This is a genomic window from Pectobacterium wasabiae CFBP 3304 (genome assembly GCF_001742185.1).
Classification (GTDB): Bacteria; Pseudomonadota; Gammaproteobacteria; order Enterobacterales; family Enterobacteriaceae; genus Pectobacterium; species Pectobacterium wasabiae.
Genome location: NZ_CP015750.1, coordinates 2,996,198 through 3,457,570 on the forward strand (window position 1 = coordinate 2,996,198; position 461,373 = coordinate 3,457,570).

Here is a 461,373-nt window from a genome sequence, read left to right on the forward strand (position 1 = left end):
GCCGTGCCGCCTTCCCGATGAATGATATCCACGCTGGTCTGCGCGTCGGCCTGTTTGCGGGCGCAAAGATCGACTGTCACCCCTTCGCGAGCTAGCCAGACGGATACCGCTTGTCCAAAGTCGCGACCGCCGCCAGTGACAATCGCGCGTTTACCTTTCAGCATCATGTGTTTCCTCAACGTCTGTTCTTCTGTTTCTGCGCATCGGGATACCGCATCAATGTGTTCGCTATATTTTCGGTGAGTCGGCCTGCGCGGCGGCATCTTCTTCCGCCTGCCGTAAAATGGCTTTGGCGACCCACTGCGTGACATCCTGAATGCTATCTTCTTCCAGATTCCAGATATCTTTCAGCACCAGAAAAACCTCGGAACCATAAATGAGGGATAAGGCATAGATCACTCGCTGTTGTGCCTCTGGCGTGATTTTTCCTTCTAGCGGTTCGGTGGCGATCTTGAGCAGACGTTTACGATTGCCGCGTGTCAGCGTATCGGAATGCAGTCGGTTAGAACGGCGGTCGGCCCACTGTTGAAGCGAAAGGTGCAGCGCTGCACGCAGCGCACCTTCATGCTCCAGCATCCTTGGGTAAGCAAAACGCAGCAGTTCGGCAACGCGTTCGCTGGCATCCGGTTGTGTCGGGTGCCACGCAAGGATGGGACCAAGGCTTTCGCCCACAACGGCCGAGACTAACGCACTTTGCGTCGGAAAATAGCGGTATGCCGTCGCGCGTGAAAGCTGAGCTGCAGCGGCAACATCAGTAATGGAAGGGAATATACCTTGATCGAACATATTCATGGCGGTATCGATCAGTAAACGACGGGTTTTCGCCCGTGTTGATGTCAGTTTTTCATCCTGTTCAATCACATAGACCTCATTGAATTTTCGGGCCGGAAGCTATCAGGCAGCACGGCGTTATCGCCTGAACTATAGCAAATTGAGTGATTCTTGTGCCACGTCAAGCTTTCTTACTGGTAATGTGTAGTCATACATAACATTTTGAGACTTTTGTCTCATTTGAGTATTTAATGATTTGTCTTTCTGATACTCAAGTCTCAATATGGCGACAAATTAATCTTGTCTGTTTTTGGTTTCTTGTAATTGTTATTTATATCAATCTGTTAATTGTTTCGCTAACGGTGGGAGGGATACCAAGTGGGAAGTGAAGTTGGCAGTGTTTATATTGCAAGTACAACGGATACTAAAGGAAAAGAACAGGTTTATGTCCGCGAGCTGATTGCCGCGACGGGCTTGAAAACTGTTACGGTCGATCTGTCAACGCATTCGCGGATGTCGGATGCAACAGATATCAGCGCAGAAACGGTGGCATCTTACCACCCGCAGGGCGTATCGGCGGTATTTTGCCATGACCGAGGGCAGGCGATTAGCGCCATGGCCGTTGCATTTGAGCACTTCATGCTGTCCCGTGATGATATTGCCGGTGTGCTTGGGCTTGGCGGTTCCGGCGGTACGGCGCTGATAACGCCCGCTATGCAGGCGTTACCCATTGGAATGCCGAAGTTGATGGTCTCAACGATGGCCTCTGGCGATATCTCCGGTTACATCGGTGCCAGCGATATCAGCATGATGTATTCCGTTACCGATGTCGCAGGTCTGAACCGTATTTCTCGTCAGGTTCTTGGCAACGCCGCGCACCAGATTGCTGGAGCCGTGAAGTTTCATATTCAGGAACATCATGAAGATAAGCCCGCGATTGGCCTGACCATGTTTGGTGTCACGACGCCGTGTATTCAGAAAGCCAGTGAATTGCTGGAGGCAGAGTTTGACTGTCTGGTCTTCCACGCGACGGGTAGCGGCGGAAAAGCGATGGAAAAGCTGGTGGATAGCCATTTGCTCACTGGCGTGCTCGATCTCACCACGACCGAAGTGTGTGATTTACTGTTTGATGGCGTGCTGGCCTGCGGGCTGGAACGATTTGATGCGATAGCCAATACGCGAGTGCCTTACGTGGCGTCCTGTGGGGCGCTGGACATGGTGAATTTTGGCTCTCCTGCCAGCGTGCCGGAGAAATACGCACATCGCCTGTTCTACAACCACAACGCGCAGGTCACTCTGATGCGTACCACGATAGACGAAAACATCGCGATGGCGCGCTGGATTGGCGAGAAGCTTAACCGTTGTGAAGGCGAAGTGCGTTTCCTGATCCCGGAAGGCGGCTTCTCCGCATTGGATGCGCCGGATCAGGCATTCTGGCACCCCGAAGCGCGTGACGCGTTTATCAGCACGTTGGAGAGCATTGTCCAGCAAACGGCAAGACGACAGATTATTCGTCTGCCTTTCCATATTAACGATCCTTTATTTGCCCACGCGGCTGTTGATGCGTTCCGGGCGTTAGTGAAGTAACAGGGAGAAAGCATGATGTCAGGCATAAATCGTCAGGAACTGCTGGCAAAATTCCGCGAAATGATCGCCCGCCGTGAGCCGATTATCGGTGGTGGTGCGGGAACGGGGCTTTCCGCAAAATGTGAAGAAGCGGGTGGCATCGATCTGATCGTGATCTACAACTCTGGGCGCTATCGTATGGCGGGAAGGGGGTCGCTTGCTGGCTTGTTAGCTTATGGCAACGCGAATGAAATCGTCGTGGATATGGCGAAAGAAGTGCTGCCAGTTGTAAAGCACACGCCGGTGCTGGCGGGGGTGAATGGCACCGATCCTTTTTGCCAGTTTGATAAGTTTCTGGATGACCTGAAAGCGTTGGGTTTCTCTGGCGTGCAAAACTTCCCAACCGTGGGGCTGATTGACGGTAATTTCCGCGCCAATCTGGAAGAAACTGGCATGGGGTATGCGCTGGAAGTGGACATGATTCGTCTGGCGCATGAAAAAGACATGCTGACTACGCCCTATGTGTTCAGTGCAGAAGATGCGGTTGCGATGACGAAAGCGGGGGCGGATATCATTGTGCCACACATGGGGTTAACGACTGGCGGCAATATTGGAGCGGAAACCTCGCTTAATCTGGCGGATTGCGTTCCGTTGATTAACCACTGGGCGGATGCAGCAAAAGCCGTGCGTAAGGATGTGATTGTGCTGTGCCACGGCGGGCCGATTTCAACGCCGCAGGATGCACAGTTCATTATGGATCACTGCCCGCAGTGTGATGGTTTTTACGGTGCCAGCTCCATGGAACGGCTACCGACAGAAATAGCGTTAACGGCTACGACACAGCAATTCAAAAAAATTAAGCGTTAATAGACTTTTTTGGCTCTATATCCGCCGATGTCCTAAAGCAGGAGTAAAGGCGGGTAAATTTTGCGCCAATATCAGGGATACGGCCAGCATAAGCTGGCCGGTATTTTATGTGTCCGAAGGTTAAAACATGCCTTCAAACGGGTTCCAGCTTTTACTGTCCCGGGTTTCTTTCAGGTAGTAGGCGTAGTTAGCGGCTGATGCCCACATAACACTGATAGCAAAGCCGATAGGCGTATTCATGTGTTGGGGAAGCGTGGCATCGAAAATGACTTCAATCAAAGTAATAACAAGGTTAATAGCAATGGCAATAGCAAGTAGCGTCAGGTTTTTTCGCCATAATCCAAGAACAAAGAAGTAAATTAGGCCAAAAAAGAAAGCTATAAAGTTGAAGTTAATCCGTATTTTTTCGAAAAAACTGAGGTTTTTTAATGCATTTTTATGGGCTGGCGTATTGGGTGCGCCAAACTCATTATAAAACGAGAAGCGGGTTTGCCATTTTTTCGAGTATTGCTTCTCTCCGGTGTTTTCCATAACAGATCCCTTATTTAGTATCGTGAATAATATTGCTGTAAATAATTTCGGTAGCGATTTTACTGGCTGCTTTTCCTTATCGCTACTATGAAGTTTTTTTATAATGCTTTCCTCTAATGTTTTTTTAATTTCTTATCGTGGTAATTTCTCTTTATCATTAATAGTTTGCTAATTTTTTGGCGTAATTGTCACTATAATCGCATTAATGGTTGAGCTAACCGCCTGTGCGGCTCGTTTTGCTCGTTGCTGCGCGTTTATTTTTATGAAGGTTTATTCTTTACATTTTCATTAATACAGAATAATTGATTGATATAAGTAAAATTTAATATTGCGATTAGCACCTGCTTTCACTCGACTTCCTCATGTGATAACAAGAAATAGCGGTATTTATTGGTGTTAATCGAGCGTTTATTATCGACTCTTGATTCCTCTATCGCTCAGCAACTCTGTTTATGTTCAGGAAAAAAGAAGTACTGAATAGCGTTTTAGGTCGCGCCGGTAAGAAATTCATTGTTATAAATGCTATTTTTCACAGTGCAGAAACTTCGGAGAAATAGCGATGACATGGCGTATCACGATAGGGTTTATAACAAATTTACTACTCAGTTTTACCGCTATGGCGGATGCGGGTATTGGGTTTCAACAAATAACGCTGGCTGATGGGGTTAATAATAGGTCGTTGGATGTCGCCGTATTTTACCCTGCCTCGTCATCACAGCAGGCTACGATAATTGGTGAGAATGTTGTTTTTCCCGGTATTGCAGTGAGCAAAAGCGCTGCGCCTGAATCCGGTGAACATCCTTTGATTGTGGTTTCACACGGCTATGGTGGGAACTGGCTTAATCAGCTTTGGCTGGCGCAGGCGTTGGTTAAACAAGGCTATATTGTCGCCGCACCTAATCATCCTGGAACGACCTCTAAAGATATGCGTCTTGAGAACGCTCAGGCATTGTGGCAACGGCCTAAGGATATCAGCCGCGTTATTACGGCATTACTTGCTACGCCGGAAAAAACGGGGCGAGTTGATGTGAAACGCATTGCCGCTGTCGGCCACTCGCTGGGAGGATGGACTGCACTTGAGCTTGCGGGGGGCGTTTCAGCACAGATCAATTTGAACGGGACTGCCTGATGCATGTCGGGCTGGCGTCCTGCAACGTTTATGAAAAGATGCAGGTCGCAAAAAGTGCCTCATCGTGTGCGCAACTGGATAAGTCATTAGCGGATCCACGCATCAGCGCAGTAGTCTCGCTGGATATGGGGCTGGCAAGAGGGTTTACTGCGGAGAGTCTGGCTGCAATAAATATTCCTGTCTTGATTATGGCGGCCAGTTATCCCAATGAAGAACTACCCGCCGAGCTGGAATCTCACTATCTGGTACAGAAACTGTCGTCAGTGCATTCAGCGTATAAAGAAATTGCTGACGCGACGCATTTTGGCTTCATGCAACTTTGTAAGCCGGGGGCTGTTGAGATCATCAACGCCGAGAATCCGGGAGACGGCATGATTTGCCTCGATGGCGGTGAACGCTCGCGTGAGCAGATTCATCAGGAAGTGGCAAAAGATATCAGTGACTTTCTTCAGGCAGCCTGGCGGAAGCCGTAGCCTGTTCCTGAAGTGGGTACTGACTACGCCAGACGCTGGGACTCACACCCGTTAGCCGCAAAAACTCGCGGTTGAAGTTTGATTTAGTCTGAAACCCACTTTCCAGCATGATATCCGTGATGCGTGCATCTGTTTGGCTGAGGAGGCGCTTGGCCTCCTCGATGCGGTATTCGTTCATCACCTGCGAGAAATTACGACCGTGAACACGGTTAATGGTTTCGGACAGGCGCCTGAGTGGGATTCCCATGCGTCTGCTCAGGCGCTGAAGCGTCATTCCCGGATCGGTGTATAGCGCATGAGTGCGGATGAAATTATCTAGCGCTTTTGCAAGCTGGTGCTCATCGTCTGTAGCGGGGGGCGCTTCCGGCTTCTGGCCCGGTGTAACGCTACGCTCAGCTTGCGGGCGTGCAGGTTCGTCTGATGATGCCGCGCAGCCGGAATAAACCCGGTAGCGCGGCGTTCTGTGGAGCAGGTGAATTAGCGGCGATAATTTTTCTGTGCCGTACTCACTTTGTACAGGTAGCGACGTGATTCACCAGACGGGTGCTTCGTCGTCAGCGTTTGGTAGACATCGCTCGGTGACATATTGTTGATAATGCCCACGGCGCGATCTCGGTCGCTGGAGAAGACGCGCAATACACTGCCTGCACCACCGTTATACGCGGTGATGACGGCATAGCGCTTCGATGTCGGGTTCTCAATACCTGCCAGATAGCTGTTCTTCAGAATTGACAGATAAGCGGTGCCTGCATCGATATTTTGTTCTGGATCGAACAGATAGCTGCGGCTCGGTTGTCCCCATTTTCCTTTCATCTTGAAGACGTCGCGTCCTGCGCTGTGCTGCACCACCTGCATCAGGCCCAAGGCGTCGGAACGACTGACGGCGTAAGGGTTGAAGCTGGATTCTGTCTGCATAATCGCCAGAATCAGCGACTCTTCAATGCCGTAACGCTCAGAGGCTTTACGCACCAGCGGTAGATATTTATGTGCACGCTTGTCCAAGTGGTTAGGGACGAGCTGCATCGTGACCGACCAGATAACGTGCAGGCCGGAAGTTCGTTTTTGCAAACGGTTCTGGAGCAGATAATCCGCGAAGCTAGCCGCACGACCTTCCCAGCGGATCGCTTGTCCGGTGTTATCCAGCACCTGACCGTACAGCAGCGGTTCGCGGCTGATTTGGATATCGTTAGCGTCGGAATACAGGTCGGTATTACTGGCGTCATCGCCCATCAGCAGGGTGGTGATAATCGCCTGACGCAGGCTGGCGACGGAGTTGGTCGCTGAAAGCGTTTCGATCGTGATCGTGCCGGCATCAAAGTTGATGTGGCTACGCGTCTGATATTGATCGGTGTACTTAACGTAGTCTTTCGGACCAGCGATCAGAACTTCATTCATCCCCCAGATATTTTCGATGTTGTTGGCAAATTGCCCCATCAAAATATCGAAGGCATTGGTATCCTTGAGAAACTCTTCGTCGTTGGTATTCCCTTTGTTTCCCGAACAGGAAACCAGCAGTGGTGCAATCACCAGCAGAGCTAATATTTTCTTCATATAACAAGCCGTGTCGGAATAGGGACGTAAGCGGGCCCGAAAGCCCGCAATCTCAGTGGCTCGGAGGCGTATAGCCTTCGATGTGAACGTCCTTCCCTTCAAACAGGAACTTGATCATTTCCTGTTCCAATAGCTTACGGTCGTCAACATTCATCATGCTGAGTTTCTTTTCGTTGATCAGCATGGTTTGCTTGGTTTGCCACTGCGCCCAAGCTTCTTTAGAAATTTCGTTATAGATGCGCTTGCCCAGATCGCCGGGATAGAGCTGGAAGTCCTGCCCTTCGGCGTCGCGTTGTAAAAAAGTACAAAAAATCGTTCTGCTCATGCTTCTTCCTCATCAATTGCGCAGGCATTCAAATGTGTTGACTGCGGGTGAGCCAGCTCCCTCAGTAGGCGTTCTACTGGGGCGGCCAGTCCGACAGACGGCGGCTGCGCTAAGTTATACCAGAGACCTGCACCGTCATCCATGCAGGACCTGTTTTGTGAACGATCGTTCGGCGATACATTCAGCCAAAGTGGAACGATATCCAGATGAAAGTGGCTGAATGTGTGGCGGAACGCGACAAGCTGTTGCAATCCATCAGGATTCAGACCGCGTTGTTGCAGCCAGAGTTCCAATTCCTGACGTTCGCTGAACTGTGGGAAGCAAAATAGCCCGCCCCACAGACCCACGGTAGGGCGCTGTTGCAGCCAGACCTGAGAGTCCTGCTGCATCAGCAGGAACCAGCCCGTTTTTTCCGGCAGCGTCTGCTTCGGCTTCTTTCCGGGGTATTGTGCCCAACTGTGGTTGGCGTAAGCAATGCAACCCGTATTCAGAGGGCACAGTTCACATTTGGGGCGACTGCGGGTGCAAACCATTGCACCGAGATCCATCATCGCCTGATTAAACTGGCTGACGCCTTCGGCGGGTGTCACATCCTCACTGCGCGCCCACAGTTTCTTTTCGACTTCTTTCTTGCCCGGCCAGCCGTCAACGGCGTAGCAGCGTGCCAGCACGCGCTTCACGTTGCCGTCAAGAATCGGGAAATGCTGGCCGAGAGAGAGCGACAACACCGCGCCTGCGGTGGAACGTCCAACGCCTGGTAACGCCGCGACTTCATCAAAGGTGGTGGGGAAATCGCCACCGTGATGCGATACGATGGTCTGTGCGGCTTTGTGTAGATTACGCGCACGGGCGTAGTAGCCCAGCCCGGTCCATAGGTGGAGCACTTCATCCAGCGGTGCTGCCGCCAGTGCGTGCACGTTGGGAAAGCGTGCCATAAAGCGTTGGAAATAAGGAATAACCGTAGTGACCTGCGTTTGTTGCAACATCACTTCGGATAGCCATACTTTATAGGGAGTTTTCTCAAGCTGCCATGGCAGGGTTTTGCGGCCATAGCGTTGATACCAGTCCAGCACCTGATGGGCGAACTGTTGCGCTTGCATCATAAAATGGGATCACTATCCGACAGGTAAAAAGTTTGACTGCGATTCCAGCACAGAGTGAATGTGCTGTAAACCGGAACTTTCCGAGGCAGTGGGCTTGCTAAACCGCGGTATCCTTGCATAATGCGCGTTTCCTTAATGTAATCGGACAGCAAGTAAGCACTCTTTATGATTAACAACGTCATTTCACCGGAATTTGATGAAAACGGGCGCCCGATGCGTCGTATTCGCAGTTTTGTCCGCCGTCAGGGGCGCTTGACCAATGGGCAACAGTTGGCGCTGGATAACTACTGGCCGGTGATGGGTGTGGAATATCAGACCGAACAGGTAGATTTTAACGCGCTATTTGGTCGTGACGCGCCAGTGGTGCTGGAAATTGGTTTTGGGATGGGGGCATCGCTGGTGACGATGGCGGCGCAGCATCCTGAACAGAACTTCCTCGGTATTGAAGTTCACCTGCCGGGCGTGGGGGCGTGTCTTGCTTCCGCACAGGAAGCGGGGATCGGTAATCTGCGCGTGATGTGTCACGATGCGCTTGAAGTGTTGATGAAGATGATCCCCGATGGTTCACTATCCATGGTCCAGCTCTTCTTTCCTGACCCGTGGCACAAAGCCCGCCATAATAAACGTCGTATCGTGCAGGTGCCATTCGTCGAATTGGTACAGAGTAAGCTGAAAGTTGGCGGTGTGTTCCATATGGCAACCGACTGGGAACCTTATGCGCAACACATGCTCGAAGTGATGACGTCTGTCGCTGAGTACCGTAATCTTTCCGATAATAATGAGTACGTTGTGCGGCCGGAGTCCCGTCCGCTGACGAAATTTGAAGCACGCGGCCAGCGTTTGGGGCATGGCGTGTGGGATCTGATGTTTGAGAGGATAAAATAAAATGGCACAAGCTCGTAGCCGTCGTTTGCGTAAAAAGCTTCACATTGATGAGTTTCAGGAATTAGGTTTTTCGGTCAGCTTCCGCTTTCCAGAAGGCACTGGCGTGGAAGACATCGATAAGCTGATGGATAAGTTCGTCGACGACGTCATTGAACCACAAGGGCTGGCATTTGAAGGCAGCGGTTATTTGCTCTGGGAAGGTCTGGTCTGTCTGCAAAAAATCGGTCACTGCACCGAAGAGCATCGTCAACTGGTGAGCCGCTGGTTGGAAGAGCAGAAACTGACGGACGTGAAAGTCAGCAACCTGTTCGATATCTGGTGGGATCTGCCAGAACACCTGCTGTAATCCTTGGTCTTATCAAGGCATGCCTGAGCTGATTTTGGCTCAGGCGTTATCCGCCTCCTCAACGGGCGGATTGCCGCTCTCTCGCCACTGCCGTTGTTTTCTTCAGGAGAAAATATGTCGCGTAAAATGACCTTGGGTTTGTTGATGTTGCTGTCCTGGCAAACGCAGGCGGCTTACCAGTGCAACGTGAATCCGCAGGACGACATCATTATCAGTCCGCAACAGGTACAGATCGTGGGTGCCAGCGGCAATTTACAACTTTCCCCGCAGGGCGATATCGTCCGTAACGGGACGCCATTGACCCTGAACGCTGAACAGCGCCAGAAATCCAAAGCCTATCAGGCGGATTTACGCCAGCAACTGCCGTGGATCGACCAAGGGGCGCAGCAACATCTTGAAAAAGCACGAGTCGCACTGGATAAAGTCATCGTGCAGGAGCTTGGCAGCGACAGTAATGTGCGCAATCGTCTGACCACGCTGGATAAACAGCTTAAACAGCAGATGAACCGTATTATCGAACACCGCAGTGATGGCCTGACGTTCCACCATCAGGCGATCAAGCAGGTTGAGCAAGATGGCAAGCAAATCGTGCAGCAAAGCATGGGCGGCGTCTTGCAGGACAGCCTGAACGAAATGGGCGTAAAACAGATGTCCAGCGGCGGCAACCCGCTACAGGCGATGATGGGCAACCTCGGCGGTTTGCAGAAAGCGATTCAGGCCGAATGGAACAATCAGGAACTGGAGTTCCAGCGCTTTGGTAATGATGTATGTAGCCGCGTCACGTCGTTGGAAAACCAGCGCAAGGGCCTGTTGCAGTCGTTGAAGTAAGCGCACAGCACATCGACAAACATTGCAGTACATCTGTAAACATTAAAGAAAACCGGGCGATGCCCGGTTTTTTGCGTTTACGGTGCCGGGAACGTGAAGCGGCGGTGGATGGTTTCCAGTTCGTCAAGGATCTCGCCGTCCAGCGTCAGGTTCTGGCTATCGAGGTTGGTTTGCAACTGCTCCAGTGTGGTCGCACCCAGTAGTGTACTCGCGACGAACGGCTGTTGACGCACAAACGCCAATGCCATTTGCGCCGGGTTCAAACCGTGTTTCTGTGCCAGTGCCACGTACTCAGCAACCGCTGCCTGAGCCTGTGGGCCGGTATAACGTGTGAAGCGACTGAATAGCGTATTACGTGCGTCAGCGGGTTTTGCACCATTCAGATACTTACCCGTCAGCGTACCGAACGCCAGCGATGAATAGGCGAGAAGTTCCACGCCCTCATGCTGACTGATTTCTGCCAGACCAACTTCAAAACTGCGGTTCAGCAGACTATAGGGATTTTGGATCGATACGATACGTGGCAGATCGTGTTTTTCCGCCAAATTCAGGTAACGCATCACACCCCATGGGGTTTCGTTGGACACGCCGATATAGCGGATCTTACCGGCACGCACCTGTTCATTCAGTGCTTCCAGCGTTTCCAGCAGCGTTACTACCGGTTTGTCGTCGGTATATTGCGGTTTGTCATCAGTATATTGATAGTTCAGCTTGCCAAAGCAGTTGGTCTGGCGCTGTGGCCAATGCAACTGGTAGAGATCGATATAGTCAGTATTCAGGCGTTGCAGGCTGGCATCCAGCGCTGCGCGGATGTTTTTTCTGTCCAGCGCCTGCTGTGGGCGAATGCTGTGATCGTTGCCGCGCACAGGGCCTGAGACTTTACTCGCCACAATCAATTTCTCGCGTCCGCCACGAGACTTCAGCCAGGACCCGATATAGCTCTCGGTTAACCCTTGTGTTTCCGGGCGTGGAGGAACGGCGTACATTTCTGCTGTGTCAATCAGGTTAACACCTGCGGCAATGGCGTGATCTAACTGGGCATGAGCGTCTGCTTCGCTGTTCTGTTCGCCAAAGGTCATCGTACCAAGACCCAGCACGCTCACTTCTAAAGAACTATGGGGAATACGGTGATATTGCATTGCCAGCTTCCTTATGTCTGAAAATAGCAGGCGTATTTCCCGTCATCTCCGCATGATTTGCTGCGATTCCAATGAGTTTGGGAAGACACACCTGAATTCGACTATAAACGAAGCCGTGGCGGGTGGGGAAGTCTCTTCTGTTATCCTTTTCGGATTATTCTCGATGATGCCGTCCGATGTAGAGCGTTTCGAGCTGACCGCCATCTTAGCGCTGCACGATCTGGGAAATCTGGTCGCTGTTGATTTGTTTCTGATTACCTTGCTCATCGGTATAGCTGAGCAGCCCGGTATCTTTATCTAACACAGGTTTCCCCTGTGTCAGGAGCATTTGCCCCTCTTTTGTCGCCATCACGTAGTCACTGGAGCAGCCCGCAAGGGGGAATAATAGTGCCAGTGTTATTGCCATTTTCAGCCGTATTTTCATTGTATTAACCCATAAAGAAATCTAACGCTTAAGGTGAGTCTAGCAAATGGTCGTGTGGGATAACGTAGGAATAATGGAAAAAATGCATTTGGAAGGTATTAATTATGCATCACTCGACCTGCATAAAGTGGCGGGCCAGCAGTGGTGCAGTAAAGGTTTTCTTCAAATAGAACCCGCGTGGTAGGGTCAAAATCGGTTGACCAAATTCGCCAATCGCCTCTGTTAATGCCCGGCTATTTGCCGCCTTGGGGCGTAATTGCAACACTTCACCATGTCGGGCGGTGATGCTTTCTACCCTGCCAAGCACGATCAGATCCATCAATTCTTCCCAATCACAGCGTAGTTGCTCTTCTTCTTCTTCATTGGGGCTCCACATCAGTGGTGTACCAATACGGCGTTCCCCCAGCGGAATGTGACGCGAGCCTTCCACCGGGATCCACAGTACCCGGGCGAGCTTATGCCGCACATGACTGCTTTCCCACGTTACGCCGCTGTTGCCTGTCAACGGTGCGACACAGACGAAGGTGGTTTCCAGCGGTTTGCCCTGTTCATCAATAGGGATAGTTTTTAGCTCAATGCCAATGTCAGGAAAATCCTGCTCGGGTTTACTGCCTGCGCTTGCGCCCAGAAAACGTTCCAGCAACATGCCAATCCAGCCTTTATCACGTTTCAGGTTGGCGGGAAGGGGGAGGCGGGCGATGTCCGCTAATTCCGCGAGATTATAACTCGCGAGGGATTGCGCACGTTCCAGCAAGGCTTGTTCATTTTGTGGTGCTGTGGCGTGAACCGAGGGTGAATTCATAGGGGATAGCTCGATGTTTTTCCGCTCAAAAAAAATACAATAAATGCAAAAGACAAATACATAGCCTGCAAGGTTGTGGAGAGAAACAATAATAGCATGATTCGTAGCGTTTTTTTTCAGTGTGACGGCGATCACTGAATGCGGTTTTGCAAACTGTGCACGTATAGCCACCGACAATAAACAGGATTTTACACTAGGTTATCCACAGATATCTTGGATAACCCACATAAACATGAATTACTGGTTCCATTTACAGCCTTGACTCCCGGCCTTTTTGCTGTGTTTGCCTATTTATTGCCTGAGTTTGAGACATTCCCTGTGGATAAAATCGGCATAGTGCGATCTTTCGCCAATCTTGCATTGGGTGCCATTTGAACAAAAATTAAGGGGGCGTTTTTTTGGTTGAAATGGTTCGTAATTAAATGAATAAAAAGCACTATTTTTTAATTTTCAGTAATATTTTTTCTTCATGAAAAATGAGTTTCACTCACTTCTTCATGGGTTCTGCACAAAGATGTCCACAGAAAAAGTGAATAAACTGCGGGTTCTGGTCTTCACATGTTTATAACTTTGATCTTATCTGTGGGTTATCTTACTTTTATTCGTGTCACATGCTTTCTAAGCAGTGGTTTACCGCCTGACGGGAGTGTGAAACAATCGGGTTATCTTTGCATTGATGTTTATTGAGGTAGTCCGGTGATCGATGATGATGGCTACCGCCCAAACGTTGGTATTGTAATTTGTAATCGGCAGGGGCAGGTGATGTGGGCCCGGCGCTATGGTCAGCACTCATGGCAATTTCCGCAGGGGGGAATTAACCCCGGAGAAAGTCCCGAGCAAGCGATGTTCCGCGAACTGTTTGAGGAAGTCGGGTTAAGAAAAAAGGATGTGCGCGTGTTGGCATCTACCCGTAACTGGTTACGCTATAAATTACCAAAGCGTTTGGTGCGTTGGGATACAAAACCGGTCTGTATCGGCCAAAAGCAGAAATGGTTTTTGCTACAGTTGATGTGTAATGAGTCGGATATCAATATGCAGAGCAGCGGCACGCCGGAATTTGATGGCTGGCGCTGGGTGAGTTACTGGTATCCGGTACGTCAGGTCGTCTCTTTTAAGCGAGATGTGTATCGTCGCGTGATGAAGGAATTTATCAACCCGGTGATCCTGCTTCAGGAGAGTGTCGCGGCTCGTATGGCACCCCCCCACCCGGTCCCCGGCGGAAAAGAGGGTAATTCAGGCACATTATGCTCACGCGCTTGCGAGAAATTGTCGAAAATGTTGCGGCAACGGCCCGCCTTAGTGATGCGCTGGACATTCTGGTCAATGAGACCTGTCAGGCTATGGACACGGAAGTCTGTTCCATTTATCTGGCCGATCACGATCGGCAATGTTATTACCTGATGGCGACGCGCGGGTTGAAAAAGCCGCGCGGGCGTACCGTTACACTGGCATTTGGGCAAGGTATTGTCGGGTTGGTCGGGCAACGTGCCGAGCCCATCAATCTGGCAGATGCTCGTGCGCATCCCAGCTTTAAATTCATCCCCGCGGTGAAAGAGCAACATTTCCGCTCTTTTCTTGGCGTTCCCATTATTTACCGTCGTCACCTGTTGGGCGTGCTGGTGGTTCAACAGCGTGAACATCGTCAGTTTGATAAAAACGAAGAGTCGTTCATGGTGACGCTGGCCACGCAGATGGCCGCGATCCTTTCCCTTTCGCAGATAAAAACGCTCTTCGGTCAATACCGTCAGACGCGCGTCAAGGCGCTGGTAGCTGCCCCTGGCGTGGCGATTGCCCCTGGCTGGCAGGATTGCACCCAGCCTTCTCTGGAACAGGTGTTTCCTGCATCGAGTTTGGACAGCGAGCGTGAACGCTCTCGCTTAACGCTGGCGTTAGAAGAGGCGACGGCGGAATTCCGTCGCTTCAGCAAGCGGTTTAGCGCCAGTGCGCAGAAAGAGAGCGCGGCGATTTTCGATTTGTACTCGCATTTGCTGAATGACGCGCGGCTCAAACGTGAATTATTTCAGGAAGTCGATGCAGGCAATGCCGCTGAGTGGGCCGTCAAACTGGTGATCGAACGCTTTGCCGCGCAGTTTACCCATTTGCAGGATACTTATTTACGTGAGCGTGCTGGCGACCTGCGTGCGTTAGGGCAACGACTGCTGTTTCACCTCGACGATAATGCGCAAATCATGGGGCAGTGGCCTGAACGCTTTATCCTCGTGGCGGACGAATTAACGGCTACGTTGCTGGCAGAACTGCCGCCGGAGCGGTTAGCGGGCGTCGTTGTCTATGACGGTGCCGCCAATTCACATGCGGCGATCTTGGTGCGAGCCATGGGCATTCCGACGCTGGTTGGCGCGGACATTCAGCCTGACCTGCTGCATCAGCGTCAGCTTATCATTGACGGCTATCGCGGTGAGTTGCTCGTCGACCCTGAGCCGGTGTTGGTGCAGGAATACCAGCGCCTGCTGACGGAAGAAAATGAGCTGACTCGTCTAGCCGAAGGCGAGATGGAGCAGCCTGCCGTGCTGAAAAGCGGCGAACGCATTCAGGTTATGCTGAATGCGGGCTTAAGTGCCGAACATGAAAAACGCTTTATCAATCAGGTTGATGGTGTTGGGCTGTACCGCACGGAAATCCCTTTTATGCTGCATAACGGGTTTCCGTCCGAAGATGAGCAAATGGCGCAATATCAAAGTATGTTGCAGCTTTATCCTACGCGCCCTGTGATGCTCCGCACGCTGGATATTGGTGCAGATAAGCCGTTACCTTATCTGCCTATCAGCGAGGAGAACCCGTGTCTTGGCTGGCGCGGCATTCGTATTACGCTCGATCAGCCTGAAATCTTTCTGATTCAGGCGCGTGCCATGCTGCGTGCTAATGCGCATATCGGCAATCTCAATATCCTGCTGCCGATGATCAGCAGTCTGGACGAAATCAGTGAAGCGCGCCGCCTGATCGATCAGGCGGCAGGTGAGGTAGAGGAATTATTGGGCTTCCCGCAGCCCAAGCCGCGGATTGGGATCATGATTGAAGTGCCGTCGATGCTATTTCTGCTCCCTCATCTGGCTTCACGTATCGATTTTGTTTCGGTTGGTACCAACGATCTGACGCAATATCTGCTGGCGGTGGATCGTAACAACGCCCACGTTGCATCGCTCTATGACAGCCTTCATCCCTCGATGTTGCAGGCACTGAGGATGATCGCTGTCGAGTGCGAACGGCATAACATTCCGCTTTCCGTGTGCGGTGAAATGGCCGGGGAAGCGCTTGGCGCACTGCTATTGACCGGGCTGGGTTATCGTTCGCTCAGTATGAACGGACGCAGCGTGGCGCGAATTAAATACCTGCTGCGCCAAATTACGCTGGCTGAGTCGCAGGCGTTGGTGCAGCAATTACTGAACGCACAGAGTGCGATGGAAGTCCGGCAGTGGGCGGCGATTTTCATGGAAGAGCGCGGGTTGGGCGGCTTGATTCGCGGCGGGCGCTAATTTGTAGCGATGCAATTTTTACCGATACATCACTCTTTAATTGCGAATAAATGTTTAACGACGGCTCAATGTTTTACAGAACTTTTCCCGTGCAAGGTCAACGAGCACGGGTGCGTATGCTATGATTCGCCACCGCGGTTCGCAGGAACGGATTCATTCTCCTGCCTTTTGCCTATCAATGACGATCCCGAAAGCAGGGATAACACAATAAAATATGTGGTGAATGATGACGACAAGCTATCTGGCGTTTCCTCAGTTTGATCCAGTGATTTTCTCAATTGGCCCGCTGGCGCTGCACTGGTATGGGCTGATGTATCTGGTGGGTTTTGTATTTGCCATGTGGTTGGCGGTGCGTCGGGCGAATAAACCAGGTAGCGGTTGGACCAAGGATGAAGTCGAAAATCTGCTGTATATGGGGTTCCTTGGGGTCTTCGTCGGCGGGCGACTGGGCTATGTTCTGTTTTATGCCTTCCCGTCATTTCTTGAAAACCCGCTCTATCTTTTCAAAGTCTGGGATGGCGGCATGTCGTTCCACGGCGGCTTGATGGGCGTTATCTGCGTCATGCTGTGGTTTGCTCACCGGACCAAACGCCATTTCTTCCAGGTCGCTGATTTTATTGCGCCTCTGATTCCTTTCGGACTCGGTGCTGGCCGTTTGGGCAACTTTATCAACGGTGAACTGTGGGGACGTGTTACAACAGATACCCCGTGGGCCATGCTGTTTCCTGGTTCGCGCAGCGAAGATATGATGCTGGCCGTTAGCAACCCGCAATGGCAGACGATTTTCAATCAGTACGGTATGCTACCGCGTCATCCTTCCCAACTGTATCAAATGATGCTGGAAGGTGTGGCTCTGTTTATCATTCTGAACCTCTTTATTCGTAAATCTCGGCCAATGGGCAGCGTGTCGGGGCTTTTCCTTATCTGCTACGGCATGTTCAGAATTATTACCGAATTCTTCCGTCAGCCGGATGCGCAATTGGGTCTATTCGGTGACCTGTTCAGCATGGGACAAATCCTGTCGCTGCCAATGGTGATCGCCGGTGTTCTGATGATGGTCTGGGCTTATCGCCGTCAGCCTGCACAGCAATAATCCGCTGTCCTTCTTTAATATTTGTGGTGAGGTAGTATGAAACAGTATCTGGATCTGATGAACAAAGTGCTTGAAGAAGGCACGCCGAAGGCCGACCGTACCGGCACGGGTACGCGTTCCATTTTCGGTCATCAGATGCGTTTCAACTTGCAGGACGGATTTCCGCTGGTTACCACCAAAAAATGCCACCTGCGTTCGATTATCCATGAACTGCTCTGGTTCCTTAATGGCGATACCAATGTTGCTTATCTGAATGAAAATAAAGTCAGCATTTGGGACGAATGGGCAGATGAGAACGGTGATTTGGGACCGGTTTATGGCAAGCAGTGGCGTTCGTGGGGGGCGGCTGATGGTCGTCAGATCGACCAACTGAAGAATGTTCTGACCCAGTTGAGACAAGATCCAGATTCTCGCCGTATCATCGTTTCTGCCTGGAACGTGGGTGAGCTGGACAAAATGGCGTTGGCACCATGCCACGCGTTTTTCCAGTTCTACGTGGCAGATGGCAAACTCTCTTGCCAACTTTATCAGCGTTCATGCGATATCTTCCTCGGCTTGCCGTTCAACATCGCCAGCTATGCGTTGCTGGTACATATGGTGGCGCAGCAGTGTGATTTGGACGTTGGTGATTTTGTCTGGACTGGTGGCGACACGCATTTGTACAACAACCATATGGAACAGACGCATTTACAGTTGAGCCGTGAACCGCGCACGTTGCCTAAACTGGTGATTAAGCGCCGCCCCGATACGTTGTTCGACTATCGCTTCGACGATTTTGAAATCGAGGGATACGATCCGCATCCCGCCATCAAAGCGCCAGTTGCGATCTAAAGCCTTCCACCGTTTCTCAGGGCCGCGTAATGCGGCCCTTTTTGTTTCCTTGTTTTCCCTATCTCCCCGCACGCTTTTTCTATTGTTACATCATTGCAGTAAAACATTGCGAGCCGCCGCGAATAACGCCATTAACACGCTGTTTTTATTGATATAACTAATTATCCTGATGCCATGAAAATAAGGAATCGACAACAGCGGGGGTTTACCTTGCTTGAATTAATGGTGGTGCTGACGATCGTGGCGCTGATAGCGGGCGGCGGCCTGCATGGCTGGGTTCAGTATCAGCAGGCAATCCGTCTGGAACAGAGTGCGCAGCAACTGCTGGACTTCCTGGGGCGGGTTCAAGCAAATGCCTATTGGCATAACGAAACCCAGACCGTGAGGCTTCAACAACAGGGGGCGCTATGGTGCATAGTGGTTAGTCAGAGTGAAAAACAGGTCGAGGATGTGTGCCGTGAGAACCACCCTAGGCAGTTTGTTCGCCGTTCTCAGGATGTGGTGCTGGCAACGTTCACAAGTAATGTTTTTACGTTCTTTGGCTTGCGTAACGCCGCACAAGCTGGGCACATCTCGTTGTCGAATGCTGCGGGGAAACTGCGTCTTGTTATCTCAGTGAGGGGACGTATGCGTCTGTGCAGTGAGTCGCAGGTTGTCTTGGCGATTCCCTTATGTTGAAACAGATCGTGTTGAAGCCGAACGTGTTAAGGAAAACAGCGTTGAGGCAAGCAGGGGCTGGGCGTGAACAGCGCGGCTTCACACTGCCGGAAATCCTGCTGGCATTGAGCTTAGGCAGCCTGATTATGCTATCGGCGGCACAGTTGTACCCGCTGTTACGCAGCCAAAGTCAGGACAGCACACAGCGTGTTCGGCTGGAGCAACTATTCAGTCAGGTAGCGATGGGAATTGAGAAAGACATCCGGCGGGCCGGTTTCTGTGCGGGCTCGTGTCAGGGAAAGGCGATCAGCATCGGGAATTACCCGGGAGAGACGGAAAACAGTTGTCTGAATGTCTCCTACGATCTGAACCGAAATGGCGTTTGGGATGGTGGAGAACAGCAGGATGCGGAATCTTTTGGTTATCGCTTGCGTGGTCGGTCGCTGGAGATTCAGAGTGGTGCACATAACTGTCAGGGCGACAGATGGGAGAGGCTGTTTGATCCGCAGGAGGTCGTGCTCACGGTGTTCCAGTTACAGCATCTGGCTGCGCAAAATGGTGTGGCGTTGTACGAATTACAACTGGCTGGCTATTGGGCTAAACGCCCTGCCGTTCGGCAGCATATTACCCGCCTGATACTGGGACGTAACCAATGAAGAAAGGATCGCAAAAGGGAAGCGGCACACTGGCGATGGTGATGTTGATCGCCATTATCGGCCTGTTGTTGATGTCCGGTTTGCAGCGCCAGCTTGATGCTACCATTCAGGTGGGGAGCGATGAGCGACATTATCTGCGTGCCTTCAATCAGGCATTGTCTTCGCTGAACTGGGCAAGAGGGCAGCAGTGGAACACGATAAAGGAAAGCTGGCAGTGTCAGCAATTGCCGGCAGAACAACTCGTGGTGTGTTTGCGAATGGCCTCTGATGGGACGCAAGGATTATTGCGTGGTGAAGGGACACTCCCCGCTTCGGCGTGGCCGTTGAGGTTGTACCAACGTGTGTCATTTTCGGCGCTGTCGCCGGGTCAGATTGCGATTCGGCCATTGGGTAACGGTTGGCTGGACTTTTGCCCTGATAAGGACGTAACACGCTGTGATGCAACGGAATAGTGTAGTGAATAACAGATTCGTGAATCATCAATCCGGTTTTAGCCTGCTGGAGACGCTCGTGGCGGCGCTGCTATTTGCCATATCACTGATGGGATTACTGCAATATCACCAGATCTTACAACAGTCATTTCAGCACCAGTTGCAGCAGCGTCAGGCCTGGCGGTTTGCGATGCAGCAGTTGGAGGCTTATGAAGCAGGTATGCCGTATCATCCGTCAGAGCCTGATAATATTACGCCCCTTTCGAGTAAAAACTGGCAGTTTAGTCTGTCAGAGCAGTTGCAGAGCGGCGAATGCCGTCTGGTAACGGTAAGGGTCATGACGCCACGTCGCTATCAGGCTACACTGAACCGTTGGTTTTGCCAGCCATCGCCTGTTTAGTCGGTGTGTGAGTTAACTATGCATTATAAATCGTAAGCCGCGGCAAGCAGGAGACAGAATGTTTAGAATCTATCACTCCAATCAGTTGGATATCTTGAAAGAACTGATGGTTGAGCTGATAAAACGTCAGCCACTTGCGGACCCCTTCCAGCAGGAAGTGATTTTGGTGCAAAGCCCAGGGATGGCGCAGTGGTTGCAAATTGAACTGGCTGGGGATTTTGGTATTGCTGCCAACATTCAATTCCCGTTGCCCGGTGTTTTCTTGTGGAATATGTGTCGCCATGTGCTGTCGGATATTCCAAAAGAAAGCGCCTTTAGCAAGGGTGCGATGACGTGGAAGCTCATGCATTTGCTGCCTGATTTACTGGAACAGCCTGATTTTGCGGCGCTCAATCACTATTTGCAGGATGATGAGAACCAGCGCAAGCTGCATCAGTTGGCCGGGCGCGTGGCGGATCTTTTCGATCAATATCTGATTTATCGCCCCGAGTGGATTAAAGCATGGCAAGAGGGGAAACAGGTTGACGATCTCGGTGGTAACCAACTGTGGCAGTCGGCGCTGTGGCGTGCGCTGGTGGATTACACGCGCGAATTGGCGCAGCCCGAATGGCACCATGCGATTCTGTACCAACGGTTTATTAATGCGCTAGAGCAGGAAAAAACATGCCCGAAAGGCCTGCCGCCACGCGTTTTTATTTGCGGTATTTCGGCACTCCCCCCCATCTATTTACAGGCGCTGAATGCGCTGGCGCAGCACATTGATGTGCATCTGTTATTTACCAATCCCTGTCGCCATTACTGGAGTGACATTCAGGATTATAAATTTCTGGCGAAGCTAAAAGCCCGCAACCGTCGTATACACTGCTTTGATAGCGAACAGACTGATGAAACTCGCCCGTTGTTTCGCGATCTCTCACAGGCGGAAATGCTGTTCAATGACGACGGTAAACAGTCGATTAATAACCCGTTACTGGCATCGTGGGGCAAACTGGGGCGAGATAACCTTTATCTGCTAGCTGAGCTCGATAATGTGCAGGAGATCGATGCCTTTGTTGAATCGGATGGTGAAAATCTACTGCAAACTTTGCAGCGCGATATTCTTGAATTGGAAGATCGCGCAGTGGTAGCCGTTAGCCATGAGACTCAAAACACCAGCACGCAAAAGCGCCTGCTACTACTCGACGATCGCTCGGTTGATTTTCACGCTTGCCATAGTCCACAACGTGAGGTTGAAGTGCTTCACGATCGGCTGTTGGCGATGATGGCGGACGATCCTGAGTTGATGCCGCGTGATGTCATTGTGATGATGGCGGATATCGATAGCTATACGCCGTTTATTCAGGCGGTATTTGGCAATGCGCCGGATAACCGCTACCTACCTTTTGCCATATCTGACCAGCGTGCGCGACATGCGCATCCCGCATTGCAGGCGGTGATCAGCCTGCTGGATTTACCCACAAGCCGTTTTACGGCGGAACAGGTTCTGGCATTGCTTGAAGTGCCTGCACTGGCTGCCCGTTTCGGTATTCAGGAAGAAGGGTTACGACGTCTGCGCCTGTGGGTGGTGGAGTCGGGTGTACGTTGGGGGTTGGATGATGACAACGTGCGCGATCTTATGTTGCCACCAACAGGCCAGCATACGTGGCGTTTTGGCTTGACGAGAATGCTGCTGGGCTATGCGATGGACAGCCGGGTCGGCGATTGGCAGGGGGTGCTGCCTTACGATGAATCCAGCGGTTTGATTGCAGAGTTGGCCGGTCAACTGGCTGAACTGCTGATGCAGATCCATCAATGGCGTCAGCGTCTGTCTCAACCGCGTGTGCTTGTCGATTGGCTACCGCTCTGTCGAGAACTGATCGAAACCTTCTTTGATGCTGACAGCGAGACTGAAGCCGCGCTGGCATTGGTTGAAAAGCAGTGGCAATACGTGATTAGCATGGGCACGATGGCTCGTTATCCGCAGCAGGTGCCGATTTCCCGACTACGTGATGAACTGTCACGGCGTCTCGATCAGGAGCGACTTAGCCAGCGATTTTTGGCCGGATCTATCAATTTCTGTACGCTGATGCCTATGCGTTCTATTCCGTTTAAGGTCGTGTGTTTATTGGGCATGAATGATGGCGTTTACCCACGAACGCTACCGCCGCTTGGGTTCGATCTGATGGGGCGAAAAATCAAACGTGGTGACCGTAGCCGACGTGACGATGATCGCTACCTATTTCTTGAGGCGCTCTTGTCGGCACAGCGCAAGCTTTATATCAGCTATATCGGGCGCTCGATCCAAGATAATACGCGCCGCTATCCTTCTGTATTGGTCAGCGAACTGACGGAGTATATCGCACAGAGTTACGTCCTGCCGGGTGATGAAGCGCTGGATATCGATAGCAGCGCGGAGCGTGTTGTGAAGCATCTCTGCCGCGAGCATAGCCGCATGCCTTTTGATGCGAATAATTTTCTGCCGGTGCCACAGCCGTTGAGCTTTGCGGCAGAATGGTTAGCGGCGGCGAACCGAAAAGGGGAAGCCCAGCCTGATTTTGATCGTGAAGCGCTCTCGGAAAGAACGAGTGATCGCAGTGTCAGTTTGGACGATTTGAAGCGTTTCTATCGTCACCCTGTTCGAGCCTTCTTTCAACTGCGGCTTGGCGTGAGTTTTATGCTGCACAGCGACGAACTGTTGGATGAAGAACCCTTTGTGGTTGATAACCTTAACCGCTATCAATTGAATAGTGAACTGCTTAACACCTTGATTAATGAAGGTGATACGGAAAAACTGTATCGTCGCGCCAGAGCCGCAGGCGAGCTGCCCTATGGGGCATTCGGTGAAATTTACTGGCAGGAACAACAGCAGGATATGGCGCAACTGGCTGCGCGTGTGCGTGATGAGCTAACGCCAACGCTGTCGGTGAGTCGGGAAGTAGACATTATCCTTGACGGCGTGCGCGTCAGCGGTTGGCTGAATCAGGTACAGCCGGATGGTTTGCTGCGTTGGCGTCCAGGTACGCTTTCTATGAAAGACGGAATTACGCTGTGGTTGGAACATTTGGCTTACTGTGCCGCGGGCGGGCAGGGCGAAAGTCGGCTGTATGGGCGGGAAGACACTGCGTGGCGCTTTGCTGCCTTGTCGGAAGCGCAGGCCAGAGAACACCTGAGCGTCATGCTGGATGGATATCGTCAGGGAATGAGTAAGCCGCTATTACTGCTCAATAAAGCAGGGAGTGCGTGGTTAGCTGAATGTTATGATCGTGAAAGTGATAGCCTGCGGTCGGATGAGGAGACGCAGAACAAAGCGCGTGCCCGCTTGCTGCAAGCCTGGCAGGGCAATATGGGAATGCGGGGCGAAGGCGAAGATTATTACCTGCAACGTATTGTTCGTGAATTGGATGAAAAACGAATGAATGAAGTGGTTGAAGCGGCACAAATCTGGCTACTGCCACCGTTCCGCTCTAATCTGGCTTGATAAGCTGGTTTTGAAGAGATTTCGAGGTGCGAAAAGATAACGCACTGCAACGTGAAAAGTGATGGATATGAGGTTGGAGAATTGCATGCGTAAACAGTGGGTCTGGATTACCGGGTGGTTTCTTTTATTCACATTCTGGCTTCCGGCGAGTTGGGCTGAAATGGGCTGGCAGCCACTGGCTCAGACCATTCGAAAAAGCGAAAAAGATCCGCGGCAATATCAGGCGATCAAGCTAGATAACGGAATGACCGTTCTGCTGGTTTCCGATCCGCAAGCACCCAAATCTTTGGCATCACTGGCGCTGCCTATTGGCTCGTTGGACGATCCCAATAACCAACTGGGGTTAGCGCACTACCTTGAACACATGGTACTGATGGGATCGAAACGTTATCCAGAACCTGAGGCGCTGTCCGAGTTTTTGAAAAAGCACGGCGGCAGCCACAATGCCAGTACGGCGTCCTATCGCACGGCGTTTTATCTGGAAGTTGAAAATGATGCGTTGCGGCCTGCAGTGGATCGGATGGCCGATGCGATTGCGGAGCCACTGCTCGATCCGGTGAATGCCGATCGTGAACGTAATGCGGTCAATGCGGAATTGACGATGGCGCGTTCGCGTGACGGTCACCGCATGGCACAGGTAGGGGCGGAAACGTTAAATCCGGCGCACCCGAGCGCACGCTTCTCGGGGGGCAATCTTGAAACCCTGAGCGATAAACCCGGCAGTAAACTGCATGATGAGTTGGTGAAGTTCTACCAGCAATACTACTCCGCTAATCTGATGAAGGGGGTCATTTACAGCAATCAGCCTCTGCCTGAACTGGCGAAACTGGCGGCCGACACATTCGGGCGTATTGCCAATCACAACGCTAGCGTTCCTGCGGTTACCGTTCCTGTGACGACGGAAAAGCAGCGTGGCGTGATGATTCATTACGTTCCGGCCCAGCCGAGAAAACAACTGCGTATTGAGTTTCGCGTCAGCGATATTAGTCAGGCATTCCGTAGCAAGACGGATACCTATATCAGCTATCTACTCGGCAACCGCAGCCAGAATACGCTTTCCGACTGGTTGCAAAAGGAAGGACTGGTTGAGTCTATCGGCGCAGGTTCTTCACCGATAATCGACCGCAACGGCGGTATGTTTGCGATTTCGGCCTCGCTGACCGATAAAGGTCTGGCGCAGCGTGATGAAGTGATCGCAGCCATATTCCGTTACCTGCAACAAATCCGTACCGAGGGGATTCAACAGCGTTATTTTGATGAGATCGCGCATGTTCTGGATCTGGATTTCCGCTATCCGTCCATCAGCCGGGATATGGATTACATCGAATGGTTAGTTGATACCATGCTGCGCGTGCCAGTCGAGCATACGCTGGATGCACAGTATGTGGCGGATCGTTACGATCCGAAAGCTATCGCTGCCCGACTGGATGAAATGACGCCGCAGAATGCGCGTGTATGGGTCATCAGCCCGAATGAGCCGCATAATAAGGTGGCCTATTTTGTCGATGCGCCTTACGAGATGGATAAAATCCCGTCTGCGACCTTTGCCAAATGGAAAACGCTGGGGCAGAAAATGTCCCTGTCTTTGCCAACGATCAACCCTTACATCCCGGATGATTTCTCTCTGATCAAATCGGATAAGGCGATGACTAAACCGACGCTCCTGCTGAATCAGCCGGGGTTGCGCGTGTTGTACATGCCAAGTCACTATTTCGCCGATGAGCCGAAAGCAGAAATCACGCTGTTTCTGCGTAATCAGGAAGCGCGCAGTACCGCACGTAATCAGGTGCTGTTTGCGTTAAACGATTATCTGGCGGGTCTGGCGTTGGATGAACTGAGTTATCAGGCATCGATTGGTGGCATCAGTTTCTCCACCCGCAGCAATGATGGTCTGGTGATTAGTGCAGATGGCTATACCCAGCATTTGCCACGGTTGCTACTGACGTTGGCGGATGGCTATGCCTCCTTTACCTCAACGGAAGCGCAGTTAGAGCAGGCTAAATCTTGGTACTTGCAGCAATTGGATGCGGTAGAGAAATCAAAAGCCTTTGAACAGGCGCTACAGCCGATTCAGGCGGTATCACAACTACCTTACTTCGAGCGCGGTGAACGCCGTAAGTTGCTGAAGGATATCCGCTTACAGGACGTGGTTAACTACCGCAACGATCTGCTGCAAAAAGCCACGCCTGAAATGCTGGTTGTCGGCAATCTGGCACCAGAGCGGGTAACCGAACTGGCGAGTACGCTGAAAGCGCATCTGAAAGCCGGTGGAGAAAATCTGTCGCGCAGTGATGATGTTAAAGTCAGTAAACCTCAGCTTGCTAATCTACAGCGCCCAGGCAGCAGCACGGATTCTGCGTTAGCGGCGGTGTATGTACCGACTGGCTACTCGGAAACGCAAAGCATGGCCTATGGCTCAGTACTGGGGCAGATCGTCCAGCCTTGGTTCTATAGCCAACTGAGAACAGAAGAGCAGTTGGGCTATGCGGTGTTTGCTTTCCCGACGACCATTGGCCGACAGATGGGCATCGGCTTCCTGCTGCAAAGCAATAGCAAACAGCCCGCTTATTTGTATCAGCGCTATGAAGACTTTTTCCTGAAAGCGCAAAAACGACTGCGTGAAATGAGTGAAGAAGAGTTTGCACAGTATAAGCAAGGCGTGATGAATGAACTGAGCCAGCGTCCGCAAACATTGGGCGAAGAGGCCAGCCGACTGCGCAACGATTTGGATCGGGAAAATTTTGCTTTTGATTCGCGTGAGAAGTTGCTCGAACAAATCAAGCCGCTAACGGTGAAGCAACTGGCAGATTTCTTCCAGCAGGCGCTGAAGCCTGAAGGGCTGGCGGTACTGTCACAGGTTTCCGGTAGCCATCATGGCAAAGCTGACTACGCTGCCCCGAAAGGGTGGCATACCTACGCGGATGCATCGTCATTGCAGAAAACGTTACCGCGTGAGAAAGCTCCCGCGATGATTCCTGCGCCAGCCGCACAGCCAGCGACATCGGAAGCTGTCGGTAAGGTTTCAGCAGAATGAAAAACACCGCGCCGCAATCATTAGACGTCATGACGTTGCCGCTTCTGGGGGAGCGGTTGATTGAGGCATCGGCCGGAACGGGTAAAACCTATACGCTGGCTGCGCTTTACCTGCGCCTGCTGCTGGGGTTGGGTAAGCAAGCCGCGTATCCACGCCCGTTACTGGTCGAGGAAATTCTGGTTGTGACCTTTACGGAGGCCGCGACCGAAGAATTACGTGAGCGTATCCGTGCAAGAATCCACGCGTTGCGCATCGCCTGCCTGCGTAAAAGCGCTCAGGGTGAAAGTGCGGAGAAGCATAAGGATACGTCGCTAGCGCAACTGCTGGCGGAGATTGCGGATCATCGAGAGGCTGCCGATGTATTGTTGGCGGCCGAACGGCAAATGGATGAGGCGGCGATCTACACGATCCACGGTTTCTGCCAACGCATGCTCAGTACCAATGCATTTGAATCCGGCGTGTTGTTTGAACAGGTGCTGATCGAAGATGAGCAGCCGTTGCGCCGTCAGGCCTGCGCTGATTTCTGGCGTCGCTATTGCTATCCGCTGCCGGTAGAGGTTGCGCGTATTGTCGGTCTGGAGTGGAAAGGGCCGGAGAATTTGCTAGCCGATCTGGCTCCTTATCTGCACGGCGAAGCGCCTGCGTTTCGCTTGCCGCCAGAAGAGGGCGAAACGTTGCTGAGTCGACATGAGAAAATCGTGGCGACGATCGACGCTTACAAACAACGTTGGTTGGCGTCAGCATCGGAGATGGAAGCGCTAATCGTGGCGTCTGGTGTGGATAAACGTAGCTACAGTAGTAAGCACCTTCCCAACTGGCTACAGAAAGTCACGCTGTGGGCGGAGCAGCTAACGCTGGATTATCAACTGCCGAAAGATCTGGTGAGATTTGCCCAGCAAACGTTAATCGAGAAAACGAAGAAAGGCGATCCACCAGTTCATCCTGTGTTTGAGGCGACGGAGCGGCTGCTTGCAGAGCCGCTGTCGCTGCGTGATTTGGTCATTGTCCGCGCGCTGTCGGCAATTCGGGATTCTGTACGTGAAGAAAAACGGCAGCGTGCGGAGTTGGGGTTTGACGATCTGCTGAGCCGTCTGGATGATGCGTTGCAACAGCCCGCAGGAGAACGGCTTGCCAGCGCCATTCGTGAACGTTATCCGGTAGCGATGATCGATGAATTTCAGGATACAGACCCGCAACAATACCGTATTTTCCGCACGCTTTATGTCGGGCAACCGCAGTGCGGGCTATTGTTGATCGGCGATCCTAAGCAGGCTATTTATGCATTTCGCGGTGCGGATATTTTTACCTATATGCACGCGCGTGGAGAAGTGGCTGCTCATTATACGCTGGGTACGAACTGGCGCTCATCGCACCAGATGGTACGTGGTGTGAATCGCCTGTTTGAACGTCTCGAACATCCTTTTATTTTTCACAATATCCCTTTTTTACCGGTCAACCCTGCTGAATCCAAGCGCAGTTTGGTGTTTGAAGTCACCGAGCAGCCTCAGCCTGCGCTGCAATTCTGGCTAACGGGCGCGGAACCGATTGGCGTAGGTGATTATCAGCAACAGATGGCGCGCCAGTGTGCGGCGCAGATTTGTGATTGGCTGGCCGCCAGCCAGCGTAATGAAGCCTGGTTGATAACCGACGATTCTCGGCGTTTGGTCAAAGCCTCTGACATGAGCGTGCTGGTGCGTAGCCGACGTGAAGCGTCGCTGATCCACGATGCGCTGAGCCGTTTGTCCATTCCTTCTGTCTACCTGTCCAATCGCGATAGCGTGTTCAGTACACCGGAAGCCAGCGATATCTTGTGGCTGTTGCAGGCGGTGTTGGCTCCGGAGCAAGAGCGCACGTTACGCAGCGCAATGGCGACGGCTCTAATGGGGCTGGATGCTGCACAGATCGATGCGCTGGGGCAAAGTGAATCAGCGTGGGATGCGCTGGTCGATGAATTTGCTGGCTATCGTGCGCTGTGGCGTCAGCGTGGCGTTTTACCGATGCTGAGAGCGTTGATGAGCCAACATCAACTGGCTGAGAATTTGCTGGCAAGTACAGAGGGCGAACGCCGTATTACCGATATTCTGCATATTGGCGAATTATTGCAGGATGCTTCGGCAACGCTGGATAGCGAGCATGCGCTGGTGCGCTGGCTATCGCAACAGATTGTCCAGCCTAATCCGCAGGCAGAGAGTCAGCAGCTACGTCTGGAAAGCGATCGCCACTTGGTGCAGATCGTGACGATCCATAAATCGAAGGGACTGGAATATCCGCTGGTTTGGCTGCCTTTTATCAGTAATTTCCGCGTGCAGGATCAGGGGATTTATCACGATCGTGATAGCTATCAGGCCGTGTTGGATCTGCAAAATAATGAAGAAAGCCAAGTGTTGGCAGAAGAGGAGCGGCTGGCTGAAGATTTACGTCTGTTATATGTCGCATTAACCCGTTCCATCTACCACTGTAGCGTTGGCGTCGCGCCCGTTCAGCGGTCGCGTAAGAAAGATGGAAGCAGCGATATGCACCACAGCGCGCTGGGCTATTTGCTCCAGCGGGGTCAAGAGGCGGATGTTGCCACCTTGGTCAGCGAGCTTGAGGGAATGGTGGGCGACGGTGTCGCATTGACGCGGCTACAGACGACGGAGGCTCAGCGTTGGCAACCGGATAGCCCGGAATTGACGGCGCTGCGAGCTCGACACATTGAACGCCAACTGCGTGACAACTGGCGAGTGACCAGCTATTCGGGGCTTCAGCAACATGGTTCAGCAAACGCGCAGGATCTGGTGCCACGTCTGGATATTGAAGCGATAGGCGAGCGTCAGGAGGCAGGTGAAACTCAATTGACGCCGCATACGTTCCCGCGCGGTGCGAGTCCGGGGACGTTTTTGCACAGCCTGTTTGAAACGCTGGATTTTACCCAACCCGTTGATGATGACTGGCTGGCCGAGCAGTTGCAGCTACAGGGATTTGAAGCGCACTGGCATCCGGTATTGCAGGCGTGGATGGATACGCTTTTGACTACGCCGCTTGACGAGCAAGGGATCATATTATCGGCGCTGGAGAATCAGGATAAGCAGGCTGAATTACAGTTTTATATACCGATTGAGGCCCCGATGCAGGCGGCGCAACTCGATCGGTTAGCAAAGCACTACGATCCGTTATCCGCACGGTGTCCCGCGCTGTCTTTTCAGCAAGTTAAGGGCATGCTGAAAGGGTTTATCGATCTGGTGTTCCGTTGGGAAGGTCGCTATTACCTGCTGGACTATAAGTCCAACTGGCTCGGCCCCGATGCCAGTGCGTACACCCAAGCGGCGATGATGCAGTCAATGGCCGAGCACCGTTATGACCTGCAATACCAACTCTACACGCTGGCTTTACACCGCTATCTACGTCACCGCATTGCGGATTATGACTATGAGCGTCACTTTGGCGGCGTATTTTATCTGTTTTTACGCGGCGTTGAGGAATCCCATCCCGGTAATGGTATTTTTGCTTTTCGCCCCCCCGCTGAATTTGTTTTCGGACTTGATGCGTTGTTTAAAGGTGATTTATCCAAAGGTGATGTGTTTAAGGGAAAGGCGCTTGATGATGCTGACACAGGAATTTCGTCATGATTGCCTTACTTGAAATGGCGCAGGCACGGCGGTTGCTGCGTCCGCTGGATATACAGTTTGCCAGAATGCTGGCCGATGAGACGCAGCCCGATCTGCTGCTGGCTGCCGCTTGCCTAAGTGCGCATTCTGGTGCGGGACACGTGTGTTTACCGCTGGAAAATTTGCAGGCGCAGATGTTGTTTGACGGCCGCGATCCTGAACTGGCTCAGCAGTTGCTCGCGAGTGTTGGGCTCAACACCGTTGTCGCCTGGCAACAGAATTTGCTGGCGTCCGGCACTGTTAGCGATGGTAGCAAACCGACGCCGCTGGTGCTGCAAGGTGAAAAGCTTTATTTACAGCGCAACTGGCAGAGTGAAGGCTGCGTGGCGCAGTTTATTGCCAGCGAGCGCGATACGGTATCGGTCGATGAACCTGCGATTCGAGCCGTACTGGATCGGCTGTTTCCTGACACGGGCGAAGAGATTGACTGGCAGAAGGTGGCCGCTGCTGTTGCCTTGACGCGCCGTGTTGCGATTATTTCTGGTGGTCCGGGAACGGGGAAAACCACGACGGTTGCTAAGTTGCTGGCAGCGCTGATTGAGCTGAATGCGGGAGACGCGTTACGTATTCAATTGGCAGCACCGACCGGAAAGGCGGCAGCACGCTTAACGGAGTCGCTGGGGCTGGCATTGCACCGTCTGGCGGTGGATCAGACGCAGCGAGAGGCGTTTCCACAGGAAGCGACAACACTGCATCGGCTTCTAGGGGCGGTGACGGATAGCCAGCGAATGCGCCACCATCAGGGAAACCCGCTGCATCTGGATGTGCTAATTGTGGACGAGGCGTCGATGGTCGATCTGCCGATGATGGCGAATGTGATCGCCGCGCTTCCGGCACAGGCCAGAATTATCTTTCTGGGTGACCGCGATCAGTTGGCGTCCGTCGAGGCGGGGGCGGTGTTAGGTGACATCTGCCGTTTTGCCGAGGCTGGCTATAGCCGTGCACGGGCGCAGCAATTGCAGCGGCTGACGGGCTGTAAGCTGGATGAAAGCGGCTCTGAAGGGCAAACGACAATCAGTGACAGTATCTGTCTGTTGCGTCGGAGCTACCGTTTCGATCCGCATTCCGGCATTGGCCAACTGGCGCTGGCGGTGAACGGCGGCGATGATGCTCGTGTGCGTGCGGTGTTGAACGGCGAGTTTGCCGACATCACCTGTAGCCCGTTAACTGAGGCTGAAGAGTATCAGGTGATGTTGGTGCAGTGCGTCGAAGGGTATCGTGATTATCTACAGCTTATCGCTGTGGGAGCGCCGCCGGATACCGTGCTACTTGCCTTCCAACGTTATCGTCAACTGTGTGCGTTGCGGGAAGGGCCGTTTGGCGTAGCCGGTCTCAATCAGCGTATCGAGCAGGCTTTGCACCAGTCTGGGCTGATTCAGCGCAGCCGCAATCCGCTTAACCGCTGGTATCCCGGTCGACCGGTGATGATTGAACGTAATGATGCCGCATTGGGTCTGTTCAATGGTGATATCGGTATTGCAATGACGGGAGAAAACGGGGAGCTGCGCGTATTTTTCCCCTTGCCGAATGGCGAAACCAAAGATGTTACGCCAAGCCGTCTGCCGCCGCATGAAACGGCTTATGCGATGACGGTGCATAAATCGCAGGGGTCTGAATTCGATCATACTGCGCTGGTGCTGCCTAACCATTACTTACCTGTGCTGACCCGTGAGTTGGTGTATACCGCCATCACGCGTGCGCGCCAGCGCTTGTCGCTCTATACCGATGTTCGAATTCTCTGTCGGGCGGTGAAAACGCCAACACAGCGCTATAGCGGTTTGGAAGAGAGAATTGGTGCACTAATGGGACATTTTGGATAGGGCTCTACTTTTGAACGGACGCTAAAGTCAGGCGGACTCGCGCTCAATCAGCGAAAAACCAATATCCATGATGGGGGAGGGTACGCCTTTCCCCTCAATCTTTTCTGCCAGCATTGCTGCGGCATCGGTGCCGATTCTCCAGCGATCGATCCTGACGGTGGTAATGGTTGGTGTGTTGTGTGCAGCGAAATCAAGATCGCCAAATCCCATGACTGCCAGTTTCTTTGGCACCACTAATCCTCTGGCTGCGGCTTCGATAATCACCCCCTGCGCCAGCGTATCGGAACTGCAAATGATGGCATCAAAGGTCTCGCCATCGGCCAGAAGTTCGCTTAGTCCTTGTCGCCCTAATGCCAGCGTCGCAGGCCACGGGGCGATGGCTTCACGCACATAGCTTCCCGGCTGTTTTTGTATGATGTCGTAAATGCCTTTCTTACGCAGTCCGGCACGTGCATCTTCCGTCCAGACAAGGCCGAAGCGCGAATGTCCCTTACCGATCAAATACTGCCCGATGGTATTCCCGATACTTTCATGGGAAAAACCGACCAGCATATCGAGCGGTGTCGGGGTGAGATCCCAGATTTCAACGACGGGGATTGCGGCGTTGAGGAGGAGACGTTTGAGCTCGGGCGTATGGTGAATACCGGTGAGGACGATACCATCAGGGCGACGAGAAAGCAGTGTGGTGACAATCTCCGCTTCGGATTCATTGGTATAGCCAGAGACGCATAACAGCATGTGATAACCGCGCGCGGCCAGCTCATCGCTAATTGCCTGAACAGTATCAACAAACATGTTGTTATTGATTTGCGGCACCACGACGGCAATGAGTTTGCTGCGTCGGGAAGCCAGCCCACCTGCTAACATATTGGGGATGTAGCCTGTGGCTTGGACAGCTTCCATCACCTTGTTTACGGTTTCCGCACGAACAATTTTCGGGTTGTTCAGTGCACGGCTGACGGTCATGGGCGAAATGCCCGCGGCGCGTGCCACATCTTCAAGCGTGGGCGCGCGGGGCGGAGTGCTGCTGGCGTTCTTATCGTGTTTCAATCACCGGTTCCCTTTTGAGGTTGCGCGCGTATTCACGTGTTGCGAGATTATCGTTGATGGTACATCGGTTTTCCAGTCACCTGTGTTTTTAGCAATCTGCCTGTATTTTCTCGTTTTTCGGGCTGACACCTAAACTTCCCGCTCGTATTTTGGTTTTATCCTCTTATTCTTTATGGTGATTGCGCAATCATTATTTGGTTGCTTGGGATGTATTTTGAGTATTTTAATGATTATTTTGTGATCTGAGTTGCATGTTTTTCCTTCATTTATCGCTATCTTCCTTTTGGTTAATAAATGTTAGCGCAATCATTTATGAGGTGAGACATGACTATCAGTGCAAATTCAGCGGCAGTTAGCTATGCAAAAGTCACGAATGTCAGAACGGCTGCCGAGTCGGGCGATCGGATCGAATGGGTAAAACTCTCTCTGGCGTTTCTGCCGTTGGCAACGCCAGTCAGCGATGCAAAAGTGCTGACCGGAAGGCAAAAACCGCTGACCGAAGTCGCTATTATTTTTGCGGAAATTCGCAGTCGCGATGGGTTTGAAGGAGTGGGGTTCAGCTACTCCAAGCGTGCGGGTGGACAAGGTATCTATGCTCATGCGAAAGAAATAGCGGATAACCTGTTAGGCGAAGATCCGAACGATATCGATAAGATCTATACCAAATTGCTGTGGGCTGGCGCATCGGTTGGCCGTAGCGGAATGGCGGTGCAGGCCATTTCTCCGCTCGACATCGCACTGTGGGACATGAAAGCCAAGCGTGCAGGTTTGCCTCTGTCGAAGTTGTTGGGTTCACATCGCGATTCCGTTCAGTGCTACAACACCTCCGGCGGCTTCCTGCATACGCCGTTGGATCAGGTATTAAAAAATGTCGTGATTTCTCGCGAAAGCGGTATCGGCGGAATCAAACTAAAAGTGGGACAGCCGAATACCGCAGAGGATATCCGTCGTCTCACGGCGGTGCGAGAAGCATTGGGAGACGATTTCCCTCTGATGGTGGATGCCAATCAGCAGTGGGACCGCGAAACAGCGATTCGTATGGGCAGAAAAATGGAAGCGTTTAATCTGGTCTGGATTGAAGAGCCGCTGGATGCCTACGATGTGGAAGGCCACGCGGCGCTGACGGCTGCGCTGGATACGCCGATTGCCACTGGCGAGATGTTGACCAGTTTCCGTGAGCATGAACAGTTGATTCTCGGTAACGCCAGTGACTTCGTGCAGCCGGATGCACCGCGCGTAGGTGGGATTTCTCCTTTCCTGAAAATCATGGATTTGGCAGCGAAGCATGGCCGTAAGCTGGCACCGCATTTTGCGATGGAAGTGCATTTGCATCTGGCCGCCGCTTATCCGATTGAGCCCTGGTTGGAACATTTCGAGTGGCTGAATCCGCTTTTCAACGAGCAACTAGAGTTGCGCGATGGGCGCATGTGGGTGTCCGATCGTCTGGGGTTAGGGTTCACGCTGAGTGAACAGGCAAGAAAGTGGACGACGCTGAGCTGTGAGTTTGGCAAGCAGCCATAGGCAGGGGAAATCGTCGTGGCCGATGTTACGATCGGCCACGAGAAGCGTTATTGAATGAAATAATTCAGAGGTCTAGTACCAGAATCTTTGATCGCCGCTGGTAGTTGTACAGCGCCTGTTTTTTCTTCGGCAACATCTCCACCTCGGCGGGTAAAAAGCCGCGCTCCTGGAACCAGTGGATGCTGTGCGTCGTCAGCACGAATAGCTTTTTCAGACCCTGCTGGCGCGCCTGAGCGGCAACGCGCTGTAACAGCATATCGCCACGTGATGAGCTGCGGTAATCCGGGTGAACCGCGACGCAGGCCATTTCGCCGATGCTTTCTTCCGGGAACGGGTAAAGCGCGGCGCAGGCGATGGTCAGGTTGTCGCGTGCGACAACGGTAAATTTGTCGATCTCCATTTCCAACTGCTCGCGCGAGCGTCTGACCAGAATGCCTTGTTCTTCCAGCGGGCGGATCAACTCCAGAATACCGCCGATGTCATTGATGGTCGCACGGCGAACCTGCTCGGCGCTTTCCATCACGATCTGCGTGCCGATTCCATCGCGTGAGAACAGTTCCTGCAACAGGGCACCGTCGTCCTGATAGCTGATCAGGTGGCTGCGACGCACGCCGCTACGGCAGGCTTTGACTGCGCCGCGCAGAAATCTGACCGTACCAGAGTGGTAATCGCCAGCCTGTTCCAGTACATCAATACGCTGCTGCGCATCGTCTGGGAACAGTTCAGAAATGATGCGGCCTTCTTCGTTGGTGACGCCCTGAGAGGAGCAGAAGCCGATCATCTTCTCCGCTTTCAGCTTAATCGCTAACTGGGTCGCAACTTCTTCCGAGGTTAAATTGAAACTTTCGCCGGTGACTGAAACCGCAACTGGGCCAAGCAGCACAATTGCGCCGCTATTCAACTGGCGATGAACCGCTTCTTCATCAATGCGACGAATACGGCCGCTGTGGCAGTAGTCCACGCCGTCATCAACGCCAAGCGGTTGTGCGATAATAAAATTACCGCTGACGACATTAATATGGGCACCTTGCAGCGGCGTGTTGTTCAGGCTCATCGACAGACGAGCGGTGATGTCCAGTTGCAGCATACCCGCCGCCTGTTTGACCAGCTCCAGCGTGGCGCTGTCGGTGATTCGGGTATTTTTATGGTAGTGAGGCTCGTAGTGGTGCGTTGTCAGGTTGGCATCGATCTGAGGGCGAGCGCCATAAACCACCACCAGCTTGATTCCCAGACTGTGTAGCAGCCCGATATCATTTACGATGCTAGAGAAGTTGGCATGTTCAATGGCTTCGCCACCCAACATGATGACAAACGTTTTGCCACGGTGGGCATTGATATAGGGAACTGAATGGCGGAAGCCCTGAACCAGCTCTGTACTACGTTCCTTCACTGTGAGCCCTCTTTGCATTTTTATTCGTAATTTCTGTATTTTTATTCTTTATGACATAAAACGCAAGAGGAAGTATTAACCAGAAAAGTGAGGTTAATGCTTCAAATTTATGATATCCGCCTGTTATAAGGCCTGCACATGATTTTTGCATGACAGAGCTAAGCTGATTCGTTAAAGTTTTTGACAATTTTTACCTTTATTCATTTTTTGATGGCATATCCAGCACTGTGGCACCACGACAATGCAGGGTAGCGCACAGCAATAAGATCGGAGTGGCATGTCTCATTCGAATCATCATCTGACTCGGCGGCGTCTATTACAAAGCGCAGCAGCAACCTGGTTATTAAGCGTAAGCGGTGTGGGTTTGGCTGCGACCACACAGGTCATCGCCGTGCGCGTCTGGCCATCTTCCGCCTACACCCGCGTCACATTAGAATCCAACCACCCGCTGAAATATAAACAGTTTAGTTTGAGTAATCCTGAACGTATCGTGGTGGATATCGAAAATGTTCACTTGAACAGCGTACTGAAAGAGATAGCCAGCAAGTTTCAGCAGGATAACGATCCGCTGATTAAAGAAGCTCGCATCGGCCAGTTTGATAAAAGTACGGTGCGTTTGGTGCTGGAGCTCAAACAGCAGGCAACGACCAAAGTCTTTACGCTGGGGCCAGTGGCTGAATTCAAGCACCGACTGGTATTGGATTTGTACCCTGCGGCAGGGCGCTACGATAACGAAGAAGATCCACTGCTGGCGCTGCTGGAGGACTACAACAAAGGCGAACTGGAGCGCACGCTGCCGGCAGAAGCGCCGAAAGCCGGGAAAGCGGGGCGAGATCGCCCGTTGATTATTATGCTCGATCCCGGTCACGGCGGTGAAGATCCCGGCGCGATTGGCAAGAATAAGACGCGCGAGAAAGACATCGTGTTGCAAATTGCCCGCCGTCTGCGCAAGCTGATCGATAATGAATCCAACATGAAAGCGTATATGACGCGTAATGAAGATGTGTTCATCCCGCTGCGTGTGCGGGTGGCAAAAGCGCGCAAGCAACGTGCCGATTTGTTCATTTCGATTCATGCGGATGCCTTTACCAATCGCTCAGCCAGAGGATCGTCGGTTTTTGCGCTCTCGAAGAAAGGGGCAACCAGTACTGCCGCTAAATTTTTGGCTGAGACGCAGAATGAATCGGATTTGATCGGTGGGGTAAGCATGAGCGGCGATCGCTATTTGGATCACACCATGTTCGATCTGGTGCAGACCGTGACGATTGGCGACAGCCTAAAGTTTGGTAAAGAGATCTTGACTCGGCTGGGTAAGGTGAATCGTCTGCATAAAAACAGCGTCGATCAGGCTGGTTTTGCGGTACTGAAAGCCCCGGATATCCCTTCTGTTCTGGTTGAGACGGCATTTATTAGTAATCTGGAAGAAGAGCGCAAGCTGCGCACCAGTCAGTTTCAACAGCAGATTGCCGAATCCATTTTTGCAGGAATTAAAGCCTACTTCGCCAGTCAGGCTGAGCGGTAGTGGGGGGTGGGGGGAGCGTCAATATTACGCAGTGACCGCGTCTTGTCGGCGCGGTTCAGAAACATTTTCTCTGAACGTTGTGTGCTGAAGTAAAATAGGTAGAAAAATCTGGCGCAAAAAACAAAAAAGCACCCGTTAAGGTGCTTTGTCGCTGACTTCCTAATTAAAGATAGTGTTAGTTGGTTGCGGGGGCCGGATTTGAACCGACGACCTTCGGGTTATGAGCCCGACGAGCTACCAGGCTGCTCCACCCCGCGTCCGTAATAACTAATCTTCACTGCCTTGATGGACGACTCACATCAATTGGTTGCGGGGGCCGGATTTGAACCGACGACCTTCGGGTTATGAGCCCGACGAGCTACCAGGCTGCTCCACCCCGCGTCCGTACTGACTAATCTTCACTGCTTTTGATGGACGACTCACATCAATTGGTTGCGGGGGCCGGATTTGAACCGACGACCTTCGGGTTATGAGCCCGACGAGCTACCAGGCTGCTCCACCCCGCGTCCGTGGATGCGCACTATACTCTCCATGAACATTGATGCAACCTATTTCTGTAAAAAGCGCCGCATTTGGCTGTTAGGTGATTGATTTACCACCTGATGGGTTGTTTTGTGAACGTAATGGGGCGATTTACAGAAAATAGCCTCTTGCGATGCCGTGCGCCGAACCGTTCTTCCTTACCTCATTGATTTATGCGCTATCCCATTCCTTTCTCGATAGGCGTTTGTTATCGTTCGACGGTAAATTTTTGATGTAAAAAGCGAGCGCAAAAGATGAAGGGACGGTGGGGAAAATATGTGCTGACCGCAGTGGTCATCGCCATTTTGGCGGGGTGCCAATCCAGGCCAACCGATCGCGGGCAGCAATATAAAGATGGTCACCTCAACCAGCCTTTGGAATTGGTGAATGAACCCAATGCCAAAGGGAAGCCAGTTAACGCGCGAGATTTCATCACCCAGGTTGCGGAAATTCGGTCGGCGTCACCGAATCTTTATACACGCAATAACACCATCTTCCAGGCGATCGAAAACTGGATGATGTCGGGGGCGGATACCCGCGAACTGAGCAAATTTGGTCTGAACGCCTGGCAGATGGAAGGCGTTGATAACTTTGGGAATGTGCAGTTCACCGGCTATTACACGCCAGTATTGCAGGCGCGCCACACCCGTCAGGGGGAATTCCGCCATCCTTTATATGCTATGCCGCCAAAGGGTAAAAATAACCGCCGTCTACCGGATCGTGCCGGAATTTATTCAGGCGCGCTGGATGAGCGACTGGTTCTCGCCTGGACCAATTCGCTGGTTGATAACTTCATGATGGAAGTGCAAGGCAGCGCCTATATTGATTTTGGCGATGGACGCCCTCTGACGTTCTTCGGCTACGCGGGCAAAAACGGCCATGCTTACCGCAGTATTGGTAAGGTACTGATCGATCGTGGGGAAGTGCCACGTGAAGAGATGTCCATGCAGGCGATTCGCAAATGGACGGAGCAGCATTCCGAGTATGAAGTGCGTGAACTGTTTGAACAGAACCCTTCTTTTGTCTTCTTTAAACCGATGATGTCTGCGCCTGTGAAAGGGGCAAGTGCTGTGCCGTTGGTGGCGAAGGCTTCCGTCGCTTCTGACCGTTCACTGATTCCGGCTGGCACGGCGCTGTTAATGGAAGTACCGCTGCTGGATAACGCTGGCAAATTTACCGGCAAGTATGAGATGCGCCTGATGATTGCGCTGGATGTCGGTGGAGCAATTAAAGGCCAACACTTCGATATGTATCAGGGTATTGGGCCGGACGCGGGGCACTCGGCAGGTTTCTATAACCACTATGGTCGGGTCTGGGTATTGAAGAACGGGCAAAGCAGTTCGGCGAACGGCTCAGGCTCGCTGTTAGTCAGTAATCCACGGTAGCTATCCCTTTCGTTTGATATCTCAGAAGTGGCTTTCTATTTATGCCACTTCTGAGAGTAAATCCTTACGTTCTACACGCTAATCCCAGAAGAGAATCAGCTTTTAAAACCGTATTTGCTGCTCAGTCCTAATTCGTTCACGATGCGAACGCCGGAATCTAACGCTTCGCCTTGTAAGCCTCGCAGTGGACGGCGCAGGCTGCCTGCCGGTAAACCTACCGCCTTCATCAATGATTTTACCGCCACTGGGTTGATTGCCGAATAGGTGTAATGCAGCAGCGGCAGCAAATGCTGATAGGCTTTACGGAAGCGTTCCGCATCCTCACCGTTTTTCCACGGACGAGAAATTTCGGCCAGTTCTGCCGGTGCAATGTTGCCCGTCATGTTGGCAGTTCCATGGCCTCCCAGCGACATCGTTGGCACCACTAAACCCAGATTGGGCGAATCGCAGCACATTACCGAAACATCAGGATTCCCCGCCAGAACCTGTGCGACCTGACCCACGCGAGTCGTGGATTCTTTATGAATAACGTAGTTCGGGTGTTTGAAAATACGCAGCAGCGACGTCCAGTGCAGATCCGTTTTCACGCGTGGCGGGTTGTTATAGATCCCTAATGGCAAATCGGTCGCGTCTGCAATTTCCAGAAAGTAGCTTTCGATATCGCTCTCGCTGGCACAGATATAAGCGGGCGCGGCGATAATGGCACCGTCTGCGCCGTTGTCATGCGCATAGCGAACATAGTCAATGGTGGTATCGGTATTGTTACCGGTGCAGCCGTAGAACAACTTCATTTTACTGGTGCTGTATTGTGCGGTACGGTGGATGATCGCTTTTCTCTCGTCTGGGGACAGCATGGAAACTTCCCCCGTTGATCCCATAATCAAAACGGCAGCCGTGCCGTTGTCTTCCTGGAATTTTAATAACGCCTCAAATGCGCCGAAATCCACACTACCATCGTCATTAAACGGTGTGATGAGGGCAACAAATGACCCTTCAATTTTTTCTCTGCTCATGTCTGTTTCCTGTCGGTGATAAATAAAAAATCAGGATTGAAGTGAATACCACCCGCTGTAAGTACGGGTTTAGGCGGTTTCAGTCAGTGGTTCGGCGACAAAACCCGCCTCGACAAAACGTAATAGATGCGACAACACGCGATCGTCATCGCGGTTGTCACACAGCCCTTTGGAGAGCAGTGCCAGACGACCAGAACGCGGATCGGCGTCGGTTAATACGTGCATGGCGGCACCGCGAGCAAATTCATAGCGCCAGATCACCTCTGCACGCGATAACCCCGGCAACGCACGAGTAAAGGCATCGATAAAACGGTGGGCAACCTGATCGAACTGCGCTGAAAGCAGGGTGGTAACTTCCATACCCGGCGTCGCGCGCAGGTGCTGTAACAGGCGCACGACAATACGACCGCCATCGGGTGTGCGAGCTGTTTTAACCAGCGGGCGCAGTAGCGCATCCAGCAGCGCGGCAACGGGCAGAACATCACCCTGATTGGCTTTTTCCACCTCATCCAGCAGTCGCGTTCTTTCGTCATTTAACGGGCCGAGGACATGGTCCAGCACGGCGTGCAGTAATCCCTCTTTCGAGCCAAAGTAATAATTCACTGATGCCACGTTCACGTTAGTGGCTTCGGTGATTTCACGAATCGTCGTCAGTTCACTTCCTTTACTGGCGAAGATCGTGATGGCTTCACGCAGGATGCGCTGTTTAATGTCTGCCTCTTTTTCTTTGCTTTGCGCTTTGGTTTTCAATAACGCCACCATGCTTCATCCTTTTTGCTCTCGTTCGACGTCAGGTGTACTGCCGTCATGCGTTGTTATGTTTAGGCCGTAGGAAAATGGGCTGTCGTTCTCGCTATCCTCTGCTATTGATAACCCCGGTTCCTGATAAACCAGTTCTTGATAAACCAAGGTCGCCCAATAGCGGATACCCAATGGGATCAGCGCATCATTAAAGTCGTAGTACGGGGTATGCAGGTGATATACGTTGGCTGCACCTTTATCGCTGTTTCCCAGCATCATGAACGCGCCGGGACGCTGTTCCAGCATGTAGGCAAAGTCTTCTGCGCCCAGCAGCGGCGTCATGGCGGTTTCAACTTGTTCGAGCCCAACCACCTGCGAGGCAGCATTAACGGCGAGCTGTGTGGCGTGTGTATCGTTAACCAGCGCGGGATATTGCCGTTCATAGTGAACGTCGGCCGTGGCACCAAAGCCTTGTGCGGTGTGATGTGCCAGTTCTCGCAGACGCGTTTCCAGCAGGTGGCGAACGCTCGGCGAGTAGCTCCGCCCGGTTCCTTTAAGGATGACGCTATCGGGGATAACGTTCGGGGCATGGATATCGCCACCCTGAATATGACCAATGCTGAGCACCGCCGCGTCCATTGCAGGAACATTGCGGCTGACGATCGTTTGCAGGCCCAGCATAAATTGCGCTGCGGGCAGCGTTGGATCGATAGAAAGGTGGACGCCAGAACCGCCGTGTCCACCCGTACCGTGAAACGTGACCTGCCAGGTGTCGCTGGCCGCCAGCATCGGGCCGCTGCGAATAGCGAACTTACCGACCTCGATACCGGGCTTGTTGTGAAGACCAAACAGTCGATTGCAGGGGAACGTGGTCAGCAGGCCGTCATTGAGCATGGCAAGTCCGCCGCCCAATCCTTCTTCTGCCGGTTGGAAAATAAAGTGCACGGTGCCAGCGAAATTGGGATGCAGAGATAAATAGCGTGCGGCACCCAATAGCATAGTGGTGTGCCCATCATGTCCACAGGCGTGCATTTTCCCAGCGTGTACCGAGGCATAAGACAGATCGGTTTTTTCACTGATATACAGTGCATCCATATCGGCTCGCAGGCCGATGCTATCTTCACCGGGATAGCGGCCACGTAGGGTCGCGACCACGCCCGTTCCACCGATGCCGGTGGTGACAGCAAGCCCCCATGCCGTCAGCTTTTCCGCCACTAGCTGTGCGGTAGAAAATTCTTCAAAGCCGATTTCTGGGTGCTGATGAATATGGTGACGAATCGCAACCAGCTCAGGTAAAAAATCCTGAATGGCCGACTCCATCACCGTTTGGTCAATAACGGCTGATGTGTTCACTTTGTGTTCACCGTTCTTATCCATGTGCCTGCCTGTTCATCTGCTGTGGAGACACAGGCGCTTCTCGCTGCCCGCCGCTGGGGACGGCATCGATCAGTTTGCGGGTATACGGATGCTGCGGCTGATGCCAGATGCTGTGGTGATCGCCGCTTTCCACACAGCGTCCGTTTTGCATCACCATGACCCGGTCGGCGATATAACGCACCACCGCGAGATCGTGGGAAATAAACAGCAGCGACAGGCCCATTTCGTTCTTTAGCTCCACCAGCAGATTAAGAATTTGTGCCTGAATAGAGACATCGAGTGCGGATACGGGCTCGTCGCAAATCACCAGCGAAGGACGTACTACCAGCGCACGAGCAATGCCGATGCGCTGGCGCTGTCCGCCGGAAAATTCATGGGGATAGCGATTCAGGCTACTTTGCGGCAGACCGACGCGCTCGATGATATTGTTGATCGCCTGCTGTCGCTGCGAGCGATCGCCAAGGCCGTGCACAATCAGCGGCGTTTCAAGAATATGCTGAATGCTGTGGCGTGGATTCAGCGAGGCATAGGGATCCTGAAAGATCATCTGTACCCGCTGACGTAACGCTTTTAGCCGCGATTCTTTTAGCGTGGTGATGTCTTGCCCATCAAAAACGATCTGCCCGTGTGACGGCGGTAACAGACGCAGAATGGCTTTGGACAGGGTTGATTTCCCACAGCCGGATTCACCCACCAGACCGAGTGTTTCGCCGGGTAAAATCGTCAGTGACACATCGTCAACCGCCAGCACCTTGCCCTGCGTTGTTGAATAACTGGTCTGAATGTTTTTCAGTGAGAGCAACGGCTGCTGATTCGTATCGATGGCTCGATGAATCAAGCTGGGTGGTGTCAGCAGTGTAAAACCGGAATCTTCGTCCGTCGGCGCATGATGGATTTCCGCCAGCCGATGGGTACGGTAATGCCTATCCTGATCCATATGCACCGATGTCGCCAGCAGCCCACGCGTGTAGCTGTGTTTGGGGGAAACGTTATGTTTGGGAGAAAAGCCGTGCGTGGGGGACTGAAACAGGTCAGCCGCCCGTGCTTCTTCTACCTTTTGTCCGGCATACATCACCGCCACGCGGTCGGCCCACTGTGCCACCAGCCCAAGATCGTGGGTAATCAGCAGCAGGCTCATCGAGAATTCACGTCGCAGATTATCCAGCAGCGCCAGAATTTGTGCCTGAATGGTGACGTCCAGCGCTGTGGTCGGCTCATCGGCAATCAGCAAGCGCGGACGGCACGCCACTGCCATGGCGATCATGACGCGCTGACGCTGGCCGCCAGACAGGTTATGAGGGTAGTCATCCACTCGTCTGGCCGGTTCAGGGATCTTGACCAGATCCAGCAGTTCGATAGCGCGAGTCCGTGCCTGTGCAGGCGTTAGCGCTTCATGCAACCGCAGCGTTTCACTAATCTGCTGACCGATGGAGAGCACCGGATTGAGTGACGTCATGGGTTCCTGAAAAATCATCGACAGCGCATTGCCACGTAGTTGGCGCATCTTGCGATCCGGCAGGGTTAGCAGGTCGTGGCCGTCAAACAGAATACGGCCGCTGATTTTTCCCGGCTCGGCGACCAGTCGCATCAGGGACAGTGCCGTCGCGGATTTACCGCAGCCAGATTCGCCGACCAGTGCCAGCGTTTCTCCAGCGTTAATCGTCAGGTTTAGCCCTCGAACGGCCTGATGACCGGGGAAATCGACGCGTAAATCTTGAATATCAACCAGCGGCTTCATGCGCTTCTCCCTCGTAAGCGTGGATTCAGGGCATCGTTCAACGCGTCGCCAACCAGATTCAGTGACAGTACGGTTAAGACCAGCGCCGTGCCGGGCAGGGCGGTAAGAAACCAGGCGGTACGCAGCGATTCGCGGCCTGCGCCGATCATGCTGCCCCAGCTCACGCGGTTCGGATCGCCAAAGCCTAAGAAGGATAAGGCAGACTCAATCAAAATGGCCGAGGCAACCATGACTGACGTGGTGACGATGATCGACGGCAGCGCGTTCGGCAGCATTTCTTGAAAGATGATGCGCAGGCTGGAAAATCCCTGACTGCGCGCGGCTAACACAAAATCGCTTTCACGCAGCGAGCGAAACTCGGCCCGCACCAGACGTGCAATTGTCGGCCAGGAGGCAATACCGATAGCCAGAGAAATCAGCGTAACCGAAGGGGAACCGATGGCGACCAGTACCACGACCAGCAAAAAGGTCGGGAAGGTCTGGAACAGTTCGGTGATGTGAACCAGCAGGTCATCCACTCGACCACCAAAATAACCCGCCAGCGCACCGATGACGGTGCCAATTAACAGGCTGACCATCACGGCCGAGAAGCCGATTTGCAAGGAAACCTGTGAGCCGTGGACGATGCCAGCCGCGATATCCCGGCCCATCGAATCGGTTCCTAATGGGAAGTCAGGGTTTTCGCCCGGCCACAAGAAAGGCTGGGCGACCATATCCAGTGGATCGCCGGGATACAGTAGCGGCGCGAATACCGCCATCAGAAATACCGTAATCAGCAACAGTAGACCTGCCATCCCCGCAGGATTACGGATAAATGCACGCACCTCCGGCGACAGGAGAAAAGGCGTTTTTAACGCATGAGTCGTCGCTGAGTGAACGCCATCAACTGCGGCTTTCTTCGGCGTGAGGTTTTCAGGAGAAAGGTTATTCATATCAGCGAGCCTTAATTCGGGGATCGAGCCAGGATTGCAGCAGGTCCACCAGCACATTAGCCAAAATGACTAAGAAAGCGGAAAGCAGCAGGACACCCAGCAAGACGTTGAAATCGCGCGCCATCACCGCTTCCAGCGCCAGGCGGCCCAGTCCCGGCCAGCTAAAGACCGTCTCGACCACGGCTGCTCCGCCCAGCAGATTGCCGAAATGCATACCCGCAACGGTAGTAATTGGCAGCAGCGCACAGCGCAGAATGTGTCTGACGGTGACCCACAGCGGCGATAGTCCTTTGGCATGGGCGGTACGCACAAAATCCTGCTGGGCGATTTCCAGCATGGCCGCGCGGGTAAGGCGGGCATAAATAGCAATAAAAAAGCTGCTCAGCGCCAGTACCGGAAGAATGGCATGCTGCAACATATCCTTGAAGTACGCCCAGCCAGTCAGGTTTGCGCCAATGGTGATGTTGCCGCCGCTTGGCAGCCAATCAAGATGAACAGAAAACAGAATCAGCGTCATCAGGCCGATCCAAAACCCCGGTGTGGAATAGAGCAGCAGCGCGATCAGAGAAAGCACGCGATCGGGCCATTTACCCGCCCATACCGCCATTATCGCTCCCAGTGTGATACCGATAACGATGGCGAATACCTGTGATAGCAGCATCAGGAACAGCGTGCCCGGCAGCCGTGACAGGATCAGGTCCATCACTGGTGCGTTGTAGCGGGGAGAGAAGCCGAGGCTGAACTGGGCCAAATTGCCCAAATAAACCGAAAGTTGTTGCAGTATGGGCTGATCGAGACCGAATTGGGCGCGCAGGTGTGCCATGGTTGCTTCGGTTGCGTTGCCTGATTCGCCGGCCAGCACATCAACGGCGTCTCCCGGCACCAACTGCAACAGGAAAAACACCAGAATGATAATGCCAATCGCCGTTGGCAGCGCATGAAGCAGGGTACGCCACAGTACGCGCCCGATTCGTTCTACTTTATTCATCACATACCTTCATGAGAGTTCCCCTGCCCGCGCAGGGGAATGCTGTATTACGATTACTGATCCAGCCACACGTCGGCCAGGCTGCCGTTAACGCCCTGAATATCCGTGACGACGTTGTGCACGCGCTTGTTGTAAATGGTCTGGCGCTTAATCTGGAGCAGGTTCAAATCAGGAATATCGGTGGCGATGATGCGTTGGAACTGTTTGTACAATTCCACGCGTTTTTCAGGATCGGTTTCCACCGCAGCCTGCTCAAGCAGACGGTCTACTTCTGGGTTGCTGTAATGTGAACCGTTACCGAAAGGCACGCCCGGTTGATAGGTTTTTGACCAATACAGGCGCTGGACGCCCACGGCTGGATCAAACAGGTTCGAGATGGATCCGTTGTTAAAATCAAAGTCGCGGTCGGTATACACGCGCTTAACGAAAGTGGCGAAGTCCTGAGAGCGAATGGTGACGTCAATACCGACTTTAGCCAGCGCCGATTTGAGGTATTCCGCTACGCGTTTGAAGCTGTCGCCATAGGGCATGAAATCATGTACCAGCGTGAAGCGGATACCGTTTGCCTGACGTGGGAAGCCCGCTTCGTCCAGCAGTTGGTTCGCTTTGGCAATATCGAAACCATAAGGTGACGGCGTTGTATCATGGAACTGCGCCAGTTCCGGCGTAATCGGCGTTGGTGAGCTTACCGCATAGCCGTACCACACTACATTTTTCAACACATCAATGTTGATGCTGTGCGCAATGGCTTGACGAACCTTTAGGTTCTTCAGATAAGGGTTATCCAGATTGAACTCGATGCGGGTTTGCGTCGGGCTGTAACCATAGCCAGCGGTTTCAATGCCCAGCTTGGGGTTTTTCTTGATGCGTTCAATTTCACTCAGCGGAACGGGAGAGTCGCTTCCCAGATCCAATGCGCCGGTTTCAAGCGCAATGGTGCGAGTAGCGGCATCGGGGATGATCTTCACCACCAGTTTATCGACGTAAGGCTTGGGGCTGTCCCAGTAGTTCGGGTTACGTTCATAAAGGATATGGCTGCCACGCACCCATTCCTTGAACACAAACGGGCCAGTACCAATCGGCGCAGTATTGTGAGGATTAGACAGAATGTCTGTGCCTTCGTATAAGTGCTTCGGCACGATAGGTGCTTCGTTGGCGGAGAACGCGCTCAGCAGATAAGGTGCCGGTTTTGACAGTTCCAGGATCGCGGTGTACGGATCGGGAGTCTTCACTTCGGTGACGTTGGCAAAGGTGCCCTGACCGCGCGAATTGTATTTTTTGACGGTCAGAATGGAAAACGCGACGTCCGCAGACGTGAAATCTTGCCCGTCATGCCATTTCACGCCTTTACGCAGGTGGAACGTATATTGTTTACCGTCCGGGCTAACTGACCAACTGGTCGCAAGCTGTGGGGTTGGTTTCATATCAAAATCGTAATTCAGCAGCCCTTCAATCACCTTGGCGTTGATCTTCATTACCGCGCCGCTGGTGCTAACCAGACTGGTTAAGACCGGTGGCTCAGGCTCGGCCAGAAAATTCAGCGTGCCGCCGCGCTTGGGCGTCAACGTTTCAGCCTGTGCGGCAAGGCCGAAGAGCGAAGATGTCAGAATTAGCGCTGACAAGAAGAAATTTTTTTTCATATTTCCCATCCGTATGCAGAGGGCAGAGGTGTGCGCTCCGCCTTTATTTTTTTAATGGCGTGTTTTGAATGATGTGTTTGGGGTGACAACGCACCTTTCTCTTCAGGAGGAAGAGAAATCAGGCTGGGTTAAGTCAACATCGGGGCAGTAATGAAATAACGTCATTACCGTTGCTGTGTGGCGTAATGGGTTTCATGCTGCGTTCCTGGTTTGAATAACGAACAAAGAATAAAACTGCCTGAATGTTAAAGCGGATCACTTAAGCCTCATTTTAGGAGAAACACGGGGATGAGGTTCCCGCAGGGATACCTCGCTCCGTGTTTCTCGGTTCTTAAACGATCGACATTATCCTGAACCACCTCTTTATTTTCTGGTTAAACCCTAGCCCAACATGCGTTTTAAACGAACGTTTAAATATGGATAACGAATGCCGAATTATGCATAAGCTATTCACTCTTCTTGCTGTTGGGGACGTGGATAATTCAGGTTATTATCCACCCTGCTAATTACTTATCCTGAGGTTGTCATGGCGATTAAACGTTATCCACATCTTGCGCATTGGGGCGCGTTTACCGCTGTGGTTGAAGACGGCAGGCTGATTCGATGCGAGCCGTTTGCAGGCGATCCAGCCCCTTCCCCTATGCTCGATTCCATCGCGCCGCTGGTGTATTCCGACCGACGTATCCGTCGTCCGTCTGTACGCCGTTCCTGGCTCCGGAAGCGAGAAAACAGCGACAAAACGCTGCGCGGTCGGGAGGATTTTGTTGAGGTGGATTGGGACGTGGCGCTCGATCTCGTTGCGCAGGAGAATCGCCGTATTCGCGATCGCTACGGTGCAGATGGCCTTTTTGCCGGTTCTTACGGCTGGTCGTCAGCCGGGCGTTATCACCACGCGCGATCTCAGGTGCGCCGCTTCTATTTCTCCGGCGGCGGTGCGGTCGATCAGCAGGGAAATTATAGCTGGGGCGCAGCGCAGTTCTTCCTGCCTTATGTGATTGGCACCTTCCATCCGCTGACGGGCAAGGTGACCGAATGGCGCAGCGTTGCTGAGCACTGTGATATTTTTCTCGCGTTTGGTGGGCTGGCGCTGAAAAATTCGCAGGTAGCCTCCGGCGGCGCCGGGCACCATACGCTCAAGCCCGCATTGGAAGCGCTGGTGGAGAAAGGAATTCCCGTTATTAACATCAGCCCGATGCGCGATGATTGTCCTGAATTTGTGAATGCCGAGTGGATCCCCATCCGCCCGAATACCGATGTCGCGCTGATGCTGGCGCTAGGCTATGAGATTCAGCGTCTGGGCGCTGACGATAAGGATTTCCTGCAACGCTACTGCGTTGGTTATGAGCAACTGAGTGACTACTTGCACGGTCGCGGCGATGGCGTGGTGAAAACCCCCGAATGGGCCAGCGATATTACCGGAATCCCCGCCGATCGTATCCGGCGCTTGGCGCAGCAACTGATTGGCGTGCGTAGCTTTATTACCTGCTCTTATTCTGTGCAACGCGCGCACCGTGGTGAACAGCCTTACTGGATGATGATCGCGCTGTCTTCCATGCTGGGGCAGGTGGGGCTACCGGGCGGTGGCTTCTCCTTCGGCCACGGTTCGATGAACAGCGTCGGCAACGAACGGATTTCAACGCCTGCGCCCGCTTCTCCATCTACCCCGAACGCAGGACGGGCGATCCCCGTGGCGCGTATCGCGGATATGCTACTGCATCCGGGAACGCCTTATACCTTTCAGGGGGAAACCCATACTTATCCTGATATCCACCTGATTCACTGGGCGGGCGGTAACCCGTTTCACCATCACCAGCAGTTGAACCGTCTGGTGGATGGCTGGCGTAAACCAGATACGGTGATTGTGCAGGATATCGTCTGGACGCCCGCGGCGCAGATGGCTGACATCGTGCTACCTGTTACCACCACGCTGGAGCGTAATGATATCGGTGGATCGTCCCGCGATCGCTTTATCTTTGCGATGCATCAGGCGATTGCGCCGCAGCATCAGGCGCGTAATGACGTGGATATTTTCAGCGAGCTGGCGGAGCGTTTGGGCTATAAAGACGCGTTCACGCAAAACCGCAGTGAGCAGCAGTGGCTGGAACATCTTTATGACGAATGTCGCTCAAAGCAGCGAGATGTCGCTGACGGCTGGCCGTCATTTGAGGATTTCTGGCAGCAGGGTTATGTAGAAATCCCAATGGATGAAAAGCCGTTTGTATTCTTTGAGGATTTCCGTCGCGATCCGCAGCAGCATGCCCTGAGTACGCCAAGCGGTAAGATTGAACTGTTCAGCTCAGCGATTGCCAGCTATGGCTATGCTGATTTTGCGCCGCATCCTGAGTGGCAGCCTCCCGTTGAGTGGCTGGGAGCCAAAAGCACGGAAGAATGGCCGCTGCATTTTATTTCTATTCAGCCATCTGACCGCTTGCACAGCCAATTAGCCGCCACACCGCAGGTTGCTGCGAATAAGACCGCAGGAAAAGAGACGCTGTACATGCACCCGCAGGACGCTGCCGCACGAGATATCGTTGACCGTTCACAGGTCGAAGTCAGAAACGCGCGTGGTCGTATTCTTGCGGGCGTACAGATTACCGACGGCGTGAAGCCGGGCGTGGTGATCATGTCCACCGGTGCCTGGTTTGAGCCCGGCTTCGGTCAAAGAACGTGGCATCCGGTTGAACAATCAGGAAATGCAAATGTATTGACGCTGGATATTGGCACATCGCCGCTGACGCAGGGGCCGAACGCCATGAGCTGTCTGGTGGATGTGGTGCGGGTTTAGCGCTATCCTGAGCCGCTTTTATTTTCCTGTGATTTTGTTTTCGTAAGGTTGGTTGAATGAATACGCAATTATCCGAAGCCTATTTGCAACGCTTCGGCGGCACCGCGCGGTTATATGGTCAACAGGCGCTGGCGCTGTTTTCTCAGGCTCACGTTTGCGTGATTGGCATCGGCGGCGTCGGTTCCTGGGCGGCTGAGGCGCTGGCACGTACTGGTATTGGCGCGATTACGCTGATCGATATGGATGATGTGTGTGTCAGTAATACCAACCGCCAGATTCATGCGCTGCGTCAGTACACCGGGCAGTCGAAGACGGAAGTGATGGCGGAACGTATTCTGGCGATCAACCCAGAATGCAATGTCACCTGCGTGGATGATTTCATCAGCGCGGAAAATGTGGCCGAGTTTCTCGATCAAAACTTTAGCTATGTGATTGACGCTATTGATAGCGTGCGCCCGAAGGCTGCGCTGTTGTCATACTGCCGCCGCTATAAGATCCCGGTAGTGACAACCGGCGGCGCGGGGGGGCAAATCGATCCGACCCGGATTGAGGTCGTCGATCTGGCTAAAACCATTCAGGATCCGCTGGCCGCCAAGCTGCGTGAACGGCTAAAGCACGATTTTAACGTGGTGAAAAACAGCAAAGGGAAACTGGGTATCGACTGTGTATTTTCCAGTGAACCGCTGGTTTATCCGCAGCCTGACGGTTCCGTCTGTGCGTCTCGCAGTACGGCTGATGGGGTGATGCGTATGGACTGTGCGTCAGGCTTTGGCGCGGCGACGATGGTCACCGCAACCTTTGGGTTTGTTGCGGTATCTCATGCACTGAAGAAGATGATCGCGAAAAGTGAAAGAGCGTCTGCGACGCAGAGATAGCGTCGCATAATCTGCTACTTGCTCGCCGCTTCTCGTTCGGCGATGTCTCTGATTCTGGCGGCCAGCGCCGCCAGACCGCTTGAACGTGAAGCGCTGAGCTGAGCACGTAACCCCAACATATCAAACAGCGTCAGCGGATCGTGTTGTAATAGCGTTTCTGGCGTTTTTCCCTCAGCGGCGGTTAACAATACTGCCAGTAATCCCCGCACGATGCGTCCGTCGCTGTCGCCGTAAAAATGCAGCCTGCCGTCCTCTTGGCGTTGATAACCCAGCCAGACGCGATTTTCACAGCCGGATAACGAAATATCCCCGGTTTTTAGTGCATCGGGCAGCGCTGGCAGCGCTTTTGCCAGCAAAATGAGCTGTCGATAGCGATCTTCCCATGCGCGGCAGGTATCGAAGCGCATGAGCAGCTCGGCAACGGAGATCTGGTGGCCAAAAGGATGCATCGTGTCAGTTGGTTCGGTCATGGTTTGTGGTATCACTTAGTCGATCAGTAATTCAAGGGCGTTGCCTACCGCGGCGATCAGCGCAGCAACATCTTGTTGGTTATTATACGGGGCAAACGAGGCGCGGAGCGTGCCGCTGACGCCGAGTGCGTCCATGAGCGGCTGCGCACAGTGGTGTCCGGCGCGCAGTGCGATGCCACTTTCGGCGAGTAGTGTAACCAGATCGCTGTGGTGTACACCGGCAATGTCAAAGGACAACACGCTGGAATGTGGGCTACGGAAACTGCGAAAGCCGGGAAACTGTGTCAGATGCGTCTCGGCAAGCTGTGCCAACTGTTGGCTGTGCTGCTCTGCGGCGTGCCAATCCAGTGTGGTCAGCCAGTCTAACGCCGCAGACAGGCCAAGCACGCCAGCAATGTGTGGCGTCCCCGCTTCAAATCGTTGCGGGATGGCCTGTGGCAAGAAACCGTCAAAGGACACCTGCGTCATCATCTTCCCGCCGCCTTGCCACGGCATCATGCTTTCCAGCAAGGCGGTTTTGCCATACAGCACGCCGATCCCGGTGGGAGCGTAAAGCTTGTGCCCGGAAAACGCGTAGAAATCGATATCCAGCGCCTGCACATCGGGTGGGCAGTGAACGATGCCCTGCGCACCATCAACCATCACCACCGCGCCATAGCGATGAGCCAGCGTAATCGCACGCGCCAGATCGGGTAAACCACCTGTCACGTTTGACATCTGACTCAGCGCCAGCAGACGGGTTTTCGGCGTGATCAGCGTGGCTAACTGTGCAATATCCGGTAAGAAATCCGCGCCTATCGGTAACTTCACCACGGTAGCGCCAGTTTGCTGTGCCACCATGAGCCACGGAATGAGATTAGCGTGATGCTCCGCTTCGCTAACGATGATCTCGTCGCCCGGTTGAAGGCGAGGGCGGGCATAGCTTTGCGCAACCAGATTGATCGCTTCCGTCGTGCCTCTGGTCCAGACAATGGAACGCGGATCGTCTGCATGGAGCAAGGCTGCAACGTGCTCACGAGCGCCTTCAAAACGCTGGGTTAGTGCCTGTGCGCCGCGATGCTGACTGCGGTGCACCGTGCCACTCTCGCTGCAATAGAATTGCTGCACAGCATCAATAACGGACTGCGGTTTCAGCGCGGTCGCCGCACTATCAAGATACACCGTCGAATGCTGGAGCGCGGGGAACTGTTGGCGAAAAGTAGTAGGGTTAAACGGTGTCATGAGCGTCCTCTTATAGAGAGCAGATCCTGTCCCATTTTGTCGGGAGAGACAAGTTTAGGACTATGCCTAATCCGATTTTATGGAAAAAAAAGCAACTATTGCTACGCTTTAAAGTGTTAATTTTCAGGATTTCCTGATGCATAAGGTTAACTAGAAAACATTTAAATTCATTGGGAGTTAACTATGAAGAATAAAATTTCTATTTTTGCCGCTATCGTGATGGCGTTTTCTCTGGCAGCCTGTTCCAGTAATTACGTCATGCATACGAATGACGGGCGCACCATCGTTGCCGAGGGGAAACCGAAGGTTGATGATGAAACGGGTATGATCAGCTACACCGACGCTTACGGCCAGCAGCAGCAAATTAATCGAGATAATGTGAAAGAAATGGCGAAAGGGAAATAGTGCCGTTTGCCCACCATCACACGTTGCTTGTTAATCTGCGCCAGACTCACATAAGGCTGTCATGGCGTTGAGGTGTGAAACGTAAGCAAAAAAAAGCACCGCAATTTGCGGTGCTACACAAAAAATCACTTTGGACAGACAGGGTAAATGTACAGGAAGTGAATAGGGTAGACTCGCTACCACATCTGCAAAAGGCAGACAAACAAATAGCAAACACAACATCACAACCACAAGCCAAAAGCACCTCAGGTTACCCCTCCGCACTTTTCGTTCCGGCCCAGGAAGTTGCGCTAATATAGGTATTTGCTGGTACATCCTCAATGGACAAATTATAATGTCTCGGATTACAAAAACTAATATACCCGTCATACTTCAAGCTGCATGTGCGTTGGCTTCCCTTACTCACCCCAGTCACTTACTCATGTAAGCTCCTGGGACTCGTGCGGTTGCCGCCTTCTTGCAACTCGAATTATTTAGGGTATTGATGTATCCGTCATCTTTTTATTGCAGAGCGTCTGGCTGGTGCCGATGGTATTAATCGCGTAACCAGCTAATTGGCTGGCGATCTTTCCTGCTGTCGCCTTTCTGCATCTTAAGATTTAATGGGTACGAATGTGCCTGATAAATCGCTGATCTAGCGTAAACAAAAAGATCTCATTCATGTCAAAACGTCTACCTCCGCTCAACGCACTGCGCGTTTTTGATGCGGCGGCTCGCCATTTAAGTTTTACCAAAGCGGCAGAAGAATTGTTTGTCACGCAGGCTGCCGTCAGCCACCAAATTAAATCACTGGAAGATTTCCTGGGGCTTAAATTATTCCGCCGGCGTAATCGTTCCCTGCTACTGACGGAAGAAGGGCAAAGTTACTACCTTGATATCAAAGAGATCTTCTCATCGTTGAATGACGCAACGCGTAAACTGCAATCCCGTAGCGCGAAAGGCGCATTAACGGTCAGCCTGCTGCCGAGCTTTGCCATTCATTGGCTGGTGCCGCGTCTCTCGAGCTTTAACTCCGACTATCCGGGGATTGATGTTCGTATTCAGGCGGTGGATCGTGATGAAGATCGTCTGGCGGATGATGTGGATGTCGCCATTTTCTATGGTCGAGGAAACTGGCCGGGGTTGCGGGTGGAGAAGTTGTACGCCGAGTATCTCTTGCCGGTTTGCTCACCGGTATTGCTGACGGGGGATCATCCGTTGAAGACGCCGGACGACCTGGTGGCACACACGCTGCTGCACGATGCGTCGCGCCGTGACTGGCTGTCCTATACGCGTCAGCTTGGGGTGCAGATTAATGTGCAGCAAGGGCCAATTTTCAGCCACAGTGCGATGGTATTGCAGGCAGCAATTCACGGGCAGGGTGTGGCGCTGGCGAATAATGTGATGGCGCAGACGGAGCTTGAAGCTGGACGACTGGTGTGTCCGTTTAACGATGTGTTGGTGAGCCGGAATGCTTTTTATCTGGTATGTCATGACAGTCAGGCAGAACTGGGTAAAATAGCCGCCTTTCGCCATTGGATTCTGGCGCGGGCGGCTAGCGAGCAGGAGAAGTTTCGCTTCCGCTATGACAGCGGTACGCGCTGAGGTCGCATCGTTGACTCTCGAAGATTGATGGACCGAATAATTTATGTAGGTAACTACGATAATAGGTAATAACGATGAATAGTCGTTTCATGCTGATGTTTGCTGCTATCAGCGGCTTTATTTTTGTCGCGCTAGGCGCGTTTGGTTCTCATGTTCTCAGTAAAACACTGGGCGCTACGGAGCTTGGGTGGTTGAAAACCGGCCTTGAGTATCAAGCATTTCACACGCTAGCGATTTTGGCGCTGGCGGTTGCGATGCAACAGCGAGCCAATCTGTGGTTTTACTGGAGCAGCGTGTTTCTGGCGTTGGGAACGGTACTCTTCAGTGGAAGTTTGTACTGTCTGGCGCTTTCTCATCTGAAACTGTGGGTTTATGTGACGCCGATCGGCGGAGCCTGTTTTCTGGTGGGATGGATATTAATGTTGATTGGCGCACTGCGTCTGAAGAGAAAGGCTGAACGCCATGAATAAAGTTATTTTGTATTGCCGTCCTGGGTTTGAGAAAGAGTGTGCGGCAGAGATCACGGAAAAAGCCACGCAGCATAATGCGTTCGGCTTTGCGCGGGTAAAAGAAAACAGCGGTTATGTTGTGTTCGAATGCTATCAGCATGAAGACGCCGACCGTCTGGTGAAAACGCTACCGTTCCATGAGCTGATTTTTGTCCGCCAGATGTTCGTCAGCGGTGAACTGTTGCGCGACCTGCCGCCGGAAGACCGTATCACGCCGATCGTGGGGATGCTAACCGGTGCGATTGATCGCGCGGGGGAGTTGCGTGTTGAAGTCCCTGACACCAATGAAAGCAAAGAGCTGATGAAGTTCTGTCGCAAATTCACCGTGCCGCTGCGCGCCGCGCTGCGCGGACACAACATTCTATTGGGTCATGAAAAAGCGGATCGACCGGTGCTGCATGTGCTGTTCATTGCGCCAGGCTGCTGTTATGTCGGTTACTCTTATAGCTATAACAATTCACCGTTTTATATGGGGATCCCACGTCTTAAGTTCCCTTCTGATGCACCAAGCCGTTCGACGCTGAAGCTGGAAGAGGCTTTTCATGTCTTTATTCCTGCGGATGAGTGGGATGAGCGTCTAGGCAGCGGTATGTACGCCGTGGATTTGGGAGCATGCCCCGGTGGCTGGACTTATCAGTTGGTCAAACGCAGCATGATGGTTTATGCGGTAGACAACGGCCCAATGGCACCGAGCCTGATGGATACCGGGCAGGTGATGCACCATCAGGCGGATGGCTTCCGTTTCGAACCACCGCGCAATAATGTGTACTGGCTGGTGTGCGACATGGTGGAAAAACCCGCTAAAGTCACGAGTCTGATGAGTGATTGGTTAATTAAAGGCTGGTGTCGTGAAGCGATATTCAACCTGAAGTTGCCGATGAAGAAGCGCTATGAGGAAGTGTCGCAGAATCTGGCGTTGCTGCGCGAACGTCTGAGCGAAAATGGTATTCATGCCGAAGTGCATGCCAAGCATTTGTACCATGACCGTGAAGAAGTCACCGTGCATGTACGTCGTTTCTGGAGCGCGGTGCCCGGCCGTCGCGACGAGCGATAGTATTGTGTTGATGCGTATCTGGAGTCATTCAGGTACGCATCCGTATTAATCCTGCTGCGGGTAAGAGTGCGGCTGAGCGCTACTCTGCACGGGTAGCCTCAACTGTTGCAGATTGCCATTAAGCGTTAAATCGGTACGTAGTGTGGCAATCTGACGACTGATTAGCGCCATTTCTTTATGCTGTTCCAACTTCTTACGCCACTTCTCCGGCACCGCATCTACTTGCTGATACAGCGCTTCCAGACTCCCTGCCTGTTGCAGGAGTTGTGCGGCACTTTTGGGGCCGATACCCGCAACGCCTGGGATCTTGCTGCTGCTAATGCCCGCGAGCCCCCAGTAGTCTGTCAACTGCCGCGGTGAAACACCAAACTCCTGTTCGATAAACGGCAGGTCCAGCCAGCGCTTCTGAAAGTAATCTCTGATCTGAATGTGTGGTGCCAATAACTGGCAGTAGCCTTTATCGGTCGACACAATCGTTGCCTGATGACCCGCGGATGACAGCTTGACGGCCAGCGTGGCAGCCAGATCGTCGGCTTCATTACCGGGGCTATGCCAGCTTGCTACGCCAATGGTGGCAAATGCCGCTTTAATCTGCGGGAGTTCCTGTTTCAGATTATCCGGCATTGGCGTGCGCCCCGCCTTGTAGTCCGGCAAGAGTTGGTGACGCCAACTGGTATCGCGATCGTCATCATCAAAGACGGCTACCGCGTGGGTAGGCTGGCTATTTTGTATGAGCTGATGCAGCGCATGTTGGCACGCTGTGATACAGGGCGAACCTTGTACTGCATGGATGCGACGTATCAGATTGAGCGCGTCGACAATCAGCAAATGGACAGGCATCGCATCATTCCTGAAAGAAGGGGGAAGCTGGCTTCCCCGTATAGGTGCTGGTTAAGTGAGCGGCTATGAGCAGATTTCGTAGCAGGGAATATAGGCACTGCCGGGCAGCTTCATGCGCTGTTGTGCGACAAAGCCCTGCAACAGGGTATCCATGCTTTTCATCATCTGCGGATCGCCATGAATTTTGTACGGCCCGCGTTGCTCAATCGCCTGAATACCGACTTCTTTAACATTCCCTGCCACAATGCCTGAGAAGGCCCGGCGCAGTGCAGCCGCAAGCTCTTCAGCCGGTTGATTCGGATGCAGGTTGAGATCGGCCATGTTCTCGTGGCTCGGTTCAAAAGGAAGTTGCAGATCCGGTGCAATGCGCAGTGACCAGTTAAAGCTGTAGGCGTCGCCAGTGTGACGGCGGCTCTCTTTCACCAGAGGCATCGCTTTCTTCATCTGACGGGCGACTTCTGCGGCGTCATTAATGATGATCGAGTAGTAGCGACGCGCCTGACGGCCCAAAGTGCCAACAATGAATTCATCCAGCACGTGGAAATAGTTGGCGCTTTCTTCTGGCCCGGTCAGGATTATTGGCAGCACCTGCTCGCTGTTTTCCGGGTTCATCATGATGCCCAGCAAATAGAGGAACTCTTCCGCTGTTCCAACGCCGCCGGGGAAAATAATGATGCCATGCCCGATACGGACAAACGCTTCCAGACGCTTTTCGATATCCGGCATGATGATCAGTTCATTGACCAGCGGGTTCGGCGGCTCGGCAGCAATGATGGACGGTTCGGTCATGCCGATGAAGCGCCCCTCTTTGTAACGCTGCTGTGCATGGCCGACGGCGGCCCCTTTCATTGGTGCTTCCATCGCGCCCGGGCCGCAGCCCGTGCAGATATTCAGTTCACGCAGGCCGAGTTGGCTACCCACCTTGCGCGCATACAGGTATTCGATTTCATTAATCGAGTGACCGCCCCAGCAAACCACCATGTTCGGCTCTTCGCCGACGTGGAGCGCCTTGGCATTACGCAGGATAGAAAACACCAGATTGGTGATGTGGGCGGAATTTTCCAGATTCAGGTTCTGATAGCGACCTGCGCTGGCGATTTGGCCGTTAACGAACAGAATGTCGCGCAATACGGCGAACAGGTTAGCTTGCAAGGCTCGAATGATGTTGCCATCAACAAAGGCGTCTTCCGGCGGGTTTACCAGTTCCAGTTTGACGCCGCGTTCACGGCGCAGCACGTTGATATCAAAGTCTTCATAACGAGACAGTAGCTCTTTGCTGTTATCTGTCTGGCTACCGGAATTCAGTACGGCGAGGGAGCAGTTGCGAAATAAACGGTAGAGGTCGCTGCTGGCCGTGCTTTTCAGCATGTCGACTTCCAACTGCGATAACAAATCCATCGATCCCAATGGGCTGATATGTGTAATCAATTTTGCTCCTTGAAACGCAATATAATCGCGATGCCATGGTGGTTGCCGGGAGCACGATCCGTTGTTGCACGCTCGACGTTTCAGCACCATGGCACGACTGTCATTCATTCAAGCCGCTATGCGAAACGCAGGTAAGTTAAATACCGCGAGCCTAAATGAAACCTACTTGAGCACCGTTCAGACGTTATGGATCTTTTGTTGTCTGGCATACCACCTTAACGCGCTGTCATCATTTTTTCCAATGCTGACGGCAGTTCAACGCTTAACTTGCGTGACGTTACGCATTATTCCTCAAAGACATGCAACTTAATCGGTCGATTATTGGCGCGGCAGGCGTCCATTTGGCACGTTAGATAGGTAGTTACTGCGCCACGGGTTGATATCCAGCCCGCCGCGTCGAGTATAGCGCGCGTAGACGCTGAGTTTTTCCGGCTGATAGTAGCGCATGAGGTCATTAAAAATTCGTTCCACACACTGTTCATGAAATTCGTTATGATGGCGAAATGAAACAATGTAGCGCAGCAGTGCTTCACGATTAATGCGTTTGCCGCGATAGTGAATTTGTACTGAACCCCAATCGGGCTGGTGGGTGATCAGGCAGTTGGATTTCAGTAGGTGGCTGACCAGCGTTTCTTCAACGACAGGGGTATCCTGTTCGTTTGTCGCCAGATAGTCTGCGTTGAAGTCGTAACTGTCGATCTGAATGTCTTGATCGTCGATGCACTCACCAATGAACCCGGCTAACGGTTGGCCTTCAAGCTCGCTGAGTTTGAAAAGTGTGATGCTGACGTCCCCCTGTGCGCACTGTGCCAGATCCTTGGCTAACGTTGCGCGCACACCTTCCCAATCATCGAATATCGTCTGATTAAAGCTGTTCAGATACAGCTTAAAACTTTTTGATTCAATCAGATTCTGGCTTTCTGCATTAAGGTGCATTTCACCAACGGCCACCTGAGGGACGCCACGATGGTTCAGCCAGGAAAGTTCGTAGAGCGTCCAGATATCTACACCATGAAAGGGCAGGCTGTCAGGATAAATACCGAGTGGATCGCGGTTCAGGCTACGTGGCACGGGTTGCAGGAGTGCGGCATCATAGCGGTCGTGATAGGGTGTGGGTTTGCCCAGAGTTAGCCCGCTGAGGGCTTGGTGCTTGTCATAAACGGACATGCTGTTACCTTGATGTGATAAGCGTGATGGCGAATAGTTTAACCTGACTAAAAGAGTGATGAGAAAAATTATGGAGCATGAAGTTGTTTCGGCGCTAGCGGCGTTTACCCAGCGTTATGTTGCCTGTTGGCAACAGGAAAAGGGGCATTTACCTGCCAGTGAAGCACTTTACGGCATCGCTTCCCCGTGTATTGTTGAAAATCATGAAGATGCCGTTTACTGGTTGCCGCAGCCTTTTGTTCCTTCCACCGCATTGAATGGGGTAGAACGTGCGCTGGAAATCAGCCTGCATCCTGATGTTCATGCTTTCTACACCACGCAGTATGCCGGAGATATGGCGGCGCAGTGTGGTTCGCTATCTTGCCAACTGTTGCAAGTGTGGAGCGAAGAGGATTTCATCCGTATGCAGGAGAACCTGATTGGCCATTTGTTAACGCAGAAACGGCTTAAGCTCACGCCGACGCTGTTTTTAGCAACGACCGATTCAGAGATGTCAATGGTGTCGCTGTGTAATGTTTCTGGAGAGGTTGTCTTGGAAGAGTTCGGCACGAAAAAGCGTCAAACCTTAGCCCCGACGCTAGCGGCGTTCCTTTCTGGCCTTAACCCGTTAGCAGTCTAATGGTTAATCGAATTTCACTTTCTGCCTTGTAAGAGATCTCTTACATTTGCTGTGAGAAATGTCTTATCTTTAATCTTGAAAATACGTTTCATTTTTATTTTTTCATTATTAATTAGCGAATTATAGTAAAAAGCAGCAGTGTTACTTAAGGGGAATTGAGAAACATTGTCACTTACCCCTTGCCGAAAGCTGACAATTAATACATCTTATTACTTAAGTTAGTAACCGGTTACAGTGTGTGTAACGGTGACTGTTGGTAACAAAATACGGTTACTGCGCTCGGATTGTTTTAGGAAGAGACATTGTTTTAGGAAGAAACAGTAGTTTCAGGAAGAAACGCAACTTTCAGGAAGAAACACGATTTCAGGATGAAATCAGGGACACCTCCAGGAAGGAGATTGAGAGCCGATTAGGAAGGTCGGTGGGGCAGGAGCCTAAAGGGATTGAATCACGGAAGATACAGGATGGAAACGTCAGGACGAAAGTGGGACGCCAGCAGGGATTGTGGGTCAGGATGACCAAAAAGGAAAAGTTTTCATGGATGAGCAGGGATGCAAATGTGTAGCGGGATGGCTATAAAACGAACCGGGGGTACTGAGCAATCAGTACCCCCAATTTTTTGCCTATGATGGCCTGGTGCGGGGATTATCACCGATAGCGTGTGGCTAAAATGTGGCGATTGGGCCTGGTTGATATCAATGCTATGCTTGCCGCCATTATTGTTGGCTTCAAGGGCGAGATACCGCATGAGTAGAGAGAACCAGGTTCGTCAGTCATTATTCGACATTGAGCGCGCATTGAGAGAAAGTCCTTTCTGGCAGGTCGTCCCACCGGAAGATGAGGCGTTTAACAGCACTGAACCCTTCAGCCTTGATACCATGCGACCAGAAGAATGGTTGCAGTGGGTCTTTTTACCTCGCATGCACGCTTTGTTGGACAGCGATTTAGCGCTGCCTGCCGAGCTGGCTCTGCTCCCCTATTTTGAAGACGCGTTGGAAGGTACACCGGAACAGACCGCGGCGGTTTTTTTGCGTCTCAAGCAGCTCGATGAGCTATTCAACCCCGATGTACAGGATGGTGCAGCACACGATGCTTGAGATTATTTATCAGGACGAACATCTGGTTGCCGTTAATAAACCGAGTGGCTGGCTGGTGCATCGTAGTTGGTTGGATCGCAAAGAGAAGGTCGTGGTGATGCAGACCGTGCGCGATCAAATTGGTCAGCATGTGTATACCGTTCATCGCCTCGACAGGCCGACATCCGGCGTGTTGCTACTCGCGCTGTCCAGCGAAGTGGCGCGTGCGCTATCCCAGCAGTTTGAATCGCACCAGATGCAGAAAATGTATCATGCCGTTGTGCGCGGCTATGTGCTGGATGATGGCGTGATTGACTACGCGCTCACCGAAGAGTTGGACAAGATTGCCGATAAGTTTGCCAATCCTGATAAAGCGCCGCAGCCTGCCGTCACGCATTATCGTTCTTTAGTGCAAGCGGAGATGCCGGTTGCCATCGGCCGCTACCCTACGGCGCGCTACAGTTTGATGGAGCTGAAGCCGCAGACCGGGCGTAAACATCAGCTACGCCGTCATATGTCACATCTTCACCATCCAATTATCGGCGATACCGCGCACGGTGACCTGCGGCACAATCGTGGCATGGAGACGCACTTCTCCTGCGGCAGGCTCATGCTGCATGCCAGCGAGTTACAGTTGAATCATCCCGTGAGCGGGCAACCATTGACGTTGCAGGCTCGCTGGGATGCACCGTGGCAGGGGGTGATGAGGCAGTTTGGCTGGCAAGGGATTCTCCCTGAGTTTGAAGGGGTTGAGTTTCTTGCAGAGTCAGGTCAGGATAGCGGGCATCTCGTCGAGTAATACCTGTCGTATCACTGCTGTATTACTTTTGTATTACTTTTATATCAAACATTTCGAATTAAAAAGGGAGTCAGAAGCATGGCGCAGATTGGTATTTTTGTTGGTACGGTCTACGGAAATGCATTGCTGGTGGCCGAAGAAGCGGAAAATATTCTTAAAGATCGTGGCCACGAGGTGAAGGTCTTTGAGGATGCGACGCTGGGATCTTGGCTGGACTACCGTGAACATGCCGTTTTAGTCGTCACGTCAACGACAGGACAGGGCCAACTACCTGATTCTATTGTGCCGCTTTACGCCGCTCTGCGGGAGAAAGGCGGCTATCAGCCCACGTTGCGCTATGGCGTCATTGCGTTGGGCGACAGCAGCTACCCGAATTTCTGTGCGGGCGGCCATCTTTTCGATGCGTTATTGCAGGAAATAGGCGCTACGCGTCTGGGTAACGTTTTGGATATTGATGCCGTCGAACATCCTGAACCTGAAGTCATCTCATGCCCGTGGGTTGAAGAATGGGCTGATTTGGTTGATGCACAGTGATAGCGTGCTGAGATAAGAAACGGGAGCTAGGCTCCCGTTTTCGTTGCTGACTATCATCGCTATGTGTTGTAGCGACGGTAGCGTTTAGAGACGATCTTGTTTAGCGGCTTTTGGTCAATTTCTCTAAATCGGCTTCGATTTCGCTAATTTTGTGTGAAACGACGCTTTCCAGATGACGTAGATCGCCGAGAATTTTGCGTTTCAGATCGACTTCAACCTGCTCCTGCTGACAAATCTTGTCTAGTTCATCAATCACATAACGCAGATTTGGGCTGATCTCGTTGATCTCTTTATAGCCCTGTCCGCTATTGTCGGCCACGATGGTCTTGCGCTGGCGTGGATATTTGAACTTCACGCTTTTAGCAAAAAACTCGCCCTTATCCTTACGGAAATAGATCTTCAGGATGTCGTTATTGGCTTCCTGACGCAGGCTATAGCGATCGATATCATCGGGATTGGTAATGCCCAGGCTTTTTAGATTGTCATACATAGCGTCACCTTCTCGGTAAAAAAACGGCGGGTGATTAACCCGCCGTTTTCAGTTTAGTCGATAGAGCGTAATAACTCATTGATGCCTACTTTACCGCGGGTTTTGGCATCCACTTTCTTCACGATGATGGCACAGTACATGCTGTGGCTACCATCTTTGGACGGCAGGTTGCCGGAAACCACAACGGAACCCGCTGGCACACGGCCATAGTGAATTTCACCGGTTTCACGATCGTAAATACGGGTGCTTTGGCTGATGAATACGCCCATGGAGATAACCGAACCTTCCTCAACGACAACGCCTTCTACCACTTCAGAACGCGCACCGATGAAGCAGTTGTCTTCAATGATGGTTGGGTTAGCCTGTAACGGTTCCAAAACGCCACCGATACCGACGCCGCCGGACAGGTGAACATTTTTACCGATTTGGGCGCAGGAACCAACGGTTACCCACGTATCTACCATCGTGCCTTCGTCGACATAAGCACCGATGTTGACGTAAGACGGCATCAGCACGGTATTACGCGCGATATAGGCACCGCGACGCACACTGGCTGGCGGTGCAACGCGCACGCCTTCACGTTGGAAACGCGCTTCATCATAGTCAGCGAATTTCATTGGCACTTTGTCGAAAAAGCGTGTTTCTCCGCCTTCGATAAGGTGGTTATCGTTGATACGGAAAGAGAGCAGCACGGCTTTCTTCAGCCACTGATGGGTAACCCACTGGCCGTCGATTTTTTCTGCAACGCGCAGGGCGCCGCTATCTAACAGGCTGATGGCCTGATTAACAGCTTCACGCGTGACGGTGTCTGCGTTTGCCGGAGTGATTTCTGCGCGGCGCTCGAAAGCCGTTTCAATGATGTTCTGTAATTGTTGGTGCATCCTGATTTCTCTTTCCTGATTGTAAAAATTAACTCAATGGTACTTTATCGTTTGGGTTAAGGGCTTCTGTCAACCGTTCTTGCAATTTAAGGCGCAAATCCGGCTTCAATGCTCGCCTGTCGCTGTCGGCCAGGATGAAAAGATCTTCCACCCGTTCGCCGATCGTCGAAATACGTGCACCATGCAGCGACAGATTGAGATCGGCAAAAATCTCGCCGATTCGTGCCAATAGCCCCGGTTGGTCAAGTGCGCTGAGCTCCATGTAGCTGCGTCTGTCCGTATGCGTTGGCAGGAAGTTAACTTCGGTTGGCACGCTGAAGTGGCGTAGTTTAGGCGACGGCCTACGCACTCGCGGATGTTGGTAGTGTCGGTGGGTCAGCGACTGTTCCAACGCCTGGCGTATCATCTCATGCCGATCTTGCGCCAGCGGGCTACCATCCGGCTCCAGCACGATGAATGTATCCATCGCCATTCCGTCACGGCTGGTAAAAATCTGCGCGTCGTGCACGCTAAGATTGCGCCTATCCAGTTCACCGGCGACCGCCGCGAAAAGATAAGGTCTATCCGGGCTCCAGATAAAAATCTCGGTGCCGCCGCGGCTGGCCTGATGGCTGATCAGCACTAACGGTTTGTTGGTATCATGCTCCAGCAGATGGCGCGCATGCCAGGCAAGCTGATTTGGCGAATGGCGCAGGAAATAATCCGCCCGACAACGGCTCCAGATGTGGTGCAATGCCTCTTCGTCAATGTTATCCATGCGCAGCAGCGCCAGCGCCTGCAAGCGGTGATGCCGGACGCGTTCACGTAAATCCGGCGTATTTTGCATGCCACGGCGCAGTTGTTTTTCGGTGGCGAAATAGAGTTCACGCAACAGGCTCTGCTTCCAACTGTTCCACAGCGTTTCATTGGTGGCGCAGATGTCCGCAACCGTCAGGCTCACCAGATAGCGTAAGCGAGTTTCGCTCTGTACTTCGGTAGCAAATTGCTGAATAACCGTGGGATCTTGAATATCGCGGCGCTGTGCGGTGACGGACATCAGCAAGTGGCAACGCACTAGCCAGGAAACCAACTGGGCTTCACGCGAGTTCAGCCCGTGCAGCGCGGCAAATTCCAGCACGTCCTGCGCGCCCAGCTCAGAGTGATCGCCCCCACGGCCTTTGGCGATATCGTGGAACAGCGCGGCCAGCAGCAATAATTCGGGCTGGGGCAGGCGAGGGTAGAGTTCTACGCACAGCGGATGTTGTGGTCGCGTATCCTCGTCGGAGAAGCTTTCGAGCTTGAGCAGAACGCGGATCGTGTGTTCATCCACCGTATAGGCGTGAAACAGATCGAACTGCATCTGACCGACAATGTTCCCCCACAGCGGCATATACGCCCACAGCACGCTATGGCGGTGCATCGGCAGCAGTGCGCGGCTTACCGCATGTGGATGGCGCAGAATATTCATGAACAACTGACGCGCTTCTGGGATGGTACAGAGCGGGCTGGCAAGATGACGACGTGCATGACGCAACTGGCGTAACGTGGTGGAATAAATGCCGCTGATGTCGCGGTTGCGCACCATCAGGTAGAACATACGCATGATGGCTTCCGGCTTTTTGATAAACAAGTTTTCATCACGCAGGTCGACCAGGTTGCCGCGTAGCTGGAATTCATCGTCAATCGGGCGGGGCTTTTCACTCGTATCCAGCGCCAGAATCGCTTCGTCAAAGAGCTGTAACAGCATGTGGTTCAACTCGCTGACGCGACGCGTCATGCGGTAGAAATCCTTCATCATGCGCTCGACTGGCGTGTTGCCTTCCCCCTGATACTGCAACAGTTGCGCGACGTTAAGCTGCCTGTCGAACAGCAGTCGGTTGTCGTAACGCGGCAGGATGAGGTGCAGGGCGAAGCGGATGCGCCACAAAAAGCTTTGGCATTCATTAAGCTCTTTACGCTCGGCCTCGGTCAGAAAGCCGAAACCGACCATTTCGTTGAGCGATGTCGCGCCGAAGTGGCGTCTTGCTACCCACAGCAGCGTGTGAATATCGCGTAGCCCACCCGGACTGCTTTTGATATCGGGTTCCAGGTTGTAGCTGGTGCTGTGATAGCGTTGATGGCGTTCCTGCTGTTCGACAATTTTTGCCGGGAAAAACGTGGATGATGGCCAAAATTCATCACTGAATACGTGTTTTTGCAGCGTGAGAAACAGGGCAACGTCGCCGCATATCATGCGGGATTCAATCAGGTTGGTCGCGACGGAGATATCCGCACGCCCCTCTTGCAAGCACTCTTCCAATGTTCTGACGCTATGGCCGACTTCCAGCTTTAAATCCCACAGTAGGGTAATGAATTGGCCGACGCGCTGGGAATGCTCCTCGCTAAGTTCTGTCTGGCTCAATACCAGCACATCGATATCGGAAAGCGGGTGCAGTTCGCCGCGACCATATCCACCGACGGCAACGAGTGCGGTTTGAGCAATATTTTCAAAACCGTGGAAGTACCACAGCCGCTGCAACAGGCGATCGATGAATAACGTTCTGGCATCAATCAGCTTTTCCGCGCTGACGCCGGAACGAAATTCCGAACCGAGCCAGAGTTGGAATAGCTCCAACTGCTGTTTCAACGCCTGACAGTTCAACATGTCATCTGCGTAGGTCAGCGGTGAAGCGGGAGGCTGTGCGGCAATGGCATCTACAGGGCTGCCGGGTGAGGATGCGTCAGGTGGCGTATTGTCTGGCGAAAAGCGGTTATCTGTCATTGCGCAGCCCATAAAAAAACGCAGAGCGCGTTTTTCAACGTCGCTTGCGACGGCCTGAAGGGGGCGTGCTTTCTGCACACCATAAAAAAGCCGGCATCTGCCGGCTTAGTGTTTACTGTTCATGCGTGATGATGTTGGGGATGGTGTCATCCTTTCGCAACGTCATTATTTCGCAGCCGTTATCGGTTACCACAATAGTATGCTCGTACTGTGCCGACAAGCTACGATCTTTGGTTTTTACCGTCCAACCGTCTTTCATCGTACGGATGCGGTAATCACCCGCGTTGAGCATCGGTTCGATTGTAAATGCCATACCTGCCTGTAACACCACGCCGCCGTCATCTGCATCGTAGTGCAGAACCTGCGGTTCTTCATGAAAGCCCTTGCCGATGCCGTGGCCACAATATTCACGTACTACAGAGAAGTTGTTCCCTTCCGCAAACTGCTGGATCGCTTTGCCCAGCGTGCGCAGGCGAATACCTGGTTTAACCATCTTCAGCGCCAGATAGAGGCTTTCCTGCGTGATGCGGCAGAGGCGTTCGCCCAGAATGGTCGGTTTGCCCGCGATAAACATGGTTGATGTATCGCCGTGAAAGCCATCTTTGATCACGGTGACGTCGATATTGACGATATCGCCGTCTTTCAGGATCCGCTCTTCGCTGGGTATGCCGTGGCACACCACTTCATTGATGGAAATGCAGACGGATTTCGGGAAACCGTGATAGCCCAGACAAGCAGAAATCGCCTGTTGCTTGTTGGTGATGTGATCGTGACAGATTCGGTCTAATTCAGCGGTACTCACGCCGGGTACGACATGAGGCTCGATGATTTCCAGGACTTCGGCAGCCAGACGACCAGCTACGCGCATTTTTTCGATGTCTTCAGGGGTTTTGATTGAAATTGCCATTGATAATTGTCCGCAGGTGCCTGTTAAGCACGAAAATTAAGAGCGATAACTAATAACTTATGTTACCAGCCCTGCCGCTGGCTTGCCAAATTATCATTCAGATTAGTAGATTGGCGAATAACAAATGTTGGTGTCGCTAGCAGATTTATGGTATAAAGCGCGCCGATGATCCGGCTGGATAGCGGTTATACGGTATTCGACGACATCATCGACTAAACTCAATTTGTGTAAATAACACACACATGTCGGCACGTTCGCCGGGGTGCTCCTGAGGTGTTTCACCGGATGGGGTCGGCGCAATGGGACATGTGGAGGCATAACCCCATACTTAATCAATAGAGGTAATCATGGCAACTGTTTCCATGCGCGATATGCTCAAGGCTGGCGTACACTTTGGTCACCAGACCCGTTACTGGAACCCGAAAATGAAGCCATTCATCTTCGGTGCGCGTAACAAAGTTCACATCATCAACCTTGAAAAAACTGTACCAATGTTCAACGACGCTCTGGCTGAGTTGAGCAAAATTGCTTCTCGCAAAGGCAAAATTCTGTTCGTTGGTACTAAGCGCGCAGCAAGCGAAGCGGTAAAAGATTCTGCCAACACCTGCGATCAGTTCTTCGTGAACCATCGCTGGTTGGGCGGCATGCTGACTAACTGGAAAACCGTTCGTCAGTCCATTAAGCGTTTGAAAGATCTGGAAATCCAATCTCAAGACGGCACGTTTGACAAGCTGACCAAAAAAGAGGCGCTGATGCGCACTCGCGAACTGGACAAGCTGGAAAACAGCCTGGGTGGTATCAAGGATATGGGTGGCTTGCCAGACGCGCTGTTCGTTATCGACGCCGATCACGAGCATATCGCAATCAAAGAAGCTAACAACCTGGGTATTCCAGTATTCGCTGTGGTTGATACCAACTCCGATCCAGATGGCGTTGACTTCATCATCCCTGGTAACGATGACGCAATCCGTGCAGTTAACCTGTACCTGAGCGCTGTTGCTACTGCTGTCCGCGAAGGCCGTTCTCAAGATCTGGCTGTGCAGGCAGAAGAAGGCTTAGTAGAAGCTGAATAATAAGTCTGGCTCGTTGAGCCCTTATTAACCAGGTAGTACTAGTTTGGTTAGGGGCCTTTTTATGGCCCCTTTTTCACTTTTAAAGCTGTTTGGTCGTGACGGCCGGGCAGAAAAAATCTTCCGAGGATTTTAGAATGGCTGAAATTACCGCATCCCTGGTAAAAGAGCTGCGTGAGCGTACCGCTGCAGGCATGATGGAATGTAAGAAAGCGCTGGTTGAAGCTAACGGCGACATCGAGCTGGCAATCGAAAACATGCGTAAATCTGGCGCGATTAAAGCGGCGAAGAAAGCAGGTAACGTTGCTGCTGATGGCGTGATCAAGACTAAGATCGACGGTAACTACGCTGTGATTCTGGAAGTTAACTGCCAGACCGACTTCGTTGCTAAAGATGGTGGTTTCCAGGCGTTTGCTGACAAAGTGCTGGACGCTGCGGTTGCAGGCAAAATCACTGACGTTAACGTCCTGAAAGCGCAGTTCGAAGAAGAGCGTGTTGCACTGGTTGCTAAAATCGGTGAGAACATCAACATTCGTCGTGTTTCTGCTCTGGAAGGCGAAGTGCTGGGTAACTACCAACACGGTGCGCGCATCGGTGTTCTGGTTGCCGCTAAAGGCGCTGACGAAGAGCTGGTTAAGCACCTGGCTATGCACGTTGCTGCAAGCAAGCCTGAATTCGTTAAACCAGAAGACGTGTCTGCTGAAGTGGTAGAAAAAGAGTACCAGGTTCAGTTGGAAATCGCGATGCAGTCTGGCAAGCCGAAAGAAATCGCAGAGAAAATGGTTGAAGGCCGTATGAAGAAATTCACCGGCGAAGTTTCTCTGACTGGCCAGCCTTTCGTTATGGACCCAGCGAAGTCTGTTGGCCAACTGCTGAAAGAGCACAACGCTGACGTAACTAACTTCATCCGTTTCGAAGTGGGTGAAGGTATTGAGAAAGTTGAGACTGACTTTGCTGCTGAAGTTGCAGCAATGAGTAAGCAGTCTTAATAGTAAAAAAAGAGCCGCCAGTTGGCGGTTCCTTTTTATCCAGCCCCACTAGTTTTAGTTCGCTTGGTTTCCTGCATTCAGATAGGGGCCAGGTGGAATAGTGTTGATTTTTACAGTATTGATTTATACAACCTCCCCAATACCACGACAGCCTGTAGGATAAGAACACCATGGCAACCAATGCAAAACCCGTCTATCAACGAATCCTGCTGAAGCTCAGTGGCGAAGCTTTACAGGGAACTGAAGGTTTTGGTATCGATGCGAGCATTCTGGATCGCATGGCTCAGGAAGTGAAAGAACTGGTTGAGTTAGGCATTCAGGTCGGTGTGGTTATCGGCGGTGGTAACCTGTTTCGTGGCGCGGGTCTGGCTAAAGCGGGTATGAACCGCGTTGTGGGCGACCACATGGGAATGCTGGCGACCGTCATGAATGGTCTGGCAATGCGTGATGCGTTGCACCGTGCCTATGTGAACGCTCGCCTGATGTCTGCGATCCCCCTGAATGGCGTCTGTGACAACTACAGTTGGGCGGAAGCAATCAGCCTGCTGCGTAATAATCGCGTGGTGATTTTCTCCGCCGGAACCGGTAACCCTTTCTTTACTACGGATTCTGCAGCTTGTCTGCGTGGCATCGAGATTGAAGCGGACGTCGTATTGAAAGCGACCAAGGTCGATGGCGTCTATTCTGCCGATCCGGTACAAGATCCTTCCGCGACAATGTACGAAACGCTAACCTACCAAGATGTGTTAGAACGTGAACTGAAAGTGATGGATCTTGCTGCGTTCACGCTGGCTCGTGACCATAATTTGCCGATCCGCGTTTTCAACATGAACAAACCTGGCGCACTGCGTCGCGTTGTCATGGGTGAAAAAGAAGGGACGTTAATCAGTCAATAACTCAAGTTATGGGGTAATATATTGTCAGTATTGCTCCATACGCCAGCCAAGCGCTGGTATTAATTATTCACCGGGCCATGCACTGACATGGCCTGCCAGGCAACCAGTTTTCAAGGGTTCACAACGTGACTAATGAAATCAGAAAAGATGCTGAAACGCGCATGGACAAATGTGTTGAAGCGTTTAAAAACCAGATCAACAGAATCCGTACTGGCCGTGCATCGCCAAGTATTCTTGATGGCATTCAGGTTGAATACTATGGCAGCGCAACGCCATTGCGCCAACTCGCTAACGTTGTGGTAGAAGATTCTCGCACGCTGGCAATTTCGGTATTCGATCGTTCACTGGGCCCCGCGGTCGAGAAAGCGATCATGGCTTCCGATCTTGGCCTGAATCCGTCTTCTGCTGGCACCGTAATCCGCGTTCCATTGCCACCGCTGACGGAAGAACGTCGTAAAGATCTGATCAAAGTGGTTCGTGGCGAAGCAGAACAGGGGCGTATCTCTGTACGCAACGTGCGCCGCGATGCTAACGACAAGTTTAAAGCATTGTTGAAAGATAAAGCGATCAGTGAAGATGAAGAGCGTCGTGCTCAGGACGACGTGCAGAAATTGACGGATAACTTCATCAAGAAAGTGGACGTGGCACTGGCAGAAAAAGAAGCGGAGCTGATGGAGTTCTAATCAGCCTGTTAGATAGTGCGTCGCAGGAAACTGGTGGGCTTGCCCCTTTTTTCCGGCGGCGCTTTATTTTTATATAATGCGCGTTATGCAATCAATGGGTGAAGGCTAGCCCCTCTGGGCAGTAAACAATTTTTTGCCATGTATATACCTGCAAGCCTCATGGCTGTGATCGATAGCAGAGATATATCATGGTAATCGTCTCAGACTCGTGTACCTTCCTGTCATCAAATCCGGTTATTCAGAGCATTTTTAATGAAGCAACTGACAATTCTTGGTTCCACCGGCTCTATTGGCGTCAGTTCTCTGGCGGTAATTAAAGCTAACCCCGATAAATTTGCCGTGCGTGCGCTATCCGCTGGGTATAACGTCAAGCTGATGGTGGAGCAATGCCTCACTTTCCAACCTGCCTATGCCTCAATGGCTGATGAAGCTTCTGCAACGGCTCTGCGCCAGCAGTTGGCGGAATACGGCTGCAAAACAGAGGTGCTGGCGGGCGTTCAGGCGGCGTGTGATCTTGCTGCGTTGGACGGTGTCGATCAGGTCATGGCCGCGATTGTAGGGGCGGCTGGGCTACTGCCGACATTGGCTGCAATCCATGCGGGAAAACAGGTTTTGTTGGCGAATAAAGAATCACTGGTTACCTGCGGACGCCTCTTTATGGACGCCGTAGCACAAAGTGGTGCCCAGCTTTTACCGATTGATAGCGAACATAATGCGATTTTTCAGAGTTTACCTGAGCAAATTCAACACCAATTAGGTTACGCTTCATTGTCGCAACATGGGGTCGAACGCATTATTTTGACCGGTTCTGGCGGGCCTTTTCGTGAAACATTGGTGTCGGCGCTGGCGGATATGACGCCGGATCAGGCGTGTGCGCATCCAAACTGGTCAATGGGGCGCAAAATTTCGGTTGATTCTGCCACGATGATGAACAAGGGGCTGGAGTATATCGAAGCACGTTGGTTGTTTAATGCCTCTGCTGAACAGATGGAAGTCATTATTCATCCACAATCGGTGATTCATTCTATGGTGCGTTATCGTGATGGCAGCGTTCTGGCACAGTTGGGCTCGCCCGATATGCGCACCCCGATTGCTCATGCGATGGCATATCCTGAACGTGTGACGTCGGGCGTAAAATCGTTAGATTTTTGCCAAATTGGTGCACTGACATTTTTAGCGCCGGACTATGCACGCTATCCTTGTTTACAGTTGGCGATTGACGCTTGTCATCATGGTCAATCGGCTACCACAGCATTGAACGCTGCAAATGAAATTGCAGTAGCGGCATTTTTGCAGTCGCAGATACGCTTTACGGATATCGCTGCGGTAAATCGGGATGTCATTGAACAGCTTACACTGCCAGAACCTGCCAGCGTTGACGATGTTCTGTTCATCGATCGCTGGGCCAGACAGGTCGCAGCACAGACTCTGGTGCATTACGCGCGATAGCGGGATAGGCCCGTGGCACGATTTGTTCATGTGCGGTTGAGGTGGTATAGTCTGCGCCACTCAATGGTTGATTAGGCAAAATTTGTTTAATCGACCGTGACGCTAAGCCGTGATCGTTCACGGCTTTTTTTGCGCTAACGGGGTCTGATGTTACGGAAGGACTGTTGTATTTCTTGCTTGAGGAAATAAGTACGCGTTATGCCGTCCGATAATCAAAAAAATATTCACGATCTGCCACCCGCTGGGCCACGGCATGTTGCCATTATCATGGATGGCAATGGCCGCTGGGCGAAAAGTCGGGGGAAAATGCGGATTTTTGGCCATCAGGCTGGTGTAAAGGCTGTGCGGCGTTCAGTTAGTTTCGCCGTGAGCCAAGGGCTTGACGCTCTGACACTTTATGCATTTAGCAGTGAAAACTGGAACCGTCCGGCGCAGGAAGTCTCCGCACTTATGGAGCTGTTTGTTCGGGCGTTGGATAGCGAAGTGAAAAGCCTGCACAAGCACAATGTTCGCCTGCGGGTGATTGGCGATATCGGCCGCTTCAGCCCACGTTTACAAGAACGAATCCGTCGTTCAGAGACGCTGACAGAAAAGAATCAGGGGCTCACACTCAATATTGCCGCGAATTATGGCGGCCGTTGGGATATTATTCAGGGAGTACGGCAACTTGCAGAGCAGGTGCAGGAAGGTATTCTTCGCCCTGATAGCATTAATGAAGCGTCATTATGTCAGTACATCTGTCTGAATGATCTGGCTCCGGTTGATTTGGTGATCAGAACCGGTGGAGAACATCGCATCAGTAATTTTCTTCTGTGGCAAATTGCTTATGCGGAACTTTACTTTACTGATGTCCTCTGGCCTGATTTCGATGAACAAGTCTTTGAAGGTGCGCTGAATGCTTTTGCACAACGCGAGCGCCGCTTCGGGGGAACAACACCTATCGATGCTGATGCATCCTAGGGGGAACTTTTGCTGAAGTATCGCCTGATTACTGCTTTTATTTTGATTCCGATTGTTATTGCAGCGTTGTTCTTGCTGCCTCCTTTGGGATTCACGCTTGTTACGCTGGCTGTTTGTATGCTGGCGGCGTGGGAATGGGGTCAACTGGCGGGTTTTGCCTCTTATGGCCAACGCCTGTGGCTCGCGATCCTGTGTGGTTTCTTGCTGGCGCTGATGCTGTTATCGCTCCCGGCCTACCATTATTCTGTCCATATTCCGCAAATCAGTATCGCGCTTTGGTCGTCGCTGGTGTGGTGGGGTGTGGCACTGCTGTTGGTTCTGTTCTATCCGACTTCAGCCTCATTCTGGCGTCATTCACGCACATTGCGACTGGTGTTCGGTATCATGACGATCGTGCCGTTTTTCTGGGGCATGGTCGCGCTTCGTCATTACAATTATGCGATGAATCCTTTCGCCGGTGCCTGGTGGCTGCTGTATGTCATGCTGCTGGTGTGGGGGGCGGACAGCGGTGCCTATATGTTCGGCAAACTGTTTGGTAAGCGTAAGCTCGCGCCAAAAGTTTCGCCGGGCAAAACCTGGGAAGGCTTTCTCGGTGGTCTGGCAACCTCAGCGCTAATCTCTTTGCTGTTTAGCCTTTATGCACCATTAACGGTGGCAGCATCGACGTTGTTGATTTGTTCTATTGCCGCCGCGCTGGCCTCGGTACTGGGCGATTTGACGGAAAGTATGTTCAAACGCGAGGCGGGCATCAAAGACAGTAGCCATTTGATTCCGGGGCATGGTGGCGTGCTCGATCGTATCGATAGCCTGACGGCTGCGGTTCCTGTGTTCTCTTGCCTGATGCTGCTGCTGTTTAAAGTGGCTTAGAATAAAGCGGTAGAGCTATTTATGTTGAGTTTTCTCTGGAATCTTGCCGCGTTTATCATCGCACTCGGTGTGCTGGTCACCGTCCATGAGTTTGGACATTTCTGGGTGGCACGCCGTTGTGGTGTGAAGGTAGAGCGCTTCTCTGTCGGTTTCGGCCGCGCCCTATGGCGTCGTCGCGATCGTACTGGTACAGAATTCGTGATTGCGCTGATCCCACTTGGCGGCTACGTGAAGATGCTGGATGAGCGTGTTGACACGGTAGCGCCAGAATTCCGTCACCAATCCTTTAACAGTAAAACGGTCTGGCAGCGTGCGGCTATCGTCAGTGCCGGTCCGATTGCTAATTTCCTGTTTGCCATTGTGGCGTACTGGCTGGTGTTCATTCTCGGCGTGCCGGGCGTGCGTCCGGTTGTGGGTGAAATACTGCCCAACTCCATCGCGGCGCAAGCGGAAATGTCGGCAGGAATGGAACTAAAGTCCGTTGATGGTATCGAAACGCCTGATTGGGATACCGCGCGTCTGGCGATGATCGGTAAAATCGGTGACAGCGATGTCGTGATCGGAACCGCGCCTTTAGGTTCTGACCGCGTCGTCCAGAAAACCCTGGATTTACGCGAGTGGCAGTTTGAACCTGATAAGCAAGATCCGGTTGCCTCGCTCGGGATTATCCCACGCGGTCCGCAAATCGAACCGGTACTGAATCAGGTGCAGGCAGGCTCGGCGGCGGAAAACGCAGGTTTGCAAGTCAGAGATAGGATCGTTAAAGTCGACGGGCAGGCTTTAGTGCATTGGCGTGATTTTGTCATTGCCGTGCGTGATAACCCCGGACAATCTATCGCGCTGGAGGTGGAACGAAATGGCGCAATAGTGCCGTTAACGTTAACGCCAGACAGCAAATCTGTGGGAAATGGCAGAGTTGAAGGGTTGGCAGGCGTTATGCCAAGCGTGACGCCGCTGCCCGAAGAATACAGAACTGTGCGCCAGTATGGGCCGTTCAGCGCTGTCTATCAGGCAACAGATAAAACCTGGCAACTGATGAAGTTGACCGTCAGTATGTTAGGCAAACTGGTTATGGGTGATGTTAAGCTGAACAACCTGAGTGGTCCCATTTCGATTGCTCAGGGTGCAGGAATGTCAGCAGATTATGGATTGATTTATTACCTGATGTTTTTGGCCTTAATCAGCGTCAATTTGGGGATCATCAATCTGTTTCCTCTGCCGGTATTGGATGGTGGACACCTGCTCTTTCTTGCGGTTGAAAAGCTGAAGGGTAGGCCGGTTTCTGAGCGTGTGCAGGACATTAGCTATCGTATTGGCACAGTATTGCTGATGTTGTTAATGGGACTCGCACTTTTCAATGATTTCTCGCGTCTCTAGGCGCGGGATTAGGTTAGGAAAAACGCATAACAACGATGGCGATCAAAAAGTTGCTCATAGCGTCGCTGCTGTTTAGCAGCGCAACCGTATACGGTGCAGACGGGTTCGTAGTGAAGGACATTCATTTCGAGGGCCTGCAAAGGGTTGCCGTCGGGGCGGCACTCCTCAGTATGCCTGTCCGCGTTGGCGATACCATCGGTGACGATGATATCGGTAACACTATCCGTGCCTTGTTTGCGACCGGAAATTTTGAAGATGTTCGCGTCCTGCGCGACGGCGAAACGCTGATTGTGCAGGTAAAAGAACGTCCGACAATCGCCAGCGTCACGTTTTCCGGCAATAAGTCAGTCAAAGACGACATGCTGAAAGAAAACCTGGAAGCCTCTGGCGTGCGCGTTGGTGAAGCGTTAGACCGCACAGCGCTCACCAGCATCGAAAAAGGACTGGAGGATTTCTATTACAGCGTGGGTAAGTACAGTGCGTCGGTGAAAGCCGTTGTCACGCCATTGCCACGTAACCGCGTAGATCTGAAACTGGTCTTCACGGAAGGTGTGTCGGCCCAAATCCAGCAGATTAATATTGTCGGTAACAAAGCGTTCAGTTCCGACGAATTGATCTCGCGTTTCCAACTGCGTGATGAAGTGCCGTGGTGGAACGTAGTCGGTGACCGTAAATACCAGAAACAAAAACTGTCTGGCGATCTCGAAACTCTACGCAGCTTCTATTTGGATCGCGGTTATGCGCGTTTCAACATCGATTCCACTCAGGTGAGTTTGACGCCAGATAGAAAAGGCATCTATATCACCATCAATATGACGGAAGGTGAGCAGTACAAGCTGTCCGGCGTTTCGGTGAAAGGTAACCTGGCTGGCCACTCTGCGGAAATCGAAGGGCTGACGAAAATCGAATCGGGTGAACTCTACAACGGGACGAAAGTTACCCGCATGGAAGAGGACATCAAGAAGCTGCTGGGCCGTTATGGTTATGCCTATCCGCGTGTGGTAACACAGCCGGAAATTAATGACGCAGACAAGACGGTGAGATTAAACATCAACGTTGATGCGGGTAACCGCTTCTATGTGCGTCATGTTCGCTTTGACGGCAACGACACCTCTAAAGATTCTGTTCTGCGCCGTGAAATGCGCCAGATGGAAGGTGCCTGGTTAGGTAACGATCTGGTTGAGCAGGGCAAAGAGCGTCTAAACCGACTGGGATACTTTGAAAGCGTTGAGGTCGAAACGCAGCGTGTTCCGGGTGTGGCCGATCAGGTTGATGTGACGTATAAAGTTAAAGAGCGTAATACGGGTACATTCAACTTTGGTGTCGGTTTCGGTACGGAAAGCGGTGTGAGCTTCCAGGCGGGTGTTCAACAGGACAACTGGCTGGGAACGGGTAACTCCGTTGGTATCAGCGGGACTAAAAACGACTACCAGACGTATGTCGAACTGTCATTGACTGACCCGTACTTTACCGTTGATGGCGTAAGCCTCGGTGGTCGTATCTTCTATAACAAATTTGAAGCGTCTGATGCCGATCTGTCCGACTACACCAACGTGAGCTACGGCGTTGGCAGCACTTTGGGCTTCCCGATTAACGAGAATAACTCACTGCGTGTCGGTTTGGATTATGTGCATAACGACCTGTCGGATATGAGACCGCAGGTAGCGATGTGGCGTTATCTGAACTCCGTTGGGGTAAATCCCGAAGTTGTTGTTGGCAATAACAATAAATCTAGTGCGGACTTCAAAGCGAACGACTTCTTCCTGAATACCGGATGGTCGTATAACAATCTGGATCGCGGTTATTTCCCGACCAAAGGAACACGTGCGTCCGCGAATGCCAAGATTGCAGTGCCAGGTTCGGATAACGAATACTACAAGCTGACGTTTGATTCGGCGAGCTACTATCCGTTGACCGACAGCGGTAAATGGGTGGTGATGGGCCGTACGCGTGCAGGCTTTGCGGATGGTATCGGAAGTAAAGAAGTGCCGTTCTACGACAACTTCTATGCCGGCGGTTCCAGCACGGTGCGTGGCTTTCAGTCGAACACGATTGGTCCTAAAGCGGCATATTATAACTGTGCCACAGCGGGAACACCTTACTCCAATTGTGCGATTGATAAAACCAATCTGGACGATGCCGTTGGCGGTAACGCGATGGCGGTTTTGAGTGCGGAACTGATCGTGCCAACGCCGTTTATCAGTGATAAATACGCCAACTCCGTACGGACTTCCTTCTTTGTCGATGGCGGTACGGTATGGGATACCAACTGGGAAAATACGGCTGAAACACTGAAAGCAGGCGTGCCGGATTACAGCAAAGCGAACAACTTCCGTGTTTCCAGCGGTATCGCGTTGCAATGGATGTCTCCGCTTGGGCCATTGGTCTTCTCCTATGCCCAGCCGGTTAAAAAGTACGATGGAGACAAGTCGGAACAATTCCAGTTTAACATTGGCAAAACCTGGTAGTGTGACGTCCGTAGGTCGTATGCAGGGAATGTTGCATCGCTGTTCATTGGGGGGAATGCTGGAAATCCAGTTGACGCCCTGGCGCGATGCCCATCATTAAAGTGTTAAGACACAAATTAGGTTAGGTTGAGGAGTTTATAGTGAAAAAGTGGTTATGTGCCGCAGGCCTCGGTTTAGCATTGGCTGCTTCAGCCAGCGTTCAGGCTGCTGACAAGATTGCCGTTGTTAACGTTTCCAGCATCTTCCAACAGTTGCCACAGCGTGAAACCGTTGGCAAGCAACTGGAAAACGAGTTCAAAGGTCGTGCCTCTGAGCTGCAATCGATGGAAAACGATTTGCAAGGCAAGATGCAGAAGTTGCAGCGTGATGGCTCTACCATGAAAGCGAGCGAGCGCAGCAAAATGGAAAAAGACGTCATGGCACAGCGCGAGCAGTTCTCTACGAAAGCGCAGGCTTTCGAGCAGGATAACCGTCGTCGTCAGGCGGAAGAACGTAACAAAATCCTGAGCCGTATTCAGGATGCTGTGAAAGCCGTTGCAACTAAAGAAGGCTATGATGTTGTGATTGACGCTAACGCCGTTGCGTATGTCGCCAATGCTAAAGACATTACTGCTGATGTGCTGAAACAGGTTAAATAAACCATGTATTCAATTCGACTGGACGCGTTAGCTCAACAGTTGGATGCACAATTACACGGTGATGGCGATATCGTCATCACCGGTGTAGCTTCTATGCATTCGGCAAAAACTGGGCAAATTACGTTTCTTTCTGACAGTCGTTACCGTGAGCAACTGGCCGAGACACAGGCGTCTGTAGTCGTGCTGACGGAAGCGGATTTACCTTACTGTCAAGTTGCTGCGCTGGTAGTGAAAAATCCTTATCTGACCTATGCTCGCATGGCTCAGTTGCTGGATACGACACCGCAACCGGCAACCGATATCGCCCCGAGTGCCGTCATTGCTCCCGATGCGACGCTGGGTCAACAGGTGTCTATTGGCGCAAATGCCGTCATCGAGTCTGGCGCTCAGTTGGGTGATGGCGTTGTCATCGGCCCTGGCTGTTTTGTCGGTAAAAACGCCCGCATTGGTGCCGGTACCCGTTTATGGGCAAATGTAACGATTTACCACCGCGTTGAGCTTGGTGAGCAGTGCCTTATTCAGTCTGGCACGGTGATCGGTTCTGACGGCTTTGGCTATGCCAACGATCGTGGCAACTGGGTGAAGATCCCGCAGTTGGGAACGGTCAGAATTGGCGATCGAGTTGAGATTGGCGCGAGTACGACCATCGATCGTGGTGCGTTGGATGATACGGTCATTGGCAATGGTGTTATCATTGATAACCAATGTCAGATTGCGCACAACGTCGTGATTGGCGACAATACTGCGGTCGCGGGTGGCGTCATTATGGCGGGGAGCTTGAAAATTGGCCGTTATTGCATGATCGGCGGTGCTAGCGTGATTAACGGGCACATGGAGATCTGCGATAAAGTGACGGTAACGGGAATGGGGATGGTCATGCGACCAATCACTGAACCTGGGGTATACTCTTCGGGCATTCCTTTGCAACCCAATAAAGTATGGCGCAAAACTGCAGCGCTGGTGATGAATATTGATGAGATAAGCAAACGGTTGAAAGCCGTTGAACGAAAAGTCGATAACGTTTAATCACTCGCGTTTTATTTGCGGCCTGCCTGAAGACACCTAATTTAGGGTCTGCGCAGGCCGTGTTGTTGATGGCATCAGTTTTTTATGGACAGGAAGAGTATTTTGACTACTGACACTCATACTCTGAACATTGAAGAGATTTTAGAATTATTACCGCACCGTTTCCCATTTTTACTGGTTGATCGGGTACTGGATTTTGAAGAAGGGAAGTTTCTGCGGGCGGTGAAAAACGTCTCTTTTAACGAACCCTTCTTCCAGGGGCATTTCCCGGGTAAACCCATTTTCCCCGGCGTGTTGATTCTGGAAGCCATGGCTCAGGCCACCGGTATTCTGGCGTTTAAAAGCGTGGGTAAACTGGAGCCGGGTGAGCTGTATTACTTCGCCGCCGTTGACGAAGCGCGCTTTAAGCGTCCGGTACAACCAGGCGATCAAATGATCCTTGAAGTTGAATTCATTAAAGAGCGTCGCGGCGTTGCGCGCTTTAAAGGTGTTGCCAAAGTTGATGGCGAAGTGGCCTGTGAAGCGTCAATGATGTGTGCTCGTCGTCGGGAGTCCTGATAACGTGATTGATCAAACCGCCTTTATTCATCCTAGCTCGATTGTTGAAGACGGTGCCATTATTGGCGCTGGTGTTCATGTTGGCCCTTTCTGTTACATCGGTTCTCAAGTTGAGATCGGTGCAGGGACGGTGTTGAAATCGCATGTCGTCGTCAATGGCGTCACTAAAATTGGTCGCGACAACGAAATCTATCAGTTCACGTCCATTGGTGAAGTGAACCAGGATCTCAAATATGCTGGGGAACCGACCCGCGTTGAGATTGGCGATCGTAACCGTATCCGTGAAAGCGTCACGATCCATCGTGGCACGACGCAGGGCGGTGGGTTGACTAAAGTCGGTAGCGATAACCTGTTGATGATCAACACGCATATCGCACATGACTGCGTAGTGGGCAATCGCTGCATTCTGGCGAATAACGCGACGCTGGGTGGCCACGTTTCCGTCGATGATTTTGCGATTATTGGTGGAATGACTGCGGTACACCAGTTCTGCATTATCGGTGCTCACGTTATGGTTGGTGGGTGCTCTGGTGTAGCGCAAGACGTACCGCCGTATGTTATTGCGCAGGGTAACCATGCCACGCCATTTGGTCTGAACATCGAAGGCTTGAAGCGTCGTGGATTCGAAAAAGAAACGCTGCATGCGATCCGTAACGCGTACAAGCTGCTCTACCGTAGCGGTAAAACGCTGGATGAGGTGAAACCGGAAATCGAAGCGCTGGCGGCTGAATATCCAGCAGTGCAGGCATTTACCGATTTCTTCGCCCGTTCTACTCGCGGCATCATTCGTTAATCCATGTCATCACGTCCTTTGACTATTGGGCTAGTCGCCGGAGAAACTTCCGGCGACATCCTTGGCGCTGGTTTGATCCGTGCGCTAAAAGAAAAGGTGCCCGATGCACGGTTTGTCGGCGTTGCTGGACCGCGCATGCAGGCCGAAGGCTGTGAAGCCTGGTACGAAATGGAAGAGCTAGCCGTTATGGGCATTGTTGAAGTGCTCGGACGCCTTCCTCGTCTGCTGAAAATTCGGCGGGATTTGACCCAGCGCTTTAGTGAACTTCAGCCTGATGTTTTCGTGGGCATTGATGCGCCTGATTTCAATATCACGCTGGAGGGTAACCTCAAGCAGCGTGGTATCAATACTATTCACTATGTCAGCCCATCCGTGTGGGCCTGGCGTCAAAAACGCGTTTTCAAAATAGGTAAAGCGACCAATTTAGTGCTGGCCTTCTTGCCTTTTGAAAAAGCATTTTACGATCGTTTCAATGTACCTTGTCGCTTTATCGGCCATACGATGGCTGATGCGATGCCGCTGCATCCCGATAAGCAGGCAGCACGCGCGATGTTGGGTATTGCGCCCGATGTGCATTGTCTGGCACTGCTACCGGGTAGTCGTGGTGCCGAAGTTGAAATGCTTAGTGCGGATTTCCTTAATACTGCCGTGCTATTACGCCAGCATTTTCCCGATCTGGAAATCGTGGTTCCGCTGGTGAACAGCAAGCGACGTGAACAATTCGAGCGGATAAAAAGTAGCGTGGCCCCCGACCTGCGTGTGCATCTGCTGGATGGGCAAGCGCGTGAAGCCATGATTGCCAGTGATGCGGCGCTATTGGCATCCGGTACGGCGGCGCTGGAGTGTATGCTGGCGAAATGTCCGATGGTTGTGGGTTATCGCATGAAACCCTTTACCTTCTGGCTGGCGCAGCGCCTGGTCAAAACACCATGGGTGTCGTTACCGAATCTGTTGGCTGGGCGTGAGCTGGTGACGGAGCTGCTACAGACTGATTGTACGCCGGATAAGCTTGCTGCTGCGCTGCTACCGCTGTTTGCCGATACGGGCAAAATGGCTGAGCTACGCACGACGTTTGTGGATTTGCATCAGCAGATCCGCTGTAATGCTGATGAGCAAGCCGCTCAGGCGGTACTGGAATTAGTAAAGCCTTGTTAATAAAAGCATATTAATAAAACCATGAGTGAAATATTTATTTACCCGCAGGCGACCTGTATCGCTGGCGTTGATGAAGTAGGCCGTGGCCCTTTGGTTGGTGCTGTCGTGACGGCGGCGGTGATCCTTGACCCGAGCCGACCGATTGTCGGGCTGGCGGATTCCAAGAAGCTGAGTGAAAAACGCCGGCTGGCGCTCTATGATGAAATCAACGAAAAGGCGCTGGCGTGGAGCCTTGGCCGTGCCGAACCGGAAGAGATTGACCAACTGAATATCCTGCATGCTACCATGCTAGCGATGCAGCGTGCGGTGGCTGGGTTGCCTATCGTGCCGGACTTTGTTCTTATTGACGGCAACCGTTGCCCTGCATTGCCGATGCGCGCTCAGGCGGTGGTTAAAGGGGACAGTCGTGTGGCAGAGATTAGTGCGGCGTCGATCATGGCGAAAGTCACCCGCGATCGTGAGATGGTTGAGTTGGATCAACGTTTCCCCGATTATGGTTTTGCCCAACACAAAGGCTACCCAACGGCGTTTCATCTGGAGAAACTGGCTGCACTGGGTGCCACTGAGTTTCACCGTCGGAGCTTCGCACCAGTCAAGCGTGCATTAGGGCTGGCGTAAAACATCATCATTCATCCTCTGTGTTGTGATATCGCTATCGCAACGCTGACTACTCGATAAACTCTGGGATCTGGATATGGCCGAACCACGTTTTGTTCACCTGCGTGTTCACAGTGACTATTCCATGATCGATGGGCTGGCCAAAGTCGGTCCGCTGGTAAAAAAAGCGGCGGCGCTCGGTATGCCAGCGCTGGCGATTACCGATTTTACCAACCTGTGTGGTCTGGTTAAATTCTATGGCGGCGCGCATGGTGCGGGGGTCAAACCTATCATCGGCGCAGACTTCTATGTCGAAAGCGATGAATTAGGAGATGAACTGGCGCATCTCACGGTGCTGGCCATGAACAATGAAGGCTACCAGAATCTCACGTTGCTGATTTCCCATGCTTATCAACGTGGTTATGGTGCAGCCGGGCCGACGATTGACCGTGATTGGCTGATTGAACATCAGGAAGGGCTGATCCTTCTGTCTGGTGGCCGCCGGGGTGATGTTGGCCGGTTTTTGCTGCGTGGTAATCAGGCACAAGCTGAACAGTGTGTGGCGTTCTATCAGGAACACTTCCCCCAGCGTTACTATCTGGAACTGACCCGTACATCGCGTCCCGATGAAGAAAGTTACATACACTCGGCCGTGGAATTGGCAACCAAGTACGGGTTACCCGTTGTAGCGACTAATGAAGTGTGCTTTATCAGCACTGATGATTTTGATGCTCACGAAATCCGCGTGGCCATTCACGATGGCTACACGCTTGACGATCCCAAACGCCCACGTCATTACAGCCCGCAGCAGTACATGCGCTCAGAAGAGGAAATGTGCGAGCTGTTTGCCGACATCCCCGAAGCGCTAGTGAACAGCGTTGAAATTGCCAAGCGCTGTAACGTAACGATCCGCTTGGGTGAATATTTTCTGCCGCAGTTCCCTACGGGTGAGATGAGCACCGCAGATTTTCTGGTTCAGTGTTCTAAAAAAGGGTTGGAGGATCGTCTCGAATTCCTGTTCCCTGAACCGGAAGTGCGTGCTGCACGTCGGCCGGAATATGATGAGCGTCTGGATATTGAGCTGGGCGTTATCAACCAAATGGGGTTCCCTGGCTACTTCCTGATCGTTATGGAGTTTATCCAGTGGTCGAAGGATAACGATGTGCCTGTTGGCCCAGGACGCGGTTCCGGTGCAGGCTCATTGGTCGCTTACGCGCTGAAAATCACCGATCTAGACCCGCTGGAATTCGATCTGCTGTTTGAACGCTTCCTCAATCCTGAACGTGTCTCTATGCCTGACTTCGATGTCGATTTCTGCATGGAAAAACGCGACATGGTCATCGATCACGTTGCGGAAATGTATGGGCGTGATGCGGTATCGCAGATTATCACCTTTGGTACGATGGCGGCGAAAGCGGTTATTCGTGACGTAGGGCGCGTGCTCGGACACCCTTATGGGTTTGTCGATCGTATTTCAAAACTGGTGCCGCCCGATCCGGGCATGACGCTGGAAAAGGCGTTTGCAGCCGAGCCGCAGTTGCCAGAAATTTATGAAGCCGATGAGGAAGTTAAGGCCCTCATCGATATGGCACGCAAGCTTGAAGGGGTCACGCGTAACGCCGGTAAACATGCCGGTGGGGTGGTGATATCCCCCACGAAAATAACCGATTTCGCGCCGCTGTATTGTGATTCGGAAGGGAATCACCCGGTTACCCAGTTTGATAAGAACGACGTGGAATATGCCGGGCTGGTGAAATTCGACTTCCTTGGCCTGCGTACATTGACCATCATCGACTGGGCGCTGGAGATGATCAACGCCCGTCGTGCGAAGCAAGGTCAGGAACCGATTGATATCGCCGCCATTCCGCTCGAGGATAAGAAAAGCTTCGACATGCTGCAACGCTCGGAAACCACTGCGGTATTCCAGCTTGAATCGCGTGGCATGAAAGATCTGATTAAGCGCCTGAAGCCCGACTGTTTTGAAGATATGATCGCTCTGGTGGCGCTGTTCCGCCCCGGCCCACTGCAATCCGGCATGGTAGATAACTTCATCGACCGTAAGCATGGGCGTGAAGCGATTTCGTATCCAGATATCGAATGGCAGCACGAGTCACTCAAGCCCGTACTGGAGCCGACCTACGGCATTATCCTGTATCAAGAACAGGTCATGCAGATCGCGCAGGTTCTGGCAGGCTATACGCTGGGCGGCGCGGATATGTTGCGTCGTGCGATGGGGAAAAAGAACCCCGTCGAGATGGCGAAGCAGCGTGGTGGCTTTGAAGATGGTGCCAAATCTCGCGGCGTGAACGGTGAGTTGGCGGTTAAAATTTTTGACCTGGTGGAAAAATTCGCTGGTTACGGCTTTAATAAATCACACTCCGCAGCTTATGCGCTGGTGTCTTACCAAACGCTGTGGCTGAAGGCGCACTATCCGGCTGAATTCATGGCGGCGGTGATGACGGCCGATATGGACAACACGGATAAAGTGGTGGGGCTGGTTGATGAATGTTGGCGGATGGGGCTAAAAATCCTGCCCCCGGACATCAATAGCGGCCTGTATCACTTCCACGTTAATGACGATGGCGAGATTGTTTACGGTATCGGTGCGATTAAAGGTGTAGGTGAGGGCCCGATTGAGGCGATTATCGAAGCGCGTAATCAGGGCGGCTATTTTAGAGAATTGTTCGACCTCTGCGCGCGTACCGACATCAAAAAGCTGAACCGCCGCGTGTTGGAAAAGCTGATTATGTCTGGGGCATTCGACCGCTTGGGGCCGCATCGCGCTGCGCTGATGAATTCATTGGCTGATGCGCTGAAGGCTGCCGATCAGCATGCGAAAGCGGAGGCCATCGGTCAGGTGGATATGTTCGGCGTGCTGGCCGATGCGCCTGAGCAGGTTGAGCAATCCTACAGTACGGTGCCGCCGTGGCCGGAGCAGGTGGTGCTGGATGGTGAACGGGAAACGCTGGGGCTGTACCTGACCGGCCACCCGATCACGCAATATATTAAGGAAATTGAACGCTATGCCGGTGGCGTGCGTTTGAAAGATATGCACCCGACGGATCGGGGTAAAATGACCACTGCCGTTGGGCTGGTGTTGGCGGCTCGCGTCATGGTCACCAAACGGGGTAACCGTATTGGTGTCTGTACATTGGACGATCGTTCCGGTCGGCTTGAGATTATGCTGTTTACCGATGCATTGGAAAAATATCAGCATTTACTTGAGAAAGACCGTATCCTTATCGCCAGTGGACAGGTCAGCTTTGATGACTTCAGCGGCGGGCTTAAAATGACCGTCCGAGAGTTAATGGATATCAGTGAAGCGCGGGAAAAATACGCGCGCGGGCTTGCTATCTCGCTGACTGACAGGCAAATTGATGACCAGCTATTAAACCGTCTCCGCCAATCGTTGGAACCCCATCGATCGGGGACGATCCCAGTGCATCTCTATTACCAGCGTGAAGATGCGCGCGCCCGACTACGTTTCGGCGCAGCATGGCGTGTAACGCCTGCCGATGCGCTACTGAACGAGCTGCGTACATTAGTGGGTAATGAGCAGGTGGAACTGGAATTTGACTAATATAGGAATACTATGAGTCTGAATTTTCTTGATTTTGAGCAGCCGATTGCAGAGTTGGAAGCGAAAATTGACTCGCTGACCGCAGTCAGCCGTCAAGACGAAAAATTAGATATTAACCTGGACGAAGAAGTCCAGCGCCTGCGTGAGAAGAGCGTTGAACTGACGCGCAAAATCTTCGCCGATTTGGGTGCCTGGCAGGTTGCGCAGTTAGCGCGCCATCCGCAACGTCCTTATACGCTTGATTATATTAAGCACATCTTTACTGACTTTGATGAATTGGCGGGCGATCGTGCCTATGCTGATGACAAAGCCATTGTCGGCGGGATTGCTCGTTTGGATGGGCGTCCGGTGATGATCATTGGTCATCAAAAAGGACGTGAAACCAAAGAAAAGATTCGCCGTAATTTCGGCATGCCTGCTCCAGAAGGGTATCGCAAAGCGCTGCGCCTGATGGAAATGGCCGATCGCTTTAGAATGCCGATCATCACCTTTATCGACACGCCGGGCGCGTATCCGGGCGTGGGCGCAGAAGAACGTGGTCAGTCTGAAGCTATCGCACGCAATCTGCGTGAAATGTCGACGCTGCGTGTGCCAATCATCTGTACCGTTATCGGTGAAGGTGGTTCCGGTGGTGCGTTGGCTATCGGCGTGGGCGACAAGGTCAACATGTTGCAGTACAGCACCTACTCGGTTATTTCACCGGAAGGCTGTGCGTCTATCCTGTGGAAGAGCGCGGATAAAGCGCCGCTGGCGGCTGAAGCCATGGGCATCATCGCGCCGCGTCTGAAAGAGCTGAAACTGATCGATACCGTGATCCCTGAGCCGCTGGGTTCGGCGCACCGTAACGTTCCAGTAATGGCAGAGTCACTGAAGGCGCAACTGCTGGCCGATCTGCTCGATCTCGACGGTCTGACGGAAGAAGAACTGTTGAACCGCCGTTATCAGCGTCTGATGAACTATGGTTACTGTTAAGTACAGTGGTTACTGCTGATGACGTGATTGTCTGATTGATTGTAGTATTATCAATCAGGCTATTCTGGCGTTACTCTGAAAATCCGTTGTCAGCAATGACAGCGGATTTTTTGCTATGAGGGTTTGAATAATGCTTAAGCTGCTCAATGTCCATCACATTGCGGTGATTGCCTCTGACTATGCACGCAGCAAGGCATTTTATTGTGATGTGCTGGGATTCACGCTAAACCATGAGATCTACCGTACCGCGCGGCAGTCGTGGAAAGGGGATCTCTCGCTGAATGGGGGTTACACCATTGAGCTATTTTCTTTCCCTTATCCACCCGAACGAGTTAGTCGGCCGGAGGCATGTGGTCTACGCCACCTGGCTTTTGCCGTGGCTGACGTTGAACAGGCCATTGCCTCTTTGATGCAGGCTGGTGTCGTCTGTGAACCCGTAAGGATCGATCCTGAAACGCAGCAGCGCTTCACGTTCTTCTCCGATCCTGACGGCTTGCCCTTAGAACTGTATGAGATCTGATGCCGTGAACTGCACTGAACCTGACGATGGATTGCTCCAGACGATTGTGACGCAAACGGCCGGATGCGGGCCGATCCTGCTGGCCTACAGCGGTGGTCTGGACTCCAGCGTGTTGCTGCATCTGTTGGTGGCGGTGCGTCAACGCTCTGGGCTGGCTATTCGCGCGGCTTACATCCATCACGGCTTAAATCCGCTGGCAGATAGCTGGGCTGAACATTGTCGCCAGCAGTGTGAACGCTGGCAGGTGCCGTTTGCTTCGCTGCCGGTGACGGTTGAGGCGCAGAATGGCGGTATTGAAGCGGCGGCCAGAACGGCGCGTTATCGGGCGCTGCAGGCGCATCTGCAAGAAGGAGAAACACTGTTGACGGCGCAGCACCTTGATGACCAGAGCGAAACCTTTTTACTGGCGCTTAAACGCGGCAGCGGGCCTGCCGGATTGTCTGCGATGGCGGCAAACAGTATGTTGGGCCATCATCGGCTTGTGCGTCCGCTGTTAGGGGTTTCTCGTCTCCAGTTGGAAGCTTACGCACAGCGGCATCAGCTCAGTTGGATTGAGGACGACAGCAATCAGGATGAACGTTTTGACCGCAATTTTCTACGCCGCCAGATCTTACCGCGACTGACACAGCGCTGGCCGCATTTCGCTTCCGCCGTGACGCGTAGCGCCCAGTTGTGTGCCGAACAGGAACAATTGCTCGATGAGTTGCTGGAGGAATCGTTGCAGGCGTTATGTCAACCGGATGGTGCGCTGAGTATTGACGGCCTGCTTCCGCTAAGTCCGGTGCGTCGTTTTGCACTCTTGCGGCGCTGGCTGGCGCAGCAAGGGGCGACGATGCCCGCGCGCGATCAGTTGCAACGGCTTTGGGATGAGGTGGCGACGAGTCGTCAGGATGCGGAGCCGGTATTGCAGTTGAATCAGATGCAGATCCGCCGGTTTCGCCAACATCTCTACCTGCTACCGATGATGCCGTCGCTAAAAGACTGCATTCTGCCATGGCAGCCGACGTCATGCCCGTTATCTCTCCCTGACAACTTGGGTACGCTGTTGCTGGGTGATAGTGGGATCGTGATTCGTGCGCCGGAAGACGGCGAGGTGGTGAGTATTCGCTTCTCGACCAGTAGAACCGTGCATATTGTCGGCAGAGTACATGGTCGGCAAATCAAGAAACTCTGGCAGGAGCTAGGTGTTCCGCCCTGGTGGCGCGACCGGACGCCGCTGGTGTTCTACAACGAGCAACTGATTGCCGCCGTGGGGCGATTTGTGACGCAAGCAGGGCAGGTGAGAGAACATCAACCTGTGTGGCACATTACATGGGAAAAACAAGTTTGGGAAAAATAAGCCTAGGGAAAACGCCAAGAGAAGAAATTGATATTAGTTAGCCTCGAAGTAAAAACGGACAACCTGCGTTGTCCGTTTTGGATACATTTCTTCAGCGTTTGCCGCTAAATGGAAGGAGAGGTTTGTCAGGATTCGCTGACGACGACTTTCCCGATTTCAGGATGACTGAAACTGACGATGTGATCGAGACGCAGTTCACGCGTTGTGCCGGAGGCTTCAATCACCAGATATTCGATCTGCTTACGTGAGATCATGTCACTGGCTTTACCGGTCACAACTTCACCATTACGTAGTTCCAGCGTCAGCGTCAGGCTCTGCTGACAGGTGGCTTCCAGGCTGTCGTAATCATCACAGTTGATGGGTTGATATTCATTACTCATTGACATAATCACTCACCAATAAGTTAGCGGCGGCAAAAGCGGCCTGTTCCCTGACGGAGGATGGCAATGCCTCATTCGCGGCAATGCCATCCAGGGTTTTCAAAACACAACCCAGCGAATCGGGTATATAGCCCAGATCGCCACTGGCGATCTCTGCGTATAAGCGACGTACTAATTCACAGTATTCTTGCACTATATCCTCCCTTAAAAGCTTAGCTCGGTAGATATTCATGCATCATCACTCGTTGTGCGCGCGATGTTGTAAGCCTACGAAGATAAACTCTATTTATCAAACCGACTATAGCATAGGGATTAACAGGATATCAGTAGTCCTTAGAGACCTAATCTATCGGTTACGTGGCGGATATCACCTTTACTGTGAGGATGACGCTAACTCAAGTAAACTAGGGGGAATAAAAACGAGGTCACTGATGGCACTAAAAGCAACGGTTTACAAAGCAGTAATCAATATCGCCGATATGGATCGGAATTTTTTCCACGATGCGAACCTGACGATAGCGCAGCATCCCTCTGAAACTGAGCAACGGATGATGCTGCGGCTTTTAGCGTGGATCTGTCATGCTGATGAAAATTTGCGCTTTACCAAAGGGCTTAGCGCAGATGACGAGCCAGAAATCTGGCGACGTAATGATACGATGGAGCTGGAGTTGTGGATTGAACTAGGTTTACCTGATGAAAAACGGCTCAAAAAAGCCTGCAACCAGTCTCGTTCTGTGGTGCTGTATGCCTACAGCGAGCGTGCAGCACTGGTTTGGTGGAGCGCCATATCGGGTAAAGTTTCTGGGTACAAGAATCTAGCTGTCCGCTTTTTAGATGATAATCAACTGGCTCAGATTGCCGGGCTGGTCCAGCGCACCATGTCATTGCAGGCAACGATCCAGGACGGCACGATCTGGCTGTCTGACGATAAGAATAGTCTTGAAATAGCATTTTCTGAGTGGAAAATTCCTCTGACTCAGGGATGATAACGCGTTGGGTATGTTCCAGCACATTGAGTAAGAATGGGAAAACAGGACAGAGGGACAGAAAAATAATGATGAAAAAACTGGCTATCGGTGTGCTGTTGATGGCGGGGGTTTCTGGATTGATCGGGTGCCATACCCGCTCACAAGTTCAGGAAGAGCCCCTTACGCCCATGGCGCAAAGCTATCGCGGTGTTTTGCCTTGTGCGGACTGTGAAGGGGTTGATACGTCACTATTTTTGGAAAAAGATGGGACGTTTATTCTGCACAAGCAGTATAAGACGACCCTGCCAGGAGAGAACGTTTTCGCTGCCTATGGTCAGTGGCGTCGCACGGCCGATAAGCTGGTGCTGACGGAACGTTCAGGCGAAAAACATTACTTCCGTCCGGTTGATAAAGGTCTGGAGTTGTTGGATGAACAAGGGCAGCCCATCAATTCGCCGCTTCCTCGTCAATTAACGGTGTCCGAACAACCGCTGCCCAAAACGCCGATGCTGATGAAGGGGATGTACCGCTATATGGCGGATGTCGCGACGTTTTCGGATTGTGCGACGGGAAAAACCTTCGTGATGGAAGATAGTGCCGAGCTGGAAAGACAATATTTTCGTATAAGGAATACAGCCGGACAGGCGGTACTGCTTGTTCTCCCTGCTCATTTTGCCGTTATTCCGTCGATGGAAGAAGGCCAAATGGTGAAGGCCGTGGTGCCTGATGGTAAAAATAAAGCCCTGATGAACGCAGATCTAAACTGCGATTCATAGGCTAACGTGATGTTGAAAAGAAAAGGCACTGATTTCAGTGCCTTTTTGCTATCGATATCCCCCATTCTAACTCGCGTTAGAGCATTTTCTTTAGCTGATACAACCAATCCAACGCCTGACGTGGCGTGAGCGCATCAGGGTCGATGGCTTCCAGCGCTTCCATCGCTGGTGACGGCTCATCATTGCTCAGTAGCGCCAACTGCGCACCATCGATATGGCTGGATGACGCATTATTCGATAACGTTTCCAGCTCCTTCAGCTTCTGACGAGCGCGTTTAATCACTTCTTTTGGTACACCTGCCAGTGCCGCGACAGCTAGACCATAACTTTTGCTGGCTGCTCCGTCTTGTACGCTGTGCATGAAGGCGATGGTATCGCCGTGTTCACGCGCATCTAAATGCACATTCACTACCCCTTCCATTTTTTCCGGCAGGGTAGTCAGCTCAAAGTAGTGTGTTGCAAACAGCGTCATGGCTTTGATGCGGTTCGCCAGATTCTCAGCGCAGGCCCAGGCTAGCGACAAACCGTCATAGGTTGAGGTGCCACGGCCTATTTCGTCCATCAGTACCAGACTGTTTTCCGTGGCGTTGTGCAGAATATTCGCTGTTTCCGTCATTTCTACCATAAAGGTCGAACGACCGGATGCCAGATCGTCTGCGGCACCCACGCGGGTGAAAATACGATCGACGGGGCCAATGACCGCCTGATCCGCAGGCACGAAGCAGCCGATATGCGCCATCAGTACAATCAGTGCAGCCTGACGCATATAGGTACTTTTCCCCCCCATGTTGGGGCCGGTAATAATCAGCATACGACGCTGTGGCGATAGCGACAGGGGGTTCGAAATAAACGGCTCACGCAGTACTTGCTCTACGACAGGGTGACGACCGCCCGTGATTTTGATGCCGGGTTTATCACTCAGCGTTGGGCAGACGTAATTCAACGTATCGGCACGCTCGGCCAGGTTCGCCAGTACATCCAGCTCGGCTAATGCTGTTGCACTCTGCTGAAGCTCTGCCAGATGAGGCAGCATCAGATCGAAAAGCTCATCGTAGAGTGCTTTTTCCAGCGCCAGCGCCTTACCCTTCGAGGTCAGAACCTTGTCTTCGTATTCTTTTAGTTCGGGAATGATATAGCGTTCGGCATTTTTTAGCGTCTGGCGACGGACGTAGTGGATCGGCACCAGATGGCTCTGACCTCGGCTAACTTGAATGTAATAGCCGTGCACACCATTGAAGCCGACTTTCAGCGTATCAAGCCCCAGTTTTTCACGTTCGCGAATTTCCAGACGGTCCAGATAATCGCTGGCTCCGTCAGCCAACGCACGCCACTCATCCAATTCTGCATGGTAGCCCGGCGCGATGACCCCGCCGTCGCGTACCAGCACGGGTGGTGCTTCGACAACGGCGCGTTCCAGCAAATCACGCAGTTCATCAAATTGGCCAATCAGGCTGACCAAACGGCGAACGGAGTCGGTCTCCAACGGCGCAAGCTGTTCACGAATAGCGGGAAACTGCTGGAAAGCATGGCGCATACGCGCGAGATCGCGTGGGCGTGCTGTGCGTAAAGCAAGGCGTGCCAGAATACGTTCCAGATCGCCGACCTGCCGCATATAGGGTTGTAGGTCGGGCGTGATCTCCTGCAACGCACTGATAGCCTGTTGGCGCTGTTTGAGCGCATCAATATCGCGACTAGGCATGTGGATCCAGCGCTTCAGCATCCGGCTTCCCATTGCCGTCACGGTGCAGTCCAACACGGCAGCCAGCGTATTTTCCACACCGCCGGACAGATTTTGCGTCAATTCAAGGTTACGGCGTGTGGCCGCATCCATGATGATGCCGTCCTGCTGGCGTTCCATCGTAATACCGCGAATATGCGGCAGGGAAGTTCGCTGTGTGTCTTTCGCGTATTGCAGCAGGCATCCTGCTGCCCGCAGCGCGAGCTTCGCCTGCTCTACGCCAAAACCAGTCAGATCGCGGGTACCAAATTGCAGGTTAAGCTGCTGGCGTGCGGTATCGGGTTCAAATTCCCACAGCGGACGACGGCGGAGCCCATGGCGATTTTCGATCAAATCCATGGACTCAAAGGACTCTGGATAGAGCAATTCTGCCGGATTGGTGCGCTGTAGCTCGGCTGCCATGGTTTCCCGATCCGCCGGTTCGCTCACGCGGAAACGTCCAGAGCTGATGTCCAGCGTGGCGTAACCAAACCCCCGACCGTCCTGCCAGATTGCTGCCAGCAGGTTATCCTGCTTTTCCTGCAACAGGGCTTCGTCGCTGATGGTTCCCGGCGTGACGATACGCACGACTTTACGTTCCACTGGTCCCTTGCTGGTGGCCGGATCGCCGATCTGTTCGCAGATTGCGACGGATTCACCCATTTGCACCAGTCTGGCGAGGTAGTTCTCAACAGCATGATGAGGAACACCCGCCATCGGGATCGGTTCCCCTGCGGAAGCGCCGCGTTTCGTCAGCGAAATATCCAACAGTTGAGAAGCCCGTTTGGCATCGTCATAGAACAGCTCGTAAAAATCGCCCATGCGGTAAAACAGCAGGATTTCTGGATGCTCAGCCTTTAGCCTAAAGTACTGTTGCATCATCGGCGTGTGGGCGGTGAAGTCCTTCTCTGTGGCTTCATTCATATTGATTTTACTCAGTCTTAACGCTTTTGTTCGTTCAGGTGATGGCGCTGGGCTTAATGGTAAACCTTGCTGATGGCTCGCCACCTGAGCATTGAAATGGAATGCCAGAAGTATACTGACTGACAGATGAAAAACATCACCTACGAGTGCGCTATCTTACCATTGCTGGTCGTTATTTTGCGCCAGAGTGACGTTACCAGACTGAGATAAGGATGCGTATCCGATTTTTCTACTATTGATCGGAGGCGCGAGGAGACTCGCAAGTTTCTTGCAGCATCGGGTGTAGCAACTAGACTAATTATTCTGTAACACATTCGGAAGAAAGGAATCTGAGTATGGCATTTGATGATTTACGTGGCTTTTTAAAAGCACTTATAGCAGAACAAGCCAGGCCAGAACGCGGCTGGCAATCCTGCTATCGAGGCTCTGAAATCATAATTATTTAGGATATCCATACATTGTCGGGAAGGGTTATGTGCTATGTTGGATTTCTCGTGATGATGATACGTCGCCTTCCCTATGAGAAAGAACCTGTTAGCTTATTTTCAAACGCTCTATTTTAAGAATGGTTTTTTCTTATTGTCTTCCAGCCTATTTTTTATCCTGGCTTTGTTTTTTGCGTTGGTACTTGAGGCTCATTCGACTTTCACACTCAAACAATTTGAAGGGGACGTGGAGACTTTTTCTAACCTCACGCTTGAACATGCTGGCGAAATAATGGTGCAGGCGACTTCCGCGCTGGATAGGTTAGAAGAATATAGTTTGCCCTATTGCGATAATTCTCACCTGGATATGCTCCGCAAGGCGGCTTACGACAATGATTATATTCAGGATGTGGTCTATATCGACGGGAATCGGCCTCGCTGTTCTTCGATGCTGAACGACATTAATACCCTATTTCTTTCCGAGCCTGATTTTGTCTATAAAAACGCCTATGGGGTTTGGTATAACGTTGAAAGCCTGCTGAACCGTAATAAGAGAATGATTTACGTTGGCGCAACGCATCATTTTGTTGTGTTAAATCCGCGTTCATTTCTGGATATTCCCTCCCATAGCTATAATATCCGACGTGCATTGCTGGAAAGAAAAAAACAGAATGGGCAGATTATCTTGTCGGATTCGATCGATGGTAGCGCTTTTCCCCGACTGATAACGGGAGAAAATCGGGCCGATAGATTTTATATTGATAATAAGTATTATGTTCTGAAACCGTTATCAAACAGCGATCTTGCTCTGGCGGTGAGTGCTGATAAACCTGTGAGTACCGCACGCTACCTGACGATTTTTTTCTCTTTTCTGCCTCTTTTTCTTCTCCTTTCCCTGCTGCTTTCCGCGTTGATCTCTCGGCGAACACTGACTATCCAGAGCCCACGTTATGTTCTTAATCAGGCCTTGAAACGCAAAGAGTTCGAATTGCATTATCAGCCGATTATTGAACTGAATACCGCACGGGTTGTGGGGTGTGAAGCGTTAATTCGCTGGTGTCATTCGGACGGGCGCGTAATTATGCCGGACTCTTTTATTCCCATGATTCGTCAGGTGGGGTTGATGAATGCACTGACGTTATACGTCATTGATGAGGCGTTAAAAACGGCCTGCGTACTGAAGAAAAATTATCCTGAGATGTTTGTTTCTATTAATCTTGAGGCCGCGGAATTTGAAGATATTTCCATTTTCAATTATCTAGTGGAGTATATTGCCGTATGCGGTCTTGAAGGGACGAATATCAATGTCGAATTAACCGAGTCATCAATGATCGAACCACAAAAGGCCGGATTGATGGTGGAATTGTACCAACAGAAAGGCATTGATGTCGCCATTGACGATTTTGGTACTGGGTATGCCGGGCTGTCGTATCTTGAACGGGTCAAAGCCAATAAGCTTAAAATTGACAAATCTTTTGTCTGGAATATTAATAATCATTCACCTGGCGACATTGTACTGTCTCATATCGTCAGCATGGCACATTGTCTTAACCAACAAATTGTTGCCGAAGGTGTCGAAACCCTGATTCAGGAAACCTACCTGAAAAGCCTTGGCGTAGCCTATGCACAGGGCTGGCTGTATTCCAAAGCGCTTACGCAAGAAGCATTAATTGCGTTTCTGGCAGCAAGGCGAGAAACGGTGTCAGACGGGCTGTAAAGTCGCGATAAACTCAGCTTCACTATTAAAAACAGTCATAAAAGGGTAAAATATCGGAAATAAGGTGATTACCTAATGATATTTATTGCTTTTTTATTGTGAATTTTTCAGGAGTTTATCATGCAACAGTTACCTCATTGTCCGAAATGCAGTTCTGAATATACCTGGCAAGAGGGCGAAATGCTTAACTGCCCTGAATGCGGGAATGAGTGGTCGGCGGCAGGCGATGTACCAGCGCAGGATGATGTGTTAGTGGTAAAAGATGCCAATGGCAACCTGCTGGCGGATGGCGATACGGTGACGGTCATTAAAGATCTGAAAGTCAAAGGCAGTTCGACCCCACTGAAAATCGGCACCCGCGTGAAAGGGATTCGCTTGGTAGAAGGCGATCACAACATTGATTGTAAAATCGACGGTTTTGGTCCGATGAAACTGAAATCCGAATTTGTGAAGAAAAACTGATTCAGGTGTGATGACGCGCGTCGGTTTCCCCTCTGGTCGACGCGCGGCACTTTTTCACCTCTGGCTGGTTTTTTCACATCAGACAATCCTTTACCATAGCTGATATTGATTTCTTACCTGGCTATACGGATATCTGATGCGTCATTTGGTTCGTTTTCTCCCTCTGCTCGTTTTGCTCTCTGCCTGTAGCAGTCAGCCGGCTCCCCCCCCTCCCGCAGAGGCACCTTCGGGTAATCCTTTCAAAGGCGATTTCCTGCTTGAACCTGTACACAATGTCCATCCGCTAGGCGGCGATTTTGCGACTAACCCAGCGACTGCACGGTTTGTCGATAAAATGGTGCTGGACCACGGTTTTAATCGCCAGCAACTGCATGATGTGCTGGTTCAGTCGAAAAGTCTGGACTGGGTGATCCGTCTGATGGATAAGCAAGCCCCGACATCTCGACCCCCTTCAGGGCCGAACGGTGCCTGGAACCGCTACCGTAATCAGTTTATTACGCCAGATAACGTGCAGAACGGCGTAGCGTTCTGGAATCAATATCAGGATGCACTACAGCGTGCCCAGAACATTTATGGCGTTCCGCCTGAGATCATCGTTGGCATTATTGGCGTTGAAACCCGCTGGGGCCGAGTGATGGGTAAAACGCGCATCATTGATGCCCTGGCAACGCTGGCGTTTGATTACCCGCGACGTGCCGATTACTTTGCGGGCGAGCTGGAAACTTTCCTGCTGATGGCGCGTAAAGAAGGCAACGATCCGCTCAGCCTGCGTGGCTCTTACGCTGGTGCGATGGGCTACGGGCAGTTTATGCCTTCATCCTTCAAGAATTACGCGGTGGATTTTGATGGCAACGGACATACCAACCTGTGGGATCCGGTGGATGCGATTGGCAGCGTCGCCAATTATTTCAAAGCGCACGGCTGGGTGAAGGGCGCGCCTGTCGCGGTGCAAGCAAACGGTCAGGCGCCGCTGCTCCCGAACGGTTTTAATACCCGTTACTCGCTCACTGAACTTCAGGCTGCGGGGTTGGCACCACAGCATTCGTTGGCGGGATACAGTGAAGCTAGCCTGCTACGGCTGGACATCGGCACGGGTTATCAATACTGGTACGGATTGCCGAACTTCTATGCCATCACGCGCTACAACCACAGCACGCACTACGCGATGGCAGTATGGCAACTCGGTGAGGCTGTAGGCCGCGCGCGCTAAGATATTTGCGGATACTGCTTATGCTGTATCCGTCTTCTCTTTCGCAAGGGCAACTCCTTATACACAATGTAAGAATGCCATCGGGTCTGGCTGTTATCCGGCGTAAGAAATTATGCTGAGGAGATAGCAGGCTTAGGATGAGCCGCATGGATGCGGCTCAAGCTTGCGCCACGTCGGACAAAAACGTCAGAGACGTTTTTGAACAGCACTTGTGCTGGCCCGAAGGGCGAGTCCCATTTATGGGGCGAGTAAACGTGTCGCAAGCGGTCCGTTAAGTCTGATACCGACGAAGGCATCGCGCAGCGATATAATTTAGCCGGAAGCCAGGGTTCACAGGGCGGCGGCGACTGAGCGCCCTGCGTCGGGCGCGTGCTACGAGGTAGCATGAGAATAGCGATATTGTTGCGCACGAAACGGTCTCTGAGCCTGCATAAATATGTGACTCCGAGAATCCCAATCCTTCCTTTATCTCCAATTTCCCCTGAATCAACCTCAATAAAATCCGCATAGACACCAGCAGTGCCCTCATTGGACTATTCCTGCGTAGGGTTCTTCCTACTATGACGTTGCAAACCGAGGCAATAAATGACGACGATGATAGCGGTGTTCCTGCTGGCTGGCGTGGTGAAAGGCGTGATTGGCCTGGGATTGCCAACAATCGCCATGGGTCTGTTAACGCTGGTGATGCCCGCAGCCAGTGCGGCAGGGCTGCTGATTATTCCGTCGCTGGTGACCAACATTTGGCAACTCGTCTGCGGCCCTGCCTTTCTCAGCCTGATTAAGCGGTTTTGGTCGCTATTTGTCGGCATTATTATTGGGACGTTCTGGAACGGACTACCTGCGCTAACGTCATCATCGTCATGGACGAGCGCGGCGCTCGGCGGCATTTTGGTGGTTTACGGCCTGTGGGGCATTGTGGCAACCACCTTGCCGCAGCCAGGTCGTCATGAAATTTGGCTCTCGCCGCTGGTGGGCTACATCACGGGTGCAATCACAGCGGCAACGGGGGTTTTCGTGATTCCCGCCGTGCCTTACTTGCAATGCCTGCGGCTCAATAAAAACGATCTGGTTCAGGCATTGGGACTGGCGTTTACCGTCTCTACACTGGGGCTGGCGTTACAGCTTATGCGGGGGATTGGGCTAGAGGGCATCGATCTCTGGCAGTCGATGCTGGTGCTAGTTCCTGCTCTGTTGGGCATGATGATTGGGCAACGCTTGCGCCATGTTATTAGCGAACCAGTTTTCCGGCGCTGCTTCTTTATCGGGCTGATTGCGTTGGGTGGGTACATGGCGGCACGCGGGCTGCTCTAATCTGCGTGCGCTTCGGTAATAAACGCGACGAAATTTTGAACATAGCCGGGCAAAGCGGAAAACTGGCGAGCGCAGACAACCAGATTACGTGTCGCCCAGTCGTCTGACAGCGGAATGATGTGAATAGCCAACGGTTTCATCATGCGCTGTGCGGCATGTCGTGGAAGAATACCAATGCCGATACCGCTGTGGATCACCTGCGTGACGGCATCGAAACTGGCAAGACGCACGCGATAATTCAGACGTTTCCCCAGCTTTCTGGCATGCTCATCGATGTGTTCCTGCAATGCTGCACCGTCGCTAAGCCCGACAAATTCGGCGTCAGCGATGTCAGAAAGGCTTAGCCGCTTCTCCCCAGTCCATGCGCTATTTTGCGGAACGACGACCACCAGTTCATCCTGACGGAACGGGCGAGTTTCCAGTCCGTCTAGCGTCACAGAGTCGGCCACAATGCCGAGGTCGGCGGTTTGGTTGCGAATCGCATCGACGATATCGCGGCTGAGTTTTTCATTCACCGATACGGATATCTGCGGACAGGCCACCAGATATTGCCCCAGCAGAACAGGTAAATACTCGCTCAGTGCAGCAGAGTTGCACAATAGGGGAATATGACCGCGCAGCCCTTTGCCGTATTGATGTAATTCGCTGCGCATATGTTCTACCTGATGCAGGATAAGGTGGGCATGGTGTGCCAGCGAAAATCCCGCATCGGTGAGCGAAGTACCCGCTTTCGAGCGCCAAAGCAGCGGAACGCCGAGTTCATCTTCCATGCCCCGAACTCGCTCGCTGGCGGCCTGCACAGTGAGGCTGGATGCCGCTGCGCCACTGGTAATGCTGCCTGCTTTCTGAATATTGAGAAACAGCCGGAGATCGGTTAAATCGAATCGCATAGGGGAATTTGTCTCGGATGGGCCGATATCCACTATTATGGTCGTGAGTCAGGGCGACGGCAATCGCCCGGTCGATGACTTATTGAAACTCTACCCTATTTCTTCCTTTTTCTTTGGCTTTATAAAGCGCAATGTCTGCCGCACCGTATAGCGCATCGAAACTGGTCTTTTGCGGTGCCCAACTGACGCCAAAACTGGCGGTGACGCGCTGCTGTGGCAGTACGCTGAGCGGCATCCTGTTGAGATCGTGATGGAGTTGGTTGGCGAGGGCGACGGCCTGCATGAGCGTGTGCCCTTCCAGCAGAATAGTGAACTCTTCGCCACCCACGCGACCAATGCTGCTGGTGGTACTCAGGACGTGTTGCACACGTGACACCAGATCGCAGATCACGGCATCGCCGGTCGGATGGCCATAGGTATCATTCACCTGTTTGAAATGGTCGATATCCAACACGATGAGTGCTGCCTGATTGCGTTCCAGCGCATGGTTTATGCGTTCAATGATCGCACCGCGGTTATACACGCTGGTTAATGGATCGTGGCTGGCTTTGTATTCTAGCTCGACTGCCAGTTGGTTAAGCTGCGCGTTCAGGCGGTTCAGCTCCTTCTCTGCCCGATCGCTGCGTGAAATCAGGCGATACGACTCTCTGACCAATCGCTGGTAATGGTCGGTTAATGCCAGCAGCGTGTCGCGATAGACTTCAGCAGGTCTCTCCTGCTGGTTAGCGATGTTGCGCGCGGCGAGCAGAATGTCGTATTCCGGTGTAAACAAGTCAATTGTGCTCATGGTTATCACTCAAAATCGTGCTGTGAAAGGTCAGGGCAGGAAAATCGATGTGAAGTTCTTCACCAAATTCTTCCGCAATATCGTCGTCTTTGTCGTAATACCAATACAGTACAATCGATAACGTCTGTTCCGCAGCCTGATTCAGCAGGTTGAACAAACTGAACAGCATCTTGGTGCTAGAACTGTTGAAGTAAATCAGGGAGACGTGTATTTCGATGTTCGGCAGAGCCTCATCGGGCGGCATGGTTTCTGCGCAAACCGTCAATTTGTACAGGTATGCCTGAATCTCGGTGAGCAACGGGCGATAAAACGCTGCCGCATTCTCAGGATAAGATTCGCCGGAAAGATAAAGACGGTGTGTGTCAAAGTGAAAATCAACAGTTGGGGTACAGGATGTCCCCGAAATATGGAGGTTGCTTATGGTCGTTATATTTTTCATGTCAAATGATTGCCTTCAGATAAAACGTAGATAGCCCCGTTGATGCGTCGGCCCGAAACGTAAACTGGAGTGGCTCACTGGCATCACGTGCGACGGTCAACAGACCCATATCCGCGCCTTTGCTTGATGACGGGGTTTCATCGCGCAGAGAGACCTTGTAGGCGAGTCGGATTTCATCAAGCGTCATACCACGCAGCGGTTCAAGACGCCCCCGCAGTTTCTCTACATCGTCGGGGCTTACCGGGTTGGCGCATAACAGGAAATACTTCCCATTTTCGTAACCCAGACACACGGAGCCATGACGTACCTCAACGGGGTGATCGAACGCGGTTAACTGTGCAGCGGAATAGCGAGTGATATTTTGTACCATTTCCACGAATGTGGAGAATAGTCTGCGACGGATACTGGCAGGAAGCTGCTTTTTCTCCAGTTGTAGCCTCATGGTTTCAGCCAGTGAACTGATGATATTTTGTGAAAAATAGCCCACGTAATACAGCGTAATGTCATGCTGATGAGAGGGTGAAAAGAACTCGGTGTATTTGATGTCTGGCATCATTCTTTCTACCTGATTAAACAAAAGCCGAACAATGTCGGAAGCCCCAAAAGGTTAAATCATCTCGTCGGGTCTGATCGCCCTGGTAGATCTTGTGCGCTGATAGGAGCTGGTTCGCCAGCTCACGCATGGGTTGGTTTTGATAGTGTTGGAGATGCTCTCGTAGCCGTCGTTTACCAAACATAATCCTGCGTTCTCCGCCAATTTGATCCGTCAATCCATCCGTGGTGGTAAAAAACATATCATTATCATGCAGCGGTAATTCGTAGCTTGACCACTGGTAGTCATAAGGTGTTTCGGTATAGCCGATACCCATTCGATCGCACTGAAGTGGCGTCAGTTGTCCAGTACGGCTTTGCAGCATAAATGCGGGCATCCGTGCACCGGAAAACGTCAGCGTGTTTCGCGTCATGTCGCAGAACACCAGCATTGCGTCGCAGCCGTCATTAGAAGTAGAAAGCTGGCGAGCTTCGTCACGTTGTCCCAGCGTGTCTTTGATATGGCGGTTGATCGCTTGTAATAGCTGCGCGGGTAGCATTGGACCGTGCTGGGTCAGCGCCTGTTCCAATGCAGAAGCGAAAATCAAGGTCATAAATGCGCCGGGTACGCCGTGCCCGGTACAATCTGCCACGGCGGCAAGCCAGCCGTTTTGATAGGTTTTAAAGGCATAACAATCACCGCCAACACAGTCCCGTGGTTCCCAAGCTAAGCACCAGTCGGCCAGAGAACGAGACATCGCCTGTGTTGATGTCGTCAGCATTGCAGCCTGAATCACGCTGGCATATTCGATGCTCTGCATAATCTGCTGATGTTGGCGCAAATGCATATCCGATACGGCCTTGATCAGATCGATGCCGAGTCCGATACCGATATAACGCCCGTTTTCGGTGATCATAAAGCCGTCCGTCAGTGATTTGTCACCAGTGATCACCGTTTGATCGGCGACGTCGTTTAACGACGCCAGCGCATCGATAATCAGCGGGTTTTTATCCATAAACGCGATGCAGCTCTTTTTGTCATACAGTTCGCGATAAAAAGGGCGGGACATTTGGGAGAGAAAAATGTGGCGGTTGATTAAGCCAAAAGGACGTCCATCCTCTACAACAGGCAGGCTGACCCATTCTTTGTTTTTACTGAACAACTGCAATACGGTGGCATTGTCGGTGTCAGGAGAAACATCCGGCAGAGGAATACAAAGATCTCGCGCCACCGGAGTACCCCGGAGGAGTGGTCGGGCGCAAGGAACGGGCATGGCGATCATGGTTAATCTTTGGGCGGATTTGTCTTTAAGTCAAAATACCCGCCCTTGATGACCAAATGATGACAACTCCCCGTTTGGGGTAAGGTTATTGTGCGTCTAATACGTTGAGCATGATCTGGTTTTGCCAGTCGAAATAGGGGTTGAAGGTCAGGCGCACATGGGTTTTACCACTTTCTATATATCCCCAGTCGGAATACCACAGCGTGCTGCGATCCGCGCAGGCCGTCAGGTCGTTATTGGTTTGTCCGTTGGCGCAAATAACGATTGAGCCTGCTTTGCCGTATTCCTTATTCTCTGGTGAAAACAGGAGCGACATATGTGAGAGTTGGCTGATACGCCATTCAGGCAACGAACCTGTACGCACTAACACGCGCGAAGAATGTACCCCGGCAGGGCGATCGCCGTACCAGATCAGACGACTGCGTGGGTTGGTAAACTGCGTATCGAACATGTTGACAATATAGGTCGTATCGACGACGGAATCATGCTCCGCCAGAACGATTAACACGGGTTTGTCATAAGGTTTTTTAGCCAGTTGTGAACGAACACCGCTGCTGGAATAGTAATATTGGGCGAAACCGTTAGTCGGTACGCGCATGTAGCGGGTCGCTAACTGCTCAGGATACCCAGGGCGCGGCGGCATTAGCCAGTCGGTAAATATGGACAGCAGTGGCGTCATGAAATCGTATTTTTCGTTGGATTTAATCGCGGGTGAAAACAGCACCAGCCCTTTGATTTCAGGGTGTTGTGACGCATATTCCAATACCAGATTGCCGCCAGTGGAAAAGCCGCCCAGATAGACCTCATCCACCTCTTTACTGAGGATTGCCGCCTGTTCGGTGACCACTTTGCGCCAGTCATCAACGGTGACGTGCAGCAGATCGGAGGGGCGCGTGCCGTGTCCCGGCAGCAAAACGGTTCTGACCAGAAAGCCCTGTTTGACCAATTTCGGTGTTATGTCAATGAACGAACCGGGGGAATCCCCCAGTCCATGCACCAGTAAAATCGCCTTATGCGGTTGACCCGCAGGGCGGGTTTCACTGGGGGTATTCCAGCGTAATTCCAGTTGTTTATCGGTGGTTTGGAAGGCGCGATGCTGCTCTACCCAGCGTGTCGTTTCCTGCTGATAGCGCTCGAATGATGGTTGCCCTAAGGGCGTCATATCACGTGGATTGCTGTTGCACCCCACCATAAAAAGCACGCCCACGAGGGCAAACAAACCTACCATCACCCGTTTCCAGATTGGCCACGAAACGAACCGGAATACGTTTATTGTCATTTATTCTCCTTGCCTGCTGGCAACATCAACCTGATAGCTAATGGGATAGGGCGATTCGACATCACTATATCTGAAATTATTTAGCAAGCATGGCACTCAACGTGCGGCGCTGTGAGGCGCATTGAAAAGGTAACCCGTTGCCTTTGTGGTTTGCGTCGTGGGGCTTCATGTTATACTTCGGACAAATTAGGCGTTTTTTCTGTCTTTTGGTCAGGCCAATATTACGATGGCCGATGTTGAATAAAGGGATGGCGGTATGCGTTTATATCAGCAGATTGGTGACAATCTTCGCGCGGAAATTCTGAAAGGAAACTATCAGATTGGCGATCGCTTGCCTCCCGAGCGTGATATTGCTGAAACCTACAACGTTAGTCGTAGCGTGGTACGTGAAGCCCTGATCATGCTGGAGCTGGAAAAGCTGATTGAGGTACGCAAAGGTTCGGGCGTTTATGTTATGCAACTCCCGACCGCGCAGGGGAAAGATAGCGTAGTCGACAGCGGCTATGGCCCTTTCGAGCTGATGCAGGCGCGCCAACTGCTGGAAGGCGAGGTTGCCGCATTTGCTGCGATGCAGGCCACCAAAAGTGACATTGTGAAAATGCGACAGGCCATTGAACAGGAAAGGGCATCGCTTGAGAACGGCAGCGTGGATGAAAGCGCCGATGAACAGTTCCATTGCCTGTTGGCACAGTCCACTCAAAACAGCGTCTTAGCCAACATGGTGTATGAGGTATGGCAAGCGCGTAAGCGCAGTCCAATGTGGCAGGGAATTCACTCTCATACCGATGATTTCAGCTATCAGCGCCAGTGGTTGGACGATCATGAACAGATCCTGCGTGCCGTATCTCGCCGTGATGTGAATATGGCGCGTCAGGCGATGTGGCAGCATCTGGAGAATGTAAAAATTAAACTGCTGGAAATCTCGAATGTGGACGATCCGACCTTTGACGGCTACCTGTTCGAGTCCGTTCCTTCCCGCCTGGAATCTTAATTTCCCCGTTATTCCCTTTTCTGTGTGGATTTTCTCTCCGGCATCGCATCAGTGTACGGAGAGAAAAGATATCAGACCAAATAACCCATTTCTGACTTTGCGTTTCACAATTGCCGCCTGAGTACGCATGATGTTAGTCCAAAAAATGGATTTTTTGTGTAATTGGTCAATCAATTTGCGAGTTTTGTTTGACAGCCTGTTTCGGTGAGGTAGGCTTTTACTATCTTGACGAAACAACTATTCTTGGCAAAAAAAGGGTAACTCGGTATGGAACAAACCTGGCGTTGGTACGGCCCGAACGATCCTGTCTCACTGGATGACGTTCGGCAAGCCGGAGCGACCGGCGTGGTGACGGCATTGCACCACATTCCCAATGGCGAAATCTGGTCGGTTGAGGAGATTGAAAAGCGTAAAGCTGAATTGAAGGCGAAAGGGCTAGTGTGGTCGGTGGTCGAAAGCGTACCGGTTCATGAAGAGATCAAAACCCAAACGGGGAATTATCGACAGCATATTGCTAACTATCAGCAATCGCTGCGAAATCTGGCACAGTGTGGCATTGATACGGTGTGTTATAACTTCATGCCCGTGCTGGACTGGACGCGAACCGATCTTGAATATGTGCTGCCGGATGGCTCAAAAGCGCTGCGTTTCGATCATATTGCCTTTGCTGCTTTTGAACTGCATATCCTGCAACGCCGCGGTGCTGAAAAAGATTACACGGCGGATGAGCAGGCACAGGCTGCTGACTACTACCGTGGTATGAGCGAAGAGGATATTGCGCGCTTGACCGGCAATATCATCGCAGGCCTGCCGGGGTCTGAAGAAGGCTATACGCTGGATCAATTCCGTGGACGTTTGGCGGAATATGATGGTATCGACCATGCCAAACTGCGTGAGCACCTTGGTCATTTCCTCCGTGAAATTGTGCCCGTTGCGGAAGCAGCCGGCCTCCGTCTTGCTATTCACCCTGACGATCCACCGCGTCCGATCCTTGGGCTGCCACGAGTGATGTCTACTATCGACGATATGCGCTGGCTGAAACAGACGGTCGATAGCCTTCATAACGGCTTTACTTTTTGTACCGGCTCTTACGGTGTGCGTGCCGATAACGATCTGGTTAACATGCTGGAAACGTTTGCCGATCGCGTGCATTTTACCCATCTGCGTGCCACCTGTCGGGAAGATAATCCCAATTCGTTCCACGAAGGGGCGCATTTGCAGGGGGATGTGGACATGGTGGCGATCATCAATGCCATCCTGGCGGAAGAGCTGCGGCGTCAGAAAGCGGGCGATCGTCGTCCGATCCCTGTGCGCCCAGACCACGGGCATCAGATGCTGGACGATCTGAAAAAGAAGACCAATCCCGGCTATTCGGCAATTGGGCGGTTGAAAGGGCTGGCGGAACTTCGCGGTGTTGAGCTGGCACTGAAGCGCACGCTATTTACCGAATTGCAGCAAGGCTGATGAAATGAAACAGACCGTGCTTTGTCAGCACGGTCTGGTGAAGGTTGATGTGTCAGGACCCCAGAGGAGTTTATACCCGTCATACTTCAAGCTGCTTGTGCGTTGGCAATACTCTGCTCATCTCTGAGCCTCGCCCTGAAGGGCCGCTTTCACGCAACTCGAATTATTTAGGGTATAGATATGAATTTTAATAGCTGAATTACAGGGCTTTCACGTTTGAACGGCTGACTTTACAGTTCTTGCTATCCCAGAACTCGCCATATTTCTCGGTTTTTCCTTTCCCTTTTTCTATACCTTTAAACTCTTCACATACTTTAGGGTTGCCGGCTTTATAGTTTTTAATACGCAGATCGCGGATTTCAGCGACATCACCAAAGTTGCGGTTTACACCAGCGATACTGTCGATGGTGCCGTTAACGGTTGCGCTGATGATAGTGAGGTTACGTGGGCCACCGTTGTTGGTGCAGTCACCGCAAGAGCGCCACAGTTTGCCGTGTTGGCCAGTCAGGGTGAAGTTGCCCTGTACGATCGTGTGGCTGTTTTTGGCATTCTGTTGCAGCACTTTGTCCGGCTTGCCGCCAGGGCCATTGGTGGTGTTATGGGCGATACCACCGACGATGGTCATGGTTTTACCCAGGTTGGTTGCTGCATCTTCACAAACGTCTTCCCAGATCACATTTTCAATCCGGCAATTGCCTGATTTACAGTGGATACCGTCAGAACCGCCTTTTTCAGAGATGCGCAGGTTCTTGATGGTGGCATTTTCCAGTGTGATAACAGGAGGCTGTTTGTCGCTGTCGCCTTTACAGCTCAGGCCCAGAGTAATACCGCCGCAGTCGACGGTTTTATCTTTAATTACCGCGCCCGCTTTACATTCTGAACTGGCGGCCTTCAGTGAAGCGGCGCGCAGTGGTGCGGGTGCCGTTTGTGCTGCGTTAGACTTTTGGACGTTATTATTACCGCTAACTGTATCCACCCAATACCAATAATCCGACTTCGGATTAGCGGTTAAATCCGTAAAGGTTCTGTCGGTGGAATTGAGTTCTGCAATTTTTTCGCTGCCAGCCTGGTTATTACTGGTGCTGCGATACACATCCTGGCGAATAACATTGCCTGCATCGGTAGACCAGCTTAAATAGGTGGCATTATCTTTTTTCAGCAGCATCAGCATGGTGTCATCAGCCTGAGCCTGAAAAGAAAAAGCAGCCGTACATAAAAATATCGGTGTTAAATACTTAAACATGTGTTTTTCCTTGTAAATTAAACGGATATTTTTTCTCTTTATTTATAATAAATAAAGAGGGAGTCCTAACGCATCGAGGGAAGTATATAGCAGTAGGTGTGGGATTAATAATTATTCAGAAAAAATATTGAGGTTAATCATATTATTTAATTTACTTTGTTATTATTTTTAATTTAATTTTATTAATTGTTAATTATATTTTATTTAATTATTTGTTTTTAATTAATATTTATAAGATTATTAATGAAGGTAATAAATAGATATCGAGGAAGGATAAAAATCTTACCACCTGCAGACTTCCGCGCGTGACGGGATTCGGTTTGTTTCCACGTTCTGTTGATGTTTCATTTAATTTTGCGGTGATAATTTAATCACGCATAAAACCCAGTGTTTTTTTAATAAGTATTGAGGGGTTTTATGTAAATGGACTTTTATTAATCTACATATGCATGTGCGATAGTTTTGAGTTTCTATAAAAGAGTTTTATTTTTCTTATTAAGTTAAAGGAAGCGTAATTCCTTTTTAGTAACAGAAAAATTACGGACATTTATAAGGTGAGGTTTGACATGGAATATCAATCAGGCAAGCGCGTTTTATCATTATCACTGGGTCTTATCGGCCTGTTTAGTGCATCTGCATGGGCTTCTGATTCACGAACGGTGAGTGAACCGAAAGCACCATCCGCTTGTACGACGCTTAAAGCGGACAGCAGTACGGCAACCAGCGCGATTCAAAAAGCGCTGAATAATTGTGATCAAGGAAAAGCAGTAAGGCTAAGCGCAGGGAGTACCTCCGTCTTTCTGAGCGGTCCACTCTCTCTGCCTTCAGGTGTTAGCCTATTAATCGACAAAGGGGTGACCCTGCGGGCTGTGAATAATGCCAAGTCTTTTGAGAATGCGCCTTCATCCTGTGGTGTGGTCGATAAAAACGGTAAAGGCTGTGATGCGTTTATTACTGCCGTGAGTACGACAAATAGCGGAATCTATGGGCCGGGCACTATTGATGGGCAGGGCGGCGTGAAGCTTCAGGATAAAAAGGTGAGCTGGTGGGAACTGGCTGCCGATGCCAAAGTGAAAAAGTTAAAACAGAATACCCCTCGGCTGATTCAGATTAATAAGAGTAAGAATTTTACACTGTATAATGTTTCCTTAATCAATTCCCCGAACTTCCACGTCGTCTTCAGCGATGGTGATGGGTTTACCGCGTGGAAAACCACGATTAAAACGCCGTCCACCGCCAGAAACACGGATGGTATCGATCCGATGTCGTCAAAAAATATCACTATTGCCTACAGCAATATTGCAACGGGCGACGATAACGTCGCGATCAAAGCGTATAAAGGTCGGGCGGAGACGCGCAATATCTCGATCCTCCATAATGACTTCGGTACTGGACATGGTATGTCGATCGGCAGTGAAACCATGGGCGTTTATAACGTCACGGTTGATGATTTGAAGATGAACGGCACGACCAATGGTTTGCGCATCAAAAGCGATAAATCGGCTGCTGGGGTGGTCAATGGTGTTCGATATAGTAATGTCGTGATGAAGAATGTCGCGAAACCGATCGTGATTGATACGGTATATGAGAAAAAAGAAGGGAGTAATGTCCCAGACTGGAGCGACATTACGTTTAAGGACGTGACGTCTGAAACTAAGGGGATTGTGGTGCTGAACGGTGAGAATGCCAAAAAGCCGATAGAAGTGACGATGAAGAATGTCAAGCTGACCAGTGACAGCACATGGCAGATCAAGAACGTTACCGTTAAGAAGTAGTTTGATTACTACGCTGTTTTGTCATGACAGCGCCGCACGGGAAACCGGCGGCGCTGTTGTTTGTCATGCATGATTTGTAGCGTGGCTGACTTAGCGTTCGCGCAGCGCCTCATTAACCTTGTTCAGCGGTTTAACTAAATAATCTAAGACGCTTTTCTGTCCCGTTCTTATCTCAACGCTGGCGACCATGCCGGGTACGATGGGGAATTTTTCCCCGGCTTTGTTAGTCAACTCTGCCTGCGTGGTACGCACATAGATACGATAATAAAACTGATCGCGCCTGACTTCATCCTGAAGAGTGTCAGGCGACACGCTTTCGACTTCGCCGGTTAAATTACCGTAGATGGAAGAATCATAGGCGGTGATTTTTACCGTAGCGGGCAAACCCGGCCGAATATAGGCAATATCGCGTGGGTTGATGCGCGTTTCGATCAGCAACTGATCTTCCAGCGGTACGATCTCCATCAGTTTACCACCCGGTTGCAGCACGCCGCCGACGGTCGTGACCTGAATATCTTTCACGATCCCGCGTACCGGTGAGGTAATGGTGGCGCGTTTGAGCTGGTCGGCTTTTCCACTAACCACTTCCCGCTGTGCTTCCAGATCGGCATTGTTTTTGACCTGCTCTTCCCGCGCCCGCACGGCGTACTGGTTGCTGGCTTCGTCTATTTTGCCACGGATTTCACTTATCTGGCGGCGTAACCGGATCACTTCGACGGCGCTGGCGGCCCCGCGCTGCACCAGCGGCTCTGTCATCCGTAGCTCCTGCTCGACCAGCCGCATCGACTGTTGCAGGTTGGCGATGGTTTCATTGCGATTGCGCAGGCGTGATTCATAAAGCTGACGTTCACGCGCGGCCAGCGCAGGCTCCTTCATGGTTTCCTCGCTGAACTTTAGCGGTTCGCCGCTAAGCTCGGCGTGTAGACGTTCAGCCGACGCCCGTAGCGTCTGCACGCGGGAGAACGCTTCGCCATAGACGGACTGGAAGCGGTTGATGTCCAACTGCGCCAGCACTTGCCCCTTCTCGACGACATTACCCTGTTGTACGAACAGTTGACCGACGATCCCGCCATCCAGGCTTTCAATCACCTGGGCGCGGGTTGAGGGCGTCACCTTGCCGGTCCCGACCGATACCTCATCCAGCACGGCGAATTTGGCCCAGACAAAAAAGACGACTAGCCCCAGCAGACTGAGCCAGATAATGACGGATACGCGTCGACCCTGGCGTTTCAGGTCATCATGGATCGTGATGCTACTCATTGTGTCTCCCCTTAGGCCACGCTCTGTGCGGTCTCTGCCGGTTTGCTGATGGCCTTCAAAATCTGGTCACGCGGGCCATCTGCCACGATGCGTCCGCCATCCATGACGATCACGCGGTCAACCAGCTTGAGCAGCGCCGGCCGGTGCGTCACGAGAACCAGCGTGCGGCCCGTGAGCCAACTACTTAATTGGTGAATAACGTGACTTTCCAACTGTTCGTCCATGGACGCAGTAGGTTCATCGAGCAGCACAATCTGAGGATGGCGTAACAGCATTCTGCTGAGCAGGATCATTTGCCGCTGCCCACCGGATAAACCGCGCCCGCCTTCATGAATAACGCGATCCAGGCTGGCGGCATCCTGTTGGATCAGGCTGAGTGCGCCGCTAATGTGTAGCGCCTGCAACAGATCTTGTTCAGTGGCATGCGGGTTGCCGAGCATCAGGTTTTGCCGCAGGCTACCGAAGAACAGGCGTGATTCCTGCGACAGGAAGCCCAATTGGCGACGGACATCTACTGGATCGATCTGGCTGATGTCCACGCCATCAATAATCACCTTGCCGCGCGTCGCGGTAGCCTGATTGGCAAGCAGCTTGAGCAGGGTGGATTTCCCCGCACCGACCTTACCGAGCAGCGCTACTTTTTCGCCCGGTTTAATCTCCAGCTTGCCGATCTGCAAGGCGGTATCGCCCTGTTCCGGATCGTAACTGTACTGCACGTTGTGGAGTTGGAAGTGCCCTTGAAGGATCGGGCAGTGCGCCATTTTTCCGTCTTCCGGCCGATCCAGCGGTTTTTGCAGTAAATCATCCAGCCCGGTCATGGCGGTTTTCGCATGCTGCCAGCGGGAAAATACCATCGTTAACTGCATGAGCGGGGCGATGGTGCGGGAAGAGAGCAGGCTACAGGCCACAAGCGTACCGGTGGTGATGTCGCCAGAGAGCACCAGATAGCTACCGAACACCAGCATGCCGGCATAGGTTAACTGCTGGACGGTTGACGCCCAACCGCTGAGCCGAGCACCCCAGATGCGCTGTTTCATCCCGATGACGGCGCTAACTTCGTGTGTCTGCTCCCATTGGCGCTGGAAGTAGGGTTCAGCCTGTAACGCTTTGATATCTTCGACCCCTTCGATGGACTCGACCAGCACAGCATTGCGCAAGGCACTTTCGCGCATGCCTTCTTTAGCGAGTTTTGCCATCGGCCATTGCAGCATCAGGCCGGGGATCACAATCAGCGGGATCGCCAGCATAGGGATCAGCACCAGCGGCCCGCCGATCATCGCCATGATGCCGAGAAACAGAAAGACGAACGGCATATCGGCGGCGGCACCGACGGTGGTTGAGGTCAGCAGTTCACGAACCTGATCGATTTCCCGCAGTTGCGAAATAAACGAGCCAGTGGATTTAGGCCGGGCCTCATTTTTTATCGCCAGCGCGCGGGCGAACAGCATCCCCGATACGTGCAAATCGATGCTCTTGCCCATCAAATCGGAGACGACGGTGCGCGACAAACGGATGGCATACTCTAGTGCCGCAGCCAGCAGCACGCCGAAAAACAGCACCCACAGAGTGGGTATTGACTGTGCCGGGATTACGCGGTCATACACCTGCATGGAGAACAAAATCCCTGCCAGCGCCAGAACGTTACCCACGATAGACGCCAGAGAGATCTCCCCAATCTGTCGTTTGGCGCCGCGAAAATGTTGCCAGAACCAGTGCTTGCGGTACGGTTTGACAAAATCATCGATGCGGGTATCGCGGCCACGCTCTGCGATGCCGACCAGCACGATAATGCCCTGACTGTGTTTGATGAGTTCGGTCAATTCGGCTTCACGCCGCAGGTCGCCGCCGTCATTCAGCCAGTAGGTCGCGATCCCCTCGTCATTTAATGATTCGATGACGATGACGCTCCCGTCGTCGGTTTCCGCCAGCACGGGTAACATCTTATTGCGCCAGCGGATCTTCTCCGTGTGTCGCAGGCTGATGGTTACCCCCATCAGGTGGCTGATTTGTTCTAACTGCCGGGCAATGGGCTGCTGTTCATACCAGCGCATCTGCTGGCGCACCGACTGGGTATCGACCACTTGCCCATAGTGGGCGGCGGCGCGTGCCATCGCCGCAATCCAGATCTCAGTTTTGGTTGCTTGCGTCATTCACATTCCTACCGATTCTTGTCTGGCTTACAGTGACGGTAACGTCTCGCCACTGGCTTGATAACGCTCAATACCCAGCATATCCAACAGATTATCGACGGCTGCGGCATAGTTAACCGCCGCCTCCCAGCCGTCGTATAACGCGCCGATACGTGAGGTTTCGGCCTGCAACACGTCTTGTTCGACGCTGAGCAGATCGTTCAGGCTGCGTTTGCTAAGCTTGTATTCATCCTGATAAACGTTGCGAGTGTAGGTCGCGCTGGTGATTTGCTGCTGGCTGGCTTTTTCACGCTGCTGCGCACCAATCAGATCGGCATAGGCTGTTGAGGCTTTCTGATTCATATCCAATTTTACCGCTTCGACTTCGGCCTGCGCTGCTTCACGCGTGCCTGACGCGGCATCAACGCGTGCGCTGACAGCCCCGCCTTGATAAAGCGGGGCTTCCACAACCAGTTGCAACTGGTCATCCCAGTAATTACGCCGGTCAGTTTCATAGCGGGTACGGCCTGCCTGTACGGCAATGGTGGGCCAGTGCTGAGCTTCCGCCTGACGGATCCGCTGGCGCGAGGCCTCCTGTTTGGACTGTGCGCTCAACACTGCGTTACTTTGCTGGTAGGGGAGCGCTTTGAGCGTAATCTTTTGTTGCAGCAGCGCGCGAGGCAGCTCGGGCAGGGCGGTGGGGATGACGCCAGTCAACACGCTGAGCTGCGCCAGCGAGGAACGCTCCAGCGCCCGATATTGTTCCAGCGTTGCCTTCATGCCCGCAATGCGGGTTTCTGCCTGTAGGATATCGGATTGCGTACTGAGACCCGCATCGGAGCGGAGCGTGGCGATGTCTTTTACCTGACTGAGTGACGTGATATTGCGCTCTGCCGCCTGACTCAGTTCCTGATAGCGTTTGACTTTCAGGTAGGTGAGCAAGGTTTGCTGGCCTACCGTGGTCATGACGCCATAGAGTTGGTAGCGATAGGCATCTGACAGGTTGTGCTGTTCATCAATACTACCGCCCGTCTTGCCGAAATCGTACAGGAGCTGTTTCAGCGTGATACCCGCGGTGGAGTTGTTGCTCATCGTGCTACTGGTATCACTTTGATCCGACCGGCCGACATTGCCGCTTAAACCGATTTGCGGAAACCAGGCGCTTTGCGCCACGCGCAGATCGGCTTCACCGACGCGGATTTGCGCCGAAGCTTGTGCGATTTGCGGGTTGCGTGCGAACGCGCGAAGAATGGCCTGCTTGAGATCCAGACTATCAACCTGTTGTTCCGTCGGTGCGGCAGACCAGTCAAACGCGACGGTCTGGGCGAGCGACGGTGAGCTATAGAAGGCTGTGAGGCTACCGCAGGTGAGTCCGAGCGCCAGCACATAACGCGGTGTGTGAGTCAGAAAAGCGATATTGCGCAGAGAAAATGTGTCCCTGATAAAAAATGGTTTGTGCATCAATGGCCCCTGTTTTTATTACTCTTTGCCTTCGTTCCTTTAGAAGGATAGTCAGCCTGTAGCTAACATGGGTTGTTTTTTTATAACTAACCCTTTAACGCCTCCCCCTTTGCAGGAGGAGGCGTTAAATCTACAACCTGATTACACCATATTGACGAGCAGGCCTTGCTGTACCAATACATCTCCCAAGTTGCTGGCACTATCCAGCGATGAATGGTGGTAGACATCGAAGTGTTGGCCGTCAATATCGCGTTGGCCTACCGTGCTCCAGGCTCCTTCGCCTGGGATCAGGTTCACCTTGCTGCCTTCGCCCCCGACGATCAGCAGATCATCTTCCGGTCGGTCGGTGACATTCAGGGCGCGGTCGAGATCCAGCGTGATGCTGTTGGTGCCGTTTTGGCCTAAATCGAAGATCTCCACATTGTCGATTTTCAGCCCCAGCGCGGTGAGATCCAGATTGAGTTCGGTGCCATCGAGAACCAGAGTATCGATGCCGTCACCCCCGTCGATGTGTGTGAAATCGAACGTTGAGAGGGTGATGAGGTCATCGCCTTCGCTGCCTGTGATCTCTGTCCCCGTTTGCACGCTGCCGTCAGCCAGACTGATGACAACGCCACCGATGGCATACGCGCTGTCCTCGATTTCGGTGCGGGCGTTATTATCGATGGTTTGCGTCTCGCTGAGCGTGGCCGCTGCCATTTTCGAGCTGACATGGAGCGGCTGCACATCGGTACTTTCCCCTGTATTGAGCTGTTCGCTGGACAACGAAGCCACCTGAGCAAGGCTGCTATCGTCGGTATCCAGCGCCATCATGCTCATCAGCGGTAGCCCAAGGATGATACCCGATGTTAATCCGGCAGAAACTCCAGTGAAATTGCCCGCTTGATCGGTGACGGACGCTTCAACGGCGGTACCCAGCAGGGCGCTCAGAATTGCACCCACATTGAAGATATTGATGCCTAGCAGGGAACTGGTGAAATGCGCATTCCATTTGCCATCGGCACCGACGGTGCCCTGTAGCGTTTGGCCGAGCAGGGTGACATTGACCTTGGCACCTTGCTGTACGTAGCGCGACGCCCCACTGATGGTGATACCGTTTGCCAGCAGGCCAACCGTGTTGCCAATTAGTGACCCAACCGCATCAATTCCCAACAGCGGCAACTGGTGCGTTTTCACGATCACATTGCTGCTGGCGTTGTTGGTATTCCCATAGCGGTCAGTTACGGTGACACCGACGGTCAAATTGCCATCGGCAATGTTGAGCAGGTTAGCGCTCGGCACGCTGATGCTCCAGGTGCCGTTACTGGCGACAGCCGCGCTGAGCACCAGTCCGCCTACGGTCAGCGTGACGCTACCGCCAGCCGCATGGGTCGTGGTTCCGCTGATGATCTGGTTGATGCCCGCTTCGGCCAGATTCAGATAACCATCGCCACCAAACAGAGAACCGAGGCTGACTGTTGGCAATGTGTGGACGCCTACGCCGACCGAAATCCCTGCGCTGGCACTTTTCCCGGCGGCGTTGGTCAGCGACGCGCTGAGGGAGAGCGTACCGTCAGTCAGGTTATTAAGATCGAGCGAAGGCAGGCTGACGGACCAACTGCCATTACTCTGTACCACGGCAGAATAGCTCTTGGTTCCCAACGAGATCTGAATGGTAGAACCTACCGCATTGGTACTGGTGCCGCTGATAATCTGCCCCGCAGCGGCCTCGATCGCATTCAGCAGGCCGTCACCGCCAAAGAGTGGGTTGAGGGTGAGCGTTGGCTGAGCGTTAATTGCCACGTTTAATGCGCCCGTTCTCTCACCTACGTTACCCGCGGCATCCACCACTCGGACGCTAACGTTAGTTGCGCCATCGGTGAGGGCTTTCAGGTCTAGGCTTGGGATCGGCAGGCTCCAACTTCCGTTTGCGCCAATCGTCGTGGTGTAGCTTTTGCTGCCCAGCGTGACGTTGATCGTCGTACCGGCTGTCACATTGGCTGTCGTCCCACTGATGGTTTGTGCGCTCAGCAGGCTGGAGAGATCCAGTACGCCGCCGTTGAACAGCGGATTAAGGGTGATGGTTGGCGGCAATAGGGAGACGTTGAGGCCCGTACTGATGCCATTGCTGTTGCCTGCCGGGTCGGTCACCGTCGCACTGACGGTGAGATTGCCGTTCGCCAGACCGGACAGTTGCAATGGCGTTACGCTGGTGCTCCAGGTGCCGTCATTACCAACGGTGGCGTTCAATGTCAGGGTGCCGATGCGTATCACCACCGACGATCCGGCGATGGCGTTGGTGGTCGTCCCGCTAATCGTTTGTGTCAGCGCAGCTTCCGCCGCATTGAGGAAGCCATCGCCACCAAACAGTGAACCCAGGCTAATCGTTGGCAGATTTTTGGCAATAATATTGATGGCATTATTGACCGTGCCGATGTTACCGGAGGCATTGGTGACGGATACGCCAAGCGTGGTGTTGCCATCAGCCAGCGCGCTCAGATCGGACGGTTGCAGCGTCAAGCTGAACGCGCCGCCTGCTCCGACGGTAGACAGGAAGGTTTTACTGCCAAGGGTCACGGTAACCTGCGATCCCACGGCTGCGTTGGTAACCACACCGCCGATCGTTTGCGCCACCAACGCTTCTGCCGCGTTGATGAAGCCATCGCCGCCAAATATCGGATTCAGCGTAATCACCGGCTGTGCGAAATCGAATTTGATACCCGCACCGATGCTGGTGCTATTGCCTACGCTGTCTGTTGCGGCCGCGGTCACGGTGAAGTCACCGCTACCCAGCCCTTGCAGGACACCCAGTACGCTTGGAGTGACGGCAACGCTCCATTTACCGTCTGTGCCAACGGTAGCCGTGGCGATTTGTGAACCCGCAATGCTTAGCGTAATGGTTCTGCCTGCCAGACCGGTGGCGGTGCCGCTCAGAGTTTGATTGACCAGCAGGTCGCCCAGATTCAGCACGCTATCGCTAAAGACCGGATTGAGCGTAATGCTCGGTAGATTCTTGATGATCGTTGGGACGTTGACGATCTGGCTGGTCGTGTTGCCCGCGTGGTCAGTGACCGCGACGCCCAGCGCTAAGGTGCCATCCTGCAAGGCTTGCAAAGCAAGGGCGGGAACGGACAGGCTCCAGGCACCGCCAGCGCCGACGGTAATACCGGCATAAATAGTGTTACCCAGCGTCACGGTGACACTCGCGCCCGCCGCGATATTCACATTGCTAACTACGCCGCTGATAATCTGGCTGGTCGTGACGTCCGCCGCATTCAACGCGCCATCCGTGAAAGCCAAAACAGAATCAATAACCGGCAGGGATTTCAATACGTCAATGTTGACCAGTTGATTCTTCACGTTGCCGTGTGAGTCCACGATGTCGACATTAACCGCCAACAAGCCATTGCTTAGGCCAGTGAACAGGTTTGGTGCAAGCGCGACACTCCAGGCGCCGTTGGCACCCACGGTGCCTTCCACCGTGGTACCCAGCACGGTGACTTGGACTTTCGCGCCCAGCGTGTCCCCCGTTGCGTTACCGCTGATGACCTGCGTCACCAGGGATTCGGCCAGGTTGAGGATGCCATCATTACCGAAGATATCGTTAATACCGGCACCGAGCGTCTTATTGAGCGCAACGTCCAACGTGGCATCGAGGTGTGTGGTGTTGCCGGACGTGTCAGTCAGCGTCACGCCGATGACCTGCACCCCGTCTGCCAGGCTTTGCAAATCGACAGACAGCACGGGGATGGTCCAGGTTCCGTCAGGGCCGACTGTGGTTGTGCCCGTTAACGGCCCCGCGGTGAGCGTCACGGTGGCACCTATTTCGCCCGTCCCGGTAATCACTCCGCCTGCCAGTGCCTCTGCCAGCGTCAGAATATTGTCATCGAACAGCGTGACGCTGAGCAGCGGGATAGCCGTATCGACGGTAACGACCTGCGTATCGGTGGTGGTATTGCCGGCTTTATCGGTGAGTGTTGCCGTGATGGTGTGGGCTCCATCTGTGAGCTGAGCCAGATCGGCGGCTGGAACGTTAACACTCCAGGTTCCTGTTACGGAAACCTGTGCGCTGTAGGCTTTGCCATTCAGGCTAATCGAGACGATCTGCCCGGCATCGGTGAGCGATGCCGTACCGGTAATGGCTTGTTCAGTGCTGGCTTCCGTACCGCCCAGTACGTTATTACCGGCAAAAGCAACAATATCTAGGTCGGGAGCTACCGTATCGACCAGCACCGTTTTGGTGCTGGTTATTGCCGGCATTATTGTCACTGTTGCCGTGACGCTAATATTACCGTTTGTCGTGAAGTAAGTGCTGGCGGGAATGGGGATTTGCCAAAATCCATTGATGTCGGTCGTAGTGAAGAGCGGGACTCCCCCAATGAATACGGTGACTGGGGCCATTGACATGCCAGCCGCTCGCCCAGATATGGTGACATTACCGTTTACCTCAGCCGCGTTGATAATATCGTCACCTGCGATGGGGTCGATCACCATTGTCATTGAAGGTTGCGTCAGGTTGACATTGAATCCTACGCTGGCTTGCGCTGCTGGATTGCCCGCTTTATCTGTCGCATCGGCGGTAATGGTGTACTGCGTATTCGCCAGAACTTGTAGCGCGGCAGAAGGGATGTTCACGCTCCAGGTGCCGTCTGCGAGAATTTTTGCCGTGTAATCGACGTTATTCAACCAGATGGTCACGTTTTGCCCGATCGCCAGTCCGGTCGATGTCCCGCTGACCGTCTGCGTGGTGTGGCTTTCCGCGTAGTCGAGGCCATCCGGTCCAGCAAATGGGTTAATCGTAAGTGTGGGGGCAGCTTGCACGGCAAGGATTGCCTGAGAATTCAACGTGGCGCTGTTGCCTATGCTATCTTCCGCCGTAATGGTGATATTGTGTGTACCGTCAGCAAGCAGGGCAAGTTGGACTGGTGTCAAGGCTGCGGTCCATATTCCCCCACTAAGCTGTACGATAAGCGGTTGCCCTCCAAAGGAGACGTTCACGCTCACCGCATCACCCGCGTTACCGCTTAATGTTCTGCCCGCTAGCGTTGCGGCTTCGACAATATTCAGATAACCATCGTCAAACGGCGTATTGAGCGTAATCGCCGGTGGGGTGAGGTCACTGTTAAAGATGATCGGTGTGGAACCGACGTTGCCAGCGGCATCAACGGCCGTTACCGTAATGGTGTGCTGACCATCAACCAGTGAGTTCAACGCATTCGGCGGCAGCGTAACGGACCAGTTGCCTGCATTATCCACCGCCGCGGCGTAACGAATGCCGTTGAGATCGATCTCCAGTTTTACCCCTTGCCCGCTGCCGCTAATCTGCGTGCGGCCAGAGAAGATGAGTGCGGATGCGGCTTCGGCGCTGCTTAGAATGCCATCAGTGCCAAACGGCTGTGCGTCGACAGTCGGGGCGGGCAGCGTCAACGCTGCGCTGATATCGCGTGGGGTGCTGGTATTGGTATTGCCTACCCGATCGGTGACAGTGACAGCAAGACTGTAATTGCCTTCGGTGAAGATCGCCAAATCGGCAGGGGACAGATCCCTGGACCAACTGCCTAGCCCGTCAGCAGTGGCGGTAAAGGTGGTTTCTGCCAGCGTGGTTTTATTGATTAGCGTAATGATCACATTCTGACCCACGCCGGTAATACCGGTTTTACCCGTTAAGCTCTGGATAGTCAGAATTTCGGTGGTGTTAAGAATGCCGTCGCCAAAAGGCAGATCCAGCGTTGCCGCAGGCAGTGTGGTTGTCAGAATATCCGCCGTGGCTGATGCAGAACTGGTGTTGCCTACCGCATCGGTGACGGTGACCGAGAAGGTGGCCGTGCCATCCGGCATGTTGATCAGCGTGGTGCTATCTAGCGGTAACGACCAACTGCCATCGGCATTCACGGTGGCTTGGGTGCTGGTGCCGTTAATACTGACCGATACGGTTTGTCCCACGTTGCTGGTGAGCCCCGTTTGCCCGGACAGTGTACCGCCCGGCAGTGCATCAGCCAGGCTCAGTTTGCCATCGCCGAATGGGGTATCCAGCGTTGCGACAGGCACGCCCACAATCACGCTGGTGAATGTTCCGCTTCCTATTCCGGTATTGCTGGCATGGTCAGTTACGGTCACGTTGATGGTGTGTGTGCCATCGCCGAGAGCAGACAAATCGGCCGCTGGCAGCGTCACATTCCACTGACCATTTGCCGCCACAGTCGCATTGTAGGTGGTGGTTATCGTGCCGTTGGTGACCGAGATGGAAACGCTTTGGCCTGGATCGGTGAGCCCCGTGGTCCCCGTCAGCAGTTGATCGACCGTGCTTTCAGCCTGATTTAGCGCACCGTCAATAAACGGCGTGTTGATACTGATGGCGAAATTGGTGTGGATTACGACATCCAGCATGCCGCTCGCGCTACCCGTATTGCCTGCGCTGTCTGTGACCGTCACGCTGACCTGCATGTTGCCGTCCGCCAGTATGCTAAGTGCATTGGCTGGAATGGTGGCGCTCCACAGTCCGCCCGCCAGCGTCACGCCTGTCACGGTGTAAGCGCCTATGGTGATCTGAATCGCCGTTCCGACGGGCAGGTTGGTATAACTGCCACCGATGGTCGTTGCCGTCGCTAGCTCCGAGGTAGTGAGGACATTGTTGTCATAGAGCGAATTCAGCGTCAGCGTAGGAAGCGACTGCGTTTTCAACGTGATATCAATGCTGGTGGCGCTGGCATTCCCCGCGCCATCGGTCACGCTGGCCGCCAGCGTTTTTACGCCGTCACCCAGCGCCAGCAGGTCGTTCGCCGCAATGGCGATTTGCCAGATACCGTTGCTGTCAGCAACGGCGCTGTAGACGGCGGTACCGACTTTTATGGTGACTTGAAGACCGGCTTCGGCCTTGCCGCTCAGCGGTAATCCGGCCAGCGCGTCCGCCAGACCGATATCGCTGGTATCAGCCAGCATGTCAATGGACAGTAGCGGTGGAACGGTATCGACCGTAAAGGGATGGGTCGTCGTCTCCGAGTTCTGTGCGATGTCACTGACCGTCGCGGTCACATTCTGGCTGCCCTGCGGCAGGTTTTGCACATCGCTGGCGGGAACGGTGGTGCTCCAATTGCCATCTGCACCAACGATGGCCAGATAGGTTTTGCTATTCAACATCACCGTGACACGTTGCCCTACCTGAACGTTAGTGGTGGAGCCGGAAATCAGTAGATCGAATTGGCTACTCTGCGTGCTGATAATGTCGTCGCCTGACAGCGTCGCAATGGCGATGCTTGGCAGGTTGGCGGCATCGGTGATGACGGTGATAAAGTGGGTCGCTGAACCGGGGTTGCCGCTCACGTCCGTCACGCTGGCGCTCACGGTTTGCTTGCCGTCAGGTACATTACCGACATCCGTGGCAGAAACCTGTACGCTCCAACTGCCGTTTGCGCCCACGGTGGCAAAGTAGGTTTGGTTGTTGAGGGTAATGGTGACCTGTTGGCCCTGCTCCACATTCTGGCTGCTGCCAGCGATGGTCAACGGCTGGCCCGATTCGGTCAGATTGAGGTAATCATCGGTTGATAGCGTGGCTATCGTCAGGATTGGTGCTTTGGCCGGATCGGTATCCAGCGTAATCGAATGACTGACGGTGCCGGTATTGCCTGCCGCATCGGTCAACGTGGCGGTGATGGCCGTAATACCGTTTGGCATGTTTTGCAAATCGCCTGCGGACACGGTGACGCTCCAGGTGCCATCGGCCTGTGCCAGCCCCTGATAGATCTGCCCGTTGATGGTTACATTGACAATGATGGGGCGACCGCTGTCGTTGACCGGCGATGTACCCGTGATTTCCAGCGGCAGCAGGCTTTCCGCGATGTTGATGATATTATCGGTGCTAATGGGGTTGATGGTCAGCACCGGAGGAGTCAAGTCAACGGATGCGCTGCCCTGAACGGTGGAGGTATTGCCTGCCGCATCGCTGACGGTAACGGAAATATTGAGTATGCCGTCTGCCAGCCCAGTCAGAGCAGACGATGGCAGTTGAAGGCTCCAGTTACCGTTGCTGTCAACCGTACCAGAATAGACCGTGGAGCCAATGGTAATGCTGACGGTTTGCCCGGCTCCGTGTAGACCCGTGGTGCCGGATAGTGTCTGTCCTGCCTGTGCGTCACTGAGGTTCAGGTAGCCATTGCTGAATGGCATATTCAGTGATGCCACTGGTGGGTTATGGATGCTGACGCCCAACTGCTGCGAACCTGACAGGGTGTTGCCTGCCTGATCGACCGCGGTGACATGAACGGTGATGACGCCATCGCCTAACGCTTGCAGGTCGCCCGACTGAATCGCAGCGCTCCAGGTGCCGTCTGGTTGCACCTGCGCGGGGTAGGTTTTCCCGTTGAGGATGACGTTGATAGTCGTACCCGGAGCCACGTTGACGGCGCTACCGTTAATCGTAATACCGTTTGCGGCTTCCTGCACATTTAGCTGGTTATCCCCGGTGATTGGCGCAATAGATAGTCCACTTGCATTAGTATTAATCGTGACGATACTGCTGGATGTGGCGGTATTGCCGGAGACATCACTCACGTTAACGGTAATCGTCTGGCTGCCATTAACCAGCAGCGCCATATCGGTATCCGAGATCGTGGTGCTCCAGTTCCCGTTCGACAGAACCTGTGCGGTATACGCTTTGCCATTGAGGCTAATCGTCACCGTCTGGCCTTGCTCAACATTTCTACTGGTGCCGCTGAGCACTTGACTGATTCGTGCTTCTGCACCGTCAATAATGTTGTTGCCGGCGAAAGTACCAATCGTGATCACTGGGGCGTTGAGCGGGCTGGCATCGACGCCAACAGTCTGTGTCGTCGTGGCTGTATTGCCCGCGACATCGGTCAGACGCGTTACGATGTTGTAATTGCCATCGGACAAGGTGCTCAGATCGGCTGACGGAATACTAATACTCCAGGTGCCGTCATTACCGACGGTGCCGCTGTAGGATTTTCCGTTCAGCGTTGCCGTCACGGTTTGCCCCGCGCTGGATAGCGAAGCGGTGCCAGTTAGCAACTGATTGCTCAGTACCTCGGCGCTATTCAGAATATTGTCGATAGCAAAACTGGCTGTCGTCAATGTGGGCGGTGTGCGAGCTACGGTAACATTGCTGGTTAAGGTACTGCTGTTCCCCGCCGCATCGCTCACATTAACCTGCAAGGCTGTGGTGCCGTTTGGCAGATTTTGCAGGCCGTTCACAGGTAGAGAAATCGTCCAGTTACCTGCTGTATCGACGCTCCCTGTGTAAGTCACGCCGCCGAGCGTGGCGGTGATCGTTTGCCCTGGTGAGGCGATACCGGTTGTTCCGCTGAGCGTCTGGATCACACCTGCTTCTGCGGCATTGAGTATGCCGTCGCTGAAAGGGGTGTTCAGCGTTAGCGACGGGGTGCTGTGGGTGAACACATCCAGAGTGCGACTGCCGCTCAATGCATTCCCTGCACTGTCTACCGTAGTGACTGTCAAGGTTGATGGACCATCGGCCAGCACTCTGACATCTGCCGAAGAGACGGTAATGCTCCAGGCTCCGTTTGGCAGAATGACATCAGCATAGCTTTTCCCGTTCAGCATGATCGTGACGGTCGTGCCTGCCGCCACATTCTGGCTGCTGCCGTTAATGATCAGGTCTTGTGCCGCTTCGGTTTGATTCAGTTTGTCATCACCCGCAATGGTATCAATCGCGATACCGCTCAGCGAGGTATTCACCGTAACCGTCTGGCTGAGCGTTGCTGGGTTACCGCTGAGATCGTTGACGCCAATCGTGACGGTATGGGGACCTTGCGCCAGATGAAGGAGATCGACAGAGGGCACGCTGACGCGCCATTGACCGCTGCTGTCAACCGTTGTGGTGTAGGTATTGTCGCCGAGCGTCACGGTAATGCGCTGCCCAGCCTCGACGTTCAGGCTGCTGCCGCTGATGATTTGTGCGACGTTGATTTCACCACCGTCGATGATGTTATTGAGCGCGATGGCGTTGACGGTGAGCTGGGGCTGGTTGGCAGGGGTGGCATCCAGCGTTAGCGATCCTGTGCTGGTGGTGCTGTTGCCTGATGCGCTTGTCAACGTTGCCGTAATAACGTGATTACCATCGGCCAAAGCCTGAAGGTCGGTAGCAGGAATGGTGGTGCTCCAACTGCCGTCGATCTGAATCTGCGCCAGGTAATTTTTATTGTTGACGGTGACAATGACGGTGCGTCCGGCATCTGCTTGTAGCGCATGGCCGGAGAGCACTTGATCGTTCAAACTTTCGGCCGCGTTGATGATGCCGTCGCTGGTCAGAGGTTTTAGCGTCAGAAGAGGACGAACCATATCGACGGTAACATCACGGGTGTTCTCTATGCTGTTGCCTGCGGTGTCGGTCGCCTCTACGCGGATGGTCTGCACGCCGGTTAGCAGAGATTGCAGATCGGCGGCGGGAAGTGCCGTACTCCAGTTACCCTGATTATCCACGGTTGCCGTATAGGTTTTGCCGTTCAACGTGACAGTAACGCTTTGTCCCCCTCCGCTGATTCCGGTTTTCCCGGTCAGGTTCTGCCCGCTGGCTGATTCGATGATGTTGAGTATTCCGTCACCGAAAGGCTGATCAATGGTAGGTTGTGGCAGGTTATTAATATGGACATCAATAGTGCGGCTGGCTGTGACGGGAACATCGTTAGGGTTGGCGACGCTGGCGCTAATGGTTGCCGTGCCATCCGGTAAGGCAAGCAGGTCACTGCTGCCGATGGTGACGCTCCAACTGCCGTTTGCGGCAATCGTACCAGTATAGGTCTTGCCATTGAGCGTAACGGTAACGCTTTCTCCCGTGGTGACGTTGACTGTTGAGCCAGAAATGGTCAACGGTTGTGATGCTTCGAGGCGATTGAGCTGATTATCAAGCGCGACAATGCTGATGGAGATGCTGTCGTTGTTAATATCAACATCGGACCAGATTTCATGGTTCCCTTCATTACCCGCCATATCCGTGACTTGTGCCGATATCGATACCGTTCCCTCGCTAAGTTCTGCCATATGTTCAGCCGGAATCTCCACACTCCAGTCTCCATTGCTCTGAATGGTGGCGAAGTAGAACTTTTTGTTGAGCGTGATGGTTGCGACCTGACCCATTTCCACATTCGAGCTGGAACCTGTTAGCCACTGGGTGACTTTGAGATCTGCCGCACTGATGACATTATTCTCATCAACAAACGCGTTAACGAAGATCGTTGGCTGGAACGCAGGGTCTGCACTGAGCGTAATGGACTTCTCGACGTGAGTGGTATTCCCGACAGCATCGGTCAGCGAAGCGGATAGCGTGTAGCTGCCATCGACCATGCCGCGCAAAGCTGCCGTGGGTAAATCAATGCTCCAGTTGCCATTGTTGCCAACAACGCCGGTATAAAATTGTCCATCGAAAGCGATAACGACGGTACGACCTGCTTCACTCACCGAAGCGGTGCCGTTGATGGCCTGATTGCTTTGTGATTCCACCAGATTAATGGTGTCATCGCCCGCAATCGTACCGATAGTCAGGGTCGGAGCCGTGAAATCGGTATGGCTGACAAACGTATGGCCAGCCTGATTACCTGCGGCATCTTGGGCGGTGACCAACAGCGTGTTGTTGCCTTCTGGCAACTGCTGGAGATCGACCGCAGGCACGGTGACTTTCCAGTTCCCTGCTGTATCAACCGTCCCCGTATAAGACTTACCACCCAAAGATAAGGTGATACTTTGCCCTGCGCCGCTGATACCGGTGTGGCCAGTAATCGTCTGGCTGACCAGCGCCTCTGCGCCGTTTAGTGAACCGTTGCCGAATGGGGTATCAATCGTCGGTTGTGGCAGGCTATGAATGTGAACGCCGAGGGGATGGCTGTCGGTTACGGCAGCACCCCCCGCAACACTAACGCTGGCGGTTACGGTAGCATTGCCGTCTGGCAGAAGCTGGAGATCGGCGCTGGGGATTTGCAGCGTCCAACTGCCGTCAACTGCGACAGTGGTGGTGTAATTTTTCCCATTCAGCGTAACGGTAACCGTCTGTCCCGCAGGAACATTAGCGGTATTACCGCCGATCGCCAGCGGCTGGAGTGATTCTGCCCGGTTTAACAGGTTATCGTTGGCGACGATGTTGATGGCGATGCTGTCGCCAGATTTATCGACGCTGATGTCACGGCTTCCGCTTGCTGCGTTGCCCGCCTTGTTACTCACATTAACGCTAATGCTGTGCGCACCGTCCGCCAGCAGGGCGATATCCACCGTTGGAACATTGATGTTCCAGACACCGCCGGATTGCACGGTAGCAAGATAGGTTTTGCCATTCAGCGTGATGGTGACAATTTGCCCCGCTTCAACGTTGGCCGTCGTTCCGCTTAACTGCTGGCTAACTTTTGCCTCTGCACCATTAACAATATTATCTCCCGCGACGTTATTTATCGTAATCGCGGGGGGCGTCGCTACGCCGCTGTCAATCGTCAATGGGTGTGTGACCGTTGTGGTGTTGTCAGCGGCATCCGTCAGCGTAACGGTCAGATTCTGGTTGCCATCTGCGATAGCCACCAGATCGGCCGTTGGCAGAGTGATACTCCAGTTTCCGTCGTTGCCGACGGTGGTGGTGTAGGATTTGGCGTTCAGCGTCACGGTGACCGTGCGACCCGCTTCGCTGAGTGATGCTGTTCCGCTGACGATCTGATCGACCACCAGCTCCATGCCGTTGAGGATGTTGTCCTGAGCGATGGCGGAGACCGTGAGCGTCGGTGGTGTTGTATCCACGCTGATATTCTGTGTCGCTGTGGTTTCGTTGCCAGCGATATCGCGGACCACAATCTCCAGCACGCTGACGTTACCCGATGGCAAGTTTTGCAGCACATCTTTAGGTATCGTGACCGTCCAGTGCCCGTTGGTATCTACCGTTCCGGTAACGTAATATCCTCCGATTGTCAGGCTGACGGTTTGGCCTCGGCCGCTGATCCCGGTTTCCCCACTGATGACCTGATCCTGTGCCGCTTCGGCTCCGTTTAATACGCCGTCGGTGAAAGGTGGTGTCAGCGTGATGGAAGGAAGCGTATTGATGTGTACATCCAGCGTGTGGTCGACGGTGACGGTTTCCCCGCTGATCCCTTGTACGCTGGCAGTAATGGTCTTGCTGCCATCGGTCAGAATAAGTAGGTCGGCGCTAGGGATGTCCACAGACCATTTGCCGTCTGCTCCCGTTGTCGCGATGTAGGACTTTCCGTTCAATGTGACGGTGACGGTTTGTCCGGCGGAAACGTTGGCTGTGGTGCCATCAATCGTTAGCGGCTGTCCTGCCTCTAAAGCATTCAGGCGATTATCAAATGAGATGATGCTGATGTTGACCGCTTCAGCGTTGGTATCCACGGTGATGACTTGCGGAGGTAGCGTAGTGGTGTTGCCCGCTTTATCCGTTAATGATGCCACCAGATTGTAAGTGCCGTTAGTCAGCACTTGAATATCGCCGGAAGGGATGAAAACGCTCCATGCACCGTCGCTCTCTACGGTGGTGGTATAGGTGACGCCGTTGAAGGTCACGGTCACGGTCTGACCGACATCCGCTATCGACGCCGTACCGGAGATGAATTGTGAGGATTGCAGTTCATCAGCGGTAACCAGATTGTTTCCGGTAAACGGTGACAGAGAGAGTTCCGGCGGCGTGGTGTCAACAATAATGATGCGGTTGACCACAGTGATATTGCCCGCATCATCGCTAACCGTAAACGATAGCGCGTGTTCGCCTTCAGTCAGCGCTCGTAGATCTGCGGCAGGAACGGTTAGCGTCCAGTCGCCGGCTGCATTAATGAGGGTGGTATAGGTTTTGCCATTCAGCGTGATGGTGACACGCTCTCCCGCTTCGCCCGTGCCGTTGAGCACCTGACCGTTTGCCAACTCCCCAACGGTGAGGTAATTATCGCCGGTAAATTTATCAACGGTTAAATGCGGTGGTAGGGTATCAATGGTGAGATCGAGGGTTTTCTCGTGGATGATGCCGTTCGTGCCCGGCACGCTGACTTTTAATGCATAAATGCCGTCTTCCAGCCCGGTAAAGGCATCGGCTGGCAGAGTAAATTGCCATGTACCGTCGGCAGCCGTTGTGGTGGTGTAAACCACGCCGTTCAGCGTGATGGTGACGGTTTGCTCTGCGCTGACGCCGGTGGTTTTCCCACTGAGGATATGAGGCAGTCCTATCTCGGCACGGTTCAGCCCGTTATTGCCAGCGAAGGCATCAATGGTTAAGGGTTCCGGCTGTGGTGGAGGCGTGGTGTTGTTGTCATTGCTCGATGATGCTGCCGCGACAGCGACTCCAGCGACGGCGGCTCCGCCGAGAGCGATAGGTCCTAGAATGCTACCCAACGTGGCGGCCGATAGCGTGCTGGTGGTACTGCCAATCAGTAATGACGCCATGTCGCCCAATGTGGCGTATTCTGGCGTAAGGGCAATGGCCTCTCCTGCTAGCGTCGCACCTTCTGCGGCCGCCGCGCCGGAGAATTGTGCATGGATAAGCCGAGTGCCATCATCAAAAATCAACTCACTGTGATAGCCTGCGGCGTCCAGGGTGAAGAAGCTTTCATAGCGGACGGTTGTGCCGTCTTTCATGTGCAAGATAAGATCGTCGCCGATACGCTCGTAGCGAGCCACCATGTCTGGTGTGCCAGAGATCCTTACAGTGCTGCTTTCCAGCAATTCGACATGTGTTGCACCCTGAGGGACTGCACTGATGAACTGACCATCATGACGCGACAGGATATTTGCATTTCCCGCAATAATATTCATTTCTGACATGAAATAGCCTCTTACTTATCTGCAACCATTGTCTGGATACATCCTCCGGCAGAACGGTGCCGCAGCGGGGGACGTATAGGTGTATACGCAACCAAAGAGGGAGCGCAAAAGCAGACCTGGTTTATAAAAAGTAAAGCATGGCTAAATTAAATAGTGCGTCAGCCCCTTTCCATGGAGAGTTTTTTACGGCATAGGATTTATCCGATTCTTGATATTTATAGGTGTGACCTAACTAAAAATCCAATTTTTTTGAAATGTTTTGAAAATAAAAAATGCATAGCAAAATTCTTGCTTAATAAGCGATTTTTATTGGTTTGTTTTTTAATTTAATTATTATATTGCTAATTATAATGGCGAATTACCATCGCCATTACATTTGTAATAGCTTTGTGATGTGTTCTTTGTACAGGTTGGGGGTGAGGGTGGTGGTACGTTTGCCGCAGAAATTGTGTTTTTAATGATGTGTATTGTATCAATTTGTGTCTTTTGTTTTTGGTGGTGTGTTGCCAGCGTTAACGACGTTTGTCGTAAGGTGTGATGATGGTAATAGGTGATTATTTATTATTGTTTTTAATGTTTTTATTTCCAGTACATTCTTCCTAAAACATTTTTTCTAAGACACGGACTGACGGTTGCATTTGTAGATTTTGGAACGTTCAACGTTGAAGTGAGGCTGGATATGAGAATTATTCTTGATATCACGGTCATCCCCATTACACTGCGGGCAATCGTAATTGTTTTCATTATAGAGATTAGGTTGTTATGGAGTTGCTCCGCATTGTTTACCAACAATACCGTTGGCCATTTCTTGCCGTTATTGTTTTAAGTTTACTGAGTGCCGCGTTGGGTATTGGGCTGATTGCCTTTATCAATCTGCAATTGATTGAAACGGTCAATCAGTCATTGAGCGTATTGCCACAATTTCTGGGGTTACTGCTGCTTTTGATGGGCGTGACGCTGGTATCTCAACTGGCGTTGACCACGCTCGGGCACCATTTTGTTTATCGCCTGCGTGGGCAATTTATCAAGCGTATTCTGGACACCAATATTGCGCGTATTGAACAGATTGGTAGTGCGCAACTGCTTGCCAGTCTGTCCAGTGATATCCGCAATATCACGATTGCATTTGTGCGGCTGCCGGAGCTGATTCAGGGCATCGTGCTTACCCTCGGCTCAGCGGCTTATCTGGCGTGGCTCTCTCCCAAAATGCTGGTGGTTACATCTATCTGGATTGTGGTGACCCTCTGGGGGGGTTTATGCTGGTTTCCCGTGTGTATCGCCATCTTACCCGGGTTAGGGAAGCGGAAGATCGCCTCCAGAAAGATTACGAAACCGTGATTAACGGGCGTAAGGAACTGGCGCTCAATCGGGAACGGGCGCAGAAACTGTATGAAGAGGTTTATCAGGCTAATGCGCAGGATTACCGACAGAATGTCATTCGTGCCGACACCTTCCATCTCAGCGCGGTGAACTGGTCGAACATTATGATGCTGGGTGCGATTGGCGCCGTTTTTTTCATGGCAAACAATCTCGGTTGGGCGGATACCAATGTTGCTGCGACATATTCACTCACGCTGCTTTTTTTACGGACGCCGATGCTACAGGCTGTTGGTGCACTGCCGACGCTGTTGAGTGCGCAAGTCGCGTTTAATAAGTTGAAACGTCTCGATCTGGCGGGTTATCAGGACGCTTTTTCCTCGGTGGTGGCTCCTGCTGATTGGCACACGTTGGAATTACGTGATGTGGTATTTCGCTATGACGATTCCAAATTTGAAATTGGGCCAATCAATCTGGTGATAACGCGTGGCGAACTGGTGTTTCTGATTGGCGGGAATGGGAGCGGGAAATCGACGCTGGCGATGCTGCTGACAGGGCTTTATGCCCCCGTTTCCGGTACGTTATTGCTCGATAACCACCCCGTTACAGCGGAAACACGAGGGGATTATCAAAAGCTATTTTCTGCCATTTTTACCGATTTCCACCTGTTTGGGCAGATGATGGGGCCGCAGGGAACGGAGCCGGATACCGCGTTGGTTGATGAATGGCTGGATCGCTTGAATATGCGGCATAAGTTGACGCTGGAGAATCATCGGGTAATGAATTTACAGCTCTCACAGGGGCAGCGTAAGCGCGTAGCACTACTGCTGGCCGTTGCCGAACAGCGGGACATCCTATTGTTGGATGAATGGGCTGCCGATCAGGATCCGCAATTCCGTCGCGTATTCTATCTTGAGCTGTTACCACAGTTGCGTGCATTGGGAAAAACGATTGTGGCGATTAGCCATGACGATCACTACTTTGAACATGCCGATCGCCTGCTTGAAATGCATCAGGGTACGCTGTCAGAACTGACGGGCGCAGCGCGTGAACAGGCCTCGCAGGATGCTATCGCGCAGATTAGTCGCTAGCGCAAATCTGTGAGTCTGAGCATCGCGCTGTGAGTCACGACACACCGTTAGCGTGAAGTCTGACAGGCATATGTTAATTCGTTGAATTCTGGGGCATTATAAGCGCCAATGTTGGCAGGCTGCCAACAGAGTTGAGGTTTTTTACTTACAGATCAGATACCTGACGTATCTGATCTGCCACTTAACTCAATAAGTTGGTATAGGTTATGAAAAGGATGTTTAACGCATTATTCGTTGTTGTTTTTGTTTGTTTTTCGTCTCTGGCGAATGCGGCAGAAAATTTACCTAACATTGTCATTCTGGCAACGGGCGGTACGATTGCGGGTTCCGCAGCGGCCAATACGCAAACCACTGGGTACAAGGCTGGGGCGCTGGGCGTAGAGACGCTGATTCAAGCGGTGCCTGAGCTGAAAACGCTTGCCAATATTAAAGGTGAGCAGGTTGCCAGCATCGGCAGTGAAAATATGACCAGCGATGTGTTGTTAACGCTGAGCAAGCGCGTGAACGAGCTGCTGGCCCGCAGCGATGTTGATGGCGTGGTCATTACGCACGGTACGGATACGCTCGACGAATCGCCTTATTTTCTGAACCTGACAGTGAAAAGTGACAAACCGGTCGTTTTTGTCGCTGCGATGCGTCCGGCAACGGCAATCAGTGCCGACGGCCCGATGAACCTGTACGGTGCAGTAAAAGTGGCTACGGATAAAAACTCTCGTGGCCGTGGGGTGCTGGTGGTGCTGAACGATCGTATCGGTTCTGCCCGTTTCATCAGCAAAACCAACGCCTCTACACTGGATACCTTTAAAGCGCCAGAAGAAGGTTATCTCGGCGTGATTATCGGTGACAAAGTGTACTACCAGACGCGTCTGGATAAAGTTCACACTACACGCTCTGTGTTTGACGTGACTAACATCGATAAACTGCCTGCCGTCGACATTATTTATGGCTATCAGGACGATCCAGAATATATGTATGATGCCTCTATCAAGCATGGTGTAAAAGGTATCGTATATGCTGGCATGGGAGCGGGTAGCGTATCCAAGCGTGGCGATGCCGGCATCCGTAAAGCGGAAAGCAAAGGTGTTGTGGTTGTGCGTTCCAGCCGTACTGGCAGCGGTATCGTACCACCGGACGCTGGCCAACCTGGTCTGGTTGCCGATTCTCTAAGCCCGGCAAAATCACGTATTCTGCTGATGCTGGCACTGACGAAAACGACGAACCCAGCCGTGATCCAGGATTACTTCCACGCTTATTAAGCGTCTGAGCGGTTTTTAGTGTGATAGCCCCGCCTTTAAACGCGGGGCTTTTTATACCCGTCATACTTCAAGCTGCATGTGCGTTGGCGTCGTTACTCGGCACACTGGCGTGTACCTCGCCCCGTTGGGGCCGCTGCAAGCAGCGTTCAAACCTGCCTCTGGTAGGTTTGTCAGTCACCCGAATCACTTACTTGAGTAAGCTCATCGGGATGCCCTCGCTCGCCGCCTTCCTGCAACTCGAATTATTTAGGGTATATTTCCTGTCATTCAATTTTTACTTTTAGTTATTCAACTTTTCGTTTCCACTGAGAAGTCACTTCCCTCTCTGTTGATTTTATCGGTATGATTCAGCCCACGACAAAGCAGGTAATCACCCTATTTATCTTTGATACCCGAAATCGTTCGCGTTGCAGGATAACCAATGTACATGCAGCCTGAAATATGACGGAACGGGTGAGTAAAAAAGAAGGATTCGTCATTACATGACACACCCCATTTTTATGGTTGGTGCCAGAGGCTGTGGAAAGACTACGGTAGGGCATCAACTGGCACAGGCGTTAGGATATGACTTTGTCGATACTGACCTGTTTATGCAGCAGACGACCAATATGACGGTGGCTGATGTGGTGGCGCAGGAAGGATGGCACGGTTTTCGTCAGCGTGAAAGTCTGGCGCTTCAGCAGGTGACGTCCAACCGCTACATCGTTGCGACTGGCGGCGGTATGGTATTGGCTGAAGCCAATCGACGTTTTATGCATGACCAAGGTATTGTCATTTACCTCCATGCGAATGCCGAATTGCTGGCTCAGCGATTGGAGGAAAACCCGCAGGATAACCAGCGGCCTACGCTGACAGGTCGCCCGATTGCAGAGGAAATGGCCGATGTGCTGGCCGCGCGCGAAGCGCTTTATCGCGGTGTTGCGCATCACGTTATTGATGCGTCGCAGACGCCGGAAGCCATTGTGGCAAGCGTGTTGAAGGCACTGCGTTCGTCGGCAGCGTAGGGTGGTAAACGGGACACTGGTAAAATAATCATCAGTCAGTGTTACTGAGCACTAACTTTCAATGAATAGATCGTGACAGTGGCGCGACTCTCCTTTTAAGATGAATTTCCTGAATTTTTCGACGATAGGTGCCGCGCTATGCTGAATGTAAATGAGTATTTTGCAGGGAAGGTCAAGTCAATCGGTTTTGAAGGCGATAGCATTGGCCGCGCCAGTGTCGGTGTTATGGATGCGGGTGAGTACACGTTTGGAACCGGACAACCGGAAGAAATGACGGTCATCACCGGGGCATTGAAAGTGCTGTTGCCCGGCGCACCGGATTGGCAGGTTTTCACACCGGGAGAAACGTTTTTCGTTCCGGGAAAAAGCGAGTTCAATTTACAGGTGGTCGAACCGACTTCTTATTTGTGTAAGTATCTGTAATACCTATTTATATTCTATATCCCAAGTCATTCAAGTTTCAGGGCAACGTGTTAGCGTTTTGAACAACACACATGCAACTTGAAATATGATGGGTATACATCGTTCTCGCCGCGCTATGTACTACATGACGCGGCGTTTTTTATACTGATTCTGCACTATCTCCTTTATCCTCATTTTTAACCCCACCTTGCTATCACGCTTTTCTGCCATTCTTTCTCCCTGTAATGATAAATAATGCTGCGAAAGTGTTATGTAGTTCAAATAATGAACCCAAAGGTATTTAAAAGGTATTATTAATTGGTATTTTAAAGGTGTACCTTACTCTGTCATGAAGGATGTAAATATGAAAACTACAGCAAAGTTGTCGTTCATGATGTTCGTTGAATGGTTTATCTGGGGAGCCTGGTTCGTTCCACTCTGGCTGTATCTGAGTAAAAGTGGGTTCACAGCGGGTGAAATCGGCTGGTCGTATGCCTGTACCGCCATTGCCGCTATTTTATCGCCGATTCTGGTGGGGTCACTTACCGACCGCTTCTTTGCTGCGCAAAAGGTGCTGGCGGTGCTGATGTTCGCCGGAGCGATACTGATGTATCTGGCGGCGCAGCAAACTGAATTTATGTATTTCTTCCCGCTGCTGTTGGCGTATTCATTAACCTACATGCCCACTATCGCGTTGACTAACAGTATTGCGTTCTCCCACGTTGGTGACGTGGAACGGGATTTCCCACGTATCCGTGTATTGGGAACGATTGGCTGGATTGCCTCCGGTATCGTATGCGGCTTTCTGCCGACGTGGCTTGGGTTTAGCGATATTTCTCCCACTAATATTCCGTTGCTGATTACCGCCGCCAGCTCTGCGTTACTCGGTTTCTTTGCCTTTTTCCTGCCAGATACGCAGCCAAAAAGTACTGGCAAGTTGGATGTTAAAGTCATGCTGGGGCTGGATGCGATTGTGTTGCTGAAAGACAAAAACTTTCTGGTGTTTTTTGTCTGCTCCTTCCTGTTCGCGATGCCGCTGGCGTTTTATTACATTTTTGCCACTGGTTTCCTTACCGAAGTTGGTATGAAAAACGCGACAGGTTGGATGACGCTGGGTCAGTTCTCGGAAATTTTCTTCATGCTGGCGCTACCGTTTTTCACCAAACGTTTTGGTATTAAAAAGGTATTGTTGCTGGGGCTGGTGACGGCAGCTATCCGCTATGTCTTCTTCGTCTACGGCGACGCTTATCACTACTTCACGTATGCACTGCTGTTCCTCGGCATTCTGCTGCACGGCGTGAGTTACGATTTTTACTATGTTACCGCCTATATCTACGTTGATAAAAAAGCGCCTGTCCATATGCGTACCGCGGCGCAGGGCCTGATTACGCTTTGCTGTCAGGGCTTCGGCAGCCTGCTGGGATACCGTTTAGGGGGCGTGATGATGGAGAAACTTTTCGCCCACGGTGAACCGGTAAACGGCCTGACCTTCAACTGGACCGGCATGTGGCTGTTTGGTGCGGTGATGATCGCGATTATTGCGCTGATCTTTATCCTGTTTTTCCGTGAATCGGATAAAGCGATCTCGACAATTGATGTAGAGGGTGCAAATCAGCATTTTAGTACAGAGGAAAACAAATGAAACAAGAACGTATTCTCGGTGCCTTATATGGCCAGGCTTTAGGGGATGCGATGGGTATGCCATCGGAACTGTGGCCCCGAACGCGCGTGAAAGCGCATTTCGGCTGGATTGATCGCTTTTTACCCGGCCCAGCGGAAAACAATGCGGCGTGCTATTTCGGTCGTGGTGAGTTTACGGATGATACCTCGATGGCGCTGAGCCTGGCCGATGCCATCATTGAATGTGATGGGGAAATCAATGCCGATGCGATTGGTCGCCACATCCTGAAATGGGCGGAATCGTTCGATGCGTTTAATAAAAACGTACTCGGCCCAACGTCTAAAATTGCGTTGAATGCGATCCGCCAAGGTACGCCGGTGAGCGAACTGGAAAATAATGGTGTCACGAACGGTGCTGCGATGCGGGCGTCTCCGCTTGGTTGTCTGCTGCCCGCGCACGATCTTGATACCTTCATCGAGCAGGTTGCGCTGGCATCCAGCCCGACGCATAAATCCGACTTGGCGATTGCGGGAGCGGTCGTCATTTCCTGGGCAATTTCTCGGGCGATTGATGGAGCAGACTGGCGGGATATCGTCGATGCGTTGCCATCTGTGGCGCGCCATGCACAGGAAAAACGAATTACCACGTTTAGCGCTTCTCTCGCCGCGCGTCTGGAGTTAGCACTGAATATTGTGCGTAATGCAAACGGTACGGAAAGTGCCAGCGAGCAGCTTTATCAACTGATTGGTGCGGGAACGAGCACGATCGAATCTGTTGCTACTGCCATCGCAATGGTGGAGCTGGCGCAAACTGACCCAAACCGCTGTGCGATTCTGTGCGCCAACCTCGGGGGGACACCGATACGATTGGGGCGATGGCGACGGCGATATGTGGTGCATTGCACGGGGTAACGGTGATTGATGCCGCGTTGAAGCAAGAACTGGATGACATTAACCAGCTTGATTTTCATCGCTATGCCAGCCTGCTGCTGCAATACCGTTCAGCACGGGAGGCGTGATGAAGGCCAGCGAACTTGCCGCAAAATTGGATGAATTAACGACACGTCAGCCGCTGACCATCGTTGGGGCTGCGGTGATTGATGTGATTGCCGATGCTTATGCGTTACCGTACCGCGGATGTGATATCGAACTGAAGCAGCAAAGCGTGAATATTGGTGGCTGTGCCTTGAATATTGCTATTGCGCTTAAACGCCTTGGGATGGAAGCACAAAACGCTTTGCCTGTCGGGCAGGGCGTGTGGGCGGATATCATTCGTAATAGTCTGGAAAAACAGAACATCACCACGGTGGTACAAACCAATTCGGGAGACAACGGCTGGTGTCTGGCGCTGGTTGAGCCGGACGGTGAACGGACGTTTATGTCCTTCAGCGGCGTTGAAAACCAGTGGAGTGACAGGTGGTTAGCGTCGTTATCTATCACACCGGGGAGTTTGATCTCGCTTTCGGGCTATCAACTGGCGGCACCGTGTGGCGAGCGTCTGGTGAGCTGGCTGGAAACCTTGCATAGCGTCACGCCATTTATCGATTTTGGGCCGCGTATTGCCGACATTCCGGCAAACCTGATGGCGCGCATTATGGCACTTCATCCCGTCGTGTCTCTTAATCGTCAGGAAGCGGAAGTGGCGGCGGAAATGCTCGGTATGTCGGCTGAGGCGCAAACGCTGGGGCGTGCCTGGCGGGAGAAATACCGTGCATCGGTGATTATTCGTCAAGACAAGGCGGGAGCCTGGTATTTTGATGCGACGTCTGAGGGCCTCGTCGCCCCGTTTCCCGCAACGGTGGTTGACACCATCGGTGCGGGAGACAGCCATGCAGGAGGGACACTGGCAGGCTTGGCCGCTGGGTGGTCGCTGGCGGATGCCGTCACGCTGGGGAATGCTGTTGCGGCTTATGTCGTGAGCCACCGGGGGGAGATTGTGCACCCACGCAGGCTGAACTTCGTGCTCGGTTACTCCTCGCAGACGAACACGTATAGATCGCTACGGCAATAGCTGATGCTGTATTCGATAGGCCGGTTCTGCTGGTCGAGCGCAATTTGCTTGATGACCAGAACCGGTACTTTATTATCAAGCTGAATATGTGACTGAAACTCGGCATCGGGCATACGTGCGCTGACGCGACTGCGTGTACGCTGCGGATTGATGTTCTGGCTGCGAAAGTAGTCATAAAGCGAGACACCGATATCCTCAGCATCAGCGATCAGATCAACAGGGACATACGACTCTTCAATGGAAACGGCGTCTTCATCCACATAGCGGATGCGTTTTAACAGAAAAACGGAGGTCTCTGGCGCAATAGCCAACTGTTCGGCTACTTCCTTGCTGCTTTTTACGATTTGTTTGTTCACCCACAGCGTATTGGGTTTTTTGCCTCGCAGCACAACCTGTTGTGAAAATCCGCGCGCTTCTTTCAGCGAATACTCAAAAATATTATTGATTTGTGTACCGTAGCCGCGCACGCGGGTAACAACACCTTCTTCTTCCAGCGTCTGCATCGCCTTGCGTACGGTAATGCGTGACACCCCAGCTAACTGACTCAGGTCACGCTCTCCTGGCAGAATGTTGCCATGCTCCAGCGCGCCGCTACGCACGGCATTTTTGACCGTTTCGGCAAATTTTAGATAGAGCGGAGTATTGTCTACTGTCGCAAAGCGCTGAATAAGCTGTTCTATTAATTGAGTATGTGCGTGTTCCATTCTTCTCTGATCCTGGTCTACCTGCGTAGGATTTCATAATACCACTGGTATTATCGTCTCTATACCTAAAATGGCAGCGCTGTAATCTATTGTCTGACGATGGCATCTGCGATACGAAATGAACAGCAGGTTCTTGATGGGAGTGTGTTAATGCAGGTGTCCATTTTTGGTTATTTATTCATCAGTAATAAATGATTTTATGTCGAAAAATCCCACGGCGTGACCGCATAAAATGAAGTTTATTTGTTAATTTTCAGCATATATCTCTATCGTGTAATTTCTCGCTCTTTTTTGTAAAGCTCATCATTAATTCCATATATGAGTTGTTTTATTTAATTATATTTATTAATTAATAATATGAAAAAATCGAGTGATTATTAAGAATTATCCCTGAATTGTTAAAATTTAATAAATAATGAATCGTATCAATAATTTTTTATTATGGAAAATAATAAGTTATTTATCCTTTTCTGTTGTTTTTTAGTAGTGATTTACTTTGGTTTTGTAGCGTGTTTTTCATTACCCTACTTTTTTTACGTAATAGATTGGTTGAACGTATTAATTTTCAAAGCGGTTTTTAAGATAAATGGCAGTTGTAGAATGTGATCGCATTCAAGTTTTATTTCTCTGTGCCGTTATGGATAGTATAACTATTCTACGCAAAGAGTATTTTATGCTGAAAACGACGCGTTCCCGCATTCTTGCGGCCTGTTCGACCATTGTTGTACTTTCGCTTGTTATTAATACTTTTCTTAATTACACCATAGCCAATAATGCTAATAAGGCATCGATCCAAAATACGCTGGATGCGGTTGCGACCAGCCATACCATAGCGATTAGCGACTGGGTTGCTTCTAAAACGCTGATGATCTCTGCGCTACACGATCGTGCCATAAAGGATGAGGATCCTATCCCACTGTTCAAACAGATAGTGGCATCCGGCGGGTTCCTGAATGTGTATATGGGGTACGCCAACGGCACAGCCAAATTTGCCGATCCTGGCGGTATTCCTGCCGATTACAACCCGACTATCAGGCCTTGGTATCAGCAGGCGGTGAAAGAGGGCAAACCGCTAGCGACTGCGCCGTATGTCGATATGGTGACCAATACGCTGGTGGTTTCTTTTGTCGCTCCCGTGTTGGAAGGCAGTACGGTTAGAGGTGTAGTCGGCAGCGATGTCACGATGAAAAGCGTGATCGAAAACGTAAAGGCTATCAACCCCAGCTCGGGGAGTTTCGGCGTGCTGATCGACCGTAGTGGTACGATCATCGCACACCCGGATGAAAAACTGACGCTGAAGAAGATCACCGACATTGCTCCTGCGATTAATCTGAATGAGGTTCTTTCAGCAAAAAGTGCTCGCGATGTGGATTTTTCTGGGGTGACAAAACTGGTGTTGGCAAAACCGATTGCTGGCACGAACTGGTACATGCTGGTGGCGCTGGATAAAACCGAAGCCACCGCAGGTATGCGTTCACTGCTTTCTACATCGGTCATCACGCTAGTTGTTATCGCGCTGTTGGGAACATTGGTTATTGGCTTCATCATTACCTCTACGCTCAAGCGACTGCTGCAAATCCGTGACGCAATGGATGATATCAGCAACGGTAACAACGACCTGACGCAGCGACTGCCGGATGAAGGACATGATGAAGTGGCGCAAATTGCCCGTGCGTTTAATACCTTCATTGATAAAATCGGCCAGGTAATGATTCAAATTCGCGACATCAGCGCATCGCTTCAGGTGGCAGCGGATGAAATCTCTGCGGGGAATAACGATCTCTCTGCGCGTACCGAAGCATCGGCATCGAGTATTCAGCAAACGGCGGCCTCTCTGGAAGAAATCTCTGCGGCGGTGACGCAATCGGCTGGATCGGCGCAGCAGGTTAATGCCAAAGCGCTGCTGCTGTCGAAAGACGCTAGCACAGGCGGACAAGTGGTGTCCGATGTGATTGTCACGATGGAAGATATCGTGGTTGCGTCCGGTAAAATTGGCGACATCATCGGTGTGATTGATGGCATTGCATTCCAGACTAACATTCTGGCGCTTAATGCTGCGGTTGAGGCGGCGCGAGCTGGCGAACAGGGCCGGGGTTTCGCCGTTGTCGCTGGTGAAGTTCGCAGCCTGGCACAGCGTAGCGCACAGGCCGCAAAAGAAATTAAAGCGTTGATTGAGTCGACTGTCTCTAGCGTGACGTCTGGCTCAGTGCAGGTGCGCCATGCCAGCGACAAGATGAATGAAATTGTCGGTGGCGTGTCCACGGTGACCACTGTGATGTCTGAAATCACCCATGCGGCAGATGAGCAAATGCGTGGCATCAATGAGATCAATAAAGCGGTAGCACAGTTGGATTCGATGGTGCAACAAAACGCCGCGTTAGTGCAGGAGTCTGCCGCTGCGTCGGGCGCGCTGCAATCACAGGCTGAAGAGTTGAACTCTGTTGTTGGACATTTCCGGGTCTAGCGGGTTCAGCCACCAAGGATGTCTTGCCCGCAGCCTGAACGGTTGCGGGCAATCACCGAGAAATTAACGTTGTGCTTCCCCGCCCAACGCTTCAATCAGATTGGCAACTAATGCAGCCAGTTCGCTGGTCATCAAAATGAAATCGGCATCAAACCGCTGAGCAAAATCTTCCCGATCGATATCGTCATTCTGTTCCCGCAGCGTATCTGAGAACTTCAAGCGTTTTACCGAGCCGTCGTCAGACAAGACCAGTTGAATACGCTCCTGCCAGTCCAGTGCCAGCTTGGTGACCAGCTTGCCCGCTTCAATATGCACGGCAATTTCATCACAGACCAAGTCCTGCTTTTTACAGCGGATAACCCCACCGTCTTCCAGAATAGCTTTCAGCTCCGCTTCATCTTGTAACGCGAACCCTGCCGCCGGCTCACCGGAACGCACCCACTCAGTCAGCGTCAGCTCGATGGGGTTTTCCATCGTCAATGGTACAACGGGTAGGGAACCCAGTGTTTTACGCAGCAGCGCCAGCGTGTCCTCTGCTTTTTTAGCGCTGGCAGCATCGACCATAATCAGGCCGTTAACCGTATCGATCCACAGCCAGACCTGACTGAAACGGCTGAATGCACGCGGCAGCAGGCTGTGCAGCACTTCGTCTTTCAGTGAATCTTTTTCGGTTTTTTTCAGCTTGCGGTGCTGCTCTGCTTCCAGACGTTCAATTTTGGCCTGAAGGGTTTGCTTGATGACCGGAGACGGCAGGATTTTTTCTTCTTTGCGAACGCAGATAACGATTTGCCCATTAACGACGTGCGTTAATGCATCGCTATGCGATCCCATTGGCGATACCCAACCCGTTTTCATCATATCCTGACTGCCACACGGGGTGAACGCGAAGGCGCTGAGCCGTTTTTCCATTTCATCCGCAGATAAAACGTTATCCTTGGACAGCGCGCTGTCCCGGCTTAGGCGGTAAATCATTAAGTTTTTAAACCACAACATGGTGTTATCCCTGACTGGGCGCGCAGGTTTGCACGCGGGTTTGTAATGTTGCGCGCATGATAACGAATTCGAAGCCGTAATGTGGAATAAAATACCCGGATTCAGAGGAATACCTATCACGTTTTGGATTGCAGTTGATTGGTTTCTCTGGTTATACCCGCCATACTTCAAGCTGCATGTGCGTTGGCTACGCTACTCGAATTATTTAGGGTATCTATCTATAAATAAAAACGTTTTCAGGTCGGTAGCAAACTTACGCGGGCCTATTTACCACACGTGGGGAGACATCATGAGAATCGGTATCGATCTGGGCGGGACGAAAACAGAAGTCATTGCGCTGGATGACGAGGGGAATGAACGTTTTCGGCAGCGTATGCCGACGCCAAGAAATGATTATCCGGAAACCCTGCGGACTATCGTCACGCTGGTGGAGAGGGCCGAAAAAGCGACGGGCTGCCACAGCAGTGTCGGCGTGGGGATCCCCGGTACGCTGTCGCCGTTTACCGGCAAGGTAAAAAATGCCAACTCCACCTGGCTCAATGGTCAGGCGCTGGATCTTGATCTTGCTGCACTATTGAATCGCCCCGTGCGGGTCGCCAATGATGCGAACTGTTTTGCGGTTTCAGAAGCGGTTGATGGTGCCGGAGCCGGGAAGCAGACCGTCTTCGCAGTGATTATCGGCACTGGCTGTGGATCGGGGATTGCGCTGAACGGCCAGGCTCACGTCGGCGGCAACGGTATTGCGGGTGAGTGGGGACATAATCCGCTGCCCTGGATGGATGACGATGAGATACGCTATCGGCAGACGGTTCCCTGCTACTGCGGCAAGTCCGGCTGCATTGAATCCTTTATTTCCGGTACGGGATTTGCGCGGGATTATCAGAGCCTGAGCGGCCAGCCGCACAAAGGGGAGGCAATTATTGCCTTAGCGGAGCAGGGCGATCCCATCGCCGAACTGGCATTACAGCGCTATGAACATCGTCTGGCAAAATCGCTGGCGCATGTGATCAACCTGCTCGACCCTGATATCGTGGTGCTGGGAGGTGGAATGAGCAATGTTTCTCGCCTTTACCAGACCGTGCCGGAAAAGATCAAACCATGGATCTTCGGCGGTGAGTGCGAAACGCCTGTGCGTCAGGCCATACACGGCGACTCCAGCGGGGTGCGCGGAGCCGCCTGGCTTTGGCCAAAGACGAAGTAATGGCTACACGGCGTACTGCGGCGCTAGCTTGCTGACGCCCAGACCGTTGACTTTCTGCACTTTGATCTGTACCGGAATACGCTCCTTCATGGCGTCGACATGGCTAATGACGCCGATGGTTTTGCCAGAGGCGTTCAGGTTATCCAGCGCATCCAGCGCGATATCCAGCGTCTCGGCATCTAGCGTGCCGAAGCCTTCATCCAGAAATAGAGAGTCGATGCTGGCTTTATGGCTGACCAGGTCGGATAACGCCAGCGCCAGCGATAGACTCACCAGAAAGCTCTCGCCGCCGGACAGCGTGCGCGTATCGCGTTCGGCGTCCGCTTGCCAGGTATCCACCACCAGCAGTTCCAGATCGTCACCGGGTTTTCGCTTCAACATATAGCGTCCGTGCAGACGGGAGAGCTGTAGATTGGCGAGATAAACCAGATGATCCAAGGTGAGCCCTTGAGCAAACTTACGGAATTTATGTCCGCTTTGTGAGCCGATGAGCGTATTAAGACAGCTCCAGTCGTCATACTTTTGCTGACTTTGGGCGATCTCATTGAGCAAATCCTGCTGATTTTGACGCTGTTGTCGATCGTCGTTCAGTTGACGCTGCATTTCTCCCTGCTGTCGCACAGTGAAATGCAGCGTTTCATCCAGCGTTGCCAACTGCTGCTGCACTGCTTCTTGTGTGGCATCTTCCAGCAGAGAAATTGGTCGCTTTTGTTGATGGGCGAGCAGCTCCCGTTCAGCCTGCTGGTGAAGTGCTGTTGCCTGCTGCAAACTCTGATACAGCGTTTCCTTCCATGCCTGCAAGGTCTGTCGTTCCTGCTCGGCAAGCAGCGCATTCAGGAAGGTCGTTTCATCAGTGAAAGCGCTCTGCTGTAAAGCCTGACTAAAGCGTTCGGTCACATTCTCTCGTTGATGTGTGCTCTGCTCATACTGCTGTTGCGTGCTGGCCAGTTCTCCCGTCAGGCGGCTCAACGTGGTTTCAGCCTGCTGACGTGCTAATTGGGCTAACCGGAGCGCATTATCATATTGCTGGCTAGTTCGTTGTAGCTGTTCGCGTACTGCGGCGATTTGCCTGTCGCCGAAAAGCGCCAGTCGTTCCTGCTGATTCGTATTGAGCAGAACGGTGCACTGTTCCAGTTGCTGTTGCTGTACCTGTAATTGCTGCGTTGTCTCGGTCACGCTGTGGCTCAGATACTGAAGATCGCTTTCCAGCGTGGCTAACAGGGGAATTAAGCGGGATTGATCCTGTTCTTTGGCTTTCCAAATTTGCCACTCGCTGTCGCGCTGTGCCAGCCAGTCATCCTGTGCAGCGGCTTCCGGCAGAGGCAGGCTCGTGTTTGCCAGCGTCTGTGTGATTTCCTGAGTGTGCTGAGCGAGCCGTTGCTGCGTATTTTGCTGCGACTGAACGGTGTCTGCCTGCGTATCGTTTAGCGAGGTTTGCTGCTGGGTATTCAGCACGACTTTCTGATCCAGTTCCCGCTGTAATGCTTCTGCAACCGTCAGTGAATCCTTACTTTCCTGCCACTGTTTTTGCAACTGCTCGTGTGCGGTAATGTGCTGTCGAATGTCCTGCTCTTCGGTCTCGCGTTGCGTAAGCCAGGCTGAGGTTTCATTCTGCTGTTCCAGCGTGTAGTTAACTTGTAAGCGCTCACTGACATCTTGCCACTGTTGCCGCAGGATTTGATGTTCGCTATCGAGTTGTGCGATTTCCTGTTGCAACTGTTCCCGCTGCTGCTCCAGCGAGGCTAGTTGTGCGGTCGTATTCGCCAACGCCGTTGTTAACTGTTTCACGTCCTGCTGTCGTGCCGTCAGGCGCTTTTGGGTTTCAGACGGTTGTAACGCCTGATAGCGTTCAATCGCCGGATGCTCGGTTGAGCCGCACAGTGGGCACGCTTCTCCGGCCTGTAGCCGCTGCCTTTCGGCTTCCAGCCTAACGATACGTTCTTCCTGCCGGTACAGTGTTTCCAGATCGGCCAGATGCTGGCTGCGCTGCTCATGATCGGACTGCTGCTGTTTTCGTAATATTTCTGATTGGTTGATAAGCCCCTGTATCTCACTTTGTCTGGCGAAGTGCTGCTGCTTACGGGGATGAAGGCGCTGGAACTGGTCGCTGGCTGTTGCGAGCTGTCGGCGTGCGGCTCGTTGATCGATGAGTTGATTAAACCGCTGATGCAGGGCTGCAAGCGGCTGATGCGCTTCCTGATTTTTCCGTGTCTCATCGTGTTGTATGAATTGCTGGCGGGCTGCATCAACGACCGTTTGTTGTTCACGCTGCTGTGCCGTCAACGTTGCTGCCGCCTGTTGGAGCGCTGCCGCTTGTTCGGCATGTTGCGTCTGCTTTTGGCTCAGCTTCTGCTGCTCGTCCTGAAGCTGGCGCAATTGTCGAAACTGTGTGCGCCACAGAGGAAGTTGTTCTCCCCACTGCTGATGATGTGCGTGTTGCTGGCGATAAGCTTGAATCTGTTCAAGCAGTTGTTTGGCCTGCTGTTGTTCCGCCGCTATCTGCGTTTGCTTGTTTTCATCGGCACGCAGACGAATTTGCATTTTTGCCACTTCGTCCTGCTGCTGGGCTTTTTGTTGCTCCTGCGTGGCAATACGATGGTCAAGCGGTACAACCTGTTCATTGATCAACAACTCTTGTTGCTGTTGTATCTGTTTGTGCTGAATAACGTCCTGCTCTGCTTTCTCTTCCTGCTGGCGTAACGTTGTCAGCGCAGTGTGCCCAGAGGCCTGCTCCCCTGCCAGTTGTTCAATCTGTTGAGCGAGCGCAAGGGATTCCTGTCGATAACGTTCTCGTTCCTGATGTAACGGTCTCAGTTTTTCTGCCGGTTCGCTGTTGGCTAGCCTATCGAGTTGCGGCTTGGCCTGCTGAATGGCGGATTCGGCGCTCGCGTGTTGCGCCTGCGTGTTGGTTAGTTGCGTTTGCTGCTGCGTCAGTTGCTCAAACCAGCGCAGCGTAGTCAGTGCTTGCTCACGCTCAATGTTGCCCTGTTGCTCATGCTGAGTCAGTTCGGCAAGCTGGACTTCCACCTGCTGGCGCTGCTCATCGGTCAACAACTGAATACCTGATGCGCGTGCCTGTAGCGTGCTCAACGCGATGTTTGCCTGTTTGTGCTTGTCATAGACGCGCTCGGAAATCAGGCCGTAAATGTCCGTGCCGGTTAGCTCTTCCAGCAGTTCCGCCCGGTCGTCGGCTTTCGCGTTAAGGAAGGCGGCAAACTGCCCCTGCGATAGCATCATAGAACGCGTGAAACGGCCAAAGTCTAACCCTGTGAGCTGTGTGATCATCTCCTTCTTATCATTGAGCTTTTCACACAGAATCTTGCCGCCTTCAATAAGAGCAAGCTCGGCTTTGGGGGACTGTAAATTGCCGTCTGGGATATTTCTTGCCCGACGTTGGCTCCAGAAGGCGCGGTATCCCACGCCTTTAACCTCAAATTCTACCTCGGCGAGACACTCTGCTGTGTTGCGGGTCATTAGATCATTTTGGCTGGCAGAAAGCAGACCCAAGCGAGGCGTTTCGTGGTATAGCGCCAGACAAATGGCATCCAGCAGCGTGGTTTTTCCTGCTCCGGTTGGGCCAGTAATGGCAAACAAGCCGTTGCTGGAAAATGGCTCTTGTGTGAAGTCGATCTTCCATTCGCCTTTCAGCGCGTTGAGGTTCTTTAAGCGCAGACTGAGAATTTTCATTTGGCAGGTTCGCTATTTTCTAGTTCATTAATAACCTGATTAAACAGCGTGCGAACGCGCTGTTGGCGACCGTCTTCCATGTCTTTTTCCGTTGCCAGACGACGTTCAAAAACGTCATGTACGCTTAATTCGTTCAGCGTTTCCTTGTCCTGACGGGTAATGGCCTGCAAACGCTGTTCGCGCGTGCGGCGTAGCAGAAGTACCTCAACGGGCAGGTGTTCGGTCATCGCCTGAATGCGTTTTTGCATGTCGCTCAGATAATCCTGCGTGCTGAGCTCGATATCCAACCACATGGGCTTATCGCCCAGATAGTTCTGGAAGGTGGCCAGTTGCTGTTCAATATCGCTCAGGCTGCCTTTAATCAACTGCATCGGTTGAGTCACGGGAATAGGCAGCGTGTCTATCTTCGGCGGTGCATCGGGTATAAAACTGACCAGACAAACGGATTTCTCGCTGCCGAGCTCATCAAAACTCAGTGGGATTGGGGATCCGCTATAGCGAATGTGATCACTTTTGGTTACGCGTTGCGGGCGGTGAATATGCCCCAACGCGATATAATCCGCAGGGGGGAAAGCCTGAGCAGGGAAAGCATCAAGTGTGCCAATGTAGATATCGCGCACGGATTCTGAGGCGGTTGCGCCAATCGTCGTCAGATGCCCGGTTGCAATAATCGGTAGTGGCAGGCCAAGGGCATCGCGCTTTTGGCAAGCCAGTTGATAACACTGCTGATAGTGCGCGGTAATCGCTTCCTGTAGCGCTAGCTGTTTTTCATCACCGGATTGTCCGGCTTTGCTGGTTAGCACATCACGTGGGCGCAAATAGGGAATGGCGCAGAGCAGGGCACCGGGCTGCTGCTGGCGGTTTTCCAGCAGAAGCACCTGTTGGGCGAGATCGTCGCTGGCGCAGGCAATCACCCGCGTGTTCAGACAGGCCAGCAAATCGCGCGATTCGTTCAGCACCGAGACCGAGTCGTGGTTGCCGCCGAGAACGATGAGTTGGCAGCCTGTGCGCTGTAGTTCCACTACGAAGCTATAATACATTTCTCGCGCATAGCTGGGGGGCGAGCCGTTATCGAAGATATCGCCAGCCACTATAATGGCATCGACCTGATGTTGATCCACCTGAGTGATAAGCCAGTGAAGAAACGCCTGATGTTCAGCAGCGCGACTTTTGGTATAAAAATATTGCCCTAAATGCCAATCGGCGGTGTGGATAATGCGCATCGTGTTCTCTCGATCTTCATGCCGCGTGGCGTTGGATGACGTTATCATTATCCATTATGTGGCACGGTGCATCGTTGCTATGGTGTTTTGTCATCGTAATGCCATGATTATATATAGCAGGGATGATGGCTGTCGCGCTGGGATCGCGAGTTTGGAAAGCGGTTCGAAAAATCGGATGTACGCACTGTAACATCGTGCGACGAGGGAGGTTTGTTTTTCATAAATCTGTCATAAAACTGACGCATAATGCCTTTCGCCTGCTAACAGCGACGATGATTAACGACAGGATTAACAATGGCAAAACGCATATTAGTCGTGGAAGATGAAGCACCAATTCGTGAAATGGTCTGCTTTGTACTGGAACAAAATGGGTACCAACCAGTGGAAGCCGAAGATTATGACAGCGCGGTAACGCAACTGTCGGAGCCGTTCCCAGAGCTGGTGTTATTGGACTGGATGCTGCCAGGAGGATCGGGCCTGCAATTCATCAAGCATATGAAGCGCGAAGCGCTGACGCGTGATATTCCGGTAATGATGTTGACCGCGCGTGGCGAAGAAGAAGACCGCGTGCGCGGGCTTGAAGTGGGAGCGGATGATTACATTACCAAGCCGTTTTCGCCTAAGGAGCTGGTGGCGCGCATTAAAGCAGTGATGCGCCGAATTTCACCGATGGCGGTGGAAGAAGTGATTGAAATGCGTGGTCTGAGCCTCGATCCTTCCTCTCATCGCGTGACGACCGAAGAGCACGCGTTGGACATGGGTCCGACGGAATTTAAACTGCTGCATTTCTTCATGACACATCCTGAACGTGTTTATAGCCGGGAACAGTTGCTGAATCACGTGTGGGGCACTAACGTTTATGTTGAGGATCGTACTGTCGACGTCCATATTCGTCGCCTGCGTAAAGCGCTGGAAACCAGCGGGCATGACAAAATGGTGCAAACCGTTCGGGGAACGGGCTACCGTTTTTCAACGCGTTACTGAGGTGAGCGTGACCGGAGAAACACTAACGTGCTAGAACGTTTATCCTGGAAAAGGCTGGCATTGGAGCTAGCTTTTTTTTGTTTGCCCGCTTTATTGCTGGGGCTGATTTTTGGCTATCTGCCCTGGTTTCTGCTGGTTGCCGTATTAGGCCTACTCTGCTGGAATTTTTATAACCAGCTTAAACTCTCTTATTGGCTGTGGGTTGACCGCAGCATGACGCCACCGCCTGGCCGCTGGAGCTGGGAGCCGCTGTTTTACGGGCTCTATCAGATGCAGTTGCGTAATCGACGCCGACGTCGGGAGCTGGCGCTGCTGATCAAACGGTTTCGTAGTGGTGCCGAATCCTTGCCGGATGCGGTGGTGATCACCACCGAAGAGGGGACGATCTTCTGGTGTAATCACCTGGCGCAGCATCTGCTCAATTTCCGCTGGCCGGAAGATAACGGTCAGAATATCCTCAACTTATTGCGCTATCCTGAATTCACTAATTACATGAAAGGGCAAGATTTTAGCCGTCCTCTCACGTTGCAGTTGAATAATTCTCATCATGTTGAATTCCGCGTGATGCCCTATTCCGAAGGGCAACTGCTAATGGTGGTGCGCGATATTACGCAAATGCACCAGCTTGAAGGCGCAAGACGTAACTTTTTTGCCAATGTGAGCCATGAGTTGCGAACCCCGCTGACGGTGTTACAGGGCTATCTGGAAATGATGCAAGAAGAAACGCTGGATGCGGCGCTGCGCGGGAAGGCGTTGAATACCATGCAGGAACAGACCCGGCGCATGGACGGGCTGGTCAAACAGTTGCTTACCCTGTCCCGGATTGAAGCAGCGACGGCAATCGATCTGAATGAAAAAGTCGATATTCCGTTGATGCTACGCGTATTGCAGCGTGAAGCGCAGACCTTGAGTCAGGGGCGGCATGAGATCGTCTTTCGTGTGAATGAAAATCTCCGGGTGTTTGGTAACGAGGAACAACTGCGCAGCGCGGTATCCAATCTGGTGTATAACGCGGTCAACCATACGCCGGAGGGAACGCGTATCGAAGTCTGTTGGCAGAAGATCCCACAGGGGGCGCAATTTCAGGTCAGCGATAACGGGCCGGGGATTGCAGCCGAGCACTTGCCACGCCTGACTGAACGTTTTTATCGCGTGGATAAGGCGCGTTCGCGACAGACGGGCGGTAGCGGGCTGGGGCTGGCGATTGTTAAGCACGCGCTCAGCCATCATGATTCCCGTCTGGAGATCATGAGCGAGGACGGCCTGGGATCGCGTTTTGTCTTTACGTTGCCAAATCGGTTGATTGTCCCTACCTCTGTGGCTGAAAATATGGCGAAACCTTCGGCCTGACGGAAAACGTTATTCATGATATCCGCCATACGTATTGCGGGCGCTTTTTTACTGCTGCTTAGCGCATTTTGCTCCGCGCAACCTCGTCAAATGCTGGCGGGTAACCTCTCCAGCGCGGGGTCGGATACGCTGGCTAACCTGATGGCCTTTTGGGCGACGGATTTCAGCCAGCATTATCCGAACGTGAATTTACAGATTCAGGCTGCTGGTTCATCGTCTGCGCCGACGTCTCTGGCGTCGGGTGCCGCACAACTCGGGCCGATGAGTAGGGCGATGAAGGCCAGCGAAATTGAGGCGTTTGTTCAGCACTACGGTTATCCACCGCTGGCGGTGCCGGTGGCGATGGATGCGCTTGTCGTGCTGGTGAATCAGGATAACCCTCTGTCTGGGCTGAACTTGTCACAGTTGGACGCCATTTTTTCGATTACGCAACGCTGTGGTAACCAGCAACCGATAAAACAGTGGGGTGACCTCGGCTTACGCGGTAGTTGGGAGAAACGCACGTTACTGCGCTATGGGCGAAATTCTGCCTCGGGAACCTATGGATTCTTTAAACAAAAAGCACTATGCCGCGGTGACTTCCTTCCTCAAGTTAATGAATTACCTAGTTCGGCATCCGTTGTGCAGGCGGTTGCAGCATCAACGGATGCGATCGGTTATGCCAGCGTGGGTTTTCGTACCAGCGGTGTGAAGATGTTGCCGTTAGCCGCACAAGGCACCGACTACATTTCCCCTTCGACTGAAAACATCCGCAGCGGTTTATATCCCTACACCCGTTATCTCTATATCTATGTCAACAAAGCACCCGGACAACCGCTGGAAGCACTGACGGCGGCATTTTTGGCACGCGTGCTGTCCGAAACGGGACAATCGTTGGTGAATCAAGATGGCTATCTGCCGCTGCCGGAAGAAACGCGTCGTCAGGCGCGTCAGCAGATTGGTCTGCCTGAATAACTTTTCTTCTCATCATGGATTTGCGCTATTTTCACGGAACATGAATTTTATTCACGTGCCGTGAAAATTCTTCTATTGCCCTGCGATTCGCCACGTGACACGATATTGTTAAATTTAGACGTCCAGATGGCTAAATAAGATTAAATGTAACTATCCCTCTGGGCAAATATTTCACATTGAAACTATATGTCAGTACGCTTCTTTCTTGAAGACGAGTGCTGGCAACATGTCAGGAGCGACAGATGGCGAATACCTTATCCCCTTTCCGTGCCGATATCGTCGGCAGTTTCTTGCGTCCAGCAGCGATTAAGCAGGCACGTCTTCAGCATCAAGCAGGCGAGATTGATGCTGCCGCGCTGCGCAACATTGAAGATCGTGAGATTCTGCGGGTGGTAGAAAAGCAGCGTGAAGCTGGCTTGCAGATAGTGACGGATGGTGAGTTGCGTCGTTCCTGGTGGCACTTTGACTTCTTTGCTGATTTGCACGGCGTAGAGCGCTATGAAGCTGACCACGGTATTCAATTCAACGGCATTCAGACCAAATCCCATGCGATTCGTGTCGTGGATAAAGTGAGTTTTAACCCTCAGCACCCGATGCTCGACCATTTTCGCTACCTGAACAGCATTTCTGGCGATGCCGTCGCTAAAATGACGATTCCTAGCCCTAGCGTGATGCATTTTCGCGGTGGACGAAAAGCGATTGATGCGACGGTTTACCCCGATCTGGCCGCCTACTTCGACGATTTGGCGCAAACCTGGCGCGACGCGATCCACGCATTTTATGACGCTGGCTGCCGCTTCCTGCAATTGGATGACACCGTGTGGGCCTACCTGTGCTCTGACGATCAAAAACGTCAGATCCGTGAGCGTGGCGAAGATCCAGACCAACTGGCTCGGACCTATGCTGATGTCCTGAACAAAGCCTTGGCTGATAAACCTGCCGATCTGGTTATCGGTTTACACGTATGTCGCGGTAATTTCCGTTCGACCTGGATTTCTGAAGGTGGGTATGAGCCTGTTGCAGAAATTCTGTTTGGTGAAGTGAATGTCGATGCATTTTTCCTGGAATACGATACTGAGCGTGCGGGTGGATTTGAGCCGCTGCGTTTTGTGAAGCCGGGCCATCAGCAGGTTGTGCTGGGACTGATCACCACGAAGAACGGCGAGTTGGAAGAGGCTGAAGTGGTGCAGGCACGCATCGCGGAAGCGGCAAAGTATGTCGATCTCAGCCAGATTTGCCTGAGCCCGCAGTGTGGTTTTGCGTCAACGGAAGAGGGCAATAGCCTGACGGAAGAGCAACAGTGGAATAAGTTGAAGCTTGTCGTGGATATCGCTAATCGCGTGTGGTAACACCGATGAAGTAACCTTATTTTCATAATGGGATATACAGAGGCTGGATCATTCGATCCGGCCTTTTTTGTGGCTGTTATCCTGCTTTCTACCTGCGACGTTTTTGTGCAATATGTTTTTTTTATGATCGAACAACGCATTTTATGCCGTTTTTTATCAGTTTTATTGCAATGAAATATCGATAAATGCGCAAATCATGTGTTATGCAAATCATGATAAACCAATTTATATTCTTATTTTTTAGTATAAGTAGGATAGATACTCTGGTTTTTAGATCTCTGCTTGTCTTTTTACGCTATAAACGGTTTACTTAGCACCCAATATGGCTGTGCAAAAAATAACTCCTCTATACTCGTCATACTTCACATCGCCGGAGTGTTGGCATCATGCTTCAGGCCATCCGTTTGCGAACGGCTTCTGACGGCGATAAACGACACAATTTTTTATCGATTTGATACAGGCAACACGACATAACTATGAGCCATCGTTTAACTTCCAAAGATATTGTGGCATTAGGTTTTATGACCTTTGCTTTATTCGTGGGGGCAGGAAATATCATTTTCCCGCCTATGGTGGGATTGCAGGCAGGAGAGCACGTTTGGACTGCGGCAATCGGCTTCCTGCTGACGGCGGTTGGCCTACCTGTGCTGACTGTCATCGCCCTTGCCCGAGTTGGCGGCGGCGTCGATGCGCTAAGCTCGCCGATTGGTAAAAAGGCCGGTGTGGTCTTGGCTACCGTGTGCTATCTGGCTGTTGGGCCACTGTTCGCGACGCCGCGCACGGCAACCGTCTCGTTTGAAGTCGGTTTGGCTCCTTTGGTTGGTAATGGTGCGTCCCCTCTGTTGATTTATAGCCTGATTTATTTTGCTATCGTCATCGGGATTTCTCTGTATCCGGGCAAACTGCTGGATACGGTCGGCCATGTGCTGGCACCGTTGAAGATCATCGCTCTGGCGGTATTGGGTATTGCCGCCGTGCTGTGGCCCGTTGGGACACCGATCCCTGCGACAGAAGCGTATGAGCATCTGCCGTTCTCTAATGGCTTTGTTAACGGCTATCTGACGATGGATACGTTGGGCGCGATGGTCTTTGGTATCGTAATCGTTAATGCGGCACGCTCACGTGGGGTGACAAGCTCAGTGCTGCTGACGCGTTACACCGTATGGGCTGGGTTAATCGCGGGCATTGGCCTGACGCTGGTCTATTTGAGCCTGTTCCAGCTTGGTTCTGTCAGTGGTGAACTGGTGCCGCAGGCGCTGAATGGGGCAGAGATTCTCCATGCTTATGTGCAACACACGTTCGGTAACATGGGAAGCAGCTTCCTGGCGTTGTTAATCTTTATCGCGTGTCTGGTGACGGCGGTGGGCTTAACCTGTGCGTGTGCTGAATTCTTTGCGCAATATCTGCCGTTGTCCTATCGCACGCTGGTATTTGTGCTGGGAATGTTCTCGATGGTAGTGTCCAATCTTGGCTTGAGCCACCTGATTCAACTTTCTATTCCGGTGCTGACAGCGATTTATCCGCCTTGTATCATTCTGGTTTTACTGAGCTTTACGCTCCGTTGGTGGAATAGCGCTTCACGTATTGTGGCACCCGTTATGTTAGTCAGCCTGTTATTTGGCATGATTGATGGTATAAAATCATCGGCTTTCAAGTCGCTGTTGCCAGAGTGGAGCCTCAATTTGCCACTGAGTGAGCAAGGATTGGCCTGGTTGCCACCGTCGCTGCTGGTTTTATTGGTTGCAGTGATTTACGACAGACTGTGTGGTCGTCAGGAAGTTACGGTACATCAATAATATCGTTCATACCTGATAGCGCTGGGGATATCTTACTGCTCCAGCACTGCGTTAGGTTTCTGCACCACAGGTATCTGCCTGTGGTTTTTCTTTTTGTAATGTTTTTCTCTTATAAGACAGGGTTGCTTATCAATGGAACAACCATCTTCCAAGCTCAAGCGTGGGTTAAGCACGCGGCATATCCGCTTTATCGCCCTTGGCTCGGCGATCGGAACCGGTCTGTTTTATGGTTCTGCTAGCGCGATCCAAATGGCGGGTCCCAGCGTGTTGCTGGCTTACCTGATTGGTGGGATTGTCGCGTATATCATCATGCGCGCACTGGGCGAAATGTCGGTGCATAACCCGCAGTCCAGCTCGTTTTCTCGCTATGCGCAGGATTATCTCGGGCCGTTAGCGGGATATATCACCGGCTGGACCTACTGCTTTGAGATGCTGATTGTCGCCATTGCCGATGTGACTGCGTTTGGTATCTACATGGGCGTCTGGTTCCCTGCTGTGCCGCACTGGGTATGGGTCTTGAGCGTGGTGCTTATCATTGGTGCCATCAACCTGATGAATGTGAAAGCCTTTGGCGAACTGGAGTTTTGGCTCTCTTTCTTCAAAGTCGCCACCATTATCATCATGATTGCTGCCGGGATCGGCATCATTATCTGGGGCATTGGCAACGGTGGCGAACCCACCGGCATCCATAATCTGTGGACTAATGGCGGGTTCTTCAGTAACGGGGTGATGGGGATGATCCTATCGCTACAGTTGGTGATGTTTGCCTATGGCGGGGTAGAGATTATCGGAATCACTGCCGGTGAGGCCAAAGACCCACATAAATCCATCCCTCGTGCGATTAACTCTGTACCGTGGCGTATTCTGGTGTTCTATGTTGGTACGCTATTCGTCATTATGTCGATTTACCCGTGGAATCAGGTAGGCACCAACGGTAGCCCGTTTGTGTTGACGTTCCAGCATATGGGTATTACGGCGGCGGCAGGTATTCTGAATTTTGTCGTGATTACCGCGTCGCTGTCGGCAATTAACAGCGACGTCTTCGGCGTAGGCCGTATGCTGCACGGGATGGCGGAGCAGGGCCATGCACCGAAAGTGTTTAGCCGCATTTCTAAACGCGGTATTCCGTGGGTAACGGTGGTCGTGATGATGATGGCACTGCTGGTAGCGGTGTACCTGAATTACATTATGCCTGGCAAAGTATTCCTGGTGATTGCTTCACTAGCCACCTTTGCGACGGTATGGGTGTGGATCATGATTCTGTTCTCTCAGATCGCCTTCCGTCGCCGTCTAAGTGCTGATGAAGTCAAGGCACTGGCGTTCCCGCTGCGTGGGGGGATCGCGACCTCCGCGTTCGGTATCATCTTCCTGTTCTTTATCATCGGTTTGATTGGCTACTTCCCGGATACCCGTGTGTCGCTGTATGTCGGCATCATTTGGATACTGGTGCTTTTAGTGGGCTATGTCTGGAAGAAGAAGCGTCAGAACGCGGTAGCGGCACAGAATTAAGTTAGTCGTTTGCATCAGAAGAAGCGCTCCGACTGTCCGTTGACAAACCTATTTGTCGAATGAAAACGGGAGTATCGGAATAGAAGAGTAAAGCGTTTGCGCCATGGATGGCGCAATTCGAGCTTACAGGGACGTACTTGCAGCGTCTTTACGATCTATTCGTTACTCCCGCAATACGGACTTTGTTAGTAACCTCTGCGCTTCCATTGGAGCATTTTTTTGTGCCTATTTTTACGATTCCGGCGTAGTCATTTGCTGCGCCATGACCCGCATATCGTGGCCGGTTGGGATTTGATGAATGCGGAGATCGAACTCCGGTAAGATCGCAAAGATATGGTCGAAAATATCAGACTGAATACTTTCGTAATCAACCCAGGCGGTGGTGTTGGTAAACGCATAAATTTCCAGCGGCACCCCTTCTGACGTTGGCGCAAGCTGGCGTACCATCAGCGTCATCCCTTTATGAATTCCCGGATGGGTGCGTAGATAAACCTGAAGGTAGGCGCGGAACGTGCCTAAATTTGTTAGACGACGGCCGTTCAGCGGCGATGTCAGATCGGAATCTGACTGTGCGTTGTGTTGCTCCAACTCGCTCTTCTTGTTCTGAATATACGCTGACAGTAGTTTGCTGCGCAGCAAACGCGCCTGTTCATCTTCCGTCATAAAATGCACGCTGGTGGTATCGATATTGATACTACGCTTGATGCGCCGCCCCCCGGATTCCGACATCGAACGCCAGTTCTTGAAAGAGTCGGACACCAGCGAATAGGTGGGAATGGTGGTGACGGTATTGTCCCAGTTTTTCACTTTTACCGTTGTCAGCCCGATGTCGATAACGGCACCGTCAGCGCCATATTTCGGCATTTCGAGCCAGTCTCCCAGCGTTAGCATATCGTTGGCGGAAAGTTGGATACCAGCGACGAGCCCCATAATCGGATCTTTGAACACCAACATCAGCACGGCGGCCATCGCGCCTAAACCACTAATCAGAATCAGCGGCGATTTCCCGATGAGTAGCGACACGACCATGATACTGATGACGACGGTGGCGATTAGTTTCAGGCTTTGGAAAATACCGCGTAGCGGCAGTTGTGCAGCGGCTTTCGTTCGAGCAGAAACATTGAGCAGTACATCAAGTAGCGAGAACAGAGATAGCAGCGCAAAAATCATAATCCACACTTGGGAGCAGATGATAAGCGCTTCACGGGTTTCACTTTGTGCGGGAAGCCACACAAAGACCTGAATATTGAGGATCACCCCTTGCAGCAAAAAGGCCAGCCGGTTAAACAGGTTGTGTTGTGTCAGCGCCTGCTTCCACCCATGACCCTCGGTTTTTCCTGGCTTATTAAGTGAACGTAGAACCATTCTTTTCAGCACAATCTGATGCAAAATCAGATGAATGACGGCAGAAATGAGTAATATCAGCCCAAGAACAATCAGTAACGCAATGATGCCAGCGTGTTGTATCTCTGCTTCTCCCAGCCACAGCGCGAGGTTTTGTTGCATGCGTTCTCCTTTTATGCCAATGAATCTGTCGTGCGTTAACACGATGTGACGTTAAGGCTAAGGATTTAGCGCATCGAGTCAACCCTTTGTATTTTTTTGGATCGCGTAGAGAAGGTGAGTCGTGGGGAAATGATGAGGGAGACATCACGAAAAAAAAGCCAGTCGCATAGCAACTGGCTTGATTGTCACATTACCCATGAAGGCAACGCTGGGGGATTACAGTTTGTCCGCGTTTTCAGACAGGTATTTTGCTACGCCATCTGGTGACGCGCCCATACCGGATTTCCCTTTTTCCCACTGTGCCGGACAGACTTCGCCGTGCTCTTCGTGGAATTGCAGCGCGTCAACGGTACGCAGCATTTCGTCGATGTTACGTCCCAGCGGCAGATCGTTCACTACCTGATGGCGAACTACGCCATTTTTGTCGATCAGGAAAGAACCACGCAGTGCAACACCCGCTTCTGGGTGCTCAATGCCGTAGGCCTTCTGGATTTCGCGCTTAATGTCAGCAACCATCGCATATTGCACTTCGCCGATGCCGCCTTTGTCCACAGGGGTGTTACGCCATGCGTTGTGAACAAACTCGGAATCGAAAGAAACCCCAACCACTTCTACGCCGCGTTTCTTGAACTCGGCATAGCGGTGATCGAAAGCAATCAGCTCTGATGGACAAACGAAGGTGAAGTCCATCGGCCAGAAGAAGATCACGGCAGCTTTACCGTTGATGTGCTTCTTCAGGTTGAAATTTTCGACGATTTCGCCACTGCCTAAAACGGCAGCAGCAGTGAAGTCAGGGGCTTGACGAGTTACCAGGACCATAATTACTCCTGTAGATAGCGGTTAATGATCGGAAGATGTAAAAAACAGCGATCAGTATAGGGATTCTGTCTGAGTGAATACAGGCAAAGCGACCAATCAATGAGATAGCTTTCATCTATTGAACTCATCACTATTTACTTTCAATAAATCACATTAACCCTTTTTATAGAAAGGGCAATCTGTTATGTAGAAAAACGGAAGGGTTGTGAGCTCACAACTGTTGCGTTTTCGCTAACTGCATCATGCGTGGATAAAATTGCCAGAAGAGTATTTCAAATTGGTGATAGTGCTGCTCGATATCCTGAAAAGAGCCGGACAATGCGGCTAGCTTCGGGCGTCGTACCGACATTCTGTGCAGCACGTCGGCGATAAACGGCAGTTCCGCATAGCGTGTCATCCAACGTTCCGGCCACAAATAGAGATTCAGGTTCTGAAAGCGTTCAGGGGTTTGCGCCAGGTGAGGCTCTATTTGTGATTGCGCGTCATCGATAAAGGTCTGCAAAGGCGTGTTCGGAACCAACTGTAGCCAGTGGCGTGCAAGATAGTGATCCCATAGGACATCCAATGTAATTGGCGAAACGCGGCGGAATTCATCGCTGAAATACTGACGCGCCTGTTTGACCTCTGGCAGGCTGTCGGTCAGCGAATCAACGCGGCGATGTAGGCGGATACCCGCGACGATCTCGTCAGCGTAGCTGTCCTGCGGGTTGCCGCGAACAAAGTCCGCCATCAGGTTCCCTAACAGGGAACTGTCGGCCAGCGTGGCCAGATGAAGGTGTGCAAGAAAATTCATCGTGACAGTATATACCCTTTCTATGGGGTATAATGCATTCCGCGACTCAGATGCTTATTTCTTGCAGCCATGCGCTTGCGGCTCTAGACTAGGCCGCCCATTTTTAATGTATTAACAGCTAAGTGAATTGCCATGCGTGTTGCCGATTTTTCGTTTGAACTTCCTGAATCATTAATTGCTCACTATCCACAGGCGGAACGCAGTGGTTGCCGTTTGCTGTCGTTGGACGGGGCGACGGGAGATCTGACGCACGGCGTGTTTACCGATTTGTTGGAAAAACTGAACCCAGGCGATCTGCTGGTGTTCAATAACACGCGCGTGATTCCGGCACGTTTGTTTGGCCGTAAAGCCAGCGGCGGAAAACTAGAAGTGCTCGTGGAACGCGTGCTGGATGAACACCGGGTACTCGCACACGTTCGAGCGTCAAAAGCACCAAAACCGGGCACAGAGCTGCTGCTGGGCGATGATGAAAGTGTCAAGGCCACGATGGCGGCTCGTCATGACGCACTATTTGAGCTGCATTTCGATGACGCTCGCGATGTTTTGTCGATTCTGAATGATATCGGCCATATGCCGTTGCCACCGTATATCGACAGGCCTGATGAAGACGCCGATCGTGAGCTTTATCAAACCGTGTATAGTCAGCGCCCCGGTGCTGTTGCTGCGCCGACAGCGGGCTTGCATTTTGATGAGCCAATGCTAGCTGCGTTGCGCGAGAAGGGCATTGAAATGGCGTTCGTCACGCTGCACGTGGGTGCAGGGACTTTCCAGCCAGTGCGGGTTGATACGATCGAAGATCACATCATGCACGCCGAATATGCCGAAGTGCCGCAGGATGTCGTCGATGCCGTTCTGGCGTGCAAAGCGCGAGGAAATCGGGTGATCGCCGTGGGCACGACTTCGGTTCGCTCACTGGAAAGTGCCGCACAGGCCAGCCAGGATGCGCCGATTTCTCCGTTCTTCGACGATACCAAAATTTTTATCTATCCAGGTTATCACTATCGCATTATTGATGCGTTGGTGACCAATTTCCATTTGCCCGAATCGACGTTAATCATGCTGGTGTCCGCCTTCGCCGGTTACCAGAACACGATGTCTGCCTACCGTGCAGCGGTGGCTGAGCAATATCGTTTTTTCAGCTACGGTGATGCGATGTTTATTACGCACAATCCGATGGCCGAACAGGAAAAAGTAGCATAACCCTAATACCGATCGTTTAAGAACCGAGATACACGGATCGACCACGGGTGAGGCGTCTCTGCGGGAAGCTCATCCCCGTGTTTCTCCTAAAATGGGGCTTAAGTGACCAGCATTAGGCATAACCCTTGTTTTCTACACAATAGGAACGCCACAGGCCACGCTCTGTCAGGCGTTAATATATCATTATCATCAGACTGTTTTTCTGGTGTCGGAGGTTAAGTGAAGTACGAATTACAAACAACAGACGGCCGTGCGCGACGCGGCAGATTGATTTTTGAACGTGGTGTGGTGGAAACTCCGGCTTTTATGCCCGTGGGGACTTACGGCACGGTCAAGGGCATGACGCCAGAAGAAGTGAAAGATACGGGCGCACAGATCCTGCTCGGCAATACCTTCCATCTGTGGCTGCGTCCCGGTCAGGAAATCATGAAACTGCACGGCGATCTGCACGATTTCATGCAGTGGCATGGCCCAATTCTGACGGACTCTGGCGGTTTTCAGGTATTCAGCCTTGGCGATATTCGCAAGATTACCGAACAGGGTGTGCATTTCCGTAACCCGATCAACGGGGATTCGATTTTCCTTAGTCCAGAGAAATCGATGGAGATTCAGCACGATCTCGGTTCCGATATCGTCATGATCTTTGATGAGTGTACGCCGTACCCTGCCGATTGGGATTACGCCAAGCGTTCCATGGAGATGTCACTGCGCTGGGCGAAACGTAGTCGCCAGCGTTTTGATGAGCTAGAGAATAAAAATGCGCTGTTCGGTATTATTCAGGGCAGTGTTTACGAAGATTTACGTGATGTATCCGTAAAAGGTCTGGTAGACATTGGCTTTGATGGGTACGCTGTGGGCGGTTTGGCTGTGGGGGAACCGAAAGAGGACATGCACCGTATTCTGGAGCACGTTTGCCCACAGATTCCAGAAGATAAACCACGCTATTTGATGGGCGTTGGAAAACCGGAAGATTTGGTGGAAGGTGTACGTCGCGGTGTCGATATGTTCGACTGCGTAATGCCAACGCGTAACGCACGTAACGGACACCTGTTTGTGACTGATGGTGTGGTGAAAATCCGTAATGCGAAGCATAAAGATGATGTCAGCTCGCTGGATGAACACTGTGATTGCTACACGTGTCGCAATTATAGCCGTGCCTACTTGCATCATCTTGACCGTTGCAACGAAATACTCGGAGCACGACTCAATACCATTCATAACTTGCGTTATTATCAGCGTTTAATGGCGGGTTTACGTCAGGCCATTGAAGAGGGTAAATTAGAGCACTTTGTGGTGGATTTTTACCAACGGATAGGCAAACCTATTCCGCCGCTTGCTGAAAACGATGTTGCTGCGAGCAACTGACGGCCCGTTCGCTATGAATGCATTTTGCTGTGAAGCGTTTTTATAATTGTAAGGTTGATAATTTATCTTTTTGATAGCTTATCTTTTGACAAAAAAGAGGATATTTAAATGAGTTTTTTCATCTCCGATGCTGTAGCTGCGACAGGTACTCCGCCTCAGAGTCCGTACACTATGGTTATTATGCTGGCCGTTTTTGGTCTGATTTTTTACTTTATGATCCTACGTCCTCAGCAAAAACGCGGCAAGGAACACAAAAAGTTAATGGATTCCATCAGCAAGGGCGATGAAGTCTTGACGAGTGGTGGCCTGGTTGGTCGCGTGACCAAAGTGTCCGAAACGGGCTATATTGCGATTGCGTTGAACGAGACCAATGAAGTGGTTATCAAACGTGATTTCGTGGCTGCCGTGCTGCCGAAGGGCACGATTAAAGCCCTGTAATTTCTGATTTTCCCGAAGGGAACTGCCGTGTTAAACCGTTATCCTTTGTGGAAGTATCTGATGCTGGTCGTGGTGTTATTTGTCGGCCTGCTCTATGCGCTTCCTAACCTATATGGTGAGGATCCGGCGGTACAAGTTACTGGCGCGCGGGGAACCGCCGCCAGCGAAACGACGCTGATCCAAGTCCAGAATGTCCTAAAAGAACAAAATATTACCAGTAAGTCGATTGCATTAGAAAACGGTGCAATTCTGGCTCGCTTCTCTAACCCCGATATTCAGCTCCGTGCGCGTGAAGCGCTCGTTAATGAGCTGGGCGAAAAATTCGTCGTTGCACTTAACCTTGCTCCCGCTACGCCAACCTGGCTGCGGTTGTTAGGTGCTGAACCGATGAAATTGGGGCTTGACTTGCGCGGCGGCGTTCACTTCCTGATGGAAGTGGATATGGATACGGCGCTGGGTAAATTACAAGAACAAACCATGGACTCTTTGCGCAGCGATCTGCGTGAGAAGAACATTCCTTATGCCGCTGTGCGTAAGATTGATAATTACGGCGTCGAAATTCGCTTCCGTGATGCTCAAACGCGTGATGATGGCATCAGCTATCTGACGTCTCGTCATCGCAATCTGGTTCTCAGCAGCAGCGGTAGCAACCTGATGCGTGCGGTGATGTCTGACGAACGTCTGCGTGAAGCACGTGAATACGCCGTACAGCAGAATATCAATATCCTGCGTAATCGTGTGAACCAACTGGGCGTTGCCGAACCGCTGGTACAACGTCAGGGTTCTGACCGCATCGTCGTTGAATTACCGGGTATTCAAGACACGGCGCGCGCGAAAGAAATTCTTGGTGCAACCGCTACGCTGGAATTCCGTCTGGTCAACAGCGATGCTGATGCGACAGCGGCGGCGAATGGCCGTGTGCCGGGCGATTCCGAAGTGAAGAATATGCGTGACGGCTCACCCGTTGTGCTGTTCAAACGCGTCATTCTGACGGGCGACCACATCACTGATTCCACATCAAGCAATGACGAATACAATCGTCCTCAGGTGAATATTTCTCTGGACAGCGCGGGTGGCAACACCATGTCCAACTTCACCAAAGACAGTATTGGCAAGCTGATGGCGACGCTGTTTGTAGAATATAAAGACAGTGGTAAGAAAGATGCGACGGGTCGTTCAATACTGGAAAAACACGAAGAAGTGATCAACGTGGCGACGATTCAATCGCGACTGGGTAACAGCTTCCGTATTACCGGTATTGATAACCCGAACGAAGCGCGTCAGCTTTCTCTGTTGCTGCGTGCGGGTGCGCTGATTGCTCCGATCCAGATCGTAGAAGAACGTACCATTGGGCCAACGCTGGGGATGCAAAACATCACTCAGGGGTTGGAGGCCTGTTTGTGGGGCTTGATCGCATCGATTCTCTTTATGGTTTTCTTCTATAAAAAGTTTGGTGTCATTGCGACAAGTGCATTGGTCGCTAACCTGATATTGATTGTCGGTGTGATGTCGTTGCTACCAGGCGCTACGCTGACCATGCCGGGTATTGCCGGTATTGTATTGACGCTGGCGGTCGCAGTGGATGCTAACGTATTAATCAACGAACGTATCAAGGAAGAACTCAGTAATGGTCGCTCTATACAGCAGGCTATTCACGAGGGCTACAAAGGTGCATTCAGTTCCATTGTTGATGCGAACGTGACGACGTTGATTAAAGTCATCATTCTGTATGCTGTGGGGACCGGTTCCATCAAAGGGTTTGCTATCACCACTGCAATTGGGATTGCGACTTCAATGTTTACGGCGATCGTCGGTACTCGTGCCATCGTTAACCTGCTTTACGGCGGTAAACGCATCAACAAGCTGTCTATCTGAGGAGTGCGTTGTGGCACAGGAATACAACATTGAACAACTAAACCATGGGCGTAAAGTCTATGATTTCATGCGCTGGGACACATTGGCATTTGTGATTTCCGGCCTGCTGATCATAATCGCTATCGCGATCATGGGTGTGCGTGGTTTCAACTGGGGGCTCGACTTTACCGGTGGTACGGTCATTGAGATTAACCTTGAGAAACCGATCGATCTTGATGTACTGCGCAGCTCGTTGGAAACATCTGGATTTTCAGAGCCGCAGGTGCAGAATTTCGGTAGCAGCCGTGACGTGATGGTGCGTATGCCACCGGTTTCTGGCAGCGAGAACGAGGCGCTCGGCAACAAAGTGCTGACGGTGGTGAATGATACCTTCCAGCAGCATGCGACGGTGAAACGTATTGAGTTCGTTGGGCCGAGTGTGGGGAGCGATTTGGCTCAGGCGGGCGCATTGGCGCTGCTGTCTGCACTGATTGCAATCCTCATCTACATTGGTTTCCGCTTCGAGTGGCGTCTGGCGTTGGGGGCCGTGTTGGCGTTAGGGCATGACGTGATCATTACGATGGGGCTACTGTCTTTGTTCAGTATTGAGGTTGATCTAACGATCATCGCCTCGCTGATGTCGGTCATTGGTTATTCGCTTAACGATAAGATCGTTGTGTCTGACCGTATCCGTGAGAATTTCCGCAAGATCCGTCGCGGAACACCTTACGAAATTACCAACATTTCTCTGACACAGACGCTGCACCGTACCATCATCACGTCGGCGACCACGTTGGCGATGATTTTAATTCTGATGTTCTTTGGCGGTGCGTTATTGCATGGTTTCTCGATGACAATGTTTATCGGTGTCATCATCGGTACCATCTCTTCTATCTATGTTTCTTCAGCTTTGGCTCTGAAACTGGGAATGAAGCGTGAACACCTGCTGATTCAGAAAGTGGAAAAAGAGGGGGCGGATCAACCGTCTATCCTGCCTTAATCTGCTAGTTGTAAACATAAAAAACCCCGCGCTGCGGGGTTTTTTGCATCTTAGTGCTAGGAAGTCTGCTAAGGAGATTCGGTTGCGGCAACAGGCGGCGGGCTCTGTATTCCCTGAACCTGGTGTAAGCGAACAAAGCCGAGCTCTTCCGGCGACAGACCGCTCAGGCGCAATTCAATCATCGCTTCGGTTTTTGGTAACAACGTGGGTGAGACAACAAAGGACTGCGTTTGCGTGTCACCCGCTAAAGGCTTCCCGCTCACGGGATCGAGTCGTCCCCAATCCAACTGCGCGCCAAAGGCGGGTAATCCCTTCGCATCAAGCGTGCGAATGTGTAGCAATGCGCTGGTTCCGTTCGCTTCTGTCTCTATATTGCGTAACGATACGCTGAGCCTGCCAATGCTGCTTTCTAACTGTATGCTCGTCTGCGCAGCCGGCAGTAAATAAACACCAGAGGTAGATTGGGAATTCAACGCATTTTGTCGTTCCAACGCTGTGGCCTGATCGGTCAGCGTTTGCAATTGATGGTTTAGCTGACCTATCTGGTTCTGCAATTTGGGCATCTGGCGCTGTTCGGCGCATCCTGCGAGTAATAACAGTGCTGGCAGGAAGGTCAGTACGCGATATCGGGCTCTCATATCTGTGGTTCCCCTTTCGATGTCTTATTCATTGATCCCTGTTGCTGAGTTTAGCCGTGATTAAGCCTAAGTCATAGGTGAGACAGCTTTTTTCATCCGCTTACCGGAAGAGATGCGAAACCCTTCGCAACGCGAATCAGGAGTTTTGGTTAGTCCGTTAATTCAGGGTAAACTGTCTCTACGTTAAGGATTACTGGTCAGGACACATCATGCATTGCCCATTTTGTTCCGCTGTTGATACCAAAGTCATTGATTCCCGTCTGGTCGGCGAAGGTTCGCAAGTACGTCGTCGTCGGCAGTGTCTGGTTTGTCACGAACGCTTCACCACGTTTGAAGTGGCTGAACTGGTGATGCCGCGAGTCATCAAAAGCAATGAAGTGCGCGAGCCGTTTAATGAAGACAAATTGCGTAGCGGCATGTTGAAAGCGCTGGAAAAAAGGCCGGTGAGTTCGGATGACGTCGAAATGGCGATTAATCATATAAAATCTCACCTTCGTGCGACCGGAGAACGTGAGGTGACTACCAAAATGGTAGGCAATCTGGTAATGGAAGCGTTGAGAAAGCTGGATAAAGTGGCTTATATCCGGTTTGCCTCGGTGTATCGCAGTTTTGAAGATATCCGTGAATTTGGCGAAGAGATTGCACGTTTGCAGGACTAGATTGTGTCGACTCGACAGAGATAAGAGGGACGGGAATGAGCGCTTTCCAGGAAAACAGTTCTCAGAAAAAGAATTCTCAGGAGAACGGCCAATTGCCGCAGGATGAATTCTACATGGCGCGTGCGTTAGAACTGGCGCGTCGTGGCCGTTTTACAACGGCACCGAACCCCAATGTTGGCTGTGTGATCGTGCGTGATGGCGAAATTGTCGGTGAAGGCTACCATTTCCGTGCGGGTGAACCTCATGCTGAGGTGCATGCGCTGAGAATGGCGGGGGAACACGCACGTGGTGCGACGGCCTACGTCACTCTGGAGCCGTGTAGCCATCATGGCCGAACGCCGCCTTGCGCCGATGCGCTGATTACGGCTGGCGTTTCGCGTGTGGTAGCCGCGATGCAGGATCCAAATCCGCAGGTTGCCGGTCGTGGTTTACATCGATTACAGCAAGCAGGCATTACTGTTAGTCATGGCGTGATGATGGCTGAAGCAGAGAAGGTGAATGTTGGCTTTCTGAAGCGTATGCGGACGGGCTTTCCTTACGTGCAGCTCAAAATGGCGGCCTCTTTGGATGGGCGTACTGCGATGGCATCGGGGGAAAGCCAGTGGATTACTTCGCCGCAGGCGCGGCAGGATGTACAGCGTTTTCGCGCGGAGAGCGCCGCGATTCTGAGCAGCAGCGCGACGGTATTAGCCGATGATCCCTCCCTCACCGTGCGGTGGTTAGAATTGGATGCGGATGTTCAGAAACGCTATTCAGAGGCAGATCTCAGGCAGCCCGTTCGGGTGATTGTGGACAGTCAGCGGCGTGTCACGCCGCAACATCGCGTTGTTAGCCAACCGGGTGAGACCTGGTTAGCACGTGTTCAGGCCGATGAACAGGCATGGCCGCAGGGCGTCGAACAGGTCATGCTACCGCAGCACAATGGCGGCGTTGATCTCGTGGCGCTGATGATGGTGCTAGGGAGACGTCAGATTAACTCCGTTTGGGTTGAGGCCGGAGCGAGTCTGGCTGGGGCGTTGCTTAATGCGGGTGTCGTTGATGAACTTATCGTTTACCTTGCCCCCAAACTGCTGGGTGAAAATGCCCGTTCGCTGTGCCTCTTGCCAGGGTTAGATCAACTGTCTCAGGCACCGGAATTTGACATCGCAGAGGTTCGCCAGATTGGCCCGGATTTGCGATTACGCTTGAAACCCAAATTCTGATATACCCTAAATAATTCGAGTTCCAGAAAGGCGGCAAGAGAAGGGATCCCGATGAGCTTACTCAGGTAAGTGATTCGGGTGAGTGACAAATCTGCCAGAGGCAGGTTTGAACGCTGCTCGCAGCGGCCCCAACGGGGCGAGGCACACGTAAGTGTGCCGAGTAGCCCAGCCAACGTACATGCAACTTGAAGTATGACGGGTATACATATGTAAATACGTGGCGTAGGTCCGACAAAACCGGATACGTGCCAACAAAAATTATGATAGAATCCGCCCCCCTGCGGGCCATAAAGACCAAATACAAGGAAAGCTATGAACGTTATCGAAGGTGTTGTTGCTACTCCTGATGCCCGTGTGGCGATTGCGATTGCGCGTTTTAACCATTTTATTAACGATAGCCTGCTGGACGGTGCGGTTGATGCATTGAAACGCATCGGTCAGGTTAAAGACGAAAACATCACAGTGGTCTGGGTGCCGGGCGCTTACGAACTGCCGTTGACGGTTCGGGCGCTGACCAAAAGTGCGAAAAATGGCGGATATGATGCTGTTATTGCTCTGGGAACGGTCATCCGTGGTGGAACAGCGCATTTTGAATTTGTTGCTGGTGAATGTAGCTCAGGTCTGTCCTCCGTTGCGATGGACAGTGAAATTCCTGTTGCTTTCGGCGTTCTGACGACGGAAAGCATTGAGCAGGCGATTGAGCGTGCTGGCACGAAAGCGGGGAACAAAGGTGCAGAAGCTGCCTTGACCGCGCTAGAAATGATTAATGTATTGAAAGCGATTAAGTAAGCCTGATTAAGTAAGGGGAATTCCGTGAAACCTGCTGCTCGTCGCCGCGCTCGTGAATGTGCGGTTCAAGCGCTTTACTCCTGGCAATTATCTAAAAATGATATTGCCGATGTTGAACACCAATTCCTGAGCGAGCAGGATGTTAAAGATGTCGACATAGCCTATTTCCGTGAATTGCTGGCGGGGGTTGCCACTCAAGCTGAGAAGCTGGATCAACTGATGGCACCTTTCCTGTCTCGCCAGATTGATGAATTGGGACAGGTTGAAAAGGCGATCCTGCGTTTGGCGATGTTTGAGCTGAGCAAGCGCGAAGATGTTCCTTACAAGGTGGCGATTAACGAAGCCATCGAACTGGCTAAAACCTTCGGTGCTGAAGATAGCCATAAGTTTGTGAATGGCGTGCTGGACAAAGCTGCTCCGAGTGTACGGAAAGGCAAGAAGTAAAATGAATCGAATCAGGGCCGGATATCCGGCCCTGATCGCTTTTGAATGATAGGTTGGCTGGAAAGGTTATGGTTGAAGGTGAGTTTGACCTTATTGCCCGCTATTTTAATCGGGTTCGAAGTTCACGTCGCGATGTCGAGTTAGGCATCGGTGATGATTGTGCGTTACTGACGGTGGCTGATAAGCAACTGCTGGCGGTGAGTACCGACACACTCGTATCTGGCATTCATTTCCTACCAGATATCGATCCCGCCGATCTGGGTTACAAATCTCTGGCAGTGAATTTAAGCGATCTGGCTGCAATGGGTGCCGATCCCGCCTGGCTTTCTCTCGCTATTACCCTACCTCAAAGCAACAGTCAGTGGCTGTCCGCGTACAGTGACAGCTTATTTGAACTGCTTGATTACTATGGTATGCAGTTGGTCGGCGGCGATACGACGCGTGGTCCATTGAGCCTGACGTTAACTATCCACGGCCTGGTGCCTGCTGGCCGGGCGTTGACGCGTCGCGGAGCTAGAATTGGCGACTGGATTTATGTTACCGGTTCATTAGGCGATAGCGCTGCCGGTCTGGCTATCCTCCAGAATTCACTGCGTGTTGATGATGAGGGTACACGTAAAGGATTGATTCAGCGTCACCTTCGACCTCAGCCCAGAATTCTGCAAGGGCAGGCGCTGCGCGATCTGGCCAGCTCGGCTATCGATCTTTCCGACGGCCTCATCTCCGATCTCCAGCATATACTGAAAGCCAGCGAGTGCGGTGCACGTATTCATCTCGATGCGATCCCGCAATCTGATTGGCTACGAAGCTGTACTGACGAAGAGCAGGCGTTGCGTTGGGCGCTATCTGGTGGCGAAGATTATGAGTTGTGCTTTACCGTGCCGGAAATTAACCGCGGTGCATTGGAACTTGCTTTAGGACATCTCGGCGCTGACTATACCTGTATCGGACAAATTGGGCCTTCATCGGAAGGATTACGCTTTTTCAGAGATAATAAAGCGACCGAGTTGAATTGGAAGGGATATGACCATTTTAGCGAGCAAGGCTGACCCGCGAAGCTGATGTAGCATTACGGCTGAGTAACCCGTAGCGCGAGCTGGTGGCGACTACGGTGTCGTTACACCGGGGCTCTGTGTTGCCCCGGTTGTCGTGGGGCTCTTATTTCATCCACTGTATGATGTTGCGCTCAATGCCAGCGGCATCTAGACCCAGATCGGCACGGATTTCTTCCTGCGAACCTTGCGGAATAAATATATCCGGTAACCCAATGTTCAGCACCGAGACGGCAAGGCGTTTCGCCATCAGAAATTCATTCACACCGCTCCCGGCTCCGCCCATGACGGCATTCTCTTCCAGCGTCACGAACGTGCTGTGAGACTGTGCCAACTCTTCAAGTAACGCCTCATCCAGCGGTTTCACAAAACGCATGTCGATGAGCGTGGCGTTTAACTTCTCAGCCGCAATTTGGGCCTCTGGCAAGAGTGTACCGAAATTCAGAATAGCGATCGTTTCACCCTGACGACGCACCACCCCTTTTCCGATTGGCAGTTCTGATAATGGAGTTAGTTCCGTGCCCGTACCGTTTCCACGCGGGTAGCGCACCGCGGTAGGGCCTTTTTGGTAGTGATAGCCAGTGTGCAGCATCTGACGACATTCATTTTCATCGCTAGGCGTCATGATGACCATATTCGGGATGCAGCGTAAGAAAGAGAGATCGAACGCACCCTGATGCGTTTGCCCATCGGCACCAACAATACCACCGCGATCGATAGCAAACAGAACCGGTAGATTCTGAATCGCTACATCGTGGATAACCTGATCGTAAGCACGTTGCAGGAAAGTTGAGTAAATCGCGACGACGGGATGATAGCCACCGACCGCCAGGCCTGCCGCAAACGTGACGGCATGCTGTTCGGCAATCGCTACGTCAAAATATTGTTGCGGATAATCGCGGGAAAATTGCACCATGCCGGAACCTTCGCGCATCGCTGGCGTGACTGCCATGAGCTTGCTGTCTTTGGCGGCGGTTTCCTGTAGCCATTGGCCAAAGATCTTGGAATAGGTGGGTTGGGCACCTTCTTTGCTTTTTGGTAATGTGCCGCTGGCGGGATCAAACTTTGGCACCGCGTGCCAACTGATCGGATCCTGCTCGGCGGGGGCGTAGCCCTTGCCTTTTTTCGTCATGATGTGCAAAAGCTGCGGGCCTTTAAGATTACGCATGTTCTTCAGCGTATGCGCCAGCGCCTGAACGTCATGACCATCGACTGGACCAATATAATTAAAGCCCAGCTCTTCAAATAGCGTACCCGGCACCACCATGCCTTTAAGGTGTTCTTCGGTGCGCTTCACCAACTCTTTGATGGGAGGCAGGCCGGATAAAACTTTTTTACCGCCTTCGCGCAGACTGGCGTAGAGCTTGCCGGATAATAGTTGTGCCAGATGGTTGTTCAATGCGCCGACGTTTTCCGAAATCGACATTTCATTGTCGTTCAGTACAACCAGCAGATCGGACTTGATGTCGCCCGCGTGGTTCATTGCCTCAAAGGCCATGCCCGCAGTAATCGCGCCGTCGCCGATCACACAAACGGTACGACGGCCTCTGCCTTCACGCTCGGCCGCGACGGCCATACCTAACCCGGCACTGATTGAGGTGGAGGAATGTCCGACGCTTAATACGTCATATTCGCTTTCATCGCGCCACGGGAAGGGGTGCAAACCGCCTTTTTGGCGGATTGTTGAAATACGATCGCGACGACCCGTCAGGATCTTATGTGGATAAGCCTGATGACCAACATCCCATACCAGATGATCGAAAGGGGTGTTGTAGACGTAGTGTAGCGCAACCGTCAATTCAACCGTCCCTAGCCCTGAAGCAAAATGCCCGCTAGAACGGCTGACACTGTCCAACAGATATTGGCGTAGCTCATCGCACAATTTTGGCAGGCTCTCTTTCGGCAACAATCGAAGTTCATCCGGTGTTTCCACTAATGCCAATGTAGGGTACTTCGCGGTATCAAAACTCATAGAGACTCATTAAGTAATTACTTATCGCGTTCAACGATGAAATTCGCCAGCGCTTGTAAGGGGGCAATATTCAGGGACGTTGGGCTAGATGCGATAAGATCGTCCAGCGATGCCAGTGACTCCTGATAAAGCTCCTGTGCTTTTTTTCGTGCATTATCTAACCCCAGTAGGCTGGGGTAGGTGCTTTTACCTAACTGCTGGTCTGCACCCTGACGTTTGCCTGTTGTCGCACTGTCGCCGACAACATCGAGAATATCGTCCTGAACCTGAAAGGCGAGCCCAATCGCGTTAGCGTAGCGATCCAAGTGGGGTAAGGCTGCACGCCCAGCGTCACCTGCGGCTAGCGCACCCATCCGAACAGCGGCGCGGATCAAGGCCCCCGTTTTGTGGCGATGAATCTGCTCTAATGCAGCCAGATCGACCTGATGACCTTCCGCTTCCAGATCGAAAGACTGCCCGCCGCACATGCCGGCTACGCCACTGGCGTGAGCCAATTCTGAGAGCATTGCCAGCCGATCGCGGTCGGAGACCTGCGGCATCGGCGCGTCGGCCAGAATAGAGAACGCCAGCGTTTGCAATGCATCACCCGCCAGAATGGCATTGGCCTCACCAAATTTTATGTGACAGGTCGGTTGTCCGCGGCGTAAATCGTCGTCGTCCATCGCCGGCAGATCGTCATGAATCAATGAATAGGCGTGGATACATTCTACTGCCGCAGCAGGGGCATCCAGACTTTCTAGCGGCATGCCAAACAATTCGCCCGTAGTATAAACCAGAAACGGGCGCAGGCGTTTGCCCCCTAAGAGTGAGCCATACTCCATTGCATTGACCAGTGGACTACTCTGAAAGGGGAGGTCAGCGATGAAATGCCCCAGCATGCGGTTAGTACGTTGGTAATGCGCATTCAGTTGCGTGTTGAAATCGGTCATAGCGAGTCATTATCCGGCGTAAACGGTGACAATGGTGCATCGGGATCGTCGCTCAGCAGGATTTGTACGCGCTGCTCTGCCTGTTGCAGCTTTTGCTGTCCCTGACGAGCGAGTTGGATGCCATGCTCGAACTCATTTAGCGCATCATCCAGTGGCAGTTCGCCAGATTCGAGGCGGGTAACGATTTTTTCCAGTTCGTTCAGTGAGCTTTCAAAGCTGACTGGCTGCTCGGTCTTCTTAGGCATAGTGATTTCAGAATCCTGGTGTTATACGCCGTTGGCTTGTGGCGGCAAAGCGTGGTATCGCGTTCGGTCATCCGTGGATGGCGTGACGATTATACGGTTAAAACGCACAGTATATCTGCATATAATGATATACTCCGCGCCCTGGATGCTATTGGTAAAATCATCTCTGTTCTGGCTGATTTTACCGATAACGTGATTTTAGTGCTCAGGGTAAATTTATTTACACCTGTCTGACCAAGTAACGACAGCCACCATGAAGTTTATCATTAAATTGTTCCCGGAAATCACCATCAAGAGCCAATCTGTGCGGTTGCGCTTTATCAAGATTCTAACCGGAAACATTCGCAACGTATTAAAACACTATGATGAAACGCTGGCGGTTGTCCGTCACTGGGATCATATCGAAGTTCGAGCCAAAGACGAAAGCCAGCGTGGAGCGATTCGTGATGCGCTGACGAGAATTCCGGGTATTCACCATATTCTGGAAGTTGAGGATCACGCCTATACCGATGTGCACAACATCTTTGAACAGGCGTTGGCGCTGTATCGTGAACGCCTGGAAGGCAAGACGTTTTGTGTGCGGGTAAAACGCCGCGGTAAGCATGAGTTTAGTTCACAGGACGTGGAACGCTATGTTGGCGGCGGGCTGAATCAGCACATTGAAACGGCGCGAGTCAATCTGACCGCTCCGCAGGTCACCGTGCATCTGGAAATCGAGCAGGATCGTCTGTTGCTGATTAAAGGCCGTTATGAAGGGATTGGCGGCTACCCGATCGGTACGCAGGAAGATGTACTGTCACTTATTTCCGGCGGGTTCGATTCCGGGGTATCCAGCTATATGTTGATGCGCCGAGGATGCCGCGTGCATTACTGTTTCTTCAATCTTGGCGGTGCGGCACACGAGATTGGTGTGAAACAGGTGGCGCATTATCTGTGGAACCGTTTTGGCAGTTCACATAAGGTGCGTTTTATTGCCATCGATTTCGATCCCGTTGTTGGTGAAATTCTGGAGAAGGTCGACGACGGGCAGATGGGCGTCGTCTTGAAGCGCATGATGGTGCGTGCAGCCTCCAAAATAGCTGAGCGTTATGGCGTTCAGGCGTTGGTGACCGGTGAAGCGTTAGGGCAGGTGTCCAGCCAGACGCTGACTAACCTGCGTTTGATCGACAATGCTTCCGATACCCTGATTTTGCGCCCGCTGATTTCCCATGATAAAGAGCACATTATTAAACAGGCTCGCGAGCTGGGGACGGAAGATTTCGCCAAAACGATGCCGGAATACTGTGGTGTGATCTCCAAAAGCCCGACGGTGAAGGCCGTGAAAGCGAAGATTGAGGCTGAAGAAGGCCACTTTGACTTTGCTATTCTGGATCGCGTGGTGAGTGAGGCGCGGAATATTGATATCCGTGAGATCGCCGAGCAGACCAAGCAAGACGTGGTTGAGGTCGAAACGGTTGCGTCATTTGCGCCAACTGACGTGCTGCTGGATATTCGCGCGCCGGATGAACAGGACGATAAGCCGCTTCAACTGGATCAGATCGAAATCAAATCCTTACCGTTCTACAAGCTGGGTACACAGTTTGGCGATTTGGATCAGAGCAAAACCTACCTGCTTTACTGCGAGCGTGGCGTGATGAGCCGTTTGCAGGCGTTATATTTGCGTGAGCAAGGTTTCAGCAACGTGAAGGTATACCGTCCGTAATCTGAAAAGGCGCGCAAGCGCCTTTTTCATCTACGCTAATCGTGATAGTTATAAATTCCTGGCGGCAGAATGAGCTGTGCGGCGACCTCGGCGGCTTTTTCTTTCCCCAGCAGCAAATCAATGATCTTCAGAGCGAAATCCATACTGGTGCCAGGCCCTTGTGTGGTTAACAGATTCACGCGTGGATCGTAGACGACGCGTTTCTCCATCCATTTCTCTGGCGCTATACTCTCTTTGAATGTGGGATAGCCCGTCATGTTTCCTACGGGGAACAACTGATGATATTCAAGCACCAGAGCAGGCGTTGCGCACATGGCAGCGACAATTTTTCCTTCCAGATGTGTTTGGCGAATGCACTCCACCAGAATGGGGCTATCGCGGAAGCACTCCGCACCTTGTAGCCCGCCTGGTAACACCAGCACATCGAAAGGCCGATCGGCGACCATAGCCAGTGGTGCATCGGCCAGTAGCCTGACTCCGCGTGAGCAGACGATTTCGAGATTACCATCGCTGGCTACGCTGGCAAGTGTTACCTGAATGCCCGCGCGGACAAGCAAATCTATGGTGGTGACGGCCTCAATTTCTTCACTACCAGGCGCCAGACACACCAGTGCCGATGCGGTCATAATCGTTTTCCTTTTGCTTAATGTAGTCAAATAGACGGGCATTCTCGGGGAGCGTCAGGCCGTGGAGACGCGCACGGTGCAGTAAATACCCGGTAATATAGTCAATTTCGGTATGTCGTTGAGCGATGATGTCCTGCAACATCGATGAAGTATTTGCTGCGGTGTTCTGAATAATTTGATTAACGTAGAGCTGCAGACTGTCTCGCGATGTGTGGAAACCTTCCCGTTCCATGACATTGGCCACTTCCTGACAAAGTGAAGTAATCAGCTCTGGATATGCGGCAAGTTCGCCATTGGCACAGTGATATTTCACCGTCAGTGGATTGATGACGCAGTTAGCGGCCAGTTTGAGCCAGCAGGTCGCGCTAATATTGCTATGCCAGGCCACATCCGGTAAGGCCTGATGGAGTATTTCTGCCAAATGGCTTTGGCTGCTGTCTCCGTTAAACGTACCGATATGCGTCGTGCCTGCGGCAACGTGGACAACGTTGGTTGCGTCGCGCCGAGCCGCGTGGGTGGTGATACCGAGCACCAGCGGCTGCTGTAGTGACGGCAACTCTTCCCGCGTACCCATTCCGTTATGTAACAGCAGAATTGTGCAATGCGGGTTGAGTTGGGGCAACAGTACGGTAATGGCATCGGAAACTTGCCAGGCTTTTAGCGTGACCAGCAGTAGTTCGCTCTGGGCAAGATGATCAGGATCGTTAGCCGTTAGGTTGAGATTGCAGTGCTGGCCGTCCAACATGGTGACATTGACCGAACAATACGGTTGCGGAATGCGCAGCCATCCCTGGACATCATGTCCTTGTTGATGCAACGCGGCGAGCCAAAGTTGCCCCAGCGCGCCACAGCCAAGAACGGTGATTTTCATGTGCGTCTCCCTTATTTGATGCGGGCACTGTCGATCTCCTATCATAGGCTATCATTCACACCATCATTTTGTGTTATTCGGCCTGTTTACTTGTTATAGAGTAAAAATCGGGATCGTGTCTGGCATCTTGCTTATCGCAGAAGAGCGGTTATTATGCTCGCCAGCCAAATTTGTCAGGAGAGCGAATTATGCCATCTTTCGATATTGTTTCGGAAATTGATATGCAGGAAGTCCGTAACGCGGTGGAAAATGCGACGCGCGATCTGAGCACTCGCTGGGATTTTCGCAATGTTCCGGCCAGCTTTGAACTGAATGAGAAATCACAGAGCATTAAAGTGGCCAGCGAGTCTGATTTTCAGGTACAACAACTGGTTGATATTCTGCGTGAAAAGTTGGTTAAGCGTGGTATTGAAGGCGGTGCGCTGGAAATTCCAGAAGAGATGGAGCACAGCGGCAAAACGTACAGTGTGGAAGCGAAGCTGAAGCAAGGTATTGAAACTACGCTGGCGAAGCAAATTATCAAGCTGATTAAAGACAGCAAGCTAAAAGTGCAGGCGCAGATTCAGGGTGAACAGGTTCGCGTCACAGGGAAATCACGTGATGATTTACAAGGTGTTATGGCGTTGATTCGTGGCGGCAATTTGGGACAACCGTTCCAGTTTACCAACTTCCGCGATTGATACTTTTAGTCATCTGCCTTGTGGTTGCTGACAAAGTCCGCAGAGCGGGGGTAACGGATAGATCGTAAAGACGCTGTAAACACGTCCTTGTGCGCTCGGCTTGCGCCATCCATGGCGCAAACGCTTTACTCTTCTATCCCGTTACTCCCGTTTTCATTCGGCAAATAAGTTTGTCAACGGTCTGAGGCCAGCGAACGCTGGCCTTTTGCTTGGCTTAAACGTGGCCCGCTATTTGTTCTAACTGCTGCCGATTGGTCTTTTTGTTGTCGATCTTCACATAAGCGCTGTACTCATCCGGCACGATAACCACTTCAGCAACGCCGGGCTGGGTGCGAATTCTCTGTTCCAACTCACTATCCTGCAATGCTAAATCAGTCAGTGAGATTCTCAGACTGCTGAGATAGGGTGGTTCCTGCATGGTAAAGCTGACGAACAGCCAGATAGCGGCAATGGCTGCGCCAGCCATAAACACGACAGATGCACCATAAAGCTCAAACAACCCACCGCCTAGGCTCCCGCCAATTGCTACACCGATAAACTGTGTGGTGGAGTAAACGCCCATTGCAGTGCCTTTGTATCCCGCTGGCGATTCCTTGCTAATCAACGATGGCAACAGCGCCTCCATGACGTTGAAAGCCAGAAAGAATAGCTGTACACCGAGGATAATTTGCCAGAGATGGTTACCCGCATCCCACAGGACGACTTCTGCGGCGATTAATACCACGATGCAGCCGATGAAAACCTGTTTCATCCGCCTTTTCACTTCGGCATAGATAATGAAAGGCACGACGCCGACAAAAGAGAGCAGCATAGTAACCAGATAGATTTTCCAGTGATCCTGCGGTGCCAGCCCCGCGGATTCCAGCGCGCGGGGTAGGGCGACAAAGCTCGACATCAGCAGGATATGGAGGCACATAATGCCGATATTCAGCTTCAACAGGCGGCTATTGCCGAGTACTTTGCGGAAGCTGCCACGTACCATCGCTGATTCTCGATTCAGGACGTGTGCTGGTGCGGAAGGAATCAAGGTTAGGGTAATGACAATGCCAGCGAGTGACAGAAGGGCGATGCCCCAGAAGAGTGCCTGTAAACCGAAGGCGTGAGTAACAATAGGGCCAACAACCATGGCGATAGCAAAGGTGACGCCGAAGCTCACGCCGATAAACGCCATAGCTTTGGTTCGGTTCTGTTCACGCGTCAGATCGGAAAGCAGCGCCATGACGGCGGCGGAGATGGCCCCTGCGCCTTGCAATGCCCGGCCAAGGATAATGCCCCAGATGGAATCGCTGAGTGCTGCGATGACACTACCGAATGCAAAAATCAGCAACCCCCCGACGATCAGCGGCTTTCTGCCGATACGATCGGAGACTAAGCCAAAGGGAATTTGGAAAATAGCCTGCATCAGACCATAAATACCAATCGCAATCCCGATTAGCGCTTCACTGGCTCCCTGCAAGGCCATGCCGTAAGTTGTCAAAACGGGTAGCACCATGAACATGCCAAGCATGCGCAGTGAAAAAACAGCTCCCAAGCCCCATGTGGCGCGTAATTCGCCTGAGGTCATTTTATTATCGTTCATTCGTTACCTCTGAAAACAATTGGCGCTATTTTAGTGTGTTATTGGCCAGACAGTAAACGATAGGTTTTGGCAGAGGGGGAAAAGAAAAACGCTGGGTGTGTTTTCAACGTCGCTTGCGACGGCACGAAGGGGCGTGTAGGAAGCACGTCATAAAAAACAGGTGGACGAGCCACCTGTTTTTTTAATGAATAACGTACTGCTTATGGTTAACGCAGGTAGGTCAGCAGAACCTCATGCGCGGGTGCCATTGAATCCACGGACATCATAACGCTCAGTGAGGTGATCGCGACGATGGAGAAAACAAACAGTTTTCTTGCCCATACGCGGTCATCAATCGCGTTTTTATAGCCTGACAACGCCATACCCAACCACCACACGCTGACTGCTGCGGCAACGATCAGATATTTGTAGCCTGCATAACCGCCGAGAGACAGCATCAATGTTGCAACCGCAAACGCCACGATATAGAGCGTGATGTGGTTTTTCGCAACGGAGATACCTTTCACAACAGGTAGCACTGGGATATTGGCAGCCTGATAATCCTTGAAGCGGAAAATTGCGATCGCGTAGGAATGCGGCATCTGCCACAGGCTAAAGATCAGCAGTAGAATCAACGCGCCAGCGTCGAACTGGTTGCTGACGGCACAGTAACCGATAACCGGTGGCGCTGCGCCAGACAGGCTACCAATTAGCGTGCCATAAACAGAATGTCGCTTCATGTACAGGCTATATACACCGACATACACGACGAAGCCCATCACCGCCAGCCACATGGCCAGCGGGTTGGCTGCGATGTACAGCAGGGCAAAGCCCGCAATACCTAACAGCGATGCGTAAACCAGCGTTACCTTCAGCGAAATCAGTCCCTTTACCAGAACCCGATTTTTGGTTCTCTCCATTTTCTTATCGATATCGCGGTCAATGACGTTGTTAAACACGCAGCCAGACGCAACGACTAACGACACACCCACGAGGGTGGCGAGAAACAAGGGATAATCAATGCGGCCCTGTGCCGCAAGGAGAAACCCACCGATAACGGAAATCAGATTTCCGAAAATAATTCCTGGTTTAGTAACTTGCAGGTATTGCTTAATCATCTTTTACGGCTCTGTTACTGGATCATCATATTGTGGTGTGCGCTCATCATAATCCAGATGGAGCCCACGACAACAATCGCGATAATCAGGACGGCAAACACAAGAGCCACCACGTTCCAGCGCTCTTCTGAGGACGTATTCAGGTGCAGGAAGTACACCAGATGCACCAGAATTTGAACCACTGCACATCCCACCACCGTGAAAAGAATGGCGTTATGCGAGGCAGTGCCGCTCATGACCATACTGAAAGGAATGACTGTCAAAATAACGGACAGAACAAAACCTATCACATATGACTTAACGCTGCCGTGGCTGGCACCTGCATGATCGGTTGGTGAATGACTCATTACATTGCCCCCAGCAGATAAACAACGGTGAAGACACAGATCCACACCACATCAAGGAAGTGCCAGAACAGACTCAGACACATCAGACGTGTTTTATTGGTTGCCGTCAGGCCACGTTTGGACACCTGAATCATCATGATGACCAACCAGATTAAACCGCCCGTTACGTGAAGCCCGTGGGTGCCGACCAGCGCGAAGAAGGCAGACAGGAACGCACTGCGATCCGGGCCATAGCCTTCCACGATCAGGTGATGGAATTCATAGATTTCCATCCCGATGAACACCAGGCCGAACAAGAAGGTCACACCCAACCAGGTATTAACCTGAGATTTGTTGCCCTTGTTCATGGCGATCATCGCCATGCCGTAGGTAATACTACTGAACAACAATGCGAACGTTTCCACCAGCACGAAAGGCAGTTGGAAAATGTCCTTCCCGCTTGGGCCACCAGCCGTACCGTTAACCAGTACTGCATACGTTGCGAACAGTGACCCGAAAATGATCAGGTCGCTCATCAGGTAGACCCAGAAGCCGAATACTTTGTTGGCACCTGTGTCGTGGTGCCCATGCTCGGCATGGGCCGTATTGTGGTTAGCCAGAGTTTCAGTTGACATGTTTCACGCCTGCCTTACTGAGTTGATCAAAGTTCTGATTCTCAATTTGCTCAATTTCTTTAACCGTCACGTAGTAATCCACGTCCTGATTAAAGCTGTGCACAATCCAGGTCACAATCATGCCTGCAAAGCCAGCGATGGCCAGCCACCAGATATGCCAGATCATCGCAAAACCGAATACCAGACTGAATGCGGAGATAATCACACCAGCACCCGTGTTCTTCGGCATGTGAATTTCTTCATAGCTGGCAGGGCGCTTGTAAGCTTCACCTTTCTCTTTCGCTTCCCAGAAAGCATCACGCTCGTCGATGTGTGGCACGATGGCGAAGTTATAGAACGGCGCAGGAGAAGAGGTTGCCCACTCCAGCGTGCGTCCACCCCACGGATCGCCCGTCAGATCGCGGTTCTGGTCACGGTCACGGATACTGACGTAGAACTGGATCACCTGACACAGCACACCGATACCAATCAATACTGCACCGACGGAAGCCACAACCAGCAAGGTGTGGAATTCAGGGCTGATTTGCTGGCTCAGACGACGCGTCATGCCCATGAAACCGAGAACGTACAGCGGCATAAAGGCAACGAAGAAGCCGATAATCCAGAACCAGAACGCGCGTTTACCCCAAGTTTCGTTCAGCGTGAAACCAAAGGCTTTCGGGAACCAGTAAGTAATACCCGCGAAACAACCAAACACCACGCCGCCGATGATCACGTTATGGAAGTGAGCAATCAGGAACAGACTGTTGTGCAGGACAAAGTTTGCGCCCGGTACGGCCAGCAGTACGCCTGTCATCCCACCGATGGTGAAGGTGATGATGAAGCCCGTAGTCCACAGCATCGTGGAGTGGGGCTGAATACGACCTTGGTACATAGTGAACAGCCAGTTGAAGATTTTAACCCCGGTTGGGATTGAAATAATCATTGTGGCTATACCAAAGAAGGCGTTGACGTTTGCGCCGGACCCCATGGTAAAGAAGTGGTGCAGCCAAACGATGAACGACAGAACCGTAATCGCAATGGTTGCCCATACCAGTGAGGTGTAGCCAAACAGACGTTTTCTACAGAAGGTGGCAACCACTTCGGAGTAAACACCGAATATCGGCAGCACCAGAATGTAAACCTCAGGATGACCCCATGCCCAAATCAGGTTGATGTACATCATCATGTTGCCACCCATATCATTGGTAAAGAAATGGGTGCCGAGGTAACGGTCAAGCGTCAGCAGCGCAATGGTCACGGTCAATATCGGGAATGCGGCAATGATCAGCACGTTGGTACACAGCGCTGTCCAGGTAAATACCGGCATTTTCATCAGCGTCATGCCTGGCGCGCGCATCTTCAGAATCGTTGCGAAGAAGTTAACGCCAGTCAGCGTGGTACCGATACCGGATATCTGTAGACTCCATATCCAGTAGTCGACCCCGACGCCGGGACTGTACTCCTTTCCTGAAAGTGGCGGATAGGCCACCCAGCCAGTCTGCGCGAACTCACCGACCCCGAGAGAGAGGTTGATCAAGACAACGCCAGCCACAAACAGCCAGAAGCTGAGGGAGTTCAGGAATGGGAAAGCAACGTCACGCGCACCGATCTGCAAGGGAACCGCAAGGTTCATCAAGCCAACAACGAACGGAGTTGCCACGAAGAAGATCATGATGACACCGTGCGCGGTGAAAATCTGATCGTAGTGGTGAGCGTTTAGGAAGCCTTCATGCCCGGCAGAAGCGAGAACCTGCTGACCGCGCATCATGATGGCATCGGCAAAGCCACGAATCATCATCACTAAGCCGACGATGATATACATGATACCGATTTTCTTGTGGTCGACGGAGGTGAACCACTCGGCCCACAGCCACTTCCACTTACCGAAATAGGTTATTGCCGCCAGCAGCGCAAGGCCACCAACGATGATCGCCGCCACGGTGACCATAATAATGGGTTCGTGGTACGGAACCGCATCGAGTGTAAGTTTTCCGAACATCGTATTATCCCTCGGCTCCTTTGTGCGAGCTATGCTCGCCCATGTTCATACCCTCACCATGTTGCATGTTTTCATCGGGCTTCATGCCTTCACCATGATGTTGCATGTTCATGTCGTTGCCTATGAATTTGCGAATAATATTATTGAACAAATCCGGCTGGACACTGGAGAAGTATTCGATAGGATGGAATTCACTTGGCTTAGCCAACGTATTGAATTCATCCATGCTATTCAGTGTCTTGGCGGACGCACGAACGTTCGCAACCCACTGATCGAATTCCTGTTGGGTTGGTGTGGCAATCGCGGTGAACTTCATACCAGAGAAGCCTTTACCACTATAACCGCCAGAGATACCGTCATATTTGCCCGGTTCATTAGCGATTAAATGGAGCTTCGTCTGCATTCCAGCCATGGCGTAAATCTGTCCACCAAGACGAGGGATGAAGAAGGAGTTCATCACTGAGTCGGATGTGATCTTGAATGCAACAGGCACGTTGGCAGGGAAAGCCAATTCGTTAACCGTAGCGATACCAAGGTCCGGGTAAACAAACAACCATTTCCAGTCAAGCGAAACGACTTCGACATTGATAGGTTTGACGTCTGATACCAGCGGCTTGTACGGATCAAGCGAGTGAGTCGTCTTCCAGGTAATCGTGCCAAGAATAACGATAATGATAATTGGTACAGTCCAAACTACTGCTTCTATCTTATTGGAGTGTGACCAGTTCGGGGTATATTTTGCCTTTTCATTGGAAGCACGGAACTTCCAGGCAAAAGCTATCGTCATAACGATAACGGGGATCACAACGATCAACATCAGCCCGATGGCAGTCAGTATTAGCGATCGTTGTTCTAACCCGATCTCTCCTTTGGGGTTCATCAGCGCCATATCGCAACCGCTCAGCAGAGCAGTGGCTGCAAATAAAGACAGCATCCCAAAAATTTTATTGTATTTCTTGAGTCTCATCTAGCGACCTCAATAACAAGGGCTCTATTGTCATTTCATGCGAGCGGGCATTTTACGGGAAGGTTACTGCACTGTAAACATGATTAAGGTTATGTCAGCCGATTGTTGCCGTTTTTTGCCCTTAATGTCACAAAGATAGCTAAAATAAAAATGATATTGAAAAACAGCAAATTAAGTAGCTACCCAGATGAGAGTATGGATGGATAATAAGAAATTACAACTTGCCGTAACGCTTATTTTCTATTTTTAGTTTGGCGGGATTTTTGCCCAATCTGTGTTTTTGATAACGAATGAAATTAGTTCTGGAGAGATTTTACGAGGAAATAAAATTTCCTCTAGCAAGATAATTATGAAAAAAATAATTAAATAAAGGAATGGTGTAATAGGTTCAGGCAGCAAAAGCGCTGCCTGAACGAATATCAGTTAGTGTACGGACGACTTGGACGTTCGCCTGAGTGACAAATAGTCCAGCAGACTACCGAAGAAAATGCCCAGCAGGGCGAGTGCGCCGCCTGCGGCGAGCAGATATTCCGCCAACAGCGGCAATGAAGACCACGCCAGCGTATTACTGATGAGCAAGATGAGCCACAGCGCCAGTAATATCACCCCTAGCCCTAACACACGTAAGGCTTTTTCGTAATAATTCTGGAAGTGTGTGCGTAACTGAAAGGTGTCTGTTTTCTGGGTGAATTCCAGCGTCTCGCGGCAAATCATTAGGATCGCCAGGCCTGGTAATGCAGCAAAAATCGAGAACAGATAGAACCATGCCCAGCCGTAGGATTCGACAAACCAGCCAGCAATAGGGCCAACGTAAACCCGTCCGACAGCCGCAAGGGCAGAAAGTAGGGCAAATTGTGTGGCCGAAAATGATTTATTACACAGCGTCATCAACAGGGCGACAAACGCTGCCGTGCCCATCCCACCACAGAGGTTTTCCAGGAAAACCGCGCTGGCCATGGTGAGCAGGCTTTTATCCGTGATAGCCAGCAGCCAGTATCCTGCATTGGAAACCGCTTGAAGGATGCCAAACAGCATCAGCGCTCTGAACAATGAGAGCCGCTGCATGAGTAAACCGCCATAAATCGCGCCAACAATGGTGGCGAAGAGTCCAAGCGTTTTGTTAACCAGCCCGACATCGCCGGCATTGAAACCAACGCCGCGTATCAGGAAGGTCGTCGTCAGACTGATCGCAAAAGCATCACCGAGTTTGTATAACACGATCAACAGAAGAATGAGCCAGGCGTTGTTGCGTTCGAAGAAATCGCGCAGTGGGGCAACAATCGCTTGCTCCATGGTGCGCGGCGCGGGCTGGCTATTCAATGGCTCGGGGGCGAATAGCGTGGCGAATACACCGATTAGCATTAACCCGGCCATTAACCAATAGGTTGACTGCCAGCCGAGGTAGCGATCGGCCATCCACAGTGCTAATCCGCCAGAAACCAGCATGGCAATTCGATAGCCTAATACTGAGGTAGCCGCACCTGTGCCTCGTTCTTCAGGGGGAAGTAAATCCGTCTTATAGGCATCAAAAACAATATCCTGAGACGCGGAGCAGAACGCGACCAGAACTGCCAGCGCGGCCAGCCACCAGAGATCGCGTGCCGGATTCATAAACCCCATACCAATAATCGCAGCAATCAGCAGAAGTTGACTGAGAATCAGCCAGCCGCGGCGTCGGCCAAGAAACGGTGGAGTATAGCGGTCCATCAGGGGGACCACAGGAACTTGAATACGTAGGCTTGGCCAACCAAAGAGAAAAAACCAATGGTTTTCAGATCGACGTTTTCGATGGTCATCCACGCTTGCAGCGTGCCGGATGTCAGAGCCAGAGGCAAACCGGAAGCGAAGCCAAGCAATAGCATAAAAAGCGAATTACGTTGGCTGAACAAAGTAATGATGCGACTAAGCATGAGGGATCCTTTCCCTTGCTCCGTGAGAAATCAGGAGCAAGGGAAGCGGCGTGCAGAAATTAACGGGCGTTTTCTTTGATAAACGTACTTACGGTGGTGTCTTGCGCCATGTCGTTGATGACATCGCCTAACACTGTGTTAACCGCATTGGTGATGTTTTGATTGTTGGCGGTAAACGCGCCCTGGACGTTATAGGTTGAGCGGTAGTTTTTCACCTGTTTGTTGCCATTTGCTGCTTGAGAAATAATGGAGATATCCGCTTTGGTCGTGATGTTGTAGCGCAGGTTGCCTTCGGAGACATCGGCGTACAGGTGGTTAACCACGATCTGTAAGGCTACTGGGCCGCCAGTTCCGATCATATAACCCCGCGTGGTCATTTGTTTTTCCAGCGCTTCTTGCAGCAAGAAACGCAGATCGCGGGAAGGTGTCAGCGTAAGCAGTTGGCCGTCGCGATTCACTTTCGCTAGAGCCTGATCGGCACGCTGGTCTGCACCATTGATGCTAATTGTTACGCCCATCAGCGTCGGGTCCTGAGAAGGCAGGCTAATTTGGGGGGTGATGTTCAGCGTGTTGCTTTTTGCTGCACACCCGGCAAGCAGGACAATGGCCAGAAGAGGGAAAAATAATTTTTTTAACATTCGTATTTTCTCAGTAATGATTAGTGTGGTGAGCTGACAAATATTGTTGATATCATATCATCGCCACTGGCAGGAAAAAGAGCAGATAGTAGGTAAATTGTCCTGAAACTTATCTTTTTCATGCTTTTGACATGAAAAAAACGTTTTATCACATCAAGCCCGTCGATGACATATCAGCCTGTTGCGAACATTTTTCCTCTTTACTAGGCCGTTTTTGCGCATAACAGCGTGGAAAAACGCTAAGGTTATACACTAAATAATTCGAGTTGCATGACAGAACGTTAGCGTTTTGAACAACGCAAAGCGTTGGCCCGCTAGGGCAAGGCTCACGACGGGCCGAGTATGTGAACGTAGCCAACGCGCATGCGGCTTGAAGTATGACGGGTATATAATGATTTGGGCATCGGTGAACGATAGTTATGTCGCGTTGATATCAATTTTTCCCCAAGCCAAAAGGGTAGCCGTATGATGCGTGAAACGATAGAAGAAAAGCTGCGTGTGGGTTTTGAACCCGTTCATTTAGAGGTGATTGATGAAAGCTATCGTCACAACGTACCTGCGGGGGCAGAAAGCCATTTTAAAGTTGTACTGGTTAGCGATAAATTCACGGGCGAACGCGTGATTGGGCGACACCGCTCAGTCTATGCTGTACTGGCCACGGAGCTTGCAGGCTCTGTGCATGCGTTAGCGCTCCATACGTACACGGCAAAAGAGTGGATCAGCTTGCAAAACGCAGTCCCTTCTTCACCTCCCTGTGGTGGGGCTGGCATTCTTTCTTAAGTCATGAATATGACCCGTTCCTGGTATATCGGAGCGGGTTACTGACAAAAAGTGTGAATCCATTGCTGTAATAGACCGCCTGCCGTTCTCGACTCATCCTCTCTATATCGCTATAATGCTGCGTCTATTTTTCCTGAATGTATTCGGGACGCTTCTGACTACAAGGACGGGGTTGGCAATTTCCCGGTTCTGCGAGGTTGATTCGAGCTGTGCGCCTTGGTGCCAGCCGTCTAAATTAGTCTTGCTGTCGTGAGGGTTTTTCGTCGCGAGAATAGTTTTGGGGTTGACCGATCACTGTGATTTTTTGAGGTAACAAGATGCAAGTTTCAGTTGAAACCACTCAAGGTCTGGGACGTCGCGTAACGATTACCGTTGCTGCTGACATCATTGAGAGTGCGGTGAAGAGCGAACTGGTCAACGCGGCCAAAAAAGTACGTATTGACGGTTTTCGTAAAGGCAAAGTGCCGATGAATGTTGTTGCTCAACGTTATGGTGCCTCTGTGCGTCAGGACGTATTGGGTGACCTGATGCAGCGCAACTTTGTTGACGCTATCATCAAAGAAAAGATTAATCCGGTTGGCGCGCCTAACTATATCCCTGGCGAATACGCTGTCGGTGGCGACTTCACTTACTCTGTTGAGTTTGATGTATACCCAGAAGTCGAACTGAAAGGTCTGGATGCAATCGAAGTTGAAAAACCAGTTGTTGAAGTGACTGACGCTGACGTTGATACCATGCTGGACACGCTGCGTAAGCAACAGGCTACCTGGAAAGAAACTGACGGCGCTGCGGCGGCGGAAGATCGTGCCACTATCGATTTCACTGGCTCTATTGACGGTGAAGTTTTCGAAGGCGGAGAAGCATCCGACTTTGTTCTGGCAATGGGCCAGAATCGCATGATCCCAGGCTTTGAAGATGGCATCGTTGGGCATAAAGCGGGCGAAGAATTCACGATCAACGTGAACTTCCCAGAAGATTACCACGCTGAAAACCTGAAAGGAAAAGCGGCTCAGTTCGCTATCGTCCTGAAGAAAGTTGAAGAGCGTGAGCTGCCTGAACTGACTGAAGAATTCATCAAGCGTTTCGGCGTGGCTGATGGTTCTCAGGAAGGTCTGCGTGCTGAAGTTCGTAAAAATATGGAACGTGAGCTGAAAGGCGCGGTGCGTAACCGTGTGAAAACTCAGGTTCTGGACGGGCTGATCGGCGCAAACGACATCGAAGTGCCTGTTGCTCTGATCGATGGCGAAATTGATGTTCTTCGCCGTCAGGCTGCACAGCGTTTTGGTGGCAACGAGAAGCAAGCGCTGGAGTTACCGCGCGAGCTGTTCGAAGAGCAAGCTAAACGCCGTGTTGTGATCGGTCTGCTGCTGGGCGAAGTCATCAGCAGCAATGAGCTGAAAGCTGACGAAGCACGCGTTAATGCACTGATCGAAGAGATGGCTTCTGCTTACGAAGATCCGCAAGAAGTTATCGAGTTCTACAGCAAGAATAAAGAGCTGCTGAACAACATGCGTAACGTCGCGCTGGAAGAGCAAGCGGTAGAAACTGTGCTTGCCAAAGCGAAAGTGGTTGAGAAATCAGTAAGCTTCAACGAACTGATGAACCAAACGACTACGGCATAAGCCTTGTTGATCTCAACATCGCTTATTGTGTAGCGGGGATAGTTCCCTATTAAAAGCCCGTGCCTTATGGCGCGGGCTTTTTGCTTATAGTTTTATGCCATCTTGATGCAGATGATTAGCGTTTGGACGCTACATTATCTCCGCTATTCCCGCCGAGAAGACTCAAGGCATGATTGCCTGAAATTGCACTACTATTAACTCAGCGAAGAATTTATCAGGTCAGGCAAAGAGTTAAACCACAGATTTACTGTGCCGATAACGTGTTAATAATAAAATAATTGGCTCTTTAATACAGAGCGATTGATAGTGTAAGCTTGAAATACAATGTATGTGCCCCCACTCATTGAAGAGGAAAAGTTGGCACAGCAGGTAAAGATTATCGGCTGTTGGGTTGTTCAACAGGGGCTCAGGGGCGGAGTAGGGCAGGGTTCCATAGTCATCCCCTCCTATCTCTAGTAGAATTGAGCAATGCAATGATTGAACAACGCAATAAGAGTGCCGGACGCATTTTATCTAGGAGACGTGAATGTCATACAGTGGCGAACAAGAAAGGCAAGCACCTCATATGGCGTTAGTGCCGATGGTGGTTGAACAGACCTCGCGTGGGGAACGTTCTTACGATATCTATTCCCGTCTGCTAAAAGAACGGATAATCTTCCTGACTGGTCAGGTGGAAGATTACATGGCGAATCTGGTTGTGGCACAGATGCTGTTTCTGGAAGCCGAAAACCCAGAAAAAGACATTTATCTGTACATTAACTCACCCGGTGGCGTTATTACTGCGGGTATGTCCATTTACGATACCATGCAGTTTATCAAGCCAGATGTCAGCACGATCTGTATGGGACAGGCTTGTTCAATGGGCGCGTTCCTGCTGACGGCAGGTGCCAAAGGCAAACGTATTTGCTTGCCTAACTCGCGCGTCATGATTCACCAGCCGCTGGGCGGTTTCCAGGGGCAGGCAACGGATATTGAAATCCATGCCAAAGAAATACTGAAAGTGAAAGCCAAAATGAATGAGCTGATGGCGAAACACTCGGGGCAACCTCTTGAAGCGATAGAGAGAGACACGGAGCGCGATCGTTTCCTCTCTGCAAGTGAGGCAGTAGAATACGGTTTGGTAGACTCCGTATTCACTAACCGTGGGTAATTATTCGCCATATTAGCGGTCTGATATGGCTAAAACTCAGTGTTCGACCGATAGTCTGTTGTGCGAAGTTATTTTACGTGTATTGGCTATAAGTATCGGCGTTCGTTGTAGCGGTATCGCTGTGGTTGGCCTGCGGGCAAAAGATGAAAAGAGGTTTGACTCATGACAGATAAGCGCAAAGACGGTTCAGGAAAGTTACTGTACTGCTCTTTTTGCGGCAAAAGCCAGCATGAAGTGCGTAAGCTGATTGCCGGGCCGTCGGTGTATATCTGCGATGAATGTGTTGACTTGTGTAACGACATTATTCGCGAAGAAATTAAGGAAGTAGCGCCCCACCGTGAGCGCAGTGCGTTGCCGACGCCACACGAAATTCGCCACCACCTTGACGATTACGTCATTGGCCAAGAGCAGGCCAAAAAGGTGTTGGCCGTTGCGGTCTATAACCACTATAAACGCTTGCGTAATGGTGACAGCAGCAACGGGATCGAACTGGGTAAAAGTAACATCCTGCTGATCGGTCCGACAGGGAGCGGTAAAACGCTGTTGGCCGAAACGCTGGCGCGCTTCTTAGATGTCCCGTTCACCATGGCGGATGCGACCACGCTGACTGAAGCGGGTTACGTCGGTGAAGACGTTGAAAACATCATTCAGAAGCTGCTGCAGAAGTGCGATTATGATGTGCAGAAAGCGCAGCGTGGGATTGTCTATATCGATGAAATCGACAAGATTTCTCGTAAGTCAGACAACCCATCGATCACCCGTGATGTGTCTGGTGAAGGCGTGCAGCAGGCGCTGCTGAAGCTGATCGAAGGGACGATTGCCGCGGTTCCGCCGCAGGGTGGTCGCAAGCATCCGCAGCAGGAGTTCTTGCAGGTTGATACCTCCAAGATCCTCTTCATCTGTGGTGGTGCGTTCGCGGGGCTGGACAAAGTAATCGAGCAGCGTACCGATACAGGTCGCGGCATTGGTTTCAATGCGACGGTTAAAGGATCGGCTGAAAAAGCGACCGAAGGCGAACTGTTGAGCCATGTTGAGCCGGGTGATTTGATCAAATTTGGTTTGATTCCTGAGTTCATTGGACGTCTACCGGTTGTTGCAACGCTGAGAGAATTGAGCGAAGACGCGTTGATTCAGATTCTGCGTGAGCCGAAGAATGCGCTGACCAAACAGTATCAGGCGCTGTTCAATCTGGAAGGCGTTGAGTTGGAGTTCCGCGATGAAGCGCTGACGGCGATTGCGAAGAAAGCGATGGTACGTAAAACAGGTGCGCGTGGTTTGCGTTCTATTGTTGAAGCCGCGTTGCTGGAAACGATGTACGATCTGCCATCGCTGGAAAGTGTGGATAAAGTTGTTATTGATGAATCTGTGATTGCTGGGCAGTCGGAGCCATTGCTGATCTATGGCAAGCCCGAGACACAGCAGGCTTCTGGCGAATAATTAATCAATCAAGCTGAATCAAAAAATAAAAATGGGGGATTTTATCCCCCATTTGTTTTTACACGTATTCTGATTGTTGAATGTGAGATATTTATCCCCATATACTCAAATACCTATTTGATGAAACCGTGAAAACCGCGTTTCACGAGATTCCCATAACCTGGCGGAAACGAAACTAAGAGAGAGCTCTATGAACCCTGAGCGTTCCGAACGCATAGAAATCCCCGTATTGCCCTTGCGCGATGTGGTGGTTTATCCGCACATGGTCATTCCGTTGTTTGTTGGTCGGGAGAAATCGATTCGGTGCCTTGAAGCCGCAATGGATCATGACAAGAAGATCATGCTGGTGGCACAGAAAGAAGCTTCAACGGATGAGCCAAGTATTAACGATCTTTTCTCTGTAGGAACGGTAGCCTCAATTCTTCAAATGCTGAAACTGCCTGACGGTACGGTAAAAGTGCTGGTCGAGGGGTTACAGCGTGCGCGTATTACGACGCTCTCTGATAGCGGTGAGCATTTCGCTGCACACGCCGAATATCTTGATTCCCCGGCGATTGACGAGCGTGAGCAGGAAGTTCTCATGCGTACGGCGATCAATCAGTTTGAGGGATACATCAAACTGAACAAGAAGATCCCGCCGGAAGTGCTGACATCGCTGAACAGCATTGATGATGCTGCACGTTTAGCCGACACCATTGCTGCGCACATGCCGCTGAAATTGTCCGATAAGCAGTCTGTACTTGAAATGTTCGACATCACTGAACGTTTGGAGTACCTGATGGCGATGATGGAATCCGAAATTGACCTGTTGCAGGTAGAAAAACGGATCCGTGGCCGCGTTAAGAAACAAATGGAAAAAAGCCAGCGTGAGTACTATCTGAATGAGCAAATGAAAGCTATTCAGAAAGAGTTGGGCGAGATGGATGACGCACCCGATGAGATCGAGGCGTTAAAACGCAAGATTGAAGCGGCAAAGATGCCGAAAGACGCACGTGAAAAAGCCGAAGCAGAGTTACAAAAGCTGAAAATGATGTCGCCAATGTCGGCGGAAGCGACGGTGGTGCGTAGCTATATTGACTGGATGGTGCAGGTGCCGTGGAATGCGCGCAGCAAAGTGAAAAAAGATTTGCTGAAAGCGCAGGAAATGCTGGATACCGACCATTATGGTCTGGATCGCGTCAAAGAACGTATCCTAGAATATCTCGCAGTACAGAGTCGTGTCAGCAAGATCAGAGGGCCGATTCTGTGTCTGGTAGGGCCTCCTGGCGTGGGTAAAACGTCGCTCGGTCAGTCGATTGCCAAAGCGACTGGACGCCAGTATGTGCGCATGGCACTGGGGGGCGTGCGTGACGAAGCGGAAATCCGTGGGCACCGCCGTACCTATATCGGTTCAATGCCGGGCAAACTGATCCAGAAAATGGCGAAAATCGGTGTGAAAAACCCGTTATTCCTACTGGATGAGATCGACAAAATGTCTTCCGACATGCGTGGCGATCCGGCTTCTGCCTTGTTGGAAGTGCTCGATCCTGAGCAGAACGTTGCGTTTAACGATCACTATCTGGAAGTCGATTACGATCTGTCCGATGTGATGTTTGTTGCCACGTCTAACTCCATGAATATCCCGGCACCGTTGCTTGACCGTATGGAAGTCATTCGTCTTTCCGGCTATACCGAAGATGAAAAACTGAATATCGCCAAACAGCATTTGGTGCCGAAACAGATCGAGCGTAATGCGCTGAAAAAGGGTGAATTGTCGGTAGAAGACAGCGCGATTGTTGGTATTATCCGTTATTACACGCGTGAAGCTGGCGTGCGTAGCCTGGAGCGTGAAATCTCCAAACTGTGCCGTAAAGCAGTGAAAACGCTGTTGATGGATAAATCGACTAAGCACATCCAGGTTTCGGGCGATAACCTTAAGGATTTTCTTGGGGTACAGCGCTTTGACTATGGTCGCGCGGACGATGAAAATCGCGTAGGGCAGGTGACAGGTCTGGCTTGGACAGAGGTCGGTGGCGATCTGCTGACGATTGAAACCGCTTGTGTGCCGGGTAAGGGTAAGTTGACCTACACCGGTTCATTGGGCGAGGTCATGCAGGAGTCGATTCAGGCTGCGCTGACCGTGGTTCGTGCCCGTGCGGAAAAATTAGGCATCAACGCTGATTTTTATGAGAAACGTGATATTCACGTTCACGTTCCGGAAGGTGCGACGCCGAAAGACGGGCCGAGCGCGGGTATTGCTATGTGTACGGCACTGGTTTCTTGTCTGACAGGCAATCCGGTGCGTGCGGATGTGGCGATGACGGGAGAGATTACCCTGCGCGGTTTGGTATTGCCGATCGGCGGCCTGAAAGAGAAATTGCTTGCTGCACACCGCGGTGGAATCAAGACGGTATTGATTCCAGATGATAACAAGCGCGATCTGGAGGATATCCCACAGAACGTGATTGCCGATCTGGAAATTCATCCGGTGAAACGTATCGAGGAAGTGTTGGCGTTAGCGTTGCTGAATGCGCCTTCTGGCATCCAGGTGGTCTCGCCCCCTAAGGCCAGAACCAAAGCCAAGGCAAAATAGTGACCTGTCGCAAAAACCCTTGAGAAAATCAGGGCTGGTGAGTGAAATCGTGCTTGCCAGCTTTTTTTTGTACCGCTAAGTTAGAGCACTGTTAGTTTTAGCCGTAACTGGCTAAGCATGACAGTATTGATAATACGTGTCGCGTCTTGGGACATTGAAGCGCGATAAGAGAATTCCAGAGGGGATGACAGAGTGAACAAGTCACAATTGATCGACAAAATTGCCGCAGATGCTGATATTTCCAAAGCGGCAGCAGGACGTGTGTTAGATGCAATTATTGGTTCCGTTACCGAATCCCTGAAAGAAGGGGATGATGTTGCCTTAGTTGGTTTTGGTACTTTCTCAGTGCGTGAACGTGCTGCCCGTACCGGTCGTAACCCGCAAACGGGTAAGGAAATCAGTATCCCTGCGGCAAAAGTACCAGGATTCCGTGCTGGTAAAACGCTGAAAGACGCCGTTAACTGATTATTACGTCACAGGTTTGGTTGATAACCACTTTGGGTGCCAAACAATACCTGACGCAATGATATTGGTAGGGTAAGATACGAGGCGCATCATTTTGTGATGTGCCTTTTATTTATATAGAACTATACATACCCGACACACGGCGGAACGTGGCTAAGGCGACGTTAAAACAGCAAGCATTGTTTTCTAAATTAAACAGAGCAACTGTTGTTGTGTGGTGGGCAATAAGCTTAAGTGCGCCCTAGCCTTGTATTGGGCTATAGCAATCGCAAGGATGCATGGCTCCGGCCAGCGCAGGGAGTTTTATCCATTCTACAGCGGAGTGTTGTCACATTATGATGGACAATTTACGTACGGCCGCGAATAACGTCGTGCTCAAAATTATTCTTGCTTTGATCATCGCATCATTCGTTTTAACTGGCGTTGGTGATTATCTTATTGGTGGTTCCGGAGATTACGCTGCAAAGGTGAACGGGCAGGAAATTACCCGCGGACAGCTTGAGCAGGCGGTACAGAACGAACGCAGTCGTCAGCAGGAAGCCTTGGGAGAGAATTTCTCTATCCTGGCTAGCAATGACGGTTACATGCAGCAATTGCGTAAGCAGGCACTCTCCCAACTGATTGATGAAACCTTGCTGGATCAGTATGCCAACAAGCTGGGGTTGAACATCAGCGATGAGCAAATCAGACAGGCGATCTTTGACGTTCCCGCGTTTCAGACAAACAACCGTTTTGATAATGAAAAATATTTAGATCAGGTTCGCCGCCTTGGTGTAACGCCGGAGATGTATGCTCAGATGTTACGCAAGCAATTGACTTCACAACAGTTGATTCGTGGTTTTGGCAATACCGCATTCCTGCTGCCGCAGGAGATCGATAATCTGGTGAAACTGGCTGCACAAGATCGCGTTGTTCGTGTAGCAACCATTGATGTCGCTGCCAAGGCGAAAGCCCTGACGGTTGCTGATGATGAAGTACAGAGCTATTACGATCAAAATAAAGGGAGTTTCATCGCACCAGAAGAATTCAAAGTCAGCTATATCACGCTGGATGCTGCAAGCATCATGGACAGTGTGAAGATAGATGATAAGGCCATCAATGATTTCTACGAGCAGAATAAGAACGACTATTCCCAACCTGAACGCAAAAAATTCAGCGTCATTCAGGTGAAGAATGAGACCGATGCAACGTCTGTTCTGGATGCGTTGAAGCAAGGTGGTGATTTCGCTACGCTGGCGAAAGAGAAATCAACCGACATCATTTCGCGCCGTAATGGTGGCGATCTGGGGTGGATGGACGAAAACAGCACGATTGATGAGCTTAAGCAGGCAAAACTGACGGAGAAAGGTCAGGTTTCCGCAGCAATTAAATCCTCTGTTGGCTACCTTATTGTGCGTCTGGATGATGTTCAACCGCAGCAGGTCAAACCGCTGAGCGAAGTGCGTGCTGAGATCGCTGAGAAAGTGAAGCACGAAAAAGCGCAGGATGGGTTTTATGCGCTACAACAAAAAGTGAGTGAAGCGGCTAGCAATGACAACGAGTCCCTGGCTTCAGCAGAAGAAGCTGCGGGTGTTAAAGCAACGCAGACCGACTGGTTTACGCGTGAGCAGGTTCCTGCTGCACTGAACTTCAAGCCGGTAACGCAATCCATCTTTAGTGGCGCGCTGCTGGGAGAAAATGGTGCTGCGGGCAATAACTCCGATGTGATTAACGTTGACGGTGACCGTGCTTTTGTTCTGCGTATTACCGAACATAAGCCTGAAAGCACTCGTCCTCTGGATCAGGTTCGTACCGAGATCGTAGAGGTGCTTAAACGTCAGAAGGCTGAGCAGCAGGCTCGCGTAGACGCTGAAAAAATTCTGGCTGAGCTAAAACAAGGTAAAGACGACGCACTTAAAGCCGCAGGATTGAGCTTTGGTCAGGCAAAAACGCTGTCTTCTATCTCTCAAGGCGATGCAACGGCAGAGGCTATTTTTGCTATGCCGCATCCAGAGAAAGATAAGCCATCTTATACGATTACCCAGGATCAGGCGGGTAACATCGTGTTGGCTGCGCTGGATAGCGTAACGCCCCATCAGCTAAATGATGAGCAAAAAACACAGTTTGCCAGCCAGGTTCAGCAAGGTTCTCTGGGCGCGTTGTTCGATTCTCTACTGTCCAGTTTACGTAGTGAAGCGAAAATCAAGATGGGTGCTGCGGCGCAGGAACAGCAATAAGCTCCGCAAAAATTTGCAAATCGTTGCAACAATCAAAGGCCGCTTTCGCGGCCTTTTCCACATTTAAATTCTGCTGTTTGCGATGTTGGTTGGCCTGCTGCAAGGTAGCCGTGCTGTCACACACATGGAGGAAACAGCATGAAAAAATCAGGAATAAAAGCACTGTGCTTAATCATTGGAATGAGTTTGTCTGGGTTGCCATTACTGGGTCAGGCGGCACCTAAAGCCGCTGACAGTACAGCGACGGCGGTGAAGTCTGCACCAACAGATCAGAAAGCGGAAAAAGCAACGCTTCCTGATGGTGATGAGGATAAGGTAAGCATTAATATGGCGGGGGCGGCTGAGTTGGCTGAAATCATGAACGGTGTCGGCCTTAAAAAGGCGGAGGCGATCGTTAGCTACCGTGAACAAAATGGTCCTTTTACCCAGATCGATCAATTAACTGAGGTTCCAGGAATCGGAGCAGCGTTAGTTGAGCGTAATCTCCCTCGGTTAAAGCTGTAATGCTTTTAAAACCGTGATGCTTTTAAAACTGTGATATCAGTCGCAGCCCAGTCGAGCACCTCCTCTGGGCTGCGAACCTCTGCTAGGCTAATTATCAGATCATACCCGTTATTGATTCTGTCACAGGAGCATTCACACGATGCAGACGTTTATCACCGTTCGTGGCTATCACATTGATGTTTATCAGCACGTTAATAACGCGCGCTATCTGGAATTTCTGGAAGAGGCGCGTTGGCAGTGGTTGGAAACGTTGCCTGCCTTTGGCTGGATGCAGAGTAACAATATTGCTTTCGTGGTGGTCAATATCAATATTAACTATCGCAAGCCTGCCGTTCTCGGTGATGTGCTGCGTATTGATAGTGAGCTACTGCAGATAAATACGAAAAGCGGGGTGATCAGTCAGAAGATAACCCGAGAGTCTGATGAAAGTGATGTGGTTGATGCCACGCTGACGTTTGTCTGCATTAATTTATTGACGCAGAAAGCGCTGCCGCTGGAGGGAGTACTGCTGGAGCACTTAAACGAGATCCGTTGTTAGCATAGGCAGCAGGGCACCCCTGTACGATGCGGCCTGCTGGTTTTACTTTGTCGTATAGGTTCTGCGTGGTGCCGCCTCAGCGTAACCCTACTTTCTGCTTTAGTGACGCCATCACAGTTTCGGCATCATTTTGATATTGTGCGAGTCCATTTGCGCGTAAATGACAGGCGGCACACTGGCCACATCCATCACCTTTGATGCCGTTATAGCAGGTTAGCGTGTGATAACGCACGGTATTGAGTTGCTGATAATAATCCGCCAGCGCCCAGGTCTCAGCCTTATTGAGCCACATCAGCGGGGTTTCAAAACGGATATTACGGGCAATACCTAAAACAATGGCCTGATTCAGTGCCTTGACGAATTCGTCCCGACAATCTGGGTAACCGGAAAAGTCGGTCTCACACACGCCGGTAATGATGGCTTCTGCACCAACCTGATAGGCGTAGATAGAAGCGAGTGTCAGGAAAAGAATGTTTCTTCCTGGCACGAAGGTATTGGGGATACCGTGCGCATTGGCGTCATAATCAGGGACAGGGATGCTATCACGCGTCAGACTGCTGGTGGCGAGTTCATTCAGCAAGCCGACGTCCAGAACCTTATGCGCCGTTGCCCCCAGTTTCTGGCTCAGTTCCCGAGCGACATCAATTTCGGCACGGTGGCGTTGCCCATAATCGAAGGTGATGCAGTGAACATCATCATAATGTTGCAGAGCTTGGATCAGGCAAGTTGTGGAGTCTTGTCCACCGCTAAAAACGACAACAGCACGCTTCATTCTTCATTCACCTTAACGCGACGTTAACCGCAATACGTTTGTAATGCACTGCGGTAGAAAGCCGCTATTTTACCTGAAAAATGGTCTGTATTCAGCGCTGCGGCTGCGTGCCGAATAAACGGACCTTACGCCAGGTTAGCTTCAGGCACTAGATGAAATATCTCCGGGCTATTCAGGGTATTAAGGTAAGGAGTAATGTCGCCGATATTTTTTTCTACCCAACTGCTGTTGTAGTAGGTGTCCAAATAGCGTTCGCCGCTGTCGCATAGCAAGGTTACGATCGCGCCTTTTTGGCCACGATTAACCATTTCTTTGGCCAATTGCAGCATCCCCCAGACGTTGGTGCCGGTAGAAGCGCCTGCCTTGCGACCTAACACGCTTTCCAGCCAGTATAGTGTGGCGATGCTGGCGGCGTCCGGTACTTTGATCATGCGATCAATGACGCCAGGAATAAAAGAGGGCTCGGCCCGCGGGCGACCAATACCTTCTATCCGACTACCGCACGGGCCAGTGATAGAACGGTCCCGTTTCTGGTAACAGTCGTAGAAGACGGAGTTTTCTGGATCGACGACGACCAGTTGTGTATCCAGCCCCTGATAGCGAATGTAGCGCCCGAGCGTTGCTGACGTGCCGCCCGTTCCCGCGCTCATCACGATGTAGTCCGGTACAGGATGCGGCTCACGTGCCATTTGTCGGTAAATGCTGTCAGCGATATTGTTATTGCCACGCCAGTCAGTGGCGCGTTCCGCATAGGTGAACTGATCCATATAATGGCCGTTCATCTCTTGTGCTAACTGTTCGGATGCTGCATAGATTTGCCCTGCCTGTTCGACAAAATGGCAGCGTCCACCATAGAAAGCGATTTGCTCGATTTTTCTTTTTGCCGTGCAGGAGGGCATGACGGCGATAAACGGTAGGCCGAGCAAGCGTGCAAAATAGGCTTCTGACACGGCAGTGCTGCCAGATGACGCTTCGATAATTGGCGTGCCTTCTTTAACCCAGCCGTTGCACAAGCCGTAGAGAAACAAAGAGCGGGCCAGACGATGCTTTAGGCTGCCGCTGGGATGTGTGCTTTCATCTTTGAGGTAAAAATAAATACCGGGGTAATCCGGCAGGGTCAGACGGATAAGATGTGTGTCAGCCGAACGCTGAAAATCTGCTTCGATAGCGCTGATGGCATTTTTAACCCAGGCATTGGTCATGATGGAAACTCGATTAGGCAGTGATGCGAATAGATTAACGAGTTTTCAGGATAAAAAAATTATCTTTTTATCTCTTCATGACCAATTTAATGAAATTATTTTCCCCTTTTATTGTTTATTTGGGGATTTATTTTCTATTAATGTTCTATGGCGTGTGGCTATCCAAAAATCATGGCAATGGCTGCGGCTATGGCGACGAGAGCCATTAAAGTAAATGCCATATTGATGGCACTAATAATAAAAGGGAATGCGATTACGGCGATGCCGAGCATTGCTGAGCTAATGCAAGATCTGGCCGATTCACGGCGAGTGAAGCCGAAAACAGCGAAAATAATCGCGAGACAGCCTAATGCGGATGTCGCGGCAATGACGAGTCGTTGTTCATTGAATGATGGCTCGGGGCGCTGTGTCTGGGGAGCTTTCCCCATCAGTCTGTCTAGGGTTGTGTCTCGGATAGAAACAATTTTCTCTGCGACCCGCTCTTCAATGGAAACCTCGGGCTTTGATGGCCCTGTCCAAAAGTAGGTGACGGAAATAAGCAGTGCCAATGCGCCAAGAACCATCCCAATCGTGCTGAATTTACTCTTTTTATCTGTTGTCATCGTTTCGCCACTCCTGATTGGCATAAAATACGTTGTTGGTCGATATCGTCATAAATCGTAGAATTCAACCAGCCCGTTTATCGTATCACCTTCTGTGAAAAACAATGAAATATCATACTATACAGTTGGTTATATTTTCCTTCCGCAACAAAGGCTATTTACTGCTGTTATCCGTGAAGGTTGAAGATGGTTTTTGTAGGAAGAACAATACTTTTCTCTCTTAATGGGAGAAAGTAGAGGAAAATTTTCTATGGAGTGGCGCTATGTTGGATAAAATTGATCGCACATTGCTGAATATGCTGCAACAGGACTGTACGCTTTCGCTACAAACGTTGGCCGATGCGGTTAATTTGACATCCACACCGTGCTGGAAACGTCTGAAGCGTCTGGAAGAGGAGGGGATCATCCGGGCGCGGGTGGCGCTGTTAGATAATGAACGTCTGGGGCTTGGGTTGACGGCGTTTGTCTTATTAAAGACGCAGCAGCATAACCGTGACTGGTATCAGACATTTACTCGCGTGGTCTCCGATATGCCGGAGGTGTTAGCTTTCTATCGCATGGCCGGTGAATACGATTACCTGATGCAGGTTCAGGTTGCTGATATGAAAAGCTATGATGATTTTTATAAGCGGTTAGTGAATGGTATTCCCGGGCTGGTCGATGTAACATCCAGTTTCGCTATGGAACGAATCAAGCATACCACGGCACTGCCTTTATCCCTGTGATTCATCATCCATACTCGTCATACTTCAAGTTGCATGTGCGTTGGCAGCATTACTCGATACACTGGCGTGTGGCTCGCCCCGTTGGGGCCGCTGCAAGCAGCGTTCAAACTAGCCTCTGGCTGGTTTGTCAGTCACCCGAATCACTTACTTGAGTAAGCTCATCGGGATTCCTTCTTTTGCCGCGTTACGATGCACATTGCTGAGCATCGCCCTAGCGGGCCAACGCGAAGCGTTGTTCAAAACGAGTACGTTTTGTCCTGAAACTTGAATTATTTAGTGTATATCCGTTTTTTGTATAATCACTTTTCTGAGCCTGCCATGGCCCGTCTGACTATTGGAACAAAAACTGCGTGAGACTGTTTGCTCAACTAAGTTGGTATTTTCGCCGCGAATGGCGTCGCTATCTGGGGGCTGTCGCACTACTCATTGCGATTGCCATTCTGCAATTACTGCCTCCAAAACTGGTTGGCGTGATTGTCGATGGTGTGACACAACAGGGTATGTCGATGGCCGAAATGATGCAGTGGATTGGCGTGATGCTACTGACTGCGGTCATGGTCTATTTACTGCGCTACGTGTGGCGAGTGTTCCTGTTTGGTGCGTCTTACCAGCTAGCGGTTGAGTTACGAGAAGATTTTTACCGCCAGTTAAGTCGCCAACATCCTGCATTTTACCAACGTCATCGTACCGGCGATCTCATGGCGCGTGCCACTAATGATGTCGATCGCGTGGTGTTTGCTGCCGGAGAGGGGGTGCTGACGCTGGTCGATTCGATGGTGATGGGCTGTGCTGTGCTGGTGGTTATGTGTACTCAGATTAGTTGGGAGCTCACCCTGCTAGCGCTGCTCCCGATGCCTATCATGGCACTTTTCATCAAACGTTACGGCACCCAACTGCATAACCGTTTTAAATCTGCACAGGCGGCGTTTTCTTCGCTTAACGATCAGGCGCAGGAAAGTTTGACCAGCATCCGGATGATTAAAGCCTTTGGATTGGAAAACTATCAATCAGCGCGTTTCGCGCAAGTTGCCGCAGATGCTGGTGCCAAAAACATGCACGTTGCCCGGGTTGATGCTCGTTTCGATCCCACCATTTATATTGCCGTCGGATTGTCGAATTTGCTGGCTATTGGCGGCGGCAGTTGGATGGTGATCAACGGTTCGCTGACGTTAGGTTTGTTGACCAGTTTCGTCATGTATTTGGGATTGATGATATGGCCGATGCTGGCGCTGGCTTGGATGTTTAATATTGTTGAGCGCGGCAGTGCGGCATACGGCCGCATTCGACAACTACTCGCGGAAGAATCGGTGGTGAAAGACGGCGAGGAATCATTGCCTGCCGAGCGGGGCGTGCTCGCGGTGAATATCTCCGCGTTTCACTACCCTGATAATACCCGTGATGCTTTAAAAAATATTCAATTTACGTTGGCACCGGGCAATATGCTGGGATTATGCGGGCCGACAGGATCGGGGAAAAGTACGCTGCTGGCGTTGATTTTACGTCATTTTGATAGCCGCCCGGGAGATATTCGTTATCACGATCGTCCATTGAGCGCCATTCGGTTGGATGAACTGCGCGGTCGTTTTGCCGTTGTGGGACAAATGCCTTTTCTGTTCTCCGATACGGTGGCACAAAATATTGCACTGGGTCGACCAGATGCCACGCAGCAAGAGATTGAACAAGCTGCGCGGCTTGCTAGCGTACACGATGATATTTTGCGTTTACCTCAGGGTTACCAGACAGAAGTTGGCGAGCGCGGCGTGATGCTATCTGGTGGTCAAAAACAGCGTATTGCGATTGCTCGAGCATTATTGCTAGATGCTGAGATTTTGGTGCTGGACGATGCGTTGTCTGCGGTTGATGGACGAACGGAGCATCAGATTTTGCAAAATCTTAAAACATGGGGTGAGAAACGAACGCTGATCATCAGCGCACATCGTTTGTCGGCCCTAACCGAAGCGGATGAAATCGTGGTGTTGCAACAAGGGCAAACAGTACAGCGTGGTACACATCGGACGCTAGCGGCACAGTCCGGTTGGTATCGGGATATGTATCGTTATCAACAGTTGGAGGCCGCGCTGGATGATGTACCGCAGTCAGAAGGAACGACAAATGAATAGCCCTCAACCGTTTTGGCCGACTCTTAAGCGCCTGCTGGCCTATAGCTCTCCCTGGCGGAAAACGCTGATATTCGGTGTCCTGATGCTGTGGGTTGCCGCTATTGCTGAAGTCTCAGGCCCCGTGTTGGTAAGCTATTTCATTGACGATCTGGTGGCAAAAGGCCAATTCCCGCTGGCGATTGCGGCAGGTCTGGCAATGGCCTATATTTTGCTGAATATTTTGGCCGCCTCGCTGCACTATTTCCAGACGCTGTTGTTTAATCGAGTCGCCGTTGGCGTCGTGCAGCAACTGCGTATTGATGTGATGGATGCGGCTTTGCGTCAGCCGCTGAGTACATTTGATACGCAACCTGTCGGGCAGTTGATTTCACGTGTCACCAATGACACCGAGGTGGTTAAAGATCTCTACGTCATGGTGGTATCAACGGTATTACGCAGCGCGACCCTGGTAGGGGCAATGCTGGTGGCGATGTTCAGCCTGAGCTGGCAAATGGCTCTGGTTGCGTTGATGATTTTCCCAGCAGTAGCGACGGTCATGGCGCTCTACCACCGTTTTAGTACGCCGATTGTGCGTAAGATTCGGCGCTATCTAGCAGACATTAATGATGGTTTCAACGAAGTGATTAATGGCATGGGCGTCATTCAGCAATTCCGCCAGCAGGCGCGTTTTGGTAAGAAACTCGGCGCAGCAAGCGATGAGCATTACGAAGCGCGCATGAAGGCCTTGCGTTTGGAGGGATTCTTGCTACGGCCGCTGCTGAGTCTGTTTGCCGCAATGGTTCTCTGCGGGTTGTTGATCCAGTTTGGTTTTAGCTCGGTTGGAGCGGTTGGTGTTGGGGTTTTGTATGCTTTTATCAATTACCTTGGCCGTTTGAATGAACCGCTAATTGAGTTGACGACCCAGCAATCGATGTTGCAGCAGGCGGTTGTTGCTGGCGAGCGCATCTTTGAATTGATGGATGGTGCAAAGCAAGGCTACGGAAGCGACGATCGTCCTATGGTCTCAGGGCGTGTTGATATTAACGATGTCTCTTTCTCTTATGGCACAGAAAAACGTGTGCTACAGCATATCTCTCTGACGATACCCGATCGTGGGTTCGTCGCATTGGTAGGGCATACCGGCAGTGGAAAAAGCACATTAGCTAGTTTGCTTATGGGGTATTACAGCCCGGATGAGGGCGAGATTCGGCTTGATAACCGACCGTTATCGACGTTGGCCCATAGTGTCTTGCGCCAAAATGTGGCAATGGTGCAGCAGGATCCTGTAGTGCTGGCGGAGTCCATGTTTGTGAATGTGACTCTGGGGCGCGATATTAGCGAAGAGGCCGTCTGGCGCGTGCTGGAGGTGGTGCAACTTGCTGAGCTGGTTCATGATTTCCCCGACGGATTACATACGCGTCTAGGTGAGCAGGGGAATAATCTGTCTACCGGACAAAAGCAACTGTTGGCGATTGCGCGGGTACTGGTGCAAACGCCTAAAATCCTGATTCTCGATGAGGCGACGGCGAATATTGACTCGGGTACGGAGCAAGCGGTGCAAAAGGCGCTGCGTATCATTAGGGAACAGACAACCTTAATTATCATTGCACACCGGCTTTCCACCATCGTTGAGGCCGACACGATTATGGTGCTTCATCATGGACAAACCGTTGAGCGGGGAACGCATGAGCAACTGCTGCAACAGCAGGGGCGTTATTATCAAATGTATCAGTTGCAACTGGCCGGGGAGGATCTCGCTACCCCCAGCATCGAGCCTTTCCCTGTATAACACGACTATCTGTAATTCCACGGTCTGCACCGCGTCGAGTAGTGCAGACCAACAGTCCGTTCATGACTTCGCACCATCAGTAAGCACATCATTCTGCTTTTTGCTCACGCTGCACTGAAAATACACTTTGCGCACTTATTTGGTGCAATTGTTGCCCCGAATTCTTCATTATTCCTTTTCTGCCGCATTTGCTTTTGCTCTTTTCTCTCTCTAATCGCGTTCTCCTTCCTGATTTATGCCAGATAAATCATTTATGGCACACTGTTTGCTTTAATCATTGCGTAGACCGACTTCATAGAGCGCGTAATCGAACAAGTGGCGGGCGAAAGCCTGAACGTAATGGCTAGGGGGAAGATAAATGAAACTGGTTACTGTGGTGATAAAACCATTCAAGCTGGAAGATGTCCGTGAAGCGTTATCTTCTGTCGGCATCCAGGGGCTCACCGTCACTGAGGTGAAAGGATTTGGTCGTCAGAAAGGGCACGCGGAGCTATACCGTGGCGCAGAATACAGCGTTAACTTTTTACCCAAGGTAAAAATTGATATCGCGATTGCAGACGACCAATTGGATGAAGTGATCGACGTCATCAGCAAAGCCGCGTACACCGGAAAAATTGGTGATGGCAAAATTTTTGTCGCCGAGTTGCAAAGGGTTATCCGTATTCGTACGGGTGAAACTGACGAAGCCGCACTTTAACAACACCTAACGTAGATACGTAAATAGGGATGGATGAAAATGAAAAAACGACTCTCTTCATTAGGTCTCGGTGTGGCGGCATTACTCCCGACCTGGGCAATGGCAGCGACACCGACGATTGATAAAGCGGATAACGCTTTTATTATGATTTGTACCGCGCTGGTACTTTTTATGACTATACCGGGCATCGCACTGTTTTATGGCGGCCTGATCCGTTCTAAGAACGTTCTGTCCATGATGACGCAGGTGAGCGTCACGTTCGCAATGGTCTGTATCCTGTGGGTCGTTTATGGATATAGCCTGGCCTTCAGCGAAGGTAACGCCTTCTTCGGTGGGTTCAGCACATTTATGCTGAAAGGCATTGGGATTGAGTCTATCAGTGGCACCTTCTATCAGTTTGTACACGTAGCGTATCAGGCTTCCTTCGCCTGCATCACCGTTGCGCTGATTGTCGGGGCGATTGCTGAGCGTATTCGTTTCTCTGCGGTACTGATTTTCGTTGCGCTGTGGCTGACATTCTCTTATCTGCCAATGACGCACATGGTATGGGGCGGTGGTTATCTGGCTGCGGATGGCGCGCTGGACTTTGCTGGCGGCACGGTCGTTCACATCAACGCTGCGGTTGCTGGGTTAGTTGGTGCTTACCTGTTGGGTAAACGTGCCGGTTTTGGCAAAGAAGCCTTCAAACCGCATAACCTGCCGATGGTGTTTATCGGTACGGCGATCCTGTATATCGGCTGGTTTGGCTTCAATGCGGGTTCTGCGGGCGCTGCCAACGGTATTGCTGCTCTGGCTTTCCTGAACACGGTTGTCGCTACCGCTGCTGCCATTCTGGCATGGGTTGGCGGTGAGTGGTTGGTACGCGGTAAACCTTCTCTACTGGGTGCGTGCTCTGGCTGTATTGCAGGTCTGGTGGCCATTACCCCAGCAGCGGGTACGGTGGGCGTAGGGGGGGCATTGATCATCGGTCTGGCTGGTGGCGTTGCAGGTCTGTGGGGCGTAACGGTACTGAAAAGATGGCTGCGCGTGGATGACCCATGTGACGTGTTCGGTGTTCACGGCGTGTGCGGTATTGTTGGCTGTATCCTGACCGGAGTATTCACGTCGGCATCGCTGGGCGGAACAGGCTATGCAGAAGGTGTGACAATGGCGCACCAGATTTGGGTACAGTTGTTCAGCGTGATTGTTTGCCTAGTGTGGTCTGGCGTGGTGGCATTCGTTGCCTTCAAAGTGGCGGATATGATTGTCGGTCTGCGTGTTCCTGAAGAGCAAGAGCGCGAGGGTCTGGACGTTAACAGCCATGGCGAGAGCGCTTACAACCAGTAAGTGAGTGAGATAGACAGTGAACAGGCGTGGGGAAACTCCACGCCTGTTTTGCTTTACAGCTAACGTTATTCAAATTGCGTCGTTTTAGCATGCAATAAGCCTGTCGGCAGATTTATTGCTGGCGGCGACGCATAACGCCTTCCTGCATACTGGATGCAACCAGTACGCCTTCCCGAGTATAGAATTGCCCGCGCACGAAGCCACGAGCACCGGATGCGGACGTACTTTCCACGGTATAGAGCAGCCAGTCATCCAGTCGGAAATTCCGGTGGAACCACATTGAGTGATCAATCGTGGCAACCTGCATTCCCGCTTCTAAAAAACCGACGCCATGAGGCTGTAAGGCAGTGAGTAAGAAATTGCAGTCAGAGGTATAGCCCAGCAGATATTGATGAATACGCTTATCATCCGGCAGCGGACTGCTGGCACGGCACCAAACGTGTCTCACGGGTTCGTCTACTTCACCCTTTAGCGGGTTATGAAATTTAACCGGCCGCATCTCAATCGGGCTGGCCTGAATAAATTTATCGCGAAAGCGGGGCGGCAGAAGATGTTGCATATCCTGCGCAATTGCTTGTTCGGATTTCAGATCTTCTGGCGGTGCGACGTTTGGCATCACATTTTGGTGCTCAAACCCTTCCTCATGGCTTTGAAAAGAAGCGGTCATATAAAAAATGGGCCGACCATTCTGGATAGCGCTAACGCGTCGGGCGCTAAAACTGTTGCCATCACGCAGGTTTTCAACGTCATAAATAATCGGTTTCTGACTATCGCCGGGCAACAAAAAGTAGCTGTGGAAAGAGTGAATGTTGCGCTCGATCGGAACGGTCTGTTTGGCGGCTGACATCGCCTGCCCCACGACTTGCCCACCAAAGACCTGGCGCAGCCCCAAATCATCGCTTTGCCCGCGAAATAGTCCTTCTTCGAGTTTCTCTAAATGCAGGAGGTCGAGAAGGTGTTGTAGTGATTGACTCATGGTATCGGCCTCAATGGATGCGAATGGCTGGTTATCTGTTTGTTTTTTAATGTATAAAATAGCTGGCTATGTCTTTTTACTGCAATAAATGTGCGAATTTAAGGAAAATATCAGAATTTTGCACCATCATTATTGCGTTGGTTGAATCATACTATTTATGACTACCCGTTTTCGATGCTGGTAGTCTGACAATAATAAAGGAGACTGACCGAATGAAATTATGGCATATCTTAGGCAGTATCACGTTATCGATGACTCTGGTTGCCTGTGCACAGAGAAGTGATTATGGCGTTTCTCCTCAGACTGGCGCACCTGTTACCTCTGTTTCTTCACAGCGCCCGGCTGTCGCAATGCCTGCGGTAACGGGTACAGTGAATATCCGTCAGCGTATTGCGCTACCTCACAGCGCGGTTTTGACCGTTACGGTGTCTGATGCATCGCTGGCAGATGCGCCTTCAAAAGTGATTACTCAGCGTGTGACGCGTACAGAAGGAAAGCAGGCTCCTTTCCAATTCGAGTTACCGTATAACCCGGCTGATATTCAGCCCAATGCGCGTATCTTACTCAGCGCGGCGATTGCGATCGATAATCGTGTTGTCATGGTGACGGAGAACGTCTTACCCGTTATTAGCAACGGGATAAATAACGCCGATTTGGTATTGGTACCTGTTGCTTCAGTTCCGTTACCCGCGAAAAGCCAGGGATCGATGATATCCAATCCGGTGAATGAAACCCCTCATATGCTCCAGGGGCAACCGGCTTCATCCTCTACGGTTCCTGCGCAGCCAATCTGGTAATTCATCGGGATACGCGCCGCTATGGCGCGTATTGCCAGCGATATTTAGCAAGATCAATCTTACCCTGACGATTGAAAATCACGCCTTCCGCCTGTAACGCTGATTTCTGACGTATGTAATCTCCGCCGACGAGCGATATTTCGCCTTTACGATTGATTACCCGATGCCAAGGGAGTTTGCTGTCTTTCGGGAGGCGTTTTAACACACCGCCGACTTGCCTGGATGCTCTTGGGGAATCGGCAAGTTGCGCGATGTCGCCATAGGTCGCTATTTTTCCATAGGGGATCGCCGCGACAATTTGAAAAACGCGTTGGCGGAAATTATCGTTTTCTTCTGACATCCGCGGATATTCCTGCTGTTTCTAAACCGGTTGAACATCATAGTGGCATAGTGAGGTGAGTAAGAAAACAACGGTTAGTATGGGTTAGCTTGCAATTGCCTATCTCATCGCCGATAATGCCCACCGCTTTGTGACGCACAGTAGAACTGTTACAAAGCCGCCAATGGAGGCCCTGTCGGTTCTCCCGCAACACTACCCTGTGGACTCGGTCAGATCCGGAAGGAAGCAGCCGCAGCAGGTGACGTGTGTGCCGGGATGTAGCTGGCAGGGCCTCCACCATTTCTGCTCTTATGCCAATACTCTACCGTCGAATTGATCTTCATCCTCTGCCCATAAACCCAATTCTCAGCCATAAAACCACTCTCATACGTAATCTTTGAGCCGCCATTCGCCGCATTTTATAGGTGTCGTTGACCGATTTCTGTTTCTTCTGGAAGGGGACTGATTTCTTTACTTAGCGATTAATAATTGCGCCAATTATTACGACTCTTGTTTTCATCACGGGATATACTATTAATGATGTTATCAATGCGGCTGTTATAAATGATAAACGGAGGGCAATAAATGAATGGGATGAAATGGTTTTTCATTTTTTCTTATGTCAAAAAATACAATTTGTTACAAGTCTTATTCAATTAATACGTTAAAATGAGAATGAAAACAAAGGCCGATAATATTATCGGCGCAGTGTATTAATGCCAGCTTTTTACACGTCTCGTTAGGGATTAACGGACGTATCGCCATACTGCGGTAGGAACTTTGTCGTAGAGTTTGTTCATCGTTAACTCTGCCAGGCGATGATCGGCTGCAGAAAAGAACATCTCCAGTTCATCATTGGAGAGTTCATACTTGTTTTTTTCAATAACGCGTTCGAGAGTGTCAATGGTTGTGCATTTACGCAAACGCATCAAATAGTCGATTTTTTTCATAATGGCCTATGCAAACAGTACCTGGTGGTTAAAATTTATATAAATAAATTATTGCTTAAGTTTTAGCAGGCGTACAGACGTTCTCCCCTGAGAACATTCCGAATAATTTTGCTTTGGACTTCTGCCAGCGTCGTAGTTCAGCGTCATTAATACCATAGTTGCTAAACAAGACGTAAGTATCATCCAAATATTTTTCAACCTGCTCTGAAAGCTCACTTTCGTTAGGGTATTTTATTTTAAATGTGAGAATAAACGTAGCGATATGCTCAATAAGCTCATTTAATTGGAGATTGATCGCAGAAGTTGGATCATTGACCCAGCCGTGACTGCTATCGCCTAACGTTGCTATGCTCTCATCACACAGATTCTCACATAAGAATCTGAGTTGGGCAATATCATAATGCTTTGGTGTGTACTCATCCATATCAATCCCTCCGTTAAGCCGTTATTCAGTGTTACTGCGGTTAACACCTGGTAAACAGGTAGACTGACGAAGCCTGCAAGATAAAGACGCTAGCATTGTTTCGTATTCATGTTGTTACAGAGAATGCGTTGAGCCATTGTAATTCGTTCAGCACTGAATGAGACAACAGCGATTTTCGTACCTCTCACATATTACTATGTCGCGAAACTGGGTTGGCGTAAATACCAACACAGCATGACTTAACCTTAAGTATAGCTATACCCTTAATATTTCAAGCTGCATGTTCGTTGATTGCGTTTACTCACCAAAATCACTTACCTAAGTAAGTTCATTGGGATTCCCTCTTTGTCGCGTTACGAGGCGCATAAAAGAGCCTTGCCCGGCCAACATATCACGTCGTTCAAAACGATAACATTTTGTCCTGCAACGCGAACTATTTTGAGTATATATATGACTATAGCAAAAGCGTGCGTAAAATTCGCGGATAGGATAATAGATAAGGTTTTCACTGCTAGTTATTTTGATTAACTCTCAAATTTTTTGTAACAATGAGCATAGAATAAACTCGATGGCGGCTTATTTAATTATTTCTATCTGAAAATATGAGAAAGGGTAGAAGGAATGCGAAGGAATTGCTCTGTTGATAAGGTACAGTGATTGTTGTTATCTTATTGTTTAATAAGTTTTTTAATGAGAATCATCCCGTACAGCCATACTAACGCCATAACATAGGCTGTATCGGGATGTGATAGAGAAAGATTAACCTTTTTTCTTTTTTCCGCCCTGCACAGCTTTAAAGCGCGGATTGGATTTACATATAACGTAAACTCGCCCGCGACGACGGACCACAATACAATCTTTATGACGATTTTTTGCTGAACGCAGCGAACTAAGCACCTGCATTTAATAACCCTCTCTGATTACTTGAAGAAGTTCCCAAAGCGCTGCTGGAAGCGCGCCGTGCTGCCTTCTTTGGAATATTCTTTTTGCTTCCCGGTGTAATAGGGATGAGATGCCGAAGAAACATCGATGGTGACGTAAGGGTAGTGGGTACCCTCCAGTTCGATTGTCCGATCGGTTTTAATAGTTGACCCTGTTCTGTAATAGACATCCGCGCTGGTATCATGAAATACCACTGTGCGATAGTCAGGGTGAATTCCTGCCTTCATTGTTGCCTCATTTGTTATGTTATAACATATCTATCATGTTGCGCTTTTTTATCATCAGGATCAACCATTATGTTTCGGTTAAGCGGCAGCATTCTCTACGTCGCTATAGATACGGATAAGATGCAAAGAAAAACACCGTACACCGTTTAGCTCGGATGAGTCGGGATAGGGCAGGGAGGTAAAAAAAAGGCCGCGAGGCGGCCTTTTAGGATGGTTATCGGTGGATAGTGAAGTATTAGTGAGCTGTTGTATCGTCGGTTTTCTTACCGAAGCGACGACGGACCACAACGAAGAACACGGGAACGAAGAAGATAGCCAGCACGGTTGCTGTAATCATCCCGCCCATTACGCCAGTACCAACGGCGTTTTGTGCACCGGAACCAGCACCACTACTGATGACCAGCGGCATTACGCCGAGGATAAAGGCAAGTGATGTCATCAGGATTGGGCGTAAACGCATACGTACTGCATCCAGCGTTGCTTCTATCAGGCCTTTCCCTTCTTTCTCCATCAAATCTTTAGCAAATTCGACGATCAATATGGCGTTCTTCGCGGATAGCCCTATGGTTGTCAGCAGGCCCACCTTAAAGTAAACGTCGTTTTCAAGACTTGTCATATTTGCTGCGATCAATGCACCGATGATCCCCAATGGAACGACCAGCATGACGGAGAACGGTATTGACCAGCTCTCATAAAGCGCTGCCAGACACAGGAACACGACAATCAGTGAAATGGCATAGATTGCAGGTGCCTGATTACCAGATAACCGCTCTTGATAGGACATCCCCGTCCATTGGTAGCCAATACCTTGCGGTAATTGGGCCACGAAACTTTCCATCAATGCCATCGCCTCGCCGGTACTCTTACCTGGCGCGGCTTGACCTTGGATCTGCATGGATGGTTGGCCGTTATAACGTTCCAGACGCGGTGAACCATATTCCCAGTGGCTCTGCGTGAATGCAGAGAATGGCACCATTTGCCCATTGCTACCGCGGATGTACCAGTTTTTGATGTCATCCGGCAGCATACGGAAAGGCGCATCGGCCTGAACGTAAACTTTCTTCACGCGACCGCGATCGATAAAGTCATTCACATAAGATCCACCCAGCGTTGTTGCCAACGTTGAACTGATATCTGATAGTGACACGCCAAGCGCCTGTGCTTTTTCCTGATCGATATCAAGACGGAACTGCGGTGTATCTTCCATCCCGTTAGGACGAACTTGCACCAGCGTATCAGGATGTTGTGCCGCCATGCCTAGCAGTTGGTTACGTGCTTCCGTCAGTTTTGCATGCCCAAGGTTGGCTTGGTCAATCAACTGGAAGTCGAAACCTGTTGCGGTACCCAATTCGATAATCGCAGGAAGGTTGACTGCGAAAACCATCGCTTCTTTATACTGACTAAAGGCAGCGTTTGCTCGGCCTGCAATCGCCATAACTTTATTTTCTGCGCCGCTTCGTTCACTCCAGTCACTCAGGCTGGCGAAGGCCAGACCGGCATTCTGCCCACGACCAGAGAACCCGAAGCCCGTCACGGTAAACACAGACTTGACGTTATTCTTCTCATTTTCGAGATAATATTGCGTCATTCTGTCCATGATTTTTTGGGTGTTTTCCTGTGTCGCACCGGAAGGCAACTGAACAATGTTCAGGAGAACCCCTTGGTCTTCGTCCGGCAGGAAGGACGTCGGCAAACGTAAGAACAAGAGTGCGAGGCCGACAACAATCAACAGATAGATAACGAGATAACGACCGGTACTACGCAGAATATTAGCAACGCTGTCGGTGTAGTGATGCGTGCTCTTCTCAAACACTTTGTTGAACCAGCCGAAGAAGCCGGTTTTCTCACTGTGATCGCCTTTGGCTATCGGTTTTAACAGTGTTGCACAAAGGGCAGGTGTCAAAATCAATGCAACCAGAACCGACAGCACCATCGCGGAAACGATTGTGATGGAGAACTGGCGATAGATTGCCCCTGTGGAGCCACCGGTAAACGCCATCGGGACGAATACTGCGGACAGTACCAGTGCGATACCGACGAGTGCGCCCTGAATCTGTTCCATGGAACGTTTTGTCGCTTCCTTAGGCGGTAACCCTTCTTCCGCCATAACGCGTTCCACGTTTTCCACGACAACGATGGCGTCATCCACCAGAAGTCCGATGGCGAGAACCATCGCGAACATTGTCAGAGTGTTAATGGAATAGCCAAAGGCGGCAAGGATAGCAAATGTTCCCAGCAAAACGACCGGTACCGCGATGGTTGGGATCAGCGTAGCGCGGAAGTTCTGCAAGAACAGATACATCACCAGGAAGACCAGTACGATGGCTTCCACCAGTGTTTTCACTACTTCGTTGATGGAAATCTTAACGAAGGGCGTTGTATCGTACGGGTAAACGACTTTCAGGCCGGAAGGGAAGAACTCTTCTGCTTTGGTCAGTGCATCTTTTACTGCGGTTGCGGTATCCAGCGCGTTAGCGCCTGTTGCCAATTTAATGCCGATACCGGCAGCGGGTTTCCCGTTGAAACGTGCAATAACGTCGTAGCCTTCTGCTCCCAGCTCAACGCGTGCAACGTCTTTAAGGCGAACCTGAGATCCATCAGTGTTAACTTTCAGCAGTATTTTAGAAAATTCTTCTGCTGAATTCAGACGGGTCTGAGCAATGATCGAGGCATTCAACTGCTGGCCGGGAACAGGTGGAGCACCTCCCAATTGTCCTGCGGCGATCTGGTTATTTTGAACACGAATTGCGGCGCTGACGTCACCTGCGGTTAACTGATAGTTATTTAGCTTGTTCGGATCCAGCCAGATACGCATGGCGTACTGGGAGCCAAATAGCTGCGCGTCGCCTACGCCGGATGTACGGCTGATAGGGTCTTTAACGTTAGCGGCCACGTAGTCAGCGATATCTTCCTGTGACATTTTACCATCTTCACTAATGAAGGCGGCAACCATGAGGAAGCTGCTACTTGATTTCTGAACGTTAACCCCTTGCTGCTGTACTTCCTGGGGTAGCAGCGGCATAGCCAGTTGCAGCTTGTTCTGCACCTGAACCTGCGCGATGTCGGGATCGGTTCCGGCCTCAAAGGTCAGCGTAATCTGGACTGTACCTGAGGAGTCACTGCTTGATGACATATACATCAGGTTATCGATACCGTTCATATTCTGTTCGATAACCTGCGTAACGGAATCTTGCAGCGTTGATGCATCGGCCCCTGGATAATTTGCTGTTACGTCAATCGCGGGGGGGGCGATCGTCGGATACTGGGCAATAGGTAATTTAACAATTGCCAGCAACCCCGTCAGCATCACCATGATGGCGAGTACCCATGCAAAAATGGGTCGATCTATAAAAAACTTAGCCATGAATTGTACCGGCTCCTGTTAGAACGTCTTAAGACTTCGCGGGTTCTGCTGACGCTTGTTGCGCCTGCTGATTTTCTGGAGCGACTTCTTGAGTTTTCACCTGCGCACCGGGTCTGATTTTTTGCAGACCAGTGAGAATAACGCGATCGCCCGCTTTCAAGCCTTCGGTGACCAACCATTTGTCACCAATTGCTTTACTGGTTTTAAGCGTGCGTGGTTCCACTTTATCGCCTTCCCCAACAACCATTGCCGTGGCCTGACCACGTGGATCACGGGTGATACCTTGCTGAGGAACTAACAAGGCTGTTGGGTTAACACCTGAGTCGAGGCGAGCCCGTACAAACATGCCGGGCAGCAGGTTATGCTGCGGGTTAGGGAAAATGGCGCGCAGCGTGATGGAACCCGTGGTTTCATCTACCGTAACATCAGAGAATTCCAATGTACCGGTCTCTGCATACTCAGTACCGTTTTCTAACAGCAGACGGACGTTCGCTTTGCCTTGATTTTGTTTCAGCGTGCCGTTTTCCAGCTCTTTTTTCAGTTGTAGAAAATCATTACTGGATTGAGTGACATCAACATAGATCGGATCAAGCTGCTGCACGGTTGTTAATGCCGTTGCTTGCCCGGTTCCCACCAATGCGCCTTCCGTCACCGTGGATTTCCCCACGCGGCCTTCAATTGGTGAATTGACTTTGGTGTAAGCCAGATTGATTTGCGCGGTGTCTACTGCCGCTTTGGCCGCCAGAACCGCTGCGTCAGCCTGACGGGAAGTGGCGACAGCCTGATCGTAATCTTGCTTGCTGACGTAGTTGGTGCCCAGCAGCGGCTTATAGCGGTTAACCGTCAGGCGTGCAATTTCTGCCTGAGCCTGAGCTTGAGCAAGTGAACCTTTGGCGCTGTTGTAGTTCGCCTGATAGGTTGCAGGATCGATCTGATACAGTGATGCACCAGCTTTAACGTCAGATCCTTCAACGAAGTTGCGTTTTAGGATAATTCCGCCAACCTGTGGGCGAACCTCAGCAATGCGGTAAGCACTTGTACGGCCCGGCAGTTCGGTCATGACATTCAGTGCTTCCGTTTTCAACGTAACAATACCCACTTCAGGCATCTGCTGCTGTGCGCCGCCCTGCTGATTGTTGCCGCTATCACATCCTGCGAGCATTAAGCCGCCAGAAAGCATCAGAACTGCCGCCAGAGGCGTTAGCCCTCTGTTTTTGTTCATAGATAAACCTCAAGTGTCCGATTTGAAATTGACCAATGGATCACAAGCTCAAAAACCCATTGCTGCTATAGTCTTATGTTCATGCTATGTTACATACATTCTTGAATGTATGTAAATCACGCTTCCTTCAAATACAGCGATATGGCACGAAAAACCAAAGAACAGGCTCAGGAAACCCGACAACATATACAGGATACTGCGTTGAGAGTTTTCTCTGAGCACGGTGTGTCTGCGACTTCATTGTCTGACATTGCGATAGCTGCTGGCGTGACCCGCGGTGCTATTTACTGGCATTTTAAGAATAAAGCCGAAATCTTCGATGAGATCTGGGCACAGGCAGAGTCAAAAGTCAGTGAGTTCGAAATAGAGTATCAGACAAAATTCCCTGACAATCCACTCCGCGTGATGCGTGAATTATTGATTTATATGCTGCGTTTAACGGTTAATGATACGCAGTGGCGTTCCATTATGGAAATTTGTTTCCATAAATGCGAGTTTGTCGGCGAAATGTTGCAATCTTATAATGCGCGCAAAGAGCTTTATCTTTCTTGCTATGTTGATATCGAAGAAAACCTGATTAAGTGCATTCGTATGGGGATGTTGCCGACGGATATTTACCCCCGTCGCGCTGCGATTGCGCTGCGTGCCTATTTTTCCGGCGTGATGGAAAACTGGTTATTTATGCCGGAAAGTTTCGATCTCGATCAGGAAGCACCAGCACTGGTGGATGCCTTTATCGATATGTTGCATTTTAGCCCTGCGCTGCGCAAACCTGCGGTGTAAGTTGTGGCTTGCCACTCTGCCGCTAAGCTCCTGAACTATTCGTTCTGAGAGGAAAATTTTGCGTCATTTTTTTCTTGCGAGCGCTTTTTCTCAAAATCAGCCCGTACCATTTCCAGTGCGGCTAGTGCAATGTGTGGTGCGATCTGGTTCTCTTCCAGCAACATAATCAAATCGACCGCCAGCTTGACTTCGGGTGGGGCGTTTTCAAGTGACATCAATCAATTCCTCTTTTTTCTCTGCGAAGCCGCTACGCTACAACCCTTGCTCCCGACGTTCGATCTGACGTTCTAATCGTGACAGTGCCTGACGGCAGCGTGAAAGTCGTCCTTCCAGTGCCGCTAGCTCTTTTTGCAACCGCTGTTGCTCGCTGAAAAGCGTCTGTGTGATGAGCAGACTTTCTCTATCCTGAATCATGGAAAGCAAACGGCGTTCATAATCCTGATGCTCTGCTAGCTTGTGATACACATCTTCCGGCTGTGGCGTGGTTCGTTGCTCTTGTCTGCGTAGCGATTGTGTCGCCAGTTCACGCTGCAAGGCGGCTATCTGGCTGACCAGCTTTTCAGCCAAAAATGCTACACGATCGGTGCGTTGCTCGGCGACCAGTTGTTTTATTGTATGCAGGTTTTGCTCAACCTCGGCGCGATAGTCGCGTAATCGGGTGCCGTAACTGCTAAAAAGCTGACGATCAAAGCGTGATTGCGGCACCGCTTTATCTGCCAGCGGTTCCAACTCTTTCGACAGCGTAGTAATTTGTTGCTCAAGCGCCTGCAGTAATTGATGCGTGTTCACTTTTTTCCCTTGTGGTTAAGGTCAATGATTCAGCCAGCCTACCCAGACGTAATATGTCAGCATGGTAGGTTAACGGCACCTTGTGGCCTGCATGAGGATATCTTAACTAATCCGTCGGGCAAGGTGGTGATAAAGTATGATGTTCGTTGTAGCGAACAAAGCGTAAAGGTGAATATGTATCGTGTGTTGCTGATTATACTGGGGTGGGTTTCCGTTGTGCTGGCAACGTTGGGCGTCGTGTTGCCTTTATTACCGACCACGCCTTTCTTGTTACTGGCCGCCTGGTGTTTTGCTCGCTCTTCTCCGCGTTTCCATGACTGGCTACTGTACCGTTCCTGGTTCGGTAGCTATCTGCGCCATTGGCAACAACACCGGGCATTGCCGCCGGGAGCAAAGTGGAAGGCCGTCGCCTTGATCCTGCTGACGTTCGCGCTTTCGCTCTGGTTGGTCAAGCTGGTGTGGGTCAGGATTTTGCTATTGGCGATTTTGGCTATTTTGTTGACCTTTATGCTTCGTTTACCCGTGATTGATCCAGAACAACAAACGCAGGGCGCGGATCCGAAAAGATAGCGCAAACGGCGGCCCCATGGTGGGTAGACAAAAAATATCCACCCAGAGTGCGGATGGTTGCATTTATCCGTCACTTTGACTAGATTTGAGCGTTTTCGTGCACGGGTCGCCATTTTCCTCTTTGTCATAATGCTTATTCATCGCATCACGCGATGGTGAAAGCCTTGTGGCGACCGGCATTTGTATGTTTAGAACGTTTTATCAGGCACAACTATGATGACCGTAACAGCCCAGCAGCAGGCAGAATTAATTAAAAACAGTATCAAAAGCATCCCCGATTATCCGAAGCCGGGCATACTGTTCCGTGATGTCACCAGCCTGCTGGAAGATCCCGTGGCCTATGCGGCCAGTATTGAGATGCTGGCGAACCGCTACCGCAACACCGGTGTGACGAAGGTTGTCGGCACGGAAGCGCGTGGTTTTCTGTTTGGCGCACCGGTTGCTCTGGCGCTGGGCGTGGGTTTTGTGCCCGTGCGTAAACCGGGCAAGCTGCCGCGTCCGACGATCGGTGAAAGCTATGAGCTGGAATATGGCTCAGATACGCTGGAAATTCATGCAGATGCGATCTCCGCTGGTGATAATGTGCTGGTGATTGACGATCTGTTGGCAACCGGGGGCACGCTCGAAGCCACGGTGAAATTGATCCGCCGTCTGGGTGGCACAGTGAATGATGCCGCTTTTATCATTAACCTATTCGATCTGGGTGGTGAACAACGCCTGACCGAGATGGGTGTAACCTGCTATAGCCTGGTTGACTTCCCCGGACATTAATCATAACAGTCTCGCCGATAGCGGCGTGGCTGTGTTAGCATGATCGCCTCAATAACTCGACTGTTGCGGTATTGATGAGCTATCAGGTTCTTGCCCGTAAGTGGCGTCCCCAAACCTTTACCCAAGTTGTCGGTCAGGAACATGTCCTGACCGCGTTGGCTAACGGCCTTTCCTTAGGTCGAATTCATCACGCCTATTTGTTTTCTGGCACTCGCGGTGTCGGGAAGACGTCGATTGCCCGTTTGTTGGCAAAAGGGCTGAATTGCGAACAGGGCGTGACGGCAACGCCCTGTGGTCAGTGTGATAACTGCCGCGAAATCGAGCAGGGCCGTTTTGTCGATTTGATCGAAATCGATGCCGCGTCTCGCACTAAAGTCGAGGACACGCGCGATCTGCTGGATAACGTGCAGTACGCTCCTGCGCGTGGGCGATTCAAGGTGTATCTGATTGACGAAGTACACATGCTATCGCGCCACAGCTTTAATGCGCTGCTGAAAACGTTGGAAGAACCGCCTCCACACGTCAAATTTCTGCTGGCGACCACCGATCCGCAAAAGTTACCGGTGACCATTCTGTCGCGCTGCCTGCAATTTCATCTCAAAGCGCTGGATGTCGAACAGATTCGCGCTCATTTGGAACAGGTATTACAGGCGGAAAATCTGGTCAGTGAACCACGAGCGCTGCAACTCTTGGCGCGTGCTGCCGATGGTAGCTTGCGTGATGCACTGAGTTTGACCGATCAGGCTATTGCCATGGGGCAGGGGCAGGTCACGACCGCTTCAGTCAGCCAAATGCTTGGCACGTTGGACGACGAGCAACCGCTGGCAATTATCGAAGCGCTGGCGAAAGGCGATGGCGCACAGGTGATGTCGTTGTTAGATCAGGTTGCGGCACGCGGTGTGGACTGGGAATCGTTGCTGGTGGAAACCCAGACGCTGTTACATCGTATTGCGATGGTTCAACTGTTGCCTGCGGCGTTGGGCGATGATTACGCTGCCGTTGAAGCCCGTATGCGAGAGTTGGCCCGTGCGCTGCCGCCAGCGGACGTGCAGCTTTACTACCAGACGATACTGATTGGCCGCAAAGAGCTGCCTTTTGCACCCGATCGTCGGATGGGCGTTGAAATGACGCTACTGAGAGCGTTGGCGTTTCACCCCAGTCAGATTATCGCTGAACCTGTGGCACCTGTAAGCGCTACGCCTGCTCAGGCTACGCGTGCGCTTTCTATTCAACCTTCTGTGCAGCAGCCCGTTGTGACAACATCGGCGACGGTTCGTGCACCAATGCAGCAACAGGCTGAATCTCATGACGACGCGCTGCCATCATCTTATTCTTCCGAACCGCCGATGGATGCCTCTGCATATGCGCCGCCGTTAGGAGAACAGACGGTGTCGGCCAGTGCAGCGGATCAACATGGTGAGAGCGAACTACCCGATGCGACTTCTCAACTGTTACAGGCTCGCAGCCAGCTATTGCGAAAGCAGGGGAGTACGCCACCAAAAAAGGCTGAACCGGCAGCGTCTGACAACACGCGGCCGGCAACTTCAGCGCTGGAGCGATTGGCTTCGGTAACTGAGCGTAGCATTCAACGGCAAAACGCGAAAACCTCTCCTTCCGAGCCCAAAAAGCCGGAAGCGTACCGTTGGCGTGCGCAAAACAAGGTTGATGAGGTTAAGGTTGATGTGGCGACGCCAAAGGCGCTGCGTTCGGCTTTAGAGCACGAAAAAACGCCGGAACTGGCGGCACGGCTGGCGGAAGAGTCGCTGGAACGGGATGCATGGGCGGCGGAAATCCATCGCCTGACGTTACCAAAGCTGGTACAACAGCTAGCGCTTAATGCGTTTAAAGAGGGTGACGAGGCGGGTAAAGTCCATCTGCATCTGCGTTCATCCCAGCGGCATCTGAATTCGCCTGCGGCGCAAAAGACGCTGATAGATGCATTGACGGCCCACTACGGGCATCCTGTAGAATTACTGATTACTGAAGACGACAACCCAGCGATGCGGACGCCGCTGGAGTGGCGTCAGGCGATATATGAAGAGAAGCTGACGCAGGCGCGTCAGTCGATCCTAGCCGATACGACGATTCAAACGCTGCGGCGTTTCTTTGATGCGGAACTGGACGAAGAAAGTATCCGCCCTGTTTAACCGCTGCGAGTGTGCAGCCCGACGTGATAGAGAGAAAACTATGTTTGGTAAAGGTGGAATTGGCAACCTGATGAAGCAAGCCCAGCAGATGCAGGAAAAGATGCAGCAGATGCAGGAAGAAGTGGCGAATCTGGAAGTCACGGGCGAATCGGGCGCGGGTCTGGTGAAAATCACCATCAACGGTGCGCATAACTGCCGCCGTGTTGAGATCGATCCAAGCCTAATGGAAGACGACAAAGAGATGCTGGAAGACTTGATCGCGGCAGCGTTCAACGATGCCGCTCGCCGCATCGCTGAAACGCAGAAAGAAAAAATGGCATCGGTTTCCAGCGGTATGCAATTGCCGCCGGGCTTCAAGATGCCGTTCTGATGCAGACCAGTCCGCTTCTTGAATCATTGATGGAAGCACTGCGCTGCCTGCCGGGCGTTGGGCCCAAGTCGGCGCAGCGCATGGCGTTTCAACTGCTGCAACGCAATCGCAGCGGCGGTATGCGTTTGGCGCAGGCGTTGACGCGGGCGATGTCCGAAATCGGTCACTGTAGCGATTGTCGGACATTCACCGAGCAGGACGTTTGTGCGATTTGCTCGAACCCGCGCCGCCAGCAAAATGGGCAGATTTGCGTGGTAGAAAGCCCGGCTGATATTCATGCTATTGAACAGACGGGGCAGTTTGCCGGTCGTTACTTTGTGCTGATGGGGCATTTGTCGCCGCTTGATGGCATTGGCCCGGACGATATCGGTTTGGGGCGACTGGAAGAGCGCCTGCAAGTGGAATCGATAAACGAAGTCATTTTGGCTACCAACCCGACGGTAGAAGGCGATGCTACGGCGAACTATATCGCTGAACTCTGCGCGCAACACGGCGTGATGGCCAGTCGCATTGCACACGGAGTTCCGGTTGGTGGTGAGCTGGAAATGGTCGATGGCACCACGCTCTCCCATTCTCTGGCTGGTCGTCAGCCTTTCCGGTTTTAAGCTGTCGGCTGCCAGCGCCACTCTCTGGCAGCCGCACTCTTCTTTTCTTCTCCCACCATTTTATTGAACCGCTGAAATTTACCCCTTGAAATCACCCTGATTTATCCCCATCTGCTACTTATCGTCAGTTTAATCAGCCTGAATAATATTAGGATTGAGGTAAGCAACAATGAGTATGAAAGGCCAAGAAACTCGCGGGTTCCAGTCCGAAGTTAAGCAACTACTGCATTTGATGATCCATTCGCTCTATTCCAACAAAGAGATTTTTCTGCGTGAATTGATCTCCAACTCCTCCGATGCGGCAGACAAATTGCGCTTCCGTGCGTTGTCTACCCCTGAACTGTATGCAGGCGATGGCGATTTGCGCGTGCGTGTGTCTACCGATAAAGAAAAACGTACTCTGACGATTTCTGATAACGGTATTGGCATGAGCCGTGATGAAGTGATTGATAATCTCGGTACAATTGCGAAGTCCGGCACCAAGGCTTTTCTGGAATCCATGGGTTCCGATCAGGTTAAAGATAGCCAACTGATTGGCCAGTTCGGTGTGGGCTTTTACTCTGCCTTCATTGTTGCGGATAAAGTGACCGTGCGTACCCGTGCTGCAGGCGCGAATGCCGATCAGGGCGTGTATTGGGAATCTGCTGGTGAAGGCGATTACACCATTGCCGACATCACCAAAGACGATCGCGGTACGGAAATCACTCTGCATCTGCGTGAAGGTGAAGATGAGTTTCTGGACGACTGGCGTGTGCGTTCCGTCATCAGCAAATATTCCGACCATATCGCGCTGCCGGTAGAAATTGAATCTCGGACAGAAAGCGAGGAAGAAGGCGGTGGGTCCACCGTTAGTTGGGAAAAAATTAACAAGGCACAAGCCTTGTGGACGCGCGGTAAATCTGAAGTCAGCGATGATGAATACAACGAATTTTATAAGCACATCTCCCATGACTTTACCGATCCGTTGAGCTGGAGCCACAACCGTGTGGAAGGCAAGCAGGAGTACACCAGCTTGCTCTACATTCCTGCTCATGCACCGTGGGATATGTGGAATCGCGATCATAAACACGGTCTGAAATTGTATGTTCAACGTGTCTTTATTATGGACGACGCCGAACAGTTCATGCCGAACTACCTGCGTTTTGTTCGTGGCCTGATTGATTCCAACGATCTACCGCTGAACGTTTCCCGTGAGATTTTGCAGGACAGCCGTGTGACGCAGAACCTGCGTAATGCGCTGACTAAACGTGTGCTGCAAATGCTGGATAAACTGGCGAAAGACGACGCGGAAAAATACCAAACGTTCTGGCAACAGTTCGGTCTGGTGCTGAAAGAAGGGCCGGCGGAAGACGGCAGTAACCGCGAAGCGATCGCGAAATTGCTGCGTTTTGCTACCACGCAATCTGACAGTTCCGCACAGACGGTATCGCTGGAAGATTACGTTAGCCGTATGGTGGAAGGTCAGGACAAGATCTACTATATCACCGCAGACAGCTATGCGGCGGCGAAGAGCAGCCCACATCTGGAACTGTTCCGTAAGAAAGGCATCGAGGTATTGCTGTTGTCCGAGCGCATTGACGAATGGATGATGAGCTACCTGACCGAGTTTGACGGTAAATCCTTCCAGTCTGTCAGCAAAGCAGATGACACGTTGGATAAACTGGCTGATGAAGAAAACGATGCGCAGAAAGAAGCACAAAAAGCGCTGGAGCCATTTGTTGAACGAGTGAAAACCCTGCTGGGCGAGCGTGTTAAAGATGTGCGCTTCACATACCGTTTGACCGATACACCTGCGATTGTCGTAACAGATGCCGACGAGATGAGCACGCAGATGGCGAAACTGTTCGCTGCCGCGGGCCAACAGGCACCTGAAGTGAAGTACATCTTTGAACTGAACCCAGAGCATGCGTTAATTAAACGCGCTGCCGACGTTTCTGACGACGCTGAATTTGGCGAGTGGGTTGAACTGCTGCTGGATCAGGCTTTGCTGGCCGAACGTGGTACGTTGGACGATCCGAATCTGTTCATTCGTCGTATGAATCAGCTATTAAGTGCCTGATATTCATGTCCTTCAGATCCCGGTGTCAACCGGGATCTTCCCCGATTTTATGTTTCCTTCCTCTGACGAGGGTTTATTCGTCTACACTGAATGGCAACATTGGGCAGACGGCAAACCGTATTTTTAGGTATCTGGCTTTTTTTCATCTGCCTACACATTGCTGAAGCGAGCCCGTTCCTTGAGCATAAGCGTCTGGAATGGTATGGTTTAGCGTTTTTCAAATTTATTTTATAAATATTACATAGCAAGGGGATTTACGCGATGCGTATTATTCTGCTGGGCGCTCCGGGCGCAGGCAAAGGTACTCAGGCTCAATTCATCATGGAAAAATACGGTATTCCGCAGATTTCCACGGGTGACATGCTGCGTGCAGCGGTAAAAGCGGGTACTGAATTGGGCAAGCAGGCTAAAGAAATCATGGACGCAGGTAAACTCGTCACTGATGAACTGGTCATTGCTCTGGTTAAAGAGCGCATCGCCCAGGACGATTGCCGTAACGGTTTTCTGCTGGATGGTTTCCCACGCACCATTCCGCAAGCTGATGCCATGAAAGATGCAGGCATTGATGTGGATTACGTTATCGAATTTGCCGTTCCTGACGAACTGATTATCGATCGTATCATTGGTCGTCGCGTTCATGCGGCGTCCGGCCGCGTCTATCATATAAAATTCAATCCGCCTAAAGTTGAAGGCAAAGACGACGTGACAGGTGAAGACCTGAGCATCCGTAAGGACGATCAGGAAGATACCGTGCGTAAACGTCTGGTTGAGTACCATCAGCAGACTGCACCGTTAGTTTCTTATTATCAAAAAGAAGCTGACGCGGGTAATACGCGCTACTTCAAAGTGGAAGGTACGCGTAAAGTGGAAGAAGTTCGCGTAGAACTGGAAACTATTCTGGGCTGATTTTTCTAAGCCAACCCAGTTCCACCCTCTGAATGCCAGGCAATCGTCTGGCATTTTTTCGTTTTGAAACTCTTCCTTGTTTATTTTCCCCTATTAGTAGCATCGGCATTACCCCTGTTATCTACCCGTATTTGTTTAGCTTTTTTTCGCTACAATATACCCGTCATACTTCAAGCTGCATGTTCGTTGGCAATACTCGGCACATATCTGGGCCTCGCCCTGAAGGGTCGCCGCAAGCGGCGTTCAAATTGGCTAAGCCAATTTGTCCTTGCTCACCCCAGTCACTTACTTGTGTAAGCTCCCGGGGATTCGTGCGGTTGCCGCCTGCCTGCAACTCGAATTATTTAGGGTATAGACACTTGATGTTACGCACTGGCGGGCTGAAAGAAGGCCTGCTTCTCCATAAAAGGAAGACGGCGATGAAACAAGAGAAATACGGTGTGCTGATGGTGAACTTAGGGACTCCCGATGCCCCGACGCCGCAGGCGGTGAGGCGTTATCTGGCTGAGTTCCTGAGCGATCGGCGTGTGGTGGATACGCCGCGTTTGCTCTGGTGGCCTCTGCTGCGCGGCATCATTCTACCCACTCGCTCACCACGAGTGGCGAAGCTCTATCAATCGGTCTGGATGGAAGGGGGATCGCCACTGTTGGTGATTAGCCGCCGACAGCAGCAGGCACTGGCTGCACGTATGCCGGAAACGCCTGTTGAGCTGGGTATGAGCTATGGTTCGCCCAGCTTGCGTTCAGCGCTGGATAAGTTACTGGCGCAAGGTGTAACGCAACTGGTGGTCTTGCCCATGTATCCGCAATATTCCTGCTCAACGACCGCCGCCGTGTGGGATGGGCTTGCTGCACAACTGCGTGATAATCGCCAACTGCCTGCGATTCGCTTTATCCGTGATTACGCTGAACATCCTGCTTATATTGCGGCGTTGAAGCACTGTGTTGAGCAGTCTTTTGCTGAGCATGGCGAACCGGACAGATTGGTGATCTCCTATCACGGCATCCCTGTACGTTATGCTAACGAAGGGGATGACTATCCGCAGCGCTGTCGGGCGACGACAGAGGCGCTGATTGCCGCACTGGGGTTGCCGGAAGGAAAAATAATGATGACCTTCCAGTCGCGTTTTGGTCGTGAACCTTGGCTGACGCCGTATACGGATGAAACTATGCAGGGGCTACCCGCACAGGGAATCAAACACATTCAGATTATGTGCCCCGGTTTTGCTGCTGACTGTCTGGAAACGTTGGAGGAAATTCAGGAACAGAACCGTGAAATATTCCTCCACGCAGGTGGCGAAGCATTCCACTACATTCCAGCGCTCAATGACGATCCGCTGCATATCGATCTGCTGGAACAGTTAGTGAGCGAAGCAGAGTAGGGGGAGATTGCCTTTGTTTGGCAGCGCTTAAAGCTTTGTGCCTGTATTGCACAGCATAAAAAATGGCGGGCATATTTGCCCGCCATTTTTGTATCTAACGTGTAGTCGTTTAGATAGGGCACGCCTGAGGAGCAGGAGGGATTTCATCCAGCTTCAATAGCGTAATCATGCTGTTGGCGATTTCCCGCTCACCCATTACCACCTCATTGGCACCGTGTTCGGTAATGTAGCTGACTTCATCGTCATAGTGCGCACGGGCGATAATCTCCAGATCGCCGCGCTTCTCACGGGCCGCTGCGACGATTTCACCGGCTTCATAGCCGTTCGGAATCGTCAGTAATAGCCAACGGGCACAATCGAGACGCGCAATATCCATGACTTCAGGCTTGGTAGCGTTGCCCAATACGGCTTTAATGCCTTGCTCACGTAGGGCATCAACGCGTGTACGTGAATTTTCAACCACCACCACAGGAATGCCTGCCTGATGCAATTTGGCACCAATCAGGCTACCCACGCGACCATAACCGACCAGCAGCGCATGGTTGCACATATCAACAGGAATCTGTTTCTCTTCTTCGATGGCTTCTTCTACGATCTGCTCTTCTATTGTTTCGTTCTTCGCCAGATAGCGTTCAAGCAGTGTAAACAGCAGCGGGTTTATCATGATAGAGAGAATGGCACCGGCTAGTACCAGATTTCGGCCTTCTTCGGACAACAGCCCCAACACGATGCCGAGTCCAGCCAAAATAAAGGCAAATTCGCCGATCTGCGCCAGACTGGCAGAAATCGTTAATGCTGTCCGTTTTGAGTGACCAAAGAGACGAACCAGCACGAAAGCGGCCGCTGACTTACCGAACACGATGATTGCCAGAGTAATGAGTACGGAAATTGGGTCGTTCAGCAGGATCATTGGATCAAACAGCATGCCTACAGAAACGAAGAATAGCACGGCGAAAGCATCGCGCAGCGGCAGCGTATCGTGAGCCGCCCGCTGGCTGAGTTCAGATTCGTTCAGTACCACGCCGGCGAAAAATGCGCCCAGAGCAAAGGAGACATCAAACAGTTTCACTGCGCCAAAGGCGATGCCCAGCGCCATCGCTAACACCGCCAGCGTGAAAAGCTCGCGTGAGCCTGTGCTGGCGCTTTTTGCCAACACCCACGGCACTAGACGGCGACCTACTACAATCATCAGGGTGATAAATGCGATGACTTTACCGATGGTCCAGGCTAAATCAGCCAGCAGCTTGCTGGTATCTGCATGCTCAGACCCGATCATGTCACCGAAGGCGGGCAGTAGGACCAGCGTAAGCACCATCGCCAAATCTTCTACGATCAGCCAACCAATAGCGATTTGACCACGCTGGCTATCAATAAGCTGACGCTCTTCCAGTGCACGTAGTAGAACCACGGTACTGGCGGTGGACAGACAGAGGCCAAAAACCAGGCCGCTCGCCAGGTTCCAGCCCAACATGGTGGATAACCCCATTCCAAGCAGCGTTGCCACAGCAATCTGGGCTATCGCGCCGGGAATGGCGATGGACTTTACCGCCATGAGGTCTTTCAGCGAGAAGTGCAAACCGACGCCAAACATCAGCAGAATTACGCCAAGTTCAGCCAGTTCTGATGCTAGTGAAGTATCGGCAACAAAACCGGGGGTAAAAGGGCCGACAAGCACGCCTGCGGCAAGGTAGCCAACAAGGGGAGAGATACGCAGGCGGTTTGCCAGAATACCAAGGATGAAGGCAAGAACCAGCCCCCCAGCGATAGTAGAAATTAGCGGTGTTGCAGCATGCATCCCAACTCCTTGTGCCAGTAGGTGAAACGTAATTGAGCGGATTTACCCTTCTTGTCTTGATGCTACAGCGTGGTTAGCGGCGCTTACGTACCCTTATCACTCTTAATTATGTACCGAAAAACGTATTAGGGGTCGTTCGTTTGCTGTGTGGCTGTAACGCCAATTATTCTGGGTATATATAAATTCTATTGCATGTAGTGAAATGTTGCTTGGGTAAAAGTGGTATTTTATGAAAAATATCAGTTTCTCAAGATAAAGGTAGTGTAACACAGATTTAGGTATGGTTTCCGACGATAAGCATTGATAAACATGTGTAATTATTCTGATAGCAAGATGTTCTTGATGGCAATGACCTATGGCTTTTACGCCTATTCACCAGAATGATTCTATCCACCGGCATAAAATCCCAGAAAACAGAGGATAAACGGTGTGATGGCAGGTTATTCCGATGAAGTATCCATATTAGCAAGTGTTCGTGACGGCGCGACGACAGCGCCATGTCAGTGCTATATCGCTCTAGCTGTGATACCTAATCTGGTTTTGTCGGCTATCGCACATTGCTGAGGGACGCATGAACGTGCCTGGCGCATTGTTCATCTGGCTGTGATAATTTGTGCAATGAATTTCTCGGTGGTTCTACTGCAACTTTAAAATAAACGGAGATTTATCATGCGCTTTTCAATAAAAGCTCTGGGATGTGCGATGGCGGTATCGTTGGCATTAACACCTGTTATGTCAATGGCTTGGGAGAAAGACAAAACATACGCTATCACTATTTTGCATACGAATGACCACCACGGCCATTTCTGGCATAACGATCATGGTGAATATGGCTTGGCGGCGCAAAAAACGTTGGTCGATCAGATTCGTCAGGAAGTGGCAAGTAAAGGTGGCAGTGTATTATTGCTCTCCGGCGGTGATATTAATACTGGCGTGCCTGAGTCTGACTTGCAGGATGCGGAGCCTGATTTTCGTGGTATGAACATGGTTGGCTATGATGCGATGGCGCTCGGTAACCACGAATTCGATAATCCACTGTCTGTGCTGCGCCAGCAGGAGAAATGGGCAAAATTCCCGCTGTTATCGGCCAATATCTACCAAAAAAGCACCGATCAGCGGTTGTTTAAGCCTTATGCCCTGTTCGACAAGCAAGGTGTGAAAATCGCGGTTATCGGCCTGACAACGGATGACACGGCTAAATTAGGTAATCCTGAGTATTTTACCGATATCGAATTCCGTAATCCTTCGGCGGAAGCAAAGCAGGTTGTTGAGCAATTGCGTAAGAGCGAAAAACCGGATGTGATTATTGCCGCAACGCATATGGGGCACTATGACGATGGTAATCACGGCTCTAATGCACCGGGTGATGTGGAAATGGCGCGTAGCTTGCCTGCTGGCTATCTGGACATGATTGTTGGCGGCCACTCGCAGGATCCGGTCTGTATGGCGCAGGAAAATAAAAAGCAGGTGGATTATGTGCCTGGCACGGCTTGTGCACCTGACCGTCAGAATGGCACCTGGATTGTTCAGGCGCACGAGTGGGGTAAATATGTCGGTCGTGCTGATTTCACATTCCGTAATGGCGAATTGAAACTTGAGCATTATCAACTGATACCGATCAACCTGAAGAAAAAGGTAGAAAAAGACGGTAAAACCGAACGTGTTTTCTATACGCATGAAATCACGCAGGACTCTGACGTCATGAAAATGCTGACGCCGTTCCAGGAGAAAGGTCAGGCGCAGTTGGGTATCAAGATCGGTAGCGTGAAAGGTAAACTGGAAGGCGATCGCAATCAGGTACGTTTCCGTCAGACCAATCTGGCGCACGTGCTGCTGTCTGCGCAACTTGAGCGTGCAGAGGCCGATTTTGCCATTATGAGCGGTGGTGGCGTCCGTGATTCGATTGAACCGGGTGATATCACTTATAAAGATGTACTGAAGGTTCAGCCATTTGCGAACACTCTGGTTTATGTAGATATGAAAGGCAGTGACGTCGAGAAATATCTGGCTGTCGCCGCCAATAAAAAGGTGGATTCCGGTGCTTATGCGCAATTCCTTAACGTCAGCCTGACGGCGGATGGACAAGGTGTGCAGAACGTGAAAATCAAAGGCGAACCGTTGCAGGCCGATAAAGTTTATCGTATGGCAACGCTGAATTTTAATGCGATGGGCGGTGATGGTTACCCGCGTCTTGATAACCTGCCAGGCTATGTGAACACTGGTTTTGTCGACGCTGAAGTACTGAAGCAGTACATCGAGAAACATTCTCCGCTGGATGCGGAAGCCTACGCGCCGAAAGGTGAAATCGTTTATAAGTAACTAATAATCATGGCGGTTTTTGTCTTTTCGTTGGTGGCGAAAACCGCTGTTTTTTCTCTAAAATATCGTAAAGAAATGGAATGAATTAAGCTCTTGCTTGTCAATGTGAAATAAATTAATTTATTGATTTTATTCATGAATTTTACTCGAATTTCTTAATGTGCGTTAAAATAATCTCCCCACCAAATAAACGATACTCCTGATGCCTTTTATCAACGGAGTTATCAGTACCATGAAAGATATTAATATCGAAATTAACGTTTGTGACAGCACAGGCAAATCAACATGCACCATCCACCCCCCTATTCCGGTTGATCCCCACACTTGCTGCCATCCCGATAACGGAGGCGGACAAGAACCCGGTGTTTCGGGTGTTTCCTCCGTATTCGGACGCACTGGCATTGTCACTGCACAACCCGGCGATTATACGGCCGATCAGATTACCGAAACCGCCACCAGAGAATTTGCCACGCCGGATGAAAAAGCGGCCTGGAATGCGAAGCAGGCTGAATTAATTTCTGGCACAAATATCCGCACCCTCTTTGGTCAGTCGCTGCTGGGCAGCGGTGATTTGTCACCGACGCTGGCGCAAATGGGCGCATCAGCGGTAGGGCATACTCACACCACATCGGAAATCACCGATTACACGCAAAAAACAAAACAGCTCATCCATTCCTCTCTGGAAGCAGGAACGGGCGTGACGCTGAATTATAATTCTGCGAGTGAAAAAACGATCATTAGTGCGGTGGGCGGTAGTTCTGGCAGTGGTGGTTCCGGCTATGTTGTCGCCGATCGCCAGGGTGCAACGGTGGGGCAAAATCACGCGTTCAGTATTCGTCCACAAAATACATTTAATCTCGCGGCGTATGCGCTGAAGGAAGAAGCGGGTGCGGCAAATCAGACTCATGTTGTTGATGAGTTTAATGCGTCGAGCGAGCCAAATTATCACGCGACCAGCGAGGTTATTTTTGATGGGCAATTAAAACCTTATACAGGTGGAATATATACCGTATCTGTTCAGGGAGATTTTTACGCACTGTCCGTTCCAGGTAAACCGCGAGCATTGTCAATTTCTTGCCTAGATGAATCTATTGTGCCGACAATGACATCAAATACATTCCCTGCAGGGTATGTTGCATCGGCATCATCAAATTATGATCCCCGCTATAGTGCATATCTCGCATTTGATAGGCGTATAGTTTCTGGAGTGGGTTCTGATGCATGGGTTGGGGCGATCGGTGCTATTCCCACAGTGGAAAAACCACAGTGGGTGAGAATAGATCTGCCAAACTCGTTAGCGTTATCGGGTTATTCCCTGACGAATCGCGCGGCTGGTGTCATTAATAGCCCGACAGCATGGAAATTACAAGGTAGTCAAGATGATGGGGATACTTGGGAAACCGTTCACTCGGTTGCTAATGATGTAAATAATGCGGCTGGTGCTGTCAGAAAATTCGTAATTGATGAAACTCCCAGTGAATATTCATCGTATAGATTGTTAATAGAGAAATCATTTTCTAGTGTGAGCGGCGGATATGTAGCATTGAGGGAATTGCAATTATTCCCATTTAACAGATTAATGATAAATTCAGGCTCTGATTGGTATTCAGTATCTAACGGCATTCTTTCTCCTGTTGCTGCACCAGCCAGTGTTGATGATTTTGATGACAATAGTTTTTCACAGTCAGGGGAAATATCTGAATCGCAATTGTCGCAACTGTCAAAAATAAATGTTGTATCTCCAGTAGCAACCAATGTGAAAATTTCATTTACTCCTCACGAACAGATTCTGATTCAAGAATCTTTATTTTCAGTTGCTGCATGGCCACAAATCAACTCAGCAACGCTAACGGCAACGCTAACGGCAACGCAGACAGGCAGCGGTAAAGTACGCGTCGCCGTTACACGGGATCGGGTGAACTGGCATGTCTTGCGGAGCGGGGAATGGGTTGATGTTGGACCTCTGTCAGCAGATACCGCAGGCGCGACCGCGCTGATTGCAGACGGTATGACGCCAGCCGAGCTTGGCGGGATTACTGCGGCACAGTGGACGCAATTGTTCTCATCCAACAACGGCGTACCGGATGCTCTCGCGTTTGCATTCGCACTTGATATCACCGATCCGGTGACAGATGTTGCGACTATTGACCGACTGACGCTGAACGTTAATGACGCATCTAGCTGGAAAGTGCAATCCCCTGCGGAAGTGGAGGTCCGCTGGCGCACCGACAGCGTGACATTCCGCACCGTAGCGGCAGGTAATTACAAACTGGCGTATCAGGTTCCGTAATCGCTCATTCGATTAAACACGCCACTGGCCGCGAATTTCGCGGCCTTTTCTTTTTGGTATGTCCCAATTTTTCTCCAGCCACTCACTGCGTCATTCTAACCGCTTAGCACGCTATTCTGCCGCCTACCCAAATACCCGCCCCACGCGCGTACGTGATGACGTACTGTGCCGCCACTCTCTTCCTTATCTGAAATACGCGATGACTCGCGTTATGGCACGACGCTTTACCAGGGTTTATTTTTCTACCGCTAACAAAATCAAACGATTGTGATTTTTAATTGAAGGATGTCTTATGAAGAGCAATTCCATTCTTAAACACATCCCCTGGATGATTCTTGGAATCATTGGGGCTGCCTGCCTCGGCGTAGTTGCACTACGTCGCGGTGAGCATGTCAGTGCCTTATGGATTATTGTTGCTTCTGTTGCCGTTTACCTCGTGGCCTATCGATACTACAGCCTGTATATCGCACAAAAAGTCATGCAGTTGGACCCGACCAGAGCAACCCCTGCCGTTGTCAATAACGACGGTCTTAACTATGTGCCGACGAACCGTAACGTGCTGTTCGGGCACCACTTTGCTGCTATCGCAGGTGCTGGCCCGTTGGTCGGGCCGGTACTGGCCGCGCAGGTCGGTTACCTGCCTGGCACCTTATGGTTGCTGGGCGGTGTGGTGCTGGCGGGTGCCGTGCAGGACTTCATGGTGCTGTTTATTTCGACCCGTCGTAATGGTGCGTCGTTAGGCGAAATCGTTAAGAAAGAACTCGGCCCGGTACCGGGTACGATTGCGCTGTTCGGCTGCTTCCTTATCATGATCATCATTCTTGCCGTGCTGGCACTGATTGTGGTGAAAGCGCTGGCAGAAAGTCCGTGGGGTGTCTTTACCGTTTGTTCTACGGTGCCAATCGCGCTGTTCATGGGCGTTTACATGCGCTTTATCCGTCCAGGTAAAGTCGGTGAAATCTCAGTAATGGGGATCGTGCTGCTGGTGCTGGCGATCTGGTTTGGTGGTGTAGTGGCACACGACCCGTACTGGGGACCGGCGCTGACCTTCAAAGATACGACTATCACCTATACGCTGATTGGTTATGCCTTCGTGTCCGCCCTGCTGCCAGTATGGCTGATTCTGGCTCCGCGTGACTATCTGGCGACCTTCCTGAAAATCGGCGTAATCGTCGGTCTGGCGATTGGTATCGTGATCCTGAATCCCGATCTGAAAATGCCAGCGGTAACGCAGTTTGTGGATGGCACCGGCCCGGTCTGGAAAGGTACGCTGTTCCCGTTCCTGTTCATTACTATTGCCTGTGGTGCGGTGTCTGGCTTCCACGCGCTAATTGCTTCTGGTACCACTCCGAAATTAATGGCTAACGAAAACGATGCGCGTTTCATCGGTTACGGTGCCATGTTGATGGAATCTTTCGTGGCGATCATGGCTTTGGTTGCAGCGTCTATCATCGAACCAGGTCTCTACTTCGCGATGAATACTCCGCCAGCGGCGTTGGGTATTACGATGCCGGATCTGCATAGATTGGGCACGGCTGATGCGCCAATGATTCTGGCACAGTTGCAGGACGTATCCGCACACGCGGCGGCGACTGTTAGCTCTTGGGGCTTCGTGATTTCTCCTGAGCAAATTCTGCAAACGGCGAAAGACATCGGTGAGCCTTCCGTTCTGAACCGCGCAGGTGGTGCTCCAACACTGGCTGTCGGTATCGCACACGTGTTCCACCAGATCATTCCTGGTGCCGACATGGGCTTCTGGTATCACTTCGGTATTCTGTTTGAAGCGCTGTTCATTCTGACGGCACTGGATGCGGGTACGCGTGCCGGTCGTTTCATGTTGCAGGATCTGCTGGGTAACTTCGTTCCGTTCCTGAAGAAAACCGACTCGCTGATTGCTGGTATGATCGGTACGGCGGGCTGCGTCGGTCTGTGGGGCTACCTGCTGTATCAAGGCGTGGTTGATCCGCTGGGTGGCGTGAAGAGTCTGTGGCCGCTGTTCGGTATCTCTAACCAGATGCTGGCTGCGGTGGCGCTGGTACTGGGTACTGTTATCCTGATTAAGATGAAACGTACACAGTACATTTGGGTCACGCTGGTTCCTGCGGTTTGGCTGCTGATTTGTACCACTTGGGCGTTGGGTCTGAAACTGTTCAGCGACAACCCACAGTTGGAAGGCTTCTTCTACATGGCGAACATGTTCAAGGGCAAAATTGCAGAAGGCGGTGCCGATCTGAGCGCGCAGCAGATCTCGAACATGAACCATATCGTGACTAACAACTATACCAACGCCGGTCTGAGCATTCTGTTTCTGATCGTGGTGTACAGCATTATCGCATACGGTATCAAAGCGGCATTGGCTGCACGTAAAGTAGCTGAACGTACCGATCAGGAAACACCATATGTTCCGGTTCCTGAAGGTGGCGTGAAAGTCTCTTCCGGTCACTAAGCCACACGCGCCCGTCAGATTTTGCGAGACCGCTAGCAAGGTTGAACGTGAAAGATGACGGGTACAGATACCCTGTATAATGTATAACGTTATACAGGGTATTTTTTATCTAGCCGCTATTGCAGGCGATGGTCTGGAGGTAATGATGTTTGGCAATCTGGGAAAAGCAGGAAAATATTTAGGCCAGGCGGCGCGTATGCTGGTTGGTATGCCGGATTATGATACCTATGTGCAGCATATGCAGACCAATCATCCGGATAAACCTGCGATGACGTATGAAGAATTTTTCCGCGAGCGCCAGCAGGCGCGTTACGGCGGAGACGGCAAAGGCGGGATGCGCTGCTGTTAACGACTTGGAACCGGTTATGACTCAACCTTTATCATCTGATGCAGCTAAACCCGTGTATGTCACTATTCTGACCGGGTTTCTTGGTGCTGGAAAAACCACCTTACTACGGCATATTCTGAATGCCGATCACGGCTACAAAATTGCCGTGATTGAAAATGAATTTGGCGAAGTCCCAATTGATAATACATTAATCGGTGAACGTGCTAGCCAGATTACGACGTTGAGCAACGGTTGCATCTGCTGCACGCAGTCCAATGAGCTGGCTGATGCGTTGCTCGATCTGATTGATGGCGTGGATAACGGTACGCTGGATTTTGATCACGTCATCATTGAATGCACCGGTATGGCCGATCCAGGGCCTGTGGCGCAGACTTTCTTCTCCCATGAAGTTATCTGTGAACGCTTTGTTCTGGACGGAATTATCACGCTGGTGGATGCGGTACATGCGCAACAACAGCTCGATCAGTTCACCATTGCACAATCGCAGATTGGCTATGCCGACCGCATATTGCTAACCAAAACGGATGTGGCAAGCGAAGACGAGACGTTGTTACCGCGTCTTCAGCGCATCAATGCACGTGCACCGATCTACCCTGTGGTACACGGCGATATCGATCTGAGCGTGCTGTTTAACATCGACGGTTTTGTCCTCAGCGACAAACTGGACGTGAAAACGCCGGTATTTCGCTTTGTTGCACCCACGCAGAATAACGTGCAGTCGATTGTTGTGTATCTCGATAAGGCGGTTGAGCTTCAGGCTGTTTCCGATGTGATGGAAAACCTGTTGCTACAATTCTCCGATAATCTACTGCGCTATAAAGGCATTCTGGCCATCAACGCTGACAACCGTCGCCTGCTGTTTCAGGGTGTCCAGCGTTTGTACAGCGCTGACTGGGACAGAGAATGGCAGGTTGATGAAGAAAGAAAGAGCGTGCTGGTGTTTATTGGTGTGGATTTACCCGAACAGGAAATCCGTAATGCTTTCGCTCGTCTGACGGCATAACGCTTCCGTCTTATTTGTGCTGGTCACTCTGGCCAGCACTCTCTCTTCAATCCTATTATCGCTCTATTACTGGTTCTGTTTGTGCCACATTTTGTCTGGCAGGGGAGCGCATCTTCTCAGGATGGAATAGTGCAATTGCACGAAAAAATCCCTACCTTATTGTAATTATTACGAATACATCTAAAACGTGATCGTCCCTCGTTTTTTAGTGGAATATTGGTGTTATTTTATTAAAACGATATTTCATTATTTTGTGAGGTTAAGTATGCGTAGTGGTCTTGCTCTGTCATTAATGGCTTCCTGCATCACGCTGGGTATTCAAGCTGGTACGGCACAGGCTGCCAGCTCAGTGAAATTCCCAGATAAAACCTGTGACGTCACACAATACGGGGCCGAAGGTCACCGCCTACAGATCGCACTCAATACCGAAGCTTTCCAGAAGGCAATTGATGATTGCGCTGCGGCTGGTGGCGGAACGGTACACGTTCCTCGCGGTAATTATCTGGTTGATCCGCTGTTCCTGAAAAGTAACATCCGACTGGATTTGGCAAAAGATGCAACTATCGTCGCCTCGACTGAAGTCGCGGCGTATCGCGCGACGGAAAAAACCAAGTACGCTGAAGCGGAAAATGGTTGGCTTCCCTTTATCAGTATTGCTGATGCACAAAACGTGGCGATTACGGGACAGGGCACCATCGATGGGCAGGGTGCCGTCTGGTGGGAACGTTGGCGTGAGAATATTCGTGCAACCGGTAAGAAAGGTGGAACCGATCGCCCCCGTCTGATTTATATCAAAAGTTCTAGTAACGTGCTGGTGGACGGTGTCACGCTCACCCATTCCCCGAGCTTCCACGTTGTGATGCGTTACTCGCATGATGTGGATGTTAACGGCACGCGTATTCTGTCGCCGTGGCATGCACCAAACACCGATGCTATTGACCCGATCGACAGCCAGAATATCCGTATCACCAATAATTATATCGACTGTAATGATGACCATATTGCGATAAAAGCCGAGAAGCCAGATAGCCGCTTCCCGAATGGCGTCGTGGATAACATCTATATTGCCAACAATATTCTGAAGCAGGGGCGCGGCATCTCCATAGGTAGCGAAACTTCCGGCGGCGTGAATAATGTGCTGGTTGAAAACAACCAGTTTGAAGGCTCTATGTACGGTATCCGCATTAAAACCCTGCGTGGTAAAGGCGGCGAGGTGAAAAACATTACCTACCGTAATACCAAAATGGTGGATGTTGAAATACCGCTGGTCTTTGCCGCTTACTACAAAGCTGCACCGATCGTGCAGGCTGAGGTAGACAAGATGCTGGCCGAAGGTGGCTTCACGATGGGTGAGCAGATTTACCCATCGGATACCGATCCTGAGCAGCCGTTTGATCAGCACAAGACGCCGCATTTCAGCAATGTGACGATTGAGAATCTGGAATCGACCGGTAAGACCAAGGCCGCAGCGTACATTATCGGCGTGCCGGAAGCCCCGCTCAGTGGTTTCCATTTTGATAACGTGCGCATTGATGCGGATAAAGGTATTCGCGTAAGGAATGCGGAACTGCAAACCAAAGGCCTGACGCTGAATGTGAAAGAAGGCCCTGTAATGCAGTTGGATAAAGGGGCGAAAGTCGATCAGTAATCGATTATACCCTAAATAATTCGAGTTTCAGGACAAAAACGGCAAGGCGTTTTTGAACAGTGCGTGCGCTGACCCCGAAGGGGTGAGGCCATAAGGCCGAATAACGCGGCAAGGGAAGGAGTCCCGATGAGCTTACTCAAGTAAGTGATTCGGGCGAGTGAGTGCAGCCAACGTACATGCAACTTGAAGTATGACGAGTATATGAAGCGGTAGCAGGGGACACACTGGCCGTGGAGTCCCCTGCTACCTGCTTCTCTTTGGTACATATCGCCTGGCAGGTTATGCTCTTTTAATCGCGGTACTAATCATGCTTGGCGATATCGGCAAAGGTGGCGCGCAGTAGCCGTGCCAGATCGTCTGCCGACAGCTCAATGTCCAATCCGCGTTTACCGCCGGAAATGAAAATGGTACCGAACTGGCGTGCCGGTTCATCAATCACGGTCGGCAGCAGTTTCTTCTGCCCTAGCGGGCTGATTCCCCCCACCAGATAACCCGTTACGCGCTGAGCGATGACCGGATCGGCCATATCGGCTTTTTTGGCGGATAGCGCGCGTGCGACTTTTTTGAGATCCAGCATGCCTGCGACTGGCGTGACGGCCACGGCGAGGTTTTTCGCATCACCATTCAGGGAGACGAGTAGCGTTTTATAAACCTGCTCTTTATTCAGCCCCAACTTTCTGGCCGCTTCCTCGCCAAAATTGGTTTCGTCGCTGTCGTGATGATAGCTGTGTAGTGTAAAGGCGACCTTGTTCTTTTCGAGCAGATTGACTGCGGGTGTCATGATTTCACTATCCTTAACCCCTTTATGGGTCTTATCTTGCGAACGCGGCTATGCGTCATAATGTGTTCTTTCAAGGCGTTGCTGAATGACCGTTGTTGAGCAGCGTGGATAAATTCTCATCGCCATACAGATGCAGTGCGCCGACGGCTACAACGTAGTTTCCGGGTGGTAGTGCCTGAAGTTGCTGTTGCCAGCGGCGGTTACGCTGACCCATCAACAGGTCGGTCATTTCATTGCTGAACGTCGCGGGGATATCCGGTTTATAGGTGCCAGGTCTGCTGTCTAGCCACCAGCCTATCATCGTTTGCAGCAGGCGAGCATTGATGTGCCAGTGCTTAATTGTATCCAGCAGCAGCAGCAGGCCGCCCTGCGGCAGTTGCTGTAACAAATCAACCTGCGTCTGCTGCCCTTCCAGTTCGATAATCTGAATACCGTGATATTTCGCCGCGTTAATCAACTGATAGTCGATGCCATAATCGGGGCGTAACCCTAATCGCTGAGCCTGTCTTGCTTGCAGCATCAGCGCGGCCTGCCAGGCTGGAAGCGTGTCGATATTGCTTTCATCGAAAGAGAGTGATTCACAGATTTTTTGCAATTGGCGATAGTTGTCCGGGCTGAGGCGCTGTGCGAGCGGTGGCTCGGCGTCACTGTGTCCGAAGGGGGAATGAGAATCGGAGATATCGGCTTCTACGATGAGTGCGGTCGCCTGTCTGAGTTGTTGCAGCAGCGTATCGGGCAGCGGCGCCATATCCTGGCTGCCCATATGAATACTGCCGACCAGATGCAGATACCGTTCGTTGGCGAGTTGAACGTCTATCGCAGGATAGGAATAAGCTAGCGGTGAGATAAAGCCAAAAAAAGTCGCGATTCTACGCAGCAGTTGCCCCATTGTTTCCGTCTCCTGATGTGGGAGTAACTATGCTAAACGCTAGATGCAGAACAATACAAGGTATACCGCGGGTGGCGTGAACGTGGAGGCGTGGTAAGACGATTATGCGGAAGAAAGCGTGCGCCATCATTCGAAATGAAGATGGCGCGCTGACATTACTGATTTTTAGGTTTAAAACGTAGCAAGCGGTTAGCGTTACTGACTACCGTGATGGAAGAGAGCGCCATAGCGGCACCGGCAACCACCGGATTTAGCAGCGTGCCAGTCAACGGATAGAGCACGCCTGCGGCAATCGGGATACCCAGCGAGTTATAGATAAACGCGCCCAGCAGGTTCTGCTTCATGTTACGCAGCGTGGCATTGGACAGTGCCAGCGCGTCAGCGACGCCGTGCAGGCTGTGGCGCATCAGTGTGATAGCTGCGGTTTCAATTGCAATATCGCTGCCGCCGCCCATCGCAATGCCGACATCGGCCTGCGCCAGTGCGGGTGCATCATTGATGCCATCACCAATCATCGCCACGCGTTTTCCTTGCGCCTGTAGCTTTTTGATGGCCTCCGCTTTTCCGTCTGGTAGTACACCAGCGATTACCTGATCGATACCCGCTTCTTTAGCGATGCTCTTTGCCGTGAGTGGGTTATCCCCTGTGAGCATGACTAACTGGTAGCCCTGTTGATGCAGGCGCTGCAACGCGCTGACGCTGTCTGCCCGCAGCGGGTCGTGGATAGAGAACACCGCGATAATGTGACCATTCGCCGCAAGCAGCACCGGCGTGATACCGCGCTGAGCCTGTTCGTTGATCAGCGTTTCACCTTCGGTGATATCGACCTGATGCTGTTTGAGCAGAGGCGGATTCCCCAGCAGCAGATTGGCGTCGCCAATCTTACCGCTGACGCCGAGACCGCGTAGCGTGCGGAACTGCTCGACTTGCGTTAGCGTAAGGCTTTCCGCTCGTTCAAGAATTGCCTTCGCCAGTGGGTGATTAGACCCCTGTTCCAGCGAGGCTGCCCAGAGCAGCGCCTGCTCCTCTGTTACGCCACCGAACGTGTGAATTGCCACGACACGCGGCTGCCCTTCGGTTAGCGTACCGGTTTTGTCAAACACCAGCACATCCAACTTGCTGGCCTGTTGCAAGGCATCGGCATCCCGTACCAGTACGCCAAACTCCGCTGCACGTCCAACGCCGGAAATGATCGACATCGGCGTTGCCAGCCCAAGCGCACAAGGGCAAGCAATGATCAGAACCGTTGTGACGATAATGAGCGTATAAACTATCTGAGGCTGTGGCCCGACAAAGAACCAGATCGCGCCGCTGAGAAGCGCGATGGCAACGACAACGGGAACGAATACGGCAGAAATACGATCTGCTAGCTGGCCGATCGCGGGCTTGCTACTTTGCGCCTGTCTGACCAATCGGATAATACGCGACAAGGTAGTCTGGTTGCCGATAGCGTCTGCACGGAAGAGAACGCTGCCATCGGAGACCAATGTGCCTGCGTGAATGGTATCGCCGGACATTTTAGATTGCGGGATCGGCTCGCCGGTCAGCATGGCTTCATCCACCCACAGCTCACCTTGCAAAATCTCGCCATCGACAGGAACACGGTCGCCGGTTGTCAGGCGCAGCGTCATGCCGGACTGGACTTCTGACAGTGGAATCGATTTCTCACCTTCCGACGTCACGACGCGGGCGGTGGGCGGTGTTAAATCTAGCAGACGCTCTAAAGCACGTGAAGAACGCTGGCGAGCACGCTGTTCTAGCGCATGGCCCAGGTTGATTAAACCAATGATCATCGCGCTGGCTTCATAGTACAGATGGCGCGCCGCTGTTGGGAAAAGGTCCGGCCACAGGTTAACGGTAATCGAGTAAAGCCATGCCGCACCCGTTCCCAGCGCCACCAGCGTATCCATGGTTGCAGCGCCGTTTTTCAGGCTACGCCAGGCGTTACGGTAAAAATGACTGCCAGCCAATACCATCACCGCCAGCGTCAGAATACCGATGATAAGCCATGGCGTTTGGCTTTCTGGCGTCAGGCTCATGCTGCCACCCAATACGCCCCACAGCATCAGTGGTGCACCCAGCAGTAAACCTAGCGCAGCCTGCCACTGAAAGCGGCGGATGGCCTGTTGAGCCGTTTGCTGCTGGCGTGCACGGCGCGCCTCCTCGTCCTGAATAATTTCTGCGCCATAGCCTGATTGCTCAACGGCGGCAATCAGCGCTTCCGGATCGGCGTGACCGCTGACCAACGCACTGCGCTCAGCCAGATTCACCCGCGCCTGCGTAACGCCGCTGACGTTTTGTAGCGCCGTCTGTACGCGATTCACGCAACTGGCGCAGCTCATCCCCTGGAGCAGGAGTTGCACACTGTCGTCATCGCGGGTGGTGCGTGTTGTTATTGCCGGAAGAATACTCTCGGCCGCTGGCAGCGCTTCCGGCATTGTCGCTACCTGTGCCAGCGGCTCAGTTTTTGGGTGAACGCTCTCCTGCACGCTAGCGTGATAGCCCGCTTCTTCAATAGCACTAATCAGTGTGGTGGCGTCAACGCTGCCATACACAGCGGCCTGTTCTTTAGTCACATCCGTTGCCACGACGCCGGGAATGGCTTCCAGTACTTTACGCGTAGCGACGACACAGTGGTTGCAGCTCAGGCCGGAAAGCTGAAGAGACACATCCGGTGTGGTGGAGAGCTGTGCGTCGTAGCCTGCCTGTTCGATAGTGTCGATCAACGTTTGAGAATCAACGGCACCGCTGACTTTGGCATACTGCTGAGTGACGTCGCTTTGTTCGACAGAGGGTATTGCGTCTAGTGCTTTTTTAACGCGTTGAACACAGTGCCCGCAGGTCAATCCCTGCAACGACAACACGATAGTTTGAGACATAATAATTTTCTCCCGTGTTAACAACCGGCGGTGAAAGACGTTGACCGGCCATCTGATTTCTACTTGTTATTGGGTAAGGTAAACCTTCTGGCAAGGGGAAGGTCAAGGGATTTAATGTGCTTTTGTTCTAGGAGAGAAAAAGCGAAGAGTCTCTCTGCCAGATAGCAGGGAGGCTCTTCGAACAAGATGAAACACTCAGGTGAAGGTAAGGTCAGTTGAGCCTGACGTTGTCAGTCATCAAGTATCGCTTGAAGTCCGGGCGATGAATGCCTGAATGACCTTCTCAGCCTCGTTTTCCGCTCGGTGATTGAGGTAATAAAAATAAAAAATCAAACCGAAAAACAAAGCGCTATACGCGATAACCATCCACATATATTCGATTAGAAAAAGAAATACGCTTTGCGCCATACCGTCGATATCATATTCAATATTAAAGTATTTAAGATACCGATCCGGTATGAAAATGAAGCAAAATAGTAAGACGGGTAAAGCGAGAATAGCGCCTAATATATTGATTCGTTGTTTTCTGGTATTCAGCGACGTGTAGGTGCTGTCCCCGAGATAACGTTCAATTTCAATAATCTGTTGAGAAAGGTCATCTTTCGATGTAACAGGAATGTGGTGGCGTTCAATATGATAATGGACTTCTTTGAGCCGTTGTGCGTTATCGAGTACTTTACCGAGTATATTGCTATATCCCATGATGATATTTTCCTTTACTGATAATAACTCACTTGCAGCATTCCATCGCAAGTAATTATAAAACCTTGTGATTTTACACAAATAAATGTTCTCGTCATCTTTTACGTGAAGTGAATTTTTATAGTGGTAAATTTGGTTGAGACTACAGAGTCAGATAATATGATCTCATTGAGATACTCATTGGCTGTGCCAGTACACCCTCTGCCATTATGGGGAGGGGCAAGGAGAAATCATGAATATCAGTGATGTTGCGAAAAAAACGGGTCTTAGCAGTAAAACCATTCGTTTCTATGAAGAGAAAGAGCTTCTGACTACACCGCTGCGTTCTGAAAATGGTTATCGTAGCTATGATGAGCATCATGTCGAAGAGCTAACGCTGCTGCGTCAGGCGCGGCAGGTTGGTTTTAATCTGGATGAATGCCGGGAGCTGGTCACGTTATTTAACGATCCGCTGCGGCGAAGCGCGGATGTAAAAGCACGTACTTTGCAGAAAGTGCAAGAAATCGAGATGCATATCGAAGAGTTGAAAACGATGCGTGAACAGTTGCTGGCGTTGGCCGAACAGTGCCCGGGGGACGGTAGCGCAGAGTGTCCGATAATCAATAATCTGGCGGGCTGTTGTCAAAAGAGTAAATCGTCAAAAGAGTAAACTGCCAGAAAGGGGAGCGAGGCTCCCCTAACGAGTGCGCTCTGTTAGGACTCAATCGACCGTACATGCAGTGTGATGCCGTCAACGGCAATCACTTCAACATGCGTGCCAGCAGGCAGTTCCTGCTCTGATTTCACGCGCCAACTGCTGTCGCCAATGTTTACCCGGCCAAAGCCGTTAGTCACGGGTTCTGTCAGGGTAGCGCGCAGACCAATCAACTGTTGCCCGCGTTGGTTGAGCGTCGATGGTGGGCGTGACAGCGTCCGTTTACGCAGCCAATACCACCAGAGCAGCGCCGTAACGATCGTCATGATGGCGAAAATCGTGCCCTGCCATGGCCATCCCAGCGGCATCACCCACGTTAGCAGCCCAACCAATACGGCCGACACGCCGCTCCACAGCAGATAACCACTGGCACCCAGCATTTCGGCGGCTAAAAGCAGGCCGCCGAGCGACAGCCAGAACCAGTGCGCATTTTCCATCACCAGTTCAATGCCCATTATTGACCTCGGCTGTCTTTGCTATCTTTAATCAGCTCGGTGATCCCGCCAATGGCTCCCATCAGGTTACTGGCTTCCAGCGGCATCATGATCACTTTGCTGTTATTGGAGGAACCGATCTGTTGCAAGGCATCGGTATATTTCTGAGCAACAAAGTAGTTAATCGCCTGAATGTTACCTGCCGCGATGGCTTCGGAGACCATTTTGGTCGCCTGTGCTTCTGCTTCTGCCGCACGTTCGCGCGCTTCTGCTTCCAAGAACGCGGACTGACGCAAGCCTTCCGCCTTCAGAATCTGGGACTGCTTTTCCCCTTCGGCTTTCAGGATAGCGGCCTGACGCACCCCTTCAGCCTCCAGAATATCGGCACGTTTGTTACGTTCCGCTTTCATCTGTGCATTCATCGCGGCAATCAGTTCAGCAGGTGGGCGTACATCGCGGATCTCAATACGCGTGATTTTAATGCCCCACGGGTTAGTGGCTTCGTCAACAATATGCAGTAGGCGCGTGTTGATGCTATCGCGCTGAGACAACATTTCGTCCAGCTCCATGGAGCCCAGTACGGTACGGAAGTTGGTCATGGTGAGGTTGACGATAGCCTGTTCCAGATTGCTGACTTCATAGGCTGCTCGTGCCGGATCGATCACCTGAATAAAGCAGACGGCATCAATCGCTACATTGGCGTTATCGCGTGAGATAATTTCCTGAGAGGGGATATCTAATACCTGTTCCATCATGTTGATTTTACGTCCAACACGATCCATAAACGGCACGACTAGATTCAGCCCCGGCATCAGCGTTTTGGTGTAGCGGCCAAAACGTTCTACAGTCCATTGGTATCCCTGAGGTACGACTTTGATGCCTGACCAGACGATGATAAGTGCAACAAAAACCAAAATGGGAATGACGGTTAGCATGTTCTAAAACCTCCAGGTTGTTTTATCCCTGTCATACTTCAAGCTGCATATGCGTTGGATTCGCTTGCTCACCACAGTCACTGACTTGATGTAAGTTCCTGGGGATTCGCTCGGTTTCCGCGTTACAAGGCCATAAATGAGCCTTGCCCTAAAGGGTCAACGCAAAGCGTTGTTCAAAACGCTAACGTTTTGTCCTGCAACTCGAATTATTTAGGGTATATATCGGCCAAAAGACGATGTCAGCGGATAGTGTAACTCACTTATGTATAAATGCGGGCAAGAAATGCACTCGCCAGCGAGAACGGTAGGCCAGTTAACTGGTGTGGGAAGACAGTACGGGGCTATAGATCGAGTTCGATGTCGCCCTGCGGCATACAACAGCAGGGGAGAATTTCATCCTGTTGGATGCAGGCCAGTGGGGTTTGACGATACGCTACGCGACCTTTTACCAGACGCAGGCGACAGGAACCGCAATAGCCAGAGCGGCACTGGTATTCAATGCTGACGCGGTTGGATTCCAGCACTTCCAGCAGGGAAGGGCCATCGTCTGAACAGGAAAACTGCGCACCGGATGTGCGCAGCGTAATAGTTGGATTGCTCATCGATTACAGTTGGAAATCGCTCAGGTCGTCATCGCTGATTTCTGAATCGATCTGGCCGACCAGATAGGAGCTGACCTCGACTTCCTGCGGCGCGACCTGTACGTTATCGGACACCAGCCAGGCGTTGATCCACGGGATGGGATTGGTACGTGTCTGGAATGGCAGCGGCAAACCTACGGCCTGCATGCGGATGTTGGTGATATATTCCACATATTGGCACAAAATATCTTTGTTCAGGCCAATCATCGAACCGTCACGGAACAGGTATTCAGCCCACTCTTTTTCTTGCTGAGCGGCGAGTACGAATAGATCATAACACTCCTGCTGACACTCTTCGGCAATCTGCGCCATTTCTGGGTCGTCGTGGCCAGAACGCATCAGGTTCAGCATGTGCTGCGTGCCAGTCAGGTGTAGCGCTTCGTCACGGGCGATCAGCTTGATGATTTTGGCGTTGCCCTCCATCAGTTCGCGTTCCGCAAAAGCAAACGAGCAGGCAAAGCTGACATAGAAACGAATCGCTTCCAGCGCATTCACGCTCATCAGGCAGATATACAACTGCTTTTTCAGCGAATGCAGGTTAACGGTTACCGTGTTACCGTTGACCTGATGTGTCCCTTCACCCAACAGATGATAGTAGCTGGTCATCTCGATCAGCGAATCGTAGTAGCCGGAGATATCCTTGGCGCGCTTCAGAATCTCTTCGTTAGTGACGATATCGTCAAACACCAGCGACGGATCGTTCACGATATTACGGATGATGTGGGTGTAAGAACGCGAATGAATGGTTTCCGAGAACGCCCAGGTTTCCACCCAGGTTTCCAGCTCGGGAATAGAAATCAGCGGTAGCAGCGCCACGTTCGGGCTACGTCCCTGAATTGAATCCAGCAGCGTCTGGTATTTCAGGTTGCTGATGAAGATGTGCTTTTCATGATCGGGTAGTGCCTGATAGTCGATGCGATCGCGGGACACATCAACTTCTTCTGGACGCCAGAAGAATGACAATTGCTTTTCGATCAATTTTTCGAAAATTTCATATTTTTGCTGATCGAAACGCGCAACGTTGACCGACTGGCCGAAGAACATGGGTTCTAGCAACTGGTCATTTTTATTCTGTGAAAAAGTGGTATAGGCCATTAATCTCTCCAAAAAAATGCGCTGAGCATTTTTTAACGCCGCCTGCGACTGCGGGTAGGACGCCCGCGCTAATAAGGATAAAAGGCTGCATTGCAGCCTTTTATTATTGGCTTAAATCTTACACGCGCCGCCTTCGCAGCCATCGTCCTGCGGTTCTGCCAACAGGTCGTCTTGCACGTCTTCAGCGCCGTCACGGGTGTTTTGGTAATACAGCGTTTTAACGCCGAATTTGTAGGCTGTGACCAAATCTTTCAGCAACTGCTTCATCGGTACTCGGCCTGACGGGAAGCGTGATGGGTCGTAGTTGGTGTTGGAGGAGATCGCCTGATCGACAAATTTCTGCATCACGCCCACTAGTTGCAGGTATCCATCGTTATTTGGCATTTCCCACAGCAGTTCGTAGGCATCTTTCAGCGTTTCGTATTCCGGCACGACTTGACGCAGAATACCGTCTTTGGATGCTTTGACGCTGATGTGGCCGCGCGGTGGCTCAATGCCGTTGGTGGCGTTCGAGATCTGAGACGACGTTTCAGACGGCATCAGCGCAGACAGCGTGGAGTTACGCAGGCCGTATTCTTTGATGTCGTTACGCAGCGTTTCCCAGTCGAGATGCAGCGGTTCGTTGCAAATCGCGTCCAGATCGCGCTTGTAGGTATCGATCGGTAAAATACCCTGTGAGTAGGTGGTTTCGTTGAACCACGGGCAGGCACCTTGCTCACGTGCCAGCACATTCGACGCCTTCAGCAGATAGTATTGAATCGCTTCAAAGGTTTTGTGTGTCAGGCCATTGGCGCTGCCATCGGAGTAACGCACGCCATTTTTCGCCAGATAATAGGCGAAGTTGATGACGCCAATCCCCAATGTGCGGCGGCCCATCGCACCACGTTCTGCCGCCTTAATCGGGTAATCCTGATAATCCAGCAGGGCATCCAACGCGCGTACTGCGAGCGTGGCTAAATCTTCCAAATCGTCCAGGCTATTAATCGCACCGAGGTTAAACGCTGACAGCGTACACAGTGCAATTTCACCGTTTTCATCATTCACGTCGTCCAACGGCTTGGTCGGTAACGCGATTTCCAGACACAGGTTGGACTGACGAACCGGTGCAATCAGCGGATCGAACGGGCTATGCGTGTTGCAGTGGTCAACGTTCTGAATATAGATACGGCCCGTGGAAGCACGTTCCTGCATCATCAGGGAGAACAGCTCAACCGCTTTAATACGTTGCTTGCGGATGCTGTCATCCTGCTCATATTGCACATACAGGCGTTCGAATTCATCCTGATTGGCGAAGAACGCGTCGTACAGCCCCGGTACGTCAGACGGGCTGAACAGCGTGATCTCTTCACCTTTTACCAAGCGCTGGTACATCAGTTTGTTCAACTGCACGCCGTAATCGAGGTGACGAACGCGGTTGCCTTCTACGCCACGGTTGTTTTTTAACACCAGTAGGCTTTCGACTTCCAGATGCCATAACGGATAGAACAGCGTGGCAGCTCCGCCGCGAACGCCGCCCTGAGAGCAGGATTTCACCGCCGTCTGGAAGTGTTTATAGAACGGGATACAGCCGGTATGGAACGCTTCACCACCGCGAATTGGGCTACCGAGCGCACGGATGTGACCGGCGTTGATGCCGATACCTGCACGCTGGGAAACATATTTCACAATAGCGCTGGACGTCGCGTTGATGGAATCCAGGCTGTCGCCGCATTCGATCAGCACGCAGGAGCTGAACTGGCGTGTTGGGGTGCGCACGCCCGCCATGATTGGCGTCGGCAGGGAAATTTTGAACGTTGAGATCGCGTCATAGAAACGTTTAACGTAATCCAGACGGGTTTCACGCGGATAGCCGGAAAACAGGCAGGCGGCGACCAGAATGTACAGGAACTGGGCGCTTTCGTAGATATCACCGGTGACGCGGTTTTGTACCAGATATTTCCCTTCCAACTGTTTAACCGCAGCATAGGAGAAATTCATGTCACGCCAGTGATCGATGAAAGCGTCCATCTGAGCGAATTCTTCGGGGCTATAGTCTTCCAGCAGGTGCTTGTCGTATTTGCCCAATTCCACCATCTTGGTGACGTGGGTCAGCAGGGCTGGCGGTTCGAATTGACCGTAGGCTTTCTTGCGCAGATGGAAGATAGCCAGACGCGCGGCCAGATATTGATAATCCGGGCTTTCGCGGGAGATTAGATCGGCAGCGGCCTTGATGATGGTTTCATGAATATCAGAGCTTTTGATGCTGTCATAAAACTGAATGTGGGAACGTAGTTCCACCTGAGAAACGGAGACATTGTGTAAACCTTCTGCGGCCCAGGTAATGACGCGGTGGATTTTATCCAAATTGATTTTTTCTTTACTGCCATCGCGTTTGGTAACTAGGAGGCTCTGGTTCATGAGAAGTAATACCTGTTAATTTCCCCTCTGTTACTAGCACATGCAAAAACGACAAGCAAGGCACATCTGCGCCTTTTTGTCGAGAGCAAACACTATATGTAGGGGTGGGATTGGTTTGATAACAAAATAATGAGAAAAGGATGTTATTGCAAGTGAACAAAACCGGAGTAATTGTGGATAACTTAGGGGAGTAAATGTGATTGGTTCGGTAACTGCCTGTTTGCTTGGGCCATCTCATCTTTTTAGTCCTTGACGATAAAAAATGAAATATTTACTCGGTTGCGGCTTTATTGTTCGTGTTGAAAATTATGATATTGATCAAATCACAAAACAGAAAAACAAACTCAGAATTATCTGATTATTAAATTTCCAAAACTTAACAAAGTAGCAGCAATGGCGATGATGTTGTTGGTTTTTTGTTTCCGCAGGGGAAATCCCTGCGGTTGGTTTTTTAATGCGTGAGTGCTCCAAATTGGCTGTTCACTCATTCTAGCTGTGTGCTTTTTTATTTGTCGTGGTGAGTATGCAGCATGTAGTTCACGTCTACGTTTGGGCCCAGTTTAAAGTGGTCCGTCAGCGGGTTGTAGTGCAGCCCGGTGATATGCCTTTCGCGCAGCGGTGTGTCGTCAACCCAGCGCATCAGCTCCGCTGGGCGAATGAATTTCTTAATATCGTGCGTGCCGCGTGGCACCATCTTTAAAACATACTCAGCGCCGATAACCGCCATCATCCACGCTTTTGCATTGCGGTTGATCGTGGAGAAAAACACGTGTCCGCCGGGCTTGACCAATTTAGCGCACGCCTGCACCACGGATTGCGGATCGGGAACGTGCTCCAGCATCTCCATACAGGTGACCACATCGTAAAGGCCTGGGTGAGCGAGTGCATGGGCTTCTACCGTTTCCTGCACGTAATTGACAGTGATGCCGCTTTCCAGCGCATGTAAACGCGCAACCTCTAACGGCTCTGCGCCCATATCCAGCCCGGTGACGTCCGCGCCTTCACGCGCCATGCTTTCGGCCAAAATACCGCCGCCGCAGCCGACATCCAACACTTTCTTGCCGAACAAGCCTTCCGCGCGCTGTGAAATATAGCCCAGACGCAACGGGTTAATACGGTGTAATGGTTTGAATTCACCTTCTAAATCCCACCAGCGTGAAGCGATAGCCTCAAATTTGGCAATTTCCTGATGGTCAACGTTCGGAGTTTGATTTTCTACATTCATGTGTCATCGCTGCCTTTCGTCATCTTCTACTGCCGCGAGTATACCCCTTCATGTCGCAACGTGCAGCGGTGTCGCTTTTCTCTGCGGGATAAACGTTCACGAGGAAAACAGTCTGTTCAGAGCGGAAGGGAGTTTCCCCCGAAACGGCGGTTTGTGATATAATTTTTCACCTTTTGAACAGTTCACCTTTCTGAACGGTTCACTTTTCTGAACACGGGTAGATGCCTAAATAGAGGGATAGCGGCTCCATGAGCGACCTTGCCAGAGAAATCACACCGGTCAATATTGAAGAAGAGCTGAAAAGCTCGTATCTGGATTATGCGATGTCCGTTATTGTCGGACGTGCATTACCAGATGTTCGAGATGGACTGAAACCGGTACACCGCCGCGTACTGTATGCGATGAGCGTACTGGGTAACGACTGGAACAAACCGTATAAAAAATCCGCCCGTGTCGTCGGGGATGTCATCGGTAAATACCACCCGCACGGCGACTCTGCCGTTTATGAAACCATCGTGCGTATGGCGCAGCCTTTCTCACTGCGCTACATGCTGGTTGATGGTCAGGGTAACTTCGGTTCGATTGACGGCGACTCCGCTGCGGCCATGCGTTATACCGAAATTCGCATGTCGAAAATTGCTCACGAACTGCTGGCCGACCTCGAAAAAGAGACGGTCGATTTTGTGCCGAACTATGACGGCACCGAGCAGATTCCTGACGTCATGCCTACGCGTATTCCCAACCTGCTGGTTAACGGTTCTTCCGGTATCGCCGTCGGGATGGCCACCAACATTCCGCCGCATAACCTGACTGAAGTCGTGAACGGCTGTCTGGCGTATATCGACGATGAAAACATCAGTCTCGAAGGGCTGATGGAACACATCAAAGGCCCGGATTTCCCGACGGCGGCGATCATCAATGGCCGACGCGGCATTGAAGAAGCCTATCGCACCGGGCGCGGTAAAATTTACATCCGCGCGCGTGGCGAAGTTGAAACGGACGCGAAAACCGGACGTGAAACCATCATCGTGCATGAAATCCCGTATCAGGTGAACAAAGCGCGCCTGATCGAGAAAATTGCCGAGCTGGTCAAAGATAAACGTATTGAAGGCATTAGCGCACTGCGTGACGAATCCGATAAAGACGGTATGCGTATCGTTATCGAGATTAAGCGTGACGCCGTGGGCGAAGTGGTCCTGAATAATCTGTATTCCCAGACGCAGCTTCAGACGTCATTCGGCATCAACATGGTGGCACTGCATCAGGGCCAGCCGAAGATCATGCCGCTGAAGGACATTCTGGTTGCGTTTGTGCGCCACCGTCGTGAAGTGGTGACGCGTCGTACCATTTTTGAACTGCGTAAAGCCCGTGACCGCGCCCATATCCTGGAAGGTCTGGCCATTGCGCTGGCGAACATCGATCCGATTATCGAACTGATTCGTCGTGCGGCGTCACCTGCTGAAGCGAAAGCCTCGCTGATCGCACAAGCGTGGGAACTGGGCAGCGTTTCTACCATGTTGGAACGTGCGGGCGATGATGCTGCGCGTCCAGAATGGCTGGAGCCAGAGTTCGGCATCCGTGACGGTCATTACTACCTGACGGAGCAGCAGGCACAGGCGATTCTGGATCTGCGTTTGCAGAAACTGACTGGCATGGAGCACGAAAAGCTGCTGGATGAATATAAAGAGCTATTAGCGGAGATCGCCGAGCTGCTTTATATCCTCAATAGTCCTGAGCGTCTGATGGAAGTGATCCGCGAAGAGCTGGAAGCGATCAAAACGCAGTACAGCGACGAGCGCCGCACAGAAATCACGGCGAACACTGCCGACATCAACATCGAAGACCTGATTAATCAGGAAGATGTTGTGGTCACACTGTCTCATCAGGGTTATGTGAAGTATCAACCGCTGAGCGACTACGAAGCCCAACGTCGTGGTGGTCGCGGCAAGTCCGCTGCACGAATAAAAGAAGAAGACTTTATCGATCGTCTGCTGGTGGCCAACACCCACGACACGATCCTGTGCTTCTCCAGCCGTGGCCGTCTGTACTGGATGAAGGTATATCAATTGCCGGAAGCCAGCCGTGGTGCGCGCGGTCGTCCGATCGTCAACCTGCTGCCGCTTGAGCCGAATGAACGTATCACGGCGATTCTGCCAGTACGTGAATACGAAGAAGGTCGTCATATCTTCATGGCAACGGCGAGCGGTACAGTGAAGAAAACGGCGCTGACGGAATTCAGCCGTCCGCGTAGCGCGGGGATCATCGCGGTTAACCTGAACGAGGGTGACGAGCTGATTGGCGTTGACCTGACTGATGGTAGTGATGAAGCGATGCTGTTCTCAGCGGAAGGTAAAGTCGTTCGCTTCTCTGAACAGGCTGTGCGCTCTATGGGCCGAACGGCAACGGGCGTCCGCGGTATCAACCTGCAAGGTGAAGATCGCGTGGTATCGTTGATTATTCCTCGCGGTGAGGGCGATATCCTGACCGTCACACAAAATGGCTTTGGTAAACGTACTGCCGTGAGTGAGTACCCAACCAAGTCGCGTGCGACGAAAGGGGTTATCTCCATCAAGGTCAGTGAGCGTAACGGTAAAGTGGTTGGTGCGGTTCAGGTTGACGCCGCAGACCAGATCATGATGATCACCGATGCGGGAACGCTGGTACGTACTCGCGTGTCTGAAGTCAGTATCGTCGGCCGTAACACACAGGGTGTGACGCTGATTCGTACAGCGGAAGACGAACATGTTGTTGGCCTGCAGCGAGTGGCCGAGCCGGTAGAAGATGAAGAGCTGGATGGCGTAGTAAAAGTTGAAGGCGAAATCGCCGAAGACGATGATGCTATAGACGACATTGACGGCGATGATGATATCGCTGAAGATGACGAATAAGCCTTTTCCTTAAACCGAAATGAGCCGAGTAAGCCAGCGCGATGCGCTGGCTTTTTTTATCGACACTCGGTAGTGTATCAGCAAACTAGTTCTTCTATCATTCAACGGTATTCACTTGAAATATCTCGCCTCATTCCATACCACATTAAAAGTTTCTCGCTATTTGTTCCGGGTTCTGGCGATCATGCTGTGGGTGTTGGGCGCGCTGATATCCGTTTTCTATATCACTAAAGTATTGAATGAAAAAGAGTCGGAGCTGCGTCAGGAATATAATCTCAGCTTTGATCAGTCACAGGGATACATCCGACATGCGTCGGATATTGTGCGCGAACTTCAGTATCTGGCGGCAAACCGTCTGATGCTGGCGAGAGAGAGGGCTGAGTCGCCAACGGAAGGAGGACCCGGTGTCTCTGTTTATGCGCTTGAGCCCGGTGCAACCTGTTCTACGCAATATGGCGGGAATACGGCGCTGCTCTCATTGAGTCATTTTTTCAACGGCTGGCAGGATAATTTCTCTGCCGTCTACGATCTTAACCGGGTCTTTTTTGTCGGCGGCGATCGGCGTTGTATGGTTGATTTTGGCATTCGTAACCAGTCGCTTGACCGTGATAACTTGCTTAAAAATGTGCAGGATCGGTTTCAGGATCAGAAGAAGAATCGTACCCAGACCGGGCGTGATGAAACGCTCTATTGGATTACCCCCGCGTCTGTCCCCGATGTCGGCTATTTGTATGCGCTCACGCCGATCTATGTGGATAACAAGCTGGAAGTCATCATGGGGATTGAACAGACTATTCGTCTGGATGACTTCGTCACTGTCAGTAAATTTCCGATCAATGCCAAGCTGCTGGATCAATATAACCGGGTTGTTTTACAGTTTTCCGATGACAAAGGACTCTCTGTTTCCTCGGTAGACGGCTATCCCTCCGAGCATAACTATTTTGGCTATGCGAATGGCTATGACGAACTCATTCTGAAGAAGGCGCTACCGCCGACTTCGTTCAGTATTGTGTACTCGCTGCCGCTGAAGGTGCTGCTGTCCCATATCAGCGCATTGATGATCAACATGCTGGTGCTGAATATCCTCTCGGCGATTCTGTTGTTCGTGTTGGCGCTGGTGTTTGAGCGAAAAATGCTGTTGCCTGCAGAAGTGAATGCGTTTCAACTGGAAGAGAACGAGCAATTTAACCGTAAGATCGTGGCATCGGCACCGGTAGGAATTTGTATTCTGCGTATTAGTGACGGCACCAATATCCTCAGTAACGAGCTGGCGCATAACTATCTCAATTTGCTTACCCATGAAGACAGGTTGCGAATTACCCGCATTATTTGCGAGCAGCAGTCCAAGTTTGTGGATGTGATGACCAGCCGTAACCACCACCTACAAATCAGCTTTGTCCATTCGCGCTATCGCAATGAAAATGTGGCGATTTGTGTGTTGTTGGACGTTAGCGCGCGCGTCAAAATGGAAGAGTCGCTACAGGAAATGGCGAATGCCGCCGAACAGGCAAGCCAGTCTAAATCGATGTTCCTCGCTACCGTCAGCCATGAATTGCGCACGCCGCTTTATGGCATTATTGGCAACCTTGATTTACTGCAAACCAAGTCGCTGCCGCAGGACGCTAACCGTCTGGTCTTGGCGATGAACAACTCCTCCTCGCTGCTGCTGAAAATCATCAGCGATATCCTCGATTTTTCCAAGATTGAGTCGGAGCAGTTGAAGATAGAACCGTGTGAATTTGCACCGCATGAGGTTATCAGCCACATCACCAGCAACTATCTCCCGCTGGTGGTTAAAAAACGCCTGATGCTGTACTGCTTTATCGAACCCAATGTTCCGGTCAGCCTGTTTGGCGATCCCGTCCGTTTGCAGCAGGTGTTGTCCAACCTGTTGAGTAACGCGATCAAGTTTACGGATACGGGTTGCATCATTTTTGAAGTTGGCTGCCGCGATGGTTATCTGGAATTTGTGGTGCGCGATACCGGTGTGGGCATTCAACCGCGCGAGGCGGTGAAACTGTTTGATCCGTTCTTCCAGGCGGGGAGCGGGGTACAGCGTCATTTTCAGGGCACAGGGTTAGGGCTGGCAATTTGTGAAAAGCTGGTCAATCTGATGGATGGCGATATTACTATCGAGTCTGAACCTGGGCTAGGCAGCCTGTTTGGCGTCAGGATCCCGTTGTATAAAGCGCACTATGCTCCTATGGCGATCAACGCCAGCCTGCAAGGGAAAACATGCTGGTTGAAGGTGCGTAATGCCCGGCTGGAGGCGTATCTACTGACGTTATTGCAGAATCAAGGCGTGCAGGCGGTGCGTTACCAGAATCAAACCGTGTCGCCTGATGATGTCATGATTAGTGATTACACCTCGATAGACGATATTGCCGTTCGGGCACATATCATGATGAGTGGCGCACATAACGGAACCGCACAGAAAGTGAGTGAGAGGCACTGGGTGCAAGGGACATCGACACCTCAACATCTGCCTGATTTGCTGGAGAAAATCTATCGCTCAGACAGTGAAGACAATATTCGCGAGGAGATTTCACCGCCGCTGGCTCACTATGAGCGAGTTGAGAATGGCGACATTATGATTCTGGTGGTTGACGATCACCCCATCAACCGTCGATTGCTGGCGGATCAGTTAGGTTCTTTGGGCTATCAGGCGATGACGGCGAATGATGGGGTCGACGCACTCGGTGTATTAGGTAAAAACCACATTGATATCGTGCTGACAGATGTCAACATGCCGAATATGGATGGGTATTTGTTTACTCAGCGTATGCGGGAGCAGGGACTACGTTTCCCAGTCATTGGCGTGACGGCGAATGCGTTGGCAGAAGAAAGAGAACGCTGCCTTGGGGCAGGGATGGATCACTGTTTGTCAAAACCGGTGACGCTGGATACGTTGCAGCAAGCGTTGGCGTATTACAGTAATGTGGTGCGTCAGGCGAGAACATCCGAGAAGTGACCTGCACCAGCGTGGTTGCCGGTGCAGGGAGAAAAACTTAGTCGACCTGTGTTGCGCCGCCATTAACGGAAGACAGGTAGTTGAGCAGGGCAATATCGTTCTCTACGCCCAGCTTGGTCATGGCTGATTTTTTCTGGCTACTGATCGTTTTGATACTGCGATTCAGTTTTTTGGCGATCTCGGTAACCAAAAAGCCTTCTGCAAACAAGCGCAGCACTTCACTTTCTTTCGGAGACAGGCGTTTATCACCGTAGCCGCTGGCGCTGATTTTCTCCAGCACTTTGGATACGCTGTCTGGCGTGAATTTCTTTCCTTTTTGCAGGGCTGCTAGCGCTTTGGGTAAATCGGTCGGTGCGCCCTGCTTCAGTACGATGCCTTCAATATCCAGATCCAACACCGCACTCAGAATCGCCGGATTATTGTTCATGGTGAGAACAATAATAGAGAGATGAGGAAAATGACGCTTAATGTATTTAATGAGGGTGATACCATCGCCGTATTTATCGCCCGGCATGGATAAATCGGTGATTAAAACGTTCGCATCCAGCTTAGGCAGGTTATTGATCAGCGCGGTTGAGTCTTCAAATTCGCCAACCACATTGACCCATTCAATTTGCTCAAGTGATTTTTTGATGCCAAAAAGGACAATAGGATGGTCGTCGGCAATAATTACGTTTAGGTTACTCATCGTTTTGGTTACTCATCTTGTTGGCTACCTTGCTGCCCTTTAGGTTCGCTTGGGGATAGTAATGCACTGACAAACCTCTCAATTTCATGAAGGTTAGCCTCAATCTGTACACTATCGTGCGCGGTAATATGCTGTTCAAGCTGCTCACACAACTGTTTGCCAGGATGCAGATTCAGCATGGCAAACACGCCTTTCAGCCGGTGCGCCGTCTGCGAAAGTGACGGAAAATCGCCTGTTTCCGCTTCAGTATACAGCCTCTTTAAATCATCCGGTACTGTCTCCACGAACAGCGAGTAATAGTCGCTTGACGCCAGTTGTGCGGCGTAAAATTCAACATCGCTCTGTTCTCCCTCCTGCGTCGCATCGGGTGGTGTTTCCAGTTGCAGTTCAATCAGCTTAAGCAATGCCTCCAGTAGGAGGTGGCTGATATTGTAGTTCACCCGCAAACGGCGCGGGCCCAAAGGTGTTACTGTGTCATCGTCATGACTCAACAGCAGCGTATAATCTGCTTTTTTCTCCGGGTCATCAGTAATAAAAATATCGGCTTCCTGAGTAATCTGACGTTCATCGCTGACCAGATAATTGGCTCCCCAGCCCGTCAGCATATTGCCGACAATATGCTGTACTTCGTCAGACGTCACATCCAGCAAAACGGTAATACCGTCCAGCAGTTTTTCGTCCTCAACGGGCAGCGCTTCCGGCTCCAGTTTTAACGTCAGAATATAGTGTGTGCCTAACCCGGATTTACTGTTGATGGCTAATGCACCGCCCAGTTTATTACAGAGTTGATTACACAAAAATAAGGTCAATCCTGAATTTTGTCCGAAACGATCGGAAGTTGCAGGATGCAGGAAAGGATGCCGAATGTTTTCCTGCTCTTTTCCTGAAACCTGGGTTCCGGTATCGCTGACCTGAATAACCAGCGTATCCGACTCATTATTTTTTCTGTCAACCGACACCGTAATTTTGCCGTAATCGGTATTGGTCACTGAATAATTTAGCAGCAGTGCCAGCGTTTTTTTCAACAGCTCGGCATCACCCACATAAGTTTGATTACTATCCAAATGGTAATGATGGAATAGGGTGAGCCCTTTTTGATTCAATCGCGGCAACAACTCAAGGAGAACATTGTCGATAAGCGTCAGCGGTGAAAAGCTGGTATTGACCCCGGTCCATTCCTGCGCCTCAAGTTTTTCATGCAGGGCGATATTTTCCAGTAGCTGAATCGCGCAGCGGGTATCTGCTGTTAGTTGATCCAGCGTTTGTGCTTGTATGGCTGCCGTATTGCTGTGGCGTATCGCGTGAATATGCTGCTGTAGTGAGATCAGCGGCTGTTTAAATTCGCTGAGCAGGTTTTGGAATAAGCGTTTTCTGGCATGGATATTCTTTTCGTATTCACGCTGGGCTAGCAGCAATTTCCGCTGCACCAGAATCTCTTTATCCTGTTCGCGCACCAGGAAGAGGCAATAGTCTGGCGAATATTGGCTACGGATTTGACGGATTTCATACATTTCATTATTGATGGTGACCTGAATGACACCCTGATGTTCGTCCGCCATATTGGTGATTTTTTGCAGACTCAGGTGTGGAAGTAGGTGCTCTGCACGCTCATTTTGTATGATGATCTTGTTGCTGTTGAAATCATAAACCAGCACGCCCATCGGGATTTTCCCCGTGGTTTCGCGGTAAATATCCAGTTTCTTTTCCAACTGATGAGATAAATCTTCACCGGGATGGGCATACTTTCGCCGGAAAAGGTAAAAGCCACTGATGGACGAACTCAGCAGAACCAGATTCAGCAGCATAAGCCAGATGTTATTACGCAACGCATCAATAATCAGTGCCTTTACCGGCACCTGGAAAACGATTTTTATCGGTGCATTCACGAGCGTGGCAGAGACTTCAATATTAGAACCATGAAGCTGTGCATCCGTTGCGCTTTCACCATTATTACTGCCGTCCATGTTGCTAGCCGCAGGTGTATCTGGCTTCAGCATCAGATGGTCACGCGGGATCGCGTCTGGAATTAAATCGTTAATGGGCAGATCGAACGCCAGAATTGTCGCCAGATGGCCCGGCTGATTGAATGTGGTGCGCAGCGTGAAATAGTAATCGTTATAGAAGCGTAATTTACGCAGCGGGGAAAAGCTTTCGCGTTCATCTAATACATTTGCCTGTTGCAGCATTTCCGTCCGGCGGGCTTCGGCAATGACCGTAATATAATTGCCGCGGAACTGCGAAGAGATATCTTTCAGCGTCTGTGTGGAAATCATCGTCAGGCTGTTGTCGATGCCATTCAGATAATACATGGAATAGACGTTATTCTCTGCTCCCCAGAGAATATCGAGATAGCGTGATATCCGCCGCACTGACGTCAGCGTCCCCTTATCGTGTTGCCCAAAAATCAACGCATCCGTTTTCTGGCCGTTTTTTTCTACATAGAAAACATCGGGCATTAAATTAATTGCGCTAATGTTAGTGTCGTTAGCGGACGCTTCACTGTTTAGACTGCCGTAAATTTGATAGGTGAAAAAACGGTAGGTATCGATGCGTTTCTGTATACCTTGGGCAATAGTCGTCAGCGAATGTTTTTTGTCCGCCAGCAAATCGTTGATGTAGCTATAGCCAAACGTTCCGGTAATAAGGAGCGATAACACCGTAAGGAGGGAAAAATAACGCAAGATCATGGCTGGCATCAATTAACGCTCCTGATTAGCGGATGACTGCTCGTGCACTGGCGCTGACGGCCAGCAACAGCAGTGCGACAAACCCGAATGCGGTAGCCAAATTGCTGAGTTGTGCAATAAAGCCGAGAATGGTCGGGCCGATCAGAATGCCCGCATAGCCTACTGTAGTAATGGAGGCGATAGCCAGATTGGGTGGCATGATCTTTTGATTCCCCGCCGCGCTGAAGAGGATCGGTACCACATTGGATGCGCCGATACCGACCATAACGAAGCCAAGAATGGCGGTCACTGCATTATCAATACCGATCGTTAACAGCAGACCGAGTGCGGCACAAAGGCTACCACCAGTAAGAATCGCGTAGCGCCCAAGCGCATTAACAATGCGGTCGCCATTTAGCCTGCCTAGCGTCATCGCGACGGAAAATGCCGCATAGCCCATTCCCGCCTGCGCGCCGCTCAGGTTGCGCTCAACCGTTAGAAAGAGGGCGCTCCAATCCAATATCGAACCTTCAGCTAGGAACATAATGAAGCACAGTGAACCAATGAACATGACCCAGCCGCGTGGGATCACAAACAGCGGGCCACCTTCAGTTTGATTTGTGGTACGTAGCAGGTGCTTGTGCGCCGTTGCCATGAACAGCAGCACCAACGCAACAATGGTCATTATCGCCATTAACGGGGACAGACCAAGCCACAGCAGGGCGCTGACGCCACCAGCACCGGCAATCCCTCCGATGCTAAAGAAACCATGAAAACCGGACATCATCGCTCGGCCGCTGGCGTGTTCTACGATGACAGCCTGAATATTCATGGCGACATCGATCATACCAATAGATGCGCCAAAAAAGAGCAGCACGATCGCCATCACCGGCAATGTTTCTGCCTGCGTCAGAGCGGGCAATATCAGACAGAGCAGGGCGCTGGCCAGCAAAATAACGCTGCGGCACCCCCACTTACTGGTGAGGAAACCGGTGAGCGGCATGGCTAACAGTGAGCCAATGCCCAGAGAAAGTAACAACATCCCGAGAGAAGCATCACTGATAGCCAGTCGCGCTTTAACAAAGGGCACCAGCGGTGCCCAGGACGCCATAGCAAAACCTGCAACAAAGAAAGCGATGCGCGTGGCGGCCTGTGCTTTTTTGCCCGGCAGATTCTGATTAATGCTTAACGAGTTGGAATGCAGAGTCGTACTCATCCTGAACGAGGCTATCCGGTATACGTAACAAGGGCCTATTTTTACCATAATTAGCGGTCTGAATGGAAAGAATCATGGTGCTCATCAAGCCTATGATTGGCAGCAAACTTTGCTGGATGCTACCTCTCGTAAAGCCTTAGCTGCCTTTGGATCGCAGATCGAATGCGGAACGGGCTTGTTCGATGATTTCAAGGTTTTGCTCAGCCCATACCCACACGCCACAGAACGCAGCCCCAAGCCCAAGACCGAGATCCGTCAGGCGGTACTCCACCTTTGGGGGGATAACGGGATGTACTGTGCGGATTACCAACCCTTCACGTTCCATCTCGCGCAGGGTCTGCGTCAGCATTTTCTGGCTGATCCCTGCCACTTTCTTTGCCAATTGTGTGAAGCGCAATTCCCCGTTTTCAGCCAGAACCTCAAGGATGAGCATCGTCCATTTGTCCGCCACTCGGCCGATCACTTCGTTAACCAGCGTTTCTACGCGTGGATCCTGTTTTGTCGCTGATGAAAGCTTTCTCTGGACTTCTGAGTGTTTAGCGAAGTCGATGCTCATAGGCACTCTCTTTTTTTTGGGGTAATTGTGAACATTCTGGCGCTTTTCTTTCCCGAAGTCTGCGTCTGACAGTATCGGGAGTCAAGCATCTGAGTTCCTTAAAGCACGTATCCTCTATGCTTACCATTTGGTTAGTATCACACTTTATGGTGCCTACTTCCCAAAAGTTTGTGAGGTGCTTATTCTTTGAGTCCTACCGTAAACGAAAAGTGGAAGCTAATCATGCAAACGACAAATAACACAATACTCATTACGGGAGGCGGTTCCGGCATTGGTCGCGAGCTTGCACTGCGTTTCAACGATCTCGGCAACACAGTCATTGTGACGGGGCGGCGAGCATCTCTCCTGCAGGAGACGATCAATGGACGGAAAAATATGCACGCATTTGAGTTAGATATCGACGATCCCAAGGCGATTAATGTGTTTGCTCAGCGGATCGTGACTGAATATCCATCCCTCAACGTCCTGATTAACAATGCTGGCATCATGCGTTACGAAGATCTGAGTACTAGAAGCGATCTGTGCGATGCGCAGGCGCAGATTACGACAAATGTGCTTGGGCCTATCCGCCTCACTAATGCCCTTATCGATCACCTGAAGAGCCAACAGCATTCTGCGATCGTCAATGTGTCTTCCGGTCTGGCTTTTGTTCCGCGCGCTGACGCGGCGGTTTATAGCGCGACTAAGGCTGCCGTTCATTCCTACACCGTGTCATTGCGGCATCAGCTCGTGGATCAGGTGGAAGTCATCGAGCTCGTACCACCGGGTATCCAGACTGAGCTCACGCCGGGGCAGTCGGATCGCGAAGGCTACATGCCTCTGAACGCATATATTGATGAAGTTATGACACTGTTTTGCAAGCAACCGACGCCAAACGAGATCGTTGTAGAGCGTGCTCAACTGCAACGCTTGGCTGAGCGTGAAGGGCGCTTCGAACAGGTGTTTGATTTGATCAATGCGCGGGCAACTGAGCAGCACACTAAAAGTAAATAAGCCGTCCTCATACCGGCGGTATCGCTCTCTGCCGCAATCTCAAATCAACAGTGAAGGATTTCGTTATGTCCACACAAGATTTCAACAATCCCGTTCGTTCTGGTGAGGCTAGCCTTTCCAGACGCAAGATCCTGACGGCCGCTGCTATAGCGATGCCTGCCGCATTGATTCTTGGCCCGGCGAGTGGTGTTGCTGGCGTTGTGCAATCCAATACTGCCACTAGCAAAGCGGCGCTGGTTACGGGGTCGTCGCGAGGCATTGGTGCGGCGATTGCGAAGCGGCTGGCTCTGGATGGATATGCGGTGACCGTTAATTACCTGAACAATCGTGAACTCGCGGCTGGGGTGGTGCGTGATATTGAGTCTGCGGGGGGGAAGGCTATTTTCGAGCAAGCCGATGTCAGTGACGCCAAGGCTGTGCGCCGTCTTTTTGACAAACATCGTGAAGCGTTCGGCCAGGTGGATATCGTTGTCGCGAATGCGGGAATCCAAAGACTAGGGGCGTTCGCCGATATGAGTGACGATGACTATGTCAGGTTGATAGACGTCAATATGAAAGGTGTTTTCCACACGCTGCGTGAGAGCGCCAGGCAGGTCTCTGATGGCGGGCGCATCATCGCTCTTTCATCAGGGACCACCAGTATGCGCCCGCCCACTTACGGCCCCTATGCGGCCAGCAAAGCGGCCGTGGAGGTGTTCGTTAACATTCTTGCGAAGGAACTGGCAGGACGGATGATTTCCGTCAATGCGGTGGCACCAGGTACCACGAATACGTCTCTTTTTACCGACGGCAAGACGCCAGAACAGATCGCAGGGTTTGCACAGCAGACGCCGTACAAACGACTTGGTGAACCGGAAGACATTGCCAACGTCGTCTCAATCCTTGCTGGAGGACGCGGAGGCTGGATCAATGGTCAGGTGGTGAATGCCAATGGCGGTCTGGTCTAGGGTCATCCTTGTCAATACAGCGATGTGCTTCACAACGTGGGGCTTGTCGACGATTGCAAGCTATGTGCTACAACGTCAAGTTAACTGATTTTCAATATTTCAGGAACACATCATGAGCATGAAAAATGACAACGAATGTGCCGGTAAGACCGGAACTGAACCCAATCTCCACCGACGTAAAATGTTGACCGCCGCCGCCATGGCCGCGCCAGCCGTGCTGTTAATGGGGGCGGCGAGTAGTGGAGTTCAAGCCGCACAACCCAAACCGGCTACTGGAAAAGTAGCATTGGTTACGGGGTCGTCACGTGGGATCGGCGCAGCCACTGCTAAGCGACTGGCTGCCGATGGTTTTAGTGTCACGGTCAACTACCTAACCAACCGCGAACTGGCTACTGGCGTTGTGCGGCAGATCGAGCAAGAAGGCGGCAAGGCCATCAGCGTACAGGCTGACGTCAGTGACCCGTCAGCCGTGCGCCGCTTGTTTGAAGCCAATAACGAGGCTTTTGGCGGTGTCGATGTTGTGGTGAGCAACGCAGGCATCATGCAGTTGGCACCTTTTACTGAACTCTCTGATGAGCAATTCGATCGTATGATGGCGGTTAACGTGAAGGGGAGTTTCAACGTTTTGCGCGAAGCTGCCCGTCGTGTACGCGATGGCGGAAGAATTCTTACGCTGTCTTCAAGCATCACGAAATTGCGCAGCCCGACCTATGGGTCGTATGCAGCTTCCAAAGCTGCGCAAGAGCTTTTTGCCAATATCCTTGCCAAGGAATTGGAAGGCCGCATGATTTCGGTCAATGCTATTGCCCCAGGATTGGTCAACACGACTCTCTTTACCGATGGTAAGACGCCGCAGCAAATTGCTGGTTTTGCCCAGCGTACGCCACACAAGCGGTTAGCTGAACCAGAAGATATTGCCAATGTCATCTCTACGCTTTGCAGTAACGATGGCGGGTGGGTGAACGGTCAAACCGTATTTGCCAATGGTGGCATCATCTGACGGTGGGCTAGTGTACGCATTTCTATGATGGCGGAAGCCGCTGCGCTGGCTTGGTAAATTCAGACTGGCGCAGTGGACCGCCGTAATATAGATAGGGGCGGCTCAGCGAAGTGCTTGGCCAGAGATACGGTAAAACAAAAATGCCGATTAAATAATCGGCAAAAGGATAAATAAAAGAATAGATAAATTGAAGTAATAATGATGATGAGCTGCGATTTTAGTCCGATACATATGCCCCGTTTTGCCGTTTGGTGCGATTTCAGCCTGTGCCCGCCGTTGTGGTCATGCCGTAAGGGTGACGGCAGGGATGGCTCGTCATAAAAATATACTGAGGCGTACTCTGCTGGAGGTGGTCTGTGCGTCTTGCATAACCTCTCACCCACGACGTGTTTTTTTCCCGTATAATCCCCTACTTTGTGTTAGGTCTCCGGGGTGACGGTGAAACTACTTTCCGACTTGCTGCGCCATATGCAGCAAGATTTGCGCGAGCCACAGCCTGAACGCGCAGGTTTCAGACAAATAACGCGTTCCTTAAGCCTCAGTGAGGCGTCTGAACTATTGCCGTGGTTGGCGACTCAGCCTGTGTATCCCCAGTTCTATTGGCAGCACCGTCAGGATCGTGAAGAGGTTGCCGTTTGTGGCAAGCTGTGCGGGTTTCGTCATATTCAGGATGCTGAGGCGTTCCTCATTCAGCAGCAGTGCGATCCCGACGTGCGCATCTGGGGGCTGAATGCCTTTAACCAAGTGAAAGAAGAGGGCGCTTCATCACCTGGCTACTTGTTCTTGCCCCGCGTGGAACTACGACGTCAGGATGATACGCTCAGCTTGAGCATTAACCTGTTCAGTGAAACGTCATTACAACAGGATGCTGTCGAGGCTTCGGCGTTTATTAACTTGCTTCTTCCGCCAGCATCACAGCCTCTTTTGCACGCGGAGGTGCAGTCTGTCGCGCATCAGCCGGAGCGTCAGGGGTGGATTGATTTGCTTCAGCGGGCGCTGCATGACATCAAAACAGGGCTAATGGAAAAGGTCGTTTTGGCGCGAGCAACCACGCTAACGCTGACACAACCGCTACAGGCAACCACCTTTATGGCCGCCAGCCGTGCGGCGAATCATCACTGTTTCCATTTCATGCTGGCGCACGATGCGCGCCATGCGTTTCTCGGTTCCAGCCCGGAGCGGCTTTATCGCCGGCGGGGGAGTGAATTGGAAACGGAAGCCTTAGCGGGAACGGTGGCAGGCGATCGCGATGCACTTAAAGCCGCTGAACTGGCCGATTGGCTGATGAAAGACACCAAGAATCAGTGCGAGAACATGCTGGTGGTGGATGATATTTGCCAGCGACTACAGCAATCTGCGCTGTCGCTGGATGTCATGCCACCAGAAATTGTGCGTTTGCGTAAGGTGCAGCATCTGCGTCGTACCATTCATGCCACGTTGAGAACGGCGTCCGATAGCGCGTGCCTGAATATATTACAGCCTACTGCGGCAGTCGCGGGTTTGCCGAGGCAGGAAGCGCGCCGCTTTATTGCGGCGTATGAGCCGTTCGAGCGCGGTTGGTATGCGGGTTCTGCGGGTTACTTGTCGCGTCAGCAGTCTGAATTCAGTGTGGCACTGCGCTCGGCTGAAGTGCGGGATCATGTTTTGACGCTCTATGCTGGTGCCGGGATTGTGGCAGGTTCTGATCCAGAACAAGAATGGCAGGAGTTGGAAAACAAAGCAGCAGGGCTGAGATCCCTGTTAGACGGTGATATGTCATAGTTTTGTTTTATGGTTGTTGTGCTAGGTACTGGTTTATATCAAAGTCAGCGTAGTAAAAAAAAATATAATAAGGCTGATCGCGATAGTCGTTGAAGGGCAACCGGGCCGCCAACAGTTGGATCAATAGTATTTGCTATACCCTAAATAATTCGAGTTGCAGGAAGGCGGCGAGCGCACGATTCCCCAGGAGCTTACATCAGTAAGTGACTGGGGTGAGTAAGAGAAGCTAACGCACATGCAGCTTGAAGTATGACGGGAATAACCTGCAACCTGAGTTGTTGAGTACATCATGTCAACAAGTGTATTTAATCGCCGTTGGGCTACATTGCTGCTGGAATCGCTGACCCGCCATGGCGTCCGGCACATCTGCATCGCGCCTGGTTCTCGCTCTACTCCGCTGACGCTGTCTGCGGCAGATAATCGTGCACTGATTTGCCATACCCATTTCGATGAACGGGGGCTGGGGCATCTTGCGCTCGGGCTGGCAAAGGCTTCGCGTGAACCGGTTGCGATTATCGTGACGTCAGGGACTGCCGCTGCCAACCTTTACCCGGCAATTATTGAAGCGGGACTGACCGGTGAACGGCTGGTGGTTTTGACGGCCGATCGTCCGCCGGAGCTGATTGACTGCGGTGCGAATCAGGCGATTCGCCAGCACGCACTGTATGCGTCACACCCCACGCTGTCGCTGGATTTACCGCGCCCTACGCCCGATATTCCGGCTAACTGGCTGGTTTCCTCAGTGGATAGTGCTATGGCACGGCTTACTCACGGCGCGTTGCACATTAACTGTCCCTTTGCTGAACCGCTTTATGGTGCCGATGATGGCACTGCTTATCAAGACTGGCTGATGACGCTGGGTGACTGGTGGAATAGCCGCGAACCCTGGCTGCGTGAAATGCGCCAGAGTGCGCTGGCGGTGCAGCCGGACTGGCCGCAGTGGCGACAGAAACGTGGTGTCGTCCTCGCTGGGCGCGTGAGTCCGGAACACGGGGCGCGTCTCGCGGCATGGGCGAACGAGTTAGGCTGGCCGCTGATTGGTGATGTCCTGTCGCAAAGTGGGCAGCCTTTGCCCTGTGCGGATATTTGGCTGGCGCACCCAGAAGCGGCGAATCTTTTACGGCAGGCAGAGATCGTCCTACAGTTCGGCGGTAGCCTGACCGGTAAACGCCTGCTGCAATGGCAAGAACAGTGTCAGCCGCAAGAATTTTGGTTAATTGACGATCTGCCGGGACGACTGGACCCGGCTCACCATCGCGGGCGTCGTTTGGTTGCGGATGTTGGCGAATGGCTGTCGGCGCATCCAGCAGAAAAACAGGCATCGTGGGCGGATTTACTGGTGGATATTGCCGACAGAACGCAGCGGCAGATCGATACGTATCTGGCTTCCCGTTTTGGTGAAGCGCAGTTGGCGCAGCGAATACCGGCGCTGTTGCCACCGGATGGGCAACTGTTTGTCGGTAATAGCCTCGTGGTACGTCTGATCGACGCGCTGGCGCAGCTCCCACAAGGTTATCCCGTGTATGGGAATCGAGGAGCCAGCGGCATTGATGGCCTGATTTCCACGCTGGCTGGCGTACAGCGTGCCACGGCGAAAGCGACGCTGGGCATCGTCGGCGATCTCTCTGCATTATACGATTTGAATGCGCTGTCGCTGTTGCGCCAGTCTCCCGCACCGCTGGTGTTGATCGTGGTGAACAATAACGGTGGCCAGATCTTTTCCCTGCTGCCGACACCGGTTGACCAGCGCGAAGCGTTTTATTGCATGCCGCAAAATGTGGAGTTCGGACATGCTGCGGCGATGTTTGGCCTGAATTACGTGCGCGCCGAGAACTGGGAACAACTCGCGGATACGGTGTCCCATTGCTGGACACAGGGCGGCGTTACGCTGCTTGAAGTGGTGGTTGAACCGAAAGACGGCGCGGAAACGCTCAATGAACTGGTCGCGCAGGTGGCGGCGTGGACCCACTAGATCCTCAAGGGTTAGGCTGCCGGAAAGTGACGCATGGCGCGGTTGCTCCGATGCAGCCGTGGCTGGTGTGCCTGCATGGTTTATTAGGAAGTGGTGAGGACTGGCAGCCTGTCCTGCCGTTTTTTCGTGACTGGCCGGTGCTGCTGGTGGATTTACCCGGACACGGCGCGTCGCAAGCCATTGCTACAGCCGATTTTGCCGATATCAGCCGCCAATTAACCGCAACGCTGCTGGAGCAGGGTATCGAGCGCTATTGGCTGCTGGGTTATTCGCTCGGTGGACGCATTGCGATGTATCACGCCTGCGACGGGCACCATGACGGCATGCAGGGGTTGCTGGTCGAAGGGGGACACCTCGGTTTGGCAACGCCAGATCTACGTAAGGAACGTATTCATCATGATGCACGCTGGGCGCAGCGTTTTCGTCAGGAGCCACTGCCAGAGGTTTTGCAGGATTGGTATCAGCAGGCGGTTTTTGCCGATGTTGATTCGGCGCAGCGTGAACAACTGATAGTTCGTCGCAGCGGCAATCACGGTGCATCCGTTGCAGCGATGCTGGAAGCGACCTCTCTGGGGCGGCAGCCTTTTTTGGCAGAGCGCCTCCGGCACCTGTCGATACCTTTTATTTACTTATGCGGTGCCAGCGACGTGAAATTTCAGACGCTGGCGGCGCAATACGGCCTGCCGTTACTGAGCGTGGCTCAGGCGGGTCATAATGCTCATCAGGCGAACCCAACGGCCTATGCCGAGCGGGTTCGCTCTTTTCTTTCGCATCCCGTTAAGGATTGATAACTATGCTTTATCCGAGTGAAGAACTGCTTTACGCACCGATTGAATGGCACGATTGCAGCGGCGACTTCGCCGATATTCTCTACCATAAATCTATCGATGGGATTGCCAAAATCACCATTAACCGTCCTCAGGTACGCAATGCGTTTCGTCCGCAAACGGTAAAAGAGATGATTCAGGCACTCGATAATGCGCGTCATGACGACGGTATCGGGACGATTATCCTGACCGGTGCTGGCGATAAGGCATTCTGCTCCGGCGGCGATCAGAAAGTGCGCGGCGACTACGGCGGTTATCAGGATGACAGCGGTGTGCACCACCTGAACGTGCTGGATTTCCAGCGCCAGATCCGCACCTGTCCAAAGCCAGTCATTGCGATGGTCGCAGGTTATTCCATCGGTGGCGGACACGTTCTGCACATGATGTGCGATCTGACGATTGCGGCAGAAAATGCCATCTTCGGTCAAACGGGTCCGCGTGTTGGTTCCTTTGACGGCGGTTGGGGGGCTTCTTACATGGCTCGCATCGTGGGTCAGAAGAAAGCGCGTGAAATCTGGTTCCTGTGTCGCCAGTACGACGCTGCGCAAGCGTTGGATATGGGGCTGGTGAATACCGTGGTTCCGTTGGCCGATCTGGAAAAAGAAACTGTGCGCTGGTGCCGTGAAATGCTGCAAAACAGCCCGATGGCGCTGCGTTGCCTGAAAGCGGCACTGAACGCGGACTGTGACGGTCAGGCTGGCTTGCAGGAACTGGCAGGTAACGCCACCATGTTGTTCTATATGACCGATGAAGGGCAGGAAGGCCGCAACGCGTTCAATGAAAAACGCCAGCCTGACTTCAGCAAATTCAAACGGAATCCGTAATGCGCCGGGTCACTCTCTATCGTTACAGTGTGCCGATGGAAGCCGGGGTGGTGCTGCGCAATCAGCGCCTGAAAACCCGCGATGGTCTTATCGTTCGCCTGCAAGAAGGTGAACGGTTGGGCTGGGGCGAGATTGCGCCGCTGCCGGAGTTCAGTGTGGAAACGCTGGCAGACGCGGAATCAGCCGCGCTTGAACAACTGCAATCGTGGGTGACAGGGCGAGCATTTTCTAACGATCTTCCGCCGTCCGTTGCGTTTGGTTTGAGTTGTGCGCTGGCTGAGCTGGATCAGCGCCTGCCACAGGCGGCGGACTATCGCAAAGCGCCGCTGTGTAATGGCGATCCTGATGAGCTGTTCGAGATGCTTCAGTCGATGCCGGGCGAGAAAGTGGCAAAGATAAAAGTCGGCCTGTACGAAGCCGTGCGTGACGGTATGATTGTTAATGTCCTGCTGGAAGCGTTGCCGGATTTGAAACTCCGTCTGGATGCCAACCGCAGTTGGACACGAGCCAAAGCGGACGGCTTCGCCCGCTATGTCGCTCCGTCACTGCGTTCACGCATTGCTTTTCTCGAAGAACCCTGCAAAACCCGTGACGAATCCCGTGAATTTGCGCGGGAAACGGGCATCAACATTGCCTGGGACGAAAGCGTGCGCGAGGCAGATTTTCGGGTGGAAGCCGAACCGGGTGTGAGTGCGATTGTGATCAAGCCGACGCTGGTCGGTAGCTTAGCCCGCTGTCAGCAACTGGTGCAGGAAACGCACCAAGCTGGATTAACTGCGGTGATCAGCTCCAGCATTGAATCCAGTCTGGGCCTAACTCAGCTAGCGCGCTTGGCACATTGGTTGACGCCGGACACGGTTCCTGGGCTGGATACGTTAGATCTGATGCAGGCGCAGGTGATTCAACGTTGGCCGGATAGTACGTTGCCGCTTCTGGCTGTCGAGCAACTGGACGTGGTATGGCAATCCTGACTGACTGGCCTTGGCGGCATTGGGCTAGCCAGACGCCCCAGTCCGCCGCGCTGATTGAGGATGAAACCCGCTGGAGTTGGCAGACGCTCGCCCGGCGGGTGGATTATTTGGCAGAGCATTTCACACAGCAGGGCGTGACTGCCGAAAGCACGGTAGTGCTACGCGGGAAAAATAGTGTACCGATGCTGTGCTGCTATCTTGCGCTGTTACAGTGCGGCGTGCGCGTACTCCCGCTGAATCCACAGTTACCCGATACGTTAGCTGAAGTGTTGTTACCCGCGCTGGATGTGGCGTATGGTCTGTGTCTGACTGATAAACCGTGGCCGAATGCTGTGCGTGCGCTTTCTTTACCATCAGATTCCTCGTCATCGGGTAATACCGAAGCAACCCACTACACCAATCGATTACGCTGGCAGGCCGATCGACTAGCGACGTTGACGCTGACATCCGGTTCCAGCGGTATGCCGAAAGCAGTGGCGCATACGTTTGCTGCCCATCTCTCCAGTGCGGAAGGCGTGGTTCAAATGATGGCATTTTCCGCCTGCGACAGTTGGCTGCTGTCACTTCCCCTTTTCCACGTGTCCGGGCAAGGTATCGTTTGGCGCTGGCTTGCCACGGGTGCCACGATGGTCGTTCGCGCACATCAGCCTCTGGAGGTCGCACTGCGTGATTGTACCCACGCTTCTCTGGTGCCGACCCAACTGTGGCGACTGCTGTCGGAGGAGACATTGCCTACGGCACTGAAAGCTGTGTTGCTCGGTGGGGCGACGATCCCGCAGACGTTGACGCAGCAGGCAGAAGCACGAGGTGTGAGCTGCTGGTGTGGCTATGGTCTGACGGAATTGGCGTCCACGGTCTGTGCTAAACGTGCCGATGGGCGTTCGGGCGTCGGAATGCCGCTGCAAAAACGAGAGGTTCGGTTGGTCAATGAAGAAATCCAACTGCGTGGCAGCACGCTGGGCGCTGGCTATTGGCGTGACGGAAAACTGATTCCGCTAGTCGATGATGATGGCTGGTTCCACACGCGCGATCGCGGGCTATTTGCCGAGGGAGAATGGCACATTTTGGGGCGTCTGGATAATCAATTTTTCAGCGGTGGGGAAGGGGTTCAGCCGGAGAATATCGAAGCCGTGCTGTTGATGCACCCCGATGTTCAACAGGCATGTGTTGTGCCCGTTGAGGATGTGGAGTTTGGCCATCGTCCCGTTGCGGTATTAGGGGTGGCTCAGACCTCGACGCTGGATGCAGTGCGCGACTGGCTACAGCCGCAGCTTGCCGGCTTTCAGCGACCGGTTGCGTATTATGCGCTGCCTGCCGAGCTGAAAAATGGTGGAATTAAGCTTTCTCGCCAGCAGGTGAAAAGCTGGGTCAATGCTGTACACCATCAGCATAAACGGTAGTGTGACTGGGTTTTACACTATTTCATGCTGAGGTGAGGGAGCGTTTCGGGTAGAATCGGCAACGATAACATCTTTACACGCGCGTTTAATGACGGTTTTAAGGATATTGAAAATGAAAAAGTTTGTGATTGCCTGTGCGGGAAGCCTGTTACTTGCAAGTGCTTCTGTACATGCCATTAGCCTTTCCGGGGAAGCTGGCCGTGATTACGCAGGTGCTAGCGCAGGCTTCGGTCTGGGCATGCCAGGGCTTGCGGGTAATGTGGGCTATTCCCACGGTGACAACAGCAACGATGTATACAGCTTTGGTTTGGGCTACACCATCCCTGTTGGTCAACTTAAGCTGACTCTGGGTGGTAAAGCGTTGTACCTGAATCAGGATCACGGCGATGATGGTTATGGTGTTGCACTGGGCGGTGGCGTGCAGTGGCCGCTGAGCCGTCAGTTCTCACTGTATGGTGAAGGTTACTATGCGCCGGATTCGTTCTCCAGCCACGTTGACCACTATGTTGAAGGGAAGGCGGGCGTTCGTTGGCAGGTGTTTGCACCGCTGAGCGTCGATGTCGGTTACCGTTACATCAATATGGCGCGTGAAAACGGCCCAGATAACAAGTTGGCTGATTCTGCCTATATCGGCGTTGGTCTGAACTTCTAATATACCGTCATACTTCAAGCCGCAGGTGTGTTGGCTTGATATCGTGACCGGAAAGAAAAAAGAGCGTGAATGTTGAATTCACGCTCTTTTTTATACTTGCGTTAACCGATCGAGAAGCTAATTGATTGACGGCAACCAGCCCGTAACCATCGCCACCTGGATCAGAATAATTCCCACGCCGCTGGCGAAGATCAGCACCAAGACGGGCGCACCACCACGAGTCGCACGTATTTCAGGATGCTGTTTACGAACCTGCCAGCTCAGCAACGCGGGAATGAGTAATGCCAATACGGCCAGTGCAATTGCCGCATAGCCTAGCGCCATCACAAACCCTTGCGGATAAAAGAGTGCGAACACCAGCGGCGGGATAAAAGTCAGCAACCCCGTCTGCGCACGCCCTGTGACGCTATTTTTACGCTTAAATAGATCGGCTAAATAATCGAATAATCCTAGCGCCACGCCGAGGAAAGAGGTCGCCAGCGCCAGATCGGCAAACAGGTGGACGGCAAGCTCAACATGCGGTGAAGCAACCAACGTGCGAATCGCCTGCATCAACCCATTCAATCCCGCCTGATTGGCCAAAATAGCATTAAATGTTGAAGAGCTGAGGCTACCCAACATGACGAGCTGCCAAAAAATATAGGCAATCAGCGGTATCACGCTACCGATAAGAAATATCCGACGTAGCTTACGGCTGTCTCCCCCCATGTAGTGGACAATGCTGGGGATGCTGCCGTGAAAGCCGAATGAGGTCAGAATGACAGGTAATGCCGAGAGCGTCAGACCCTGTTGCAGCGGCAGCGTTAAGAGATTGACGCGCTGAATGTGTGGAACCATCACGGCTAACATGATGACGAGCATCAGCACTTTGCCGCTAAACAGGATACGGTTAAACAAGTCGACTGACGACGTGCCGATGCAGACGACCCCGCCTGCAACCAGCGTGAAGATCAGAATGCCTGCCGACAGAGGAAGTGAGTAGCCACTCCACTGGCTGATGCTGCTGGCGAGCAGTTCGCCCGCGCCGCTGATATAGGCCGCCGTTAGTGCATACATCAGAAATAGCATGCTGAAACCGGTAATCCACTGCCCCCAACGGCCGAGGTAGATTTTTGCCAACGTGCCTAACCCAGTATGCGATGGCTGATGTTGATACACTTCAACCAGCAACAAGGCGCTGTAGCACATCAGTGCCCACAGACCGATCAAGATCATCAATGTCGTACCAAACCCGACGCCAGCCGTTGCCAACGGCATCGCCAACATTCCTGCTCCAATGGTGGTACCTGCAACGATAAAAATACTGCCAAGAGTACGATTTTTCACCTATTCCTCTATATATAGCGTGGCTATCCAGATATTTTTGGCAGCAGGGTAGAGTATTCAGTGATTTCTGTCAAAACGCCGTTACGACGAGTGTAATTTTATATTTACACCAGAGGGCGACATGCCGGCAGCGGTGCGTTATCGGGCAGGACGAAAGAAATATTGTGTTTGCTCATCCGACTTTTTAAAGTGGTTTCAGGATTATCATCAGGAGTGAAAAAATGCTTAGGGTTGAGATGTTATGTACCGGCGATGAAGTGCTGCATGGTCAGATTATTGACACCAACGCGGCCTGGCTGGCGGATTATCTGTTTGTGCAGGGATTACCGATGACCAGCCGGATGACGGTGGGTGACGATCTCGATGCGTTGGTGACCGCAATCACGCAGCGCAGCCAGATAGCCGATATCCTGATTGTGAACGGCGGTTTGGGGCCGACCAGCGACGATCTCAGCGCATTGGCGGCCGCTACCGCAGCGAGAGAAGGGTTGGTTGAGCACGCTGAATGGCTGGCGCGTATGGAGGCTTTTTTTGCCGAACGCGGCAGAGTCATGGCTCCCAGTAATCGTAAACAGGCGCAAATCCCTGCCAGCGCCGAAATGGTGGATAATCCAGTCGGTACAGCCTGTGGTTTTGCGCTGCGATTGAACAAGTGCCTGATGTTTTTCACACCGGGCGTACCGTCTGAATTTAAGGTCATGGTCGATCAACAGATTATGCCGCGTCTGCGTGAACGCTTTGCTGTGGCGGAAGCCCCGCTGTGTTTGCGTTTGACCACCTTTGGTCGCTCCGAGAGCGATCTGGCAAGCCAACTGGATGGCATGGCGTTACCGCCGGGCGTGGTGCTGGGCTACCGATCTTCTATGCCGATTATTGAGCTGAAGCTCACTGGCCCGGCCGCACAGCAAGAAAGGATGGAGCAACTATGGGAAACGGTGCGCACTGTAGCAGGTGAGAATACGATCTTTGAAGGCACTGAAGGACTACCTGCACAGTTGGCGCGACGCCTCGCCGAACGTGATATGACGCTGGCGGTGAGTGAACACTTCACGGCAGGATTGCTCAACTGGCAACTCCAGTCGGCGGATACACCGCTGGCTGGCGGAGAGTTGCTGGCAAGTGTTCAAGATACCAGCCTGTCCGGGCTAGTGGACTATGCACGCCATCTGGCAGAGCGACAGGGTGCATCGTTAGCGTTGGTGGTCGGCAGCCGGGATGACGCTGAACTGTCATTAGCGCTGCATACGCCGGAAGGATCTTTCGCCCAAACGATACAGTTCAACGTACAGCGCTATAGCCTGAAAACCCATCAGGACGTGGTTGCGATGCTGGCGATGAATATGTTGCGCCGCTGGTTAAACGGCTGGTCAGTGTACGGTGGACACGGTTGGATTACGGTGCTGAAGACGCTTTAAGTAAAAATATGGTCAGACGAGAGACATACAGTAATCTGTAATTTCTCTGATTTTGCTGTTTTTTATTTTTCGGCGTCAAACGTTGTGCTGAGGTGGGCGTGACCGTCGGGTGAGCCGCATGGACGCGGCGAGAGTCAGTGCCGCGTCGGGAACGCGTCACTGACGGCCCGAATAACGGGCACGAACGCCGAAGGTACCGCGAAGCGGCACAACGTCCGCCAAATAGCCAGAGGTCAAGGAGCTGCGGCGATTGAGCGCTCCTTGTCGGGCGAGTGATGAAATGACAGAAAAGTAGGGTGGTTAGTACGCCCGAAACTATCACATCAATCTAGCATAAGCCGATAAGCCGATGGCTAATACTCGCCTGCAAATAAGAAGGCCAGAATCAACGTTCTGGCCTTTCCCACAAGAGAATCAATATAATAACGAATAAAGCTGCCGGCGGTAGCGGGCGGCGAGGGCGTCGCTGGTGCCGAGGGCGGCCATGATATCCATCAGCGTTTTACGCGCGCTGCCATTAGCGACGGCCAGATCTTTCTTCAGGAATCCCATCAGCAACTCAAGCGCTTCTTCATTACGACCAACCTGATGCAGTTGCAGAGATAATTGCACTGCCAGATCCGCATTTTGCGGGTCAGCGTTCAACTGCTGCTGCAAATGCTGAATTTCTGGCGTATCTGCTGCCTGTTTCAGCAATTCAATCTGAGCGACGAGGCTGTGATAGCGCGTGTCTTGATCTTGCAAAGGAATGGTGGCCAACACAGCTTCAGCATCTTCACTGCGTTTAATTTGAATCTGCACTTCCGCCAGCATCAGGCCGATATCGCTGCGCTGCTGGCTGAGTTGCCAGGCGTCTTTCAGTAGCTGCATCGCTTCCGGCAATTTGTCTTCCTGAATCAGTTGCTGTGCCTGAGCGACTTTCAGCTCTTCTTCTTTCGGCAGTGCGCGTTTCAGCAGTTCACGAACGGCTTCTTCCGGCTGTGGTCCTTGAAAACCATCCAGCGGCTGCCCGTCTTTAAACAGATAAACAGTTGGGATTGAGCGCAGGCCAAACTGGGCGGCGACACGCTGCTCGGCATCACAGTCCACCTTCGCCAGAACAAACTGCCCTGCGTATTCCTGTGCCAGTTTGTCTAACACCGGCTCCAGTTCCAGACAGTGCTGGCTACGCCCCGACCAAAAGTAAAACAGGACGGGCAGAGTCGCGGACTGTTCCAAAACCTGATGCAGGTTAGATTCGTTAACGTCAATGATAGTCGCTTGTTGTTCTAACATGAGTAGTCTCTCTTACTTCTTGAATTCGTTTGACCTTTAGATGGGGCTTGTCGGTGTCACTTACAAGCCTTGTGCAGAGGTGAGTGCGCAATACATCACTTTCTGCTGCTTTATCCACGTAATACTTTATCCAGCAAACACCCCGGTAACAGACGGCGCAGCCAGGTTAGGGCATGAGCCACCAGCGTCACGGGATAGCGTAATTTGGGCCGTGAACTTTCCAGCGCATGGTGGAGTTTCGGTAGTATCGCTTCCGGCGGCAGCGTGAAGCGTTTAGCGATACCGGGGTTGGTGACGGGTTTATCCATCTGCGTCTGTGCGACGTTGTTGGTAAAGCGTGTGCTAATTGGGCCAGGCTCGATCAGGCTGACGTGCAGGCCACTGCCGTGGAGTTCCATACGCAACGCATCTGACCAGGCTTCCAGTGCATGTTTGCTGGCGGCATACGCACCACGCCCGGGGGTGGACACCAGTCCCAGCACTGAACTGGTCTGGATGATGCGGCCTTCGCCGTGCGACAGCATTGCTGGCAATAACAGTTGTGTGAGCTGATGTGTACCGAACAGGTTGCTGGAAAACTGTTGTTCAAGCTGCTGACGTGAAATGGTGTTCAGCGGCCCGTAGAGGCCGTATCCAGCATTATTAAACAAGCCATACAAGCGGTTGTTAGTCAATCTGATCACGTCCGCGGCGGCCTGTTCAACGCTGGCGCTGTCATCCAGATCCAGCGTAATAACCTTCAGGCCGAGCGTAGTCAGACGAGCAACATCTTCCGCACGGCGGCAGGCCGCAATCACGCGATAGCCACGTTTTTGCAGATCCTGAGCGGCAATCAGGCCAATGCCGCTGGAGCAACCGGTAATGAAGACCGTTTTTTGCATAACTTTACCTAATTCAAAAGCCTATTTATCAAGACTCATGGTTAACTAAGGGCTCCAACTGCTTCGCCATCCATTCTGCGATAAACGGTTGGGCATCACGGGTTGGATGGATGCCATCTTCCATCATCCACTCCGGTTTAAGATACACTTGCTCCATAAAGAAAGGCAGAAGAGGAAGCGTAAACTGCTCCGCCAGTTTGGGGTAGATATTGCTGAATGACTCGGTGTAGCGGCGGCCATAGTTGGTCGGCAAACGAACCTGTATCAGCAGCGGTTGAGCGTTAGCCTGTTTGACCAGCGTGATGATTTTCGCCAGATCCTGCTCGATATTTTGTGCCGGAAATCCCCGAAGTCCGTCATTGCCGCCCAGCTCAATCAACACCCAGCGCGGCTGATGCTGTTTCAGCAGGTTAGGAAGTCGCACCAGCCCCTGTGCAGTGGTGTCACCACTAATGCTGGCGTTAACTACAGCGATACCCTTTTTTTGCGTTTGCCACTGGGTGTTCAGCAGTGTTGGCCATGCGTTAGCGGCCGGCATCTGGTAGCCCGCACTGAGGCTATCGCCCAGAATTAATAATGTGTCAGCAGCGAAAGCGCGTGCGCTGCATAATCCCAGAAGCAAAAGGACGAAAACATGTTTGCGAAGACCAGCCCAGCGAGTGCTACGCCAAGCAAAACTGCGCACGTAGAAAACATTCTTGAAGTTCATCATCTTAGTAAGCACGTTGGTCAAGGAGAGAATCGGCTTTCCATCCTTACCGGAGTTGAGCTTATTGTCAAACCTGCGCAGACAATTGCCCTGATTGGTGAATCGGGTTCGGGGAAATCAACTTTGCTGGGGATCCTGGCCGGGCTGGATGATGGCACAGAAGGTGACGTTAGCCTGATGGGAAAATCGCTCAATGCGCTGGACGAAGAAGGTCGCGCGGCGCTGCGTGCCCAGCATGTCGGTTTTGTCTTTCAGTCTTTCATGCTGGTGCCGACGCTGAATGCATTGGAGAACGTGCAATTACCCGCGTTGCTGCGCGGTGAAAGCGATAGCCACAGCCGTGGGCAGGCCGAGCAACTTCTGCAACAGCTCGGGCTGGGTGAGCGTTTACATCATCTTCCCGCCCAACTTTCCGGTGGTGAACAGCAGCGTGTAGCGCTGGCGCGCGCGTTTAGCGGCCGCCCTAACGTGTTGTTTGCCGATGAGCCAACTGGGAATCTGGATCGTAAAACCGGTGAACGCATCGTTGATTTACTGTTTTCCCTCAATCGCGATTATGCCACCACGTTGATTCTGGTGACACACGATGAGCAACTGGCGGCACGCTGTGAGCGACGCCTGCGGTTAGTCGACGGCAAACTGCGGGAGGACGCATGATCTGGCGGTGGTTCTGGCGCGAATGGCGCTCTCCTTCCTTACTGATTGTCTGGCTCGCGTTAACGCTGGCTGTCGCCTGCGTGCTGGCGTTGGGCACGATCAGCGATCGCATGGAAAAAGGTCTCAGTCAGCAGAGTCGTGATTTTCTGGCGGGTGACCGCGTGCTGCGCGCATCTCGGCCTGTCGCAGACACCTGGCTTCAGGAAGCGGAGCAGCGCGGGCTGATGCTCAGTCGGCAGATTTCTTTTATGACCATGACGTTTGCGGGCGATATGCCGCAGTTGGCGCAGGTTAAAGCTACCGACCAGCGCTATCCGCTGTACGGTAATTTGCAGACTCGCCCTGAAGGGCTACATGCGGAAGCGGGAACGGTGCTGGTGGCCCCGCGCCTGCTGGCCTTACTTGATCTGAAAGTCGGTGACATGCTGGATGTCGGCGATACCTCGCTGCGTATCAGCGGTGAACTGATTCAGGAACCGGATTCCGGTTTTAATCCGTTCGAAACCGCACCGCGTATTCTGATGAATCTGGACGATGTCGAGAAAACCGGAGCGATTCAACCGGGTGGGCGCATTACCTGGCGCTATATGTTTTCTGGCAATGAAAAACAGATTAGTGAGTTCAGTAACTTCATCAAGCCACAGCTCAAGCCCGATCAACGCTGGTATGGCATGGAGGATTCTGAAGGTGCGCTGAGCCAGTCGTTAAAGCGGTCGCAGCAGTTCCTGTTGTTGTCGGCGCTGCTGACGCTGCTGTTGTCTATCGCTGCCGTTGCGGTAGCGATGGGGCATTACTGCCGCAGTCGCTATGATTTGGTCGCTATTCTGAAAACGCTGGGGGCGGGCAAACAAGCACTGAGGCGATTAATCATCGGCCAATGGCTTTCCGTGCTTGGGTTGGCTGCGGTCTGCGGTAGCGTGCTTGGGCTGGGTTTTGAGGCACTGTTGATGAAAATGCTGGCTCCGGTGCTGCCTGCTGCATTGCCAGCATCTGGACTGTGGCCGTGGGTATGGGCGCTAGGCTCGCTGGTGCTGATCTCGCTGCTGGTTGGGCTGCGGCCGTATCGGCTGCTGCTGGCGACACAGCCGCTGCGCGTGTTGCGTCAGGATGTGGTGGCGAACGTGTGGCCGCTGCGCTACTACCTGCCGATTGTCCTGATTATTGTCGTTGGGTTGCTGGCCGTGTTGTCCGGTGGCGGCGTGCTGCTGTGGTCGCTGCTTGGCGGTGTGGCGGTACTGTCGCTACTACTTGGCATCATCGGTTGGGGCGGTCTGCTGCTGTTACGGCGTTTGACGGTTAAGCGACTGGCGTTGCGCCTGGCGATTAATCGCCTGCTGCGTCAGCCGTGGTCGACACTCAGCCAACTGGCCGCGTTTTCATTGTCCTTCATGCTATTGGCGTTGCTGCTGGTAATGCGTGGTGATCTGCTAGAGCGCTGGCAGCAGCAGTTGCCGCCGGGCAGCCCGAACTATTTCCTGCTGAATATCACGGCGGAACAGGTGCCGCAGGTGAGGGATTTCCTTTCTCAGCATAACGTGATGCCGGAGCCGTTCTTCCCGATTATTCGTGCACGGCTGACGGAGATTAATCAGCAGATTGCGACGGAAGTAATCCATGAGGACGATCCAGGCGGCAACACGGTGAACCGTGAACTGAACCTGACCTGGATGAACGGGATTCCGCAGCACAACGTATTGGTGGAAGGGGAAGCGCCGAAGGCGGGCGAAGTCTCGATGGAAGCGAAAGAAGCCAAAGAGATGGGCATCAAGATTGGCGATACGCTGACCTTTACCGGTGACACGCAGCCGTTTAGCGCCACGGTGACCAGTTTTCGTCAGGTGGACTGGGAAAGTCTGCGTCCGAATTTCTTCTTTATTTTCCCCGTGGGGGCGTTGGACAACCAGCCACAGTCTTGGCTGACCAGCTTCCGCTACGATGGTGACGAGAAGATGATTACGCAGTTAAATCGCCAATTCCCGACGGTGAGTGTGTTGGATATCGGCAGTATCCTGCGTCAGGTGGGGCAGGTCTTGCAGCAGGTGAGTCGAGCGCTGGAGATTATGGTCATTCTGGTACTGTTCTGCGGCGTGTTGCTGCTGTTGGCACAAATTCAGGTTGGGATGCGTCAACGGCGTCAGGAGTTGATGGTATACCGCACGCTGGGAGCCGGGTTGCGCCTGCTGCGTACCACGCTGTGGTGTGAGTTCGCGGTGCTGGGGTTGGTTGCGGGAACGGCGGCGGCAATTGGCGCTGAGTCGGCTCTGTGGCTGTTACAGCGTAAGGTCTTCAACTTTGCCTGGGAACCGAATATCGGGATGTGGATAACACTGCCGTTAATTGCGGCGTTCCTGCTGTCGCTCTGCGGCGGCTGGCTGGGTCTGCGGCTCTTACGCGGTAAAGCACTGTTCCGGCAGTTTTCGGGGTGATATTGCGTATAAGAATACGCCATTTTCTCTGAGACGAATTGCTATGCAAATATAGAGAAAGTTTCGTGCGCAATACCGCCGCCACGTTTATGCAAAACCTTATCAGCGCCCGACGCAGGGCGCTCAAGCGCCGCAGCCCTGCGAACCCTGGCTTCTGGCTAAATTATGCCGCTACGCGGTTCCATCGGTGTTCATGACCGCTAATCGAGCCGCCAGTGACGCGTTCCCTACGCGGCACTGGCTTTCGCGACGTCCTGTCGCTCACTCGGCGGTCAAGCTCACCGCTGCATAATTTTTGATGCCGGATAACAGAGAAACTCGATCTTTTTACCTTACTGACTGATAGAACTTCCCGGTGCTTCGCCGCCGGTTCCCGTCACGGTTTTGTGTTTCTCCAGATATTGATGCTGGAAAATACACATGCGGATCGTGTTGCGGTATTCACCGTTGATGAAAAACTCGTGGATCAACTCGCCTTCGACCTCAAACCCCAGTTTGCTGTAGATGTGGATCGCTTTCTGGTTTTCCTTATCCACAATCAAATACAGCTTATAGAGGTTCAACACCGAGAAGCCGTAATCCATCGCCAGTTTGGCTGCCGTGCTGGCGTAACCGCGGCCTTGATACGCGGGATCGATGATGATCTGAAATTCCGCGCGACGGTGGATATGGTTAATCTCCACCAGTTCAACCAGACCGACTTTAGTCTGTTCGTGTTCAATAATGAAGCGCCGCTCGCTCTGGTCATGAATATGCTTGTCGTACAGATCGCTGAGTTCGACAAAGGCCTCGTAAGGCTCTTCAAACCAATAACGCATCACACTGGCATTGTTATCCAACTGGTGAACAAAAGTGAGATCGTCCCGCTCCAGCGGTCGTAGCCGAACGGAATTGCTCGTACCGGACATAGTGAATCCTTAATTGTTAAAAGGGACGTGAACCGTGGTTACTGAGGTCACGCTGGCATGAGTATGCTAACGCTAGTATAGCGGCGGAGCGTTCTGCGTAGAACGTTCAATAATAACCAATGAATACTTAAAGCATAAATAGGGGAGAAGAAATGATGATGACTAGCGAGTGGATGCCGAAAGAAAAAAGAAGTGAATACGTAATAAAGAGTAAGGCTCCGCAGGGGAGCCTTACTCTATGATGAAGCGATGAGCTGACAACATCACTCGGCAGCATAACCCTGTGGAGGAATACGCACGCTATCCAACCAGGCTTCATTCTCGCGCATCACCAATCTGCCGTTCAGGAACCAGTTAATGACCATCGGATAAATCGTGTGCTCGTGCGTCTTAACGCGTTCGCTTAGACTTTCTTCCGTATCGTCAGTAAATACAGGAACCTTCGCTTGCAGAATCAACGGGCCGCCGTCCAGTTCATCGGTGACAAAATGCACGGACGTGCCGTGTTCATTATCGCCATTTTCCAGCGCCTTACGATGCGTATGTAGGCCAGGATATTTGGGCAGCAGAGAAGGGTGAATGTTTAACATTTTGCCTGCAAAAGTTGCAACAAATTCCGGGCTAAGAATCCGCATGTAGCCTGCTAAGATCACCAGTGCCGGTTGATACTGTTCAATTTCGTTTGCTAATGCGGCATCAAATGCAGCACGGTCGGCAAAATCTTCAGGATTCAGGACGCACGTAGGGATCTCAGCATTCTGCGCGCGTTCTAGTCCGTAAGCCTCCGCATTATTACTGAATACGGCGACAATCTTTCCTTTAAGGCGTCCGTTTTTACAGGCGTCAATCAACGCCTGTAAGTTGCTTCCATGACCTGAAATCAGCACAACGATGTTTTTCATCAGTTAATAACCACTGCGTCTCCGGCATCGGTTTGGGTAATGACGCCGATTTTCCATGCGTTTTCGCCGCTGCTGTTGAGTAACGCAACGGCCTCGTCTGCCTGTTCGGCTGGCAGTGCGATGATCATACCAACACCGCAGTTGAAAGTACGATACATTTCGTGGCGGCTAACATTACCAGCCTGTTGCAGCCAGTTGAAGACCGCAGGCCATTGCCAACTGGATTCGTCGATAGTTGCCTGCATGCCTTCTGGCAGCACGCGTGGGATATTTTCCCAGAAGCCGCCGCCGGTCAGGTGAGAAATCGCGTGGACATCCACTTTCTCAATCAGGGACAGCACGGATTTCACATAGATTTTGGTCGGTGCCAGCAGGTGGTCGGCCAGCGGTTTGCCTTCCAGTTCGAACTGCTCTGGATTGGTTTTGCTGACTTCAAGCACTTTGCGCACCAGAGAATAGCCGTTTGAGTGCGGGCCGCTTGCCGCGAGGGCAACGAGAACATCGCCGTGCTGAACTTTGCTACCGTCAATGATTTCTGATTTTTCTACGACACCGACGCAGAAGCCGGCAACATCGTAGTCTTCACCGTGATACATGCCCGGCATTTCGGCGGTTTCACCACCGACCAGCGCACAGCCTGATTGCTTACAGCCTTCCGCGATACCGGTAATCACGCTGGCAGCGGTGTCGACATCCAGCTTACCCGTGGCGTAATAGTCGAGAAAGAACAGCGGTTCAGCACCCTGGACGACCAGATCGTTCACGCACATCGCAACCAGATCGATACCAATCGTATCGTGGCGTTTCAGATCCATCGCCAGGCGCAGTTTGGTGCCGACTCCATCAGTGCCGGAAACCAGAATCGGTTCGCGGTATTTTTGCGGTAAGGCGCACAAGGCACCGAAACCACCCAATCCACCCATAACTTCCGGGCGACGGGTCTGTTTCACTACACCTTTGATTCGGTCTACCAATGCATTACCTGCATCGATATCCACGCCTGCGTCTTTATAGCTGAGAGAGGTTTTGTCGGTCACTGCTGAGTCCCCACGAAGGTTACGGGTTGTATTCAAAAACAGACTTGTATTAAAAAAATATGGCATTCAGAAAACACGGTATTTGGAAAAGATACTGTGGTAAAAATAATGCGCGCTAATTCTAACAGTGTAGGCAATCGTTTGCGAGTGATGAGTCATCGGCTGGCTATTTTTCGTTGATGACGACAATTTATCTCCTCGGTTGATCTGGATCAGGCTTAATCATATGGCGCTAAGTAAAAAAGGCGGTATAATCCCGCGATTTTTTTTACGACGGGCTCTCGTGCCCGCCGCCCTGCGGGCCGCCGCAAGCGGTGTTTAAAACGCGTTTAGCGTTTTTGTCCGTCCACTAGCCGATGGGGAGATAATGATGAAGATCGTCGAGGTGAAACACCCACTTGTCAAACATAAACTGGGTTTGATGCGTGAGAACGATATTAGCACTAAGCGCTTTCGCGAGCTGGCTTCCGAAGTGGGAAGTTTGTTGACTTACGAAGCGACGGCCGATCTGGCCACCGAAAAAGTCACCATTGATGGCTGGTGCGGTCCGGTTGAAGTCGATCAGATTAAAGGCAAGAAAATTACCGTTGTACCGATTCTGCGTGCAGGGTTAGGGATGATGGAAGGCGTGCTGGAGAATGTCCCTAGCGCGCGTATCAGCGTTGTCGGTATCTACCGTAATGAAGAGACGCTGGAGCCTGTTCCCTATTTCCAGAAGCTGGTTTCCAATATCGAAGAGCGCATGGCGCTGGTTGTTGACCCAATGCTGGCGACCGGTGGTTCGATGATCGCGACGATCGATCTGCTGAAAAAAGCAGGCTGCCACAGTATTAAGGTACTGGTATTGGTCGCGGCTCCAGAAGGGATTGCCGCATTGGAGAAAGCTCACCCGGATATTGAGCTTTATACCGCATCCATTGATAAGGGTCTCAACGAGCAAGGTTACATCATGCCGGGCCTGGGTGATGCGGGCGATAAAATATTTGGTACGAAATAACAGGTAAGCCGACTTATAGTCGGCTTTTTTTTGGCGCGAACCTAAGTACTTCCTATGGTGCGCCACAGCCTGTGTTACGTCACACGCGGTTCTTTTATTACATCAGCAGTCAACATCATCCTGCTTTACTACGGTGGGGCGGGATGAGTCTGGCTGTGATAATAAGTGTGGGTCTACCTGCACATACAAATAGCAACACTACAGAGGATATTGAAGATGACTCGTCGCGCCATCGGGGTGAGTGAACGCCCCCCCTTGTTACAAACTATCCCGTTGAGTTTCCAGCATCTATTCGCGATGTTTGGCGCTACCGTTCTGGTTCCCATCCTGTTTAAGATCAACCCGGCGACCGTACTGTTATTTAACGGCGTGGGTACGCTGCTTTATTTATTCATTTGTAAGGGAAAAATCCCTGCATATTTGGGGTCGAGCTTTGCGTTCATTTCCCCCGTTTTACTGCTGTTGCCGCTGGGGTATGAAGTTGCGCTGGGTGGTTTCATCATGTGTGGCGTGTTGTTCTGTCTGGTGGCGCTGATTGTTCAGAAAGCGGGTACTGGCTGGCTGAATGTGCTGTTTCCGCCTGCGGCGATGGGGGCGATTGTCGCCGTTATCGGCCTTGAGCTCGCCGGTGTTGCGGCAGGAATGGCCGGACTGCTGCCTGCCGATGGCACATCCGTTGATTCCACTGCGGTGACGATTTCTCTGGCAACGCTGGCGATCACCATTTTGGGATCGGTGCTGTTTCGCGGTTTTCTGGCGATCATCCCGATTCTGATCGGGGTACTGGCTGGCTATGCGCTGTCGTTCGCGCTGGGCGTGGTTGACTTGACCCCGATTCGTGAAGCGCACTGGTTCGCGATGCCAACATTCTATACGCCGCGCTTTGAGTGGTTTGCCATTCTGGCGATCCTGCCTGCGGCGCTGGTGGTAATTGCAGAACACGTTGGCCACCTGGTCGTGACGGCGAACATCGTGAAGAAAGATCTGATGCGCGATCCGGGACTACACCGCTCCATGTTTGCCAACGGGATTTCTACCGTGCTGTCTGGTTTCTTCGGTTCTACGCCGAACACGACCTACGGAGAGAATATCGGCGTGCTGGCGATTACCAAAGTGTATAGCACCTGGGTTATTGGCGGCGCCGCGATCCTTGCGATTCTGCTCTCCTGCGTAGGTAAATTGGCCGCGGCGATTCAGGCTGTACCGGTTCCTGTCATGGGTGGTGTGTCGCTGTTGCTGTACGGCGTGATCGGTGCCTCTGGTATTCGCGTGCTGATTGAATCCAAAGTGGATTACAACAAAGCACAAAACCTGATCCTGACCTCTGTGATTCTGATCATCGGCGTCAGCGGTGCGAAAGTACATCTGGGCTCGACCGAACTGAAGGGCATGGCGCTGGCGACGGTTGTCGGTATCGGTATGAGTCTGGTGTTTAAAGTCATCAGCCTGTTCCGCAAAGAGGAAGAGATCCTCGATGCGCCGGAAGAGAACGACGTGCGTTCATAGTTGTGTTATTCCCCCTGTTGAGGCTGCGTAGATCGTGGTCTCAACAGGGACAGGTTTCTGTGGTAAACTCGATCCGTTTTCCTGCCCGTTTTGCTTGAGGTGATTCTGAACACGCCGGCACAGCTTTCATTGCCACTCTACTTACCCGATGACGAAACATTTGCCAGTTTCTATCCGGGTGAAAATGCGTCTCTTCTTGCCGCTGTCAACAATGCTTTGTATCAAGAGCATGGTAGCTATATCTATTTCTGGTCACGCGAAGGAGGCGGGCGCAGCCATTTGTTGCATGCTGCCTGCGCTGAACTGTCGCGTCAGGAACGCGCAGTGGGCTACGTGCCGCTGGATAAACGCGCCTACTTTGTGCCAGACGTGCTGGAAGGTATGGAGCAACTGGCGCTGGTCTGTATCGACAATATCGAATCTATTGCAGGCGATGAAGAATGGGAAATGGCGGTGTTTAATCTGTATAACCGCATTCAGGAAACGGGACGTGCACGGCTGTTGATTACCGGCGATCGTCCGCCGCGGCAGTTGAATTTACGTCTGCCCGATCTGGCTTCTCGCCTCGACTGGGGACAAATCTACAAGCTACAGCCGTTGTCAGATGATGAGAAAGGGGAAGCACTACAGTTACGTGCCAGACTGCGTGGGTTCGAATTGCCAGAAGACGTGAGTCGTTTTCTGCTTAAGCGTTTAGATCGAGAAATGCGCACGTTATTTATGACGCTCGATCAGCTTGACCATGCTTCCATCACTGCACAGCGCAAGCTGACCATTCCGTTTGTGAAAGAGATCCTCGGACTGTAGTTGGGGATCGCGAGTTGACGATCGTTCACAGCAATTGTCCACAACTACAGACATTTACAACGACAGAATCTCCAGCACCTGCTCCGGCGGGCGGCCAATACGTGCCTGACCCTGTGCCACGACGATAGGGCGTTCGATGAGTTTCGGGTTATCAATCATCGCCTGAATAAGTTGCGCTTCTGTCAACTCGGCGTTCGATAGCCCCAACTGCTGATAAATCTCTTCTTTGGTTCTCATCAACTCGCGTGCGCTGCTAAAGCCCAACTGTTGGATAATCTGAGATAGCGTCGCGGCATTGGGCGGCGTATCGAGATAGAGCACGACGTCAGGGGCAATATTGTGCTCTTGCAGCAGCGCCAGCGTTTCACGGCTTTTTGAGCAGCGCGGGTTGTGGTAAATCGTCACGGATGATTTGGTTGAAAGCTGTGTCATCGTCATGCTCCTTATCAGGATTTCTGGTACTGGCGGAAACGCTGTTGTAACTGGCGGAGTTGGTCAATACGGGCATCGTAGCGAGCCTGCTCCAGGCTGCCCAATTTGACCAATGAACTCGCGTTGCTCAGTAATCGAATAGATTGATCGAGTTGGCCATTAAGCGCCAGACTCTCTGCGCGAGCTGCCAACTCTTCTGCGCGCAGCCCTTGGGCTGCTGCGGCTTGCGCTAATAGATCCCAGCCGTTCGGATCGTCAGGGTGCGCATAGGTGTAGCGATACAGTATTTTGCCAGCGGCAGCAGGCTGTTTCCCTTCCACATAGGCATTGGCCAGATTAAGCTGAAGTACTGGATTAGCTTGCATTCCGGGCACGTTTTGTAAACGGGCGATCGCCTGCGTGGCGCGATTTTGTCCCAGATCGATATCGGTCATCATATCCAGAAACCACGGATTGTCAGGTGTGCTGCTTAGCAGCGGTTGCAGCACATTACGCGCTTCATCGTACTTCTTCGCCTGATACAACTGAATCGCACGGCCATACTTCGCAGCTAACTGCTCCCGCACGTTACCTTTTTCCCACTGCACTAATAGATCGTCATTGAGCGGACGATCCGGTGCACCATACATACCAAAAGTACGTATTTTGGCGAACAGGAAATCCTGAGAAGACTGCACTGGCGTCGAGCGCATCTGGTTGGCACGGTTACGGGCATCTGACAGGCGGCTTTCCGGCAATGGGTGTGTCAGCAACATTTCCGGTGGTCTGGAGGCATAGCGTGATTGGTCAGCCAGCTTTTGCAGGAAATTTGGCATGGCTTGCGGATCGAAGCCCGCGCGCTGTAGTACCTGGATCCCGATGCGGTCTGCCTCTTGTTCATTTGACTGCGTGAACGTAATCATGCCCTGCTGCGCACCTGCCAGCGTGCCGCTGAGCGCAGCCATTCCTAACTGTGGATTAGCCATTGCCAGCAAAATAGAGCCGAGTGCACCGACCCAGGTGAGCGGGGCGCTGCGCTGCTGAGATTCCATGCTGCGCGCCAGATGACGCTGGGTGACGTGAGAAATTTCATGTGCCAGTACGGAGGCCAACTCGCTCTCGCTATCGGCATAGCGGAACAGAGCGGAATGCAGTACTACGTTGCCGCCGAAGAAGGCGAAGGCGTTAATATCGTCATTGCGGATCAGATAAAAATGGAACGGCGTGCGCACCGAATCGGCCTGTTTGACCAATCGGTTACCGAGTTGATTAATGTAATTGGACAGAAGAGGATCGTTGATAAGCGGCGCACCGGCCCGCAGTTGACGGACGTAAAAATCGCCCATCGCTAACTCCTGATTGATGCTAAGCGTACCGCCTGCGGTGGTGCCGATATCCGGCAGCCGATCTAGCGTGTCAGCCTGAGCTGGAAGCTGGCTGCCAGCCAATAATGCTCCGAGCAGGACGGACATGAGCGTTTTTCTTAACCGAATAGACATAACGGAAGATAACCTTATCAACAGCTAACGTGAAAGCATTCTGCCGACTATCTTAGCCAGCGATGGCAGACAAAGAAATGCCCCAGTGGGAAAAACGTGGTGAAGAGAGATAACCGCAGGAAAACCGGCACCGATTACGGTGCCAGTGGAAAGACTGAAAACCGCGAATCAGGCGCTTTTCAGATAATCGAGAACGATGTCGTGGTGGTTGCTGGTTTTGAAGTCGTCAAAAACCTTCTCTACCTTGCCGTTTTCATCGATCAGGAAGCTGATGCGATGAATGCCGTCATAGGTTTTCCCCATGAACGTTTTTTCTCCCCAAACGCCAAATCCTTCTGAAACCTGATGATCTTCATCAGAAAGCAGGGTGAAATTTAAGACTTCTTTCTCGGCGAAGCGGGACAGTTTTTCTGATTTGTCCGTGCTAATACCAAGAACTTCAACGCCATGTTTTTTCAAATCATCCATGTTATCGCGCAGGCCACAAGCCTGAACGGTGCATCCTGGCGTCATCGCTTTAGGGTAGAAATACACCAACACTTTCTGTCCCTGGAAGTCGGTTAAATTTACTTGTTCGCCATCCTGGTCGGGCAAGCTAAATTTCGGTGCAATATCACCGGCTTTCAGTGTGTTCATCACGACTCTCCGTCTTGTTTCTCTTCATGCTGTGGATATACCCATAAATTAGACTATTGGGCATAGTTAACGACGCTAATACTGCCTTGTGCGTGCAATTCTGTACATAGCTGATGAAAGGCTGGCTCAATAATTGAGCTATCAAGCGTTGCAGAACTGTGCGCGGCAATCTGAATATACAACTGCGGTGGTTTTTCACCCTCTGCGGGCTGCGTTTTTGAAACCAATTCAGCAATATTTAACTGGTGAGAATCGAACAAATCAGTGAAACGCTCAATGATGTGAGGAGAATCGGCGACGTCAACCTTCACCCAAACGGTGGAAGGCGTTGGTTGGCTGGCCTGTGACTCCGTCCGTTTCATGACGATCAGTAAATCCATCTCCGCGCCTTTTAGTGGCAGAGTCGATTCAATCAGCGTTATCGCGTTCCAACTGCCGGACAGCAGCATAATAAATGTGAACTCTTTGCCCAGCATGGCAAGACGGCTATCTTCGATATTGCAGCCACAGCTACTGACGTGACGGGTAATCGCATTGACAATACCGGGGCGATCAACCCCCAGCGCGGTAATAACCAGATAGTGTTCTTGTGAGCTTGGCAACATCATGCTTCCTGTCTTTTTTCCCATTAACACATGGTAAACATAAAAAATTGCCAGGAGCAATTTTTAACGCCGCTTGCGGCGGCCCGAAGGGCGGCGGGCATTCCGCGTTAAAGTGGGCGTTGGTAATCAGAAATAAAGTGCCTTTCACCATGCGCCGCCTCGAACACTGTCGGCGACTCATGTTGGTGGGTGACAATCTCGCCGATATTGCCGCTCTTGCGGGCTTCGCAGACCAAAGCCATATGACGCGCCATTTCGTGAAGGCATTTGGCATTTCCCCCGGCCACTGGCAGCGCATGTTCACTACGTTTTAATCGACTTGCACAATCGTTCAATATCGCCGCGACTCTGCTTTGCTAACCTGATGCCGTCATCATAAAGGAGAGACGGTATGTATAAATCCATTAATTTTGCCCAAAAGTTAGCGCTGTTCGACGATCGTTGGCAGCCGAAAGTCATTGCTGAGATGAATGACTATCAATTCAAGATTGTTAAGATTCAGGGTGATTTCATCTGGCATTCCCATTCCGATACGGACGAAACGTTTATTGTGCTGGAAGGTCAATTGAGAATTGATTTTCGTGACGGCGATGTGCGTATCGATGCGGGGGAAATGTATGTCGTCCCGCGCGGCGTTGAACATAAACCTTACGCAGAACATGAAGTAAAAATGCTGCTCATTGAACCGAAAGGCGTGTTAAATACGGGTGATGAAGGCGGTGAACTGACGGCTGAAAATGATATTTGGCTTTGATCGGTCGGGGAAAAAAACACCGTAAAACGTCTTACGAGTGATGTATCAGCCGCAGTAAACGGGCTGCTTTTGTACCAAAACGTCAGAAGCATTTTTAATTTCGTTTGCTGCGTCATAAAAAAACCTGCGTCAGGCACCGACAACGCCCTTGTCCGCTTGCTTTTGCATAGAGGTCAAAAGTACCATGAAGCACTTGTTTGTGGAGGGGATGGCCAATGTTTACGGGAAGTATTGTTGCGCTGGTTACGCCGATGGACGCCAAAGGCGCTGTCGATCGGGCGAGCTTGAAGAAACTGATTGATTATCATGTCGCTAGCGGTACATCGGCGATTGTCTCTGTCGGCACGACGGGCGAATCCGCCACGCTGAGCCATGACGAACATGGCGATGTCGTGTTGTTGACGCTGGAGCTGAGCGACGGGCGTATTCCCGTTATCGCTGGAACCGGTGCGAATGCTACCGCCGAAGGCGTTTCACTGACCAAACGCTTTCATGGCACGGGCGTTGTTGGCTGCCTGACGGTGACACCGTACTACAATAAACCGACGCAGGAAGGGCTATTCCAGCACTTCAAAGCGATCGCTGAACATACCGATTTGCCACAAATCCTGTATAACGTACCTTCTCGTACCGGTTGCGATATGCTGCCAGAAACGGTTGCCCGTTTGTCTGAAGTGAAAAATATTGTCGCAATTAAAGAAGCGACGGGGAACTTAAGTCGGGTAAGCCAGATCCAAGAGCTGGTTAGTGAAGACTTCATTTTGCTGAGCGGCGATGACGCTAGCGGGTTAGACTTTATGCAACTCGGCGGTAAAGGGGTGATTTCCGTAACGGCGAACATTGCTGCGCGTGAAATGGCAGAACTTTGCAAGCTGGCGGCGCAGGGCAATTTTGCTGAAGCGCGCCGTTTGAATCAGCGCCTGATGCCATTGCATCAGAAATTATTTGTTGAACCCAATCCTATTCCGGTGAAGTGGGCCTGTAAGGAATTGGGACTCATGGCGACCGATACGCTGCGCCTGCCGATGACACCGTTGACCGATTCCGGCCGTGCGGTGATGGGGCTGGCACTTAAGCAAGCGGGTTTGCTGTAATCGTTAGGGAGATTTAATGCGTTATTCATTACAAAAGTCGATGGTGGCAAAAGTCGTTGGCCTATCACTCGTGATGTTGCTTGCGGCTTGTTCCAGCGATCAGCGCTATAAGCGTCAGGTCAGTGGCGATGAATCCTATCTGAAAGCGCCTGAGCATCACGCGCTGAATACGCCTGCCGGAATGATTTTACCGCTGCAGAACGGGGATTATGAGATACCACCGGTTACCCTGAATGGCGCGGTCGGCAAGGCACTGGATATCCGTCCTCCTGTGCAGCCATTGGCTTTGTTAAATGGTTCGCGTACCCAGGTTTCAGGGGATACGGCAACGCTGCTGTTAGAAAACAGCTCGCAAAACAGCCAGCTCTGGTCTCAGGTTATCCGCGTGCTGCAAGATAAAGCGTTCACCATCGCCAGCCGTCAGGATGCCAGCCAAACGCTGACTACGGACTGGATCACATGGCCACGTGAAGATGAAGACGTACCGTATCAGGGGCGTTATCAGATTTCCGTACAGCAGCAGGGTTATCAGGTTGCTTTGATCGTGAAACTGCTGGGATTACAGTTGAACGGCCAACCGGTGACGACGGGCGATCAGGCTCAGCGTTATGCCGGCCTGATGCTGAATGCGCTTAGCAGTGGTCTGGATTCTCAGGCAACGGCACGTGAAAATGCGCTGGCAAACCGTACCATTGGTTCTCTGGATGTGCAGAGCGGCGCGGATGACACTGGCCTGCCGCTGCTGATTGTACGTGGCCCGTACACGGTGGTGTGGGATCGTCTGCCTGTTGCGTTGGACAAGATCGGTATGAAGGTGAACGATCGCAGCCGTCCGCAAGGCTCTGTCTCCGTCACGTATCGCGCACCAAGCGGCGGAACCTGGGATGATTTAGGCGCGAAAAACCCTGAGCTGCCTAACGGCGATTACAAATTGCAGGTCGGCGATTTAGATAACCGCAGCAGTCTGCAATTTATCGACTCCAAAGGGCATACGCTAACCCAGTCTCAGAACGATGCGCTGGTGGCCGTATTCCAGGCGGCGTTCGGTAAATAACACATAAACCAAGGGTCGGATTATCCGGCCCTTCTTCATTCAACCCCTCTACCCGAATTGGCGGGCGTTGTTGGCAACCGTTCGGGGAAGCGTTAAATATACGGGTCGTATTTTTGACCCTCACTGTGTGGAGTAATTAAAGATGCAAAAGCTAGCTGAGCTGTATCGTGGAAAGGCGAAAACTGTCTACACCACCGAAGATCCCGATCTACTGGTGCTGGAGTTCCGCAATGATACATCAGCAGGAGACGGTGCGCGCATTGAGCAGTTTGACCGTAAAGGAATGGTAAATAACAAGTTTAACCATTTCATCATGAGCAAACTGGAAGAAGCCGGAATCCCAACGCAAATGGTGAGCCTGCTGTCTGACAATGAAGTGCTGGTGAAAAAACTGGAGATGGTGCCGGTCGAGTGTGTCGTGCGCAACCGCGCGGCAGGGTCGCTGGTAAAACGTCTGGGTATCGAAGAAGGCATCGAGCTGAATCCGCCGTTGTTCGATCTGTTCCTGAAAAACGATGCGATGCATGACCCAATGGTGAACGAATCTTACTGCAAGACGTTTGGCTGGGTGAGCGAAGAGAATCTGGCTCGCATGAAAGAGCTGAGCTACAAGGCGAACGATGTACTGAGCAAACTGTTTGGCGACGCTGGGCTGATTCTGGTCGATTTCAAACTGGAGTTTGGTCTGTTCAAGGGTGAAGTCGTACTGGGTGATGAGTTCTCACCAGACGGTAGCCGCCTGTGGGACAAAGAAACGCTGAACAAAATGGATAAAGACCGTTTCCGTCAGAGCCTCGGTGGTTTGATTGAAGCGTATGAAGAAGTTGCGCACCGTATCGGCGTAAAATTAGACTAATTGCGCAATCGTTTACGTTCAGGCCGTCAGTCGGCGATAGGCTGATGACCTGAATGTTTTAACGGCTCTCCTTCCTGATGGCCGTCGTTTTGTCCCTCTGTATCTGTGCGATTTGCTGACCTGCCCCTGACTCCGATTAATGCTATCATCGCGGTTTGCTTAACGCGCAACCTGACTACTTTCGACAGACTCGCATCCATGGCTTACTTCGATCCAACATTGTTAATTCTGCTCGTCCTGGCGGGGCTGGGCATTATCAGCCACAACATGACCGTCACGCTGGCAATTCTGGTTCTGCTGGCAATACGCATCACCCCGTTAAATAGTTATTTTCCGTGGGTGGAAAAATACGGTTTGAGTATCGGTATTGTGGTGCTGACGATTGGCGTAATGGCACCCATTGCCAGCGGGAAAATTACCGCCAGTGAAGTGATGCATTCCTTCCTGCACTGGAAATCTCTGCTGGCGATCCTGATTGGCGTTGTTGTGTCCTGGCTTGGCGGACGTGGCGTGTCGTTGATGAGCAGCCAACCCTCCGTTGTGGCGGGGTTGCTGGTGGGAACAGTCATGGGTGTGGCGCTGTTTCGCGGTGTTCCTGTCGGGCCATTGATCGCCGCAGGACTGCTTTCTCTGTTAATCGGCAAGACCTGATTGATCCGGCGCGTGTGATGATGCTGCGTGATTTTCTCCACAGCCAACACCAGCAACAACGCTATGGCATCCGTCGACTGCTGGTGCTGAGCGGTGAAGCGAGCTGGTGTGAAGCACAGGCGCTGTCGCTCAGTTCTCAGTCAATTGGCGACTGGCTGTGGATTAGCGAAGACGCGCCGGATTCCGTCACTTCACTTTCTGCCAACCGAGTACGCACGCTGCTAGGGCGGGAGTTTCTCCATGCGGTGTTTGATGCGCGTAAAGGCGTGGATGTCGAGGCGTTGGCGATGCTGTCAGGCGCGCTACAGGCCGGTAGCTGGATGATTATGCTGGTGCCGTCGTGGCCGTCATGGCCGACCTTACCCGATGAAGACAGCCTGCGCTGGAGCGAACAACAACAGTCGATTGCCACCCCGCACTTTATTCAGCATTTTCAGCGCCAGTTATTGGCCGATAAGGACGTGGTGCTCTGGCAACAGGGGCAGGAATTAGCGATTCGCTCTCTCGCCGAGCGGCCCGACTGGCAGCCTGCGCATGGCGAACCGACTGTACGACAGCAGCACGTTCTGCATGAACTGAGTGCCGCCGAATCTGGCATTTTTGTGATTACTGCACCGCGCGGGCGGGGAAAATCAACGCTGGCGGGTATGCTAACGCAGCGTAGTCGCGGAACCTGCTGGATCACCGCACCCTCACGCGTAGCGGCGGATATCCTGCAACAGCACGCGCGTGCTGATGCGCAGTTTTGGGCTCCGGATGCGTTATTGGCACATTGTCGCCTTCATGGTGTACCCGATATCAATTGGTTGCTGATTGATGAAGCAGCAGCAATTCCGTCTTCTCTACTTACGGCACTGTTACCCTACTTTCCCCGTATTCTGATGACCACGACGGTGCAGGGCTATGAAGGCACCGGGCGGGGTTTTTTGCTGAAATTTTGTGCTGCATTGCCACAGTGGCGGGCGTTTACGCTGGACGATCCGCTGCGCTGGGCGGTTAACGATCCGCTGGAGCGCGTGTTGGATCAGGCGCTGCTGTTCAACGAACCTGCCTCGTTTCCTTCTCCGTTGAATCCCATTGCGGGTTCTCTGGCTTTGCCCTCTACCGAACTGGATATCCGAACTGAACGTGCCGTCGACTGGCTGACACATCCCGAACGTCTGACGTGGTGCTACGCGTTATTGTGTAGCGCACATTACCGTACTTCGCCGCTGGATTTACGCCGTCTTATGGATGCGCCGGGTATGCACATTGCCAGCGCACAGGTTGCCGATGAGATGTGTGGCGTACTGTGGCTGGTGGAGGAAGGCGGGCTGTCTGCCTCGCTGGCTCATGACGTTTGGGCTGGGAGGCGACGACCGCGCGGTAATCTGGTGGCCCAATCGCTAGCGGCGCATGCTGGATTGTGGCATGCGCCGACGCTGCGTGCGCGTCGCATCAGTCGAATTGCGATTGCGTCGTCATCTCGCCGGCGGGGGATAGGGCGAGCATTAATCGCAGAGCAGACACGCGAAGCACAAAAACAGGGGCTGGATTACCTGTCAGTCAGTTTCGGCTATCAGCCAGATCTGTGGGCGTTCTGGCAGTCGTGTGGGTTTCAACTGGTGCGTATCGGCAGCCATCTTGAGGCCAGCAGCGGTTGCTACAGCGCGATGGCGGTACTGCCGCTAAGTGAGGCGGGGCATGAACTGGCACAGCAGGGGAGCCAGCAATTGGCGCGTGACTGGTATTGGCTACAGCGTATGATTCCGCTGAACCTCGCGCTGCCGCAGACAGAAAATACGGCGCTGGATGCCGAGAATATTGAACTGAATGACGACGACTGGCGTGAACTCGCGGGGTTTGCCTTTGCACATCGGCCGATGGAGGCCAGCTTCGCTGCGATCTGTCGTCTGCTGATTCATACCCCGTTACCGCTGCTTGCGCTACGTCTGTTGGCGGAGAAGCCGGGTGACGGTGAGCAAACGTCCACTACGCTGGGGTTAACGGGCAAGAAAGCGCTTTTGAAACGCTGGCGAGAAGAAACTGCCAGTGCGCTAATCGATCTCGATGCGCAACGGTGCCATGGATGGGTTTCCCGAGTTTAGTGAAATCTGGTAGGTTGTAAGAACCTTTCTGTCCCGTTCAGGATAAACCGATGCTGGAATTACGCCCTAACTGTGAACGCTGCGACTGTGATTTGCCGCCGGATGCCGAAACGTACATCTGCTCCTACGAATGTACATTTTGCCCAGACTGTGCGGATTCCGCATTTCATCACGTCTGTCCGAACTGCGGCGGCGGATTGGTTAAACGGCCGGTGCGCCCAGCACGTTGTCTGGCGAACGATCCGGCCTCAACGCTCCGTATTATCAAACCACACTGACGGCGCGCATAGCTGATACCCCTCTGTCATTGCAAAAAATGGAACGTCTCGTTCAGTAATTCCCGATTTCTCCTGTCAGTGTGCGGCGTATAGTGAGAATTAACCGTATTTTATGACGACTGTCGGCAGATGATGCGTTCGCTGCACGACGTCAGGAGAGAAACGTGAATCAAGATTATATTGTTGTTCAGCAACCCTCGGAGGCGAATCGTTTAATCCTGCTGTTTCACGGCGTGGGTGATACCGCCGCAGGCATGGCACAGATTGGGCGCTATTTTGCTGCCGCATTACCGCAGGCAATGGTGATCAGTATTGGTGGGCCGTTCAGTACTGGCTATGGCGATGGGCGGCAGTGGTTCTCTGTTCAGGGCGTGACGGAAGAAAATCGGTTATCGCGCATTGAAGCAAACCTACCGCGTTTTGTTGAGACTGTGCGTGATTGGCAAGAGCAAACCGGCATTAGCGCAGAACAAACCGTGCTGGTGGGATTTTCGCAGGGGAGCATTATGTCGCTGGAGGCGCTGAAGTCCGAAGCCCCACTCGCGGGGCACATTATTGCTTTCAGCGGTCGTTTTGCTGTTTTACCGGAGACTGCATTTGCTGATGTTGTGGTGCATCTGATTCATGGTGAAGCGGACGGTGTCATTGTGGTTGGGCATGCGCATGCTGCTGCTCATCGCTTTCAGGAATTGGGGACGTCGTTTACGGTGGATATCGTGCCCGGTGTTGGGCACGGCATTGATGAACGGATGTTGAAGCGGGCGTTAGCCTACCTCAAATAAACGCCATCCCATCGTACTCAAGCGGTTTGTGCGTTGACTTTTCAGGCCAGCGCACTGCGTTATTCAAAACGAACTCGTTTTGTCCTGAAACTCGAATTATTTAGGGTATAGACGATATCTCATCAGATTATCTTATTGGTTATTTTGATAACTAATACGGCCTGCATATAGTAAAATTAGAATATATATTTTCAGATGTGATATTTTATCCATATTAAAGATAATATAATCCATATCGGGATGTTAAATAATATCGGCAATGTTTTGATTTGTGTTGAACGTTCAATATTTCCCCTCTTTTTTCGGATATAACTATTACATCCTTATGGAAAAAGAGGGTGTGCCATGTTTAAACGTATTAGAGTGATAACCATCCTTGTTATTCTCTTGTTTGTATTAGGTGTATCTCAATTTTTAACCGGGGCGCTATCCGTTCGGGCATTGATGAACGATAAAGAGAGTTTCCTTGTTTCTCAACGCTCTAACCAGAATGTGGCCGCCTTTACCGATGCCTGGATTATGATGAATCAGACACGCATCGCTATTGGTTCTATTATACAAAACATGATGATGGGGAATGCGGATAAAGAGGCCATGCAGGCACTCTTACAGCAGGCCAAATCGCAATTGGTCGCTTCAGAGAATAGTTATAAATATTATTTGTCCCTGCCTAATACGCCCGGATTGGATGAGTCATTATCTAAAAAACTTGAGGCGAGTTATGTCGCCTACGATAAGCTGCTGAATGATATTGTGGATTCACTTTCCGGTGGGTTAGCGGGGGCTGCGATGAAATTGAGCAGTGGGGCGACGCCGTTTAACGTGGCGATGCAGGATGCCTATATTACGTGGCGTGCGGCCCAAAACCAACTGTCGGACGACGGCTTACAGGAAAACCACGTCGCGTTTGAAACGATGCTGTGGCTTTTAGGCGCACTCTCTGTGGTTGTCGTGCTGGTGATTATCCTTAGTTGGATCGGATTGCAGCGTATTCTTTTACATCCGCTGCGCACGCTCATGCGGCATATCAGCGCCATTGCCGAAGGTAATCTAACGCAGCATATTGATACTAGTGGCCGTAATGAGATGAGCCAACTGGCGGCGGGTCTGCACCATATGCAGCAGTCATTAACCCGTACCGTGAGTTTGGTGCGCGACAGTTCCCACTCCATCCACTCAGGAGCCAGTGAAATTTCGGCTGGCAGTAATGACCTGTCTTCGCGCACGGAGCAGCAGGCCGCCTCGTTACAGGAAACCGCTGCCAGCATGGAACAGCTTACCTCAACGGTGAAGCAGAATTCAGACAACGCGCGTCAGGCCACGTTGCTGGCAAAAAGTGCGTCAGAGACGGCGAATAAAGGGGGCGTTGTGGTCAATAACGTCGTGAAAACGATGGATGAGATCGCGGATAGCTCACGAAAAATCGCCCACATTACCAGCGTGATTGATGGTATTGCTTTCCAAACCAATATTCTGGCGCTGAATGCGGCGGTTGAAGCGGCGCGTGCCGGAGAGCAAGGACGCGGCTTTGCCGTGGTGGCGGGCGAAGTGCGCACGCTAGCACAGCGCAGTGCGCAGGCCGCAAAAGAGATCAAAGTGCTGATCGATGATTCGGTTAGCCGGTCCAATACCGGTTCTTTACAGGTGAAAGACGCGGGCGATACGATGAAGGAAATCGTCAGTGCCGTGAGCCGGGTAACGGATATCATGGGCGAAATCGCATCGGCCTCGGACGAGCAGAGTCGGGGGATTGATCAGGTTGGGCAGGCGGTTAATGAAATGGATCGTGTCACGCAGCAAAACGCCTCGCTGGTTGAGGAATCGGCTTCTGCCGCCGCGGCATTAGAAGAGCAGGCCAGATTTTTGCAGAACGCCGTTGAGGTGTTCAAAATTAATCAGTCGGCTGCGCAGGAACAGCGTGTGGCGAGTGCTCCTTCTCTGGCTGCATTACCGAAATCGCTTCTGCCCAAATCCACCTCCGCTGGTTCATCGAATGCGAATTGGGAAACGTTTTAACTGAGGAGTTGTGCTGCTGGCTAAAAAAAGCGGGCTGTTGATAAAACTATTTACTGAACGAAAACGGCAGTAACGGAATAGAAGAGTAAAGCGTTTGCGCCATGGACAAAGGCGTCAGGAATGCCTTTGAACGTCGCTTGCGACGGCCCTGAAAGGGTGAATCTCATCCCTGAGATTCATATTCGCGCAATCCGAGCTTACATGGACGTACTTGCAGCGTCTTTACGATCTATCCGTTACTACCGCTTTACTGCCTTTGTTGTTTTAACTGGCCAACCCGCTTTAAACGCGTTCGATAATCATGGCGATACCTTGCCCACCGCCGATGCACAGCGTTGCCAACCCCAGCGTTTTGTTATAGCTGTGCAGCGCATGTACCAGCGTGACGAGAATACGCGCACCGCTCGCGCCGATAGGGTGACCCAACGCAATTGCACCGCCGTTAACGTTCACCTTTTCTGGGTCGAGCTGGAGATCGCGCTGTACCGCTAGGAACTGTGCTGCAAAGGCTTCATTGGCTTCAATCAGGTCGATATCACCGATGGTCAACCCAGCCTTGAGCAGTGCTTTCTGCGTCGCCGGAATCGGCCCCAGCCCCATCACTTCACTCGGTACGCCAGCAGACGCCCAACTGCGGATCCGCGCTAGCGGGGTAATGCCCTGTTTTTTCGCTTCGGATTCACGCATTAATACCAGCGTTGCGGCGGCATCGTTAATGCCGGACGCATTTCCTGCGGTGACAGTGCCGTTCGCGGAGAATGCCGGACGTAACGCCGCCAGCGATGCCAGCGTAGTGTCTGCGCGAGGGAATTCATCCCGATCGAAAATCCGCGTCTCTTTTTTGCTGCGCAGCGACAGCGGGGTAATTTCTGCCTTGAAGCGGCCAGCTTCAATCGCGGCGACGGCTTTCTGCTGCGATGCTAGCGCGACCTGATCCTGTTCTTCGCGGGTGAGCTGATAGCGCTCGGCGATATTTTCCGCCGTGGTGCCCATGTGGTAATCGTTAAACGCACACCACAGACCATCGTTAATCATGATGTCGACGAGCTTGCCATCCCCCATCCGATAGCCGTGGCGCGCTTTTTCCAGCAGGTAAGGCGCAGCGCTCATGTTTTCCATCCCGCCCGTCACGCAGACGTGATTATCGCCGGACAGAATAGACTGTGCGCCCAGCACAACGGCTTTCAGGCCGGAGCCGCATACTTTGCTGACGGTCAGCGAGGGCGTTTCAACGGCGATACCGGCGGCCTGGCTGGCCTGGTGCGCCGGGTTTTGTCCCAGACCGGCTTGCAGCACGTTGCCGAGAATCACTTCATCGATCGCCAGCGTGTCTGGCAGCGTTGACAGACAGTCACGGATGGTGGCAGAGGCCATCTCGATAGCAGAGGTGTTGGCCAGACTGCCTGCAAATTTACCAATCGCCGTGCGCTTGGCATTAACAATAACAACGGAGTCGTTCATGATCGCCTCGATTAATGAATACTGAAGGGTTTTACATCGGCGGACACGATGAAGTTCGCCTCGGTTTTTTGGCGCAGTTCGTCCACGGTGATGTCAGGGCTGATTTCAATCAGCACCATTTGCCGGTTGATAAATTCGAAGACGGCTAACTCAGTGACGACCATGCTGACTTTATTGGCGGCAGTCAGCGGGTAGGTGCATTGGTGCAATAACTTCGCATCGCCATTTTTGGCGCAGTGCTCAAGGGCGATGATGACCTTCTTGGCACCGACAACCAGATCCATCGCGCCGCCCATGCCGGGCACCATTTTCCCCGGCACCATCCAGTTGGCGAGGCTGCCGTGTTCATCGACCTGCAAGCCGCCCAGTACGCAGACATCAACATGGCCGCCGCGAATCAGCGCAAAAGAAAAAGCGCTGTCGAACATCGCAGCACCCGGCACCATGCCGCATGCCTGACCCCCGGCGTTAACCAGATTGCCATCCGGCTCGGTAACCGCACCGAGCCCCAAAAAGCCGTTCTCCGATTGGAAAGTGACTTCGATGCCGTGCGGCACGTAATTCGCCACTTTGGTGGGTAAGCCAATGCCTAAATTCACCACATCGCCGTTTTTCAGTTCCAGTGCAACGCGGCGGGCGATTAATTCTTTCGCATCCATTATTTCTCTCCCAAATAAAGGTGATCGACCAGTGCCGCTGGGGTGACAATACATTCCGGCGCCAGTTGGCCAACCGGAATAACCTGTTCGCATTGCGCCACGACTTTCTTCGCGGCCAGCGCAATAAGTGGGTTAAAGTTACGGGCGGTGAGGTGATAAATAAGGTTTCCGCTGGTGTCGGCAATGCTGGCCTGTAATATGGCGAGATCTGCCTTAATAGGCAGTTCTAATAAATAGGTAATATCGTTAATGGTTATTTTTTGTTTATTTTCTTCGACGATGGTGCCAACGCCGGTCGGTGTCAGGAAACCGCCTAAGCCCGCGCCGCCGCTACGAATACGCTCTGCCAACGTCCCTTGTGGAACGAGCTCTACATCAAGTTCACCGGAGAGCATACGACGACCGGTTTCCGGGTTCGTACCAATATGCGAGGTAATCAGTTTTTTTACCTGACCGCTGACAATTAACGGCCCAACGCCGGTATCGACAAACCCAGTGTCATTTCCAATCAGGGTTAAATCAGAGACGCCGGATTTAATGATTTCATCTACCAATAATTTCGGTGTTCCGACGCCCATAAAACCACCGAACATAATTGCCATTCCGTCAAATAAATAAGAACGAAAATGGCTGGCATCAATGACTTTATTATTCATTGTGTTTTTACTCTGAAAGTTGTTGCTCTGAAAATGGCCGCACGGATCCCGCAGGCAATAAATACCCGTTAATCGTAGCGGCGAGTGTTAATTATTTAGGGGCAGAGGGTGGATTAATGCAATGCCACCCTGATATTCCCATTAGCTAAATTAAATATCGATATCCAGTATGGCTGAACTTAGTCCTTTGCCGTGCATGTCCAGCGCCAGCGAGCGGGTTACGCCGCCGCCGAGTGCGCCATACATGACGAAGTTCAGTGCACCGATGCTGGGTAACTCATAGCGAACCACATCACCCGTCACGATATCGGCGAACCAGGATTTCACTTTTTCGGCAGTGATCTTCTCTTTCAGCACGTCATAATCTTCCGCACGGTAAGCAATCAGTGAAATATTGGAGGTATTTCCTTTATCGCCGGTACGAGAGTGAGCAATTTCACGCAGTTTCATTATTTAATCTCCAGATAATCAACGGCTGGTGTGACGCAGGCGCGAGACAGCAGGGTGGAATCCATCGCCAGTATTTCTTTTACCGCTTTGTTAACGCCGCCGCCGCCTGCCGGGCCATTGGTATAAAGCGTTTCAACTTCGTTACCCACTTTCACCGCCTGTGCTCTGGAGGTGCAGCGTGCTGCGACGCGAGCGCGAACTTCATACGGTTCACTGCTTTGCGACCGCTGTGCACCGTGCAATGAATCAACGCCGATCAGGTCGTAGCGCACTTCCTGAGGATCAAGCTGGCATAGTGCAAAACGTCCTTTGACGATATCCAGCGCTAAACGACCACGCGCTACCGCACCAGGACCGGCGTAGGAAATTTCCCCTTCGCCGATAAACCCATCCTGATAGCCGACAGACACTTTCAGCGTGTCGGTTTTTGCCCGACCGGTTGCTCCCTGTACACGCACGCGGTTTTCACCGTCTTGCGTAAAGGTGACGTGGCTGAAATCGGCAATCACGTCCGGGGTGATGTAGCTGTCTGGGCGATGGATTTCGTACAGCAATTGTTCTTTGCAGGTATCCACACAGACGCAGCCACCGGAACCTTCAACTTTGGTAATCACAGCGCTACCATCTTCGGTAATTTCCGCGATCGGGAAGCCCAGACGGTCAAGGTTGGGGATATCTTTAACGCCGGGATCGGCATAATAACCGCCAGTAATTTGTCCCGCGCATTCCAGCAAGTGGCCGAGGCAGGTGCCTTTGCCCAGACGATCCCAGTCATCGGCAGCCCAGTCGAATTCATACATCATCGCGGACAGGAACAGAGAGGGATCGGAAACGCGGCCAGCGATAATCACGTCTGCACCCTGACGCAACGCTTCAACCAGCGCATCCGCACCCAGATAGGCATTGGCGGAAAGAATGTCTTTACCGCAGCGTGAAACAGGTTGGCCAATCTCATCCAATTTAGAATCTTGTGCGATCAGCACCGAGTGCACATCGTCACCAGTGACAATTGCAATCTTCAGCTTGTCTGCACCCAGTTCCTTGGCGATTTCCAATACGCGCTGACCGGCGGCGACAGGGTTAGCTGAGCCCATATTGGTGATGATTTTAATACCTTTTTCCAGGCAAAGCGGCAGCACGGCGTGCATACGGTCGGCCAGCAGTTCGTTGTAGCCTTTTTCCGGGTTCTGCTGCTTCTGCTTTTGACCGATGGCGATAGTACGTTCCGCCAGACATTCAAATACCAGATACTGAATGTCGCCTTTTTGAGCCAGTTCTACGGCCGGTTCGATGCGATCGCCGGCATAGCCAGCCCCGGAACCAATACGAATTGTTTTCATAAGCTTACCTTTATCAATGAAATGTGTCTGTTGGCGTAATCAATGGGAAACCGTATGTTCCCTACAAGGGGAAGACCCCGAAGATGACGCAGGCGAACGTCATGATGACGCTAGCGGCCCAGAGCACAGGAATAGAGAATTTCTGGTGGTCGGCGAGATCGACACCCGCCAGGCTGACCAGCAGGAATGTTGCCGGCGTGAGCGGGCTAACCGGGAAGCCGGTGGTCATCTGTCCTAATACGGAAGCCTGCGCAACCTGAATCGGCGGTACGCCCAGCATATCCACGGTGTGAGCAATGACTGGCATGATGCCGAAGTAGTACGAATCAGGATCGAACACCAGACTCAGCGGCATGGAGATCAGGCCGACGATGAACGGGATGTGGGAGGCAAAAGATTCCGGCACAAAGCTGACTGCCGAGAGCGACATGGCTTTCAGCATACCAGTACCGCTCATAATGCCGGTGAAGGCACCCGCAGCGAACAAGATACTAGCCATCATCAGTGCCGCTTTGGCATGGGCGTTAATGCGTTCTTTTTGCATTTCAACGTTGGGGTAGTTGAACATCAGCGCCAGCGTCAGGGCGATCATAAAGGCGACCGTTGGTGAAATTTTGGTAAACACCATGGTGCCGATAACGGCAAGAACCAGCGCAATGTTGACCCAAAACATCTTCGGACGACGCAGTACTTTTTCCGCATCGGTCAGCTCTTTCACATGCACTTCAGCCGTGATGGATTGCGTACCACCCGCCAGCGGATTACCCGATGCCAATCCCAGACGCTTCTCTTCTTTCTTACCCCAGTAATAGCCCATGAGCACCATGAAGGTCAGGCCGCAAACCTGTGCGGGGATAAGTGGAATGAACAGGTCGTGCGTAGTGGTGTTTAACGCGGCGGCGGCGCGGATCATCGGCCCAGTCCACGGCAGGAAGTTAACACCAGCGCTGAGTGCGGTAATCCCGACCAGAATGCGCTTATCCATGCCGAGTTTATCAAACAGTGGCAACATCGCGGGAATGGTGATCAGGAAGGTGACGGCACCGTTACCGTCCAGGTGCGCAATCAGTGCTAACACGCCCGTGCCGATAATGATTTTGACCGGGCTGGTGCCGACCATGCGTAAGATCCCTTTGATAATAGGATCAAACATACCGGCATCGGTGACCACACCGAAGAAGGCGATGGCAAAAACAAACATCGCCGCCATCGGTGCCAGTTTGGTGATGCCGTCCACCACGTATTTTGCGGTATCGGTGCCGCTACCTGCGGCGAGCGCACCGAGAACCGGAATAACGATAAGCGCCACCAGAGGCGACATTCGCTTTGTCATGATGAAAAATAGCAGGGTAGCTATGGTGAGCACCCCGATGAGAGCTAACATAAGAACTCCTCATTAGTATAATTGTATGTTGCCTATTTGTTTCATTTACAATAAATTAAACAACTCAATAACAATCCATGTAATAATTAACAAATAAAAATGAATGCCTACCCCAGAGTCATTTGATTTTTTGCCTGCACTATTTTTATCACCCCTATCCCTCTTTATACTAACTCGTAATCGAAATGGTTTTATTCGTAAATCTGATGGGTTTATTTTATTTGTTAAAAGCATTAATTATTCTGTTTTTCTTATTAATGGTTAATTGGTTGATTTGCTTTGTATAGTTAGGTCTTTTTGCTTAATTGTTTTTTATGATTTGTGATATTTATCTAGCATGTTCATTTTTATGAGTGGCGCGCGTTGTTTGAATGGAATTAAATAAATGCGGGAAGGATCATAAAAATAGGAGTTGCTGTTTTTTTCTATTGAGTTTGTTCCTTTCTTACTGGAGACTTCATTTTATTTATATAAAAACACTATGAACTTATCGATAAAACAATTACGGGCCTTTATCGCGTTGACGGAAACCGATAATTTCACACGTGCCGCTCAGAAAATAAATTTATCTCAGCCGGCATTTAGTTCGCTCATTGCCGGGTTAGAAGAAGAGGTCGGCTATCGGTTATTTGACCGTGATACACGCAAAGTACAGCTCAATGCAGACGGGATCCATTTCATTGATATTGCCCGTCGGCTGGTGCAAACCCATGACGATGCCGTCGGTGAGATCAAGTCTTATGCCACGGGGTATAAAGGAAATATTGTGCTGGCGGTGCTACCGTCAATGGCGGTGAAATGGTTGCCCCAGGTGCTAGCACAGTATCACCGCGCTTATCCCAAAATTAAGGTTGAACTGCTGGATACGCAGTGGGATCGCTGCCTGAAAGCCGTGCTGGATGGTCGTGCCGATCTGGCGCTGACGGCAGGGCAACCATCACCGGGAACGTTCAGCTCCCGTATGCTGTTTGCCGACAGTTTTTATCTGATCTGCCATAATTCGCATCCGCTGGCGGGGCGCGACAGCGTTGATGTGACTGATGTGGTGCAGTATCCGTTTGTTGGGTTCTGCAAAGGCACCAGCATCAGGCAGTACACCGATCAGCTTATTGAACCGGAAGGTTTTAACTACGTGCTGGAAGTGCGCCAGTTGACCACCATGATGGGGCTGGTGGCGGCAGATTATGGCGTGAGTATTGTGACGGGGCTGACGCTGTTCCAGTTCCAGCACAAAGATATTGCGATTATTCCGTTTCGGGATTTATCGCTGCAGCGCGGCATCTATCTGGTGACGGATAGGGAGCGCCAACTGTCAGTGTGCGCGAAAGAGTTTTATGATTTTCTTCTGGATAGGGCGGAAAGTTTTGTTCCCGCCGCGTGAGGATCCAAACCGCCTGCGGCGTGGGGCTTAGCTCACGTACAGGCGGTTTGGCGATGACGGGTATCAGCGTTTTTTCTGCGGCCAGTCGTCGTCTTCTTCATTGTCCCATTTGTCGTTGTTGTCACGATGCGGGGGCAATTTCGGTTTGTTGAGTAGAAAACGCGTATGGTCAACGTTGCGCAATTCTTTGATGCCGTTAATCAGCATGCCTATCAGGATAACCAGAATTATCCACCAGTAATCAGCCAGCCATGCCATGGTTACGCCTCATCAACGTTATGAATGTAACGGGTAAACAGTTGCGACAAGTGCTGGCGAAGCCAGTCATGGCCGGCAATATCTTCATCTTGCCAGGCGACAAGGATGAGGTCAGGAGTCAACTGTTCTTCCGCATACTGTGCTAATGGATAATAGCTGATATGCCAGGGTTCGACTGCGACCCCGCCGAGATCGTGCGCATAAGGCCGATAAAAACCATATTCATGCATGTGCGCACTCAGCCACGCATTCAGTGCGGAAAAATAACCACCTTCTTCATATTCCCACGGCTCCAACTGGAGCGAACTGCCTGTGGGTAATAAATCAGGATCGTAAATATCAAGATCGCTGCCCCAATGGTGACGACTGGATCCGGGCATGGCAGACCAACGCAGAATCGCTTCACAACGCTCGCCGTCGTCCAGAGACGAGATATCTAGCGGTTGGCTGTTGGCATCCATGACGGGACGTTCGCCGCGAAACTTACTATTCCAGATTTGACGCTGGCGCTCGAAATCACGAAACGTGCTGGCAGGCTGTAGGTTGAATCCTGCCGTTTTTGCCGCCTGCTGTAACGCCAGAAACGCGGTTACCGCCTCCGGTTGAAGACGATGACGGCCGTGCAAAGCGACCAAATGCTGGTCGCTTTTACCGGTTAACATAGCTGGCGTCATCATGCGATGAGCTGCTCCATAATGCGCTGGTACATCCGGCTTAGCAGTTGCAGGTCTGCCGCGCTGACGCATTCGTCCACTTTATGGATCGTGGCGTTGACGGGGCCGAGTTCAACCACCTGTGCACCCATGCGAGCAATGAAACGGCCATCGGAGGTGCCGCCATTCGTCAGCAGTTCTGGGGTAACTTCGTTGTAATGCTTGACAGCATTTACTACGGCATCGACCAGTTCGCCGCGTGCGGTCAGGAATGGCTGGCCGGAGAGTTTCCAGTCGATGGTGTAATTAAGCTGGTGGCGATCCAGTAATTCCGCTACACGCTGCTGGATTAATACATCCGTTAATTCGGTGCTGAAACGGAAATTAAATTGCACAAACAGTTCGCCGGGGATGACGTTATTGCTGCCAGTGCCCGCCTGAATATTGGCGATTTGCATGGTGGTTGGTGGGAAGAAATCATTACCCCGATCCCACTCGGTGGCGATCAGCTCGTTGAGTGCCGGAGTTGCACGATGAACAGGGTTGTCTGCCAGATGCGGATAAGCAACGTGCCCTTGCACGCCGTGTACGCGTAGATTCGCGGTGATAGAGCCACGACGGCCGTTTTTCACCACGTCGCCCACGACATGCGTACTGGACGGTTCGCCGACCAGACAGTAGTCCAACCGCTCGTTACGTGCCATCAGCGCATCAACTACTTTTACAGTACCGTTAACAGCACTGGCTTCTTCGTCCGACGTAATCAGAAACGCCAGACGCCCCTGATGGTTGGGGTGAGCGGCGACGAACCGCTCGGCGGCAATCACCATGGCGGCCAGTGAACCTTTCATGTCTGCCGCGCCGCGGCCGTACAACATGCCGTCACGAATGATGGGTTCAAACGGCGGATGCTGCCAGTGTTTTTCATCGCCGCTGGGAACCACGTCGGTGTGTCCGGCGAAGGCCAGCGTTTTTCCGGTGCCGCGCCATGCCCAGAAATTTTGGGTATCGCCAAAATCCATCGCTTCGACGGTAAAGCCGATCGCCGTCAGGCGTTCAATCATGAGCGCCTGACAGCCCTCGTCGTTCGGGCTGAGGGAAGGGCGTTTAATTAACTGTTGAGCAAGCTCTATGACTGGGCAAGACACGTTATTTGTTCTCCGCAATAAATTTCTGATAGCTATCGATACTAAACCCAAGCAGTGCATTACCGTCATCGGTAATCAGTAAAGGCCGTTTAATCACCGCTGGCTGTTCCAGCATCAGATTTTTGGCGGCCTCTGCGCTGTCGCGGGTATCGCTATTGATCTGTTCACGCAGTTCTTCACTGAGTTTACGCCAGGTCGTTCCGCGCGTGTTGAGTAAGGCCTGAAACCCCAGTTGGTCGATAAAACGCTGTAGCTGCTGTTCATCCAGACTATCGGCACGGTAATCATGGAAGTGGTACGCCACCTGTTGATCCTCCAGCCAGCGGCGCGCTTTCTTGATGGTGTCACAATTTTTAATGCCGTACATAGTCAGCGCCATAGGGGTAAAATCCTTCTGCTTATTGATTTGCATGACGATTGCTGTGTCGAACAGCATAGCCTCACAGGGCTCGATCGTGCGATAGCCCAGCATGCCGAAAAAAGGCGGGGAGATCTACTGTGAACTGTGTGGCAGAAATAGACGCCAGTACACTTTTTATACTTTCATAACACTTTTACCTGATTAAAAAGTGTGCGTATAATATGTCGCCGTTAATCACCAAGAGGTTCACATGGTAGAAGTAGAAGTAAGCACTTGGAAAGATTTTATTGAAGCAATGTTACGCAAATAATAACGAGAAGTACCGATAGTCATTGCATACCAGGAATAAAATCATACGAATAAGCAGTATTGAGTCTCTCAATACTGCTTTTTTTCTATGTAAAAAGAGGAAACCTGAGTAAATAAAAGAGGCTATTATTAGCTAGCGTGCGAATTTTATTTTTCTCTATTTAATTCATAGTGATGACTGATTAAGTGCGAATTTCGCTGCGGCAATCGCGTGGAGCTTGCTGGTATCAAAAAGAGGAACTTTCGCATCCTGGGCACTGATTAACAGCGGGATCTCCGTACAGCCAAGAATGATACCTTCCGCACCTTGCTGTTCAAGCTGCTGGATGATGTCCCGATAAGCTTGCCGCGAGGTGTCGTTAATGTTCCCTAGGCACAGTTCGTCATAAATGATGCGATTAACTAATTCTTTCCCCTTCGTGTCGGGAACAATCACATCCACGCCAAACCGTTCCTGAATTCGCTGACGATAAAAGTCTTGCTCCATCGTGTAGCGGGTGCCAAGCAAACCGACTTTCTTCAATCCGTGTTGTTTCAGGCTGGCACCGGTAGCATCGGCAATATGTAAAAGGGGAAGTTGACTGGCGTGTTCGACCTCATCAGCGACTTTATGCATAGTGTTAGTACAGATGACGATAGCGTCTGCCCCCGCCTGACGTAATCCTATGGCGATATTACCCAGCACGATAGCGGCTTGCGCCCAATCCCCCTGTGACTGCAATTGTTCTATCTCGTGAAAATCAACGCTGTGAAGGATGATTTTGGCGGAGTGCAGGCCACCCAGTTGGTTTTTCACATACTCATTGATAATGCGGTAATACGGGATAGTGGATTCCCAACTCATACCCCCGATCAGACCCAGCGTTTTACTTACCATAGTGTCTCCCTTCGATATCATAAAAAGTAATGAACCAGCCAGAACTGAACTCTCTGTGCTCTGCATCGGGTTAAAATAGGACAACCGAGTTATCAGGTATACATTTTTAGCGACTTTTATCACTTTTTATCCAACTTCAACTGGACAAAAGGTCAATCTATTGTTGTACTGTACCTGACACAGATTTTGTGTCTTTCATTCATGTAAAGGTAAGTTTGATGTCTAAGATTAAAGGTAGTGTTAAGTGGTTTAATGAGTCGAAAGGCTTCGGTTTCATTACTCCAGAAGACGGTAGCAAAGATGTGTTCGTACACTTCTCTGCAATCCAGAGCAATGGTTTCAAAACTCTGGCTGAAGGTCAGCGTGTAGAGTTCGAAATCACTGATGGTGCCAAAGGTCCTTCTGCTGCTAACGTTAACGCTATTTAATTATACCGATTTCGTGAAAAACCCGCCGATGGCGGGTTTTTTTTCACCATTTTCCACGTTATATCAATGTGTTGTTGCCCACGTGACCAGCGCAAACGCCAGCGCAGTCATGAGTAACGACCCCGCTAGATTCAACAGCACGTGCAATCCTGCTGCCATCAACTGCCCGCTTTGCAGAAATATAACGACTTCTGCTGAAAAGGTAGAGAATGTCGTTAAGCCGCCGCACAGCCCGGTGGTAATCAATAATTTCCAGTCCTGATCGAGATGAGGATGGCGCAGGAAGAAAGCTAGCGCGCCGCCAATAACGAAAGCCCCAATCAAGTTGGCAAGCAGTGTCCCCAACGGTAGCGTTGGATATAGATTGTTAAACTTAACGCCCAACTGCCAGCGCGCTACGCTGCCGACGCCGCCACCAATAAATACCGCGAGTAATGTACTAAGCATAGGAACCTTTCTTGGATTGCTTTTGCATGGATTTTTTGCGATCTCGGAGAGTCTTGGGCAGGGCGCTACACCCTCTCTGCGAGGCGGACATAGACACCGTTAGCTGAGTGGTGGCTGTTCAGGCTATCAGTATTGTGGCCGCGCTAGGGTAGGGAGGAATGCTATCTCCGCTTCAGTGTGAAAAGTTTACGCCGTCAGACAGTATTTTTGTAGTGATGTCGAAAGGGAAAGTGGTAAAGGGATCTGAATACGTGCGAAAGCACGCTCTCATACGTCTTACTTTGTTACAGATGGCAATTGTGTCGTGCTGCGTAAGGTTTTACATAGAGGACATAGGATACAAAGAATTTTTTCGACAACCATTTTTTTCGATAACCATTGTCGACAAGTACGTGTTCTCGTTTGCTGGCGTCTCCAGCCTCTGTAAATCAGGTAGGTTCGTATGGAAGGTATCAGTATTGCCAAACTGTTGGTGATTGGCGCATTAATCGTTCTGCTGTTTGGTACAAATAAGCTTCGCAGTTTAGGCGGTGATTTGGGCGCGGCGATTAAAGGTTTTAAGAAGGCGATGAATGACGAGCAACCGGCGAAGACGGATGACACGACTGCGCTGAATGATTCATCACACAAAGGATCCTGAGCGCGCATTGCACAGCAAAACGGACGGTAATGACCGTCCGTTTTTTATGCCACACAAAAAATGTGTAAATATGTATGAGCGCTTATTTTACTTCAATACCCTTTGCCTGTAAGTCGGCATGGTAGGATGAGCGAACGAACGGGCCGCAGGCTGCATGGGTAAAGCCCATTGCCATCGCTTCAGCTTTCATCTCATCGAATTCATCCGGGCTGACGTAGCGCTGTACCGGCAGGTGATGGCGGCTTGGCTGTAAATATTGTCCCAGCGTCAGCATCGTCACACCGTGGCGGCGCAGGTCACGCATGACTTCCACGATTTCAGCATTGGTTTCCCCCAATCCCACCATCAGACCAGATTTGGTCGGGATATCGGGATGTGCGCTCTTGAAGTTTTCCAGCAGCTTCAGCGACCATTCATAGTTCGCACCAGGGCGGACTTGACGGTAAACGCGCGGCACGTTTTCCAGGTTGTGGTTGAACACATCCGGCGGCGTGGCAGTCAAGATCTCTAACGCACGATCCATACGGCCACGGAAGTCTGGCACCAGCGTTTCGATACGAATATGCGGATTCTTGCGGCGAATAGCGCTAATACAATCTGCAAAGTGCTGTGCTCCACCGTCGCGCAGGTCATCACGGTCAACGGAGGTGATCACGACATAGCGCAAGCCCATGTCATGGATGGTCTGTGCCAGTTTTTCAGGCTCATTGGCATCCGGCGTAAGCGGGCGACCGTGGGCAACATCACAGAATGGGCAGCGACGTGTACAAATGGCACCCAGGATCATGAAGGTGGCGGTGCCGTGGTTGAAACACTCTGCCAGATTAGGACAAGACGCTTCTTCACAAACTGAGTGCAACCCGTTTTTGCGCATGGCTGCTTTGATTCCCTGAATACGGCTCGAATCCGCTGGAAGTTTAATCTTCATCCATTCAGGTTTGCGCAGAAGCTCTTGGCGTTCGGTGACGACGGTACGTACCGGGATTAGCGCCATCTTATCGGCATCGCGGTATTTGACACCGCGTTCGATCTGAATCGGTTTACTCATGTTTGCGTAAGTTCCAGTTCTGAATCGTTTCTTTAAATTTATTATTCAAATTCAAAGGATTATGTTTTTAGTTAAACTTTTTTTTAAAAAACTATAAAAATTATATCATCTTGCCTAACGACAATCAGCCTTTGCGCGATCAAAATGAAGAAATTATGTGAATAAAATGTAATTTATCAAAAAATGATCGTCTAACCGACTGATTTTTATTGACAGGATGAAACAGATTAACCAGAAAGCGGTTCACCCTGTGTGTCCAGATTCCAAGGAATACATTCGGGTGCAGAATAGCCGACTAGCTGTAAAAAGGTGTTTACCAGCACGGGGGCGGTATCATCCAGCGTGACGCCCGGCACCAGATCGCTTATCTGCGTCATCTCCATACCGGCGTAACCACAGGGATTAATGCGCAGGAAAGGAGAGAGGTCCATGGCGATATTCAGCGCTAGCCCGTGAAAAGAGCACCCTTTGCGGATACGCAGTCCTAGCGAGCAAATCTTGCGCTCGCCCACATAGACGCCGGGTGCATCAGGGCGCGCATGGGCTTCAATCTGGAAGTGTGCCAGTGTACCAATCACAGTATTTTCAATCGCAGTGACGAGCTGACGAACGCCGAGCTTGCGGCGTTTTAGGTCAATCAACACGTACATGACCTGTTGTCCGGGGCCGTGGTAGGTCACCTGACCGCCTCTGTCACTCTGAATCACGGGAATGTCACCGGGCATGAGGACATGTTCGGCTTTGCCCGCCTGACCTTGTGTGAACACGCGAGGGTGCTGAACCAGCCAGAGCTCGTCTGGGGTTTTATCATCACGTCGGTCGGTGAAATTATGCATCGCCAGAGAGACGGGTTCATACGGCTGTACGCCAAATTGACGCACGATGATCTTATCCTGTAGCAAGTGTGTCATCTTCAGGTTAAGGAAAGGTGGGGGGATTATAACGGCGGGAAGCCTCAGCGAACAGCACTATGCAAAATTACACGGTGCTATAGGGCACAAAACTATGCTGCACTTTGTAAAGCCATGCCGCACTCGCCAATGTTCCCGCTCGTTTTTCTTACAGCACCATACGCACGATGTCGATGTTGCCCAGTTCTTCATACAGCGTTTCCACCTGCTCAATATGAGTCGCCGTGATAGTGATGGAAACTGAGTGATAGTTTCCTTTGCTGCTGGGTTTGATCTGCGGGGTATAGTCGCCAGGCGCGTGACGCTGTACCACTTCAACGACCAGATCGACTAATTCCGGCTTTGCCTCACCCATAACCTTGTAGGTAAAAACACAGGGGAATTCAAGCAGTTCGTTTAATTTGGTTTTCATTTGCGCTCCAGAGAGGGTAATACGTCGGGGTAATTCCGACGGTATTAGCACGATATACCCGTCATACTTCAAGTTGCATGTACGTTGGCTGCATTCACTCACCCGAATCACTTACCTGTGTAAGCTCATCGGGATGAAATGAGAGACATCCTGTCTCTCACCGGAGGCCAGCCTTTGGCTGGTCAAATTCGTTCCTGACGAATTTGTCCTTCCCTTGCCGCCTTCCTGAAACTCGAATTATTTAGGGTATAAACGATATTATACTAAAAAAATTAACTCCCGCGTTCTGCGGGAGTTAAGGATACATATTTATATGTGACGTTCTAGCTATATGGGGACGCTTTGGCCCCAGACAAGGGGGATTAGCCGAACCAGTGGTGGAACATCAGTTTGATGTAATCGATCATACGGCCAAAGATCCCGCCTTCTTTCACTTCGTTCATGACTACCAGCGGGCGCTGATCGATGGTTTTGCCATCCAATTGGAAGTTGATGGAACCCACAACCTGATTTTTGGCTAACGGTGCATGCAGTTCCGTGTTGTCCAGAACATAGCTGGCTTTCAGATCTTTCATGCGGCCGCGTGGTATGGTCAGGTAGGCATCTTTCTCTACGCCCAATGCAACGCGGTCACTGTCGCCAAACCAGACTGGCTCAGACGCGAATTCTTTACTGGCTTTTAACGGCGCGACGGTTTCAAAGAAGCGGAAGCCCCAGGTCAGCAATTTTTTGCTTTCTGATTCACGTCCTTTAGCATTACGCCCACCCAGTACCGCCGAAATCAGGCGCATCTGACCTTCTGTTGCCGAGGCGACCAGATTAAAGCCGGCTGATGACGTATGGCCTGTTTTGATGCCGTCAACATTCAGGCTGGAATCCCACAGCAAGCCGTTACGGTTAGGCTGGCGGATATTGTTGAATGTGAACTCTTTCTCTTTGTAGGTTGCGTACTCTTCTGGAACATCGCGGATCAGCGCCTGACCGATCAAAGCCATATCACGCGCCGAACTGAACTGACCCGGCGCATCAAGACCGTGTACAGTTTCAAAATTAGTGTTTTGCAGCCCCAGCGCTTTCACGTAACCATTCATCAGGTTAACGAAAGCATCCTGACTGCCAGCAACGTAGTCGGCCATCGCGACGCAGGCATCGTTACCGGATTGCAGGATAATGCCGCGATTGAGTTGAGAAACAGGAACACGGTCGCCTGGCTTCAGGAACATCAGGGAAGAGCCCTGGAAGGTCGGGTTGCCGGTTGCCCAGGCATCTTTACCGACGGTAACGATGTCATTCGGGCTGATTTTTCCTGATTTAATCGCCTGACCAATAACGTAGCTGGTCATCATTTTCGTTAAGCTGGCCGGATCGCGGCGCGTGTCGGCATTCATTTCCGCCAACACTTTCCCAGAGTTGTAATCAATCAGGATGTAGGATTCAGCATCGATTTGCGGGACGCCGGGGATCATCGTTTTAAGATTGATATCTTCGGCATAGGCAAAGGAAGAGGCACTAATGACGAGCAGTGCGCCAAGCGCAGTACGCTTAGTAAAACGAGACGTGTTTACAGTATTCATGATTGGAACAACAACATCCGTGGGTATGAGTTAAAAACGAGCCACACTATAGCAGATGGGGAATAGGCAGGCATCAGGCATTACGTTACGTGATTTTGCAAAAGGGCGGTATGTTCAATGCCATAGCCGCCGTTTTCGCTTCGTGAGCCTGCCGATTATCCGTGACTAGAGCGTGCCGGGTGCGGCGGTAATAAACGACTGCTGCTGAGCTTCGACTGACAAACGTTGTTGAAGTTCAGCGGCTTGTTGACGATTCTGGAATGGCCCCAGTTGGATACGGTACAGCCCACCACTCGCTGTGACTTTACCGGCCACGCGGAAGCGTTCGCTCAGGCTACGCTGCCAGGTTTGTGCTCGCTGCTGATCGCTCAACGCACCGACCTGAACCACATAGCGACCCGTGGCAGAGGGGGCAACGGCCGCGGGGGGGTAACCGCTGGCGCAACGTTCATTGGCGTAGCAGAGGGCGTTGCGGTTGGCGTCACGCTTGACTCAACCACGCCAGCGGGCAGTGCAGACGGTGCCCCTAAAAAACCACCGCTGTGTGACGATGTGCTGCTCTGCGGCTGAGCATTCGCTGTTGGTGTGCTCAGGCTGCTATTACTGATTGGGCGAACGGCGCTGTCGGATGTTGGCGACGTCGTTTCCATCATGGGCGTCCCCAGTCCGCTAGCGCCGAAGTTTGGGCGTTCCGGCAGCGAGAAGCTTTGCTTGGCAACGGTGGTGCCCACGGTTCCGGGGCCAGAAAGCGTGCCGTCTGGCGCGACGCTGATGAAATCCACTTTTACTTTGGTATTGTTCGAGATGTTTAGTCGATCGCCTGCTGCTTTTGACAGGTCGATGATTCTGCCCGGCGTGTACGGCCCGCGGTCATTGACACGAACAACCAGACGGCGACCGTTACTTAGGTTGGTCACGCGCACATAGCTCGGTAGTGGCAGTGTCGGGTGGGCGGCAGTGATGGCGTTAGGGTCAAAAATTTCGCCGATTGACGTGCGGTTACCACTGGCCTCTTCGCCATACCATGTCGCTAAACCTGCTTCACTAAAGTTTTGCGGATTTTTGACAATTTTATAGCTCTTGCCCTTGATGCTGTAGTCTTGCAGCGTACCCTGATTATAGGGTTCATAACGAGGTTCCGCGCCGCCGATCTCTTCCGCCGGGCCGCTGTAAACCTGAGTAACGGGCGGTGCAGGTTGCCGCTGTTCCGTTGTAGTACAGGCCGCAAGCGCCAGAGTTGCTACGCCGACCCAAAGCCAATTCTTACGCATTGCTCACCTCGTATTATAAATTCTTAGACAGCAGTTTGCGGTGAGTATGTATCGACATGACGATACCGAACCCCGCCATTAAGACGACCAGCGCCGACCCGCCGTAGCTGATTAGCGGTAGCGGTACGCCAACCACGGGAAGGATACCGCTGACCATCCCGATATTGACGAAAACATAGAAAAACAGAATTAACATCAGCCCGCCGACCATAACCCGGCCGAACGAGGTTTGCGCATTAGCGGCAATAACCAGACCGCGCATAATCATAAACAGATACATTGTGAGCAGAATCAAGACGCCGATTAGCCCTAGCTCTTCTGCCAACACGGCAAAGATAAAGTCAGTGTGTCGCTCTGGCAGAAACTCTAGCTGAGACTGTGTGCCATGCAGCCAGCCTTTGCCAGACAGGCCACCTGAGCCTATCGCAATTTTCGACTGAATAATATGGTATCCGGCACCGAGCGGATCGCTTTCTGGATCGAGCAGCATCATGACCCTGGCACGCTGGTAATCATGCATCAGGAAGAACCAGAGTATCGGAATAAACGCGGCGAGTAGCAGTACGGCGATGCCAATCAAGCTCCAGCTCATCCCCCCCAGGAAAAGTACAAACAGCCCAGATAATGCAATCAGGATCGAGGTGCCTAAATCCGGCTGCGCAGCAACCAGCAGCGTTGGAACAAAAATCAGGATTAACGCGATCGCTGTATTTTTTAGCGATGGTGGGCACATATCACGGTTGATAAAACGGGCAACCATCAGTGGCACGGCGATCTTGGCAATTTCCGATGGCTGGAAACGAATGAAACCCAAGTCCAGCCAGCGCTGTGCGCCTTTACTGATTTGGCCGAAAATATCCACGATAAGCAGCAAAATGACACAAACTACATACAGGTAGGGAGCCCAGCCTTCATAGACGCGAGGGGGGATTTGTGCCATCACGATCATTACTGTAAATCCCAGCACGATCTGAATGACTTTGCGCTCCATCATACCAACGTCCTGCCCGCTGGCACTCCATAAGACAAATAGGCTATAGCCCAGCAGTGCCAGGATGCAGAGAAGAAACGGGAGGTCGATGTGGATTTTCGCCCAGAACGAACCCTTTTGTTGGCTATCGGTCATGAATATCGGTTACTCACTCTCGCTACCCGGAGGCGCAGGAGGCGCACTGGGTAAATCGGTATTGTTATCGCCTAGCAGAATATGATCAAGGATCTGGCGGGTGATGGTGCCCACGGTTGGGCCCGCTCCACCATTTTCCAGAATAATCGACAGCGCGACTTTAGGGTTTTTATAGGGGGCAAATGAGACCATTAATTTATGGTCACGCAGATGTTCTGCGATCTTGTGCGCATTATAGGTTTCATTTTCTTTCAGGCCGAAAACCTGTGCTGTACCGGATTTTGCTGCAATTTTATAGGGCGCATCATCGAAACTTTTGTGCGCGGTGCCGTTAGCGCGATTAGCTACGCCATACATACCGTCTTTCGCCACTTCCCAATATCCGGAGTGGATATTGCCAATCTGCTGGTTCTCAGTTTGTCGGAAAGGCACAATAGCGCCATTTTCTCGCGAGCTATAAAGCAGATGCGGCGTTTTGACCTGGCCGTCGTTGATCAGCGTGACCAGTGCCTTATTCATCTGGATAGGCGTCGCCGTCCAGTAGCCTTGACCGATCCCGACAGGGATCGTATCCCCCTGATACCAGGGTTTCTTAAATCGCCTGAGTTTCCACTCGCGGGTTGGCATGTTGCCAGCGCTTTCTTCCGAAATATCGATGCCGGTTTTCTCGCCGTAACCAAATTTATTCATCCATTCGGATAGGCGATCGATCCCCATGTCATAAGCGACCTGATAGAAGAAGGTATCGGCGGACTCTTCCAGTGATTTGGTGAGGTTAAGGCGACCATGTCCCCATTTTTTCCAGTCACGGAAGCGCTTTTCGGAGCCCGGCAATTGCCACCAGCCGGGATCGAACAAGCTAGTGTTAGTGGTGATAACGCCGGCAGTCAGGGCAGAAACCGCGATATAAGGTTTAACGGTGGAGGCGGGGGGATAAATCCCCTGTGTTGCACGATTGATCAACGGACGATTAGGATCGTTTTGTAATTTTGCATAATTTTTGGTGGAAATTCCGTCAACAAACAGGTTGGGGTCGTAACTCGGCGTGGAAACCATCGCCAGAATACCCCCGTCGCGTGGATCGGTAACAATGACGGCGGCGCGGCTGCCTTCCAGCAGTTTTTCAATGTAGATTTGCAGGCTCAGGTCCAGCGTCAGATAAATATCACGCCCAGCCTGCGGTGGCTGTTCGTGGAGCTGGCGGATCACGCGGCCGCGGTTGTTAACTTCAACTTCTTCATAACCGGGTTTGCCGTGGAGCAGATCTTCGTAATGGCGCTCAATGCCTAGCTTGCCAATGTCACGCGTCGCAGCGTAATCGGCGATTTTTTCTTCTTTGGTCAGCCGTTCTACGTCTTTATCGTTGATTTTTGAGACATAGCCCGTGACGTGCGTCAGCGCAGAACCGTAAGGATAATAGCGGCGTTGATAGCCTTTAACCTCAACGCCGGGAAAGCGATATTGGTTGACGGCAAAACGGGCGACCTGAATCTCATCGAGTCCGGTTTTTACTGGAATGGAGGTAAAACGGCGTGAACGCTTGCGCTCTTTTTCAAAATTTTCCAGATCGTCATCGGTCAAATTAACGATCGGGCGCAGCGCGTCCAGCGTCTCTTTCAAGTCGTCGACTTTATCGGGCACCAGTTCTAATTGATAGATGGTGCGGTTCAACGCCAGCGGCGTGCCGTTACGGTCGTAGATAATGCCGCGACTTGGCGCGATAGGAACCAGCTTAATGCGGTTCTCGTTAGAGCGTGTGCGATAGTCATCGACACGCAAAATTTGCAGATGATAAAGATTAGCGACTAATACACCGGAAAGCAGCAAAATGCCCAGAAAGGCTACCAAAGCGCGGCGCACGAACAGGGCAGACTCAGCCGTATAATCACGAAAGGGTTTACGTTCTACTTTCATCCAGTGTTATTTCACATGTTTCATCGTATCGCCTTACTCCCGATGGTAAGGGTGATTAGTCGTAATGCTCCATGCACGATACAGGCTCTCTGCCACCAGTACACGGACGAGCGGGTGCGGCAGCGTTAATGGCGAGAGTGACCAGCTTTGCTCCGCTGCGGCTTTGCATTCCGGTGAAAGCCCTTCAGGTCCACCAATCAGCAGACTGACATCGCGCCCATCCTGTTTCCAGCGCTCCAACTGTTGCGCCAACTGCGGCGTCTCCCAGCGAGTCCCTGGAATATCCAGCGTAACAATGCGGTTGCCTTTGCCTACCGCAGCCAGCATCTGTTCGCCTTCGCGCTCCAGAATGCGTTTAATATCGGCATTTTTACCCCGCTTCCCCGCCGGAATTTCGAGTAATTCGAAAGGCATGTCCTTCGGGAAGCGTCGCAGATAATCGGTGAAACCAGTCTGCACCCAGTCGGGCATTTTGGTGCCAACGGCGACCAGTTGCAGTTTCATGCTAGCCCCACAGCTTTTCCAATTCGTATAACTGGCGGCTTTCTTCTTGCAACACATGAACCATCACGTCACCTAAATCGACAACAACCCAGTCAGAGGCATTTTCACCCTCAACGCCGAGTGGAATCAGACCCGCCGCGCGTGAGGATTGCACGACGTGATCGGCAATAGAAGCGACATGACGTGTAGATGTGCCCGTACAGATAACCATGTAATCGGTGATGCTGGACTTACCCTGGACGTTGAGTACAACGATATCCTGAGCTTTTAGGTCATCGACCTTATCAATAACGAAGTCTTGGAGTGCTTGACCTTGCAAAGGTTCCCCCTCAATGGCGTTCTGTCAGTAATTGATGAACGCGTGTGGCGCTGAATTGTTTAGGAAAAATGTAAATCACCGAGTAATTGCCGAGAATTTCCGTTTTTCCCGGTGATTGAAACCAGCCGCGGAGTATATCACGCGCTTTTGCCGAGTGGTATAAAGCCCGTGGCTGATGGGCGGGAAAACCTGCGCTATTGGTACAGGCCGTGTTCGTTGATGTAACGGAGTACGACGGGCGGTAATAAATCGTGGCAATCCAGACCTTGCTGGCGTCGCTGGCGAATGTCCGTTGCGGAAATGGTGACCAGTGGCGTGTCTGCCAAAAAGATCCGCCCGTGTGACTGCTGATGAAGATCGTCCGGCGTGTGCGTCAGATGATCATCCAACCACTGCTGTAATTCGGGTGTTTCCAGCGTCGAGCGATAGCCGGGACGAGCACACACCAGCAAATGGCAAACGCTGAGTAGATCCTGCCAGCGGTGCCAGCGGTGTAGCGTTAGCAGTGAGTCCTGCCCGATGATAAATCCCAGCGGTGCATCATGGCCTTTTTCAGCCCGCAATGCTTCCAGCGTATCAATCGTATAGGAGGGGGTTTGCCGTTGCAGTTCACGATCGTCCACGGCAAAGAGCGGATTGCCTTCAACGGCCAGCTCAGCCATATGAAAACGCTGCCGGGAGCTGGCTTCGGGCTGCTGTCGGTGCGGCGGAACATTATTGGGCATCAGGACGACGTTAGTCAGCCCTACGAGTTTCGCCAGCGCAGTCACCGGTTGAAGGTGGCCGTAATGGATGGGATCGAACGTGCCGCCAAAAAATGCGGTCAGCGATGGCGCAGTGGATGACCTATTCAGATGAATGCCTCCGGCAAGGCTTTGCCGCACAACAGCATGGCAAGCGATTCAAGTTCAGACCAAACGGACTGACCATAGTCTTGCTTTAGGGTTATTTCCACCTGTGTTAATAACCGCACAGCCTGCTGTAGTTGCTGAAGAGAGAGCCGCTGTAATGCTTGACTGAGCAGATCACGTCGGTTTTGCCACACTTTTTGCTGATCGAATAACGTGCGCAGCGGCGTGTCTGACATGCGCCGTTTCAGCGCCAACAGCTGTAGTAGCTCGCGCTGTAGCGTACGCAGCAAAATGACAGGTTCACAGTCTTCCTGTTTTAGCTGCTGCAAAATGTGCCAGGCGCGTTTGGCTTTGCCTGCCAGCAATGCATCAAGCCAGTGAAAAGGCGTGAAGTGAGCAGCATCGTTGACCGCATTTTCTACACGCGGCAGGGTCAGCTTGCCATCGGGATAAAGCAGCGCTAACCGTTCTAACGCCTGAGACAGCGCGAGAAGGTTGCCTTCATAGCAATAGCAAATGAGCTGCGTGGCCTGTTCATCCAACGTCAGCTTCATGGCTTTGGCGCGCTGAGCAACCCAGCGGGGGAGTTGTGCTTGTTCCGGCGTCAGGCAATTGATATAGACACTGTCTTGCGACAGTGCTTTGAACCAGGCGCTGTTTTCCTGCGCTTTGGTCAGCTTATGGCCGCGCAAGATCAGCAGAATATCAGGGTGTAATAATCCAGAGAGCTTGGCCAGATTTTCGTTCATCGCTGCATTCGGGCCGTTTTCCGGCAAGATCAGCAGAAGCGATTGACGCGAAGCGAACAGGCTGAGCGCCTGACAGGTACTGAAAATCGCATCCCATTCGGTATGCAGATCCAGAATGAAGCTGAAATGCTCGCTGAATTCGTGCTGTTGAGCGACGCGTTTGATGTTATCAAGACTTTCTTGCAGCAGGAGAGGATCTGAACCAAAGACCAAATAACAACCGCGCAGCCCCTCATGGAGCTGCGCGGTGAGTTGTTCGGGGTAAAGCCGAATCATGAACGTGTGGCGGCAGTCGTCGAATCGGTGGATTGCAGCCGATTTTTGACTTCCTGACTACCGTTGATGGTCAGCAATTTACGCACCAACTGCTGAGCTGCCTGCTCACGCATTTCCTGACGGACGATTTCCTGTTCGGCATCTTTCGCCAGTGCAGCCAGCGGGTTATCAAAGAACGTGCGGAACACCGTCACGCTGAGCGGATAAATATCTTCACCCGGCATCAGCACCTGCGCCTGCAACGTTAGCACCATCTGGTATTCCGCTGTTTTACCGTCCTGAAAAATAGAGACGGTATCGCGCGTTTCGCTTGAGCCTAGTACCCGCAGAGACGGGATATCCTGACGTGTCGCATCGTCAACGATTTTCACATCGCTGAGACGGAGCTGCTCACGCACTGCACGCGTTAGCGGACCATAAGGATCGCTGCTGTCGAGCACCAGTGTTTGTAACTGCGCAGGCACTTGTGTCGTGCCGCGCAGATGAAAACCGCAGCCAGCGGTGATTAACACCGCCAGCCCCAGCAACAACGTGAATAGACGATGTCGCACAGTTCCTCCTTGCCTTAACCCACAACCAGGTTAAGCAGTTTGCCAGGGACATAAATCACTTTACGAACCGTGACGCCGTCCAGATATTTCGCGACCAGCGGTTCCTGAGCAGCGCGTTCGCGAACCTGTTCTTCGCTGGCGTCAGCGGCAACGGTAATTTTACCACGTACTTTACCGTTAACCTGAACGACGACCAGTTTGGAATCTTCCACCATCGCGTTCTCATCCGCAACCGGCCACGGTGCGGTATCCACATCGCCTTCACCTTGCAGCGCCTGCCACAGGGTGAAGCAAACGTGCGGCGTGAACGGATAGAGCATACGAACGACAGCCAGCAGGGTTTCCTGCGTCAGCGCGCGGTCCTGATCGCTTTCCTGTGGCGCTTTCGCTAGCTTGTTCATCAGTTCCATGATGGCGGCGATCGCGGTGTTGAAGGTCTGGCGACGGCCGATATCATCGGTCACTTTAGCGATCGTTTTGTGCAGATCGCGGCGCAGTGACTTCTGATCTTCGGTCAGCGTCGCAACATCCAGCGCTGTTGCTGCACCTTTCTCGGTGTGCTCGAAGGCTTGTCTCCAGACGCGTTTCAGGAAGCGGTTCGCGCCTTCTACGCCGGATTCCTGCCATTCCAGCGTCATTTCCGCCGGAGAAGCAAACATCATGAACAGACGAACGGTATCTGCACCGTATTTCTCTACCATGACCTGCGGATCGATGCCGTTGTTTTTGGACTTCGACATTTTGCTCATACCGGCGTAGATCACGTCACGGCCTTCGTTATCGACGGCTTTGACGATGCGACCTTTCTCATCACGCTCAACGGTGACGTCGGTAGGTGAAACCCAGTTACGCTCGCCGTTATTACCCAGATAGTAGAACGCATCCGCCAGCACCATACCCTGACACAGAAGGCGTTTGGCAGGTTCATCAGACGTAACCAGACCCGCATCGCGCATCAGTTTATGGAAGAAGCGGAAATACATCAGGTGCATGATGGCGTGTTCGATACCGCCAACATATTGGTCAACGGGCAGCCAGTAGTTGGCGGCAGCCGGGTCCAGCATCCCTTGATCGTACTGCGGGCAGGTATAACGCGCGTAGTACCAGGAAGATTCCATAAAGGTGTCGAATGTGTCGGTTTCACGCAGCGCTGGCTGGCCGTTAATGGTCGTCTTCGCCCATTCAGGGTTAGATTTCAGCGGGCTGGTGATGCCATCCATCACGACATCTTCCGGCAGGATCACCGGCAACTGATCTTCTGGTGTCGGGATGACGGTGCCATCTTCCAATGTCACCATCGGAATTGGCGCGCCCCAGTAGCGCTGACGAGATACGCCCCAGTCGCGCAAGCGATAGTTGACTTTACGTTCGCCAATGCCTTTTTCTACCAGCTTATCGGCAATAGCATTGAATCCAGCCTCGAAATCCAGATCGTCAAATTCGCCGGAGTTAAACAGGCTACCTTTTTCGGTCATCGCCTGAGCGGACAGATCGGGCTCGCTGCCGTCGGTATTGAGAATAACTGGCTTGATGGACAAGTCATATTTGGTGGCAAATTCCCAGTCGCGCTGGTCGTGACCTGGAACGGCCATCACTGCGCCTGTGCCGTATTCCATCAGAACAAAGTTGGCAACCCAGATAGCGACTTTCTCACCGTTCAGCGGGTGAATGACATACAGGCCGGTCGCCATGCCTTTTTTCTCCATCGTCGCCATATCGGCTTCAGCGACTTTGGTATTACGACACTCTGCAATGAAATCGGCCAACGCTGGATTGGTTGCGGCAGCCTGCGTGGCGAGAGGATGGCCCGCAGCAACAGCAACGTAGGTCACGCCCATGAACGTATCCGGGCGTGTGGTGTAAACGCTCAGTTTCTCTGCGCTGTCTGCTACGTCAAAGGTGATTTCCACCCCTTCGGAACGGCCAATCCAGTTACGCTGCATGGTTTTGACCTGCTCAGGCCAGCTTTCCAGCGTATCCAAATCGTTCAGCAGTTGGTCTGCATAAGCGGTGATTTTGATAAACCACTGTGGAATCTCTTTGCGCTCAACCTTGGTGTCACAGCGCCAGCAGCAGCCGTCGATAACCTGTTCGTTCGCCAGTACAGTTTGGTCGTTCGGACACCAGTTAACGGCGGAGGTTTTTTTATACACCAGACCTTTTTCATACAGCTTGGTGAAGAACCACTGCTCCCAGCGGTAGTAGTCTGGTTTACAGGTTGCGACTTCACGATCCCAGTCATAGCCAAAGCCCAGCAGTTTGAGCTGGTTTTTCATGTAATCGATGTTGGCATAGGTCCAGGGGGCTGGAGCGGTGTTGTTTTTGACCGCAGCGCCTTCAGCCGGCAGGCCAAACGCATCCCAACCGATCGGTTGCAGAACGTTTTTGCCCAGCATGCGCTGATAGCGGGAAATCACGTCACCGATGGTGTAGTTACGGACGTGGCCCATATGTAGTCGACCAGAAGGGTATGGCAGCATGGAAAGGCAATAGTATTTTTCCTTGCCAGGCTGTTCGGTGACTTTAAATGTCTGCTTCTCTTGCCAGTGAAGCTGGACGTCCGCTTCTATCTCTTCTGGGCGGTATTGCTCTTGCATGGCTGCCAGGGGTCCTGTTTAGTGAAGAATCGCTACGTGAGTAGTCTGTTCTGATTCATAACAAAAGATCCGCATAGCATAGCCGTAAGCGGCGCAGGCAACAACACCCAGCGCCCGACTGAGGAATATTTCTGATCTGTAAGCGGAATACTGCGAGGAATTGCGCAAATTGGCGACAATTCGTCGGGTATGTGGAAAAAATAATCTAAAATAGAGAGAGATAGGTAACGTATCGGTCTTTGGCTAGATATGCCAGACGGCGAATAATCGTTTTTTATCACCCTTCAACCCGCTATTCAGGAGGAAGCATGAATAAACTAGCCCGCTATTACCGCGAGTTAATGGCCTCAGTGACGGCCCGGCTGAACAACGGTGAGCGCGATTTTGACAGTCTGGTGCAGAGCGCCCGTAAAACCTTACAGGAAGGCTCGGAGCTGACGCAAAAAGAAATAGAACAGGTGATTCAGGCTGTTCAGCGCGATCTGGAAGAGTTTGGCCGTAGCTATAGCGAAAGTCAGGATGAATTTACCGACAGCGTTTTTATGCGAGTGATAAAGGAAAGTCTGTGGCAGGAGCTGGCGGATATTACGGATAAAACGCAATTGGAGTGGAGTGAGATCTTCAAAGATGTGAATCATCACGGGGTGTACCACAGTGGTGAAGTGGTGGGGTTAGGCAATCTGGTGTGTGAAAACTGCCATCACCATATCGCGTTCTACACACCGGAAGTTTTGCCACTCTGCCCGAAATGTTCACATGACCTGTTCCATCGCCAGCCGTTTCAGCCGTAAGGCGCGCTAAATAGATACAGCGTGCCTTGCGGCACGCTTTGATGGATATTAATGCAGGATTTTCGCCAGGAAGTCTTTCGCGCGTTCAGACTGTGGGTTGTTGAAGAAATCATCCTTGCGAGTGTCTTCAACAATTTTGCCCTCATCCATAAAAATCACGCGGTGTGCTACTTTTCTGGCAAAGCCCATTTCATGGGTGACGACCATCATGGTCATGCCTTCCTGCGCCAATTCAACCATAACGTCCAGCACTTCGTTGATCATCTCTGGGTCAAGCGCGGATGTTGGTTCATCAAATAACATCGCGATGGGGTCCATACACAGCGCGCGGGCAATCGCGACACGCTGTTGCTGGCCACCGGAAAGCTGTCCAGGGTACTTGTTGGCGTGCGCCGCCAGCCCTACGCGTTCCAACAGCTTCTGCGCTTTGGCTTTGGCGTCTTCACGCTTACGCTTTAATACTTTTACCTGCGCCAGCGTCAGGTTCTCGATAATCGACAGGTGTGGGAACAGTTCAAAGTGTTGGAACACCATCCCGACTTTGGAACGTAACTGGGCCAGATTGGTTTTTTTATCGTTAACAGCAGTGCCATTGACGGTAATTTCACCTTTTTGAATCGGTTCCAGTCCATTTACGGTTTTGATCAGGGTTGATTTACCGGAGCCAGAAGGTCCGCAGACGACCACAACTTCACCTTTTTTTACTTCTGTGGAGCAGTCGGCTAGCACCTGAAATTGGCCGTACCATTTAGAAACATTTTTCAGGGAAATCATCAAACCGTCCTTTTTTTCAGGTAACTGACCAGCATTGAGGCAGTAATGCTGAAGAGAAAATAAATGAATCCAGCAAACAGGATCATTTCAACTTGTGTTCCGTCGCGCTCGCCGATGGTTGAGGCGGTACGGAAGAAATCAGCGAGGCTGAGTACGTAAACCAGTGAGGTATCCTGAAACAGAACAATCCCTTGCGTCAGTAACAGCGGCACCATAGCGCGGAATGCCTGTGGCAGAATAACCAGCTTCATGGATTGCCAGTGCGTCATTCCTAATGCTAACGCTGCGGAAGATTGACCGCGCGATACGCTGAGGATACCCGCACGAATGATTTCCGAATAATAGGCTGCCTCGAACAGCGAGAAGGCTACCATAGCTGAAATCAGTCGAATATCGGTTTTCGGCGATAGCCCAAGCACATTTTGTAATAAGCTAGGAACCACCAGATAGAACCACAGTAGTACCATGACCAGTGGAACGGAGCGGAACAGGTTCACATACAGTTTGGCGAACCAACTGATGGGCTTTATCGGCGACAGACGCATCACTGCGAGGATCGTACCCCAGACAATCCCGAATACTACCGCCGTCAACGTAATTTCGAGTGTGACAACCATCCCCTGAATCAGGTACGGCATACTTGGCCCAATGGAGCTCCAGTCAAATTCATACATGATTTATTTGCTCCCCATATTGCCCGGCAAACGGGTTTTTCGCTCAACGACCTGCATGATCAACATAATAATGGCGTTGATGCCAACATACGCGAGTGTGATGGCGGTAAAGGATTCATAGGCGTGGGCGGAATAGTCCAAGAGTTTCCCTGCCTGTGCCGCCATATCAACCAGACCAATTGTGGAAGCAATCGCTGAGTTTTTTACCAGATTTAGCATTTCTGACGTTAGCGGTGGAACGATCACGCGATACGCATTGGGCAGTAACACATAGCGATAGGTTTGCGGTAGCGTCAGACCCATTGCCAGCCCGGCGGCTTTCTGCCCGCGGGGTAACGACTGGATCCCCGCCCGCACCTGCTCACAAACGCGTGCTGCGGTGAAGAGCCCCAGACAAATCATTGATGACAGAAAGAACTGAATATTAGGGTCTAACTCGGCTTTAAACCACATACCGATGTTGACGGGAAGAAGCTCAGGAACCACCAGATACCAAGTAAAAAATTGGACGATAAGCGGGACGTTGCGAAATAGCTCGACGTAGCAAGTACCAATGCTCGAAAGAAAACGGTTCGGGACGGTACGCAAGATTCCAAATAAAGAACCAATCAGAAAGGCGATAATCCAGGCACAGATAGATAATGTGACGGTGACTTGCAGACCGGACAAAATCCACCCGAGGTAGGTTGTGTTGCCGAAGGGGGCGGCTTGTAGAAATATGCCCCAGTTCCACTCTATTGACATAACGAACTCCGGTAAAAAAAGGGTAGCGAAGCTACCCTGAAGATTGATGAGCGGCCATATTCCCGTTCTTTTTCAAACTACAGGCGTCGTGTTTATTTTCCTGTTTCTCGAAATTTCTCGGGGCAACATGTGATGGGGAACGACCATCACATGCCTGTCTGTCCTGCCACGAATCAGCAATCAGAGGGCAGATGATCCTGCCCTTATTCTCATTATTAATTAGTTTAGTGCTTTGTCATTTGGCGCTTTGAACAACGCTTTCATTTCGTCTGACAGGGCAAAGTTCAGGTTAAGATCTTTTGGCGGAATCGGCTGTTTGAACCAGCGATCAAACCATTTTTCGGCTTCGCCAGAGGTCTGTACTTCGGCGATGGTGTCATCAACCAGTTTCTTGAATTGCGGATCGTCTTTACGCAGCATACAGCCGTAGGCTTCTTCAGACTGCGCTTTACCAACGATATCCCACTGATCGGCGCTTTTCGCTTTCGCACGTTCACCAGCCAGCAGTGCATCATCCATCATAAAGGCGACTGCACGGCCGCTTTCCAGCGTGCGGAAAGAGTCGCCATGGTCCTTCGCACTGATGATGCGCATCTTCAGTTGTTTTTCTTCATTCAGCTTATTCAGCAGAACTTCAGAGGTTGTACCGGAGGTCACGACGACAGTTTTACCCGCCAAATCCGGGAAATCTTTTACACCGGAATCTTTTTTGGTTAACAGACGCGTACCGACAACGAAAATGGTGTTAGAAAACGCGGCTTGTTTCTGACGTTCCAGGTTGTTGGTCGTTGAGCCACATTCCAAATCGAAAGTCCCGTTCTGTAACAGCGGAATACGATTTTGAGAGGTGATCGGGAGTAGTTTGACCTGCAGGTTAGGCGCATCCAGTTTTTTCTTAATCGCGTCGACAATTTTGTCAGAGTAGGCCTGAGAATAGCCGACGACTTTCTGCGTATTATCGTAGTAAGAGAAAGGGACGGACGATTCACGGTGGCCAATGACGATCACGCCATTATCTTTGACCTTTTTCAATGTACCGGCCAGATCTTCAGCCTGGGCTGCACTGGCGGCAGTGCCAAGCAGAATCAGTGATAATGCCAGTTTACGCATTTGCATGTTCTAACTCCTTTGCTGTCGTTGCTGCAATAGTTATAGCGCTGTCATCAATAACCATAGGGTTAATGTGTTCGTTATCTTCAAGTTAACGTTATATCGCTGAATCACTCATGACACGTTGCTACTTCTCAGTGATAACGTTGCACCGTTAAAGCGCGAAGTTACTGCGTACACAGTTAAAAAGTAGCTGATTGTAAATAGATTGAAATAGAAATGTTTTCTTTTTGCGATATCCGCCGCACCAAATGGCAGCAATGTCAGAGGTTGGCACCAATTTGGTGCGTAACTTGCCCCGCGAGAGGGCTTTAAGCCGACGTAATATCCAAAAAAATACAGAAACAACCCTTTACAGGGTAATAAGAGGCAAATACCGTGCCAAAAATAAAAAAAGGCATGCAAAAGCATGCCCTTAGGGACGTGAGGAGGGGGCGGTTATCGGCGACGTAAACCGAAGAAAACGGCAGTGATGCCGCCTAGCAGCGTAACGATCCATAGCGGCCAAGAACCGAAGCGGGCATAAGGCGTTATCCCGGTTGCAGGAACCACCTTCGCGTCTAGCACCGCACGCGTAAACTGTGGCAGGCTGGCGCTGACCTTGCCATCTGGCGTAATCACCGCGGTGACACCGTTATTAGTGCTACGAACCAGAGGACGCCCTAACTCCAGCGCGCGCATGCGTGCCATCTGGAAGTGTTGCCATGGGCCGATTGAATGGCCGAACCAGGCATCGTTCGAGATGGTCAACAACATATCGGTGTCTGGTCGGAAGTTATCACGCACCTGTTGTCCTAAGATGATTTCATAACAAATAGCGGCATTCAGTTTGAAACCATGCACAGAAAGCTGTGGCTGAACATAGTCCCCTCGGCTAAACGATGACATCGGCAGATCGAAGAACGGGGCCAGCGGACGTAACAGCGTTTCCAGCGGGACAAACTCGCCAAAAGGCACCAGATGGTTTTTGTTGTAGCGGTTCGTCGTGGGGTAGCTGTATGGTTCTTTGTCGCCGAGTACGATAATTGAGTTATAGAAGTCGGTCTTATTACCATCACGCCGGATATCGACGATACCTGTAATCAGGCTGCTATTGTGGCTACGTAGAATATCGTCGATCTGCTTCAAATAGGCGTTCTGACGGCTTTCAATATCAGGAATTGCCGTTTCCGGCCAGATAACAATAGGTGCCTTGTCCATATACGGCAGGCTGTTATCCAGATAGATCCTCAGTGTGTTCAACAGTTCATCTTGTTCCCACTTCATAGCCTGCGGGATATTACCTTGTACCAGCGCGATATTGACGGCGCGTTCCGGTTGCGAGGTGTACCACTGCACGCTGCGTAGCGGCCATGCTAAAACGAAAACACCGACAGCAACGGCTGCCGGTAGGATTTTCCGCTGATTGATGGCATAAACGAGCAGTCCGCTGAGGCTCATCAATAGGAAGGTAATGGTGTCGATACCCAGAATAGGCGCGATACCTTTTAATGGGCCGTCAATTTGGCTGTAGCCGAATTGCAGCCACGGAAAGCCTGTGAGCACCCAGCCGCGCAGAAATTCGGTTAGCTGCCAGAGCACGGGGGCGGCAAGCGCAAGGCGCCACAGCGTGGTTTTCGGCCACAGGCGTGAGAGCAGGGCAGAAAACAGCAGAGGATAGAGCGACAAATAGGCGGCGAGTAGAATGACTATCGCAACATTGACTGGGTCTGGCATTCCGCCAAATTGCGCGATACTGACGTAAACCCAGTTTACGCCGCTGCCGAACAGGCCTAATCCCCAGCAAAACCCTATCCAGGCTGACTGGCGACTCGTGCGGTTGAGCGTCAGAGCCTGTAGACCCATGAGCGAGATAATCGCCGCAGGCCAGAAGTCAAAGGGAGAAAATGCCAGCGTGCCACAGGCACCAAATAAGAGCGCCAGCAGGGCTTTGACCTGCTGGCGTTGTAGGAAAGATGCGACAACCATTGCCAAATTATTCTTCCAATTTTGGTTGGGGGGCATTGTCAGGGATTCTGACATGAACCTGAATGATACGGCGACTGTCTGCCATCGCAACCTTAAACAGGTAACCTTCTATGTCGATGGTTTCGCCACGAGCAGGAAGATGGCCGAAAGACTGCATGACCAAGCCGCCGATGGTGTCGACTTCATCATCGCTAAACCGTGTGCCGAAAGCCTCGTTAAAATCTTCTATATCGGTTAACGCACGAACGGTGTAGGTCTGGCGATTAAGCTGACGAACATCTCTGTCTTCTTCATCGTCATATTCGTCTTCAATTTCGCCGACAATCAACTCAAGGATATCTTCAATCGTGACCAGGCCGGATACGCCACCAAATTCATCGATGACAATCGCCATGTGATAGCGCAGCGAACGGAATTCATTCAGCATTCTATCAACGCGTTTACTTTCCGGCACAACAACGGCGGAACGCAGGACTTTATCCATACTGAACGGTTCGGAATCGCTGCGCATAAACGGCAGCAAATCTTTAGCCATCAGGATGCCTTCAATATGGTCTTTATCTTCGCTAATGACGGGGAAGCGGGAGTGAGCGGATTCGATAATGACATCCAGACACTCTTCCAACGTTTGATCGCGCTTGAGCGTAATCATCTGCGAGCGAGGGATCATGATGTCACGTACACGCTGGTCGGCGATATCCATGACGCCTTCGAGCATGTCTCGTGTTTCAGGATCGATCAGTTCATTCTGCTCGGAATCACGAATCAGAGTGAGTAAACCGTTACGATCTTTTGGCTCGCCGTGAAAAAGCTGATTAAGAATAAGAGAAAAGAAGCCCTTCTTGGGACTGGGTGCATCGCTGTTTTGAGAATGGTCGTCGCTCATGCGTTTTAATTAACATCACTCTTGTTAAGGGATTATTGCCAGCAACTGGAAGCGGCACAGTGGCTGATGTGGAACAGATTAGTACCCGGTATCTTCCCGATCTCGGGCTATACCCGTCATACTTCAAGCTGCATGTGCGTTGGCAATACTCGTCTCATCTCTGAGACTCGCCCTGAAGGGCCACCGCTAGCGGCGTTCAAATCGGCTAAGCCGATTTGTCCTCACTCACCCAGTCACTTACTGGTGTAAGCTTCTGGGATTCGTTGTGTCGCCGCGTTACGAGTCCCATAAATGGCACTCGCCCTAGCGAGCCAACGCTTTGCGTTGTTCAAAACGATAACGTTTTGTCCTGCAACTCGAATTATTTAGGGTCTATACAAAATGTATTTCTATTTATTCGGTGAGACCATCTTTTTCTGCAAGGTAGGGATCGGCATAACCCATGTCTTGCATAATCTCGGTTTCCAGCGCTTCCATTTCTTCGGCTTCGCTGTCTTCGATGTGGTCATACCCTAGCAGATGCAGGCTACCATGGACAACCATGTGCGCCCAGTGCTCTTCTACGGTTTTTTCCTGCTCTGCGGCTTCGCGTTCCACAACCTGACGGCAGATGATTAAATCGCCCAGCAGAGGAAGTTCGACTTCGGGCGGTGCCTCAAAAGGAAATGATAGCACGTTGGTCGGCTTGTCTTTACCGCGATAGGTGTTATTCAGATCGCGACTTTCAGCCTCATCGACGATACGAATGGTAACTTCAGCGACTTCCTGAAACTGTGGTAGAACGCCTTCCAACCAACGCTGAAAGTCTTTTTCTTCCGGTAGCCCTTGTGTTTGCTCACTGGCGATTTGTAAATCGAGAATCACCTGACTCATTTTTGCTCCTGATCTGCTGCCGCAGTCTGCGCTTCACGCTTACGCTGTTCTGCTAAGGCGTCTTTACGTTTCTGTTCGGCATTTTCCCATGCTTCATAGGCATTCACAATCCGCGCGACCACCGGATGGCGCACTACGTCTTCGCTGTGGAAAAAGTTAAAGCTGATCTCTTCCACATCGGCCAGCACTTCAATCGCATGGCGTAAGCCGGATTTTAGATTTTTCGGCAGGTCGATTTGTGTGACGTCACCAGTGATGACGGCTTTTGAATTGAACCCGATACGTGTCAGGAACATTTTCATCTGTTCGATGGTGGTGTTCTGGCTTTCATCCAGAATGATAAAGGCATCGTTCAGCGTTCGGCCACGCATGTAAGCCAGTGGCGCAACTTCAATGACGTTGCGTTCGATGAGTTTTTCAACGCGCTCAAAGCCCAGCATTTCAAACAGAGCATCATAAAGTGGGCGCAGGTACGGATCGACTTTCTGGCTCAGATCGCCAGGCAGGAAGCCCAGTTTCTCACCAGCTTCGACTGCTGGGCGCGTTAACAGAATACGGCGAATATCCTGACGCTCTAGCGCATCCACCGCGGCAGCGACGGCCAGGTAGGTTTTCCCCGTTCCCGCCGGGCCAACGCCGAACGTGATATCGTGATCGAGGATGTTGGCGACATACTGCGCCTGATTCGGTGTGCGTGGTTTGATTACGCCACGTTTGGTACGAATATTGACCACTTTGCCATAGTCAGGAACGTGTTCCGCAGACTGTTCCAGCACACGAGATTCTTTAATCGCAAGATGAATCTGCTCAGGGTCTATGTCGCCGATGACGCCACGTATCGGAGCTGTATCGACATACAGGCGTTGCAGAATATCCGCGGCAGCCTGCGTCAGCAGGCTTTTACCAACCAGTTTAAACTGATTATCCCGACGATTGATCTCGATGCCTAAGCGACGTTCTAACTGTTTAATATTGTCATCAAACGGACCGCAAAGGCTGAGTAGGCGTTGGTTATCTGCGGGTTCAAGGGCAATTTCTTTTGTTGTTACGTTCAAATTATTCCTCTTGAGCGTTACTGTGCTGGCGCTATTCTGCCCACACAAAATGAACGGTTGTCAGACGGCACTGATGTGCCCGCCATATGAATGAATTATTCATCGTGAATGCCCGATGGTGCAAGCCACAATAATAATATTGGGATGCCGCTTCGCAAAAGCAAATGTAAGCGCCATGAAATTGAAACTGATTAAAGGTTATTTCTGCCTGCCATAAAAAAACGCAGAGAACGTTTTTCAGCGTTGCAAAGCAACGGCCCGAAGGGTGGTAGGCAAGGATAGCCTGCTATAAAAAATGGGTGGCAAAGCCACCCACAATAATATTCAAGCGAATGAACGTTGATTACGGCTGGTAGAACCCGACACCGATCTCGTTCTCTTTACGAGTACGAGCAATCACGGAAGACGGTGATTCATGTACGCGCAGATCCATTTGATCTTCGGTACGCACCACGATGCCACGCAATGAATTGGTATAAACGTCAACGATTTCAACATCGACAAATTTACCGATCATATCTGGCGTGCCTTCGAAGTTGACGACGCGGTTGTTTTCCGTGCGGCCAGACAGCTCCATCACGCTCTTGCGTGAGGTGCCTTCCACCAGGATACGCTGGACGGTGCCCAACATGAGACGGCTGAACCGCATTGCCTGCTGAGTGATACGCTCTTGCAGAAGGTACAGCCGCTGTTTTTTCTCTTCTTCCGGCACATCATCGACCATATCCGCAGCCGGTGTTCCCGGACGGGCGGAATAGACAAAGCTATAGCTCATATCGAAATTCACATCGGCGATCAGCTTCATGGTCTGTTCAAAGTCAGCCTGCGTTTCGCCAGGGAAACCGATGATAAAGTCAGAACTGATCAGGATGCCCGGACGCGCATTGTGCAATTTACGAATGATTGCTTTGTATTCCAGCGCGGTATGACGGCGTTTCATCATCGTCAATACGCGGTCAGAACCGCTTTGCACTGGCAAATGCAGGAAGCTGACCAACTCCGGCGTGTCTTCATAGACGCTGATAATATCGTCTGTGAATTCAATCGGATGGCTGGTGGTGAAGCGGACACGATCGATCCCGTCAATGGCGGCGACCAGACGCAGCAGTTCGGCAAAAGAGCAGATTTCACCGTCATAGGTTTCACCGCGATAGGCGTTAACGTTCTGTCCCAGCAGGTTAACTTCACGCACGCCTTGTGCCGCCAGTTGAGCGATCTCAAACAATACATCATCGCACGGGCGGCTGACTTCTTCGCCACGGGTATAAGGCACCACGCAGAATGTGCAATATTTATTGCAGCCTTCCATGATGGAGACGAATGCCGTCGGCCCTTCGGCGCGAGGCTCTGGCAGACGGTCAAATTTTTCGATTTCAGGGAAGCTGATGTCAACGATAGGGCTACGCGTGCCCTGAACGTGATTAATCATTTCCGGCAGGCGGTGCAAGGTTTGCGGACCAAAAATAACGTCAACGTAGTGCGCACGTTCACGAATATGCGCGCCTTCCTGCGAGGCAACGCAGCCACCGACACCAATAATCAGATTCGGATTAAGATCTTTCAGCGCTTTCCAGCGACCAAGTTGATGGAAGACCTTTTCCTGCGCCTTTTCACGGATCGAACAGGTATTGAGCAGCAGGACATCGGCTTCTTCAGCGATGTCAGTAAGCTCATAGCCGTGCGTACTTCCTAGTAAATCTGCCATCTTTGATGAATCGTACTCATTCATCTGACAGCCCCAGGTTTTAATATGCAGTTTTTTTGTCATCGACTTGCCATTACTCAGTGCGGAAATAAGAAAGATTCCCCTCATTTGGGATGGGTATTGTAATCGTTAGCTGACGTTGTGACCAGTGCTGGAAACCGTGCTGATTTGATAACCCCTTACTTTCTATAAAAATGCGGCTTTTCTGAAAAATCCTCCGCAAATCCAGTACACTATTTTCATGCATTTTTACTGGTGTGAATAAACCAGAACCAGAGGGGATAAAGCCAATATGCATTACGATGCGATTGTAGTTGGCGGTGGAATGGTCGGCGCGGCTGCGGCGCTTGGGCTGGCACAGCAAGGATTTCAGGTTGCGGTCATTGAGCAGGAAATGCCGACGCCGTTTGATGTCGCTAGCCCGCCAGATTTACGGATCTCGGCGATTGGCTATGCGTCGGTTGCGCTGTTGAAAGAACTGGGCGCGTGGCAGCGAGTACAGCAGATGCGCAGTGCGCCTTACCGCCGGCTGGAAACCTGGGAATGGGAGAATGCCAGAGTGGTTTTCGATGCTGCCGACATTCATCTGCCTGAGCTGGGTTTTATGGTGGAAAACCGTGTGCTGCAACTGGCGCTTTGGGAAAGCTTGCAGAAAGAGGAACGCTGCGAATGTTATTGCCCGGCTACGCCGCAGAGTCTGCAACACACGGATGATGGCTGGTGCTTGCAACTTGCTGATGGGAAACAACTGACGGCTTCGCTAGTGATTGGTGCCGATGGCGCGAACTCTCAGGTTCGCCAGTGGGCGGGAATTGGCATCAGCGGCTGGCAGTATCGCCAGTCTTGTATGTTGATCGGCGTTGAAACTTCTCAACCGCAGCAGGATGTTACCTGGCAACAGTTCACGCCGAGCGGCCCACGTGCGTTTTTACCGCTGTTTGATCAATGGGGCTCACTGGTGTGGTATGACCGTCCGCAGCGTATTCGCCAGCTACAGGCAATGCCACTTACACTGTTGGATAAAGAGATTGCGGCCGCGTTTCCAGAGCGATTGGGGGCGGTAAAGGCACTCTCCGTAGGGTCATTCCCGCTGATCAGACGCCATGCACAAACCTATATCAAGCCCGGTTTGGTGCTGCTGGGCGATGCGGCGCATACCATTAATCCGCTGGCAGGGCAGGGCGTTAATTTAGGATATCGCGATGTTGAAGCGTTGCTGGATGTGTTGATCAACGCGCGCGATGCCGGGGAAGAATGGGCTTCTGAACGGATTTTACGCCGTTATCAGTGCCGCCGTATGCCGGATAACCTGATGATGCAAAGTGGGATGGATTTATTCTATAACGCGTTCAGTAACGCATTACCGCCGCTGAGCTTTGCTCGCAATATGGCGCTGATGGTTGCACAGCGCGCTGGCGTGTTAAAACAGCGCGCACTGAAATATGCCATTGGTGTCTAATCCAATAATGAGGATGTCGCCAGCTACCGTAATGGCTTGGCGGTGAAGATAATATCGGCGTCCGCGTCGGTTGTTGCTGTAAAACGAGTATTCCCTACCTGCCGAATGCCTTTACCTGAGGTTCGGCTATCCTGAAGTAGGCCAAACATCATCTCAGTTACTTCACGGTTTTCGATATTATTTCCACCCAGTAGCGCGGAAAACACGGCTGTGACAATTTGTAGATTCTGTGTCGCTGTTTCGGCAGATTCTGATGAAGCGCTGAACACGATGAGCTCTGTGAGTTGTTGATTTTGTTTTTCTGCTGACCCGATTAACCCGACGTGTTCATTGAAAATGTGCTGAAAATCATCAACGGAATGTCCCTTCTCCAGATTAATGATCAATTTGAGTGGGATATTGAGTTGCGTCAGGTTGGCATTCATTCTGTCTGCAAACTCTTGTGATGAAATCTTGAAAGACGCGACATTCGCGGCATTCGTTGGGGCGATGAAGCAAAACAGCAGAGCCACATTGAGCAGTAACGTGTTTAACCGCGCACGAACGACGGATTGCCTAACGTGTTTTTGTCGTGATGGTGCTACGTGGCTGAAACCACAAGTAACAAAGAATGTAGATAAAACCTTCATGCTGCCCTTTTTGGGAAAATCGAATGATTGATTGGGATATGCTTGCTGGCATCAGACTATGTTAATACCAGACATAAGAAAACGGGGCGACGTCTTTCGACTATCGCCCCGTATCTTGCTGTTTTACCAGCTTTATTTGGCTGGGGTACGAGGATTCGAACCTCGGAATGCCGGAATCAGAATCCGGTGCCTTACCGCTTGGCGATACCCCAAAAATTTGGTAGCTACGACGGGAATCGAACCTGTGACCCCAGCATTATGAGTGCTGTGCTCTAACCAGCTGAGCTACGTAGCCAAATGTACTGCTGTTATCACTTCATCTAAAAAATTTCTACTATCAAATAGATGGCTGGGGTACCTGGATTCGAACCAGGGAATGCTGGTATCAAAAACCAGTGCCTTACCGCTTGGCGATACCCCAATAGGACAACATATTTTTCTCACACACTATTTGAAATGGCTGGGGTACCTGGATTCGAACCAGGGAATGCTGGTATCAAAAACCAGTGCCTTACCGCTTGGCGATACCCCAATCACAACAAACACTAACAAGCTTCGAAAAGCAATGTCAAACCGAGAAGATGATAATGGTGCGGGAGGCGAGACTTGAACTCGCACACCTTGCGGCGCCAGAACCTAAATCTGGTGCGTCTACCAATTTCGCCACTCCCGCAGAAAGATGGTGGCTACGACGGGAATCGAACCTGTGACCCCAGCATTATGAGTGCTGTGCTCTAACCAGCTGAGCTACGTAGCCATCTTTCCGCTTCACCTTCATCGGCGTTGCGGGGCGCATTATGCGTAGTTGACCTAATTGCGTCAACTAGTTTTTTCCCGAAAAGTGCCCTCAATGTATCGTTTGTTTGGGTTGTGAACAGTATGGTGAGAAAAACACCAAAAGGCACGCATTCCCAATCAATTAAGCGTACAAAAACGGGCCTTTTATAGCCCGTTGACTGATAAAACTAAATCGAATTATTTGTAGGCTGATTGGTGTACACCAACCGCGCGGCCTGATGGGTCATCCAGTTTTTTGAAGGATTCATCCCACTCAATCGCTTTAGCCGACGAACAGGCGACTGACGGGCCACCAGGGACACATTCTGCTGCACTGGGGACCGGGAACAACTCTTCGAAGATTTCACGATACAGGTAGGCTTCTTTGGAGCCTGGCGTGTTGTACGGGAAGCGGAAGCGTGCAGTTTCCAATTGTTGATCGGTAACCTGGTTTGCAGCGACTTCTTTCAGCGTGTCGATCCAGCTATAGCCCACGCCATCAGAGAACTGTTCTTTCTGACGCCAGGCAACGCTGTGCGGCAGATCCGATTCAAAGCACTCACGCAGGATGTGTTTTTCCATCTTGCCGTTGCCGCACATTTTGTCGCGCGGATTGATGCGCATGGCGACATCGAGGAAGTTTTTGTCCAGGAATGGCACGCGAGCTTCCACGCCCCAAGCTGACATCGCTTTGTTAGCGCGAGCGCAGTCATACTGGTGCAGTGCCAGCAGCTTACGTACGGTTTCTTCATGCAGCTCTTTGGCATTTGGCGCTTTGTGGAAGTAGAGGTAGCCGCCGAACACTTCATCAGAACCTTCGCCTGACAGCACCATCTTGATGCCCATCGCTTTAATTTTACGCGACATCAGGTACATCGGCGTTGAGGCACGAATCGTGGTGACGTCATAGGTTTCGATGTGATAAATCACGTCGCGAATCGCATCCAGCCCTTCCTGCACGGTGAAGTGAATTTCGTGGTGCACGGTGCCTAAGTGGTTAGCGACCTCTTGCGCAGCTTTCAAATCTGGCGCACCTTCCAAGCCGACGGCAAAAGAGTGCAACTGAGGCCACCAGGCTTCACTGCGCGCGTCATCTTCTACGCGACGTGCGGCATATTTTTTGGTGATCGCGGAGATAACGGAAGAATCCAGACCACCAGAGAGCAACACGCCGTAAGGCACATCGGACATCAGGTGGCTTTTCACCGCTTCTTCCAGCGCATCGTGCAGCGCTTCTTTATCTGTTTCGTTGTCTTTTACGGCATCGTAATCAAACCAGTCACGCTGGTAATACTCACGGATTTCCCCGTCTTTGCTCCACAGGTAGCTACCCGCTGGGAATTCTTTGATGGTACGGCAAACTGGCACCAGCGCTTTCATTTCAGACGCGACGTAGAGGTTACCGTGCTCATCGTAGCCCATATACAGCGGGATGATGCCGAGATGGTCACGGCCAATCAGGTAGGCGTCTTTTTCGCTGTCATACAGCGCAAAAGCAAACATGCCGCGCAGTTCATCCAGGAATTCAGGGCCTTTTTCCTGATATAGGGCAAGGATGACTTCGCAGTCGGAGCCAGTTTGAAACGCGTAACGGTCACCGTATTGCTGACGCAATGCTTGATGGTTATAAATTTCACCGTTAACGGCCAGAATGTGGGTGCGCTCGGCGTTGTAAAGCGGTTGTGCGCCTGTGTTGACGTCAACGATAGACAGACGTTCGTGAGCTAGAATGGCCTTGTCGCTGGCATAAACGCCGGACCAGTCTGGCCCGCGGTGACGCATTAAACGGGATAATTCCAGCGCTTTCTTACGCAGTTCAACAGGATCGCTTTTCAGATCAAGCACACCAAAAATAGAACACATACATGACTCCCAGTAATTACGAATTCGACCTTAGTGCTATTGATTTAGCATCAAATTGCCATAGGAATTCAATATTATTTAATGAAAAAACCGATTGGTGTGGTGTTTCGTTAATTTTTTGACGGATTTAATGTTTAATCGTCAAATTAATGAAGGGGAAAGGCCGGATTTTTAGTGATTACATAATCCGGCCAGAAAGGGAATCAAGCGTTTTCGAGTAATTGCTGCAGCAGCACGCCGTTTAGCATCGCACGTTTAACTAAGGAGAAGGCGCTGATAGCGGAAAGATGGTTAAGGCTTGAGACCTCAATCGGTAGATTATGACGAAATTCCTTCAGCACCTGAGAATTGATACAGCGCTGGATGGCAGGAAGTAGCGTTTTTTCTGCTGCGGTGATTTCACCAGCAATCACGACTTTCTGAGGGTTGAACAGGTTGATCGCGATGGAAAGCGCTTTGCCGAGATTAAGCCCGGCCTGTTCGATGACCTCACGGGCGAGCGCATCGCCTCGATTCGCTGCTTTGCAAATCGTAGAAATCGTCGCGTTATCTGCAGAAAGTTTGCTGGGGTAACCTTGGCGCAGCAGATGCTGTACGCGTTGTTCAATCGCACTGTTGGCGACGACGGTTTCCAGACAGCCGAAATTACCACAGTGGCAACGATCGCCGAGTGGATCGATCTGAATATGACCGATCTCACCCACGTTGCCGTTACTGCCAAGAAAAATTTGCCCGTTGACGAGAATCCCCGCGCCTGTACCCCGATGGACACGTACCAGAATAGAATCTAACGAGTCGTGTGTTGCACCGAAGTAGTGTTCTGCCAACGCCAGACTGCGGATGTCGTGACCGACAAAACTGGTGACGTTGAAGCGACGTTGCAGGTTTTCAACCAGTTGCCAGTTATCCACGCTGATGTGCGGCATATAGCGGACAATACCCGCAACGGGATCAACCAATCCCGGCAGCACCACAGAAATCGCAATAAGCTCGCGAATGCGGCGCTGGTGGCTGGTAATGAAGTCGCTGATAGATTGAAAAAGCGTGGCCTCCAACGTCTCCTGCGTGTTTTCTTGCAGTTCGTAGTGCGCTTCTTCCAGGGCTTTTCCCTGTAAATCGTACAGCGCAATGGTGGCGTCATAACGACCGAGACGAACGGCGATGCTATGGAAAGGACGATTTTCGGTGGTAATCGAAATGGCGCGTCTGCCACCAGTGGAAGCCTGCTGATCGACTTCTTTGATGAGCCCGCGTTCCAGAAGTTGGCGGGTGATTTTGGTGACGCTGGCGGGAGCAAGTTGGCTCTGCTCTGCTATCTGAATCCGTGAGATCGGGCCTTGCTGATCAATCAGGCGGTAAACCACCGCGCTGTTTAATTGCTTAACCAGATCGACATTCCCTATCTGCGCCTGTCCGCCTGTGGTCATTAAGAAGTACTCGCTTAGGTTTAACTCAACGTTGGGGAAACCTTATTTGGTTTTCCCAACGTATTTCTGCGTTACCCCAAGACGCTTCGCTTTACCCCCAAACTGGGTTGCCGTTAACAAATGTCTTGAGAATGTGATAATCACGGTCAAAGGCGGTCAGGTTCGCCACTTTACCGCTTTCAATGCTGCCTAGCTGTTTGTCGACACCGATGGCACGAGCGGGATAGAGCGTCGCCATCCGAATTGCTTCATCCAGTGCGATACCAACGTGTTCGACGCTATTACGTACGGCGTCAATCATAGTCAGTGCCGAACCGCTCAGGGTGCCGTTTTCATCAACACAAATGCCATCACGGTAGTATATGGTTTTACCAGCAAAAATGAACTGGTCAATATCTGCGCCCGCCGGTGCGGTGGCGTCGGTAACCAACACTAGTTTATCGCCCTTGATGCGTTTACTGTTGCGAATGTTGGCCCAGTCTACGTGTCGTCCATCCGCGATAATGCCGCAATAGACTTCTGGGGCATCGTAAATTGCGCCAACGAGTCCAGGCTCGCGGCCAGTCAGATACGGCATGGCGTTGAACAGGTGAGTGGCGAAACGAATACCGGCGGCAAAACCCTGCTTAGCCTGTTCCCAGGTCGCGTTAGAATGTCCAGCAGAGACGATGATACCCGCCGCAGTTAACTGACGGATAACGGCCGGTTCGACTTCTTCCGGTGCCAGCGTAATTTTCGTAATCGCACCCGCGTTGGCGCACAGAAAGTTGACGAGTTCTTGCGTTGGCTTGCGGATAAAGGCTGGGTCATGTGTGCCTTTTTTTATTACGTTCAGCCACGGGCCTTCGAGATGCAGCCCAAGCGCCTGATGCTTATTCTGCGCCAGCCAGTCTCTCATTACGTTGACGCTGTGCTTCATGAACGCGTCGCTGGACGTAATTAGCGTAGGTAAAAAGCTGGTACAGCCCGAGCGCTGGTTTGCCTGCTGCATGATTTCCAACGTTTTGACAGATATCGTTTCCAGCGAATCGTTGAACTGCACACCACCACAACCGTTCAACTGGAGATCGATAAATCCAGGAGCGAGGAACGCACCGCCCAGGTCGTGTTGTTCAATGCCAGAAGAGAGATCGGCAAGTGGGCAGATCCGTTCGATCAGCCCATCGGCAATCACAACGGCGTGATTATCCAAAATCTGATGGCCGGTGAAAATCCGGCTATGGGTTAACGCGTACATCATCAACTCCCGCGATCGGTTAGAGATTTCTCATACTTTCCGTTTCTAACTCACGGAAATACTTAACGGTTTTTATCTTTAACTCCATCGTTGAAGGCTCATCACAAACCATGATGGCTTTAGCATGGAGTTGCAGACAACTGATGGTCCACATGTGGTTGACGTTGCCTTCTACCGCAGCCTGTAGCGCTTGCGCTTTGTTGCGTCCGGTCACCAGAATCATCACTTCTTCGGCATCCAGCAATGTACCAACGCCAACGGTCAGGGCAAATTTGGGCACCAAACTGACGTCCCCGCCGAAGAAACGGGAATTCGCAATACGGGTTTCTTCCGTCAACGTTTTGATGCGGGTGCGGGAAGCCAGAGAGGAAGCGGGTTCATTGAAGGCGATGTGCCCATCATTGCCCACGCCGCCCATGAAAAGATGAATCTTCCCGTAGGATTTTATTTTCTCTTCATAGCGGCGACATTCTGCTGTGGTGTCTTCTGCGTTGCCGTTCAACAGGTTAATGTTTTCACGCGGAATATCAACGTGATTGAAGAAATTCTGATGCATGAAGGTATGATAGCTTTCTGGGTGATCGGTTGGCAGGCCGACGTATTCATCCATATTGAAGGTCACAACGTGTTTGAAGCTCACCAGACCGGCTTTGTGCATGGCGACCAGCGATTTATAGGCTTCCTGTGGTGAGCTACCTGTCGGTAAGCCAAGGATAAAAGGGCGCTCTGGACTGGGTTTGAAAGCGTTAATTTTCTCAACGATGTAGTGGGCGGCCCATTTTCCGACGTCTGCGGCGGTAGTTAAGGGGATGAGTCTCATCGGCGCTCTCCTGATTTCTAGTGGAATTAAATACGTTATCGCGTAAATCGTGCCAGTGGCACGCGTTCTCTATGTATTAAAATTAGTCTACTCCGTTTTTTTTAATCTTGAAATAAGTTGGGGTTTTATTCAGATATAAAGTTTTCGTATGCAGTTTTTTGGTGATTTTTATCACATAATTATGGGGATTAATTTGTGTAGCGAATTATTTTTCTTACACTGTTCCTAAGAACCACCGCAGGTCATGGTTTTTCGACAATGTGACGCTGTTCGACAGTGAAATTTTTGGCAGTGAAATTTATTGGCAGGTTTGTTTGCCCCACAACATTTCATTTACCTCGCAAAGGTAAGAGAGGGAAACGTGAGTATTCTTAGCTATTTACAAAAAGTTGGCCGGGCATTGATGGTGCCTGTCGCGACGCTGCCTGCTGCCGCTATCCTGATGGGGATAGGTTATTGGATTGATCCGGTTGGCTGGGGAAGTGAAAACGCGTTGGCGGCACTTCTCATCAAATCGGGTGAGGCGATCATTGGGCATATGGCGGTGCTGTTTGCAGTCGGTGTCGCTTACGGCATGTCGAAAGATAAGGATGGTGCGGCCGCATTGACCGGTTTTGTTGGTTATCTGGTGCTGACTACACTGTGTTCACCTGCTGTGGTCGCGATGATTCAACGAATTCCCGTTGAACTGGTGCCGGCTGCGTTTGGCAAGATTGAAAACCAGTTCATCGGGATTCTCGTCGGTGTGATGTCGGCTGAACTGTATAACCGTTTCAGCCAGGTTGAATTGCCTAAAGCGCTCTCTTTCTTCAGTGGGCGGCGTTTGGTACCGATTCTGGTTTCTTTCCTGATGATTCTGGTGGCGTTCATTTTAATGTACGTCTGGCCTGTCATTTACAATGCACTGGTGTCGTTTGGTGAACACATCCAACAGTTAGGGTCGGCTGGTGCTGGGGTTTATGCCTTTTTTAACCGCTTACTGATCCCTGTTGGATTACACCATGCGCTGAATTCCGTGTTCTGGTTTGATGTCGCGGGTATCAACGATATTCCTAACTTCCTGGCTGGCCAACAGTCTATCGATTCTGGTAAAGCCGTAGTGGGGATCACGGGCCGTTATCAGGCGGGTTTCTTCCCGATCATGATGTTCGGCCTGCCGGGAGCTGCGCTAGCGATTTACCACTGTGCGCGCCCAGAGAACAAAAGCAAAGTAGCCGGGATTATGCTGGCGGCGGCATTTGCTTCATTCTTCACTGGGATTACCGAGCCGCTGGAATTTTCGTTTATGTTTGTCGCGCCAGTGCTGTATTTCCTGCATGCGTTACTGACAGGTTTTTCCGTATTTATTGCAGCCAGTATGCAGTGGATCGCCGGTTTTGGTTTCAGCGCCGGTCTGGTGGATATGGTGCTGTCTTCGCGTAATCCGCTGGCAACCCAGTGGTACATGTTGATAGCGCAGGGGCTGGTATTCTTCGTCATTTACTACGTGGTGTTCCGCTTTACCATCACTCGCTTCAATCTGTTAACGCCGGGACGTGAGCTGGCGGTAAGCGGTAGCGAGGCAGATGGCTATGACGTGATTAAGGCGTCTGCGGGCAAGAAGTCAAACGATACGGCGGCGTTGGCACTGGGGTATTTGCAGGCGCTTGGTGGCAAAGCCAACCTGGTTGGTATCGACGCCTGTATCACACGTTTGCGTTTGAACGTGGTTGATTCCTCTCTGGTTGATGATGCACAGGCGAAACGTCTTGGTGCTGCGGGTGTTATTCGCCTGAATAAACAAAGCGTACAGATTGTGGTGGGCACGCAGGCTGAGTCGATAGCAACGGCGCTGAAAGCGGAGCATGACAAGGCGTAATATAATGACGATGCCTGTGTAACGCCGTGTTATATCGATGAAACTAGGGGGGTGAGATAGCAATCTCGCCCCTTTTTTTCGTTATGAATAATTAACGGTTGTTTCCCTGCGTAGCTTGTTGGATCATTGTCGGTTATACGTCGTTTTAGCATTGAGGAATGAAGAATGAGTGAGGCTGAAGCCCGCCCGACTAACTTTATCCGTCAGATTATTGATGAAGATCTGGCATCCGGTAAGCATGACCATATTCAGACGCGTTTCCCGCCAGAGCCGAACGGTTATCTGCATATTGGGCATGCCAAATCTATTTGTCTGAATTTTGGGATCGCGCGTGACTATCAAGGGCAGTGCAACCTGCGTTTTGACGACACCAATCCGGTAAAAGAAGATATCGAATACGTTGAGTCGATCAAACGTGACGTCGAGTGGCTGGGTTTTTCATGGAGCGGTAACGTTCGTTATTCTTCTGATTATTTCGATCAACTGCACGCTTATGCGGTTGAGCTGATCGGTAAAGGGCTGGCTTACGTTGATGAGCTGACGGCCGATCAGATTCGTGAATACCGTGGTTCGTTGACGGCTCCGGGCAAAAACAGCCCTTATCGCGATCGTACCGTGCAGGAAAACCTGGCGCTATTTGAAAAAATGCGTAACGGCGGGTTTGCAGAAGGTACTGCTTGTCTACGTGCAAAAATCGATATGGCATCATCCTTTATCGTGATGCGTGATCCGGTGCTGTATCGTATTAAGTTTGCCGATCATCACCAGACCGGCAACAAGTGGTGCATCTACCCAATGTATGACTTCACCCACTGCATTTCTGATGCGCTGGAAGGGATCACGCATTCTCTGTGTACGTTGGAATTCCAAGATAACCGCCGTCTGTACGACTGGGTTCTGGATAACATCACGATTCCTTGCCACCCACGTCAGTACGAATTCTCCCGCCTCAATCTTGAATACGCGATTATGTCCAAGCGTAAGCTGAATCAACTGGTCGTGGAAAATGTGGTTGAAGGCTGGGATGACCCGCGTATGCCGACCATCTCAGGCCTGCGTCGTCGTGGCTATAGTGCGGCTTCCGTCCGTGAATTCTGTGTGCGCATCGGCGTAACGAAGCAGGACAATAACGTGGAAATGGCCGCGCTTGAATCCTGCATCCGTGACGATCTGAATGAAAATGCTCCGCGTGCGATGGCAGTGCTAGATCCGGTCAAGGTCGTGATCGAGAATCTGCCCGCTGGGCACGAAGAGTTTGTTGCGATGCCAAACCATCCTAATAAGCCGGAAATGGGCTCACGTCAGGTGGCATTCAGCCGTGAAGTTTACATCGATCGCGCTGATTTCCGTGAAGAAGCCAACAAGCAGTACAAACGTCTGGTGTTGGGTAAAGAAGTTCGTCTGCGTAATGCCTATGTGATCAAAGCCGATCGCATTGAAAAAGACGAGCAGGGCACTATCACTACGATCTATTGCAGCTATGATGCGGAAACGCTGAGCAAAGATCCGGCTGACGGCCGTAAAGTGAAGGGGGTTATCCACTGGGTCTCTACGGCGCATGGCGTGCCAGCAGAATTCCGTTTGTACGATCGTTTATTCAGTGTGGCAAATCCTGGCGCGGCGGATGATTTCCTGTCGACGATTAACCCAGACTCACTGAAAGTTACGCAAGGTTTTGTCGAAGCGAGTTTGGCACAAGCGGAAGTAGAGAAGGCGTATCAGTTTGAGCGCGAAGGTTACTTCTGTGCCGATCGTGTTTACTCCAGTACAGAACATCTGGTGTTTAACCGAACGGTCGGGCTGCGCGATACTTGGGTTGGCTAAAGTCACGAAGTAGAAGATAAAAATAAAACCGCCTCGGCGGTTTTATTTTTTTATGCGGTCGATTTATCGTGTGGACTCATGCAGGGTTTCGTCTTCTCGACAATCCCCTTCACTGCAATGCCCATAGAGATACAAACTGTGGTTGGTCAGTTTAATGCCGTGTCTTTCTGCGATCTCACGCTGACGTGCTTCGATAGATTCATCGCGGAATTCAATGACTTTGCCACAGTCGAGGCAAATTAAGTGGTCGTGATGATGCTGCTGCGTCAATTCAAAGACGGATTTGCCACCTTCGAAGTTATGACGGGTTACGATACCAGCATCATCAAACTGGTTGAGTACGCGATAGACGGTAGCAAGACCAATCTCTTCGCCCATATCAATCAGTCTCTTATATAAATCTTCCGCACTGACGTGATGACAGACAGGATCCTGTAACACTTCCAGTATTTTCAGTCTTGGAAGAGTGACTTTCAAGCCGGCCTTCTTCAATGCGGTATTGTTGTCAGTCATGCGGGTTTAGTCCTGTAGCTTACTTATCAATGGAGGCTGCCTAGCCTATGACATCGGTCGGCTCAAAAAATGCAAACGCGTCTCAATTATAGAACCGCGCATACAAAATGAAAACAAGGGAATGTTAACAATATTGTCCCCACTCACACTATTGATATACAACGCAATCCGTTGTTGATGAATGAGGAAAAGGTAAAGCGCGTATAAAACCGATGGGATTATTGTACAGGTTTACTGATAGAAGTTAAAAAAATGTGTCAATTATTGTGAAAGGTTTTACCTATCGATACTATTTTGGCTCTGATAGGAATTATCAGAGCCAAAATGGCTTAGCCAACCAGCTCTTTCAGATTCAGTTCATCGCCGATCTGTTTCACCCACGTCGTCACGCGCTCGCTGGTCAATTCAGGCTGACGGTCTTCATCGATAGCCAAACCAATGAAGTGATTATCGTCGGCAAGTCCTTTAGACGCTTCAAAGTAATAACCTTCTGTTGGCCAGTGACCGACAATCGTCGCTCCGCGAGGTTCAATGATGTCGCGAATAGTCCCCATGGCATCACAGAAGTATTCCGCATAGTCTTCCTGATCGCCGCAGCCAAACAGAGCAACCAATTTTCCGGTGAAATCAACCTCTTCCAACGAAGGGAAGAAGTCATCCCAATCGCACTGAGCTTCACCGTAATACCAGGTTGGAATACCTAACAGCAGAATATCGAAACCTTCTAGGTCTTCTTTGCTACTTTTGGCGATGTCATGAACATCAGCAACGTTGGTGCCTAACTGCTGTTGGATCGTTTTGGCGATGTTTTCCGTGTTGCCCGTATCACTGCCAAAGAATATTCCGATGAGTGCCATGAATTGAATAACCTCTTGATTCTTAATGGTATGGTGTAATATTTCACCCACTTATCTGTTAATAATAACAGACACTCACATTAGGAGAAACTCGTATCGGTACGGAGGCGTAAATCAAGAGCATGCAAAATGCGGGGGGCGATAAAAGGAACGAAGCGCTGATCTTCTGGTGCTAAATTACCCATGGTAATAGTATGGTCATATTACCTTTCGAGATCAGACACGCATAGCCCTAACACTACCAAGGTTATTTATTTGCAATGATGTTTCATTTTTTATGAATGGTATTTTTATTTCATGGTTCGTTTCAGTTGTAATTAAAAGCAGACTTCTTTTTGTCAGAAATGAAAGTCACGGAACGATACATCTCTACTCTGGGAAATTAAAATGCATACAAAAGATAATGTTTTTACTGAATTGAAAATTTGTAACATTTTTAGGGAATATTCCTAATAAAAGAAGATAAGAATTATAACCATTTGTAGCTGAAACGATGCAGCCTTGAAGAAGAAATCTTTAGCTTTTGATGTTAAAGAATAAAATGAAAATGATGCGTAAATTGCTTCTCCGTCTAAGTGCGTATCCACGCCAGCGCACAAGGGACGCGGGTGGCCGTCGCTTTGCTTTCAACCCTCTGATTAAAAACCGTATATTTATAAAAATAGGTGAATTCATTCTCAGTGTGAAAAATTATATTAATAAATATAGCAAGAGTGCTAAATATTCTCTGTATTTAGCCGATGAACTAGCGTGGTTTTTGAGTTTTCAACTTGGTGAAATGTGAACGCTAGGGAGAAGTGGTCTGTTTTATTGTGTGAATTTTCTGATTCATATTGGTTGATTAGCGATAAAAATCTTTTTAACCATTTTCCTGATTTGGAGTGAGCTATGAGACTTATTAAAAATATTGCCATCAGAACCGCTATGCTATGGGTGCTGGGCATTTTTTGCGTTCTTTGGGGGGGCGTATCGATATATACCCTGTTCTCTTTTAAAGAGATGACTGCAACCTCAAAAACCAGCACCTTGCTGGTTCAGAACATGAATTTCATCAACCAGGGCAACGATCAATACTTTCGTATGGTGACCCGTCTGGCGCGCGCGGTAGATGCGCGTCGCAGTGGTGATAATGCGACTGCTGATAAAGAGCAGGCCTCTGCACTCGTCGCGCTGGATAAACTAAAGACTGATTTGGTGGCGTTTAATGCCATCGATCATGCGAGCCTGGATAATGCTCTGGTGCAGGCTGTCAGTCGTGACTGGAATAATCTGGTTGTTCAAGGCGTTGAACCGCTTTATCAAAAGGCCGTTGCCAACGCGCTGGATGATTACCAAAATCAGGCCAAGAATGTTGTGCCGCCATTGAGTCGCCAGTTTGGCGCGTCCCTATCCGCATTCAGTAACGCCAGCGCAGAGAAATTCGCTGCAGCGGGGGTTCGCTTTGAACAAATCACCACGGTTGGACAGAACATTTTGCTGAGCGGGCTGTTTATCGGCCTTATCATGCTGTTCCTAACCGATCGCTATCTGGTGGTGTGCTTGGTTCGCCCGTTGAATGACCTGCGCTATCACTTTAGCGTGATTGCCTCTGGTCATCTGGGTAAACCGATTCTGGACTTTGGTAATAACTGCGTTGGCCGCCTATTTCCACTGCTGCGTGAAATGCAGGGGAGTTTGGCGAGCACCGTTAGTACCATCAGAAACAGCACGGACTCCATCTATCAGGGAGCTTCTGAGATCGCAGCGGGTAACAACGATCTGTCATCACGTACCGAAGAGCAGGCTTCCGCGCTGGAAGAAACCGCTGCTAGCATGGAGCAACTGACGGCGACGGTGAAACAGAACGCCGAAAACGCCAACCATGCCAGTCAACTGGCACTGCAAGCCTCAACAACGGCGAAGAAGGGCGGTGAAATAGTTGAGAACGTGGTGAAAACCATGGCTGAAATCTCTGGCAGCTCAAGAAAAATTGCAGAAATCACCACCGTGATTAACGGCATTGCTTTCCAGACCAATATTCTGGCGCTGAACGCGGCGGTAGAAGCGGCGCGTGCGGGCGAACAAGGGCGTGGTTTTGCCGTGGTAGCCGGGGAAGTACGTAGCTTGGCGCAGCGTAGTGCGCAGGCGGCGAAAGAGATTGAAGGGCTGATTTCTGAATCGGTTCGCTGCGTGGATACCGGCTCTAATCTGGTTAGCGATGCAGGTGACACCATGCAGGATATCGTCCGCGCGGTTACCAACGTGACCGATATTATGGGTGAAATTGCCTCGGCATCGGAAGAACAGAGCAAAGGCATCGCACAGGTTGGTCAGGCTGTGGCGGAAATGGACAGCGTAACGCAGCAAAATGCCGCGTTGGTTGAACAGGCCTCTTCGGCAGCGTTGTCTTTGGAAGAGCAGGCGGCGTTGTTGAACCAGACCGTGTCCCTGTTCCAACTGTCCGATTCGCAGTCAGCGCTGCAAGTGGCTGCAAAACCGGTGCAAAAATCGCCAGTGATTGCCCCGCGTGCAAGCAAGGCGCTGCCAGCGAGTAGCGACAACTGGGAAAAATTCTAACTGTTGTTTTAATCCGGGGGCGTGTTTTTAGTCTCGGATGAACGTTCAGGCGGCGTCAGAGATGGCGCCGCGCAAGAGATGAAACCCGCACTATATGAATATCGCGTTACGTCAATCAGGGCTGCTGTTCGGCCAACTGTGCCAGCAGCATCTCTTCAATCAATTCACTGCGGCTAATGTTCCGCTGCTCAGCAAGGCTGTTCAGGATATCCACAGCGTCGCTGTTAATCTTTAATTCAACACGGCGCAAGCCACGCACTTTATCGCGACGTAGTTGATTACGCTTGTTAATTCTTAGTTGTTCGTCACGTGTGAGCGGGTTGGTCTTGGGGCGGCCCGGACGACGCTCATCTGCGAACAGATCCAGTGTAGTGCGATCCGTTTGTTCTTTTGCCATAAGTAATGATACTGCAAGGTATTCGGACCAAAATACACCGGGCTGCCCGTGCTGTCCTACAGATAAAATCGATGCCTACTCTCACTCTGCAATAGGATTGTCAGGGTGCGGTTTGGCTATCTGTGGAGCATACCGGGAAATTACGCGTGCACTTTGGTGAAGTGGTTACAATGACTTGTGGCTGAATCAGCCGTCCCTCTACTGCGGACGCCATCATACCCTAGCCGCACTGGCGGCGACAACGGTTAACTGCCGCTGTTGCCATGAATCCGCCAGTGTGTGTATGGTCTGGTTAATTCGCGTCCAGAAAACGGTGGATAGCGCGCAAAACGGCATCGGGTTTTTCTGAGTGAACCCAGTGACCCGCTCCGCTGACAACGTGCGCCCGCGCCGCGGGGAACTGACGCAGCAGCGAATCACGGTAGCGATCGTCCAGATAGGGGGAATCGCCGCCGCGGATGAACAATATTGGCCCTTGCCAGGCTGGAACCTCTTGCCAACCAACGATGTTTTCGTATTCATCCCACAAAACGGGTACGTTAAAACGCCACTCTCCCTGCTGGAAGGATTTCAGTAAAAACTGAATTACGCCTTCTTCTTTTATATGTTGGCGCATGAGTGCTGTCGCTTCTGCGCGTGATGTCAGGCCTGCTTCCGTTACGGCGCGTAGTGCGGCAAAAATAGTGTCATGGCGGCGTACCTGATAATCCACTGGTGCGATATCAATCGCGATCAGTTTGTCCAGCCGTTCAGGAATAAGAGCGCTGAGTGCCATAGCGACTTTTCCACCCATCGAATGGCCAATAACAATAGCACGTTCGATATTCAGTTCGTCCAGCAGCGCCAACACGTCCTGCGCCATCGCGGGGTAGTTCATCTGCGATGAACGTGGAGACAAACCGTGATTGCGTAAATCGATTTGCAGGATGTCATGTGTGTTTTGCAACTCTCGACCTAGTACACCAAGGTTATCCAGTGTGCCAAACAGGCCATGAATCAGAACAACAGGACGTTTATCTGTGGGCTGGTGCGCATTTTGCCAGCGATGATTCAATTTCATGGTGAAGTTCATTCAGAGAGACATTGGCTTAGGGTATCATGACTTTAGAAGCAATGTTGTCACTGAAGGAACGGTAAGAGACACGTATAGCTACTTGAATGGATGTGAAAGGCATTGGGGCATAGTCTGACTTTTGGTATTGTCCCGTTATGCCGCTGTTCGATAATGTTTGAACGCCTGTATAATCCTTTTGATTTGAGTCATCTACCCATTGATGTCGGGTTGCAGAAGGGAACCTCTCTGTAATCTGTACGATAGTGGGTAAAAACAGCACTGGATAAAGATGAAAACTATTGAAGTCGACGAAGAGCTTTATCGTTATATTGCCAGCCACACACAGCATATTGGTGAGAGCGCATCGGATATTTTACGACGCATGCTGAAATTTACTGCTGGGCAGCCGGTTAGTACGCCAGCGGTAGAGGCGACGGCAACGGCTGTGTCTCAGCCTGCCACTGCGCCAAGCCCGCGCGATCGGGTTCGCACCCTGCGTGAGCTGCTGCTGTCAGATGAATACGCTGAACAAAATAAGGCCATTAATCGCTTTATGTTGGTTTTGTGCTCGCTATATACCCTGGCGCCGCAGGAATTTGCTGCTGCGACGGAATCGCTTCATGGCCGGACCCGGGTCTATTTCGCGGGCGACCAACAAACATTGCTTCAGCATGGCACACACACAAAGCCTAAACATATTCCGGGCACGCCATACTGGGTGATTACCAACACGAATACGGGTCGTAAACGCAGTATGGTTGAGCACATTATGCTGACGATGCAGTTCCCTGCGGAACTCACTGAAAAAGTGTGCGGAACCATCTAATCATCTATCTATCCCCTACATAATTCGAGTGGCGTGAAGTCAACGCACAAGTAACTTGAAGGATGAGGGGGGAACACTAACCACTTATCTAACTACACTAACTACAGCGTTAGGGAGAAGCGCCAATGGCTAATCACCCAAGGGCCGGGCAGCCTGCCCAGCAGAGCGATTTGATTAATGTGGCACAGTTAACGTCACAATATTATGTGCTGCGCCCGGAAGTCGGCAATACCGCGCATGCGGTGAAATTCGGTACGTCTGGCCATCGTGGTAGCGCCGGGCGTCATAGCTTTAATGAACCGCACATTCTGGCAATTGCGCAGGCCATTGCAGAAGAACGCAAAAAGCAGGGCATCAGCGGCCCGTGCTATGTAGGGAAAGATACCCACGCGCTCTCCGAGCCAGCGTTTATTTCCGTGCTGGAAGTGTTGGCTGCCAACGGTGTGGATGTCATTGTTCAGTTGGATAATGGTTTTACCCCAACGCCTGCGGTGTCTAACGCGATTTTGGTTCACAATCGTCAGGGTGGCGCGCTGGCGGACGGCATTGTGATTACGCCGTCCCACAACCCGCCGGAAGATGGCGGTATCAAATATAATCCACCGAATGGCGGTCCTGCGGATACTAATCTCACTAGCGTGATTGAGACGCGCGCGAATGCGCTGCTGGCAGATGAACTGCGTGACGTGAAACGCATTACGCTGGATCAGGCGCTGAAAAGCGGACATGTCCACGAGCAGGATCTGGTTCAGGCTTATGTAGAAGGTCTGGCTAGCGTGGTAGACATGGCGGCGATTCAACGCGCCGGTCTGAAACTGGGTGTTGACCCGCTGGGTGGTTCCGGTATTGCCTATTGGCAGCGTATCGCAGAGCACTACAAGCTGGATCTGACGCTGGTTAATGACGCCGTCGATCAGACATTCCGCTTTATGTCGCTGGATCACGACGGAGCAATCCGTATGGATTGCTCGTCAGAATTTGCCATGGCTGGATTGCTGGCGCTGCGTGATAAATTCGATCTGGCGTTTGCCAACGATCCTGACTATGACCGCCACGGTATTGTCACCCCGGCAGGGCTGATGAATCCTAACCACTATCTGGCGGTGGCGATCGACTATCTGTTCCAGCACCGTCCACAGTGGGGGCAGTCTGTTGCTGTCGGCAAAACGCTGGTATCCAGTGCGATGATCGACCGCGTGGTGGCAGACCTGGGCCGTAAGCTGGTGGAAGTGCCGGTTGGCTTCAAATGGTTTGTTGATGGCCTGTATGACGGCAGCTTTGGCTTCGGTGGTGAAGAGAGCGCGGGGGCTTCCTTCCTGCGCTTTGACGGTACGCCGTGGTCAACGGACAAAGACGGGATCATCCTGTGTCTGCTGGCCGCGGAAATTACGGCCGTGACGGGTAAAAACCCGCAGCAGCATTATGATGAGCTGGCACAGCGCTTTGGTGCGCCGAGCTACAACCGTATTCAAGCTTCTGCAACGCATGCACAAAAAGCTGTGCTGTCTAAACTGTCGCCTGAGCAGGTGTCAGCCAGCACGTTGGCGGGTGATCCGATTACTGCTCGCCTGACCGCCGCGCCGGGTAACGGGGCATCAATTGGTGGCCTGAAAGTGATGACGGAGAATGGCTGGTTTGCTGCGCGCCCTTCCGGTACGGAAGAAGCCTACAAGATCTACTGTGAAAGTTTCCTCGGGGTGGAACACCGCGAGCGAATCGAAAAAGAAGCGGTAGAGATTGTTAGTGCGGTGCTGGCAAGCGCCAAATAAGTGAAAAGGCGCTGCTTGCAGCGCCTTTACGATCTATCCGTTACTACCGCTCTGCGGGTTTTGTCAGTAACTTTTGTAGAATAGGTTTATCCCAACGCGACCAGCAGCGCTCCGACGGAAATCAGTGCCACGCCGGCTCCCGCCATCAGTGAAATTTTTTCTCCCAGCAGTATGACTGCCAGAACGACCGCGAAGACCACGCTGAGTTTATCGATCGGCGCGACCTGTGCGACGTTATCGTTCTTCAAGGCGACAAAGTAGAACAGCCACGATAGCGCCCCCGCGACGCCGCTGAGCACAATGAACAACAGCGCTTTCTTATTCGCGATAACCTCACCGACCAGCGCCAGCTTACCTTGTGCGACGACTACCCCCACCAGAAAAAGTGCCATGATGACGGCACGAATCGCGGTCGCCGTATTGGCGTCCAAATTTTGCAGACCGATCTTGCCAAATATTGCGACCATCGCGGCACATACGGCAGACAACAAAGCATAAATTAACCAACTACTCATGACGGTGTATCCCTGAAGAAAAGGCAGGCGCGTACCGCGAGAGAAATTCTCCACGGGCGTTGCCTGATACAGAAAGATGATTTTACGGCATAAATCGATAACCGATAGCGGTTTCAGTCAAGAGATGGCGCGGTCTTGCAGGATCGCTTTCCAGCTTTTGCCGCAGATGCCCCATGTAAATACGCAGATAGTGGCTGTGCTCGACGGCGTTTGGCCCCCAGACTTGCGTCAGGAGCTGGCGCTGCGTCAGTACTTTGCCGGGGTTGGCAAGTAAGGTTGCCAGCAGACGAAATTCGATGGGCGTCAGGTGCAGTTCCTGACCGTCGCGGTTCACCTGCCGATTAAGCAAATCTACGGTGATCGTACCGAAGCTCACCAGCGGCGTTTCCTGCTGAGTATGGCTGTGGCGACGCAGTGCGACGCGCAACCGTGCCAGTAACTCGCCGATGCCAAATGGTTTAGTCAGGTAATCATCGGCACCAGCATCCAGCGCCTCTATTTTATCCTGCTCGTCGGTACGGGCAGACAGCACAATTACGGGCAGGCTGCTCCACTGACGTAAATCACGGATATAGTCGATACCGTTGCCGTCCGGCAGGCCTAAATCGAGAATGATCAGATCGGGTTTGCGCGTGGCCGCTTCCAGCAGGCCGCGCTGCATCGTTTCTGCATCAAACACGCGACAGCCTTCGCCTTCCAGCGCCTGACGAACAAAACGACGGATCTCTTTTTCATCTTCGACGATCAGAATAGTGGCCTGCAATGGATTTAGTGCTCCTCAATCTCTTCTGGTTCAAGATCCGGCGGTGCCGACAGGGGTAGCGTGAAATGGAAGGCTGCACCACCATTTTCAGTATGGCTTGCCCAGATACGGCCACCGTGTATTTCTATAACGGCTCGACAGATCGCCAGCCCCAGCCCGACGCCGGGAATCGATGACTCTTTGTGACCACGGGAAAATTTATCAAAAATCATGCTTTCTTGGCCGTGCTCAATCCCCGGCCCATTATCCTGCACGATGATTTCCAGTGCATTTTCCTGCATATCGGTCTGCGGAATAGCGTGTGCCGTAATGACGATCGTGGCCTGCTCTCCGGCGTACTTCAGCGCATTCTCCAACAGGTTAATGAACACGCGTTCCACTAGCCCCGCATCACAATAAACCAGAACCATCTCATCAGGTAGATTAACCTGAATGGTGTTTTTCGCCAGTGCGCTTTCCAACTGTTGCAGAGCACTGCCGATTAATTCTTCAGGTGTTTGCCACTCTTTGCGCAGGTTAAAACCATCCGACTGAATACGTGCCATATCGAGCAGATTATTCACCAGCCGTGTGGTGTTCAAAATGTGCTGGCGGATCTGGTTGGCTTGCGGTGCATAAGGCGAGCCTTCACTCGCCAGATTCAGCGTCAGAATCTCGGCCTGACCAAAGAGTACCGTCAGCGGCGTGCGCAGATCGTGCGAGAGCGCGGCAAGCAGCGAGTTACGCAACTGCTCACGCTCGGCATCCAGCCGGGCATTTTCCGTGCTTTGCATCAGGTGCAGACGCTCCAGCGCATTCGCGATCAGCACGGTAAAGGTTTCCAGCAGTCGCTGCTGCTCGGGAATCATCAACTGCCGCGCGTTATTGGGTTCAATCGCCAGCACGCCAAAGGTTTGCTGCGTGGTGGTGAGTGGCAGAACCTGATACGACACACCAGGCAGGGTGGATGTCCCCGCACCGGCAGGCGCACGGTGATCGACGCTCCAACGTGCGATAGCGTTATCAACAATCAAGGACTGGTGATCCCGCGTGGGCTGCTGGCGGTCGGGTGAAATGGGGGGCAGGCTATCGGTCAACAGCACGGCGATCTTGGCCTGAAACGTGGTGCTGAGGAAATGCTGGCTGGTTTCGACGATATCCGTGCTGGACAGGCTACGGTTCAGCGCCTTGGACATCTCATACAGATGGCGGACGCGCTGCTCGCGATAACGAGCGACCCTGGCCTGATAGCGCACGCCTGCCGTCAGATTACCGACCAGCAGGCCGACGCCGAGCATCACGGCAAAGGTAAGCAGATATTGTGCATCCGACACGGCAAACGTACCGCGCGGCAAAATGAAAAAGAGATCGAAACTGGCGACGTTGATGACGGCGGCGAATACCGATGGCCAACGACCGAAGAATAGCGCGACAATGACGACAGCCAGCAGATAAATCATCACCAGATTAACCGATTCCAGCATGGCAAACGGTGACCATGAAGCGAGTAGGGTGATAAAGGCACATAGTAACGTTGCCAACCCGCAACCGAATAACTGCATGCGCCATTTTTCTACCAGCCCGCGAGCATCGGGCGTTTTAATTGGTGCGGCAGGCGGGTCATCCTGTACGGCTACGACAACCAGATCGAGATCGGGCCCCAATCTGCCGAGTCGTTCGGCAAAGCGAGTGCGCCACCACCAGCCGAAGCGCTGTTCCACATGGCGACCAATGACAATTTTGCCGAGGTTGTGCTCACGCGCATAACGCAGGACGGCAAGCTCTTCGTCGGGTTCCGATAGCGTAACGGTTTCAGCTCCGAGATCTTGTGCTAGCTTGAGTGCCCGCAAAATGGCACGCCGCTGCGGTTCGGGTAAGCGATGTAAGCGCGGGGTTTCGACATAAACCGCGTGCCAGGCGCTGCCTAAGCGTGCCGCTAGCCGTGCTGCGGTGCGCACCAGCTTTTCATTGCCGGTGCCGTGACCGATGCATAACAGAATGGCATCGCGGGTATGCCAGACCTGCTCGCGACCTTGTCCCGCACGCATAGCGCGCATTTGATCGTCAACCCGATCGGCCAGACGCCGCAGTGCCAGCTCGCGCAGGGCGATTAAATTGCCTTTACGAAAAAAGTTCTCGACGGCGCGTTCTGCCTGGAGCGGCAAATACACTTTGCCTTCATTCAGACGTTGCCGCAGATCGTCCGGTGGCAGATCCACCAAAATGACTTCGCTGGCCTGATCGAAAATCGGATCTGGCACCGTTTCCCGCACTTTGATGCCGGTGACACCGCCGACCACGTCATTCAGGCTTTCCAGATGCTGGACGTTCACCGTGGTAAAGACATCGATACCGGCATCGAGCAGTTCCTGCACATCCTGCCAGCGTTTGGGGTGACGCGATCCACTCACGTTGCTGTGTGCCAGTTCGTCGATCAGAATCAGCGCCGGACAGCGTGCCAGCGCGGCATCCAGATCGAATTCGACAGTGTGGCGACCGTGATGGCGAAGGTGCTTGAGCGGCAGTTGCGGTAACCCATCCAGCAGCGCGGCAGTTTCACTGCGGCCGTGGGTTTCGACCACACCGACAAGAATATCCAATCCCTGTGCCCGCAGCCGTTGCGCTTCTTGCAACATGGCATAGGTTTTCCCTACGCCCGCGCAGGCACCAAAAAAGATTTTCAGCTTGCCACGCGGCAGTGTACCGATCTGAGCCAGCAGGCTATCGGGGTCCGGGCGACGATCTTCACCGTCAATCATGAGCTATCCTTTATTGGCGCGGCCTGAACCGATGTCAGGCCGCAGATAATCTCATTACCACCGCGCGAAGCTCTCTGCCTACAGCCTCAGCGGGGTTTCGTATAATCTTTAATAGTAACGCAGTGTCGATTAAGGCAGTGGTTTTTCCTCATCCAGCGCCAGATTCAACAACAGGACATTGACCGTCGGCTGCCCAATGAACGCGGGCTTGCTCGACTCGGTAAAGTGGTCGATCAATTGTTGTATCTGCTGGAGCGACATCCCTCTGGCCTGCGCGATGTAGAGCGCCTGATAGCGAGCCGCCTCTGGGGAAATCTGCGGGTCCAGCCCGCTGCCGGATGCTGTCAACAGCTCGGTAGGTATGGGTTGCTGATTGCCGATGGTCTGATGCCAATAAGTGGCGCGTTCACTTAGCTGCTTATCCAGCGCCGGATTGCTGGCGGCCAAATTGCTACCGCCGGAAGCTAGCGCGTTATAGGGCGCATCTGACGTGGCGGAAGGACGTCCCTGAAAATAGCCCGCCTGGCTGAACGGCTGCCCGATTAGAGATGAACCGACGACGGCATTATCACGATAAATCAGCGATCCATTTGCCTGTGCTGGGAACAGCCACTGTGCCAGCACGGTGGTCAGCAGCGGGTACGCCAGACCAGTAAACAACACTAATAACAAGAATAAACACAAAGAAGAACGTAAATAGCGCATACCCGTCAGTCCTTAAGCCAGATTCAGCCCGGTCAGTAACATATCAATGAGCTTGATACCAAGGAACGGCACCAGCAGCCCGCCAAGACCATAAATCCACAGATTGCGACTTAGCTGTGCTGCCGCGCTCATGGGGCGATAGCGAACCCCTTTAAGCGCCAGCGGGATCAGAAACACAATAATCAGCGCGTTGAAGATCACCGCCGACAGCATGGCCGACGTGGGGGAGTGCAACTGCATCACGTTGAGCGCATTGAGCTGCGGATAGGTGGCAGCAAAAGCGGCCGGGATAATGGCGAAATACTTCGCCACGTCGTTGGCGATACTGAACGTCGTCAGCGAGCCGCGTGTCATCAGCATCTGCTTGCCGATATGTACCACTTCGATCAGCTTGGTCGGGTTGGAATCCAGATCGACCATGTTGCCCGCTTCTTTTGCTGCCTGCGTACCGGAGTTCATGGCAACCGCCACGTCTGCCTGCGCCAGTGCGGGAGCATCGTTGGTGCCGTCGCCGGTCATCGCTACCAGTCGGCCTTCGGCCTGATATTGGCGAATCAATTCCAGCTTGGTTTCTGGCGTCGCTTCCGCCAGAAAGTCATCAACGCCCGCTTCTGCGGCAATGGCCGCCGCCGTGAGCGGGTTGTCACCGGTGATCATCACGGTTTTGATTCCCATGCTGCGCAGTTCGGCGAAACGTGCTTTGATACCGCTTTTCACGATATCTTTCAGTTCCACCACGCCGAGCACGCGTTTGCCTTCCGCAACGACCAGCGGCGTTCCCCCACTGCGTGCCACATTGGATACCGCTTCCTCGACCTGATGTGGGAAATCGCCGTTATTCGCTTCAATGTAGCGACGCAAGGCATCGACAGCGCCTTTACGAATGGTACGTTGGCCGAAATTGACACCGCTCATGCGCGTCTGGGCGGTAAAGGGAACAAAGGTCGCGTCCAGCGAGCGTAAGTCCTGTTCCGCCAGATTAAAGCGCTGCTTTGCCAGCACCACGATGCTGCGGCCCTCGGGTGTTTCATCCGCCAAAGACGCGAGACGTGCGGCGTCAGCCAGCGCCTGCTCGGTGACGCCCGGTGCAGGCAGAAAAGCGGAAGCCTGGCGGTTACCCAGCGTAATGGTGCCGGTTTTATCGAGCAGCAGAACGTCGATATCGCCCGCCGCTTCGACGGCCCGCCCGCTGGTGGCAATGACGTTCGCTCCCAACATTCGGCTCATCCCCGCTACGCCGATAGCCGACAGCAGGCCACCGATAGTGGTTGGGATCAGACAGACGAGCAGGGCGACAAGTACCGTCACGTCGACGACATCACCGCTGTGATTAGCCTGTACACCAAACCATGAAAACGGGTAGAGCGTGGCCGTCGCCAATAGGAAGATGAGCGTTAACTCGATCAACAAGATGGTCAGTGCGATTTCGTTTGGCGTTTTACGACGCTGCGCACCTTCAACCATGGCGATCATTCGGTCGAGGAAGGTTTCGCCCGGATTGACGCTACACTGGATCACTAACCAGTCGGACAGCACGCGCGTACCGCCAGTGACGGAAGCGAAATCGCCGCCGGACTCACGGATGACGGCGGCGGATTCCCCGGTAATGGCGCTTTCATCAACGGACGCACCGCCTTCCAGCACTTCACCGTCGCACGGGATGGTTTCACCCGCGCTCACCAGTACGAGATCGCCTTTACGTAGGCTGTCAGCCGGAACCGATTCCGAACTGGCATTGTGATTGGGTGCAGAGAGCTTGTTCGCCCAACTGGTTTTCTTTACGCCTTTCAGCGCATTTGCCTGTGCTTTGCTGCGGCCTTCCGCCAATGCTTCAGCCATGTTGGCAAACAGCACGGTAAACCATAGCCAGAGTGTCACCAGTCCGGTGAATACAGCATTGCCTTCGGTTTTACCTGCCAGAATAGCCAGCCAGACGAGGCTCGTCAGCATGCTACCGAGGTACACCACAAACATAACCGGGTTGCGCCACTGCACGCGCGGGTCGAGTTTCTTCAGCGCCTCTTTTAGCGCTGAGCGGATTAACGTGCTGTCGAACAGCGTTTGCTGTTTACGTTTGCCAACGTGGCGGGAGGCCTCACCCTGTTGCGATGAGGTCGGTTCCTGTGTTGCCTGATGATTCATCGTGTGACGAGTCATAAAAAATCTCCAGCCTTAGTGAGTCAGGCCGAACTGTAAATGTTCAGCAACTGGCCCTAACGCCAGTGCAGGGATAAATGTCAACGCACCAATTAGCAGAACGATGGCGATGAGCATGCCGATAAACAGCGGACTACGGGTGGACAATGAGCCTTTGCTTTCCGGCTGGCGCTTTTTCACCACCAGCGAACCGGCGATAGCCAGCACCGGCAGCATGACGGTAAAGCGGCCCAGCAGCATGGCGACAGCGAGCAGCACGTTGTAGAACGGCGTATTGACGCTCAGGCCAGCAAACGCGCTGCCGTTGTTGTTCGCGGCGGAAGACACGGCATAGAGCACTTCACTAAAGCCGTGCGCGCCGGGGTTCAGAATGCCGCTGCGGCCGGCTTCTGTACTCAGTGCCAGCGCGGTGCCGAGCAACACCAGTGCGGGGGGAATCAGAATCGCCAGCGCCGTCATCTTCATCTCATAGACTTCGATCTTTTTGCCCAAATATTCCGGTGAGCGGCCAATCATCAGGCCAGCGATAAAGACGGTCAGAAGCACAAACAGCAGCATGCCGTACAACCCTGAACCGACGCCACCGAACACCACTTCGCCAATCTGCATCAGCCACAGGGGAACCATACCGCCGAGCGCCGTGAAGGAGTCATGCATGGCGTTCACCGCACCTGTTGACGTCGCGGTGGTGACAACGGCATACAGGCTGGACGTCAGTACGCCAAAACGTGTCTCTTTGCCTTCCAGATTTGCCGCGCTGTCCGCCCCTAATGCCAGTAGATGGGGGTTACCGGTGACCTCCATTTTCATCATGACGGCAGCCGCGACGATAAAGATCAGCGCCATCGCCCACAGCAGTGCATGACCCTGACGCTTGTCGCTCACGGCCTTACCAAAGGCGAAGCACAGCGCGGTAGGAATCAGCAGGATCGTCAGCATTTGCACGATGTTGCTCAGTGCTGTCGGGTTTTCAAACGGATGCGCCGAGTTTGCGCCAAAGAAGCCGCCACCGTTGGTGCCTAGCAGTTTAATCGCTTCCTGTGAGGCGACAGGCCCCATTGGTAGCGTTTGGGCTGTTCCGCCCAGCGTGGTTAAATGTTGATAAGGCAGCAGGTTCTGCAACACCCCTTGACTGACGAAGAACAGCGCTAACAGCAGAGACAGCGGCAGTAACACGTACAGCGTGATACGCAACAGATCGAGCCACGCGTTGCCTAATGTATCGACACAGCGACGGGAAAATGCGCGGATTAACGCGAAGGCCACCGCAATACCGCTGGCGGCAGAAAGGAAGTTTTGTACCGTTAGTCCGACCATCTGGCTCAGGTAGCTCAGCGTGTTTTCACCGCTGTAAGCCTGCCAGTTGGTGTTGGTGACAAAACTGATAGCCGTGTTTAACGCTAAATGCCACGACAGCCCCGGCATATTTTCTGGGTTAAGCGGTAGATAGCCCTGCGCCATTAACAGCACAAACAGGACGACAATCCCGAGCAGGTTGAGGGTCAAAATAGCCATCGCATACTGCTGCCAGCGCATCTCCGTTGTATCCAGAGCGAAGAAGCGCGCCATCCCCGTTTCGAATTTTTGCAGGAACACCCCTGTTTCGCCTTCAATCAGGCGAGTCAGCCCACTACCCAACGGCTGGGCTACGATCAGCACCGTGAGCAGCAGGCCAAAGATCAGTAAAAAAGCGTCAGCGGCCATCAGAATTCCTCCGCCTTCAACAAGGCATAAACCAGATAGACCAGTAACAGCAGCACGAGCAGGCTGCCTAAGACGATGCTGAGCGTCACAACACACCTCCGGAACAAAATAGACAGCGTGAGGGTAGAGAAAAGCAGGAAAAGAAGGTGCAAATTTCCCGTCTGTGGGCGTAAAAAAAGTATAAAAATGGGCTGAAATGGAAAGTAGACGGTGGAGATCTCCACATAAAAATATGTAAAATGTTGATATCCTTGGCTTGGTAAGGATATAGGATAAATTAATAGGCAGAGCGTGTTTTATTTATGGAGAGATATAGTAAGGTGATGAAATGAATCAGCAAGTTGAATTTTATATGGAACCTATTCGGTTTTTTAAAAACCCATTGTTTTTATCTGGATCTAAAAAATCCTCATTTAAACACGATGTGATTGCGAAAAAAGATGATGCTTTAAGGCTTATTTTTAGCCAGGACGTACCTTCAGGTTATTGGATTTGGGATGATTTTTTTTCTGGTCTAATATCAGAATTGATATTAGATGATAATTATGATTTAGCACATAAAGATATCGTTAAGAAAATCATAGCTGAGAATGATAACACATTAAAAGAAACTATAAGGAAAAGGAAAGAATATCTTATAAGAAAAAAGGCAGGACTGGCCGGTAATTCTGAGTATGATGAGTTTGTTAAGGAGGTCGGTGATGAGTGCAATTATATGTTAATGATGCTGAGTGTGCAGAGATATTTGAAAGGCGAGGGCGTTAACAATAAACTTGAGGAGTTGTTCGATATTTTTAAAATGGGTTTTTTACCTTGTGGGGTGAAGAAAAACGCTAATGAAATCGTTATTTTTGATCCATCAGTATTAACGGTTGTTTAACTCAGGGGTCTATAGTGTTTTAGGTGGTAATAATAACTATGGGTATGTATATAACTCGATAGGGGATAATAAGGTATTTGATATGGTTAACTCTAAATGGTTTATAATGTGGCTGAAATTACGGGGGGTAAATGAATTTATATAATAAGACATTGCTCAATGAGTTTTACTCTCAAAACTCTTCTAAAGAGGAGTTAATTAAGAGATTTGACCTTGGGTGCTATAGCCCTGCTGCGTTCATTTCAAAAGAAATAGACATCGCATCAAAAAAAGAAAATGCCGATGAATTAGAAGATGCGATAACGCTTATTTTTATTTTTAATGAAAAGGACATTCCTGTAGAACAGCTAAATTTTTTGTTACTTGAACACTGGCATTATAAGCATGAGGATATTGCTAGTTTGCTGCAGGACAGTAGTTCAGAAAGCAGTGTGGAGTGTTTATTTAAAGCCATTCAAGAGAATTATGAATACCTATCATTTGACGATAGTTATGCATTGGCAATAAAGTGTATATGGGCGTTAGGTAGAATAAATAACGAGAATGCCAAATCTAAATTATCCGAGCTGTGTCAATCAGATATAGAAATCATTAAATTGAATGCTGAAAACCAACTAGAGAGATTAGTAAATTCATCATTCGGTAGGCCACAAAACAAACAATAACATGTTCTGCGATAAAACATGTATGAATTGAGGGTTCTAATGATTTAGGCGGATTTTAATCCGTTTTCTAGCCATGATATATGCCACGGTCTATGGTTAAATATGATAAATTTCTTCATGCGGTAATTTATCATATGCTGCATTTAGTCTATTTGATATAACTAAATTGTGTATCTCAGTAACGTGTTCAGTTATATCGTGAATGTCAACTATCCATTCTTCTGTGTAACGTTTAACTGCCTCTCCTCGTAATCCAATTTGAATAGTACGATAATCCAATTTGTTCAACAGCAGATCACGCTCAGGATCCCATTGAATAACAACGTTGGAATCCGTGACTTTTTTCTTCCATTCATCATTGGATAGGCAACTGTCATCAGCACGATGACTAAGAACGCCTTGGTTGATAATTTCTCGGAAGCCACTGTGAGTGAGGTCTATTGCCAAAATTCGGTTCTGGCCGGGATCTTTTTTAGCCCAACCTGAACGATACATCATCCATAAAAATGAAGGTTTAATCCAGGTCATACGAGAAAGGCTAAATGGTGGTGAGATAAATTTTCCATTCGCAAGCGTACTATCCGCTATTTCATCAGAATATGCCTGATAAACACGAATAAACGAAGATGTGTAATAAGCTCTAAGCTGTTTTTGCGGAATTGTTTCAGAACTATCCATGCTATCGTCTCCTTAGAAATATAAAGTTAATTTAAATATTTATACCCCTTTTTTCAACCCTCATTGGATTGAAATGATCGGTATTCTTCTGGTTAGGCGCGTTGACTATCACCATCGCTTCGCCCACTTGAGCGTCAATGGTCAGGCGGGTGATTTCAAACGTTTGCTTTGCCATCGGAGAACGAGGGGATTGAAGAGACACCTAATATGCTAATCCGGCAATACACATGATGCTCATCCTCTTGCCCATAAATTAACTAATAGTAAGTTTATCGTTAACGTTATTGTAACTTAATGACGTGATGACGAAAAAGTTGGCGATTATTTCGTCTTTTTCTGGTCCGATGAGTAGTAAACTTTCAGGAAAGACGGTAAAATTTTAACCAATATCACAGTTCTTATTTTATCGTTATGAAAAGCGCCACTGAACAAGGGCGCTTATCCCTGAGGAGGATCGTTATGTCGCTTTATACTACTTATCCCTTGCACCGTATTCTCCTGCGTCGCGCCGCCGTGGTTGCCATCGGCGTCTTGACGTTACCGGTGATGCTGTTCCGCCGCGATCGGGCACGTTTTTACAGCTATCTACACCGTGTCTGGCTGAAAACCAGCGATAAACCGGTATGGATGGCGCAGTCCGAAGCTGCTGCCTGCGATTTTTATTAAGGCCAGCGTGTAAGATCTGTCGTGTTTATCTGCGGGATCGCAGATAAACACGAAAATAAACCATACTTCATTGATGGAGTGTCGGTTCAAGAGGTTTTGACGTTGTTTGATCTTCTCCCTTCTCGCTAGTTCTCCCTTTGTTCCTCTCCAATCTCATGATTTATTACTTTATTCTTTGCTATGACTACACTGAATCGCGGTGAAATCCGCTATGCTGGTCAGAGGGTTTGCAGAATGCCAACGCACATGCAGCTTGAACTATGACGGGTATAAGGATAAATCATGACGCTTGAACTCATCCCTGTTGGTATCAGCACCTGTCTGCTCGGTAACCCCGTGCGGTTTGATGGTGGACACAAGCGTTTGACGTTTGCTGCTGAACAGTTGGCACCCTATTTTCGTTTTGAGCCAGTCTGCCCGGAAATGGCGATTGGTTTACCTGTGCCGCGTCCGGCACTCAGGCTGGTGCGCGAAGGGGAAAGCTGCATCACACTACGCGCCAGCAATGGTTCGCCGCTGGATGTCACCCAGCAGATGACGGTGTTTTCTGCTGACAAAGTCAGTCAGCTTCAGCATTTATGCGGGTATATCGTCTGCGCTAAATCGCCAAGCTGCGGCATGGAGCGCGTGAAGATTTACGATGAAACGCAAAAGGATGCGCGTAAAAGTGGAATCGGCCTGTTTACGCAGGAGTTGATGCGGAAAATGCCCTGGCTGCCTGTTGAAGAAGATGGGCGTCTGCAAGATCCCGGCTTGCGGGAAAATTTCATTGAACGCGTTTATGCACTGCACGAACTGAATCAGCTATGGCAAAACGGGCTGAGCCGTGGCGCGCTAATTGCCTTTCATAGCCGCTATAAATTACTGCTGTTGGCGCATTCCCAGCCGGAATACCGTGAGCTGGGGCCGTTTGTTGCGGGGATCGATAAGTGGGAGTCGCTGGAGGACTACATTGTTGAATACCGGATGCGGTTGATGAAGCTGTTATCAACGCCTGCGACGCGACGTAACCACACCAATGTGCTGATGCATGTGCAGGGGTACTTCCGACGTCAACTCAATTCTCAACAGCGACAGGAACTGGCGCAACTTATCGATCGCTATCGGCAAGGTTTGCAGCCGCTATTGGCACCTATCACATTGCTAAAACACTACATGGCGGAATACCCCGATGCGTATCTGGCTCAGCAGCGTTACTTTGAGCCGTACCCGGAAGCGTTGCGCCTGCGTTATGGACACTAATTTGATCGCCTGAGGAGTTTCATGACCACGCATGTCGTCTGGCTGCGCAATGATCTGCGCGTTACCGATAATCTGGCGCTACACGCGGCCTGTCATGACCCGCATGCCACCGTACTGGCCGTCTTTATAGCGACACCAGCCCAGTGGAAAAAACATGATATGGCACTGCGTCAGGCGACTTTTCTGCTAGAGAATCTGACGTTGGTACAGCACGCGCTGGCCGAGAAAGGCATTCCGTTGCATTACCACGAATGTACTGATTTTTCGGCGTCGGTTGATTGGCTAGTGCAGTTCTGTGCACAGCAGCAGGCTACCGATCTTTTTTACAACCATCAGTATGAAATCAACGAGCGCCTGCGTGATAAGCAGGTGAAAGATCGGCTGGCTGATAGCGTGGTTTGCCATGGCTATCACGACAGCCTGTTGCTGCCGCCAGGTAGCGTGCTGACGGGCAACGGCGAGATGTATAAAGTATTTACGCCATTCCGTCAGGCCTTTATCAAACGCTTGCTGGAGGCGGATACCACGTGTGTACCTGCCCCAGACGTGCGTGGTGAGCCAATAAAGGACAAGGTGGCACTGTCGCCGTTCAGCTATCCGCAGGTTGAGGTTAATAGTGATGATTTCCCCTGCGGCGAACGTGTGGCATTGCAGCAACTACGCCGCTTTTGCCGCGAGCAGGTGCAGGATTATGATCGGCAGCGAGATTTCCCGGCGCAGCCTGGCACGAGCAAACTGTCTCCGTATCTGGCACTTGGAATCGTATCACCACGCCAATGTTTTAACCGCCTGCGTACCGAATGCCCAGAGATGCTGGAACGGCGCGAAGGCGGGGCATTTACTTGGTTTAACGAGTTGGTCTGGCGTGAGTTTTACCGTCACCTGATCGTCTCTTGGCCGCAGTTGTGTAAACACCGTCCGTTTACCGCGTGGACGCAGTGGGTGAAATGGCGGGAATCGCCGGAGGATTTAGCCGCCTGGCAACAGGGGAAAACCGGCTATCCGATTGTGGATGCGGCGATGCGTCAACTGAATGAAACGGGGTGGATGCATAATCGACTGCGTATGATCTGCGCCAGCTTTCTCGTCAAAGATTTACTGATCGATTGGCGTGAAGGCGAGCGCTACTTTATGTCGCAACTGCTGGATGGCGATCTGGCGGCGAATAACGGCGGCTGGCAGTGGGCGGCCTCGACCGGAACCGATGCGGCACCTTATTTTCGTATTTTTAATCCGACAACGCAGGGCGAACGTTTTGATCCCGAAGGTCGGTTTATTCGTCATTGGCTACCTGAACTGACCGCCGTGCCGGATAAAGACATTCATCAGCCCCATCGCTGGGCCGACAAACAACATTTTAAGCTGAGCTATCCGCTACCAATCGTCGACCACAAAACCGCCCGTCAGGATACGCTGGCGGCGTTTGAAGCGGCAAAGAGTATCGGCATGACGAATAACGATCGAGAAGAGAAGAGTAAGTATGCGTAATACGGAATTGGAAAGGGTCATTAACGAAAAGCTGAGTACGGCGGCGTTTCAGGATTACGCGCCTAACGGTTTACAGGTCGAGGGGCGTGCCGAAGTAAAACGTATTGTGACGGGCGTAACGGCCTCACAGGCGCTGCTGGATGCCGCGGTAGAAAAGCAGGCCGATGCGATTCTGGTTCACCACGGCTATTTTTGGAAAAACGAACCGCAGATTGTCTGTGGCATGAAGCGTAACAGACTGAAAACGCTGCTGCTCAATGATATCAACCTGTACGGCTATCACCTGCCGCTGGATGCACACCCGGAATTGGGGAATAACGCACAGTTGGCGGCGCTGCTGGAAATTCAGGTGCAGGGCATGATCGAACCGCTGGTGCCGTATGGCGAGCTGGCGCAGCCCATGACAGCAGAGGCATTTTGCCGCCGCGTAGAAAAACGGCTCGGGCGTAGCGTGCTGCATTGTGGGGATAATGCACCGCAACAGATACAGCGCGTGGCCTGGTGTACTGGTGGCGGTCAGGGTTTTATTGAACAAGCGGCGCGATTCGGCGTCGATGCTTTTATTACTGGTGAAGTGTCTGAACAAACGATTCATATCGCGCGAGAAATGGGGCTGCATTTCTTTGCTGCCGGACACCACGCGACCGAGCGTGGCGGTATTCGCGCGTTGGGCGAATGGCTGGCGGCACAACATGGTTTTGATGTGACATTTATTGATATACCTAACCCGGCCTGATGGGCTGAAAGTAGCGGTATCGCACATGAATGATGGTGTGTTTTGTATGTTGGCATCGTTGTTGCTTGGCTATTGAGAAGAGCATATATCAGTAAGCAACGCTAATCATTTAGCCATGTTCATCATGATGGATAAAACGCGATTCAGGAGGAAAGATTGCAACGAGCACGGTGTTATCTTCTGGGCGAGAGAGCTGTCGTACTGGAACTGGAACCGCCCATGTCGCTGGAGAGCCAGCAGCGGATATGGGGGCTTACCGAGCGCCTGAATCACCATGAGGAGGTGCTGGAAGCGATTCCGGGGATGAACAACCTGACGGTGCTGTTGGCGCATCCACAACAGGTGGCGCTGGATGCGATTGAGCGTTTGCAGAACTGGTGGGAAGAAAGTGAATCGCTGGTGTTTGATCCACGAGATATCGACATCCCCGTTGTTTATGGCGGAGAGGCGGGGCCGGATCTGGTAGAAGTAGCCGTTCACAGCGGTCTGACGGTCAGTCAGGTTGTGGAAGCGCATGCGGCCGCGCCGTATGTGGTCTACTTTTTGGGTTTTCAGCCGGGATTTGCTTACCTCGGCGGATTAAATGAGAAGCTGTATATGCCGCGTCGTGCCGAGCCACGCCTGCGCGTGCCAGCGGGATCGGTCGGGATTGGGGGCGCGCAGACGGGAATTTATCCACTGGCAACGCCGGGTGGCTGGCAGTTGATTGGCCGCACCGCATTAACGCTGTTCAACCCGCAAACGATGCCGCCAACGCTGCTGCGCCCTGGAGATAACGTTCGGTTTCTGCCACTGAAGGAGGGCGTATGCTGAAAGTTATCCATGCTGGATTACATACGTCGGTGCAGGATGGCGGTCGCGTCGGATTCCGCCGTTTGGGCATTAGTCAGTCAGGCGCACTCGATCTGCCTGCTCTGAAAATGGCCAATCTGCTGGTGGGCAACGCGGAGAACGCTGCCGCGCTGGAAATCACATTAGGTAAGTTTACCGCAACGTTCACCACTGCCTGCTGGGTGGCGCTAACCGGTGCGGACTGCCATGCCGAGCTGGATGGAAAACCGCTCTGGACAGGCTGGCGTTTCGCCGCGAAGCCGGGACAAACATTGAAAATGCGTCTGCCGCGTAACGGCATGCGTAGCTATCTGGCTCTGTCCGGTGGTGTCAATGTGCCAGAAGCATTGGGCTCGCGTAGTACCGATTTGAAAGCCGGATTTGGTGGTTTTGACGGGCGTTTATTAAGGGATGGCGATGAACTTCCGCTGGGGACGCCGATTCGTGAATTGACACGAGAAGTGGGTATCAAGCAATTGTTATTCAGCAACCGCGTGCGGGCATTACCGGGGCCGGAATATCAGGAGTTCAGCGAAGAGATGCAGGAGCTGTTTTGGCGAACCTCCTGGCAGTTGAGTCCGCAAAGTAACCGCATGGGTTACCGTTTGCAGGGGGCTGAGCTACAGCGCACTACGTCATCAGGTAATAAACCGCGCGAGTTGCCCTCACATGGGTTGCTACCGGGCGTCGTGCAGGTTCCTCACAATGGCCACCCTATCGTGCTGCTGGCGGATGCGCAGACTACGGGGGGTTACCCGCGTATTGCGAGTGTGATTGAAGCTGATTTATTTCATTTGGCGCAAATCCGGCTCGGTGAACCGATACATTTTATTCACTGTACGCCAGCTCAGGCGCAAAAAGCCGCCGAAGAACAGCGGCGTTACCTCGAACAATTGGCGTGGAGGCTGCATGATTATTGATCTGAATGCCGATTTGGGCGAGGGCGGTGAGAACGACGAAGCGTTGCTGAAGCTGGTGACGTCGGCCAATATTGCCTGTGGGTTTCACGCGGGTGATGCGCAGACCATGCGTCAGTCAGTACGCTGGGGAATAGGCTATGGGGTCGCGCTTGGTGCTCACCCCAGTTTTCTCGATCGTGAAAATTTTGGTCGCAAGGCGATGAATGTGCCCACAGAAATTGTCTTTGCGCAAATGGTGTATCAGCTTGGTGCGCTCAGTGCGATCGTTGCTGCTGAAGGGGGAACGCTGTCGCACGTAAAGCCGCACGGTATGCTTTACAATCAGGCCGCCAGCCAGCCAGGGTTAGCTGATGCGATAGCCAAGGCGGTTAAAGTCGTCAACCCGGCACTGCGTTTGGTTGGGCTGGCGGGAAGCGAGTTAATCCAAGCTGGAAAACGACTGGGGCTAGAAACGCGTCAGGAAGTGTTCGCCGATCGCTGCTATCAGCCTGACGGATCGCTGGTGCCACGCACTCAGGCCGGGGCGCTGATTAATAGTGATGAACTGGCGCTGGCGCAGACGCTGGAAATGATTCAACGTCAGCGGGTTCGGGCGATTGACGGTTCCTGGGTTAACGTACAAGCCGATACAGTATGCATCCACGGCGATGGGCAACATGCGCTGCTGTTTGCCCGCAAGTTGCGACACTGTTTTAGCCAGCATCAGATAGCTGTTGCTGCCGCGTAATCATTATTTTTGTATGACGGGGATAACAGATGAAAACCGTTTTAATCACGGCGTTTGAACCTTTTGGGGGTGAAGCGATTAACCCTTCTTGGGAAGCGGTAAAAGTCCTTCATCAGCGGGAGGTCGGCGGTGCACGCGTGGTGGCTTGTCGTTTATCTTGCGTCTTCGATTTGTCACTGGAACAGCTTTATCGTGCGATGGCTGAATGGCAGCCGGAAGTGGTGATCGCGGTGGGACAGGCAGGCGGCCGTGCTGATATTTCCGTCGAACGTGTGGCGATCAACATTAAAGATGCCCGAATTCCTGATAACCGAGGCAATCAGCCGATTGATACGCCCGTGATGGAAAACGGGCCAGCGGCGTATTTCTCGACGTTGCCTGTGAAAGCGCTGGTGCAGGCATTACGCGTGGCAGGCATTCCCGCTGCGGTATCGCAAACCGCAGGGACGTTTGTCTGCAATCACGTGATGTACGGGCTCTTACATCATCTCCATCAGCAGGGAGATGTGGTTCGTGGTGGGTTTGTACATATTCCTTATTCGCCGGAACAGTCGGCTCATCATCCCGGTGAGCCGAGTATGCCAACGTCGCTAGTCACAACGGCGCTGGAAGTGATGATCAAGCAATCGCTGGTGCAGCAGGGTGATGTGGCAGTAACCGGCGGTGCCCTGCATTAGTTTTGTTAATTACGTAATACTCAGAGCATCTGATTTTCAGGGAGTAAAGTATGCCGGAAGGACCGGAAATTCGCCGGGCGGCCGATAAGCTGGTTGAGGCAGTTGTGGGAGAAACGCTGACGCACGTCTGGTTTGCGTTTCCAGAGCTGAAACCATACGAAACAGAATTGGTCGGGCAACAGGTCAGGCAGATCGAAACGCGCGGGAAGGCGCTGCTGACCTATTTTAGCAACGATCGGGTGTTGTATAGCCACAATCAGCTTTATGGTGTGTGGCGAGTTGTGAACGCGGGGGAGTCGCCGGAAACAAAACGAGATTTACGCATCCGGTTGGAGACGCAAGATCGTGCCATTTTGCTCTATAGCGCATCAGATATTGAAATGCTGACAGCGGAGACACTTGCGACACATCCTTTTCTGCAACGTATCGGCCCTGATGTGTTGGATCTTTCTCTGACACCAGAACAGGTGTGTGAGCGTTTGTTATTACCGCGTTTTCGTCGCCGTCAGTTCAGTGGACTGTTACTGGATCAGGCCTTTCTCGCGGGGTTGGGGAATTATCTGCGCGTCGAGATCCTCTGGCAGGCCCAGTTGGCACCGCAACATACGGCGTCGCAGTTGAATGAAGAACAGTTGCAAACGCTGAGTCAAGCACTGCTGGATATTCCCCGGCTGTCTTACAACACGCGCGGCACCGTTGATGAGAATCGACATCATGGGGCAATTTTCTCGTTCAAGGTTTTCCATCGTGAAGGGGAAGGCTGTGAGCGCTGCGGCGGAGTCATTGAAAGAACCATGCTGTCATCGCGCCCGTTCTATTGGTGCCCGCACTGCCAGAGTTAGCGGTAGTAGAGGTAAGAAAATACGGTTCTGAAACAACAAAGGCCGGATAGTCCGGCCTTATTGCATAGGCTGAATGGATTAATCGTGTTTCAGATTAGACGAGAAGTCACGCTTGTCGTAGCCGGTATACAGCTGACGCGGACGGGCGATTTTGATGCCGTCGGCGTGCATTTCGCTCCAGTGTGCAATCCAGCCCACGGTACGCGCCATCGCGAAGATGACGGTAAACATGGACGACGGAATTCCCATCGCTTTCAGGATGATGCCGGAGTAGAAGTCCACGTTCGGGTACAGTTTCTTCTCAATGAAGTACGGGTCGTTCAGCGCGATATGTTCCAGCTCCATCGCCACTTCCAGCAGATCGTCTTTTCTGCCCAATTCTTTCAGCACTTCATGGCAGGTTTCACGCATAACCGTAGCGCGTGGGTCGTGGTTTTTGTATACACGGTGGCCGAAGCCCATCAGACGGAAAGAGTCGTTCTTGTCTTTTGCACGCTCGATAAACGCAGGAATGTGTTCCACGCTGCTGATTTCTTCCAGCATACGCAGACAGGCTTCGTTCGCGCCGCCATGTGCCGGTCCCCACAGCGAGGCGATCCCCGCGGCGATACAGGCAAATGGGTTTGCACCAGACGAACCCGCGGTACGCACGGTAGAGGTTGAGGCGTTTTGTTCGTGATCGGCATGCAGGATGAGAATGCGATCCATGGCGCGTTCCAGCACCGGATTCACAACATATTCTTCACAAGGGGTGGAGAACATCATGTGCAGGAAATTACCCGCGTAGGACAGGTTGTTTTTCGGATAAACAAACGGCTGACCCAGTGAATATTTATAGCACATTGCTGCGACGGTTGGCATTTTCGACAACAGGCGGTAGGCCGCAATTTCGCGGTGGCGCTCGATATTAATGTCGAGAGAATCGTGGTAAAACGCCGCCAGTGCACCGGTGACACCGCATAAAACGGCCATTGGATGTGAATCACGACGGAAACCGTGGAACAGACGAGTAATCTGCTCATGGATCATGGTGTGACGAGTCACGGTTGTTTTGAAGGTTTCATACTGTTCTACCGTTGGGGTTTCACCGAACAGCAGGATGTAACAAACTTCAAGATAATTAGATTTTTCAGCCAGTTGGGCAATCGGGAAGCCACGGTGTAGCAGGATGCCTTCGTCGCCGTCGATATAGGTAATTTTTGATTCGCAAGATGCGGTAGAGGTAAAGCCAGGGTCAAATGTGAAGTAACCTTTCGAACCGAGGGGACGAATATCAATCTCATCATATCCTAGCGTACCAGATAGGACATTTAGCTCAATCGGTTCTTTACCTTCTAGGGTAAGTGTTGCTTTTTTATCAGCCATTTACAGTCTCCTTAGCGCTTTAATTTTAAAAATTCTCACTGAAGAAATACCGTCATGCCTGTGCACCGGACGAGTAATGACCGGTGAAACTCTGTCGTGACACAGTCGTCAAATAGGATACAGAGTAAGGCGGGTAGCCGCATTCAGGATGAAAAATTCGTTCTCCAGGTAATTAACAATCTCCAGGCAATTAACAATTATCAGATAATTAATCACGTTCTGAATAGATTGTAGCCATTACCTATGACTTTTACGTGGACTCTCTTCACTGTTACATAAGTTACGCCAGTGTGGAAGTGTCCCGCCGTGCTTTAACACATCATAAGAAATTCAATCCCCTAGTTGTAATTGAAATGTTGAAGTTTTGTCAAATCAGATAATTAATTTTATATAAATTGTGAAGTTCGTGATCTAAATCACTGTTCGGGGCAAATGTCACCAAACAGTTTGTATGGGAATTGTAATGAGAATGTGAAGGACCTATACTCCCGCCAGGTCTCCGGAATCACCCTGCAGTAGGAGCACCCAGTATGAAAGGATCATGCGCTGTTTAGACACCGGAATGTCGATGTTTGAGCGCGTATCGTAAACCCATTTTCAGGGCTGCAACTTTCATACTGTCTGACCTCACATCAGGCCCGGAGGAAGAAACAATAATAAAAGCTGTGTGGGCAAATCCGTGAAAAAACAAAGACCTGTCAATCTGGAATTGCAGACGATCCAGTTTCCCGTTACTGCGATAGCATCTATTCTTCACCGCGTCTCCGGCGTTATCACCTTTGTCGCTGTCGGTATTTTACTGTGGCTGTTAGGCACTTCTCTTTCTTCAGAGGAAGGGTTCCTGCGTGCTGCGGAAATTATGGATAGCTTCATCGTTAAATTTATCGTTTGGGGTATCCTCGCGGCGTTGGCTTATCACATTGTTGGTGGTTTACGTCACCTGTTGATGGATTTTGGCTATATAGAAGAAGACCTTGCCGCAGGTAAGCGTTCTGCAAATATTTCATTTATTATTACTGTCGTGCTTTCAATTCTGGCTGGAGTCCTCGTATGGTAAGCAATGCTTCTGCGTTAGGACGCAATGGCGTACACGATTGGTTACTGATTCGCGCTTCCGCCATCGTCATTGTTCTGTATGTGATTTATATTATTGGTTTTATTGCTACGGCTGGCGACATCACTTATGAAATCTGGCGTGGTTTCTTCGCGATGGCTCTCACCAAAGTATTCACACTGCTAACGTTATTTTCCATTCTGGTTCATGCCTGGATAGGGATGTGGCAAGTGCTGACCGACTACATTAAACCGCTGGCCTTACGCCTGACTTTACAGTTGGCAATTGTGGTAGCGCTGTTGGTGTACGTCATTTATGGAACTGTTGTGGTGTGGGGTGCGTGATGAATTTGCCAGTCAGAGAATTTGATGCAGTGGTTGTGGGTGCGGGTGGCGCAGGTATGCGTGCCGCGCTACAAATCTCCCAAATGGGCCAGTCCTGTGCCCTATTATCGAAAGTGTTCCCAACCCGTTCTCATACTGTATCCGCGCAGGGCGGTATTACCGTTGCGTTGGGTAATACCCATGAGGATAACTGGGAATGGCATATGTATGACACCGTCAAAGGGTCGGATTACATTGGCGATCAGGACGCAATTGAATATATGTGTAAAACCGGCCCGGAAGCGATTCTGGAACTGGAACACATGGGGTTGCCGTTCTCCCGTCTGGACGATGGCAGCATTTATCAGCGTCCGTTTGGTGGTCAATCCAAGAATTTTGGCGGTGAGCAGGCTGCGCGTACTGCCGCAGCCGCTGACCGTACCGGCCATGCGCTGCTGCACACGCTGTATCAGCAGAACCTGAAAAATCACACCACTATTTTCTCCGAGTGGTACGCCCTCGATCTGGTGAAAAATCAGGATGGTGCGGTTGTCGGCTGTACGGCGATCTGTATCGAAACCGGTGAAGTTGTCTACTTCAAAGCGAAGGCTACCGTGCTAGCAACCGGCGGCGCGGGCCGTATCTACCAGTCCACCACCAATGCGCACATTAATACTGGCGACGGTGTGGGCATGGCATTGCGTGCCGGTGTTCCGTTACAGGACATGGAAATGTGGCAGTTCCACCCAACCGGTATTGCTGGTGCGGGTGTGCTGGTAACCGAAGGCTGTCGTGGTGAAGGCGGCTATCTGCTGAATAAGCACGGTGAGCGTTTCATGGAACGCTATGCACCAAACGCGAAAGATCTGGCCGGCCGTGATGTGGTTGCTCGTTCTATCATGATCGAAATTCGTGAAGGCCGTGGCTGTGAGGGTCCATGGGGACCGCACGCCAAGCTGAAGCTGGATCATCTGGGTAAAGACGTTCTGGAATCTCGCCTGCCGGGTATTTTGGAATTGTCGCGCACGTTTGCTCACGTCGATCCGGTGAAAGAGCCAATTCCAGTAATCCCAACCTGCCACTACATGATGGGCGGTATCCCGACCAAAGTGAGTGGTCAGGCGTTGACGGTGAATGAGAAAGGCGAAGATGTGGTGATTCCAGGGCTGTTTGCCGTGGGGGAAATTGCCTGCGTATCGGTCCATGGTGCTAACCGTCTGGGGGGTAACTCGCTGCTTGACCTGGTGGTATTCGGTCGCTCGGCCGGACTTCACCTGAAAGAATCTCTGGAAGAGCAGGGCGAAAGCCGTGATGCCAGCGAATCCGATATTGAAGCGTCGCTCGACCGCATGAATCGTTGGAACAATACCCGTTCCGGTGAAGATCCGGTTGAAATCCGCAAGGCGCTGCAATCCTGTATGCAGAATAACTTCTCGGTATTCCGTGAAGGCGATGCGATGGCGAAAGGATTGGAAGAGCTGAAAGTGATCCGTGAGCGCCTGAAAGACGCGCGTCTGGATGACACATCAAGCGAGTTCAACACCCAGCGCATTGAGTGTCTGGAATTGGATAACCTGATGGAAACGGCTTATGCAACGGCAGTTTCTGCTAACTTCCGTACCGAAAGTCGTGGGGCGCATAGTCGCTTCGATTACCCAGAGCGTGACGATGAAAATTGGTTGTGCCATTCGTTATATCTGCCGCAAACCGACAGCATGACGCGCCGTGAGGTGAACATGCAGCCTAAACTGCGTCCGGCGTTCCCGCCGAAAATACGTACTTATTAATTGCGGAGATCAAACGATGAAACTCGAATTTTCCATTTATCGTTACAACCCGGATGTTGACGATGCGCCGCGGATGCAGGATTACCAGTTAGAGGCGGAAGAAGGCCGCGACATGATGCTGTTGGATGCGCTGATGTTGCTGAAAGAACAAGATCCAACGCTTTCATTCCGTCGCTCCTGCCGTGAAGGCGTCTGTGGCTCCGACGGCGTTAACATGAACGGCAAAAATGGCTTGGCTTGTATTACGCCGGTTTCCGCGTTACAGCGCGGAAAGAGCAAAATTGTTATCCGTCCTTTACCAGGATTACCGGTTGTGCGTGATTTGGTAGTGGACATGGGACAGTTCTATGCTCAATATGAGAAAATAAAGCCTTACCTGTTGAATAATGGGAAAAATCCACCGGCGCGTGAGCATCTGCAATCGCCTGAACAACGTGCCAAGCTGGATGGGTTGTATGAATGTATTATGTGTGCCTGCTGTTCAACGTCTTGTCCGTCGTTCTGGTGGAACCCAGACAAGTTCGTTGGGCCTGCGGGGCTGCTGGCGGCTTACCGTTTTCTGATTGACAGTCGTGATACGGAAACCACGCCACGGTTGGACGATCTGGACGATGCATTCAGCGTTTTCCGCTGCCACGGTATCATGAACTGCGTCAGCGTCTGTCCGAAAGGGCTGAACCCGACGAAGGCTATCGGCCATATTAAATCGATGCTGTTGCACCGCAGCGCGTAACGGATAGCCATTACATAACGCGTTATTGCATAAAGAGTTAAGTAGTAAACATGTATCTCCCTCTGGAGTTGCTATTCTTCAGAGGGAGCGCAGGAAACCTTTAAAAACCGGCTTGCGCGCCAGAACCGGTTTTTAAAGGTTCCTTAGGGGGATGGATACTCTAAGCACGTACCGATTGTACGACAAGTGAACCGTTTGTACGGCAAACGATATACGGACACTAATTACATGTTAACCACGGCGAAAACTGAAGCTTATTAGCTTAAGGGATCATAATGCAGAACGGCGCGATGAAGGCCTGGCTGGATTCCTCCTATTTGGCGGGTGCGAATCAGTCCTACATAGAGCAACTCTATGAAGATTTTTTAACCGATCCTGACTCGATCGAACATAGCTGGCGCTCGATCTTCCAGCAACTGCCTACGAGCGGGGTCAAACCGGATCAACTCCATTCCAAAACGCGCGACTATTTCCGCCGTCTGGCGAAAGACTCTTCGCGCTTTACCTCATCAGTCACCGATCCCGATATTGATGTCAAGCAGGTCAAGGTATTGCAACTGATCAATGCATTCCGCTTCCGTGGACATCAGCAGGCTAATCTGGACCCGATTTTCCTGCGTCCTCAGGAACCGGTTGCAGAGTTGGATCTGGATTATCATAACCTGACTCAGGATGACCTACAGGAATCCTTCAACGTGGGGTCTTTTGCCATCGGCAAAGACACCATGAAGCTGGAAGAGCTGTATGACGCGCTGAAACGCACCTATTGCGGTTCTATCGGTGCGGAATATATGCATATCACCAGCACGGAAGAGAAACGTTGGATCCAGCAACGTATTGAATCGGTAACCGGTCAGCCGTCATTTACGGTAGAAGAAAAGCGCCGTTTCCTGCAAGAGTTAACCGCAGCGGAAGGGCTTGAACGGTATCTGGGAGCCAAATATCCTGGCGCCAAGCGTTTCTCGCTGGAAGGCGGTGATGCACTGGTTCCGATGCTGAAAGAACTGATTCGCCATGCGGGTGCAAACGATACGCGTGAAGTGGTATTGGGGATGGCACACCGTGGCCGCCTTAACGTGCTGATCAACGTATTGGGTAAAAAATCTCAGGATCTGTTCGACGAATTTGCTGGTAAGCATAAAGAGCACCTGGGTACAGGTGACGTTAAATATCACCAAGGTTTCTCGTCTGAATTTGAGACTGCTGGTGGTCTGGTACACTTGGCGCTGGCGTTCAACCCTTCGCATCTGGAGATCGTTAGCCCGGTTGTGACGGGATCGGTTCGCGCGCGTCTTGACCGCCTGAATAGCCAGAGTGGTCCACGTGTGTTGCCGATCACCATTCACGGCGATGCAGCAGTCAGTGGGCAGGGCGTGGTCCAGGAACTGTTGAATATGTCGACAGTGCGTGGTTATGAAGTGGGCGGTACGCTGCGTATTGTTATTAACAACCGTATTGGCTTCACGACGTCTAACCCGCTGGATATCCGTTCCACCGAATACTGTACCGATATCGGTAAAATGGTGCAGGCACCGATTTTCCACGTTAATGCAGACGATCCGGAAGCCGTAGCGTTTGTTACGCGTCTGGCGCTGGATTTCCGTAACGCCTTCAAGCGCGATGTGTTCATCGATTTGATTTGTTATCGTCGTCATGGCCATAACGAAGCTGATGAGCCAAGCGCAACGCAGCCGATGATGTACCAGAAGATCAAAAAACATCCGACGCCGCGTAAGGTGTATGCCGACCGTCTGGAACAGAATAAAACCATCACGTTGGAAGACGCCACCGAAATGGTCAATCTGTACCGCGATGCGCTGGATGCAGGCGAATGCGTGGTGGAAGAATGGCGTGAGATGGATATGCAGTCCTTTACCTGGACGCCGTATCTGAACCATGAGTGGGATGAACCTTATCCGCACGCAACGGAAATGAAACGTTTACAGGAACTGGCGAAGCGTATCAGTGAAGTGCCGGAAGGGATTGACGTTCATCCTCGCGTTGCCAAAGTTTATGCTGACCGTGCCGAAATGGCCGCTGGCAACAAACCTTTCGACTGGGGTGGGGCAGAAACGCTGGCCTACGCTACGCTGGTTGATGAAGGGATCCCGATTCGTTTGTCTGGTGAAGACAGCGGTCGCGGTACGTTCTTCCATCGCCATGCTGTCGTGCATAACCAGAAAAACGGTTCCAGCTATACGCCGTTGAATCATGTGCATAACGGACAGGGCGAGTTTAACGTCTGGGACTCCGTGCTGTCAGAAGAAGCGATACTGGCGTTTGAATACGGCTATGCAACCGCAGAGCCGCGCACGCTGACTATCTGGGAAGCGCAGTTTGGTGACTTTGCCAACGGTGCTCAGGTGGTGATCGACCAGTTCATTAGTTCCGGTGAGCAGAAGTGGGGCCGGATGTGTGGTCTGGTGATGCTGCTGCCGCATGGTTACGAAGGGCAAGGTCCGGAGCACTCGTCAGCCAGACTGGAGCGCTATCTGCAACTGTGCGCTGAACAAAATATGCAGGTCTGTATTCCGTCAACACCGGCGCAGGTTTATCACATGCTTCGCCGTCAGGCGCTGCGCGGTATGCGCCGTCCGCTGGTGGTCATGTCGCCAAAATCTCTGTTACGCCATCCGCTGGCGATCTCTTCACTGGATGAACTGGCAAAGGGTTCTTTCCAGCCAGCGATTGGTGAAGTAGAAGAATTAGATCCAGCAGCCGTGAAGCGTGTCGTGCTTTGTTCCGGTAAGGTCTACTATGATTTGCTGGAACAGCGCCGTAAGAACGAGCAAAAAGATGTCGCGATCGTCCGTATCGAACAGCTTTATCCGTTCCCGCATCAGGCTGTTCAAGCTGCATTGGAATCTTTTGCCCATGTTCACGATTTCGTGTGGTGTCAGGAAGAGCCGCTGAATCAGGGAGCCTGGTATTGCAGTCAGCACCATTTCCGTGAAGTGATTCCGTTTGGGGCTTCTTTACGTTACGCAGGACGCCCGGCGTCTGCATCACCCGCCGTTGGCTATATGTCCGTACACCAGAAACAACAGAAAGATCTGGTCGATGACGCGCTGAACGTTGATTAAATAAAAGGATAGATAATGAGTAGCGTAGATATTCTTGTACCCGACCTGCCTGAATCTGTCGCTGACGCCACCGTTGCAACCTGGCATAAAAAACCAGGCGATAGCGTCCAGCGTGATGAAGTATTGGTTGAAATTGAAACTGACAAAGTGGTGCTGGAGGTTCCTGCCTCTGAAGCGGGTATTCTGGATGCCGTGCTGGAAGAGGAAGGGGCGACCGTAACGTCTCGCCAGCTTCTGGGCCGCATTCGCCGTGGCGATAGCTCCGGTAAAGAAACCAGCGAGAAATCGCAGAGTAAAGAATCGACACCGGCACAGCGTCATACCGCTGGTCTGGAAGAAGAGAACAGCGACGCGCTTAGCCCAGCTATCCGCCGCCTGATTGCAGAGCACGATCTCGATGCTTCAACGATTAAAGGCAGCGGCGTGGGTGGTCGAATTACCCGTGAAGACGTAGATAAACATTTGGCTGCTCAGAAGAAAGATTCTGGTAAAGCGGCTAAATCTGAGGCTCCGGCGACTTCTCCTGCACCGGCTCTGGGTGCGCGTAGCGAAAAACGTGTACCGATGACGCGCCTGCGTAAGCGTGTTGCTGAGCGTCTGCTGGAAGCGAAAAACAGCACCGCAATGTTGACGACGTTTAACGAAATCAACATGCAGCCGATCATGGATTTGCGCAAGCAATACGGTGAAGCGTTTGAGAAACGCCACGGTGTGCGTCTGGGCTTCATGTCCTTCTACATCAAGGCTGTCGTTGAAGCGCTGAAACGTTACCCTGAAGTAAATGCCTCCATTGATGGCGAAGATGTGGTTTACCACAACTACTTCGATGTCAGCATTGCGGTTTCTACTCCGCGTGGTCTGGTCACGCCAGTGCTGCGTGATGTTGATGCGCTGGGTATGGCCGACATCGAGAAGCGCATCAAAGAACTGGCCGTGAAAGGCCGTGATGGCAAACTGACGGTTGAAGAACTGCTGGGTGGTAACTTCACGATTACCAATGGCGGTGTCTTTGGTTCTCTGATGTCTACTCCGATCATCAACCCACCGCAGAGTGCGATTTTGGGTATGCATGCCATTAAAGATCGCCCGATGGCAGTTGATGGTCAGGTCGTTATCCTACCGATGATGTATCTGGCGCTGTCTTACGATCACCGCTTGGTCGATGGCCGTGAGTCCGTTGGCTTCCTCGTGACGGTGAAAGAGATGTTGGAAGATCCAGCGCGTCTGCTGTTGGACGTTTAGTCCGATAGCTAGCGCCTTCTCTCGGGCGGATAACCCTGACGGTTTTCCGCCCGAAATATAGATTATGTGCTATGCAGGCCGTTTTTTCTCAACGGCGTTATCCAAATATATCAGAGAGTTTATGACGCTTTTTTCTACCGAAAAGTCGGTGATGAAAGTCGTCTGCCGACTTATCTCCAAACCTAAATGGATAGAACATCATGAATTTACACGAGTATCAGGCAAAACAACTCTTTGCTCGATATGGTTTACCGGCACCGACCGGCTATGCCTGTACTACACCGCGTGAAGCAGAAGAAGCCGCATCTAAGATTGGCTCGGGTCCGTGGGTTGTAAAATGTCAGGTTCACGCAGGCGGTCGCGGTAAAGCGGGCGGCGTTAAAGTGGTCAGTAACAAAGAAGACATTCGCGCTTTTGCTGAAAACTGGCTGGGTAAGAAACTCGTTACTTACCAAACTGACGCACAGGGTCAACCGGTTCATCAGATTCTGGTTGAAGCGGCAACTGATATCGACAAAGAGCTTTATTTGGGCGCAGTTGTTGACCGTGGCACGCGTCGCGTGGTGTTCATGGCGTCCACCGAAGGTGGCGTAGAAATTGAAAAAGTGGCGGAAGAGACGCCGGAACTGATCCATAAAGCGGCCATCGATCCGCTGGTAGGCCCACAGCCTTATCAGGGGCGTGAGCTGGCTTTCAAACTGGGTCTGAGCGGCAAGCAAGTTGCCCAGTTCACCAAAATTTTCATGGGCCTGGCGGCGCTGTTTCTTGAGCGCGATCTGGCGCTGGTCGAAATCAACCCGCTGGTTATCACCAAGCAGGGCGATCTGATCTGTTTGGATGGCAAACTGGGCGCGGACGGCAATGCGCTGTTCCGTCAGCCTGAACTGCGTGAAATGCGTGACCCAAGCCAGGAAGACTCCCGTGAAGCACATGCGGCACAGTGGGAACTGAACTATGTTGCACTGGACGGCAACATTGGCTGTATGGTGAACGGTGCGGGTTTGGCGATGGGCACCATGGACATCGTGAAGCTACACGGCGGTTCTCCTGCTAACTTCCTTGATGTTGGCGGCGGTGCGACGAAAGAACGTGTTACCGAAGCGTTCAAAATTATCCTGTCTGACGACAAGGTAAAAGCTGTCTTTGTTAACATCTTTGGTGGCATTGTGCGTTGCGATTTGATCGCTGACGGCATCATCGGCGCGGTAGCTGAAGTGGGTGTGAACGTGCCGGTTGTTGTTCGTCTGGAAGGAAATAATGCGGAGCTGGGTGCTAAGAAACTGGCGGATAGCGGCCTGAATATTATCGCCGCGACCAGCCTGACGGGTGCCGCTCAGCAGGTTGTTGCAGCAGTGGAGGGTAAATAATGTCCATTCTGATTAATAAAAATACCAAAGTTATCTGTCAGGGTTTTACCGGTAGTCAGGGGACATTCCACTCTGAGCAAGCACTTGCTTACGGTACACAAATGGTTGGTGGTGTTACGCCGGGTAAAGGCGGCACGGAACATCTGGGTCTGCCCGTATTTAATACGGTGCGTGAAGCGGTAGAAGCGACGGGCGCAACGGCATCCGTTATCTACGTTCCTGCTCCGTTCTGTAAAGACTCCATTCTGGAAGCGGTTGACGCAGGTATCGAGCTGATCATCTGTATCACCGAAGGTATCCCGACGCTGGATATGCTGACGGTGAAAGTGAAGCTCGATCAGAGCGGCGTGCGGATGATCGGTCCGAATTGCCCAGGTGTGATCACGCCGGGTGAATGTAAGATCGGTATCATGCCGGGCCATATTCACCTGCCGGGTAAAGTCGGTATCGTTTCTCGTTCAGGCACGCTGACGTATGAAGCCGTGAAACAAACGACCGATGCCGGGCTGGGTCAATCCAGTTGTGTCGGTATCGGTGGTGACCCGATCCCTGGCTCTAACTTCATCGATATTCTGAAGCTGTTTGAACAAGATCCACAGACTGAAGCCATCGTCATGATCGGTGAAATCGGTGGTACGGCAGAAGAAGAAGCGGCAGCGTACATTAAAGAGCACGTAACGAAGCCGGTTGTCGGTTACATCGCGGGTGTAACGGCGCCGAAAGGCAAACGTATGGGCCATGCTGGCGCCATCATTGCCGGTGGTAAAGGCACTGCCGATGATAAATTCGCAGCATTAGAAGAGGCCGGTGTTAAAACCGTCCGTAGTCTGGCCGATATCGGTGATGCTGTAAAAGCGATATTAACGCGTTAATTGATTATTTGATGAAACACGCTAGCCACCTTCGGGTGGCTTTTTTTTATTCAAATTTGGTCACCGAGATAATTGATGCCATTGAGTTGCACATGACTTTTCAGAATTATATTGGATGTTTATGGAGTCACGATGATTCGATCGATGGTAAGGCTAATTTATTAGCGTTTTTCGCAAATCGTGAAAAAGTATTTATCTATGTTGGTAGTTCTTTAGTTTGGTCGTGTTTTGTTCAGGTTAATAAAATTGGGAATATTTGGATGGCTTTCTGTCTTAACCCTAATGGTAATGTTTAAGATATCAGTACTGTTAGGTTAAATGTTTACCATTCTTTTTTGTCGGCTAAAAGGCCTATGACAATTAGCCTGTTTATCTTTTTACATTTCATTGATTAATCTGAGGGGTAATAAATTCGATAACGAACGCTACTACGTGGAGATAATGCATGAATGTACTCATGATTGACAGGCAGTCAATATTCATTGAAGGAATGGCATCAGTATTATCACAATTTATTCCAGATGTGAATGTTCGCGGGCTAAATAATAAAAATGAAATTGATACTACGCTAAATGAATTTCCTGCGACATTAATCTTGCTGGATGGTGATGGGGATAAAGTGGTAAGCATTGAATTGTTGGATTCATTAGCCTTACACCATCCCGATATTCCGGTAGTCATGCTGATGAATAAATGTCAGCCAACACTGTTGCGGTTGTTCCTGAACCATCGAGCTATTGCGTTTGTCAGTCGCGACTCACAGCCGGAAACCATTGCCCAGACGCTACGAGCAGCGTCGCTGGGTATGTTCTGCCTGCCGCAAGAGGGCATTACCTTGCTGGACAACGGGCAAGGTGCTCCGGCCTGCCTGAGTGAACGGCAGCGAGAAATCCTCAAGTTGCTGGCAGCAGGGGAATCCAATAAACAAATTAGTCGTCGTTTGAATATCAGTGCAGGGACAGTGAAAGCGCATCTGGAGTCGATTTTCCGCCGTCTGAATGTTAATAACCGTACACAAGCGGCAATGATGTATTCGGATGAGTAGTTCCGATCCAATTTACTTTTCTTAGCTCCAGCCTATGTCTCTTTTCCTGAGCAATAGGAGCATTATACGTGGGTATAATGCTCCTATCGTTTATTTAATGGGATAACCAGTTAAAACATACCACTTGCCATGCCTCTTATTCATAATGGTCACCGCTCGCTGATTATCAGCAATCGCAAAAGCAGGCGGGTTATTATTGCTGTCATAACCGTTACCTGCGTCACCCTTACCATCGCCCTTCAGGACCGTGTCGATCCGTTTAAACATTTGCCCATCCTCCGGCGCGTTACAGAATTCGGTGATTTGTTTACCAACATGATCCCACATCACTTTTGCCGACGTCCACGCAGAAACAACCGGCCTCTGAGGACAAGGCGGATCCTGTAACCCCTGTGTACGCTGTGCCAGCCACGTTGTATTTTTATCAATATGGCAAGCGACCAGATGCCCGTCACTCTCTGCAGCATCCTGGGCTGCAGCCCACTCTGCCTCTGTTAGCCCATTGGTTCCGGGCAGCACACACGCGGCGCCGACCTTTGCAGCCATCGCCCCCGTCGAAAATAAAAACAGAGATGCGGCAACAGCAGAAATAATGCTGTGCCTTTTAACGTTACGAAAAAAAACATGTTTAACAGACATAGTTATCTCCTATCAGTTGAATAAAAGTAGTGCGAACTTATCGCATGATGTTATATTTTTACATGGCAGAATATTTATAAAATAACCTGCCAGTAAGTGACAAATGGCCCGGTTATTTTATTGCGCAGTGAAACATTAACACTACCTGTGTTAATTATTGTGTTGAATGTGTTTTTAATAATATGGAGTTTATTCCCGTTTTAGTAAGATTGTTTATGAAGATATTATCCCTCCTGTTTTTTTTCTTTATGCGTAAAGTCCAAGAAATAACAAATTGAAATAACGACGATGCCGACATCTTTTAATATCCAAAATGGTAACTCTTGCACCATTAATACAACATTGAACAATAGATAGGGTAAGTTAAGGAAGCCCTGTGCGGTAAAGCCGAGAGCGGTAATTAATAATCCAATACGATACCACAAAGGAATATTAAGCATACGGCCGCTAAGTGCACTGATAAAAATCATTATTGCGGTCGTCATATCCACCAGAGTCAGCGCCCAAAATAAGAATTTCAATGTCATGATGACTCTTCCTGTTTCGAGCGTCGAGAAGTTCGGCGGCGTGGTGCAGCATTTCCTCCACGGACAACACGGTTTAACTCTCCGGCCACCTGCAAAATGTCATCTCCTTCGCGGCGATTGAAGAAGTTGGCCAGCCAGGCGATCATTCCAACACTGATCGCTCCAACAAAATAGCCAATCCCCATGGCAATATCGCTGTCTTGAAAGTTCATGCCCAACCAGCGCGCAATAAATCCACCCAGCATAAAGGTGGTGCTGACGCTGATAGCGCCGATGATCACTCCTGCGACAAGACGACCATGTTGATAGAGTTTTTTCGGCTGCCAGAAAAATGACACGCTTAATCCGCCAAATAGCCCAGCGAGTGCGGCCAGGGCCTGGCTTAACATTTGGATACCATCAACGTACATCATATTACCCTCCTAAACGGGTAGCCTCAGCGAATAAACTGAGGCCGCAATAGTGACTATTGGCAAGGGCGAAGCGTGATCGTCGTGGCACCGTCATCTGTTGTAAGATAGCGTATCGCGCTTTCTGGGCTGTAGATCAGTTGCTTGATACTGCGTAGACCACGCACGCTATCAATATCCGCGCTGTATAATTTGTCTTGGCTCGGCAGCGGCTTACCGGTCCAGACATCACCACCCAGTTGCTTTTTGTTCAAAGCCCAGATATTCCATAGCGAATCTTCCGCTTTACCGCTCCATCCCAGTTTGGTGGCCTGCTCGCGAGTGACGTAATCTGTTGGCAGTACACCATCTCGATTCAGGGTTTTGAGCAGCATCGTCAGTTTCTTCTCATCCTGAACGGTCTTCTTATTTTGCTCTGCCAACTGCTGGTTAGCCTCCTGCACCACCATGCTACACTGCGGAAAATCCGCGTAGGCAGACAGCGAGGTCAGCAAGCTGGCAAACGTTAATATTGGGAGATATCGTTTCATTAGTGTTCCCTTATGCATGATGATTAATGGGTGCCAGAAACAGCGTTCGTTCAGCATCACGCCGACGTGTCAGGCCAGCTAAAATTTTCCCACCCGCTTGATTCCAGCGCGGCAGTTGATCCGCCGCCTCCTGATACTGGCCTAGGTTAAGCAGGCGTAGCAATGTTGATTTCTGTAAATTGCCCAACCCGACATTGAAGGCGAAGGCCACCAGCGCATCGAACTGGTTCTGGTTCAGATCCACCGACACATACTTATGAACACCACGCTCGGTCATCCTGAGATCCGCGCGCAGAAGATCTTCCGCTTCAGCTTTACTGAGCGTTCGGGGAAAATTTTCATTGGTCAAAATCAGATGTCCGTAGCCGATGGTCCATTTGCCTACGGCATCGCGGTATTTTTCCAGACTGAGCCCTTCAAAGGACTTGATTAGCGTTAGCCCGGCGGCACCGGTGTTCAGGGGGAGGTTAGCCATTGTTATCGCTCCTGTCGATTGCTTGAGGGAGAACCAGCCTCGTGTACTCTTCAATAAGCCGCATCACACTCTCTGGCGGTTCCAATACTGTGAACTGCATTTCAATATCCACATGCCCGCTGTCGCGCCCGCTGACTTCGCGGCTTGGAGGAGACATGCTGACGTGAAAACGGCTGACTGCGTCGTCAGACGTGCCGGACAGCGCACTCTTCTGCTCCACGTCGTCAGCGCGAACGGTGAGAAAAACCTTCATTTTTTCCAGCATTAACCCGCGCGGCGTGGACAGCGCCACTAGCGGCAGTTTGAAGTAATGCTGCTCATCCAGCTCCATTTCGATGATTTTCGGCACTAACCGCCCGTCGTCGCTGTGCTCAAAAAAAGGATCCAGCGCCTGCATGTACTGATGGGCGATCAGTTGGTTTGCCGCCGATGCTGCATGCTGCATACCACGCGTAATATCTGCCAGCGTCACCGGAATGCCACCAGAGCCAGATGGCGGCGTTCCATCACCCGGCGGTAAGGGGGGATCCTGCGGTGGGTCGACAGGGGGGAGCCTAGTGCTCTCCTCTGGCTGTGGCGGCGAAGGTGGGGAATCCGCTTTTGGTTCTGCGCCACGACTGCTGCGAAACCAGTCTTTCATTGGCATAGCGTGCTCCGTGAAAAATGAGGCTGCCTGGCAGCCTCAGAGTGGATATTAGTGCGATTACGCCGAGGCTTTTTCTGCGGCGGTGAGCGTTGGGGTATAGGTATGAAGTTTTTCCGCTTCAGACGGTAGGACTGCCGGGCGCGTTGCGGCATCCGTCAGGAAATCAATCACACGCATCAGAGCTTCCGGCGGTGGCTGACGTTTTACCTGGGTATGGATGCTGTATTTCGCACGGGTATCGCTGGAGCGGGTTTGCTGTGCTTTATGCGAGACGCGTCCCGTGATTTTCACGCTGAATGGCCCCCAACCAACGGATGCTTCTAGCGATGCTTCCGCGTTGGTTTCGCTGTTGCTGGATGCGCTCTGGGAGACTTCCAGCTCGAAGTCGATAGTGCCTTCTTCGATGCTGATATTGGGGTGGGAGATCGCCGCCAGCAGTGGGATGCGCATGGTCTTTTTCATCACACCCTGGATGACGCCCTTATCATCGACCACGGTTTCGTCGTAATCAAACTGCACCGACTCCGCCTTACCATCCTTGATACATACAGAGAGCAGAAAGTCGGCGTACGCCTTACTCGCCTGTACCTGCGCTTTGATCATTGCCTGTAGTGGGCCGCCAATCATGTGCTCCAGCGGCAGTGCATTAATGACTGAACCAATAAATTGTGAATCCATAATGCATACTCCTATGGGTTGTTACGAAAATATCGCGCTGCGAATTCGCAAACCCACATTACTCGGCGATGGGGTATGAAAATATTGGCCGTATAGGGGAAGAAAACGGGGGAAATGGCATAGGGCAGAAGACTGGGGGAATGGTCAGATCAACGCTGGCACCACGTGGCTGATGTAAGAAGAGCGCCCCGTTGGGGATGAGGCCGAGATCCACCTCAAGCCGAAAATAGGTGCTGACTGGCAACAGCATGGTTAACAAAAGCGTTGTAGTGCAAGTTGTGTTGTTACATTAGGTGTGTGAAAGGAGAATTCACCTGCGGTTTGGTAAAAAATACAGCGCACTCGTCAGCAATAAAAAATAAAAATTTGACATAAAATAAAAGATGAGGGAAACGATTAAATAATCGATAACGAGAAGTAGCAATTATATTGCTGAATTAATTTTAATTAAACCTAAAAGTCACATTGCATTAACAATGAGTGTGATAAGGAAATTAATGCAACGCGACAATCACGAGAAAAGCGTTAAATTGTTTTAGATCAAAAAACGCCTCTGGATATAATTTCTGAAATAGGCTTAAATTGCGCGAGGTCAATTATCGCCTTTCATGCTGTTTGGTGGAAAAGTTGATTTGAAGCCAAAAACCTAGTCTAGGTCACGTAAAAACCTATTTATTGTAGGGGATTACAGGCGTAATATACGGTTACCTCCTTACGGGGTACGTTATTTGTAATACTTGTGATTTATCTTGAGCTTGCTGTCGGGGGACGTCACGATGTGACTGCCTTGATGAACGGTATTTTTAGCGTTTGTTACAGCCGATGTTAAAGCAATTCTTGTTGTGTTCTTTTTGGGTGTAATGGCCGAATGTTTGGCGGCTTGTCAGCGTTTGCAAGCTAATCCCTTCCTGCGAGGAGCAAGGAGTCAAAATGTTTGATGTAGTCGAACTGTCACGTTTACAGTTTGCCTTAACTGCAATGTACCATTTTCTATTCGTACCATTAACGCTGGGGATGGCGTTTTTGCTGGCGATTATGGAAACGGTATATGTGCTGTCCGGCAAACAAATCTATAAAGATATGACTAAATTCTGGGGCAAGTTATTCGCAATTAACTTTGCTCTTGGGGTCGCTACCGGATTGACCATGGAGTTTCAATTCGGGACCAACTGGTCATATTTCTCTCACTACGTCGGGGATATTTTCGGCGCGCCGCTGGCTATTGAAGGCTTGATGGCATTCTTCCTGGAATCGACCTTTGTTGGCTTGTTCTTCTTCGGCTGGGACCGTTTAGGAAAAGTGCAGCATATGGCCGTTACCTGGCTGGTCGCATTGGGCTCTAACTTCTCTGCACTGTGGATTCTGGTCGCCAATGGCTGGATGCAAAACCCCATCGCATCAGATTTCAATTTCGAAACCATGCGTATGGAAATGGTGAGCTTCGCTGACCTAGTGCTGAACCCGGTTGCTCAGGTGAAATTCGTTCACACGGTGGCAGCAGGTTACTGTACCGGCGCGATGTTCATTCTGGGCATCAGTTCCTACTATCTGTTGAAAGGCCGCGATGTTGCGTTTGCCAAGCGTTCATTTGCTATCGCAGCAAGCTTCGGTCTGGCTTCTGTTCTGTCCGTTATTGTACTGGGTGATGAATCCGGTTATGAAATGGGTGACGTGCAGAAAACCAAACTGGCAGCGATTGAAGCCGAATGGGAAACACAACCGGCTCCCGCATCCTTTACGCTGTTCGGTATCCCGAACCAGGATACGATGGAAAATAACTATGCCATCAAGATTCCTTACGCTTTGGGGTTAATTGCCACGCGTTCTACTGACAAAGAAGTCACCGGTCTGAAAGAGCTGATGGCGATGCATGAAGTGCGTATTCGTAATGGTATGCAGGCTTATCACCTGCTGGAAGAATTACGCGCAGGCAATACCGACCCTGAGGTTAAAAAAGCGTTCGAGCAGTCTAAGCAAGATTTGGGCTACGGACTGTTGCTGAAACGCTATACGCCGAAAGTCTCTGATGCGACGGAAACTCAGATTAAACAGGCGGTTAAAGATTCTATCCCACGCGTTGCGCCGCTGTATTTCTCTTTCCGTATCATGGTAGGCAGCGGCATTCTGATGCTGTTGATCATTGGCCTGTCTTTCTGGACTGTTCTGCGTGGCAAAATTGGTCAGAGACGCTGGCTGCACCGCATCGCACTGTATGGTATTCCGCTGCCGTGGATTGCTATCGAAGCCGGCTGGTTTGTGGCTGAATATGGCCGCCAACCTTGGGCCATCGGTGAAATCCTGCCAACGGCTGTCGCGACCTCATCGCTGACAGCAGGGGATATTCTGTTCTCAATGGGGCTGATCTGTGGTCTGTATACGCTCTTCCTGGTTGCAGAAATGTATCTGATGTTCAAATACGCACGTCTGGGGCCGAGCAGCCTGAGAACAGGGCGTTACCATTTTGAACAACCTATAGCGGCTGCGCAGGAAGCACGGTAAACAGGAGTCCACTATGTTTGAATATGAAGTCTTACGTTTTATCTGGTGGCTGTTGATCGGTATTTTACTGATTGGCTTCGCTATCACGGATGGTTTTGACATGGGCGTGGGCATTCTGGTCCGTCTGATGGGGCGTGGGGATACCGAACGTCGTGTCATGATAAACAGCATTGCACCACACTGGGACGGTAACCAGGTCTGGCTAATCACCGCAGGTGGCGCGTTGTTCGCGGCCTGGCCGATGGTTTACGCCGCCGCGTTCTCCGGTTTCTACATTGCTATGATTTTGGTACTGGCATCACTATTCTTCCGTCCTGTCGGCTTCGATTACCGTTCAAAAATTGAAGATCCGCGCTGGCGGGGAATGTGGGACTGGGGCATCTTCATCGGTAGCTTTGTCCCGCCGGTTGTCATTGGTGTGGCGTTTGGCAACCTGTTGCAGGGTGTACCGTTCCACGTCGATGAATATCTGCGTCTTTACTACACTGGAAACTTCTTCCAACTGCTGAATCCGTTTGGCTTGTTGGCTGGTGTTGTTAGTCTGACAATGATTCTTACTCAGGGTGCAACCTACCTGATGATGCGGACCACGGGCGACCTGCACGTGCGTTCCAAGTCCGCCGCGCAGATTTCCGCGCTGGTGATGATGGTGACGTTTGCTCTGGCTGGCGTCTGGGTGATTTACGGTATTGATGGTTATGTGGTGACGTCGGCGATTAACACCGCGGCTGAGTCTAACCCACTGCGTAAAGAAGTCGTTCAGCAGGCGGGAGCCTGGTTGGTCAACTTCAATAACCATCCGGTGTTGTGGGCTATCCCAGTGCTGGGCGTGGTGTTGCCAGTGCTGACTACCCTCATGGCGCGTGCAGAGAAAGGAGCGTGGGCATTTTTGTTCTCTTCTCTGACTATCGCTTGTGTGATTCTGACTGCCGGGGTTGCCATGTTCCCGTTCATTATGCCGTCAGTCACCGTGCCTAACGTCAGCTTGACGGTATGGGATGCGACATCAAGCCTGCTGACGTTGAAAGTGATGACCGTAGTTGCGATGATTTTCGTTCCTATCGTGCTTTCTTATACCGCATGGTGCTACTACAAGATGTTCGGTCGTATTACCAAAGAGCAGATTGAGCAAAACACTCACTCTATGTACTAAGTAAGGAGCTTAATTTATGTGGTATTTTGCCTGGATACTCGGAACGCTTCTTGCTTGCTCACTGGGGATCATCACGGCCCTGGCTATCGAGCAGAGTGAGGCAAGCAAAGCGGTTGAAGACGATAAGCAATGAATGATCTGGCCGATAGACTCTATCGCCTGATGGATAAGAGCCCGTTAAGGGCTCTTTCCCTTATCATGGCGTTGCTACTGGCTGGCTGTGTATTCTGGGATCCGACGCGCTTTGCTGCGCGGACCAGTGAACTCGCGGTTTGGCAGGGGCTGCTGTTGATTTGGGCCGTTTGCGCTGGCGTTGTCCATGGCGTTGGTTTCCGTCCACATCGCCTGCTTTGGCGCGCGTTTTTCGCACCACTTCCCGCCTTTGTGATCCTGTGCGCAGGATTGTACTATTTCTTTGGTTAAAATAGTCTCCCATTCCATTTAGTTATGGGTTGCTTGCGACCCATAATTATTTTCTTTCCGCTGTCACAATCCATTCCAAACCTCATTTCTCTTGCGTATAGTAGCGAGGTTTAATGCATTACCGGGATGTAGAGTGAGTAATTCGTTGTTTCGCTGGCCAGTTCGAGTCTACTTTGAAGACACTGATGCAGGTGGCGTTGTCTACCATGCGCGCTATGTTGCCTTTTATGAAAGGGCAAGAACCGAGGCATTGCGGGAGCGCAACTTTCATCAGCAAGCCTTGCTAAGTGAGCATGTCGCGTTCGCTGTTCGTCGGATGACGGTGGAGTACCTTGCTCCTGCGCGCCTCGACGACATGCTGGAAGTGCAGAGCGAAATTGTCTCGCTTCGTGGCGCTTCTATGACTTTCGCACAGCGTATTCTCAATGCTCAGGGCACCCTGCTAAGCCATGCTGAAGTTTTGATCGCATGCATCGATCCACATCAAATGAAGCCAATTGCGCTTCCTAAGTCTATTGTCGCGGAGTTCAAGCAGTGACTGACATGAACGTTTTTGATTTGTTCCTGAAGGCAAGCCTTCTGGTCAAACTAATCATGCTGATTTTAATCTGTTTTTCTATCGCTTCCTGGGCGATCATTATTCAGCGTACCCGAATTTTGAATGCGGCGACGCGTGAGGCTGAGGCATTCGAGGACAAATTTTGGTCGGGTATCGAGTTGTCGCGTCTCTATCAGGAAAGCCAGACTCGCCGTGATAGCCTGACTGGCACTGAACAAATCTTCCATTCTGGTTTCAAAGAATTTGCGCGGTTGCATCGCGTTAACAGTCATGTGCCGGAGGCGGTCGTCGAAGGTGCATCCCGTGCGATGCGCATTTCAATGAACCGCGAATTGGAAACGCTGGAAACGCACATTCCCTTTTTGGGCACCGTGGGTTCCATTAGTCCGTATATCGGTCTGTTCGGTACCGTTTGGGGGATCATGCATGCTTTCATCGCGCTGGGTGCCGTGAAGCAGGCAACCTTACAAATGGTTGCTCCTGGTATTGCAGAAGCGTTGATTGCCACGGCAATCGGTCTGTTTGCGGCGATCCCTGCGGTCATGGCGTATAACCGCCTTAACCAGAGGGTAGGTAAACTGGAGCAGAACTACGACAACTTTACCGAAGAGTTCATCGCGATCCTGCACCGTCAGGCGTTCTCCAGCGACAACAGCAAGTAATCAGGGGGGATCATGGCACGAGTACGCAGAGGTCGTCGTGAGCTGAAATCCGAGATCAACATTGTTCCGCTACTGGACGTGCTGTTGGTACTGTTGCTGATTTTTATGGCGACAGCACCGATTATTACGCAGAGCGTTGAGGTTGATCTGCCGGATGCGACCGATTCAAAAACGGTCTCCAGCAACGACAATCCGCCCGTGATCGTAGAGGTTTCAGGCATCGGGCAATATAGCCTGGTTGTTGAGCAAAACCGTATGGAACAACTTCCGGCAGAGCAGGTGGTTGCTGAAGCGCAATCACGGCTGGCAACTAACCCCAAGACGGTATTTTTGATTGGTGGCGCGAAGGATGTTCCTTATGATGAGATCATTAAAGCGTTGAATTTGTTACATCAGGCTGGCGTAAAATCCGTTGGTTTGATGACGCAACCGATTTAAATGAGTGCATCACGGTAATGATCGTTAAGCCTATTTCTGGCAACACTGTTTTTGGGAATCGCTTGTGCTAAAGGCAAACGAACAAAACGATAAGCTGAAACGCGCCGTTATTATCTCGGCTGCTCTGCACATCATACTGATTGCTTTGCTGCTCTGGAATTCATCGACGCAAACGATGGATGCTAGCGGAGGCGGCGGAGGCTCGTCAATTGATGCAGTGATGGTCGATCCGAGCGCAGTGGTAGAACAGTATAACCGCCAACAGCAGCAGCAGACCGATGCGAAACGTTCTGAGCAGCAGCGTCAAAAGCAGGCTGAACGGCAGGCCGAAGAGCTTCAGCAGAAGCAAGCCGCTGAACAGCAGCGGCTGAAAGAGCTAGAAAAAGAGCGTCTGCAAGCGCAGGAAGAAGCGAAAAAGCAGGCTCAGGAGCAGGCTGAACAGCGTAAACAGTCTGAAGCGGCGGCACAGCAAGCTAAGGAACAGCAGAAGCAGGCAGAAGCCGCTGCGGCAAAAGCGAAGGCTGAAGCTGAACAGCAGGCGAAAGCGGCAGCGGACGCTAAAAAGAAAGCGGAAGACGAAGCGAAGAAACAAGCTGCTGCCGCCGCTGCTGCTAAGAAGCAGGCGGAAGAAGAGGCCAAAGAAAAAGCCGCTGAGGCTGCTAAGCAAAAGGCAGCAGAAACGGCGAAAGCAGAAGCGGCAGAGGCAGCAAAAGAGGCTGAGCAAGCGAAACAAAAAGCGGCGGCTGATGCAGCGAAACAAAAAGCTGACGCTGATGCTGCGAAAAAAGCAGAAGCCGCCGCCGCGGCTAAAAAAGCGGCTGATGATAAAAAGAAAGCAGCAGCAGAGGCTGCTAAGCAGGAAAGTGCCGTTGATGATTTGCTGGGCGGGCTGGCTTCGTCGAAAAATGCGCCGAAGTCTGGCGGCGGAGCACCTGCTGGCGCGGGTAACAATAAGAAGAGTGGTGCATCAGGTGCAGCGCTCGATAGTTATGGTGGTCAGGTACGTTCAGCCATTCAGAGTAAATTTTATGACTGGCAGCTCTACAAAGGGCGTACCTGTACACTACGGATTAAATTGGCGCCTGATGGCTTGCTGGTTGATGTCACGGCTGAAGGCGGCGATCCGGCGTTATGTCAGGCGGCTATTGCGGCTGCCAAACAGGCCAAAATACCGAAGCCACCGAGTACGGATGTTTATGAGGCTTTCAAAAATGCGCCAATAGACTTTAAACCGCAGTAACCGGGCTGTTTACCCAATAGATTTAAGATTATGACGATGGTAAATGAACCAGGTTATGTTGTTTTGTTGACATTGGTTTGTTTTTGTTAAAATTCTGCTAATTTATCGTAGACTTCGTGTCTGGATAAGGGAGATGAGATGAAGCAAGTACTGAAAGTTGCAGTAAGCTTTTTAATGCTGTGGGCAGCGGTGCTGCACGCGGAAGTACGTATAGAGATTACCCAAGGGGTGGACTCTGCGCGCCCAATCGGTGTGGTTCCGTTCAAATGGGCTGGGCCGGGCGCTGCACCTGAAGACGTAGGCGGTATCGTGGGTGCTGATTTACGTAATAGCGGTAAATTCAACCCGATCGACGCAAACCGTATGCCACAGCAACCTGCAACGGCATCTGAAGTGACGCCTGCCGCATGGACGGCGTTGGGTATTGATGCGGTGGTTGTTGGTCAGGTTCAACCGAGTGCCGATGGTAGCTATCTGGTTTCTTACCAACTCGTCGATACGTCGGGTAACCCGGGGAACGTACTGGCTCAGAACCAGTTCAAAGTAACCAAACAGTGGTTGCGCTATGCCGCGCATACAGCCAGTGATGAAGTGTTTGAAAAACTGAGTGGTATAAAAGGTGCGTTCCGTACCCGTATCGCTTACGTGGTTCAGACCAACGGTGGTCAGTTCCCTTATGAACTGCGCGTTGCCGACTATGACGGCTACAACCAATTCGTTGTTCATCGTTCACCACAGCCGCTGATGTCTCCGGCCTGGTCCGCCGACGGTAGCAAACTCGCCTATGTCACGTTTGAAAGCGGTCGTTCTGCGCTGGTTATCCAAACGCTGGCCAATGGCGCGATCCGTCAGGTTGCTTCCTTCCCGCGTCACAACGGTGCGCCTTCTTTCTCTCCTGATGGCAGCAAACTCGCATTTGCTCTGTCTAAGAGCGGTAGCCTGAATCTGTATGTGATGAATTTGGGATCGGGTCAGATCAGTCAGGTGACGGATGGCCGCAGCAATAACACGGAACCAACCTGGTTCCCAGATAGCCAAACCTTGGCCTATACTTCAGACCAGGCTGGTCGTCCTCAGGTTTACAAAGTTAATGTTAACGGCGGTGCTCCACAGCGTGTGACCTGGGAAGGTTCTCAGAACCAGGACTCTGATGTGAGCGCCGACGGGAAATTTTTGGTAACGGTGGGCTCGAATGGTGGGGCTCAGCATATTTCCAAACTGGATCTGGTAACGGGTGCCGTACAAGTATTAACGGACACGTTCCTGGACGAAACGCCAAGCATCGCACCAAATGGCACGATGGTGATCTACAGTTCTAAACAAGGGCTGGGTTCAGTGCTACAACTGGTTTCGACCGATGGCCGTTTCAAAGCGCGTCTTCCGGCTACTGATGGACAGGTTAAATTCCCTGCCTGGTCGCCGTATCTATAAGTACAAATATGTACAATAAACTCGTCAAAGGACATAAGAAATGCAACTCAATAAAGTGCTGAAAGGCCTGATGTTGGCTCTGCCGGTACTGGCAGTGGCCGCTTGTAGCTCCAACAAGAATGCGGACAATGACCAATCTTCCATGGGTGCTGGTAACAACGGCATGATGGACGGCGGCAACATGTCTTCTTCTGAGCAAGCTCGTTTGCAGATGCAAGAATTACAGCGCAACAACATCGTTTACTTCGGTCTGGATAAGTATGATGTTAGCTCTGAATTTGCTCAGATGCTGGACGCCCACGCTGCATTCCTGCGTAGCAACCCGTCTTACAAAGTGACTATCGAAGGTCACGCGGACGAACGCGGTACGCCAGAATACAACATCGCTCTGGGTGAGCGTCGTGCCAATGCGGTACAAATGTACCTGCAAGGTAAAGGCGTCTCTTCCGATCAGATCTCTATCGTTTCTTACGGTAAAGAGAAGCCAGCCGTTCTCGGCCATGACGAAGCGGCTTATGCCAAAAACCGTCGTGCCGTTCTGGTATATTAAGAGAATCGCATGAGCAGTAACTTCAGACGTCACCTGTTGGGTCTGTCGTTACTGGTTGGCGTAGCGGTCCCTTGGGCCGCTACTGCCCAAGCGCCAATCAGTAATGTCGGCTCAGGCTCGGTCGAAGACCGTGTCACTCAATTGGAGCGTATTTCTAACGCTCACAGTCAGCTTTTAACTCAACTTCAACAGCAGATGTCTGATAATCAGCGAGATATTGACAGCCTCCGCGGGCAGATTCAGGAAAGTCAGTATCAGTTGAATCAGATCGTTGAACGACAGAAACAGATCTATCAGCAAATTGATGGATTAAGTTCGCAATCATCTTCTACACCGACGACAGGTAGTGCGCCTGCCGCTGCTGTGGGTACTGATACCGGTGCGGCCAACACGGCTGCACCGGCCAGTACGGGTGATGCGAATAGTGATTACAATGCCGCAGCCGCGCTCGTGCTGGAGAAAAAACAGTACGATCAGGCTATCAGCGCATTTCAGGCATTCGTCAAGAAATATCCGGATTCAACCTATCAACCTAATGCCAACTATTGGCTTGGTCAGTTGAATTACAATAAGGGGAAAAAGGACGATGCTGCGTACTATTTCGCCAATGTTGTTAAAAACTATCCCAAGTCACCAAAAAGTTCCGAGGCGCTGCTGAAGGTTGGGGTGATCATGCAGGAAAAAGGTCAGGCTGATAAAGCCAAAGCCGTTTACCAGCAAGTTGTAAAAATGTACCCCAATACGGAAAGTGCAAAGCAAGCGCAAAAGCGTTTAGCCGGATCGTAATACCGTATTAATTGGCACAAAAATTGCGCATCATGAGCGGTTTTTGTGCCTAAACGTCTTAAGAGTAAGCAATTAAACAGTTTTTTAAGAAAATAGGTTGCGCTGAAAATTTAAATCAGTAATATGTGCCGCCGTTGCCAAGGCAAACAGTGAAACGCTAAAGCAGCATGAAATTGGGTCGTTAGCTCAGTCGGTAGAGCAGTTGACTTTTAATCAATTGGTCGCAGGTTCGAATCCTGCACGACCCACCAATTTCAAATGTAGTGTCATTTAGTATCAAGTAGTTCCGCATTGCGGGTCGTTAGCTCAGTCGGTAGAGCAGTTGACTTTTAATCAATTGGTCGCAGGTTCGAATCCTGCACGACCCACCATCTTCTAGTAATTAGTCGTACCATTCTAAATTAAATAATCCAGCTTCTCCTATTACCAACATAACGAATACCGTGATTTTTAATCAATTGGTCGCAGGTTCGAGCCGAGCGAAGCGAGACAGCAACGCGTTAGCGTTGACCCCGAAGTCTGAGCCAGACAGAACGATCCGCCCTTCAGCCATAGATTTCCTTCCTCGAATAAATTCACGTTAAGGCGGCTATCGCACATACATGTCGATGCGATAAAACCCATTATCATTCCCTGCTCATTGAAGCTTTGCGGTATATTAGGATCTTTATCCCTCTCTATCGACTGTATAGCCCATCAGGAACTGTTTTCTAAACCTATCGAGCAGGGAGGAGTCATTGCCACAGGGAAGCGCACGTCGCCCTGTTTAGGAAAGTATATGATTGGTCCGTTGATTAATGGTGCCGCTATCTTGATTGGTAGTGGCCTAGGCATTGCTTTGCGTCGCTTTATTCCCCAACGCTTACAGGATGGCCTGCCTCCGGCGTTTGCGATGGTATCGATTGCAATGGGTATTACGCTGGTTGTTAAAGTCCAGCAACTGCCAGCCGTGGCGCTGGCTATCGTGATTGGTGTTGCATTAGGTGAACTGCTACGCATGGAGTCGGCCGTGCAGCGTGCTGGCATGATGATTCAGAAAGGACTAAATCGCGTTCTGCCCGCACAAGAGCACCGTTTGCCGCAGGATGTGTATACGCAAAATTTTACCGCGCTAATCGTCCTGTTTTGTGCCAGTGGTACAGGCGTGGTAGGGGCGTTGACGGAAGGGTTAACTGGTGATTATCAACTGCTGATCATCAAATCTGCTTTGGATATTTTCACCGCATTGATTTTTTCCATCACGCTTGGCCTTGCTGTGATGTCGATTGCGATACCGCAGATGATTGTCCAGACGCTGTTGTTCTTCTCCGCCAAATTGATTATGCCCTTTATGACAGAGGTCACGATGGGTGATTTTTCTGCCTGTGGCGGGATTATCATGATTGCGGTAGGGCTACGGATTGCGCAGATCAAATCATTTGCGGTGGTTAACTTTCTTCCCGCTTTGGTTTTGATTATTCCGCTCTCTCTCTATTGGCATCGGCTCTTCGCCTAAAGTGCAACGTCGGATTAGCGGTTGACGATCGAAGGCATGTTGCCGCTAAAAATTTGTATAACTTCCTGGTCGGTAAGCGGCACATTTTTGCTACATACATAAATATGCTTTCCTTGCGGGCTGATACTTTTGGCTAGCTCTATGTAGCTGGCAAACTCTACTTGGCTATGGCCGCCTTCATTCATCTCCATGGCATGGATGATGACGTTGTGTGAGCAGAACAGATCAATCAGTCGTTTGGCTGCCACCTTACGTGTGAGTCGATCCAATAGCTTCATTGCGGGAATCATTTGCCCGAGCAGTAAGCGTGTGGTTGTAAAAGGCACTTCTGATTGCTCAGTCACCTCTTTTTTCGTGTCCACATTTCTGACCGTCAGGGTATCGCGATATATTCTGATATAGAGACTGGCCATGCCATTTATCTCCTTGTCTCTCTTCTACGGATAATACCTTTCACGCATTTTATCTCATTATTTTAAGCATAATAAACAAAATGGTGGGTAATTTGGAAAAAATACCGCGACTTTGCGGCGTGTTTTCGGTATTTTGTTTAGGATAAAAAACTCCGATGCCGATGCTAAATCAGTGTTAGGTGTTGCAACCCGAGTTGTCATCGTGGAAATCCATAATGAGTATTTTTTTTGATAGCAATGAGACCATTTATCCCTTTCCGCCAAAGCCCAAGCCATTGTCGGCTGATGCAAAACAGCACTATCGTAGCAGGATAAAGGCACTGCTGCGGGAAAGAAACGCGGTCATGGTTGCTCACTACTATACCGATCCTGAAATTCAGGCGCTGGCGGAAGAAACGGGCGGCTGTGTGGCAGATTCGCTGGAAATGGCGCGCTTCGGCAGTACCCATGCAGCGTCGACGCTGTTGGTGGCGGGGGTTCGGTTTATGGGAGAGACGGCCAAGATCCTCAACCCAGAAAAGACGGTTCTGATGCCCACATTGGAAGCTGAATGCTCGCTCGATCTCGGTTGCCCCATTGATGAGTTCAGCCGTTTTTGTGATGCGCATCCGGATAGAACCGTGGTGGTGTATGCCAATACTTCAGCGGCGGTGAAAGCGCGTGCAGATTGGGTTGTCACATCCAGCATCGCGGTGGAGTTGATCGAACATCTGGATAGTCTGGGAGAAAAGATTATCTGGGCACCGGATCGCCATCTGGGAAGCTATGTGCAAAAACAGACAGGGGCGGATGTCTTGTGCTGGCAGGGCGCGTGCATTGTGCATGACGAGTTTAAAACGCAGGCGCTGCAGCGAATGAAGATCCTGTACCCCGATGCGGCGATTTTGGTTCATCCAGAATCACCACAGAGTGTAGTAGAGATGGCTGACGCCGTTGGGTCAACCAGCCAGTTGATTCAGGCGGCGAAAACATTGCCACAGCGCGAACTGATTGTGGCGACCGATCGTGGCATTTTCTACAAGATGCAGCAGGCCTGCCCGGAGAAAACATTACTGGAAGCGCCGACTGCGGGGGAAGGAGCAACCTGCCGTAGTTGCGCTCACTGTCCGTGGATGGCGATGAATGGGCTAGAGGCGATTGCTAACGGTCTGGAGCAAGGTGGCGATGCACATGAGATTCATGTTGATGCAACCCTGCGAGAAGGCGCGTTAATCCCGCTGAATCGCATGCTGGATTTTGCGGCTTCGCTAAAATTGCGTGTGAAAGGGAATGCCTGACGGGGATCCCGGGTAGTTTGATAGAGGTTTCTTACAATAATTGAGACAGGGTGGTGAGATGGATTTTTTTAGTACCAGTAATATTTTAATTCATATCCCTTTTGGCGAAGGGGGATACGATCTTTCCTGGATTGAAGCGATCGGCACGCTATTTGGTTTGCTGTGTATCTGGTTCGCGAGTCAGGAAAAAAATATCAATTATCTGTTTGGGTTGATTAACGTCACGCTGTTTGCGGTGATCTTTTTCCAGATCCAACTGTACGCGAGCCTGTTGCTACAAATTTTCTTTTTCGCTGCCAATATTTATGGCTGGTATGCCTGGACGCGTAAGACCGATGCGCAGGAAGTGGAGTTGCGTATCCGCTGGCTGCCGGTGCAGAAGCTGATTGGCTGGTCGGTGGCCTGTATTATCGCGATTGGCCTGATGACGTTCTACATTGATGCGGTATTTGCGGTGCTGACGCGTATCGCTGTTTCTGGCATGCAGGGGCTCGGATTGGCGGTGCAGATGCCTAATCTTCAACCAGATGCGTTCCCATTCTGGGATTCCACCATGATGGTGTTGTCGATCGTGGCGATGATCCTGATGACGCGTAAATACGTCGAGAACTGGCTGCTGTGGGTGGTGATTGATGTGATAAGCGTGGTGATTTTTGCTTATCAGGGCGTGTATGCGATGGCGGTAGAATACGCGATCCTGACGCTAATTGCCCTGAACGGTTCCTGGTTGTGGATTAAGAGCGCGCAGGAAAATCGCGTCAGTACGGTTTCAAACGGCGCATAATCCAAACTTAATGCTTGTGGTGGTGGCCTTCTGCATCATGGCTTTCCTGATGAAAAGAGCAGTGGTCATCATCACAGCGTTGATATTCCATCTGAACCGTCGCGTGTTCAATCTGATACTGCTTCAGTAAATATTCTTGGATACGTCTTAACAATGCATCGTGATCGTGAGGTGGGATCACTTGTGCATGCAGCGTCATCATGGTTTTTTCACCAACCTGCCACAAATGAACATGGTGGATATTCCTGACCTCGGGGATATTCAGCGTCAGATCTTTCTGAAGAACCTCAACGCTGAGTTGGTTCGGTGTGCCTTCTAGCAGTTCGTGAATACTTTCTTTCAATAGTGACCATGCACTGCGTAGCACCAGACACGACACCAAAACGGAGAGAATCGGGTCGATAGGCGTCCAGTTGGTATAAAGGATAATAATGGCGGCAGCAATCGCGCCGACGGAGCCTAGTAGATCGCCTAGCACATGCAGGGCCGCGGCACGGACGTTAATGTTTTTCTCTTCGCTGCCGTGGTGTAACAGCCAAAACGCCACGATGTTTGCCAGCAGCCCGGCAATGGCGACAAGCAACATGGGGACGCCAGCAACGGGCTGAGGGTCATAGAAGCGTTGAATGGCTTCCCAGAAGATGAAGGCGGTAATCAGTATCAACGTTAGCGCGTTCACAAAGGCGGCGAGGGTGGTGAGCCGTAAATAGCCGAAGGTATGGCGTGCATTGGGCTTACGCTGAGCGAAATGTACCGCGACAAGGGCGACGAATAGCGCAGCGGCATCCGTCAGCATATGACCCGCGTCCGCAAGCAGAGCAAGGGAACCGGACAGCAGACCGCCAATGACTTCTGCCACCATAAACGTGGCGGTAATGATAAATGCGGCCAATAGCCGTTTACTGTTGCTGGATCCCGTGTAGCTGTGATTATGTGCCATAAATTGCCCTAAGTTGCGTTGCTATCCTGCGTTACTGAAACCCGACAGAGAAACCTATCCTATCGCTCGCTGGCCTGCCGATTAGGCTATTTTCTGGTGAAAATAGGACGGATGCGGCATCTGAGAGCATTTGATCGCGCAAATCCTACTGATTTCAGCGCCCCGATAACACCAGCTTGACATATAATAATCAATCTTCAATATGAAACATCCCGTTTTTCAGGCCGCCCGCACAGGTGGGATGGCGCATATTGGATGGGGTTAACATACCGTTTCGGAACCGATGGATTTATTTATGAATTACCAAAATGACGATTTAAGAATTAAAGAGATCAATGAACTTTTGCCGCCGGTTGCTTTGTTAGAAAAGTTTCCAGCCACGGAGAAGGCCGCGGAAACGGTATCGTTCGCGCGTACAGCCATCCATAAAATTCTTAACGGCAATGACGATCGCCTGCTGGTGGTGATTGGCCCTTGCTCGATCCACGATACAAAAGCGGCGAAAGAGTACGCCGCGCGTCTGCTGACGTTGCGCAATGAGCTGAGCGACGATCTGGAAGTAGTTATGCGGGTTTATTTTGAGAAGCCGCGTACCACAATTGGCTGGAAAGGGCTCATCAACGATCCGCACATGAATAATAGTTTCCAGATCAATGATGGTTTGCGCATTGCGCGCCAACTGCTGTTGGAAATTAACGATATCGGTTTACCGGCTGCGGGTGAGTTTCTGGACATGATTACCCCGCAATACATGGCGGATTTGATGAGCTGGGGCGCTATCGGCGCTCGCACTACGGAATCTCAGGTACACCGTGAGCTGGCATCTGGCCTGTCATGTCCTGTTGGCTTTAAAAACGGCACCGACGGCACGATCAAGGTAGCGATTGACGCAATCAACGCTGCTAGCGCGCCACACTGCTTCCTGTCTGTCACCAAATGGGGTCATTCGGCTATCGTGAATACCAGCGGTAATAACGATTGCCACATTATCTTGCGCGGCGGTAAAACGCCGAACTACAGCGCAGAGCACGTTAAAGACGTGAAAGTTGGTCTGGAAAAAGCCGGTCTGACCCCACAGGTCATGATCGATTTCAGCCACGCGAACAGCAGTAAGCAGTTCAAAAAACAGATGGAAGTTTGTACTGATGTCTGTGGACAGATCGCTCAGGGCGAAAAAGCGATTATGGGCGTGATGGTGGAAAGCCATTTGGTTGAAGGCAACCAGAATCTGGAAAGTGGTGAGCCGCTGGTTTATGGCCGTAGCGTGACCGATGCTTGCATTGGCTGGGAAGATACGGAATCTCTGCTGCGCCAGCTAGCGTCTGCTGTACGCGAACGTCGCAGCAAGTAATGCCGAATGGCGTGCTATCCGGTACGCCAGTAAAAAAAACGGCAGTGAAAGTCTTGAGTTTTGTGTTCGTGAAAACGCAAACCGGACCAACACTGCCGTCAATGATGAATGCTTATCTAGTGACGTCTTGCATCAAGGCTAAACTTGCTCGGCCCAAAAGCCACAATTTGTAGCAGTCCCCCTACAATGATTATATTTTTAAGAAAGTTAATCATCGCGTTCTGGTCTGCAAAATTATGATGGAAAAACACCGCGGTGGCGACAGTAAAGGCGGATAACACGAGAGCAACCACGCGCGTGCGGTAACCAATAAGTAAAAGAATTCCTCCGCCGATTTCGACCAATAAGGCGATCAAATAACCGAGAAGAGGAAAGGGTAAACCGACCGAGGCGATGTAGCCTTGGGTGGCTTCTGATGCACCGATTTTGCTCAGGCCACTCAGCACAAAAACAAGTGCAATAAGTGCTCGGCCGATTGCTGAAATGATTGAAGCATTCTTTTCCATGGCGATTTCCTTTCTTGGTCTGTTGGCATTGTTAGGCTTCTAATGTTGCAATGCTGAGCTTTGCCTGACTAATGATGGCGGATTTAGTCTCTTCATTTCCCTGGCCTAAGCCTTCGGCGCGGATGACCGTTACATCGGTCAGGCCGATAAAACCAAGTACAGCTTTCAGATACGTTTCGTGATGCTCAAGCGTGGCGGTAGCATCATCACTACTGTAGGCTCCGCCGCGAGTTGAAGCGATAAACAGTTTCTTTCCTTTCTGTATTAGCCCTTGCGGTCCGTTGGGCCCGTAAGCAAATGTGCGTCCGCCGATAACGACACGATCAATCCAGGTTTTTAGTTGGGAAGAAACGGTAAAGTTATACATGGGAGCACCAATGACAATGATCTCGGCAGCAAAGAGATCGTTGATATAAGCATCGCCATGGGCAATTTCGTCGCTCAATTGCGGATCGGGATTGCCACCACCGCGAATCACGGCCATATACGCGCCAGAAAGATGGCCCACAGCATCTTCGACAAGATCGCGATAGACGACCTCGGAACCTGGGTGTAATTCACGCAGCCTTGCGACAATATCGGCGGAAAGTTGTCGGCTGACGGAATAGTCGCCGAGTATGCTGGAATCGATATGAAGAATTTTCATAAGGTGACTTCCTGACTGGTTTCGTAGCATAACGAATAAGCACAACGATCAGGCACCGATCGTTTCCATGTCAGTATATTTGCGCCAAAGACACGCGAAAACCCGATATTTTCCGAACGAACCCATCGGTTTCTGCGATAGGTCGGTGTTAGCCTGAACGCTTTTTTGAGCGTTTATTGGCCAGCGATTGCTTCTCCATGAAGGCTTTTCAGACGGTCAAGGAACCAACGCCCGGCAGGGCCGGGGGGCGCTGCTGTTCGGTAGATGGTGGACATGGGAACAGCGATGCCTTCTGGCGGGACATCCTCAAGCATCAGTTCAACTAATTCTCCCTGTGCAATGTCGCGCTGTACCACGTGTAATGGCATACCGCCCCAGCCTAGCCCGCTAAGGAGAAAGGCGTGCTTGGCAAATAAGTCTGTGAGTCGCCAGGTCGATGAGGACATAACGGCGTATTCAATCCCCTCGGATAGGCTTGTTCGGTCGGTAAGGACAAGCTGCACGTGCTTTATCAGTTCCGACTTAGGGATAAATCCCCTGAATGCGGCAAGTGGATGATTGCGTGAGGCGACCATAACCAGAGTGATACCCGCAAGATGCTCGGTGCTCAGCGAGGCAAGTGCGCTCGGCAAGGCGGCGACAGCACCGATGGCGGCTGTTCCGTCGAGCACGCGATGATAGGTTGCTCCCAGCGCCTCGACGAACACCCGAAGAGGCGTGCCGGGAAAGCGCTGTTTGAATTCGTTTGCAATAACAGCGACGGTGGCAATAGGAAACAGTACATCAACGACGACAGAAAGCTCTGCCTCCAATCCTTCTGATAACCCTTTCGCCCGTGCTTTCATGAAATCGACAGAGGTTACGATGCCGCGTGCATCGGCCAACAGGGCTTGCCCAGCCGGAGTGAGTTTGGGATATCGCCCGGAGCGATCAAATAATTGAACGCCCATCTGTGCTTCGAGGTTACTTACCAAATCACTGATGACCGATTGCGCGCGATAGAGTTTGCGCGCGGCGGCAGAGAAGCTCCCTTCATCAACCGCAACGATGAATGTTCTTAATTGATCAAGCGATACTCCATTTATCATACAATGTCGCCCTCGTCTTTTTATCAATGAGGCATTGATTGTGAATGTCGGTGCTAAAGATTATGAAATAAAAAACCCGGCACAGAGCCGGGTTTTTTATTTCAAAGGTAAATTACTTCGCTTTACCCTGGTTCGCTACTGCGGCAGCTTTTGCGGCGATTTCATCCGCGTTGCCCAGATAGTAACGTTTGATTGGTTTGAAGTTCTCGTCGAACTCATATACCAACGGTACGCCAGTTGGGATATTCAGTTCCAGAATTTCGTCTTCACCCATGTTGTCCAGGTATTTCACCAGTGCACGCAGTGAGTTACCGTGAGCCGCAACGATCACACGCTCACCGCTCTTGATGCGTGGCAGGATGGTTTCAGTCCAGTAAGGCACAACGCGTTCGATGGTCAACGCCAGGCTTTCAGTCAGTGGCAGCTCTTTATCGCTCAGAGCAGCGTAACGCGGATCGTGGCCTGGGAAACGTTCGTCATCACGTGTCAACTCTGGAGGCGTGATTGCGAAGCCACGACGCCATTGTTTAACCTGCTCGTCACCGTATTTCTCAGCGGTTTCGGCTTTGTTCAGACCCTGCAGCGCACCGTAGTGGCGCTCATTCAGTTTCCAGGATTTCTCAACTGGCAACCAGGCTTGATCCAGCTCGTCCAGTACGTTCCACAGTGTGTGAATGGCACGTTTCAGCACGGAGGTATACGCGAAATCAAAGGCAAAACCTTCGTCTTTCAGCAGTTGACCTGCGGCTTTGGCTTCTGAACGGCCCTTGTCGGACAGATCAACATCGTACCAGCCTGTGAAGCGGTTTTCGTTGTTCCACTGGCTCTCACCGTGTCTTACCAGTACTAGCTTAGTTACAGCCATAGCTAAACTCCTTCCTATCCTAAGATTTCTGTGATAACTGATTTCATTATAGGGGTGGAGAACGGTTATCGGCAATCGATAGTCGATGGCAAGCGTGATTTATCCGCAGGTTATTTGCGTAAAATCACGCTCGGGCTTTACCGTTTCAGCAAACCAGAATCTCCCTTGTGCAATAACAGGTAAACCGCCGGAATCACCAGCATTGACAGCAGTGGAGCGCTTACCATGCCGCCAATCATCGGCGCGGCGATCCGCTGCATGATTTCGGCACCGCTGCCGCCGCCCCACATAATGGGGAGTAGCCCTGCCATAATCGTTGCCACGGTCATCATTTTCGGCCGCACACGCAGAACGGCACCTTCGTGAATGGCATCCATCAACTGTTGGCGCGAAAGCGCCTGACCCGCCACACGGTGCTTTTCGACCGCATGGTTGAGGTACAGTAGCATGATGACGCCAAATTCGGCCGATACCCCCGCCAGTGCGATAAAGCCCACTGCACCAGCGACAGAGAGATTATAGCCAAGGATATAGAGCAGCCAGACGCCGCCAATCAGTGCAAAGGGCAGCGTAGCCATAATCAGTAAGGCATCTTTGATGCGATTGAAGGTGACATACAGCAGCACAAAAATGATCAGTAGCGTGAAGGGGACGACAACCTTCATTTTCTCCGTAGCGCGCTCCAGATACTCAAACTGACCGGACCAGCTTAACGACACGCCTTCCGGTAGTGTGACTTGCTGGGCGACGGCTTGCTGCATGTCTTCAACGGCGGATTTCAGATCGCGGCCGCGCAGATCGACATAAATCCAGTCCGACAGTCGACTGTTTTCGCTTTTCAACATGGGCGGCCCTTCGCTAACGCGAACATCAGCCAGTTCAGCCAGTGTGACTCTGTTGCCACTGGCGGTCACGATGGGGAGGTCACGCAACTTTTGTAGTGAATCGCGTAATTCACGCGGGTAGCGGATATTGATGGGGTAGCGCTGACGGCCTTCAATGGTTTCGCCGATATTTTGCCCGCCAATTAGTGTAGCCACCACCGACTGCAATTCCTCGACTGACACGCCGTAGCGTGCGGCACGCTGACGGTCGATATCAATATCGATATAGCGCCCTCCGGCTAACCGTTCAGCCAGCGCTGACGTCACGCCTGGAACCTGTTTTACCACCTGTTCGATTTGCGCGGCAGTACGTTCGATATCCTCCAGATTATTGCCGTTAACCTTAATGCCCACCGGACTTTTGATACCGGTAGCCAGCATGTCCAGCCGGTTGCGAATCGGCGGCACCCACACGTTGGCAATACCCGGCAGGTTGACGGTGCGATCCAGTTCGGCAACCAGCGCGTCCATCGTCATACCTTCACGCCACTGATCGCGAGGTTTCAGCCTGATCGTGCTTTCCAGCATGGTGAGCGGTGCTGGGTCAGTCGCCGTGTCGGCACGGCCTGCTTTGCCGAAGACCGATTCGACTTCGGGCACCGTTTTAATCAACCTGTCCGTTTGTTGCAGCAGTCGGCCTGCCTCCCGTGCCGAGATACCGGGTAGGGTAGAGGGCATATACAGTAGGTCGCCCTCATCCAGCGGCGGCATAAATTCGCTTCCCAAACGGCTGAGCGGAAATAGCGTCAGCAACAATAGCAGAGCAGAAACCAGCAGCGTGGTCTTCGGGTAGCTCAGCACTTTTTGCAGCACCGGATGATAGAGCGCGATCAACCAACGGTTAATTGGATTCGCCTGTTCGTCGGGTATCTTTCCGCGAACGAAATACCCCATTAACACCGGCACCAGCGTAATCCCTAACCCAGCGGCGACGGCCATGGCGTAGGTTTTAGTAAAGGCCAGCGGTGAAAACATGCGGCCTTCCTGCGCCTCCAGCGAGAACACGGGCACAAACGACAGCGTAATGATCAGCAGGCTGCAAAACAGCGCGGGGCCCACTTCCACTGCCGCTCGTTCTGCTAACTGCCACCACTCGTTATTCTGCGGCTGTTTCCCCGGGTTTTCATGTCGCCACTGTTCAATGACTTTATGCATGTTTTCTATCATCACGATGGCGGCATCCACCATTGCGCCGATGGCAATCGCGATACCGCCCAGCGACATGATGTTAGCGTTCACCCCCTGATAGCGCATGATGATGAATGCCCCCAGAATCCCCAGCGGCAGGCTGATGATCGCTACCAGCGCCGAGCGGAAGTGAAACAGGAACAGGGCGCAGATGACCGCGACGACAGCAAACTCTTCCAACAGTTTGAAGCTCAGCGTATCGATAGCGTGTTCAATCAACTGCGAGCGATCGTAGGTTGGCACGATCTCCACGCCCGCAGGCAGGATTTTTTGTATTTCCTGTAACCGCGCTTTGACGGCATGCAGCGTATTCAGCGCGTTTTTGCCATAACGCATAACGATGATGCCGCCAGCGACTTCGCCTTCACCATTCAGTTCGGCGATACCGCGCCGCATCTCCGGACCTTCGCGAAGCGTTGCCACATCTTGCAATAGCAGGGGAATGCCGTTGCGGGTGGTAATCACTACATGGTTAAAGTCTTGCGCGGTTTTCAGATAACCCGTGGTGCGCACCATGTACTCGGCTTCACCTAACTCCAGCACTGAGCCACCGTTTTCCTGATTAGCCGCCTGAACGGCACTGACTATCTGCTGATGGGTGATGCCCTGCGTCCGCATGCGTTCCGGGTCAACGACGATCTGATACTGTTTGACCATGCCGCCCACGCTGGCGACTTCTGCCACGTCCGGCACAGTTTTCAGCTCATACTTCAACAGCCAATCCTGAAAGCCGCGCAGGTCGGCCAGACTGTATTTACCGCTGCGATCGACCAGCGCGTATTCGTAAATCCAGCCGACGCCGGTGGCATCCGGGCCGAGTGAGGTTTTGGCCTCGGCAGGCAGGCTGGATTGCACCTGACTGAGGTATTCCAACACACGAGATCGCGCCCAGTAAGGATCGGTACCATCTTCAAACAGCACATAGACGTAAGCGTCGCCGAACATGGAGAAGCCCCGTACCGTTTTGGCACCCGGCACAGAAAGCATGGTGGTCGTCAGCGGATAGGTCACCTGATTCTCCACCACCTGCGGTGCTTTCCCCGGATAGCTAACGCGAATGATGACCTGAACGTCAGACAAATCGGGTAGAGCATCCAGCGGCGTTTTTTGTAGAGAAAGTAGACCCCACGCCGCCATGAACAGTGCTGCCAGTAAAACCAAAAGGCGGTTTTTGAGCGACCAGCGAATCACATAGGCAATCATGGATGACCTCCGTGTTCGGCGTGCGGATTGTTAGCGGGCAAAAAATGCAGAATGTGAATCCCGCTGTCATCCATAGTGAACTGGAAATTGACGGTGTTGCCGATCTCCACACCCTGTGGTAACCCTGATGACGGCAGTGTGAAGTCCATCGTCATTGGTGACCAGTTGAGCGCTGGAACGGCTTCGTGTTCAATGGTGATTTGGTTGCCGTTTCTCGCTTTGATTACTCCCTGCGTTTGATAGCCAACAGGAGTTGCAGGCGTTGCTGATGCCTCAGTATCAAACTGCGGTAAGGCGCTGCGCAGGCTGGCTTCGGAGTCAATCAGGAACTGACCGGAGGTGACCACACTGTCGCCTTCTTTCAGTCCATTGATGATTTCCACCCAGTCGCCCAACGACGCGCCCGCAGTGACGTGACGCGGAGTGAAATGGCCGTTACCGTCGCTTAGCAAGACACGATTTTGGCTACCGCTGACCAACAACGCCTCTTGCGGGATCGCCAGACGCGGCTGTGCCTGAGCGTGAGAAAGTTGTACGGTCAGGTACATGCCGGGTTTAAGCTGCTGTTGTGGGTTGTCGAGTATGACGCGTGCTTTTAACGTGCGCGTGGTGCTATCCAACACGGGCAGCAGTTCGCTGATTTTGCCGTGGAAGATTTTACCCGGCCAGGCGTTACTGGTAGCGCTGATGTCGCTGCCGATCGTTAACTGCGCGGCCTGCGCCTCGGGATAATCGACATCAATCCAAACCGGATTCAGGCTGGCAATCTCGAATAGTGGCTGAGCAGGGCTCAGTTGCATGCCTTGCCGCACTTCTAGTTTGTTTACGTAGCCATCTTCAGGTGCGGTAATCGCGATCCTATCCTGCGGTTTGCCGCTACGCTCTACCTGCCGAATAATGGCTTCCGGCATGAAGATCAGTGCCAGTCGCTGGCGAGCCGAGTGGGTTAGTCCTTCGTCGCCTAGTTGTCGTACCGCCAGATATTCGTGCTGTGCCGCTGCCCAGGTTGGGTTCCATAACATGGCTAGCGTCTCGCCTTTTTTTACCTGTTGTTGCAGCGCGTTGACCGTGAGTTTTTCAACAATTCCCCCGCTAGGCGCGACCAGCGTGCGCAATCCGCGTTCGTTGAGTGTGACGGTACCGTAACCCGTTGTGCGATCAGCAATTTCGCGCATTTCCGCGCGAGCTGTGCGAACGCCAAGGTTTTGCTGCTGACGCGCGCTGACGGTGACTCCGCCATCTTCCTGCACGTCATCGGCATAGCGGGGAACCAGTTCCATATCCATAAAGGGGGATTTTCCCGGTTTGTCGAAGCGTTTATCCGGCACCATAGGATCGTACCAATAGAGAACTGGCCGTTCTGACTCTGCAGTAGGGGGAGAGTGTGATGTTTGCTGTTTACCCACCAAATAGCCCACGCTACCCGCGCCGAGAATAGCCAGTGTAATCAGGCTAAACATCAGTGATTTTTTCATTACTTTTTTGCTCATCGCGTAGGGTTCCCTTGTGGCGTCAGGTAGCGAATAGCGGCCCAATATTGAGCCATCTCCCGTGCGGTATCCTGGACGGCAATCCGACTTTCGAGTAGCGCCCGGCGGGCGTCCAGTACGGCAGAAAGATTACTGCTGCCGGATTGATACTGAGCCTGAATCAGTTTGATGCGCTGCTGTTGTAGCGGGAGGATCTCGTTGCTCTGGCGTTGCCAGCGTGACTGTGCTGCTTGATATTGAGCAATCAGCGTATCGAGCTGTGCCTGATGTTCTCGCTCGGTGAGCAAGACTTTGTCGCGCGCTTCCATACTGCGCGATACGTCTGCAGCGTAGTCTTTATCCTGACGTTTGGATGTGAACAGCGGCAGATCGACCGTCACCATCATGCCCGCCATATCGTCGTAATCATCTCCGCGTTTCGCGTAATAGACTTCAACATCAACATTGGGGATGGCGGCAACGGCTGACTGTGCCGAGCGGGCCTGAGCCAGTTCGGCTTCACGCTGTGCCTGTTGCATTTCGGGATGCTGATGAATGGCGTTGCCTAACACCTCTGGTGAGGCGGGCAAGCGTTCAAAGCGGGGCAGTTCGCCGTTCACGTTGATGTCCGCGATACCGGTAAGCTGCACCAGTCGGGCGTGCGCGATGCGGGTATCTCGCTCGGCATCGGCCAGTCTGTCCTGCATGGCCGCCAGCGCCAGGCGGGCATCCAGTACGCTACTGCCCTCACTGCCCGCCGCAACACTCGCTTTTTGCGAGGCGATCTGCCGCTGGCTTTCGCTTACCAGCGCCGTGACCTCGATTAACGCTTTCCGTGAGAGCGCCAGATCCAGCCATGCCTGCGCCGTTTCTCGTTGCAGGCGAGCGCGAATACTTTCGCTATTACTTTGCAGCGCATCGGCTTCTACCCGAATGGCCTGCGCCTTGCTATCACGCTTACGGCTGCTGACATAGGTTTGCATGACGCCGATACGTTGCATCGTCATACCTTCCCGCGTGAGTCGGCTACCGTTGTTGCCGCCCAATGGCAGGTTCTCGACGCCAAATTTCAGTTTGGGATCGGGGAGTTGCGTGGCGGAGTCGGCCATGTTTTGTAGCGCATTAATCTTGTGTTGATTGGCTGACAGATCGGCGGAATAACGTTCCGCCGCCTGTAAAGCCTGATCAAGACTCAGTCCTGCCGCAAAGACGGCGGCAGGCAGCCACAGCAACATTGCCAGACACGCGCGCGCGGCGTCGTGTTTGGATAAGTTCATGATGTGCTCCGGTTAAGGCTGCTGTGGCGTAATCGCGGTCAGGGTGTAGCCGCTGTCATGCTGGACAAAGCTGAACGTAACCGGTGTGTTGACAGCGAGTGGTGTTATTTCGCGAGTGGATGGCAGCATAAATGCCATTGTCATCGCGGGCCATTTTAGGTCGGCAACCGGGGCGTGAGAGAGCGTGACGCTGTCGGCGTTCCACTGCTTAACAACCCCGGTAGTCTGATAAACGGCAGTGGCCGCAGGGGGATTGGTATGCATCATCGCGTGATGCTGGTGGTCGTCTGCCCACACGGGGAAGAGGAAGGAAGCGACGAAAAAAAGCAGGCTGCTGATCATAGCCGTGTAAGTGATACGCATAAAAATAATCCCAATAAAAATAATTGATAAACAAGGTGTTACGCCGATTGGCGCAGAAGTTATCAATAGCTTGGGCTATTCTCTGAATCGACAGAAGCGGATCTCAGCCGGCGGGCCAGCGGCAGGGGGGGAGAACCAGATATCGCATGCCTGATTCAGCGTGACAGAGTTATCCGCTAATACCAGCTCGCTACTGACAGGCAGCGCTAATAATGCCAGCGATCCATTATCCTGTTTCACGCTATCCGGCACGCAGTGCTTTTCACACAGCGGCGTTTGCTGGTCTACTGCGTAAGACGCTTTCGCAGCATGGTGAGCGTGAGAGGATAACGGCTGAACGTCAGCCTGTTGCAGGTGGGCCTGATGCTGGATCGCGGGGGATGCCTGACTAAGCGTCATGTCGCATTGATGACCTGCGATAGCCAGTTGTGCATTCAGGAAAAGCCAACACAGTGCCAATAGCCATCCCCACCTGCCTTTATGGCGCAGATGATGAATGAGTAATGGAGACCGTGATGATGCGGACATGGCATTTCCTTTTTGGATGTCGTGGCAGTGTAAGCGTCTGGGCAGGAAGGGGGCAAGTGGGGAATGGCATAGTTTTGTAAAGTCGTTTTGTAAATTGGCAGATAGTCACCTGCCAATGTTATCAATGAGTTAATTACATTTAATCGTTCGGTTACTGGATGAGGAACTGGTACGTGGTATCCGAGCGATAGACTTTCCCCGGTTTCAGCCAGCAGTCAGGCTGCGGCCAGTCTGGGTGGTTCGGGCTATCAGGCAGGAATTCGCTTTCCAGCGCGACACCAGCATAATTTTCATACTGACCACCGTCCCGTGAGGGCGTTCCAGCCAGAAAGTTGCCGCTATAGAGTTGTAAGGCGGGAGCGCTGGTGAAAACGCTCATCAGCACGCGACCATCAGATGACCATAGATTGGCCGCAGGGCTTTCGCTGGAACCACAGGTGCGATGCAATAAGTAGGCATGATCGTAGCCGCCGACGGCCATTTGAACGCCGTCACGCAGGAAATCTTCTTCCAGCGTTTTCGGCTGGCGGAAATCCATTCCGGTCGCGTTTACCCGTGTCAGATCGGCGTTAGGGATGCCCGCGCTATTGACTGGCAAATAATAGTCGGCAAACAGTTGCAACTGGTGCTTACGCACATCGGTTAGCGCGCCATCAAGGTTGAAATACGCGTGGTTGGTCAGACAGACAGGGCAGGCTTTTTCTACCGTTGCTTGATACGAGATTTCCAGCGAATTATGCTCGGTCAGTGCGTAGGTCACCTGTACATTGAGATGCCCCGGATACCCTTGATCGCCATCTGGCGAGTGCAATTGGTAAGTCACTTGCGTCGCATCGTGACTGGCAATTCGCCAACGGCGGGCATGGAAACCTTCTGGACCACCATGCAACTGGTGTTCATTCTGATTCGGAACCAGATGAAAGGTTTCTGTCTCTTGGCTGAATGTGGCTTTGGCTATGCGGTTAGCATAGCGACCAATTGATGCGCCGAGATAAGCCGTTTGTTGCGGGTACTGTTCGGGCGAGGCGCAGCCCAATAGCACTTCTCGCACCTCACCCTCTGGTAGAGGGAGTTCACAGGAAAGCCAGGTTGCGCCCCAGTCCATTAGGCAAACACGCATACCCGCCTGGTTTTGCAAGGTCGTTAATTGAAACGGCTGACCATCGGGTGCCAGCGTGCTACGACTTTCATTCAACATGACTTGCTCCTGTAGAAGCCCTGACAAGATAGAGGGTGGTGATGCATGTAATGCTGGGGAAGGCGGCTGAAATCAGTTTGCTGACAAAGTACGCCGAGCGGTGATAATGGGTTTGTCGACGGTCTGAATCAGCTTCTCTTCCCTTACTCTGTCACTCGACGTGAAAAAACGTCGTTATGCTTCTTCGTACCCATTAGGGTGGTTGGATTGCCAGCGCCAGGTGTCCTGTGCCATTTCTTTTAATGAGCGCGTGACTCGCCAGTTAAGATCTTTCGCCGCACGTTCGGCATCCGCCCAATAAGCAGGTAGATCGCCCTGACGACGCGGAGCAAAATGGTGAGGCAGTGGTTTACCACAGGCTTGGCTAAAAGCTTCCACAACCTGTAATACACTGTAGCCTACGCCTGCTCCGAGGTTGTAAATGTGCACACCCGCACGGTTTGGCAGGGTATTCATGGCGGCGATATGGCCGTCGGCCAGATCGACGACATGGATGTAGTCTCGAACACCAGTACCATCAACGGTAGGGTAGTCATTACCGAAAATCGCCAGCGAGTCGCGACGCCCGACAGCAACCTGAGCGATGTACGGCATCAGATTATTGGGAATACCCTGTGGATCTTCGCCCATCTCACCAGATGGATGTGCGCCAACTGGGTTGAAATAGCGCAACAGCGTAATACTCCATTCTGGCTCGGCATGCTGTAAGTCTTGCAGGATTTGCTCAACCATCAACTTGCTGCGGCCATAAGGGCTAGCAGGGTGTCCCGTTGGGAAACTTTCCTGATAAGGTGTGTGTGGTTGATCGCCATAGACAGTGGCAGAAGAGCTAAAAATCAGATTTTTCACGCCTGCTTTCTTCATCGCCTCAACCAGCACGAGCGTACCGTTGACGTTATTGTCATAGTAACTCAGCGGTTCACGCACGGATTCCCCCACCGCTTTTAAGCCAGCAAAGTGGATGACAGAATCAATAGAATGTTTAGCGAGAATGTCGTCCAGCAGTGCGCCGTCGCGGATATCTCCCTGATAAAAAATGGGCGATTTATCGGTTAAACGTGTAATGGTTTTAACGACGCTAGCCTTGCTATTGCACAAGTTATCGAGAATGACGGGAGTGTGCCCGGCTGCCAGCAATTGTACACAAGTATGACTCCCTATGTAACCGCTACCACCAGTGATGAGAACGTTCATAATGACCTCTATTATCGCAATGCTGCAAAATAACATGGCTAGATACTGAAAAAGGTGATCTACAGCGAGAATCCGCCTCTGTTATCGATGATTTTTTTACAAATAAACTCAGTGAAGCGTAGGCTATAGTGTAAATGAGCCTGGTCTTCTACCCTACATTTTATTTTGTGGTAGCGTTATCATCCCTGTTTTCAAGCGTTATTTACATAACTCGTCAATCTGGTAGCGATAGATGTCGTTGTACGGAACGAAAGTGAGCCGGTGTGTGATGCACTCGGGCGCATCTTCCGCGTGGTGGGAGACAAAGAGTAGCTGTGTTTCCCCTTCGCCAATCAAGATATCCAGCCAGCAGCGTACCAACTGGCGATTGAGCGGATCGAGCCCCTGCAAGGGTTCGTCAAGAATGAGCAGAGCGGGGTGCTTGACTAATGCACGAGCAATCAGCGTCAGGCGTTGCTGACCCCAAGAAAGCGACTGAAACGGCGTATCGGCAATAGCGCCATTGAGTCCAAGCAGGGTAAGCCACTGTTCGGTTAGATGGTGCTGACGGTCGGAGACAGCCTGATAAATACCGATAGAGTCAAAGAAACCAGACAGGATAACGTTACGCACGCTAGTGCTGACGCGGTAGTCCAGATGGAAACTGCTGCTGACATAACCGATGTGGCGTTTGATATCCCAGATGGTTTCACCGCTGCCGCGTTTACGACCAAATAGGGTGAGGTCATTGCTGTAGCCTTGTGGGTGATCGCCGGTAATCAGGCTGAGCAGTGTCGATTTTCCTGCGCCATTTGGCCCGACAATCTGCCAGTGTTGACCGGACAAGACCTCCCACGTTAGTTCGTGAAGAATAGGGCGATCGTTGTACTGTACCACGCCGTTGCGCAGCAGAATGCGTGCTTCATCGGTGGGGAGTGTCATATATTGAAGCGGATGTTCGGGTTCTGGCAGCGAACTTCCAGATAGCTTTTCGCTAAAAGCGAGCTGGGCCACCAGCGCCTCTGAGAGGATCGCTTCACGCTCGCCAACGCGGGTCAGCGTACAGTCTGCCAGCACACCAACATGGTTGATAAAATCAGGGATGTCGTCAAAGCGGTTGAGAATGAGCACCAGCGTATGGCCGCTGTCTGTCAGTTTCCGCAACTCATCGGCAAGCTGCTGGCGGGAAGCAACGTCTAGTCCGTCAAAAGGCTCATCAAGGATCAGCAGATCGGGGTGAGGCATGAGCGCCTGACAAAGCATCGCCTTCCGAGTTTCCCCCGTAGAGAGGTACTTGAAGCGACGCTCCAGCAAATGCGTAATGCCAAACTGGTGTGCCAACTGTTGGCAACGTGCGGGATCGCTGAGGCTATCCTGAATCACTTCTGCCGTGGTGCGCCCGGTGTCATCTTCGCCTTCACTCAGCATGTCGGTATTATTACGCTGCCACTCGTCGGAAACCAGTTTTTGTAATTGTTCAAACGACAGACGAATAGGACGTTCGAATCCTGTGGTGCGTTCACCATTCAAGAGAGGCAGCTCGCCCGATAACGCCCGCGCCAGTGCCGATTTACCACTTCCATTGGCCCCGACAAAGGCCCAGCACTGGTTTTGTTCAAGCGTCAGTTCGTCCAGACGCAGCATGCGGGTATCGCTGAGACGAAATAGCCCCTGCGTGATTTTCAACAATGACATCTTCTATCCTTAGTCAGTGGCCTATGGTATTCCCGCGCGATTAACAAAGCGTGGCGATGATGACCCGGTCGGCATTAAAACAGGCCTTCACGTCCGTTCCCTGCTGTAGTTTTTGTTGCTCAAGTAAGGTATTCGGCACCATGGCGCACAGGGTTTCGCCTCCGTTGAGCGTAATCAAAAGTTCGCTGTTCTCCACACCCTGCTGAATGGTCTGAATCCGCCCCGGTAGGACGTTATCAACGGCGGGCACGGTAGAGGTGGCGGCGTATACATCGATCCAAGGTGCTTTAATCAGTGCCAGTACCTCTTTCCCTTTCTGTAATTGCAGACGTTCCGCGCTTTGCTGCGTAATCAGTACGCTGATCGTTGTTTTACCATCGGCGAGCAAAATATCCAGGTGTTGTTGTACCTGTTCTTCACCGCGTGCGAGCACGGTTCCAAAAAACTGGTTACGTGCGCTGGTTTGCAGTGAGAAACGCGCGATAGCTGCCAGCAGGCTATCCAACGGCAGCCCGTCTTCCTGCAATACATCAAAGGCTTTTTGCTGAATCTGTGCGAGCAAATCGTACAGTTGGAGAAGACGTTCGCCATAACGCGTGAGTTGCGCACCGCCACCGCCTTTACCGCCGGTCATACGCTCGACGATGGTTTGCTCGGCCAGTTGGTTCATCTCATTGATGGCATCCCATGCGCTTTTGTAGCTAATCCCTGCCAGTTTGGCTCCCTGGCTGATTGAACCGGTATGACGAATTTGCTTGAGCAATTCAATACGCCGCGGATCGGCGAATAAACGCTGTTGGAGTTTCAGGGTGAGAAGAATTTCAGCCTGCATAGTGAGAGCACCGTCGGTGAGTTTAATTCTCTGTATTGTCGCTATTTTCTTCATCAGGGGCAAATCGCACAAATAGACGCACTATTTTCTTTTACTGCGGTAGACTACATCACAATTACGACGATCTCGGTTTACAGTGAAATAGCGCATTGTACCCTAGATAATTCGGGTTGCGTGAAGGCGGCAACCGCGTGAATCTCCAGGAGCTTACACAAGTAAGTGACTGAGGTGAACAAGGGCGCCAACGCACAAGCAGCTTGAAGTATGACGGGTAGAGACGGGCTAAAGTAGCGTTACCGTTGCAATAAGTGAGGTAAGCATGTTGGAGTTGTTGAAGAGCCTGCTGTTTGCAGTTGCCATGGTTCCGGTGATGATGGTGCTGATTATGGGCTCAATTTATTGCCTGGGCGAAGTATTTAACGTGTTGTCCCGCATTGGTCATTCTGACGGTCAGCGCGCAAAGAACCAGCACTGATTCACGATCCTTTTCTATTTTAATGTCCGGCGTTTGCCGGACATTGCTTTTCTACCCCCTAGATATACCCTAAATAATTCGAGTTTCAGGCAGGCGGCAAGGGAAGGACAAATTTGTCGGGAACGAATTTGACCAGCCAGCGGCTGGCCTCCGGTGAGAGACAGGATGTCTCTCATTTCATCCCGATGAGCTTACTCAGGTAAGTGATTCGGGTGAGTGACAAATCTACCAAAGGCAGATTTGAACGCTGCTTGCAGCGGCCCCAACGGGGCGAGACACACATCAGTGTGCCGAGTAGCGCAGCCAACGCACATGCAACTTGAAGTATGACGGGTAATCTACCTCTTTAAAGCACATGACACCGCTTCATGATTCGTTATATCATTATTTACACAACGATAATTGTCAGGAGACAAGAATGAAGCAGCAATGGTTAAAATGGTTTGCCGCATTGACCCTCAGTGCAGGAATGGTGCTGCCCGCAGCAGCAGAAGATAAAGTCACAGTGTTTGCCGCGGCATCACTCACCAATGCGTTGCAGGAGATCGCTGCGCAGTATCAGAAAGAGAAAAAGGTTGCTGTCGTGGCGTCTTATGCCTCTTCCTCAACGCTGGCGCGCCAGATTGAACAAGGTGCACCTGCCGATCTGTTCATCTCCGCTGACCAACAGTGGATGGACTACGCGCAGGATAAAAACCTGATGGATACCGCCACGCGTCACACGCTGCTGGGCAATGAGTTGGTAGTGATTGCGCCGAAGGCGAGTGCGCAGAAAGATATCAACATTGATGAAAAAACCGATTGGAAAAGCCTGTTGAAAGGTGGTCGTCTGGCCGTTGGTGACCCTGATCATGTGCCTGCCGGCATTTATGCTAAAGAAGCCTTACAGAATCTGAAAGCTTGGGATGAACTCTCCCCGCTGATGGCGCGAGCTAATAACGTGCGTGCGGCCATGGCTTTGGTTGAGCGTGAAGAAGCGCCGCTGGGTATTGTTTACGGTTCTGATGCGGTTGCCAGCGACAAAGTTAAGGTTGTTGGTACGTTCCCAGCCGCGAGCCACAAGCCTGTTGAATATCCGATGGCGGTAGTAAAAGAGCATAAAAACCCTGCGGTTACCGGCTTTTATGACTACCTGAAAACCCCGGAAGCAGCAGCAGTGTTTAAACGTTACGGCTTTGCACCGCGTTAACGATGCTGAGTGATTATGAATGGCAGGCTATTGAGCTGAGCCTCAAAGTATCCGTTGTGGCTGTGGCTTTCAGCTTGCCGTTTGGGATACTGATGGCGTGGATTTTGGTGCGCTGTCGGTTCCCCGGTAAATCGTTGCTGGATAGCATTATCCATTTGCCACTGGTGTTGCCGCCTGTGGTCATTGGCTATTTGCTATTGGTGGCGATGGGAAAACGTGGCGTAATCGGTTCCTGGCTCTATGACTGGTTCGGCTTCAGCTTTAGTTTTAGCTGGCGCGGTGCCGCGTTAGCGTCTGCGGTAGTCGCGTTTCCGCTAATGGTCAGGGCGATTCGTCTCTCGCTTGATGCCGTCGATATACATCTGGAACAAGCTGCCCGAACTCTGGGTGCCTCGCCTTGGCGCGTGTTTTTCACCATCACATTACCTCTTTCTTTTCCCGGAATTGTGGTTGGAACCGTATTGGCGTTTGCTCGTTCTTTGGGCGAATTTGGTGCAACCATTACGTTTGTTTCTAATATCCCCGGTGAAACCCGAACTATACCATTGGCGATGTATACCCTGATTGAAACCCCCGGTGCGGAGGCTGATGCAGCAAGGCTATGTATTATTGCCATCGTCTTGTCGCTGGCTGCGCTGATGGCATCGGAATGGCTAACAAACTGGAGCCGCAAGCGGTTGGGGGGATAATGCTACAACTCGATTTTCATCAACAACTGGGTAGCCTCGAACTCCATGTTCAGTCTGAACTGCCTGCGAACGGTATTACCGCTATTTTTGGCGTGTCTGGAGCAGGAAAAACCTCACTGATCAACGCGGTTGTTGGCCTGACTCGGCCCGATGGCGGTCGGATTGTGCTTAATGATCATGTGCTGGTGGATACGCAGCAGCGTGTTTTCCTCCCACCAGAAAAACGACATATCGGTTATGTGTTTCAGGATGCCCGCCTGTTTCCGCATTATCGCGTGCGTGGAAATTTGCGCTACGGTATGGCTGAAAAAATGGCATCGCAGTTTGATGACATCGTCAATTTGCTGGGTATCGAACATTTACTGAACCGCTATCCACTGACGCTGTCTGGCGGAGAAAAGCAGCGTGTTGCGATAGGTCGGGCGTTGCTCACTGCGCCGGAATTGTTGCTCATGGATGAACCACTGGCGTCGCTGGATTTGCCGAGAAAGCGTGAACTTTTGCCGTATTTAGAACGGCTGGCGAAAGAGGTCAATATTCCGATTCTGTATGTTAGCCACAGTCTGGAAGAAATTGTCCGGTTAGCCGATCATGTTGTGGTGCTTGATAAAGGCAAAGTGAAAGCACAAGGTTTGCTGGAGGAGGTGTGGGCAAGTAGCGCACTACGTCCTTGGTTACCAAAAGACGAGCAAAGCAGTATTCTCAGTGCGCGCGTGTTGGCTCAGCATGAGCATTACGCCATGACGGCATTGGCATTAGGCGACCAGCAAGTGTGGGTCGGTAAAGTCGAGTTGCCGCAGGATGCCGCATTGCGTATTCGCGTGAATGCTGCCGATGTCTCTCTGGTGCTACAGCCGCCAGAAAAAAGCAGTATTCGTAATGTACTGTGTGCCAGCGTGGTGGAGTGCATTGATGTCGATGAACAGGTTGAAGTGAAGCTTGCGATCGGCCAGCAGACGTTGTGGTCCCGTATCACGCCGTGGGCACGGGACGATCTCGCGCTTCATCCAGGGCAAGCGCTCTATGCGCAGATTAAGAGCGTGTCGATTACGGCGTAAACACAGGCTGAGCGATAGGGAAGTGCTCCATATCGCTCTATTCACCGCGTTAATTTCGCCAGTATTCTGTGACTAAGGTAACAGAATACATATTGAGAGTGATTTTCAATTCGTTTTTCCTACCGTATGAACAGGGTAGTCAGATAAATTATCCCCGCGTTATTATTTTTTCATCATAAAAAGTAATCGATTACTTTTTGTTTTCACCTGTGCTACGGGATAAAAATAGGAGAAGGACATGCCTGCTATGACATTGTTGCGCCGTGCGTTTGCGATACCACTGTTGTTGATGGTTTCATCAGGTCTGGCGCTTGCCGAGCGTCCAGCAGAAAATCAGAAAATCGCGTTGCAAATGTATACGCTGCGTAGCGTGAGTACGCTTGATGAGCAATTTTCCATGGCGCACAACGCTGGCTTTAAGGCGGTTGAGTTAGTGGGGACGCACGGTATTAGTGCGCCAGAAATGAAGGGGTTGCTGGGAAAATATCAGTTGAAAGCCATTGCGGCGCATGTCCAGTTTGGCGAGCTGAAAAGTAACTTGTCTGAGGTTGTGGCCTTTAACAAGGCGATAGGCAACCGCATGATTATCGTGCCATGGCTCAATGTTGAAGACCGACCGAATAGCGCAGAGGGATGGCAGCGCTTTGGTGCGGAAATGAACGATCTGGGGCGTGAACTGAAGAAGCAGGGCATGCAGTTGGCTTATCACAACCATAATTTTGAGATGAAGAAGTATCGCGGTAAAACGGCGCTGGAAATTATGTTAGATGCCGCAGAGCCAGAGAACCTGATGCTGGAAATGGATGTCGCTTGGGTATCCCGAGGGGGCAGGATCCTGCGCGCCTTCTGCGCCAGTACAAAGGCCGTATCTACTCGATTCATGCGAAAGACAATACTTCCATCGGTATCCGCGATGATGAAATGAACTTTGCCCCACCGGGGGAGGGCATTTTGGCGTGGGAAGAGATTATCCCTGCGGCGGCTAAAGCGGGTACACACTGGTTTGTTGCTGAGCATGACTTGCCGAAAGATCCACAGGCCATTATTTCTGCTGCCTATCAATCGCTATATGAAAAGCTGAGCAAGGTGAAAAGTAAGTAAGAAACAGAAATATCAACCTGCGGTAAACTGGCCGCAGGTTGTCAGAAGTAGCATCGCGAAAGGTGAATATAGCGTGAGTTAGCTGGATGCCCGCTCGACAAATGTCCATTCCAGTAAGCGCTTTTCTGTTGCGCTGGCAGGCTGGTCGATCTGTTGCAATAGCAGTTTCACGGCTTCTCTGCCGATATGCGCAGACGGCTGCTGAATAGTGCTGAGCTGGGGAGAAGTGATGTAGCCCAGCTCCGAGCCGTCGAAACCGATGACGGCAATATCCTGCGGCGCACTCAGTCCCGCCTCGCCGATTGCCGACAGTGCGCCGGCGGCCAGCGTATCGGACACCACAAAAACGGCATCTGGCCGATCCGGGGCGTTAAGTAGCTCGTTCATTGCTGCTTTTCCACCCTGGTAGCTCAACGCGCTGGCGTATTCTACTTTGCCATAATCAAACGCATTCTCCGCGAGAGCATCGCGATAACCTTTCTCTCGTTGCTGGGCGTAGAGGTAATTCATATCGTGGTTAATCATGGCAATACGGCGGCGACCTTTGCCAATAAAGTGATTAATCACAAAACGAGATGCTTCTGCGTTATCAATACCAACGGATGAAATAGCCGACGTATCGTCATGCTCGGCGCACTGGACCCAAGGCGCGTTGCCAATCATGTCCTGAAGCGCAGAAAGCGTCGAAATAGCGTCCATGGTGATCACGCCATCGACCATTTTACCGGACAGTAGTTGCAGGCTGGAGTGGGCGCGAACGATATCGGCACCTGAATTACACAGAAGGATGCGGTAGCCATTTTCTTCCGCTTCCGCCTCAATGCCTTTCACCACATCGGCGCAGAAGGGGTTGGCAATGTTGGAAACCATGACCAATAACATCTGGCTGCGCGCGGTACGTAGCTGTCGGGCCAGTAAGTTCGGCTGATAATTGCTGCTTTTTATCGCATTGAGAACACGTTCCCGGTTTTGCGGCTTCACGGTGCCAATGTTGTTCAACACCCGTGAAACGGTGGCGACCGAGACTCCAGCTATCCGTGCTATTTTTTGAATCGACATAATTCAGAAGGCACTCACGCTACTTATGCTTGGCTGAGCAGATTACCATAAATATCTCTGGCTGCATCCCGCAGGCATCGCCCCTGCGGGATGAATATCATGGGCTCTGATACCTTATTTGGCGACCTTCACCCACATTTGTTGCTGATGGCTTTGCACGATGGCGTCAATGATAAACATGATATTCGCACCGTCGTAGAAGGTAGCAAAATTGAACGGATCGACGCCCGGTTGCTTGCCATCGCGCAGATAGCTGTAAAAATTCGCCATCATATTCTTGAACGCATCCGGCCAGCCCTCGATATGCCCGCCGGGGAAATGGACGGCGGCGGCGGCTTCTGGATTCAGCAACGCCGGATCGTCCGACAACAGTTGATTTGGCTTATCACGATGGCCAATCCATAGCTGCTGAGGCGTTTCCTGATCCCAGACCAGCGATCGTTCACTGCCATTGACTTCAAACGTCAGGCGGTTTTTCCGGCCAGCGCTGACCTGAGAAACGGTAAACGATCCGCGGCTGCCATCATCAAAACGTAGCAACACGGTCGCGTAATCCTCGGTTTTAACCGGTTTTTCGTCGTACTCCGGTGGTGTATCGGATGAGGAGAACGTAGCTGCGCCGTTCCGATTGGATTTTCGGATCGGATGGACAATGGCGAAATCGGCGAAAACCTCGACAATTTTCCGACCGGAAATAAACTGCACCGTGTCGCACCAGTGCGAGCCGATATCAGCTACCGCACGGGAAATGCCGCCGTACTCCGGTTCAACACGCCAGTTATAATCAGTGTCGTGCAGCATCCAGTCTTGCAGATAGCCGCCGTGCACCGCAAAAAGTCGGCCGATCTCCTGGCGCTTAATCATGCTGGCAGCCTGCTGGACCATGCCAAACTGGCGATAGACAAAGCTGACGCCGTGAACAACGCCTTTTTCTTCCGCCAGCGCCACCAGCTCACGCGCTTCTTCGCTGGTCATACACAGCGGCTTTTCCGAAAAGACGTGCTTGCCGGCCTGAATAATCTGCTTATTGATCGCCGCATGGAGATGGTTTGGCGTACAGTTGTGGATCGCGTCAATATCTGGATGGTTTAACAAATCAGCGACACTGCCGTAGGCGTGAGGGATATTCAACTGGTGGGCTTTCTGCTGAGCGACATCCAGCGAGTTTTCTGCCAGCGCTACCACGTCAACAAAGCCGAGGCGACGAATCGCTTCTATATGTGCTGGGCCAATAAAACCGGAACCAATAATGCCAACGCGGATCATTCTGCGCTCTCCTCTTTTAATCCCAACATTTTTCTTACCAATGGACGATCGTCGCTGGTGGCGGCGAAATCGTCAAAAGCGCGCTGAGCGACGGGAATAATATGGCGCTTGATAAACGCCGCGCCTTCTTTCGCCCCGCAGTTACTGTCTTTCAGGCAGCATTCCCACTCCAGTACCGCCCAGCCGTCGTAATCGTATTGGGCAAGTTTGCTGAAGATAGCGCCAAAATCGATCTGACCATCCCCCGGTGAACGGAAGCGTCCGGCGCGTTCTGCCCATGACTGATAGCCGCCATAGACGCCGCTTTTGCTGGAAGCGGTAAATTCCGCATCTTTCACATGGAACGCTTTGATTCGTGCATGGTAGCGATCGATAAAGCCAAGGTAGTCCATCTGCTGCAAGTGCATATGGCTCGGATCGTAAAGAATGTTGGCACGCGGGTGGTGATTGACGACATCAAGGAAGCGTTCAAAGGTTACGCCGTCGTGCAAGTCTTCTCCGGGGTGCAGCTCGTAGCACACATTTACGCCGTGCTCGTCAAAACAGTCGAGGATCGGTGTCCACAGTCGGCCTAACTCTTTAAAGGCCTCTTGAATCAGGGCGTCTTTACGCGGTGGCCAGGGGTAAAAGTAGGGCCAGGCCAGTGCGCCGGAAAATGTGGCGTGTGCGTTGAGCCCCAAACGTGAAGAGGCTTTTGCTGCCCGTTTTATTGCTGCTATGGCCCACTGTTGCCGAGCTTGTGGATTGCGGCGGTAGGCTGGTGGGGCGAAATCGTCGAATGCATCGTCATACGCAGGGTGAACGGCGACGAGCTGTCCTTCCAAATGAGTCGACAGTTCGCTGATAGTCAGCCCGTGCTGTGCCAATAGACCTTTTACCTCATCACAGTACGTTTGGCTGTCGGCGGCGGTGGCGAGATTGAATATATGCGGATGGTTACAGGGGATTTGCAGCGCTTTAAAGCCCAATTCGGCTGCCCAGTGCGCCAGATTTTCCAGCGTGTTAAAGGGAGCCTGATCGCCAATATACTGAGCGAGAAAAATACCCGGTCCTTTTAACGTTTTCATTATTACCTCCTTTGGCAACGGGGCGGTGGCCATGAATACCGTTGCACTGATTGCGATAGCAGTAGCGGAGAATGTGTAAGGATGAGGTGCCATAGGCGACCTCATCCTGTTTTCTCCTTAAATAATCCGTATCAGATGGTTAGGTGCGCTCTTCTTTATATTTGAAGGAGAAGAGGAAAATGACGGCGATAATGGCCGCAGCAACCGCAGGGATCCACCAGAACGTCGCCCAGATTTCGGGGGCGTTTAACGTGCCGTTGTTGAAGAGACGGTTATAAATCGCGCCGGAAACCTGTGAGCCCAGCAGCATGCCGATACCGTAGGTGAACAGAACCACCAGACTTTGTGCCTGACCTTTGATTTTCTCTCCAGCGATACGGTCGGTGTAGATGAAACCAATGACGAAGAAGAAGTCATAGCACACACCGTGTAGCAGGATGCCGATGTAGAGCAGCCAGCGTGTTTCTTCATTCACGCCCATGGCGAAGAGGGCATAGCGCACGAACCATGCCACCATGCCAATGAACAGCATGTATTTTACGCCCAGCTTTCTAAACAGCAGTGGGATGATCAGCATAAAGACGATTTCTGACATCTGGCCAAACGACATGGCAGTGCTGACGTCACTGATACCCGCGTTGCTCAGGAAGGAGGCGGTGTAAGCATAGTAGGTGCCCAGCGGGATGGAGATCAGCATGGCGCAGATGGCAAATACCAGAAAGTGGCCTTTCTTCAGCAGCGCGAACGCATCAGCGCAGAACAGGTCGCGTACTGCCAGTGGCAAGCCTTTTGCTGGCGCTGGCGTATGCGGCAGCGTCAGGCTGTAGGCTGCCAGAATGGCAGAACACGCGGCAGCGACGTAGAAAATATTGACGCTTGCGGAGATGCCCGCTGTCCCGATGCAGACACCGGCGACGATCCAACCGATGGTGCCGAAGACCCGCACAACCGGGAAGCTCTTCTCACTGTTAGTCAGATTATGGAACGCGATGTTGTTGGTTAATGCCAGCGTTGGCATAAAGCACAGCGTGTAGGCGAACAGCAGGATCAGTAGCTGTGAGCCATCTTCATTGATCAACGCGGTCGGTACAAACCATAGGATGACGGCGCCGATGAGGTGCAGCAGCGCCATGACTTTTTGCGATGGGAAGAAGCGGTCAACCACCATGCCCAGTACAAATGGAGAAAGGATCGAGGCGATCGGCCCCGCAGAGAAGGCGTCGCCAATCATGGCGGCCAAATTATACTGTGTCATAACCAGGCCAAGGGTGACTGACCATGAACCCCAGATGAAGAACTCTAAGAACATCATGAGCGACAGTCTGGGAACCACGAAGGCCGGCTGTAACGATTTGGTAGCTGTGTTTTCAGATGAAGAAACCATGCGGTATCCCTCTTAAAAGTAATCGATTACAATTTGTGTTTTAAGAATGTAATCGATTACTTTTAACTTAACCGCAGCTTTTAGCCATAAATGAGATCCTTATCACTAGAAAGTTATATAGCCATGGCGTAACGGGCTGTTTTCGCGCAATGATCGGGTATCTGCTTTGCTTGAGGGGAAAAAAAGAATGACGCACTTTGTTTTAGTGGGCGATGTCGGTGGCACCAATACGCGTTTGGCACTGTGTGACGCCATAACGGGCGGATTGTCGCAAATCGAAACGTATTCTGGGTTGGATTTTCCTTCTCTGGAAGGGGCAATCCGTGATTATCTCGATTCTCGGCAAGCCACGGTGCAGGATGCCTGTATCGCGATTGCCTGCCCGATTACCGGCGACTGGGTGGCGATGACGAACCACACCTGGGCATTTTCCATTGCTGAAATGAAAGCAAGTCTGGGTTTACGCCATTTTGAGGTCATCAACGATTTTACCGCCGTTTCCATGGCGGTTCCGGTGCTGGGGCGTGAGAGTTTGCTCCAGTTCGGTGGTGGGGAACCGGTGCCGGGTAAGCCTGTTGCCGTGTATGGCGCAGGTACCGGGCTGGGGGTTGCTCATCTGGTTCATGTTGCCAATCAATGGATCAGCTTGCCGGGTGAAGGTGGGCATGTGGATTTTGCGCCGAATAGCGATGAAGAAGACAACATTCTCTCTGTTTTGCGCCAATCGTTAGGGCATGTTTCTGCTGAGCGCTTGCTGTCTGGACAGGGGCTGGTGAATATCTACCGTGCTGTGGTTCTGTCTGATGACCGCACGCCGGAGGCGCTGGAGCCGAAAGATATTACCGAACGAGCCGTCAATAATACGGATGTGGATTGTCGGCGTGCGCTATCGCTCTTCTGCGTCATTATGGGACGCTTCGGTGGCAATCTGGCGTTAAATTTAGGCACATTCGGCGGCGTTTATATTGCTGGCGGTATCGTACCGCGCTTTCTGGAGTTTTTTAAAGCCTCTGGCTTTCGGGCTGCTTTTGAAGATAAAGGGCGGTTTAAAGGCTATATGCAGGATATCCCCGTGTACCTGATTACCCATGAACAGCCGGGATTAATGGGGGCGGGAGCTTACCTGCGACAGGTGTTGGGCAGCGCGCTGTAAGTCAGTTTGATAGTCGAACGCAATCAGGAACAGGCCTGATTGCGTCATTATTGGTTATGCCAGAATGCGGGTGCGGATAACCTCTGCGATGCTGGGTTCTTCATTGCTACCAATCACCAGATCGGCCCGCGCCTTGATTTCATCGGCGCTGTTGCCCATGGCAACGCCCAATCCAACGCCTTCCAGCATACTGATATCATTAAAGTTATCGCCGAATGCCACGACGTCTTTCATACTGATGCCCTGTTCGCCAAGCCATTGCTGGAGCAACTTACCTTTGCTGTTGCCGGTTTGGGCGATATCAACCTGATCCTGCCATGACCACTCACAGGCCAGCCCAAGCTGCTTTTCCACTTCTGCGGCGAAATGGTTCAGCGTGGGGATATCGGTATGCGTGGTCGCAAATTTCCAGATGGCGTGGGAGTCTTCCGTCTGGCGCAGCAGATTTTCCACCTGTGCAAAACGAGGGCGCTGCTGTTCCGGCAGGTTAGCAGCCCATGCCAGCGTGCGAACCACATGTCCCGTAGAGTACTGATAATACATATCGTCATCAGCATACATCAGGCCATGAATATCAAATTCCTCTAGCAGTGCGATGACATTTTTTGCCTGTTCGACAGAGAGTGGATTGGTATGTGATGCTCGGCCCTGCTGGTAATCATAGACATAGGTGCCGTTGCAGCAGATCGCAGGCGTATCCAACTGTAATCCCTGATAAAAAGGGTGGATCGCTGAGTGGTGTCGTCCCGTGACGATCATCACTTTAATGCCTTGCTGACGGGCTAGCGCGAGTGCGCTAAGGGATTCGGGGAGGATTTTTTTCTGTTGATTCAGCAGAGTACCATCAAGATCAAGCGCAATTACTCGGTAGGTCATCGTTGTCTCGCAAATAAAAAGGTGGGTATCGAATGAGCCTTACGATAAAGGACACGGCGAAAAATAGACAGACAACAATGGGATAAATGTGTCTCACGCCATGTGATGAGGAAGCGTCGGCGCTGCGAGGAGAAATGAGGATAAATGGACGGTTTGACAATGCCACTGTCTATTTTCTATGCTTTCAACAGGTTATCATCTATTTTTTAAGCAATTGACCACAACGTCGCTTTACAACGCGCGGCGTACTGTTTATAGTGCGCGTCATTGCGGAGGAGTGGCCGAGTGGTTGAAGGCACCGGTCTTGAAAACCGGCGACGCGAAAGTGTTCTAGAGTTCGAATCTCTACTCCTCCGCCAAAAAAAATTCAACGGGTTAGCTTAGGCTAGCCCGTTTTCGTTTCTGATTTCGTTCCGGCAAAATTCGGCCTCAAAACCCTCAATTAACCAACTCCGCTTTTCACTGGCATTGATGCTGTTAATGTGACCCCAGGTAATGCCCCCAGCGTTAACTTTATGAACCTCTGGTATACCAAAGCTGCATTTGATCATGCATTCTATAACTAAACGATGGAAGAGGCGTCACTCGGTTATTTGCGGCGAATGAAAAACCGAGCACGTAAAGACGGGAATCGGCGTTTCTGGTAGGAATCTGGTGATACCACGCCAGACTGATCGCTGGGTTTAAGTAGAGCATTTGGGGATTAACATGACTAGAGATAAGTCGCTTTCTGGCGTTGCGGGTTGGCTTAGGTTTTTAGTAATAATAATTTTTATTGGTGGGGTATTGCACATCTTAGTTAGCATCGGAGGCTTAGAGTGGAAAGACCTTGAAAGAGAAAGCCCTGAGTTAATATATCACTCTGGATTTCAGAATTTTCAGATGGCTGACAGAGTGGTAGATTTTTTATCTGGCGCCGTTTTGCTTTATGCTGGATTTCTTCTTTTAAAGAGAAAGGTTATTGGCACCGTAATATCTGTAAAGCTGATTATCGGTGTTATTTTTCCTTTGCTTATTCTGGTTAGGTATATTGTATCCCCTTATTTATTTTTAGGGATGCCCCCAGCGAGGCTTTAGCGGTCGACTCTGGCATACCTAAAGACATCGCCAGAACTTTCATTTGGGCGGCCATTTGGGTGTCGTATCTACACCGATCCGATAGAGTAAAGAACACATATCAATAGTCAGAAAACCGACCACCCATCCATAGCATCATCGCCTCATGTTTATCATGGGGCTTTTTATTATGTACTGACTCGTCCTGAATAGCGTGACACGCTCCAGTCTTAAATTCAGAGGTTGATGCTATCACATGGTGGTTTCATCCTGATTCATCAAGCCAAAAAGTGATGGAACTGCGCTTAATGAGAGCTTTGTTGTAAGCTTCAAGTTGGTGATTCTGAACTTTCGTTTAGCCACGTGTTGCCCATCATCATACAGAAGGTAGTGATTTTGAAAAAAGAGTGTGACATCCGAATGGTAATGGTATTACCCAGCAGATGCTAATGACGGAACGTCAGAGGGAAGTATTAAATTCGTAAAGCGTTGGCGAAGAATATCAAGGTCGTTCATTATTTAAAGATTCAGAACCATGAATCTTTATTCAGCCTGCAACCCTGTAGTAAACAGGATAGCAGGCTGATATGTTCATCAGATCTCAAAATCTTCCAGTTTTTTACCGCTCTCAAGCGCCGCAGCAATCGCTTTAGGAGTACGGCCCTGACCAGTCCATAACTTTTCATTGCCATTTTCATCAACATATTTGTATTTGGCAGGACGAGGTTCACGTTTGGCTTTTGTTGATTTGTTAGCCGAAGGGGTACCGAGAAGTTCAGACGGATCGATACCATCCTCAAGAAGTTGAGCACGAAGCGCATCAATTTTAGCCTGACGTTCAGCATTTTGTTGCTGTGTACTGGCTTCTTCTTCGCGGCGATCTTGAACGATGACCGTAAGTTTTTCTAGCATTTCTTCCAATGTTGCCAGATCGATTTCACGCGCTTGAGCACGTAGAGTACGAATATTGTTTAATACTTTTAAAGCTTCACTCATGATTTATTATCCTGATGGTTATTTATCGAATTAATCATAAATGCTATGCGTTAATTTAGCAACATTAAAAAATAAAATAATACATCAAAAACTTGTCAACAAAAAATAAAGTGGTTATCTCCGGAGGATACATAAAAATGTCAGGCGGTATTATGTCATTCAATAAAAAAGAGTGAGTGTTTATTAATCGTAAGCTGTTTCCCAAGGCTAGTTCCATCAGTTGATGGTGTTTTTAACGCACCGATAGGTAGCGCGTATTCGTTGGAGTATAGTCAGATATACGCCAAGGCTAGTGTTCTAAAGCTCATCTTAAAAAAGATGTCTGATAAATCTTGTGCAATATTAGCAACGTAATTAGCGGGGAAATATTTTGAAATATTGAACAACAATCAATAATGTGCCGTTATCGCCGCTTGCTTATCGATCCACATGGGACGGAAACTGTGTGGTAGTCGATAAAACAGTAGCACTGTAAAAATCAGGAAAAGATAACACGATCATATTTTAACAATCGGTAACAGGAATGATTAAATGAAGATGCTTTTTAGATTACTAGATGACTGGCCTGAGAATGTAAAAGAACTGAAATCAGCAAAATATGATCAAAATGAAATCCCTTGATGTGGTAAAGAACGATTCTTTTTACATGAATCCATCAGCGCAACACGTTTAGGCCAGCGTGTTTCACGCTGACAAATCGCTTCTATTTTATCTACCAATTGATGCGCTAATGCATGTTCGATAACTTCTTGCTGATGTGATTTCACTTGCCCAATCATGGACAGTGGCTCCTGTGCTGGCGTTGGAATACCTTCACCGCTGGTGAAGGCCATTCATTATTGCTGCACCATCAACGCCCGTTAGCTAAATCAGTCATTACGTAAATCAATAGTAGCCTTGCAATGTCACTGTAGAATAGAGTGATTGGTCATCTATGGTATACCGCGCGTCAGGTTGAGCCAGTTCGCTATCCTTTCAATGAACCTCTACCTCTTTTGAGCCTTCCTGCGCCACCACATTCGAGTGAAATTAAGGAGAATACGATGCAGCAAGTTGTTTATGTCGCCAGCCCGGAAAGCCAGCAAATCCATGTTTGGCAGCTCGGTGTCCAAGGAAATCTGACATTATTGCAAACCGTTGAAGTGCCGGGACAGGTTCAGCCGATGGTGATTGCGCCGAATAAGCGCCATCTGTATGTCGGGGTTCGTCCTGATTTCAGGGTTCTGAGCTATCGTATTGATGCGCAGGGTAAATTGACGGAGGCGGGTGTCGCCTCTTTGCCGGGTAGCCCGACGCACTTGTCGACCGATAACGACGGACGTTTCCTGTTCAGCGCGTCTTACAGCGGCGCTTGCGTTAGCGTTAGCCCGATTGATGCTGACGGCATTGTCGGCGAGCCGATTCAGCAACTGGATGGATTGGAAGGGTGTCACTCTACCAATATCGATCCAACCAATTCCGTGGTGTGGGCTCCGTGTTTGAAAGAAGACCGTATTCGTTTGTACGATCTGGCGGCGGCAGGTGAACTGAGCGTACATCGTCAAGCAGAAATGACAACGGTAACGGGGGCGGGTCCGCGCCATATGGCTTTCCACCCGAATCAGCGCTTTGCTTATTGCGTGAATGAACTGGACAGCTCGGTAGATGTGTATCAGTTGGATGCAGCCAGCAGCGACGTGCAGAAAGTGCAAACGCTGGACGCCATGCCTGCTGGTTTCAGCGATACGCGCTGGGCGGCAGATATTCACATCACGCCGAATGGCCGCTTCCTGTACATCAGCGATCGTACTGCCAGCCTACTGAGCGTTTTCCACGTGTCTGAAGATGGTAGTTCGTTAACACTGACCGGCCATCAGCCGACCGAAACGCAACCGCGTGGTTTTAATATCGATCATACCGGTGAGTTCCTGATTTCAGCAGGGCAGAAATCTCAGCACATCGAGGTGTATCACATCGATCAGCACACGGGCGATCTGCAACCGCTGGCACGTTACGCCGTCGGCCAAGGGCCAATGTGGGTGTCGGTGCTGGCGCTGGATTGAGTCGGTATGCTCCCCTATGAAGGGGAGCATAATGGCTTATTGGGTGAGAAAATCCTTTACGTCTAGCAGTATAAACTCATTATCATCCGCCGCATTGGGCTGACGACTGGATGAGAATGGGAAGTTATTGTCATTGCCGACGATGATATGGTGGGCATCAACAACATCGACGTTTTCGATCGTCATAAACGGGAAGGTGAATACACCCTGCGTTAGCGGTTTACGTGCCAGATGGTTGGGATCTTGAATGTTCATGAGGTCGAGGTAAGCTGATTTATCGACAGGTTTACCCACATTGTCATCTGAGAACCCCACTTTGTAGATTCGCTTAAAGCGGGCCGGTGCGCTGAAACAGTCCGTGGTGGTTGCACCTGCCTGACAGGCTTTGTCCATTGTGCCTTCGTTGCTGTCACGTTCGATGATTAACCCCTGCCTATCGTCAATCATGTTGAAATCGCCGATCGCGTTCTGGTTATCTTCCAGCACGTATTGCCAGCTACGACCTGTCCAGATTTGTTTTTTAACATCAAACTCCAGAACGCGCAGATAACGTTTACCCGCGATATTTTCATACTCTTGGCGTGCGCTGTCCCATAATGCGCCTTCCAGCAGTGGGTACAGTTTTGAACCATCTTTTGAGACCGCCATGCCTTCAAAACCTTTCGAGCGAGACACCTGAAAGCTCGGTTTGCCGCCTGGCGTACCGGGGGAAGGTTGTGTTGCATTGTCTGGCGATTTCACCATTTTGCCATCAACATAGGTATCGAATACCGCTTGTACTTTTCCTGTCAGGTCCGCTTTGATGAGATAAGGGCCGAACTCCTCACCAACCCATAAGCTGCCATCTGCAAACTGAAAACTTTCCGGGTCGAAGTCGGCACCGGTAAGGTAACGCTTGTCTGAGCTTTCGTTGACGATGTGGAACGGCACACGTTTATCGGGATCGTGCAGGAATACCGTTTCCAGTCGACTGGCGGTATTGTTCTTAAAATCCATTTGGTAGTGGTTCAGGTACAAAAGTGAATCGGGGGAGTTCACTTTGGTGCCATAACCGTTGTCTGTCAGCACCCAATAGGTGCCATCAGGCATGTGTTTAATTCCGGAATGGCCTTGCAGCGGTTGTCCTTCAACGGGAAGTGCAAGCCCCGTTAGTCGATCCGCCGATTTTGCCGGCACGCTGTTTAACGCCGTGACGCGTGAGCCTGTCGTGTATTTACCGCTGACTTTCATGTCCGCAGGGGCATCATTGGGCGCGGGAATAAAAGATTTTACGGGTATAACCACGTGGCCCGCCAGTTCAGCCGGAGAGGCAGTGGCTGCCGATGTCTGCGTGGCAAATGAATGATTCAATCCCAGAAGTGTGAAAAGTGCCAGCGTTAGCCAACGGAGGGGGAAACGGTGATACGTTCTCATTACGATTCCTTTTTGGGTCATGGTGAATAAGCCGTAAGGTTAGCCACTATAGAAATCGACAATGACAGTAGTATGAAAACAGGCGCGGCATATTGATGCCACGCGTAGGGGGGAAGATGATGCGAGGGAGCTTAGCCCCGATATTCGATAATCGACAAACCTGCGTTGTAATCCGTGCTGTAGATGATGCCATCGGCATCAACAAACACATCGCAGGACTGAATAATCTGCGGTCTACCGGGGCGTTTATCGACCATTGTGGCTGGTGCCGCAGGCACTAATGCGCCCGTTTCTTTCGGCTGATACGGGTTACTGATGTCGTAAGCCCGCACTCCGGCATTTTGATAAGTGGCGAAGATTAGTGATGAGCTGATGAAACTGCCAGGCCGGTTTTCATGCAGATTATGTGGGCCAAAGTGTGCGCCTTTCTTCACGTAATCCGTCTCTTTTGGCTGTGGACAGGTGGCGATGCTCACTGGATTGCTCGGTTCACGAATATCGAACACCCAAATCAACTTCTCGCCATCTTCCTGATTATCCAATACTGCTTCATCCAACACGATCAGCAGATCGCGATCCGGCAGCGGCAGCGCCGTGTGTGTGCCACCGCCAAACGGTGGACTCCAGTTGCGGTGGCTGATGAGTTGTGGGTTGGTGCGATCGCTCACGTCCAGCAGCGTCAACCCTCCATCTCGCCAGCTTCCGTAGGCGGTGTCGCCGCTGATGATGGCATGGTGCAGAGCATAACGTTTGCCCTCTGGCCAGCTTGCGGTCTCCCCACCAGCGGTGTGCATTCCGGGTAACCAGTAACGGCCAGCGACTTCCGGGCGCTGCGGATCGGCTAGGTCGATAGTCAGAAAGATATAGTCGCTGTAGCCATCAAGCAACGCGGAGACATAGGCCCATCGCCCGCCTACGTACCAGATACGGTGAATGCCGATGCCGTCTAGTGGCAGGAAGCTGATTTCGCGTGGTTTATCCGGCGTCGAGATATCGAAAATCCGTAATCCGGCGCTCCAGCTTTTGCCTTGTTGTTTGGTACTGACCGTGTCGGCGACGGAGCGGGTGTAATAGACCTTTTCCTCAGCAAAGCTGGCGTCGGCAAATAAGTCGCGTGCATTGACGACGAGTAGCAGGTCATCGTGGGTTTGCAGATGGATATTCCAGGTGCCGGGCGGGGCGGCAATAAACCCCGCTGGCTTCGGATTCTTGGCATCGCGCACATCCACAATCGACACGCCTTGTGAAACCATATGCCCGATGTAAGCGTAGCCGCGATGGACCATTACCTGCACGCCATCGGGTCTGCCGCCTTGATCGCTGTGTCCAATCAGCCGCATATTGTGGCTGTAATCGGGTGTGGGCAGAGGTGTCGAGGCCATAAGTTATCTCCGTATTATTTCGCCTGTTTGGCTTCCAGTGTAGCAAACCATGGTGCGATAAAATCATCCGTATGGCCCCAGCCTGGGATGATTTTTGCCAATCCGGCGACGTTGACTGCACCCGGCTGGCTGGCTAACAGTGCCTGTGGAATTGCGGCTGCACGGAACTCGTAGGTTGCTGGCGTCGGTTCACCGGCAATCTTGTTGGCAACCAGACGCAGATTCACTTTACCGATCAATTTAGGATCGACGGCCACGCTGACTTTCCACGGGCTGCTTGCTTCGCGCATCAGTTGTAAATCCTGATTGGAAATGTCGATGCTGTACAGTTTGATTTCAGTCCGGCCATTTTCTTTCAGAGCTTTATAAGCACCCTGGCTGAAGGCATCCCACGAGCCCCAGATCGCATCGATTTTGCCTTTAGGATATTTCGCCAGTACTGCGCCGACCTTATTGGCAGTGTCGCCCTGTACGTCAGAAGACACGGCACCAATTGATTCCAGCTCTTTGATGCCAGGGTTGGCTTTCAGGATTTGTTGATAAGCAAGCTGACGGCGTTCCATCGGCGGGAAGCCGGCGACCCACAGTTTGATGATGTTGGCGTTGCCGTTGAAATCCTTTACCAGTTGGCCGAGTGATTCGTTAGTGAGTGAGGCGTCATCCTGCTGGGTGACGGTCACACCTGGAATCTCGCCGTTCACGGCGGTATCAAACACGGAAACGGCAATGCCGCTGTCGACGATGCGTTTAATCAAATCGGTAGAGTAGGGATCGCGACCCTGCGACAGGATGATGCCATCATATTTCTGGCTAATCGCCTGATTCACGAAATCTTGAAAACGGGCATCATCGCCGTTGCTTAGGAACGTGCTGACCTTGAAGCCCAATTTTTTGCCTTCTTCGAGCACGCCGGAAACGAACTGGGTCGTGTTGTCATCCGATCCCAGATTACGGATAACGGCGACACGAACCGGGCCATTATGATTGGCGATCGCTGCCGGAACAGGGGCAATGGTGGCGTTCTGATTCGCCAGTGCTGGTAATGCTGTCAGTAAGCTCAGTGCAAGCAGGGCAGGCGTAAATTTCTTCATTATCAGCTCCATGGCGTTTTATAAATTGATGTTGTGTCGATGACAGTATTGTTATGTTGTCTGCGTCACTACTTTATAGCTGTCTTTATGTCTGGATGTCTATTTAAAAATAATACTGCATCATAGCCGTCGAGCGATAGCTGAGAAAGAGGGGAGAGTTATGACGTTTGGATTTAAGTTATAACGATTCGTACTGACTGCGAGTGAAAAGAAAAATGCCCGCGAGGCGGGCATTTAAGGAGCAGGTATAGTGAAGAGAGAATGAATTATTTCTTCGTTTCTTTCTCTTCCATTTCACGCGCCCAGCGCGGGTGGTGCTTACTCGCCCAACGTTTGGATACTTTGCCTTCAATCATGCCTTTAATCGAACCTTTAACCCAGAATGCCATATACATATGGATCAAGATGGCATGGATTAGCACGATAGCTGCGGCCGCGTGAATCAGAATGGCGTAGCGCACGATATCAATCGGGAACAGGTGAGCAAAATAAGGACGCCACATGATAACCCCGGTGATCAGCAGAACCAGCGTCAGCCCCATGATGCTCCAGAACATCATTTTCTGGCCTGGGTTGTATTTACCCACCTGAGCCACTTCGTGTTCATTGCCTTTCAACACTTCAATAATGTTGAGAAACCACGGCAGATCGCGCTTCTTCGGAATGTTATGACTAACAAAGCGGAAGAACATCGGAATCAGGCAGATGACGATCAGCACGCCAAAAAACGGGTGCAGAATACGTCCCATCTGCGGCGTACCAAATGTCTGCGTCAGCCATTGCAGGGTCGGGAAGAACAAGGCAATCCCTGAGAGTGCGACCAGGAAAAAGCTAATCACCACAATCCAGTGACAGATGCGATCGATAAACTTGGTACGCAAAATCATTTTTGGTTTACTCATGTTTGTCTCCCCCTTCTTTGTCTTCTCCCTCGTTTTCATGCTCCATTTCCTCGGTGTTTGGACCCACACCAATGTAGTGGAACATTAACCCGGCGAACGTGGCGACAAACCCTAACGCAGAGAGCGGTTTCAGAATGCCTTTCCACAGATTGACTGGCGTAGAAATTTGCGGGTCATCCGGCAGGTTGTGATAGAGCGATGGTCTGTCTGCGTGGTGCAGAACATACATCACATGCGTACCGCCTACGCCCTGCGGATCGTAAAGACCCGCGTGCTCGTAACCACGGCTTTTCAGGTCGGCAATGCGTTCTTCCGCCAGATGCTTCATTTCTTCTTTCGTACCGAAACGAATAGCGCCTGTTGGACAGGTTTTCACACAGGCTGGTTCTTGCCCAACGCTGACCCTGTCGACGCACAGCGTACATTTATAGACGCGGTTATCTTCTTTATTCAGACGAGGAATATTGAACGGGCAACCGGCGATGCAATAGCCGCAGCCGATACAATTTTCAGACTGAAAATCGACGATACCATTGGCGTACTGGATGACTGCTCCCGCGGAAGGACAGGCTTTCAAACAGCCAGGATCGCTACAGTGCATACAGCCATCTTTACGGATCAGCCATTCCAGACGATCGTTCTCTTCCACTTCGGAAAAGCGCATCAGCGTCCAGGATTTTGCGCTCAGATCCGCGGGGTTATCATAAACCCCGAGGTTATGGCCGACTTCATCACGAATGTCGTTCCACTCTGAACAGGCCACCTGACAGCCTTTACAGCCGATACAGGTGGTAACATCGATCAGTTTTGCCACTTCGCTTTTGTCATTACGCACATGCGGAGGCGGTGTAAAGCCGTTGGTGGCCGAACGTTTGATAATATCTTGTGATTGCATTGACATAGTTGGCTACCCTTACACCTTCTCTACATTAACCAAAAACGCTTTATATTCAGGCGTTTGTGAATTAGCGTCGCCGACGCTCGGGGTGAGTGTATTAGCCAGGAACCCTTTACGCGTGGTTCCCTCATAGCCCCAGTGGCAGGGAATACCAACGGTTTCCACGCTGCGTCCGGCAATTTCCAGCGTTTTGATACGCTTGGTTACTACCGCTTTGGCTTTGATGTAGCCACGCTGGCAGGAGACTTTGACTTCATCGCCTGCTTTAATGCCTTTGATCTTCGCCAGATTTTCGCCAATCTCCACAAACTGCTCGGGCTGCACAATTGCATTCAGACGCGCGTGTTTCGTCCAATGGCGGAACAACTCCGTAATAGCGTATGTTGTGGCTACGTAAGGGAAATCCTTTGCGGTGCCCATAGTCTTCGCATCACGGGCGAATAGGCGCGTCACCGGGCTGGAAATCACCGAAGGGTGTAGTGGGTTAGTACCGATAGGTGACTCGACCGGCTCATAGTGCTCAGGGAATGGCCCATCTACCAGTTTGTCTGTGGAGAACAGACGCGCCAGACCTTCCGGTAGCATAATGAACGGCCCTGTGTCTGCGCCCGGCGGCACGGTGGCGGCGAAATCTGGCACATCAATGCCTTGCCATTTCTTGCCATTCCATTCCAACAGTTTACGCTTGCTGTCCCACGGTTTACCTTGCAGGTCGGCGGAGGCGCGGTTGTAGAGGATGCGGCGGTTTTGTGGCCAGGACCATGACCAGTTTGGTGTGCAGCCCAGACCGGCATCAGCATTGTCGCGTTTATCCATCTGGTTACCGGCTTCCGTCCAGCTACCGGCGTAGATCCAGCAGAAACTTGACGTTGTACCGTCATCACGCAGTTGTGAGAAATCAGCAAGCTGCTGGCCTTTTTTCAGGATCAGTTTACCGCTGTCGTCGTAAATGTCCGCCAGCGCCATACCGTTGGCTTCGCGGGCGATTTCTTCCGGTGACGGATCTTCCGGGTCTTTATAGTTCCAATTGATGTTCATCAACGGATCGGAATAAGCACCACCTTCTTCGTTATACAGTTCACGCAGGCGCATCAGCAGTTTGCCGAGGATTTTCCCGTCGTGGCGGGCTTCTCCTGGTGGCTCAGCCGCCGCCCAGTGCCATTGCAACCAGCGGCCCGAGTTGGCGATAGAACCATTTTCTTCGGCAAAGCAGGAAGAAGGCAGACGGAAAACTTCAGTCTGAATGGACTTCGTATCAACATCATTGAATTCGCCGTAGTTTTGCCAGAACGTGGACGTTTCGGTGACCAGCGGATCGATGACAACCATATACTTGAGTTTGGAGAGTGCTTCGGTCGCTTTGTTCTTGTTGGAAAACGCGGCAACAGGGTTAAAGCCCTGAACGATGTAGCCGTTCATTTTGCCTTCGACCATCAGCTCGGTTTGCACCATAACGTCGTAGCTACGATCCCACTTCGGCAACCAGTCATAGCCCCAGTTATTCGAAGCCTGTGCGTTATCACCATAGAAGCTCTTCATCATACTGATAAAGAATTTTGGCGTGTTTTTCCAGTAGTTAACCTGATCGGGTAGTACGGCGGTTGGCGTGATTTGTCCCAGATAGGTTTTCAGATCCGGCTGTTTTTCTGACGGCAGGGGCATATAGCCTGGCAGATTTGTCGTCAGTAGCCCGAGGTCGGTATAACCCTGAATATTGGAGTGACCGCGCAGGGCGTTGATACCGCCACCCGCCATACCAATATTGCCCAGCAAAAGCTGGATCATACCTGCTGCACGGATGATTTGTGCACCGTTGGTGTGGTGCGTCCAGCCCAGCGCGTACATAAAGGTTGCCGTTTTGTCTGGCACACAAGTTTCGGCCAGCGTGCGGCAAATTTCTTCATAGTCTTTGGCTGAGGTTCCGCACAGGGACGTCACCATTTCAAGCGTATAGCGGGAAACGTGTTTTTTCAGCAGATTCCAGACGCAGCGCGGGTGGGACAGCGTATTATCGCGCTTGGAAAAACCGGATTCATCAAGCTCATACTGCCAACTGGATTTGTCGTACTGGCGTTTTTGTTCGTCGTAACCGCTGAACAACCCTTCGTCGAAACTGAAATCATCACGCACGATCAAGCTGGCGTTGGTGTAAGACACCACGTATTCGCGATGAATTTTATTGTTCGTAATAAGGTAGTTAACGATGCCGAGCAGGAAAGCAGCGTCTGAACCTGCGCGAAGCGGAGCATAAAGATCGGCAACGGCAGCGGAGCGGTTAAAGCGCGGATCAACAACAATCAGTTTCGCATTGTTATGCGTTTTTGCTTCAACGGCCCATTTGAAACCCACCGGGTGTGCTTCTGCCGGGTTGCCGCCCATCACGATAATGACGTTGGCGTTTTTGATATCCACCCAGTTGTTGGTCATTGCGCCGCGGCCAAATGTTGGTGCCAGTGCGGCGACGGTTGGCCCATGACATAAACGGGCCTGACAGTCGATAGCCACCATGCCGAGTGCGCGGGCAAATTTCTGGTCGAGAATACCCGTTTCGTTGCTGGCCGCAGAAGAGCACAACATACCGGTAGTCAACCAGCGGTTGACGGTTTCGCCTTTCGCGTTGGTGCGTTGGAAGTTGGCGTCTCGGTCTGCTTTCATCAGACGTGCGATACGTTCAATCGCGTCGTCCCAACTGATTCGTTGCCACTTGTCTGAACCTGGCGCGCGGTATTCCGGGTAGAGCAGACGGTTTTCGCTGTGGATGTAGTCGACCAGGCCCGCACCTTTCGGGCAAAGGGAGCCACGGCTGACCGGATGGTCTGCATCGCCTTCAATGTGAAAAACGGAGGGTTTTACGTTCTTTGCACCATCGCCCAGGCTATACATGAGCACACCACAACCGACCGAGCAGTATGTACAGTTGTTACGTGTCTCTTTTGCTCGCAACAATTTGTATTGACGCACTGATGCCATTGCTTCTGTGGGTGTAAAGCCCAATACCGCGAGAGTGGTTCCAGCCATCCCTCCCGCGCAAACTTTAAAGAAACCTCTTCTATTGAGTTGCATTAGTTTCCCTGTGTAATTATGTGTCATTTTTGTTGCGAGCAATTTAACAACACATAAAATGTGGGCTTTGCGCAAAATCAAAATTTACGTATTTAAATGCCCATTACACCTACAAAGAGGTATATTTTTTATTCGTTATATATTGTAATGCATAACGGTTTTGTTATTTCATGGTTACAAACTATGCAAAGTAACGAGGCTGTTGGAGGGAGATCGACCGGTATTTGTGGAGGAATTGTTGCAAAAAAAAAGCCGGATAAGAATCCGGCTTGGTGGGGTTGTTATTTGACCTGCATGCCAGGCTGTGCGCCGCTGTCTGGACTCAGCAAGAAGATATCTTTCCCGCCGGGACCCGCAGCCATCACCATACCTTCCGATATGCCGAAGCGCATTTTACGTGCAGCCAGGTTGGCGACCATCACGGTTAAACGGCCTTCCAGCTTAGCCGGATCGGGATAAGCCTCACGAATACCGGAGAAGACCTGACGCGTTTCGCCGCCCAGATCCAACGTCAGACGTAATAACTTGTCAGAACCCTCAACAAGCTCGGCCTGTTTAATCAGGGCGATCCGCATATCGACTTTGGCAAAATCGTCAAAGCTAATGGTGTCCTGCACGGGGTTGTCTGCCAACGGACCGGATACGGTTTTTTGCGCGGTGACCATGTCTTCTTTAGAGGCATCAACCATTGCGCTGACTTTATCCAGATCGATGCGATTGAACAGTGCTTTGAATGGACTGACCTGATGGTTCAGCAGCGGAGCGGCGATCGCATCCCAACTCAGTTCCGTATTCAAAAATGCTTCGGTACGCTGTGCTAGCGAAGGCAGAACCGGCTTCAGGTACGTCATCAATACACGGAACAGGTTGATGCCCATTGAGCAGATGGCTTGTAGGTCGGCATCCCGACCTTCGGCTTTCGCCACTACCCACGGTGCCTGCTCGTCAACATAGCGGTTGGCAATATCCGCCAACGCCATGATCTCACGAATGGCACGCCCGGATTCACGACTGCTGTAGGCTTCCGCAATACTGGTGGCGGCGTCGGTGAAGGTTTTGTACAGCTCAGGATCGACCAGCGTGTCTGCCAGTTTGCCGTCAAAGCGTTTACTGATGAAACCCGCATTACGCGATGCCAGGTTCACGACTTTATTCACAATGTCCGCATTCACGCGCTGGACGAAATCTTCCAGATTGAGGTCGATGTCATCAATGCGAGAAGACAGTTTGGCTGCGTAGTAATAGCGCAGGCAATCGGCATCCAAATGTTGCAGGTACGTGCCCGCTTTAATGAAGGTGCCGCGTGATTTAGACATCTTGGCACCGTTGACCGTGACATAGCCATGAACGAACAGGTTCGTCGGCTTACGGAAACCGCTGCCTTCCAGCATAGCCGGCCAGAACAAGCTGTGGAAATAAACGATGTCTTTACCGATAAAGTGGTACAAATCTGCATCTGAGTCTTTCTTCCAAAAATCATCAAAATTCAGATCGCCACGTTTGTCGCACAGGTTCTTGAACGAGCCCATGTAGCCGATTGGCGCATCCAGCCAAACGTAAAAATATTTGCCCGGCGCATCAGGGACTTCAAAACCGAAATATGGCGCATCGCGGGTAATGTCCCACTGTTGCAGGCCCGAATCGAACCATTCCTGCATCTTGTTGGCAACCTGCTCTTGCAATGCGCCAGAACGTGTCCAGGCCTGTAGCATGTCGCTGAACGCAGGCAGATCGAAGAAGAAGTGTTCTGATTCGCGCATCTCCGGCGTCGCGCCAGAAACCGCAGACTTCGGTTCGATCAGCTCTGTTGGACTATAGGTTGCGCCACACACTTCACAGTTATCGCCATATTGTTCGACCGCCTTACATTTCGGGCAGGTGCCTTTCACGAAACGATCCGGCAGGAACATGCCTTTCTCTGGATCGTACAACTGGGAAATCGTGCGGTTTTTAATAAAACCGTTCTCTTTCAGACGACGATAAATCAGGCCTGACAACTCACGGTTCTCTTCGCTATGCGTAGAGTGGTAGTTGTCATAACTGATATTGAAACCGGCAAAGTCCTGTTGATGCTCCTGACTCATTGCCGCAATCATCTGTTCTGGCGCAATCCCCATCTGCTGTGCTTTCAGCATGATCGGCGTGCCGTGGGCGTCGTCCGCACAGATGAAGTGAACCTGGTTGCCGCGCATTCGCTGGTAACGAACCCAGATATCGGCCTGAACGTGTTCAAGCATATGACCGAGGTGAATCGAACCATTAGCGTAAGGCAGCGCGCACGTTACCAGAATTTTCTTTGCGACTTGAGTCATGGGGAACTTGCTTTCTTTTGTGAATAGAGGGAGATCGATGTTAACCGATAGCGCCTTGCTGCGTAAACCGCTGGCATGCGTAAAAACGGCAGGAAACAACATGGCAGATTCTATTTTGCGTAGCGTTTCCACGTTTTTGATGCCGAAGGGCGTCAGTGGGCGATGGCTCTGATATGCTATACACAGTCTCAACGGTCAAATATGAGAATTTCAAGGAGCCGGAATGAACGCGACAGTCCCCGAACAACGTCCTGAAGCACTACGTGCGATGGTTACCGGGGTTTTATCTACTTTTCAGCACCCGACACTGAAAAATAACCTGACGACACTGAATGCGCTGCGCCATTGTGCCTTGCTGGATAATGTGTTGCACCTCGAACTAACGATGCCGTTTGTTTGGCTGAGTGGTTTGGCAGCTTTAAAAGAAACGGTTAGCGATGAGTTATTACGTTTATCGGGCGCAAAGGCGGTTGAATGGCGCTTGACGCACGATATCGCTACGCTGCGCCGGGTGAACGATCAGGCTGGCGTGAAGGGCGTGAAAAACATCATTGCCGTCAGTTCTGGGAAAGGCGGAGTTGGCAAATCCAGCACGGCGGTCAACATGGCGCTGGCACTGGTGGCTGAAGGTGCCAATGTGGGCATTCTGGATGCCGATATCTACGGCCCTTCCATTCCTACCATGCTGGGTTCGGCCAGTGAGCGCCCGACTTCGCCGGATGGTCAACATATGGCACCGATTATGGCGCACGGCCTGGCAACCAATTCGATTGGTTATCTGGTGACGGACGATAATGCGATGGTGTGGCGTGGGCCGATGGCCAGCAAAGCGTTATTGCAACTGTTGCAGGATACGCTTTGGCCGGATCTGGACTATCTGGTGTTAGATATGCCACCGGGTACGGGGGATATCCAACTGACGCTGGCGCAGAATATTCCCGTCACTGGTGCAGTTGTTGTGACGACGCCACAGGATATCGCGCTGATGGATGCCATGAAAGGCATTGCAATGTTTGAAAAAGTCAGCGTGCCAGTACTGGGTATCGTTGAGAATATGAGCGTCCATATCTGTAGCAACTGTGGTCATCTGGAGCCGATCTTCGGTACGGGCGGTGCGCAGAAATTGGCGGAAAAATACCACTGTTCTCTGTTGGGCCAGCTTCCGCTACATATCTCCCTGCGTGAAGACCTCGATCGCGGCGAACCGACGGTAGTCAGCCAGCCAGACAGCGAATTTACTGCTTTGTACCGCGAACTGGCGGGGCAGGTTGCCGCCCAGCTTTACTGGCAGGGTGATACTATTCCTGGAGAAATTTCTTTCCGAGCGCTGTAACGCTTCTATCAATGCCGGGCATTGTCCCGGCTTGTTGAATATGTCAGTGCCTTGTTTCCTCTGACGCAATACGTGGAAAGGGTGGCGTGACTGAGGCTAACTCCCTATAATTACACGTCAAAGCGCCTGTTGGCGCATTCCCCTCTCTTTTATTTATGTTAATCAGGTCGTTAATACCATGACTGATCAGTCTCACCAGTGCGTCATCATCGGGATCTCTGGGGCATCCGCTTCGGGTAAAAGTCTTATTTCCAGCACCTTGTATCGCGAATTGCGCGATCAGGTTGGTGATCAGCATATCGGGGTGATATCTGAAGACAGCTATTATAAAGATCAAAGCCACCTGACCATGGAAGAGCGGGTAAAAACCAACTATGACCACCCAAGTTCGATGGATCACAGCCTGCTTATTAAGCATTTGCAAATGCTTAAAGCGGGTCAGGCTATCGAAGTCCCGCAGTACAGCTATGTCGAGCACACCCGCAAGCAGGAAACGGTGCATATTGAGCTGAAAAAGGTCATTATCCTGGAAGGTATTCTGCTACTGACGGATGCACGTCTGCGTGATGAGATGAATTTCTCTATCTTTGTCGATACGCCGCTGGATATTTGCCTGCTGCGCCGCATGCGCCGCGACGTTAATGAGCGCGGGCGCTCAATGGACTCGGTGATGGAGCAGTATCAGAAAACCGTGCGCCCGATGTTCCTGCAATTCATTGAGCCTTCTAAGCAGTATGCCGATATTATCGTGCCACGCGGCGGGAAAAACCGTATTGCAATTGATATTTTGAAAGCCAAGATAAGCCAGTTCTTTGAGTAGTGGATACCTTGACTGATTCACGTTGTACTGCTAATGCGCTCTAACGTGATGTTATACGGGTATGGATGAGGTTTATCCGATAGATACCGGTGTCGAATGGAGAATAAGATGAGACTGTGTGACCGAGACATTGAAGCCTGGCTGGATGATGGCCGACTGGTGATTACGCCCCGCCCGCCAACGGAGAGGATCAGTGGCGCGACCGTTGATGTCCGTTTGGGGAATCAGTTTCGCGTCTTCCGCGGACACACTGCGGCGTTCATTGATTTAAGCGGCCCGAAAGACGAAGTCAGTGCGGCGCTGGATCGCGTCATGAGTGATGAAATAAATTTGCCGGAAGGCGAAGCGTTTTTCCTGCATCCGGGAGAATTAGCGCTAGCAGTAACGTTTGAGTCCGTCACGCTGCCGGATAATTTGGTAGGTTGGCTGGATGGTCGTTCCTCGCTAGCTCGTCTGGGGTTGATGGTTCACGTCACCGCGCACCGTATCGATCCCGGTTGGCAAGGAAGAATTGTGCTGGAGTTCTATAATTCAGGCAAGTTGCCGCTGGCGTTACGGCCCGGCATGATGATTGGCGCTCTGAGCTTTGAACCTCTTTCCGGGCCGGCTGCTCGCCCCTACAACCGCCGTCAGGATGCTAAATATAAAGATCAACAGGGTGCGGTAGCGAGCCGGATCGATAAAGACTGAGCGTTTGGCAATAGGCCTGTAACGTAAAAATCAGGCAGTCGCGCGTTTCGCAATGAGGATGGCATGAGAAGATTTCTGACGACGCTGGCAATTCTGCTTGTGGTGCTGGTGGCAGGAATGACGGCCTTGGTCGTACTGGTTAATCCCAATGACTTCCGCGCTTACATGGTGAAGCAGGTTGAGGAACGTAGCGGCTATCGCCTCCAACTGGACGGCGATCTGCGCTGGCACGTATGGCCGCAACTGAGTATTTTATCCGGCGGTATGTCACTAAGTGCGCCGGGCTCTAGTGCGCCGATTGTTAGTGCTGAGAATATGCGCCTTGATGTGCAACTGTGGCCGCTGCTATCGCACAAGCTGGCAGTCAAACAGGTGATGCTGAAAGGGGCTATTATTCGCCTGACGCCGGAAAGTGAAGCTAGGCAGGCCAACAATGCGCCCATTGCTCCAGCGGGATCGCAGGCTCCATCCGAAGAACGGCGCTGGCGTTTGGATATTGATAAGATAAAAGTCGCCGATAGCCTGTTAATTCTGCAACGCAGTAATAATGAACAGATTAATGTTCGCGATATTAATCTTGCGATGGAGCAGAACAGCGATCGCCAGATTAACATCGAGTTATCGAGTCGTATCAACCGCGATCAGCGCGATATCGCCTTCTCTCTCGCAGCAGACGTCGATCTGTTGCGTTTCCCCCAGCAGGTCAATGCCACTATCACCAAACTGGATTACCAGCTCCAGGGCGCTGGAATACCGACAAGCGGTATCAGTGGAACGGGAAGTGTTCAGGTCAGTTATCAGCAGCAGCCTGAAAAAATCACGTTTAGCCAGCTTGCACTCAATACCAATAACAGCCAGTTGTCGGGGGCAGGTAGTGTGACTCTGGGTGATATTCCCCATTACGAGCTGGATTTGTTGTCTGAGAAGCTGGATCTAGATTCTCTGCTGGGGATTGCGGCGGTAAAAGAAAATAACGCGCCTACGGTGGCTGTTAAACCATCCCCCCCCGTCATTTCAAATGAAGGTGAAGCGGCCAAGCCAGAAGATAGCTTACAGCGATTCACTGCGCGTCTGTCGCTACAGGCCGCATCACTGATTTACCGTGGCCTTGATATCCGCCAATTCATATTACGGGCAGATAATCAGCCAGGGCTGCTCGATGTTTCGACCTTAAGTGGCGAGCTGGGTAGCGGGCATTTCTCATTGCCGAGTAAAGTTGTGACGAAATCATCAACCAATATTACGCTACGACCCGATCTCAAGGATATTGAACTTTCTCAACTGATGTCAGCTTTTGAACTACCCAACCAGACGGCGAGTGGGAAGCTGTCGATGACAGGACAATTCAGCGGCAATAGCTTTGCGTTGCCTGCTCTGCTCCAGCAGTGGCAAGGAACGGCGGTGCTGCAAGCCAATAATGTCCGTTTGCAGGGCTTGAATATTCAGCAAATGGTGCAAATGGCTGTGGCACGTAGCAACGGCAATGTGCGCGGTCAAGAACGCTATGAGCGCTATACCGAACTGCAACAACTGACCGGAAAAATACAGTTGAACGCAGGTAAGTTGCGCCTTACCGATCTTAATGGCCGCTCAGAGCTGCTGTCGCTAAGCGGTGTCGGACAATTCGATTTGCCGGCTCAGACGTGTGATGTCAACGTGAATGTCTCTATCACGCAGGGGTGGCAGGGTGATGAGCAACTGGTCAGCGTGTTGAAAAACACAGCGATCCCATTACGTATCTATGGCGAGTGGGATAAATTGAATTACCAGTTACAGGTGGATCAATTACTGCGTAAGCGCCTACAGGACGAGCTGAAGAAACGCTTAAATGACTGGGCCAGCCACAATCAGCAAAACCAGAAGGGCAAAGATTTGAAGCAGTTGCTCGATCGTCTTTAATGTCCAGAAGTACTGCGTCCTAGGCCGATTTGCTGATTCCTGTCAGCAAATCGGCGGCTTCTTCTTAATGTATCCCCTTAATTTGTCACCCTTCCCCAGACAAACTTTGTGCCCAATGTCTCTTTTTTAACTCGGCATAGTAATATTTTTCTCTTTTTTTATTTTCTAAAGCAGTAAACTTCGCTCCCTATTTTCGGGGCGGAGCCACTCCGCTGCCGGGAAATTTCTGTCAGGTAATTTATTACTCAGGTATTGAAATCCACTATGCTCGAACTTTTGATTGGTGTTGCTGTAACGATTCTGGTCGGTCGTTACATTATAAAAGGGTATTCCGCGACCGGCGTATTGTTGGTGGGAGGCCTGTTACTCTTGGCTATCAGTGCCATGCTGGGGAAAAATATATTGCCAGCCAGCGCAAAGGCGACGGGCTGGAGTGCTACAGATATTGTTGAATATGTAAAAATTTTGCTGATGAGCCGTGGTGGCGATCTTGGCATGATGATTATGGTGCTATGCGGTTTCGCCGCGTATATGACCCACATTGGTGCCAATGATGTCGTCGTCAAGCTGGTTTCTCGCCCGCTTAAAATGATTAACTCGCCTTATTTGCTGATGATTGCAGCCTATTTTGTCGCTTGTCTGATGTCGCTGGCGGTGTCATCGGCTACTGGGCTGGGGGTGCTGTTGATGGCAACGCTGTTCCCTGTCATGGTGAACGTCGGCATTAGCCGTGGCGCTGCTGCTGCAATCTGCGCTTCTCCTGTGGCGCTGATCCTGTCGCCGACATCGGGCGATGTGGTGCTTGCCGCGCAGGCATCGCAGATGAAACTGGTTGATTTCGCCTTTAAGGCTACGCTGCCCATTTCCATCATAGCGATCGTGTGCATGGCCGTTGCCCATTTCTTTTGGCAGCGCTATTTGGACAACAAAGCGAATGTTAGACATGAGATTCTGGATGTCAGTGAGATCACGACGAATGCCCCGCGTTTTTACGCCATTCTGCCGTTTACGCCGATCATGGGCGTTCTGGTCTTTGATGGCAAATGGGGGCCGGAGCTTCACATTATCACCGTACTGGTTATCTGTATGGTGTTGGCCGCAGTGCTGGAATTTGTTCGCTCGTTCAATGCGCAAAAAGTGTTTGATGGGTTGGATGTCGCTTATCGTGGCATGGCAGATGCCTTCTCTAGCGTTGTTATTCTGTTGGTCGCGGCCGGCGTCTTTGCTCAGGGGCTTGGCACGATTGGCTTTATCAGCGGACTGATTGGCCTCGCGCAGTCATTTGGCAGCGGTGGGTTGGTGATTATGCTGGTGCTGGTGGTCATCACGATGCTGGCCGCGATGACCACCGGTTCGGGCAATGCGCCGTTCTATGCGTTTGTTGAGCTGATTCCAAAGCTGGCGTCTCAAATGGGCATCAACCCAGCCTACCTTGCCATTCCGATGCTTCAGGCTTCCAATTTGGGCCGTACCATTTCTCCGGTATCCGGGGTAGTGGTTGCGGTAGCTGGGATGGCGAAAATATCGCCGTTTGAGGTAGTAAAGCGCACATCGGTTCCCGTGCTGGTTGGGCTGATCGTGGTGGTGGTTGCTACTGAAATTATGATCCCTGCCTGATAACAGATAGTAACAGCCCCTACCGTTTTGGAAGGGGCTGTGAGTAGGAATATGGTGTCGGCAACGACACTACGCCTATGTCATCACACTTCAAAGTCAGTCTGTGGTTCGTTGCTTGGGGTGATGTGGACTTCCACAATACGATGGCTTTCCACCGCCAAAATAGTGAACTGGTAACCATCGATTGATAGCGTATCACCCACCTGTGGAATTCGCTGCGCGTGTTCCATCAGCAGCCCTGCCAACGTGTAGTATTCACGTTTTGCATCCAGCGCCAGCGGAACATACATTGTCAGGTCTTCCAATGGAATATAGCCATTTACGGTCCAACTGCCATCATCATTTTGCTGAATACTGTGGCGAGCATCGCGATCTTCTCCTTCGCGCGGTAAGTTGCCCGCGATGGTTTCCATCACGTCACTCAATGTGACAATCCCTTCCATCGAACCAAACTCATCAACAACAAATGCAAAATGCGTTCTTCCTTCTCTAAACTGTTCCAGCGCTTGTAAAAGCGAGAGTTGCTCAGGGAAAACCAGTGGCTGACGGATCAGAATACGTGGGTTAAATGGTTCGCGGTTTAGCTGCTGCTGGAGTAAATCGGCAACATTTATGATGCCTAGCGGCTCGTCAGAGGTATTGCTGTCAGTTACCACAAGTCGGGAGTGCTGGTTGCTGGTTAACAGTTTAGCGAGCGCCTCCTGCGTAATATCCAGCTCAACCGACTCGATATCATGCCGCGACGTCATGATGCTGCTGATAGTTCGCTGAGCCAGTCCCAATACCCGCTTTATCATCCGGCGTTCCTGAATATTGAAGACTTCCTGACCTGACCGGGTATTGTCTGCAATCATCGACGAGTTTTGATTGTCCAGCTCAGCTTCTTCATGGTTGCCGCGCAAAATGCGCAAAACGACCTCTGCAGTACGCTGGCGTAGTGGAATAGAAGAAGAAAGAAAACGTCGGCGGTTAAACAGGGAAACCTGATTCAGCATCTCAATCAGTACAGAGAAGCCTATCGCAGCGTAGAGATAGCCTTTGGGAATGTGGTAACCAAACGCATCCGCCACCAGGCTAAAACCAATCATCAGCAGGAAGCTGAGGCACAGGATAACGATGGTCGGGTGTTCAGCGACAAAACGGGTCAGTGGTTTACTGGCCAGCAACATCAGGAAGATGGCGATCGTCACGGCAGACATCATGACCAGCAGATGGTCAGTCATGCCGACAGCGGTAATCACGGAATCCAGCGAGAATATGGCATCCAGTACCACAATCTGGGCGACTACCGGCCAGAAACGTGCACCTTTACGTTGGGCTTGATGCTCCTCATCTTTTCCTTCGAGGCGCTCGTTGAGCTCCATGGTGGCTTTAAAAAGCAGAAATAACCCGCCAACCAGCATGATGACATCGCGAGCACTGAATGTGTGCCCAATAAACGTGAAGAGAGGGGTAGTTAACGACACCAGCCAGGAAATGGAAGCCAGCAGGCCCAATCGCATAATCAGGGCAAGTAACAGACCGACGACTCTGGCTTTGTCACGCTGCTCTTTTGGGAGTTTCTCAGCCAGAATGGCGATGAAGATAAGATTATCAATGCCCAGAACCAGTTCCAGGACAACCAGCGTGGCCAACCCGGCCCATATCGTTGGATCAGCGATCCACTCCATAGCTATTTTTTCACCTTTAAATGAACGTAACCTTAATAGCGTATCAGGGCGCGTGCAGATGAACCAGAATTTGCGGGGATATTCTTTATAGTAAGAGTGTCTCATGGGCAAATACCGAGCAGATAGATGATCTGATAGGCATTATCATTTTCTTGACTCCGAAAAGTATGTAGCTTGGTAGTCTGGTTGGTTAAAAAAAAGACAATAAGCAGGGTTTTAAGAGTGATGCATAAGGTGTCGCACGTTATTGTTTGATAGAGCGGGTATACAGCGCATAGAATAATGTGCCGAGTTAGCAAGGTTTTACGACAGGGATGTGCGTAGTCTTATTCTGAAAAGCCTCTTCCAAGCCATCTTACCCTTGTGCTATTTACGCCGTCGCCAATACTATGGGGGAGTTTAGCTTTTTTATTTAGATAAATTTATATAAATAAATACATTTAATTTTCATTTTTTTTGTCAATCAAAACAGTTAATTAACATAAAATTTGAATGTTTACACATGAGCAGAGGGCTTACGGAGTCAGGGGTTGTCCAGAGGGTGGTGTTCCATACGTTGTTTGACAGCGCATTGGTAGCTATAAGCCAAGGGCGGTAGCGTGCCTAAAGCAAAACATTCACATAACAGGTTGATGATGGTGCAAAAATGCAAGAATTCATGGTGATCTTCCTGAGTGCTTTTATTGCATTGTTCTTAGCAAGAAAAGTAGCAATAAAAGTCGGGCTGGTGGATAAACCTAACGAGCGTAAGAGGCATAGCGGCCATATTCCGCTTGTCGGCGGTGTTTCTATTTATATAGCCCTGTGGGTGATGTATGCATTTGATCCAGAGTGGCTCCCTCATTTCTCTCTCTATATGATTTGTGCGACGGCATTACTGATAGTCGGTGTGCTGGATGACAGATTTGATCTTCCCGTCCTTCCCCGCGTTGGTTTGCAGGCATTGGTGGCGGGTCTGATGATGTACGCAGGGCTATATCTGGTGTCCTTCGGCAAGATATTATTCGGTTATGAACTGCTTTTAGGAATTTTCGGTTATACGGTTACGCTTTTTGCGGTGTGGGGAGCGATCAATGCTTTTAATATGGTTGACGGTATTGATGGCTTACTGGGCACACTTTCCTGCGTAACATTTGGTGCTTTGGCGGTAGTCTTTTACCTTGACGGGCGACACGAACTTGCACGGTGGAGTTTGTGCTTATTGGCTGCGACGTTACCCTATATTTTGTTAAACCTTGGTGTGCCTTGGGGAACCAAATTTAAAGTGTTTATGGGGGATGCAGGTAGTACTCTCATCGGTTTTACTGTTATCTGGTTGTTG

The 461,373-nt window shown here is 51.5% G+C and carries 392 protein-coding genes, 12 tRNA genes, 2 other RNA genes and 9 pseudogenes (2 of these 415 only partly in view); 214 read left to right on the forward strand and 201 right to left on the reverse strand.

Annotation, left to right across the window (positions count from 1 at the left end; translation table 11 throughout):
• Together A7983_RS13605 and A7983_RS13610 are read right to left on the reverse strand one after the other, a co-directional pair.
• A protein-coding gene (locus A7983_RS13605) for an SDR family oxidoreductase (protein ID WP_039477723.1) crosses the window boundary here: on the reverse strand, positions 1-164 show its beginning. The gene continues 577 nt to the left of window position 1, outside the view; 164 of the gene's 741 nt are visible here — the first part of the coding sequence; it begins with the start codon at positions 162-164; the stop codon falls past the left edge of the window.
• Positions 165-228: 64 nt separating this feature from the next.
• The gene (locus A7983_RS13610) at positions 229-861 is read right to left on the reverse strand and encodes a TetR/AcrR family transcriptional regulator (RefSeq protein ID WP_005975826.1); all 633 of its coding nucleotides are present in this window, start codon (positions 859-861) and stop codon (positions 229-231) included.
• A gap of 288 nt (positions 862-1,149) precedes the next feature.
• Here A7983_RS13610 and A7983_RS13615 point away from each other — a divergent pair, with 288 nt between their 5' ends.
• Both A7983_RS13615 and A7983_RS13620 read left to right on the forward strand, forming a co-directional pair.
• Positions 1,150-2,358 (forward strand): Tm-1-like ATP-binding domain-containing protein, encoded by a 1,209-nt coding sequence (locus tag A7983_RS13615; protein WP_005975829.1) that lies wholly within the window; start codon positions 1,150-1,152, stop codon positions 2,356-2,358.
• A 15-nt stretch (positions 2,359-2,373) separates the two neighbouring features.
• Positions 2,374-3,204, forward strand: coding sequence for a phosphoenolpyruvate hydrolase family protein (locus tag A7983_RS13620; protein WP_005975831.1), 831 nt, complete (start codon positions 2,374-2,376; stop codon positions 3,202-3,204).
• Positions 3,205-3,324: 120 nt separating this feature from the next.
• Here A7983_RS13620 and A7983_RS13625 read toward each other — a convergent pair whose 3' ends face one another.
• Positions 3,325-3,735, reverse strand: a complete 411-nt coding sequence (locus tag A7983_RS13625; protein WP_005975833.1) for a DUF2628 domain-containing protein — start codon at positions 3,733-3,735, stop codon at positions 3,325-3,327.
• A gap of 559 nt (positions 3,736-4,294) precedes the next feature.
• Here A7983_RS13625 and A7983_RS13630 point away from each other — a divergent pair.
• Positions 4,295-5,337: pseudogene (locus tag A7983_RS13630) on the forward strand (alpha/beta hydrolase family protein).
• On the opposite strand, the gene A7983_RS23490 reads toward A7983_RS13630, so the two are convergent.
• On the reverse strand, positions 5,300-5,584 hold the full coding sequence (locus A7983_RS23490) for a helix-turn-helix domain-containing protein (RefSeq protein WP_005975837.1): 285 nt from the start codon (positions 5,582-5,584) through the stop codon (positions 5,300-5,302). The pseudogene A7983_RS13630 and the gene A7983_RS23490 sit on opposite strands and share 38 nt — an antisense overlap.
• Positions 5,585-5,642: 58 nt before the next feature.
• Here A7983_RS23490 and A7983_RS23945 point away from each other — a divergent pair, with 58 nt between their 5' ends.
• The gene (locus A7983_RS23945; RefSeq protein ID WP_156105176.1) at positions 5,643-5,780 is read left to right on the forward strand and encodes a hypothetical protein; all 138 of its coding nucleotides are present in this window, start codon (positions 5,643-5,645) and stop codon (positions 5,778-5,780) included.
• 34 nt (positions 5,781-5,814) lie between these two features.
• Here the strand turns inward: A7983_RS23945 and mltC are convergent, their stop codons facing one another.
• From mltC to mutY, 3 genes are read right to left on the reverse strand one after another with little or no spacing between them, the layout of a single operon-like run.
• A complete protein-coding gene (mltC, locus tag A7983_RS13635) occupies positions 5,815-6,888 on the reverse strand; it encodes a membrane-bound lytic murein transglycosylase MltC (protein WP_005975839.1) in 1,074 nt (357 codons plus the stop codon).
• Between the two features lie 52 nt (positions 6,889-6,940).
• On the reverse strand, positions 6,941-7,213 hold the full coding sequence (locus tag A7983_RS13640; protein ID WP_005975842.1) for an oxidative damage protection protein: 273 nt from the start codon (positions 7,211-7,213) through the stop codon (positions 6,941-6,943).
• Positions 7,210-8,316 (reverse strand): A/G-specific adenine glycosylase, encoded by a 1,107-nt coding sequence (gene mutY / locus A7983_RS13645; RefSeq protein WP_005975844.1) that lies wholly within the window; start codon positions 8,314-8,316, stop codon positions 7,210-7,212. The genes A7983_RS13640 and mutY overlap by 4 nt, the downstream gene beginning before the upstream one ends.
• Before the next feature lie 165 nt (positions 8,317-8,481).
• Between mutY and trmB the strand changes: the two genes are divergently transcribed.
• The 3 genes from trmB to A7983_RS13660 all read left to right on the forward strand — a co-directional run bounded on the left by trmB (position 8,482) and on the right by A7983_RS13660 (position 10,375).
• Positions 8,482-9,201 (forward strand): tRNA (guanosine(46)-N7)-methyltransferase TrmB, encoded by a 720-nt coding sequence (gene trmB / locus A7983_RS13650; protein ID WP_005975846.1) that lies wholly within the window; start codon positions 8,482-8,484, stop codon positions 9,199-9,201.
• 1 nt (position 9,202) lies between these two features.
• Entirely contained in the window at positions 9,203-9,547 is a 345-nt protein-coding gene (locus A7983_RS13655; RefSeq protein WP_005975848.1) for a YggL family protein, read from the forward strand.
• 114 nt (positions 9,548-9,661) lie between these two features.
• A complete protein-coding gene (locus tag A7983_RS13660; protein WP_005975850.1) occupies positions 9,662-10,375 on the forward strand; it encodes a YggN family protein in 714 nt (237 codons plus the stop codon).
• 77 nt (positions 10,376-10,452) lie between these two features.
• Here the strand turns inward: A7983_RS13660 and A7983_RS13665 are convergent, their stop codons facing one another.
• From A7983_RS13665 to mutH, 3 genes are all read right to left on the reverse strand, one after another.
• Positions 10,453-11,514, reverse strand: a complete 1,062-nt coding sequence (locus A7983_RS13665; RefSeq protein ID WP_005975852.1) for an NADP(H)-dependent aldo-keto reductase — start codon at positions 11,512-11,514, stop codon at positions 10,453-10,455.
• A 205-nt stretch (positions 11,515-11,719) separates the two neighbouring features.
• Complete coding sequence (locus A7983_RS13670; protein ID WP_005975855.1) at positions 11,720-11,938, reverse strand: YgdI/YgdR family lipoprotein; 219 nt, start codon at positions 11,936-11,938, stop codon at positions 11,720-11,722.
• A 109-nt stretch (positions 11,939-12,047) separates the two neighbouring features.
• Positions 12,048-12,740: a DNA mismatch repair endonuclease MutH gene (gene mutH / locus A7983_RS13675; protein WP_005975856.1), complete on the reverse strand. Its 693-nt coding sequence runs from the start codon at positions 12,738-12,740 to the stop codon at positions 12,048-12,050.
• Positions 12,741-13,436: 696 nt separating this feature from the next.
• On the opposite strand from mutH, the pseudogene rppH reads away from it, so the two are divergent.
• The 12 genes and pseudogenes from rppH to recD form a co-directional block, all read left to right on the forward strand.
• A pseudogene (gene rppH / locus A7983_RS13680) lies at positions 13,437-13,919 on the forward strand (RNA pyrophosphohydrolase); the annotation flags it as partial.
• A 65-nt stretch (positions 13,920-13,984) separates the two neighbouring features.
• Positions 13,985-16,231 (forward strand): phosphoenolpyruvate--protein phosphotransferase, encoded by a 2,247-nt coding sequence (gene ptsP / locus A7983_RS13685; RefSeq protein WP_005975858.1) that lies wholly within the window; start codon positions 13,985-13,987, stop codon positions 16,229-16,231.
• A gap of 226 nt (positions 16,232-16,457) precedes the next feature.
• Entirely contained in the window at positions 16,458-17,324 is an 867-nt protein-coding gene (gene lgt, locus A7983_RS13690; RefSeq protein ID WP_005975859.1) for a prolipoprotein diacylglyceryl transferase, read from the forward strand.
• Between the two features lie 36 nt (positions 17,325-17,360).
• A complete protein-coding gene (gene thyA / locus A7983_RS13695; protein ID WP_005975860.1) occupies positions 17,361-18,155 on the forward strand; it encodes a thymidylate synthase in 795 nt (264 codons plus the stop codon).
• Positions 18,156-18,329: 174 nt separating this feature from the next.
• On the forward strand, positions 18,330-18,833 hold the full coding sequence (locus A7983_RS13700) for a prepilin peptidase-dependent protein (RefSeq protein WP_005975861.1): 504 nt from the start codon (positions 18,330-18,332) through the stop codon (positions 18,831-18,833).
• Positions 18,827-19,468 (forward strand): prepilin peptidase-dependent protein, encoded by a 642-nt coding sequence (locus A7983_RS13705; protein ID WP_005975862.1) that lies wholly within the window; start codon positions 18,827-18,829, stop codon positions 19,466-19,468. Before A7983_RS13700 ends, A7983_RS13705 begins: the two co-directional genes overlap by 7 nt.
• Positions 19,465-19,920, forward strand: coding sequence for a YgdB family protein (locus A7983_RS13710; RefSeq protein WP_005975863.1), 456 nt, complete (start codon positions 19,465-19,467; stop codon positions 19,918-19,920). Before A7983_RS13705 ends, A7983_RS13710 begins: the two co-directional genes overlap by 4 nt.
• On the forward strand, positions 19,907-20,299 hold the full coding sequence (locus A7983_RS13715) for a prepilin-type N-terminal cleavage/methylation domain-containing protein (protein ID WP_005975864.1): 393 nt from the start codon (positions 19,907-19,909) through the stop codon (positions 20,297-20,299). The genes A7983_RS13710 and A7983_RS13715 overlap by 14 nt, the downstream gene beginning before the upstream one ends.
• 58 nt (positions 20,300-20,357) lie before the next feature.
• Positions 20,358-23,756: an exodeoxyribonuclease V subunit gamma gene (gene recC, locus A7983_RS13720; RefSeq protein WP_005975865.1), complete on the forward strand. Its 3,399-nt coding sequence runs from the start codon at positions 20,358-20,360 to the stop codon at positions 23,754-23,756.
• 85 nt (positions 23,757-23,841) lie between these two features.
• Positions 23,842-26,790: a pitrilysin gene (gene ptrA / locus A7983_RS13725; protein WP_005975866.1), complete on the forward strand. Its 2,949-nt coding sequence runs from the start codon at positions 23,842-23,844 to the stop codon at positions 26,788-26,790.
• Complete coding sequence (gene recB, locus A7983_RS13730; protein WP_005975867.1) at positions 26,787-30,398, forward strand: exodeoxyribonuclease V subunit beta; 3,612 nt, start codon at positions 26,787-26,789, stop codon at positions 30,396-30,398. The genes ptrA and recB overlap by 4 nt, the downstream gene beginning before the upstream one ends.
• Positions 30,395-32,257 (forward strand): exodeoxyribonuclease V subunit alpha, encoded by a 1,863-nt coding sequence (recD, locus tag A7983_RS13735; RefSeq protein WP_005975868.1) that lies wholly within the window; start codon positions 30,395-30,397, stop codon positions 32,255-32,257. The genes recB and recD overlap by 4 nt, the downstream gene beginning before the upstream one ends.
• A 27-nt stretch (positions 32,258-32,284) precedes the next feature.
• On the opposite strand, the gene A7983_RS13740 is transcribed toward recD, so the two are convergent.
• Positions 32,285-33,307 (reverse strand): LacI family DNA-binding transcriptional regulator, encoded by a 1,023-nt coding sequence (locus A7983_RS13740; RefSeq protein ID WP_005975869.1) that lies wholly within the window; start codon positions 33,305-33,307, stop codon positions 32,285-32,287.
• 324 nt (positions 33,308-33,631) lie between these two features.
• Here A7983_RS13740 and A7983_RS13745 point away from each other — a divergent pair, with 324 nt between their 5' ends.
• On the forward strand, positions 33,632-34,828 hold the full coding sequence (locus tag A7983_RS13745) for an L-talarate/galactarate dehydratase (RefSeq protein ID WP_005975870.1): 1,197 nt from the start codon (positions 33,632-33,634) through the stop codon (positions 34,826-34,828).
• 64 nt (positions 34,829-34,892) lie between these two features.
• On the opposite strand, the gene argA is transcribed toward A7983_RS13745, so the two are convergent.
• Entirely contained in the window at positions 34,893-36,218 is a 1,326-nt protein-coding gene (gene argA / locus A7983_RS13750) for an amino-acid N-acetyltransferase (protein WP_005975871.1), read from the reverse strand.
• Positions 36,219-36,495: 277 nt separating this feature from the next.
• On the opposite strand from argA, the gene amiC reads away from it, so the two are divergent.
• The gene (gene amiC / locus A7983_RS13755) at positions 36,496-37,740 is read left to right on the forward strand and encodes an N-acetylmuramoyl-L-alanine amidase AmiC (protein ID WP_005975872.1); all 1,245 of its coding nucleotides are present in this window, start codon (positions 36,496-36,498) and stop codon (positions 37,738-37,740) included.
• Positions 37,741-37,920: 180 nt separating this feature from the next.
• On the opposite strand, the gene A7983_RS13760 is transcribed toward amiC, so the two are convergent.
• The 3 genes from A7983_RS13760 to A7983_RS13770 all read right to left on the reverse strand — a co-directional run bounded on the left by A7983_RS13760 (position 37,921) and on the right by A7983_RS13770 (position 38,246).
• Positions 37,921-37,997 (reverse strand) — tRNA-Met (locus tag A7983_RS13760).
• A 47-nt stretch (positions 37,998-38,044) separates the two neighbouring features.
• A tRNA-Met gene (locus tag A7983_RS13765) sits at positions 38,045-38,121 on the reverse strand.
• 48 nt (positions 38,122-38,169) lie between these two features.
• Positions 38,170-38,246 (reverse strand) — tRNA-Met (locus tag A7983_RS13770).
• Between the two features lie 270 nt (positions 38,247-38,516).
• Here A7983_RS13770 and mltA point away from each other — a divergent pair.
• Positions 38,517-39,647, forward strand: a complete 1,131-nt coding sequence (gene mltA, locus A7983_RS13775; protein ID WP_005975873.1) for a murein transglycosylase A — start codon at positions 38,517-38,519, stop codon at positions 39,645-39,647.
• A gap of 95 nt (positions 39,648-39,742) precedes the next feature.
• On the opposite strand, the gene A7983_RS13780 is transcribed toward mltA, so the two are convergent.
• From A7983_RS13780 to A7983_RS13810, 7 genes are all read right to left on the reverse strand, one after another.
• The gene (locus A7983_RS13780) at positions 39,743-40,660 is read right to left on the reverse strand and encodes a 4-hydroxy-tetrahydrodipicolinate synthase family protein (protein ID WP_005975875.1); all 918 of its coding nucleotides are present in this window, start codon (positions 40,658-40,660) and stop codon (positions 39,743-39,745) included.
• Positions 40,661-40,729: 69 nt separating this feature from the next.
• The gene (locus tag A7983_RS13785; RefSeq protein ID WP_005975876.1) at positions 40,730-41,422 is read right to left on the reverse strand and encodes a TetR/AcrR family transcriptional regulator; all 693 of its coding nucleotides are present in this window, start codon (positions 41,420-41,422) and stop codon (positions 40,730-40,732) included.
• 3 nt (positions 41,423-41,425) lie between these two features.
• Positions 41,426-42,778 carry a M20 aminoacylase family protein gene (locus tag A7983_RS13790; RefSeq protein WP_005975877.1) on the reverse strand — a complete coding sequence of 451 codons (1,353 nt, stop codon included), beginning with the start codon at positions 42,776-42,778 and terminating at the stop codon, positions 41,426-41,428.
• A complete protein-coding gene (locus A7983_RS13795; RefSeq protein WP_005975878.1) occupies positions 42,771-44,516 on the reverse strand; it encodes an ABC transporter ATP-binding protein in 1,746 nt (581 codons plus the stop codon). The genes A7983_RS13790 and A7983_RS13795 overlap by 8 nt, the downstream gene beginning before the upstream one ends.
• Positions 44,513-45,448, reverse strand: coding sequence for an ABC transporter permease (locus A7983_RS13800; RefSeq protein ID WP_005975879.1), 936 nt, complete (start codon positions 45,446-45,448; stop codon positions 44,513-44,515). Before A7983_RS13800 ends, A7983_RS13795 begins: the two co-directional genes overlap by 4 nt.
• A gap of 1 nt (position 45,449) precedes the next feature.
• The gene (locus tag A7983_RS13805; RefSeq protein ID WP_005975880.1) at positions 45,450-46,436 is read right to left on the reverse strand and encodes an ABC transporter permease; all 987 of its coding nucleotides are present in this window, start codon (positions 46,434-46,436) and stop codon (positions 45,450-45,452) included.
• Between the two features lie 53 nt (positions 46,437-46,489).
• Entirely contained in the window at positions 46,490-48,076 is a 1,587-nt protein-coding gene (locus tag A7983_RS13810) for an ABC transporter substrate-binding protein (protein WP_005975881.1), read from the reverse strand.
• Between the two features lie 526 nt (positions 48,077-48,602).
• On the opposite strand from A7983_RS13810, the gene A7983_RS13815 reads away from it, so the two are divergent.
• Both A7983_RS13815 and tcdA read left to right on the forward strand, forming a co-directional pair.
• Positions 48,603-50,861, forward strand: a complete 2,259-nt coding sequence (locus A7983_RS13815; protein WP_005975882.1) for a molybdopterin-dependent oxidoreductase — start codon at positions 48,603-48,605, stop codon at positions 50,859-50,861.
• Positions 50,862-50,917: 56 nt separating this feature from the next.
• Positions 50,918-51,736, forward strand: a complete 819-nt coding sequence (tcdA, locus tag A7983_RS13820; RefSeq protein WP_005975883.1) for a tRNA cyclic N6-threonylcarbamoyladenosine(37) synthase TcdA — start codon at positions 50,918-50,920, stop codon at positions 51,734-51,736.
• A gap of 14 nt (positions 51,737-51,750) precedes the next feature.
• Here the strand turns inward: tcdA and csdE are convergent, their stop codons facing one another.
• Together csdE and csdA are read right to left on the reverse strand one after the other, a co-directional pair.
• On the reverse strand, positions 51,751-52,206 hold the full coding sequence (gene csdE, locus A7983_RS13825; RefSeq protein WP_005975884.1) for a cysteine desulfurase sulfur acceptor subunit CsdE: 456 nt from the start codon (positions 52,204-52,206) through the stop codon (positions 51,751-51,753).
• 15 nt (positions 52,207-52,221) lie between these two features.
• Positions 52,222-53,427: a cysteine desulfurase CsdA gene (gene csdA / locus A7983_RS13830; protein ID WP_005975886.1), complete on the reverse strand. Its 1,206-nt coding sequence runs from the start codon at positions 53,425-53,427 to the stop codon at positions 52,222-52,224.
• 183 nt (positions 53,428-53,610) lie between these two features.
• On the opposite strand from csdA, the gene A7983_RS13835 reads away from it, so the two are divergent.
• From A7983_RS13835 to rlmM, 4 genes are all read left to right on the forward strand, one after another.
• On the forward strand, positions 53,611-53,832 hold the full coding sequence (locus tag A7983_RS13835) for a YgdI/YgdR family lipoprotein (RefSeq protein ID WP_005975888.1): 222 nt from the start codon (positions 53,611-53,613) through the stop codon (positions 53,830-53,832).
• Between the two features lie 660 nt (positions 53,833-54,492).
• Positions 54,493-55,416, forward strand: coding sequence for a transcriptional regulator GcvA (locus A7983_RS13840; RefSeq protein WP_005975889.1), 924 nt, complete (start codon positions 54,493-54,495; stop codon positions 55,414-55,416).
• A gap of 74 nt (positions 55,417-55,490) precedes the next feature.
• Positions 55,491-55,886 (forward strand): DUF423 domain-containing protein, encoded by a 396-nt coding sequence (locus A7983_RS13845; RefSeq protein ID WP_005975890.1) that lies wholly within the window; start codon positions 55,491-55,493, stop codon positions 55,884-55,886.
• On the forward strand, positions 55,879-56,979 hold the full coding sequence (gene rlmM, locus A7983_RS13850; protein WP_005975892.1) for a 23S rRNA (cytidine(2498)-2'-O)-methyltransferase RlmM: 1,101 nt from the start codon (positions 55,879-55,881) through the stop codon (positions 56,977-56,979). Before A7983_RS13845 ends, rlmM begins: the two co-directional genes overlap by 8 nt.
• A gap of 45 nt (positions 56,980-57,024) precedes the next feature.
• On the opposite strand, the gene xni is transcribed toward rlmM, so the two are convergent.
• The 3 genes from xni to queF form a co-directional block, all read right to left on the reverse strand.
• Complete coding sequence (xni, locus tag A7983_RS13855) at positions 57,025-57,819, reverse strand: flap endonuclease Xni (protein WP_005975893.1); 795 nt, start codon at positions 57,817-57,819, stop codon at positions 57,025-57,027.
• A gap of 63 nt (positions 57,820-57,882) precedes the next feature.
• Positions 57,883-59,247 (reverse strand): nucleotide 5'-monophosphate nucleosidase PpnN, encoded by a 1,365-nt coding sequence (gene ppnN, locus A7983_RS13860; RefSeq protein WP_005975894.1) that lies wholly within the window; start codon positions 59,245-59,247, stop codon positions 57,883-57,885.
• A 318-nt stretch (positions 59,248-59,565) separates the two neighbouring features.
• Complete coding sequence (gene queF / locus A7983_RS13865; RefSeq protein ID WP_005975895.1) at positions 59,566-60,414, reverse strand: NADPH-dependent 7-cyano-7-deazaguanine reductase QueF; 849 nt, start codon at positions 60,412-60,414, stop codon at positions 59,566-59,568.
• 70 nt (positions 60,415-60,484) lie between these two features.
• On the opposite strand from queF, the gene syd reads away from it, so the two are divergent.
• The 4 genes from syd to A7983_RS13890 all read left to right on the forward strand — a co-directional run bounded on the left by syd (position 60,485) and on the right by A7983_RS13890 (position 63,442).
• Positions 60,485-61,033, forward strand: a complete 549-nt coding sequence (syd, locus tag A7983_RS13870; RefSeq protein ID WP_005975896.1) for a SecY-interacting protein — start codon at positions 60,485-60,487, stop codon at positions 61,031-61,033.
• Between the two features lie 746 nt (positions 61,034-61,779).
• On the forward strand, positions 61,780-62,130 hold the full coding sequence (locus A7983_RS13880) for a YqcC family protein (protein WP_005975897.1): 351 nt from the start codon (positions 61,780-61,782) through the stop codon (positions 62,128-62,130).
• Complete coding sequence (truC, locus tag A7983_RS13885) at positions 62,123-62,908, forward strand: tRNA pseudouridine(65) synthase TruC (protein WP_005975899.1); 786 nt, start codon at positions 62,123-62,125, stop codon at positions 62,906-62,908. The genes A7983_RS13880 and truC overlap by 8 nt, the downstream gene beginning before the upstream one ends.
• Positions 62,909-62,986: 78 nt before the next feature.
• Positions 62,987-63,442, forward strand: a complete 456-nt coding sequence (locus A7983_RS13890) for a flavodoxin (protein ID WP_005975901.1) — start codon at positions 62,987-62,989, stop codon at positions 63,440-63,442.
• Between the two features lie 100 nt (positions 63,443-63,542).
• Here the strand turns inward: A7983_RS13890 and A7983_RS13895 are convergent, their stop codons facing one another.
• The 4 genes from A7983_RS13895 to map form a co-directional block, all read right to left on the reverse strand.
• Positions 63,543-63,932 (reverse strand): DUF3461 family protein, encoded by a 390-nt coding sequence (locus A7983_RS13895; RefSeq protein ID WP_005975902.1) that lies wholly within the window; start codon positions 63,930-63,932, stop codon positions 63,543-63,545.
• Between the two features lie 53 nt (positions 63,933-63,985).
• Positions 63,986-64,813 carry a 2,3,4,5-tetrahydropyridine-2,6-dicarboxylate N-succinyltransferase gene (gene dapD / locus A7983_RS13900; RefSeq protein ID WP_005975903.1) on the reverse strand — a complete coding sequence of 276 codons (828 nt, stop codon included), beginning with the start codon at positions 64,811-64,813 and terminating at the stop codon, positions 63,986-63,988.
• A 28-nt stretch (positions 64,814-64,841) separates the two neighbouring features.
• Positions 64,842-67,436, reverse strand: coding sequence for a bifunctional uridylyltransferase/uridylyl-removing protein GlnD (glnD, locus tag A7983_RS13905; RefSeq protein ID WP_235778031.1), 2,595 nt, complete (start codon positions 67,434-67,436; stop codon positions 64,842-64,844).
• Between the two features lie 229 nt (positions 67,437-67,665).
• Positions 67,666-68,460 carry a type I methionyl aminopeptidase gene (gene map / locus A7983_RS13910; RefSeq protein ID WP_005975905.1) on the reverse strand — a complete coding sequence of 265 codons (795 nt, stop codon included), beginning with the start codon at positions 68,458-68,460 and terminating at the stop codon, positions 67,666-67,668.
• Between the two features lie 347 nt (positions 68,461-68,807).
• Here map and rpsB point away from each other — a divergent pair, with 347 nt between their 5' ends.
• The 19 genes from rpsB to tilS all read left to right on the forward strand — a co-directional run bounded on the left by rpsB (position 68,808) and on the right by tilS (position 90,397).
• Positions 68,808-69,533: a 30S ribosomal protein S2 gene (rpsB, locus tag A7983_RS13915; protein ID WP_005975906.1), complete on the forward strand. Its 726-nt coding sequence runs from the start codon at positions 68,808-68,810 to the stop codon at positions 69,531-69,533.
• Between the two features lie 134 nt (positions 69,534-69,667).
• Positions 69,668-70,519, forward strand: a complete 852-nt coding sequence (gene tsf, locus A7983_RS13920; protein WP_005975907.1) for a translation elongation factor Ts — start codon at positions 69,668-69,670, stop codon at positions 70,517-70,519.
• Between the two features lie 170 nt (positions 70,520-70,689).
• Positions 70,690-71,415, forward strand: coding sequence for a UMP kinase (gene pyrH, locus A7983_RS13925; RefSeq protein WP_005975910.1), 726 nt, complete (start codon positions 70,690-70,692; stop codon positions 71,413-71,415).
• A gap of 125 nt (positions 71,416-71,540) precedes the next feature.
• Positions 71,541-72,098 (forward strand): ribosome recycling factor, encoded by a 558-nt coding sequence (gene frr / locus A7983_RS13930; protein WP_005975911.1) that lies wholly within the window; start codon positions 71,541-71,543, stop codon positions 72,096-72,098.
• 252 nt (positions 72,099-72,350) lie between these two features.
• On the forward strand, positions 72,351-73,547 hold the full coding sequence (ispC, locus tag A7983_RS13935; RefSeq protein WP_005975912.1) for a 1-deoxy-D-xylulose-5-phosphate reductoisomerase: 1,197 nt from the start codon (positions 72,351-72,353) through the stop codon (positions 73,545-73,547).
• 198 nt (positions 73,548-73,745) lie between these two features.
• Positions 73,746-74,507, forward strand: coding sequence for a (2E,6E)-farnesyl-diphosphate-specific ditrans,polycis-undecaprenyl-diphosphate synthase (gene ispU, locus A7983_RS13940; RefSeq protein WP_005975914.1), 762 nt, complete (start codon positions 73,746-73,748; stop codon positions 74,505-74,507).
• 9 nt (positions 74,508-74,516) lie between these two features.
• Positions 74,517-75,374: a phosphatidate cytidylyltransferase gene (cdsA, locus tag A7983_RS13945; RefSeq protein ID WP_005975916.1), complete on the forward strand. Its 858-nt coding sequence runs from the start codon at positions 74,517-74,519 to the stop codon at positions 75,372-75,374.
• A gap of 21 nt (positions 75,375-75,395) precedes the next feature.
• Complete coding sequence (rseP, locus tag A7983_RS13950; RefSeq protein ID WP_005975918.1) at positions 75,396-76,751, forward strand: sigma E protease regulator RseP; 1,356 nt, start codon at positions 75,396-75,398, stop codon at positions 76,749-76,751.
• Positions 76,752-76,786: 35 nt separating this feature from the next.
• Positions 76,787-79,219 carry an outer membrane protein assembly factor BamA gene (bamA, locus tag A7983_RS13955; protein WP_005975919.1) on the forward strand — a complete coding sequence of 811 codons (2,433 nt, stop codon included), beginning with the start codon at positions 76,787-76,789 and terminating at the stop codon, positions 79,217-79,219.
• A gap of 140 nt (positions 79,220-79,359) precedes the next feature.
• Positions 79,360-79,857, forward strand: coding sequence for a molecular chaperone Skp (gene skp, locus A7983_RS13960; RefSeq protein WP_005975920.1), 498 nt, complete (start codon positions 79,360-79,362; stop codon positions 79,855-79,857).
• A 3-nt stretch (positions 79,858-79,860) separates the two neighbouring features.
• A complete protein-coding gene (gene lpxD, locus A7983_RS13965; protein ID WP_005975922.1) occupies positions 79,861-80,883 on the forward strand; it encodes a UDP-3-O-(3-hydroxymyristoyl)glucosamine N-acyltransferase in 1,023 nt (340 codons plus the stop codon).
• Between the two features lie 84 nt (positions 80,884-80,967).
• Positions 80,968-81,441, forward strand: a complete 474-nt coding sequence (gene fabZ, locus A7983_RS13970; RefSeq protein ID WP_170309992.1) for a 3-hydroxyacyl-ACP dehydratase FabZ — start codon at positions 80,968-80,970, stop codon at positions 81,439-81,441.
• Positions 81,442-81,445: 4 nt separating this feature from the next.
• Positions 81,446-82,234: an acyl-ACP--UDP-N-acetylglucosamine O-acyltransferase gene (gene lpxA / locus A7983_RS13975; RefSeq protein WP_005975924.1), complete on the forward strand. Its 789-nt coding sequence runs from the start codon at positions 81,446-81,448 to the stop codon at positions 82,232-82,234.
• 3 nt (positions 82,235-82,237) lie between these two features.
• Positions 82,238-83,389 carry a lipid-A-disaccharide synthase gene (lpxB, locus tag A7983_RS13980; RefSeq protein WP_005975926.1) on the forward strand — a complete coding sequence of 384 codons (1,152 nt, stop codon included), beginning with the start codon at positions 82,238-82,240 and terminating at the stop codon, positions 83,387-83,389.
• A 21-nt stretch (positions 83,390-83,410) separates the two neighbouring features.
• Positions 83,411-84,007, forward strand: coding sequence for a ribonuclease HII (gene rnhB / locus A7983_RS13985; RefSeq protein WP_005975927.1), 597 nt, complete (start codon positions 83,411-83,413; stop codon positions 84,005-84,007).
• A gap of 76 nt (positions 84,008-84,083) precedes the next feature.
• Entirely contained in the window at positions 84,084-87,566 is a 3,483-nt protein-coding gene (gene dnaE / locus A7983_RS13990) for a DNA polymerase III subunit alpha (RefSeq protein ID WP_005975928.1), read from the forward strand.
• A 12-nt stretch (positions 87,567-87,578) separates the two neighbouring features.
• Positions 87,579-88,538, forward strand: a complete 960-nt coding sequence (gene accA / locus A7983_RS13995) for an acetyl-CoA carboxylase carboxyl transferase subunit alpha (protein WP_005975929.1) — start codon at positions 87,579-87,581, stop codon at positions 88,536-88,538.
• Between the two features lie 130 nt (positions 88,539-88,668).
• Positions 88,669-89,058, forward strand: coding sequence for a VOC family protein (locus A7983_RS14000; protein WP_005975930.1), 390 nt, complete (start codon positions 88,669-88,671; stop codon positions 89,056-89,058).
• Positions 89,048-90,397, forward strand: coding sequence for a tRNA lysidine(34) synthetase TilS (gene tilS / locus A7983_RS14005; protein ID WP_039477698.1), 1,350 nt, complete (start codon positions 89,048-89,050; stop codon positions 90,395-90,397). The genes A7983_RS14000 and tilS overlap by 11 nt, the downstream gene beginning before the upstream one ends.
• 125 nt (positions 90,398-90,522) lie before the next feature.
• Here the strand turns inward: tilS and rof are convergent, their stop codons facing one another.
• Together rof and A7983_RS14015 are read right to left on the reverse strand one after the other, a co-directional pair.
• Entirely contained in the window at positions 90,523-90,783 is a 261-nt protein-coding gene (rof, locus tag A7983_RS14010; RefSeq protein ID WP_005975933.1) for a Rho-binding antiterminator, read from the reverse strand.
• Positions 90,770-90,970 (reverse strand): YaeP family protein, encoded by a 201-nt coding sequence (locus A7983_RS14015; protein ID WP_015731006.1) that lies wholly within the window; start codon positions 90,968-90,970, stop codon positions 90,770-90,772. Before A7983_RS14015 ends, rof begins: the two co-directional genes overlap by 14 nt.
• A 238-nt stretch (positions 90,971-91,208) precedes the next feature.
• On the opposite strand from A7983_RS14015, the gene A7983_RS14020 reads away from it, so the two are divergent.
• Both A7983_RS14020 and nlpE read left to right on the forward strand, forming a co-directional pair.
• Positions 91,209-91,763, forward strand: coding sequence for a YaeQ family protein (locus A7983_RS14020; RefSeq protein ID WP_005975935.1), 555 nt, complete (start codon positions 91,209-91,211; stop codon positions 91,761-91,763).
• A 68-nt stretch (positions 91,764-91,831) separates the two neighbouring features.
• The gene (gene nlpE, locus A7983_RS14025; protein WP_005975936.1) at positions 91,832-92,521 is read left to right on the forward strand and encodes an envelope stress response activation lipoprotein NlpE; all 690 of its coding nucleotides are present in this window, start codon (positions 91,832-91,834) and stop codon (positions 92,519-92,521) included.
• 76 nt (positions 92,522-92,597) lie between these two features.
• On the opposite strand, the gene mutS is transcribed toward nlpE, so the two are convergent.
• Positions 92,598-95,162: a DNA mismatch repair protein MutS gene (gene mutS, locus A7983_RS14030; protein WP_005975937.1), complete on the reverse strand. Its 2,565-nt coding sequence runs from the start codon at positions 95,160-95,162 to the stop codon at positions 92,598-92,600.
• A 519-nt stretch (positions 95,163-95,681) separates the two neighbouring features.
• Between mutS and A7983_RS14035 the strand changes: the two genes are divergently transcribed.
• From A7983_RS14035 to A7983_RS14050, 4 genes are all read left to right on the forward strand, one after another.
• Positions 95,682-97,304, forward strand: a complete 1,623-nt coding sequence (locus tag A7983_RS14035) for an EAL domain-containing protein (protein ID WP_005975939.1) — start codon at positions 95,682-95,684, stop codon at positions 97,302-97,304.
• Between the two features lie 120 nt (positions 97,305-97,424).
• Positions 97,425-97,766: a zinc ribbon domain-containing protein YjdM gene (locus A7983_RS14040; RefSeq protein ID WP_005975941.1), complete on the forward strand. Its 342-nt coding sequence runs from the start codon at positions 97,425-97,427 to the stop codon at positions 97,764-97,766.
• Positions 97,767-97,902: 136 nt separating this feature from the next.
• Entirely contained in the window at positions 97,903-98,976 is a 1,074-nt protein-coding gene (mltB, locus tag A7983_RS14045; RefSeq protein WP_005975942.1) for a lytic murein transglycosylase B, read from the forward strand.
• A 585-nt stretch (positions 98,977-99,561) separates the two neighbouring features.
• On the forward strand, positions 99,562-100,287 hold the full coding sequence (locus A7983_RS14050) for a sulfite exporter TauE/SafE family protein (protein WP_005975943.1): 726 nt from the start codon (positions 99,562-99,564) through the stop codon (positions 100,285-100,287).
• Here the strand turns inward: A7983_RS14050 and A7983_RS14055 are convergent.
• The 6 genes from A7983_RS14055 to A7983_RS14080 all read right to left on the reverse strand — a co-directional run bounded on the left by A7983_RS14055 (position 100,284) and on the right by A7983_RS14080 (position 105,496).
• Positions 100,284-101,177 (reverse strand): LysR family transcriptional regulator, encoded by an 894-nt coding sequence (locus tag A7983_RS14055; RefSeq protein ID WP_005975944.1) that lies wholly within the window; start codon positions 101,175-101,177, stop codon positions 100,284-100,286. The two genes, A7983_RS14050 and A7983_RS14055, sit on opposite strands and share 4 nt — an antisense overlap.
• A gap of 79 nt (positions 101,178-101,256) precedes the next feature.
• Positions 101,257-101,964 carry a GGDEF domain-containing protein gene (locus tag A7983_RS14060; protein WP_005975945.1) on the reverse strand — a complete coding sequence of 236 codons (708 nt, stop codon included), beginning with the start codon at positions 101,962-101,964 and terminating at the stop codon, positions 101,257-101,259.
• Entirely contained in the window at positions 101,951-102,403 is a 453-nt protein-coding gene (locus A7983_RS14065) for a DUF1987 domain-containing protein (protein ID WP_005975946.1), read from the reverse strand. Before A7983_RS14065 ends, A7983_RS14060 begins: the two co-directional genes overlap by 14 nt.
• 1 nt (position 102,404) lies before the next feature.
• Positions 102,405-102,959: a SiaB family protein kinase gene (locus A7983_RS14070; protein WP_005975947.1), complete on the reverse strand. Its 555-nt coding sequence runs from the start codon at positions 102,957-102,959 to the stop codon at positions 102,405-102,407.
• Positions 102,960-102,972: 13 nt separating this feature from the next.
• Entirely contained in the window at positions 102,973-104,217 is a 1,245-nt protein-coding gene (locus A7983_RS14075; RefSeq protein ID WP_005975948.1) for a SpoIIE family protein phosphatase, read from the reverse strand.
• A gap of 85 nt (positions 104,218-104,302) precedes the next feature.
• A complete protein-coding gene (locus A7983_RS14080) occupies positions 104,303-105,496 on the reverse strand; it encodes an alpha/beta hydrolase (protein WP_005975949.1) in 1,194 nt (397 codons plus the stop codon).
• 256 nt (positions 105,497-105,752) lie between these two features.
• Between A7983_RS14080 and A7983_RS14085 the strand changes: the two genes are divergently transcribed.
• A complete protein-coding gene (locus A7983_RS14085; RefSeq protein ID WP_005975951.1) occupies positions 105,753-106,487 on the forward strand; it encodes an FCD domain-containing protein in 735 nt (244 codons plus the stop codon).
• A 267-nt stretch (positions 106,488-106,754) separates the two neighbouring features.
• Positions 106,755-107,951 (forward strand): mannonate dehydratase, encoded by a 1,197-nt coding sequence (gene uxuA / locus A7983_RS14090; RefSeq protein WP_005975952.1) that lies wholly within the window; start codon positions 106,755-106,757, stop codon positions 107,949-107,951.
• Between the two features lie 199 nt (positions 107,952-108,150).
• Here the strand turns inward: uxuA and pelI are convergent, their stop codons facing one another.
• A complete protein-coding gene (pelI, locus tag A7983_RS14095; protein ID WP_005975954.1) occupies positions 108,151-109,194 on the reverse strand; it encodes a pectate lyase PelI in 1,044 nt (347 codons plus the stop codon).
• A 566-nt stretch (positions 109,195-109,760) separates the two neighbouring features.
• Between pelI and A7983_RS14100 the strand changes: the two genes are divergently transcribed.
• Positions 109,761-110,969 carry a glycoside hydrolase family 28 protein gene (locus A7983_RS14100; RefSeq protein WP_005975957.1) on the forward strand — a complete coding sequence of 403 codons (1,209 nt, stop codon included), beginning with the start codon at positions 109,761-109,763 and terminating at the stop codon, positions 110,967-110,969.
• Between the two features lie 90 nt (positions 110,970-111,059).
• Here A7983_RS14100 and A7983_RS14105 read toward each other — a convergent pair whose 3' ends face one another.
• From A7983_RS14105 to A7983_RS14120, 4 genes are all read right to left on the reverse strand, one after another.
• Positions 111,060-112,229, reverse strand: a complete 1,170-nt coding sequence (locus tag A7983_RS14105) for an HlyD family type I secretion periplasmic adaptor subunit (RefSeq protein WP_005975958.1) — start codon at positions 112,227-112,229, stop codon at positions 111,060-111,062.
• A gap of 11 nt (positions 112,230-112,240) precedes the next feature.
• Complete coding sequence (locus tag A7983_RS14110; RefSeq protein WP_005975960.1) at positions 112,241-114,379, reverse strand: type I secretion system permease/ATPase; 2,139 nt, start codon at positions 114,377-114,379, stop codon at positions 112,241-112,243.
• Between the two features lie 27 nt (positions 114,380-114,406).
• Complete coding sequence (locus A7983_RS14115; RefSeq protein WP_005975962.1) at positions 114,407-115,819, reverse strand: TolC family outer membrane protein; 1,413 nt, start codon at positions 115,817-115,819, stop codon at positions 114,407-114,409.
• A gap of 141 nt (positions 115,820-115,960) precedes the next feature.
• Complete coding sequence (locus tag A7983_RS14120; RefSeq protein WP_005975964.1) at positions 115,961-130,570, reverse strand: Ig-like domain-containing protein; 14,610 nt, start codon at positions 130,568-130,570, stop codon at positions 115,961-115,963.
• A gap of 762 nt (positions 130,571-131,332) precedes the next feature.
• On the opposite strand from A7983_RS14120, the pseudogene A7983_RS14125 reads away from it, so the two are divergent.
• The 7 genes and pseudogenes from A7983_RS14125 (at position 131,333) to A7983_RS14155 (ending at position 139,255) form a co-directional block, all read left to right on the forward strand.
• Positions 131,333-132,978, forward strand: a pseudogene (locus tag A7983_RS14125) (multidrug ABC transporter permease/ATP-binding protein).
• Positions 132,979-133,184: 206 nt separating this feature from the next.
• Positions 133,185-134,234 (forward strand): type II asparaginase, encoded by a 1,050-nt coding sequence (locus tag A7983_RS14130; protein ID WP_172645128.1) that lies wholly within the window; start codon positions 133,185-133,187, stop codon positions 134,232-134,234.
• A 482-nt stretch (positions 134,235-134,716) separates the two neighbouring features.
• On the forward strand, positions 134,717-135,238 hold the full coding sequence (gene aroL, locus A7983_RS14135; RefSeq protein WP_005975967.1) for a shikimate kinase AroL: 522 nt from the start codon (positions 134,717-134,719) through the stop codon (positions 135,236-135,238).
• A 138-nt stretch (positions 135,239-135,376) separates the two neighbouring features.
• Positions 135,377-135,661 carry a pyrimidine/purine nucleoside phosphorylase gene (gene ppnP, locus A7983_RS14140; RefSeq protein ID WP_005975968.1) on the forward strand — a complete coding sequence of 95 codons (285 nt, stop codon included), beginning with the start codon at positions 135,377-135,379 and terminating at the stop codon, positions 135,659-135,661.
• A gap of 343 nt (positions 135,662-136,004) precedes the next feature.
• Complete coding sequence (locus A7983_RS14145) at positions 136,005-137,282, forward strand: nucleoside permease (protein ID WP_005975971.1); 1,278 nt, start codon at positions 136,005-136,007, stop codon at positions 137,280-137,282.
• Positions 137,279-138,279: pseudogene (locus A7983_RS14150) on the forward strand (ADP-ribosylglycohydrolase family protein). The gene A7983_RS14145 and the pseudogene A7983_RS14150 overlap by 4 nt, the downstream one beginning before the upstream one ends.
• Positions 138,279-139,255: pseudogene (locus A7983_RS14155) on the forward strand (PfkB family carbohydrate kinase). The pseudogenes A7983_RS14150 and A7983_RS14155 overlap by 1 nt, the downstream one beginning before the upstream one ends.
• Here the strand turns inward: A7983_RS14155 and A7983_RS14160 are convergent.
• Entirely contained in the window at positions 139,229-139,975 is a 747-nt protein-coding gene (locus A7983_RS14160; protein WP_005975974.1) for a GntR family transcriptional regulator, read from the reverse strand. The pseudogene A7983_RS14155 and the gene A7983_RS14160 sit on opposite strands and share 27 nt — an antisense overlap.
• Positions 139,976-140,648: 673 nt before the next feature.
• Between A7983_RS14160 and A7983_RS14165 the strand changes: the two genes are divergently transcribed.
• A complete protein-coding gene (locus tag A7983_RS14165) occupies positions 140,649-142,439 on the forward strand; it encodes a methyl-accepting chemotaxis protein (RefSeq protein ID WP_005975975.1) in 1,791 nt (596 codons plus the stop codon).
• A 63-nt stretch (positions 142,440-142,502) separates the two neighbouring features.
• Here the strand turns inward: A7983_RS14165 and rdgC are convergent, their stop codons facing one another.
• Positions 142,503-143,432 (reverse strand): recombination-associated protein RdgC, encoded by a 930-nt coding sequence (gene rdgC, locus A7983_RS14170; RefSeq protein WP_005975977.1) that lies wholly within the window; start codon positions 143,430-143,432, stop codon positions 142,503-142,505.
• 289 nt (positions 143,433-143,721) lie between these two features.
• Between rdgC and mak the strand changes: the two genes are divergently transcribed.
• Positions 143,722-144,633: a fructokinase gene (gene mak / locus A7983_RS14175; protein ID WP_005975978.1), complete on the forward strand. Its 912-nt coding sequence runs from the start codon at positions 143,722-143,724 to the stop codon at positions 144,631-144,633.
• Between the two features lie 3 nt (positions 144,634-144,636).
• Here mak and A7983_RS14180 read toward each other — a convergent pair whose 3' ends face one another.
• Positions 144,637-148,320 (reverse strand): AAA family ATPase, encoded by a 3,684-nt coding sequence (locus A7983_RS14180; RefSeq protein WP_005975979.1) that lies wholly within the window; start codon positions 148,318-148,320, stop codon positions 144,637-144,639.
• A complete protein-coding gene (gene sbcD, locus A7983_RS14185) occupies positions 148,317-149,543 on the reverse strand; it encodes an exonuclease subunit SbcD (protein WP_005975980.1) in 1,227 nt (408 codons plus the stop codon). The genes A7983_RS14180 and sbcD overlap by 4 nt, the downstream gene beginning before the upstream one ends.
• A 294-nt stretch (positions 149,544-149,837) precedes the next feature.
• Here sbcD and phoB point away from each other — a divergent pair, with 294 nt between their 5' ends.
• From phoB to proY, 6 genes are all read left to right on the forward strand, one after another.
• Complete coding sequence (gene phoB / locus A7983_RS14190) at positions 149,838-150,527, forward strand: phosphate response regulator transcription factor PhoB (protein WP_005975981.1); 690 nt, start codon at positions 149,838-149,840, stop codon at positions 150,525-150,527.
• Between the two features lie 27 nt (positions 150,528-150,554).
• Entirely contained in the window at positions 150,555-151,877 is a 1,323-nt protein-coding gene (gene phoR / locus A7983_RS14195; protein WP_005975982.1) for a phosphate regulon sensor histidine kinase PhoR, read from the forward strand.
• Between the two features lie 15 nt (positions 151,878-151,892).
• Positions 151,893-152,831 (forward strand): PstS family phosphate ABC transporter substrate-binding protein, encoded by a 939-nt coding sequence (locus A7983_RS14200; protein WP_005975984.1) that lies wholly within the window; start codon positions 151,893-151,895, stop codon positions 152,829-152,831.
• Between the two features lie 242 nt (positions 152,832-153,073).
• On the forward strand, positions 153,074-154,180 hold the full coding sequence (locus A7983_RS14205; RefSeq protein ID WP_005975985.1) for a cobalamin-independent methionine synthase II family protein: 1,107 nt from the start codon (positions 153,074-153,076) through the stop codon (positions 154,178-154,180).
• A 476-nt stretch (positions 154,181-154,656) separates the two neighbouring features.
• Entirely contained in the window at positions 154,657-155,976 is a 1,320-nt protein-coding gene (gene brnQ, locus A7983_RS14210) for a branched-chain amino acid transport system II carrier protein (protein WP_005975986.1), read from the forward strand.
• A 132-nt stretch (positions 155,977-156,108) separates the two neighbouring features.
• Positions 156,109-157,485: a proline-specific permease ProY gene (gene proY, locus A7983_RS14215; protein WP_005975987.1), complete on the forward strand. Its 1,377-nt coding sequence runs from the start codon at positions 156,109-156,111 to the stop codon at positions 157,483-157,485.
• A gap of 231 nt (positions 157,486-157,716) precedes the next feature.
• Here the strand turns inward: proY and A7983_RS14220 are convergent, their stop codons facing one another.
• The 3 genes from A7983_RS14220 to A7983_RS14230 all read right to left on the reverse strand — a co-directional run bounded on the left by A7983_RS14220 (position 157,717) and on the right by A7983_RS14230 (position 160,603).
• A complete protein-coding gene (locus A7983_RS14220; protein WP_005975988.1) occupies positions 157,717-158,991 on the reverse strand; it encodes a mechanosensitive ion channel family protein in 1,275 nt (424 codons plus the stop codon).
• A 216-nt stretch (positions 158,992-159,207) separates the two neighbouring features.
• Complete coding sequence (locus A7983_RS14225; RefSeq protein ID WP_005975989.1) at positions 159,208-159,810, reverse strand: peroxiredoxin C; 603 nt, start codon at positions 159,808-159,810, stop codon at positions 159,208-159,210.
• A gap of 211 nt (positions 159,811-160,021) precedes the next feature.
• Positions 160,022-160,603, reverse strand: a complete 582-nt coding sequence (locus A7983_RS14230) for an acyl carrier protein phosphodiesterase (protein WP_005975991.1) — start codon at positions 160,601-160,603, stop codon at positions 160,022-160,024.
• Between the two features lie 132 nt (positions 160,604-160,735).
• Between A7983_RS14230 and queA the strand changes: the two genes are divergently transcribed.
• From queA to secF, 5 genes are all read left to right on the forward strand, one after another.
• Entirely contained in the window at positions 160,736-161,803 is a 1,068-nt protein-coding gene (queA, locus tag A7983_RS14235) for a tRNA preQ1(34) S-adenosylmethionine ribosyltransferase-isomerase QueA (protein WP_005975993.1), read from the forward strand.
• Positions 161,804-162,022: 219 nt separating this feature from the next.
• The gene (tgt, locus tag A7983_RS14240; protein ID WP_005975994.1) at positions 162,023-163,168 is read left to right on the forward strand and encodes a tRNA guanosine(34) transglycosylase Tgt; all 1,146 of its coding nucleotides are present in this window, start codon (positions 162,023-162,025) and stop codon (positions 163,166-163,168) included.
• Positions 163,169-163,276: 108 nt separating this feature from the next.
• Complete coding sequence (gene yajC, locus A7983_RS14245; protein WP_005975995.1) at positions 163,277-163,606, forward strand: preprotein translocase subunit YajC; 330 nt, start codon at positions 163,277-163,279, stop codon at positions 163,604-163,606.
• A 27-nt stretch (positions 163,607-163,633) separates the two neighbouring features.
• On the forward strand, positions 163,634-165,481 hold the full coding sequence (gene secD, locus A7983_RS14250; protein ID WP_071531157.1) for a protein translocase subunit SecD: 1,848 nt from the start codon (positions 163,634-163,636) through the stop codon (positions 165,479-165,481).
• Positions 165,482-165,491: 10 nt separating this feature from the next.
• Complete coding sequence (secF, locus tag A7983_RS14255) at positions 165,492-166,460, forward strand: protein translocase subunit SecF (protein WP_005975997.1); 969 nt, start codon at positions 165,492-165,494, stop codon at positions 166,458-166,460.
• 68 nt (positions 166,461-166,528) lie between these two features.
• Here the strand turns inward: secF and A7983_RS14260 are convergent, their stop codons facing one another.
• Positions 166,529-167,098: a SadB/YajI family lipoprotein gene (locus tag A7983_RS14260; protein WP_005975998.1), complete on the reverse strand. Its 570-nt coding sequence runs from the start codon at positions 167,096-167,098 to the stop codon at positions 166,529-166,531.
• 209 nt (positions 167,099-167,307) lie between these two features.
• Between A7983_RS14260 and nrdR the strand changes: the two genes are divergently transcribed.
• From nrdR to thiL, 5 genes are all read left to right on the forward strand, one after another.
• The gene (nrdR, locus tag A7983_RS14265) at positions 167,308-167,757 is read left to right on the forward strand and encodes a transcriptional regulator NrdR (RefSeq protein ID WP_005975999.1); all 450 of its coding nucleotides are present in this window, start codon (positions 167,308-167,310) and stop codon (positions 167,755-167,757) included.
• Between the two features lie 35 nt (positions 167,758-167,792).
• On the forward strand, positions 167,793-168,959 hold the full coding sequence (gene ribD / locus A7983_RS14270; protein ID WP_005976000.1) for a bifunctional diaminohydroxyphosphoribosylaminopyrimidine deaminase/5-amino-6-(5-phosphoribosylamino)uracil reductase RibD: 1,167 nt from the start codon (positions 167,793-167,795) through the stop codon (positions 168,957-168,959).
• Positions 168,960-169,271: 312 nt separating this feature from the next.
• On the forward strand, positions 169,272-169,748 hold the full coding sequence (gene ribH / locus A7983_RS14275; protein ID WP_005976002.1) for a 6,7-dimethyl-8-ribityllumazine synthase: 477 nt from the start codon (positions 169,272-169,274) through the stop codon (positions 169,746-169,748).
• A 24-nt stretch (positions 169,749-169,772) separates the two neighbouring features.
• On the forward strand, positions 169,773-170,192 hold the full coding sequence (gene nusB, locus A7983_RS14280) for a transcription antitermination factor NusB (RefSeq protein ID WP_005976004.1): 420 nt from the start codon (positions 169,773-169,775) through the stop codon (positions 170,190-170,192).
• A 68-nt stretch (positions 170,193-170,260) separates the two neighbouring features.
• Positions 170,261-171,241: a thiamine-phosphate kinase gene (gene thiL, locus A7983_RS14285; protein ID WP_005976005.1), complete on the forward strand. Its 981-nt coding sequence runs from the start codon at positions 170,261-170,263 to the stop codon at positions 171,239-171,241.
• A gap of 109 nt (positions 171,242-171,350) precedes the next feature.
• On the opposite strand, the gene dxs is transcribed toward thiL, so the two are convergent.
• Genes dxs through xseB form a run of 3 tightly spaced genes read right to left on the reverse strand, consistent with a single transcriptional unit; the run spans position 171,351 to position 174,390 of the window.
• Positions 171,351-173,216: a 1-deoxy-D-xylulose-5-phosphate synthase gene (dxs, locus tag A7983_RS14290; RefSeq protein ID WP_005976006.1), complete on the reverse strand. Its 1,866-nt coding sequence runs from the start codon at positions 173,214-173,216 to the stop codon at positions 171,351-171,353.
• A gap of 17 nt (positions 173,217-173,233) precedes the next feature.
• On the reverse strand, positions 173,234-174,145 hold the full coding sequence (ispA, locus tag A7983_RS14295) for a (2E,6E)-farnesyl diphosphate synthase (RefSeq protein ID WP_005976007.1): 912 nt from the start codon (positions 174,143-174,145) through the stop codon (positions 173,234-173,236).
• On the reverse strand, positions 174,142-174,390 hold the full coding sequence (xseB, locus tag A7983_RS14300; protein WP_005976008.1) for an exodeoxyribonuclease VII small subunit: 249 nt from the start codon (positions 174,388-174,390) through the stop codon (positions 174,142-174,144). The genes ispA and xseB overlap by 4 nt, the downstream gene beginning before the upstream one ends.
• Before the next feature lie 253 nt (positions 174,391-174,643).
• On the opposite strand from xseB, the gene thiI reads away from it, so the two are divergent.
• Complete coding sequence (thiI, locus tag A7983_RS14310) at positions 174,644-176,092, forward strand: tRNA uracil 4-sulfurtransferase ThiI (RefSeq protein ID WP_005976009.1); 1,449 nt, start codon at positions 174,644-174,646, stop codon at positions 176,090-176,092.
• Between the two features lie 35 nt (positions 176,093-176,127).
• On the opposite strand, the gene yajL is transcribed toward thiI, so the two are convergent.
• The gene (yajL, locus tag A7983_RS14315; protein WP_005976010.1) at positions 176,128-176,718 is read right to left on the reverse strand and encodes a protein deglycase YajL; all 591 of its coding nucleotides are present in this window, start codon (positions 176,716-176,718) and stop codon (positions 176,128-176,130) included.
• Positions 176,681-177,589 carry a 2-dehydropantoate 2-reductase gene (gene panE / locus A7983_RS14320; protein ID WP_005976011.1) on the reverse strand — a complete coding sequence of 303 codons (909 nt, stop codon included), beginning with the start codon at positions 177,587-177,589 and terminating at the stop codon, positions 176,681-176,683. The genes yajL and panE overlap by 38 nt, the downstream gene beginning before the upstream one ends.
• Before the next feature lie 188 nt (positions 177,590-177,777).
• On the opposite strand from panE, the gene A7983_RS14325 reads away from it, so the two are divergent.
• On the forward strand, positions 177,778-178,269 hold the full coding sequence (locus tag A7983_RS14325) for a YajQ family cyclic di-GMP-binding protein (protein ID WP_005976012.1): 492 nt from the start codon (positions 177,778-177,780) through the stop codon (positions 178,267-178,269).
• Positions 178,270-178,483: 214 nt separating this feature from the next.
• Here the strand turns inward: A7983_RS14325 and A7983_RS14330 are convergent, their stop codons facing one another.
• The 8 genes and pseudogenes from A7983_RS14330 to A7983_RS14365 form a co-directional block, all read right to left on the reverse strand.
• Positions 178,484-179,848 (reverse strand): MFS transporter, encoded by a 1,365-nt coding sequence (locus tag A7983_RS14330; protein WP_005976013.1) that lies wholly within the window; start codon positions 179,846-179,848, stop codon positions 178,484-178,486.
• A gap of 206 nt (positions 179,849-180,054) precedes the next feature.
• Complete coding sequence (gene cyoE, locus A7983_RS14335; protein ID WP_005976015.1) at positions 180,055-180,945, reverse strand: heme o synthase; 891 nt, start codon at positions 180,943-180,945, stop codon at positions 180,055-180,057.
• A gap of 14 nt (positions 180,946-180,959) precedes the next feature.
• Positions 180,960-181,292 (reverse strand): cytochrome o ubiquinol oxidase subunit IV, encoded by a 333-nt coding sequence (locus tag A7983_RS14340; protein ID WP_005976016.1) that lies wholly within the window; start codon positions 181,290-181,292, stop codon positions 180,960-180,962.
• Complete coding sequence (locus A7983_RS14345; RefSeq protein ID WP_005976017.1) at positions 181,292-181,906, reverse strand: cytochrome o ubiquinol oxidase subunit III; 615 nt, start codon at positions 181,904-181,906, stop codon at positions 181,292-181,294. The genes A7983_RS14340 and A7983_RS14345 overlap by 1 nt, the downstream gene beginning before the upstream one ends.
• A complete protein-coding gene (gene cyoB, locus A7983_RS14350; protein ID WP_005976019.1) occupies positions 181,896-183,887 on the reverse strand; it encodes a cytochrome o ubiquinol oxidase subunit I in 1,992 nt (663 codons plus the stop codon). The genes A7983_RS14345 and cyoB overlap by 11 nt, the downstream gene beginning before the upstream one ends.
• A gap of 4 nt (positions 183,888-183,891) precedes the next feature.
• Positions 183,892-184,854: a cytochrome o ubiquinol oxidase subunit II gene (gene cyoA / locus A7983_RS14355; RefSeq protein WP_005976023.1), complete on the reverse strand. Its 963-nt coding sequence runs from the start codon at positions 184,852-184,854 to the stop codon at positions 183,892-183,894.
• Positions 184,855-185,277: 423 nt separating this feature from the next.
• Positions 185,278-186,764, reverse strand: a pseudogene (gene ampG, locus A7983_RS14360) (muropeptide MFS transporter AmpG).
• A gap of 59 nt (positions 186,765-186,823) precedes the next feature.
• Complete coding sequence (locus A7983_RS14365; RefSeq protein ID WP_005976025.1) at positions 186,824-187,402, reverse strand: lipoprotein; 579 nt, start codon at positions 187,400-187,402, stop codon at positions 186,824-186,826.
• A 465-nt stretch (positions 187,403-187,867) separates the two neighbouring features.
• On the opposite strand from A7983_RS14365, the gene bolA reads away from it, so the two are divergent.
• The 9 genes from bolA to A7983_RS14410 all read left to right on the forward strand — a co-directional run bounded on the left by bolA (position 187,868) and on the right by A7983_RS14410 (position 198,686).
• Positions 187,868-188,182 carry a transcriptional regulator BolA gene (gene bolA, locus A7983_RS14370; RefSeq protein ID WP_005976026.1) on the forward strand — a complete coding sequence of 105 codons (315 nt, stop codon included), beginning with the start codon at positions 187,868-187,870 and terminating at the stop codon, positions 188,180-188,182.
• A gap of 317 nt (positions 188,183-188,499) precedes the next feature.
• Positions 188,500-189,804: a trigger factor gene (gene tig, locus A7983_RS14375; protein WP_005976027.1), complete on the forward strand. Its 1,305-nt coding sequence runs from the start codon at positions 188,500-188,502 to the stop codon at positions 189,802-189,804.
• A gap of 526 nt (positions 189,805-190,330) precedes the next feature.
• Positions 190,331-190,954 (forward strand): ATP-dependent Clp endopeptidase proteolytic subunit ClpP, encoded by a 624-nt coding sequence (gene clpP, locus A7983_RS14380; RefSeq protein WP_005976028.1) that lies wholly within the window; start codon positions 190,331-190,333, stop codon positions 190,952-190,954.
• 162 nt (positions 190,955-191,116) lie between these two features.
• Entirely contained in the window at positions 191,117-192,391 is a 1,275-nt protein-coding gene (gene clpX, locus A7983_RS14385) for an ATP-dependent protease ATP-binding subunit ClpX (RefSeq protein ID WP_005976029.1), read from the forward strand.
• 190 nt (positions 192,392-192,581) lie between these two features.
• Positions 192,582-194,963, forward strand: a complete 2,382-nt coding sequence (lon, locus tag A7983_RS14390) for an endopeptidase La (RefSeq protein WP_005976030.1) — start codon at positions 192,582-192,584, stop codon at positions 194,961-194,963.
• Positions 194,964-195,155: 192 nt separating this feature from the next.
• Positions 195,156-195,428: a nucleoid-associated protein HU-beta gene (hupB, locus tag A7983_RS14395; protein ID WP_005976031.1), complete on the forward strand. Its 273-nt coding sequence runs from the start codon at positions 195,156-195,158 to the stop codon at positions 195,426-195,428.
• A 335-nt stretch (positions 195,429-195,763) separates the two neighbouring features.
• Positions 195,764-197,644, forward strand: a complete 1,881-nt coding sequence (gene ppiD / locus A7983_RS14400) for a peptidylprolyl isomerase (RefSeq protein ID WP_005976033.1) — start codon at positions 195,764-195,766, stop codon at positions 197,642-197,644.
• A 138-nt stretch (positions 197,645-197,782) separates the two neighbouring features.
• Entirely contained in the window at positions 197,783-198,148 is a 366-nt protein-coding gene (locus tag A7983_RS14405) for a helix-hairpin-helix domain-containing protein (RefSeq protein ID WP_005976034.1), read from the forward strand.
• Between the two features lie 139 nt (positions 198,149-198,287).
• Positions 198,288-198,686 carry an acyl-CoA thioesterase gene (locus A7983_RS14410; protein WP_005976035.1) on the forward strand — a complete coding sequence of 133 codons (399 nt, stop codon included), beginning with the start codon at positions 198,288-198,290 and terminating at the stop codon, positions 198,684-198,686.
• 76 nt (positions 198,687-198,762) lie between these two features.
• On the opposite strand, the gene queC is transcribed toward A7983_RS14410, so the two are convergent.
• The 3 genes from queC to A7983_RS14425 all read right to left on the reverse strand — a co-directional run bounded on the left by queC (position 198,763) and on the right by A7983_RS14425 (position 201,262).
• Positions 198,763-199,458 (reverse strand): 7-cyano-7-deazaguanine synthase QueC, encoded by a 696-nt coding sequence (gene queC / locus A7983_RS14415; protein ID WP_005976036.1) that lies wholly within the window; start codon positions 199,456-199,458, stop codon positions 198,763-198,765.
• A gap of 125 nt (positions 199,459-199,583) precedes the next feature.
• Complete coding sequence (locus A7983_RS14420; RefSeq protein WP_005976037.1) at positions 199,584-200,660, reverse strand: PLP-dependent cysteine synthase family protein; 1,077 nt, start codon at positions 200,658-200,660, stop codon at positions 199,584-199,586.
• A 158-nt stretch (positions 200,661-200,818) separates the two neighbouring features.
• Positions 200,819-201,262 (reverse strand): hypothetical protein, encoded by a 444-nt coding sequence (locus A7983_RS14425; RefSeq protein ID WP_005976039.1) that lies wholly within the window; start codon positions 201,260-201,262, stop codon positions 200,819-200,821.
• 263 nt (positions 201,263-201,525) lie between these two features.
• On the opposite strand from A7983_RS14425, the gene A7983_RS14430 reads away from it, so the two are divergent.
• The 5 genes from A7983_RS14430 (at position 201,526) to amtB (ending at position 207,898) form a co-directional block, all read left to right on the forward strand.
• On the forward strand, positions 201,526-201,987 hold the full coding sequence (locus tag A7983_RS14430) for an Lrp/AsnC family transcriptional regulator (RefSeq protein ID WP_005976040.1): 462 nt from the start codon (positions 201,526-201,528) through the stop codon (positions 201,985-201,987).
• A 350-nt stretch (positions 201,988-202,337) separates the two neighbouring features.
• A complete protein-coding gene (locus tag A7983_RS14435) occupies positions 202,338-204,107 on the forward strand; it encodes a SmdA family multidrug ABC transporter permease/ATP-binding protein (protein WP_005976041.1) in 1,770 nt (589 codons plus the stop codon).
• Positions 204,100-205,875 (forward strand): SmdB family multidrug efflux ABC transporter permease/ATP-binding protein, encoded by a 1,776-nt coding sequence (locus A7983_RS14440; RefSeq protein WP_039477660.1) that lies wholly within the window; start codon positions 204,100-204,102, stop codon positions 205,873-205,875. Before A7983_RS14435 ends, A7983_RS14440 begins: the two co-directional genes overlap by 8 nt.
• A 358-nt stretch (positions 205,876-206,233) precedes the next feature.
• Entirely contained in the window at positions 206,234-206,572 is a 339-nt protein-coding gene (gene glnK, locus A7983_RS14445; RefSeq protein ID WP_002208627.1) for a P-II family nitrogen regulator, read from the forward strand.
• 39 nt (positions 206,573-206,611) lie between these two features.
• Positions 206,612-207,898 (forward strand): ammonium transporter AmtB, encoded by a 1,287-nt coding sequence (amtB, locus tag A7983_RS14450; protein WP_005976078.1) that lies wholly within the window; start codon positions 206,612-206,614, stop codon positions 207,896-207,898.
• Between the two features lie 112 nt (positions 207,899-208,010).
• Here amtB and tesB read toward each other — a convergent pair whose 3' ends face one another.
• Positions 208,011-208,874: an acyl-CoA thioesterase II gene (tesB, locus tag A7983_RS14455; protein ID WP_005976080.1), complete on the reverse strand. Its 864-nt coding sequence runs from the start codon at positions 208,872-208,874 to the stop codon at positions 208,011-208,013.
• A 212-nt stretch (positions 208,875-209,086) separates the two neighbouring features.
• Between tesB and A7983_RS14460 the strand changes: the two genes are divergently transcribed.
• Positions 209,087-209,671, forward strand: a complete 585-nt coding sequence (locus tag A7983_RS14460; protein ID WP_005976083.1) for a YbaY family lipoprotein — start codon at positions 209,087-209,089, stop codon at positions 209,669-209,671.
• A 19-nt stretch (positions 209,672-209,690) separates the two neighbouring features.
• Here A7983_RS14460 and A7983_RS14465 read toward each other — a convergent pair whose 3' ends face one another.
• On the reverse strand, positions 209,691-210,011 hold the full coding sequence (locus tag A7983_RS14465) for an MGMT family protein (RefSeq protein WP_005976085.1): 321 nt from the start codon (positions 210,009-210,011) through the stop codon (positions 209,691-209,693).
• Positions 210,012-210,184: 173 nt separating this feature from the next.
• On the opposite strand from A7983_RS14465, the gene ffs reads away from it, so the two are divergent.
• An RNA gene (ffs, locus tag A7983_RS14470) (signal recognition particle sRNA small type) lies at positions 210,185-210,281 on the forward strand.
• Positions 210,282-210,736: 455 nt separating this feature from the next.
• On the opposite strand, the gene A7983_RS14475 is transcribed toward ffs, so the two are convergent.
• The 6 genes from A7983_RS14475 to A7983_RS14500 form a co-directional block, all read right to left on the reverse strand.
• Positions 210,737-210,940: an HHA domain-containing protein gene (locus A7983_RS14475; protein WP_005976087.1), complete on the reverse strand. Its 204-nt coding sequence runs from the start codon at positions 210,938-210,940 to the stop codon at positions 210,737-210,739.
• Positions 210,941-210,995: 55 nt separating this feature from the next.
• The gene (gene tomB, locus A7983_RS14480) at positions 210,996-211,364 is read right to left on the reverse strand and encodes an Hha toxicity modulator TomB (RefSeq protein WP_005976089.1); all 369 of its coding nucleotides are present in this window, start codon (positions 211,362-211,364) and stop codon (positions 210,996-210,998) included.
• A gap of 759 nt (positions 211,365-212,123) precedes the next feature.
• Positions 212,124-212,267 (reverse strand): type B 50S ribosomal protein L36, encoded by a 144-nt coding sequence (gene ykgO, locus A7983_RS14485; protein WP_005976091.1) that lies wholly within the window; start codon positions 212,265-212,267, stop codon positions 212,124-212,126.
• Between the two features lie 17 nt (positions 212,268-212,284).
• Positions 212,285-212,533 carry a type B 50S ribosomal protein L31 gene (locus A7983_RS14490; protein WP_005976093.1) on the reverse strand — a complete coding sequence of 83 codons (249 nt, stop codon included), beginning with the start codon at positions 212,531-212,533 and terminating at the stop codon, positions 212,285-212,287.
• 235 nt (positions 212,534-212,768) lie between these two features.
• On the reverse strand, positions 212,769-215,897 hold the full coding sequence (locus A7983_RS14495) for an efflux RND transporter permease subunit (RefSeq protein WP_005976095.1): 3,129 nt from the start codon (positions 215,895-215,897) through the stop codon (positions 212,769-212,771).
• Positions 215,898-215,925: 28 nt separating this feature from the next.
• Positions 215,926-217,119, reverse strand: a complete 1,194-nt coding sequence (locus A7983_RS14500; protein ID WP_005976097.1) for an efflux RND transporter periplasmic adaptor subunit — start codon at positions 217,117-217,119, stop codon at positions 215,926-215,928.
• A gap of 141 nt (positions 217,120-217,260) precedes the next feature.
• On the opposite strand from A7983_RS14500, the gene acrR reads away from it, so the two are divergent.
• Positions 217,261-217,902: a multidrug efflux transporter transcriptional repressor AcrR gene (gene acrR, locus A7983_RS14505; RefSeq protein ID WP_039477785.1), complete on the forward strand. Its 642-nt coding sequence runs from the start codon at positions 217,261-217,263 to the stop codon at positions 217,900-217,902.
• A 35-nt stretch (positions 217,903-217,937) separates the two neighbouring features.
• Here acrR and rsmS read toward each other — a convergent pair whose 3' ends face one another.
• Positions 217,938-218,117 carry a pleiotropic regulatory protein RsmS gene (gene rsmS, locus A7983_RS14510; RefSeq protein ID WP_005976102.1) on the reverse strand — a complete coding sequence of 60 codons (180 nt, stop codon included), beginning with the start codon at positions 218,115-218,117 and terminating at the stop codon, positions 217,938-217,940.
• A 37-nt stretch (positions 218,118-218,154) separates the two neighbouring features.
• Positions 218,155-218,691 carry a primosomal replication protein PriC gene (gene priC, locus A7983_RS14515; protein ID WP_005976104.1) on the reverse strand — a complete coding sequence of 179 codons (537 nt, stop codon included), beginning with the start codon at positions 218,689-218,691 and terminating at the stop codon, positions 218,155-218,157.
• 174 nt (positions 218,692-218,865) lie between these two features.
• Here priC and A7983_RS14520 point away from each other — a divergent pair, with 174 nt between their 5' ends.
• The 8 genes from A7983_RS14520 to hemH all read left to right on the forward strand — a co-directional run bounded on the left by A7983_RS14520 (position 218,866) and on the right by hemH (position 227,501).
• A complete protein-coding gene (locus A7983_RS14520; protein ID WP_005976106.1) occupies positions 218,866-219,261 on the forward strand; it encodes a DUF454 family protein in 396 nt (131 codons plus the stop codon).
• Between the two features lie 216 nt (positions 219,262-219,477).
• On the forward strand, positions 219,478-220,032 hold the full coding sequence (gene apt / locus A7983_RS14525; protein WP_005976108.1) for an adenine phosphoribosyltransferase: 555 nt from the start codon (positions 219,478-219,480) through the stop codon (positions 220,030-220,032).
• 74 nt (positions 220,033-220,106) lie between these two features.
• Positions 220,107-222,179 carry a DNA polymerase III subunit gamma/tau gene (dnaX, locus tag A7983_RS14530; protein WP_005976110.1) on the forward strand — a complete coding sequence of 691 codons (2,073 nt, stop codon included), beginning with the start codon at positions 220,107-220,109 and terminating at the stop codon, positions 222,177-222,179.
• Positions 222,180-222,219: 40 nt separating this feature from the next.
• A complete protein-coding gene (locus tag A7983_RS14535; RefSeq protein WP_005976112.1) occupies positions 222,220-222,549 on the forward strand; it encodes a YbaB/EbfC family nucleoid-associated protein in 330 nt (109 codons plus the stop codon).
• Positions 222,549-223,154 carry a recombination mediator RecR gene (gene recR, locus A7983_RS14540; protein WP_005976114.1) on the forward strand — a complete coding sequence of 202 codons (606 nt, stop codon included), beginning with the start codon at positions 222,549-222,551 and terminating at the stop codon, positions 223,152-223,154. Before A7983_RS14535 ends, recR begins: the two co-directional genes overlap by 1 nt.
• Before the next feature lie 175 nt (positions 223,155-223,329).
• Positions 223,330-225,213, forward strand: a complete 1,884-nt coding sequence (gene htpG / locus A7983_RS14545) for a molecular chaperone HtpG (protein ID WP_172645129.1) — start codon at positions 223,330-223,332, stop codon at positions 225,211-225,213.
• Between the two features lie 261 nt (positions 225,214-225,474).
• On the forward strand, positions 225,475-226,119 hold the full coding sequence (adk, locus tag A7983_RS14550) for an adenylate kinase (protein WP_005976118.1): 645 nt from the start codon (positions 225,475-225,477) through the stop codon (positions 226,117-226,119).
• A 419-nt stretch (positions 226,120-226,538) separates the two neighbouring features.
• On the forward strand, positions 226,539-227,501 hold the full coding sequence (gene hemH / locus A7983_RS14555) for a ferrochelatase (RefSeq protein WP_005976120.1): 963 nt from the start codon (positions 226,539-226,541) through the stop codon (positions 227,499-227,501).
• 109 nt (positions 227,502-227,610) lie between these two features.
• On the opposite strand, the gene ybaL is transcribed toward hemH, so the two are convergent.
• Entirely contained in the window at positions 227,611-229,296 is a 1,686-nt protein-coding gene (gene ybaL, locus A7983_RS14560) for a YbaL family putative K(+) efflux transporter (protein WP_005976122.1), read from the reverse strand.
• Between the two features lie 669 nt (positions 229,297-229,965).
• Here ybaL and ushA point away from each other — a divergent pair.
• The 6 genes from ushA to A7983_RS14590 all read left to right on the forward strand — a co-directional run bounded on the left by ushA (position 229,966) and on the right by A7983_RS14590 (position 239,351).
• Positions 229,966-231,615 carry a bifunctional UDP-sugar hydrolase/5'-nucleotidase UshA gene (gene ushA / locus A7983_RS14565; protein WP_005976124.1) on the forward strand — a complete coding sequence of 550 codons (1,650 nt, stop codon included), beginning with the start codon at positions 229,966-229,968 and terminating at the stop codon, positions 231,613-231,615.
• A gap of 232 nt (positions 231,616-231,847) precedes the next feature.
• Complete coding sequence (locus tag A7983_RS14570; RefSeq protein WP_005976126.1) at positions 231,848-233,905, forward strand: discoidin domain-containing protein; 2,058 nt, start codon at positions 231,848-231,850, stop codon at positions 233,903-233,905.
• Between the two features lie 292 nt (positions 233,906-234,197).
• On the forward strand, positions 234,198-236,351 hold the full coding sequence (locus tag A7983_RS14575; RefSeq protein WP_005976128.1) for a carbon starvation CstA family protein: 2,154 nt from the start codon (positions 234,198-234,200) through the stop codon (positions 236,349-236,351).
• 145 nt (positions 236,352-236,496) lie between these two features.
• Positions 236,497-236,700 carry a YbdD/YjiX family protein gene (locus A7983_RS14580; protein ID WP_005976130.1) on the forward strand — a complete coding sequence of 68 codons (204 nt, stop codon included), beginning with the start codon at positions 236,497-236,499 and terminating at the stop codon, positions 236,698-236,700.
• Between the two features lie 16 nt (positions 236,701-236,716).
• Positions 236,717-237,703: a GTPase gene (gene yjiA / locus A7983_RS14585; RefSeq protein ID WP_005976132.1), complete on the forward strand. Its 987-nt coding sequence runs from the start codon at positions 236,717-236,719 to the stop codon at positions 237,701-237,703.
• Between the two features lie 265 nt (positions 237,704-237,968).
• Positions 237,969-239,351 carry a glycoside hydrolase family 28 protein gene (locus A7983_RS14590; RefSeq protein ID WP_005976134.1) on the forward strand — a complete coding sequence of 461 codons (1,383 nt, stop codon included), beginning with the start codon at positions 237,969-237,971 and terminating at the stop codon, positions 239,349-239,351.
• 301 nt (positions 239,352-239,652) lie between these two features.
• Here A7983_RS14590 and ybaK read toward each other — a convergent pair whose 3' ends face one another.
• From ybaK to A7983_RS14610, 4 genes are all read right to left on the reverse strand, one after another.
• The gene (gene ybaK, locus A7983_RS14595) at positions 239,653-240,132 is read right to left on the reverse strand and encodes a Cys-tRNA(Pro)/Cys-tRNA(Cys) deacylase YbaK (RefSeq protein WP_005976136.1); all 480 of its coding nucleotides are present in this window, start codon (positions 240,130-240,132) and stop codon (positions 239,653-239,655) included.
• Positions 240,133-240,202: 70 nt separating this feature from the next.
• On the reverse strand, positions 240,203-241,021 hold the full coding sequence (locus A7983_RS14600; protein ID WP_005976138.1) for a TraB/GumN family protein: 819 nt from the start codon (positions 241,019-241,021) through the stop codon (positions 240,203-240,205).
• 155 nt (positions 241,022-241,176) lie between these two features.
• Positions 241,177-243,900, reverse strand: coding sequence for a copper-exporting P-type ATPase CopA (gene copA / locus A7983_RS14605; protein WP_005976140.1), 2,724 nt, complete (start codon positions 243,898-243,900; stop codon positions 241,177-241,179).
• A 237-nt stretch (positions 243,901-244,137) separates the two neighbouring features.
• On the reverse strand, positions 244,138-244,602 hold the full coding sequence (locus A7983_RS14610; RefSeq protein ID WP_005976142.1) for a DUF6097 family protein: 465 nt from the start codon (positions 244,600-244,602) through the stop codon (positions 244,138-244,140).
• Positions 244,603-244,834: 232 nt separating this feature from the next.
• Here A7983_RS14610 and cueR point away from each other — a divergent pair, with 232 nt between their 5' ends.
• Positions 244,835-245,251: a Cu(I)-responsive transcriptional regulator gene (cueR, locus tag A7983_RS14615; protein ID WP_005976144.1), complete on the forward strand. Its 417-nt coding sequence runs from the start codon at positions 244,835-244,837 to the stop codon at positions 245,249-245,251.
• Between the two features lie 44 nt (positions 245,252-245,295).
• Here cueR and A7983_RS14620 read toward each other — a convergent pair whose 3' ends face one another.
• The 6 genes from A7983_RS14620 to ubiG form a co-directional block, all read right to left on the reverse strand.
• Positions 245,296-245,751 (reverse strand): NfeD family protein, encoded by a 456-nt coding sequence (locus A7983_RS14620; RefSeq protein WP_005976146.1) that lies wholly within the window; start codon positions 245,749-245,751, stop codon positions 245,296-245,298.
• Complete coding sequence (locus tag A7983_RS14625) at positions 245,751-246,665, reverse strand: SPFH domain-containing protein (RefSeq protein ID WP_005976148.1); 915 nt, start codon at positions 246,663-246,665, stop codon at positions 245,751-245,753. The genes A7983_RS14620 and A7983_RS14625 overlap by 1 nt, the downstream gene beginning before the upstream one ends.
• 341 nt (positions 246,666-247,006) lie before the next feature.
• Positions 247,007-247,267, reverse strand: coding sequence for a class I ribonucleotide reductase maintenance protein YfaE (gene yfaE, locus A7983_RS14630; RefSeq protein WP_005976150.1), 261 nt, complete (start codon positions 247,265-247,267; stop codon positions 247,007-247,009).
• A gap of 3 nt (positions 247,268-247,270) precedes the next feature.
• Positions 247,271-248,401 (reverse strand): class Ia ribonucleoside-diphosphate reductase subunit beta, encoded by a 1,131-nt coding sequence (gene nrdB / locus A7983_RS14635; protein ID WP_005976152.1) that lies wholly within the window; start codon positions 248,399-248,401, stop codon positions 247,271-247,273.
• Positions 248,402-248,512: 111 nt separating this feature from the next.
• A complete protein-coding gene (nrdA, locus tag A7983_RS14640) occupies positions 248,513-250,798 on the reverse strand; it encodes a class 1a ribonucleoside-diphosphate reductase subunit alpha (protein WP_005976154.1) in 2,286 nt (761 codons plus the stop codon).
• Positions 250,799-251,303: 505 nt separating this feature from the next.
• Positions 251,304-252,023 (reverse strand): bifunctional 2-polyprenyl-6-hydroxyphenol methylase/3-demethylubiquinol 3-O-methyltransferase UbiG, encoded by a 720-nt coding sequence (ubiG, locus tag A7983_RS14645; protein WP_005976156.1) that lies wholly within the window; start codon positions 252,021-252,023, stop codon positions 251,304-251,306.
• A gap of 248 nt (positions 252,024-252,271) precedes the next feature.
• Between ubiG and gyrA the strand changes: the two genes are divergently transcribed.
• Both gyrA and rcsC read left to right on the forward strand, forming a co-directional pair.
• On the forward strand, positions 252,272-254,911 hold the full coding sequence (gene gyrA, locus A7983_RS14650) for a DNA topoisomerase (ATP-hydrolyzing) subunit A (RefSeq protein ID WP_005976158.1): 2,640 nt from the start codon (positions 252,272-252,274) through the stop codon (positions 254,909-254,911).
• A 115-nt stretch (positions 254,912-255,026) separates the two neighbouring features.
• Positions 255,027-257,882, forward strand: coding sequence for a two-component system sensor histidine kinase RcsC (gene rcsC, locus A7983_RS14655; protein ID WP_071531160.1), 2,856 nt, complete (start codon positions 255,027-255,029; stop codon positions 257,880-257,882).
• Positions 257,883-257,919: 37 nt separating this feature from the next.
• Here rcsC and rcsB read toward each other — a convergent pair whose 3' ends face one another.
• From rcsB to A7983_RS14675, 4 genes are all read right to left on the reverse strand, one after another.
• Positions 257,920-258,570: a response regulator transcription factor RcsB gene (gene rcsB, locus A7983_RS14660; protein ID WP_005976164.1), complete on the reverse strand. Its 651-nt coding sequence runs from the start codon at positions 258,568-258,570 to the stop codon at positions 257,920-257,922.
• Positions 258,571-258,578: 8 nt separating this feature from the next.
• On the reverse strand, positions 258,579-261,266 hold the full coding sequence (gene rcsD / locus A7983_RS14665; RefSeq protein WP_005976166.1) for a phosphotransferase RcsD: 2,688 nt from the start codon (positions 261,264-261,266) through the stop codon (positions 258,579-258,581).
• A 16-nt stretch (positions 261,267-261,282) separates the two neighbouring features.
• Positions 261,283-262,452, reverse strand: a complete 1,170-nt coding sequence (locus tag A7983_RS14670) for an MFS transporter (protein ID WP_005976168.1) — start codon at positions 262,450-262,452, stop codon at positions 261,283-261,285.
• A gap of 136 nt (positions 262,453-262,588) precedes the next feature.
• Entirely contained in the window at positions 262,589-263,008 is a 420-nt protein-coding gene (locus A7983_RS14675; RefSeq protein WP_005976170.1) for a winged helix-turn-helix transcriptional regulator, read from the reverse strand.
• 222 nt (positions 263,009-263,230) lie between these two features.
• Here A7983_RS14675 and A7983_RS14680 point away from each other — a divergent pair, with 222 nt between their 5' ends.
• The 10 genes from A7983_RS14680 (at position 263,231) to A7983_RS14725 (ending at position 274,355) form a co-directional block, all read left to right on the forward strand.
• Entirely contained in the window at positions 263,231-264,001 is a 771-nt protein-coding gene (locus A7983_RS14680; protein WP_005976172.1) for an SDR family oxidoreductase, read from the forward strand.
• Positions 264,002-264,066: 65 nt separating this feature from the next.
• Positions 264,067-264,948 (forward strand): SDR family oxidoreductase, encoded by an 882-nt coding sequence (locus A7983_RS14685; protein WP_005976173.1) that lies wholly within the window; start codon positions 264,067-264,069, stop codon positions 264,946-264,948.
• A 112-nt stretch (positions 264,949-265,060) separates the two neighbouring features.
• Positions 265,061-265,948 (forward strand): SDR family oxidoreductase, encoded by an 888-nt coding sequence (locus tag A7983_RS14690; RefSeq protein ID WP_005976174.1) that lies wholly within the window; start codon positions 265,061-265,063, stop codon positions 265,946-265,948.
• A gap of 438 nt (positions 265,949-266,386) precedes the next feature.
• Complete coding sequence (gene menF, locus A7983_RS14695) at positions 266,387-267,709, forward strand: isochorismate synthase MenF (protein WP_039477649.1); 1,323 nt, start codon at positions 266,387-266,389, stop codon at positions 267,707-267,709.
• Between the two features lie 289 nt (positions 267,710-267,998).
• The gene (gene menD / locus A7983_RS14700; protein WP_005976176.1) at positions 267,999-269,681 is read left to right on the forward strand and encodes a 2-succinyl-5-enolpyruvyl-6-hydroxy-3-cyclohexene-1-carboxylic-acid synthase; all 1,683 of its coding nucleotides are present in this window, start codon (positions 267,999-268,001) and stop codon (positions 269,679-269,681) included.
• Positions 269,669-270,469, forward strand: a complete 801-nt coding sequence (menH, locus tag A7983_RS14705) for a 2-succinyl-6-hydroxy-2,4-cyclohexadiene-1-carboxylate synthase (protein ID WP_005976178.1) — start codon at positions 269,669-269,671, stop codon at positions 270,467-270,469. Before menD ends, menH begins: the two co-directional genes overlap by 13 nt.
• A 5-nt stretch (positions 270,470-270,474) precedes the next feature.
• Positions 270,475-271,332, forward strand: a complete 858-nt coding sequence (gene menB, locus A7983_RS14710) for a 1,4-dihydroxy-2-naphthoyl-CoA synthase (RefSeq protein ID WP_005976180.1) — start codon at positions 270,475-270,477, stop codon at positions 271,330-271,332.
• Complete coding sequence (gene menC / locus A7983_RS14715; RefSeq protein WP_005976182.1) at positions 271,332-272,303, forward strand: o-succinylbenzoate synthase; 972 nt, start codon at positions 271,332-271,334, stop codon at positions 272,301-272,303. The genes menB and menC overlap by 1 nt, the downstream gene beginning before the upstream one ends.
• Positions 272,291-273,703 (forward strand): o-succinylbenzoate--CoA ligase, encoded by a 1,413-nt coding sequence (gene menE / locus A7983_RS14720; protein ID WP_005976184.1) that lies wholly within the window; start codon positions 272,291-272,293, stop codon positions 273,701-273,703. Before menC ends, menE begins: the two co-directional genes overlap by 13 nt.
• 112 nt (positions 273,704-273,815) lie before the next feature.
• The gene (locus tag A7983_RS14725; RefSeq protein ID WP_005976186.1) at positions 273,816-274,355 is read left to right on the forward strand and encodes a YfaZ family outer membrane protein; all 540 of its coding nucleotides are present in this window, start codon (positions 273,816-273,818) and stop codon (positions 274,353-274,355) included.
• A gap of 117 nt (positions 274,356-274,472) precedes the next feature.
• Here the strand turns inward: A7983_RS14725 and tyrP are convergent, their stop codons facing one another.
• On the reverse strand, positions 274,473-275,681 hold the full coding sequence (gene tyrP, locus A7983_RS14730; protein ID WP_039477647.1) for a tyrosine transporter TyrP: 1,209 nt from the start codon (positions 275,679-275,681) through the stop codon (positions 274,473-274,475).
• Positions 275,682-275,902: 221 nt separating this feature from the next.
• On the opposite strand from tyrP, the gene A7983_RS14735 reads away from it, so the two are divergent.
• Positions 275,903-277,096 carry a nicotinamide mononucleotide deamidase-related protein YfaY gene (locus tag A7983_RS14735; RefSeq protein ID WP_005976191.1) on the forward strand — a complete coding sequence of 398 codons (1,194 nt, stop codon included), beginning with the start codon at positions 275,903-275,905 and terminating at the stop codon, positions 277,094-277,096.
• Between the two features lie 414 nt (positions 277,097-277,510).
• On the opposite strand, the gene A7983_RS14740 is transcribed toward A7983_RS14735, so the two are convergent.
• The 3 genes from A7983_RS14740 to tesA form a co-directional block, all read right to left on the reverse strand.
• A complete protein-coding gene (locus A7983_RS14740; RefSeq protein WP_005976194.1) occupies positions 277,511-278,371 on the reverse strand; it encodes a co-chaperone YbbN in 861 nt (286 codons plus the stop codon).
• 110 nt (positions 278,372-278,481) lie between these two features.
• Positions 278,482-279,252, reverse strand: a complete 771-nt coding sequence (locus tag A7983_RS14745; protein WP_005976196.1) for an SDR family oxidoreductase — start codon at positions 279,250-279,252, stop codon at positions 278,482-278,484.
• A 28-nt stretch (positions 279,253-279,280) separates the two neighbouring features.
• Entirely contained in the window at positions 279,281-279,964 is a 684-nt protein-coding gene (tesA, locus tag A7983_RS14750; RefSeq protein ID WP_071531161.1) for a multifunctional acyl-CoA thioesterase I/protease I/lysophospholipase L1, read from the reverse strand.
• Between tesA and ybbA the strand changes: the two genes are divergently transcribed.
• Complete coding sequence (gene ybbA / locus A7983_RS14755) at positions 279,887-280,618, forward strand: putative ABC transporter ATP-binding protein YbbA (protein ID WP_005976200.1); 732 nt, start codon at positions 279,887-279,889, stop codon at positions 280,616-280,618. The two genes, tesA and ybbA, sit on opposite strands and share 78 nt — an antisense overlap.
• Positions 280,615-283,044, forward strand: a complete 2,430-nt coding sequence (gene ybbP, locus A7983_RS14760) for a putative ABC transporter permease subunit YbbP (RefSeq protein WP_005976202.1) — start codon at positions 280,615-280,617, stop codon at positions 283,042-283,044. Before ybbA ends, ybbP begins: the two co-directional genes overlap by 4 nt.
• Before the next feature lie 332 nt (positions 283,045-283,376).
• Here ybbP and speG read toward each other — a convergent pair whose 3' ends face one another.
• The 3 genes from speG to purM form a co-directional block, all read right to left on the reverse strand.
• Entirely contained in the window at positions 283,377-283,952 is a 576-nt protein-coding gene (gene speG / locus A7983_RS14765; RefSeq protein WP_005976204.1) for a spermidine N1-acetyltransferase, read from the reverse strand.
• Positions 283,953-284,215: 263 nt separating this feature from the next.
• Positions 284,216-284,854 carry a phosphoribosylglycinamide formyltransferase gene (gene purN, locus A7983_RS14770; protein ID WP_005976206.1) on the reverse strand — a complete coding sequence of 213 codons (639 nt, stop codon included), beginning with the start codon at positions 284,852-284,854 and terminating at the stop codon, positions 284,216-284,218.
• Positions 284,854-285,891: a phosphoribosylformylglycinamidine cyclo-ligase gene (gene purM / locus A7983_RS14775; RefSeq protein WP_015730939.1), complete on the reverse strand. Its 1,038-nt coding sequence runs from the start codon at positions 285,889-285,891 to the stop codon at positions 284,854-284,856. Before purM ends, purN begins: the two co-directional genes overlap by 1 nt.
• A 370-nt stretch (positions 285,892-286,261) precedes the next feature.
• On the opposite strand from purM, the gene upp reads away from it, so the two are divergent.
• From upp to hda, 3 genes are all read left to right on the forward strand, one after another.
• Positions 286,262-286,888 (forward strand): uracil phosphoribosyltransferase, encoded by a 627-nt coding sequence (gene upp, locus A7983_RS14780; RefSeq protein ID WP_005976210.1) that lies wholly within the window; start codon positions 286,262-286,264, stop codon positions 286,886-286,888.
• Positions 286,889-287,104: 216 nt separating this feature from the next.
• On the forward strand, positions 287,105-288,394 hold the full coding sequence (uraA, locus tag A7983_RS14785; protein WP_005976212.1) for a uracil permease: 1,290 nt from the start codon (positions 287,105-287,107) through the stop codon (positions 288,392-288,394).
• A 99-nt stretch (positions 288,395-288,493) separates the two neighbouring features.
• Positions 288,494-289,201 carry a DnaA inactivator Hda gene (gene hda / locus A7983_RS14790; protein WP_005976214.1) on the forward strand — a complete coding sequence of 236 codons (708 nt, stop codon included), beginning with the start codon at positions 288,494-288,496 and terminating at the stop codon, positions 289,199-289,201.
• Between the two features lie 54 nt (positions 289,202-289,255).
• Here hda and arsC read toward each other — a convergent pair whose 3' ends face one another.
• The 4 genes from arsC to A7983_RS14810 all read right to left on the reverse strand — a co-directional run bounded on the left by arsC (position 289,256) and on the right by A7983_RS14810 (position 292,352).
• On the reverse strand, positions 289,256-289,633 hold the full coding sequence (arsC, locus tag A7983_RS14795; protein ID WP_005976217.1) for an arsenate reductase (glutaredoxin): 378 nt from the start codon (positions 289,631-289,633) through the stop codon (positions 289,256-289,258).
• Positions 289,634-289,647: 14 nt separating this feature from the next.
• Positions 289,648-291,111 (reverse strand): beta-barrel assembly-enhancing protease, encoded by a 1,464-nt coding sequence (gene bepA / locus A7983_RS14800; RefSeq protein WP_005976219.1) that lies wholly within the window; start codon positions 291,109-291,111, stop codon positions 289,648-289,650.
• A gap of 168 nt (positions 291,112-291,279) precedes the next feature.
• Positions 291,280-291,747, reverse strand: coding sequence for a thioredoxin-dependent thiol peroxidase (gene bcp / locus A7983_RS14805; protein ID WP_005976221.1), 468 nt, complete (start codon positions 291,745-291,747; stop codon positions 291,280-291,282).
• Between the two features lie 53 nt (positions 291,748-291,800).
• Positions 291,801-292,352, reverse strand: coding sequence for a glycine cleavage system transcriptional repressor (locus A7983_RS14810; RefSeq protein WP_005976223.1), 552 nt, complete (start codon positions 292,350-292,352; stop codon positions 291,801-291,803).
• 149 nt (positions 292,353-292,501) lie between these two features.
• On the opposite strand from A7983_RS14810, the pseudogene A7983_RS23520 reads away from it, so the two are divergent.
• The 10 genes and pseudogenes from A7983_RS23520 to A7983_RS14855 form a co-directional block, all read left to right on the forward strand.
• Positions 292,502-292,666: pseudogene (locus A7983_RS23520) on the forward strand (helix-turn-helix domain-containing protein); the annotation flags it as partial.
• Between the two features lie 77 nt (positions 292,667-292,743).
• Positions 292,744-293,106, forward strand: coding sequence for a cupin domain-containing protein (locus A7983_RS14815; protein WP_005976227.1), 363 nt, complete (start codon positions 292,744-292,746; stop codon positions 293,104-293,106).
• A 215-nt stretch (positions 293,107-293,321) separates the two neighbouring features.
• Positions 293,322-294,200 (forward strand): 4-hydroxy-tetrahydrodipicolinate synthase, encoded by an 879-nt coding sequence (gene dapA / locus A7983_RS14820; protein WP_005976229.1) that lies wholly within the window; start codon positions 293,322-293,324, stop codon positions 294,198-294,200.
• Between the two features lie 16 nt (positions 294,201-294,216).
• The gene (gene bamC, locus A7983_RS14825) at positions 294,217-295,254 is read left to right on the forward strand and encodes an outer membrane protein assembly factor BamC (protein WP_005976231.1); all 1,038 of its coding nucleotides are present in this window, start codon (positions 294,217-294,219) and stop codon (positions 295,252-295,254) included.
• A gap of 142 nt (positions 295,255-295,396) precedes the next feature.
• Positions 295,397-296,110 (forward strand): phosphoribosylaminoimidazolesuccinocarboxamide synthase, encoded by a 714-nt coding sequence (gene purC / locus A7983_RS14830; RefSeq protein WP_005976233.1) that lies wholly within the window; start codon positions 295,397-295,399, stop codon positions 296,108-296,110.
• 198 nt (positions 296,111-296,308) lie between these two features.
• Positions 296,309-296,761 (forward strand): DUF441 domain-containing protein, encoded by a 453-nt coding sequence (locus tag A7983_RS14835; RefSeq protein WP_005976235.1) that lies wholly within the window; start codon positions 296,309-296,311, stop codon positions 296,759-296,761.
• A gap of 17 nt (positions 296,762-296,778) precedes the next feature.
• On the forward strand, positions 296,779-298,848 hold the full coding sequence (locus A7983_RS14840) for a tRNA(Met) cytidine acetyltransferase TmcA (RefSeq protein ID WP_005976237.1): 2,070 nt from the start codon (positions 296,779-296,781) through the stop codon (positions 298,846-298,848).
• 50 nt (positions 298,849-298,898) lie between these two features.
• The gene (locus A7983_RS14845; RefSeq protein WP_005976239.1) at positions 298,899-299,126 is read left to right on the forward strand and encodes a DUF1272 domain-containing protein; all 228 of its coding nucleotides are present in this window, start codon (positions 298,899-298,901) and stop codon (positions 299,124-299,126) included.
• Positions 299,127-299,290: 164 nt separating this feature from the next.
• On the forward strand, positions 299,291-299,908 hold the full coding sequence (ypfH, locus tag A7983_RS14850) for an esterase (protein WP_005976242.1): 618 nt from the start codon (positions 299,291-299,293) through the stop codon (positions 299,906-299,908).
• A gap of 345 nt (positions 299,909-300,253) precedes the next feature.
• A complete protein-coding gene (locus A7983_RS14855) occupies positions 300,254-301,924 on the forward strand; it encodes a methyl-accepting chemotaxis protein (protein ID WP_005976244.1) in 1,671 nt (556 codons plus the stop codon).
• A gap of 282 nt (positions 301,925-302,206) precedes the next feature.
• On the opposite strand, the gene A7983_RS14860 is transcribed toward A7983_RS14855, so the two are convergent.
• From A7983_RS14860 to A7983_RS14885, 6 genes are all read right to left on the reverse strand, one after another.
• Positions 302,207-303,385, reverse strand: coding sequence for an acetyl-CoA C-acetyltransferase (locus A7983_RS14860; RefSeq protein WP_005976246.1), 1,179 nt, complete (start codon positions 303,383-303,385; stop codon positions 302,207-302,209).
• A gap of 11 nt (positions 303,386-303,396) precedes the next feature.
• On the reverse strand, positions 303,397-304,044 hold the full coding sequence (locus A7983_RS14865; RefSeq protein ID WP_005976248.1) for a 3-oxoacid CoA-transferase subunit B: 648 nt from the start codon (positions 304,042-304,044) through the stop codon (positions 303,397-303,399).
• Complete coding sequence (gene atoD, locus A7983_RS14870; protein WP_005976250.1) at positions 304,044-304,700, reverse strand: acetate CoA-transferase subunit alpha; 657 nt, start codon at positions 304,698-304,700, stop codon at positions 304,044-304,046. Before atoD ends, A7983_RS14865 begins: the two co-directional genes overlap by 1 nt.
• 150 nt (positions 304,701-304,850) lie before the next feature.
• On the reverse strand, positions 304,851-305,150 hold the full coding sequence (locus tag A7983_RS14875) for an AtuA-related protein (RefSeq protein WP_005976252.1): 300 nt from the start codon (positions 305,148-305,150) through the stop codon (positions 304,851-304,853).
• Positions 305,150-306,490, reverse strand: coding sequence for an acyclic terpene utilization AtuA family protein (locus A7983_RS14880; protein WP_005976254.1), 1,341 nt, complete (start codon positions 306,488-306,490; stop codon positions 305,150-305,152). Before A7983_RS14880 ends, A7983_RS14875 begins: the two co-directional genes overlap by 1 nt.
• 61 nt (positions 306,491-306,551) lie before the next feature.
• Complete coding sequence (locus tag A7983_RS14885) at positions 306,552-307,874, reverse strand: CitMHS family transporter (protein WP_005976256.1); 1,323 nt, start codon at positions 307,872-307,874, stop codon at positions 306,552-306,554.
• Positions 307,875-308,355: 481 nt separating this feature from the next.
• On the opposite strand from A7983_RS14885, the gene A7983_RS14890 reads away from it, so the two are divergent.
• Positions 308,356-309,255, forward strand: a complete 900-nt coding sequence (locus A7983_RS14890) for a LysR family transcriptional regulator (protein WP_005976258.1) — start codon at positions 308,356-308,358, stop codon at positions 309,253-309,255.
• Positions 309,256-309,318: 63 nt separating this feature from the next.
• Here A7983_RS14890 and A7983_RS14895 read toward each other — a convergent pair whose 3' ends face one another.
• From A7983_RS14895 to A7983_RS14910, 4 genes are read right to left on the reverse strand one after another with little or no spacing between them, the layout of a single operon-like run.
• Positions 309,319-309,513: a YpfN family protein gene (locus A7983_RS14895; protein ID WP_005976260.1), complete on the reverse strand. Its 195-nt coding sequence runs from the start codon at positions 309,511-309,513 to the stop codon at positions 309,319-309,321.
• A 2-nt stretch (positions 309,514-309,515) separates the two neighbouring features.
• Complete coding sequence (locus A7983_RS14900; protein ID WP_005976262.1) at positions 309,516-310,190, reverse strand: M15 family metallopeptidase; 675 nt, start codon at positions 310,188-310,190, stop codon at positions 309,516-309,518.
• A complete protein-coding gene (dapE, locus tag A7983_RS14905; protein ID WP_005976264.1) occupies positions 310,187-311,314 on the reverse strand; it encodes a succinyl-diaminopimelate desuccinylase in 1,128 nt (375 codons plus the stop codon). The genes A7983_RS14900 and dapE overlap by 4 nt, the downstream gene beginning before the upstream one ends.
• Position 311,315: 1 nt before the next feature.
• Positions 311,316-311,693 carry an ArsC family reductase gene (locus A7983_RS14910; RefSeq protein WP_005976266.1) on the reverse strand — a complete coding sequence of 126 codons (378 nt, stop codon included), beginning with the start codon at positions 311,691-311,693 and terminating at the stop codon, positions 311,316-311,318.
• Between the two features lie 232 nt (positions 311,694-311,925).
• On the opposite strand from A7983_RS14910, the gene ypfM reads away from it, so the two are divergent.
• Complete coding sequence (ypfM, locus tag A7983_RS24880) at positions 311,926-311,985, forward strand: protein YpfM (RefSeq protein WP_137739554.1); 60 nt, start codon at positions 311,926-311,928, stop codon at positions 311,983-311,985.
• Between the two features lie 165 nt (positions 311,986-312,150).
• Here ypfM and A7983_RS14915 read toward each other — a convergent pair whose 3' ends face one another.
• Positions 312,151-312,861: an aspartate/glutamate racemase family protein gene (locus A7983_RS14915; protein WP_005976268.1), complete on the reverse strand. Its 711-nt coding sequence runs from the start codon at positions 312,859-312,861 to the stop codon at positions 312,151-312,153.
• Positions 312,862-313,079: 218 nt separating this feature from the next.
• Here A7983_RS14915 and cspE point away from each other — a divergent pair, with 218 nt between their 5' ends.
• Positions 313,080-313,289, forward strand: coding sequence for a transcription antiterminator/RNA stability regulator CspE (gene cspE, locus A7983_RS14920; RefSeq protein WP_005976270.1), 210 nt, complete (start codon positions 313,080-313,082; stop codon positions 313,287-313,289).
• Positions 313,290-313,352: 63 nt separating this feature from the next.
• On the opposite strand, the gene crcB is transcribed toward cspE, so the two are convergent.
• Entirely contained in the window at positions 313,353-313,736 is a 384-nt protein-coding gene (crcB, locus tag A7983_RS14925; RefSeq protein WP_005976272.1) for a fluoride efflux transporter CrcB, read from the reverse strand.
• Positions 313,737-314,178: 442 nt separating this feature from the next.
• Between crcB and tatA the strand changes: the two genes are divergently transcribed.
• Positions 314,179-314,376 (forward strand): Sec-independent protein translocase subunit TatA, encoded by a 198-nt coding sequence (gene tatA / locus A7983_RS14930; protein ID WP_005976275.1) that lies wholly within the window; start codon positions 314,179-314,181, stop codon positions 314,374-314,376.
• Positions 314,377-314,458: 82 nt separating this feature from the next.
• On the opposite strand, the gene lipA is transcribed toward tatA, so the two are convergent.
• The 13 genes and pseudogenes from lipA to leuS form a co-directional block, all read right to left on the reverse strand.
• Entirely contained in the window at positions 314,459-315,424 is a 966-nt protein-coding gene (gene lipA, locus A7983_RS14935; RefSeq protein WP_005976277.1) for a lipoyl synthase, read from the reverse strand.
• A 227-nt stretch (positions 315,425-315,651) separates the two neighbouring features.
• Positions 315,652-316,335, reverse strand: a complete 684-nt coding sequence (gene lipB, locus A7983_RS14940) for a lipoyl(octanoyl) transferase LipB (protein ID WP_172645127.1) — start codon at positions 316,333-316,335, stop codon at positions 315,652-315,654.
• Positions 316,336-316,483: 148 nt separating this feature from the next.
• Entirely contained in the window at positions 316,484-316,747 is a 264-nt protein-coding gene (ybeD, locus tag A7983_RS14945) for a DUF493 family protein YbeD (protein WP_005976281.1), read from the reverse strand.
• A 362-nt stretch (positions 316,748-317,109) separates the two neighbouring features.
• The gene (gene dacA / locus A7983_RS14950) at positions 317,110-318,321 is read right to left on the reverse strand and encodes a D-alanyl-D-alanine carboxypeptidase DacA (protein ID WP_005976283.1); all 1,212 of its coding nucleotides are present in this window, start codon (positions 318,319-318,321) and stop codon (positions 317,110-317,112) included.
• A 165-nt stretch (positions 318,322-318,486) separates the two neighbouring features.
• A pseudogene (gene rlpA / locus A7983_RS14955) lies at positions 318,487-319,592 on the reverse strand (endolytic peptidoglycan transglycosylase RlpA).
• A 13-nt stretch (positions 319,593-319,605) separates the two neighbouring features.
• Positions 319,606-320,718: a peptidoglycan glycosyltransferase MrdB gene (gene mrdB / locus A7983_RS14960; protein WP_005976287.1), complete on the reverse strand. Its 1,113-nt coding sequence runs from the start codon at positions 320,716-320,718 to the stop codon at positions 319,606-319,608.
• Between the two features lie 9 nt (positions 320,719-320,727).
• A complete protein-coding gene (mrdA, locus tag A7983_RS14965; RefSeq protein ID WP_005976289.1) occupies positions 320,728-322,632 on the reverse strand; it encodes a peptidoglycan DD-transpeptidase MrdA in 1,905 nt (634 codons plus the stop codon).
• 33 nt (positions 322,633-322,665) lie between these two features.
• A complete protein-coding gene (gene rlmH / locus A7983_RS14970; RefSeq protein ID WP_005976291.1) occupies positions 322,666-323,136 on the reverse strand; it encodes a 23S rRNA (pseudouridine(1915)-N(3))-methyltransferase RlmH in 471 nt (156 codons plus the stop codon).
• 1 nt (position 323,137) lies between these two features.
• Entirely contained in the window at positions 323,138-323,455 is a 318-nt protein-coding gene (rsfS, locus tag A7983_RS14975) for a ribosome silencing factor (RefSeq protein ID WP_005976293.1), read from the reverse strand.
• Positions 323,456-323,649: 194 nt separating this feature from the next.
• The gene (gene nadD, locus A7983_RS14980; RefSeq protein WP_005976295.1) at positions 323,650-324,339 is read right to left on the reverse strand and encodes a nicotinate-nucleotide adenylyltransferase; all 690 of its coding nucleotides are present in this window, start codon (positions 324,337-324,339) and stop codon (positions 323,650-323,652) included.
• On the reverse strand, positions 324,306-325,331 hold the full coding sequence (holA, locus tag A7983_RS14985; protein ID WP_005976297.1) for a DNA polymerase III subunit delta: 1,026 nt from the start codon (positions 325,329-325,331) through the stop codon (positions 324,306-324,308). Before holA ends, nadD begins: the two co-directional genes overlap by 34 nt.
• The gene (gene lptE / locus A7983_RS14990) at positions 325,328-325,882 is read right to left on the reverse strand and encodes an LPS assembly lipoprotein LptE (RefSeq protein ID WP_005976299.1); all 555 of its coding nucleotides are present in this window, start codon (positions 325,880-325,882) and stop codon (positions 325,328-325,330) included. The genes holA and lptE overlap by 4 nt, the downstream gene beginning before the upstream one ends.
• Positions 325,883-325,896: 14 nt before the next feature.
• A complete protein-coding gene (leuS, locus tag A7983_RS14995) occupies positions 325,897-328,479 on the reverse strand; it encodes a leucine--tRNA ligase (protein WP_005976302.1) in 2,583 nt (860 codons plus the stop codon).
• A gap of 308 nt (positions 328,480-328,787) precedes the next feature.
• Here leuS and A7983_RS15000 point away from each other — a divergent pair, with 308 nt between their 5' ends.
• Positions 328,788-329,270, forward strand: coding sequence for a zinc ribbon-containing protein (locus A7983_RS15000; RefSeq protein WP_005976304.1), 483 nt, complete (start codon positions 328,788-328,790; stop codon positions 329,268-329,270).
• A 48-nt stretch (positions 329,271-329,318) separates the two neighbouring features.
• Here A7983_RS15000 and A7983_RS15005 read toward each other — a convergent pair whose 3' ends face one another.
• From A7983_RS15005 to miaB, 9 genes are all read right to left on the reverse strand, one after another.
• On the reverse strand, positions 329,319-330,044 hold the full coding sequence (locus tag A7983_RS15005; RefSeq protein WP_005976306.1) for an amino acid ABC transporter ATP-binding protein: 726 nt from the start codon (positions 330,042-330,044) through the stop codon (positions 329,319-329,321).
• Complete coding sequence (gene gltK, locus A7983_RS15010) at positions 330,044-330,718, reverse strand: glutamate/aspartate ABC transporter permease GltK (RefSeq protein ID WP_005976308.1); 675 nt, start codon at positions 330,716-330,718, stop codon at positions 330,044-330,046. Before gltK ends, A7983_RS15005 begins: the two co-directional genes overlap by 1 nt.
• Positions 330,719-330,721: 3 nt before the next feature.
• On the reverse strand, positions 330,722-331,462 hold the full coding sequence (locus A7983_RS15015; RefSeq protein ID WP_005976310.1) for an amino acid ABC transporter permease: 741 nt from the start codon (positions 331,460-331,462) through the stop codon (positions 330,722-330,724).
• A 219-nt stretch (positions 331,463-331,681) separates the two neighbouring features.
• Positions 331,682-332,578, reverse strand: coding sequence for an amino acid ABC transporter substrate-binding protein (locus A7983_RS15020; RefSeq protein WP_005976312.1), 897 nt, complete (start codon positions 332,576-332,578; stop codon positions 331,682-331,684).
• Between the two features lie 432 nt (positions 332,579-333,010).
• Positions 333,011-334,540 carry an apolipoprotein N-acyltransferase gene (lnt, locus tag A7983_RS15025; protein ID WP_005976314.1) on the reverse strand — a complete coding sequence of 510 codons (1,530 nt, stop codon included), beginning with the start codon at positions 334,538-334,540 and terminating at the stop codon, positions 333,011-333,013.
• A gap of 7 nt (positions 334,541-334,547) precedes the next feature.
• Positions 334,548-335,426: a CNNM family magnesium/cobalt transport protein CorC gene (gene corC / locus A7983_RS15030; protein WP_005976316.1), complete on the reverse strand. Its 879-nt coding sequence runs from the start codon at positions 335,424-335,426 to the stop codon at positions 334,548-334,550.
• Positions 335,427-335,819: 393 nt separating this feature from the next.
• Entirely contained in the window at positions 335,820-336,299 is a 480-nt protein-coding gene (gene ybeY / locus A7983_RS15035; RefSeq protein WP_005976318.1) for an rRNA maturation RNase YbeY, read from the reverse strand.
• A complete protein-coding gene (locus tag A7983_RS15040; protein WP_005976320.1) occupies positions 336,296-337,354 on the reverse strand; it encodes a PhoH family protein in 1,059 nt (352 codons plus the stop codon). Before A7983_RS15040 ends, ybeY begins: the two co-directional genes overlap by 4 nt.
• Before the next feature lie 343 nt (positions 337,355-337,697).
• Complete coding sequence (gene miaB / locus A7983_RS15045; protein WP_005976322.1) at positions 337,698-339,122, reverse strand: tRNA (N6-isopentenyl adenosine(37)-C2)-methylthiotransferase MiaB; 1,425 nt, start codon at positions 339,120-339,122, stop codon at positions 337,698-337,700.
• Between the two features lie 229 nt (positions 339,123-339,351).
• Between miaB and ubiF the strand changes: the two genes are divergently transcribed.
• Positions 339,352-340,518, forward strand: a complete 1,167-nt coding sequence (gene ubiF / locus A7983_RS15050) for a 3-demethoxyubiquinol 3-hydroxylase (RefSeq protein ID WP_005976324.1) — start codon at positions 339,352-339,354, stop codon at positions 340,516-340,518.
• Positions 340,519-340,541: 23 nt separating this feature from the next.
• Here ubiF and A7983_RS15055 read toward each other — a convergent pair whose 3' ends face one another.
• The 11 genes from A7983_RS15055 to nagB all read right to left on the reverse strand — a co-directional run bounded on the left by A7983_RS15055 (position 340,542) and on the right by nagB (position 347,271).
• A complete protein-coding gene (locus A7983_RS15055) occupies positions 340,542-341,147 on the reverse strand; it encodes a hypothetical protein (RefSeq protein ID WP_005976326.1) in 606 nt (201 codons plus the stop codon).
• A gap of 137 nt (positions 341,148-341,284) precedes the next feature.
• A tRNA-Gln gene (locus A7983_RS15060) sits at positions 341,285-341,359 on the reverse strand.
• A 6-nt stretch (positions 341,360-341,365) separates the two neighbouring features.
• Positions 341,366-341,442, reverse strand: a tRNA-Met gene (locus tag A7983_RS15065).
• A gap of 51 nt (positions 341,443-341,493) precedes the next feature.
• A tRNA-Gln gene (locus A7983_RS15070) sits at positions 341,494-341,568 on the reverse strand.
• Positions 341,569-341,604: 36 nt separating this feature from the next.
• Positions 341,605-341,679, reverse strand: a tRNA-Gln gene (locus A7983_RS15075).
• A 56-nt stretch (positions 341,680-341,735) separates the two neighbouring features.
• Positions 341,736-341,820: transfer RNA gene (locus A7983_RS15080), tRNA-Leu, on the reverse strand.
• 7 nt (positions 341,821-341,827) lie between these two features.
• Positions 341,828-341,904: transfer RNA gene (locus A7983_RS15085), tRNA-Met, on the reverse strand.
• A 218-nt stretch (positions 341,905-342,122) separates the two neighbouring features.
• The gene (gene asnB / locus A7983_RS15090; protein WP_005973827.1) at positions 342,123-343,787 is read right to left on the reverse strand and encodes an asparagine synthase B; all 1,665 of its coding nucleotides are present in this window, start codon (positions 343,785-343,787) and stop codon (positions 342,123-342,125) included.
• A 203-nt stretch (positions 343,788-343,990) separates the two neighbouring features.
• Complete coding sequence (gene nagC / locus A7983_RS15095) at positions 343,991-345,214, reverse strand: DNA-binding transcriptional regulator NagC (RefSeq protein WP_005973830.1); 1,224 nt, start codon at positions 345,212-345,214, stop codon at positions 343,991-343,993.
• A 91-nt stretch (positions 345,215-345,305) separates the two neighbouring features.
• Positions 345,306-346,451 carry an N-acetylglucosamine-6-phosphate deacetylase gene (nagA, locus tag A7983_RS15100; protein ID WP_005973832.1) on the reverse strand — a complete coding sequence of 382 codons (1,146 nt, stop codon included), beginning with the start codon at positions 346,449-346,451 and terminating at the stop codon, positions 345,306-345,308.
• A gap of 19 nt (positions 346,452-346,470) precedes the next feature.
• Positions 346,471-347,271, reverse strand: coding sequence for a glucosamine-6-phosphate deaminase (nagB, locus tag A7983_RS15105; RefSeq protein WP_005973835.1), 801 nt, complete (start codon positions 347,269-347,271; stop codon positions 346,471-346,473).
• A 361-nt stretch (positions 347,272-347,632) separates the two neighbouring features.
• Between nagB and nagE the strand changes: the two genes are divergently transcribed.
• A complete protein-coding gene (gene nagE, locus A7983_RS15110) occupies positions 347,633-349,129 on the forward strand; it encodes an N-acetylglucosamine-specific PTS transporter subunit IIBC (protein ID WP_005973837.1) in 1,497 nt (498 codons plus the stop codon).
• Between the two features lie 165 nt (positions 349,130-349,294).
• Entirely contained in the window at positions 349,295-350,953 is a 1,659-nt protein-coding gene (glnS, locus tag A7983_RS15115) for a glutamine--tRNA ligase (protein WP_005973840.1), read from the forward strand.
• 63 nt (positions 350,954-351,016) lie between these two features.
• Here glnS and fur read toward each other — a convergent pair whose 3' ends face one another.
• Positions 351,017-351,466, reverse strand: coding sequence for a ferric iron uptake transcriptional regulator (gene fur, locus A7983_RS15120; RefSeq protein WP_005973843.1), 450 nt, complete (start codon positions 351,464-351,466; stop codon positions 351,017-351,019).
• Positions 351,467-351,795: 329 nt separating this feature from the next.
• Positions 351,796-352,323, reverse strand: coding sequence for a flavodoxin FldA (fldA, locus tag A7983_RS15125; RefSeq protein ID WP_005973844.1), 528 nt, complete (start codon positions 352,321-352,323; stop codon positions 351,796-351,798).
• Positions 352,324-352,864: 541 nt separating this feature from the next.
• Between fldA and A7983_RS15130 the strand changes: the two genes are divergently transcribed.
• Entirely contained in the window at positions 352,865-353,107 is a 243-nt protein-coding gene (locus tag A7983_RS15130) for a hypothetical protein (protein WP_039477595.1), read from the forward strand.
• 104 nt (positions 353,108-353,211) lie between these two features.
• Complete coding sequence (locus tag A7983_RS15135; protein WP_005973847.1) at positions 353,212-354,879, forward strand: methyl-accepting chemotaxis protein; 1,668 nt, start codon at positions 353,212-353,214, stop codon at positions 354,877-354,879.
• Positions 354,880-354,994: 115 nt separating this feature from the next.
• Here A7983_RS15135 and ybfE read toward each other — a convergent pair whose 3' ends face one another.
• Positions 354,995-355,276 (reverse strand): LexA regulated protein, encoded by a 282-nt coding sequence (gene ybfE / locus A7983_RS15140; protein WP_005973848.1) that lies wholly within the window; start codon positions 355,274-355,276, stop codon positions 354,995-354,997.
• Between the two features lie 292 nt (positions 355,277-355,568).
• A complete protein-coding gene (gene ybfF / locus A7983_RS15145) occupies positions 355,569-356,336 on the reverse strand; it encodes an esterase (protein ID WP_039477576.1) in 768 nt (255 codons plus the stop codon).
• A gap of 283 nt (positions 356,337-356,619) precedes the next feature.
• Between ybfF and seqA the strand changes: the two genes are divergently transcribed.
• On the forward strand, positions 356,620-357,156 hold the full coding sequence (gene seqA / locus A7983_RS15150; protein WP_005973851.1) for a replication initiation negative regulator SeqA: 537 nt from the start codon (positions 356,620-356,622) through the stop codon (positions 357,154-357,156).
• A 125-nt stretch (positions 357,157-357,281) separates the two neighbouring features.
• Positions 357,282-358,925, forward strand: coding sequence for a phosphoglucomutase (alpha-D-glucose-1,6-bisphosphate-dependent) (gene pgm / locus A7983_RS15155; protein WP_005973853.1), 1,644 nt, complete (start codon positions 357,282-357,284; stop codon positions 358,923-358,925).
• An 86-nt stretch (positions 358,926-359,011) separates the two neighbouring features.
• Here pgm and A7983_RS15160 read toward each other — a convergent pair whose 3' ends face one another.
• The 7 genes from A7983_RS15160 to kdpF form a co-directional block, all read right to left on the reverse strand.
• A complete protein-coding gene (locus A7983_RS15160) occupies positions 359,012-359,440 on the reverse strand; it encodes an EamA family transporter (protein WP_039477574.1) in 429 nt (142 codons plus the stop codon).
• An 82-nt stretch (positions 359,441-359,522) separates the two neighbouring features.
• Positions 359,523-360,203 carry a two-component system response regulator KdpE gene (gene kdpE / locus A7983_RS15165; protein ID WP_005973857.1) on the reverse strand — a complete coding sequence of 227 codons (681 nt, stop codon included), beginning with the start codon at positions 360,201-360,203 and terminating at the stop codon, positions 359,523-359,525.
• A gap of 5 nt (positions 360,204-360,208) precedes the next feature.
• Positions 360,209-362,941, reverse strand: a complete 2,733-nt coding sequence (gene kdpD, locus A7983_RS15170; protein ID WP_005973858.1) for a two-component system sensor histidine kinase KdpD — start codon at positions 362,939-362,941, stop codon at positions 360,209-360,211.
• 129 nt (positions 362,942-363,070) lie between these two features.
• Entirely contained in the window at positions 363,071-363,646 is a 576-nt protein-coding gene (gene kdpC / locus A7983_RS15175; RefSeq protein WP_005973859.1) for a potassium-transporting ATPase subunit KdpC, read from the reverse strand.
• A gap of 12 nt (positions 363,647-363,658) precedes the next feature.
• Positions 363,659-365,803 (reverse strand): potassium-transporting ATPase subunit KdpB, encoded by a 2,145-nt coding sequence (gene kdpB / locus A7983_RS15180; RefSeq protein WP_005973860.1) that lies wholly within the window; start codon positions 365,801-365,803, stop codon positions 363,659-363,661.
• 15 nt (positions 365,804-365,818) lie between these two features.
• Positions 365,819-367,507, reverse strand: a complete 1,689-nt coding sequence (kdpA, locus tag A7983_RS15185) for a potassium-transporting ATPase subunit KdpA (protein ID WP_005973861.1) — start codon at positions 367,505-367,507, stop codon at positions 365,819-365,821.
• Entirely contained in the window at positions 367,507-367,596 is a 90-nt protein-coding gene (gene kdpF, locus A7983_RS15190) for a K(+)-transporting ATPase subunit F (protein ID WP_039477570.1), read from the reverse strand. Before kdpF ends, kdpA begins: the two co-directional genes overlap by 1 nt.
• Positions 367,597-367,835: 239 nt before the next feature.
• Between kdpF and A7983_RS15195 the strand changes: the two genes are divergently transcribed.
• Entirely contained in the window at positions 367,836-368,387 is a 552-nt protein-coding gene (locus A7983_RS15195) for a hypothetical protein (RefSeq protein WP_005973862.1), read from the forward strand.
• 131 nt (positions 368,388-368,518) lie between these two features.
• On the forward strand, positions 368,519-369,052 hold the full coding sequence (locus A7983_RS15200; protein WP_005973864.1) for a hypothetical protein: 534 nt from the start codon (positions 368,519-368,521) through the stop codon (positions 369,050-369,052).
• Positions 369,053-369,148: 96 nt separating this feature from the next.
• On the opposite strand, the gene A7983_RS15205 is transcribed toward A7983_RS15200, so the two are convergent.
• Both A7983_RS15205 and A7983_RS23955 read right to left on the reverse strand, forming a co-directional pair.
• Complete coding sequence (locus A7983_RS15205; RefSeq protein ID WP_005973865.1) at positions 369,149-369,730, reverse strand: DUF4291 domain-containing protein; 582 nt, start codon at positions 369,728-369,730, stop codon at positions 369,149-369,151.
• Positions 369,731-369,761: 31 nt separating this feature from the next.
• Positions 369,762-369,905 carry a hypothetical protein gene (locus A7983_RS23955; RefSeq protein ID WP_156105175.1) on the reverse strand — a complete coding sequence of 48 codons (144 nt, stop codon included), beginning with the start codon at positions 369,903-369,905 and terminating at the stop codon, positions 369,762-369,764.
• Positions 369,906-370,189: 284 nt separating this feature from the next.
• Here A7983_RS23955 and A7983_RS15210 point away from each other — a divergent pair, with 284 nt between their 5' ends.
• From A7983_RS15210 to nei, 9 genes are all read left to right on the forward strand, one after another.
• Positions 370,190-370,396, forward strand: a complete 207-nt coding sequence (locus tag A7983_RS15210) for a YbfA family protein (protein ID WP_005973866.1) — start codon at positions 370,190-370,192, stop codon at positions 370,394-370,396.
• Positions 370,397-370,678: 282 nt separating this feature from the next.
• Positions 370,679-371,638, forward strand: coding sequence for a YbgA family protein (locus A7983_RS15215; RefSeq protein WP_005973868.1), 960 nt, complete (start codon positions 370,679-370,681; stop codon positions 371,636-371,638).
• Between the two features lie 21 nt (positions 371,639-371,659).
• Positions 371,660-373,126, forward strand: a complete 1,467-nt coding sequence (phrB, locus tag A7983_RS15220; RefSeq protein ID WP_005973870.1) for a deoxyribodipyrimidine photo-lyase — start codon at positions 371,660-371,662, stop codon at positions 373,124-373,126.
• A complete protein-coding gene (locus A7983_RS15225; RefSeq protein WP_005973872.1) occupies positions 373,119-373,862 on the forward strand; it encodes a type 2 GTP cyclohydrolase I in 744 nt (247 codons plus the stop codon). The genes phrB and A7983_RS15225 overlap by 8 nt, the downstream gene beginning before the upstream one ends.
• Positions 373,863-374,018: 156 nt before the next feature.
• Positions 374,019-374,675: a 5-oxoprolinase subunit PxpB gene (gene pxpB / locus A7983_RS15230; protein WP_005973875.1), complete on the forward strand. Its 657-nt coding sequence runs from the start codon at positions 374,019-374,021 to the stop codon at positions 374,673-374,675.
• Positions 374,669-375,613: a 5-oxoprolinase subunit PxpC gene (pxpC, locus tag A7983_RS15235; protein WP_005973878.1), complete on the forward strand. Its 945-nt coding sequence runs from the start codon at positions 374,669-374,671 to the stop codon at positions 375,611-375,613. Before pxpB ends, pxpC begins: the two co-directional genes overlap by 7 nt.
• Positions 375,603-376,340, forward strand: coding sequence for a 5-oxoprolinase subunit PxpA (gene pxpA / locus A7983_RS15240; RefSeq protein ID WP_005973881.1), 738 nt, complete (start codon positions 375,603-375,605; stop codon positions 376,338-376,340). The genes pxpC and pxpA overlap by 11 nt, the downstream gene beginning before the upstream one ends.
• A 29-nt stretch (positions 376,341-376,369) precedes the next feature.
• A complete protein-coding gene (gene pcp / locus A7983_RS15245; protein ID WP_005973883.1) occupies positions 376,370-377,017 on the forward strand; it encodes a pyroglutamyl-peptidase I in 648 nt (215 codons plus the stop codon).
• Positions 377,018-377,067: 50 nt separating this feature from the next.
• Positions 377,068-377,859 carry an endonuclease VIII gene (gene nei / locus A7983_RS15250; protein ID WP_005973885.1) on the forward strand — a complete coding sequence of 264 codons (792 nt, stop codon included), beginning with the start codon at positions 377,068-377,070 and terminating at the stop codon, positions 377,857-377,859.
• 78 nt (positions 377,860-377,937) lie between these two features.
• On the opposite strand, the gene A7983_RS15255 is transcribed toward nei, so the two are convergent.
• Positions 377,938-379,224, reverse strand: a complete 1,287-nt coding sequence (locus tag A7983_RS15255) for a citrate synthase (RefSeq protein WP_005973887.1) — start codon at positions 379,222-379,224, stop codon at positions 377,938-377,940.
• A gap of 667 nt (positions 379,225-379,891) precedes the next feature.
• Between A7983_RS15255 and sdhC the strand changes: the two genes are divergently transcribed.
• The 9 genes from sdhC (at position 379,892) to A7983_RS15305 (ending at position 390,730) form a co-directional block, all read left to right on the forward strand.
• Positions 379,892-380,281, forward strand: a complete 390-nt coding sequence (gene sdhC / locus A7983_RS15260) for a succinate dehydrogenase cytochrome b556 subunit (protein WP_015730898.1) — start codon at positions 379,892-379,894, stop codon at positions 380,279-380,281.
• Complete coding sequence (sdhD, locus tag A7983_RS15265; RefSeq protein ID WP_005973891.1) at positions 380,275-380,622, forward strand: succinate dehydrogenase membrane anchor subunit; 348 nt, start codon at positions 380,275-380,277, stop codon at positions 380,620-380,622. Before sdhC ends, sdhD begins: the two co-directional genes overlap by 7 nt.
• On the forward strand, positions 380,622-382,388 hold the full coding sequence (gene sdhA, locus A7983_RS15270) for a succinate dehydrogenase flavoprotein subunit (protein ID WP_005973894.1): 1,767 nt from the start codon (positions 380,622-380,624) through the stop codon (positions 382,386-382,388). Before sdhD ends, sdhA begins: the two co-directional genes overlap by 1 nt.
• A 16-nt stretch (positions 382,389-382,404) precedes the next feature.
• Positions 382,405-383,121, forward strand: a complete 717-nt coding sequence (locus A7983_RS15275) for a succinate dehydrogenase iron-sulfur subunit (RefSeq protein WP_005973896.1) — start codon at positions 382,405-382,407, stop codon at positions 383,119-383,121.
• Between the two features lie 275 nt (positions 383,122-383,396).
• The gene (gene sucA, locus A7983_RS15280; protein WP_005973900.1) at positions 383,397-386,204 is read left to right on the forward strand and encodes a 2-oxoglutarate dehydrogenase E1 component; all 2,808 of its coding nucleotides are present in this window, start codon (positions 383,397-383,399) and stop codon (positions 386,202-386,204) included.
• Between the two features lie 15 nt (positions 386,205-386,219).
• Positions 386,220-387,446, forward strand: coding sequence for a 2-oxoglutarate dehydrogenase complex dihydrolipoyllysine-residue succinyltransferase (gene odhB, locus A7983_RS15285; RefSeq protein ID WP_005973902.1), 1,227 nt, complete (start codon positions 386,220-386,222; stop codon positions 387,444-387,446).
• 200 nt (positions 387,447-387,646) lie between these two features.
• Positions 387,647-388,813 (forward strand): ADP-forming succinate--CoA ligase subunit beta, encoded by a 1,167-nt coding sequence (gene sucC / locus A7983_RS15290; protein ID WP_005973904.1) that lies wholly within the window; start codon positions 387,647-387,649, stop codon positions 388,811-388,813.
• Positions 388,813-389,685 carry a succinate--CoA ligase subunit alpha gene (gene sucD, locus A7983_RS15295; protein ID WP_005973906.1) on the forward strand — a complete coding sequence of 291 codons (873 nt, stop codon included), beginning with the start codon at positions 388,813-388,815 and terminating at the stop codon, positions 389,683-389,685. Before sucC ends, sucD begins: the two co-directional genes overlap by 1 nt.
• Positions 389,686-390,130: 445 nt before the next feature.
• Positions 390,131-390,730 (forward strand): response regulator transcription factor, encoded by a 600-nt coding sequence (locus A7983_RS15305; protein ID WP_005973912.1) that lies wholly within the window; start codon positions 390,131-390,133, stop codon positions 390,728-390,730.
• 90 nt (positions 390,731-390,820) lie between these two features.
• Here the strand turns inward: A7983_RS15305 and A7983_RS15310 are convergent, their stop codons facing one another.
• The 7 genes from A7983_RS15310 to A7983_RS15340 all read right to left on the reverse strand — a co-directional run bounded on the left by A7983_RS15310 (position 390,821) and on the right by A7983_RS15340 (position 394,635).
• A complete protein-coding gene (locus A7983_RS15310; RefSeq protein WP_005973915.1) occupies positions 390,821-391,369 on the reverse strand; it encodes an RNase A-like domain-containing protein in 549 nt (182 codons plus the stop codon).
• A 224-nt stretch (positions 391,370-391,593) separates the two neighbouring features.
• Positions 391,594-391,896 (reverse strand): hypothetical protein, encoded by a 303-nt coding sequence (locus A7983_RS15315; RefSeq protein ID WP_005973918.1) that lies wholly within the window; start codon positions 391,894-391,896, stop codon positions 391,594-391,596.
• On the reverse strand, positions 391,893-392,306 hold the full coding sequence (locus A7983_RS15320; RefSeq protein WP_086002479.1) for a hypothetical protein: 414 nt from the start codon (positions 392,304-392,306) through the stop codon (positions 391,893-391,895). The genes A7983_RS15315 and A7983_RS15320 overlap by 4 nt, the downstream gene beginning before the upstream one ends.
• A 56-nt stretch (positions 392,307-392,362) precedes the next feature.
• On the reverse strand, positions 392,363-392,836 hold the full coding sequence (locus A7983_RS15325; RefSeq protein WP_005973921.1) for a hypothetical protein: 474 nt from the start codon (positions 392,834-392,836) through the stop codon (positions 392,363-392,365).
• Between the two features lie 10 nt (positions 392,837-392,846).
• Positions 392,847-393,311 carry a lysozyme gene (locus tag A7983_RS15330; RefSeq protein ID WP_005973922.1) on the reverse strand — a complete coding sequence of 155 codons (465 nt, stop codon included), beginning with the start codon at positions 393,309-393,311 and terminating at the stop codon, positions 392,847-392,849.
• Positions 393,304-393,957, reverse strand: a complete 654-nt coding sequence (locus A7983_RS15335) for a DUF2589 domain-containing protein (RefSeq protein WP_005973923.1) — start codon at positions 393,955-393,957, stop codon at positions 393,304-393,306. The genes A7983_RS15330 and A7983_RS15335 overlap by 8 nt, the downstream gene beginning before the upstream one ends.
• Before the next feature lie 57 nt (positions 393,958-394,014).
• Positions 394,015-394,635, reverse strand: coding sequence for a DUF2589 domain-containing protein (locus tag A7983_RS15340; protein ID WP_005973924.1), 621 nt, complete (start codon positions 394,633-394,635; stop codon positions 394,015-394,017).
• Positions 394,636-395,565: 930 nt separating this feature from the next.
• On the opposite strand from A7983_RS15340, the gene cydA reads away from it, so the two are divergent.
• The 15 genes from cydA (at position 395,566) to A7983_RS15415 (ending at position 405,871) form a co-directional block, all read left to right on the forward strand.
• Positions 395,566-397,134 carry a cytochrome ubiquinol oxidase subunit I gene (cydA, locus tag A7983_RS15345; protein WP_005973925.1) on the forward strand — a complete coding sequence of 523 codons (1,569 nt, stop codon included), beginning with the start codon at positions 395,566-395,568 and terminating at the stop codon, positions 397,132-397,134.
• 13 nt (positions 397,135-397,147) lie between these two features.
• Entirely contained in the window at positions 397,148-398,287 is a 1,140-nt protein-coding gene (gene cydB / locus A7983_RS15350) for a cytochrome d ubiquinol oxidase subunit II (RefSeq protein WP_005973926.1), read from the forward strand.
• 16 nt (positions 398,288-398,303) lie between these two features.
• On the forward strand, positions 398,304-398,420 hold the full coding sequence (gene cydX, locus A7983_RS15355; RefSeq protein WP_005973928.1) for a cytochrome bd-I oxidase subunit CydX: 117 nt from the start codon (positions 398,304-398,306) through the stop codon (positions 398,418-398,420).
• On the forward strand, positions 398,417-398,710 hold the full coding sequence (gene ybgE, locus A7983_RS15360) for a cyd operon protein YbgE (protein WP_005973929.1): 294 nt from the start codon (positions 398,417-398,419) through the stop codon (positions 398,708-398,710). Before cydX ends, ybgE begins: the two co-directional genes overlap by 4 nt.
• Positions 398,711-398,843: 133 nt before the next feature.
• Positions 398,844-399,248 (forward strand): tol-pal system-associated acyl-CoA thioesterase, encoded by a 405-nt coding sequence (gene ybgC, locus A7983_RS15365; protein WP_005973930.1) that lies wholly within the window; start codon positions 398,844-398,846, stop codon positions 399,246-399,248.
• A complete protein-coding gene (gene tolQ, locus A7983_RS15370) occupies positions 399,245-399,931 on the forward strand; it encodes a Tol-Pal system protein TolQ (RefSeq protein WP_005973932.1) in 687 nt (228 codons plus the stop codon). Before ybgC ends, tolQ begins: the two co-directional genes overlap by 4 nt.
• A gap of 12 nt (positions 399,932-399,943) precedes the next feature.
• A complete protein-coding gene (gene tolR / locus A7983_RS15375; RefSeq protein WP_005973933.1) occupies positions 399,944-400,369 on the forward strand; it encodes a colicin uptake protein TolR in 426 nt (141 codons plus the stop codon).
• A 64-nt stretch (positions 400,370-400,433) separates the two neighbouring features.
• Positions 400,434-401,609 (forward strand): cell envelope integrity protein TolA, encoded by a 1,176-nt coding sequence (tolA, locus tag A7983_RS15380; RefSeq protein WP_005973935.1) that lies wholly within the window; start codon positions 400,434-400,436, stop codon positions 401,607-401,609.
• Between the two features lie 138 nt (positions 401,610-401,747).
• Entirely contained in the window at positions 401,748-403,040 is a 1,293-nt protein-coding gene (gene tolB / locus A7983_RS15385; RefSeq protein WP_005973936.1) for a Tol-Pal system beta propeller repeat protein TolB, read from the forward strand.
• 40 nt (positions 403,041-403,080) lie between these two features.
• Entirely contained in the window at positions 403,081-403,590 is a 510-nt protein-coding gene (gene pal, locus A7983_RS15390; RefSeq protein ID WP_005973937.1) for a peptidoglycan-associated lipoprotein Pal, read from the forward strand.
• Positions 403,591-403,599: 9 nt separating this feature from the next.
• Positions 403,600-404,376 (forward strand): cell division protein CpoB, encoded by a 777-nt coding sequence (gene cpoB / locus A7983_RS15395; protein WP_005973939.1) that lies wholly within the window; start codon positions 403,600-403,602, stop codon positions 404,374-404,376.
• Positions 404,377-404,551: 175 nt separating this feature from the next.
• Positions 404,552-404,627 (forward strand) — tRNA-Lys (locus A7983_RS15400).
• Between the two features lie 44 nt (positions 404,628-404,671).
• Positions 404,672-404,747: transfer RNA gene (locus tag A7983_RS15405), tRNA-Lys, on the forward strand.
• A gap of 58 nt (positions 404,748-404,805) precedes the next feature.
• Positions 404,806-404,927: non-coding RNA, RtT sRNA (locus A7983_RS15410), on the forward strand.
• 227 nt (positions 404,928-405,154) lie between these two features.
• On the forward strand, positions 405,155-405,871 hold the full coding sequence (locus A7983_RS15415) for a DUF554 domain-containing protein (protein WP_005973941.1): 717 nt from the start codon (positions 405,155-405,157) through the stop codon (positions 405,869-405,871).
• Between the two features lie 14 nt (positions 405,872-405,885).
• Here A7983_RS15415 and A7983_RS15420 read toward each other — a convergent pair whose 3' ends face one another.
• Entirely contained in the window at positions 405,886-406,284 is a 399-nt protein-coding gene (locus A7983_RS15420) for a YjaA family stress response protein (protein WP_005973943.1), read from the reverse strand.
• A 215-nt stretch (positions 406,285-406,499) separates the two neighbouring features.
• Between A7983_RS15420 and nadA the strand changes: the two genes are divergently transcribed.
• Positions 406,500-407,561 carry a quinolinate synthase NadA gene (nadA, locus tag A7983_RS15425; protein ID WP_005973945.1) on the forward strand — a complete coding sequence of 354 codons (1,062 nt, stop codon included), beginning with the start codon at positions 406,500-406,502 and terminating at the stop codon, positions 407,559-407,561.
• Positions 407,562-407,619: 58 nt separating this feature from the next.
• Positions 407,620-408,345 (forward strand): nicotinamide riboside transporter PnuC, encoded by a 726-nt coding sequence (gene pnuC, locus A7983_RS15430; RefSeq protein ID WP_005973947.1) that lies wholly within the window; start codon positions 407,620-407,622, stop codon positions 408,343-408,345.
• 7 nt (positions 408,346-408,352) lie between these two features.
• Here pnuC and zitB read toward each other — a convergent pair whose 3' ends face one another.
• Positions 408,353-409,285 carry a CDF family zinc transporter ZitB gene (zitB, locus tag A7983_RS15435; RefSeq protein ID WP_005973948.1) on the reverse strand — a complete coding sequence of 311 codons (933 nt, stop codon included), beginning with the start codon at positions 409,283-409,285 and terminating at the stop codon, positions 408,353-408,355.
• 295 nt (positions 409,286-409,580) lie between these two features.
• Between zitB and aroG the strand changes: the two genes are divergently transcribed.
• Complete coding sequence (aroG, locus tag A7983_RS15440; protein WP_005973950.1) at positions 409,581-410,636, forward strand: 3-deoxy-7-phosphoheptulonate synthase AroG; 1,056 nt, start codon at positions 409,581-409,583, stop codon at positions 410,634-410,636.
• Between the two features lie 116 nt (positions 410,637-410,752).
• On the opposite strand, the gene A7983_RS15445 is transcribed toward aroG, so the two are convergent.
• The 13 genes from A7983_RS15445 to modE all read right to left on the reverse strand — a co-directional run bounded on the left by A7983_RS15445 (position 410,753) and on the right by modE (position 425,551).
• Complete coding sequence (locus tag A7983_RS15445) at positions 410,753-411,142, reverse strand: DoxX family protein (protein ID WP_005973952.1); 390 nt, start codon at positions 411,140-411,142, stop codon at positions 410,753-410,755.
• Between the two features lie 31 nt (positions 411,143-411,173).
• Entirely contained in the window at positions 411,174-411,788 is a 615-nt protein-coding gene (locus A7983_RS15450) for an FMN-dependent NADH-azoreductase (RefSeq protein WP_005973956.1), read from the reverse strand.
• A 173-nt stretch (positions 411,789-411,961) separates the two neighbouring features.
• Positions 411,962-412,876 (reverse strand): LysR family transcriptional regulator, encoded by a 915-nt coding sequence (locus tag A7983_RS15455; RefSeq protein ID WP_005973958.1) that lies wholly within the window; start codon positions 412,874-412,876, stop codon positions 411,962-411,964.
• A gap of 112 nt (positions 412,877-412,988) precedes the next feature.
• Positions 412,989-413,741 (reverse strand): 2,3-diphosphoglycerate-dependent phosphoglycerate mutase, encoded by a 753-nt coding sequence (gpmA, locus tag A7983_RS15460; RefSeq protein ID WP_005973959.1) that lies wholly within the window; start codon positions 413,739-413,741, stop codon positions 412,989-412,991.
• Between the two features lie 137 nt (positions 413,742-413,878).
• Positions 413,879-417,016 (reverse strand): efflux RND transporter permease subunit, encoded by a 3,138-nt coding sequence (locus A7983_RS15465; RefSeq protein ID WP_005973961.1) that lies wholly within the window; start codon positions 417,014-417,016, stop codon positions 413,879-413,881.
• On the reverse strand, positions 417,013-418,506 hold the full coding sequence (locus A7983_RS15470; protein WP_005973963.1) for an efflux RND transporter periplasmic adaptor subunit: 1,494 nt from the start codon (positions 418,504-418,506) through the stop codon (positions 417,013-417,015). Before A7983_RS15470 ends, A7983_RS15465 begins: the two co-directional genes overlap by 4 nt.
• Positions 418,503-419,762, reverse strand: a complete 1,260-nt coding sequence (locus A7983_RS15475) for a TolC family protein (protein ID WP_005973966.1) — start codon at positions 419,760-419,762, stop codon at positions 418,503-418,505. The genes A7983_RS15470 and A7983_RS15475 overlap by 4 nt, the downstream gene beginning before the upstream one ends.
• A 12-nt stretch (positions 419,763-419,774) precedes the next feature.
• Complete coding sequence (locus A7983_RS15480; RefSeq protein WP_005973969.1) at positions 419,775-420,125, reverse strand: copper-binding protein; 351 nt, start codon at positions 420,123-420,125, stop codon at positions 419,775-419,777.
• Positions 420,126-420,200: 75 nt separating this feature from the next.
• Positions 420,201-420,653: a hypothetical protein gene (locus tag A7983_RS15485; RefSeq protein WP_005973971.1), complete on the reverse strand. Its 453-nt coding sequence runs from the start codon at positions 420,651-420,653 to the stop codon at positions 420,201-420,203.
• A gap of 151 nt (positions 420,654-420,804) precedes the next feature.
• Entirely contained in the window at positions 420,805-421,851 is a 1,047-nt protein-coding gene (gene galM, locus A7983_RS15490; RefSeq protein ID WP_005973973.1) for a galactose-1-epimerase, read from the reverse strand.
• A 174-nt stretch (positions 421,852-422,025) separates the two neighbouring features.
• Entirely contained in the window at positions 422,026-423,045 is a 1,020-nt protein-coding gene (galE, locus tag A7983_RS15495; protein WP_005973975.1) for a UDP-glucose 4-epimerase GalE, read from the reverse strand.
• Positions 423,046-423,243: 198 nt separating this feature from the next.
• Positions 423,244-424,719 (reverse strand): molybdate ABC transporter ATP-binding protein ModF, encoded by a 1,476-nt coding sequence (modF, locus tag A7983_RS15500; RefSeq protein ID WP_005973978.1) that lies wholly within the window; start codon positions 424,717-424,719, stop codon positions 423,244-423,246.
• A 40-nt stretch (positions 424,720-424,759) separates the two neighbouring features.
• Positions 424,760-425,551, reverse strand: coding sequence for a molybdenum-dependent transcriptional regulator (gene modE, locus A7983_RS15505; protein WP_039477476.1), 792 nt, complete (start codon positions 425,549-425,551; stop codon positions 424,760-424,762).
• 319 nt (positions 425,552-425,870) lie between these two features.
• Here modE and A7983_RS23525 point away from each other — a divergent pair, with 319 nt between their 5' ends.
• The 5 genes and pseudogenes from A7983_RS23525 to A7983_RS15525 all read left to right on the forward strand — a co-directional run bounded on the left by A7983_RS23525 (position 425,871) and on the right by A7983_RS15525 (position 430,063).
• Positions 425,871-426,026 (forward strand): AcrZ family multidrug efflux pump-associated protein, encoded by a 156-nt coding sequence (locus A7983_RS23525; RefSeq protein WP_005973982.1) that lies wholly within the window; start codon positions 425,871-425,873, stop codon positions 426,024-426,026.
• A gap of 418 nt (positions 426,027-426,444) precedes the next feature.
• Positions 426,445-427,215: a molybdate ABC transporter substrate-binding protein gene (gene modA / locus A7983_RS15510; protein WP_005973985.1), complete on the forward strand. Its 771-nt coding sequence runs from the start codon at positions 426,445-426,447 to the stop codon at positions 427,213-427,215.
• Between the two features lie 2 nt (positions 427,216-427,217).
• Positions 427,218-427,904 carry a molybdate ABC transporter permease subunit gene (gene modB / locus A7983_RS15515; RefSeq protein WP_005973987.1) on the forward strand — a complete coding sequence of 229 codons (687 nt, stop codon included), beginning with the start codon at positions 427,218-427,220 and terminating at the stop codon, positions 427,902-427,904.
• Complete coding sequence (gene modC / locus A7983_RS15520) at positions 427,904-428,962, forward strand: molybdenum ABC transporter ATP-binding protein ModC (RefSeq protein ID WP_005973989.1); 1,059 nt, start codon at positions 427,904-427,906, stop codon at positions 428,960-428,962. Before modB ends, modC begins: the two co-directional genes overlap by 1 nt.
• Positions 428,963-429,200: 238 nt before the next feature.
• Positions 429,201-430,063, forward strand: a pseudogene (locus A7983_RS15525) (sugar phosphate isomerase/epimerase family protein).
• A gap of 78 nt (positions 430,064-430,141) precedes the next feature.
• Here A7983_RS15525 and A7983_RS15530 read toward each other — a convergent pair.
• From A7983_RS15530 to A7983_RS15545, 4 genes are all read right to left on the reverse strand, one after another.
• The gene (locus A7983_RS15530; RefSeq protein WP_005973994.1) at positions 430,142-431,122 is read right to left on the reverse strand and encodes a LacI family DNA-binding transcriptional regulator; all 981 of its coding nucleotides are present in this window, start codon (positions 431,120-431,122) and stop codon (positions 430,142-430,144) included.
• A 114-nt stretch (positions 431,123-431,236) separates the two neighbouring features.
• Positions 431,237-432,388: a Gfo/Idh/MocA family protein gene (locus A7983_RS15535; protein ID WP_005973996.1), complete on the reverse strand. Its 1,152-nt coding sequence runs from the start codon at positions 432,386-432,388 to the stop codon at positions 431,237-431,239.
• Positions 432,385-433,455 carry a sugar phosphate isomerase/epimerase family protein gene (locus A7983_RS15540; protein WP_039477465.1) on the reverse strand — a complete coding sequence of 357 codons (1,071 nt, stop codon included), beginning with the start codon at positions 433,453-433,455 and terminating at the stop codon, positions 432,385-432,387. The genes A7983_RS15535 and A7983_RS15540 overlap by 4 nt, the downstream gene beginning before the upstream one ends.
• 139 nt (positions 433,456-433,594) lie before the next feature.
• Entirely contained in the window at positions 433,595-434,839 is a 1,245-nt protein-coding gene (locus A7983_RS15545; RefSeq protein WP_005974000.1) for an MFS transporter, read from the reverse strand.
• Positions 434,840-435,026: 187 nt separating this feature from the next.
• On the opposite strand from A7983_RS15545, the gene glk reads away from it, so the two are divergent.
• A complete protein-coding gene (gene glk, locus A7983_RS15550; RefSeq protein ID WP_005974002.1) occupies positions 435,027-435,992 on the forward strand; it encodes a glucokinase in 966 nt (321 codons plus the stop codon).
• Positions 435,993-436,046: 54 nt separating this feature from the next.
• Here the strand turns inward: glk and A7983_RS15555 are convergent, their stop codons facing one another.
• Positions 436,047-436,868 (reverse strand): pyridoxal phosphatase, encoded by an 822-nt coding sequence (locus tag A7983_RS15555; RefSeq protein ID WP_005974004.1) that lies wholly within the window; start codon positions 436,866-436,868, stop codon positions 436,047-436,049.
• 271 nt (positions 436,869-437,139) lie between these two features.
• Between A7983_RS15555 and A7983_RS15560 the strand changes: the two genes are divergently transcribed.
• From A7983_RS15560 to A7983_RS24510, 3 genes are all read left to right on the forward strand, one after another.
• Positions 437,140-437,227: transfer RNA gene (locus A7983_RS15560), tRNA-Ser, on the forward strand.
• A 349-nt stretch (positions 437,228-437,576) separates the two neighbouring features.
• A complete protein-coding gene (locus tag A7983_RS15565) occupies positions 437,577-437,945 on the forward strand; it encodes a hypothetical protein (RefSeq protein WP_237028190.1) in 369 nt (122 codons plus the stop codon).
• Between the two features lie 41 nt (positions 437,946-437,986).
• Positions 437,987-438,052: a DUF2569 family protein gene (locus A7983_RS24510; protein WP_237028224.1), complete on the forward strand. Its 66-nt coding sequence runs from the start codon at positions 437,987-437,989 to the stop codon at positions 438,050-438,052.
• A gap of 466 nt (positions 438,053-438,518) precedes the next feature.
• On the opposite strand, the gene A7983_RS15570 is transcribed toward A7983_RS24510, so the two are convergent.
• Together A7983_RS15570 and A7983_RS15575 are read right to left on the reverse strand one after the other, a co-directional pair.
• Positions 438,519-438,920, reverse strand: coding sequence for an H-NS family histone-like protein (locus A7983_RS15570; protein ID WP_005974009.1), 402 nt, complete (start codon positions 438,918-438,920; stop codon positions 438,519-438,521).
• Between the two features lie 602 nt (positions 438,921-439,522).
• Positions 439,523-439,753, reverse strand: a complete 231-nt coding sequence (locus A7983_RS15575; RefSeq protein WP_043885469.1) for a hypothetical protein — start codon at positions 439,751-439,753, stop codon at positions 439,523-439,525.
• Positions 439,754-439,963: 210 nt separating this feature from the next.
• On the opposite strand from A7983_RS15575, the gene pgl reads away from it, so the two are divergent.
• A complete protein-coding gene (gene pgl / locus A7983_RS15580; protein WP_005974015.1) occupies positions 439,964-440,962 on the forward strand; it encodes a 6-phosphogluconolactonase in 999 nt (332 codons plus the stop codon).
• A 36-nt stretch (positions 440,963-440,998) separates the two neighbouring features.
• Here pgl and A7983_RS15585 read toward each other — a convergent pair whose 3' ends face one another.
• From A7983_RS15585 to metG, 7 genes are all read right to left on the reverse strand, one after another.
• The gene (locus A7983_RS15585) at positions 440,999-442,375 is read right to left on the reverse strand and encodes an esterase-like activity of phytase family protein (RefSeq protein ID WP_005974017.1); all 1,377 of its coding nucleotides are present in this window, start codon (positions 442,373-442,375) and stop codon (positions 440,999-441,001) included.
• Positions 442,376-442,506: 131 nt separating this feature from the next.
• The gene (locus tag A7983_RS15590; protein WP_005974019.1) at positions 442,507-443,757 is read right to left on the reverse strand and encodes an LVIVD repeat-containing protein; all 1,251 of its coding nucleotides are present in this window, start codon (positions 443,755-443,757) and stop codon (positions 442,507-442,509) included.
• A 14-nt stretch (positions 443,758-443,771) separates the two neighbouring features.
• Positions 443,772-444,848 carry a sugar ABC transporter substrate-binding protein gene (locus tag A7983_RS15595; RefSeq protein WP_005974021.1) on the reverse strand — a complete coding sequence of 359 codons (1,077 nt, stop codon included), beginning with the start codon at positions 444,846-444,848 and terminating at the stop codon, positions 443,772-443,774.
• Positions 444,849-445,114: 266 nt separating this feature from the next.
• Positions 445,115-445,750 (reverse strand): formate dehydrogenase-N subunit gamma, encoded by a 636-nt coding sequence (fdnI, locus tag A7983_RS15600; RefSeq protein WP_005974025.1) that lies wholly within the window; start codon positions 445,748-445,750, stop codon positions 445,115-445,117.
• Positions 445,743-446,651: a formate dehydrogenase subunit beta gene (fdxH, locus tag A7983_RS15605; RefSeq protein ID WP_005974027.1), complete on the reverse strand. Its 909-nt coding sequence runs from the start codon at positions 446,649-446,651 to the stop codon at positions 445,743-445,745. The genes fdnI and fdxH overlap by 8 nt, the downstream gene beginning before the upstream one ends.
• Positions 446,652-446,663: 12 nt before the next feature.
• Positions 446,664-449,711: a formate dehydrogenase-N subunit alpha gene (gene fdnG, locus A7983_RS15610; protein ID WP_005974029.1), complete on the reverse strand. Its 3,048-nt coding sequence runs from the start codon at positions 449,709-449,711 to the stop codon at positions 446,664-446,666.
• A gap of 281 nt (positions 449,712-449,992) precedes the next feature.
• Entirely contained in the window at positions 449,993-452,023 is a 2,031-nt protein-coding gene (gene metG, locus A7983_RS15615; protein ID WP_039477768.1) for a methionine--tRNA ligase, read from the reverse strand.
• A gap of 37 nt (positions 452,024-452,060) precedes the next feature.
• On the opposite strand from metG, the gene A7983_RS24670 reads away from it, so the two are divergent.
• From A7983_RS24670 to dcuC, 6 genes are all read left to right on the forward strand, one after another.
• Positions 452,061-452,195 (forward strand): hypothetical protein, encoded by a 135-nt coding sequence (locus A7983_RS24670; RefSeq protein ID WP_257785296.1) that lies wholly within the window; start codon positions 452,061-452,063, stop codon positions 452,193-452,195.
• Positions 452,196-452,246: 51 nt separating this feature from the next.
• On the forward strand, positions 452,247-453,356 hold the full coding sequence (gene apbC, locus A7983_RS15620) for an iron-sulfur cluster carrier protein ApbC (protein ID WP_005974033.1): 1,110 nt from the start codon (positions 452,247-452,249) through the stop codon (positions 453,354-453,356).
• A 178-nt stretch (positions 453,357-453,534) separates the two neighbouring features.
• Positions 453,535-454,176: a uridine kinase gene (udk, locus tag A7983_RS15625; RefSeq protein ID WP_005974035.1), complete on the forward strand. Its 642-nt coding sequence runs from the start codon at positions 453,535-453,537 to the stop codon at positions 454,174-454,176.
• A gap of 108 nt (positions 454,177-454,284) precedes the next feature.
• The gene (gene dcd / locus A7983_RS15630; protein ID WP_005974037.1) at positions 454,285-454,866 is read left to right on the forward strand and encodes a dCTP deaminase; all 582 of its coding nucleotides are present in this window, start codon (positions 454,285-454,287) and stop codon (positions 454,864-454,866) included.
• Between the two features lie 63 nt (positions 454,867-454,929).
• Entirely contained in the window at positions 454,930-456,765 is a 1,836-nt protein-coding gene (gene asmA, locus A7983_RS15635; protein ID WP_005974039.1) for an outer membrane assembly protein AsmA, read from the forward strand.
• A 264-nt stretch (positions 456,766-457,029) separates the two neighbouring features.
• The gene (dcuC, locus tag A7983_RS15640; RefSeq protein WP_005974044.1) at positions 457,030-458,382 is read left to right on the forward strand and encodes an anaerobic C4-dicarboxylate transporter DcuC; all 1,353 of its coding nucleotides are present in this window, start codon (positions 457,030-457,032) and stop codon (positions 458,380-458,382) included.
• An 83-nt stretch (positions 458,383-458,465) separates the two neighbouring features.
• Here the strand turns inward: dcuC and A7983_RS15645 are convergent, their stop codons facing one another.
• The gene (locus A7983_RS15645; protein WP_005974046.1) at positions 458,466-460,052 is read right to left on the reverse strand and encodes a TerC family protein; all 1,587 of its coding nucleotides are present in this window, start codon (positions 460,050-460,052) and stop codon (positions 458,466-458,468) included.
• A gap of 646 nt (positions 460,053-460,698) precedes the next feature.
• Here A7983_RS15645 and wecA point away from each other — a divergent pair.
• Positions 460,699-461,373, forward strand: the 5' portion of a protein-coding gene (wecA, locus tag A7983_RS15650) for a UDP-N-acetylglucosamine--undecaprenyl-phosphate N-acetylglucosaminephosphotransferase (protein WP_005974048.1). 405 nt of this gene lie beyond the right edge of the window; only the first 675 of its 1,080 coding nucleotides appear in the window; the start codon lies at positions 460,699-460,701; its stop codon lies off the right edge, out of view.

Bases quoted from the DNA above. Each gene is read 5' to 3' on its own strand.
- A7983_RS13625 (WP_005975833.1), bottom strand. From the start codon at position 3,735: ATGGAAAACACCGGAGAGAAGCAATACTCGAAAAAATGGCAAACCCGC.
- A7983_RS14895 (WP_005976260.1), bottom strand. From the start codon at position 309,513: ATGGCATGGCTGGCTGATTACTGGTGGATAATTCTGGTTATCCTGATA.
- A7983_RS15565 (WP_237028190.1), top strand. From the start codon at position 437,577: ATGACTAGAGATAAGTCGCTTTCTGGCGTTGCGGGTTGGCTTAGGTTT.
- ppnP (WP_005975968.1), top strand. From the start codon at position 135,377: ATGCTGAATGTAAATGAGTATTTTGCAGGGAAGGTCAAGTCAATCGGT.
- ybbP (WP_005976202.1), top strand. From the start codon at position 280,615: ATGATCTGGCGGTGGTTCTGGCGCGAATGGCGCTCTCCTTCCTTACTG.
- A7983_RS15545 (WP_005974000.1), bottom strand. From the start codon at position 434,839: ATGGTTTCTTCATCTGAAAACACAGCTACCAAATCGTTACAGCCGGCC.
- A7983_RS14070 (WP_005975947.1), bottom strand. From the start codon at position 102,959: ATGATGCCAGACATCAAATACACCGAGTTCTTTTCACCCTCTCATCAG.
- nlpE (WP_005975936.1), top strand. From the start codon at position 91,832: ATGATGAAAAAACTGGCTATCGGTGTGCTGTTGATGGCGGGGGTTTCT.
- mutY (WP_005975844.1), bottom strand. From the start codon at position 8,316: ATGATGCAAGCGCAACAGTTCGCCCATCAGGTGCTGGACTGGTATCAA.
- lpxB (WP_005975926.1), top strand. From the start codon at position 82,238: ATGTCATCACGTCCTTTGACTATTGGGCTAGTCGCCGGAGAAACTTCC.
- A7983_RS14875 (WP_005976252.1), bottom strand. From the start codon at position 305,150: ATGAAACTGCGTGAAATTGCTCACTCTCGTACCGGCGATAAAGGAAAT.
- ubiG (WP_005976156.1), bottom strand. From the start codon at position 252,023: ATGAATGTAGAAAATCAAACTCCGAACGTTGACCATCAGGAAATTGCC.
- phrB (WP_005973870.1), top strand. From the start codon at position 371,660: ATGACCACGCATGTCGTCTGGCTGCGCAATGATCTGCGCGTTACCGAT.
- dnaX (WP_005976110.1), top strand. From the start codon at position 220,107: ATGAGCTATCAGGTTCTTGCCCGTAAGTGGCGTCCCCAAACCTTTACC.
- A7983_RS15225 (WP_005973872.1), top strand. From the start codon at position 373,119: ATGCGTAATACGGAATTGGAAAGGGTCATTAACGAAAAGCTGAGTACG.
- A7983_RS15485 (WP_005973971.1), bottom strand. From the start codon at position 420,653: ATGTCCGCATCATCACGGTCTCCATTACTCATTCATCATCTGCGCCAT.
- A7983_RS14740 (WP_005976194.1), bottom strand. From the start codon at position 278,371: ATGTTAGAACAACAAGCGACTATCATTGACGTTAACGAATCTAACCTG.
- A7983_RS15595 (WP_005974021.1), bottom strand. From the start codon at position 444,848: ATGAAGAAATTTACGCCTGCCCTGCTTGCACTGAGCTTACTGACAGCA.
- panE (WP_005976011.1), bottom strand. From the start codon at position 177,589: ATGAAAATCACCGTTCTTGGCTGTGGCGCGCTGGGGCAACTTTGGCTC.
- A7983_RS15310 (WP_005973915.1), bottom strand. From the start codon at position 391,369: ATGTCTGTTAAACATGTTTTTTTTCGTAACGTTAAAAGGCACAGCATT.
- nrdA (WP_005976154.1), bottom strand. From the start codon at position 250,798: ATGAACCAGAGCCTCCTAGTTACCAAACGCGATGGCAGTAAAGAAAAA.
- dacA (WP_005976283.1), bottom strand. From the start codon at position 318,321: ATGAATACTGTAAACACGTCTCGTTTTACTAAGCGTACTGCGCTTGGC.
- A7983_RS15530 (WP_005973994.1), bottom strand. From the start codon at position 431,122: ATGTCGATTCAAAAAATAGCACGGATAGCTGGAGTCTCGGTCGCCACC.
- syd (WP_005975896.1), top strand. From the start codon at position 60,485: ATGGAGCATGAAGTTGTTTCGGCGCTAGCGGCGTTTACCCAGCGTTAT.
- ppiD (WP_005976033.1), top strand. From the start codon at position 195,764: ATGATGGACAATTTACGTACGGCCGCGAATAACGTCGTGCTCAAAATT.
- A7983_RS15540 (WP_039477465.1), bottom strand. From the start codon at position 433,455: ATGAAAACGTTAAAAGGACCGGGTATTTTTCTCGCTCAGTATATTGGC.
- csdA (WP_005975886.1), bottom strand. From the start codon at position 53,427: ATGACACCGTTTAACCCTACTACTTTTCGCCAACAGTTCCCCGCGCTC.
- cydA (WP_005973925.1), top strand. From the start codon at position 395,566: ATGTTTGATGTAGTCGAACTGTCACGTTTACAGTTTGCCTTAACTGCA.
- A7983_RS13670 (WP_005975855.1), bottom strand. From the start codon at position 11,938: ATGAAAATACGGCTGAAAATGGCAATAACACTGGCACTATTATTCCCC.
- A7983_RS14915 (WP_005976268.1), bottom strand. From the start codon at position 312,861: ATGGTAAGTAAAACGCTGGGTCTGATCGGGGGTATGAGTTGGGAATCC.
- pnuC (WP_005973947.1), top strand. From the start codon at position 407,620: ATGGATTTTTTTAGTACCAGTAATATTTTAATTCATATCCCTTTTGGC.
- A7983_RS15420 (WP_005973943.1), bottom strand. From the start codon at position 406,284: ATGGCCAGTCTCTATATCAGAATATATCGCGATACCCTGACGGTCAGA.
- uxuA (WP_005975952.1), top strand. From the start codon at position 106,755: ATGGAACAAACCTGGCGTTGGTACGGCCCGAACGATCCTGTCTCACTG.
- corC (WP_005976316.1), bottom strand. From the start codon at position 335,426: ATGAGCGACGACCATTCTCAAAACAGCGATGCACCCAGTCCCAAGAAG.
- clpP (WP_005976028.1), top strand. From the start codon at position 190,331: ATGTCATACAGTGGCGAACAAGAAAGGCAAGCACCTCATATGGCGTTA.
- tesA (WP_071531161.1), bottom strand. From the start codon at position 279,964: ATGATGAACTTCAAGAATGTTTTCTACGTGCGCAGTTTTGCTTGGCGT.
- A7983_RS14685 (WP_005976173.1), top strand. From the start codon at position 264,067: ATGTCCACACAAGATTTCAACAATCCCGTTCGTTCTGGTGAGGCTAGC.
- A7983_RS14880 (WP_005976254.1), bottom strand. From the start codon at position 306,490: ATGAAAACAATTCGTATTGGTTCCGGGGCTGGCTATGCCGGCGATCGC.
- mutH (WP_005975856.1), bottom strand. From the start codon at position 12,740: ATGAATTCACCCTCGGTTCACGCCACAGCACCACAAAATGAACAAGCC.
- A7983_RS13890 (WP_005975901.1), top strand. From the start codon at position 62,987: ATGGCGCAGATTGGTATTTTTGTTGGTACGGTCTACGGAAATGCATTG.
- A7983_RS14060 (WP_005975945.1), bottom strand. From the start codon at position 101,964: ATGAGCACAATTGACTTGTTTACACCGGAATACGACATTCTGCTCGCC.
- zitB (WP_005973948.1), bottom strand. From the start codon at position 409,285: ATGGCACATAATCACAGCTACACGGGATCCAGCAACAGTAAACGGCTA.
- A7983_RS14495 (WP_005976095.1), bottom strand. From the start codon at position 215,897: ATGGCTAAGTTTTTTATAGATCGACCCATTTTTGCATGGGTACTCGCC.
- brnQ (WP_005975986.1), top strand. From the start codon at position 154,657: ATGAGCCATCGTTTAACTTCCAAAGATATTGTGGCATTAGGTTTTATG.
- ybfF (WP_039477576.1), bottom strand. From the start codon at position 356,336: ATGAAATTGAATCATCGCTGGCAAAATGCGCACCAGCCCACAGATAAA.
- A7983_RS14840 (WP_005976237.1), top strand. From the start codon at position 296,779: ATGATGCTGCGTGATTTTCTCCACAGCCAACACCAGCAACAACGCTAT.
- rlmM (WP_005975892.1), top strand. From the start codon at position 55,879: ATGAATAAAGTTATTTTGTATTGCCGTCCTGGGTTTGAGAAAGAGTGT.
- A7983_RS15135 (WP_005973847.1), top strand. From the start codon at position 353,212: ATGAGACTTATTAAAAATATTGCCATCAGAACCGCTATGCTATGGGTG.
- tilS (WP_039477698.1), top strand. From the start codon at position 89,048: ATGAGATCTGATGCCGTGAACTGCACTGAACCTGACGATGGATTGCTC.
- dapA (WP_005976229.1), top strand. From the start codon at position 293,322: ATGTTTACGGGAAGTATTGTTGCGCTGGTTACGCCGATGGACGCCAAA.
- pxpC (WP_005973878.1), top strand. From the start codon at position 374,669: ATGCTGAAAGTTATCCATGCTGGATTACATACGTCGGTGCAGGATGGC.
- speG (WP_005976204.1), bottom strand. From the start codon at position 283,952: ATGTCCGGTACGAGCAATTCCGTTCGGCTACGACCGCTGGAGCGGGAC.
- A7983_RS14885 (WP_005976256.1), bottom strand. From the start codon at position 307,874: ATGTTAGCTCTCATCGGGGTGCTCACCATAGCTACCCTGCTATTTTTC.
- A7983_RS14425 (WP_005976039.1), bottom strand. From the start codon at position 201,262: ATGACAACAGATAAAAAGAGTAAATTCAGCACGATTGGGATGGTTCTT.
- A7983_RS14345 (WP_005976017.1), bottom strand. From the start codon at position 181,906: ATGTCAACTGAAACTCTGGCTAACCACAATACGGCCCATGCCGAGCAT.
- A7983_RS14405 (WP_005976034.1), top strand. From the start codon at position 197,783: ATGAAAAAATCAGGAATAAAAGCACTGTGCTTAATCATTGGAATGAGT.
- A7983_RS15415 (WP_005973941.1), top strand. From the start codon at position 405,155: ATGATTGGTCCGTTGATTAATGGTGCCGCTATCTTGATTGGTAGTGGC.
- gpmA (WP_005973959.1), bottom strand. From the start codon at position 413,741: ATGGCTGTAACTAAGCTAGTACTGGTAAGACACGGTGAGAGCCAGTGG.
- queC (WP_005976036.1), bottom strand. From the start codon at position 199,458: ATGAAGCGTGCTGTTGTCGTTTTTAGCGGTGGACAAGACTCCACAACT.
- A7983_RS13795 (WP_005975878.1), bottom strand. From the start codon at position 44,516: ATGAAGCCGCTGGTTGATATTCAAGATTTACGCGTCGATTTCCCCGGT.
- A7983_RS15195 (WP_005973862.1), top strand. From the start codon at position 367,836: ATGAATCAGCAAGTTGAATTTTATATGGAACCTATTCGGTTTTTTAAA.
- A7983_RS13815 (WP_005975882.1), top strand. From the start codon at position 48,603: ATGGCGATTAAACGTTATCCACATCTTGCGCATTGGGGCGCGTTTACC.
- rcsB (WP_005976164.1), bottom strand. From the start codon at position 258,570: ATGAGTAACCTAAACGTAATTATTGCCGACGACCATCCTATTGTCCTT.
- A7983_RS15475 (WP_005973966.1), bottom strand. From the start codon at position 419,762: ATGAACTTATCCAAACACGACGCCGCGCGCGCGTGTCTGGCAATGTTG.
- A7983_RS14205 (WP_005975985.1), top strand. From the start codon at position 153,074: ATGGCGAATACCTTATCCCCTTTCCGTGCCGATATCGTCGGCAGTTTC.
- A7983_RS14130 (WP_172645128.1), top strand. From the start codon at position 133,185: ATGAAAAGGATGTTTAACGCATTATTCGTTGTTGTTTTTGTTTGTTTT.
- ybbA (WP_005976200.1), top strand. From the start codon at position 279,887: ATGTTTGCGAAGACCAGCCCAGCGAGTGCTACGCCAAGCAAAACTGCG.
- gyrA (WP_005976158.1), top strand. From the start codon at position 252,272: ATGAGCGACCTTGCCAGAGAAATCACACCGGTCAATATTGAAGAAGAG.
- lipB (WP_172645127.1), bottom strand. From the start codon at position 316,335: ATGACACACTTGCTACAGGATAAGATCATCGTGCGTCAATTTGGCGTA.
- A7983_RS13785 (WP_005975876.1), bottom strand. From the start codon at position 41,422: ATGGTGGCGTTATTGAAAACCAAAGCGCAAAGCAAAGAAAAAGAGGCA.
- leuS (WP_005976302.1), bottom strand. From the start codon at position 328,479: ATGCAAGAGCAATACCGCCCAGAAGAGATAGAAGCGGACGTCCAGCTT.
- A7983_RS15570 (WP_005974009.1), bottom strand. From the start codon at position 438,920: ATGAGTGAAGCTTTAAAAGTATTAAACAATATTCGTACTCTACGTGCT.
- nagC (WP_005973830.1), bottom strand. From the start codon at position 345,214: ATGACCACAGGCGGACAGGCGCAGATAGGGAATGTCGATCTGGTTAAG.
- A7983_RS14600 (WP_005976138.1), bottom strand. From the start codon at position 241,021: ATGGGGCAACTGCTGCGTAGAATCGCGACTTTTTTTGGCTTTATCTCA.
- A7983_RS14475 (WP_005976087.1), bottom strand. From the start codon at position 210,940: ATGAAAAAAATCGACTATTTGATGCGTTTGCGTAAATGCACAACCATT.
- A7983_RS15275 (WP_005973896.1), top strand. From the start codon at position 382,405: ATGAAACTCGAATTTTCCATTTATCGTTACAACCCGGATGTTGACGAT.
- A7983_RS14200 (WP_005975984.1), top strand. From the start codon at position 151,893: ATGATATCCGCCATACGTATTGCGGGCGCTTTTTTACTGCTGCTTAGC.
- A7983_RS13845 (WP_005975890.1), top strand. From the start codon at position 55,491: ATGAATAGTCGTTTCATGCTGATGTTTGCTGCTATCAGCGGCTTTATT.
- A7983_RS14900 (WP_005976262.1), bottom strand. From the start codon at position 310,190: ATGATGACGCCAGCTATGTTAACCGGTAAAAGCGACCAGCATTTGGTC.
- mltB (WP_005975942.1), top strand. From the start codon at position 97,903: ATGCGTCATTTGGTTCGTTTTCTCCCTCTGCTCGTTTTGCTCTCTGCC.
- A7983_RS13745 (WP_005975870.1), top strand. From the start codon at position 33,632: ATGACTATCAGTGCAAATTCAGCGGCAGTTAGCTATGCAAAAGTCACG.
- kdpD (WP_005973858.1), bottom strand. From the start codon at position 362,941: ATGATTGACGGTGAAGATCGTCGCCCGGACCCCGATAGCCTGCTGGCT.
- A7983_RS15015 (WP_005976310.1), bottom strand. From the start codon at position 331,462: ATGTCAATAGAGTGGAACTGGGGCATATTTCTACAAGCCGCCCCCTTC.
- A7983_RS13700 (WP_005975861.1), top strand. From the start codon at position 18,330: ATGAAAATAAGGAATCGACAACAGCGGGGGTTTACCTTGCTTGAATTA.
- ribD (WP_005976000.1), top strand. From the start codon at position 167,793: ATGAGCGCTTTCCAGGAAAACAGTTCTCAGAAAAAGAATTCTCAGGAG.
- tatA (WP_005976275.1), top strand. From the start codon at position 314,179: ATGGAAGGTATCAGTATTGCCAAACTGTTGGTGATTGGCGCATTAATC.
- A7983_RS15160 (WP_039477574.1), bottom strand. From the start codon at position 359,440: ATGAGTAGTTGGTTAATTTATGCTTTGTTGTCTGCCGTATGTGCCGCG.
- ykgO (WP_005976091.1), bottom strand. From the start codon at position 212,267: ATGCAGGTGCTTAGTTCGCTGCGTTCAGCAAAAAATCGTCATAAAGAT.
- rseP (WP_005975918.1), top strand. From the start codon at position 75,396: ATGTTGAGTTTTCTCTGGAATCTTGCCGCGTTTATCATCGCACTCGGT.
- acrR (WP_039477785.1), top strand. From the start codon at position 217,261: ATGGCACGAAAAACCAAAGAACAGGCTCAGGAAACCCGACAACATATA.
- A7983_RS14075 (WP_005975948.1), bottom strand. From the start codon at position 104,217: ATGATCGCCATGCCCGTTCCTTGCGCCCGACCACTCCTCCGGGGTACT.
- crcB (WP_005976272.1), bottom strand. From the start codon at position 313,736: ATGCTTAGTACATTACTCGCGGTATTTATTGGTGGCGGCGTCGGCAGC.
- A7983_RS13655 (WP_005975848.1), top strand. From the start codon at position 9,203: ATGGCACAAGCTCGTAGCCGTCGTTTGCGTAAAAAGCTTCACATTGAT.
- mutS (WP_005975937.1), bottom strand. From the start codon at position 95,162: ATGAATGAAGCCACAGAGAAGGACTTCACCGCCCACACGCCGATGATG.
- holA (WP_005976297.1), bottom strand. From the start codon at position 325,331: ATGATTCGGCTTTACCCCGAACAACTCACCGCGCAGCTCCATGAGGGG.
- A7983_RS14865 (WP_005976248.1), bottom strand. From the start codon at position 304,044: ATGGATGCGAAAGAATTAATCGCCCGCCGCGTTGCACTGGAACTGAAA.
- A7983_RS13840 (WP_005975889.1), top strand. From the start codon at position 54,493: ATGTCAAAACGTCTACCTCCGCTCAACGCACTGCGCGTTTTTGATGCG.
- dapD (WP_005975903.1), bottom strand. From the start codon at position 64,813: ATGCACCAACAATTACAGAACATCATTGAAACGGCTTTCGAGCGCCGC.
- proY (WP_005975987.1), top strand. From the start codon at position 156,109: ATGGAACAACCATCTTCCAAGCTCAAGCGTGGGTTAAGCACGCGGCAT.
- recD (WP_005975868.1), top strand. From the start codon at position 30,395: ATGATTGCCTTACTTGAAATGGCGCAGGCACGGCGGTTGCTGCGTCCG.
- ybaL (WP_005976122.1), bottom strand. From the start codon at position 229,296: ATGCATGCTGCAACACCGCTAATTTCTACTATCGCTGGGGGGCTGGTT.
- nrdB (WP_005976152.1), bottom strand. From the start codon at position 248,401: ATGGCCTATACCACTTTTTCACAGAATAAAAATGACCAGTTGCTAGAA.
- pgl (WP_005974015.1), top strand. From the start codon at position 439,964: ATGCAGCAAGTTGTTTATGTCGCCAGCCCGGAAAGCCAGCAAATCCAT.
- queF (WP_005975895.1), bottom strand. From the start codon at position 60,414: ATGTCCGTTTATGACAAGCACCAAGCCCTCAGCGGGCTAACTCTGGGC.
- A7983_RS14855 (WP_005976244.1), top strand. From the start codon at position 300,254: ATGTTTAAACGTATTAGAGTGATAACCATCCTTGTTATTCTCTTGTTT.
- A7983_RS15535 (WP_005973996.1), bottom strand. From the start codon at position 432,388: ATGATCCGCGTTGGCATTATTGGTTCCGGTTTTATTGGCCCAGCACAT.
- modF (WP_005973978.1), bottom strand. From the start codon at position 424,719: ATGTCATTGTTGAAAATCACGCAGGGGCTATTTCGTCTCAGCGATACC.
- A7983_RS15340 (WP_005973924.1), bottom strand. From the start codon at position 394,635: ATGGATTCACAATTTATTGGTTCAGTCATTAATGCACTGCCGCTGGAG.
- kdpB (WP_005973860.1), bottom strand. From the start codon at position 365,803: ATGACTCGTCACACGATGAATCATCAGGCAACACAGGAACCGACCTCA.
- rnhB (WP_005975927.1), top strand. From the start codon at position 83,411: ATGAGTGAAATATTTATTTACCCGCAGGCGACCTGTATCGCTGGCGTT.
- aroG (WP_005973950.1), top strand. From the start codon at position 409,581: ATGAATTACCAAAATGACGATTTAAGAATTAAAGAGATCAATGAACTT.
- A7983_RS14065 (WP_005975946.1), bottom strand. From the start codon at position 102,403: ATGAAAAATATAACGACCATAAGCAACCTCCATATTTCGGGGACATCC.
- csdE (WP_005975884.1), bottom strand. From the start codon at position 52,206: ATGACCGAACCAACTGACACGATGCATCCTTTTGGCCACCAGATCTCC.
- sucD (WP_005973906.1), top strand. From the start codon at position 388,813: ATGTCCATTCTGATTAATAAAAATACCAAAGTTATCTGTCAGGGTTTT.
- dxs (WP_005976006.1), bottom strand. From the start codon at position 173,216: ATGAGTTTTGATACCGCGAAGTACCCTACATTGGCATTAGTGGAAACA.
- A7983_RS14080 (WP_005975949.1), bottom strand. From the start codon at position 105,496: ATGACAATAAACGTATTCCGGTTCGTTTCGTGGCCAATCTGGAAACGG.
- A7983_RS15445 (WP_005973952.1), bottom strand. From the start codon at position 411,142: ATGGAAAAGAATGCTTCAATCATTTCAGCAATCGGCCGAGCACTTATT.
- dcd (WP_005974037.1), top strand. From the start codon at position 454,285: ATGAGACTGTGTGACCGAGACATTGAAGCCTGGCTGGATGATGGCCGA.
- A7983_RS13880 (WP_005975897.1), top strand. From the start codon at position 61,780: ATGAGTAGAGAGAACCAGGTTCGTCAGTCATTATTCGACATTGAGCGC.
- A7983_RS14670 (WP_005976168.1), bottom strand. From the start codon at position 262,452: ATGAGTACGACTCTGCATTCCAACTCGTTAAGCATTAATCAGAATCTG.
- ybaK (WP_005976136.1), bottom strand. From the start codon at position 240,132: ATGACACCCGCAGTCAATCTGCTCGAAAAGAACAAGGTCGCCTTTACA.
- A7983_RS13620 (WP_005975831.1), top strand. From the start codon at position 2,374: ATGTCAGGCATAAATCGTCAGGAACTGCTGGCAAAATTCCGCGAAATG.
- A7983_RS14000 (WP_005975930.1), top strand. From the start codon at position 88,669: ATGCTTAAGCTGCTCAATGTCCATCACATTGCGGTGATTGCCTCTGAC.
- udk (WP_005974035.1), top strand. From the start codon at position 453,535: ATGACTGATCAGTCTCACCAGTGCGTCATCATCGGGATCTCTGGGGCA.
- gltK (WP_005976308.1), bottom strand. From the start codon at position 330,718: ATGTATGAATTTGACTGGAGCTCCATTGGGCCAAGTATGCCGTACCTG.
- ribH (WP_005976002.1), top strand. From the start codon at position 169,272: ATGAACGTTATCGAAGGTGTTGTTGCTACTCCTGATGCCCGTGTGGCG.
- phoB (WP_005975981.1), top strand. From the start codon at position 149,838: ATGGCAAAACGCATATTAGTCGTGGAAGATGAAGCACCAATTCGTGAA.
- purN (WP_005976206.1), bottom strand. From the start codon at position 284,854: ATGAAAAACATCGTTGTGCTGATTTCAGGTCATGGAAGCAACTTACAG.
- A7983_RS15645 (WP_005974046.1), bottom strand. From the start codon at position 460,052: ATGGAGTGGATCGCTGATCCAACGATATGGGCCGGGTTGGCCACGCTG.
- A7983_RS15325 (WP_005973921.1), bottom strand. From the start codon at position 392,836: ATGAAACGATATCTCCCAATATTAACGTTTGCCAGCTTGCTGACCTCG.
- cpoB (WP_005973939.1), top strand. From the start codon at position 403,600: ATGAGCAGTAACTTCAGACGTCACCTGTTGGGTCTGTCGTTACTGGTT.
- A7983_RS13790 (WP_005975877.1), bottom strand. From the start codon at position 42,778: ATGGATAAGAACGGTGAACACAAAGTGAACACATCAGCCGTTATTGAC.
- A7983_RS23955 (WP_156105175.1), bottom strand. From the start codon at position 369,905: ATGGCAAAGCAAACGTTTGAAATCACCCGCCTGACCATTGACGCTCAA.
- map (WP_005975905.1), bottom strand. From the start codon at position 68,460: ATGGCAATTTCAATCAAAACCCCTGAAGACATCGAAAAAATGCGCGTA.
- A7983_RS14490 (WP_005976093.1), bottom strand. From the start codon at position 212,533: ATGAAGGCAGGAATTCACCCTGACTATCGCACAGTGGTATTTCATGAT.
- tolR (WP_005973933.1), top strand. From the start codon at position 399,944: ATGGCACGAGTACGCAGAGGTCGTCGTGAGCTGAAATCCGAGATCAAC.
- A7983_RS13800 (WP_005975879.1), bottom strand. From the start codon at position 45,448: ATGAATAACCTTTCTCCTGAAAACCTCACGCCGAAGAAAGCCGCAGTT.
- A7983_RS13640 (WP_005975842.1), bottom strand. From the start codon at position 7,213: ATGAGCAGAACGATTTTTTGTACTTTTTTACAACGCGACGCCGAAGGG.
- A7983_RS14725 (WP_005976186.1), top strand. From the start codon at position 273,816: ATGAAAAAGTTTGTGATTGCCTGTGCGGGAAGCCTGTTACTTGCAAGT.
- hemH (WP_005976120.1), top strand. From the start codon at position 226,539: ATGAAACAAGAGAAATACGGTGTGCTGATGGTGAACTTAGGGACTCCC.
- dnaE (WP_005975928.1), top strand. From the start codon at position 84,084: ATGGCCGAACCACGTTTTGTTCACCTGCGTGTTCACAGTGACTATTCC.
- A7983_RS15005 (WP_005976306.1), bottom strand. From the start codon at position 330,044: ATGATTTCCCTGAAAAATGTTTCTAAATGGTACGGCCAATTTCAGGTG.
- cyoA (WP_005976023.1), bottom strand. From the start codon at position 184,854: ATGAGACTCAAGAAATACAATAAAATTTTTGGGATGCTGTCTTTATTT.
- atoD (WP_005976250.1), bottom strand. From the start codon at position 304,700: ATGAATAATAAAGTCATTGATGCCAGCCATTTTCGTTCTTATTTATTT.
- A7983_RS15130 (WP_039477595.1), top strand. From the start codon at position 352,865: ATGAAAATGATGCGTAAATTGCTTCTCCGTCTAAGTGCGTATCCACGC.
- A7983_RS14085 (WP_005975951.1), top strand. From the start codon at position 105,753: ATGCGTTTATATCAGCAGATTGGTGACAATCTTCGCGCGGAAATTCTG.
- mak (WP_005975978.1), top strand. From the start codon at position 143,722: ATGAGAATCGGTATCGATCTGGGCGGGACGAAAACAGAAGTCATTGCG.
- A7983_RS14810 (WP_005976223.1), bottom strand. From the start codon at position 292,352: ATGTTGCCAAGCTCACAAGAACACTATCTGGTTATTACCGCGCTGGGG.
- A7983_RS15255 (WP_005973887.1), bottom strand. From the start codon at position 379,224: ATGGCTGATAAAAAAGCAACACTTACCCTAGAAGGTAAAGAACCGATT.
- A7983_RS15555 (WP_005974004.1), bottom strand. From the start codon at position 436,868: ATGACCTACCGAGTAATTGCGCTTGATCTTGATGGTACTCTGCTGAAT.
- A7983_RS14365 (WP_005976025.1), bottom strand. From the start codon at position 187,402: ATGTTAAAAAAATTATTTTTCCCTCTTCTGGCCATTGTCCTGCTTGCC.
- A7983_RS15450 (WP_005973956.1), bottom strand. From the start codon at position 411,788: ATGAAAATTCTTCATATCGATTCCAGCATACTCGGCGACTATTCCGTC.
- A7983_RS14110 (WP_005975960.1), bottom strand. From the start codon at position 114,379: ATGACGCAAGCAACCAAAACTGAGATCTGGATTGCGGCGATGGCACGC.
- mrdB (WP_005976287.1), bottom strand. From the start codon at position 320,718: ATGACCGATAGCCAACAAAAGGGTTCGTTCTGGGCGAAAATCCACATC.
- A7983_RS15210 (WP_005973866.1), top strand. From the start codon at position 370,190: ATGTCGCTTTATACTACTTATCCCTTGCACCGTATTCTCCTGCGTCGC.
- thyA (WP_005975860.1), top strand. From the start codon at position 17,361: ATGAAACAGTATCTGGATCTGATGAACAAAGTGCTTGAAGAAGGCACG.
- ybeD (WP_005976281.1), bottom strand. From the start codon at position 316,747: ATGAAAACCAAATTAAACGAACTGCTTGAATTCCCCTGTGTTTTTACC.
- A7983_RS14440 (WP_039477660.1), top strand. From the start codon at position 204,100: ATGAATAGCCCTCAACCGTTTTGGCCGACTCTTAAGCGCCTGCTGGCC.
- A7983_RS15455 (WP_005973958.1), bottom strand. From the start codon at position 412,876: ATGATAAATGGAGTATCGCTTGATCAATTAAGAACATTCATCGTTGCG.
- ubiF (WP_005976324.1), top strand. From the start codon at position 339,352: ATGCATTACGATGCGATTGTAGTTGGCGGTGGAATGGTCGGCGCGGCT.
- ybeY (WP_005976318.1), bottom strand. From the start codon at position 336,299: ATGAGTCAGGTGATTCTCGATTTACAAATCGCCAGTGAGCAAACACAA.
- A7983_RS15055 (WP_005976326.1), bottom strand. From the start codon at position 341,147: ATGAAGGTTTTATCTACATTCTTTGTTACTTGTGGTTTCAGCCACGTA.
- A7983_RS14225 (WP_005975989.1), bottom strand. From the start codon at position 159,810: ATGGTCCTGGTAACTCGTCAAGCCCCTGACTTCACTGCTGCTGCCGTT.
- A7983_RS15590 (WP_005974019.1), bottom strand. From the start codon at position 443,757: ATGGCCTCGACACCTCTGCCCACACCCGATTACAGCCACAATATGCGG.
- A7983_RS14590 (WP_005976134.1), top strand. From the start codon at position 237,969: ATGCGTAGTGGTCTTGCTCTGTCATTAATGGCTTCCTGCATCACGCTG.
- menE (WP_005976184.1), top strand. From the start codon at position 272,291: ATGGCAATCCTGACTGACTGGCCTTGGCGGCATTGGGCTAGCCAGACG.
- A7983_RS14610 (WP_005976142.1), bottom strand. From the start codon at position 244,602: ATGGGATATAGCAATATACTCGGTAAAGTACTCGATAACGCACAACGG.
- A7983_RS15335 (WP_005973923.1), bottom strand. From the start codon at position 393,957: ATGCCAATGAAAGACTGGTTTCGCAGCAGTCGTGGCGCAGAACCAAAA.
- A7983_RS14580 (WP_005976130.1), top strand. From the start codon at position 236,497: ATGTTTGGCAATCTGGGAAAAGCAGGAAAATATTTAGGCCAGGCGGCG.
- A7983_RS15575 (WP_043885469.1), bottom strand. From the start codon at position 439,753: ATGGCCTTCACCAGCGGTGAAGGTATTCCAACGCCAGCACAGGAGCCA.
- A7983_RS15020 (WP_005976312.1), bottom strand. From the start codon at position 332,578: ATGCAAATGCGTAAACTGGCATTATCACTGATTCTGCTTGGCACTGCC.
- A7983_RS15480 (WP_005973969.1), bottom strand. From the start codon at position 420,125: ATGCGTATCACTTACACGGCTATGATCAGCAGCCTGCTTTTTTTCGTC.
- fur (WP_005973843.1), bottom strand. From the start codon at position 351,466: ATGACTGACAACAATACCGCATTGAAGAAGGCCGGCTTGAAAGTCACT.
- bepA (WP_005976219.1), bottom strand. From the start codon at position 291,111: ATGTCTATTCGGTTAAGAAAAACGCTCATGTCCGTCCTGCTCGGAGCA.
- A7983_RS15200 (WP_005973864.1), top strand. From the start codon at position 368,519: ATGAATTTATATAATAAGACATTGCTCAATGAGTTTTACTCTCAAAAC.
- A7983_RS14890 (WP_005976258.1), top strand. From the start codon at position 308,356: ATGAACTTATCGATAAAACAATTACGGGCCTTTATCGCGTTGACGGAA.
- A7983_RS14325 (WP_005976012.1), top strand. From the start codon at position 177,778: ATGCCATCTTTCGATATTGTTTCGGAAATTGATATGCAGGAAGTCCGT.
- A7983_RS14160 (WP_005975974.1), bottom strand. From the start codon at position 139,975: ATGGAACACGCACATACTCAATTAATAGAACAGCTTATTCAGCGCTTT.
- mltC (WP_005975839.1), bottom strand. From the start codon at position 6,888: ATGAAGAAAATATTAGCTCTGCTGGTGATTGCACCACTGCTGGTTTCC.
- A7983_RS14500 (WP_005976097.1), bottom strand. From the start codon at position 217,119: ATGAACAAAAACAGAGGGCTAACGCCTCTGGCGGCAGTTCTGATGCTT.
- A7983_RS14680 (WP_005976172.1), top strand. From the start codon at position 263,231: ATGCAAACGACAAATAACACAATACTCATTACGGGAGGCGGTTCCGGC.
- recR (WP_005976114.1), top strand. From the start codon at position 222,549: ATGCAGACCAGTCCGCTTCTTGAATCATTGATGGAAGCACTGCGCTGC.
- A7983_RS15315 (WP_005973918.1), bottom strand. From the start codon at position 391,896: ATGACATTGAAATTCTTATTTTGGGCGCTGACTCTGGTGGATATGACG.
- A7983_RS23490 (WP_005975837.1), bottom strand. From the start codon at position 5,584: ATGGGAATCCCACTCAGGCGCCTGTCCGAAACCATTAACCGTGTTCAC.
- A7983_RS13710 (WP_005975863.1), top strand. From the start codon at position 19,465: ATGAAGAAAGGATCGCAAAAGGGAAGCGGCACACTGGCGATGGTGATG.
- rcsD (WP_005976166.1), bottom strand. From the start codon at position 261,266: ATGCCAGCCATGATCTTGCGTTATTTTTCCCTCCTTACGGTGTTATCG.
- A7983_RS14910 (WP_005976266.1), bottom strand. From the start codon at position 311,693: ATGGCGCTGACTATGTACGGCATTAAAAATTGTGACACCATCAAGAAA.
- A7983_RS13715 (WP_005975864.1), top strand. From the start codon at position 19,907: ATGCAACGGAATAGTGTAGTGAATAACAGATTCGTGAATCATCAATCC.
- A7983_RS13810 (WP_005975881.1), bottom strand. From the start codon at position 48,076: ATGAAAAAAAATTTCTTCTTGTCAGCGCTAATTCTGACATCTTCGCTC.
- ispA (WP_005976007.1), bottom strand. From the start codon at position 174,145: ATGACCGATTTCAACACGCAACTGAATGCGCATTACCAACGTACTAAC.
- A7983_RS14535 (WP_005976112.1), top strand. From the start codon at position 222,220: ATGTTTGGTAAAGGTGGAATTGGCAACCTGATGAAGCAAGCCCAGCAG.
- A7983_RS14690 (WP_005976174.1), top strand. From the start codon at position 265,061: ATGAGCATGAAAAATGACAACGAATGTGCCGGTAAGACCGGAACTGAA.
- A7983_RS14460 (WP_005976083.1), top strand. From the start codon at position 209,087: ATGAAATTATGGCATATCTTAGGCAGTATCACGTTATCGATGACTCTG.
- modC (WP_005973989.1), top strand. From the start codon at position 427,904: ATGCTACAACTCGATTTTCATCAACAACTGGGTAGCCTCGAACTCCAT.
- tesB (WP_005976080.1), bottom strand. From the start codon at position 208,874: ATGAGTCAATCACTACAACACCTTCTCGACCTCCTGCATTTAGAGAAA.
- ispC (WP_005975912.1), top strand. From the start codon at position 72,351: ATGAAGCAACTGACAATTCTTGGTTCCACCGGCTCTATTGGCGTCAGT.
- pcp (WP_005973883.1), top strand. From the start codon at position 376,370: ATGAAAACCGTTTTAATCACGGCGTTTGAACCTTTTGGGGGTGAAGCG.
- sdhA (WP_005973894.1), top strand. From the start codon at position 380,622: ATGAATTTGCCAGTCAGAGAATTTGATGCAGTGGTTGTGGGTGCGGGT.
- adk (WP_005976118.1), top strand. From the start codon at position 225,475: ATGCGTATTATTCTGCTGGGCGCTCCGGGCGCAGGCAAAGGTACTCAG.
- galM (WP_005973973.1), bottom strand. From the start codon at position 421,851: ATGTTGAATGAAAGTCGTAGCACGCTGGCACCCGATGGTCAGCCGTTT.
- dcuC (WP_005974044.1), top strand. From the start codon at position 457,030: ATGCTCGAACTTTTGATTGGTGTTGCTGTAACGATTCTGGTCGGTCGT.
- A7983_RS14575 (WP_005976128.1), top strand. From the start codon at position 234,198: ATGAAGAGCAATTCCATTCTTAAACACATCCCCTGGATGATTCTTGGA.
- sdhD (WP_005973891.1), top strand. From the start codon at position 380,275: ATGGTAAGCAATGCTTCTGCGTTAGGACGCAATGGCGTACACGATTGG.
- asmA (WP_005974039.1), top strand. From the start codon at position 454,930: ATGAGAAGATTTCTGACGACGCTGGCAATTCTGCTTGTGGTGCTGGTG.
- pyrH (WP_005975910.1), top strand. From the start codon at position 70,690: ATGGCAACCAATGCAAAACCCGTCTATCAACGAATCCTGCTGAAGCTC.
- lpxD (WP_005975922.1), top strand. From the start codon at position 79,861: ATGTATTCAATTCGACTGGACGCGTTAGCTCAACAGTTGGATGCACAA.
- tig (WP_005976027.1), top strand. From the start codon at position 188,500: ATGCAAGTTTCAGTTGAAACCACTCAAGGTCTGGGACGTCGCGTAACG.
- glnK (WP_002208627.1), top strand. From the start codon at position 206,234: ATGAAACTGGTTACTGTGGTGATAAAACCATTCAAGCTGGAAGATGTC.
- A7983_RS23525 (WP_005973982.1), top strand. From the start codon at position 425,871: ATGTTGGAGTTGTTGAAGAGCCTGCTGTTTGCAGTTGCCATGGTTCCG.
- nrdR (WP_005975999.1), top strand. From the start codon at position 167,308: ATGCATTGCCCATTTTGTTCCGCTGTTGATACCAAAGTCATTGATTCC.
- lnt (WP_005976314.1), bottom strand. From the start codon at position 334,540: ATGGTTGTCGCATCTTTCCTACAACGCCAGCAGGTCAAAGCCCTGCTG.
- metG (WP_039477768.1), bottom strand. From the start codon at position 452,023: ATGACTCAAGTCGCAAAGAAAATTCTGGTAACGTGCGCGCTGCCTTAC.
- cydB (WP_005973926.1), top strand. From the start codon at position 397,148: ATGTTTGAATATGAAGTCTTACGTTTTATCTGGTGGCTGTTGATCGGT.
- ybgE (WP_005973929.1), top strand. From the start codon at position 398,417: ATGAATGATCTGGCCGATAGACTCTATCGCCTGATGGATAAGAGCCCG.
- galE (WP_005973975.1), bottom strand. From the start codon at position 423,045: ATGAACGTTCTCATCACTGGTGGTAGCGGTTACATAGGGAGTCATACT.
- nagB (WP_005973835.1), bottom strand. From the start codon at position 347,271: ATGAGACTCATCCCCTTAACTACCGCCGCAGACGTCGGAAAATGGGCC.
- A7983_RS14745 (WP_005976196.1), bottom strand. From the start codon at position 279,252: ATGCAAAAAACGGTCTTCATTACCGGTTGCTCCAGCGGCATTGGCCTG.
- A7983_RS14105 (WP_005975958.1), bottom strand. From the start codon at position 112,229: ATGAGTAGCATCACGATCCATGATGACCTGAAACGCCAGGGTCGACGC.
- A7983_RS14845 (WP_005976239.1), top strand. From the start codon at position 298,899: ATGCTGGAATTACGCCCTAACTGTGAACGCTGCGACTGTGATTTGCCG.
- ptsP (WP_005975858.1), top strand. From the start codon at position 13,985: ATGCTCACGCGCTTGCGAGAAATTGTCGAAAATGTTGCGGCAACGGCC.
- menD (WP_005976176.1), top strand. From the start codon at position 267,999: ATGTCAACAAGTGTATTTAATCGCCGTTGGGCTACATTGCTGCTGGAA.
- cspE (WP_005976270.1), top strand. From the start codon at position 313,080: ATGTCTAAGATTAAAGGTAGTGTTAAGTGGTTTAATGAGTCGAAAGGC.
- A7983_RS15000 (WP_005976304.1), top strand. From the start codon at position 328,788: ATGAATAAACTAGCCCGCTATTACCGCGAGTTAATGGCCTCAGTGACG.
- rpsB (WP_005975906.1), top strand. From the start codon at position 68,808: ATGGCAACTGTTTCCATGCGCGATATGCTCAAGGCTGGCGTACACTTT.
- yajC (WP_005975995.1), top strand. From the start codon at position 163,277: ATGAGTTTTTTCATCTCCGATGCTGTAGCTGCGACAGGTACTCCGCCT.
- A7983_RS14860 (WP_005976246.1), bottom strand. From the start codon at position 303,385: ATGAACGACTCCGTTGTTATTGTTAATGCCAAGCGCACGGCGATTGGT.
- lipA (WP_005976277.1), bottom strand. From the start codon at position 315,424: ATGAGTAAACCGATTCAGATCGAACGCGGTGTCAAATACCGCGATGCC.
- nei (WP_005973885.1), top strand. From the start codon at position 377,068: ATGCCGGAAGGACCGGAAATTCGCCGGGCGGCCGATAAGCTGGTTGAG.
- A7983_RS14520 (WP_005976106.1), top strand. From the start codon at position 218,866: ATGTATCGTGTGTTGCTGATTATACTGGGGTGGGTTTCCGTTGTGCTG.
- mrdA (WP_005976289.1), bottom strand. From the start codon at position 322,632: ATGAAAGTAGAACGTAAACCCTTTCGTGATTATACGGCTGAGTCTGCC.
- glnS (WP_005973840.1), top strand. From the start codon at position 349,295: ATGAGTGAGGCTGAAGCCCGCCCGACTAACTTTATCCGTCAGATTATT.
- upp (WP_005976210.1), top strand. From the start codon at position 286,262: ATGAAGATCGTCGAGGTGAAACACCCACTTGTCAAACATAAACTGGGT.
- A7983_RS15205 (WP_005973865.1), bottom strand. From the start codon at position 369,730: ATGGATAGTTCTGAAACAATTCCGCAAAAACAGCTTAGAGCTTATTAC.
- mltA (WP_005975873.1), top strand. From the start codon at position 38,517: ATGAAGGGACGGTGGGGAAAATATGTGCTGACCGCAGTGGTCATCGCC.
- A7983_RS14165 (WP_005975975.1), top strand. From the start codon at position 140,649: ATGCTGAAAACGACGCGTTCCCGCATTCTTGCGGCCTGTTCGACCATT.
- accA (WP_005975929.1), top strand. From the start codon at position 87,579: ATGAGTCTGAATTTTCTTGATTTTGAGCAGCCGATTGCAGAGTTGGAA.
- A7983_RS14420 (WP_005976037.1), bottom strand. From the start codon at position 200,660: ATGACCAATGCCTGGGTTAAAAATGCCATCAGCGCTATCGAAGCAGAT.
- asnB (WP_005973827.1), bottom strand. From the start codon at position 343,787: ATGTGTTCTATTTTTGGTGTGCTTGATCTGAAAAGCGATCCTGTTGAA.
- ybfE (WP_005973848.1), bottom strand. From the start codon at position 355,276: ATGGCAAAAGAACAAACGGATCGCACTACACTGGATCTGTTCGCAGAT.
- rsmS (WP_005976102.1), bottom strand. From the start codon at position 218,117: ATGTCACTTGAAAACGCCCCACCCGAAGTCAAGCTGGCGGTCGATTTG.
- pxpA (WP_005973881.1), top strand. From the start codon at position 375,603: ATGATTATTGATCTGAATGCCGATTTGGGCGAGGGCGGTGAGAACGAC.
- amiC (WP_005975872.1), top strand. From the start codon at position 36,496: ATGTCTCATTCGAATCATCATCTGACTCGGCGGCGTCTATTACAAAGC.
- fldA (WP_005973844.1), bottom strand. From the start codon at position 352,323: ATGGCACTCATCGGAATATTCTTTGGCAGTGATACGGGCAACACGGAA.
- yajL (WP_005976010.1), bottom strand. From the start codon at position 176,718: ATGACCGCATCGGCACTGGTGTGTCTGGCGCCTGGTAGTGAAGAAATT.
- sucA (WP_005973900.1), top strand. From the start codon at position 383,397: ATGCAGAACGGCGCGATGAAGGCCTGGCTGGATTCCTCCTATTTGGCG.
- xseB (WP_005976008.1), bottom strand. From the start codon at position 174,390: ATGCCTAAGAAGACCGAGCAGCCAGTCAGCTTTGAAAGCTCACTGAAC.
- A7983_RS13705 (WP_005975862.1), top strand. From the start codon at position 18,827: ATGTTGAAACAGATCGTGTTGAAGCCGAACGTGTTAAGGAAAACAGCG.
- A7983_RS15320 (WP_086002479.1), bottom strand. From the start codon at position 392,306: ATGTACGTTGATGGTATCCAAATGTTAAGCCAGGCCCTGGCCGCACTC.
- A7983_RS14625 (WP_005976148.1), bottom strand. From the start codon at position 246,665: ATGCTAACCGTCATTCCCATTTTGGTTTTTGTTGCACTTATCATCGTC.
- amtB (WP_005976078.1), top strand. From the start codon at position 206,612: ATGAAAAAACGACTCTCTTCATTAGGTCTCGGTGTGGCGGCATTACTC.
- glnD (WP_235778031.1), bottom strand. From the start codon at position 67,436: ATGTTGAACTGTCAGGCGTTGAAACAGCAGTTGGAGCTATTCCAACTC.
- A7983_RS23945 (WP_156105176.1), top strand. From the start codon at position 5,643: ATGAAATTATCTAGCGCTTTTGCAAGCTGGTGCTCATCGTCTGTAGCG.
- yjiA (WP_005976132.1), top strand. From the start codon at position 236,717: ATGACTCAACCTTTATCATCTGATGCAGCTAAACCCGTGTATGTCACT.
- recB (WP_005975867.1), top strand. From the start codon at position 26,787: ATGAAAAACACCGCGCCGCAATCATTAGACGTCATGACGTTGCCGCTT.
- nadA (WP_005973945.1), top strand. From the start codon at position 406,500: ATGAGTATTTTTTTTGATAGCAATGAGACCATTTATCCCTTTCCGCCA.
- menC (WP_005976182.1), top strand. From the start codon at position 271,332: ATGCGCCGGGTCACTCTCTATCGTTACAGTGTGCCGATGGAAGCCGGG.
- modB (WP_005973987.1), top strand. From the start codon at position 427,218: ATGCTGAGTGATTATGAATGGCAGGCTATTGAGCTGAGCCTCAAAGTA.
- sbcD (WP_005975980.1), bottom strand. From the start codon at position 149,543: ATGCGCATTATCCACACCGCCGATTGGCATTTAGGGCAATATTTTTAT.
- apbC (WP_005974033.1), top strand. From the start codon at position 452,247: ATGAACGCGACAGTCCCCGAACAACGTCCTGAAGCACTACGTGCGATG.
- A7983_RS13780 (WP_005975875.1), bottom strand. From the start codon at position 40,660: ATGAGCAGAGAAAAAATTGAAGGGTCATTTGTTGCCCTCATCACACCG.
- bamA (WP_005975919.1), top strand. From the start codon at position 76,787: ATGGCGATCAAAAAGTTGCTCATAGCGTCGCTGCTGTTTAGCAGCGCA.
- A7983_RS14035 (WP_005975939.1), top strand. From the start codon at position 95,682: ATGAGAAAGAACCTGTTAGCTTATTTTCAAACGCTCTATTTTAAGAAT.
- thiL (WP_005976005.1), top strand. From the start codon at position 170,261: ATGGTTGAAGGTGAGTTTGACCTTATTGCCCGCTATTTTAATCGGGTT.
- bcp (WP_005976221.1), bottom strand. From the start codon at position 291,747: ATGAACACACTGAAAGCCGGTGATATTGCACCGAAATTTAGCTTGCCC.
- kdpC (WP_005973859.1), bottom strand. From the start codon at position 363,646: ATGCGCTATTTACGTTCTTCTTTGTGTTTATTCTTGTTATTAGTGTTG.
- A7983_RS13665 (WP_005975852.1), bottom strand. From the start codon at position 11,514: ATGCAATATCACCGTATTCCCCATAGTTCTTTAGAAGTGAGCGTGCTG.
- queA (WP_005975993.1), top strand. From the start codon at position 160,736: ATGCGTGTTGCCGATTTTTCGTTTGAACTTCCTGAATCATTAATTGCT.
- A7983_RS14145 (WP_005975971.1), top strand. From the start codon at position 136,005: ATGAAAACTACAGCAAAGTTGTCGTTCATGATGTTCGTTGAATGGTTT.
- A7983_RS15305 (WP_005973912.1), top strand. From the start codon at position 390,131: ATGAATGTACTCATGATTGACAGGCAGTCAATATTCATTGAAGGAATG.
- A7983_RS13805 (WP_005975880.1), bottom strand. From the start codon at position 46,436: ATGAATAAAGTAGAACGAATCGGGCGCGTACTGTGGCGTACCCTGCTT.
- nagA (WP_005973832.1), bottom strand. From the start codon at position 346,451: ATGTACGCGTTAACCCATAGCCGGATTTTCACCGGCCATCAGATTTTG.
- cydX (WP_005973928.1), top strand. From the start codon at position 398,304: ATGTGGTATTTTGCCTGGATACTCGGAACGCTTCTTGCTTGCTCACTG.
- miaB (WP_005976322.1), bottom strand. From the start codon at position 339,122: ATGACAAAAAAACTGCATATTAAAACCTGGGGCTGTCAGATGAATGAG.
- A7983_RS13895 (WP_005975902.1), bottom strand. From the start codon at position 63,932: ATGTATGACAATCTAAAAAGCCTGGGCATTACCAATCCCGATGATATC.
- arsC (WP_005976217.1), bottom strand. From the start codon at position 289,633: ATGACACAGCTTTCAACCAAATCATCCGTGACGATTTACCACAACCCG.
- rof (WP_005975933.1), bottom strand. From the start codon at position 90,783: ATGTCAATGAGTAATGAATATCAACCCATCAACTGTGATGATTACGAC.
- modA (WP_005973985.1), top strand. From the start codon at position 426,445: ATGAAGCAGCAATGGTTAAAATGGTTTGCCGCATTGACCCTCAGTGCA.
- xni (WP_005975893.1), bottom strand. From the start codon at position 57,819: ATGCCTGTCCATTTGCTGATTGTCGACGCGCTCAATCTGATACGTCGC.
- A7983_RS14465 (WP_005976085.1), bottom strand. From the start codon at position 210,011: ATGTCAGAAGAAAACGATAATTTCCGCCAACGCGTTTTTCAAATTGTC.
- purC (WP_005976233.1), top strand. From the start codon at position 295,397: ATGCAAAAGCTAGCTGAGCTGTATCGTGGAAAGGCGAAAACTGTCTAC.
- cueR (WP_005976144.1), top strand. From the start codon at position 244,835: ATGAATATCAGTGATGTTGCGAAAAAAACGGGTCTTAGCAGTAAAACC.
- A7983_RS15465 (WP_005973961.1), bottom strand. From the start codon at position 417,016: ATGATTGCCTATGTGATTCGCTGGTCGCTCAAAAACCGCCTTTTGGTT.
- pelI (WP_005975954.1), bottom strand. From the start codon at position 109,194: ATGTTTAAGTATTTAACACCGATATTTTTATGTACGGCTGCTTTTTCT.
- A7983_RS14340 (WP_005976016.1), bottom strand. From the start codon at position 181,292: ATGAGTCATTCACCAACCGATCATGCAGGTGCCAGCCACGGCAGCGTT.
- clpX (WP_005976029.1), top strand. From the start codon at position 191,117: ATGACAGATAAGCGCAAAGACGGTTCAGGAAAGTTACTGTACTGCTCT.
- lgt (WP_005975859.1), top strand. From the start codon at position 16,458: ATGACGACAAGCTATCTGGCGTTTCCTCAGTTTGATCCAGTGATTTTC.
- A7983_RS15470 (WP_005973963.1), bottom strand. From the start codon at position 418,506: ATGAGCAAAAAAGTAATGAAAAAATCACTGATGTTTAGCCTGATTACA.
- fdnG (WP_005974029.1), bottom strand. From the start codon at position 449,711: ATGCAACTCAATAGAAGAGGTTTCTTTAAAGTTTGCGCGGGAGGGATG.
- tsf (WP_005975907.1), top strand. From the start codon at position 69,668: ATGGCTGAAATTACCGCATCCCTGGTAAAAGAGCTGCGTGAGCGTACC.
- A7983_RS13660 (WP_005975850.1), top strand. From the start codon at position 9,662: ATGTCGCGTAAAATGACCTTGGGTTTGTTGATGTTGCTGTCCTGGCAA.
- glk (WP_005974002.1), top strand. From the start codon at position 435,027: ATGACGCACTTTGTTTTAGTGGGCGATGTCGGTGGCACCAATACGCGT.
- A7983_RS14620 (WP_005976146.1), bottom strand. From the start codon at position 245,751: ATGGGCATTGAACTGGTGATGGAAAATGCGCACTGGTTCTGGCTGTCG.
- sucC (WP_005973904.1), top strand. From the start codon at position 387,647: ATGAATTTACACGAGTATCAGGCAAAACAACTCTTTGCTCGATATGGT.
- A7983_RS14020 (WP_005975935.1), top strand. From the start codon at position 91,209: ATGGCACTAAAAGCAACGGTTTACAAAGCAGTAATCAATATCGCCGAT.
- cyoB (WP_005976019.1), bottom strand. From the start codon at position 183,887: ATGTTCGGAAAACTTACACTCGATGCGGTTCCGTACCACGAACCCATT.
- A7983_RS14430 (WP_005976040.1), top strand. From the start codon at position 201,526: ATGTTGGATAAAATTGATCGCACATTGCTGAATATGCTGCAACAGGAC.
- A7983_RS14260 (WP_005975998.1), bottom strand. From the start codon at position 167,098: ATGAGAGCCCGATATCGCGTACTGACCTTCCTGCCAGCACTGTTATTA.
- kdpA (WP_005973861.1), bottom strand. From the start codon at position 367,507: ATGGCCGCTGACGCTTTTTTACTGATCTTTGGCCTGCTGCTCACGGTG.
- htpG (WP_172645129.1), top strand. From the start codon at position 223,330: ATGAAAGGCCAAGAAACTCGCGGGTTCCAGTCCGAAGTTAAGCAACTA.
- A7983_RS14115 (WP_005975962.1), bottom strand. From the start codon at position 115,819: ATGCACAAACCATTTTTTATCAGGGACACATTTTCTCTGCGCAATATC.
- rdgC (WP_005975977.1), bottom strand. From the start codon at position 143,432: ATGTTGTGGTTTAAAAACTTAATGATTTACCGCCTAAGCCGGGACAGC.
- truC (WP_005975899.1), top strand. From the start codon at position 62,123: ATGCTTGAGATTATTTATCAGGACGAACATCTGGTTGCCGTTAATAAA.
- copA (WP_005976140.1), bottom strand. From the start codon at position 243,900: ATGTCTCAAACTATCGTGTTGTCGTTGCAGGGATTGACCTGCGGGCAC.
- A7983_RS14815 (WP_005976227.1), top strand. From the start codon at position 292,744: ATGTATAAATCCATTAATTTTGCCCAAAAGTTAGCGCTGTTCGACGAT.
- A7983_RS14050 (WP_005975943.1), top strand. From the start codon at position 99,562: ATGACGACGATGATAGCGGTGTTCCTGCTGGCTGGCGTGGTGAAAGGC.
- uraA (WP_005976212.1), top strand. From the start codon at position 287,105: ATGACTCGTCGCGCCATCGGGGTGAGTGAACGCCCCCCCTTGTTACAA.
- seqA (WP_005973851.1), top strand. From the start codon at position 356,620: ATGAAAACTATTGAAGTCGACGAAGAGCTTTATCGTTATATTGCCAGC.
- A7983_RS14100 (WP_005975957.1), top strand. From the start codon at position 109,761: ATGGAATATCAATCAGGCAAGCGCGTTTTATCATTATCACTGGGTCTT.
- A7983_RS14180 (WP_005975979.1), bottom strand. From the start codon at position 148,320: ATGAAAATTCTCAGTCTGCGCTTAAAGAACCTCAACGCGCTGAAAGGC.
- A7983_RS14120 (WP_005975964.1), bottom strand. From the start codon at position 130,570: ATGTCAGAAATGAATATTATTGCGGGAAATGCAAATATCCTGTCGCGT.
- A7983_RS14230 (WP_005975991.1), bottom strand. From the start codon at position 160,603: ATGAATTTTCTTGCACACCTTCATCTGGCCACGCTGGCCGACAGTTCC.
- fdxH (WP_005974027.1), bottom strand. From the start codon at position 446,651: ATGTCAATGCAATCACAAGATATTATCAAACGTTCGGCCACCAACGGC.
- A7983_RS14220 (WP_005975988.1), bottom strand. From the start codon at position 158,991: ATGCAACAAAACCTCGCGCTGTGGCTGGGAGAAGCAGAGATACAACAC.
- A7983_RS14055 (WP_005975944.1), bottom strand. From the start codon at position 101,177: ATGCGATTCGATTTAACCGATCTCCGGCTGTTTCTCAATATTCAGAAA.
- A7983_RS14570 (WP_005976126.1), top strand. From the start codon at position 231,848: ATGAAAGATATTAATATCGAAATTAACGTTTGTGACAGCACAGGCAAA.
- trmB (WP_005975846.1), top strand. From the start codon at position 8,482: ATGATTAACAACGTCATTTCACCGGAATTTGATGAAAACGGGCGCCCG.
- rlmH (WP_005976291.1), bottom strand. From the start codon at position 323,136: ATGAAACTGCAACTGGTCGCCGTTGGCACCAAAATGCCCGACTGGGTG.
- aroL (WP_005975967.1), top strand. From the start codon at position 134,717: ATGACACACCCCATTTTTATGGTTGGTGCCAGAGGCTGTGGAAAGACT.
- tolB (WP_005973936.1), top strand. From the start codon at position 401,748: ATGAAGCAAGTACTGAAAGTTGCAGTAAGCTTTTTAATGCTGTGGGCA.
- ushA (WP_005976124.1), top strand. From the start codon at position 229,966: ATGCGCTTTTCAATAAAAGCTCTGGGATGTGCGATGGCGGTATCGTTG.
- pgm (WP_005973853.1), top strand. From the start codon at position 357,282: ATGGCTAATCACCCAAGGGCCGGGCAGCCTGCCCAGCAGAGCGATTTG.
- yfaE (WP_005976150.1), bottom strand. From the start codon at position 247,267: ATGAGCAATCCAACTATTACGCTGCGCACATCCGGTGCGCAGTTTTCC.
- A7983_RS15585 (WP_005974017.1), bottom strand. From the start codon at position 442,375: ATGAGAACGTATCACCGTTTCCCCCTCCGTTGGCTAACGCTGGCACTT.
- pal (WP_005973937.1), top strand. From the start codon at position 403,081: ATGCAACTCAATAAAGTGCTGAAAGGCCTGATGTTGGCTCTGCCGGTA.
- A7983_RS24670 (WP_257785296.1), top strand. From the start codon at position 452,061: ATGTTAACCGATAGCGCCTTGCTGCGTAAACCGCTGGCATGCGTAAAA.
- A7983_RS13835 (WP_005975888.1), top strand. From the start codon at position 53,611: ATGAAGAATAAAATTTCTATTTTTGCCGCTATCGTGATGGCGTTTTCT.
- bolA (WP_005976026.1), top strand. From the start codon at position 187,868: ATGATGCGTGAAACGATAGAAGAAAAGCTGCGTGTGGGTTTTGAACCC.
- A7983_RS14040 (WP_005975941.1), top strand. From the start codon at position 97,425: ATGCAACAGTTACCTCATTGTCCGAAATGCAGTTCTGAATATACCTGG.
- ptrA (WP_005975866.1), top strand. From the start codon at position 23,842: ATGCGTAAACAGTGGGTCTGGATTACCGGGTGGTTTCTTTTATTCACA.
- A7983_RS14835 (WP_005976235.1), top strand. From the start codon at position 296,309: ATGGCTTACTTCGATCCAACATTGTTAATTCTGCTCGTCCTGGCGGGG.
- apt (WP_005976108.1), top strand. From the start codon at position 219,478: ATGACCGTAACAGCCCAGCAGCAGGCAGAATTAATTAAAAACAGTATC.
- lon (WP_005976030.1), top strand. From the start codon at position 192,582: ATGAACCCTGAGCGTTCCGAACGCATAGAAATCCCCGTATTGCCCTTG.
- tomB (WP_005976089.1), bottom strand. From the start codon at position 211,364: ATGGATGAGTACACACCAAAGCATTATGATATTGCCCAACTCAGATTC.
- A7983_RS15330 (WP_005973922.1), bottom strand. From the start codon at position 393,311: ATGGCTAACCTCCCCCTGAACACCGGTGCCGCCGGGCTAACGCTAATC.
- menB (WP_005976180.1), top strand. From the start codon at position 270,475: ATGCTTTATCCGAGTGAAGAACTGCTTTACGCACCGATTGAATGGCAC.
- cyoE (WP_005976015.1), bottom strand. From the start codon at position 180,945: ATGATTAAGCAATACCTGCAAGTTACTAAACCAGGAATTATTTTCGGA.
- bamC (WP_005976231.1), top strand. From the start codon at position 294,217: ATGCGTTATTCATTACAAAAGTCGATGGTGGCAAAAGTCGTTGGCCTA.
- thiI (WP_005976009.1), top strand. From the start codon at position 174,644: ATGAAGTTTATCATTAAATTGTTCCCGGAAATCACCATCAAGAGCCAA.
- odhB (WP_005973902.1), top strand. From the start codon at position 386,220: ATGAGTAGCGTAGATATTCTTGTACCCGACCTGCCTGAATCTGTCGCT.
- A7983_RS14410 (WP_005976035.1), top strand. From the start codon at position 198,288: ATGCAGACGTTTATCACCGTTCGTGGCTATCACATTGATGTTTATCAG.
- tcdA (WP_005975883.1), top strand. From the start codon at position 50,918: ATGAATACGCAATTATCCGAAGCCTATTTGCAACGCTTCGGCGGCACC.
- A7983_RS15215 (WP_005973868.1), top strand. From the start codon at position 370,679: ATGACGCTTGAACTCATCCCTGTTGGTATCAGCACCTGTCTGCTCGGT.
- A7983_RS14735 (WP_005976191.1), top strand. From the start codon at position 275,903: ATGCTTAGGGTTGAGATGTTATGTACCGGCGATGAAGTGCTGCATGGT.
- fabZ (WP_170309992.1), top strand. From the start codon at position 80,968: ATGGACAGGAAGAGTATTTTGACTACTGACACTCATACTCTGAACATT.
- A7983_RS14330 (WP_005976013.1), bottom strand. From the start codon at position 179,848: ATGAACGATAATAAAATGACCTCAGGCGAATTACGCGCCACATGGGGC.
- recC (WP_005975865.1), top strand. From the start codon at position 20,358: ATGTTTAGAATCTATCACTCCAATCAGTTGGATATCTTGAAAGAACTG.
- A7983_RS14675 (WP_005976170.1), bottom strand. From the start codon at position 263,008: ATGAGCATCGACTTCGCTAAACACTCAGAAGTCCAGAGAAAGCTTTCA.
- modE (WP_039477476.1), bottom strand. From the start codon at position 425,551: ATGCAGGCTGAAATTCTTCTCACCCTGAAACTCCAACAGCGTTTATTC.
- ispU (WP_005975914.1), top strand. From the start codon at position 73,746: ATGCCGTCCGATAATCAAAAAAATATTCACGATCTGCCACCCGCTGGG.
- fdnI (WP_005974025.1), bottom strand. From the start codon at position 445,750: ATGAGTAAACCAAAAATGATTTTGCGTACCAAGTTTATCGATCGCATC.